Raw genomic sequence first — 459,298 nt, 5'->3', positions numbered from 1 at the left:
GTGTGAAGCCCCAGATCGCCATCCGCGATACGCGCGAAGAAAGCGTTGATAAAAAATTGCGCCTCATCAAGGCGCTGGGGGGAAAATCCGCTTTGCTTCAGTTCTTCGAGAACAACAGTGGGGAACGAGCTGTTGCTAGCCGCACGAATCGCGTTCATGGCATCTACTGTTTTGGGGAGACGGAATGAGGCAAAAAAAGCCTCAAAAGGATACGCCTCACGTCAGGCCTTATCCAGCATTGCTACCAGACCACTTCAGCTGGCGGCAAGCCATGACGCCCTTGCAGCAGAGTTTGATGATGAGCCCCGGCGCACTTTGAAAACCACCACCCGCGGCTTTTTCAACAGGCGCGTGAGAGCAGGAAAAGCTGTCGCCATCGTATGTTTCCTCTATCCACGCGACGAGGAGCAACGCTCAAGTCACTGGCAATACCAGTGCGTATGTCGCGAAAACGAAACCCATGATCCGTTGCGACGCAACAAGCGAATGGTATTTGGGCGATGCAGAGAAATGGCATCCGAATCCGCGGATCGATCCACCCCCATGCGAGATCCGTAACCGTCATGTCACCTTGCGCCCCGATGGATTTCTTCCGGGCGCGTCGAGGCAAGATCACTTGGCATATGACGTTCGCCCTACCGAACCATTGGCACAGGCCGGACCCAGGCGTTGCTGGCAAGATCTCCGACGAGTGTCAGTAAGCCCCCGCATGAATACCGACACTCTCCCTTCACGCATCTAAGCCAAAATTGCTAGCCCTGGTATGGACATGGGGACAGCAACCGCCGTAGCAGCCTCTCCCCGGGCGCTGCCGGGAACACCTGAAGAGCAGCCAGGAGGCAGGACGACAAGCTCTACAAATTTTAAACTGTACGGTATAGTCCAAGCTTGTCTGCTTTTGACATTGAGCCATGGCTGCCCCGCCCCGCTCCCGTCCCATGCCCCTCCAAGGGGGTCTGAGGACCTGCGGGGTGTCGTGTGCTCGATGCAAACCCGACACTTTGTCGTCGCCTGGAATGGCGTCGGCGCGTCGTATCCCCCGACCACATTAAGAAGAGATGGAGCCCACATGAAGTCCACGTCACTGCGCACACCACTGTTGTGCCTTGGCTTGCTCTCACTGGCCGCCTGCGGCAAAGGCAAGGAACAAGCCCAGGCCCAGATGCCCCCGCCGGAAGTAGGCGTCGTCAAGGCTCAGCCGCAGAGCACGCCACTGACCAAGGACCTGGTGGGCCGGTTGTCGGCCTATCGCAGCGCCGATGTGCGCGCCCGTGTGTCAGGGGTGCTGCTCAAGCGCGTCTACCAGGAAGGTACCGACGTCAAGCAGGGCCAGGTGCTGTTTGAAATCGAGCCGTCGGTGTATCAGGCCGTACTCAGTTCCAGCCAGGCCAACCTTGCCTCGGCGCAAGCCACCTATGTGAACTTCCACAAGACAGCCGAGCGTTTCCGCCAGCTGCGCCCCCAGAACTACGTCTCGCAGTCCGACCTGGACGCCGCCGAAGCCAACGAGCGCAGCAGCGCTGCGTCGGTGAAACAGGCCCAGGCCGCCGTGGAAAGCGCGCGCATCAACCTGGGCTTTACCCGCGTGACGTCGCCGATCGACGGCCGTGCCGGGCAGCAGCAGCTGACCGAAGGTGCCATCGTCGGCAACAGCGCCGCGGATACCGGCTCCAGCTCGACCCTACTGACCACCGTCGACCAGCTCGATCCGCTGTATGTGAACTTCACCGTCAGCTCCGCCGACCTCGATCGCCTGCGGTCAGCGCAGACGGCCGGCAAAGTCGTGCTGTCTGACCAGAACAAAACCTCCGTGCTGGTCACCCTGCCCGACGGCAGCAAGTTCGACCAGAACGGCACCCTGGATTTCTCCGGCGCCACGGTCGATCCGACCACAGGCGCGGTGAGCCTGCGTGCGCAGTTGCCCAATCCCCAGCACCGGTTACTACCGGGCACCTACGTGACCATCACCGCCAATCTCGGCGAGCAGCAGGGCGTGTACCTGATTCCGCAGCAGGGTGTCGCCCGCGATGTCGCTGGTGCTTATGCGCTGGTTGTCGGCCAGGACGGCAAGGTCGTTCGCAAGAACGTCACCGCCGACAATATGGCTGCCGGCAACTGGATCGTCACTGGCGGCCTGACCAATGGCGACCAGGTCATCGTCTCGGGGCTGCAGACCGTGCAGCCGGGTGCACCCGCCAAGCCTGCACCGTGGCAGCCAGGCCAAAAGACCGGCGGCCAGGGACAGCCGGGGCCGGCAGGTAGCACCAAACCTGCTGCCGGCAAGCAGTAAAGGAGTCGACAAACATGCCGAGTTTCTTTATCGACCGCCCGATTTTTGCCTGGGTGGTGGCCATTCTCATCACCCTCGTCGGCACCATCTCGGTGCTGAACATGGGTATTGAGTCATACCCCAACATCGCTCCGCCGCAGGTGGTGGTGCAGGCGACCTATCCCGGCGCCAACGCCGATACCGTAGAGAAGAACGTCACGCAGGTGATCGAGCAACAGCTCACCGGCATCGACCATCTTCTGTATTTCAGCTCGTCGTCCAGCTCCAACGGCTCGGCGTCGATCACCCTGACCTTCGAGACCGGCACTAACCCGGACATCGCCCAGGTGCAGGTGCAGAACAAGGTGCAGCTGGCCCAGCCGCGCCTGCCCACCGCTGTGACCCAGCTGGGCGTCGTGGTGGCCAAGAACAATCCCGACTTCCTGATGTTCGTGTCGCTGGTGTCGACCAATCCGGGGATCGATGGCGGCCGTCTGGCAGACATCATCGCCTCGCAGGTGTCGGACCAGGTCGGCCGTATTCCCGGCGTGGGCAACACCTTCCTGGTCGGCTCCGAATACGCCGTGCGCATCTGGTTGAACCCGGACCGGTTGCAGGGTTATGGCCTTGCCGCCAGTGACGTGCGCAACGCCGTCGCCGCGCAGAACGTGCAGTTCGCCGCCGGTGCGTTGGGTGCCGATCCGTCCCCGCGCGACCAGGGCTTCACCGCCACGGTATCCGCCGAGGGTCGTTTCTCCTCGCCGGAGGAGTTCGGCAACATCATCCTGCGCGCCAACAGCGACGGTACGGTGGTCAAGCTCAGCGACGTGGCGCGCATCAGCTTCGGACCGCAGAGTTATGGCCTGGCGTCCACCTGGAACGGGCAGCAGGTCGGCGGCCTCGGCGTGCAGTTGCTGCCGGGCGCCAACGCGCTCGACGTCGCAACGGCGGTTCGCGCGAAGATGGACGAACTGTCCAGGGATTTCCCTGAAGGCGTCACCTGGTTCGCGCCCTACGACACGACCCCGTTCGTGAAGATCTCCATCCAGGAAGTGGTGCATACGCTGGTTGAAGCCATCATCCTGGTCTTCCTGGTGATGCTGATCTTCCTGCAGAACTTCCGCGCCACCATCATCCCTACCCTCGTGATCCCGGTCGCCCTACTGGGCACTTTCGTGGGCCTGATCGGCATGGGCTTCACCATCAATCAGCTGACCCTGTTCGGCATGGTGCTGGCCATCGGCATTGTGGTGGACGACGCGATCGTGGTGATCGAGAACGTCGAACGCATCATGACCGAGGAAGGTCTCTCGCCAAAGGAAGCGACACGCAAGGCGATGGGCCAGATTACCGGCGCCGTGGTGGCGATCACCGTGGTGCTCGCAGCGGTGTTCGTGCCGTCCGCACTGCAGCCCGGTGCATCGGGCGTGATCTACAAGCAGTTCGCGCTGACCATCGCGGTGTCGATGGGCTTCTCGGCGTTCCTCGCGCTGTCCTTCACGCCAGCGCTGTGCGCCACCATCCTCAAGCCGACACACGAGCACAAGAAAAACATCATCTACCGCGGGTTCAACCGCCTGTTCGACTGGGTGACGCATACCTACAGCGGCCACATCGGCAGTGCGGCACGTCATGCGCCCCGCTGGATGATGGTGTTCGCCCTGGTCGTGGCGCTGGCTGGCGTGCTGTACACCAGGCTGCCGACCAGCTTCGTGCCCAGCGAGGACCAGGGCTTTGCCCTGGCCATCGTGAGCCTGCCTCCGGGTGCCACGCTGCATCGCACCCAGGAAGTGATGACCGAGATGCGCGAGCGCCTCAAGCAGAGCCCGCTCAACGACGCCATCGTCGGCATGTACCAGATCAGCGGCTTCAGCTTCGTCGGCAACAGCGAAAGCACGGGCATGGCCTTCATCAAGCTCAAGGACTGGAGCGAGCGCTCGATCACTGCTGACGAACTCATCATGCAGGCGAACGGCGTGCTGCATGGCATCCGCGATGCGCAGATCTTCGTGGTGAACCTGCCGACCATCCGCGGCCTCAGCCAGTTCGGCGGCATCGATATGTACCTGCAGGCTCGTGCCGGTCAGTCACATGACGAGTTGATGCAGGCGATGGGCATGACGCTCGCCAAGTCCAAGGACAACCATGCCTTGTTCGGCGTACGCCCCAACTCGCTGCCTGATGCCCCGCAGTGGGATCTGAAGGTGGACCGCGTGCAGGCCCAGTCGATGGGGTTGTCCGTCAGCGACGTCTATACCGCCATCCAGCTGGCGCTGGCTCCGGTATACGTCAACGACTTCGTCTACGGCGGCCGCGTGAAGCGTGTCTACATGCAGGCCGACCAGCCCTACCGCATGGGCCCCGAAGCGCTGCAACACCTCTACTCGCCAAGCAGCCTTTCGAGCGGCTCCACCAGCGCGTCCACCGTCAATCCGTACAACATGATTCCGCTCTCGAGCGTGGTGCAGTCCAAGTGGGACACAGGCTCGCCCGCGCGGACTCGCTACAACGGCTATGCCGCGGTGGAAATCGTGGGTAGCGAGGCTCCGGGCTATTCCACCGGCCAGGCCATGGCCGCCTTGCAGGGCATCGTTACCAACGACCTGCCCAAGGGCTTCGGCGCGGATTGGACCGGCCAGTCGTACCAGGAAATCCTGGCCGGCAATTCGGCAACGCTGCTGATGGTGCTGTCGATCTTCATCGTGTTCCTGTGCCTGGCCGCCTTGTACGAGAGCTGGTCGATTCCGGTTGCCGTGCTGCTGGTGGTGCCGCTTGGCCTGCTCGGCACCGTCGTGTTCTCGATGTTGCGTGGCCTGCCGAACGACATGTACTTCAAAATCGGCCTGATCACCGTCATCGGCCTGGCTGCGAAGAACGCGATCCTGATCGTGGAGTTCGCGGTGGAGCAGCAGCAACAGGGCAATTCGCTGTACCAGTCGATTGTCACGGCATCCCGCCAGCGACTGCGGCCGATCCTGATGACCTCCTTCGCCTTCATCCTCGGCGTGTTCCCGCTCGCAATCTCCACCGGTGCTGGCGCCAACTCCCGTCACTCCATCGGCACCGGCGTGATCGGCGGCATGCTGTTCGCCACCTTCCTGGGCCTGCTGTTGATCCCGGTGTTCTACGTCACGGTACGCCGCCTGCTGGGCGACAAGCTGGACGAGGCATCGCACGCTATCCGTCACGCTCAGGGCGGCGCGGCAACCGGCAACCCCGGCGGCGACTCACCGCAGGGGGCGTCGGGTGACATGCAGCCATTCGACTCCGACCCACGTCGCGGCTCGTAACTGCACACGCATCACTGCTGCAAACAAAAAGCCCCGGTCGCAAGACCGGGGCTTTTTCATGCTCGCCAACTGGCAAAAGATCAGTCGTCGCTGCTGACCATCGCGTTGCGGCCACGCAACTTGGCCTGGTACAGCCGGCGATCGACTAGTTCGAGGAAAGCCAGTCGCTCGTCGGCGGGCAACGGCACAACCGTGCCCACACCCACACTGAGGGTCAATGCCTTGCCAGCCATCGAGCGCTCGTGCGGTATCCATTCCTGCGCGATCAACTCCTGGCAACGTTCGGCCACCCGCTGCGCGGCGGCCGCGTCGGTTTCCGGCAACACCAGCACGAACTCCTCGCCACCAAAACGCGCGAGGAAATCGTGCGTGCGGCGCACCGCCTTCTCCAGCACCTTGGCAACCAACTTGAGGCAGTAGTCGCCTTGCACATGACCGTAGTGGTCGTTGTACTGTTTGAAATAGTCGATATCGAGCATGAGCAGCGACAGCGGCTGCCCACTCCGCCGCGCGTTGCCCCACTCCTCTTCCAGCACGGCATCGAAACGTCGTCGGTTGGCTATGCCGGTAAGGCCGTCCTTGAACGAGAGCGCTTCCAGCTCGCGCTGCAGTTCGATCAGGCGCTGCTCGGTGCGCTTGCGCTCGCTGATGTCGAACATGAAACCGACCAGCGCATCCACGCTGCCGTCGTCCCGGCGTACCACGTGCACCACATCGCGAATCCACACGTAGCTGCCGTCCTTGCACAGCGCACGATAATCCGCCTCATGGTCGATGCCAGCCTTGGATTGCGCCACGCAGAAATCGACCGCCCAGTCCCGGTCTTCCGGGTGAATACGGTCCACCCAGTCCTGCACGCTGACCCAGCTCGCCGGTTCCCAGCCGAGCAACTCTCCAATCTGCGGACCGATATAGGAGAACGCCATGCTGTCCCACTGGATCCGCCAGGGAATGGCCTTGGTGGATTCCAGCAGGGTCTTGTAGACCATGCTTTCGTCTTGCAGCTTGGCTTCGACTTCCATCATGGCGGCAGATTCTCGCTTGGCTAGTGAGGCGACGCGGGCGCCGAACCTGTATCGGCCCGCAGCTATCCTGCCTGAAGTCTGAGACGGCCGTGAAAAGCGGCTTACCCGGATGGCACTTTCTCGTGACCGATCGCCGAGCGCCTCGCCGCTGATCGGTTCACCGGCATGCTCGACGACTGGACGCCCTCGTCCGCGCCAGGTCGTCCACTATCCGGACCATCGCCATGTTCAGCCGGGCAGACGTGCCTTCATCGAAGTAGCGCGTGAGGTCATGCGCGGCGGGCAATTGCCGCAACCGTCTGCATGGCAAGGTCGGCATCGTCGGCCGGCTTGCCACCAACCAGCTTCATGAGCACCAGCATGCCAACAACGGCTATGACCGAGCTCACCACGCTGATGATCAGCGCCCGCTTGAACGTCGTCACCACGGCAAACTGGATGATGAGCGCCCCTCCGATGAAACCCAGCAGGAACGCGACCAGCCCGTGCCCCACCACCGCCTCCACGATTTTCGACAGCAGGAACTGCAGTAGCAGCGCACCGAGCACCGTGCCGATCCCGGTCCTCCCCGCTCCAAGCGCGCGAGCCGTGTACATCACGGGCGCAATCGACAGGAACAGGATCACGGCCAGTATCAGCAAGAAAGTAAGCAAGGCGCCGTCCTTGGCTGGAGGGGGACCATTCCCTGGTTGATCGCAAGTATTTGCGATTTAATTCCCTTTCGTCAACCAGTGGCACCGCCTGACAGATGACCGGTACACAAGCCTCTTGCCCAGAAAACGAAACGCCCGGCAGGTGACCTGCCGGGCGTCCAGAAACAACAGTGTGGCTATGTGCTCAGCGCAAACCGGTTTCCGCACGAGCGATCACCATGCGCTGGATCTCACTGGTGCCTTCGTAAATCTCGGTGATCTTGGCGTCGCGGAAGTAACGTTCCAGCGGCATCTCCTTGGAGTAGCCCATGCCACCGTGGATCTGCACCGCCTGGTGGGCGATCCACATCGCTGCTTCCGAGGCGGTGAGCTTGGCCACGGATGCCTCGGTGCCGAAGCGGCCACCCTTCTTTTCCGTCTCGCCCTTGGTCCAGGCGGCGCGCAGCGTGAGCAGCATGGCGGCGTCCAGCTTGCACTTCATGTCGGCGATCTTTGACTGGGTCATCTGGAACGTGCCGATCGGATGGCCAAACGCCTTGCGGTCACGCGACCACTGCAGCGTGGCCTCGTAGGCGGCACGTGCGATACCCACGGACTGGGAGGCGATACCGATACGGCCGGCGTCGAGCACACCCATTGCTATGGAGAAACCCTTACCCTCTTCGCCCAGCAGGTTTTCCTTCGGCAGCACGTAATCGGTGAACTCGATTTCGCAAGTGGCCGAGGCGCGAATGCCCAGCTTCGGCTCGGTCTTGCCGGCATGGAAGCCCGGCAACTGGGTGTCGACGATGAATGCCGACACGCCCTTGGCGCCAATGCCCGGCGTACTGATGGCGAACAGGATGATGTAGCGCGCCACGGGGCCGGAGGTGATCCAGCTCTTCTTGCCGTTGATGACCCAATCACCGTTGGCGGCCTTGGTGGCGCGCGTGTGCATGGCCGAGGCATCGGAGCCCGACTGCGGCTCAGTCAATGCATAGGCGCCGATGGCTTCGCCCTGGGCAATGGCGCGCACGTACTTCTGCTTCTGCTCCTCGGTGCCATGCTTGAGGATGCCATTGCAGAACAGCGAGTTGTTCACCGACATGATGGTCGCGGTGGCGGCATCAGCCGCGGCGATCTCGATCATCGCCAGCACGTAGGCGATCGGGTCCATGCCCGCGCCGCCGTACTCGGTCGGCACCTCGATGCCCATCAAACCCAGCTGGCCCATCTCGCGAATGTTGTCCAGCGGGAACTCGCCCTTGGCATCCAGTTCGGCCGCCACCGGCACGATGCGCTTCTGCGCAAAATCACGGGCGATGGACTGGATGGACAGCTGATCTTCGGTAAAGCGGAAATCCATGAAAGACTCCAAGGGGGAGGAGGAAGCCGCCTATTTTAGCCCGCCGCGGGTGATAGCCGCTGTGCGGGTGCAGCAACTGTCGTTCTCCCTGTAGGAACGCACCCTGTGCGCGACCGCAGACTTGCAACGTCACCTCTCCGTTAGCTTGTCGCGCACAGGGTGCGCTCCTACAGAAAAGCAGCGGAACTTGACGCCCCGTGCCCCCGGGCCTAGCCTTATGCATCTCTGTATCGCGATATAAGGATGCTCGATGGACTTGGCGACTGCATCCAGCGTACTGCGCCTGCTGGCGGACCCCACCCGCGTTCGCTTGCTCGCCCTGCTTGAGCGCGAAGAACTCACCGTGGCCGAGCTGGCTGCCGTGTTGCATCTGGCCCAGCCGCGCGTGTCGACTCATCTGGCCAAGCTCAAGGAAGCCGACCTGGTGCGCGATCGTCGCGCCGGTGTGTCTGCCTACTATCGCGCCAACGGCGAAACCGACGAACAGCTGCAAACCCTGCTGAAGTCGCTGCGCGAAAGCATCGACGATGCCCTGTTGCGCGAAGACGGCGCCCGTCTGCCAGGCGTGCTCGCCGAACGGGCGCGGGAAGAAGGCTGGGCCGACACCGTCGCCGGCGACATGGAACGCCACTACTCCCCCGGCCGCACCTGGGAAACATTGGCCCGCTCGCTGCTGCAACTGCTGGAAACCGGCGATGTGCTGGATATCGCGTCCGGCGATGGCATCACGGCCGAACTGCTGGCGCCACATGCACGCTCCATCGTCTGCGTGGACAGCAGCGAGCGCGTAGTCGAAGCCGCCGCCCAGCGCCTGAAGCCCTTTGCCAATGTGGAAGTACGCCAAGGCGACATGCATGCATTGGATCTGGGCGAACGCCGCTTCGACCTTGTTCTGATGTTGCACGCCCTTACCTACGCACAACACCCCGCCAAGGCCGTGGCCGAAGCGGCATCTCTCCTGCGCAGCGGCGGTCGACTGCTTGCCGTCACCCTGGGCAAACATGATCACCGTGCCGTGGTGGAACCGTTCGACCATCGCAACCTCGGTTTCTCTTCCAGCGAATTGAATACCTTCGCCAAGTCCGCCGGCCTGGACGTCATGAGCTGTAACCGACTCAGCCGCGAGCGCAAGGCACCCCACTTCGAAGTGACCAGCCTGCTGGCGCGTAAACCTTGAGGTTCTCCATGAGCACGCTTCCCTGGATTCACCCCCAACGCGTCGCCCTGCTGGAACGACTGCTGCGCGAACGCATTTTGATCATCGACGGCGGAATGGGCACCATGCTGCAGCGTCATGAGCTCGATGAAACCTCGTTTCGCGGGCAACGCTTCGTGGACGGTCACGACAGCGCGCATGCGCATGACCATCCCGGCAGCTGCGACCTCAAGGGCAACAACGACCTGCTCACGCTGACCAACCCGGACATCATCCGCGGTGTGCATGAGGCGTATCTGGAAGCCGGCGCTGATCTGGTTGAAACCAATACCTTCAACTCCACCCGCATCAGCCAGGCCGATTACCACCTCGATCATCTCGCCTACGAGTTGAACCGGGAAGGTGCCCGCCTCGCTCGCGAGGCCTGCGATGCGGTCGAGACGAAAACGCCGGACAAGCCGCGCTTCGTGATTGGCGTGCTCGGGCCGACCAGCCGCACCGCGTCGCTGTCGCCGGATGTCAACGACCCCGGCTTCCGCAACGTCACCTTCGAAGAACTCGTGATCAATTACACCGAGGCGACAAACGGCCTGATCGACGGTGGCGCCGACCTCATCATGGTCGAGACCATCTTCGACACGCTCAATGCCAAGGCGGCGCTATTCGCGCTCAGCGAGCTGTTCTACCAGCGCGGTGCGCGGCTGCCGGTGATGATCTCCGGCACCATCACCGATCGATCCGGTCGCACGCTCTCCGGCCAGACCGCCGAGGCGTTCTACTATTCCGTGCAGCATGCGCGCCCGATCTCGGTCGGCCTCAACTGCGCGCTTGGTGCCGCCGATCTTCGCCCGCACGTGCAAGTGTTGGCCAACTCCGCCAACTGCTTCGTCAGCACCCACCCCAACGCGGGCCTGCCCAATGCCTTCGGCGAATACGACGAAACACCCGAGCAGATGGCCGCCGTGATCGGCGGCTTCGCGCGCGATGGCCTGCTGAACATGGTCGGCGGCTGTTGCGGCACGACGCCCGCGCATATCAAGGCCATTGCGGATGCAGTGCGCGATTGCGCGCCGCGCGCCCTTCCAGCAGACAAACAGGAGGCCGCGTAATGCCCCCTCTCCCTCATGGAGAGATGGCCGGGATGAGGGGCCAACCTGGCCTTATGCCCGCAAAAGAACGCGCGCCGATGAACCACACCGCAAGCACCCATCCTTCACCTCAATCCTCTCCCCAAAAGGGAGAGGAGGACAAAGCATGACTTCACGTCACACCCGCCTCTCCGGCCTCGAACCGCTGGTCATCACACCCGACCTGCTGTTCATCAATGTCGGCGAACGCACCAACGTCACCGGCTCGGCGCAGTTCCGCAAGCTCATCAAGGAAGATCGCTACGAAGAAGCGGTGGATGTGGCGCGCCAGCAGGTTGCCAGCGGCGCGCAGATCATCGACGTCAACATGGACGAAGGCCTGATCGATTCGGAAGCGGCGATGACGCGCTTCCTCAATCTGATTGCCGCCGAACCGGATATCGCCCGCGTGCCAGTGATGGTCGACTCATCCAAGTGGACGGTGATCGAAGCGGGCCTCCGCTGCCTGCAGGGCAAGGGCATCGTCAACTCCATCTCGATGAAGGAAGGCGAAGAGGCATTCCTCGAGCACGCGCGCAAGGTGCAGCAGTACGGCGCCGCCGTGGTCGTGATGGCGTTCGACGAACAGGGCCAGGCCGACACCTGCGCACGCAAGGTGGAGATTTGTTCGCGCGCCTACGAGCTGCTCACGACGAAGCTCGATTTCCCGCCCGAAGACATCATTTTCGATCCGAACATCTTTGCCATCGCCACCGGCATCGACGAACACAACAACTACGCCGTTGACTTCATCGAAGCCACGCGCGAGATCAAGCGCCGCTTCCCCGATACCCATGTGTCCGGCGGCGTATCGAACGTGTCGTTCTCGTTCCGCGGTAACAACACGGTGCGCGAGGCCATCCACTCGGTGTTCCTGTACCACGCCATCAAGGCGGGCATGGACATGGGCATCGTCAACGCCGGCGCGCTGATGATCTACGACGACGTGCCGGAAGAGCTGCGTGAGCGTGTCGAAGATGTCGTGCTCAACCGTCGCGCCGATTCCACCGAACGCCTGCTGGAGATCGCCGAGAAGTTCAAGGCGAAGAAAGGTGAAGTTGTTGTCGAGAATCTCGCCTGGCGCGAGAAATCGGTGCGGGATCGTCTGAGCCATGCACTGGTCCATGGCATCGACCAATACGTCACCGAGGACACCGAAGAAGCGCGCCAGCTTTCCACACGCCCTCTGGACGTGATCGAAGGCCCGTTGATGGATGGCATGAACGTTGTCGGCGATCTGTTCGGCGCCGGCAAGATGTTTCTGCCACAGGTGGTCAAATCCGCGCGCGTCATGAAGAAAGCCGTAGCTTATCTGCTGCCCTATATCGAGGAGGAAAAGCTGCGCACCGGTGATGTGGGCAAGAACAACGGCACGATTGTGATGGCGACGGTCAAGGGCGACGTTCACGACATCGGCAAGAACATCGTTGGCGTTGTGCTCCGCTGCAACAACTTCGAAGTGATTGACCTTGGCGTGATGGTGCCGGCGCAAAAGATCCTCGACACCGCGCGCGAGCACAATGCCGACATCATCGGCCTGTCTGGCCTGATCACGCCATCACTGGAGGAAATGAGCCAGGTTGCGCGCGAGATGCAGCGGCAGGATTTCCACATCCCGCTGCTGATCGGAGGCGCGACCACGTCACGTGCGCATACCGCGCTGAAGATCGAACCGCACTACAAGTCGCCTACCGTGTGGGTCAAGGACGCTTCGCGCGCCGTTGGCGTGGCGCAGTCGCTGGTCAGCAAGGAGCTCGTCGACAACTTCATGACCAAGGTGCGCGCCGAGTACGCCGAAGTGCGCGAACGCCATCGCAACCGGGGGCCCGGCAAACACCTGGTGTCGATGGACAAGGCGCGTTCGCAGCGTTTCACCTGCGATTGGGCGAACTACGAACCGCCGCAGCCAAAGCAACCGGGCGTCACTGTGTTCGACAGCTATGACCTGGCCGAACTACGCCCCTATATCGACTGGACACCGTTCTTCAATGCATGGGAATTGGCCGGACGCTTTCCCGCGATCCTCACCGATGAAGTGGTCGGTGCCCAGGCCACGGATCTGTACAACGATGCACAGGCAATGCTCGACAAGATCATCGGCGAGCGCTGGCTGACCGCGCGTGCGGTCATCGGCTTCTGGCCGGCGGCCCAGGTCGGAGATGACACCGAGGTGACCAGTCCAGAAGGCGAAAAGCTTGCCGTCCTGCATCACCTGCGTCAGCAGGTAGACAAGCCAGTCGAGCGCCCCGATTTCTCGCTCGCCGATTTCATCGCACCCAAAAACCCTAACAAACGCGACTGGGTGGGTGGCTTCGCCGTCACCGCCGGCATCGGCATCGATGCGCATGTCGCCCGCTTCGAGGCCGAGCACGACGACTACTCGTCCATTCTGCTCAAGGCACTGGCCGACCGCCTGGCCGAGGCATTCGCCGAACGCATGCACGAGCGCGTGCGCCGCGAATTCTGGGGCTATGCGCCGGACGAATCGCTCGACAACAAGGCACTGATCGACGAGACATATCGCGGTGTCCGCCCTGCCCCTGGCTATCCCGCATGCCCGGACCACACCGAGAAGGCCACGCTATTTCGCCTGCTCGACGCCACCCACAACACCGGCATCGAGCTGACCGAGGGGTTCGCGATGTATCCCACGGCAGCCGTATCCGGTTGGTACTTCTCTCATCCGGGTAGCCAGTACTTCGTGGTGGGCCGTCTCACGCGCGAACAAGTCGACGACTACGCCAAGCGCAAGGGTTGGACGCGCGAGGTAGCCGAACGCTGGCTGGCGCCAAACCTCGATTACGACCCCGACTAACGAACCTCAGACCTCGCTTTCAACCAACTCCCGCCGCTTGACCTCGCGCATATGCACAACCAGGTTGTAGATCGACACGAAGGCAGGGAAGAAATTGGAAATGATGCCCACCGAATCGTTCTTGCCGACGATGAAGTAAGACAGCAACAGCGCGCTGCCCATCACCGACAACCACCAGAACGACAGGGGCATCACCACCCGCTTCAACTTGCGGGTGTAGTAGAGCTGCACGAACCAGCGGCTGGTGAACATGATCGAACCCAGCAAGCCGACGATTTTCCACGGCGTGAGTTCGAACTGATTCAGGGACGTCAGGATGCGGGTGAGTTCGTGCTGGAGAAAGTCCATGAGGCGAGGCCATTACCGGGTTAACGGGCCATTCTATCAACCCACCCTTTCAATCACCTGCCCGCCCGCAGCACCTGAACATATTGACCTGTGCCGCGGCACCCCTTATATTTGCGGGCTCTCGGCGGGCGATTAGCTCAGCGGTAGAGCACTGCCTTCACACGGCAGGTGTCGCAAGTTCGATCCTTGCATCGCCCACCACCGAATATCCCGTTGTTTCAACGGTACTTAAGAGGCTCCAGAGATGGGGCCTTTTTTGTTGCCTGCGCTAAGGAACGTGCACCCTACTAGGGCCCTCGTGCGCAACGTTCAATGTGAATATCGGAGACCGTGCACACCTCTCGTTTGTGCACAGCGCAGCCTACCCCCTTGATTCTCCCTGTCTGAGCCTTGCCTAGTTGAGGCAGTAGGATCACTTCGTTCCGCTCTACCGCTCAGCTAACCGCCCGCCGAGCGATGCCCTAACCCGTCCTGGTCTCAAGATCACCCGGTATAAGTAGGAGGGCGCGCGGGGGGGCCGTATATATGCGAACTACGGCTAAGATTTTTCTCGGGGAAATCCAGAGAGGCTGAGATGCGGCGCACCATCAAGATTCTTGACGTGAACTATTCGAACTCTCTGAATGCTTCAAAGCTTCAGGAGTGGCTAGCGAACTCACAGAACCATGTGGCCCTTACGGATCACTGGTCCGTTGAAGCTACCAAAGGTTCGAATCAGGACGGCCTGAAGCTATCTCTCGGCCCTTTGCGCCCCTGCTCCGGCAAGGTCATCCTTCTGAAGCCGACCCGCCAAATCATGACTATGCATGGCAAAGAAAAAGGCCTCGCCGGACGCTTAATTGATGAGGAAGGAACCGCAAATTTTCCTCGTGATATTGAGAAGATCCTCTCTGGAGACCCGGCCTCAGAGAGTCATTTGCGCAAACTGATGCGCGAATCAAATGAAATCATTGATGGGGCAAGATCAGTTAGGAAGTCGGCCCAAGGGATTGTGGATGATCTGAAGGGCGTCTTCTCGAAGGAAGACAGGCAATACCTCAGATCGGATGATCCTTACCCAAAGCAACTCTTCGATAAGGTCGTTCATCAGATAGCTAAGCTTACCCATATCTCGATGACCAGATATGCGAACACACCGGAACATGCCATGCGAGGAGAAATCTACAACTTCTACCTATTTCGCTACATGACCTGCCAATTCCTCAACACCTTGAAGACAATTGGTGGAGGCGGCCAGCTATCTCCCGATGTGGATAAGGTCATCAATGATGATTACGACATGACTTACGTTGCATACGCTACGTACTTCGACGGACTCTTGTCGAACGACAACAACGCCAATCTGATGTATGGCAGGGCCGTAGCTTTTCTCCGCCGACTCAAGGACGAGATTCGACGAGGTGAGGAACTTCAACTTCAGAAAGATGCAAAATGAACAAGGATGCCCTCATCAAACTTACCCTCCCCGCGTCTATCAGATGTCTCAAGTTCGATCCTTGCATCGCCCACCATCGAATCAAAACAAAAAGGCCCAGCACCGCCGGGCCTTTTGTTTTGGGCGCCCTATCCGCAAGCACACGATGGCAAGAGTCGGCAGCCCATTGACAGGATCAATGGATTCCTGGATTGCAATCGATTCATCACCTGCCTAGTCCACCCTGTCCTCATCCGGATATCTCCCTGTCGGCAGACGGTCAAACTCGATTCCTACTGTCTAGACAGCGGCGGACGCATCACGCCCTTGGCCGACGAGCGGAAGGAAGTGTCCTCATGTCATCCGAGCGAGAAAAGGTGGTTTTGGTCGATGCACTTGCTGCGGCGACTGACGAAAACGAGCGACTGAAGCAGGAAATCGGCCTGCTTTACGCGGAACTGCGGCGTCATCCGAGCGGCGAGTTGCAGATCCGGCAGGCACGGCGGCAACTCTCGACACTGCACCATAGCGATGGGCAGCAGTGACCGCCCACCGTGCCTCTGATGGCCCACTACAGGTCGCAGGCACCAGCGGAGAACCTCGTCCATAACCCGGTTGACCCCGGCCGCACCAGGACCGACGGCCCGCAAAGGCTTGCCGGTGCGCACTTTTCCTTTGTAAATCAGACTGTCACGAGCATTGCCCGGCGTGACATATTTTTCCGATATCTAAAATCTCTCGCCGCGTGGAGAATACCGCCTCCAATTCTCCGAGGGGGTCGGGATCATGGGCCAGAGCGACGCTGCGGCGTATCCCGTAACGCAACTGCTTGTTGTCACCCGCAGTCTGGTGGAACTCACCGATCGCGCCATGTCAGACAGCGAGCTTTCGCACGCAGCGGCCGATGTGCTGGTGTTTGCGGCACGACAGGCGGCCAGGCTAGTGGAGGACGTGGTGAGCATCCGCTCGCATGATTCGGCCCACGCGCATGCCTTCGTGCAATGTTCTAGCAGTGCTGACCTGGACCGTGCCTATACCGACCTGGAATGTCTGGCCGAAGCGGCCGGCATGATCCGCGCGCATGGCATCGGCTCGCAGTATCGCGCGCACCTGGCGTATCTCATACGTTATGCCGCCGAATCGGCATGCAGTGCTTTGGAGCGTGTAGAGCGTGCCATGGACAAAGTCGACACGGTAACGGGCATCCCAGGTATCCCCGACACAGCGCTCCACCGCTGAGTCGCCATAGCCGCAATCGCGAGTCGCCATTGCGGGGGCAGCCAATGCAGCGCGCAGCCCTGCGATGAATCGGTAATGGGTTGGGTGGGCCGCCCTTCCCTGGACGGTTTGCCACCCTGCAGGTCTGCCTTCCTTTACGGACCTCGGCGGATGCCTTGCGACATCCGCCTTCCCCCTTCGAGTGGGAGTACTTCGGCTTTCCACCTCGTCGCGTGATGACAGACACAAGGTCTAGGCAAGTGCCTGCACCTCATCACGACGAGGTAGCTAATTGTGATTACCTTACACCGCCCCTTCCATGAGACGACTCTCAAATCCGCCTTGCGCTTTCACGCCGAATCGGATTGTGTGAGCTTGGTCATCGCCGACAACATGAGCAGCACGAGCGCGAGCACCAGATAGGCGCCAGCGAATTGCCAGACCAGCTGTTGCGGTGCGTCGTCGAGCAACCACGGCAAATAGATGCCGCCGCTCAATTGTACGGAGTGAATGATGCCAAACAGGCTGAGTGTGCCTCCGAGCAGCAGGATCCATGCGGCACGCGCGGTCCTTCCATCGATCAGTGCAACCAGAAAGCTGGCCCAGATCATCGAGGTGATGATGAAACCGTTGCCAAGCACGGTAATCACCGCCAGTTCGGATATGCCATGGGCGCGATTGGTGAACAGGGCCTCGAAGCGATCACCCGGCACGTAAGTGGGATCGCTGAGCTTGATCGTCACCATCCGCGCGATAGCGGGAAAAAAGCTGAAGACTACCGCTGCGGCGTAGCGCACCGGGGTGGCCTCGAACGCCTGCACGGTGATGCCGATGGCGACGAAGACCAGAATCGGCGCCAGCACGGACAGCGGCACCAGTTCCACCAGATTGGACAAATAGCCAAACACGCCACCAAGGCCGATGACCAGGCCAGTGAGCAAGGTGTAACCACTGCGCGCACCCATGGCTTTGTACGACGGCTGGCCAATGTAGGGAGTGGTCTGCGCGACACCGCCGCAGAACCCGGCGATCAACGTCGCCAACGCCTCCACTAGCAAAATGTCGCGGGTGCGGTAGTCGTCGCCTGCGGCACGTGCGCTTTCGGTCACGTTAATGCCGCCCACCACCATGAGCAAGCCGAACGGCAGGATCAGCGGCAGATAAGGTATGGCTGCGGCAAGCCCGTCGATCCACTGCAACGTCGGCAGGGGCAACGCGAAACGCCACTGCCAGGCAACCGGCGGCTGATATCCCGTGCCCAGCCAACCAAGCGGGCCGAGCACGTAGTAAAGCAACGCACTCACCACGAACGCCACCAGCACACCAGGCAAGCGCCACGGCATGCGTGCGCGAGCCACCAGCGCATAGAGCACCACGCCAAGGCCGGCAAAACCCACCACGGGAACCTTGAGGATCTCCACCAACGGGAGGAAACCCATCAGCACCAGCGCGATGCCGGCGATGGAACCGAGCAGGCCTGCCCGCGGCACGTGTCGCTGCACCATGCCACCAAAGAACGACAACACGAATTTGAGTACGCCCATGATCACCAGCGAAGCCATGCCAAGCTGCCAGGTGGCGACGCCCGCGGCATGCTCATCGAGGCCCGTCTGCTTGAAATGCAGGAACGCCGGACCAAGCACGAGCAGGGCCATGCCGATGCTGGTGGGTGCATCCAAACCTAGCGGCATCGCCGTGACATCGTCACGCCCGCTTTGTCTGGCCACCCTTCGCGCCATCGCGGTATAGGCGAGGTTGCCAAGCAGCACACCGAAGGTGGTGCCGGGAAACATGCGCAGGAAGACGATATCGGCAGGAAACCCGAAGATGCCGATCAGCGCGGTGGCCAGAAAAGCCATGATCGAAAGGTTGTCGACCACCAGGCCGAGAAAGCCATTAAGGTCGCCGGACGAAAACCAGTGCTGTCGTGTGCTTGCACTCATCTCAGAACGACACCTCGGCCGGCTGGGTGACGCGCAACACCGATCGGTCACCGGTGCGCTGTTTCCAGGCGGCGCGAATCGCCTCCACCTTGGCACGGTTGGCCAATGTATCCGCGTAGTCGATCAGCAGCATCTTCGAGCGCAGCCGCTCAGGCGATGCTTGCCCTTTGTCCTGCCATTGACCGTACACGTCGAGCACGCTGAGCCCATCAGGAAAACGCGGTGTCACCTCGGTGTCGAGAAAGCTGCGCCAATCCTGTTCACTAACGCCCTGCTCCGCATGGCCGGCCGGTCCCAGTCCAAAATAAAGCCGGGTTTCCACCCAGCCCTGCGCCTGCGTCGGATGGGCAGCATCGCCGCGCAGCACGGCATCAGGCGCATTGCCCGTCACACAGCCGGCGAGCAGGCCGGCCGCCAGCAGAACGATGGCGCCACGGCCATGACTCATGATTCGGTCCTTGGGTTCATTTGGACATCCATATGGATGAAGCGTCTGTAGGAAGAGTATGGACAAGACCTCTTGCGCGACGCAACAAACACCTGTCTTCGCCCGGCGGCAGCCCTCTCAGGTTCTGCGATGGCACCCTGCGAAGATACGGGACATCCATTGCCCTCTCGGCGAGAATGTCCCCATGAGCAAAACCGCCCTGCGCCTGCCGTGAGCCATAACCTGGAGCTACCCCTGGAGGCCCCCATCAAACCGGGCCTGATGGTCATCCATGGCAATCGCATGGAAGACCTGCGCGATCTGCTGACCGCGTGGTTGGCCCGCGCGCCACTGCGCCCGCTGGAAGACGAGCTGATGCTGGTGCAGAGCAACGGCATCGCGCAGTGGTTGAAGTGGGCGCTGGCGCGACCTGTCGCGGACGGCGGGCTCGGCATCAGCGCGGCGATCGACGTGCAGCTGCCGGGAAGGTTCCTGTGGGCGGCCTATCGCAGCGTGCTGAGCCGCGAGGCGGTGCCCACCACCTCGCCGTTCGACAAGTCCCGGCTGAGCTGGCGCCTGTTGCGCCTGTTGCCCCAACACCTGCACGAGCCCGATTTCGCACCGCTGCGCGATTTTCTCCGTGACGACCCGGACGAACGCAAGCGCTTCCAGCTGGCCGAGCGCGTTGCCGATCTGTTCGATCAATACCAGGTCTACCGCGCCGACTGGCTGACCGACTGGGAGCATGGCCAGTACCGGCTGCGCGACGAATTGCGCGACCGCCATGTTCCATTGACTGCCGATCAGCGCTGGCAGGCGCGACTGTGGCAGCTGCTGCTCGATGACGTGGGCAGCGAACGCCACAACCATCGTGCCGCCGTGCACCAGGCCTTTCTCGAACGTGTCGGCACCATCGACGCACGACCCGCCATGCTGCCGCGGCGCATCGTGGTGTTCGGCATTTCCTCGTTGCCGCAACAGACATTGGAAGCACTTACCGCCTTGGCGCGCTTTAGCCAGGTGATGCTGCTGGTAGCCAATCCATGTCGCCACTACTGGGCCGACATCATCGAGGATCGCGAACTGCTCAAGGCGAGCCAGCGTCGTCAGTCTGGCAAGCCCGGGCTGCCCGCGGAGCCGCGCTACGAAGATCTGCATCTACACGCCAACCCGTTGCTGGCAGCGTGGGGAAAACAGGGCCGCGACTACATTCGCCTGCTCGATGCATTCGATCGCCCCGAAGGGTATCGCCAGCAGTTCACCTCGTGGAACCGCAACATCGACCTGTTTGCCGATACGGACGGCGGCACGTTGTTGCGGCAGATCCAGCAGGCTGTCCTTGACCTGGAGCCGCTGCCACCCGAACCGTCGCGGCGGAAGCCATGGCAGGCGAACGATACGTCGCTGCGCTTTCACGTCGCCCACAATCCGCAGCGCGAAGTGGAAATTCTTCACGACCAGCTGCTTGCCATGTTCGAGGAAGCGGACCAGCGCGGCACGCCACTGTCGCCGCGCGACGTGATCGTGATGGTGCCTGATATCCAGACCTACGCGCCGCACGTGCAGGCTGTATTCGGTGGGCTGTCGCCTGATGACCCGCGTCATCTTCCCTACTCCGTGGCCGACCAACCCGCGCGTGGCGCGCAACCGCTGATGGTGGCGCTGGAGCACTTGCTGCTACTGCCCGAATCGCGCTTTGCGGTGAGTGATTTGCTCGACCTGCTCGATGTGCCAGCGTTGCGCTCCCACTTTGGCATTCAAGAAAATGGATTACCCACATTACGACGCTGGATCGAAGGGTCCGGTATCCGCTGGGGACTCGACAGCGAGCAAAAGCGAAGCCTCGATCTGCCCGGCGTCGAACAAAACAGCTGGCGCTTCGGGCTTCGCCGCATGCTGCTGGGTTACGCCGTGGGCGATGGCGACACCTGGCAAGGTATCGCCCCCTACGGTGAAGTTGGCGGGCTGGACGCAGCGCTGATCGGGCCTTTGATTCTGTTGCTCGATCAGCTCGAACACTATTGGCAACTGTTGCGTGAACCTGCGACACCCACTCAATGGCATGAACGCCTGCATGCCTTGCTTGCCACGTTTTTCGATGGCACGGACGCCGGCGATGGCGATCGTCTGTCACGTCTTGGCGACGCTCTGGATGCATGGCAGGAGGCCTGCATCGAGGCCGACTTCGCCCTGCCCGTGCCGCTCGGCATCGTGCGCGAACACTGGCTGAAGGCCATGGATGAGAGTCGCCTCTCGCAACGTTTCATGGGCGGCGCCGTGAGCTTCTGCACGCTGATGCCGATGCGCGCCATTCCGTTTCGCGTGGTGTGCCTGCTGGGCATGAACGATGGCGACTATCCGCGCCGGCAAACACCGGCCGATTTCGATCTGATGGCACAGCCCGGCCAAGCACGTCCCGGCGACCGTTCCCGCCGCGAGGACGATCGCTACCTGTTCCTGGAAGCGCTGATCTCCGCGCGCGACACGCTGTACATCAGTTGGGTGGGCCGCAACGTGCGCGACAACAGCACGCTGCCACCCTCAGTGATGGTCGGCCAGTTGCGCGACTACATTGCGGCCGGATGGCACGGCAAAGAAGAAGATGCTGACGATGGCGATGCAGGCAAGCGTTTGCTTGCCGCCATGACCACTGAGCATCCGTTGCAGCCCTTCAGTCGCCGCTACTTCAGCGCCGACGCCGATACTCGCCTGTTTACCTATGCGCGCGAATGGCGGCAGGCGCATCGCACCCAGGCGACACAAGCAGTCCATGTTCCGCTGGCCGGCTGGGAACCGGATGCCGCTCTTGGCATCGGCCATTTGCAGGGTTTCCTAAGCCGCCCGGTACGCTACTTCTTCAACCAGCGCCTCAAAGTGCATTTCGGCGAACTCGATGAAGAGACGTCCGATGACGAGCCGTTTGGACTGAATGCACTTGAGCAACATCTCGCCAGCGCTGCGGTATTGCATGCTGCTATCACGGCCGGCGATGTCCATGATGCCGTCGATGTCGCGACGCGCCAGCTGGTCGATCAAGGCGCGCTGCCGCCCGGTGGCTTCGGCGAGCTGCTGCAGGATTCACTTGCGCGCGAAAGCGGTGAGCTTGCCTCTGCCTGGCGACAAGCCTGCGATCGCTGGCCACCGGCTGAGGACAAGATCGAATTGCAGTACGCCGCGCATGGCCTGCGGGTGGAAGACTGGCTGACTGACTTGCGACGCGGCGATGAAACGCCATACATCCGCCTCGAACTGGCGGCCGGCAAGCTGTTGCAGAAGAGTGGCGACATTCGGCACGACAAACTCATCGGCGCATGGGTTGTCCATTTGCTGGCTCATACGCAAGGCCTGCGCATGCACACGCGCGTCATTGGCAGAGACGCACAGGTCGTGCTGCACGCGCTCGATATGACCGAGGCGAAAGCATCGCTTGACGCCCTGCTGGCCGCGATGCATGACGGCATGCGTGCGCCGCTGCCGCTGGCCCGCAAGACGGCATTCGCCTGGCTCCAACACGCACAGGACGAGGAGAAGGCCCGGAAGCAGGCGCAGCTCGTCTATGAAGGCAGCGCCTTCAGCCCTGCACCGGGCGAAGTCGAGGACGATGCGTACCTCGCCCGCGCATGGCCCAGTTTCCAGGCATTGGAGGCTGGCGGATTCGCGCGCTGGCTGGCGCTGTATAGCCCGTTGATGCAGATTGCCGCCCGGGGAGACGACGCATGAGCGCCGCCGCACCACTCCAGCCGTTGCGGTTGCCACTGCATGGCATCCAGCTGATCGAAGCCAGTGCCGGTACGGGCAAGACATGGACCATCGCCGCGCTCTATCTGCGCCTCGTGCTTGGTCATGGCATGCAGGGAAACACGCCGCTGCTGCCCGCGCAGATTCTGGTGCTTACCTTCACCAAGGCCGCCACTGCCGAGTTGCGCGAGCGCATTCGCGAACGGCTCGGCGAAGCGGCGGAAGCTTTCCGCCAGCGCCGTGCGCCCGATGATTTCCTGCGCGACCTCATTGCTGCCTATCCCGATGACGACGCCAGGGCACGCGCCGCGCGCCAGTTGGAACTGGCTGCGCAATGGATGGACGAGGCGGCCATCCACACCATTCATGCGTGGTGCCAGCGCATGCTCGGCCAGCACGCCTTCGATAGTGGTCATCCTTTCGTACAGGACACCGATACCGACGAAAGCGAACTGCTCGCCGAGACCGTGCGCGACTACTGGCGCTGCTACTTCTTTCCGCTGAACCGCGATGGCGCGGCGCTTGTCTCGCGCTGGTGGAAGAGTCCCGCGGATCTGCAGAAGGCGTTGCGCCCACTGCTGCGCCAGCCCACAGAGAGCCTGCGCCTGGATGGCAAGGCGCTGCCCGACCCCGAGCAGGTGATGGACGAATTCCATCGCAACATCGCAACCGCGCGCGCCGCGGAGGACACGGCGCGGCAACACTGGCTGGGTGACATTGATCACATCGAGGCGATGTTCGACAGCGCACTGCAGGCCGGCGCACTCAACGGCACCAAGATGAAGCGCGACAAGGTCATGGCCGAACTTGCCCTGTTGCGGCAATGGGCGAACGGCCAGGCCGATGCAGACAGCACGTTGTTTCGGTATACACAAAGCGCGCTGGTTGCGGCGAAGAACAAGAATGCCCAACCACTGAGCCATGCCGCCTTCACAGCGATCGAAACCTGCGTTGGCGCGCAGGACGCCCTTGCACCCTTGCAGGCTTCGGTGCTCGCCCATGCCATCACCTGGGTGACGCAGCGGCTGGATCAGACCAAGCAACGCCGCGCTCAAATGGGCTTTGACGACATGCTCAAGCGCCTGGATGGCGCATTGCATGGACATGCCGGCACGCGACTGGCCGACACCATCGCCGCACAGTATCCGGTGGCGTTGATCGATGAATTCCAGGACACCGACCCGCTGCAGTGGCGCATATTCCGCCGGATCTACGCGGGGCGCGAATCGACCGGACTGCTGCTGATCGGCGACCCCAAGCAAGCGATCTACGGTTTCCGTGGTGCGGACATCCATACCTACCTCAAGGCGCGCACCACCGCACAGCAGCCCATGTGGACGCTGGACACCAACTACCGCTCCACGCGGGCACTGGTGGATGCGGTGAACCGTGTCTTCGCGCATGCCGACACACATGAAGAAGGTGCTTTCGCTTTCGGGCAAGGTAGGCACGCCCTGCCTTTTCATCCCGTTGCCGCGCGTGGTCGCGATCATGCGCTGGTGCTCGACGGCAAGCCGTTGCCGCCTATGCAGCTCGCCGTGGAAAACGGCACCGAGGCCATCAGCAGTGGCGCCTATACCAACCTCATGGCTAGCCATGCCGCTGCCTATCTGGTCGAGCTGCTTTCCGCCGCGCGGGAGGGACGCTGCGGATTTCTTGACAAGAGCGGCGTGCTTGCACCGCTTAAGCCAGGCGACATTGCCATCCTCGTGCGCAAGGGCTCCGAAGCGGCGAAAGTTCGCGAGGAAATGCAGCGGCGTGGTCTCAAGAGCGTCTATCTCTCTGACCGCGATTCCGTTTACGCCTCAGCCGAGGCAACCGATCTGCTGCGCTGGTTGAAGGCCTGCGCCGAGCCCAGCTCCGACCGCGCCATGCGCGCTGCCCTCGCCACGCCCACCCTGGGCCAGAGCGAGGCAGAGCTGGATCAACTCAATCTCGACGAACACTACTGGGAAGACTGCGGCGAACGCTTCCGCCAACTTCACCTCACCTGGCTGCGCCACGGCGTGCTTGCCATGCTGCACGACCTGCTGCACGCCTTCGATCTGCCGGCGCGCCTGCTTGCGCGCATCGACGGCGAGCGTTCGCTGACCAACCTGCTGCATCTCGCCGAACTCTTGCAGCATGCGGCAGCAAGCCTCGACGGCGAGCATGCGCTGATTCGCCATCTCGCCGCACAAATAGCCACTGCGACGGATCCGCAATCGGAAACGGCGGAAGAACAGATCGTGCGTCTGGAGAGCGAAGCCGAGCTCATCAAAGTGGTAACCATCCACAAGTCCAAGGGACTGGAATACCCACTGGTGCTGCTGCCCTTCGTCTGTTCCATGCGCGAAGTGGATGCCAAGGGCAACTTCGCATGGCACGACGCGCAAGGCGAGCTGCATATGGACCTACGGGCCAATGATGCGGCATGGGCGCTTGCGGACCGCGAACGCTTGCAGGAAGACCTGCGCCTGCTTTACGTGGCACTGACTCGTGCCCGCTATGCCTGCTGGCTCGGTATCGCCTGTTACCGAATCGGTAACGAGAAGACGCCCTCGCTGCACAAATCCGCATTCGGCCATGTGCTTTCCGGTGGCGAGGTCATCAAACCGGAAGATCTCATGCCTCGCCTCCAATCGTTGCGTGGTGACCACCCGGGCTTGGCCATCCAGACGCTGTCACCGCCCGAAGTTCAAATGCTCAAGCCCAGCGGCGACGACATCACGCCGCTGTGGGATGCGCGAGTCTATGCAGGGCGCCCTATGGAACGATGGTGGGTCGCCAGCTATAGCTCGCTCAAATACGCCGAGGCGGACGTGGTCAGCGTGCCTGCGCCCGAAACAGCCGCCCAGGACATCTTGATCGAGCTTGGCAGCGAGCAGCCTGCGCCCGCCGATCTGATGCAGGCGCCAGCACAAGGCATGCATGCCTTCCATGCCGGTGCCGAGGCCGGTACCTTCCTGCATGACTTGCTTGAGTGGTCGGCAGGCGAAGGATTCGCTCAAGTGCTCGCCGATACCCGTGGATTGGAGAAGGAAATCGCCCGCCGCTGCCAACGGCGCGGCTGGCAGGCCAGCATCCCGTTGCTGGCGGACTGGCTGCCAGCGTTGTTGCGCACGCCACTGGCCTTGCCCGACGGCGCGTCGGCCAGTCTGGCCGAGATGGACGGCCATTACGCCGAGCTGGAGTTCTGGTTCGAGGCCCAACACGTCGACACGCTGGCACTGGACCGCCTGGTCACGGCCCACACGCTCGATACCCGACCACGTTTGCCGCTCCTGGCAGAGCGCATCAACGGCCTGCTCAAGGGTTTCATCGACCTGGTGGTCGAACATCGCGGCCGCTACTACGTGATCGATTACAAATCGAACAAGCTCGGCAACGATGCCAGCGCATACACACCTGCCGCCATGCGCGACTCGGTACTGCGTGAACGCTACGATTTGCAGTACGCCCTCTACACGCTGGCCTTGCATCGCCAGCTGCGTGCACGCCTGCCCGGCTATGACTACGAACGCCACATGGGCGGTGTCGCCTACCTCTATCTGCGCGGCATTGGCAATGCCAGCCATGGCGTGCACCGGGAACGCCTGCCGCTCGCTTTGGTCGATGCCATGGACCGTCTGTTTGCCGCAGAGGAACACGCCGATGCGGCATGACCCGAGACTGGCCTTGTTCGATCAGGCCGTGGAACGCGGCTTGCTGCGCGCATTGGACGTCGCGTTCGCTCACTTCCTGGCCACACAGGATGCTGCGGCACCAGCGGCCCTGCCTCTGCTTGGTGCCTTGGTTAGTCGCCAACAAGCCGACGGGCACTTGTGCCTGGACTTGGACGCCTGGGAATTGCTGACCGAGGCATCGTCATGGCCTGCCAGCTGGCGCACGCTCATCAGCACCATCGTCGCGACACCGGCACAGCTGGCCTCTTCAGCGCTGATTGCCGTGCCGGGTGTTGCCGATCGCGCCAGCGCGCCATTGGTACTCGATGGCAGTCGTCTCTACTTGCGTCGCTACTGGAATCACGAACAGCTCGTGGCGCGCGCCATCACCCGACGGCTGGCGCAGCCGTCTGCGGCACCAGCACATCTGGCGGATCAACTCGCCAGGTTGTTCCCTGCCACACCGTCTGCCGAACCCGACTGGCAGCGCGTGGCCTGTGCACTGGCTGCGCGCAGCAACTTCACCGTTATCACGGGTGGTCCCGGCACCGGCAAGACCACCACGGTCGTGCGCCTGCTGGGACTACTGCAAACACTGCAACGCAAGGATGCACCACGCTCGCTGCGCATTCGCCTGGCTGCACCTACCGGCAAGGCCGCAGCGCGATTGCAGGCATCGATCGGTGCACAGGTCGCCAAGCTCGATATCGACGACGACGTGCGCGCCGCTATTCCCAGTCAGGTAGATACACTGCACCGACTACTCGGGGCGCGACCGGATACGCGCCGCTTCCGTCACGACAGCAGCCATCCGCTGCATCTGGATGTGCTGGTCATCGACGAAGCGTCAATGATCGACTTGGAAATGATGTCCGCGGTACTTGCCGCCCTGCCCGATGACGCGAGGCTGATCCTGCTCGGCGACAAGGACCAGCTCTCTTCCGTCGAAGCCGGCGCCGTACTGGGCGATCTCTGCCGTCGCGCCGACGTGGCTCATTACAGCCAGGCCACTGCTGACTGGCTGCATCAAACCACCGGTGATCGCGTCAATGCATGGGTGCGCGACGACGCACTGTCGCTGGATCAGCATGTCGCCATGCTGCGCCACAGCCATCGCTTCGATGCAGATAGCGGCATCGGTCGGCTGGCACAACAGGTGAACGAAGGAGACGTCACACAAGTACGCCTGTTGCTTGAAGAACCGCACAGCGATTTGGCGTGGATGAATGCAGCCGCTGACAACCAGCGTCTGACCGAACTGGTGCTGGAGGGTGGCGCCAGGCGCTTTGTCGCACGCGCTGATGGTGTCGCATCCCCTGGCTATCGCCACTATCTCGAATGGTTGCGCCGGGAACGGCCACGCGCGGGCGCCCACCCCACTGCCATCGAGGCATGGGCGCGCGGTGTATTGCGCGCCTTCGGAGGTTTCCAGCTTCTCTGCGCGCTGCGCCAAGGTCCCTTTGGCACGGAGGGGCTCAATCGACAGATCACCGATATCCTGCATCAGGCCGGCCTCATCGATGCCAACCACGAATGGTACGAAGGCCGCCCCGTACTGGTGACGCGCAACGACTACAGTCTGGGCCTGATGAATGGCGATGTCGGCGTTGCGCTGCGCGTTCCCGATGAACGCGGCACTCTGCATCTGCGCGTTGCTTTCGAGGTGCCCGGTGAAGCCGGCGACTCAGCGACCCGCATTCGATTCGTACTCCCTTCGCGCCTCGGCGAGCGCGAGACCGTGTACGCCATGACGGTGCACAAATCGCAGGGTTCGGAGTTCGATCACGCCGCGTTGGTACTGCCCGGCGAATCCAATATCCCGCTGACACGCGAGTTGCTCTACACGGGCATCACTCGCGCAAGGCGCTGGTTCAGCCTCGCCGGCCATTGGTCATCGATCGAGGCCATGACGACACACCCCACCCAGCGACATTCAGGGCTTTGGAGACGCCTCGCTGCGGGATGATTTTCTCTACGCAGCTAACATCTTCGGCATCAACTATCGCAGCTGTCTCCCGCCGCCAACCGCTCAATATGAGCACTGCCCGACCCGTTCACGCTCAGCGCCGAACCGGGTACCGCCGCCGTACTTTCAGCGCGGTTGGTGCCATCTTCTATAGCCAATGCGCACACGACTAGCTTGGCGCTTAGGCGCGCGCCGTTTGGCGTCAACTGGCCCTGCTGGCCAAAAGTGACGACGTCGCCATCCTGCGCCTGCATAGCGACACCACTCAGGACGTCGCGATAACGCAGTAGCACATGTGATGAATTGGTAGACGAATACGCCTGATTGGCTGGCCCCGCACCCGCGGAATGCACATACACGATCCAACCCGTGCCATACGCGGCCGTGCCCGAGCAACTATTCCCTGTGGTACTCGCGCACATCGATACGAAGGAACGTCGTGTCGCTGCCTCCGCTCGCGCGTACTTGATATCAGCCAGCAATGCGTTAGCCGCAGAGCTAACGTTGCTGCGCCGCGTGAAATCGCGAAAGCTGGGCACCGCAATCATCAAGACAATGGCCAGCACCACCAGAGTGACGATCAGCTCGACCAACGTGACGCCGGTGCAGTACCTCCGCTTAGTATCCGATGGCATCACCAACACCGTCCGTTCGAACTCTTCGCTGCATCCGAACCCGATGGCAGCTTGCTCCCCGTGTTGCTGATGGAGAGGTCACCACACGCGTCCTTTTCCTGAACACCCATCGCTGTCGCCGCAGCGGAATAACTTTGCGCTGTGCCGCCCGTATTGCCTATCGTGACTTCGGCAGAGTAGTAACCCTTCTCCGAGGAAGACACCGTTGATGACGAAAAGCCAATCGTCTGCAAGTCACCAAATTTGTTGTAGACCGCGTAGTAACGCTCCTGCGCATTGGCGATACGCAGCAGCAGTTCCTGTCCATCCACGCGGCGAGCGCGGAACGCGTAGCGGCCATAAGCTGGAATAGCGACCGCAGCCAGAATCGCAATGATCGCGACAACCACCATAAGCTCGATCAGCGTGAAGCCGCGCGTACTCGGCATGCAGGTTTGTTTGCTATTGATCATTATTGAGTGCCCGCCATGACCGTCGGCGCCAAATGGCGTCGCCTACTGAGAACGTGCTTCCGTCTGACGCCAGGTTGGTGCCCGGCAAATAGATCTTTCCGCCGCCGAGCTTGGTAGCCGCAGGCAGCGAGCCACCGGTCGGCACATTGCTGATGCGCGCGCCGGCCTGGGAAAATGCGCCATCCCAACCCGCAATGGCACCGAGGTTTACGCCGCTGGCTGCGCCCCCTGTTGCCGCATCAACCACGAGTACCGCGCCCTGAGGCACCGGGTTGCACGGGTCGGCCTTCTGCGGAATGAGCGTGGTAATAACCGCCCGATTGCTGTCGAACAAGGCGGTAGCGTCCACCACGACGCGCTCGCCGGGGTTGCTCTGCTTGCCGTCGCTACCCGCTGCATACAGAAGGAAGTACCAGCCGCCAATAGGCTTGTTCGCAGCATCTAGCAGCGGGACCGCATTGGTGCTCAGTCCACGCACGTCTCCCTTCTCGTACATGGTCTGCTGTACCAGTCGCGACGTACCCTCCACCACAGGAGTTGCGCCGGCCACCCCCGGATCGCGAATACCGTAGACCGCCTGCGTCCGGGTGTTGGCGTCGATGACATTGTCGCTGCTGCCAAGGTATTTGCCGGTACCGAAGACCACTATCAAGTGCTTGGTTAACGGATCGGGGAAAAGCCTCGGCATCACGGTGATCGGACGATCTCCCGCAACGGCCGGCTTGAACAGGAGATCCACGCGCCAATTGAGGGGATTCTCGTCTTTGAAATCGAAACGCCAGACATTGCCCGCCAGGTCACCGGCAAAAGCGACATCGTCGACCTGGTTGCCGTCATAGTCACCGAGTACGGGCGTCGTGAGGCCGTAGCTGTTCACCGTTGCGCCGCCCGCCGACGTCGGTGTACGAAGCTCCCTGATCAGTTCGCCCGTTTGCGCGTCCAGCACAAACAGTGAGCTGAAGCCATTGGCCGCCGCCGGATCAGTGCTTCCCGTCGGGAAATAGCCGCTCGGCACCACCACAACCCACTTTCCATTGGCCAGTCGCCCGACGTTCGGACGGCCAAACGTATAGCCAGGATTGGCAGGCGTTCCGGCAGCGCTGGGCGCGATCGCCGGGGTGAACTCCCACAAAACCTTGTCCGCCGGCCCCATCGTTGTACCGGACGTCCCACCTTCGCTTGCACTGGCCTCGGTGATGTCCAGCGCGTAGACACCTCGCCCACCAAAGCGAAGTCCGGCGACCAGGATCGTATGCCAACCAACGCTACCGCCATGACTGAAGAACACATCGCGCGTTACGGGTGTGCCATCGACCGTTGGCGCGTACTGGAAATTGGTCAGCGCACTCAGTCCCGAAAGTTGGCTGTAGACCGCATAGGGCACGTAGGCCCAACGCTCAGCACCGGGACTCGGTGGCACGTCCACTGTGGAAGGATCGGTGCCCGCGATGGTGGCATCGAACGCATGCAGCATGCCGTCATTGGCACCCACATAAACCGTGGGCGCCCGTGCGAGATGATCGGACACGAACGCCTCATAGCTATGCAGCAACCTGCCGTTGCTGCCGGTGGCCATCTCCGGCGCAGGAACGCCCGGTGTACTCGCCAACGGCGGAAAGGCGTCGCGATAGCCGCTGGCCGGATACGCCACGTAAGCCGCCTGCGAATTGATGATGGCGCCCAGTACCGAGCCACGCCGGCGGAACGTGTCCCCTTCCCTGGTACGGATGCCTCGAATCCAGTCCAGGCGATCCGAACCCGATGGAACGCCGGCTGAGCCACCAAAGCCGGGGTCGATGGCGCGAATGGCATTCACCACGCTATCGCCCCTAAAGGGCGCGCCAAGCCCCGCACCAGGCCCTGTACTGGTGAGGATAATCCGATTTTCGCTGTTCCCGGTTCGCGCATCGAGCAGTGCTCCGGCGCTCCACAGGACAGCTGCGAGATTGCCAGTGCCGTCCACGCTCTGCGCCTGCAATGACCCACTCCAGTCGTCACTGCTGAATCCGGCTCGGAATGTCGCGGCATCCGTGCCGAGCACGGTGGAGTTAAGCGTGCCTGCAGTGGCAGAGCCATTGCGCGCCACGATGCTGTTGATGACCTGCTTGAGCTGATCAATCAGCTGTTGCGGATTTTTCGCATTGAACAAACTCCCGCGGCTGTTGATTGCCGCGTGCCAGGTATCGTCAGCCTTGGACGGCGTATCGATGTTTTCGCCATTCGGAGATTTGGCCCAGTCGGTCCAGTTCTTCTCGCCCTTGCGCAGCGCGGCAAGGTCGCCCGGAAAACTTAGCTGCCCGCCGAGACCGAACGTCACAATGAACTGCACCAGGTGTTGCCATGTGGCCGGATCGTTGGCCGGGTTGAAGTACACCTCGTCCGGAAGATTCTTCGGATCACTCCCGATGGGTGTGGAAATCGTCGAACCCGTCACGCCGGTTGTCCGGTCAGGCAAATAGGGCACGGTGTTGTCAGTCAGGTCGGGGCGCAGGTCTGTCGCCCAGTAGTGGAAGGCGACGTCGGCAAAACCGGAAAGCCTGTTTTGATCGGGGCCGCCGCCGTAGATCTTCGCCGCTGCGCTGGTGGGCTCGTACCGGCGACCATCCGGCAACGTCGTGGCGGTTTGATCCGGATTTGCGCCGACCGATGTCGTGCCGTCTTTCCAGCTGGAGGTAAATCCACCGTCATCCTTCCAGCCACCGTCAGTCACCAGCAGGCTGTAGTTGCGCCGGCAGCTCAACTCCTTGTTCGATGCCGTGTCGTAGTAAGGATTGTTCTCTGCCAAGCTGTTATTGGACGGGCCAAAATAGTTGGCCGCGCGCACCATCGCGCTGCGCGTCGGGGTACCAGCGACAGGACTGCTTGCATAGAGAAAGTCGATGAAACTCTTGCGCTGCGTAGCATCGGAAAGCGCTCGTATGACGGCGCCTGTCGTCAGGTTGCCGCTATTCAGACGCTGCCATTGGATACGGATGGTTGTCGGCACATTATCAAACGCGCGCGATACGGATGAGCGCGCAGCAAGATTGCGCGTACGGTAGAAGCCGTACCAGGTCGCGAAGTTTCGCTGCTGATCGACGCTGAGCGAGGTGACGTCAACCGCCGTGTACTTCTGAGGACTGAACAGATCGAGCTTGTTGTTCGGGTTGCCGGTGAACCGATAGAAGAAGGCATGCGCATTGGCGAACGGAAATGGCATGTATCCGTATCGCGGGTTGCACGTCGTGGAGGCTGGGTTGCTGGAGGTTTCCGGATAAATGTAGTCAGGCTTAGGCGTGTTGCCTGCCACCCAGGTCACCATGTAGTTGTTCAATAGATTGCGGGCAGAGCGACTTCCACCCGCGTTGGCGGCAATGCCATCCTCCCAGGCCGCAGTGATGTTTCCGGGGTCCATCGCCGCGCCATCGGACTTCTTGGGAGCCACATAGATCTGAGACTCGTCGTAATACAGCGTGTTCACCGCTGGCGAAAAATTCCACGGATGAATGATTCGCTTGTCGTCAGCGCTGTACCAGCCGCAAATCTTGCCACCGGTCATTGGATCCGTGATGTTGCCGGAGTTGCCGCCATAGGTGGCCTCGCCCTCGCCGAGGTACCCCGGTACGAATCCCTCCGCCATGCTGCCGGAGTCGTCGTAGGACAGCACCAGGTTTGGCGCTACCGCAGGCGTCAGGTCCGGTGGTGTTGCCGACAAGTCCACAGTATCGGCCCGAGCTGGTAGAGCGCCGCCAGCCGCGGCAAGCAACGAAGCCACCGCAGCGGCAAAGAATCGTTGGACGGTGATTGATGAGGTCATGCCTGCTCCCTGCTTAGTCGCTCTTGGCCGCGAACGTGCTTTCCAGCACGCGGACCGTGTTCTCGTTGGCACCCACGGAACGCGCCGTGATGCGATAGATATGGCGATTGGTGGTGGTGTAGCCGATGCCGGTACCGCCAGTAGCGCCCGACTCATGTTGCGAGCCCGCGCCCGGCGGAAGCTCCGGCCCCAGATCTTCGATGAGGTAACGGGGGTTGTGCAGCAATGCGGCGTTGTCGTAATCACCCGAAGGGTGGGTGAAATCGACGCCACCGGCAGCGGAGCCATATTCCGTACCCGCACTGGGTAGCCAGCTGGAATTGGTGCGAAAAGCCGTCACTACGGCGGGTGTTACGACTGGATCAAAGACGTAGCAGTCGACAAGCACGGTTGCACCGCACTTGAGGCGAGTGCCGATATTTCCGCTCGCCTTCCACAAGCGCCATTCTGCGCCGCGCAGTGCAGCCTCCGCCCCCATTTCTGCCAACTGCGCATTGCGTAGGCCACCGACCATGCGCTCCTGCAAGAGCGAGCGCCCCGATGCGCTAATAGCAAGCATGGTCAAGAGCAAAAGGAAAATCAGTGCCACTACTAGTACGACGCCCTGTTGTTGGCGAACGGTTGGGGCACGATGTCGGTGAAATGGGAACATATGCATCTCTAGATGACTCGGTTGCACAGGCACCGGAATCCCGGATCAAGGGTTGTAATTGCGGACCGATACGAGCGCGGAGAACTCACGGCGCATCTTCTGATTGACGAAGCCCTGCGCCGCCGGCGTGATCTTTCGTCCCGCCGCGTCCGGAGCCGCTGGCGATGTGATGCCGTCAATGGCGTAGACGTATCTCTGCTCGTTCGGCGCCAACGTGTAGAGCGCTTGCTGGCCAGTCATCAGCAGCCGCACTTCGATGCTCTTGACGGCACGCCACAGGCAACCCGGGTCCGTTCCCAATGGAGTCGGCACGGTCGGCGGGCATGCAATATGACCACCCGCACTGCTGTCGATATCGTCCGCACTGAGGTAACGCGTGTAGCCGTTGGCGTCCTCAATGCCATAGAGAAAGTCGAGCCGCTCCACGCCACGCACGAGCTCGTCGGTATCCTTGCCTTTGCGCACCAGCGCGCCCGTAGTGGTGCCGTCATCGTTCGCGACGACCTTCACGTAGTACGTCACCGTGAGGTAGTCCGTGTTGAAGTCGAAGAGCTTCGGTGCGGACTGAGGGCTCCGCGAGACCGGAGCGGAGAAGTTGCTCAGTCCGTCGGGTGCAAGGTCTCCGCCATTCACATTTACCGCGAAGATCTGTGCGCCGGAGCAGTCGGCAAGCATCGCCAGGTGGCCGGGCAACAAATCTGTCAGTGCAGGCTCACCCGCTTTTGGAGTGAGATGGATAGCGGTGATCGTGGAATCTCCCACGACATAACTAGTACCGCCCAATGCCCAGCCCCGCGTCGAATCCACGTAGCGAAGCGTGAGAACGCTGGTGCCTAGGACGCGACTGCCGACTGCCTTGCCCATGGCAGGCACGACATCCGTCCCAGGATTGACCGGCTTGCAGGCGTGGCTATCGCAATCGTAGCCACGCATCGAGAGGAAGGATGGAAAGTAGTACGGACTGGCCGGCATCGCGGGATAGGTATTGCCACCGGACGTCTGTCCCCATCGCGTCGTCACATCGCTCATGGCGCCAACAAGATTCTTCGCTTGAACCAAAGGCGCACGCAGTCCGTCGAGATAAACGCCGCTGGCGGTACTGGCAGCGATACCGCCGGTATTTGTGCAGTACTGTCCGTTGGCCATGCGCAGGTCATCAGTAATGCGACTGATCGCATAGCGCCCTTCTTCCTGCACAAGCGCCAACTGGTTTTGAACGCGGGTACTGGCCGATGTTGAAAGGAAGATCGTGACGATGCCGCCCGCAACGAGCAGGCCGAGCACCATGGCAATCATCAACTCAATCAACGTCAGGCCGGCTTCGCGATGGTGAATATCGCAGCACCTCACGGCTGGAACTCCCAAGCAAAAATTTGGGGCGCGGTCTCGCGGTGTTCGCTGTCACCGGCCCTGCGCTCGGCCCAGGTGATCTTCATGGTGCAGTTGCCGCCATAGGGGGGACGGAACCCGATCTGCGCAGAGGGGTCATAGCCCGCACTCGCCCGGCTGCAGCGAATGGCAGCGGTTGCTTCGGGCAACAACGCCGTCATCAGGCTGCTCCACAGAACACGATCGCGCGTGGCCACCGCCGCCGCATCGCAAGGCGTAACCTTGTCGCAGATCGTTGAACCCGACGTCACGGGATAGGAAGCGTCGTATCGCCCATTCCAGACGCCGGCCGAATTGGCACGCATCCGGTCGGCCATGTTGCTGGCGAGAAAGGTCGCTTGCGTGCGCAGATACGCAGCCTGGTTGGAGCGCGACGCCATCACCAGCAGCCCCGCCAGACCTATCAGGCCGATGCTGAAGATCAGCACCGCCATAAGCACTTCGATCAGCGATACGCCTCGCTGATGCAATGGTCTATCCATGACCAATCTCTCCTGCTAATTCGCAGGAGCGACTCTAGCCATGACATCGATAGGAGAAGGTCCCGCGCCGATAAGCGGCAAGGAACGTCCGATCAACGGCCTTTTTCGCAACGTAATACTTGTTCTAAATCAAAATGTTGAGGCGTGATGCCTCATGATCTTGGATCGCCACGAAACCTCACCGAAGAATCCATGGGAGGTTCCTGCCGCTATGTGCATCTCGAAAAACGCAAAGTCACATCACACGCAAAGGGCGCGGTACCTATGCTCCTTTCGAAGCCAAAAAGGCTGGCCGCAACACGCGCTTCCTAGCAAGCGATTTCATTCGTCGGCTGGAACGATCCTACGATCAGTCACTCAACGCACAGCACTGCCTTCCACCAAATCACCAACACGGACTCACGCTTCCGGAGCCTGTTCTGCACGACGAAGCTCCCATCAAGGAAGCGGCCATCCGCCTTCTGGTCAATCGCCAGTCGGGCTTGCACGGACAACTGGCGCTTCCTTGATTCTGGCGTACTCACATCACGTAGCAACCCCACATCAAAAAAAAGCCGCCCCAGGGCGGCTCTTGAATTGCTTGGCGAAGCACGTGTATTCAATCGGATACACACGCACGAGGCGTTACCGCCCCCAACACTTCGCCGCCGTCCCCGTACCTCCGACGATGTTCCGCGTACCCGCCTGATCCAGCGTCAACGTGGCGCACTCGGCATCGTGCGTCGCCCCGGTCGGCGTGGCGGAGATGAGGTACGTTGAGGTGGTCACCCCGCCCGCCGTATCGAAGCCGCCGTACGTGTAGTACTGGCCTGTCTCATTCGCACCCTCGCATTCCAGGTTCGGATCGCCGTTGGGCACCGGCACCGCATCGGCCGTCTGGTCGTAGCGCAGGTTCGTTGTATAAAACCGCTCCATGTAGTTGGCGACCTGCGAGGTGCAGGCCGCTGCCGAAGCGCGCCGCGTGCGGGTGATGTAATTGGTGTATGACGGATAAGCAATCGCCGCGAGGATGGCGACGATCGCCACCACGATCAGCATCTCGATCAGTGTGAAGCCGACGGTCTTGCCATGACGCCGGCTGCCAAACAGGACGCTCCCTGCACTTGCGCGCCCTGCCGTGTCCTTCTGCGTGTTCAAGACGAGCAGTTTCATGGTTCGTTCCCGTTATTGATTGATCAGCTCACGCCAGGACACGCGCTTCGTTCCGAGGGTGGAGCTGGATGTGTTGATGCTGCTGTTGGTGCCGTTGTCGAAGCTCACCAGCATGGTGCCGCCGACGAAGATCGGGTTGTTCGGTAGCGAACTGAAGCCAACACCAGCGGAGGGCGTGCCACCAGACGAATCGTTCGAGTCGATCTTGCCGTCGCCATTGGTATCGAAGAAGTTGTTCTGTGGATTGGTGCCTGTGAACGGATCGACCGCCATGATCCAGCCGCTACCGGAAGGATTGCAGGCGTCACTAGCGATGGGTATGCGCGTGGTGCCCAGCAGCAGGTTGCCCTGGAACTGGTTGGGCGTAACCATGCGTTCGCCCTGCTGGACTGCGGCACCACCGGTGCCGGTGGGCGACAGCAGATCGATGTACCAGCCTGACTTGCCCGTCAGCGAGCTTGCGTCCGTGTTGGTCGTAACCGTACGCGATTCCAACGTGGTCGACGTTGCCGCCGTCTCCGAGGTAATCGAACGCTGCGCGAGATCGGTGCGCGTTTTGGTGGAATCGACCGCGGGGCTGTTGGTAGCGTCGGTAGACTTGACGATCAGGCCATACCAGGACTGCGTACTTGTATCTTTGAGATCGGTTGCCGTCAGGTATTTGCCGGTGCCGAAAAACACCCAGACATTCCCCATCGGATCCTTACCAGCAAGCATACCCGCGGTAATAGGCTGCGCTTTGCTACCGGAATCCATGGCCGTAAAGAGCTTCACACCTGAGCTGTTCGGTGTCGCGGTGAGCGTGGGTGGCGTGGTGCTCGTGTCCACCGTATTGAGAGTAAATGACCACACATTGCCGCTTCCATCACCAGCGTAGGCAATGGTGCTGATGCCATTGTTCACCGGGTCAATCCATACGGCCGGCGGGGCCAGTCCAGTCGTATCGGTGGTGGCGTGCACGTTGAGCGCGCCAGTCGCCAGATTAAACTGCAGCAGTGCAGATACACCTGCGGTACTGTTGTAACCATTGCCCAAAATCACGGACCAAGTCCCATCCGACGTCTGGGCGATCACTGGCTTGCCCGTCATCTGACCGATGTAATTGCTATTGGTCAGACCATCGCTTGCGGAGCGCTCCCACAGGAAAGCGATGTTGGCAGGGTCCGTGACATCAAGTGCATACACCGCCTTGGCCTGGCCACGACCGGTTGTACCGACCAATACGGTTTTCCATGCATTGGAGATATAGACGTCCGCAACAGTCAACTCACCGTCGTTGAAATACTGATGGGGTAACGTATCGCCGCCGTAATTCGTGTTGGCCAGGTCGACAATGCCTTTGGTGCTTCCATTGACGATCACCGCACCCGGCAGATAGGCATAGGATTCCGCGCCCGTGCTGGCGTTGAACGCGTGCAGCTGGCCATCATTGGCCGCGACATAGATCAGCCCAGTGCGCGAGGTTTTGCCGCTGGCATACAGGGCGTAAGCGGTCGACCCGGTAAAAGTCTGGTTGTTGAACTGATTGGCTGAAGGCGCACCAACGTACACCGGCTGCGAGCTGACGATATCGCCGATGGGGGTATCGCGGTTGCGATAGCTACCGTTATTGCTCTGTTCTTGTGATTGGTCCCCGCGCAGGTAATTGATCATGTTGGTCTGCGCAGTGGCGCTGCTCCCCAATGCGCTCAATTGCGTAGTCGACAGTGCCGGAAGCGTGCCACCCACAACCTTGAATGCCACGTACGTCAACGAACTGGGGTTGTACGTATAGATGTTGCGACTGGCGGCTACTGGCAGCACATTTGATGCCGTCCAGGTCGGCGTCGTGGCGATGGCACCGGTAGTGGAATTGATCGCCAGTGCCTTCAGGTCACCCTTCCATTTGGCCGTGTAGTAATTCGCCTGATAGGCAACCGTACCCGTCTGCAACTGGGTGGAATTGGCGGCCAGGCTGGCGCCGGTACCAACACGCTCCGTGGCACGCTTCAGCGCGTCCTTGAGACCGCTTGCGAATGCCTCTGGACTAGTGGCGGAGTAGAAACCGCCATGGCCATTAACAGCCGCATGCGCCAGGTCCGCGATATTGTTGATGCTGTCCGAAGTAGGCGCTGGCCAGCTGAAATTGCTGATCGCAGTGCCGCCATTGGCCCACGTAAAGATCCGGTCAATCGTCGTTCCCGACGGCGAGATACCCGTTGGCGTGAAACCAAGACCCAATGTAAAGGTGGTCATGTGCTGCCAGAAAGCGGGATCTTCAGTACTGGTTGGAACCTCGTTCGCCGTCGCCGTGCGAAGGTCCGTCTCCCAATACTTCATGGCAACGTCGGCGAGCGTAAGGGAAGTGGATCCTGAATAAGGTGCAGCCGGCGAATAGGTATAAGTCTGACCATTAGGCCCAGTCACCGTGGTGCCCGCCGCATTGTCGGCGTTATTTACGTTGGATGGGTCGCTACCGTTCCAGAAACCGTCCGTCGTAAGGATCGTATACGACTGGCGACACGCAAGTTCCGTCGTGTTGGTCGGGTCAGGATCACTGGACATCGTCGACCACGGCTGATCCGTCTGATAATACTGGCCGACCGCGTCCAGGGATCGGCGCAGTGGTGTCGTATTGTTCGCGCTTTCCCCGACCACCCAGCTCCAGAAATTGGCCTTCTGGGTACCTGAAGATCCATCGCCGAACGGCGCAACTTTGGCGATGCTATTGTTGTTGCTGCCGTACTGCGCATTGAGCGAAGGTAGACCACTGTCGTTGTTGCCGTTGATCGAGCCAAAGCCGATGCGGTATTTCGCATCGATGTTCACGAAGGCATTCAGCAACCCGCTTTTGGCCATCAAGATGCGGGTGTGATAGTAGGAGAACCAGTTGGCAATATTCTGCCCTGCCGCCACGCCTACGGGCGCCGCGGCTCCCGACGTATCTGATGCCAGCACGCAATTGGCCTTGCCATTGCAATTAGTCGGCGCCACGTAATACACCGTATACGGACCACTGGCTGCACCAGTCGAGTATTGAAAATAGGTGTACTTGTAATAGGTGAAAGTACAAGTTCCAAGGGCACCACTCCCAGAACCTGATGTCTTATTCCAGTTGGAGTTGCCATAAGCACCCTGCTGACCGTTATAAGACGTCGTGCAGGCACTCTTGGTAACACCGCTTGCAGAGTAGTTTTGGCTTGAACTTGCAGTGGAGTAGGTGATGCTGCTTGATGAGTAGTTGCTTACATCCACGCTGCCACTGGAAGTCTTGAATCCGTCCAACCAAGCACTCGTAAGACCCGTTGGCGCATTAAAGGACGAACCATTCGCGTTCACTGGTGGCAGATAAGTGACCGTAGGGTTGTAGTACGTGCCGTTGTTTGCGGAGTCGATCACTGCACTGTTGTTGCTATTGTTTTTCAAATAGCTCCAATCAGGCATGAAGTCGCTACCCATCGAACCCGAATCATCGAGCATCAGCACAATGTTCGGCGGGAGGGATGCCTGAATGATCAACGGGGCCGTGTCGACCATGACCGACGTGCCTGCCGCCTGTGCAGGCGTGCTGGCGACCCCAAGCCCCAGAACCGCCACGCTCGTATAGAGCAATTTGCCCATGAAACTGGCGGTCGTACTGCGCAGTCGGGATGTGATGTTCATGTCGGCTGTGCTCTCGAAGTTTGCGACGTGGAGGGCGGTTGCCCGGTCAACGAATGCGACGACTTAACCTTGCTTGATCATGGCCTGCAGCGTCACCACCGCGCGGCTGCCGACCGTGGCCGGGTCGCCGCTGCGCGCCGTAACGCGGTAATAGATGACCGTGGTGGATGTGCCCTGGGCACCATAGTTGTGGGCATTGGCAGTCTGGTTGTAGCCAGTACTCGAAGTCGGGTCGTACCAGTTGCCCATGTTTTCGATCACATACTGCGGCTGGCTGGCCGCGGCGCCGCTCTTGGTGAACAGGCCAGAGCCAGTACCCGCAGTCACCGTGTTGATCTTGGTGGTGTCGAGATTCGGATCACTGAACGGATTGGCCTGGCAGGCGACACCGCCCGCCTGACAATTGCGCGCAATGTCACCGGGGTTGGCGACGACACGCGCCGCAGCGGCGCGCATTGCCGCTTCCGCGCTCTGGAATGCGATCTGGCGGTCATAGAGATTGGCTGCCATTTTTTGCTGCATGATCGTGCCGCGAATGGCCGCAAACCCCACCAACATCACCACGACCAGCAATAGCAAGGCGACCACCAACGCGATGCCGCGCTGGCCTCGTCGAGGCGACTGCGACTGGCACTGTCGACGTCGCGCGCAGATGGCACGATCGATGTTCATGGACACCCCCGTTTTGGCGTTGTTTTCGCCGATACCGGACGACTTGCAGGAGAGTACGGAACTCATCTCAAATCACTCGATTGCGTAGTGTCGTGGTTGAGGTAAACGAGCGCGAGACCGGCTTGGCATTGACGCCAGCATTTTTATCGACGCTCTCCGTGGTCAAAGTGACCCTGACGGCATCCACTCCCGCCCAGTTGGTGACGGCGCTGGCGGCCACAAAACTGGTGCCACTTACCTGGTGATACAAAATGGACATCGTGGTGACGTCGCGCACCATTTCCGATGGTGTCGGCGTGGGTACACCGCCAGCAAGGCTCACAGCACTGCGAAATAGCGACTTTCCGCCCGCCACGTTGGTGCCGATGTACCAGTCGACAGCCGACAGCCTGGATATCTGCGCGTTGGATGCAAACGCATAGCTACTCCCGCTGCTGCACAGCGTGGGATAGCTCAGATCGGTCGTGCAATTACCCGGCGCCCCGCTGGCTGCATGCGTTAGGGTGCCGCTGGCGTTGCTGGTGATTTGCACGATGGCCGCATGATCCGGATCGCACACGATGACCACATCGCCTGTCTGGATATCCGTGGTGGTTTCGTTGAGCGTAAACGTCGCCGCTGGTTCGGAGTTGATCTTCACGCTGACGCCAGAGGCCTCGGCACCAATGAGAGTGATGGAATCCGTGCCAGCGAGGCGGGCGGTAGTTACCGCAACGTCGGTCTGCGTGCTGTCGTAACCGAGCACCGCATTGTTCCAGTTGGCCCACCAGGCAGGTGTCGACGTTTTGTTGTTGCCGTTGTTGAGTACGTTGGCAACGCGCCCACTGTTGTCGCAACCGGTAAGCCCCGCGGCGCGGATGTCGCGCGCCATCATCTCGAAGGCCATGCGCGAGTTGTCCTGCACGTTGCTCAACGCCTGATTGGACCGATAGACCTGTTGATTGGACAGGAACACGCTACTCACACCGGCGATGACGACCAGGCCGAGCAGCAGCGCTACCATCAACTCGATCAGCGTGAAACCGGCCATCAACCTGGGCTGGCGGCGCGCAACGCTGGATACTTTGAAACGCGTCTTCATAGCATGGCCTTGGTGGTCACCGTCTGAGCGCTTGCACCACCCTTGCCCGCGCGACTGTCATCGAAAGTGATGGTGATGAGGCAGTCTCCGAGGGTGGTGCAAAGGATGGTCCCTGAGGTGCTCGCGGCACTCCCCAGGGTTGCGCCCAACTGATTGCACCAGGCATTGAGCTGATAGGCCGACAGGCTACCTGCCGCGGCTGGGCATGCATTGGCCGTCACGGTCGTGTTGTACGGCGAGCCGGCCTGCGTGGCGACGGCGAAATCTACGCGCATGGCATCCAGGATCGAATAGCTGGAGATGGTAGCCATGCTGCGCGCCATGGCACTGTTGTTGGTGGACAACGACATGGCCTGCAGCGCCGCAATGCCCAGGAAGGCAATGGACAGCACCAGCACCGCGATCAGAACCTCGATGAGGCCGACGCCGGCCTGTTGCTGTCGTGCGCGCGGCTCTTGGGCCCGTCTGGAAAATGAGGATGTCATAGCCGATTCGCTCGTTGCCATCGCTTGCCAATGCTCAACCTGTGCACGCCTTGGCTTGCCGGCCAGGCGTTGGATCACAGCCCAAATGCGGTTGTTCATCAGGGGCACGCCCCCGACGAAGTGGTTGTGGTCAGGATGGAGCCAGCAGCCATCGCGATCAGTCGATGATTGTTGGTGAGATAGGCGCTTGTGCAGATATCGGCGACTGGTCCCGTGTACGGCGTCGTTGTGCCAACGGCCTGGGCCAAACCTTGTCCGCTGAAGCGCAACGCCTTCATGTCGCCGCTTAGCTGCAGCGGATCGGTCAGACCGGCTACGCCCGCACGCGCCTGCGTAGCGGTGGTTCCGGTCATCACTAACACTGCGCCGGTCGTCGTACCGCACCCCGTTCCAAGGGTATCGCTCGTATTGTTGCTGGCTGAGTTGCTGCACAGCTGCGCATTCGCATTGCGCTTGATCGCTTCCATCCGCGCCGTATTTATCGCCGCGACAACATCATTGGCTGTTGTCGTGAGCTTGTTGGAGATCGTGATTGTCCTGAAGCTGGGCACGGCGATCAAAATGAGCACCGTGGCAACGGTGAGCGTGACCATCAGCTCGATCAGCGTAAAACCTCGCTGAGCCTTGCGCGAAGTCAGGCGCTTGCAGCTCACCTGCGCGGCCTTCGTAAGGTGGCCGAGAAACGGCTGATTCATAGGTCATCCTGATAACAGTCGTGGCCTATCGGAGAGAACCCCGTAGCCATGCAAGCATCGAACTCGTTGGTGCGTAGTCCGGCGAGGCGCACAAACATCACCCCGACCAGCAGCGTGCTTCGCTGACGCGACAAGACGTTCATGGATTTCCCCTTGAGTCCCCCGGGCCCCCTTTGACCCTAGGCTTACTGTAGCCCTCACCCCCGGGCTAACGACTAGGCCTCCACTGACAAACGGCAGGAATCATCCGACAGGCGGGATAAACATGAGCCGACAAGGGTGATCGCGATCACAAGCGCCTGACAGGGCCACCGGGGCGAGCAGAGTACGGGGCGCCGGCCGACCCAAAAGATCGGCTTTTCTACGCTGGGGCGGAAATAGGCGGGTGATCGTATCCACCAAATGGCCTCAGTAAGCCATTTTCCTTCTGATCACCGAACGACCTAATCCCCAGAGTCTCCCCCCGGCACGCTCCTGCCCTTTTCACGCCGCACGCGCGATCGGGTAGTCATTAGCGGATCAGGGCACCAGCCGACGCTTTCCGCGAACCCCGCCAAGCATGCAACTGGCTTTCGCAGAGCGGCAATACAGCTAGGGAGGCGCGCGCCGGCGCCTGGCTTAATAATCGCCGGAACATTGTTCATCTGTACCAAGCGACCAAGACGGGTTCCTGAGCGACCAAGGGCGACAAGCACAATATCGCCACGGAGTTTGGTGACCGTCAAAGCGCGCCCAGGATAGGCGAGCAAACGTCGCCGCAAAACTGATTCATGGATGTAACACCCATGTGCAATGCGCATGCCGTTGCTGTTGAACTGGACCGTGTCGATAGTTATCGATTTGTCATCCATTTATCCAAAACAAAAAGGTCTGCGAGACCGGAATCTTCGCAAACCTTTAGTTGTTGGGGTGCCGGAAATGGGAATCGAACAAGAGTCGTAAATGGCTCCATGCTTCACCTGAAAGAGTCAAACGCCAGCCTCGTACTCACAACCTCATTCACAATCACCAGCACGCTGCGGCTGGCGGCCCTTATGGCATATGCGAGGAATCTGGCTGGCCAGTTCGATGTTGTAGCCGACCGTAATCGCGTAGCGCCGAAGGCCCTGGGCCGTCGACACGATCAGCGTCATGAAGATTGCGCATGGTCAGTTCTTGGCTGGCCACCCCTAGATCTGACCGAGTGCGCCGCTCCGTGTCGGGGCGAACTGCACTCAAAAACGTATTCACGAGCTGAGACAGCTATGGGTGTACATCTGCGAATGCCCGAGACGCAAAAAACCCCGCAGTTGCGCGGGGTTTCGGGCCATTCGCGGACTCCTACGGACGCCTACGAATGAATAAATGGTGCCGGAAATAGGAATCGAACCTACGACCTACGCATTACGAATGCGCCGCTCTACCAACTGAGCTATTCCGGCGAGGAATCGCTAATTCTACGGAGCCAAGGGGTACCGTGCAAGACGTGGCCCGTCAAAGGCTCGCGGATGCGCTGCCGGTGATGCGCAGTTCCTTGGGCAACGCGAAGGTGATCGTCTCCGGCTCGCCGTCCAGCTCGCACACGTCGCCAGCTCCCCACGATTGCAGCCGAGCGATAACATCACGCACCAGCTTTTCGGGTGCCGACGCGCCGGCGGTCAACCCGATGCGGGTCACACCGTCCAGCCAGCTGCGCTCGATGTGCTCGGCACCGTCGATGAGATAGGCCGTTACGCCCTGCTTTTCGGCCAGCTCACGCAGGCGGTTGGAGTTGGAGCTGTTGACCGAGCCAACCACCAGCATCAAGTCCACCGCATCTGCGAGACGGCGCACGGCATCCTGGCGGTTCTGGGTGGCGTAGCAGATATCGTCCTTGCGCGGCCCCTCGATGTCCGAGAATTTCTCGCGCAGCGCCTCGATGATGGCCTTGGTGTCGTCCACCGAGAGTGTGGTCTGGGTGACGTAGGAAAGCTCATGCGGGAATTTCGGCTGCAGCTCGGCGACACTTTCAACCGACTCCACCAGCAGAATCTCGCCCGTGTTGGCCGGATTCCATTGCCCCATCGTGCCTTCGACTTCCGGATGGCCGGCGTGCCCGATCAACACCACGCTGCGACCAGTGCGGCCCAGGCGCGCGACTTCCATATGTACCTTGGTCACCAGCGGACAGGTGGCGTCGAACACCTTGAGTCCGCGCTGGTCTGCTTCTTCGCGCACGGCCTTGGAGACGCCATGCGCGCTGAAGATCACGGTGGCGCCATCGGGCACTTCGCTCAACTCCTCCACGAACACCGCACCGTCTGCACGAAGCTTGTCCACTACGTAGCGGTTGTGCACCACCTCGTGGCGAACATAGATCGGCGCACCATAGGATTCGAGCGCGCGCTCGACGATGGCGATGGCGCGGTCCACACCAGCGCAAAATCCGCGGGGGTTGGCGAGCAGGATGTCCACGAAAACTCCGGACCCGGCTGGGTCGACTGACAGGCGGCTATTATCGCACGCCCCGTCTGGCCACACGTTACGGCGCGTTCAGGCCTTCGCCTTGCCTGCAAACAGGCCGAACACGATCAGCATCACTGCGCCCACGGTAATGCCGCAATCGGCGACGTTGAACACCGGATAGCTCCATTCCCGGTAGTACACCTGGATGAAATCGGTGACCTGCGCCGCATGCAGCCGGTCGATCAGATTGCCCAGTGCGCCACCCACGATCAGCCCTAGCGGCATCGCCGTGCGCCAGTCGCGGCGCGGCGTGCGCGATAGCCACACCACCAGCACTGCGCTGATCGCAACCGCCAGCAATACGAAGAACCAGCGCTGCCATCCTGTGCTGCTCGCCAGGAAGCTGAAGGCCGCGCCCGTGTTGAATGCCAGCGTCCAGTTAAGAAAACCCGGAATCACCAGATGCGGCATGCCAGCCGGCTGCAGCGCGCCCAGTGCCCACCATTTGCTGAGCTGGTCGAGCACGATGACGACTGCGGAAAGCGACAGCCAGGAGAGTGCGTTGGGTTTGGGATTCATGAGCACATCGTTGCGAGATTTAACTCCCTCTCCCCTGTGGGTAGAGGATTGGGGTGAGGGACCGGTCTTGCAGCGGTACTGCTACAGAGCGATTGATCGACTAATGAAACGCTTCCGCGAGCACCCACCCCTCACCCCGGCCATCTCCCCAAAAGGGAGAGGCGGAAGCGTTGCGGTTTGGGTTAGAACCAGCGGCGATCTTCGCCCGGACCTTCCACGTTGCTGATGCAGCGCTCGCAAAGTTCCGGATGCGCGGCGTGCGTGCCAACATCGTCGCGACGGTGCCAGCAGCGCACGCACTTGGCGGCGTCACTCACCGTGGCAGAGACCCAAACGTCAGCGCCTTCCAGCTCGGTCAACACCGCGTCGGCCGGCTGACCACCGGCCAGGTCCAGGCGCAGGTCCGAGGTGATGAAGAAAAAGCGCAACTCGGAAGCCGTCGGCACATAGCGCGACACGATGGACTGGTCCGCGTGGATGGCCAGCTTCGCTTCCAGCGAGGCACCGATCTGCCCGCTTTTGCGCATACCTTCGAGCACGCGCGAAGCGGTCTCGCGGATGGCCAGTAGATCGGACCAATAGCGGCGCTGCTCCGGTGAACCCTGGGTAGCGGCCAGCCCTTCGTACCAGGTTTCGAACAGCACGCTCTCGCTGCGCTTGCCCGGCATGCTCTGCCAAATTTCTTCGGCGGTGAAGGTCAGCACCGGCGCTAGCCAGCGCACCAGCGCCTCGGCAATGCGATACATCGCGCTCTGTGCGCTGCGGCGACCGTGGCTGTCGGTCGGCATCGTGTAGAGACGATCCTTGGTGATATCCAGGTACAACGCGCCCAGCTCGTTGGTGCAGAAGTTCTGCACGCGCTGCACGATCTCGGGGAAGTCGTAACGGTCGTATGCAGCCGTTACGGCTTGCTGCACGTCGCAAGCCTGCTGCACGGCCCATTGGTCCAGCAGCAGGCTCTGTTCCACCGGCACCAAATGCTTCGAAGGATCGAAACCATCCAGGTTGCCGAGCAGGAAGCGCGCGGTGTTGCGGATGCGGCGATACGTATCGGAAACGCGCTTGAGGATCTCATCCGACAGCGACATCTCGTTGCGGTAGTCGGTGGAGCAGATCCACAGGCGCAGGATGTCCGCGCCCAGCGTCTTCATGATGTCCTGCGGCTCGATGCCGTTGCCCAGCGACTTGGACATCTTGCGGCCCTGCGCATCCACGGTGAAGCCGTGGGTGAGCACGTCCTGGTACGGCGCACGCGCGAACATCGCGGTCGAGGTGAGCAGCGACGACTGGAACCAGCCGCGATGTTGGTCGGAGCCTTCCAGGTACATCACTTTGTAGCTGTCCGCACTGCCCTGCTGCAGTTCCGGACGCTGGCCGACTACGGCGAAATGGCTGACGCCGGAATCGAACCACACGTCGAGCACATCGAGGACCTTCTCATAGTCCTTCGCCTGGTCACCCAGCAGCTCGGCCGCATCCAATGCGTACCACGCGTCGATGCCGCCCTGCTCCATGCGCTTGGCTACCTGTTCCAGCAGCGCGACGCTGTCCGGATGCGGCTCCTGCGTGGCCTTGTGCACGAACAGAGCGATGGGCACGCCCCAGGTGCGCTGGCGCGAGATGCACCAGTCGGGACGATCGCCCACCATGCCGGCAATACGCTCTTCGCCCCAGCCCGGCACCCAGCGCACTTGCTTGATCGCGTCGAGCGCGTTCTTGCGCAGATCAGCCTGTTCCATGCTGATGAACCACTGCGGCGTGGTGCGGAAGATCACCGGCGTCTTGTGGCGCCAGCAATGCGGATAGCTGTGTTCGATCTTGGCAAAGGCCAGCAGCACGCCACGACGACGCAGCAATTCGACGATCTCGTCGTTGGCCTTCCACAGGTGCTTGCCGGCGATAACGGTGCCGTCCAGCGCAGCCGGCGTATCGGCGCGATACGTGCCACGGCTCTCCGTATAGTTGAGCGTCTCGATACCGTACTTGCGTGAGACAACGAAGTCTTCCACGCCGTGGTCGGGCGAGGTATGCACCGCGCCAGTACCGTCCTCGGCCGAGACATGCTCCCCGAGCAACACCGGCACTTCGCGCGCATAGAACGGATGCCTGAGCATCACGCCTTCCAGCGCCTGACCTGCAACGTGACCGAGCACGGTTGCCTGCTCAAGGCCGTAGCGCTGCGACGCCTTCTCCGCGAGCGCGCTGGCGACGACCAGCAGCACGCGCTGGCCATCACGCGGCTTGGCCTCGATCAGCGCGTATTCCAGATCGGCGCCCAGCGACACGGCAAGGCTTTCCGGCAACGTCCAGGGCGTAGTGGTCCAGATCGGAATGGCGACGATGGCATCGCCCGCATCGACGCCGAACTTCTGCGCTAGCGCCTTCGTGTCGACTGCGTCATAGGCGACATCGACCGCCGGCGAGGTCTTGTCGGCGTATTCGATCTCCGCTTCGGCCAACGCCGAACCGCAATCGAAGCACCAGTACACCGGCTTGGCACCACGCACGACGTGACCATTGGCGACGATCTTCGCCAGCGCACGCACCATGTCGGCTTCGTACTTGAAGTCCATGGTGCGATACGGATGATCCCAGTCGCCGAGCACGCCCAGGCGCTTGAAATCGGTGCGCTGCAGGTCTATCTGCTGCTGCGCGTACTCGCGACACTTTTGGCGGAAGGCGGCGGCGTCGAGCTTGTCGCCCGCCTTGCCGAACTTCTTCTCCACCGCAATCTCAATCGGCAGGCCATGGCAGTCCCAGCCTGGCACGTACGGCGCGCGATAGCCCGCCAGCAGGCGCGACTTCACCACCACATCCTTGAGCACCTTGTTTACCGCGTGACCCAGGTGGATCGCGCCGTTGGCGTACGGCGGGCCGTCATGCAGCACAAACACCTTGTCGCGATCGGCCGCGCGTTGCTGGATCTGCGCATAACGGCCGATCTGCTCCCAATCGGCCAGCCACTTGGGCTCGCGCTTGGGAAGATCGCCACGCATCGGAAATTCCGTCTGCGGCAGGTTGATGGTGTTCTTGTAATCCTGGGTCATTGCCTGATTTGCCGTCGGGTTGTGGCTGGCGCGGTTCTGCCTGCGCCGTGACTTTGCCTGCGGCGCCGCCATGGACATGGCCAAAGCGCCAACGTTACCGGATTTGGGCCGTTTACGCCTCGCTGAGACGCGGATTCATGCCCAACAATTCGCGCGACTGACGGGCATCTTTGGCCATCTGGACGGTCAGGGCGTCCAGATCGTCGAATTTCTGCTCGTCGCGCAGCTTGGCCACGAATTCCACCGCCATGCGCTGGCCGTAGAGGTCACCGTCGAAATCGAACAGATGCACCTCCAGCAGCGGCTCGGGAACTTCATTGACAGTCGGCCGCACACCGAGACTGGCCACGCCCGGCCAACTGCATTCGCTTTCGCCCAGCCCCACTCGCACCGCAAAAATGCCATGGACCGGGCTGGTGCGATCGCGCAGGTGAATATTGGCGGTGGGATAGCCCAGCTGGCGCCCCAACTGCTTGCCGTATTCCACCTTGCCCTCGATCACGAAGGGGCGACCCAGCAGCGGCGCAGCCCCAGTGAACTCGCCCGCGGCCAGCAGCATGCGCACGCGGGTCGCCGAGACGCGTGCGCCGTCCAGCAGCACGGATGGCATGGTCCGGGCGACAAAGCCATGGACCTGACCCATCGCCTCAAGCAAGGCCACGTCGCCGCCCCGCTTGTGCCCGAAACGGAAATCACCGCCGACCCATACCTCGCGGGCAGCCACGCGCTCGACCAGCACGCGCCGCACGAAGTCCTCGGCGGACATCGCGGTCAGCGCACCGTTGAAGCGCAGCAGCAGCAGATGCTCCATGTCGGCCGCATCGAACCCAAGTAATTTCTCGCGCACGCTGGACAACCGCGGCACCGGTTCGGGAGAGAAGTAGGCCCGCGGCAGCGGCTCGAAGCTCACCACCACCGGTGTCAGGCCACGCTCGATCGCACGCTCGCGCACCTGCGCGAGCAAGGCCTGGTGACCACGATGCAGGCCGTCGAACGCGCCGACGGCGACCACACTGCCACCGGGCGCCAGACAGGGGCCGGCGACATCCCTGGAAAGTCTCATCATTCAGCGAGTATAGCGGCTGAGGCGCGCCGCCCAGCTTGCCCGCGAATCACACGCCACGCAGTTCGCGCAGACGGAACCCGGCCCCGAACAGCGTCGCTACATAGGCGCCGCCGCCCGCAACCACCAGCACGGCCAGATGCCACACGCGGGTCCATTTGTCCGCTTGCGTCCAGTCTGGCCAGATCCACATGCCCAGCAGCAGCACCACGATCATCACAGTGCAGGACAGCACCAGCCGCAGCATGTGACGCGACCAACCCGGCTGGCGCTCGTACACGCCGGCCTGACGCAGCCAGCGCCACAGCAAGCCCAGGTTGATATAGCTGGCCAGCGCACTGGCCATGCCCAGCGCCATATGCAAACCCGGCACCACGGCTATCCCATCCAGCCAGGGCAACTGCCTTTGTTCTGGCTTGGCCCACAGGACGAACAGGAAGGCCACGAACACGACATTCAGCACCATGTTCGCCACCAGCGAGGCCACGCCCGCGCGCACCGGCGTCCTGGTGTCCTGACGCGAGTAGAACGCCGGCAGCACCACCTTGACCAGGGCGAACGCCGGCAGACCAAAACTCAACGCGGTGATCGAGAGAGTCGCCATGCGCGTATCGAACGGCGTGAACTGGCCGTGCTGGAACAACGTCGCTACCAGCGGCCTGGCCAGCAGCATCAGGGCGAACATCGCCGGCACCGCGATCAGCAGCGTAATGCGCAGCCCCCAGTCCAGCGCCTTGGAAAAACCCTCTCGATCCGTGGTCACGTGATGTCGCGACAACGCCGGCAGGATCACCGTGCCCAGCGCCACACCGAACAGACCGAGTGGCAATTCGAGGAAGCGGTCAGCCTGCGACAACCAGCTCTGCGAACCGGTTATCAGGTAGGCCGCGATCACGGTATCCAGCAGCAGATTGATCTGCGCCACTGATGAGCCAAACAGGGTGGGCACCATCAACTTGAGGATGCGGCGCACATCCGGATGACTCCAACCCCAGCGCGGCAGAGTGAGCAGATCCAGCCCGCGAAGCGACGGCAACTGGAACAGCAACTGCAGGATGCCCGCCAGCAGAATCGCCCAGCCCATGGCCATGATCGGCGGATTCAGATGGCGTGACAGCCACAGCGCACCACCGATCATGCACAGGTTTAGGATCACCGGCGTCAGCGCTGGCAACGCGAAACGATGAAAGCTGTTGAGCGCACCACCGCTCAGCGCGGTCAGCGAAACAAACAGCAGAAACGGAAAAGTAAGCCGCAGTAATTGCGTGGTCAGCGCGAATTTCTCGGGCGTATCTGCCGCGCCCTGCGAGAACAGCGCAGCCACCTGCGGCGCAAAGACCACGCCCAACGCCGTGATCACCAGCAGCACGCCGCCCAACGTTCCCGAGACCCGCGACATCAGTTGCTTGAGGTCCTCATGGCTTCGTTTTTCCTTCACTTCCGTGAAGACCGGCACGAAGGCCGTGGAGAACGAACCTTCGGCAAACAGGCGGCGCATGAAGTTGGGAATGCGAAACGCCACCCAGAACGCGTCCGTCGCCGCATTGGCCCCGAACACCGCATTGATGGACATGTCCCGGACCAGACCGAGTACGCGCGAAATCATGGTCATGCTGCTGAACGACAGCAGCCCACGGAACATGCTGGGAGACTTCATGCCTCTGACGGAGCCTTTGCTTGATTGAGCGCCAGGCCGTGTCGAAACCGACCCCCTGCCCGGAAAGGCGCTTAGTGTGACAGCGCTTGTGGGCGAGATCACGGCCCAGACGTGGCATAATGCGGGCTACCCGCTTCCGCCTTGACGCCTTTCAGATAGCGCTGCAATAGGCTGAGCGTCTTGACAAACGGCTAACCTATTGACGCTGCGGCGCATTGGCCGCATAATCGCCGTCTTTTTCCAACCCAGCAATTCCGGAGTTCTACCTTGGCCAACATCAAGTCCGCGAAGAAGCGCGCGCGCCAGTCCGAGCAGCGCCGCCTGCGCAACGTCAGCGCCCGTTCCATGGTGCGCACCGCCCTCAAGAAGGTCGTCAAGGCCATTGAGGCCAAGGACAAGGCTGCTGCCACCGAGGCTTTTGCCGCCGCACAGCCGATCATGGATCGCTACGCAGCGCGCGGCCTGATCCACAAGAACAAGGCTGCTCGCCATAAGAGCCGTCTCAACGCGAAGATCCGCGAGCTGGCGTAAGCCTGCTGGTGTAACGATATTCGGGTTGGTCAGAAAAGCCGGCGAAAGCCGGCTTTTTTGTAGCTAATGGAGAGCGGGCCGGCGAAAGCCGGCTTTTGTGTAGCTGATGGAGAGCGGGCCGGCGAAAGCCGGCTTTTGTGTAGCCGATGGAGAGCGGGCCGGCGAAAGTCGGCTTTTGTGTACCCATCAGCGCCCGCCCGCCCCGATTTTAAGCCCTTTCTGCTTCGACGCGTTGCTGCATAGCCGCTATCCGTGAGGTAGCACGTCACCTATCTGGCGGGCGCCTGTCGCCAAGCATGTACCCAGCACATCGCTACGAGCCCTTCGGGCCATTTTCTTTGGGTTACTTTTCTTTGACTCCGGGCATCCTGCCCTCCGCCCTTCGGGTCGGCTTCGCCGTTCGTACGCGCTCCTGCGCGTGCGTGGGCCAGCAGAAGAAAAGTGACTCGAGCGTCCCACGGGGACTAGCTCCGCGTCGCCGGCAGGCGATTGAAACGCCCGCCGCGCAGGCGGCACCCTGGCGGCAAGGCGACAATCAAGCCATACCGCTACCGGGCCCCGGCCTGCACCCAGGTGACGGACGGCCAAAAAAAGAAGCAGCGAGGCGAGGCTGCCCCTCGCTCTAGCCCTTTCCCCAGTGGGGAGAGAGAGATAAAAAAAGCGGCCGGTGGCCGCCTTTTCATGGACTGGGGTTAGTAAACGAGGCTCGATTACTCCGCAGCCCCTTCCCCACGCCGCCGTACATCCCCCGGCAGCATATCGGTACGTTCCTGGTGCGCCATGTGCTGGGCCTCAAGGAAACGCCACACCTGCTGACACACCGGCGTTGTGTTCTCGCGCGCGATGGCTGAAACGAGGAACCACGGCTCCTTCCACTCCAGCCTCTTCACGATGTCCTCGGCAACGGCCTGTCGCTCATCCTCCGGCAGCACGTCCGCCTTGTTCATCACCAGCCAGCGCGGACGCTGCAGCAGCTCCGGATCGAACTTCTCCAGCTCCTGTTCGATGGCGTGCACCTGCTCCACCGGGTCGGAGCCGTCGATGGGCGCGATGTCGACGACGTGCAGCAACAAGCGCGTGCGCGACACATGACGCAGGAACTGGATACCCAGACCCGCACCGTCCGCCGCGCCCTCGATCAGGCCCGGGATGTCGGCGATCACGAAGCTCTGGTCGGTGCCCAGGCTGACTACGCCCAGGTTCGGGTGCAGCGTGGTGAACGGATAGTCGGCCACACGTGGCGTCGCCGCGGATACCGCACGAATGAAGGTGGACTTGCCTGCATTGGGGAAGCCGAGCAAACCCACGTCGGCCAGCAGCTTCAGCTCCATCTTCAGCTCGCGCACGTCACCCGGCGTACCCGGCGTTGACTTGCGCGGCGCGCGGTTCACTGAGCTCTTGAAGTGGATGTTGCCCAGGCCACCTTTGCCGCCCTGCGCCACAAGCAGGCGCTGGCCATGCTGGGTGAGGTCACCGATGGTTTCGTCGGTGTCGACATTGATGATCACGGTGCCCACTGGCACACGGATGAAGGTGTCCTCACCGCCCTTGCCGTACATCTGGCTGCCCATGCCGTTCTGGCCACGCTCGGCCTTGAACACGCGCTGGTGGCGAAAGTCGATCAGCGTATTGAGGCCTTCGTCGGCCACCAGCCACACCGAGCCGCCGCTGCCGCCGTCACCGCCGTCAGGGCCGCCAAAGGGAATGAATTTTTCGCGACGGAAGCTGATGCATCCGTTGCCGCCGTCACCGGCTTGAACCTTGATGATGGCTTCGTCGACGAATTTCATGGGAAGGGTCCGGGGGATAAGAAAACTTGGGGATGAGGACGCGCAGCCGCGCTGCATCATAAGGGATTCGGGGACTTGCGCCTTGCGCGCCCGATTCCGTCAGTCCACTTCCCGACAAAAACAAAGGCCCCGCCAAGGCGGGGCCTTCGCTGCAACATCGAAAGAGAATTAACCCTTGACGACGTCGACGAACCGGCGGTTCTGCGGGCCACGGACCTTGAACTGAACGGTACCGTCGACCAGCGCGAACAGGGTGTGGTCGCGACCAAGACCCACGCCGGTACCGGCATGGAACTGGGTGCCGCGCTGACGCACGATGATGTTGCCGGCCTCGATGGCCTGGCCACCGTAGATCTTGACGCCGAGGTACTTCGGGTTCGAATCGCGACCGTTGCGGCTGGAACCTACGCCTTTTTTATGTGCCATGACTTAGTGCTCCAGTTGCTCAGGCGTTGATGCCCGTGATCTCGACTTCGGTGAAATGCTGACGATGTCCCATCTGCTTCTTGTGGTGCTTGCGGCGACGGAACTTGATGATGCGGATCTTGTCGGCACGGCCGTGCTTGCGCACAGTGGCGCTGACGGTGGCACCAGCAACGGTGGGCGCACCAACGGTGATCGACTCACCGGCACCAACCAGCAGAACTTCGTCGAAGTTGATTGCGGCGCCTTCTTCGGCGTTCAGCAACTCCACGCGCAGGACGTCGCCCTGCTGAACGCGGTACTGCTTGCCGCCGGTCTTGATGACTGCGTAACTCATGGGAATATCCCTTCTGTCGTTATTCTCTTGGGCTCGCCGGCCGGAAACCGGCACTGACGAACTGCTGAGTATAGCGATCCGTCCGGTGTCTGGTCAATTACTGACCACTTGCCACCTGCAATCGGCCCCGCACACGCTCACTGACCGCCCTGGGGGTTGGCCTGGCTGGACGTTTTGGCCGGTGCCGCCTTGACATCCGCCGGGGCGGGAGCCTTGGTTTCCGTCTTGGCCGGGGCCTTTGCGGTAGCGGCGGGCTTCTTGGCGGGAGCCTTCTTGGCAGGTGCCTTGGCCTTGGATTTCGCCGGTGCCTTGGGAGTTGCCTTCACGGGCGCGTCCTCGGCCTCCCCGTCGTCGGTCTGCTGAACCGCTGCGCCGACAAGCCCCGCCGCGCCCCCGACCTGAGCCGACGCCGCGATCTTGGCTGGGCAGCGACCACTGGCGTCCAGGCTGCCCTTCTGCTTCAGCTCCGAAATCATCTGTTCGCTGCGGTCATGACTCCACTGCCGCCCCGCCTGATTGGCTTCCGCCATGGTGGTGGGCATCTCGTTGATCACTTTCTGACCAAGCGGGGAACGATAGAACCTCAGCAGGCCGTCCAGCTCGTCCGCTGTGAAATGGTGCTGATAAACGGGCACCAGGCGGCCGATGAACTGCTGGGTCCCATTGGCGTCGATGTAGTTCTGCCAGTAGTCGGCGGACACGCACGGCAGCGACTGCTGCATGGTCGTCACGGCCTGATAGTTCATCTGGCTCAGCATCTTGCCCACGCCGACGACGTCCATAAGCTGGCGAACCTGAGCTTCGCTGGCGGGCGCCGAAGCCGCTCTGGCCGTCACGCCAACCATTGCAAGCGCCAGCGTGGCGCCCCATTTGATCCAGTTACCCATCCGCACTCTCTGTTGCCCTGGCCCAGGCTGGCCAAAGACCTATTAAGCCATAGTCCGGCCGACCTTCCCTGAAGGCGGCCAGACGACTCGGGCGGGCAATAACTAACCTGGTTAGTTTGATATAGTGCAGTTTTTCCCTCACCCACTCTCCCGGGCGACATGGACACGATCCGCATACGCGGCGCACGCACGCATAACCTCAAGAACATCGACCTGGACCTCCCCCGTGACCGGTTGATCGTCATCACCGGCTTGTCGGGTTCGGGCAAGTCGTCGTTGGCATTCGACACGATCTACGCCGAAGGCCAGCGCAGGTACGTCGAATCACTTTCGGCCTACGCACGGCAATTCCTCTCGATGATGGAAAAGCCTGATGTGGACCACATCGAAGGTCTGTCGCCAGCCATTTCGATCGAGCAGAAGTCCACCTCGCATAACCCTCGTTCGACCGTGGGTACCATTACCGAGGTGTACGACTACCTGCGCCTGCTTTATGCCCGCGTAGGCACGCCACGCTGCCCGGACCACGGCATCCCGCTGGAAGCTCAGACCGTAAGCCAGATGGTGGACGCCACGCTCGCGCTCGATCCGGAGAAGCGCTATATGCTGCTTGCGCCGGTGATCCGGGAGCGCAAGGGCGAACATGTGCAGGTGTTCGACCAATTGCGCGCGCAGGGTTTCGTGCGCGCCCGCGTCGATGGCGCCGTCTACGACCTCGACGCCGTGCCGCCGCTCACGCTGCGCCAGAAGCACACCATCGAAGCGGTGATCGACCGCTTCCGTCCCCGTGACGACATCAAGCAACGCCTGGCCGAATCGTTCGAGACGGCATTGCGGCTTGGCGACGGCCTAGTGATCCTGGCCGACATGGACGACGCCAGCGCGAAGGAGCAGTTGTTTTCCTCGCGCTATTCCTGCCCCGTGTGCGACTACTCGCTGCCGGAGTTGGAGCCGCGCCTGTTCTCCTTCAACTCACCGGTGGGCGCTTGCCCCTCGTGCGATGGTCTCGGCGTCACCCAGGTGTTCGATGCCGCTCGCGTCGTCGGCCACCCGGAACTGTCCCTGGCGAACGGCGCGGTGCGTGGCTGGGATCGCCGCAATGCGCATTATTTCCAACTGATCCTTTCGCTGGCTGCGCACTACCGCATCGATGTCGACACGCCGTGGCAGAAACTGCCCGCTGATGTGCAGAAAGCCGTCCTGTATGGCAGCGGCAAGGAAAGCATCGCGTTCAAGTACCTCACCGAGCGTGGCGGCCGCGTTACGCGCGAGCATCCGTTCGAAGGCATCCTTCCGAACATGGATCGTCGCTACAAGGAAACCGAATCGCCTGCCGTACGCGAGGAACTGGCCAAGTACATCAGCGACCAGCCCTGCCCCGAATGCCACGGCCAGCGACTCAATCGCTCCGCACGCAACGTGTTCGTGGCCGATCACGCACTGCCCTCGCTCACCTCGCGTTCCATCGACGATTCACTCGCCTTCTTCGAAGCGCTCAAGCTCAGCGGATGGCGTGGCGAAATCGCGGTGAAGATCATCAAGGAGATCCGCGAGCGACTGACGTTCCTCAATGACGTGGGCCTCAATTACCTCACGCTGGATCGCCAGGCCGATTCGCTCTCCGGCGGCGAGGCACAGCGCATTCGCCTCGCCTCGCAAATCGGCGCGGGCCTGGTCGGCGTGATGTACGTGCTCGACGAACCGTCCATCGGCCTGCATCAGCGCGACAACGAGCGCCTGCTGGGCACGCTGACGCGACTGCGCGACCTCGGCAACACCGTTATCGTGGTCGAGCATGACGAAGACGCCATCCGCATGGCGGACCATGTTCTCGATATCGGCCCGGGCGCGGGCGTGCACGGCGGCGAAATCGTTGCGCAGGGCACGCTGAAAGATCTGCTCGCCTCGCCTCGCTCGGTCACCGGGCAGTTCCTCTCCGGCAAGCGCGGCATCAAGGTGCCGAAAGAGCGACGCCAGCAGCTCGACGCCGATTCGTGGCTGCACCTCAGGGGCGCCAGCGGCAACAATCTGAAGAACGTCGATCTGGGGATTCCCGCCGGCCTGTTCACCTGCGTCACCGGTGTGTCGGGTTCGGGCAAGTCCACGCTGATCAACGACACGTTGTTCCGGCTCGCCGCGACCGAATTGAATGGCTCAAGCGCACAAGCTGCGTCGTATGAGTCGATCGACGGACTGGAGCTGTTCGACAAGGTGGTGGACATCGACCAGTCGCCGATCGGCCGCACGCCTCGTTCCAACCCGGCTACATATACCGGCTTGTTCACGCCTTTGCGCGAGTTGTTTGCACAGGTTCCTGAAGCACGTGCGCGCGGCTACACGCCGGGCCGTTTCAGCTTCAATGTGCGCGGTGGTCGCTGCGAAGCCTGCGAAGGCGACGGCATGATCAAGGTGGAGATGCACTTTTTGCCCGACGTGTACGTGCCTTGCGACGTATGCCACGGCAAGCGCTACAACCGCGAGACGTTGGAAGTGCACTACAAGGGCCACACCATCGCCGACGTGCTCGACATGACGGTGGAAGATTCACTGAAGCTGTTTGAGAACGTACCGACCATCGCGCGCAAACTGGAAACGCTGCGCGCGGTCGGCCTGGACTACATCAAGCTCGGCCAGAGCGCGACCACGCTTTCCGGTGGCGAAGCTCAGCGCGTGAAGCTCTCCAAGGAACTATCCAAGCGCGACACCGGCCGCACGCTGTACATCCTCGACGAGCCAACCACCGGACTGCACTTCCACGACATCGAGCAACTGCTCGACGTGCTGCATCAGCTGGTCGACCAGGGCAATACGGTGGTGGTGATCGAGCATAATCTCGACGTGATCAAGACCGCCGACTGGCTGGTTGATCTCGGCCCGGAAGGTGGTGGCGGTGGTGGTCGCATCCTCGTCGCCGGCACGCCGGAAACGGTGGCTGCCACGCCAGGCTCGCACACGGGACACTTCCTTGCCTCGCATCTCGATATGAAGCCCGCCAAAGCGGCCAAGGTCGAGAACAACGGCAAGAGCAAACCCGCATTACGGAAGAAGACTGCATGAGCTCCACCCAGCCGGCGCCCCAGAAGCGCACCCGCAAGGCCGAGGCGCAGGACAGTGCCCCGGCCGCTCTGACTCTTCAGTTACCCGTAACGTCACCAAAGCCGCTGTTCGTCGCACCGATCGGCGTGCGTTGGCGCGACCTCGACGCGTTCAATCACGTCAACAATTCCAACTACCTCACCTACCTGGAAGAGGCGCGGTTGCAGTGGCTACGGCACGTGCCAGGCTGGTTCGATGAGCACTCGATGCCGGTGCTCGCCGCCAGCGAAATCAACTATCGCCGCCCGATCGAGTGGCCAACTCAACTGCAGGTGGAACTGAGCTGCGAGCGTCTCGGCAACAGCTCGATCACGCTTGCCCATCGCATTGTCGACGCCAGCGACAACGCACAGCTGTACAGCGACGGCAAAGTGGTGATGGTGTGGATGAACCCTGCCACGGGGAAACCGGTGGCGTTGCCGCAATCGATCCGGGACGCCGCCGAAAGCCACACTTGAACGGCATGCCCAAACTTTGGGGTTAAGTCATTCGAGCGACGGATGCCGCAGCTTCATGCGGCATCCGTAACATCCACGGCGACCACCCGAAAGGAGTTCGACCGTGAGCCAGTTCCCCCTCCGCACCCTTGCCTTCGCCATGGCTGTCGGCCTGAGTGCCTCGGCAGCAGCCTCGTCCGCTACCACCAGCCTTACGCTCTATCGCAGTGATGATGCCTCCTTGTTCAGTGCAGGCGACACCGGCAGTCTGAATGCCGGCTACGCCGTAGCGCGCGAGTCTCGGCAGTTGCAACTCAAGGCAGGCACGCAGGACATCACTCTTGGCGGCCTGCCGCAGTATCTCGACCCCGAAGCGCTGGCACTGAACGTCGATGGCGGCGCCGCCAAAGTCATCTCGCAACGCCTGCGTCTTGGCCAGGGCCAGAATGCTGCGCTGGGTAGCCTGATCGGTCAGCCGGTGGAAGTGCTCGCCACCAGTGGACAAGCGCTGGCCAGCGGCACCCTGCTGAGCGCTGGCGATGGCCTGCTGGTGCAGGATGGTTCCGGGCGCACGAGCCTGATCCGCGAGTACGCCGCCGTGCGCGCGCAAGGCAGCTTCCAGACTGGCGCGAGCCTGCAGATGCGCGTTGATGCGAGTCGTGCGGGCACGGCACAGGCCACGCTCAGCTACACCACGGCGGGACTCGGTTGGCGTGCCGCTTATGTAGGCACCCTGCTGCCGGGTAACAGCTGCAAACTGCAGTTCGAGTCGCGTGCCAGCATCGCCAACCGCAGCGGTCGCGACTGGAACGGCGTGCAGCTCACGCTGGTCGCGGGCGAGCCGCAGTTCGCCAAGCCGTCAGCGCCGCGGCCGATGCCCATGGCTTATGCCGCACGCGCCAAGACGGACAGCGCGGCACTGCCCGAGCAGGCTACGCTCGCTGATTACCGCACCTACACCTTGCCCGAAGCAGTCGACCTGCCTGATGGCAGCGTGAGCCAGGTGCCGCTTTACGCTACGCGCACGATCGACTGCGAGCGCACATCGCTCTATGAGAACGGCGGCGGCTGGATGCCTCCACAGCCCATGATCGGCCGCGACTACCTGCCAGGTGGCAATAGCGCGATTGTCAGCACGTTGCAGTTACGTGCCTTCGACAGCCTGCCTGCCGGCTATCTGCGCGTACTGACGGCCGATCGCAACGGCACGCCGCAGTTCATTGGCGAGGGACGCATCAACGACACGCCCAAGGGCAGCGATGCCCACATCGTGCTGGGCACCGCCTTCGATCTGCGCGGCGAGCGCGAGCGCACGGCCTTCAGCGTGGACAAGGCGGGCCGCACGCTGGATGAAGCGTTCCGAATCACCCTGGCCAATGCCGGCGATAGCGCACGCACTGTCACCGTGCGCGAGCACCCCTCTCGCTGGCGCCAGTGGACGCTGGTGTCGTCCAGCACCAAGCCCAGCCAGCAGTCGCCCGACACGCTGGAGTTCCAGGTACAGGTGCCTGCCGGCGGCAAGGCCACGTTGGATTACGCCGTTCGCTATCAGTGGACGGCTGAGGAACACCCTCAGTAAGAAGAACCCGTGGAGACAGGTGAGAAACGGGCAGAAAGGCTCACGCGACGTCAGGTTTGCTACTCTCGTTTCTCACCTTCGTCCCCCAACTTCACTCAGGCCCAGCCCATGCTCAACCTGATCACGCATGACGCCATCACCGAAATCAACATGGCGCGCCCGCCGGTCAACGCGCTCAACGTCGAGCTGCTGCGCGCCCTTCGCAACGCCGTCGATGACGCAGTGAACACCGGCGCCCGCGGCATCGTGCTGTCTGGTGCGCCGGGCATGTTCTCGGCCGGCGTGGACGTGCCTGCCTTGCTTGGTCGCGACCGCGACGGTGTACGAGATTTCTGGTGCGAATTCTTCCAGACCTGTTCGAAGCTGGCGATGTCGCCCGTCCCGGTCGTCGCTGCCATTACCGGGCATAGCCCGGCAGGCGGCGCCGTGCTCTCGCTGTTCTGCGACTACCGCGTGATGGCTGAGGGCCCGTTCCGCATTGGCCTCAACGAAGTGCAGGTGGGCCTGGTAGTGCCCGAGAGCATCCAGCTCGCGCTGCGCCGCATCGTTGGTGCTTATCGTGCCGAGCGGTTGATGGTGGCGGGCGCCATGATCGAATCCGCGCAGGCGCTGGCCTATGGTCTGGTGGATGAATTGACCGGTGTCGAGCAAGTCGTCACGCGTGCCATCCATTGGCTACAGGGCACGCTGGCCCTGCCATCCAATGCCATGCTCAGCACACGCGCCATCGCACGCGCCGAACTCACTGATGTCTGGGCAAACCCCGATGCACTGCCCATCGACCAGTTCATCGAAGCGTACTTCCACCCGGAAACCCAGGCCGTGCTGCAGCAACTGGTGGCGCGACTGAAGAAGAAGGATTGAGTGACGCCATAGCCCTGTAGGAGCGCACCCGCGCACGACCAGGCGCGGTGGCGTTACGGCATCGCAGGCTTTCGGCGCACAAGCTGCGCTCCTGCAATAAGCTTGGCAATCAACCCTTGGAAACGGGGCGGTTCGGGTCGCTGACCCAGCCGCTCCACGAGGGTGCATAGAGACGTGAACCCGTCAGCCCCGCATGCTCCATGGCCAGCAGGTTATGGCATGCGGTGACGCCGGAGCCGCACATATGCACCACATCCTGCGGCGCCTGCGTGCCCATGATCTCAAGGAATTCCTGTCGCAATGCCTCGGCAGGCTTGAACCTTCCGTTGGCATCCAGGTTGTCGGAAAACGGACGATTGAACGCTCCCGGCACATGGCCACCCACGCGATCGATCGGCTCCACCTCTCCGCGATAACGTGGCGCGGCGCGCGCATCGAGCAACAGTCGCTGCGGCACATCTAGCAACTGCGTGTGATCGACCAGGTACTGGCCAGCATCAAAATGCAGTTCCACTTTGGTGGGTGCGCGAACTGTTTCGCCCGACTCGACCCGCAGACCCGCCGCCAGCCACGCCGGATAACCGCCATCGAGCGCTGCGACCTCGCGTATCCCCGCCAGGCGCAGCAGCCACCACAGCCGTGCCGCCGCCAGCGAACCGCCCGCGGCGTCATAGCAAACCACCTGCAAGCCTGCGCGCCAGCCCCAACGCGATAGTGCAGCGGAAAATGCCGATGCCTTGGGCAATGGATGTCGCCCCAAACCCTCGGCCTGCCGTGAGAGATCGGAGAGATCCCGATCCAGACTCGCGTAAACCGCACCCGGAATGTGTCCTTCGCGGTAATCGCGTTCACCCTTGCCGACATCGCGGTCACCAGTGCCTGGCGCCATCAGCTCGAAGCGGCAATCGACGATGAGCACGTCCTGTGACGGTAGCGCGGCGAGTTCCCGAGCTTCGATCAATGTGGTCTTCAGCGTCATGCGCGGCCCATCCTCTGCAAGAGATTCAATACCATCGCGGCCGTGGCACCCCAGATGCGATGGCCGCCATGCATGAATTCCACCATGTCGCGGCGGTGCCCGCGAAAGTCCATCGTGTAGCGCCGCAAGTTGGCCGGTTCCATAAAGAACGACAGTGGTACTTCGAATACTTCGGCGACTTCAGCGGGCGCGGGATACAGTCGCGCCAATGGATCGATCTGGGCGACCACCGGGGTGATGTTGTAGCCGCTGATGGTCTCGAAACGGTCAAGGAACCCCACGGGGGTGACCAGCTTTCGCTCAAGGCCGATCTCCTCTTCGCTTTCGCGCAGTGCCGTGGCGATGGCGTCGGCATCTTCCGGATCGGTCCGGCCACCGGGAAAGGCCACCTGCCCCGCATGGGACTGCAGATGATCCGTACGCACGGTCAGCACCAGGCGCGGCTGCACGCCTTCGCGCACGCCAACCAGCACAGCGGCCGGACGGCGCGGCGTGTCGCCGATCAGTTCGGACATATCGGCATGATTCCAGCCCCGCCCTTCGGGCGGCGAGGAAAGCGGCAGCAGCGCGGAGCGCAGGTCGGTGAGCAGTTCGCTCATCACGGCACCTTGCGAGCAGGCAATACGTCACGCATCACGCGCAATCGCTCGACATCGCTCATGCCGCGCCAGCGAGCGATCTCGTCGCCGGTGCGCAGGCAGCCGACGCAATAGCCTCGAGGGTCGAGCTTGCAGATGCCGATGCAGGGCGACAGAGGAGCGGGAAGCGTGAGGGCGGAATCGTTGGGCATAAGCCCCATCATGCTAGCCGATTCGCCAAGAGCCTGTTTACGATCCCCACTTAGCCCGCGTTGAGATCGTAGACAGGCTCCAACCCGGCGGGTCGGCCGTCACTGCTGGATATCGAGCAGCTCGATCTCGAATACCAGCGCCTCGTTAGGCCCGATGCGCGGCAGCGCGCCACGCTGGCCGTAGGCCAGTTGCGGGGGGATCACTACTTTCCATCGATCGCCCACGTGCATGCGCGGGATCACGTCCTGCCAGCCGGAAATCACCTTGTCCACCACAAAGCGCACGGGAGCGCCATGCGCCCAGGTGCTGTCGAACTCCGTACCGTCGACCAGCATGCCGCGATAGTTCACGGTGACCTGGCTTGTGACAGTGGGGCTGACCTTGCCGTCGCCTTTCTTCAGCACCGCGTACTGGATGCCCGAGGGCAACTGCACTACGCCGGGTTGCTGGCGATTGCGCTCCAGATATTCAACGCTCTTGCGCGCGTTGCTCTCGGCGACGCGCTTGAACTCGGCCAAGGCCTGGGAGTGCATCTGCTGGTCGAGTTTCTGCAGCTGGTCGTGCATGTCCTGCATCGACACTGTTGGATGCTTCTTGGCATAAGCGTCCTGGATCGCGCGCTGTAGTGTAGGGATGTCGACATCCGGTTCGCCGTTGGCAAACTGGCTGCCAATCTGGAAGCCGATGGCATAAGACAGCTTGATCTTGTCGAGCTTGACCGATGAGGCTTCCGGCGAGGCGCCACCATCCTGCGCATGCGCCAACGCACCCCATAACAGGATGCCCAGAGCCAGCCAACGCAGTTGTGCCATGCCAATCTCCATTGCAGCGCGAACTCCCATCGTAAGCGGTCCGGGCTTATCGTGCAGCGAACGCCTGTCAACCGGGAGCCCCTGCTGAGAACGCCGGGAGAGTTAAAGGTTCCCACTGGTAACATCAGCACTTTACCTGCCGGAGTGAAGTCATGGCCTATCGGAACCTGGAAATCGCCAATCGCGGCGCGGTGCGCACCATCACCGTCAACCGCGAGGACAAGCTCAACGCGCTCAATCGCGAGACACTCAACGAGCTGACCCTGGCTTTCACCCAGGCCGCGCAAGACGATGCCGTGCGCGTGGTCGTACTGGCTGGCGCGGGCGAGAAAGCCTTTGTGGCCGGCGCCGATATCGCCGAAATGAGCGGCTACACGCCAGTGCAGGCACAGGGTTTCTCGCGTGCCGGCCAACGGCTGATGAGCCTGGTCGAACGCCTTGGCAAGCCGGTCATTGCGCGGGTGCAGGGCTTTGCACTCGGCGGCGGCATGGAACTGGCCATGTGTTGCCACCTGCGCGTGGCCAGCGAGAAGGCCAAGTTCGGTCAGCCCGAAATCAACCTTGGCCTGATCCCGGGCTTTGGCGGCACCCAGCGCCTGTTGCGCCTGGCGGGCCGCAGCGCCACGCTGGAGCTGTGCCTGACCGGTGCGCTGATCAGCGCACAGCGTGCGTATGAATTGGGTGTAGTCACTCGCGTGGTGGCGCCTGAAGCGTTGGACGAAACGGTGAATGCGCTGGCCGACCAGTTGGCCGCAGCCGCACCGCTTGCGGCTGCCGGAATTCTGGATGCCGTGCTGCAGGGCGGCGAGACCAGCATCGATCAGGGCCTGGAGTTCGAGACGCAGGCGTTCGCCCTCGCCTTCTCCACCGAGGATATGCGCGAAGGCACCACGGCGTTTCTGGAGAAGCGCAAGGCGCAGTTCAAGGGGCGCTGATCGCTGCGCTTCGCAGCGATCAAAAAGCAAATATGAAGCTCTTGATCGGAAGGCCGGGCATTGCCTGGCCTTCAACTACCCCTGTCAGTGGTCGCCGCGATACTTCTTTTCGCCCGCGGTCACCGCAAGATCCAACCGATTCTCAGGCGGCGCGAGCGGACAGGTGGCGTACGGCGTGAAGGCGCAGGGCGGGTTGTAGGCTCGGTTGAAATCGAGCACCACCTTGCCGTCCTTGGGCAAGTCTGCGTAGAGGAAGCGCGCCGCGCCGTAGGTTTCGCGGCCCGACGTGCGATCGGCAATCACGAAGAACAGCGAGTCCGGTTCTTCCTGGATCGGCATCAGCTCGTACGTGTGACCGTCGCGATGGAACACCGCCTTGCCCGGCACCTTTTCCTTGTTGATGGTGCCGAGTACCGAGCCTATCTCCAGCTCATGCGGCGGATCGAATGGCACCCAGTCCGCGACGATGCGCCACGACGAATCCATGGGGAAATAGTCGAGACCGAGGAAATGGGTGCGCGTCTGCGCATTACTGTCTTTCACGCGAAGCGCCTTGCGACCATCGCGCTCAATGACCAGAAAACTCACGCTACCAAACGCGACCGTGCTGGGCGCGCCTTCGCCAGCATGCGCGTCGTCGAGCAGGTCAGCCTCTTGCACGGCCTTGCCATCGACCGTGGCGCCGCTGTTCTGGTCGAGCACGATGTGCAGAGAACCACCTTTGCCCAGCGTCACCACGCCAAGATGCGCAGGGCCGGCCTTGAGCACGATGTCGTTGTCGGCAGCGCTGCCAACCCGGTTGGCGCCTTCCTTCAGCCACTCCAGCCCGATCAGGCTCAACCAGCCATTGGACGCCGTGAGACTGGCAAGGCGTTTGTTCTGCCATTGCTGTGTCTGCTGGGAAAAATCGGCAGCGGTATCGATGGACTGGGCATGCACAGCAGTAACTCCAAGGCTCAAGGCGAAAGCGAGAACGGCGGTACGCAACATGGCAGGCCCCGTCGGATCGAGGCTCCGAGTATGGCCGTCCATTTGCCAACGTGGCAAGCGCGGCGAAACTCTGTCAGCGGCCGCGCAGGAACAGCTTGTCCAACTCGGGCAGACTCAGCTGTATCCACGTGGGACGACCATGGTTGCATTGGCCGGAGCGCTCGGTGGCTTCCATCTCACGCAGCAGCGCGTTCATTTCCGGAATCGTAAGACGTCGCCCCGCCCGCACCGAACCGTGGCAGGCCATGGTGGAAAGCAGTTCGTTCTCAAGTTCCTGCAGGCGACGTGAACTACCGTGCTGGGCCAATTCGGACAGCACATCGCGGCACAACTGCGCCACATCCGCGCCCTCCAGCAGCGCAGGGATACGTCGCACCACGACGCCGGACGGACCGCTGCGCGACAACTCCATGCCCCACTCAGCCAATGCTTCGGCATGCTCCTCGGCAGCGGCCGCTTCCTTCGCGCTTACCGCCACATTCAACGGCACCAGCAACATCTGCGAGCGCAAATTACTGTAGGCACGACCAGTTTTGAGCTTCTCGTAGGTGATGCGCTCGTGCGCCGCGTGCATGTCCACCAGGATCAGGCCGTGCGCATTCTCGGCAAGGATATAGATGCTCTTGAGCTGGGCGATGGCGAAGCCCAGCGGCGGTGCCTCATCGTCGTTCGCCTCCGGCATCGGTGCATTCGCTGCGAAGGTCAGCGGCGTCTGCGCCATCGCGTGTTCACCGAGCAGTGCGGCATAGCCTGCCAGCGGCTCGTCACGCACACCCAGGCTCAGCCTGTTCTGGCTGAAAGCATTGGGCCATGCTGGCGCAGAGATCGCCGGTGACGACGAATAAGATATCCCGTACGACGGCATGATGGCTGACGCATTTTCCTGGGAAGGCAAACCCACCTGCCCCGCCCGTGTCTGCGCAAGCGCCTCATGCAGCGTGCGGAACAGGAAGTCGTGCACCAGTCTTTGTTCGCGAAAGCGCACTTCTTGCTTGGCCGGATGCACGTTCACATCCACGCCCGCCGGATCGAGTTCGAGGTAAAGCACAAACGCAGCGTGGCGACCATGGAACAGTACGTCGGCATACGCCTGCCGCACCGCATGCGCGACAATGCGATCACGCACCAGTCGACCGTTGACGTAGAAATACTGCGAGTCGGCTTGCGAGCGCGAGGCCGTGGGCAAGCCCACCCAACCGGACAAGTGCAACCCCGCCGCAGCATGGTCGATGCGCAAGCTCTGCGCCGGGAAATCCTCGCCCAGCACCTCGGCCACACGCTGCAGCGCAGCGCTCTCATCGCGTGCTGCCTTGAGGATACGTACCGGTTTGCCATTGTGGCTGAGACGAAATTCCACCGAACCGCGCGCCAGCGCCAGCGACTTCAGCAGATCGTCAATGTGCGCGAACTCGGTCCGTTCGGCACGGAGAAATTTTCGACGCGCAGGCACGTTGTAGAACAGGTCGCGCACTTCGACACTGCTGCCCTGCGGATGCTGCGCAGGTCGTGCAGCCTGCATCTTGCCGCCATCCACTTCGATGCGAAACGCAGCGTCCTGGCCCTGCGCGCGCGAGGTCAGCGCAAAGCGTGCCACGGAAGAAACCGAAGCCAGCGCTTCGCCGCGAAAACCCATGCTGGCCACGTGCTCCAGATCGTCGAAGCTGCCGATCTTGCTGGTAGCGTGCGATGCCACCGCCAGTTGCAACTCGTCCGGCACGATGCCGCAACCGTCATCGCGCACGCGAATCAAGCGCGAGCCACCTTGCTCGATATCCACCTCGATGCGCGTGGCGCCCGCGTCGAGACTGTTCTCGACCAGCTCCTTGACGACGGAGGATGGCCGTTCGATCACCTCGCCGGCGGCGATCTGGTTGATGAGTTGAGGCGGAAGGGGGCGGATGACAGGCATCGGTGAAGCTTAGAACCTGTCGCGCCACGGCGAAAGCAAAAGCGCCGCCCGAAGGCGGCGCCAGTATCTCGGGCTGAGCGCTTCAACCGGCCGGAATGGTCAGCATCATGCCTACGCGCACATTGCTGTCGCCATCGATGCGATTGGCGCTCTTCAGTGCGTTCACACTCACCCCATACTGGTGGGCAATGCTGCGTAGACTCTCGCCCCGCTCGACACGATGCAGGTCACGCACACCATCGTCTGCACGGGCGGTATCACTGTCGGAACCGTTGTTCGCGGTGGAAGACATGGCCTGAGCTACTGCCTTGCCAGCCTTGACCGAGGTGTCGTCGTCATCGACCTGCGAGGAGGCCATCGTTGCGACGCCGTTGCGGCGTGACGCCTGCGCCGCAAACCAGCTACCTGGTGGTGGCGTGGCTTCGAAATAACCCTTGACGCCGTTCATCACCGCCGTGGCCAGGCGCGCCTGATGCGAGGAATCGCGCAACTTGCGCTCCTCGTCCGGATTGCTGATGAAAGCCGTCTCGACCAGGATCGAGGGGACATCCGGGGAACGCAGCACCACGAAGTTGGCGCGTTCCACATAGCCGCGATGGGTCGGACCGAGATTACCCAGCGCCTTCAGCACGTTACCGGCCACCGACTCGCTGGCCTGCATCGAGTAGCCCTGCTGCAGGTCGAGCAGCACGGCGGCCAGGCCGTCGTTCTTGTCATCGAGCGTCACGCCGCCGATCAGGTCGGCACGGTTCTGGCCGTCCGCCAGCCAGCGGGCCGCCATGCTGGTCTTGCCGCGCGGCGACAACACCCACACCGACGAGCCCTTGGCGTCGCCGTTGATGAATGCATCGGCATGGATCGAGATGAACAGGTCAGCCGAGTTGTTGCGTGCTATCTGGTAGCGCTGCGCCAGCGGGATGAAGAAATCCGCGCTGCGCGTGAGCACGGCACGCATGCCGGGCTGCTGGTTGATCTGGTCGGCGAGCTGGCGAGCCACAGCCAGCGTGACGTTCTTCTCCAGCGTGCCACCCGGGCCATGGGCGCCGGGATCGTCGCCACCGTGGCCGGCGTCGACGGCAATCACCACCTTGCGCTCGCCGTTCAACAGGGCCGCCGCCGCGCGGGTCGACGCCATGCCGCTCTGCGTCGGCTTGAGCGAAGACTTGCCGGTATTGCGCACCGGTGAAGGTTCGGACACCGGCATCGGCGGAGGCGTCGGGTCGGCAGCCGCAGACGCCGTTGCGCTGTCGTCGGTCTCGATTGGGCGCGTCGGCTTGGCTGCCACACCACTGCCCGGATAAAGGTCGACCACCAGGCGGTATCCGTATTCCGCCTGCGGGTTCAACAGGAAGCTCTTGACGTTGCTTGTCGGATCGATCTTCGCCGTGAGCCTGACGTTGCTGCCCTGCCGTGCACCGCTGAGGCCCTTGTACAGGCCTTGCGCAGCCGGCGAGCTGAAGCTGTCGCTGATGGAGCTGCTCTCCACATCGACGGTGAGCTGGTCGCCGTCCTGCTTGACCTTGTAGGTAACCGGGCCAGACACATCCAGCACTACCCGGGTGTATTCAGGGCCGGCCCAGACGCGCGCGGACTTCACATCGGCGGCATGCGCAGCACAAAACGGCACCAAGGCCATCAGGGCGATGGCGCCAAACTGAGCAGCATGCGTCCGAGATCCCTTCATGGAGCGGAATTGAAGCCCAGCCTTTCGCTGAATGCAAGAGGTTTTCCCTTGAATATCCATAACCTGCACGAAGTTTGTCAGACAACATCCAGCTATCGGCCGCAACCCACACAAACTGAAGGCTTAATCTGCCGACGGAATGACAGGAAAAATCTCAATGACTACCGATACTTAGCTGACAGGTGCCGTTCGTCAGTACCTGCGGACGCGGCTCAGGCGAGTCGCGAAGCCACCCGGACGCCGCGTTCGCTACGCGGCTCCACCATTGCCTTCCGACCGGTGCCGGCGTAGCCCAGATGCACCACCAGATCCGGGGCCGGCAACGCGCCCGCACCTCGTTCGGGCCATTCCACCAACACCAGCGCGCCCGGGTCGGACAAGGCATCCAGACCCAGCCATTCCAGTTCGCCGGGGTCGGCGATGCGATAGAGATCGAGGTGCCAGGCCGGCAGCTCTCGGGCGCGATACGACTCGACCAGGCTATAAGTTGGGCTTTTGATGCGCTCGCCCACGCCCAGCGCTCTCAGCAAGGCGCGGGCAAAGCTGGTCTTGCCGGCCCCAAGCTCACCGTGGAGATAAACCACCAGCCCTCCGTCGAGTGCGCCGGCCAGACGAGCGGCCAGCGCCGCGGTAGCTGCCTCATCCGGAAGCTCCCAACCGTGTTCCGTCATGATTCCCGCCCATTGAGCAGCAGTCTGAGTGGTTCAAACAGGTCGCTGGCCAGCAGGCCGCGCTCGCCATGGCGCCTGGCGGCCAAGTCGCCTGCACGTGCGTGCAGGCCTACGCCCAGGCAGGCCGCCGTCCAGGCATCGCACCCCTGAGCCAGCAGGGCCGCGACAATGCCCGTCAAAACGTCTCCCATGCCGCCTGTGGCCATGCCGGGATTGCCCCATGGACACACCATCACACGTCCTTCGGGATCAGCCACCAGGCTGCCCGCGCCCTTGAGAACGACCACGGCGCCATGGCGTCTGGCCAACTGACGCGCCGCTTCGAACCGATCCGCACCGATGGTGGCGGTATCGCAACCCAGCAATCGTGCCGCCTCACCCGGATGCGGCGTGAGCACGGCGACGCCCTTGAGCTGACGCGGTTCGCGCGCCAGCAGGTTCAATCCATCCGCGTCGAGCACCAGCGGCAGGCCGGCATCCAGCGCGGTCAGCCACAGCGCATGACCCCATGCGCCCTGTCCCAGCCCGGGCCCCACCGCAAGCACGGTCGCCCGCGGCAACAGTGCTTCCAGCGCCTGCGGTCCGTTGACCTCGTGGGCCATCAGTTCCGGTCGCGCGCTGTTGAGCGCCATAAGGTTCTTGGGGCGAGTGGCCACGCTCACCAACCCCGCGCCGGCGCGCAGCGCCGCCTCGCCACAGAGACGGATGGCGCCCGCGGTGCCGTGCTCACCACCAATCGCCAGCACATGGCCGTTGTTACCTTTGTGCGATTGACGAGGACGCGGCGGCAGCGTCGCCGGCTGCAGCAGTTCCGCATCGGCCTGGAAGCCCTGCCACAACGTTTCGGGCAGCCCCAGCGGCTCCCACTGCACCTGCCCCACGTAACCCGGTGCCAAGCCGGTGTAGAGACCGCGCTTGGCGGCAATGAACGTGACCGTGACATCGGCCTGCATCGCTTCGCCGAGCACGTTTCCGGAATCGGCGTTCACGCCTGAGGGCACATCGAGCGCCAAGACCGGCGCACCAAGCGCGCGAATGCGCCGCATCAGATCGGCTATTTCCGGTGCCAGCGCGCGTTGCAATCCGGTGCCGAAAAGCGCGTCCACCTGTACATCCACCGCTGGCAGCTCGATGTCCTCGTGCCAGGTGCGCACCGCGCCACGATGCTCGAACTCCCGCCGTGCACGCACGGCATCATCGCCACGGCTTTCGCCCAGTGCGATGACTTCCGCATGCAACCCTGCCTCGCGGGCAAGCGCGGCAAGCAGGAACCCGTCGCCGCCGTTGTTGCCCTGCCCGCAGTACACCGCGATACGCCTGGCATGCGGCCAGTGCAGACGAAGACAGACAAGGGCAGCGGCGGCCGCACGCTGCATGAGTTCGTATCCGGGGATGCCAAACTCATCGATGGCACGGCGATCGAGTGCGCGGACCTGGTCGACGGTATAGAGCTCGTGGCGATGGGCGCTGGCAGTCATGCGGGAATTATAGGCATGCGGACGGCGAGCGCCGCGCGCGCAGCGCCTACAATAGGCGCATGCCCCACACCGCACGCCCATTGACCGATTACGCCGCACTCGCCCACGACATCAAGTGTTGGGCACGCGAGCTGGGCTTTGCTGATGCAGGCATCGCAGGCACGAACCTGGGCGACGACGAGCTGCACCTGAAGCGCTGGCTGGAAGAAGGCCATCATGGCGAGATGGACTACATGGCACGCCACGGCGACAAGCGCAGTCGCCCCGCCGAGCTGGAGCCGGGCACGGTGCGCGTGGTTACCGTCCGCATGGATTACATACCGCCCGGCACACGCAACGCGTGGAACGTACTGGACGACGCCGAGGCCGGTTATGTGGCGCGTTACGCTCTGGGTCGTGACTACCACAAGCTGATGCGCAACCGGCTGCAGAAGCTGGCAGAACGTATCCACGGCGCCGTCGGCGATTTCGGCTACCGCGCCTTCGTCGACTCCGCACCGGTATTGGAAAAGGCCTTGGCGCGCAACGCCGGACTGGGCTGGATCGGAAAGCACACGGTGTTGATCAATCGTCACGCCGGCTCGTACTTCTTTCTCGGCGAGCTATACACCGACTTGCCGCTGCCTATCGACGAACCCGCCAGTGCGCACTGCGGCAGTTGCCGGCGTTGCATCGACATCTGCCCGACGCAGGCGATCATCGCGCCGTACAAACTCGATGCGCGCCGCTGTATCTCGTATCTCACCATCGAACTGCGCGGCAGCATTCCCGAAGAGCTGCGTGCCCCCATGGGCAACCGCATCTTCGGTTGTGACGATTGCCAGCTTATCTGTCCGTGGAACAAGTTCGCGCAGGACGCCACCGAACCCGATTTCGCGCCACGCCACAGCCTCGACGGCGCGAAACTGGTGGAGTTGTTTGGCTGGAGCGAGCAGGAATTCCTGCAGCGCACCGAAGGCATGGCAATCCGCCGCACGGGCTACGAAGGCTGGCTGCGCAATATCGCGGTGGCGTTGGGCAACGCACCGCATTCCGACGAAGTGCGCCAGGCACTGCTGGCGCGCGCCGAACACCCGTCAGGCATCGTGCGCGAGCACGTGGCGTGGGCATTGGCCCGGCACGCCGCCTAGACGCGTGCGAGCGGAGTCAGCGCGCGAAAAACCGATATTGCGTCGACGCGGCGATCGCTCAGCGGTCGTGCTTCTCCAGCGTGAGGCGACGTTGATGGATTGCTTCGATCAACGCGCCAGTGGCCGAATCGAATGCCGAGGTGTCTTCCGCGCTACCGTCCAGCGCCGGCAGGATCTGGCGCGCGATTGACTTGCCCAGTTCCACGCCCCACTGATCGAAAGCGTTGATGTTCCACAGATGGCCGAGCATGAACACCTTGTGCTCGTACAACGCGATCAGCGCGCCCAGTGTCTCAGGCGTGAGTGCGTCGAGCAGGATCACCGTGCTGGGGCGATCGCCCGGGAAGGTTCGCTGCGCCGCGAGCACGCGGCGCTCCTCTTCACTGCCTTGCTTCGCCTCGGCCAATGCTTCGCCGAACGTCTTGCCCAGTGCCAGCGCGGCGGCCTGCGCCAGCAGATTGGACAGCAAGGCATCGTGATTGGCGGCCAGGTCGTGCGCGGGTTTCACCACGCCGATGAACTCCAGCGGCACCACATCGGTGCCCTGATGCAGCGACTGGAAGTACGCATGCTGCGCATTGGTGCCCACGCTGCCCCACACCACCGGCGAAGTAGCCTGCGCCACCTGCTGCCCCTGCGGCGTCACCTGCTTGCCCAGGCTCTCCATTTCCAGTTGCTGCAGGTAGGAGGTGAGATCGGTAAGCAGGTCCGCATACGGCACCACGGCGCGACTGGCGCGCCCCTGCGCATTACGGTTCCACAGCTCCACCATGCTCAGCAGCACCGGCAGATTCTCCTGCCACGGCGCGCTACGGAAGTGATCGTCGATGTGCGCCGCACCCTTGAGCAAGGCATGGAAGTTGTAGCAACCGATAGCCAGCGCAAGCGACAGCCCCACCGCCGACCACAGCGAGAAACGGCCGCCGACGAAATCCCACATCGGGTACACCTGCGCCGCCGGCACGCCCCAGCTTTCAGCCGCGGCGACGTTCGCACTCACGGCCAGGAAATGGCGCGATACGGCAGCAGCATCGCCGTCATACGCGCGGCTGATCCACTCGCGCATCACGTTGCCGTTGAGCAGGGTTTCCTGCGTGGTGAAAGTCTTCGAGACCACGATCACCAGGGTGCGCTTAGGGTCGAGCTGATGCATCAACTCGTACGCCGACTGGCCATCCACATTGGTGAGGAAATGACTGCGCAGACCCGGCACGTGGTACGGCGCGAGTGCGCGAACGGCTAATCGCGGTCCGAGATCCGAGCCGCCGATGCCGATGTTGACCACGTCGGTAATACCTGGCGCGATGCCGAAAGCGGAGGCATCGCCCAGTCCGACCGCCTGTGCCAGGCCGTCGATGCGATGCAATGCCTGCTCGATCTCCTGCAGCGCCTCGCGCGGAGCCGGCGAAGGCAGCTGCGAGCCACTCGCACGCAACGCCGTATGCAGCACGGCGCGTCCTTCGGAGGTGTTGATGGGGGCGCCCGCGAACATCGCATCGCGTGCCGCTTGCCAGCCGCTGGCTTCCACGTGCGCGCCCAGCGCGTCGAGTGCTGCGCCGTCGAGCTTCTGGCGACTGAGATCCAACAGGATGGGCCCAACCCGGTGGCGCAGACGCTTGCCGCGCGCGATGTCCTTCAGCAATTCACGCAGGTGTGTGCGTGCAAGACGATCGACGTGCTCTGCCAGGAAGGACGAACGGCGTTCGGGCGACATGGTGGCTCATGCGTGACGGAGGGAGCTCTGATCTTACGCAGCTCCCAGCGTCTCGCGCCAGCAGATTGTTGCACCGCAACCTTACCCCACCGGCAGGCGGGGCAAGTGGGTTCAGGCCACTGCCATCTGCTTCGGGATGGAGCGATTGGTGTGCGAGATGCGGTTGTCGGCGTCCACGTAAACCAGGGTCGGCTGGAACTGCTCGACTTCGGCCTCGGAGAGCTGCGCGAACGCGGCGATGATGATCAGGTCGCCCGGCTGGGCGCGATGGGCCGCGCTGCCATTGACCGAGATGATGCCGGAACCTTCCTCGGCACGCAGCGCATAGGTGACGAAGCGCTTGCCGTTGTTGATGTTCCAGGCGTGAATTTGCTCATACTCGCGGATGCCGGAGGCATCGAGCAGCAGGCCGTCGATGGCGATGGAGCCTTCGTAATGAAGCTCGGCGTGGGTCACCGTGGCACGGTGAATCTTGGCCTTGAGCATGTTCAGGTTCATGACTTCAATTTTCCGGGGGTACAGATCGCGTAGCTCACCATTATCCGACCGGGGCGCATCGCACCGCAACATCGCCCTCGGCTGGCCCCGATATGGGGACATTCAGTCGAACGGCAAGTTGTCGATCAGACGGGTCTTGCCCAGGCGTGCCGCAATCAGCGCCACCAGGCCTTCACGCTCGCCATCGGCCGGCTCGGCAAGGTCCTCGACTCGGCGGATGGCCGCGTAATCCGGCTCAAAACCGGCCCGGGCCAGCTTGGAGGCCGCCGCCTGTTCCACCACTGTGCGGGCATGGCCCTTAGCGATCAGGTCGCGCATCTGCTGGAGCGTGGCGTACACCTGGGGCGCCAGCGCACGCTCTTCGGCGGACAGGTACTGGTTCCGTGAGCTCAACGCCAGGCCGTCGTCGCCACGCCAGGTCGGTGCCGCCATGATCTTCACCGGCAGCGACAGGTCTCGCACCATGCGCTCGATGACTTTCAGCTGCTGGAAGTCTTTCTGGCCGAACACGGCCAGATCCGGCTGCACCAGGTTGAACAGCTTGCACACCACCGTGGCGACGCCGTCGAAATGGCCAGGGCGATGCGCGCCCTCCAGCGTCTCGGTGAGCTGCGGCACATGGATACTCACGCTGCCGACGGGGCCGAACGGGTAGATGGTGGCTATTTCCGGCGCGAACAGCAGGTCGCACTCGGCCTCGGCCAGGCCGGCCTGATCCTGCACCAGAGTGCGCGGATAACGCTCGAAATCCTCGTTCGGGCCGAACTGGGTGGGGTTCACGAAGACGCTGGCCACCACGCGCTCGGCACGGGCACGGGCCAGTTTGATCAACGAATGGTGACCGGCATGCAGGTTGCCCAAGGTGGGCACGAAGCCCACGGTCAGGCCCTGGCTGCGCCAGCCGCGGATCGTGGCGCGCAGCGCCGCGGTGTCTTGCACTGTCTGCATAAATGCTTGCTCTGTGTCGCTTCAGTCGAAGCAGTGTTCCGGGGCCGGGAAGGCGCCGCTGCGCACGTCCTCGGCATAGGCCGCGATCGCCGCAGCCACAGAGTCGCGTCCTGCGAGGAAATCCTTGCTGAATTTTGGACGCTTGCCGGGGGTGATGCCCAGCATGTCGTGAATCACCAGCACCTGGCCGTCGCAATGCGGGCCGGCGCCGATGCCGATGGTCGGAATGGAGACGGCTCGAGTGATGCGTTCGCCCAGTGTGGTCGGAATGCCTTCCAGCACCAGCAGTTGCGCACCGGCTGCTTCCACTGCTTGGGCTTGGGCCACCAATTGGTCCGCCGCCTCTTGCGCGCGACCCTGGATGCGGAAACCGCCGAACTTGTGCACCGATTGGGGCGTCAGGCCCAGGTGCGCGCAAACCGGAATCACTCGCTCCACCAGCGCCGAGATCACTTCGAGGATATGGGGCGCGGCACCTTCAATCTTCACCATGGCCGCACCGCCCTCGCCCACCAGCCGTGCACCCGCCTCAAGCGCATGCGCGACATCGCGGTCGGACATGAACGGCAGATCCGCCACCAGCAGGGTCGCGTTCAAGCCGCGCGCGGCGGCGCTGGTGTGATAGACCATGTGATCGAGCGTGACCGGCAGCGTGCTCGAATGCCCCTGGATCACCATACCGAGGGAATCGCCCACCAGTGCGATGTCGACACCAGCCAGCTCAAGCTGGGCCGCAAAGCTGGCGTCATACGCAGTCAGCATGACGATGCGGCGACCTTCCGCCTTCATCGCGCGCAGCGACGGCACGGTGACCGGCTTGCGCGTGGGTGCGTTCGCTTTTTGCGCGTACACAACGATTCCTAGAGGCGAAAACAGACGGTGATTATCCCGTGCCGGGCGTGAAGGGCTCAAGCCAGGCGTTCAAGCCCGGTCGTATCAAGCGCAGCCAGCAGGTCTGCCACGCGCCCCTGGCCCGGCAGCACGAGATCCGGCGCCAGATCGCTCAACGGCAGCAATACGAAGGCGCGTTCGCGGATGCGCGGATGCGGCAGTGTGAGTCGTTCATCAGCCAGGATCACCTCATCCATGGTCAGCACATCCAGATCGAGCGTGCGAGGCCCCCAGCGCTCGCCATCACGCACACGCCCGGCGGCGCGCTCGATCACCAGCAAGGCATCGAGTAATGCCTGGGGCGACAGTGCGGTGTCGATGCGCACGACAGCATTGACGAACGGCGGCTGCTCCAGCATGCCCCACGGCGGCGTGAGGTACAGATGCGAGCGCGCCAGCAGTCGCGTCCCCGGCAAGTGCGCCATCGCATCACATGCGCCCAGCACATGGCCGCGTGCATCGCCCATGTTGCTGCCTAGCGCGATATAGGCTTCGGTCACGCGGGATCCGACTTTCCGCTCGATTTGCCCGCTGGCTTGCGCCGGCGACGCTTGCGGGGTTTCAGGGCAGCCGCAACAGTTTCGACCGTGCCGACCGGCGCACTGCCCGACAAGGCGGCGGCGAGCGTCTCGTGCGGTAGCTGCTGGGCGTGTGCCCACCACTCGCCCAACTCACGAATGGCCGGCGACTCTTCCGCGCGCAACAGCAGGAAATCAAACGCAGCGCGGAAGCGCGGATGCGTCATCAGGCGGAACACACGCTTGCGCTGCACCTGCTCGAAGCGCGGCTGCAGCGCCCAGATCTCTTCCATGGTGAGGGTGAACCGGCGCGGTATCGCGACACGCTGGCATTGCTCGCCAACCACATGCGTAGCAGCACGTTCCCATGCCGCATTGGGATCCATACCCTTGGTAATCCAGGTATGCGCCAGATCGCGCACCTCACCCCACAACAGCACGGCGAACAGGAACGCCGGCGTCACCGATTTGCCTTCGGCCACGCGCGCATCCGTATTGGACAGCCCCTGCTCGACCAGCTGGCGTAGCGCCTTGTCGCCGCGTTTCAGCGCGCGCGCGGTAGCCGGAAACATGAACTTCAGCAGGCCGGTCTGCTCGAGCATATGGAAGCTCTTCAGACCATGGCCGGCCAGGAACATCTTCAACGATTCGTCGAACAGGCGTGCCGGCGCGGCATCCGACAACAGCGGCCCGAGTTCATCGAAGGGCGCCGCGGCAGCGGTGTCGATACGGAAATTGAGCTTCGCCGCCAACCGAACAGCACGCAGCATGCGCACCGGGTCTTCTCGATAACGTGTAGCCGGGTCGCCGATCAAATGCAGTACGCGATCTTCCACGTCCTGCATACCGCCAACGTAATCGCGTACCGAGAAATCGCTGATGTCGTAGTAGAGCGCGTTGACGCGGAAATCGCGGCGCACCGCGTCTTCCTCGATGCTGCCCCACACGTTGTCACGCACGATACGGCCGTCGACGATATGGCGATCACCCTCGCCCTCCTCTTCTCCGGTGCCGCGGAACGTGGCGACCTCGATGATCTCCGGCCCATACACCACATGGGCCAGACGGAAGCGGCGCCCGATCAGACGCGAGTTGCGAAATAGCTTCTTCACCTCGTCAGGCGTGGCATTGGTGGCCACGTCGAAATCCTTGGGATGCCCGCCAAGCAGCAGATCGCGTACGGCACCGCCCACGAGGTAGGCCTGGTAGCCGCCCTCATTGAGGCGATAGAGCACGCGCAGAGCGGCCTTGCTGATGTTCTTGCGCGAAATCACATGCTGCTCGCGCGGAATGATGCGCAGTGCAGGCGTGACGGTGGTCCTTGCGTCGTGATTCAAGCGGTTTGGATCCTTGCAGGCGCAATGCGCCATTCAAAGCGATCAGTCGCGGCACCATGCACCGCGTCCACGCCCGCCATGGCCTCACAGAGCTGACGGGATCGTTTCGCACAAGGGGACAAAAGTCATCCCCGGGCATTGCCGGGCGAAACAATTCCGCTATACTACCGCGCTCCGGTGCATTTCGCTCCCTTCGTCTAGTGGCCTAGGACACCGCCCTCTCAAGGCGGGAACACGAGTTCGAACCTCGTAGGGAGCGCCACTTCCGGCTTGGCACGGGCCAAGTCCACCCAAGACAGGCGCGCGACAGTATGACTTTTGTCGTCACCGACAACTGCATCAAGTGCAAATACACTGATTGCGTCGAGGTTTGCCCAGTCGACGCCTTCCATGAAGGCCCCAACTTCCTCGTAATCAATCCGGACGAGTGCATCGACTGCACCTTGTGCGAGCCGGAGTGCCCGATCAATGCGATTTACCCCGAGGACGACGTGCCCGCCGGACAGGAATCGTTCGTGGTGCTGAACGCGGAGCTGGCCAAGAGCTGGCCGGTGATCACGGAGCGCAAAGACGCCCTGACCGACGCCAAGGATTGGGAAAACAAACCCGGCAAGATAGACCTGCTCGAGCGCTGAGCCATTGCCGGCTCGGGCATTCCAGGCAAGATTTGAATAAGAAAAACGCCGCCCCAGGGCGGCGTTTTTCATTGAACCAAGAGCGCCGTTCAACCGCCGCCGAGGCGACCCTTGAGCGTATCGACCACCTTCGCCACGGCCGCGGCGTCGCCCTGTGCGCGCACTTCGCTGGCCTTTTCGCCGCTGGTGTCCACGGTCAGGTGCACCTGATGCGGAGCGGCGCCTGGCGCATCGGCCGTCTGCTTCGACTTGCCGTTGAACATGCTGCTGAAGAAACCCTTCTTGCCCTCTGGCTCGTCCGAGGCAACCACGCTCAGTGTGTAGGTACGCGCAGCATCATCATGCTCGATCACCTGACCGATATCACCGTTCTCCAGCGCCTGGCCCACGCGGCGATAGGTGTTGTCGACGCTGTCATTCAGCACGAAACCGTCAGCGATTACGCTGCCAGCCTTGCCGATGCGCGCAGTTGCGCCATTGGCTGTCGGGTTGTTGGCGCCTGACTCCGGAATGACCAGAGCAGCGCTGGTGGACGGCGTGTCCAGACCCGGCGGAATCTCAAGCGGCGTTTCCTGTTTGGCGGTCTCCCAGGCCTTCTGCGAACGGAACATGCCGCAGCCGGAGAGCAACAGTGCAGACACAGCCAAAAGCGGCAGGGCCACGACAAGCGGGGATTTCTTCATGTAAGCAGATTCCGTAGGAGTATCAGGTGCCCGAAACTTCAGGCCGCATTCGCCAAGGATGCCAGACCCGCAAGCGCTTCGCGAAGTCGCACGCGGTCCAGGCCATCCTCCAATTCCACAAGGGGCAGACGTGGCGCCGCCAACCCCAAGCCCAGCGACGGCAGGCCCGCCTTCACCGCGATCGGATTCGGCGCGCAATTGAGCGCCTGCACCAGCGGCATCAGCGTCGCGTCGCAACGCTGCGCCTCAAGCCGGTCTCCGGCTGTAGCCGCGTCGCACAGCATGCGAAACGCACGAGGCACCAAATTGGCTACTACCGAGATGGTACCGGCGCCGCCTGCCAGCATGGCCTTGCAGGCCGTGCCATCGTCACCCGACAGATAGACGAAATCCGGACGCGCAAGTTCCGCACAGGCACGGATCCGTTCGTCGGTGGCCAGGGCTTCCTTGATGCCGATGATGGCCGGGTGCTCTCGCAGTGCCGCCACCGTGTCCGGCAGCAGATCACAGGCGGTGCGAGTCGGCACGTTGTAAAGCAGCACCGGCAGGCCACCCTGCTCGGCCACTTCCAGGAAGTGGCGGCGCAGGCCCTCCTGCGTCGGTCGTACGTAATAAGGCGCCACCACCAGCGCGGCGTCCGCACCCAGCGCCTTGGCGCGACGGGTGAGCGCCACCGTCTTGGCTGTGCCAGCCTCGCCGGTGCCGGCAATGACCGGAATGCGGCCGGCCACACGCTCCAGCGCGAAGGCGAGCAAGCGGTCGTATTCATCGTGCTCGAGCATGTGTGCCTCGCCGGTAGACCCCGCGACAACCACACCCTCCGTGCCACCCTCGATCTGGTAATCGAGCAGGCGCCCGAAAGCCGCAAGATCAAGCGCTCCATCCGCAGCGAACGGCGTCACCAGCGCACAGATGCTTCCGCGAATGTTCAAAACCTGCTCCGGCCGAAAAACCAAGCCCTGCATGTTACTGGAAAACCTTCTTCCGCCAATACAGGGCTTGGTTTCGGGCAGTATTTGCCTCTATCGCTCTGGCGTTAACCGCCCGTCTGGCTGTGGACCGGACCCAGAGACAGAGCGGCACGATCAGCGCTAGTGAGCGTTTGGGCCAACCAGGAATGGCGTGGGAAGCGTGGTGTGCATCATGTCGTCCTTCATTTTCACCGTATCCCGCCTGCCGCGCTCCATATCGCTGTACTTGCGACAGGTGGTCTTGGGGATAAGGGTGCCAGTCGGTGGCGCCTGCTCGCAAATTTCACGATCGCCATCGCGACGGGTCAGGATTGCATTGACCTCAGATTGATTGTTGTAGAGCTTGATCTTGCCCGCATCATCCATCGCTTCGACCGTACCGAATTTGTCGAATAGGGCCTGCATATCACCGAGATCCTTGGTAACCGTGACGCGCTCATCGGCGTTGATGAACTCGAACCGCCCCCCTGTCTGCATTTGATCGCGGACATGGTCCGCCACCTGTGCGAACTGGTCCTTGGTTTCGGCCTTGACGCTCGGCGGCTCGGATTTCCTGGCTTGGAGCGATCCCAACGGAAGCAACATCACTAGCGTGACAGCTAAAAGCAGTGAACCCTTGAGCTTCATACCCCCCCCTTTGGTAGTCCATTGAAAATGACCTGTGCAACGGCCTGATGCTATGTCCGTCCGCAATCGTTCGTCAAAGCTAATGGTGGATCCCCTTCTTCCGCGCGTTACTTGCGACCTTCCGGCAGCGACCAGTAAGCTCGACCGGTCAACCTTCATCCCGCGACGTGCGGGGGTTGCCACAGGTGGGTCTCTTGAACCGTTCTTCCGCGCGTGCAGGCAGCGACAACCAGTTGCTGATCCAGACGCTGACTCCCTCTCCGCGCACGCCGCTGCTGGCACTGGCCAAGCGGATTGCCGAGGCCGGCTGCAATATGGCCGACGCCAGGGTGTCCACCATCGGCACGGACACTTCGCTGACCTTGCTCGCCACCGGCGCGTGGGACGCCGTGGCCAAGCTCGAATCGGCGCTGACCAAGCTGGCACGTGAAGAAGAGCTGCGGCTGGTCCATTACCGCACCGGTCCGCGCGAACATCATTCGCACCTCCTGCCCTATCTGGTCGAAGTGATCTCGGCCGACCGTCCGGGCATCCTGGTGAAGATCATCGACTTCTTCGATCGCCGCGACATCGTGATCGAGCAATTGAGCTCGATGCGCTACCAGGCAATGCAGACGGGCGCGGAGATGTTCCAGGCGCAGATCACCATCGGCATTCCGGCGGCGACGCATATTGCCGCGCTGCGCGATGATTTCCTGGAGTTCTGTGATGGCCTGAATCTCGACGCCATCATGGATCCGGTGAAGTTCTGAACCGGCCCGCAGGGGCCGTTTTCGGCATTTCTCCTGCGGAACTCCGAGCATGCCCCTTGGCGGCATGCGCTGCAAGAGCTGTCAACGGCGGCGGCAAGCGCTAGTCTCTGTCTCCAAGGCATCACTGGAGGCACCCACGCATGCAGCAGGCGGGTCAGGCCATGACCATCACGAGGCACCTGTCTCCTGCCCGCGCGTTGTCCGCCATCGCGCTTTATCTCCCAAATTCTAGCCATCAGTCGAAGCCATTCAACGCTTCGCAGGAGAAGCTATGCCCGAAGTCGGCAAGAAAGTCCCCAAGCTCAAAGGCCCAACCAGTGACGGGAGCGAGCTGAAGCTCGACGAACTCAAGGGGCAATGGGTCGTTGTTTACTTCTATCCGAAGGACAGCACCCCCGGCTGCACCAACGAGGCGAAGGATTTTCGCGATCTCTATCCGAAGTTTCAGAAACGCCACGCGCAAATCATCGGTGTCTCACGCGACTCGGTGAAATCCCACGCCAATTTCGCCACGAAACAGGAACTGCCGTTCCCGCTTGTTTCCGACCCCGACGAAACCTGGTGTCAGGCCTTCGATGTGATCCACGAGAAGGTGCTGTATGGAAAACGTCACATGGGTATCGTACGAAGTACCTTCCTGATCGATCCCGAAGGAAGGCTGGCCCAGGAATGGCGCAACGTGAAAGTCCCAGGGCACGCCCAGACCGTGCTCGACGCTATTCCCGCCAAGTGATTTCCGACTGTATTCATTGCCACGTCCCGGCCCGCTCCTTGGGGCAGGTTGGCGACGCTGTGCAAGAAACTCCGGCTGCACCGGCCGGCGCCCCGCGGCATGCCGCTAGCCGCGGTTCTTCCACCTCGCACTCTCAAGAGGTTCCTTCCGTATGACCGGAAGCAAGCGCATCTACGCTCTGGATACCAATGTGCTGTTGCACGACCCGACGTCGCTGTTTCGCTTTGAAGAGCACGACGTCTTCATTCCCATGACGGTGCTGGAGGAATTGGACGAAAAGAAGAAAGGCGCGTCGGAAGTGTCGCGCAACGGCCGCCAGGTAAGCCGCTTTCTCAACGAGCTGATCGAACACGGCAACGGTCATGGCATCAGCAATGGCCTCGAGCTGGCCAACCCGCAGGGCATCAACCTCAAGCGCGGTAGCGGCGTGGGGCGCCTGTACTTTCAGCAGCGCACCACCAATGGTCACGGCAAAGCCGACAACCTGATCCTGGCGGCCGTGATCGAGCTGCGCGACCAGAACCCCGATCGCGCGGTGATTCTGGTCAGCAAGGACATCAATCTTCGTATCAAGGCCAAGATCTATGGCATCCATGCGGAGGATTACGAAAACGACCGCGCGCTGGATGATTTCGCGCTGCTCTATACCGGCTCCACCGAGCTTGGCGAAAACTTCTGGGATCGCCATCCGGAAGTCCAATCATGGAATGAGCGCGGGCGTACGTATTACAAGCTCGACCGGCATCAGGATGAGGACTGGTATCCCAATCAGTGCTTGTTCTTGCCGGGAGACAACAGCGTCGAACTGCGCGTGCTGCACGTCGATGATGTAAAAGCTACGCTGGTGCTGCTCGATGACCACAGCCATTCGAACCACAGCGTATGGGGCATCGCCGCGCGCAACCGCGAGCAGAATTTTGCGCTCAACGTGCTGATGGATCCGGACGTGGACTTCGTCACCCTGCTCGGCACCGCCGGCACGGGCAAGACCTTGCTGGCGCTCGCCGCAGGCCTGGCTCAAGTGATGGACCAGCAGCGGTATCGCGAGATCATCATGACGCGCGCCACCGTTTCGGTGGGCGAAGACATCGGCTTCCTGCCCGGCACGGAGGAAGAAAAAATGACGCCATGGATGGGCGCGCTCACCGACAACCTCGAAGTGCTCGCCAATCCCGAGGAAGGCGGCAGTTGGGGTCGCCAGGCCACCAACGACCTGCTCGCCTCACGCATCAAGATCCGCTCGATGAACTTCATGCGCGGGCGTACCTTCCTTTCGCGCTACCTGATCATCGACGAGGCGCAGAACCTCACGCCCAAGCAGATGAAGACATTGATCACGCGCGCGGGTCCAGGCACCAAGATCGTGTGCCTCGGCAATGTGGAGCAAATCGATACGCCCTACCTCACCGAGACCACTTCGGGTCTTACCTACGCGGTGGATCGCTTCAAACACTGGGATCACTCGGCGCATATCACGCTGCGTCGTGGCGAGCGGTCACGACTGGCGGATTTCGCATCGGAGGCCCTGTAGTTCTTCGCCTCACCTCTCATGACCGTCATCCCGGCGAAAGCCGGGATCCAGTGACTTTCGCCGGCCCCTCAAAGGCTGGATTCCGACTTTTGCCGGGATGACGGGCGGGAGGAAACTTTTGTGGCTTCTTCCCTTGCGATGTACTGCCATGGTTCGTCGCGGCGATAATGGTCAGCGTCGCGCCAGCAGGCACTGTCCATGCACAACATCCCGCCACCCAACGCCCTCACCATCGCCGGCTCCGATTCCGGCGGTGGTGCAGGTATTCAGGCCGACCTGAAAACTTTCCACGCTCGCGGCGTGCATGGTTTATCAGTGATCGCAGCGATCACTTCACAAAACACACGCGGAGTCACTGCGGTGCACACGGTGCCGCTCAAGCACATCCGCAGCCAGCTCGCAGCGGTGTTTGATGATTTCCCGATCGGTGCCGTGAAGACAGGCATGCTCGGCAGCGCGGCTGTCACCCGGCTGGTGGCGAACGAAATGCGTGCGCGCAAACCAACCTGGCTGGTGGTCGATCCCGTGATGATCGCCACCAGCGGTGCGCGACTGCTCGATGAAGATGCTGTGCAGGCCATGGTGGAAGAACTGATTCCACTGGCCGATGTATTGACACCCAACCTGCCGGAAGCCGAGGCACTGCTGGGGCGCAAGCTGCGGACCGCGAAGGATTACGGTGCGGCCGGCGAGGCCTTGCTGGCTCTTGGTGCCCGCGCCGTGCTGCTCAAGGGCGGGCATTCCAACGAACGCGACGTGATCGATCGTTTCTACGACGCTCGCGGCGTCATGGAACTGCGCCATCCGCGCATGGCCATCGAGGGGCACGGCACCGGCTGCACACTGGCGTCCGCCATCGCTGCCGAGTTGGCCAAGGGACAGGCGCCCCGCTCCGCCGTACGGCGCGCAGTCGCCTATGTGCATCGAGCGCTTGGGCGCGGCTACCGACCTGGCGGCGGCCAGGTGCAAGTGCTCGGCCACTGAACCCGCACCGCGGCTGAATCAGGCCCGGGGTTGAGGCGGGCCAGAGAGTAGAATGGCCGCTTCCGTCCATCGGTCGCGCCCCGTCCATGATCCTTGCTCCGCGCCTCGTACTGCTGACCCTGTTCCTGCTGTTCGCGTTCTGTGTGCTGCTGGTGCACTTGCGCGGCCGCGCCAAACTGCGCTTCGATCGGCAGCTGGTGGATCACTCTGCCGTGTTCGCGCCTTACAACCTGCTGATGTACGCATTTTCGGCAGTGCCGGCCAAGCCCATCCTGGATCGTCGCGGCTTTCCGCAGCTGGACTTGCTGCAGGCCAACTGGCAGACCATTCGCGAGGAAGCGCTGCACTTGTTTGACGAGGGCTACATTCGCGCAGCGGAAAAGAACAACGACGCTAGCTTCAACAGCTTCTTCAAGCAGGGCTGGAAGCGCTTTTATCTCAAGTGGTACGGCGAGCCGCTGGCCTCCGCCGAAGCGCTGTGTCCCAAGACAGTGGCTCTGCTCAGCTCGATCCCTAGCGTCAAGGCCGCGATGTTCGCGCTGCTGCCTCCCGGCAGCAAGCTCAACCCGCATCGCGACCCGTTTGCCGGTTCGCTGCGCTATCACCTTGGCCTGATCACGCCGAACTCCGAGGAATGCCGCATCTTCGTTGACGGCGAAATACACAGCTGGGGCGACGGCAAGGACGTGGTATTCGACGAGACCTACGTGCACTGGGCCGAGAACCGCACCGACCAGACGCGCGTGATTCTGTTCGCCGACGTGGAACGCCCCCTGCGCACCCGCTGGATGGGCGCGATCAATCATCGCGTGGGCGCGTTCATGGGCAAGATCACCGCCTCTCCAAACACGGAATCGCCGGAAGAAAAGACCGGCTTCGTCAACCGGGTATTCGCGCTCAATCAACGCAGCCGCGAACGCAACCGCGCGTTCAAGAGGAAGCATCCGAAGCTTTTCCGCGCCGCCAAGTACGTTGGCATGCTGCTGCTGATCTGGCTGATCTTCCTGGCTCCCTGGCCGCTCGTGCGCTGAGCGGTCACGAAAGGCGGTAGTCGTGCGTCCTTGAGTCAGGTCTCCCGAGGAACTCGTCATGGACCACGCCACCGCCGTCTTCCAGAAACATCGCCCTCGTCTGCTTGGCCTGGCCTACCGCATGCTCGGTACCCAAGCCGATGCCGAGGACGTCCTGCACGATGCCTGGCTGCGCTGGCATCAGCAGGACACAAACTCGCTCGATGATGCCGAAGCCTGGCTGGTCACGGTGACCACACGCCTGGCACTCGACCGCCTGCGCCGCGCGAAGACCGAACGCGCGCACTACACCGGACCGTGGCTGCCCGAACCGCTGGTGGAAGACTCGGAGCAACCCGAGAGGAAACTGGAACGCAGCGAGAGCCTGAGCCTTTCGTTCCTGGCGCTGCTTGAGCGATTGAGTCCGGAAGAGCGCGCTGCGTTCCTGCTGAGCCAGGTGTTCGACTACAGCCACGCAGAAACGGCGGCCATGCTGCAGATCAGCGAAGACGCTTGCAGGCAGCGCGTCCATCGCGCCAGGCAGCGATTGCGCGACGGACGACCACGCTTCACGCACGCACCCGAAGTGCAACGTCGTCTGCTGGAAAAATTCCGGGATGCGCTTGAACAGGCCAGCGTGGAATCTCTGCAATCGTTGTTCGCCGAGGATGCGGTTCACCTGGCCGACGGCGGTGGCAAGGCGACGGCCACATTGCGGCCGCTGCATGGCGGCGAGCGCATCGTGCGGCTGTATTCGATCATCGCTCAGCGTTACCGCGACCTGCCGATCGTGCATCGGCTGCAATGGCTCAACGGCGCCCCTGCCCTGCTGACCTGGGTGGATGCGAAGCTGGCGACGGTGGCGTGGATCGAAACCGATGGCGAGCGCATCGTCAGCATCCATTCGCTGCGCAACCCCGAAAAACTGGCCCGCCTGGAAGCTGTCACGAATCTGCCCATGAGCACGTCCTTGTCATGAGCGGCCATGGTGGTCGCGTTCAAGGAACCTCCATGTCCAAGCGCCTTTCGGTTATGAAGCATCTTCAGACCATCAAGCCGTTGCTCGATTTCGGCGAGGTGGTACACCAGCAGTGCGGGCTCGAAAAGCCGATGGTCGAGCTCGTTCTGTTGCGCGTTTCGCAAATCAACGGCTGTGCCTTTTGCCTCGACATGCACAGCAAGGACGCACGCGCCGCGGGTGAAACCGAGCAGCGCCTCTACCTGGTGGCAGGTTGGCGTGAAGCCTCTTTGTACAGCGAGCGGGAACGTGCCGCGCTTGCCTGGGCCGAGGCCGTGACGCGCCTTGGCGAGCACGGTGTGTCCGACGAGGTGTACGCGCAGGCCAGCGCCGCCTTCAACGAGGAAGAGCTGGTGAACCTCACGCTGATCCTCGGCCTCATCAACACGTGGAACCGAATCAACGTCGCGTTCCAGACGCCGGCGGGCAGCTACAAACCTGCAGTGAAGCAGGCCGCCTGACGAAAAAAAAGCCCCTCGTTCAAGGGGCTTTTTTTTCAAACCACGCTAGTCGCTGGACACTTGGCTCTGCATGGTGCCAGCGCGGATTCGTTGATAGATCTGGCCTGGCCAATGCTTGAGCATCAATGCCGGCTTCTCGATGAAGTGCCATGACGCCATCGCCATCAGCAAAGCCAACAGCCACGCAAGGATCTCGTTGAGAGTCAGTGCCCACGCGGGAACATGGCTCGCCACCGCTTGCTGCATGGGAAAACCCCACAGATACAGCCCATACGAGTAATCACCGAAGTGATTGAAGCCCCGCCAGGGAGTGGCATAGGCGAAGGCAAAAACGAATGCAGTAAGCGCCAGTCCGAGTGTCAGCGGGTAGACCACCGTGTGGCGCAGTGCCCATGCCAGCACACCAGATCCGATCACCCACCACCAACCGAAATGCACCCACTGCTTGTTTACGTAGCAGAAGACACCGGCAGCAAAATAGGCGGCCAGACGCACAAAGGTATCGAGCGGCAGCAACGGAAGGCGTTCGGGAGCCACCACGCCACAGGCGAAAAGCAGGATCAGCACGGCATTGCACCAGCGCGGCCGCGCCAGCACACCTAGAAAGCCGACGACAGCAACCCACAGGTACATGCGCACTTCGGCGGGAAGAGTCCAGATCGAGCCGTTGACGATCCCTGGCAGCGGATTAGCCGTGAATACGCCCGGCAGATACCAATCCAGCCCCTTGCCCAGTTCCAGATTCTTGGCGACGTAGTGGAACGTACCGTGATCGGCCAGGTAGGTGTGGGGTTCCATGGAAGTGAATATCGGACCCAGCACGAATGCCGATGCCACCAGGCAAAACGCGTAGGCCGGATAGATGCGCAGTACGCGGGCCCACAGAAAGTCGAACACATTGCGGCGACGCAGATAGCTGCCGGCGATCATGTACCCGCTGGTGACGAAAAATATATCTACCGCCAGATCGCCGGAGTACGTACCCCAGCCAAGCCAGGCGAAAACGTCAGGCCATGACTGTCCGCCGCTCATGGAGGGACCGTGGCCATAGATCACCAGGGAAGCGGCAAGGAAACGCAGCAGCAGAAAATTATCCTGCCCGCGATCCAGCGCATCAGCCAACGTCCTTGTCCGAAACACACCGCCCCCTAAGCGCGAATCCACCCCAGTCGACATGGCATCCATGCACGACCGCATCCCGGAACGGGACGCGGTCGTGAGACTCCATCACGGATCGCAGCAATCCCCTTTGGGCTGCAATTAGCCCTTGACGCGCTTGACGATGGCGTCGCCGAAGCTCGACGTGGTGCCCTTGCCGCCAATGTCCGGCGTCACGCTGTCGCGATCGTTGGTCATGGTGTCGCGAATGGCGTTACGAACCTTGTCGCCCTTTTCCACCATGCCAAGGTGGTCAAGCATGTCGGCCGCGGCCAGCAGCAGCGCGCACGGATTGGCGATGCCCTTGCCGGCAATGTCCGGCGCGGAACCGTGCACGGCTTCGAAGATGGCCGCCTCGGTGCCGATGTTGTCGCCCGGTGCCAGGCCCAAGCCGCCAACGAGGCCTGCGCACAGGTCCGACAGGATGTCGCCGAACAAGTTGGTGGTGACGATCACGTCGAACTGCTCGGGCTTCATCACCAGTTGCATGCAGGCGTTGTCCACGATCATCTCGTTGAACTCGATCTGCGGGTATTCCTTGGCGATTTCGCGAGCCACGTTGAGGAACAGGCCCGACGCGGTCTTGATGATGTTGGCTTTGTGCACCGCGGTGACCTTCTTGCGGCCCTTCTTCACGGCCAGCTCGAAGGCGTAGCGCACGATGCGGCTGGAACCCTTGCGGGTGTTGCGCACCATCGAGATGGCGGTCTCGCCGTCTTCCGACAGCGTCTGGCCTTCGGACAGATACGCGCCCTCGGTATTCTCGCGCACCGTGATGATGTCGATATTCTCGAAGCGCGCCTTGGTGCCCGGGAAGCTGATCGCCGGACGCACGTTGGCGTACAGGTCAAAGTGGCGACGCAGGGTCACATTGATCGAGGTGAAGCCACCACCGACCGGTGTGGTCAGCGGACCCTTGAGGGCCACCTTGTGCTTGGCGATGGCGTCGAGTGTCGGCTGCGGCAGCAGGTCACCGCTCTTCTCCAGCGCGACCATGCCGGCATCAACGAACTCATAGGACAGACCGCAGTCCAGGGCGTCGAGCACGCGCAGCGTGGCGTTCATGATCTCGGGGCCGATACCGTCGCCCGGAATCACGGCAATGGTCTTGCTCATGGGGACACTCCTTGGGATAAGAATCGCGCAACCCTGAAGCAGGGGACATCAGGGCTATAAATCCCTTCAATTATCCCCCATGCCACATCATGCGGCCAGAGCGGACGCCCGGTCGGGCGTTGCAAATCCTCGCATGCAGCATTGAATAAACTCGCATGCGTCAAGGCGGCGGCAAGGAGCGGGCCGCCGCCCTGTTCCCGTCCTCAGCCGTGGCTGACGCAGTCCGCGGCAGCCGTGCCGCCCGATTCCAGCTGGTCGAGGAAGTCCACCGCGCGGCGCAGATGCGGAATGACGATGGAACCGCCCACTACCAGACCTACGCTGAAAGTCTCGAAGAATTCTTCGCGCGTCACGCCCGCTTCCTTGCATTGGGCAACGTGGTAGCTGATGCAGTCGTCGCAACGCAGCACCATGGAGGCGACCAGGCCCAACAGTTCCTTGGTCTTCACGTCCAGCGCGCCGGGCTTGTAGGTTTGCGTGTCCAGCGCGAAAAAGCGCCGCACCACCTGATTGTCCTCGGACAGGATGCGCTCGTTCATGCGCTGACGAAACGCGGTGAACTCCGCGATGCGGTCCTTGCCGGCTTGCTCGTCAGTGGGCTTGCTCATGCGGAGGCTCCCAGCAGTTCGGCCAGTTTGCCGCTGCGGTCGGCGGCCACCAGATCGTCGAAACCACCCACGTGATGGTCGTTGATGAAGATTTGAGGCACGGTGCGACGGCCGCCGCTGCGTGCCAGCATCAGTTCGCGTTGTGCGGAATCAGTGTCGATGCGCACCTCGCTCCACTCCAGCCCCTTGGACTTGAGCAGGTTCTTGGCCGACACGCAGTAAGGGCACACTGCGGTGGAATAGACCTCGATCTTGGGCACAAAAAACTCCGGAACCGAAAATAAATACGACCGTTGTCAGATGGGGGTTAGCGCATCTGGAAACAAGCTCGACAACACTGAACCGACACCGTAAGCAGGTGTCACTAATGGTATTGTCGCTGACCTATGCGAATGGCACACGCCCCCGCCAAACGGCTTCAGTATCCCACTCCGGTCCACGCCCGGAACAGCCGACGAGTGGACGGTCCAAGGACAGCAAAACGCATGTCGACGCGCCTCGCACAGGCAGGAAGCCCATGAGCCGGTTCTCGCCCACCCGCCTGCTGACGGCGCTGCTCTGCGCGGGCCTCTCCATGGGCACCCAGGCGCAGGACCACGACGTGCGCCTGCCCGACCTCGGCAGTTCGGCCAACGCGCTTATTTCCCCGCAGGAAGCACAGGACTACGGTGCCGCCATGCTGCGCCAGATGCGCGCGCTCGACATGGTGCTGGACGATCCCATGCTCGACGACTACATCAACGACCTCGGCTACCGCCTGGTGTCGGGCAGCGAGAAGCCCAAGGAGCATTTCTCCTTCTTCATCGCGAAGGACAACATCATCAACGCTTTCGCCGCACCCGGCGGCTATGTCGCGGTGAATTCCGGCCTGATCACCATCACCAACAACGAAAGCGAACTGGCCGGTGTCATCGCCCACGAAATCGGGCACATCACGCAGAACCACCTGCAGCGTGCCTTCGAAGCCTCCAAGAAGGACACGCCACTGATGGCGCTGGTCCTGCTGGGCGCTATTGCCGCTGGTGCTGGCGCGGGCGCCGGCGATGCGGCCGGCGCCATCTTGATGGGTGGCCAGGGCCTGCTCATGCAGCGCCAGATCAACTTTACCCGCAAGGATGAAATCGAGGCCGACCGTGCCGGCATCCAGACGCTGGCCAACGCTGGCTACGACCCCAATGCCATGGCCTCGTTCTTCGGGCGCATGGAAGACACCCTGCGCGTGGGTTCAGGCGGTGATCTGGGCGACACGCCGGCCCTGCTGCAGGACCATCCCGTCTCCATGGACCGCATCAGCGATGCCAAAGCGCGAGCCGGCTCCCTGATCGCCCGGCAAAAACAGCGCCCCCCGGGCTCCACACTGGACAAGACCCAGTGGGAAAAGAGCACCGCGCCCATCTCGTACGTCAAAGACCCTACGACACTCGGCAACCACGATACCAAGGGCGGCCTGGATGCTTACCTGCTGATGCGGGAGCGCGTGCGCGTGTTGTCGGGTGATGCCGGACAGCTCGCGAGCTACTACGCCAACAATTTGCAGAACCAGCACGGCTTCGATACACCATCCAATCGCTACGGCTACGCCCTTGCGCTCGTCCGCAGCAACCGAGGCGCCAGGGCAGTAGACGAACTGCAGCCACCGCTGGCTGCACATCCGGACAACCAGGTTCTGCGCCAAGCCATGGCCGACGCCAAGCTGCAGGCTGGACGCCGCGCGGAAGCGCTCACCCTCTACGCCGACCTGAACCAGCAGTCCCCGCGCAATCACGCCATTGCCTTGGGCTACGCAAAGGCGCTCACGGAAGGTGGCTCCAAGGAGGAGGCTTTGCAGGCCGCTACGATGCTGCTGCCAATGCTCGACAACAACGACGAGCCCGAGCTGTATCGCAGCTACGCCCGCGCCAGTGACAAGGCCGGCGACTCGGTGCGCGCCGGTGAGGCGTTCGCCGATGCGTCCTACCTATCGGGACGCCCTTTCGACGCCATGGAACAGCTCAAGCGTCTCCTGCAGCGCTCGGACCTGGACTACTACGCTCGCGCCCGCATTCAGGCGCGCATCAACGATCTCACCCCGCTGGTGATGGAGTTGCGCAAACGCAGGGTGCAGACCGACGACAACCCCGACGGGCGCAGCCAGCAACCGCTACAAAACAGCGCCAACTGCCAGGGGCGGCTCTGCTTCAGCGCCAACGAAACCCGCCGCTGACTTCCTGTCCTGTGAGACGATGACAGCGCCGTCACGTTGTGCCGGCGTGAAATGTCATCGCGGCGTAACAATTTCCCGTTGCAATAATTGCGTCATAGGCACCCAAGCGGACCCCACGCGTGCATAAACGCATTCTGATCGTCGAAGATGAAGCCTCGATCCGCGACATGGTCGCCTTTGCCCTGCGCAAAGCTGGCATGGACGCCATTCACGCCGCCGACGCACGAGCGGCCCAACTTGCCATTGCTGAACAAGTACCGGACCTGATCCTGCTCGATTGGATGCTGCCCGGCACCAGCGGCCTTGAACTGGCGCGTCGCCTGCGCAAGGAGGAGCTGAGCCGGGAAGTCCCGATCATCATGCTCACCGCGCGTGGCGAAGAGATGGACCGCGTCAACGGCCTGGAAGCCGGAGTGGATGACTACGTCGTCAAACCGTTCTCCACGCGTGAGCTGGTGGCCCGCATCAAGGCGGTGTTGCGCCGCAGCCAGGGCGATGATGGTTCAGGCATGGTGGAACTGGGCGGCCTGCGTATTGATGGTCCCGCGCATCGCGTGTTTGCCATCGACGACCCAGTAACCATCGGCCCCACCGAATATCGCCTGCTGTACTTCTTCATGACGCACCCGGAGCGGGTCTATTCGCGCGCGCAGCTGCTCGATCATGTATGGGGCGGCAGCGTGTACGTGGAGGAACGAACTGTGGACGTCCACATCCGTCGCCTGCGCAAGACGCTAGAGCCATGGAAGCTCGACGACATGGTGCAGACCGTGCGCGGCGCAGGTTACCGTTTCTCCGCCAGCCTCTGACGCTTCCGTCTCTCTTGCGGGAGTGCAGGCTTTTGCCGATGCTGGCGCACCGCCAGCCCGGCACTTTCGACTGACCGCCCCCATGCCAAACATCTTCGATCGCTCCTGGAAGCTGCCGGCTGCACTTGTCGCCGGACTGCTCGCGGGCGCTATCGTCGGCTGGCTCGCGGGCGGGCATGTTGCTACAGGCGCAGCGCTGGTTGCCATCGCGGAAATCGTCTTCCTCCTGACCCGAATCCGTCATCAAGCGAAGCTCATGATGACGCAAAATTTCACGGTGACTTCCCTCCAGCATGACCGTTTCATGACGCGCTCCCGCCGCATCGCCTCCAGTCTGCGCGATCTGCGCAGTGCCGCCGGCAGCCTGCCTGATGCGGTCGTCCTGCTTGATAACGAGCAGCACGTCCGCTGGTTCAACCACGCCGCCGAAGACCTGCTGGGCTTGCGCCGCCCGCAGGACCGGGGCGCACATCTCGATGAGCGCCTCAGCACCACGGAGTTGGCCACGTGGTTGAAAGGTGGTGCGCGCGAACCGCTCAACGACGTGGCGGCACCGGGCCATCCCAATCGCCACATCAACGTGACGCTGCTGCCGTTCGGTCGGCGCCAACGTCTGCTGTTGGCTCGCGATATCAGCCATCTCACGCGACTGGAACAAATTCGTCGCGATTTTGTGGCCAACGTGTCGCACGAGTTGCGCACACCGCTCACAGTGATCCATGGCTATCTCGAACTGATCGATCCGGAAGACGTGCCGGAACTCGCGCCGGTGCTCAATGAAATGCGCGCGCAGTCCAAGCGCATGGGACAGATCGTCGAAGACTTGCTAACGCTCTCGCGCCTGGAAACGCAGGAGCGCGTGCAGGACGAGCGCGTGCAGATGACGCCACTGCTGGCGACCATCCGCAAGGAAGCCGAGGCGCTTAGCCAGGGCCGCCATCAGATCACGCTTGAATCCACCGCCGAGTTCGACCTGCTGGGCTCGGTGAAAGATTTGCACAGCGCGCTTTCCAACCTGGTGAGCAACGCCGTGCGCTACACGCCCACCGGTGGGCGGATCACCATCCGTTGGCGACGCACGTCGGAAGGTGCGATCTACTCGGTCACCGACACCGGCTACGGCATTCCGGCCACGCACTTGGCGCGTCTCACCGAGCGCTTCTATCGCGTGTCGTCCAGCCGCTCGCGCGAAAGCGGCGGCACCGGGCTCGGCCTGTCCATCGTCAAGCACGTGCTGAACCTGCATCAGGCACGGCTGGAGATTGAGAGCGAGCCGGGCCGGGGTTCCACCTTCTCCTGCTGGTTCAGCAACGAGCGCCTGCTGGCCCCAGGGGTGGGTGATCCGGACTGAGTCGCCCCCAGATGCGGCGCGCCCAGCCGTGCCACGGGCAGCCGAGCTGAACGGGCGTCACACTACGCGGCGGTGCGCCATGTACTGACGCGCGGCATCGGCCAGAATGGGGGAATGCGCCGTAAACCCTCCACGCCTTCACCTGTCGCCGACCGTGCCGCTCCCGAGCTTTATCTCAGCCGCGAGCTGGCGGCCCTCGAATTCAACTTCCGCGTTCTTGCGCAAGCACGAGATGCACGCATGCCGCTGCTGGAGCGGCTGCGCTTCCTGAGCATCGTCGCCAACAACCTCGACGAGTTCTTCGAGGTGCGCGTGGCCATGCTCAAGCACCACCACATGTTTGGCTCCGCAGCACCTGGTCCGGACGGATTGTCTTCCGGCGAACTGCTCACCCGCATCCGCAAACGCGTACTGGACCTGGTCGCCGAGCAATATGCGACGTGGCAGGAGGAATTGCGCCCCGCACTGGATGTCGAAGGCATCCACTTTCTTACGCGCGACCGCTGGACCGAGCGACAGCGCCGCTGGCTCCAGGGCTACTTCGAGAGCGAGGTGCTGCCGGTCCTGTCGCCGCTGGGCCTGGACCCGGCGCACCCGTTTCCGCGCATCCTCAACAAGACACTGAACATCGCAGTGGTGCTGAAGGGCCGCGATGCGTTCGGCCGCGAAGGACACATGGCGTTGGTGCGCGCGCCGCGCTCGCTGCCTCGCATCATTCGGCTTCCGGACGAAGTATGCGGCGATGGCGTTTACTACATCTTTCTCGCTGAACTGCTGCAGGGTTTCGTCGATCTGATGTTTCCTGGCTTCAAGGTGGCCGGCGCCTATCAATTTCGCGTCACACGCAACAGCGAGCTCATGGTCGAGGAGGCCGAGGTCGACAACCTCGCACGAGCGCTTAGCGAGGAATTGCTGGGTCGTGGCTATGCCCGCCCGGTGCGGCTGGAGATCGGCAACGACTGCCCCAAGGCGATCGTCGCCATGCTGATCGCCCATTTCGAGCTGGAAGAAACGGACGTCTATCGTTGCGACGGTCCCGTCAACATCATCCGTGCCGGAACCATCTATGAGGGGCTGGAGCGGCCGGAACTGAAATTTCCCCGTTTCATTCCACTGCTGCCACGAGTGTTCGATGCCAGCCGCTGCAAGTTCGAAGTACTGCGTCAGCAGGACGTGCTGCTACATCACCCATACGAATCCTTCGCCGCGGTGGTAGACCTGCTGCGCCAGGCCACGCAGGACCCGGCCGTGCTGGCGATCAAGCAGACGCTCTATCGTGCTGGCGTGGACACTCCACTGGTCGATCTGCTGGTGGAAGCCGCCCGCAACGGCAAGGACGTCACGGTGGTGATCGAGCTGCGCGCGCGGTTTGACGAGGAGGCCAATATCCGCCTCGCCACGCGCCTGCAGGAAGCTGGCGTGCAAGTCGTCTACGGCGTGGTGGGATACAAGACCCACGCCAAGATGCTGTTGATCGTGCGTCGCGAGGACAACGTGTTGCGCCGCTACGTGCACCTGTCCACCGGCAACTACCACCAGGCCAACAGCCGCACCTACACCGACATCGGCCTGATGACGGCGCATCCTGGCATTGGCGACGACCTGCACAAGGTGTTCCAGCAACTGTCGGGGCTGGGACCGGTGATCGAACTGCAGCAACTGTTGCATTCACCGTTCACGCTCTATCGCAGCGTGCTGGACAAGATCGAGCGCGAAACCGCCCACGCCGAAGCCGGCCGGCCGGCACGCATCGTCGCCAAGCTCAACGCGCTCAATGAGGCTCATGTGATCCAGGCGCTGTATCGCGCCTCGCAGGCCGGTGTTGAGATCGACCTGATCGTGAGAGGAGCGTGTACGTTGCGCCCGGGCCTGCCAGGCATTTCCGAGCGCATCAGGGTTCGATCGATCGTCGGACGCTTCCTGGAGCACAGCCGCGTGTACTGGTTCGCCAACGATGGCGCGCCAGAGATCTACTGCGGAAGCGCCGACTGGATGGAACGCAACCTGATGCGCCGTATCGAGGTGGCCTTCCCCATCCTTGACCCCATCCTGGCCAAGCGCGTGTACGACGAAACGCTGGCGAACTACCTGGCCGACAACACCGATGCCTGGCTGCTCGACAACAAGGGGCGCTACACCCGCGCCGAGCCGGGCGATGCCCCGCCGCACAGCGCACAGCAGACCCTGCTCAACAAGCTGGTTCCATTGAGCGTCTGACTGGGCCGCAAGCTCAACTGCGACTTCGCGACATGCCGGTGGCGTGAGAGAATCCGTTCCTTGCAGCCCGATACGAGCCCCGCATGAGCCAAGGCGATCAGATCCAGATCAAGGACGGCGAACTGATTGCCGCCGTGGACATGGGGTCCAACAGCTACCACATGGTGGTGGCCCGGGTGGAGCACGGCGAGCCGCGCGTGATCGACCGTTTGCGCGAAACCGTACGCATGGCCGCCGGCCTGCGCGCCGATGGCACGCTGGATGCCGAGCACCGCGCCCGCGCGCTCAATTGCCTGGCCCGCTTCGGCCAGCGCATTGCCGGCGTGCCGTCTATCCGCGTGCGTGCGGTGGCCACCAACACCGTGCGCCGGCTAGCGTCCCCGCAGTCGTTCCTCACTGCGGCCGAGTCTGCGTTGGGCCAACCGGTGGAAATCGTGTCCGGACGCGAGGAAGGCCGCCTGATTTTCCTGGGATCGTCGCACGACCTACCCGCTTCGCGCGAAAGCCGGCTGGTGATCGACGTGGGCGGCGGCAGCACCGAGTTCATCATCGGTCGCGGCTTTGCGCCCATGCACACGGAAAGCGTGCAGGCCGGCTGCATCGCCTCCACGCTGCGCTTCTTCCCTGGCGGCAAGCTCAACCGCAAGCGCTGGCAGCGCGCGAACAGCGAAATCGGCGTGCTACTGCAGCAGTTCTCCGAGGACTACCGCGAGTCGGGTTGGGTGGAAGCCTATGGTTCGTCGGGCACGGCAAAGGCCATCGGCTCGGTCGTGCAGGCGATGAAGTTCTCCGACGATGGCATCACGCCCGCATCGCTGGCTTCGCTCCGCGACGCACTGCTGGCCCAGGGCCAGATTGGCAGCCTGAAGCTGCCCGGCCTCGGCGAGGATCGCGCCCCGGTGATCGCCGGTGGCGTGGTGATTTTCGAGGCGGCATTCGAGGCACTGGGCATCGAGCGGATGCGCGTCTGCGAAAGCTCGATGCGCGAAGGTCTGCTCTGGGACCTGATCGGCCGCGCCGGCGGCAGCGACCCACGGACCGCAAGCATCGACGCGCTGGCCAACCGCTACGGCGTGGACCGCGCCCAGGCACGGCGTGTGGAGTCGACCGCGCTGATGTTTTTCGACCAGATCGTGCGTCACTGGAAGCTCGATAGCGAGGCGCGAGAGTGGTTGTCGTGGGCTTCGCGCGTGCACGAGATCGGCCTGGCCATCGCGCACAGTCAGCATCACCATCATGGCGCCTATATCCTGCGCCACGCCGACCTGGCCGGCTTCTCCCGCCAGGAACAGCAGCTGCTGGCCGCCATCGTGGAATCGCACCGACGCAAGCCTGACAAGGCCACCTTCTCGGCCCTGCCTCAGCGCTACCGTCAGCTGGCACGCTACATCACAGCCTTGCTGCGACTGGCGGTGTTGTTCCGCCGCGCGCGCCGAGCCGAATCGTTGCCGCAGATGCAACTGGCCGCTACCAGCCATCGCTTGCGCCTGGTTCTGCCTTCAGCCTGGCTGGAACAGCATCCACTGAGCGAAGCGGACCTGGAGCAGGAGCAAGTGCCCATGAATGAACTAGGCCTGCTGTTGGAAGTCCATCCGTCCTGACCTTAGCCCATACGGCCACTCGTAGGTGCAGGCCCACAGCGCGCCTTCGCCGCGTATGATGTCCTGATGCCACACGCCGCCCGATACGCCATGTCCCGAATCCTGCTCACCGCTGCCTTGCTGATATCGCCGCTCACGCTTCTCGCCCAAGCTGCCAAGCCAGCCACGACACCAGCCGCGCAAACGCATCCTGAAGTGGTGATGCACACCTCGCAGGGCGACATCACGATCGAGCTGTTTCCCGACAAGGCCCCCAAGAGCGTTGCCAACTTCCTGCAATACGTGCATGACGGCTTCTACAGCGGCACCGTGTTCCATCGCGGTATTCAGGGTTACCTGGTGCAGGGCGGCTTGTATACACGCGACCTGCAATCCAAGCGCACGCACTCAGCCATTACCAGCGAAGCGGATAATGGCCTGTCCAACCTACGCGGCACGGTTGCCGTGGCACGCGGCGCCGATCCCAACTCGGGAACGTCGCAGTTCTTCTTCAATCTGGTGGACAACCGCCGCCTCGATTTTGTCGGCAACCAGAGCGGCTTGACCTGGGGATATGCCGTGTTTGGCAAGGTCGTAAAGGGTATGGACGTGGTCGACAAGATCGCCGCCCTGCCCACCCGCGGCCTGGGTCCATTCGCTGGCGACGTGCCCAACCCGCTCGTGGTGATCGACAGCGCCACCGTCGTTGGCGAGGCGGCGCCGGCGGCTGCCAGCCCCGCCGCGCCAGCCGCAGAGAAGCCGGCCACCACACCCACTAAAGGTGGGAAGCCCAACGGCAAGGCGAAGGGCTGAAGCGCCGTGGCCACGCTGTTCATCGCCGATCTGCACCTGGACGACAGCCGCCCGCAGATCACCCGCCTGTTCGAGCATTTCCTCGCCAGCGACGAAGCCCGCTCCGCAGACGCGCTGTACATCCTCGGTGACCTGGTCGAGGCATGGGTTGGAGACGACGACGATGCGCCATTGCCCGGACGCATCGCCCACGCAACGAAGACGCTGCGCGATAGTGGCGTGCCGGTGTACTTCATGGTCGGCAATCGCGACTTCCTTCTCGGTGAGGATTTCGCGCAGCGCGCCGGGTTTACCCTGCTTGACGACGGCACCGTGCACGACCTCTACGGCCGGCCCACGCTGCTGATGCACGGCGACGTGCTTTGCACCGATGACATCGCCTACCAGACCGTGCGCAAACAGGTGCGTACGCCGGAATGGAAAGCACAGATCCTGTCCATGCCACTGGAAGCGCGCCGTGCGTTCGCCGTCAAGGCGCGTGAAGACAGCCGCGCGCATACCGGCAGCACCCAGGAAACCATCATGGACGTCAACGCCGATGCCGTGGCCGACGCCATGCGCAAGGCCGGCGTGACGCGACTGATCCACGGTCATACGCATCGCCCCGCCACCCATCGCTTCGATCTGGACGACCACCCGGCCGAACGCATCGTGCTGGGTGACTGGTACGAACACGGTTCAGTGCTGCGAGTGACACCGTATGGAAGCAAGTTGCGTGGACTGACGTTGAATGAAGCGTCGTAACACCTGAATCGGCCAGCCTTCGGTTGGAGATGCATCTTTTCCAACCTTCACGGCGAGTTATTCCTGACGCGTGCCAATCACCAGCGTGAACGTCTGGATGAAATGAAAATCGTCGCGGCGTAATGCATAGTCTGCATGCTGCGGATTGCACAGGCGCGTCAGTTCGACGTAGTCCTCGCTCGACAGATATGGCCGCAGCCGCTCGCCCCAGGTGTCGCGAAAAATCGCCTCCTGTAGATAGGCCTCGGTGTCAGGGTTCACCGGAGAGATGCGTTCGATGGAAAACGTTAGTGCTTCGACGTTGTGGAGCCCGACATTGCGCATAAGGCCAACCATGGCGCGGACCGCCGTGAGGTCTCGTTCCTCCAGGCCATACCGCTCGCGGTAGTAGCGCCGCACGGCTTCGTTCGTCAGTCGTTCGAGCCGCGCATCCCACGCAAAATACATATCGGGCAGGAACGAACTCTGGCCAAGCGCAACTCGCCCACCGACACGCAGCAACGAAGACAGCGCCTGCAGGGCTGCCACTGGATCGCGCAGATGGTGGATGGCATTGACGCACCAGATGAAATCCATGCTGGCCTCGCGAAGTGGCAAGCGGGATAGATCCGCCTGCAGGAGCGCGCTGTTGCTCTGACCCCGCGCGCAAGCCGCAAGGTGCGGTAGCGAAAGATCGGCGCCGACAGCCAGGCCGTCTGGTACGGATTCCGCCAGCCACTGCAGCGCTTCGCCCGTGCCGCAACCCGCATCCAATACCCACATGTCTGGCCGCAGCCTCGCGCTAGCGATGGCTTCCCGCAGCTCGGGCGCGGCAAAGAGATTGAAGAGCCGCAATTTGCGTGAATAGTCCCGCCCTGCGCTATCGCCGAGCGGTCCGCCAGACAAAGCTGAGACAGACCTCATGCTCACGTTCCCTCATTCCAAAGAGAAGAAAGTCGCCATGACCCCAGCTATTGATAGCACGCCGAAAATGAGCAAGCAGCGCACTGTACTGCGCATTCATAAGTACAGAAACGCGGCGCGGACAACGCCGACGAGTTCGGTCTCTTCAAGCGACCCTTGATGGCACGCAGCCCAATGGCGGTTACCGCGCGAGGATACCGTCCAGCGAAGTGAAAGACGCTCGCAAAAGTACCAGGCAACCGATGCGGCAGACGCCTGGCGAGGTGTCATCGTGCCGTTTTTCAGGCAATAAAAAACCCCTGTAAAAACAGGGGCTTTTTGCGGATGGCGGAGAGAGAGGGATTCGAACCCTCGATAAGGCTTTTGACCCTATACTCCCTTAGCAGGGGAGCCCCTTCGGCCTCTCGGGCATCTCTCCGTTTTTTGTCCGCATCTCTGCGGAGCCGGCAAGGATACTAACCGGCGCGCTTGAGGTAAAGCTTTAATTGCCTGTCAGTGTTCGCCAGTCTCGCCGGAGGCGCTGCCATCCGGCTCGTGCTCGTTCTTGATCCGCTGATAGATCTCTTCGCGATGCACGGCGACGTTCTTGGGCGCATTGATGCCAATACGCACCTGATTGCCCTTCACGCCCAGAACGGTAACGGTCACCTCGTCACCGATCATCAAGGTTTCACCGACCCTGCGGGTCAGAATCAACATGTTTGCCACTCCATGAATACTTTGGTCATAGGCCAACAGACGGTTACGCCTCACCCCTGAGCCTTACCGTCTGAACAGTTCGACGATCTTTACCCGCCGAAGGCCCTACCGCCTTCCCGGTTCACAGACGAGGCATCCCCTGTAGATGCCAAGTCGAGCGACACCGTCGCAACAAGCGGTGCCGGCAGTGTTTGGATACTAGCCGAGCGTCCGCGGGCAGCGCAATGCGTAAACGGGAACGGAGTCTGAGCAGTTGACCCCACTTCAGGAAGCCAACCGCTCCCCGATCCAGCCGACAAGACCGTTCAGGATGCGAGGCAGCTCGGCGCTATCCGTACCGCCGCCCTGTGCCATGTCAGGGCGACCACCGCCCTTGCCGTCGATCTGCCCGGCCACATGGGCCACCACATCGCCAGCCTTTACCCGACCCAAAGCCTTGCCGTTCACGCCGGCAACCAACGACACGCGGCCGTCGGCCGCGCCGGCAAGCAGGATCACGCAGTCCGACATCTGCTGCTTGAGCTGGTCCATGCTGTCGCGCAGCGCCTTGGCGTCCAGGCCTTCAAGGCGGGCGGCTACAATCTTGATACCGTCGATGCTGTGCGCCGTCGAAGCCAGGTCAGCGGTTGCGGAGCCGGCTGCCTTTGCGCGCAACGATTCCAGCTCGCGCTCAAGCTTCTTCTGCTTGTCGAACAACTGGCGCAGCTTCTCCACGGCATCGTCACCATGCGCTGACAACAGCTGCGAGAACTCGCCAAGGCGACGCTCCTCATCGGCGACATAGGCGAGCGCGCCGGCACCGGTCACCGCTTCGATACGACGCACCCCGGAAGCCACACCGGACTCGCTGACAATCTTGAACAAGCCGATGTCACCCGTGCGGCCCACATGGGTGCCGCCGCAGAGCTCGGTAGAAAAATCACCCATCTTGAGCACGCGCACTTCGTCGCCGTACTTTTCGCCGAACAGCGCCATCGCGCCGAACTCGATCGCGGCGTCGTAACCCATCTGGTGGACTTCGGCAGTTGCGTTGCGACGCACCTCGGCGTTCACCAGGGTCTCGATCTCACGCAGCTCGTCCGCGCCAAGCGGCTTGAAGTGCGAGAAGTCGAAGCGCAGGCGTTCTGGCGCAACCAGCGAACCCTTCTGCGTGACATGTTCGCCCAGCACCTTACGCAATGCGGCATGCAGCAAGTGGGTTGCCGAGTGATTGAGCACGATAGCCTGACGACGCACGCCATCGACGCTCGCGTCGACCGTGTCGCCCACACGCAACGGCTGCGCGCCATGCCAACGGCCGGCATGGCCGAAAAAAACGCCGCCCATCTTGAGCGTGTCGCTCACATTGAAACGACCCGCGGCACTGAGCATCGCACCGATATCACCCACCTGGCCGCCCGACTCGGCGTAGAACGGCGTGCGGTCGAGAATGACCAGGCCTTCTTCGCCCTCACCCAGCTGCTCCAGCTGCTTGCCGGCGCGAACGATACCGATGACCTTGCCTGCACCAGTCAACGCGTCATAGCCAAGGAATGCCGTAGGCGCGAGCTGGCTGGCCAGCTCGGCCGGCATCTGGCCCTTGGCCTCGAAGCGGCCACCTTCACGACTGCGCTCCTGCTGTTCCTTCATGGACTGCTCGAAGCCGTCCATGTCCACCGTGAGGCCACGTTCGCGCGCAATGTCGGCGGTGAGGTCGACCGGGAAGCCGTACGTGTCGTACAGACGGAACGCGTCGGCGCCAGGGATGCTGCCGTTGGCCTTCGCCGCGACCGCATCGAACAGGCGCATGCCGTTCTCCAGCGTCTCGCCAAAGCGACGCTCCTCAGTGCGAAGCGCATCCTTGACGAACGACTGCTTGGCGGCCAGCTCCGGATAGGCCTCGCCCATTTCCTCGACTAGCGGCTGCACCATCTTCCAGAAGAAATCGCCGCGTACGCCCAGCATCCATCCATGGCGCAATGCGCGACGGACGATGCGGCGAAGCACGTAACCACGACCTTCGTTCGAAGGAAGCACACCATCGACAATGAGGAACGAGCAAGCGCGGATGTGGTCGGCAATCACGCGCAGCGACTTGTTGGCCAGATCCTTGGTGTGGGTCAGCTCGGCAGCCACCTTGATCAGGTGCTGAAACAGGTCGATCTCGTAGTTGGAATGCACGTGCTGCAGCACGGCGGCCAGGCGCTCCAAGCCCATGCCAGTGTCCACGCACGGTGCCGGCAGCGGCGACAGCGTGCCGTCTGGCGCACGGTCAAACTGCATGAACACCAGATTCCAGATCTCGATGTAACGGTCGCCATCTTCGTCCGGCGAACCCGGAGGACCACCGGCGATATCCGGACCGTGGTCGAAGAATATTTCGGTACACGGACCGCAGGGACCCGTGTCGGCCATCTGCCAGAAGTTGTCCGAAGCGAACGGCGCGCCCTTGTTGTCGCCGATGCGCACAATGCGCTCGGCAGGCACGCCCATTTCCTTGTTCCAGATGCCGTAGGCCTCGTCATCGGTGTGATACACCGTGACCCACAGCTTGTCCCTGGGCAGCTTCAGAACATCGGTCAGCAGTTCCCACGCGTAGGCAATGGCGTCGCGCTTGAAATAATCGCCGAACGACCAGTTGCCGAGCATCTCGAAGAACGTGTGATGACGCGCGGTGTAGCCGACCGAATCGAGGTCGTTGTGCTTGCCGCCCGCACGCAGGCAACGCTGCACGTCGGCCGCGCGCACGTAGGGCAGCTTCTCACTGCCGAGGAATACGTTCTTGAACTGCACCATGCCCGAGTTGGTGAACAGCAACGTCGGGTCACTGGCCGGCACCAGCGAACTGGACGGCACGATGGTGTGCCCTTTCGAACGGAAATAGTCGAGGAAAGTCGAACGGATTTCGGCAGTTTTCATGCGGCTGGGGAAGACCTGGCGGAATGGTCACGCCCGGAAAACGGCGCCGAAACGGCGCTCACCCGCCCCAGCTGCGGGGAGGTCAGGCATCGTCATCGGCAGCGTCGTCCACGTCAGCGTGGGTAACACTCCGTACTGTGGCGGCGGGAAAGCCTCGACGCAAGAGAAATTGCGCCCGGCGGGCCTTTTCCGCGGGGTCCGCCGGGGCCCTGCCACCATAGCGGCGGCGCAACTGAGCGGCGGCAACGGCGGTCCAGTCAACCTCGGCCGCGTCCAGCACTGCGCGGATGCGGGCATCTGGCAACCCGTGGCTCTTCAGTTCCGCCCGCAGGCGCATCGGGCCATAGCCCTGTGCCACGCGGCTGCGCACCAGCATCTCGGCGAAACGATCATCGTCCTGGTAGTGCTGCTCGCCCAGGCGATCGAGTGCCTCGCCCGCCTCCTCGCCCTCATAGCCGCCCTGGCGCAACTTGAGCTTGAGCTCGCGCCGGGAATGTTCCCTGCGCGCCAGCAAGCCCAGCGCCTTGCTGTAGGCGCTGGGCTTATCCGGTTTGTCGCTTCCGCGGCGAGGCATTACGCGACCAGTGGCTGGAGGATCAGGCCTCTTCGGTCTCGACTGCGGGCAGCGGCGAGTTACCGCTGCTCACCAGCAGCTTGGCGCGCAGCTGCTGATCGATGTCGTTGGCAATGGCCGGGTTGTCGCGCAGGAACTGACGCACGTTCTCCTTGCCCTGGCCGATGCGGTCGCCCTTGTAGCTGTACCAGGCGCCGGACTTGTCGACCAGGTTCTGCGCCACGCCCAGCTCGATGATCTCGCCTTCGCGCGAGGTGCCCTCGCCGTAGAGGATTTCGAACTCGGCCTGGCGGAACGGCGGCGCCACCTTGTTCTTGACCACCTTGACGCGGGTTTCCGAACCGATGACTTCTTCGCCCTTCTTCACCGCGCCGATGCGGCGGATGTCCAGACGCACCGAGGCGTAGAACTTCAGCGCGTTGCCGCCGGTGGTGGTTTCCGGGCTGCCGAACATCACGCCGATCTTCATGCGGATCTGGTTGATGAAGATCACCAGGCAGCCAGACTTCTTGATGTTGGCGGTGAGCTTGCGAAGCGCCTGGCTCATCAGGCGGGCGTGCAGGCCGACATGGGAGTCGCCCATTTCGCCCTCGATTTCGGCCTTGGGCGTGAGCGCGGCGACCGAGTCGACCACCACCACGTCCACGGCGCCCGAGCGCACCAGCATGTCGGCGATTTCCAGCGCCTGCTCACCGGTGTCCGGCTGCGAGACCAGCAGGTCGTCCACGTTCACGCCCAGCTTGGCGGCGTAGGTCGGGTCCAGGGCGTGCTCTGCGTCGACGAAGGCCGCCGTGCCGCCGTTCTTCTGGCAGTTGGCGATGACTTGCAGGGTCAGAGTGGTCTTGCCCGAGGATTCCGGACCGTAGATTTCGACCACGCGGCCGCGCGGCAGGCCGCCGATACCCAGCGCAATGTCCAGGCCCAGCGAACCGGTGGATACGGTTTCGATGGCTTCGTCGACGCGGTCGCCCATGCGCATGACGGCGCCCTTGCCAAACTGCTTCTCGATCTGGCCGAGGGCGGAAGTGAGCGCGCGGCGCTTGTTGTCATCCATCGTCTTGAATCCTGGGTGGCAGTGAATGAAAGGCATGATGCCCGCGCTTTGTCTCACGGGCTGCGATCTGAGAATCAGGAGTATCCCACACTGGTCAAGCCGGCTCTGAAGGCCATGGTGGCCTAATCCGTCAGCGCCTTGAGCACGCCGCTGAGCGCCGCCGCCACCGTCTGCCGGCGCACCGCCTCGCGATCGCCACCGAAATGGAACAGCTGGGCATACGCGTAGCCGCCGCGACGCTTCCAGCCGATCCACACGGTGCCGACCGGCTTGTCCACGGTGCCACCGCTGGGGCCGGCAATGCCGGTAACCGCCACCCCCACACCGGCGCCGAAACGGGCCAATGCACCGGACACCATTTCAAGCGCGGTTTCCTCACTTACCGCGCCGGTGCGTTCCAGCGTGCGTGGGTTGACGCCCAGCAATGCTTCCTTGGCCCCGTAGCTGTAGGTGACCACGCCGGCATCGAACCAGGCCGAACTGCCGGGCAGATCGGTCAACGTCTTGGCAATCCAGCCGCCGGTGCACGACTCGGCCGTCACCAGCATCAGCCGTCGCTGCTGGACACTTTCAGCGACCTGCTCTGCCAGAACCCTAAGTTCGACATCCGTGGGGACGGACAAGGCCATGCGAAACTCCAGAGACCAAAGGCACGCGCAAACGCGAGGTTGCCCGTTCTACGCCTTCCATCCCATCAGGCCAAGGCCTTGACGGCGTGGCCTGAATGACCCAGTACCGTGCGCCGGGCTGATTCCTGAAAACCCGATGTGTATCCTGAGCGGCTTGCGCCCCTTTTTTGGGGGCAAACGTGGCACGCCCAGTCGGCGCCGTTATCCATCACCCAGCAAAGTGCCTTCGATGTCAGGAAACAGCTCAGACCACACCCCTTTCATGCGCCAGTACCTGGCGGCCAAGGCCGAGCATCCGGATGTGCTGCTGTTCTTCCGCATGGGCGATTTCTACGAGCTGTTCTACGACGATGCGCGCAAGGCGGCGCGACTGCTGGATATCACGCTCACCCAGCGCGGCCAGTCGGCGGGCCAGCCAATTCCGATGGCGGGTGTGCCGTATCACGCCGCCGAGAACTATCTGGCGCGGCTGGTGCGCCTTGGCGAGTCGGTGGCCATTTGCGAGCAGATTGGCGATCCCGCCACCTCCAAGGGTCCGGTGGAGCGCAAGGTCGTGCGCATCGTCACGCCGGGCACGGTGACCGATGCCGCGTTGCTGGAAGAGCGCCGCGACAACCTGTTGATGGCCATATCCGCCGGCGCACATGGCGCCTACGGCCTGGCCTGGGTGGACCTGGCCAGCGGCCGGTTCCTTCTCAGCGAAGTGCCCAGCGCCGAGGCGCTGGCATCGGAACTCGCGCGCCTGCAGCCGGCTGAAACGCTGGTCGGCGAAGACGTGGCGTGGCCGAAATTCGTCGCTACCCTGCCCGGCCTGCGCAAGCGGCCGCCGTGGCATTTCGACGGCGACGCGGCACGACGCGAGCTGAACCGCTTCTTCGGCACACGCGATCTCGGAGGCTTCGGTGCCGACCGGATGCCGCTGGCCGTTGCTGCGGCGGGCTGTCTGCTCGGCTACGTCGAGGAAACCCAGAAGAGCGCGCTGCCGCATCTATCCGGCATGGCGGTGGAAAGCGCGGGCGACACCATCTCACTCGACGCGGCGACGCGCCGCAATCTGGAGCTCGACACGCACCCCAGTGGCCGCACCGAGCACACCTTGCTCGGCGTGCTCGACGAATCCGTTACGCCGATGGGCGCGCGTCTATTGCGGCGCTGGCTCAATCGCCCGTTGCGTTCGCGTGGATTGCTGCGCGCTCGCCATCAAGCCATCGGCACGCTGATCGACAATCGCCAGTACGAACCACTGCGCGAACAGTTGCGGGGCATAGGCGATCTGGAGCGCATCCTCGCCCGCGTGGCGCTGCGCTCGGCGCGCCCGCGTGATCTTTCCACGCTGCGCGATGGCCTGGCCGCTGCGCCTGATTTGCGTGCGCTCATCTCACCGCTGGACAGCCCGTTGCTGCACTTGCTGGTGGAGCGCATCGGCGACCACGCTGATACAGCCACCCTGCTCGCCCGCGCCGTGGTGCCGCAACCGCCGGTACTTCAGCGCGACGGCGGCGTCATCGCCGATGGCTACGACGCTGAGCTGGACGAACTGCGCCGCCTCGCCACCCACGCCGACCAGTATCTGGTTGAACTGGAAGAGCGCGAAAAGGCCGCCAGCGGCATCAACACGCTCAAGGTTGGCTACAACCGCGTGCATGGCTACTACATCGAGATCAGCAAGGGCCAGGCCGACAAGGCGCCCACGCATTACACGCGCCGCCAGACCACCAAGAACGCCGAGCGCTACATCACCGAGGAACTGAAGACCTTCGAGGACAAGGTGCTCTCGGCCAAGGAGCGCTCGCTGATGCGCGAGCGCGCGCTGTACGAAGCGCTGCTCGACACGCTCATTGCCCAGCTCGAACCACTCAAGAACGCTGCCTCTGCGATGGCCGAACTGGATGTGATTGCCACACTGGCGGAACGCGCGTCGGCGCTGGACTGGAGCGCCCCCGAACTCACCGACGAGCCCGGCATCGCCATCGAGCGCGGCCGCCATCCGGTGGTGGAAAAGGTGCGCGACGAGCCGTTCGAGCCGAACGATCTCGCGTTGGACGACAGTCGCCGCATGCTGGTGATTACCGGCCCGAACATGGGCGGTAAATCCACATATATGCGTCAGAACGCGCTGATTGTGCTGTTGGCGCATATCGGCAGCTACGTACCGGCGTCACGTGCGGTGATCGGCCCGATCGATCGTGTTTTCACCCGCATCGGTGCAGGCGACGATCTTTCGCGCGGTCAATCCACCTTCATGGTGGAAATGAGTGAGACCGCCAACATCCTGCACAACGCCACCGAGCACAGCCTGGTGCTGATGGACGAAGTGGGTCGCGGCACCAGCACCTACGACGGCCTTGCGCTGGCGCGCGCCGCCGCCGTGCATCTGGCAGCGAGCAGCCGCTCGTACACCTTGTTCGCCACGCACTACTTCGAGCTGACCGAGCTGGCCAACGAATACACGTCCATCGCCAACGTGCATTTGGATGCCGTCGAGTACGGCGAGCAATTGGTATTCATGCATGCAGTGAAGGAAGGGCCAGCCAACCGCAGCTTCGGCCTTCAGGTGGCGGCGCTGGCTGGCTTGCCAAAATCGGTGATTGCCGATGCTCGCCGCACGCTGGCCGAACTCGAACGTGGCATGTATCAGCACGCGTCTTCTGTCAGCAGCCATGCACCGACACAAGAATCGCCGCAGCTGGGGCTGTTCGCGTCCGCGCCGTCGGTGGTGGAACGCGCGCTGGAGGGCATCGATCCGGATGCCCTATCGCCACGCGAAGCGCTAGAAGCGCTCTATCGCCTCAAGGCGCTGACGTAGCGTCGACCCGCGTCTCTCAGTGAATCAAGCGGTGGGAATGCAACCTCGCCGCTCACTGCGCATGTCCGCGGCATATGTGGCCGCCAGCAGCATGCTCCGCTCAATGCGGGAATTCGGATTTCCTGGCGTTGCTTATGGCCTCGAGCACGGGCCGAGGCAGCCGATCCAGGTCGAGAATGACCTTGCCCGAATGCACGGTGCGTATCGCCTTGGCCGGTATCGTGAAGTCGCCCGCGTTCTCGATGTAGACGACCAAGGCATCTTCGTCCGCCAGCAGGCGCCGCACTGATCCAATGCCATCTTCGCCATCGGCGACGAACACCAGAGAACCCACTTCGATCGTCTCGGCCACGGCCTCTCTCCTCTTCAGGACACCGCCTGAATCCTCCGCGAGCTCCTGTTTCCCGGGCGTGAAGCGATGTGTGAAACACACAGCGCTGTGGTTGCAACGGGCATCACGCAGCCATCACCTCGCCGATGGCCAAGCTTTATTCGATAGGGCCGTGAAGGTGCCAGCCCATAGTCACGACCTATGAAGTACATCGAAACAATCAAATTCCATGACTGGAACTGCGTGCGTACATTCCATTCAAGCCAGCCATCGCCAGCCATTCCCCGCCAGCACGGAGCACGCCATGGGCGCACATCGCAGAACACTCACCACTTCGTCCGGCGCGCCGGTTCCCGATAACCAGAACAGCCTCACCGCGGGCCCGCGCGGCCCACTGCTGGTGCAGGACCACCAGCTGTTCGAGAAGCACGCGCACTTCAATCGCGAGCGCATCCCCGAGCGTGTGGTGCATGCCAAAGGCTCCGCGGCACATGGCACGCTGACCATCACTCACGACATCACCAAATACACCCGCGCCGAGGTGTTCAAACCCGGCAGCAAGACACCTCTTTTTCTGCGCTTCTCCACCGTGGCCGGTGAACGTGGTGCGGCCGATGCCGAGCGCGATGTGCGCGGCTTCGCCATCAAGTTCTATACCGAGGAAGGCAACTGGGATCTGGTAGGCAACAACACACCGGTGTTCTTCGTGCGCGATCCGTACAAGCTTCCCGACTTCATCCACACGCAGAAGCGCGACCCGCGCACCAACATGCGCAGCGCCACCGCCATGTGGGATTTCTGGTCGTTGTCACCCGAGTCGCTGCATCAGGTGACCATCCTCATGAGCGACCGCGGCCTGCCCGCCAGCCTGCGCCATATGCATGGTTTCGGCAGCCATACCTTCAGCTTCTGGAACGAACAGGGCGAGCGCTATTGGGTGAAGTTCCATTTCAAGACCCAGCAGGGCATCGAGAACTGGACCAACGAGCATGCGGCGAAGGTAGTCGGCGGCGATCGCGAATCACACCAGCGCGACCTGTACGAAGCCATCGAGCGGAAGGAATTTCCGAAGTGGACCATGTACGTGCAGATCATGCCGGAGAAGGACGCGGAGAAGACGCCATACAACCCGTTCGACCTCACCAAGGTGTGGCCGCACAAGGACTACCCACTGATCGAAGTGGGTGTGCTTGAGCTCAACAAGAATCCGGACAACTACTTCGCCGAAGTGGAACAGTCGAGCTTCTCACCGGCGAACGTGGTACCTGGCATCAGCCACAGCCCAGACAAGATGCTGCAGTTCCGCATCTTCTCCTATGCCGACGCGGCGCGTTATCGCCTGGGCACGAACCACGAGTCGCTGGAAGTGAATCGTCCACGCTGCCCGGTGCATAACTACTACCGTGATGGCGACATGCGCTTTGACGGCAACGGCGGTGGCAGCGTGAACTATGAGCCGAACTCGTTTGGGGGTCCGATCGAGGACAAGTCGACTAAGGAGCCGCCGCTAAAAACCTCCGGCGATGCCGATCGCTACGACCATCGCGACGGCAACGAGGACTACAAACAGGCCGGAGATTTGTTTCGCCTGATGACCGCGGATCAGCAGCAACAACTGTTCGGCAACATCGCCGCCGCCATGCAGGGCGTATCGGAGGAAATCATCCGCCGGCAACTAGGCCACTTCAGCAAGGCCGACCCGGCGTACGGCGCAGGCGTGGCCAAGGCGGTGGGTGTCAAGCTCTGAGCTGGCAATCACAGCCAGCCTGAGATGAAGCTGCAGGGCGGTCATGCCGCCCTGCTTTCTTGCCATGTCGCTGACCAGCTTACGCAGCGAGCCCGGGCGCGTCGTTGACCGGCAGTTCCGACGTAGCGTTCGCCAGCAGCGCTGGAATTGCTTCCACCGGTGCAGCAAGCGGCACCACCACACCAGACTCTCGCACAGGCAGTCTTTTCAATCGAACCAGACCGTCGATGCTGCGCGCGACGTCGACCTGTCCGAACGGCTTGCTGATGAAGTCGTCGGCACCAAACCGCTGAACATAGAACTGCTCGGTAGCCTGCTGGTTGCCGCTGATCATCACGATGGGTATGTGTCGCGTCAGTGGGTCGTGCCGCAGCGCACGCAGCACTGCGAAGCCATTGATACCCGGCAGCACGATATCGAGAAAGATCAACGCCGGCGGCTCGCTTCGTGCCAGTTCCAGCGCGCTTTCGCCATCCACCGCACGGGTTACCTGGTAGCCGTCGACCTCAAGCATCCGTCCCAATACCGCGCGAATCGTGGCCGAATCGTCCACCACCATGACCCGAGCGCCCTGGGTTGTCTTACACCACGTCTCCGGGGGCTGTTGCGCCTGCGGCGCAGCCCCGAGCCATCGCTTCAGGAATGCCAAGCCCGCCATAGTCGTTCCCTCCCACATCGTATCGATGGAAGACCACACCCTTGCGCGACCTTTCCTCGATGGTGATGCTCGCGCAGATCCGCTATGCGTTCTGCGATGGGTGACTCACATGGAGTCTTTAAGCCGTCGCAATTCTCGACGTGCCTGCTTGTCCGGACGCCCTGGCGGGGCCATCGCGCCGACAAGCTTACGCTGTGCTTTCACTGCTTCGCGCGCAGTCACGCTGGCTTCACTTTCGCGATAGAGGGCCTGCGCCACATTCGCTGGCCCACGCTTTTCCGATAAAGCCAGCACTTCGACTTCGAGCCGTTCCTCGCCTCGGCCGATGCGGAAAACGTCGCCCACATGCACGGCTTTGGCCGGCTTGCAGCTGCCGTCGTTGAGGTCGACCTTGCCGCCATCGATGGCCTGCTTGGCCAAGCTGCGGGTCTTGTAGAAGCGAGCGGCCCAGAGCCACACGTCGGCTCGCACCGGCGACTCGTTGGGAGTTTGTGCTGATGACATGGTGCCTATTCTCACCCAAACAGCGCCCACCTACAGGGACGTGCCCTGGTGAAACACCATTTGCCATTGCCCCTCGCGCTGGCGCCAGATGGAGCTGCGCAGCGAATCGGCAGAAGGTCGGTTCTCCGTGGCGAAACGACGTGCACGATAGGTTACTAGCGCCACGTCGTTGGCCAGCCTATTCAGGCGGAAATCGGTCACCTCGCGTCTCGAGAACGATTCATCACGCAGCGCCTCGATCACCGACTCCCGTGTCCACACGGTACCGGATACGCCGAACTCGAAGAAATCCTCAGCGATAAGCGCTCTGAGCGCCGCCGCATCGGCGCGCACGCCTTGTCGATGCAATCGCGTTTCGAGATCCAGCAGATGCGCGGCAAGGCCCATCGAGGCTTCCATGTCAGCCTCCCAGCAACAGATTGCCCAGCGGCACGGAGAGCAGCGAAAGCACGATGCCAGCCCCAAGGATCGTATTGGCTAGCGAAGGCTCCAGCTTGTATTCGTCCGCGAGGATTGCCGCCGAAATCATCGGGGCCATCGCCGCCTGCAACACTCCCACGGTCAGGGTGAGACCGCCGACGCCCGCGGCGATACCCAATCCCCATGCGGCCAGCGGCGCCAGCAGCAGTTTCCAGCCCAACCCCAGCAGCAGCGCTGGAAGCTGCCGCCCGCCAAGATGGAACTTGAACTGCAGCCCCACCGAAAACAAGGCAAGCGGCGTCAGCGTGGCACCAATGGGCGCGAACACACTGTCGAACATGTCGGGCCAGCCACCCAATGCGCCGACCATGACACCCACGATAAGCGCCAGGAAAGCAGGGAACGTGAGGATTCTCCGCAGGATCACCTTCGGCTGTGGTGACTTGCCCGCGTACAGCGACGCTACCGCCACACCCGCCGATGCAAGCAATGGAAAGCAGCCGAGCTGATCAGCCACCACGGCCAGAGCGAGGCCTTCCCTGCCGTGCAGCGCCTGCATCATGGGATACCCCATGAACGAGGTATTGCCTAGCCCGCACACCAGGGTGAGCGCGCCGATGCGCTCGCGCGACCATCCTAGCCATGCGCCCAATACAGCGAACAGCAACCAGGCGCCGAAGAACACCACCCACATCGCCGCCACCGGAAACCACAGCTGCGTGTCCACCTTGACTCGCGGCACCAGCGCCAGCACCAGCGTGGGCAGCGCAATGTTGATCACCCACCAGTTGATGCCATGGACCATGCCCGACGGCGGCTTCGCATACCGCGCCACGAGTACGCCGAGTATCAGGCAGACGAATAGGAGCAACAGCGCGCTCATGAACTCCCCAAAGGCAGAAACGGCCGCAGTATAGCGGCCGTTTCTTGTCTCTCAGGGGAAATGCCTGCTTGGGACATCACCTCAACTCACGCAGGAATGACGCGCTGAAATCAACTCACAATCAGGCGATTCAGTCGCTGCACGAATGCAGCTGGATCGGGCAGCTGCGCACCTGCTGCGATCTCCGCTTGATCCAGCAACAGATTGGCGAGGTCCGTCGCCCTGGTCGGGTCACTCTCGCTTTCCAGGCGCTTGAGTAGCGGGTGTTGAGGATTGATCTCCAGCGTCGGCTTGCTCTCCGGCATCTCGTGCCCGGCTTCCCGCAGCAGGCGTGTGAGGTGCGGAGCCATCTCGAAATCGGACAGCGCCAGGCAGGACGGTGAATCGGTAAGGCGTGCGGACACGCGTACTTCGCCCACGCGGTCGCCAAGCAATTCCTTGAGCTTCTTGAGCAGCGGTTCGGCAGCCTTGCTGGCTTCCTCCTGCTGCTTCTTGTCGGCCTCGTCGAGCGGAAGCTCGCCCTTGGCCACATTGCGAAGCTTCTTGCCGGCGTACTCGTTGAGGCTGCCCAGCATCCATTCGTCGATGCGATCGACCATCAGCAGCACTTCGATGCCCTTGGCCTTGAATGCTTCCAGCTGTGGGCTACCTACCGCCGCCGCATAGCTGTCGGCAGTGATGTACCAGATGGTGTCCTGGCCCACCGCCATGCGACCGATGTAGTCGTCCAGCGACACCGTCTGCTTTGCGCCTTCGCCCTTGGTCGAGGCGAAGCGAAGCAGTTTGGCGATGCGCTCGCGATTGGCGGCATCCTCGGCGATGCCCTCCTTCAACGTGTTGCCGAAGGCTTTGTAGAAGGTCGCGAACTTCTCCGGCTCGTCGCGCGACAGCTTCTCCAGCAGGTCTAGCACGCGCTTGACGCATGCTGCGCGGATGCGCTCCAGCTGCCGGTTGTGCTGCAGGATCTCGCGGCTCACGTTGAGCGGCAGGTCGTCCGCATCGACCACGCCACGCACGAAGCGCAGGTAGTTCGGCAACAACTCCTCGGCCGCATCCATGATGAAGACGCGCTTGATGTAGAGCTTCAGTCCCTTGCGCTCGTCACGTCCACCCATCATCACATCGAACGGTGGCTGCTCGGGGATGTACAGCAGCGTGGTGAAACTCTGGCTGCCTTCGACGCGGTTGTGTGTCCACACCAGGGCATCGTTGAAGTCATGCCCCAGCGACTTGTAGAAGCTCTGGTAGTCCTCGTCGGAGATCTCGTTGCGCGGCTTGGTCCACAACGCCGATGCGTCGTTGACCGTCTCCCACTCGTCGCCCGGCTTGCCATCCTGTTCCTTGGGCATGCGGATCGGGAAGGCCACGTGGTCGGAGTACTTGCGGATCAGGGAACGCAGCTCCCAACCCTTCAGGAACTCATCCTCGTCGGCCTTCAGGTGCATGATCACCGCGGTGCCACGCTCAGGCAGCTCGACCTGGGCAAGGCTGTACTCGCCCTTGCCGTCGCTCTCCCACTTCACGCCTTCGCCCACCGGCTGGTCTGCGCGGCGGCTGAGTACGGTGACGCGATCGGCCACTACGAAGGCGGAATAGAAGCCCACGCCGAACTGGCCGATCAGGCGCGCGTCGGTCTTCTGCTCGGCGCTCATCGCATCCAGGAACCGGCGCGTGCCGGAGCTGGCGATAGTGCCGATGTTGGCGACGACTTCATCACGGCTCATGCCGATGCCGTTGTCGCGCACGGTCACGGTGCGGGCAGCCGGGTCCCAGCTCACGTCGATATGCAGATCACCATCACCGGACAACAGATCCGGGTGGGCAATGGATTCAAAACGCAGCTTGTCGCAGGCGTCGGAAGCGTTGGAGATCAGCTCGCGCAGGAAGATTTCCTTGTGCGAGTAGAGCGAGTGCGTGACCAGGTGCAGCACCTGGGCGACTTCGGCTTCGAATTTACGGGTTTCGGGCGCTGAGTTCGTCATACGGAAAGACTCGTGCAGAGGTCGGGCGGGATTGAGGACAAACAAAGGGGCCGACAACGCGACCCCTCATAGTGCCCGCTCTCCCTGGGAGAGCGGGTGAAAATCAGGCGTTGGCCGTGGCGTTCTGCAGCGCAGCGATGCGCTCTTCCAGCGGTGGGTGGCTCATGAACAGGCGCTTGAAGCCTGTGGCCAGGTGCCCGGAGATGCCGAACGCTGCAATGGTCTGCGGCAGCGTGCTCTCACCATGCTGCACCTGCAGGCGCTGCAGCGCAGAGATCATCGCGCCACGCCCCGCAAACTTCGCACCGGCGGCATCGGCGCGGAATTCGCGCCAGCGCGAGAACGCCATGACGATCATCGAGGCGAACAGGCCGAAGATCAGTTGCAGCACCATCACCGAAACGAAGTAGCCGATGCCGCCGCCACCGTCACGGTCGCGACCGCCGGACAGCCAGCTGTCGACGAGGCGACCGACCACGCGCGCAGCCACGATCACCAGTGTGTTCACCACGCCCTGGATCAAGGTCAGAGTCACCATGTCGCCATTGGCGACGTGGCCAATCTCGTGACCGAGCACGGCCGATACCTGTTCGCGATCCATCTGCTGCAGCAGACCGGTGCTCACCGCCACCAGCGAGCTGTTCTTCGTCATGCCGGTGGCGAAGGCGTTCATTTCCGGCGCGTCGTAGATCGCCACCTCAGGCATGCCGATGCCGGCGGCCTGCGCGTGGCGACGCACGGTGTCCATCAGCCAGCGCTCTGCTTCGTTCTGCGGCTGCTCGATGACGCGGGCGCCGGTGGACATCTTGGCCATCCACTTGGATATGGCCAGCGAAATGAAGGCGCCGCCCATGCCAAATACGGCGGCATAGATCAGCAACCCTCCCATGCCGCCATAACCACGGGCAGCGGCCCACTGGTCGACGCCAAACAGGCGGCAGACGATGCTCAGCAGGAACAGGACGGCGATATTGGTAAGCAGGAACAATGCGATGCGGCGCATGGCTGTCTCTTGGCAGTCATGAAAGGGATGGCGGCTCACGCCGCCATGAGAGGATCGTGGCGATGACCCGAGGTTTCAAGCCCTCCCACCTTTTAGAATGCGGGGATGAGTTACCGCGGACGCTTTGCTCCTTCTCCGACCGGCCATCTGCATTTCGGTTCACTCGTCGCTGCGGTGGGCAGCTGGATGTGCGCCCGCCATGAGGGCGGGCAATGGCTGCTACGCCTGGAGGACATCGACCCACCGCGCGAGATGCCGGGTTCCGCCGAAAGCATCCTGGCAGCGCTCCCCGCCTTCGGGCTGTTTGCCGATGGCCCAACCCTGTTCCAGTCCACGCGCATGGCCGCCTACGACGCTGCGTTTGAGCAACTGAAGGCCGCCGGCCACGTATTCCCGTGCTGGTGCAGCCGCAACGATCTGGCGGGTGGCCTGCATCTGGACGGGCACTGTCTGGCCGCCCCCGCGGAGGGCCGCGCCCCCGCATGGAGGCTGCATGTGCCCGACATCGAGATCCGCCTCGATGACGCGTTGCAGGGCCCGCAGGCACAAAACCTTCGCACCACAGCCGGCGACTTTGTGATCCGCCGCGTGGAGGGCTACTACGCCTATCAACTGGCCTGTGTGGTGGACGATGCCTTCCAGGGCATCACCCAGGTGGTACGCGGCAACGATCTGCTGGACTCCACGTCACGGCAGATCTACCTGCAGCGTTGCCTGGGCCTGCCCACGCCCGCCTATCTGCACTTGCCGCTGGCGCTCGACGGCGGCGGGCGGAAGCTTTCCAAGTCCGAGCAGGCCCATCCGGTGGATCCGACCCATCCGATGCCGGCCTTGCGCCGGGCACTGGGCTTTCTCGACTTGCCGGATTCATCCCACGCAGGGGACCCGCGAGCGCTGCTGGCCCACGCACTTGCGCATTTCAACCCCAAGCTTTTGCCGCACTGCAGCGAACGAATAACGGCGTAAAACGCTATAAAGAAACTCCATCGTGACCCGCCGCTGACGCGGTCGGACCGCGTGCCCTCCGTAGACGTTTTGCCATGTTCCCTGTGATAGACATGGCGTCGCCCCGGTCGCACGATCCGGGTCACATCAGCATTGGCATCTGCATCTTTCGGAGAAAAGGCATGACGCATCGCACTGCATTGGTCACTGGCGGCACGGGTGGTATCGGTACGGCGATCATTCGCTATCTCGCCCGCCAGGGGCATCGGGTCGCCACCAACTACCGAGACCAGGCAAAGGCAGAAGCGATCAAAGAGATGATGGCAAAGGAGGGCATTGAGGTGTTGCTGGTGCCAGGCGACGTGAAGGATCCGGACTCCTGCGAAGCCATGGTGCGCATCATCGAAGGCGCGATGGGCCCGGTGGAAATCCTGGTGAACAACGCCGGCATTACGCGAGACACCACCTTCCACAGGATGACCTATCCGCAATGGATGGAAGTGGTGAACACGAACCTCAACGCCTGCTTCAACGTGACGCGCCCAGTGATCGAGGGCATGCGCGCGCACAAGTGGGGCCGCATCGTGCAGATCAGTTCGATCAACGGCCAGAAGGGACAGTACGGCCAGGCCAACTACGCCGCGGCCAAGGCCGGCATGCACGGCTTCACCATTTCCCTCGCGCAGGAAAACGCCAAGTTCGGCATCACGGTGAACACCGTATCGCCAGGCTACGTGGGCACTGACATGGTGATGGCGGTGCCGGAAGAAGTGCGCGAGAAAATCATCGCGCAGATCCCCGTGGGCCGCCTGGGCAAGCCGGAGGAAATCGCCCACGCCGTGGCCTTCCTCACCGGCGAAGAAGCCGCCTGGATCACGGGCGCCAACCTGTCCATCAACGGTGGCCACTACATGGGTTGGTAAGCACAACGGTTGCGAGATGCGTTAAGCGCATCTCGCGCTGCGCCTACCAGGTGAGGCTTGGATGCCTGCTTGCCGCACTCTACGGCTGCTCGCCCCGTCAAGGAGGCGAGCAGAGTGAGGGGCAACGCCGCCTCAGTCCGCCAGCAGCTTCTCCATCACCTTGCCCACCGCCGCAAACGCAAATACGCCGGTGACATGCGTAGCGGCACCGAGGCCGCCGCCACACGCAAGGTTGAGCGCTTCAGCTCCGTTGGCCACGGGCGGGCGCGTGCCGCACACAGTGCCATCGGGCTGCGGGTACTGCACGTTTTGCAGCGAATACACTGCGGACACGCCGAAATAGCGATCCGGATTGCGCGGAAAGCCAAAGTCCTGCCGGAGCTTCTTGCGGATCAGACTGAACATCGCATCGTGCTCGGTGCGCGACAAATCGCGTACGCGAACCTGCGTGGGATCGGTGCGACCACCCGCCGAACCCACCGACACCATCGGCAGCTTGCGACGACGGCACCAGGCGATGGCTTCCAGCTTCACGCGAAAGGCATCGCACGCATCGAGCACCACGTCGTAGCCGCGGTCGAGCAACTCGTCCAGCGTCGAAGGGGTCAGGAACCGCTCGATCGCGTCTACCTTGATCGCCGGATTGATCGCACGCAGGCGCGCCTCGATCACCGCCACCTTGGGCTTGCCGAACTCGCCGTCCAGCGCATGCAGCTGACGGTTGGTGTTGGACACGCATACCTCGTCGGCATCGATCAGGGTGAGATGACCCACGCCGCTGCGTGCGAGCGCCTCGGCTGCCCACGAGCCCACACCACCGATGCCGATCACGCATACGTGACGCTGGGCTAGCTTGTCCACGCTGCCCACGCCATATAGCCGCTCGACGCCGGCAAAGCGCTCACGCGGATAAGAGATTTCGGCCGAAGTCGCTCCTTCGGGCGGACGCTGCACGGCGGCAGTGCCCGACGCACTGTCTGGATGCTTCACTGAAACCATTCCAAGATCCTGAAGAAAGGACATTTTAACCGGAGCTGCCCGCCCCTGCAGGCGTCCGGGTATGCTTGCGGGCTATTTGCCACTAAGCGGGAATCCACTGCATGCGCGCCGCCCTCCTGATCGCGCTCGGCCTGATCATCGGCATCATCGGCACCGTGTTCGCCCTCAATGCGCTACGGCAGCACCAGCCGTTTTCGCATTCGGTCATGTCCGTGATGGCCCACCATGCGGGCGTGCTCAGTTCAGCGGTGAAGGTCCAGACTTGCGATGCGGTTCAGTCGCGCAAGACTCTTTCCCGCCTGCTTGATGCCCAGGCCGATATTGCCGAGGCCTTCCCTGGAGTCGACCAGCCGTTCCTGGACGAAGCTGCCAAGCTTCGGGAGAAGACCCAGGCTGCTCTCGCTGCGGCACCCAGCGACTGCAAGGCCCTGGCGGCGGCCCTCAAGCCGATCGGCGAGACCTGTCAGTCCTGCCACCAGCAGTACCGCTGAAACTCCTTGCCTGCAGGAACGCGCCGCAGGTGCGCCCCACAGCAAGGCGCAAAGCGCTAGATCTTTACCTTGCCGCGCAGGATTTGCCAGTACATCACCCAGTCGCCCAACAGGCTGTAGAGCGGATGGGTGAACGTGGCGGGCCGGTTTTTCTCGAACACGAAATGCCCGATCCACGCAAAGCCATAACCCGCAACTGGCGCCAATAACAGCCAGCGCACGTCACCTGTCACCAGTGTCGCCACGATCACGGCTAACACCAGGGTGCTGCCGATGAAATGCATGCGGCGGCATTGGATATCGCTGTGTTCGTTCAAATAGAACGGATAGAACTCGCGAAAGCTGGCGAAGCCGGACATGCGGGTTACCCATGATGTGGTGATATCAGCGTAATCCGCGACGCGTGGTGATGCATGCGCGAGCGCAGCATGAAGAGCATGCGCCGCCCTGCCGCCATCCCCGCGAAAGCCGGGATGGCGGACGCCGACGCTCCAACTCACGTCGGCAGCGGGATGTATTCCTCATCGTCGCCGATCACTTTGCCCATGCGCTGCGCTGCCCAGTCGGCCTTGGCTTGTTCGATGCGCTCACGACTGCTGGCCACGAAGTTCCACCACAGGTGGCGCTCGCCATCCAGCGGCGCGCCGCCGAACAGCATCACACGACTGGCCGTGCGTGCACGCAGCGGCGGCGAATCTGCGCCCGCCTGTACCGCGGCCTGCATCGGATGCACGGTCACGCCATCCCATTCGACCTCACCGTCCACCACACAGACGCCGCGCTCCGTGTGCTCCGACGGCCAGGGCAATTCGGCACCATCTTCCAGCGTGGCCTCGATAAAGAACATTGGCGCAAACACTTTTACCGGCGAGGCCTGCCCGTACGCGGTGCCGGCAATCAGTACCAGCTTGGCACCGGCCAAGTCGATGCGTGGCAGCTCGTCCGCGCCGTGATGATGGAATTCCGGTTCGACCTCGGCATCCTTCTGCGGCAATGCCACCCACACCTGGATACCGTGCGCGCGCATGCCACCCCCACGCGCTTCCGGCGGGGTGCGCTCCGAGTGCACGATGCCGCGGCCAGCGGTCATCCAGTTCACCTCGCCGGGACGGATATCGGCAATGCTGCCGATACTGTCGCGATGGCGAATCACGCCCTCGAACAGCCAGGTCACGGTGGCCAGACCAATATGCGGATGCGGCCGCACATCCATGCCCTTGTCCTGCAGGAAAGTCACCGGCCCCATGTAATCGAAGAACACGAACGGCCCCACGTGTCGGGCCTGCAACACCGGCAGCAGGCGTCGGACGTTGAAGCCATCACCCAGGTCGTGCACACGACCGTCGATCAATATCGGTTGCTGTTCCATCCATGACTCCTGAAGTTACTGGCCTGCGCTGGCTTACCAGGCTCGCTGATATTGCACCGGCGCGTCGATCGATACACCCAGTTCTTGCGCGGCACGGCGCGGGAAATAAGGGTCACGCAGACTCTCGCGCGCAATCAGCACGACGTCGGCTGCACCTTCGTCGATGATCCGTGCAGCATGTGTGGATTCGGTGATGAGGCCCACGGCACCGGTGGCCATGCCCGTTTCGCGCCGGATTCGCGCGGCAAACGGCACCTGGTAGCCGGGCGTCAGCGGGATCTTCACATGCGGGACCAGACCGCCACTGGATACATCGATCAGGTCGATACCAAATGATTTCATGTCCTGGGCCAACCGTACGCTCTGCTCGATATCCCAGCCACCTTCGGCCCAATCGGTAGCGGAGATGCGCAGCCATAGCGGCAGCTCTTGTGGCCACACTTCGCGTACCGCCGCCGTCACCTCGCGCACCAGTCGCGTGCGGTTCTCGAAGCTGCCGCCGTACTCGTCAGTGCGCTTGTTGCTCAGCGGCGACAGGAACTGGTGCAGCAAATAGCCATGGGCAGCATGGACTTCGATCAGCTGGAAACCAGCAGCCAGCGCGCGTTCGGCGGCAGCACGAAAATCCGCAATGATTTTGGCGATGCCAGCTGCATCGAGCGCCAGCGGCACATGCCAATGCGCGTCAAAAGGGAGCGCCGAAGGCCCTACGGTCTGCCAGGCTCCGGTTTCCGCGGTGAGTGGGTGACCGCCCTGCCACGGCGGCAGCACGCTGGCCTTGCGACCGGCATGCGCCAGCTGCACACCCGCAATCGCACCCTGCTCGCGAATGAAACGCGTAATCGGCTGCCATGCGGCCAACTGCGCGTCGGTCCACAAGCCGACATCGCCGGCCGAGATGCGCCCCTCCGGCGACACGGCAGTAGCCTCGGTGATCACAGCACCGGCACCGCCCACGGCGCGACTCCCCAGATGCACCAAGTGCCAATCGTCCGGCATACCATCCGTTGCTGAGTACTCGCACATCGGCGCGATTACCAGCCGGTTGCGTAGTGAAAGGCTGCGTTGAGCGAAGGGAGTGAAGAGATTCATCGACACGGTCCAGGGAAGGATCCGCTTCACATGCCGTCGCCGCACACCCGCTTCAAGTGCACGTTCACGTTGCCGACGTCGATAACCAGGCGCTAATCCGCGCGGCGATGGGTTCGGGCGTTCTCATCCAGCCGAAATGGTCCGCGGGCTTGCCATCGAGGTCCGCCGAAGAAATAAGTTGCTGCACGCTCCGGTTGCGCGGCATTTTGCCAAGCAACCATGCCAGCGATGCCTGTGGGCCAAGCCAGTCGTCCTGCAGACGCAACGCCAGCAAGGGCCGATCAAGTTTGCCCAGACGCTGCTCGAAATCGTCGGCCATACCGGCAGCCGCGTAACGCCCCGTTCGCCCCGTGCGCGCCCAGTCGTCGATGAGACGCCGCGCCTCATTGCCGCCAAAGCCGATCTTTCGCCCCGGAAGATACCCGCAGGCGCGCGCCAGCCAGGGTGCGGCGACATAGGCCAGCCAGATCAGGCGGCCATAGCGAAATTGCCGCCAGTAAGGCGATCCGCTCGCCACCACGATCAGCCCCTCGACATCCTGTGGATGCAGGCAGGCGTACAGCGAGGCGAGTTGTGCGCCCAGGCTATGCCCGCCGAACAGATAGCGCGCGTTCGGCAAGCGCTGGCGCACCACGGCAAGACCCGCGGGCAGGTCCTCTCGCAACAACTCGCGGTAGCCCCAATCCTCATGGCGCCCCGCACGGCGGTCGCTGGAACCGATGCCTCGCCATTCGTGGATGGCCACGGCAATACCCCGCTCGGCCAGCGATTGAGCCAGAGGCAGATATTGCCTGGCCGAGACCCCCAACGCCGGTAGCCAATAAAGCACCTGGCGCACCGCATTTGCTGGCAATTGCAGCAGCACCTCGGCGTGCGCGCCATCCGAAGAACACGCGGGCAAGGTTTCGCAGGCCGGTAGCGATGGCATCGGCGACAACGGAATAGACATCGATACCTGCGGTATGGGGGAAATATCGGAGGCTAACGAATCCATGGGTGATGAAAAAGTCTTGCGCACGAAAAAGGCCGGCTTTCGCCGGCCTTTTCTCCGATCCGCGATTACTGGGCTCAGGCGGGCGCCACTTCATCGGCCTGCAGACCCTTCTGGCCCTGCACCACCTTGAAGCTCACTTTCTGACCTTCTTTCAGGCTGCGAAAACCCGACCCGCTGATAGCCCTGAAATGCACGAAGACATCGGGGCCGCTCTCGCGACTGATAAAGCCGAAGCCTTTGGCGTCGTTGAACCATTTAACTGTGCCAACTTCACGATCCGACATGACTCACTCCGATCTGCTCGATACTGAGACAAGTCAGCCTCCCCTTTGGCCGACGGCTTACTGGGCATGCAGGGATCGGGTGAAGCGATGTGGACTCTTGCGAGTCGCGCACCGGGCACGCACGTGACCGAGCAACCACAGTGAATCCAGCATAACGGATTTCTTTAATGCAAGTGAATGACCTTAATCATTTTCACATTTCAAATACATTTGTCCCAGAAAACAAAAAAAAGCCAGGCATTGCTGCCTGGCTTTTCTTCTAACGATTTATGACAGAAATTAAACTGCCATCACTTCGTCGGCCTGCAGACCCTTCTGGCCCTGCACAACCTTGAAGCTGACCTTCTGGCCTTCGACAAGGCTCTTGAAGCCGTTGCCCTGGATCGCGCGGAAATGCACGAAGACATCCGGGCCGTTGTCACGGCTGATGAAGCCGAAGCCCTTGGCATCGTTGAACCACTTGACGGTACCGATCTGACGATCAGACATGTAAATCACTCCTAAGGATTAAACAGACTCAGCCCGCGCGACATTGCGCAGGCCGGCTTACTGGTGTGCTAGGAAACCCTAGGGGTGAGGCGATGAGGCTAGATCGAGATCAGGCGGCATCGGGTCACAAAGCTCTGGTGACCCCGGCAAACACAGTCCGCGTAGCATAGCCGCTTCATGCGCATAACGCGAATGGATAACTCCCCGAACCTGAATGAATGCCTGTCCGACCAGCCGCGTGACGGTTTGATTTTTACCCCGCCATCTTATTTCATCTTTTCTTCACCGCGAAGGACGAGCATTTGGCCTGTCTCCCTCGCAGCGATCCGTGAGATCGTCAGGGGCGTCCGAGCGGTCATTCGAAGGAGAGCTTCATGGTGTCCCGTCGTTACCGCCTTACCCTGTTTGCCATTGCTGCCACCGGCCTGGTGATGGTCGGCTGCACCGGCAAGTCCAGCACCCATCCCACCGCCCCAGCCAGCACCAAGGGTGCCACGGCACCAGCCAGCGGCACGACGACTGGCCCACGCACAGGCGCCACCGCCAAACCGAAAGCCGCCGCTCCCAGTCAGCCATTGCCGGAGAACACGGGCATTCCGGCCTGCGACGACTATCTGGCCAGTTATGTCGCCTGCCATCGCGCGGCCGCCGTCTATGCGCCTGACCAGATTGAACCCCGTTATGAAACGATGCGCGATAGCCTGTTGCGGGACTCTCAAAATCCAGCCACCCGGCCGGAGCTGGGGGCGCGGTGTACTTCGCTTGCCCTTACGCTCAGACAGGCGTTGCACGGCAAGTCTTGCGCCCAGGCCAGCCCGGCCACGCCGGCCACGCCGGCCTCCACAGCCGGGGCACATCCCTGATCAAGGTTTGCGCCACAACGCCCGCAAGGCTGCAGCCACACCGGCAGGACGGCTGCGCCCGAGGCGAACCTCGGGCGTGCCATGCCAGCGCGCCGTCGCTGCCACTGCTTCGGCTACGTCCTCAAGCAGACGCTGCGTGGGTTCGACGTCCGGCTCAAGAAACAAGGCCTTGACCTCGAAGACACCTTCGGCGCGATGCGCCTTTGCGTCGAGGCGTCCTACCAATCGGCCGCGATGCAGGATGGGCAGCACGTAGTAACCGTAACGGCGCTTCGGCGCCGGCACATAACACTCGATGGTGTATTCGAAGCCGAATAACACCTGCGCGCGGGCGCGATCCCACACGACCGGATCGAACGGTGACAGCAGTGCCGTATACGTGCCGCGCAGCTGCCCGCGTGCAGCCTGGGCAAGCAGCTCGGCGTGCTCGTGATGCACGTAGCCGGGCACTTTCCAGTCGCCGACCTTCACCACCAGCAATTGCCCCGAGTCAACCAACGGCTCGAGCTCTCGGTCTGTAACAGCGGGCTTCAACCGATAGTAGTCGGCGATCCAGCGTGCCTGCGTCACGCCCAGTGCGCGCACGCTATCGAGTACGAAGCGTTGACGAAGCGTCGCCTGGTCAAGCTGCAGCAAAGCCCGATCCATCGGCGGATCGAGCTTTGCCAGCACGCGCTCAGCAAGATCGTAGACACGCTGAAAGCGTTCGCGCCGGGTCACCATCAATTCGCCCAGCGCAAACCATGCTTCCAGCCAGCGCTTCTCAGGTTTCCATGACCACCAGCCGCCACCACCGCGGTTCTCGCTCTCGAAATCTGCTGCACGTGCAGCGCCATCGTCGCGAATGCGAGCGAGCAATGTGTCCATGCCCTGTCGATGTTCGCGATGCATGCGCGCTGCATGCTTGTGGGCCCAGTGCATCGAACGTTGCATGCGCCAGGCCTGATGCAATGGCAGATCGATGGCCGGCACGAAGCACGCTTCATGCGCCCAGCACTCGACCAGCTGCCCCACCTCCAGCGCATCATCGAGCCACTGTGGATCGTAGTCGCCAAGTCGCGAATGCAATACGAGATAAGGACTGCGCGCGACAACATGAATGCTATCGATCTGCAGCAATCGCATGCGTGAGATGGCGGCAATCACATCCATCGGACGCGCACGCGAGCGCGGCTTATGCAGCAGTCCCTGCGCGGCCAGATGGAGCCGTTGTGCCTGGGTCAGGCTCAGGGCGACTTCCGCCCTGGATGAAGGAACCGACAACGATAACGATGACTTCACGCGCTCACGATGCCCATATTGAGGCGGCATTTATGCAGCCTTTGTTAGCGTTGGAATCGGCGCGGAGGACTTCGCAGCGCAACATCGCTACCGATGCCCCAACCGCGCACATCCGTCCACAAGCCACGCATTCTGGCATGGAGTAACGACGATGAAATCCCGCAAGCCACTACTCGCGCTTCTGACCGTCGGTTCGATGATGCTGACTGGCTCGCTGATGGCCCAGGACCAGGCCACACAGATGCCTCCGCCGCCACTACCGGCCCCTGCGGCACCGATGCCTGCCACACCGCCACCGCCGCCGGCACCCAGACCCACCACGCCTGCAAGGACGGCAGTGCCGCCGGCACCTTCGGCGATCATGCCGGCGACAACACCCACACCGCCACCACCGGGAGGCACCCAGGCCAACGTCGCCAGCCCACAGGGCCAGGTGACGATCAACTCCAGCGTGCCACCCGTGGTCGCAGGCCCGGCACCGAGTTTCGAACAACTCTCCGGCGGTTCGCGCTACATCACCGAGGATCAGGCCACAGCCTATCCACTGTTGGCCAACGACTTCCTCTATGTCGACAAGGGCCACACCGGTCACATCACCAAGCCCCAGTACGAGCGCTGGGTGAATAACAACAAGTAAGATCACGCTCCCTATGCGGGCCGGCTTCGGCTGGCCCGCATCCTCACAGGCGATGTATGTCCACCGGCATGCACCGACCGAACCATACGGCCGCCGATCACGTCGGCCTCATGCCATACGTGGATGGAACCGATTGATGCGACTGACCCCACTAGCCGCCGCGATGCTCGTGCTCGGCCTTCCCTTGGTTGCGCATGCGCAGAATCCAAACCCAATGGATATTCGCGCGTGCACAGCCATCGAAACTGATTCGCAACGACTTGCTTGCTATGACCACGCCACAGGTCACGACAATCTCCCCGCCGCGCAGAAGAAGAACGAAGCGTCCGCGCAGGAAACCAGCGCACCGCATGGCACCGTATTCGGACACGAAACACCGCAGGCTGCGCAGACCAACGTGCCACCTGCGCAGGAAGACGAAGTGAAATCGCTGTCGCTGCTTGATAGCCGTTGGGAACTGACGCCGGAAAGCAAGCTTGGCACCTTCAATTTGCGTGGCTATAAGCCGGTCACGGTGATGCCGGTGTTTGCCACGAGCAATCAGAACCGCATGCCACAAAGTCCCAACCCCATCAACTCGGTGACCACGCCGCAGGATCTGAACAACATCGAAGGCAAGTTCCAGATCAGCCTGAAAACCAAAGTCTGGCAGGGCGTATTCGGTGATGCCGGCGACGTCTGGGCCGGCTATACGCAGTCCTCGCGATGGCAGGTCTACAACAAGGACACCTCGCGTCCGTTCCGCGAGACCAACTACGAGCCCGAGGTGATGCTCGTGTTCAACACCAACTACCAGGTGGCTGGATGGGATGGACGGCTGCTGGGTATCGGCGTCAACCATGAATCCAACGGTCGCTCCGATCCGCTGTCACGCAGTTGGAATCGCGTCATGGGTTACGTAGGTTTCGAACGCGATAACTGGACGGTGACGCTTCGTCCCTGGTGGCGCGTGCCGGAAGGTGGCAAGGACGACAACAACCCCGACATCAGCAACTACATGGGTCGCGCCGACATGCAGATCATCCACGAATGGAAGGGCCAGGAATTCGGCTTGATGCTGCGTCATTCGCTACGAGGCGGCAGCGAGAGCCACGGTGCCGCGCAGTTCACCTGGGCCTTCCCCATCGCAGGCAACCTGCGCGGCTACATGGAGCTGTTCAAGGGTTACGGCGAGAGCATGATCGACTACAACCACAACGCCACTTACCTCGGCATCGGTCTGTCGTTGCTCGACTGGTACTGACGAAAACGCCACCATCGAACCCGATGGTGGCGTCTGTGTACTGCGCGTTGCGAATCAGAATCCGGCGGAGACGTCGATGATGACGCCACTCGAGATCAGCGTCAGGTAGAACTGGCCACCATCGGCGCGCACCCAGCGATAGCCAGGGTCAGGGCGTCGCAGGTGATAGTGCTCATAGTCGGTGACGTAGTAGTCGCGCCTGTAGTAGGAATCCGGCAGCCGACCGCCCTTCTTGTACCACCCCTTGTGCTTGCCGTTGTCGTGACGGCCATCGTCCTTGGGGTTATGGCCATGCTGATCATCGTTGTAGTCGCTATCGTCCCCATGCTTGTCGTTGCCGTGCCCATGCCCGTTCTGGGGGCCGGCGACGGCCAATGTGCTTCCGACAAACAAGGCGGCGGCGATGGCAAGGGTAGGCAGGCGTTTCATGGGTTCTCCATACATGCTGGTGGAAAGAGTCGGCGACACATCACATGCGACTCTCATGACCGGTCACGCCGTTGTGAGTGTCGCGGAATAACCATCGCATAAAACCGCCTCCGCTACCCAAACGAACCAGAAATGAATGAAGAGACACCGTTGCGTTCGTTCAGCCAGCCTGCTGACAGGTCAGTCCCATGAAAGAAATGGCCTGAAATTTGAGATATGCGACACAAAATGGATGGCTAAATAACTCAGCGCTGAAGACCGAACCTCTTCTTGCTGAACCTGCGGGGCAACGCTCTTTTCTTGCGCTCCCATGTCGGCGAGCATCCACCACCGAGGCCGTGCTGTAAGCAGTTTCTTGCTGCATAACAGCATGGTAGATGCGGAGTTCATCTGAGACCTATGGGCACCTCGAAGGATCACGATTCATCCACCTTCCAAGGGCAAACCATGAAAAAGCATCTGCACGTACTTTCTGCGCTGAGCGTTGCCATCGGCCTGTGCATGGGCAGTTCGATTGCATTGGCAGCCGATGCGCCGCCGGCACAGAACAACGGCCAGGAAAGCGTCAAGCTGTCAAGTTCGTACACCACCTTCGCCGGCTCCAGCAGCAACGCGCAAGCGCTCGTGGACGGCCTCCGCAATGGCACGACGGTCACGCTAGTCACGCCGGCCACAACGACCAGCCCGGCCATTCAAACCACTTTCACGCCCGACACCGGCAAACTCGGCTACGGCAACGTCAATATCGCGCTGTCGCTTGCCCAGGCCGAACTGACCCAGGCGGGCATCACCCAGCCGACCGCGGCGCAGATCGAGGCCGCCTTGAACGGTGGCGCGATTATGGGCGCCAGCGGCCCGGTACAGTTCCCCGGCGTGCTATCCCTGCGCAGCCAGGGTCAAGGTTGGGGCAACATCTCCAAGACGCTTGGTTTCAAGCTGGGCACGATCGAAAGCGAAGCCAAATCACACGGTCCGCTGCCTGACAGCGCAGACGTCGCCCACGGCGACAAAGCTGACAAGGCCGACAAAGCGAACAAGGTGGACAAGGTAGACAAGGCCGACAAGGTTGCCAAAGTCGATCGTCCGGACAAGGTAGATCGTCCTGACAAGCCCGAGAAACCCGACCGCCCCGACAAGCCCGAGCACGGCGGCCGCTGATTCCCCTTCAACCACCGAAACGCGAGGAGGCCCATAGAGGCCTCCCGCTTTGTTATGCCCCAGGAAAACCAGATGAATCTTAAGAACACCAGCACCCTTTGCGCCTTGGGCGTGTTTGGCCTATTGGCACAGACCGCTCACGCAGACGACAACTCCACCATCAAGGTGGGGGCCGGCATCGACTACACCACGGGCAAGTACGGCACGTCGACGACGACTGACATCACCGAGGTGCCGGTCACCCTGGGCTACGACGTCGGCGACTGGTCGTTCAAGCTGGCGGTGCCCTATATCCATGTGTCCGGTGCGGACAACGTGATTCCCGGCATCGGTCCGGTGAAGAACAACAACCCCAAGGGTCGCGGCAAGGACAAGGGCAAAGGCAACGCGCAGGTGCCGCCCACACCCACGCCAACGCCCACGACGACGGGTTCGGCATCCGGCCTCGGCGACATCACGGCGGCTGCCACCTATGAGGCTTACAGCAACAAGAACGCCAATTTCGGCATCGACCTGACGGGCAAGGTCAAGTTCGGCACCGCTGATGCAGACAAGGGTTTGGGCACCGGCAAGAACGACTACAGTTTCAACGTCGATCTGTACAAGGGCTTCGGCGCCTGGACCGTTTTCGGCGGCGTGGGCTATACGTGGTTGGGAAGCTCGCAATACATCCAGTTGAATGATGTATTCGGTGCGAACGTCGGCGCCAGCTACAAGTTCGACAACAAGAGCAGTTTCGGCGCGTATTACGACTATCGCGAAAAGGCATCGAGCACGAGCTTCGCCCGCAACGAACTGACGGGCTACTACTCCTACAAGTTCGCCAGCACCTGGAAGGCCCAGGCTTATGTCACCAAGGGCTTCACCGATGGCAGCCCGGACTGGGGCGTAGGCGCGACGCTGGTGCATTCGTTCTAAGCGTCGATTGAGACGGATCGGCAGCGCACAAGCTGCCGATCCGCTGCATTGCTGATCGATACGATGCCATGGTGCCGGCTGTTATCGCGGCACCATCGGCAGTACGTCAGTGGTGATGACCACCTTCGCCGTGCACGTGGCCATGCGAGAGTTCTTCCTCGCTGACGGCGCGCACCTCGGTCACTTCGACATCGAAGTGCAACGTCTGGCCGGCCAGCGGGTGATTGCCGTCGATGTGTACCTTGTCGTTCTCGATCTTGGTCACGGTGACGTTGATGACGCCCTGCGGACCGCGGCCCTGGAACTGCATGCCCGGCTGGATATCTTCCACGCCCTGGAAGGCCTCACGCGGCACTTCCTGCACCAACTCGGCGTGATGCACGCCGTAACCTTCCTCCGGCACTACATCGACCTGGAACTGGTCGCCCACCTGGCGGCCTTCCATCGCCTTTTCCAGGCCCGGCACGATCTGGCCAACGCCCTGCAGATACACCAGCGGCTCGCGACCCTGCGAGCTGTCGAGCACCTGGCCCTGGTCGTCGGTGAGCGTGTAATGGAAGGAAACAACCGAGTTTTCTGCGATCTGCATGACGTTCTCTGATAGGAAAAGTAGCGCTGGAGGAAGCCAGCCCGAAGGATCAAGGGTAGCAGACCGGGCCTGCCGGCTCAGCTAGGCGCTCGCCCGCCAGATTGGCGATACTCTCGCCATGGGCATGCTGAAATACCTGCTGCACCGCTGCGCCGCTGCCGTCCTCGGCATCGGAATGATGGCCCTGACGCTGCCGGCGAGCGTCCTGGCGGCAACGACGCAGACCACGCCGGCACCCGCCTCCTCCGTCGTGCCGCCCTCGCTCGCCGCCCAGATCGACAGCCTGATCGACCAGCCTCGTTTTGCCGGTGCCGACTGGGGCATATCAGTGATTTCGCTCGATACAGGCCGCACGATTTATGCGCACCGCGCCGACCAACTGCTTCAGCCAGCTTCCACCGCCAAGCTGTTCACCGCCGCCGTCGCGCTGAATGCCGTGGGGTCTGACTACCGTATTCCGACGCGCGTACTCGCCTCAGGTGAGATCCACGACGGCCGACTTGAAGGGCCGCTGATTCTCTATGGCATGGGCGACCCGACACTGGGTGCCGACGCGTCCACCCTGGCGTGGCCCGACCAACTCGCCACGCAGTTGGCCGCGCAAGGTCTTCGCCACGTGCACGGCGACCTGATTGCTGACGCCACCTATTTTTCCGGGCCCGTGATGGGCACCGGCTGGGAGGCGAGCGACCTGCAAAGCTGGTTCGCCGTGCCGGCAACGGCATTGAGCGTGCGCGAGAACCAGGTCGACGTCACGGTGACTCCCGCGGCCATCGCCGGTCATGCCGCCCTGGTCAGTTTTGATCCGGACGATGCGATGCCCAACATGGTGAACGAGGTGGTGACCAGCCTTGCCCACACGCGCAATGACATCAACCTCTATCGCGCACCGGGCGATGGCGTGCTCTATGCGTTCGGCAATGTGGCCGTACGCTCGCCCGCACAAAGCTACAAGCTGGCCATACCCGACCCTGCTCGCTTCGCCGGCAAACTGCTTCAACAGGCGCTGGCACGCCATGGCATCCAGCTCGATGGCAAGTTGGTCTCGCTGCAGTGGCCCCGACGCGACATGGCATTGGGCGCACAGCCACGCACGCTGGCAGAAGTGCTGTCGCCGCCAGTCAGTGAAATTATCGAGCGAGGACTGAAGCGCTCGCAGAATCTCTACCTGCAGAACCTGCTATTGCTCGCTGGCGTACGCGCACAAGCCGACGCGGAACAACGCGATGGCAGCGAGGGTTTCATCTCTTCCGAGCGTTGGGGCATACGCGCCCTGCGCGAACTGCTCCAACGCATCGGCATCGCGCCGGCAGCGAGCCTCATCGAAGAAGGCTCTGGCCTGTCACGGCGCAACCTTGCCACACCGAACGCGATGGCACGCCTGCTCGCCTTCCTCGCTTCGCAACCCTATGCGGTGACACTGCAAGCGGCGCTACCGGTGGCTGGCGTGGATGGCACGCTGCAGTGGCGCATGCGCAACACCGTGGCTGAAAACAACGTGCATGCCAAGACCGGCAGCATGAGCTTCGTGCATTGCCTGGCCGGCTACGCCACCAGTGCAGACGGCGAACGACTGGCGTTCGCCATCATGCTCAACAACTACGACCCGCCAGCGGGTGCGCCCGGTGCCAGCCACGACATCGACGCGATCGCCGTGTTGCTGGCCGGGTCGCGCAACCGCCCCGCCATTCCGGCCTCAGCACCGAACGTGGCGACTCATCCAGCCAATTGAGCGCCAATATCCTTGCCGATCTTTTCCGGCGTATCGGTCGGTGCATAGCGCTTGACCACCTGCCCGTTGCGGTCGATCAGGAACTTGGTGAAGTTCCACTTGATCGCTTCGCTGCCGAGGATCCCCTTGCCCTTGTTCTTGAGCCACTTGTAGAGCGGGTGCGCGCCCTCGCCGTTCACCTCGATCTTGGCGAACAGGGGAAAGCTCACCTCGTAGCTGGTGGAGCAGAAATTGCGGATCTCGGCTTCGTCGCCCGGCTCCTGGTGACCGAACTGGTCGCAGGGAAATCCCAGCACCACCAGGCCCTTGTCACGATCCGTGCGCCACAGCGCCTCCAGCCCCGTGTATTGCGGCGTGAATCCGCACTTGGAAGCGACGTTGACGATCAGCATGGTCTTGCCCTGGAACTCGGCAAGCGAACGTTCGTTGCCGTCAATGTCGCGGGCGGAAAAATCGTAAACGGAAGTCATCTCGATATGCCCTCGGGAAGAGAAGTCCAGTCTAATCCCATGCCATCACAACGGCGCATCGTTTCACCTGAGCAGCACCCACCACTGCGAAAGGCTCACCACGGCCGTGCCCGCCATCACCAGTCCGAGGATGGCCCATGCATCACTCAATTTGCTGGTCGGCGAACCATATGCGCCGGGTGCGAACACCGCGACGGCCATGCCGGTGCAATGCATGCCGGTCACGCCACCGCCGGCCAAACTTAGGCCGCCTTTTGCCGTCCTCGGGGCCATCGGCTAGTCACTTGCCTTATGCTTGGCAGCGCCGGAGCTGCCGGCCCCGCCCCCAGGCTGACGCCTCCGGTTTGCACGAAGGTATCCCGTGATCAGATTTCAATCCGTCCACAAGTCCTACCGCGTTGACGGCAAGGACATTCCCGCCCTGCAGCCCTTCAGTCTCGACATCGCCGATGGCGAGGTGTTCGGCATCATTGGTCATTCGGGCGCGGGGAAATCGACGCTTATACGTCTGATCAACCTGCTCGAGCGTCCCAGCGGCGGACGCATCCTGATCGGCGATACCGACATGACGGCGCTGCCGGAAGCCCAGCTTCGCCAGCAGCGCCAACGCATCGGTATGATCTTCCAGCACTTCAACCTGCTGTCCTCGCAAACAGTGGCCGAGAACGTCGCTTTCCCGCTGCGTCTGGCCGGCAAACACGACGCGGCGACTATTCGACAGCGCGTCAACGAACTGTTGGCGCGCGTGGGCTTGAGTGCGCACGCCGACAAATATCCTTCGCAGCTATCCGGCGGTCAGAAACAGCGCGTGGGCATTGCACGCGCACTGGCTAACCGCCCTTCGATCCTGCTGTGCGACGAAGCCACCAGTGCACTCGATCCACAAACTACGGCCTCGGTGCTCGATCTGCTGGCCGAGATCAATCGCGAGCTCAAGCTCACCATCGTGCTGATCACTCACGAGATGGATGTGGTGCGCCGAGTATGCGACCGCGTGGCTGTGCTCGATGCCGGCAGCATCGTGGAAAGCGGCACAGTGGCCGACGTATTCCTGCACCCGCAACACCCGACCACCCGTCGCTTCGTCAACGAGGCACTGCCCGAGGAAGCCGCCGGCGAGCAGACGCCGTTTTCGCACGTGCCGGGTCGCATTCTCCGTTTGTCGTTCCGTGGCGAAGCAACCTGGACGCCTGCGCTGGGTCGCGTAGCACGTGAGACCGGCGTGGACTTCAACATCCTGGCCGGCCGCATTGACCGCATCAAGGATCTGCCCTACGGCCAGCTCACCCTCGCCATGCAGGGCGAGCGCGTGGACGACGCCTTGGCCTTCCTGCGCAAGGCTGGCATCGAAATCGAGGAAATCACTACCTCGCCGCTGGAGAACCGCTCATGAGCTCGCCCATGCAAAGCCTGTTTCCGAACATCGACGACTGGAGCGAAATCGGCCATGCCTGCATCGACACGCTGCTGATGCTCGGCGGATCACTGCTGCTTACCGTGGTGATCGGCCTGCCGCTGGGCGTGCTGCTGTATCTCACCGGCAAGGGCCAGTTGCGCGCGATGCCCAAGTTGTATGCGGCGCTGTCGCTGCTGGTGAATGTGCTTCGCTCGATTCCCTTCATCATCCTGATGATCGTGCTGATGCCGCTCACCTATGTGCTGGTGGGAACCAAGCTGGGCATCCGCGGAGCGATTCCGCCGTTGGTGATCGGCGCGGCGCCGTTCTTCGCACGCCTGGTGGAAACCGCGCTGCGCGAAGTGCAGCGTGGCGTCATCGAAGCCAGTCAGGCGATGGGTGCAAGTACCTGGCAGATTGTGCGGCACGTGCTGTTGCCGGAGGCGCGAGGCGGCCTGATGGCCGGCATCACCGTCACCGCCATTGCGCTGGTGGGTTATACCGCGATGGGCGGTGCGATCGGCGCGGGTGGCCTGGGCGATCTCGCCTACCGTTACGGCTATCTCAGCTACAAGTCGGACTACATGCTGGTGACCGTGGTGCTGCTGATCGTGCTGGTGCAACTACTGCAGATGCTGGGCGACCGTATCGTGGCGCGCTATACCCAACGCTGACCGAAAGTCGCCTTTGCATTCGGCGGTATGGACGGCTATTCTGGTGCACCGCACCAAAGACTTCCGCCGCCATGAAAAAACTGATTGCCGTTCTTGCCGCCCTGCTCCTGCTGGCGGGCTGCTCGCCCTCCAGTTCCGGCGGTGGCGATGTCGGTGGGCAGAAGCTGGTTGTGGCTGCCACGGCCGTACCGCACGCGGAAATCCTCAAACAGGTCAAGCCGATCCTGGCGAAGGAAGGCGTGGACCTGGAGATCAAGGTATTCGCCGATTACGTGCAGCCCAACGCGCAGGTATTGGAAAAGGCGGTAGACGCCAACTACTTCCAGACCGGGCCCTATCTCGATGCATTCAACCGCGAACGCGGCACCAACCTGACCATCGTTACCGGCGTCCACATCGAGCCGTTCGGCGCGTATTCGCGCAAGATCAAGTCGATCGACCAGCTGCCGGATGGCGCCACGGTCACCCTGCCCAACGATCCCAGCAACAACAGTCGCGCATTGTTGTTGCTTGCCAAACATGGCCTGATCACGCTTAAAGATCCTTCCAACGAGCTGTCCACGCTCAAGGACATCACGGCCAACCCGAAGCAGCTGAAATTTCGCGAGTTGGAAGCGGCCATGTTGCCGCGCACGCTGGACGAGGTGGACCTGGCGCTGATCAACACCAACTACGCCCTGGCGGCAGGTCTCAATCCCACCAAGGACGCGCTGCTGATCGAGGACAAGGAATCACCGTACGTGAATTACCTGGTGGCGCGTCCGGACAACAAGAACGATCCGCGCATCCAGAAGCTTGCCAAGGCGCTAACCAGCCCTGAGATCAAAGCGTTCATCGAGCAGAAGTACCAGGGCGCGGTGTTGCCGGCGTTCTAAATCTTGCACCCTCTCCCCTCCGGGGAGAGGGCTGGGGTGAGGGGCCAATCTTGCGATGCCGTTATGTCGAAAGCGGCTTTGTAGAAACCTTCCAGCGAGCACCCACCCCTCACCTCAATCCTCTCCCCGAAGGGGAGAGGAGGCAGATCACGCAATCTCAGACTCCACCGGAATCTCGAACACCTGTCGCAGGTACGCCACATAGGCGCTGTCCTCGCACATGTTCTTGCCTGGCGTATCGCTGATCTTCGCCACGGGCTGGCCGTTGCAACGAATCATCTTGATCACGATCTGCAATGCCTCCGGCCCCACGTCGTTGGTGAGGTTGGTCCCCACGCCAAAGGCCAGTAGGCAACGACCGTGAAAGTGCTGGTACAGGCGCATCACCTTCGGGATGTCTAGCCCGTCACTGAACACCAATACCTTGCTGCGTGGGTCCACGCGATTGGCGCGGTAGTGCGCGAGCACGCGCTCGCCCCAGGCAAATGGATCACCCGAATCGTGCCGTGTGCCATCGAACAGCTTGCAAAAGTACATGTCGAAGTCGCGCAGGAAAGCGCTGAGTCCGTAGACATCGGACAGCGCAATCCCGAGGTCGCCACGATATTCCTTGGCCCAGGCTTCCAGGGCAGCTACCTGTGAGTCGCGCAAACGTGGACCAAGCGCCTGGTGCGCCTGCAGGTACTCGTGCGCGAGCGTGCCCAGCGGCGTCAGACCCAGTTTTCTTGCCAGCCACACGTTGCTGGTGCCGGCCAGCTGCGATCCCAGTCCCTCGTGAAGGGTGGTCACCACTTCCTCGTGCCATTGACGGGAGAAACGACGTCGCGTGCCGTAGTCGGCAATCCTGCAGACTTCATAGCCTTCGCTGTCACGCAGCAAGGCGATCTTTTCGCGCAGGCGGCGACGCCCCTCGGACAAATCCAGCCCGGGCTGCGTGTTGCGGAAATAGACCTCGTTGACGATCGCCAGCAGTGGCACTTCAAACAGGATGGTGTGCAACCAGGGCCCGCGGATGCGTATCTCGATCTCGCCCGGCCCTTGCTGCGCGGGGTGGATCTCCACGTACTTGGCATTGAGCTGGAACAGACCGAGGAAATCGACGAAGTCGCTCTTGATGAAGCGCCAGCCGCGCAGATAGTTCAGCTCGTCGGGAGTGAAGCGCAGCGTGCACAAGTCATTGAGCTCGGCACGGATCTCGTCGATGTAGGGCACCAGGTCGATGCCCGGGTTGCGGCATTTGAACTTGTACTCGACATGGGCGGCTGGATAGTGATGCAGCACCACCTGCATCATGGAGAACTTGTACAGGTCGGTGTCGAGCAGGGAGGTGACGATCATCAGTCGCTCACGCGGCACGGGGGAATACCTTGATTATCCCCGCCTTGGCGCCCACGGTGCGAGCACGACGCTGGCGACAGGCAAATGAAAACCTCGGTAGTCAGGGGAGGGACTACCGAGGTTTTGTCAGGCCGGTCTCAAACAAAGAGGGGAAAAGGACCGACCCCCCAGTGGCACGATCAAGCTGCACCACTTCTTGTCGCCGTCACGGCGATACGGATTCTTAGTGTGGTCTGCCTTGATCTAGTTCAAGGCCGCCGCCGGTTTCGTTCAGCTTTTAGCAAGCTGGCGGCCACCCCTACAATCAGCCACCTTTTCCGACCGGAACGCCCGATGCCTTCGCTGCTGCGTCGCCTGTGCCTGCTGGCCATGTGCCTTGCCCTGCCCCTGCGGGCAGCCGAGCTCACGATCGATACCGGCCACGGCATACGTACCTACACCACGGCACAGCTGCTCGCCCGCAGCGATGCGCGCACCATCGCGATTCCAGAAGATGTGGCGTTCAAGCACGCCATGCAGTATCGCGCCGTACCGCTCAAGGCCCTGCTGCAGGGCGCAGGCGCTGACGACGCCTTGCTGTTCGTGGCCACCGATGGCTTCGCAGCGGAGATTCCCGCCGCCCTGATACTGCGCGCGCATGGCTCGCAGGCCTGGCTGGCGATCGAGGAGCCGGCCAGACCCTGGCCGCCGCTCGCCGAAGCCAAGGGCGGCGCAGGCCCGTTCTACGTCGTGTGGACCGATCCCCAGGCCATGAGGATCAGCCCCGAACAGTGGCCCTACCAATTGGCGAACATACGGCGCCTGCCGCCAGTGGCGGAGCGTTTCCCGGGTATCCGGCCCGACTCCGCCCTGAAGCCGGACGGCGAGATCCGTCGCGGCTTCGCGATATTCCAACGCACCTGCTTCGCCTGTCACACGCTCAATGGCCAGGGCGATGCGCGGCTGGGGCCGGACCTCAACATCCCGCACAACCCCACCGAATATCTGCGCGAAGACCTGTTGCGCGCCTATATCCGCGACCCACAGTCGCTGCGGCACTGGCCGCAGGCACGCATGCCCGGTTTCGATCGCCAGGCGTTGTCCGACGACGAGCTGAACGCGCTACTGGCCTACTTGCGGCATATGGCCGGGCGCAAGGTACAGCCCTGAGGGTAGGCCACGCTCAAGGCTGCCCGCTGGCCGCAAGCCATTGCTGCAAAGCCTGCTCGCGCTGCACCTGCGGTAGTTTGGCCAACTGTCGCACGCTGGCGTAGAACGCGGGCCATTGCCCCTCGGCCTGTGTGAACAGTGCGGCGAACGCTGGCGTCCAGTGATCGTAGAGCCCGAACGGAAGCAGTCGCGCATTGTTGATCGTTCCCGCGACCCAGGTGTCATAGCGGTGATCGTGCGGCCACTCGCGTGCGCGCCATTGGGCGTAGCTCGTACGAAAATCGTCGATCTCGCGCTGTTTGCCCGAAGCCATCGAGGGCTCATCGACACCGCTGGCATACAGCGACTTGAGGCGATCGCGCAGATCAAGCACCAGGCGGGTGAACCCATCGTCCATCGCCTTGACGCGTTCGTCCTGCGGAGAAAGTCCACGCGAATGCCGCCACTCGCGCACGCCCTCTTCCTGCACAAAACTTGCGAAGGATTCGTTAAAAGCGCTGTCGTCCTTCACGTAGACCAGCTGATGGGCCAGCTCGTGGAAGATCGTGCCGGCGAGTTCGTCATCGTCCCAGCGCATCATGCTGCTGAGGATGGGGTCGGAGAACCAGCCGAGCGTCGAATAGGCGGGCACACCGCCGACGTAGACATCGTCACCTTCCGCCTGCAGCCGCGCTGCCTCGCTGTTGGCCTTATCGCGCGAGAAGTAGCCCCGATAGGCCACACAGCCGGCAAACAGGAAGCAATGCGTCACCGGCGCGATGGAATAACGCGGCGTCGCAAATACGTTCCACACGACGTAGGAGCGGTCCAGCTGCACGTAGCTGGTGTAGCTGCGGTTATCAGGCAACCCCAGCTGCGTGGTCGCAAATCTCCGGGCCTGTTGAGCCAGTGCCAATCGCTGCTTTACCGAAGGGTCGGTGGCCGGATCGGCAACCACCGCAGCCACGTCGCGACTGTGCAGCACCAGCGCACCCTGCCCTTGTGCCACGTGGGCGTAGTAACCCATCGTGCTGCAGGCAGAAAGCATGAAGCCCATCGTCGACAGCACGATGGGCCCAAGGATTTTTCCGGCTGGCGGCATGAAGGCGGACAACCTCATGCCGCGATTGTGCCCTGACTTCAGTGGCCGTTGTTGTGGCCACTCCAGCTGCCACGATTGCCGTGCCAGTTGCCGCGACCGCTGTAGCTGCCATGACCGCTATAGCTGCCATGACCGTAGTAGCCGCCGTGGCCGTAGTAACCACCATGGCCGTAGTAGTGCGAATGCCCGCCGCCGCCGCCGTACCAGATTCCGCCGATGCCCACGCTCACGGCCGGGCCGTAACAGCAGCCATAGCCACCGTAATAACCGTAGCTCGGGTAGTAATAGTTGGGTGCGTAGTACGTGCCGGTGCCGTAGTACGCATCGCCACCACCATAGGTGGCCACGGGTCGCACGTAGTTGTAGCCCGGGTCGTAGTAACAACCGGATAACGCTGCGGTGGCAACCGCCAAGGCAAGACCGGCAAGCACGCGTTTCATGGCCGCAACCTCAAGGGACGACAACACCACTCTGGACCCGGTCCGTTGAGCAATCACTGAATGCAACGCGCATGGCTGGGGGAAATTTACCTGCCAGCCATGCGCGTCGCGAAGCCGGGAACGGCGGTGCGTTCCGCCGCCCCGCTCAACCGTGGCCGCTGCGCTCGGGTGGCTGGCGAATGTGGCCATAGACGGCTTCGCTGGACACGCCCAGGCTGGGACTACCGCCAGCGCCGTTGCTACCCAGTTCGCCGGATGGAAACTGGTCCGCCCCTGGCCAGGTGGGACCCTGCCTGACGCGATCCTGCTTGGCTTCGAGCAGTGCCTGGATATGGGCTACAGCTTCCTGGGGAGTAATGCGTCGTTTTGTGGCTTTGCGTGGCGCCTGCGCGCGGGGACGTGCGGCCGCAGGCTTCCTGGTAGCCGACTTGCGAGGCGTCTTGGGTGCGACCTTCCTGGTGGCGGTTTTGCGTGTTGTGCTGGATCCAACTTTCTTGGCAGCGACCTTGCGCGCGGCGGATTTGGCGACGGTCTTGCGTGGAGCGGCCTTCTTGGCCGTCGTTTTGGTGGACGCCTTGCGTACGACCTTCTTCACCGCCTTCTTCACAACCTTCTTGGTTGCAGTTGCCTTGCGAGCAACGGGTCGTTTTGGGGCGACCTTGCGTGTCGATTTCTTGCTGGCCGTAGCCTTGCGGGCGGTGGTCTTGCGCGTAGTCACCTTGCGGGCCGCCACCTTCCTGCCGGCTACCTTACGTGCTGTGCTCTTGCGAGGTGCGGTCTTGCGTACGGTCGATTTCGCGGCGGTTTTCCGGGCGGCGGTCTTGCGGGTGCTTTTGCGGGTGGCTGCTTTTCTGGCCGAGGATTTCTTCGCGGCCGGCTTGCGCGTCGTTGCCATGCGTATTCACTCCTGCGGTGGTCGAAAAAGCCCGACGCCCTGCACGCCAGGCAAGACGATGAGTAGCACCGCAAAGATGTATCTCGGGTGAGCGAGCCCGCTTTTCTTCGTGCCTAAAAGCGCGGCTGCGCCAGCTCGCCGAGGAAGTGCGAGAGCACTTCGGGTCGCACCAACAGCGTGAAGGCAATGCCGAATGCGGCGCCCCACAGATGCGCGCTATGGTTGACGTTGCCCTGTCCGCGCCGATCCATGTAGATCGAATAGGCCACGTAAAGCACGGCGTAGATGATGGCCGGCATCGGCAGCACAAACACGATGATGCGCGACCACGGCGCCAGCAGGATGTAGGAAAACAGCACCGCCGACACCGCACCGGAAGCACCCAGGCTGCGATAGTTCGAGTTGGTGCGGTTTTTCAGGTAGGTAGGCAGGATCGAAATCACCAGCGCCGCAATATAAAACAGCGCAAAGCCGAGCATGCCCAGCCGCACCGTGTAGAAGTTCTCCATCACGCGACCGAAGAAGAACAGCGTGATCATGTTGAACAGCAAATGGTTGAAGTCGGCGTGCACCAGGCCGTAGGTCACCAGCCGGTGGTATTCGCGGCTGCGCGCAATGGCTGGCGGCCACAGGATCAGATCATTCATCAGACGGGCGTTGTTGAACGCCATGAACGAGACGACACAGGTGATGGCGATGATGACCAGCGTGATCATGCAGTATTCCGTACGGGCCCGAAGGCGGTGACAAAGAACCCGCATCTTGGCGGCGCGGCGCCCGCTTGTCGACATCGCGCGCGGTCAAAGTGCGGGCACTGGCCGCCGATCCGCACTATCATTCGCGCCTCCACGCGTTTTCCCCCACGCCGGCTGACCCAAGCCCATGTCGATCCGTTATCTGCATCTGGACGTCTTTGCCGCCACGCCTGGCGGCGGCAACCATCTGGGCGTCGTCACTGACGCCACCGGCTGGAGCGAGGCCCGCATGCAAGCCTTCGCCCGTTGGACCAACCTCGTAGAGACCACTTTCCTGCTGCCGCCAACTCAGGCGAATGCCAGCTATCGCGTGCGTATCTTCACGCCGCACAAGGAAATCCCCTTCGCTGGCCACCCCAGCATTGGCAGCGCGCACGCGGTATTGCTGTGCGGCGCGGCCACACCGGTCGACGGTGTGCTGTGGCAGGAATGCGGTGCAGGCGTGCTGCCCATCCGTGTCGAAGGCGACGGCGAAACGCGCCAACTGTTGTTGAAATCGCCCCACGCAACCGTAGAGAAAACCGGCCGCGACGCACATCCGTTGCTTCACGCCGCACTGGCCGGCATCGAGCTGGGCACGCTGCCGCCTGCTTTCGTGGCCGGCGGGCGCCACTGGTGGCTGGCCGAATGCGCTGACGAAGCGGGCCTTCGGCGCTGGCAACCCGACCACGCAGCCATCGGCGCGTTGGCACACGCCACCGACAGCCTGGGCCTGTGCGTGTTTGCACGCAGTGCTCACCCCGACTACCAGCTGGTGGTGCGCGCTTTGCCCGCTGGCGTCGGCCTGGTGGAAGACCCGGCTTCCGGTGCCGCCAACGGCCTGATTGCTGCCTATATCGCCCATGCGGAACCACACGGCCCACTGGCCCGCGGTTACACGGTCAGCCAGGGTCGCGAGATCGGCTACGACGCCAGCCTCACCGTGCGCATCGATGGCGACGCCTTGTGGATCGGTGGTCGCACCAACACCATTATCGACGGCATGCTGCACTGGAACGGCCACGATTGAACGCTCAATCGCAAATCTGGGTAGATGCCGACGCCTGCCCGGTGGCGATCAAGGAAGTGCTTTTTCGCGCCGCCGAGCGCGAACAAGTCAATGTCACGCTGGTTGCCAACCAGTGGCTGCGCACGCCGGCCTCGCGCTTCGTGCGCTCCATCCAGGTGCCCGGCGGCTTCGATGTCGCCGACAACGAAATCGTGCAGCGCGTCGCCGCGGATGACCTGGTGGTGACACAGGACATTCCGCTCGCTGCAGCCGTGATCGAGAAAGGCGCGCTGGCGATGCATCCGCGCGGTGAGCTGTATACCGCAGAGACCATTGCCCAGCGACTTGGCATGCGCAATTTCATGGATGAACTGCGAGGCGCTGGTGTCGACACGGGTGGCCCCGCAGCGTTTCATGCGCGGGACAAACAGGCATTCGCGAACCAGCTGGACAAGTGGCTGATGCGTCGTCGCCGCGCCTAACTCCCTCTCCCCTTTTTGGGTGAGGGCTGGTGTGAGGGGGCAATCTTGCGACGCCGTTACTTCAAAGCGCCTTTGTAGAAACTTTCCAGCGAGCACCCGCCCCTCACCTCAATCCTCTCTCCCACGGGGACTACCTTCGGGTCGCCCTAAGGGGGAGATGAGGCAAAGTGCTAGAGCTGGCGTTCGTCCAGATGGGCGCGCCGCGCGGCCACCTGCGCCATGATCGACCAGTCGACGTCCTCATCGCCCGCCGACAGTGCCTCAAGCAGACAGTCATGAAGCAAGCTGGCCAGCGGCAGCGGTACTCGGGTGGCATCGGCAGCAACCAGCGCCAGTCCAATATCTTTGTAGCCCAGCGGCAAGGCGAAGCCCGCAGGCGTGTAGCGCTGCTCCGCGATAAGTTTTGCGTAGCCCTGATAAGCCGGCGCGGCGAATAGTGTGCTGGTCATCACCTCAAGAAAATCGGCGGCGCTCACGCCATGGGCCCGAGCCAACGCCGAGGCCTCGGCCATGCTTTCGATGGCGGCGCCGAGCATGAAGTTGCCGGCGATCTTCACCACGTTGGCCCTTTCCGGTGCGTCGCCCAGTGGCCAGACGCGACTGCCCATCGCTTCCAGCAGCGGGCGTACGCGCTCGATCACGCCGGCCTTGCCAGCAGCAAGAATGTTGAGCTTGCCCGCGGCGGCCACGTCGGGACGCCCAAACACCGGCGCCGCTACATAGTCGATCTCGCGCCGTGCATGCTCCACGGCCATTTCCCTCGCCAGTGCGACCGAAATCGTGGCGTGATTGACGTGCACCGTGCCCTTGTCCATGCCATCGAGTAGACCGCCGGTAAAGAAAATGTCGCGCACGGCCTGATCGTTGGCGAGCATGCTGAACAGCACGTCGCCCTGCGCCGCGCGGTCCGCGCTTTTCACCACCTTGGCGCCCAGCGAGGCCAGCGGCTCGGTGGCACCGGGCGAGCGGTTCCATACCGTGACTTCGTGACCTGCCTTGATCAGATTGCTGGCCATGGCGCTGCCCATTGCGCCCATGCCGATAAAACCAACTTTCATGCGACTGCCTCCAGACAACAAAGCGCATCAAGTGGATCACGCCATACGTTCAGCGCACGCGAAATCAGACCACTTCACCCGCTGCACGGCCCGATGCCCACGCCCACTGGAAGTTGTAGCCACCCAACCAACCGGTGACGTCCACCACTTCGCCGACGAAGTACAGGCCCGGCACCAGCTTCGATTGCATGGTGGATGAGGAGAGTCCATCGGTGTCGACGCCACCCAGCGTCACCTCGGCGGTGCGATAACCTTCGGTGCCGCTGGCGATGATCGGCCAATCGTTCAATTGCGCGCCGATGTTCGCAAATTCCGCCTCGTGATACTGGCGCATGGGACGGCTCTCGAACCACAGCTCGCACATCCGCTGCGCAAGGCGTCGTGGCAACACATCGGCCAGCACGTTCTTCAATTCAGCCGCCGGCCGCGATGCGCGTTGTCCCTGCAACCATGCACCGGCGTCCATCTCGGGCAGCAAGTCGATACGAAGGTCGTCGCCTGGTTGCCAGTAGGATGAAATCTGCAGGATCGCTGGCCCACTGACGCCGCGATGCGTGAACAGCATGCCGGCGCGAAAAGCCTGCTTGCCTACGCGCGCTTCAACCAATGGCAGCGCGACGCCTGACAGATCCTGGTAACGCTCCTGGTGTTTTCCGCTCAGCGTCAGCGGCACAAGGCCCGCTCGGATCGGCAGCACGGCATGCCCGAACTGCTTTGCCAGTTCATAGCCAAAGCCGGTGGCACCCATGCTGGGAATGGAAAGGCCGCCTGTGGCCACCACCAGCGACTGCGCATGCACCTCGCCTCGCGCGGTGAACACGCTGAAGCCCTCCTCCGTCTTGCGCACGCGCTCGACACCGCAACTGGTCTCGATGCGCACACCGGCCTGCGCGCACTCCTCCAGCAGCATGCGCACGATCAGCTTGGAAGATTCGTCGCAAAACAGCTGCCCGAGTTCCTTCTCGTGGTAGGCAATGCGATGTTTGTCCACCATCGCGATGAAATCCCATGGCGTGTAGCGCGCCAGCGCGGACTTGGCAAAGTGCGGGTTGGCCGAGAGATAGCAGGCCGGCGTTACGCCCATGTTGGTGAAATTGCAGCGGCCGCCGCCGGACATCAGGATCTTCTTGCCGACCTTGTTGGCGTGGTCGACGACGAGCACGCTGCGACCGCGCTGCCCCGCCACGATGGCGCACATCAGGCCCGCCGCGCCGGCACCGATGACCAACACATCCACCTTCACGCGCGCACCGCTGTCATGACCTGCTCCATCGCATAAGCAGCGCATTATCCGCCAGCTGGCGTCACATCGCTTAAACTCCGGGCTTCCCATATGCACCGGACCGCCGCCATGCCTTCCTTTGACGTGATCTCCGAAGTCGACAAGCACGAGCTGACCAACGCCGTGGACCAGGCCAACCGGGAGTTGACCAGCCGTTTCGACTTCAAGGGCACCGACGCAAAGTTCGAGCTGGACCAGTTCGTGATTACCCAGACTGCCCCCAGCGAATTCCAGCTGGAGCAGATGCTGGACATACTGCGCGGCCGCCTTACCTCGCGAAAGATCGACATCCGCGCGCTGGACGTGTCCGATCCGGAAACCAACCTTGGCGGCGCCCGCCAGAAGGTCACCGTCAAGCAGGGCATCGAACAGCCGGTCGCCAAGAAACTGGTCGCCTCGTTGAAGGCAGCCAAGCTGAAGGTCGAGGCGCAGATCAACGGCGACAAACTGCGTGTCACTGGCAAGAAGCGCGATGACCTGCAAGACGCGATGGCCGTGTTGCGCAAGGCCGACGTGGAGCTGCCACTGCAGTTCGACAATTTCCGCGATTAATTACGCCACATTACCTCGTCATTCCGGCCGCGACTGGAATGACGAGAGCGGCCGGCGCTACCCCATCAGCCCCGCCGCGACATTCACACTGATCGCAATGATGAACACGTTGAAGAAGAACGCGATCACGCTGTGCAGCAGAGCCACGCGTCGCAGGTAACGACTGGTGATCTGCACGTCTGAGACCTGGAAGGTCATGCCGATCACAATGGCGAAATACGCGAAGTCCCAATAGTCGGGGTGAGGCGTTCCGGGAAACTCCAGCCCCTCGTGCTTTTTGCCGAAGTCACCGTAGTAACCGTGCGCGTAGTGCAGCGCGAACATCACATTCAGAAAAAGCCACGACAGCACGATGCTGGACGCTGCGATCAACAGCGCCTGTATGCCGCCGCCATGTGTCGCGCTCAGCTCGGTGGTCAACGCCAGCGACACCACAACGGTCAATGCCATGGCACTCCAGAGCACGCCCCACCGGCCGGTATCCTGCTTGAGTGCCTGGCTGCGCATCAGTTCGGGCGTACTGGCCTGCCTGAATAGCAACGTCAGCGACAGCAGGTAAACAAGCACAGCCAGGTCGAAGCCCAGCAGCAGGGCCCTGGCTGACTTCAGGTGAAAGCCTTGCCAAAGCGTCAACCCGACCACCAGAAAGATCAAGGCGGAGACCGTCAGTCGCGGGCGCGCTCGCAGATTGCGGAATGGAATCCACTGGCGCGGTTCGTTGGGTGCGGGCGGCGTGCCCTTTTCGTCCGGCGCGTTCAAGCGTCCGCCCTCATGGGCGACGTACGGCATGCGGTCAAGACGGTTTCTCCCAAGACCCGGCATCGGGCATGGCGCATCTTAATGCCGATATGGCCGGCTATGCCTCAGACGTGCAGGTCCTGGTACTCGGGATGCCGCCTCATCCATATCTCGGAATACGAGCAGGCCGGGTCAACCTTCCAGTGTTCCTCGCGCGCCATGTCCAGCGCTGTGCGCACAAGGTTGGAGGCGATGCCACGACCACCAACTGCCGACGGCACGATGGTGTGGGTGATGGTCATCACGCCATCGGCAAGCGTGTAGTCGAGCACGCAGGGGACGCCATCGACCTTGACCTCAAAGCGATGCGTCCTTGAATTGTGATTGATCTCGGCGAACATGAAACACTCACGGGGCGGAACGTCGGCGCGCAAGCGTAATGCATCCGGCAGCGAACCTTGTGTGAAGGGTTCAACGGTCGGCTTTCGCATTTCTTGCATGCCCCCTTCGGCAGACTCCCCCGACCAACTGTCGCTTGGGGCGAGGGTATTGCCATGAAAAAGACCGCTTCCGCTACCTGGTCAGGCGGCCTGAAGGAAGGCTCCGGTACGGTATCCACCGCCACGGGCGTGCTGCATGACGCCCCTTACGGTTTCCGCTCCCGTTTTGAGGACGGCCCCGGCACCAGTCCGGAAGAGTTGCTCGGCGCGGCGCATGCGGGCTGCTACAGCATGGCGCTTGCCGCTGGCCTGGAGCAGGCAGGTTTTGTCGCGACGCATATCGAAACCAAGGCGGTGGTCACGCTGGACAAGGACGGCGACGGCTTCGCCATCACCACAGTGGACCTGACCTGCCGCGCGCATGTTCCACGCATCGATACCGATGCCTTCGACAAGATCGCGCAGGCCACCAAGGCGGGTTGCCCTGTATCGAAAGTGCTGAGGGCGACCATCCATCTGGATGCCCAACTGGAAGGCTGAACGTCCCGCATGTTCGGCCGGTGGAAAGGAGAACGCACCTCCACGCATGTCATCCCTCGCGTCGCACGGACGTTCGACGATGAGTCATGCGCGCATGGCGTTCCCTCATCGCTCAGGACATGTAGTGAAGATCACCTGGAATCGGCGCCGCTTTCTGCACCTGTGCCTGGGCGGCTTCGCCGCTGTACCCTTTTCCCGCATGGCACGCGCGCTGCCTGATGGACGCCATGCGTGCCGCTTGAGCGCGGAACAAACCGAAGGCCCGTACTACCTCGACCGTTCGCTGTTGCGACAGGACGTGACGGAAGGCAAACCGGGCCTTCCGTTGACGCTGCGTTTCGAGGTGTTGGACAGCCGCACCTGTCGCCCGCTGAGCGGTACTGCGCTGGAAATCTGGCACTGCGATGCGCAAGGCTTGTACTCGGGCTTCACCGCGATGTCTCCTGGTGGACCTGGCATAGGACCGCCGCTGGGCGCACCTCCCGGGCCGCCGCCTCAGGATATGCCTCCGGGTTCACCGCCTGGTGCAAACGGCCCGATGCATGGCGCACCACCCAAGAGCGCGGCCACCGACGCACTGACTTTCCTGCGCGGCGTGCAGATCGCCGATGCTCGCGGCCAGGTGGCGTTTCAAACCATTTTCCCTGGCTACTACGCGGGTCGCTGCAATCACATCCATCTGAAACTGCACGTGGGTGGACAGATGCAGGACGGACATTATCGCGGCGGCCAGGTGATATACACCGGTCAGCTTTTCTTTCCCGAGGCAGTGAGTCTGGCAGCCATGGCCGGTGCGCCCTATCGGCGAGATGGAGTCACGCGCACCACGCTGGCCGAGGACAACGTCTATGCGACCCAGCACGGCAGTGAGTCTTTGGCCACACTGTCCACCGAAGGTGGCGCACAGGTAGCGCACCTGACACTCGCCGCTGATCCCAGCGCGCCGAGTCGCGAAAGCCGTAGCTAGCAGCCAGCTGCCACACGTACGCCACGCTGCGCTCCCTGTCCCGCGGCGCGGCGTGCGCGTACCGCTTGCGCGAGGCACTCAAGCACATCGACCGATGCATCCCAATCAATGCAGCCATCGGTGATGCTCTGGCCATAACGTAGTGGCCGGTCGGGCATCAGTTCCTGGCGACCGCCAACGAGGTGACTTTCGACCATCACGCCCACAATGCGCCGCTCGCCACTCGCCAGCTGTGCAGCGATATCGTTCACCACGCGTGGCTGGTTTTCCGGCTGCTTGCCGCTGTTGGCGTGGCTGGCGTCGATCATCACGCGGCTATCGAGACCGGCGCCGCGAATGGTCTTGCATGCAGCCTCCAGGCTGGCTGCATCGTAGTTGGGCGTTTTGCCCCCGCGCAGGATCACATGGCAGTCCTCATTGCCCGTCGTTGCCGCGATGGCCGTCTGGCCGTCTTTGGTCACTGCCATGAAATGGTGCGGTTGCGATGCTGCCTGTACCGCGTCGACGGCAATCTTTACGTTGCCGTCGGTGCCGTTCTTGAAACCCACCGGGCAGGACAGCCCTGAAGCCAGCTCGCGATGCACCTGGCTCTCGGTGGTACGTGCACCGATCGCACCCCACGCCACCAGGTCGGCGATGTATTGCGGCGTAATCATGTCCAGGAACTCGCAGCCGGCGGGAACACCCAGCTCGGCGATGTCGCGCAGCAGGCCGCGCGCCAGCCGCAGACCCTTGTCGATCTGGAAACTGCCGTCCAGATCCGGATCGTTGATGATGCCTTTCCAGCCCACCGTCGTGCGCGGTTTTTCGAAGTACACGCGCATCACGATCTCCAGTTCCGATGCGTGGCGTTTGCGCTGCGCCACCAGACGCTCGGCGTATTCGAGCGCCGCCGCCGTGTCGTGGATAGAGCACGGGCCAATTACCACCGCCAGGCGGTCGTCGGTGCCGGCGAGGATGTGATGCAAGGCCAGGCGCGATGCGCTCACGGTATGGGCGGCGCGCGCACTGATCACGCAACCGCGCATCACCTCGGCAGGCGTACTGAGCCTGGTGATGGCGCGAATGCGCAGATCGTCAGTGGAAGGGTTCACGTTGGTCTCCTGGTGGGGTGCCATTGGCGACCATAAAAAAGGCCGCCAGTGGTGGCTGGCGGCCTTTTTTGGGAATGGTGTCTTGTCGTTATGACAATCGAGACCAACCCTCCGCCAGCGGCATCGGATAGCCGAAATACCAAAAATACTGGCGGGCGGTGTGGAAGGTCATGGGCGCTAGAGATAACACAGGCTTTTCGTGCATGCAAAGGATGCAATTGAAACCAAGCGATACACTCCTGTCATGCGCACTCCATGGAAGCTCATCGCACTGCCCGCGCGCGAACCCATCCGTCGCTGGGTGCTGAGCGCCTTTCCGCGCGGTGGCGGTGGCCATGTCGACTACGATCATCCTGCTGGTGATCCCGGCTTGTTCGGCCCAGAGAGCGCCACCTGGCGAGTGCATTCGGATTTCCCCGGCATGCTCGCCGGCGGCCTCGCGGCGCTGATGTTGCAGACCTTGCATCCGCTGGTCCTGGCTGGCGTGTGGGATCATTCCAACTTCCGTGACGATCTGATCGGCCGACTGCGCCGCACGACGTCGTTTGTCAGCGGCACAACGTATGCACCGCGCGAACAGGCGTTGGCATTGATCGAGCGGGTGCGCACCATCCACTCGCAAGTGCGCGGCGTCGCCGAAGATGGACGTCCATATGCCGCCGACGATCCGCACCTGCTGACTTGGGTTCACGTCACTGAGGCCTACAGTTTTCTGCAAGGCTATCGCCGCTACAGCCACGTCCATCTACCCGCAGACGCAGCCGATCGGTACTACGACGAGGTAAGGCGCGTTGCCGAGGCGCTGGGCGCGCGCGCCGTGCCGGCGACGGAGGCGCAGATCAACACGTACTTCAGACAAGTGCGGTCGGAACTGGCCTTCAGTGGGCGTTCGCGCGAGGTGCTCGACGTGCTCTCACGAGTACGTTTGCCGGTACCCGTGGCAGGACTGTCGCGCGACGTGTTTCTGCAGGCAGGGGCGGCCCTGCTGCCCACCTGGGCCGAGGCGCTGCTGGGACGTACGCCACTGCAACGTGCGCAGGCCAGCCTCTCGGCGCGGGCCCTGTGGTCCGTAGCGCCGATATTCCGGCTCGCGTTGAATGACGGCATCGCCAGCCATGCTTGCGCGCGAGTCGGCACGTCGGCCGACTCGCTGCAGTACTGGCATTGAGCTATGCGCTGGCCATCAAGGCGTTGTAACGACGCTGCATTTCTTCCGGACTGACGTCTTCGATGCTATGCCCTATCAGCCACTCGTGGCCGAACGGATCGCGCACTGTGCCGCCGCGCTCGCCATAAAACGCATCCGTCGCGGGACGCAGGAGTGTCCCGCCGGCCGCCACCGCTTGCGCCAGCATCGCATCGGCATTGTCCACGTGCAGGTGAATCGACACGCTGGTGCCACCGATGCTCTCCGGGCCGACAATGCCGTGCTCGGGGTATTCATCCGACACCATCACCACGGCAGGCCCAAGCTCCAGCTCCGCGTGGCCAATGCGTCCGGTGCCGGGCTCATCGAGGCGCAGGCGAAGCCGTGCACCGAACACCCGCTGGTAGTAATCCAGCGCGGCCGCGGCGTTGCGCACACGCAGGTAGGGAAACACTTCATGGATGGTTTGCGTCGCCTGGCCGTTCATTGCATGACTCCAATCGGGACTGGACCCTGAGCAAGCTACGCCGGGCAGGCGCCGGTGTCTTGGAGAAAATCCTAGCCCTGCTGTCTGCCGGGCAAGGCTGATATTTGCGTCGAGATTGACACCCCACGCCGATCGGCTAACGTCGCCCGGACCGGAACGCCAAGGGGCCAAGGTGGCGACACTCATTCCATCCCGAAACAGCTGCCTGTCGCTCATGACCAGCGGCGAGAAGCGCTTGTCCGAGCGCCTGGAACAGAAGCTCGAGGGCGACTACCTGCTCTGGTACGACGTGCCGATCGGCCCCAGGCAGCGCTGCCCCGACTTCATCGTGTTCCACCCGCGTCGCGGTTTGCTGGTGCTGGAGGTGAAGGACTGGAAGCCCGACACGATCCAGCAAGCCGATCGCACGCTGTTCACCTTGCTTACTGGCAGCAGCAGCGTGAAGGAGCACAACCCGCTGATGCAGGCACGCGACTGCGCCAATGAGATCCACAAGGTGCTGCAGCGCGATCCGGCATTGCGCTACCCGCCGGGCCATCACTACGAAGGCAAGCTGCTGATGCCGTGGGGCTACGGCGTGGTGCTGGCCAATATCAGCCGCAAGCAATTCGAAGCCGGTCAGCTTGAAGCGGCCATTCCTGCGCACCTGGTGATCTGCCAGGACGAAATGTACGAATCGGTGGAACCCGAGGCTTTTCAGGAGCGGCTATGGGCGATGTTCCCGCAGGTGTTCCCTGCCGCACTGACGCTGCCGCAGATTGATCGCGTACGCTGGCATCTGTTCCCGGAAATCCGCGTGGAAGCTGGCGAGGGCCAATTTGGCCTGTTCGCCCAAGGTGAACGCAGCAGCGCGAAGACACTGGAAATCCCCGACCTGATCACGGTGATGGACGCGCAGCAGGAACTGCTGGCGCGCTCACTGGGCGACGAGCACCGCATCATTCACGGCGTGGCCGGCTCCGGCAAGACGATGATCCTGGGTTTTCGCGCGATGGAACTGGCGCGCACCCTGTCCAAGCCGATCCTGGTGCTCTGCTACAACGACACGCTGGCCGCACGGCTGGACCAGCTGATGGGCGAGCGCGGCCTGAGCGACAAGGTGCAGGTATACAACTTCCACAAGTGGTGCCGCAGCATGCTCACCGCTTATCACGTGCCGCTTCCGGCCGATGGTCCGCATTTCGCCGAGGAGTTGCCGCCCGCGGTGATCGCCGGTGTCGACAGTGGGCAGATTCCGCGTTTCCAGTACGGCGCCGTGCTGGTCGACGAAGGCCACGACTTCGAACCCGACTGGTACAAGTTGATCGTGCAGATGATCGATCCCAACACCAACTCGCTGCTGGTGTTGTACGACGACGCGCAGAACATCTACGGCCAGGCCAATCGCAAGAAGATCAGCTGGAAAAGCCTCGGCGTGCAGGCGCAGGGGCGCACCACCATCCTCAAGCTCAATTATCGAAACACGCTGGAAATCCTCTCCGTCGCGCGCGGCTTCGCCAATGAGCTATTGCGCGAGCGCAGCGAAGACGACGACGGCGTGCCACTGATCGCGCCGCAGAGCGCGGGTCGTCGCGGTGCGTTGCCTGAACTCATTCGCGTGGAACGCATGGAGGACCAGCTGCCGGCGATCATTCAGCGACTGCGTGAAGAACATGCCAGCGGCCGGCCCCTTTCCGACATGGCGGTGATCTTCCGCAATGGCTGGGAGGGCGAGAAGTTGCAAGAGGCGTTGCAGCGGGAAAGTATTCCCAGTCGCCTGGCCGAGGGCAACGGCAAGAGTTCGCTGTTCGTGGTGGAGGACACGGTGAAACTGATCACCATGCACTCCAGCAAGGGCCTGGAGTTTCCGCTGGTCATCATCCCTGGCCTCGGTTCGTTGCCCAAACCGGGCAAGGACGAAGCCGATGAGGCGCGCCTGCTCTATGTCGCCATGACGCGAGCCACCGAACGACTGGTGCTGATTCACCATGAGGATTCGATGTTCAGCCACCGTATCCGCAATTCCATCAACGAAGTGCAGGGACAACTGGCGGCGATTGCCTAGGGAAGACCTGAAGCAGCAAGCACACGCGCGCCATTGACGGCATCTTTGCACCGGGGCAGTCTCATCGGGTCGCATATCCGGAGGGACGATGATGAAGCAATTCTTCTGCTCGATCCTGCTTGCTTTGGGCATCGCCTGCCCTGCTTTTGCGCAGGGCGTCAGCGGGTTTGTCACCGCCTATGTCGACCTGTACGCCGGCCCCGATCCTGGCTATCCCACGATTGCGCAACTGCCAGCCGGCACGCCCGTAGCCATCCAGGGATGCACCGAGGGCTGGGGCTGGTGCGATGTGATCACGATGGGCACGCGCGGCTGGGTGGCCGGTACGTTCGTGCAATACACCTATCAGAGCCAGCCGGTGATCGTCGCCGATTACGGCGCGCGTATCGGTATTCCGGTGGTCGCTTTCTCGATCGGCCTGTACTGGGATAACTACTACCGTAGCAGGCCGTTCTACCGGAACCGCGACTACTGGTACGGCCGGCCCTATGCGCCACGCCCGCCGCCGCGCCCATCAGGCTATCGATCGGGATATCGTCCACCGAGCTCCGGCTATCGGCCGCCGGCTCCGGGGCATCGTCCGCCACCCCACCCTGGAAATCGTCCTCCGACGTCCGGAAACCGGCCACCGGAAGGCGGCCATCGTCCCCCGAACCAGGGGGACCATCATTCGCCGGGGAACGGTCAACGTCCGCCCAACCAGGGCGATCATCGTTCGCCGGGGAACGGTCAACACCAGCCCAACCAAGGCGACCATCGTCCGTCGGGAAATGGTCAACGTCCTCCCAACCAGGGCGGCAATCACCACCCGTCACATCAGCCCCAGCCCAAACCGGCTGGCAGCGGAGATCACTAAGCACTAGCCGCATGCCGGAGGCGCGACGCACCTCCGGCCTCGCCCGCCTACGGTGCGGGACGGCAAGTCGCTGGCAACCACTTCGGCGCGATATCGCCCCCGCAGGACCACTCGATGGTCCGGCCCCGTACAAACGGCGTCAGCTCCAGCACTTTGCCGTGAAGCGGCGGCTTCACGAATTCGACCGTCAGCACGCCGTTCTCCCCCAGATTGATGGTGGCCACCTGCGCGTCTCCGGCGAACGGCGCGACGCCCAGCTGATCCAGTGAACTGGGCCAGGCCCGGTGACTCATGCCGTACTCGGCGATAGCCGTGCGATAGGGTGAGCTGTCGGTCATCGCAACACTCACCGTCGCACGGTTTACGTAATCCTGGTAAGCAGGGATGGCGATGGCGGCAAGAATCGCCACATAGGCGATCACCACAAGACCACCGCCGATGCCGAGTCCAGGGACGCGCGGCAATATCAAGCCAATCAGATAGGCCAATGGATTGCGCGCACCGAGCTTGGGTGCGCGCTGTTCGGCGAGCGCACGCAGCCAGGCATGACGTTTGTTGAGCCACGGATAATCGCCCACCAGTTCATGCAGCGACATCCAGAAGCCCGGTGCGGCGGCGGCGCTTTCGCTGTAGTCCGCCAGATCCACCGAGCGCCAGCGTCGCTTTCCCGCTGCCAGCGCAACCAGCCCGTACTGAGCGTCCTCTGGACGTTCGCAGGCGGCGAGGCCGTGACGGTCGCAGGTGTACTCGCGGGCGCGCGAATAAGCCGCGCCGATCAACGGAAGAAACAGCGCGGGTGCCAGCACCTTCGACCAAGTCAGATGATGACGCCGCAGGTGACCCAATTCGTGGCCGATGTAGAAATCCAGCGCTCCCGGTCGATCTTCCATGCTGTCCACCACATCCGACAGCAGAACGACGAAGTTGCGACCAAGAAACCGCGTAGCGAAGGCGTTGAGCACGCCATTGCCGTTGACCAGGTATGCCTCTGGCACTTCGTGCATGCCGAGCCGCCGCGTGCAGTCATACAGGCGCTGGTACAAATCGGGCATCTGACGCGAGTTGATGCGGATGCCATTGCCGCGCAAGTGTGCGATCAAGGCGGAATGGACCACGACGGAGAACAGCGCAAGCAGCAACAGGTAAATCAGCAAGACACCGACGGTGCCCACCAGCAGCAGCGCCCAGATGACTATGGACAACACAAGCGCAATGGCACGCAGCGTCGTCTCGTTACGATAGACGAGATCATTGACCACTTCATTTCCCCCTGGATAGCGCACTCCCAGTGCGCAGCGGGAGTCTAGGGCTGCGCTCGCCGCCAGCGCCAGCCGTCTTGCGACCGCGTGGAACCAACGTCATCGTCGCCGGCCGGATGCGCTCCAAAGCGCCAATAAAGCAGGCAGCCAGGGCATCAGCGACCCTTGCCAAACTCACGTAGCGCGAGACGGGAAAGCCACGCTTTTTTTGTCACGCATTGACATCACGCGTCGCTATGCGGCCTCAACGCTCGCCTCAACACGCCGCATCCAGCCCATTTCTTTGGCTCGACAGCGCACAAGAGCCCTGCAAGGCCGAGAAACGCGCCCAAACGGGCCATGGCATGACTCTTGCCCCTTCAACCACAGGAGCAGGGGAAACAGCACGTCCACGTCAACCGCCGTTGCAAGCCGGCATCACTTCGAACAAGCGCCTCCCGACCGGAAACGTTTTCGGCGGACGGGAAAGTTCGCCCCGGCAAACGCCCCTGCCGCCAGGAGTATCGATGAGCATCAATGCACAAGACTGGCTGGATCAGCCATCCAAACCGAGGCCCCAGCTTCTGCCTCCGGTGGCCGCCAATGACAGCCGTGTGCATCGCTGGCGCTATCTCTCCGTGCGCTTCAAGTTCGCGCTCACCCTGGCAGCGTCACTCGCCTGGGCTGCGCTTTCCTACACATTGGCGCAGCGCTGGATTCACGACCTTACCGGATTGGTCGGCGCAGTTTTCGCTCACCTGGTGATCTTCGGCATCGCGATCCTTCCCGGCTTCATGAATGCATTTCTGGTGGTGGGCCTCTTGCTCGATCGCCGGCCTCGGCGGTCCCACTTCGCCGACAGCGACCTGCCCGGCATCACGATCCTGGTCGCGGCCTACAACGAAGAGGATTCGATCCTCGGCACGCTCGCCAGCATCGCGCAGCAGGACTACCCCTCGCCCATCGAAGTGTTGGTGATCAACGATGGTTCCACCGATACCACCATGGAACGGCTGCGCAGCGTGTCCTTTCCATGGCTGCATGTCATCGACCTCAAGTGCAACGGCGGCAAGGCAAAGGCATTGAACGTCGGCCTGCGCCAGGCTTCGTATCCGCTGACCATCACGCTCGACGGCGATTCGTATCTTTATCGCTGCGCGCTGCGTCGACTGGTGGAGCGCTATCTCAGTGATCCTCCGAACACCGTAGCCGTCGCTGGCGCCGTGCTCGTGCGCAACTCCCGGCAGAACCTGGTGACGCGCATGCAGGAGTGGGATTACTTCCACGGCATCGCCGCGGTGAAGCGTTTGCAGAGCCTGTTCCAGGGCACGTTGGTGGCGCAGGGTGCGTTTTCGTTGTATCGCACCGACATCCTGCGCGTCGTGGGCGGCTGGCCGGAATGTGTGGGCGAGGACATCGTGCTGACTTGGGCCATTCTGCGTGAAGGCCATCGTGTCGGTTATTGCGAGGACGCGATCACTTTCACCAATGCGCCAACCACGCTTCGCCAGTTCATCCGCCAACGCCAGCGTTGGTCACGCGGCCTGATCGAGGCATTCAAGGCGCACGGCAGCCTGCTGTTCCACCGTCGCATGAGCACGCTGTTCATCTGGTGGAACCTGCTTTTCCCGTACATGGATCTGGTCTACACGCTGGTTTTCGTTCCCGGCTTGCTGCTCGCCTGCTTCGGCATCTACTGGCTGGCGGGGCCGATGACCCTGCTGGTGTTGCCGATGGCGGGCCTAGTGAACTACCTGATGTACGTGATTCAGTCGCGCATGTTTCGCGAACAGAACCTCACGGTTCGCCATAACGCGTTTGGCCTGATGATGTACACGCTGTTCTACGGCATCGTGCTGCAACCGGGCTGCGTGATGGGCTACGTGGCCGAGTTGCTGAGGACGCGCAAGCGCTGGGGGACGAAATGAAACGGCGGCTCTCGCTGCTTGCGCTATTGCTGTTGCCCGCGGCGCACGCGCAAACCGCGTCGATGGCCAGCGATATTCAGGCGGGTCGCTCCGCGCTTTCCGACAATCACCCTGAACAGGCACGCACGCTGTTCGCCACGGCGCTCGCGCAGCCGGACGGATCCGCCGAAGATCGCTACGCCGCGGCCATGGGGCTGGGACAATCTGCGCTATGGCTGGGCCAATATCCGGCCGCGGAAGAAGCCTTCCGCATCGCGCGCTCGCAGGCCGCGGATACATCGGCACAACAAGCGGCGGATACCGGACTCGCCCAGGCGCTCAACGCGCAAGACTACCCGCGCGCGGCCTACGCCCTGGTGGCGCCCTACGCACTGGGCGAAACACGACCCACCGTCGAACTGATGCGCGCCACACAATCGCTGGACTGGCAGGAACGCAGCGTTCGCTATCTGGATGCAACGTCCGCACCGGCGACGCAAGGCTACCTGGCCACGCAATACCGGCTGCTCAGCGACGATATCCATCTCGCGCTGGCGCCCCAGCTCGAAGGTAGCTTCGGTTACAGCCACGACAGCGACGGCCTGGATACCTGGCACATCGGCGCCGCGTATCGCTTCGCCCCTTCGCAGCAGTCGGGCTGGACACAGCGCTGGGGTGTGGCGGCGGGCACCACACGCATCGATGACGGTATCGATCCACGTCGGCTCGACGACCTCTCCGTGCTGGGCGAACTGCACCTTGGCGATGACAACCGCATCGACCTCGATCTGGGCCCCGGCCATAGTGGCAGCTGGCATTACCTGCAAGGCACAGCGCGCTGGACGTTGCAGCCCAGCGACAGCTTCAGCCTGTCGACGGGTGCCGAACGCGCACCGCTGCCCACGGATACCGCCATCGCTGACCGGCTTATCTACGACGTCTACAGCGTTGGCGCGAGTTTTCGCCCCGCCGCACGCTGGTATGTGCTGCCGACGTATTACCGGCAGGATTTCAGTGATGGCAACCACCGCGACGGTGGCACTCTGCGCGTTCTGCTCAGTCCCTACGATATTCCAGATACAGGCGGCGCCATCGGCGCGGAGTTCTCGGCGCGCATTTTTCACAGCAGCCTTCCGAGCCGTGGCGTCTATTTCAATCCGGCCAACTACCGCACGGCACAAGTCGGCCTCGTAGGCGTGTACAGCCTCAACCCGGACTGGAAGCTGCGCGGCGTGGCTGCGCTTGGCCGACAGGTCACCGATGGCGCGAGCGCGAGCGTCTATACGGTCGGCCTGTCAGTCAACGGGCGACTACCGGGCAACGGACGACTGGAACTGCAACTGGGACGAAGCTCCGCCGCGTCGGTAAACGGTGGCGGCTCCGGCTACTGGTGCAACAGCGTCAGCCTGGCTGTGCGCTACCCGCTCTGATGGTGTGTGGCCTCACCAAGGCCACCAGCCGCTCCGATGCTGTGCATAGCGATCGGCGGCACGCTCGAACCGGTTGCGCACGCTCACGCCGCCATGAAGCGCATACAACGGTAGGAACAGCGGCCCCAGCACCATGTACTGGTAGACGTGCGCGCGCTCATGGTCGGCGAGCGAAATGGCGTGCTCCTGGCAGCGGCCGGCCCGATGGGCGTAGGTAAGGCACGGGGTATCCAGTTCGTCGCCGGTATACAGAATCACGTTGCCCAGCGTGAGCGCGCCGCCCGCGCCAGGCCACGGCATGTGCCGAAACGCCAGCGCATATTCGCCCTGCCGCCACTGCAGGCGCGCACCCCATGGCATACAAAGCAGCCCCGCGAGCAAACCCAGCAAGCTATTGGGCAGGGTCCAGCAGGCACCGGCCATGACCATGAAGTGCCAGGGACGGAAAATCATGAACGTCCGGTTCTTCCCATTGCTCATGCCGCACGTGCCTCCACCTTGTTTCAAGGCGTCGCCAACACCATCTGACGCGACATCGAGTCTTCGCCATCGAGGCCTGTCATGTCCACCACGCTGAATGTCCCCTGCCCCCACTGTGGCGCGCTCAATCGCGTGCCGTCCGAGCGCCTCGAGGCACAGCCGGTGTGTGGGCGCTGCAAGCAGCCGCTTTTCGCAGGCAAGCCGGTGGAACTGACGTCCGGCAACTTCGATGCCGTCGCAGGCCGCGGCGACCTGCCCGTGGTAGTGGACTTCTGGGCACCCTGGTGCGGCCCTTGCCTCAGCTTTGCTCCCGTTTTCGCGGATGCGGCACGCAGTCTGGAGCCACAACTGCGACTGGCCAAGGTGGATACCGAAGCGCAACCGGCACTCGCCCAGCGTTTCGGCATACGCAGCATCCCCACGCTGATGGTGTTGCGCGATGGGCGCGAGATCGCGCGACAGGCCGGTGCGCTCAATCCGATGCAGCTACGGCAGTTCCTGGCAAATACATTGGGCTGAGCGGGTTTCGCTCAAGAACTGCATGAGAGCATCGAGCAGCCGGCCTTGTGCATGGCCCAGTCCGGGCGCTTTTGCGCATAGCGTTCGCGTCCCGGCTGTTCGTCGTAAGGGTGACGCATGACATCGAGTAATTCGTCGATACCTGCATAGTCGCCCTGCGCCGCGCGGTCGATCGCTTCCTGTGCGAGATAGTTGCGTAGCACGTAGCGCGGGTTCGCGGCGTTCATGCGTGTGCGCCTCTCGCCGCTGGAGAGTGCATCGTCGACCACACGTGAGGCGTAACGCGTCAACCACGTGAGGAAGGCTGGCTCGGAAGCCGCCTGTTTCGCCTCGTCGTAGAACGCCGCCTGCAACGGCGCCAGTGACGGCCTTTGCAGGTCGATATCGGCAAGCGCACGGAAGAACAGCGTCATGTCGACATCAGCATCCGTCAGCAAGGTCTGCAATTCGCGCATCAGCTCCACATCGTCGTCACGACACTCGGCGAGGCCCAGCTTGGCCGCTATGGAAAGGCGGTCGGCGGCGGTGTATGTGGCGACGTACCGATCCAGCCCCGCCTGCAACGGCTCGGTGCCGGAGAACAGTGGAGACAACGCCATCGCCAGTCGGCTCAGGTTCCACCAGCACACGTTTGGCTGTTGGCCGAAGCGATAGCGGCGGCGTCCTGCGTCGGTGGTGTTGGGCGTCCAATCCGGATCGAAGTTGTCGATCCAGCCGTAGGGGCCATAGTCGATGGTGAGTCCGAGGATGGACATGTTGTCGGTGTTCATCACGCCATGCACGAAACCCACGCGCATCCAGTGCGCCACCATCACCGCGGTACGCTCGCACACCTGGGCGAACCACTCCGCGTACAACGCTTCGCCTTCGCCACGCAGCTCGGGGAAGTCGCGCGCGATGGTGAAATCCGCCAGCTGCTGCAACAGCGCGACATCGCCACGCGCAGCCGGTAATTCGAAGTTGCCGAAACGGATGAACGACGGCGCCACGCGGCACACAATGGCGCCGGGTTCCTCCTGTGGATGCCCGTCGTAGAACATGTCGCGCACTATCGTGTCGCCGGTAACGACCAGGCTCAGCGCACGTGTGGTCGGCACGCCAAGATGGTGCATGGCTTCGCTACAGAGAAACTCGCGGATGGACGAGCGCAGTACCGCGCGTCCGTCCGCACCGCGCGAATAGGGCGTGCGCCCGGCGCCCTTGAGCTGCAGCTCCCAGCGCTGGCCCTTGCCATCGAGCGCTTCACCCAGGGAAATCGCGCGGCCATCACCTAGCTGATCGGCCCACACGCCAAACTGGTGTCCACCGTAATTCGCGGCGTAGGGCTGCATGCCCTCAAGCAACGCATTGCCGCCGAATACCTGCGCAAATTCCGTGCTGGCGACATCCGCATCACTGAGTCCCAGCGCCTGCGCCATCTCACGTGACCACGCGACAACGCGAGGGGAAGCCACCGGCGTCGGCTGCACCAGCGAATACAGCGCCCCCAGCACCTGGCGTTGACGCGAACCCTGCTCAGGATCGCCCGGCAGCTCGCGGGTAAAGGCGTTATCGAAGCGAAGGGGTTGCATGCGTGGTGAGATTTCCCGGCAGGTCTGTGTCAACTGCTATATCGGCGCCTGCGGTTTGCGTTGCAAGCCATTGCGCAGGAACGGTGACAGCGCAAAACATTCATCTTTGTGAAGAAAATTGCCAAGCTTACGAAAACCTTGCGACGAAATTCAGTCCCGATTGGCATTTGTGTACCGCCCGTGAAGATGGTTAGAGTGCGCTCGAACGACTACGCAGGGGTAGTCAGGAGCCCACTACAAATGCACATGCTTCTCGCCCGTTCCGCCATAGAGCGCGGAATGCAGCTAGTAGCAGGGATGCTCCCCCATCGGGACTCGCAGGAAGCTTCGAAACAATCACCGCAGGATCACGCCGGCTTCAGGCTCGTGTCCTGGCAGCCAGGCGCGCACTCGCGCAGGGAAGATGAGCTCGCGCGCCGTCGCGAACGACAGTTTGGCTGATCCGAACACCCAACGCTGCCTTTGGGCTCAGGCGTTGCCGGGTGAAACGAAGATTTGCGCCACGTCGTCTTTGTCGAGTGCGCGCCACTCGCCTGCAGGAAGGTCACCTAACTTCAGGCCGCCCACTGAGATGCGCGCAAGCGTCTCTACGTGATTGCCCACGGCGGCGAACATGCGCCGCGCCTGGTGATAACGACCCTCGGTCAGCGTCAGGCGCGCGCGGCGCGGCTCCAATACTTCCAGCGCGGCAGGCTGCAGCGGCTCATTTTCCGATTCCAGCATCAACGTACCGCTGGCGAATAACGCGCCCTCGTCACCGCGCAGATCCTGCGCCAGTGTCGCTTCGTAGACCTTGGCCACGCATGCCTTCGGCGAAATGATCCGGTGAAGCATGACGCCATCGTCGGTGAAGAGCAGCAGGCCGGACGTATCGCGATCGAGCCTCCCCACCGTCGACATCGCGGGGTCACGCACGCGATAGCGCGGGGGCAGCAGGTCATACACCACGCGCCCCTGGTCCTTGCGCGAACAGGTAGCGCCCAACGGCTTGTGCATCATCAGCACCAGACCCATGGGCGGATCGAGCAGCTCATCGTCGACGCGGATATGTTCGTGCGGCACCTTGTCGTCGGCGTAGAGCACTTCGCCATCGAGGTCGGTGATGCGGCCTTCACGGAACATCATCGCCACGTCCCTGCGACTGCCGTAGCCAAGATTGGCGATCAGCTTGACCAGTTTCATGCGCGCAACCCGCGTGCTTCTATCACTTTGAATCCCTCTTGCATTGTCACGGTGCGTACCTGGTTGAAACGTGAGGCCAGCGTGGCCTCGTAGGGAAGATGTCGGTTGGCGACCAACCACAAGCGGCCATGCGACATCAACGCATTGGCAGCTACATCGATGAAGGCGCGACCAAGTTCGGGAAGATCAGCGCGCCCCTGATGGAACGGCGGATTGCTGACGATCGCGTCATAACTATTCGACAGACCCTGCGTGACGTCGTGCCAGTGCAGCGCGAAGGTCACTGGCCGTCCGCATTCGCGTTGCGCTTGCTCAAGGTTGAGCTGCGCCGGCTCCAGCGCACGTGCCTCGGCTTCGTACAGGTCGATGGAAGTGACACCCGCACAGCGAGCCAGTATCTGCGTGGAGAGATAACCATAGCCGGCACCGAGATCAGCGACCCTGCCCTCCAGATCGGCAGGCAGATGGGCTGCCAGCAGCATCGAAGCCGTGTCCACGCGATCCCAGGCGAACAGGCCCGGTCGGCTCATGTAGCCGGCCACGTTGCGCTGCGGCGCAGCGAGTGCAAGCCACTCGCCGAACAACGCCTGATCCACGCCCTCACCCAACGGCGCCGTCCAGAACACCCGGCACTTGTGCTTGGAAAGTTGATGCAGTGAGCCGACCAGACGCGCCAGGTCGCCTTCCGCGGATTTGGCGCCTTCTGCGTTGGGCACCGCCGCAAGCACGATACCGCCCGGTGCCGCACGCCGAACGGCTTGCGCAAATAGCGCACGCGCTTCATCGCGCTGGCGAGGTGGCAATACCAGCACGAGAGAAAATCGTTCCTCGCCATCGGGGGCAGCCATCTGTAAGCCGCTGCGCTGCAATGCATCGGCGAACGGCTTGAAGCTCTGTTCACACACCCAACCCGGGCGCGCCATTTCACGCAGGCGAAAGCCATCACGGGCACGCAGGAACAGCACGCGACCATCCGCCGGCAGGCGGAGCGCGCCGGTGTCAAAAGGCACGAACAAGGCCTCCAGCGCCGCATCGTCAGCAGCTGCGGAGAACACGGTAGACATCAGGCGGAGCATCCCGGGGGTTGATGGCTGCATATTTTAGCGGTCCGCGAGGTGCCGCGCGCTCAAAGAACAGCGAACTGGTCTTTGCCCCTCATCCCAGCAAAAGCCGGGTTCCAGTGACTCTACAGACGTGAGAAAAGACGCTGGATTCCAGCTTGACCAGCCCTTCGGCTGTTGAGAGCCACTGGAATGACGATCTCGTGGCGCTCCTATTCCGGCGGCAGCAGTTGCAGCTCGCTGAGGAACTCGCGGGCCTTGCCACTGATCGGGTCGATGAAGAACAGCCCCTGCGCCAGCAGTTGCAGCGGCCGCGCATGGTCGTCCTGTGCCGCTTCCCGCAGTTGCGGATAGAACGGATCGTGCAGGATCGGTGCACCCAACCCGGCCATGTGCACCCGCAACTGGTGCTTCCTGCCGGTGAGGGGCCGCAGCGCATAGCGCCAATAACGGTCCGCACGCTCCAGCACGTCGATCTGCGTTTCGCTGTTGGCAGCACCTTCCACCTCTTGCATGCGGAAGAACGGTTCGCCGGCCGCGATGCGCGAGCGGCGCACAAGCGGAAAAACCATCGTCGGCAGCGGAGGCGCCCAGGCCTGGTAGTACTTGTCGATCCGACGCTCGCGAAACAACGCCTGATAGGTGGAGCGGCTGGCCGAATTGGCAGAGAACAGCACCAACCCCGCCGTATGACGATCGATCCGGTGCAGTGGCACCAGATCGGGGTTGCCCAACGTGCGAACCAGTCGCGCCAGCACGGTCTCCTGCACAAAGCCGCCTGCCGGTGTCACCGGAAGAAAATGCGGCTTGTCGACCACGACCAGGTGCGCGTCGACATGCAGCAACGTCTCGCGAAACGGTATGGGCGCCTCGTCTGTCACTTCGCGGAAGTAACGCACGCAAAGGCCTGCGCGATAGACCGCGTCAATCGCCAAAGGCTGACCGTCCCCATCGAGCACGCGTCCGCGCAGGAAACGGTCTTCCCATAATGCGCGGCCGATCTGCGGAAACTGCGCGCACAACGCATCGAGCACTGTCACCCAAGGTCCGGGTGGCAAATGCAGCGTACTGGCGGCAATCGGGCGGGACATCGGGCACTCCATGGCGGACGCCCGAGCTTAGTACCTGCCACGCAATCGGGGATATTCGCGATGACTCCTCGGTGGCGGAGACAAGGCAGCCCGATGACCTCTCCACGTACCCCATTCCACCCCATGGATCCTTCGCTACACTCGCGCCGGGAAGGGCTAACGCCCGGGGAAGGCGCCACCCAGACGCCTGGAACATCTGACAGGGGCAGGACATGGATCAGCGGGCAGACCGAGCACGGCAAGAAGCTGCATCGACAAACCAGCGACCATCGCGCGCAGCAGCCTGGCTGGCATGGATCACCCTGACCATCGCGCCCGCGCTGAGTGCCGCCACCCTCGACCCGACCGTGCTGCCCCGGGTGCAGGCAGCCACGTTCGAGGTGGTGATCCCCAAGCCGGTGAACGACCAGCTCAGCTACGAAAAGCCATTGCCGTTCGACCAGCTGCCGTTCCAGTTGCGCAACGATAAGTACTACTCCGTCGGCACCGCCTTCGCGCTGGGGGAAGACCGCTATGTCACTGCCGGCCATGTACTGTCGCTGGGCATCGACAACCTGATGGGCGAACCTGCGGTGCGCGACGTGAGCGGCCACGTCTACGCCATCGACAAGATCACGCGCTTTTCGCTGCAACAGGATTTCGTCGAATTCACGCTTAAGGACCCGCCCAAAGTGGCGTCGCTGGAAGTGAATACGCAGCCGGTCATGAACGACGTGGTCTACGCCGTGGGCAATGCACTGGGCACGGGCGTCGTGATCCGCGACGGCCTGTACACCTCGCAGACACCAGAGGAAGAGGACGGCCGCTGGAAATGGATGCGCTTCTCCGCCGCCGCCTCGCCCGGCAACAGCGGCGGTCCATTGCTGGACAAGGACGGCAAGGTCATCGGCGTGGTGCTGATGAAGTCACCGGACGAAAACCTCAACTACGCTCTGCCTATCGACTTCGTACTCAAGGCTCCGTCCAACCTCGCGGTGGCCGACACGCGGGGGCTGTATCAGCTGGACGTGATCGACAGCAAACAGGCCGGCAGCTTCAAGGCCCAGTTCCCGCTACCCAAGAGCTTTGCCGATTTCAGCGCCACCTTTCAGAAGTTCTACAACGCCAATGTCGACCAACAGCTGCACGACCTGCTGGCGGAGAACGCGGACACGATGTTTCCCAAGGGCGTCGGCTCCAGCCGTCTGCTGCACGGCAGCTCCAATCTCAACGCGTTCCCTACCTTGCTACATCGCAGCAGCAACGGCACCTGGGTGATTTCCAGCGCCAGCGAGAGCAAGAGCGCCCTGTCCCACAACGGCTACGTGTCAAAGGCTGCAGTCGGCAGCCAGCTGATGTTCCATCTGCGCAAGCCCGATGATGTGGCGAGCAAGCAGCTTTACGGCGACTCGAAACTGTTCATGGACCTGCTGCTCAAGGGCGCGCCGCTGCAGCGCCATGTGGGCTCCGAACAAGTCAAGGTGACGTCACTGGGCAAGCCGACCGTGGAACGCCTGTTCACCGATGCCTACCAGCGTCGCTGGCAGGTGCGCGAATGGCCGCTGGCCTACGACAACTCCATGCTCATTGCCTTCCTGCTGCCGGTGCCCGATGGCTATGCGGCGATGATCCGCGTCGTGCCGGCCAAGGGCGAGCGCGAGGAAATGGGCGACCTCAAGGCACTCACCGATTTCGTCTACGTTTCCTACGGCGGCACGCTGGCCCAGTGGAAGGAATATCTCGCCAATACCGAGCTGTTGCCCGCCACGCTGAAAGACATCGCCATCCGCTTCGACTACGGCAACGACTTCCGCTACCAGTCCAGGCGCCTTGGCTTTGCCTACACGCCCGCGCTGCAGAAGATCGACCAGGACAGCCAGCTGGTGCTGGGCATGTCCTATTTCGAGGACCATGGCAAGGTGGTGTGGGATGTCACCAACGTAGTGGTGAAGTCCAATATCGAAAACGCCGAGAAGATCAGCTTCAATCGCCATATTGCGCCGTCCGACGATCTCGACGACAGCTACCGCAACTACTGGGGCAAGATTATCCACCGGGCCCATCCGGACGACGGCGTGCCCTATAGCGAAAACGACATGACCTACATCGGCACTGTGGGCGGCACGCCGGTTTCGACACAAGCCCAGCCCAGTGTGTTGTATACGGCGTTCTACGGCGTGGACGGGCCGCGACCAGACGACGCGATGAAGGGCAAGCTCAATCTGCTGATGGAAAAAGTGCAGATCAGCGAGCACTGAGGGCGAGGCGGAAGCAAACGGCTTAGCCGCCCGCCCATTCGTCATTCCGGCTCAGGCCGGAATGACGGGCAAAATCTCGCCCTGGTCCAAATATGGCGGGATCCACGCGCCTTAATGCGGTTCCGCCATCTCGGCCTGCAATTCCATCTCCACCGCCGGCGCCGGCTGCACAGCCGGCGGGCGCCGGTTCAACCGTTGATACCAACGCCAAGACAGCCACCCGATGACGGTGAGCACACTCGCACCCAGCGCCAGGTAGAGCATGCTGCTCGACAGCAGCGGCGACATCACGCCGGCCACGAATGCACAGAGCAGCAGGCTGAAAAATGCCTGCACCGACGAGGCGCCGCCACGTCGATGCGGAAAGCGATCGAGCAGCAACAGCGTCAGCGTAGGAAACGCCAACTGCACGCCGATGCCGTGCAGCACCAGCGGAAGTACCGACCAGGGCAGTGTCGGTTCGCGGATCACCAGCGCTGTCAGCAGATGAAAACCGCAAGCCAGCAACAACGCCGCATAACCCAGGTTCACGGTGAATGCCACGCTACGCCGGCCGGCCAATCGCCCAGACAGCCAGGCGCCAACCACCAGCCCACTGACCACCGGCAGGAACAACCAGGGAAAACCCTGCGCCGACAGATGCAGTAACTCGCGGACGATGTGCGGCGCCGAAGCGATATACAGAAACAACCCAGCAAAATTCACTGAAAGGGAAATGAGCAGCGGCCAGAACGCACGGTCCTTCCCGAAGCTCACGTAACTGCTCAGCAGGTTGCCGGGATGGAAAGGCGTGCGCGCCACCGGCGGATGGCTCTCGTCCAGGAACAGCATCAGCGCCACCGCCAGCATGAGCGTGAAACCCATCAACACCCAGAAGATTCCGTGCCATCCGTTGAGGAACAACAGCTGCGCACCCACGATGGGCGCGATCACCGGCGCCACGCTGAAAATCATCATCACGCGTGACATCAGCTGCTGAGCTGCAGCGCCAGACAAGCTATCGCGAACCACGGCACGTCCCACCACGAGGCCCGCGCCGGCACACATGCCCTGCAGCGCACGGCAGGCCAACAGCATGCCGTAGGAGGTGGAGAGCGCTGCGACCGCCGATGCCAGCGCATAGACCAGCATGCCCGTCACGATGACCGGCTTGCGCCCGATCGCATCGGAGATGGAGCCATGGAAAAGACTCATCGCCGCATAGGTGATCAGGTACACGCTGATCATCTGCTGCAAGTGCGTGCTGTCGACACCAAAGCGCGCACCGATCAGCGGAAACGCCGGGAACACGGCGTCGATCGAGAATGGACCGATCATCGACAGTCCCGCCAGCAGCCACGGCAGGCTGCGCCGGACGGGGCGCGGGGTTGAAGTCATGACAGTGGGCACGGCGGGCGAAGAGCGCCGAGTATAGCCGCGCTGCACGGCAGCCCGGACCATGACGAATGGGCACTTCGGAGACGCCTGCGGCCTCTCCGGAGGCGCCCTGGTGCTACCGGCGAGGCTCCTCCTCGCGCACCTTGCGTCGCACGTAGAGGGCGACCACCAGGCCGATACCCACCATGATGATGCTGCCGCCGATCGCCAGCCAGCCGACCGGCTCCATGAGAATGGCATGCCATACCGGATTCATTGCGCCTCCTCCTCCGAAAGAACCGCCACACCGTCGTACGGCGGAGGATCCCCACGCCCTGATCTGAATCAGTTGCCTGTCGCGCCCGGCATGCCGCCGCCATGACGACAGCCCTTGCCTCGGCTAGCATGCGTCCATTGGGAGATGGCATGCCTCCCGCGTTCGCCTTTGGTGTCCGGCTCAGGACGACACTGGCGAGGGCAAACCACCTTCGGGTTGATGATGCCTGCACACCGGAACTTCCGGGGCGCAGGCGCGTGCCTGTTTCCGGGAAGTCCTTTTGACTGGGAGACAAGACGTGGGCTTTGCGGGATTTGTTGCCGTTGGCGTGGGTGGCGCACTGGGTTGCTGGCTGCGCTGGACCCTTGGCATGCTGTTCAACCCCATCTTTCCCACCGTGCCGCTGGGCACGCTGGCCGCCAACCTGCTGGGCGGGTTGCTGATGGGCGTCGTGCTGGGCGTGTTCGACCACTTCCAGACCCTGCCGCCGGAGCTGCGCCTGTTCGCCGCTACCGGTTTTCTGGGCGGTCTCACTACCTTCTCCACTTTCTCCGCCGAGTCGACCACGCTGCTGCTGCGCCAGCAGTATCTTTGGTTCGGCGGGCACCTGGCCATGCACCTGATTGGCTCCATCGCAATGACCATTTGCGGCATCGCCCTCACCCGCACTGTGCTGCGCAGCTAGGAGGCGACATGGAAACCGAGCATAAAGGCGTGCAACTCACCTTCTACTGCCATACGCGTGCGCGACAGGACGGTGTGCTGCTGTATGAATGGCTGCTTGAACATGCGAGGAAGTACGGTATCGGCGGCGGCTCCGCGTTCCGCGCCATGTGCGGTTTCGGACGGCACGGCGTACTGCGAGAGGAGCAGTTCTTCGAACTGGCAGACGACCTGGCGGTGAAGGTGGAATTTCTGCTTACCGAGGCGCAGGCGCAGACACTGCTCGACGCCGTGCGCGGCTGCGGTGTCGACGCGGTGTATGCAATGGCTCCCGCAAACTTTGGGGTGCTTGGCAAGACCTGAGGCTTCGCCTTGCCGCATCGTTCTGGAAACGAGGTACGCATGAGCCAGGATTCACTCAAAGCCCGCGCCGTCCATCTGCTGGAACACGCCGGCATCCATCTGGACGGCCATGCGCCAACCGACCTGCGCGTACACGACGATCGCCTGTACGCACGTGTGTTTGCGCACGGATCGCTCGGCTTCGGTGAAAGCTACATGGACGGCTGGTGGGATGCCGAGGACCTTCCTGGCTTGTTCACGCACCTGCTTCGCGCGCACCTGGATGCGGAGCTGAAAACGCTCGACACGATGCTGGCCCACCTCAAGGCACGCTTCATCAACCTGCAACGCGGCGAGAACGCCTTCGAGATCGGCAAGGTGCACTACGACCTGGGCAACGATCTGTTCAAGGCCATGCTGGGCAAGCGGCTGGTGTATTCGTGCGGCTATTGGGCGCAAGCCAACAACCTCGACGATGCGCAGGTGGCCAAGCTCGATCTGATCTGCCGAAAGCTGCGCCTGCAACCGGGCCAGCGCGTGCTGGATATCGGTTGTGGCTGGGGCGAGGCGCTGAAATACGCTGCCGAGCGGTATGGCGTGCAGGGCGTGGGCATCACCGTATCGCAGGAGCAGGCCGAGTTCGCGCGCGAGCTGTGCGCCGGCCTGCCGGTGGAAATTCGATTGCAGGACTACCGCGAGATCGACGAACCGTTCGACGCCATTTTCTCGATCGGCATGTTCGAGCACGTCGGTGCACTGAACTACCGCACCTACTTCGAAGTGGCTCGTCGTTGCCTGCGGGACGATGGCCTGTTCGTGCTGCATTCCATCGGGAACAACAGTTCCCCGAGCCGGCCCGATCCGTGGATCGAGAAATACATCTTTCCCAACTCGGTGATCCCTTCTGCCGCCCAGGTGGCCGCCGCACTGCAGGATCTGTTCGTGGTGGAGGACTGGCACAATTTCGGCGCCGACTACGACCTCACCCTCACCGCGTGGCGAGCCAATTTCGACGCCGCCTGGCATCAACTGTCCGGGCATTACGACGATCGCTTCCGCCGCATGTGGCGTTTCTACCTGGCCGTTTCCGCCGCGATATTCCGAAGCCGGCGCGACCAGCTATGGCAGGTCACACTGAGCCCTCGTGGGGTAGCCGGCGGCTATCGCGTGCCGCGCTGATGCACCCGCAATGGCGCACAATAGCGACCGTCAGACCTCAACCTGGAACTGCCTTGAAGCTGCTTCGACCATTGGGCGCCGTGCTCGCCCTCAGCTTGCTGTTCGTCACAACGGCAACCGCGCAACCCGGTCTCTGGGTAGCCAGGAACGACCACGCCACGGTCTACCTGTTTGGCACCGTGCACCTGCTGCCATCCGATACCAACTGGACATCACCTGCGCTGGACAAGGCACTGGAAGAAAGTCAGCGCCTGAGCATTGAGATCGTCGATGACGATACCGCCACCATGCAGACGCTGGTAATGCAGAACGGCGTGGACTTCGGCCACCCGCTGTCGACCAAGCTCGATGACAGCGACCAGCATCGTCTCGAGCGGGCTGCGGAAACCGCCAAGGTTCCGGGTGGCGCGGCCACCCTGCAACCCATGCGGCCATGGCTGGCGGCACTCACGCTGACCATGGCCCCGCTGGTGCAGGCAGGGATGGACCCGAACCAGGGCGTCGACAAGCTGCTGAAGGCGCGCATGCAGCAGGCCGGCAAGCCGGTGGACGGACTGGAAACCTCGGAAAAGCAGATCCGCATGCTGGCCGACCTGCCCGAGTCCATGCAGCTGGACTTCCTGCGCCAGTCGTTCAAGGAAGCTGCCGAGGGTCCGGCGAAGCTGCGCGAGCTGGTCGATGCGTGGCGCAACGGCGACACCGATGCCATTGCCCATATCGAGGACGAAGACCTGCGCAAGGAAAGCCCCCTGCTCTATCAGCGCCTGATCGTCGAGCGTAACCAGGCCTGGGCCAAAGTGATCGCCGAGCGTATGAAACAGCCCGGCGTGAGTTTCATCGCCGTAGGCGCCGGCCATCTGGCCGGACCCGACAGCCTCCAGGAACAGTTGCGCAAGCTGGGCGTGGAATCCTCGCGAATCAGCCACTGAGCGCTTCTCCCGGCGCCGCCCGGATCAAAGGCCCCGCTTCCTGGAGCCGCCCCTCGCCGACCATCCCCCCTTTCTGGCACCATCCCTCGGTTAAGCGCGCCGCCTGCGCGCAGGCCATCGACTTAACCGAATGAATCTGCAAGCTAATTTTGAACAGATCCCGCTCAAGGAGTACGCCGAGCGGGCGTATCTCGACTACTCGATGTACGTGGTGCTGGACCGCGCACTGCCCTTCGTGGGCGACGGGCTCAAGCCCGTGCAGCGACGCATCATCTACGCCATGAGCGAGCTGGGCCTGGCCGCTGGAGCCAAGCCCAAGAAGTCCGCGCGCACCATCGGTGACGTCATCGGCAAGTTCCATCCGCACGGCGACACCTCGTGCTACGAGGCGATGGTGCTGATGGCCCAGCCGTTCTCGTATCGCTATCCGCTGGTCGATGGCCAGGGCAACTTCGGTTCGCCGGACGATCCCAAGAGCTTCGCGGCGATGCGTTACACCGAATCCAAGCTCAGCCCCATCGCCGAGGCGCTGCTGGGCGAGCTGGGCCATGGCACGGTGGACTGGGTGCCCAATTTCGACGGCACCATGGACGAGCCCAGCTGGTTGCCCGCGCGCATACCGCATGTGCTGCTCAACGGTTCCATGGGCATTGCCGTGGGCATGGCCACCGACATCCCTCCGCATAATCTGCGCGAAGTGGTAAGCGCGTGCATCCGCCTGCTGGACGACCCTGACGCCACCGTTGCTGATCTGTGCGAGCACATCCAGGGTCCGGACTACCCGACCGAAGCGGAGATCATCACGCCGCGCAACGAGCTGCTGGCGATGTACCAGGGTGGCACCGGCTCGCTGCGCGCCCGCGCTGTCTACCACGTGGACGACGGCAACATCGTCATCACGGCGCTGCCGCACCAGGTGAGCCCGTCCAAGATCCTCGAGCAGATCGCCGCGCAGATGCGCGCCAAGAAGCTGCCGATGGTCGAGGACCTGCGCGATGAGTCCGACCACGAGAATCCGATCCGTCTGGTAGTTGTGCCGCGTTCCAACCGCATCGACGCGGCCGAGGTGATGCAGCACCTGTTCGCTACCACGGACATGGAAAAGAGCTTCCGCATCAACCTCAACATGATCGGCCTGGATGGCCGTCCGCAGGTGAAGGACCTCAAGCGCATCCTCGGCGAGTGGCTGAGTTTCCGTACCACCACGGTCACGCGTCGTCTCGAGCATCGCCTGGCCAAGGTCGAGCGCCGCCTGCACATGTTGGAAGGTTTGCGCATCGCCTACCTCAATCTGGACGAGGTCATCCGCATCGTCCGCACCGAAGACGAGCCAAAGCCGGTGCTGATGGCTCGCTTCAAGCTCAGCGACGATCAGACCGACTACATCCTCGAAACCAAGCTGCGCCAGCTGGCTCGCCTGGAAGAGATGAAGATCAACGCCGAACGCGACCAGTTGGAAGAGGAGCGCGCCCGCATCAACGTGCTGTTGAAGTCGCCGGCCAAGCTCAAGGGCCTGATCAAGGAAGAACTGCGCGCCGATGCCACCAAGTTCGGCGACGACCGCCGCTCGCCGCTGGTGCAGGGCGTAGCCGCGCAGGCGCTGGACGAGAGCGCACTTGTGGCCAGCGAGCCGGTCACCGTGGTGCTGAGCGCCAAGGGCTGGATCCGCGCCGCCAAGGGTTACGACGTGGATGCCGATGGCCTCAACTATCGCGAGGGCGATAGCCTGCTCGCCGCCGTGAACGCACGCACCACGCAGCAGGTGGCGATCATCGACTCCACCGGCCGCAGTTATTCCACGCCTGCGCACACGTTGCCCTCGGCGCGCGGAAACGGCGAGCCATTGACCGGCCGCTTCAGCCCGCCCTCGGGCGCCAGCTTCGACGCGCTCACTGCCGGCGACAACGACACGCGCCTGATCCTGGCCACCGACCATGGCTACGGCTTCGTCACTCGTTTCGAGGCACTCACCGGCCGCAACAAGGCCGGCAAGCAGATCATCACGCTGGGCGACGGTGCCAAGGTGCTGGCGCCGCAGGTCAGCGCCGATCCGGCGCGTGACCGCATCGTGGTGGTCACCACGGAAGGCCACTTGCTGATGTTCTCGGTGGCCGAGCTGCCGGAACTGGACAAGGGCAAGGGCAACAAGCTGATCGATGTGCCGAAGGCCAAGCTCACCTCAGGCGTGAAAGTCGTCGGCGTCGCCGTGGTTGGCGAGGGCAAGGGCGAAGTCACGCTCTACGCTGGCCAGCGCAAGCTCAAGCTGAAATGGTCGGACCTGGTCGAGTACGGCGGCAACCGCGCCACCCGTGGAGGTCTGCTGCCGCAGGGCCTGCGGCGCGTGGAACGCATTGAAACGACAGCCTGAGGCGGGAACTTCCCACCTTTGCGCGGCATCGAATGCGGGTGTGTGCACACCGGCGACGGTTGCGCGTTATAGCCAGCACGTCCCCGGAGCTTTCCCATGAAGATGATCCGAACCACCGCTTTCGCCGCCGCCAGCCTGCTGACGGCGGCTGCGTGGGCGCAGAGTGCGAACCCGCCGTTGAACCTCAAGCTTCCGGACAACGTTCCTGCCGTCAGCTCCAGCAGCACCACACCAGCCGCTACCGATACCAGTGCCAAACCCGCTGCTGTCGCCCCCCAGGGCGCGACAGCGCAGGCGAATGCCAACGGCGACGCTCACGCCAAGGATCCGCCGGGTACGTATTACGGCGACACCAGCGGCGCACGCCACAACTCCCAGGCCAGCGCCGGCCAGCCCACCATCGTTTGCGATGACGCCACCTACAATCAGCCTCAGGTCCATGGCTCCGTCACGACGGGCGTCGTCGCTGGCAACCATGTCAGCGGCAGCTACGCAGGCGGCGGCGTCACGCTCAGCCAGGCATTCGGCAGCTGTGAGCATCCATCCGGTGGCATGAGCATCTCAGTGGGTGGCTCTCAAGGACATTACGGGCACTGAGCTTTTAAGTTCTTCTCCCCTCCGGGCGACCCGAAGGTAGTCCCTGTGGGAGAGAGGATTGAGGTGAGGGGCGGGTGCTCGCGAAAGACCTGCAAAGGCGCCTCGCGCCGATCTGCAATATCGCGAGATTGACCCCTCACCCCCGGCCTTCTCACCGACGGCGAGACGAAGAAGATGGGGTCGAAAGTTCTTGGAAAGGGTGGCCCCGCAGACTGGCGGCATGATTTACCGTACGCACCCCACGCGCCAAGCGCGCTTTTCCCCGTTTTTCGCCAGCCATACCGGAGCCTCCGAGTGATCCAGAACGTCGAGTTCCGCCTCGAGGGTGGCCGCAGCGGCGTGCTGCTGATTCATGGTCTGACGGGCACGCCGACCGAAATGCGTCTGCTTGGCAAGGGTCTGAACCGCGCCGGCTACAGCGTCTATGGCATGCAGCTGGCAGGCCACTGTGGCGACGCTGATGACCTGCTGAAAACCAGCTGGCAGGACTGGTATGCCAGCGTCGAAGCGGCTGCCGAGAAATTCCGCCACGAAGTGGATCACTTGTTCGTTGCCGGCCTGTCGATGGGCGCCGTGCTGGCGCTGAAGCTGGCCGTCGAGCGTCCGGAATGGGTCAAGGGCGTGGGCGTGTATGGTGCCACCTTCCGCTACGACGGCTGGGCGATTCCGTGGATCGGCAAGTTCTCTTTCCTGCTGCCACTGTTGCACAAGTTCGGCATCGGCAAGCACCGAATGGTGCACGAGGGCGAGCCGTACGGCATCCGTGACGAGCGCCTGCGCGCGCAGATCAGCTCGGCCATGCTCAACGGCGACAGCGCCGCGGCTGGCCTGCCCGGCAATCCGTGGCCTTCGCTGGCGGAGATGTACAACATGGCCGCCGTGGTGAAGCGCGAGCTACCCAAGGTCACCGCGCCCTGCTTCATCGCGCACGCTACCGAAGACGACATCGCCAGCATCGAGAACGCCCGCCTGGTGGAGCGTTCGGTGTCTGGCCCAGTGGAAACGCTGTGGCTGGAAGACAGCTATCACATGATCACCGTCGATCGCGAGCGCCGCCTGCTGGCGGACCGCTCGGCGGAATTCTTCCGCCAGATCGCCGCCACCTACGAGCCTGCCGCGCGCGCTGCGGCCTGAGGATTCCACCGTGAGTCCTCTGGTTGTCACGTTGTGGCTGCTCAACGTCACCCTGGATACCGTCGGCCAGCTCGCCTTCAAGGCAGCTGCCGGCGACCCGAACGCGGGCGACGGCGTGGCGCGCTGGAAGTACATGCTCGCCCGCCCGTGGATATGGGTGGGCATAACATCCTATGTCGCCGAGTTCCTCGTGTGGATCGCCTTTCTATCGCTGGTGGACCTGTCCGAAGGCGTGCTGCTCGGTTCGATCAACATCGTGGTGATCATGATCGCCGGACGCATTCTGTTCCGCGAGAAGCTCACGCCGCTGCGCGTGACCGGCATCCTGCTGGTGACGGCGGGTGTAGCCATCGTCGGCGTGGCCGGAGGTTGATCGCATGAGGCGTTTCTATGCCATTGGCTTCACCATCCTGGTGCTGTTCGACACGCTGGTGCAGCTGAGCTTCAAGTACGCCGGCAACCACGCCTTTCCACCCGAGGCGAACTGGGCGTGGATCGTGCGTGTGTTTGGCCATCCGTGGATCTACGTCGCGGTGGTCGGCTATATCGGCAACTTCTTCACCTGGATGACGCTGCTCAAGCACGCGCCGATCGGCCCAGCGTTCGCGGTCACTCACCTGGAAGTGGTCAGCGTGATGTTGTTTTCCGTGTGGCTGTTCCAGGAGCCACTAACCGTGCCACGCGTGCTCGGCGCCGCCACCATCGTGGCCGGCATCATCTGCCTCGCGTTTGCCGAGAGCGGCGCACATCCCGAGCAAGACGCCCCCACCGAAGCCAAGGGCGCGCTGGGCGTCGCCGCAGGCGACTGACATGGCCCGCGAGCTGCCGCCCACTGCTGGTCTGCCGCTTCGCCTGACCGACCTGTGGCCCGGCAACGCGCCATTCGCCAAGCGCGTCGCCGAGTGGCTCGGTGTTGGCCACTTGCAGCTCGAATGTTCCGGCACCGCCGCCATGGTGGTTGCACTGCGCGCCATGCATCGCCTGCGCCCGCAGCGCGATGAAGTCGTGGTGCCGGCGTGGACCTGCCCATTGGTGGCGCTGGCGATCCACCATGCAGGGCTCAAGCCACGGCTGTGCGACCTCTCGCCCAACCATTTCGACATGGACGCCGCGCAGCTTGCCGCGGTGACCGGGACACGCACGCTGGCAATCGTGCCCACGCATCTCGCTGGCCGAGTCGCCGATGTGAACACGGCGCTCGACATCGCCCATCGCGCAGGTGCGTACGTGCTGGAAGATGCGGCGCAGGCACTGGGCGCCATGCAGAACGATCGCAGCGTGGGCCTGCTGGGCGATGCCGGCTTCTTCAGTCTCGCCGTGGGCAAGGGCCTGACCCTGTTCGAAGGCGGCCTGCTGCTGACACGTGACGTCGTGCTGCGCGACGCCTTCGCCATCAGCCACGATGCGACCATCCGTCCTGACGCGCGCATGGACTGGCAACGTGCGCTGGAGCTGATCGGCTACACCCTCGCCTACCGTCCGTCGCTGCTGCCGCTCGCCTATGGCCGCCCGCTGCGCAAGGCGCTGGCCGCCAATGATCCGGTCACAGCCGTCGGTGATGACTTCGGCCCGGACATCCCGCTGCACACCGTCAGTGCCTGGCGCCAGGCTGTGGGTTCGCGCGCGCTGGTCCGCCTGCCCGGTTTTCTCGAAGGCACGCGCACGCAGGCCTTGCGCCGCGTGACCCGCCTGCGGCAAATCCCTGGCGTCACCGTGTTCGATGACGCGCCCGGCCAGCGTGGCGTGTGGCCGTTCCTGCTGCTTACGATGTCCAGCGAAGCGGCGCGTGACGAAGCATTGCGCACACTGTGGACGGCCGGACTCGGCGTCAGTCGCCTGTTCATCCACGCCCTGCCTGACTACGGCTACCTGCGTGATGTCGTGCCCGACACGTCGTTGCCCAACGCACGCAGCTTCGCCGCGCGCTCGCTCACCATCACCAACAGTCCGTGGCTGGATGAGGCGACGTTCGAGCGTATCGTCGCGGTGATTGAGGGTGCGGCTGCTCGCTAGCCTGCGGCCGCGCGCAGGGTGCGTACCTACGGGTGAGCCGTCGAGTCGACTTGGGCCTTCGTTCGGTTCCCCGTGGCAAGGAACAGCAGCACGCCCACACCCAGCGTCAGGCATGGGCCGACCAGCGAAAGCCCATAGCCGGCAGGAACCGCTATGCCCATCGCGGTAGCCGCATTGCTCGCGGCATGCATGAACACGCACAGCAGAATGCTGCGCGTCTGGCTATAGAGCCAGCCGAGCAACAGCGCGTTGCCCATCACTCCAATCAGGAACAGCGGAAAATCCCCGTGGTACTGGCTTACCCCCGGCAAGAAGAACAACGGCAGGTGCCATAGCGCCCAGATGGGTCCGACCATCAATGCAGCTCGGAGCTGGCCGACGGCATGGCCCCATTCCTCTTGGGCGACGCCGCGCCAACCGAACTCCTCCAGGCCACCGCCAACGATCATCATGGCAAACAGCGCAGGAAACGCGTGCAAGGGCTTGATCTGCACCGCCATCGCCATCGCCGGTCGCAGTACCACCGCCATGCCGACGGCGACGAACGACAGCACTACCGGCAGGCCGATCGCCACGGCATACCAGTTCGGCCGCACGCGCCAACGCCATAGCCGCTGATGGAATTCTCCCAGCGGCTTCTGTGCAACGGTCAGACACACGGCAACGTAGGCTGCAATGGTCGGCCCAAGACCGCCCAACACATAGAGCGCCATGTAAGGCCATTGGCCGTAGCTCGTCGCCTGCGTTCCCGCCAGCGCGATCAAGGCGCCCCAGGCCGTCCAGGAGATGCCGAACGCGGCCGCGAGAAAGATCAGCACGCGCCGACTGGCAGGAAAGGCAGCAGTCATGGTGATGGAGCCAGCTTGGACCATCGCCGGAAGGAGCCGGCGCTCTTGCCCATTCTGCCGGCGCTCCCTGCCCCGGTCGGCGTCCTGCCGGCGGTTACCGTGCCGCCGACCGCTTACACGCTGCTTTCGGCGATCGCTGCCAGCAAACGCGTATTGAACGCACGCTGCTGCATCTGCCATGCATCCAGTTCGCTTTGCGGAATGGGCGTCTGGCCGTCCATACCGCTCAACAGACGCTTCCACCAGGTGCGGTACTGATAGGCGGAAACCTCGCCATTGATGTCGCTGGCCACGATGCGGCCGCGCAAGGCCTCGATGATCGCCATGGCGTGCTGCTCTTCCAGCCGTCCCTGATCCCAGTTGGTGCGCGCGGTATCCACGCTGAAAGCGTCCTTATCGATCGACAGATAGGTCGCCTGCGGTGCCTGGTGCAGCTGCTGCACGAAGGCACAGGTCATTGCATCCGGATCGTCGAAACGGTGGAACGCATCGCTCAGGCCAAGCCTGGCTGCCCAGTCCACGTTCACATCCGTGCACCAATAGCTGAGCTTGCCGGCCTGCAGCGGGCGAAGGTAGTTCTCCCAGGCGTGCTTCACGCCAATGTCGCCGGACGTGATGCCTACCACGTGCACGTGAGTGACGTAAGGCAGCATGGCGACGCGACGCACCCACGAGCCGCAGTGAATGCCCCACGGGAAGCGCATGTTGTCCGGATGATTGTCGAACACCACCAGCTGGAACGGGCCACGCGCACGCTGACGCTCCACCAGTGGCCAAGTGAGATGGTGATAGTCGCCCGAACCCATCAGCACCGTGCCGTAACTGTCCGGCACACGCGTGTCGAGATAGTTACGCAGCCGGTTGAACGTACGCAGCGTGCAACCGAAGCGAATCGCCTCCTGCCAGTCCGACAAGGCAAGCGTGGTGGCGCCCGGTATCTCGCCTACCGAGCTGTCGAAATCAAGAATCAGCGGATCACGCTTGCTCATGCGCTGCCCATTGGCTATCGCTCTCGAAGAACCTGCCCAGCCGCCGCGCCAGCATGCGCAACAAAGGATTGCGCAGGTAGATCGCGTGCCTGGTCAGGGTGAATTGTGCACCCAGATAGGACTTGATCTCCGGATCAGTCCAGCCGGCCACATAGTGGGTCAGCCCCTGCTCGCGTGCCCATGCCAGGTTGTGGAACCAGCTGGTGAAGTAAAGATTCTGCTCCCGCGCCTGCGGATAGGCGAAGCCTACGTATTTGTCGATCAACTTGCCTTCCACCGCAAAGCACAGGTTCCAGCCGATCATCTTGCCTTCGTGGCGGTAGACGAATACCACGCCACCGTTGTTCGCATCGCGCAATACGGCGGCGAAGAAGGCGCGGCTGAGCTTGTCGAAATGGATCTCGCTCTGTGCGTAGACGTTTTCGTAAAGCGCGTAGTACGCATCCACCAGCATCTCATCGGCGAAAACCGCATCGCCGCATCGCACCGTCTCTACGACCACCTCATCGCGCTTGCGCAGCTTGCGGCGGATGTCCTTGCGGCGGCCCGACGAAAGGCGTGCCAGATACTCGTCCTCGCTGGCGAAGTCGATCGGCACATAGGCCAGCGCCTGCCCTTCCAGCAGCACGAAGCCCTCTGTCGCGCAGGCATCGGCAAAGTGTCTACACCATGCGCCAGTGGCTTCATCAAACAGCGGCGAAGCCTGCGGAATGTCCTTGATGATCAGCAGCCGCTGCCGACGCCCTAGCTGATCGCGCAATGCCGCCGCGAGCGGCGCAGGGTCGGCGCCGCGCGGAAACAGCGCGTACTCGGACACCGTGGTGCCAACGAACGCGGTACGCCAACGCAGCAGCCTTCCCCACCATCGGTACCCCGGGGCATGCACGATCTTTTCACGCAGCTGCGCGTCGGCCGTGGTGAGCAGATCAAACGGCGCCACGAAGGCCGGCGTGCCGGCGGCTTCGAGCACACTGAAATCGATGGGGGGATGCTCGGTGAACCGGGCGATCAGCGCGTCCGGCTCGAGCTGGTTGAGGTACCGCACAAGGCGTTTCCACTAGGTACAGACCCCATAGCATAAGACTCAGTAGCATCCGGCGGCAGGCTCTCATCACCATAAGGTTGGTGAAAGGCAGCCCGGGCACGATGCAACGTACCGTTCCGTATGCGCCCGAAATTCTGGACTTTGCCTTGGCGGTTCGTCAGGCTTGGAAAAGGGCATCGGATTGATGCCGCAGCACTTCGGCGCCATGGAAACCAGGAAAGCAGACATGAGCACAGTTCAGCAGGAAACCTTCGACATCATCGCCAAACAGGCCAAGATCGAGCTGGACACGATCAAGCCGGAGTCCACCCTGAAGGATCTGGGCATTGCCTCGCTGGACGCCATCGAGGTGATCTTCGACGTCGAAGAGCATTTCAACATCAACCTGCCCAACGAAGACACGGATTTCGACAACGGCACTGTCGGCCAGCTTGTCGAGGCCATCGAGCGTCAGCTCGCTCAGAAGGCCACCGAAAGCTAAACAACTGTTCAATGTCTCCCGGTAGCTCACGTTGGCAATAAACAGGCTTTGACCATGCGCCGTATTGTTATCACCGGGATGGGCGCGATCTGCGCGCTTGGCCATGATGCGCCTTCCGTCTGGAAGGCGATGACCGAAGGCCGCTCCGGCATCGGCCCGATCCATCACATCCTGCCTGGCCAGTTGCGCAATGGTGGCATTGCCGCCGAAGTCACCGACTACGATCCGGCGAATTTTTTCGATGAAGCGCGACGCACGCTCCTCGATCCATTCAGCGAGTACGCGCTGATTGCAGCCAACGAAGCCATCCGTCAGTCCGGCATCAGCTTCGAAGGCGAAGCGGGCGCGCGCACGGCGGTGGTGATCGGCACCGGCGCGGGCGGCGAAACCACCCGCGACGAACTCTACGAACGGCTTTACGGTGAACACCAGGGCCGCTTCCACCCGCTGGGCATCGTGCGCATGATGATGAATGCGCCGGCCAGCCAGGTGAGCATGGTGCATGGCATCACCGGCCCCGCCTTCGTGGTGGCCAGCGCCTGCGCATCGTCCAATCACGCCTTCGCGCAGGCCGCGATGATGATCCGCTCCGGATTGGTCGACGCGGCCGTCGTTGGCGGCACCGAGGCCTGCATCACGCTGGGTACGCTGCGCGCGTGGGAAGCCATGCGCGTGCTGGCGCCCGATACCTGTCGCCCATTCAGCGCGGGCCGTCGCGGCCTGGTGCTGGGCGAAGGTGCCGGCATGTATGTGATCGAGACGCTTGAATCGGCGCAGAAGCGCGGTGCAGACATCCTGTGCGAACTGGTCGGCACCGGCATGAGTTCCGATGCGGGCGATATTGCGGCTCCGTCCGATATCGGCGCAGCGGCGGCCATGAGCATGGCGTTGCGCGATGGTGGCCTGTCGCTCGACGAGGTGGACTACATCAACGCGCACGGTACAGGCACCGTGGCCAACGACAGTACCGAGACGCGTGCGATCCATCGCGTTTTCGGCGCGCATGCGCGCGACATGGTGATCTCCTCGACCAAGCCCATGCACGGTCATGCGCTGGGCGCCGGCGGCGCGCTGGAGCTGGTGGCCGCCATCGGTGCCATCCACGACGGCATCGTGCCGCCGACGCTGAACTATCTCGGCCCCGACCCGGCTTGTGACCTGGACTATGTGCCGAACGAGGCGCGCGAGATGACCGTGCATGCGGCCATCAGCAATTCGTTCGCATTTGGCGGTCTCAACGCCGTGATTGCGATTCGCCGAGCGCCCTGAGTCAGCACTTCTCCCTCTCCCCTAAGAGGAAAGGGCCTGCACGAAGGGTCAATCTTGCGACAGTGCTTCGCTGCCGCACGGAAAGCCTGGCTCAGGCGCCTACCCGCCGCCTCACCGCGTCCATATCGCGCACGGGCCTCACCTCGATACGCCCGGTGCGCGACCATGGAAACTCGCTGGCGATGCGCACCGCCTCATCCATGTCGGCCGCCTCGATGAGGTTGAAGCCACCAAGGTATTCCTTGGCTTCGGCAAATGGCCCGTCGATGACGCTCATCTTGTTGTCGCGCATGCGCAGAGACTTCGATCGCGCCGGCGATTCGAGCTGCATGGAATCGAGCAGCTGGCCCTCGGCGCGCAGTTCGTCCGCGTGGGCAAGGCATCCGCGCATCATGGTGTCGAACTCACCCTGGGGTAACGCGTCCAACAGGACGTCGTCGTTATAGATCATGACGAGGAACTTCATGCGGCCTCCAAATGACGGGCTGGCGTGATCGCGCTCCCCATGATGCCGGCAACACTCTGCAGATGCACGTTCAGGAAGATGGCAGTCTCACTGCAGCCGCCCGCTCAGCTGGCCGCCCAACCCATGTGCAACCGCGGCACGACGCGGCCGCGCTGAAGCCCTAAACTCGACCCATGCTCAAGATCGATACCCACGCCCATATCCTGCCCCGTGACTGGCCGAACCTGGCCGCCAAGTACGGCGATGAACGCTTCCCGGTGATGATCCACAACGATGGACGCCATCGCATCTACAAGGACGGCAAGTTCTTCAGGGAGGTGTGGGATTCGGCATTCGACCCGCAGCAACGCATCGACGACTACGCCCGTTTCGGCGTGGACGTGCAGGTGGTGTCCACCGTGCCGGTGCTGTTCTCCTACTGGGCGCCTGGCTACCAGGCGCTGGAGCTGCATCGCCACCTCAACGACAACACAGCGGCGCTCTGCAACAACTACCCCCGCCACTATGCCGGCATCGGCACGGTGCCACTGCAGTCGCCCGAACTGGCCATCCGCGAGCTGGAGCGTTGCATCGACGAACTGGGCCTGCAGGGCGTGCAGGTCGGCTCGCACTGCAACGACTGGAACCTGGACGCGCCAGAGCTGTTCCCGTTCTTCGAAGCCGCCGCGGATCTTGGCGCGGCCGTCATGGTGCATCCATGGGACATGATGGGCGCGGCCGACATGCCCAAGTACTGGCTGCCGTGGTTGGTGGGCATGCCGGCCGAACAATCACGCGCCGCGTGCTGCCTGGTCTTTGGCGGTGTGCTGGAACGTCTGCCCAAGCTACGCGTGATGCTCGCCCACGGTGGCGGCAGCTTCCCGTGGAGCATCGGCCGCATCGAGCACGGCTTCCGCATGCGCCCCGATCTGGTGGCCACTGACAATCCGCGCAACCCGCGCGAGTACCTGCAGCGGCTGTATTTCGACTCTTGCGTGCACGACCCGCAAGCCCTGCGCTATCTCCTGGATGTGACAGGGGTCGAGCGCGTGATGCTAGGGACCGACTATCCTTTCCCGCTGGGGGAACAGCATCCGGGCAGCGGCATCGAGGCGTTAGGCCTGGACGATGCCGCCCGTGCGCAGCTCTTCCACGGCACTGCCCTGGAATGGCTAGGGCTGTCACGACACCGATTCGAACCCATTGCAGTTCCACAGGAGCAGGCATGAGCTTCTTCCGCAACATGGTTTTCGCCAGCGCCCTTGTGCTGGCCGGCGCAGCCCACGCCACCGACATCAGCATGGCCAATGGCAGCGTCAACTTCAGCACGCCCGACCAGTGGGTTGGCATCATGGAAACCCAGGGTGATCCGGAAGTACGTGTGTTCCAGGTGCCCGACCCGTCGCCCACCGCCGCCAGCAGCCTTGCGCGTGTCACCGTGACGGTGAAGCAGGTGGCCGACGTCAGCGCCTTCCAGCAGTACGTGAGCGGCGCCATGAGCAAGGCGAAAGCGCTCACCGGTTATCAAGCCGCCACTGGCCAGGGTGCCGACAATTTCGTTTACACGGCACAGGAAAATGGCGCGCAGTACAGCTACAGCGAGCGCTACTGGCTCAAGGACAGCCACGCCATCCAGCTGCGTTGTGTGCGTCCGTCGCAGAGTCAGGCTGGTGCACCGTGGAAAGCAGCCTTTGACAAGGGTTGCGATGCCATTGCCGCGCGCCTGAAATAAGCTGTTTAACCGGGTGCGCGCCCATGTTGGGCGCACCTGACTGCACGAGAGTTCCGATGTCCGCACCCTACGAAGCCACCATCGCCTGGGCCCAGGCCCAGGATGCCGCCGATCCTTTGCGCGGCTTCCGCGACGAGTTTCTGATCCCTCCGCACGAAAACCGCGATAGCCATTATTTCTGTGGCAACTCGCTGGGCCTGCAGCCGCGTGCTGTGCGCCATGCCATCAGTGCGGAACTCGATTACTGGGGCGAACTGGGCGTGGAGGGCCATTTCAAGGGTCGCCTGCCGTGGATGGACTATCACGAGTTCGTGCGCGATGACCTCGCCACCGTGGTGGGCGCACAGCCGTCCGAAGTGGTAGCGATGAATACGCTGGGCGTGAACCTGCACCTGATGATGGTGAGCTTTTACCGCCCTACGCCGGAACGCCACGCCATACTGATCGAAGCAGGCTCGTTCCCCACCGATCGCTACGCGGTGGAATCGCAGATTCGCTTCCACGGCTTCGATCCCGCCACGGCACTGATCGAACTGGAAGGCGATGAACCGAATGGCATCATTTCCATGGAAGCGATCGAGCGCGTACTGGCCGAGCACGGCTCGCGCATCGCGCTGGTGATGTTGCCGGGTATTCAGTACCGCACGGGCCAAGCCCTTGACCTTGCCGCCATCACGCGCCTCGCCAGCCGCCACGGCTGCATGGTCGGCTTCGACCTGGCGCATGCCGTGGGCAACCTGCCGCTGCAGTTGCATGACAGCGGCGCCGACTTCGCGATCTGGTGCAGCTACAAGTATCTCAACAGCGGCCCCGGTGCGGTGGGCGGCGCGTTCGTGCACGAACGCCACGCACGCACCACGCTGCCGCGCTTCGCGGGCTGGTGGGGTCACGACAAGACCACCCGCTTCCAGATGGGCCCGCAGTTCGTGCCGACCTACGGTGCTGACGGCTGGCAGCTCAGCAACCCGCCTATCCTCGCGCTGACACCGCTGCGCGTCTCGCTGGAGATCTTCCGCCGCGCCGGCATGTCGCGCCTGCGCGAGAAATCGCTGCGACTTACCGGCTACCTGGAATGGCTCGTGCAGACGCAACTGCAGGATGTGCTTGAAGTGGTGACGCCGACCGATCCCTCCCGCCGCGGCACCCAACTCTCGCTCCGCGTACAGGGCGGACGCGAGCGCGGGCGTGCCTTGTTCGAGTACCTGATGGAGCACGGCGTCATCGGCGACTGGCGCGAGCCCGACGTCATCCGCATTTCGCCCACACCGCTCTACAACCGCTATGCGGATTGCGCGGCGTTCGCCGAAGCGGTGCGTCGCTGGGCGGTGCGCGGCTGATCAGCCGGCGCCGATTCGGTTGCGTCGCGCCCACACGTCCCCGACGAAGGCGAGTGCGCACAGGCCAAGGCACAGCAAACACACGCCCGTCCAGCCGGCCATGGCCCAGGCGCTGCCGGCCGCCACGGCACCTGCGCCGCCGCCAATGAAGAACACGCCGACGAACAGCCCGTTAAGCCGGCTGCGAGCAGCCGGATCAAGCATGTTGATCGCACGCCTGCCCAGTGTCTGGTCGCCGATCGCACCTGCATCGATAACGATGGCCGAAGCAACCAGTACCCCCAATGCCAAGTGCGGGTATCGCGCGATGTCCAGCCCAAACCAACCGGCGCCGGCGATACCGGCGAGCACCACGCCAGCGCTCGTCACCACATGCGCGATGGGCATGCCTGCGGCGCTGTAGCCGCGGTCGCCTGCCTTGCCAGCCAACGGCGCCACGATGGTGCCGGCAACGCCGGCAAGCGCGAACCAGGCGAGGCTGCGACTGTCCAGCTCAAACGGCGCTTGCACCAGACGCAAAGCGATGCCGGTCCAGAAAGCGCTGAAGGCCGACATCACGACAGCTGCCGAGGTCGCGTAGCGGCGCAGCACGACTTCGGTACGCCATAGCGACCACATCGAGGCGATCAGCTGACGATACGACGTGCTGCCTGGCGGATGGCGCGAGGGCAAGGCGAACCAAAGCGTCACCGCGAGCAATGCATCGGACGCCCCAAGCACGCCGTAACAGGTGCGCCAGCCCCAGGCACCTTCCACCAGACTGGCGAACGGCCGCGACAGCAGGATGCCCAGCATCACGCCACTCATGACATTACCCACGGCACTGCCGCGATGCTCAGGTCTTGCCATGGCTGCAGCCAAAGGCACCAGGATCTGGATCGCACATGACGTGGCGCCGGCAATGCAAACGGCCAGAAGCAACGACCACGAACCTTGTGCCGCGGCAGCCATGCTCAAAGCCAGCGCGCAGATAACCAACGTCACCGCGGTCAGCCTGCGGTTCTCGAACAGATCGGCCAATGGCACCAGGAAGAGCATGCCCACGGCGTAACCCAGCTGCGGCAGCATCGCCACCAGGCCCGTCAGCGAGGGCGGAATCTGTAATGCCCGAGCCACCGGGCCGGCCAGCGGCTGCGCGGCGGTCAGGTTGATGATGATGACGCCCACGGCGAAAGCAAACAGTGCGGTCAGCGGCGTGGTCAGTTCCGCCTGCACCTCACTTGGGACAATGTCGATACGGTGACGAGAGGGGTATTGCATATGCAGGCCTTGCCAACAGGAAGGCCATCCATGCTAAATACGTCCAAAGCATGATTACAGTGAATAATGTTCATAGTCTTCATGCGCATATCGCATGACTCGATGAGACGAGCGACACCATGAATACGCGCGATATCCGGGCCTTCATCGCCGTGGTCGATACCGGTTCCATCGTGCAGGCGGCTGCACTGCTGCACCTCACCCAACCCGGAGTGACGCGCCGTGTGCAGAGCCTGGAAGCGCTGCTGGGCGTAGAGCTGCTGGATCGTCAGTCCAAACCGTTGCGGCCCACCGCAACCGGCCGAGAGATCTACCAGAAAGGTCGACAACTGCTGCACGCGGAAGCCGATCTGCTGGCGCTGTCGCGCGCCGACACCGAACCCACCGGCGAATTGCGCCTTGGCATGCCCCCTTTTTTGGCCGAACGCGCGTTGACCACGCCCGTCGACACGTTGCGCTCGCGCTTTCCCAGCCTTGGCTTGCGCATCCAGGCGGGCTGGTCGCCGGGGCTGATCGAACAGGTGGAACAAGGCCACCTCGATGTCGCTGCGGTCGTGTTATCGGAAACCACACCACCGCCATCGAACATGGTGGTGCAAGCCTTCGATCGCCAACCGATACGCGTGGTGGCCGCGCCATCGCTCGGGCTACGCGGACGCGTGACCCTGAAGGACCTCGCCAATTTCCCGTGGGTGCTCAGCCAGAACGGCTGCGGCATGCGCTCCACGTTGCGCCGTGCCCTGGAGGAACGCGGCCTGCCCTGCAACGTGGGCGTCGAGGCCTTCGGCGCAGACCTTCAGCTGTCGCTGGTGGCGCGCGGAGCCGGCGTTGGACTGATCACACCCGACCTGCTCGCCGGCAGTCCCCACCGGGCCCAGTTGAAGGTGCTCACCGTCAGCGACCTCAACATGGACGTCGTTGCATGGCTCATCCATCGCGCCCTGCCTCCGCGACTGGAGATGCCAGTCTCCGTATTGCTGCAAGAGCTCAAGACAGTGATGTCTAAGCGTCAGCGATTGCGCTGACCTGGGGCATGGCGGACACCCTTCGTACATTCGGCACTGTCCGCGATCACAAGGGCTGGCTAGCCTCCATGTTTGCGATGCATGCAGAAACGGCCATCTAGCCTGCCAAACTCGATTGGCACCGCGCTTGCCCCATCGTACGTAACCATCACCACAAGGAACGGCCATGCTCAAGTTTCGCTTGCCATATCTGACGTTGCTGATCATGCCAATGCTGGCCATCTCGGCAGCGCGGGCCGAATCGCCCGGCGCCATTCCCACCGGTGATGAACTCGTACGCACGGTTACCGCACTCGACACCAAGGTGTTCGACGCCTACAACCACTGCGATCTCAAGACTTTCGGCAACTACTTCAGCGCCGACGTGGAGTTCTATCACGACAAGGGCGGCCTGATGACCTCGCGCGATGCGGTGGTGGAAGCTACGCGCAAGAACATCTGCAACAAGGTGCAGCGCAAGCTGGTCGGCACGCTCGAGATCTACCCCATCGGGAACTACGGCGCGATGGAAGCAGGCACGCATCGCTTCTGCCAGATCGGCACGAACACGTGCCAGGGCGAGGGGAAATTCCTTCACATCTGGCGCTATCAGAACGGCCAATGGCAACTGACTCGAGTGATCAGCTATGACCATCATGAAATTGCCAGCACAAACGGCAAGTGAGTGGAATTTGATCGGCCAGATGAGCGGTGCAACACGGGGTTTGCAAGCTCGAACCACGTCGGTCGAATGACCGACGCATGCATACTTGCCTGCCGTTATCGAGCCACTGCCAACACGTCGCTGTCGCCGCTTCCATCTTCACGGACAGGCGGCGTTCGCAAGTAACGCTTGAGCCCGAGCGCTGGCTGCTCCACCAGTCGCCATGAAATGAATGCGCAGACCAGGGTGGCTGTTGTCGATATCGACAAGGTCATCGCATAGGAGTGACGGATACCGACCATCGCAATGACCGCCTGCTGCACCATGTAGGCGTAGATATAAATGCCGTAGGAAAGATCACCGTAACGCCCCGCTTCCCTGAGCAGCAGCGTAGAGCGGTTGCCGAACCATATGGTCACGAACGGCAACAGGACATAGACCGCAGCGTATTGATGATCCAACGCCGCCAAGATGCCAGCCAGCAAAGTCAGGCTCGCCAGTACCACCTTCCAGTAGCGCTCCCAGAGGTGCTGCCAGCGATACAACAGAACGCCATAGCAAAAAAAAGTACCGTATTCGCAACCGAAGTCCGGCAACGGAAAATTCGCAAGTGGGTTGTGTTGCACATCGAAGACGCCGTAGATGTACGTGGCATACGCCGCAATCATCACAAGCAAAAGATGGCGCGCTCGGTGCAGCAGCAGGCCACAGAGTCCGGCAACCAACAGGATGCCGTACCAGCTGACCTCAATGGGTATGGTCCAGAGCGACCCGTTTACCACTTGCCATGGATTGCCCTTGAACACTTCCGGCAGGTATAGCTGAGTTCGGATGCACAGCTCCCACAAATACTTCCAGGTCATGCCTGCATGAAAGTACGTCGCTGGAGGCAGCTGCGAAAAAATCGGGCCCACACAAAACACAGTCACCAATACCACCACCGCCAAACCCGGCCAGATGCGCAAGAAGCGCCGAGCAGCAAAGCGCCATACATGGGGGTCGCGCTCCCAACTCTGCGCAACGAGATAGCCGCTGACCGAGAAGAAGATGAGCACACCTAGCGTACCGAGCGTAAACAGCCCGAAAGGGCGCGGTTCCGGCGTGAACAACAACGCATACTGGTGGGAGCAAAGCACCATCATCGCAGCCGCGAGACGGATGAAGTCAAAATTGTTTGCCTTATGCCCCAGCACCATACGCCACCAAGCCCCCTGAGCCGCCACATCGTTGTCGGCGGCCATCTTGGCCGGCGTCAAAATCCGCACATCTGCGCAGGTTGTCCAGTTTCTCTGGCCTGGCTCTAACCAACGCTGGCAGGATGCCGAACCTGCCCTTCGCCACGCACCACGAACCGTTCGATGGTAAGCGCCTCGGCGCCCATAGGTCCATAAGCGTGCAGGCGCGTTGTAGAAATGCCGATTTCGGCGCCCAGGCCGAGCTGGCCACCATCGGAAAAGCGCGAGGACGTGTTCACCATGACCACCGCCGAACGCAAGGACTGCACGAACTGCCGCGCAGCGGCCTGATCACCAGTGGCGATCACCTCCGTGTGGTCGGAGCCGTAGCGTCGAATATGCGCGGTGGCTCCTTCAAGACTGTCCACCACACGCACGGCGAGGATCAGGTCGAGAAATTCGGCCGCGTAGTCATCATCAGAGGCAGCGCCGGCCTCCGGGACCAAGGAGCGCGTGCCTTCGTCACCGCGCAGCTCGACGCCACGCTCGCGTAACGCCGGGGCGGCACAACTCAGGAAATCGGCGGCAACGTCCTTGTGTACCAATAGTGTCTCCAGCGCGTTGCACACGCCAGGACGAGATGTCTTGCCGTCAATCAGCAGATTCAGCGCCAGCGAGAGATCGGCGGCGCGGTCCACGTAGAGATGGCACACACCTTTGTAATGCTTGATGACAGGCACGCGCGCATGTTCCGTCACGAAGCGGATCAACCCTTCCCCGCCGCGAGGAATGGCCAGGTCGACGATGTCGCTCAGTTGCAGCAGCTCGATCATGGTATTGCGGCGCAGATCTTCAACGAAAGTCACTGCCGCCTCCGGCAGGTCGTGAGCGAGCAACGCCTCGTGCAAGGCAGCGGCAATAGCCAGGTTGGAATGAATCGCTTCCGAGCCGCCCCGCAATATCACCGCGTTGCCGGCCATCAGGCATAGTGCCGCCGCGTCGGCGGTAACGTTGGGGCGCGCCTCGTAGATCATCGCCACCACACCCAGCGGAATGCGTACGCGCTCCACGACAATGCCATTGGGCAGCGTCTCATGGCGCGTCACCATACCTACGGGATCAGGTAGCTCCGCCACTTCGCGCAGCGCCTGTGCGATGCCCGCCACACGAACGCCATCCAAATGCAGTCGATCGAGCATGGCGCCTTGCACACCCTTCTCGGCTGCCGACGTCATGTCCTGCGCATTCGCGGCGAGAATCGATTCGGTATGCCGCTCCATCGAGACGGCCATATCGCGCAACAAAACGCGCTTGGCCTCCGTTCCGAGCATGGCCAGCGACGACGACGCATCGCGACAAGCCAGCGCCAGCGAACGGATGTCGCTCATGCGTCGATCTCCCCGGTTGTCTCGATCTCGGTTAGTGACGCCAGATCATCGCGATGGACGATCTCTGCGCCATAGCTGTAGCCCAGCACTTGTTCGATCTCCCGGCTGTGACGGCCAGCCAACCGCTTCGTCTCGATGGCGCCGTACTGACTAAGCCCGCGCGCAATCGGTCTCCCGGCGTCATCGACAATCTCCACCAGATCGCCACGGTGAAACTCACCGCTCACTTCCAACACACCGCCCGGCAATAGTGAGGCCCGTCCGCTCGCCAGTGCGCGCACGGCACCAGCGTCCACACGAATATGACCCGGCGCCGCCGGTGCGTGGCGCAGCCAGTACTTGCGCGCCTGCATGCGGCTGCGCCCCGCCGCGAACAACGTGCCGCTCAGCCGGCCCAGCGCGAGCAGACTCACGGTTTCCTCGAGTCGGCCACTGAACAAAGCCGTGGGGATACCCGCAGCCGCCGCCTTGGTCGCCGCTTCCAACTTGGTGTGCATGCCTCCCGTGCCAGCCGCACTGCCGCTGCCACCGGCCATTGCCAGCACCTCAGGGGTCAGCGACTCAACCAGGCCCACCGGTACGGCTTGCGGATCGCGGCGCGGATCGGCCGTATACAGCGCATCGATGTCCGATGCGATCAGCAGCAGGTCGGCATCGACCAACGCGGCAACGATGGCCGCGAGGTTGTCGTTGTCACCCAGCTTCAGCTCGTCCACCGCCACGGTGTCGTTCTCGTTCACCACGGGCAGCACGTCGAATGCGAGCAGCTCGCGCAGGGTGGCGCGTGCGTTGAGATAGCGGCGGCGGTTGCGCAAGTCGTCATGAGTCAGCAGCACCTGGGCCACAGGACGCGGGCTAAGCGATTGCCACAGCGCGATCATCGGCGCCTGGCCGAGCGCGGCCAGCGCTTGCCTTGCCGCCAGGTCGCCACCCGATGGTGCATGTGCCCGCAACTGCGCCCGCCCCGCCGCAACGGCGCCGGACGAGACCAACACTATTTCGCGTCCGGCGGCTCGACTGGAGGTGACGAAAGCGGCAAGCGCCTCCGCATAGACCGAAGTCAGCCCGCCCCCATCGGCCGCCAACAGATTGCTGCCCACCTTGAGTACGGCGCGACGCCAGGGCGGTAGCGCTTGCTCGGGCACGCGATGACTGGTCGCCCCCGTGCTCATGGGGGTCCATCCAGAGGGGCCGCGACACGGTCGCCGTGGCTGCGCGGTGCCGATACCACCAATATGCGCACTTCGGCGTGGCTGTCATTGCGCGCCTGATGCGCTTGCCCGGGCGGCACGTGCAGGCCCTGTCCCACTTGCAGACGGTGCGTGACGCCCTCCAGCTCCAGCGTCAGCTCGCCCTGCAGCACATAGAAGAACTGCCTGGATAGCGCATGCCGATGGCGAACCTCGGCTGCCCCGGCCGGCATCTGCTCCTCGATCACGCTGAGGTCGTTGCCAGCCAGAAGGTGCCAGCCGTCGCAACCCTGTCCCCATTGGTAATGTTCGGCATTCTGCGTACTGACCGTACCCATGCCATTCACCGTTTAGCCGTCCAGACGGCCGAGTCTAGCGCGCAATTCATCCAGACGCAGATCGTGGCCCGAACCTGGGGACACACGTGCTTCCAGGCTACCTTCAGGCGTACGGCCGGTACCCGCCGAAGCCGCCGCATCCGCCGCCGCACGATAGGCATCGCGGAACGGCACGCCGGCCGCCGCCTGCTCAATGGCGACATCGGTGGCATACATGGCTGGCTCGATCGCGGCGCGCATGGCCGATTCGTTCCATTCCATCCGGGCCAGCAGGTCCGGCATCAGTTCCAGGGCGGCCAGGCCATGGCGGCAGCCGTGGAACAACGAGCCCTTGGAGAACTGCAGGTCGCGCTGGTAACCGGAGGGCAGCGACAGCAGCTGCTCGATCTCGGTACGCGCTGCGGCCACACTGGCGTAACTCGCGCGCAGCAGTTCGACCACGTCAGGGTTGCGCTTGTTCGGCATGATCGAGCTGCCGGTGGTGTACTCGGAGGGCAACTTCACGAAATTGAACTCGGCCGTAGTGAAGAGCGAGAGATCCCAGGCAAGCCGGCGCACATCGAGTAGTGCGCCAGCAATGGCTTCCAGCACCGCCATCTCGAACTTGCCGCGCGACAGCTGGGCATAGATCGGGGAGATCTGCATGCGCGCAAAGCCGAGTGCCTGCGTAGTGTGCTCGCGATCGAGCTTGAGATTGACGCCATAACCGGCAGCCGTGCCCAGCGGATTGGCATCAATCAACTGCATCGTCTGCCGGGCACGCAAAGCATTGTCGATAAAGCTTTCGGCAAAACCGGCAAACCACATCCCGGTGGATGACACCACGGCGCGCTGCAGATGCGTATAGCCGGGCAGCGGCAGCGCAGGCTGTTCTGCACGGTCGAGGCAGACCGCAGCGATGGCGCGGCAGTGCTGCTCTAGCATCGCCAACTGGTCCTTCAACCACAGGCGGGTCGCCACCAGGATCTGGTCATTGCGGCTGCGGCCGGTATGCACGCGGCGCCCAGCATCGCCAAGGCGTTCGGTCAGGCGGGCTTCGATAGCCGAATGGCCATCTTCATAGCGCTCGTCGAGCACGAAGCTGCCGGCACGGAAGTCGTCCGCCAGCACGTCAAGCTCACGCTTGAGTGAGGTCGCCTCGTCCGCACTGACCACGCCGATATTTGCTAACCCCTCGACATGCGCCTTGCTGGCTGTGATGTCGTGAAGGAAGAACTCGCGATCCAGCAGCACATCGTCACCGGCGAGGAACTTCATGATGCGGGCATCGATCTTGATGTTGGATTTCTGCCAGAGGGGCTGGGTCATGAGAAGGCTCCTGCATAAGAATAGGTTGACTGGCTAGCTCGTCATCCCAGCGAAAGCTGGGATCCAGCGCCTTGACGCGACAAAGTCACTGGGTCCCGGCCTACGCCGGGACGACGGCATCATGGAGCCGGAATCGCTGTGTACTCATCCACGCCAATCGCGCGATTGATGTTTTGCATCGCTTGTGTCGCCGCGCCCTTGAGCAGGTTGTCCAGCGTTGCCACCACCACCACGCGCTTGCCGTCACTGGACACCGCGAAGCCGCCGATCTCCACGTGATGCTTATTGGCGATCTGGCTGACCCAGGGTGCCTCGTCCACGACATGCACCAACTTCTCGCTTTCATAAGCCCCGTTGAAACGGCTGATGATGTCCTCGCGCTTCACGGGCCGGGCAAGGTAGAGATTAGTGGTAACCGTCAGACCGCGGAAATGCGGCGCGACGTGCGGCATAAATTCCACCGGCAACCCCAGATGGCGGCTGGCCTCCTTCTCGTGCATGTGGCCCGTCAGCGAGTACGGCATCAGGTTGTCGCGCAGCTTTTCCGGGTCGTTGCGATCGGACGGCGTAGTGCCGGCGCCTGAATAACCCGATACGCCGAAGCTCACCGGCGGCGCCGCCAGCAGGTCTTTCAACGGCGCGATGGAAAGCTGGATCGCCGTGGCGTAGCAGCCCGGATTGCTGATGCGCTTCTCGCCGCGCCAGCGACCGCGCGTGAGCTCCGGCAGGCCGTAATACCAGCGCTCGTCGAAACGGTAGTCGGCCGAGAGATCGACGATCAGGGTGTCGGGCTTCGCCTTGTCGATGGCTTCCACGTAAGGCACTGCCTTGCCGTTTGGCAACGCGAGCACCACCACGTCGGCACCCTGCGCTGCGACGGCAGTCGGGTCCAGATTGGCGTAGTGAAGTTCGCCGTAGAAACCTTCCACATGGTCGGCCACGCGCTGACCATCCAGTTCGCGCGAAGACACGAAAGCCAGTTCCAGCGACGGATGTGCGGCCACCAGGCGAATCAGTTCCGCGCCGGTATGGCCACGTGCGCCGACGATGCCGATGCGATGTTTGGTCATGCTCATAATTCAGTCCACCAGGGTCGGCTGCCGCGTGGCGCAGTGCGCGACGCAACGGGCAATCGTGTCGAAATCTTCCATGCCGTACCAGAACACTTTCCAAAGCGGCTGCTTGAGGCAGCCATCCGATTCGGCGTAGTAAAAATGGTTCACCGAGTTGCCATGGCGCGAGCGCCAGAACAATTGCGGAATCTCCTCGCGCATGACCTGCCACACGGCGCGCCCCAGGCCTTCGCCTTGCGCGTCGTCCAGCACGGCGAACTTGTCCAGGTACGGCAGACCATCCTCCATGGTGAGGATCATCGCAGTGCGATAGTTCTCGCTCACATAGATGCGGAACGGCTGGGTGCGTACGAAATAATCCGGCACCAGCGTACGGCCGAAGCTGGACTCGATCAGCGCGCGCATGCGCTCCAGGTCGATGCCTTCCCACGATTCGAAGCGTTTCACCTTCTCGCCACGGCGCACCAGCGTGCCCGAGCCCTTGTGGGTGAACAGTTCCTTCGCTAGTTCGGACGGCTTGGTGATCGACACCGACGAGGTCAGCGGCAGGTCGGCCAGCAGGTCCGCGATCTGCTCGATCTTCAGGCGCATGCCGCCGTTGATCCACGGCTGCGCCATCAGGTGCTCGAACTCGGTACTAAGGTTGATCGAGTCGATGATCTTGCCATGGTCATCCAGCAGGCCGCCGGTACCGGTAAGGAACACGATCTTGTACGGCTGCAGCACCCGCACCAATTCGTTGGCGGCGAAGTCAGCATTGACGTTGAGAATCTGGCCCTCTTCCGTCTCGCCGAGGCTGGCGATCACCGGAATGGAACCGGCGCGCAGGCTCGCTTCGATCGGTGCGAGATTGATATGGCTGACCTTGCCCACCAGGCCGTAGGTATCGCGATCCAGATAGGTGGACGTGAACACGCCGGACGGCACCGAGGTCGCGCGCGTGTCCATGGTTTGCAAGGCCTCGACCAGGCGCAGGTTCTGCTCCTGAAACACCTTGCGCACGATGGTCAGCGCCTTGGGCGTGGTCACGCGCAAGCCGTTCACCGTGTGCTTCTCGATACCTGCTGCGGACAGCTCTTCATCCAGCTGCGGGCCGGCGCCGTGCAGCACGATCGGCGTGAGGCCTACCTGCTGCAGGAAGGTCAGCGACGAGGTCAATGCCTGCAGGTCGTCGCGCAGCACCGCGCCCCCCACCTTCACCACCGCGAAGCGCTTGGCATCGAGTTGCGAAAAGCGCTTGAGGTATTGCTGGATTTCCTTCGCGCTACCCATGCTCGAAAGCAGGCGGACGATGGTCTTACGGGTGTGCTTATGCGCTTCCACGATCGCTGCTCTTGTTATCGATGATCCGGTAAATGGTTTCTGCGTAATGCTGGAGTTGGTCGAGAGCGACCCATTCGTCGGCGGTATGCGCCTGGGCGATGTCGCCGGGGCCGTAGACAAAGCTGATATAGCCGGCGGCGGAGAAAAGCGCCGCCTCGGTCCAGAAGTCCACCGCATTGCCAATCGGGATATCCAGCTCGTCGGCGAGATCTCGTGCAGCGAGTCGACGGGCTTCGGCCGTTGCCGTATCACCGGCAGGCAGGGAGTCGCCGCGGAAAGTCTCGGTAAACTCCACCGGCTGTGGCTCGACCAGTGTGCGGAAGGTTTCCAGCAGCCACTCGGGCTTCATGGTCGGCAGCGGACGGAACCCGAAACGGATATCCGCCGTTGGCGCGATCATGTTGGCCTTAATGCCACCGTCCACCTTGCCGATGTTGAAACGCAAGCCGGTCAGGCCGCCAAAGCGCTCGTGCGCCTGCTTGTCGACAAAATCCAGCGCGGCACCGCCCCAGCGAATGGCCTGATGCAGCGCGCTGTCGCTGGGCTTCTGCTCGCCCGAGGCATGCCCCGCGCTTCCCTTGAAATGCATCTGCACCGAGTGGATACCCCGATGCGCCAGCACTGCCTCGCCCTTTGTCGGCTCGGCGACGATCACCGCGTCGTAGCCCCTCTCCCTGTGGGAGCGGGGTTGGGGTGAGGGTTCGGTAGATGCGGAAGGTCCGGCTCCGCCCGCACCCTGACCCCGACCCTCTCCCATGGGGAGAGGGGGAAATTCTTTCAGAAAGCCCGCAATGCAACGTGGATCGTTCGCCTCTTCGTCGGTGGACAGCAGCAACGCCATGTCGCCCTGGGTGACATTGGCCACCGCGACCAACGCGGCAGCGGCGCCCTTGATATCGCAGGCACCGAGACCGATCGCACGATCTTCGGTCACGCGGAGTGTGTGCGGGTCGGCCGTCCACGCCGGCGAATCAGGCACCGTATCCAGATGCACGTTGAACAGCACCTTCGGCTGGCCGCGAACCGCGTACAACGTCACCGCGCCCGCACCATAGTCGGTGACGCTGACGTCGAAACCCGGCAGGTTGTCGCGCAGGTAGTCGAAGATGCCACCGGTGCCAATCTCACGCGGCGGATTGCGCGTGTCATGGCTGACCAGTGCCCGAAGGTGTTTGAGAGTGTCGTCCAGTAGTGCGCTCATGCGATCCGTCTGGTGAGTTGTTGCCCCAAGGTTTCCTCACTCGTCATTCCCGCGAATGCGGGAATCCAGTGCCTTTGCGAGTGGCCACGAAAGACGCTGGATCCCTGCCTTCGCAGGGATGACGAGCGAAGATCAGCTACGGTTTATCTCGGCCCAAAGCGTGCTGCTCATGCCAAACAGCTTGATGAAGCCTTCGGCTTCCTCGACGCCCCAGTCGGCCGACTGCGCATAGGTTGCACCCTTGGCATTGAGGATGTGCGGCGAGCGCACTTCAACCGCGGCCACCTGCGCACCCGAGGTTTCCAGCACCACTTCGCCGTTGACGCAGCTCTGACTGGAGGCCAGGTAAGCCTCGAGATCGGTCTTGATCGGGTCGTGATAGAAACCTTCGTACACCACTTCCACCCACTTGCGCGCCACTTCCGGCTTGAAGCGATTCTGCTGCTTGGTCAGCACCGCCTCTTCCAGCGCGCGGTGCGCGGCGAGCAGTGAGATCAGGCCCGGGGCTTCATACACGATGCGGCCCTTCAGGCCGATGGTGGTGTCGCCGGTATACATGCCACGACCCACGCCGTAAGGCGCGAACAGCTCGTTGAGCTTGGCCAGCAGCTTGGCGCCCGGCAGCTTCTCGCCATTGAGCGACACCGCTTCACCCTTCTCAAAGCCGACGGTGACCGTGAGCTTTTCGGACGGCCATTCGGCGCGCGGCTTGCACCAGCCACGAGCGCCCTCACCCGGGGTCTTCCAGTGGTCGATCTCGCCGCCAGACAGCGTCACGCCCAGCAGGTTCTCGTTGATGGTGTAGCTCTTCTGCTTGGCGCGCACTTCGAAGCCGCGCTCCTCCAGATAGGCCTGCTCATAGGCGCGCGTCTGGGTGTGCTCTTTCTGGATCTCTCGGATCGGCGCCACGATCTCGTAGTCTCCCAGCGCCTTTACTGCCAGGTCAAAACGCACCTGATCGTTGCCCATGCCGGTGCAGCCGTGCGCGATGGCCTTGGTGCCCAGTTCATTGGCACGCTTGATGGCCGCGTCCACGATCAAATAGCGGTCGGACACCAGCAGCGGGTACTGGCCCTGATAGGCCTCACCGGCCTGCACGAACGGCTTGACGAAACCTTCCCAGATCGCCGGGCCGCCATCGACGGTGACGTGGCTGGCGACGCCGAGCTCCTTGGCGCGCTGCTCGATATAGGCGCGCTCCTCGGCATCGACGCCACCCGTGTCGGCGAACACGGTGTGCACGGCCCAGCCGCGCTCCTTGAGGTAAGGCACGCAGAAGCTGGTGTCGAGGCCACCGGAGAAGGCGAGAACGATGTCTTTGCTCATGACTGCAATCCTGGAGAAGAAATAAGAACGAATGAGGTCAAGCGGATTCGACAACTGTGCGCGGCTCACAGCGCACCGGGAAATTCACGGAATTGGCGATGAAGCAGGCGTGATGCGCGGGCTCGTGCGCCGCTCCGGCCTTGGCCGGATCGCTGTCGGCGCTAATGGTCACCACCGGATGCAACACCACTTCGAGGAAACGGCCGCCATGCGCGTCGGTTTCCATGGTGCCTTCGGCATGGTCGACGTAGCCGGTCACCACCACGCCGGCCAGCACCGCCTGATGCAGGTACGACAGCATGTGGCAGGTGGACAGTGCCGTCACCAGCATGTCTTCAGGGTTGTGCTTGGTCGCATCGCCGCGAAACGAGGGATCGGACGAGCCAGCCAGCACCGCTTTGCCTTCGATGCGAATCTCATGCTCGCGCCCGTAGCCTTGGTAGGTTTTGGTACCCGTGCCACGGTTGCCGGTCCACGTCACGTCCACCTTGTAGTGATGCTGATGGCCTTTGCTCACGACCTGCCTTCCTCTTGAAGTGACATGAGATCGGCCAGCTCCGCATCGCCACGTGCGCCACGCTGGCGCAGACCGGTGATGACGCCCATGCGGTTGGCCACTGGATGGTTCTGGTTCAACTTGAACTTGCCTTCGATGCGGTCGATGGCAATGTCCAGACCCACGATGCCGCCCAGCGACTTGTCGATATGGTCGGCGGGCGCATCGGATACATGCCACGGCTTGGGCTGGTTCGCTTCGTGACGGTCGGTCAAGCGTTCCAGCAGCTGACGCAGCCAGTCCTTGTCCTCGACCACATGGAGACGACCATGCACATGCGCCACGGCATAGTTCCAGGTCGGCACTTCGCGCCCGGTCTCGTGCTTGCTCGGATACCAGTTAGGGCTGATGTAGCCTTCCGGCCCGCGGAAGATCACCAGCACTTCGGCGCCATTGGCTTTCGCCAGCTCGTTGCCGCGCGCTACATGGCCGTGTAGACGGCCATCGACCAGCTCGAACGGCAGATGATTGGCCGCGAGACCCGCTGCACCATGCGTCACCAGCGTGGCGAACGGATAGTCATGCAGCAGCGCATGCAGCGCCTCGCTACGTGTTTCCCTGAACTGCGTGGGCATGTACATGTGGCGGCCCGACTCAGCCCTGACCGATCAACGAGGCCATCACCGCCTTCTGCACATGCAGGCGGTTCTCGGCTTCGTCGATGGCGATGCACGCGGGCGAATCCATCACCGCGTCGGTGGCCTTCACGTTGCGGCGCAGCGGCAGGCAATGGCTGAAGAGACCGTTGTTGGTCAGCGCCATCTTCGCCTCATCCACGATGAAGTGCTTGTTCGCTTCGCGGGTCGGCTTCTCCTGCTCCCAGCGACCAAAGAACGGCAGCGCGCCCCAGCTCTTGGCATACACCACGTCGGCGCCGCTATAGGCTTCCTCGATGTTGTGGCTGATCTTGAGCGAACCGCCGTTTTCCTTGGCGTTCTGGTAGCCGAACTCCATGTAGCGCTCGTCCAGCACGTAGTCGGGCGTGGGGCACAGCAGCGTCACGTCCATGCCCATCTTGGTGGCGATCAACAATGCGGAGTTGGCCACCGCAGTGTTCAGCGGCTTGGGGTGGTACGTCCAGGTCAGCACGTACTTCTTGTTCTGCAGGTTGCCCAGGTGTTCCTTCATTGCCAACGCGTGGGCAAGCTCCTGGCACGGATGGGTGATGGTTTCCATGTTGATCACCGGCACCGTGGCGTACTTGGCGAACGCCTTGATGACATTGTCCTGCCGATCCACCGCCCAGTCCTGGAACTTCGGGAAAGCACGCACCGCGATCAGGTCCACATAGCGCGACAGCACGCGCGCCACTTCGGCGATGTGCTCCTCCGTATCGCCATCCATCACCGTGCCTGCCTCGAACTCGATCGGCCATGCGTCCTTGCCCGGCGCCAGCACGATCGCATGGCCGCCCATATGGAAGGCGCCCAGCTCGAAGCTGGTGCGGGTACGCATCGACGGATTGAAGAACATCAGCGCCACCGACTTGCCGGCAAGCTGCTGGCCACGTGGGGAGCGTTTGAAGGCGGCGGCCTGTTCGAGCAACGCGTCGATCTCGGCGCGGCTGTAATCCTGGGTGGTCAGAAAATGGCGAAGCGTCATGTTGGTCAATGCCTTTGTCGAATCGTTCGGCCCGATGGACCGGTAGGTTCCTGCGGGCCAACCCGCGTCAAATCAAAATCCGAAAACAAAAAAACCCGGCTGCAGGCCGGGTTTTGTCGTCGATACACATGAAACGCGTGCGACAGCCTACCCGGCCGAATGTCGGACCAGCGGTCGGCGAGCACGCGACGTCATGCCAGCAGCCATGCGGGCGCTGGTGAGGACAGTAGCGGTATAGACGGCTGCGGACATGGGTGTTCCGGGAGGTTGAACGCGCATGATGACGGGATTATCGCTGCCATGCAACATGCCACCGGCACGCCCATGGCAAACCGCCGCCCGCAGGCGGCGGTTGCTGGGATCTCAGTCGGCGGGAGAAACGCTTACCCGAACTCGCAGGCGTTCGCCCGGGTCGTAGTTCAGGCGCGACAGGTAGACCTCGCCGCGATAGCGGTACTCCACGTCATAGCCCATGATCCGGCGCTGCTCGCTGACTGCGGATACCTGACGGCAATGGGTTTCGGTGGTCTCGTATTCGCCGCCGCCGGAGCGGGAGACGTTGTTGCCCACGGCACCACCGGCGACCGCACCGGCCACGGTGGCGGCCGTACGGCCATCGCCCTTGCCGACGGTGCTGCCCAGCACGCCACCCACGACGGCACCGAGGATGGTGCCGGCCGCACTGCTCTGCGGCGGCGCGGAGCGCACCACCTGCTGGTCGTAGCATTCCTGACGCGGCACTTCGGTGCGCGCCACCCCATACACGGGGTCGACGCGCAACACGTCCGCCCAGCCGTAATGGGTATTGTCGTCATTCTGATTTTGGTACCGCGCATCCTGCGCAAACACGCCGGTGGTCATCAAGGACAGCACCAGCGCGGGGAACAACAATCGGGCCACTGCGACCTCCGCTGGGGGCAATTTGGGCGCATCTGTGCACCTCATACCATCCATTGCAGCAAATTCACACTGAATCGACGCTTAGAACTTTTCCAATAGCCCTGCATTCACCGGCCCCTGTTCATCCAGTTGGCCCACGCATTGCCGATGCCCCAGGGGCTGATCCCGAAAAACGGCCCGCATGGTCGCCTGCGGAGCGCCGTTTGCCTTGTTAAGATGCTCGACCGGCTTGCGCCTGCCCGCGCCCGCTTCCACCGCCCGGATCTCCTGACCGATGCCGATTTCGCTCCACAACAGCCTGACGCGCCGCGTCGAACCATTTACCCCGCTCGATCCCAACCGGGTGACGATGTACCTGTGTGGGCCAACGGTCTACAACTATGTGCACATCGGCAACGCACGCGGCCCGGTGGTATTCGACGTGCTGGCGCGACTGCTGCGCCGCCATTACGCAAACGTGGTCTACGCCCGCAACATCACCGACGTGGACGACAAGATCAACACCGCCGCGCAGCAACTGGGCGTGGGCATCGAAAGCATCACCTCGCGCTACGCCCAGGCCTACCGAGAGGACATGGCCGCGCTGGGCATCGCCCCGCCGGACGTCGAACCTCACGCGACTGCGCATATTCCCCAGATCATCACGATGATCGAGCGATTGATCGTCAGCGGCCATGCCTATGCCGTCGAGGGCCATGTGCTGTTCGAGGTGGAGTCGTTTTCCGCCTATGGCGCCCTTTCTGGCCGCGATCCGGAAGAAATGCTGGCCGGCGCCCGAGTCGAGATAGCCCCATACAAGAAGAACCCGGGCGATTTCGTGCTGTGGAAGCCTTCTACGCCCGAATTGCCGGGATGGGACAGCCCGTGGGGTCGCGGCCGCCCCGGGTGGCATATCGAATGCTCGGCGATGAGCGAGGCTCACCTGGGCGAAACCATCGATATCCATGCCGGTGGCGTGGACCTTCAGTTCCCGCATCACGAGAACGAAATCGCCCAGTCCACCTGCGCTCATGGCGGCAAGACGTTTGCGCGCTACTGGATGCACAACGGCATGCTTACCTTCAGCGGCCGCAAGATGTCCAAGTCGCTGGGCAACGTGATGCTGGTGCACGAGCTGCTCAAGGAGCATCCGCCTGAGGCGCTGCGCCTGCTGCTGCTGCGCGGCCACTACCGCCAGCCGCTGGACTGGTCCGACGGTGCCATTGCGCAGTCGATCAGCACGCTGAATGGCTGGTATCGCGTGCTGCGTGACCTGGCGGGGGTTGAGGTGGATATGGCATCGCTGCCCATACCGGCAACGGTGGAATCTGCTTTGTGCGATGACCTCAACACCCCGCAGGCATTGGCCGAACTGTCCCGCCTGGCCGATGTCGCACGCCAGGCGGACGATGCGCAGGCCAAGCATCAAGCCAAGGCCGCCTTGCTCGGCGCTGGCGCCCTGCTCGGCCTGCTCCAGCAGGACCCGGAAGCCTGGTTCAAGCAAGCCGATGGTGACGCTGAGATCGATGAGGCGCGCATCGAGGCACTGCTTGAGGAGCGCCAGGCGGCGCGCGCAGCGCGTGACTTCAAGCGTGCCGATACCATTCGCGACGAGCTTAGCGCCATGGGTATCGTCATCGAGGATGGCGCGCAGGGCACGCGGTGGAGTGTGGTCAAGGGGTAAATGCTTCTAGCCTCTTCTCTCCCTTTGGGGAGAGGACTGAGGCGAGGAGCGAATCTTGCGACAAGGTTGGGTTCAAAGCCGCCACCCCTGATGCCTCATCGCGAGCACCCACCCCTCACCCTAACCCACTCCCCGGAGGGGAGCGGGAGCCAAAAGGCGATAACCGCCCAAACGCGCGATAATGCGCACATGAACGCCATTGCCATACCCAGCGCCGAGCAGGCGCAACAGGACATCGTCGACGAGTTTGCCTTCTTCGGTGACTGGACCGAGCGCTACCAATACCTGATCGACATGGGCAAGCAACTGCCGCCCTTCCCCGAAGATCTGAAGACCGAGGACTACCGGGTGCACGGCTGCCAGTCGATGGTGTGGCTGGTACCCAGCGGCAATGCCGGCAAACTGCATTTCCAGGCCGCCAGCGATTCGGCCATCGTCTCGGGCCTGATCGCACTGGTATTGCGCGTGTATTCCGACCGCCCCGCCAGCGAGATCGTGGCCGCCGAGCCACGCTTCATCGAAGCCATCGGGCTGGCCAAGCACCTCTCGCCCACACGCTCCAACGGGCTGGCCGCGATGCTGGTCAAGCTCAAATCGTATGCGGCGGCGACGTTGAAAGCCTGATACGGCGCCATCTGAAAAACAAAACCCCGCCTTAGGCGGGGTTTTGCTTATCCATAAGCGGATCGACCGAAGTCAGTCGCCCATCTGCTTCTGCAGATGCTCACGACGCTCCTGCGCGTCCAGCGACAGCGTGGCGATCGGGCGGGCGTCGAGGCGCTCCAGGCCGATTTCCTCGTCGGTTTCCTCGCAATAGCCGTAGCGACCTTCCTCGATGCGGCGGAGCGCCTTGTCGATCTTGGAGATCAGCTTGCGGTAACGATCGCGGGTGCGCAGCTCCAGCGAATTCTCCGTCTCGCGGGTGGCACGCTCGGCCTCGTCGCCCACGTCGCGAACTTCGTCACGCAAGTTTTCCATGGTCTGGCGAGACTCTTCCACCAACTGGTCGCGCCATTCGCGCAGCTTGTTGCGGAAGTAGGCCAGGTGCTTCGGGTTCATGTACTCCCCGTCGTTCGAGGAGGGGCGATAACCCTTGGGGAGGTCGATCGTGGTCGTTGAAGGCAGCGCGTAGCGACCGTCTTCGCGGGTGATGCCATTGTCGAGAGCTGCGGATTTATTCATCGAGGACTGCTGGGCTTTCTGCTTTTTGAGAGGGGTATGACGAGCGGTGGCGCTGGCTACTTTACCTGCAAGAGGCAAAGCGGCCGGCTTGGCCGGCCCGGAGGAAACGGGTGCTGCTTTGGCCGGTGCCGGCGTCACCTGCTTGACAGCAGCCGGCTGCTTGGCGGGTGCTGCCTTGGCAACTGGCTTGGCTGGCAAGGCCTTGGCGGGCTTCACCGGCGCCGCCACCTGCTTGGTTACGGTCTTGGGCGGCTGCTTCTTGGCGGGCGCAGCCACTTTCTTTGCGGCCGGCTTCACCACGTTCTTTACGGGCGCCGGCTTCTTCGCAGGCGCGGCTTTCTTCGCCGGGGGCTTGGGAGCGGCTTTCTTGGCGACCACGCTCTTGGCCGGAGCCTTGACGACTTTCTTGGCGACGGGCTTCTTCGCTACGGCCTTTTTGACCGCAGCCTTCTTGACCGCTGGTTTCTTGGCCACAGCAGCCCTGGCCATCGCCGTTTTCGCCCCGCGGGAGGCGGCAGCTGGCTTCTTGCCTGCCTTGAGGTCTTTCACCTTACCGGCAGGCTTTCCTTTCTGCGGCTTGGTGGCTGTCGCACTACGCGTCGTTTTCGCCATTTCCCTTCACCATTTTAGCCTTGGCGGCCGGGTGTTATAGCCCATGTATCTAACACCGGCAACCGTGCTTCTGGAATACTTGGGACACTACATGCCCCAAGCTGTTTCGGCAGCGTCAAACCGTCGTGACCCGACTCATACTTCTACTGCTCGCCTTCTACAAGCGCTGGCTAAGCCCCCTGCTGGGTCAGCGCTGCCGATTCCACCCCAGCTGTTCCGATTATGCACGGATTGCCGTCGTGCGATTCGGTCCGCTCAGGGGAGGCATGCTAACCGGATGGCGGCTGCTGCGCTGCCAGCCGCTTTGCGAGGGTGGCGAAGATCCGGTACCTGAGCAGTTCACTTTCCGCCGTTGCCGTACTGCTGGAGAAAACCATGTCCACTGATTGGCTGATCAAGAATGCCGAACTGGTCAATGAAGGCCGCCGCTTCCATGCCGATCTGCGGGTAAGGCAGGGGCGCATCGACGCCATTGCCGGCGACCTCGTTGCCCGGCCGGGTGAGCAAGTGATCGACGCCAGCGGTCTGTGGCTGTTTCCCGGCATGATCGACGATCAGGTCCACTTCCGCGAACCCGGCCTGACACAAAAGGCGGACATCGCCCATGAGTCACGTGCCTGCGCCGCAGGTGGCATCACCAGCTACATGGAGATGCCCAATACCAAGCCGCCCGCGCTCGACCGCGACACGCTGGAAGCCAAGTACGCCCGAGCAGCGGAAACCTCGGCAGTGAACTACGCGTTCTACATGGGCGCCAGCAATGACAACCTGGAAGCCATCCGTAGCCTCGATCCGCTCGCCGCGCCTGGCGTGAAGGTGTTCATGGGTGCCTCCACCGGCAACATGCTGGTGGACAACCCCGCCGTGCTCGACGGCATTTTCCGTGAGGCGCCCACCCCGATCATCACGCACTGCGAAGACAGCCCGATGATCGACGCGAACCTCGCCAAAGCCCATGCGAAGTACGGCGATGACATTCCCGCGTGGGAACACCCGCTGATCCGCTCGCGAGAAGCCTGCATCAAGTCCACCCGCCTGGCCATCGATCTGGCGCGCCGCCACAACAGCCGGCTGCACGTGCTGCATATCTCCACGGCCGACGAGCTGGCCTTGTTCGAGCCGGGCCCGCTGAAGGGCAAGCGCATCACGGCAGAAACCTGCGTGCACTTCCTGCATTTCGACGACCGCGACTACGAACGGCTCGGCTTCCTGATCAAGTGCAATCCGGCGATCAAGACCGCCGCCGACCGAGAGGCCATCATCAAGGCGCTGGCCGAAGGTCGCATCGACGTGCTGGCCACTGACCATGCGCCGCACCTGCTGGAGGAAAAGGCGCAGCTATATGACAAGGCGCCAAGCGGCCTGCCGCTGGTGCAGTTTGCGCTGCAGGCCACGTTGCAGCGCGTGTTTGAAGGCAAGCTGTCGCTGGAGCGTGCCGTAGAGGCCGTGACGCATGCACCGGCCACGCTGTTCGACGTGAAAGAGCGCGGTTTTCTGCGCGAGGGCTACGCGGCGGACCTGGTGCTGGTAGATCCGAACAAGCCACACACCGTGCGCCGCGAAGAAGTGCTGTCGAAGTGTGCCTGGTCGCCGTTCGAGGGCTACACCTTCAACAGTTCCATCGTCGCCACCTTCGTCAATGGCCAGCGCGTTTGGGATGGCTCCAGCGTCGACCTGGGCGTTCGCGGCCAGCGGCTGACGTTCGCCCGATAGAGAGATGACTGGGCCGGTCGCGCGAACGCTCTGCTTCCGCGACCGGCCCGACCTTAAGGCACGGCCTTCAGCGTGATGCTGACCGGTCCGTTTTCGCCGGAGCGTCCCAGCACGCTCACTCGCGTGTCACTGATCGCCAGCAGCTTGTCGCCCTGCTGCAGGCGCACGCTGATGGCGAAATCCACGCCATCGCGCAAGTCGGCCGGGTCGTAGCTGATCAGGAAATCCACTGGCGAGGCACCTATCGGCTGGACTCGCTCCTCGGAAATCGTACGTGCGGCCACATCCTGGCGACTCACATCGGCCAGCGTCACCAGCAGATAGGCGTCCGCCGGTGGCGGTTGCGGCAACTCATAACGGATGTCGCCGACAATAGACTTCATCAATGCCTGGTGCACAGCCGTGGGCGCTGGCGGAGTCGTGTCGTGCTTGGCGTGGTGTGAAAACATCGAGCACGCTGACAGTGCGAGCGCACCGACAGCGAGCAGCGAAAGGCGGGACAGCATGTGGATCTCCTGAAGGAGCCTGATGACAGACTCCCTCGATGCTAGCAGGCCGGCCTTTAACGGCGACTCAGGCGCAACCCTTGCCCGCGTAACCGCCCTCGACACCTTTGCTGGCATAGGCCACGGCATCGTGCGGATGCAGGCTTTCCTGGTGTTCCACGCGAATGTGGAAATCGCTGAGGTTCGTATCGGCGTCGAGCGTCCTCTGAATGCGGCGAGCGGCATCCTCGCAAAACATCAGGTTGCTGCCGTTGGCAAGTGCGAAGGCTTGTTCATCCTCGCGCTTCACTGCGGTTTGCACGGGGGTACCCAACGCCTGTTCGGTCTGGTCGATCAGGCTGATCAGGTCGAACTTCGCATCCTCGGCCGGACGCACACGCAAGCGAGCCACACTGCGCTGCGCATGCGGCGTGGCGACAATGCCCTTCTCGCTGCCCAGCCACGCCACTACCGCGGCATGGTCGATCGGCCCGGAGGCGTCGAAATCCTTTGCGAACTGATCCTGGATCAGTTGGCGCGACAGCGCGGCCGACGCCGGACAAGTGGATGAGTAGACGATCTCGGTGCCGAACTCGAGCAGGAATTCGTCACCTACCAGGCTGGCTTCGATGCACACCGGATAAGCGCGCCAGCCACTGTTGCTACTGCGCAGCGCGGGGCGCCGCACCAGGTGCTCGAAGCGGATGCTGAGGCAGGCGCGATCGGACAGGTCCTTGTGCGATTCCAGGAAGCCGCGCAGCAGCTCGCGCAACGAGGTGGCGCTCAATGTCTGCGTACTGAGCGCCTGCTCCACCTGCAGGTAGAGGCGCGACATGTGGATACCGCGCTTGTCCGGCCGGCGCAAATTGACGAAGGCACCAACGCGCGCGCTGGCACGCTGCGCATCGCCATCGCCGGCGTCGAAACGCACCGGCACCTCGATGCCATCCATGCCGACCCAATCCAGCTCACCGACAAGGTGCGGCTGGGCATGGACGGCCACGTCGGGCAGCAGGCGGGCAGTGTTTTCCTCGGTATACATGGTGAATCCTATGACCTGGCGGGCGCCTGAGCGCCGCGAGAGACACCAATCTTGGGGCAGCGCACCTGCCTCGCAATAGTGGCGTGGCGGAAACGCTGCGTCCGCCCCGGTTTAGTCGACCAGCTGCCGCCAGGCCCGTGCGGCCTGCCAGGCCTGCCACGCGACGCCCGGCCCCTGGCGGCCCTGCCCCTTACGCAGCACATCCAGCGGATCGGCCGCCTTGCGCGCCTTGGCGACCAGGGCGCGACCATGGCGCGATTCCAACCCGCGAAAAGCACTGAGCGGCCCCGGCAGGCGTTCGGACTCGCGCCAGGCGGCGTGCAAGTCCTCCAGTTGGGCGCGGATGGCGTCTTCACGCGCCGCGCTGGCCGAGCGCAGTTCATTGCGGCTCAAACCATGGCGGGCCAGTCGAGCCATGGGCAAGGCCAGCCGGTCACGTTCAGCGTCTTCTTCCAGGCGCAGCAAGGCGAACAGCAAATGCGAGAGCGTGGCCACCCGGGCGGCGCGATCGGGAGACGCATCGTCACCAAACCACCACGCGGTTTCCAGCTTGGCGATGGCGCCATGCAGCTGCGACCCGGCGGCCACCTGGGCCGGAAAATCGGCAGCGGTCCCCTCTTCCAGCTGTGCCATGGCGGCCAATACCGGCGCAAGCCAGCGCTCGTTCGGCATGGCGTGGGCGCGCTCGTCGTCGAACAGCACCTGGGTCAGCGGATGACGACCGCCGCTGGCGGCGGCGCCTGAAAGTTCTTCCGCCCACCAGTTCAACTTGGTGGCAGCCACCTGCGGTTCGCGGATGCCATAGGCGGCGGCAAGCCATTCCTGCTCTAGCGCCGCCAGTGCGATATGCCCCGGGTAGGTGGTCTGGTTGACGAATGCGAGCGCGATGCGCTGCTGTGGCTGCACCGCAATCCATTTGTCGATGTAACTCTGCAGCGCTGCGTCGGTCATGCCGTCACCTGCAGGCGGCCGATCAAGTCCGATGGGTGTTCGATCACCAGGTCGGCATCCCACTGGTGCGGATCACCGCCATCCAGATAGCCCCATCGCACGGCAATGGTGTACATACCGGCTGCACCGCCGGCGAGGATGTCGCGGCGATCGTCACCCACGAACAGGCAACACGCGGGATCAAGCCCTGCGCGCTCGCACGCAAGCAGCACCGGCGCGGGATTCGGTTTCTTCACCGGCAAGGTATCGCCAGAGACCACCGCCGCCGCGCGATCGGCCCAGCCGATGCGCTGCATCAGTTCATCGGTGAGAAAGCCGGGCTTGTTGGTGACAACGCCCCAGCGGAGTCCTTGTGCCTCGATCGTGGCCAGCAATTCGTTGATGCCATCGAACGGACGGGTATGTTGTGCCATCACCGCCTGGTAGAGCTCCAGGTAACGCGGCACCAGTTGCAGCAACCCGGCGTCATCGATGGTGGGGAACGCGCAGCGCAGGATCGCACGCGAACCGCGCGACACCACCTCGCGAACCATCGCGTAGGGCGGCACGTGCACCTGCATTTCATCGCACTGGGTCTTCAGCGCGGCGTACAGGTCGATGGCGCTATCGAGCAGGGTCCCATCGAGGTCGAACAGCACACCCTGGATGTCTTGCGGAAACGACTTCATGCCGGCTTACGGGCGCTGATGAGGTAGTTCACCGCCGTGATGCGACTGAGCCAGGCCTTGCGGTTGACGGGGTTGTATCCCAGGCCCGAGACGTCCTCCAGCTCAAGGCCCGCCTGGCGCATCAAGCGGCCGAGCTCGGAGGGCTTGAGGAATTGCGTGTAATGATGCGTGCCACGCGGCAGCATTCGCATGATGTATTCGGCACCCAGGATAGCCGCGCCGAATGCAGCCGGCGTGCGGTTGAGGGTGGACATCACCACCACGCCACCGGGCTTCACCATGCGTGCCAGGTCGCTCACCAGCGCCGCCGGATCGGGAACGTGCTCGATCAGCTCCATGCAGCACACGGCATCGAAGCTTTCGGGTTCGGCAGCGGCAAGATCAGCCGAGGACTGCACGCGATAGTCAACGTCGAGGTCCGGCGTTTCCAGTCGCGACTCATGCAAATGCAGGCGTGCGATTTCGATCACTTTCTCGCCAAGGTCGATACCGGTGACATGCGCACCCGACTTCGCCAGCGACTCGCTGAGCAAGCCGCCGCCGCAGCCGACATCGGCCACGCGTGCGTTGCGCAGATCCACGCGCGCTGCCACGTAAGCGGCACGCACGGGGTTGAGGTCATGCAGCGGTCGGGATTCGCCATCTGGATCCCACCAGCGCGCGGCGAGCTTGCCGAAACGGGCGATTTCCTCGGGGCTTACATTGGCAGCGGCTTGCATCGAAAGCATCCTTTGAAACTGTGGGCAGAGCTTAACGCGCCTGCCATTCGTAGACCGTGATATCCCAGCCGCCGCTCACATGGGCCGGATCTTCGTGTGCGATGCGCTGCGCCTCGTCCATGTTCTGGGCAAGCATCAAATAGGCGCCGCCGGACTGGTCGCTGAAGCCGCCCGACATTTCGAGGCAGCCGCCGGCACGCAGGCCCTCCAGAAAATCTTTGTGTGACTGCACGACCGCGGGGTCAAACTCCGGGCGGCGCATGGCCATGACAAGATAACGGTTCATCGTGCGCCCTCAACCCGCGTCGATCGCGGCGATGCGTTCGCGCCACGCATGCGTTTTCGCCAGCACGGCATCGGTATCGATATCGGTCAGCACGCGGCTGGCAAGCTTGCGCACGCCGTTGATCCATACATCGCTGACCTGGTGGCGGCCCGTCGCATAGGCCAGCTGCGAAGCGATATGGAACAGCGGTTGCGTCTCGAGATCGGACAAACGCACGGCGGCCAGATCGGCCCGCTTGCCTGCTTCGATCGAACCGATCTTGTCTTCCAGCCCCATCGCACGGGCGCCGTTGAGCGTAGCGGCTCGCAGCGCATAGGCCGCATCGAATGCCGCCGCGTCGCCTGCGACAGCCTTGGCCAGCAGCGCCGCGGTGCGCATCTCACCGAACATATCCAGATCGTTGTTGGACGCACAGCCGTCCGTACCCAGCGCCACATTCACGCCGGCCTGGCGCAATTTTTCGGCGGGACAGAAGCCAGATGCCAGCTTGAGGTTGGATTCCGGGCAATGCACCACCGACACGCCCGCTTCCGCGCAGGCGGCGATTTCGCTGTCGGTGAGCTGGGTCATGTGCACGGCGATCAGACGGTCATTGACGATGCCAAGCTTCTGCAATCGCTGGAACGGCCGCAGTCCACTCTTGGCCTTCTCTTCCTCAACCTCGTGCGCGGTCTCGTGCGTATGCAGATGCACCTGGATATCGAGCTGGTCGGACAGCACGCGGATGCGCTCGAAGCTCTCGTCCGACACGGTGTACGGCGCGTGCGGCGCAAACGATGTACCTACCAGCGAGTCGCCAAGAAAACTGTCGTGCACTTCGACGGCACGCTCGAAATACTCATCGCGCGTCTTCGCCCACGCGGTGGGAAATTCGATCACCGGCAAGCCAACCACCGCGCGGAAACCCATGCGCCGATAGGTGGCGCCGATCACGTCGGGGAAGAAGTAGTTCTCGTTGGCACAAGTGGTGCCGCCGCGGATCATCTCGGCCACGGCCAGCTCCACGCCGTCGCGCACGAACTCGGGGCCGATCACCTGCCCTTCGACCGGCCAGATGTGCTTCTGCAGCCACACCATCAGGGGCAGATCGTCAGCAAGACCGCGCAGCAACGTCATCGGGTTGTGCGTGTGCGTGTTGACCAGGCCGGGAATCAGTACGTGCTCTCCCAGCTCGACACGTTCTCGCGGTGCATAGGCAGCACGCGCTTCGGCAATCGGCAACAGCGCCACGATAGCGCCCTTGTCGACGGCCACCGCATGGTGATCCAACACAACAGCATGGGGCTCCACGGGCACGACCCAGCGCGCTTCGATCAGCAGGTCGATGGTGGTGGGTGTCATTTGCGTCATGGTTGCTCCAGCAGCCTGTCTTGCCAGAAAACGGTGTAGGGATCGAATGAATAGCGTTTGCCATCGTAGGCCACGACCTGGCGTGCCGTGCGGACCTTTGTGCTGCCATCGGGCTGGTCAGCGCTCACCTGCGCCGTGACCATCAGATTGGCAAAGCCCCGTGTCATCTGCTTGTCCAGGCTCAACGTGATCGATGCAGACTCCTGCAAGAAACCGCTGGTTTCGACACAGCGCGTGCCATGCAACGTATGCCATTCCGCCAGATAAACGCTGAACACAGGGCGCAGCTTGTTGCCCTCGGGTGTCAGCAAAGTGAGCTCATCGTCGGCGCCGCCGTCCGGACAACTGGCGCCACGTGCCAAGTTGTGCACAACGTAGCCGAGTGCGCGTATACCAGGCGCAAGACGATAACGCGCCGTATCCAGCGAGAGACTTTCCCGCATCAGCTGCAACCCTGCGTCCTCCTCCACCGTGGTGTCGTAGCGCTGGCGCAAGCGGCCGGTTTTGGTATCCAGTAAAGCCACCAGCATATGGTCGGTCCGTTCTCCCTGCACCGCAGTTTCGCCGGGCGCGAGGTAGGCCAGCACCACGGCGAGGAGTTGATGGTCATCGGGCCATGGCTTGCAGGCAGCGGCCAATAGTGGACCGTCCCACCAATCGTCTTCACCGGGGAGCGTAATGTCCGGACGCTTCAGTTGCTCCGCGATGGTGTCGATGGTGGCAGTGTCACAGGATTGCGCATCGCTCGCCCACGTAGGTAGCGCGAGCAAGAGCAGGAGCAGCCCCACGACAACGGAAAAGCCTTTGGCGAGCCGATGTCGGGATCCACATGTGATAGTCACCGCTATCTCCTTGCGCTGTTTACGACATGGGGCGGATCACCTTGCGGTGGCCGCCCCATGGTTGCCTATCAACGTGACGACTTTCGCTCGTCATTCCAGCGAAGGCCGGGATCCATTGCCTTCCGATGCCATGCAGCGAAAGGTGTTGTGTGCTTCGCACACGATTTTCACTGGATCCCTGCTTCCGCAGGGATGACGCATTGGCAGGCCGCGCGCAAGCGCGCGGGCCGATGCGTCACTTGCCGACGCGGCTGACGTATTCGCCCGTGCGGGTGTCGACCTTGATCATTTCGTCGGTGCCGACGAACAGCGGCACGCGCACCACGGCGCCGGTTTCCAGCGTGGCCGGCTTACCGCCGCCACCCGAGGTGTCGCCACGCACGCCCGGATCGGTCTCAGTGATCTTCAGCTCGACGAAGTTCGGCGGCTGAACAGCAATGACCTCGCCGTTGAACAGCGTGACCACGCATTCTTCCTCGCCCTTGAGCCACTTCACCGCGTCACCGACACCGGCCTTGCCGGCCTGATGCTGCTCGAACGACTCCTGCTGCATGAAGTGCCAGAACTCGCCATCGGTGTACAGGTACTGCATGTCCGTATCGTTGACGTCCGCCACTTCGAACGAGTCGCTGGACTTCATCGTCTGCTCGGAGGTGCGGCCATTCTTGAGGTTGCGGATAAAGATGCGAGTGAAGGCCTGGCCCTTGCCGGGCTTGATGAATTCGGCCTCGGTAATGACCCACGGGTCGTTGTTGTGAAGGATCTTCATTCCCTTCTTGACGTCGTTCAGACCGGCGGTCGCCATGCGCTATCTACTCCAAAGGTAAATCCGCCCCGTGGGGCAGCTAGAATTAGGGATCTGTTGCGGGCTCCAAGGCCCGTCCCAAGGCCCACCATGATAACCGCAAGCCCCAGTGCCCGCCTATTGCCACCAGCCGCCGACTGGCGCGAGCTGTGGCGCAACGCCATCACGGACCCGGCCGAACTGCTGCAGGCCGCCGGACTTGGTAGCCGAACGGACCTTCTGCCTCCCGATGACGCCGGCTTCGCGCTGCGTGTCCCGCGCGGCTTCGTCTCACGGATGCGCCAGGGCGACCCATCCGACCCTCTGCTGCTGCAGGTGTTGCCGCGAGCGGCCGAGCACGACCGGATAGAGGGCTTCACGACGGATGCCGTGGGCGACCTGACCGCGAAGGCCGGGCAAGGGATCCTGCACAAATACAGCGGGCGTGCCCTGCTGATCGCCAGCGGCAGCTGCGCCATCAATTGCCGCTACTGCTTCCGCCGGCACTTTCCCTACGGCGATGAGATGGCTGCCGCCGGCCAATGGCGCAAGGCGCTGGACCACGTGCGGCAGGATACGTCGATCACCGAGCTGATTCTGTCCGGCGGTGATCCGCTGTCGCTAGCCACTGGCAAGCTGGAAGAACTGACCCGGGGGCTGGCAGACATTCCGCACGTTACCCGCCTGCGCATCCACACCCGCCTGCCGGTGGTGCTGCCCGAGCGCATCGACAACGCTTTCATCCATTGGTTTGCCAGGCTGCCGCTGCAGAAGGTGGTGGTGCTGCACGCCAACCACGCCAACGAGTTCGACGCGTGCGTGGACGCCGCCTGCGCCCGCCTGCGCGAAGCTGGCGTCACGCTGCTCAACCAGTCGGTACTGCTGCGTGGCATCAACGACGACGCTGACACGCTGACGGCATTGTCAGAGCGCCTCTTCGCCGCCGGCGTACTGCCCTACTACCTGCACCAGCTCGATCGCGTGCAGGGTTCCGCGCATTTCGAAGTGGGCGACACCGATGCCCTGGCACTGGTGGAGGCCATGCGTCACCGCCTGCCCGGCTACCTGGTGCCCAAGCTGGTGCGCGAAGTGGGTGGCGAAGCGTCCAAGCGACCGTTGTAACCAGGCCATCACGCAGATGTGGGCCGCGTCACTTCAGGAATATTTGTGCTGGCAGTGACAGCCGGAATCCGCTACAACCAAGAATGGCCCGCGCCCTGCTGTCATGGCAGGTTTACCTCCAGCAGCCGCGAACAATGGATAGCTCGACGTGCCCATGAAAACTGACCAGGTCATCAAGATCCTTTTCATCGAAAAGTCGGTCGAAGACGCGGAACAGATCATCAGCCTGCTACGCAATAGCGGTATCGCCGTGCGCCCCGCACGTGCGACCAGTGCCGAACAGATCACCGCGGCGCTGGACGAACTGGGGCCAGACATCGTGCTATTCGACCCCGCGGTAGGCACGCTGGAGCTGCGAGAAGTCGCGCGCATGCTCGACGCCACCGGCCGAGACCTTTCACTGATCGCCCTGGTCAGTCAGGTGGACAACGCCGCCATCACCGAGCTGTTCGTCGGTGGCGCCCGCAGTGTGGCGTTGCGCCCGCAGCCCAAGCAGCTGATGGCGGTGATCCAGCGAGAATTCGACGCGCTCAACGCCCGTCGCCAGTTGCGCCGTCTGGAAACTGCGCTGCGCGAATCCGAGCGCCGCTGCGATGCGCTGCTGGACTCGTCCACCGACGCCATCGCCTATGTGCATGAGGGCATGCATGTACGCGCCAACCAGGCCTACCTCGATACGTTCGGCTATACCGACTTCGACGATCTGCTGGGCCTCCCCGTGCTGGACATGGTCGGGCCCAACGATGCCGATGAATTCAAGAACACGCTGAAGGGTCTCTCGCGCGGCGAAAAGCCCAACGGCCCTATCGAAATGCAGGCCCGCCGCGCAGATGCCACCCATTTCAAGGCCAGCGTTGAATTTGCCCATGCCACGTTCGAGGGCGAGTCCTGCTTGCAGGTCGTGTTCCGTCGCCAGCAGATCGATGCCAGCGTGATCGAGCAGTTGCAGCGCGACCAGGTAACGGGCCTGTTCAATCGCGCGCGCATGCTGGAATGCATCGATCAGGCGGTGGCCGCAGCCACCGAAGGCACCAAGGGCCAATCGCTGCTGCTGATCGAACCGGACAACTGGCAGACCATCGTGGCCGGCGTGGGTCTGGCCAAGGCGGACGAATTGCTGGCTGCCTTTGCCTCCCGCGTGGAAGGGCAGCTAAGCGCCCAGGACACCGCCGGCCTGCTGGCCGAGCACACGGTCGGTGTATTGCTTAACACACGTAACGACGAAGGCATCAAGAGCTGGATCACCGGCCTGCAGCAGGCCATTACCAGCGGCATTTTCGACCTCGGCACGCGCTCCATCACCGTGACGGCCAGTATCGGCGGCAGCATGCTCGGCGAAAAGAACGCCAACACCGAGCTGTTGCTCAACCAGGCCAGCCAGGCGCTTCGCAACGCGCAGAGCCAGGGTGGCAATCGCAGCGACCTCCACGACCCGGCCGCTCGCGAGAAGGCCGACGAGGAACGCGAGCGCTACTGGCTGGGCGTGCTGAAGGAGGCGCTCACGCAGGACGACTTCGTGCTCTACCACCAGCAGACCATCAGCCTGCAGGACGCCGAGGGAGAGTTCTCCGAGATCCTGCTGCGCCTCAACGGCCCGCAGGGCGAGGTATTGCCTGGCTTCTTCATGCCGATCGCCGAAAAGCACAACCTCACGCCTGCCATCGACCGCTGGGTGCTGAATCAGGCCATCGAAGCGTTGCAATCACGCGAGCGCAGTGGTCAGCCCAGCACTTTCTTCGTCAAGCTGACCTCTGGTTCGCTGGAAGATGCCGAACTCCTGCCCTGGCTAGGCCAGCGTCTGAAACAGGCGGCGCTCAAGAACGGCAAGCTGGTGCTGGAAACCACCGAGAGCAAGGTAGTGACCGCGCTGCGCCCGGCACAGGAATTCATCCAGGCCTGGAAAAAGCTGGGCGGCCAGTTCGCGCTGGAACAGTTCGGCTCAGGCCTCAACTCGTTCCAGTTGCTCAACCACATCGACGCCGACTACCTGAAGATCGACCGCAGCTACATGGCCGACCTGCCGCAGCAGCCGGAGAGTCAGAAGAAAGTGATCGAGATCTGCCGCCAGTCGCGCGAGTTGAAGAAGCAGACCATTGCCGAATGGGTGGAAGACGCTGCCAGCACTTCGTTGCTGTTCGCCTGCGGCGTCGATTTCGTACAGGGAAACTTCCTGCAGGAACCGCAGCGGTTGACGTGAGCCGTGACTGCTCCCTCTCTCCTTCGGTGAGAGGATTAGTGTGAGGGGGCAATCTAGCTTCACGCTGCAAGCGAAGTGCGCTTCTATTGAGGCCTTTCCGCGTGCACCCGCCCCTCACCTTAATCCGCTCTCCCACACGGACTACCTCCGGGTCGCTCCAAGAGGGAGATGAGGACAGAAAACAAAAAACCCCGCGAATCGCTCCGCGGGGGTTTCTTTGCATCGATGTCGCGCCGGAATTACTCGGCGGCAGCAGCCTTCTTCTTCGCGGCTTTGGCGGCGGAGACGGCGGCGATGTCTTCCTTGATGCGGGCAGCCTTACCTTCCAGCTTGCGCAGGTAGTACAGCTTGGCGCCACGCACCTTGCCCTTGCGCTTCACTTCCAGCGAGTCGATGGCCGGGCTGTGAGCCTGGAACACGCGCTCCACGCCGGTGCCGTGCGAAATCTTGCGCACGGTGAAGGCCGAATGCAGGCCGCGGCTGCGCTTGGCGATGACGACACCCTCGAACGCCTGGACGCGCTCGCGGTTACCTTCCTTCACCTTGACGTTGACCACCACGGTGTCGCCAGGGCCGAATTCCGGCAGCTGGCGGGTGATCTGCTCGGCTTCGAACTGTTCAATGAGTTTGTTCATGGCAACACCTGTTTGATATCAATTGCTGCGGTCATGATTCGACCACATCGTTGTGCCGCGTCTGCGATCGTGCATGCTCGCGGCGGAATTCATCCAACAGCGCTCGGGATTCTGCATCCAGCGCGCGCTGCGCCAATAGGTCGGGCCGTCGCAACCAGGTCCGTCCCAGCGATTGCTTCAGGCGCCAGCGGCGAATGGCCGCGTGATCACCGGAAAGCAGAACATCCGGCACGTCTCCCAGCGCGTCATGCACCGGTTTTGCATAGTGCGGGCAATCCAGCAGTCCGTCCGAGAACGAATCCTGCTGAGCCGACAGCGCGTCGTTCAACGCGCCGTCCTGCAAACGGCCCACGGCGTCAATGATCACCGCCGCGCCAAGCTCACCGCCGGACAGCACATAATCGCCGATGGAGAGCTCCTCGTCGACCTCGTGCGCCAGCAGACGCTCGTCCACACCTTCATAACGTCCACAGACCAAGGCGATACGCGGCAACTTCGCCAGCGCTTCCACCCTGCCCTGCGTCAGCCGCGCTCCTTGCGGACTGAGGTAAATCACATGCACCGGTTCCGGTGCGGCCTCACGCACAGCCTTGAGGGCGTCGCGCAAAGGCTGAATCAGCATCACCATCCCCGGTCCGCCGCCGCAGGTGCGACCGTCCACGGTGCGGTAATTGTCGGTGGCGTAGTCGCGCGGATTCCAGGTTTCCACCTGCAGCAGCTCACGCTGTTGCGCACGCCCCACCACACCGACCGCAGCACACTGACGCATGAAGTCGGGAAACAGCGTGACGACATCGATGCGCATGATCCTCAACCCTTTATGCAGCGCCAGGCGCGCTCAGAATTCAGGATCCCAGTCCACCACCATGCGCCCGCCGGATAAATCCACCGAACGCACATAAGAACCCTGGATGAAAGGAACCAGCCGCTCACGCGTACCGTCCTTCACTACCACGACGTCGTTGGCGCCGGTCGCGAACAGGTGACTGACCCGACCCAGTGCCACGCCTTCCGTGGTGACGACCTCCAGACCTTCGAGGTCGACCCAGTAAAACTCATCCTTGCCGGGAGGCGGCAGCAGTTCGCGGGCGACAAAAATATCCTGTCCCACCAGCGCTGCCGCTGCATCACGGTCGTCCACTCCAGGAAATTGGGCGACAAGCCCTTTGCCCTGCGGACGACCCTTCACTCCCGCGATCTCCGTCTCCATACCCGGCGCCGATATGAGCAGCCAGGGCTGGTAGGTGAAGATCCGCGTGCGGGGCTCGGTCCAGGATTCGATCTTGAGCCAGCCCTGCACGCCGTACAGCCCGACGATGCGTCCGACCAGGACGCGCCGACCGGCTGCGGTCATACTCAGGCAGCCTGCTGCTTGCCGGCTTCCTTGACCAGGGACGCGACCTTATCGGTCAGCTGCGCACCCTTGGAAACCCACTCCTGCACGCGGGTGACGTTCAGCTCAAGGCGCTTGTCCTTGCCCGAAGCAACCGGATTGTAGTAACCCACGTTCTCAATGCTGCGGCCGTCGCGCTTGTTGCGCTGATCGGTGACAACGATGTGGTAGAACGGACGGCCCTTGGCGCCGCCGCGCGAAAGACGAATCTTGACCATAAGTAAAAGCTCCAGAGTTGCCGTATGCCGGCAGCACGCACGAGACCGTGCGCGGTAAACGCGGCATTTTAATGAATTTTGAGGAAAAAGGAAGAGCTGGCAGGCAAATTCAGCCCGCACAGCCGGCCAGGCCGTTCAGTCTCAGCGCATCGGCGGCAAACCGCCGCCCATGCCGCCCATGCCCTTCATGGCGCCACGCATCTGCCGCAGCAGGCCCTTGGTGCCGCCCTTGGAGAGCTTGGACATCATCTTTTCCATCTGCATGTACTGCTTGAGCAGACGGTTGACGTCAGCCGGCTGGGTGCCAGAGCCGCGTGCCACGCGAGCGCGGCGCGAACCGTTGAGCAGGTCCGGATGGCGACGTTCTTTCTTGGTCATCGACTGGATGATCGCGACCATGCGCTTGATCTCACCATCGTTGACCTTGGATTTCACATTCTCGGGCAGGCCGGATACACCCGGCAGCTTGTCCATGAGACCGGCTAAGCCACCCATGTTGGTCATCTGTTCAAGCTGGTCGCGCATGTCATTGAGATCGAAGCGCTTGCCCTTGATGACCTTCTCGGCGAGCTTCTGCGCCTTTTCCTGATCGACCTTGCGCTCCACTTCCTCGACCAGCGACAACACGTCGCCCATGCCAAGAATGCGCTGCGCCACGCGATCGGGATGGAACGGCTCCAGCGCGTCGGTTTTCTCACCGGCGCCAAGGAACTTGATCGGCCGGCCGGTGACATAGCGAACCGACAGCGCCGCACCACCACGCGCATCACCGTCGGTCTTGGTCAGCACCACGCCGGTGAGCGGCAATGCCTCAGCGAACGCCTTGGCCGTATTGGCGGCGTCCTGACCGGTCATGGAGTCGACCACGAACAGGGTTTCGATCGGCGTGATCGCGGCGTGCAGCGCCTTGATCTCGGCCATCATCGCCTCGTCCACGTGCAGGCGACCGGCGGTATCGACCAGCAGCACATCAACCACTTCGCGACGCGCGGCGGCGATGGCGTTCCTGGCGATATCGACCGGGTTCTGTCCTGCTTCGGACGGGAAGAACTTCACGCCCACCTGTTCGGCCAGCGTACGCAGCTGCTCGATAGCGGCCGGACGGTAGACGTCACAACTCACCACCATCACCTTTTTCTTCTTGCGCTCGGTGAGGAAGCGGGCGAGCTTGGCCACAGTGGTGGTCTTGCCCGCGCCCTGCAGACCGGCCATCAACACCACGGCGGGCGGCTGCTGGGCGAGATTGAGCTCAGCGTTGGAAGTGCCCATCAGCGCGGTCAATTCATCGCTGACGACCTTTACCAATGCCTGACCCGGCGACAGGCTCTTGAGCACTTCCTGGCCGACCGCGCGCACCTTCACACGCTCGATCAGCGCCTGCACCACCGGCAGCGCCACGTCGGCCTCCAGCAGGGCAATGCGCACCTCTCGCATCGACTCGCGGATGTTCTCCTCGGTCAGGCGACCGCGGCCACGCAGGCGGTTGACGGTAGTAGAGAGGCGTTGGCTGAGGGACTCGAACATAAGGAGCTGATGGCTTGAGAGGATCGCAGAGTATAGCGGACCTCGGGCGCAGGACTGAGAACCCCTTTTCCGCGTCACTTGGCCACCCGCTGCACAGCCGGCCAACTTACCCCCTACACTCCCGCGTCATGGCCATTACCGTCTTCGCCCTGCTCGCCGTCGTGCTCTACCTCACCGCCGCCGCGGGGCTGGCTCGCCCCCTGCTGAGCGGAGGACAGCCACTGAATCGTTCGGCGTTATCGCTGGCCGGCGGCGCGGTGTTGATCCATGCCGGCGTCCTCCTGAGCATCCATCGCGGTTCGCTGGATCTGCATTTCTTCTCCGCGCTCTCTCTGATGGCATGCGTGGTTTCGGCGCTGACGCTGGTAGTCAACAGCTCACGCCCGGTGGCGGCACTGGGCGTGATCGTGTTCCCGCTTACCGCCTTGTTCCTGTCGGCGGATACTTTTCTGGCACCCGCAACTTCGCCCGAACCACTGGAATGGCAGATCAAGTTGCACGTGACGGTGGCGCTGCTGGCCTTCAGCGTTTTATCTATCGCAGCGGCGCTGGCGATCCTGCTGGCGATACAGGAACGGGCGCTGCGCCATCGCCAGTTTGGCCCGTGGTTGCGCGCACTACCCCCGCTGACGTTGACGGAGACGCTGCTGTTTCGCCTGATCGGCGCGGGCTTCCTGCTGCTCACGCTGACCTTGCTCACCGGCATCCTGTTCGTGGAAAACCTGTTTGGCCAGCACCTGATCCACAAGACCGTGCTGTCGATCATCGCTTGGCTTGTTTTCGGCGCCCTGCTCTACGGTCGCTGGCGCCACGGCTGGCGCGGCCGCAGCGCAGTCAATCTCACGTTGACTGGCATGGGCGTGCTGCTGCTGGCGTTTTTCGGCACCAAGGCGGTGCTGGAGCTGATACTGCACCGAACGCCCTGATCGCCATGACCTCCGACCAGTTCGTCCTCACCCTTTCATGCCCGGATCGCGCCGGCATCGTGGCAGCGGTATCGGGACACTTGGCCGGACAGGGCTGCAACATCGTGGAAGCGCAGCAATTCGGTGACCCCGAGACGGCACGTTTTTTCATGCGTCTGGTATTCCAGAGCGCCAATCTTGCGCTCGACGAACTGCGCCTGCGTTTCGCCAAGGTAGCCGATGCGTTCGGCATGCAATGGACGCTGCGCTATCGCGCTGAACGTCGTCGCGTATTGCTGCTGGTGTCGAAGTTCGACCACTGCCTGGCCGACGTGCTCTACCGCTGGCGCATCGGTGAGTTGCCGATGGAGATTGTGGGCATCGTTGCCAATCATCCGCGCGATACGTACCGGCATCTGGATTTCGACACCATACCGTTCCATTACTTGCCCACGAACCGCGAGCATCGCGTGGCACAGGAAGCTGCGCTGTCAGAGCTAATCGAAACCAGTGGCGCGGAGCTGGTGGTACTTGCGCGCTACATGCAGGTGCTATCGGGCGAATTGGTGAGCCGGCTGGTCGGTCGCTGCATCAATATCCATCATTCGTTTCTGCCTGGCTTCAAGGGTGCACGTCCGTATCACCAGGCGTACCGCCGCGGCGTCAAGCTGATCGGCGCCACCGCGCATTTCGTCACGGCAGACCTCGACGAAGGGCCGATCATCGAGCAGGACATTGAACGCGTCACCCACGTCGATACGCCCGATGATCTGATACGCATCGGCCGCGATATTGAAAGGCGCGTGCTGGCCCGCACGCTGCGGCTCTATCTCGATGACCGTGTGCTGCTCAACGGCAGCAAGACGGTTGTGTTCACTTCCTGACCCGGAGATGTTCGTGGAACTGATCGGCATGCTCGACTCGCCCTATGTCCGTCGCGCCGCGATTTCGTTGCGTCTGCTGGGCATTCCGTTCACGCACCGCTCGTGGTCGGTGTTCCGCAACTTCGATGAGTTCCAGCAACTCAATCCGTTGGTGAAGGCGCCGACACTGTTGTTCGATGACGGCAGCATGCTGACCGAGTCCAGTCTGATCATCGATTGGGCCGAGACCCTTAGTAATCGCCCCGCCCTGATGCCGCGCGACAGTGCCGAGCGTAAGCGCGCGCTTCGGCTGGTCGGCATCGCGCTGGCAGCCAGCGAAAAGAGTGTGCAGATCGTTTATGAGTACAAGCGCGACCCAGAGAAGCGCGACGCCGGTTGGTTGAAGCGCGTCAAGGGTCAGCTGCACGCGGCTTATGACCTGCTTGAGCGCGAACTCGACAGCGTCGATGGATGGCTGTTTGGGGATGCGCCGGGACAGGCGGACGTTTCTGTTGCCGTGGCGTGGGGCTTCACGCAACTGGTAGCCGCCGATACGATCGATGCAACGGCCTATCCGCGACTCATGGCCTTCTCGAAGAGGGCTGAACAGCATCCGGATTTTGCGGCGCTGCCGCCGGTCTGAGTATTCATTCCCTCTCCCCCGTGGGGAGCGGGCCGGGCTGACGGGGCACTCTTGAGATAGTGCTAAGTCAAAGCCGGCTTTGTTCCACCGTTATCGCGAGCACCCGCCCCTCACCTCGATCCTCTCCCCGCCGGGGAGAGGAAGGAAAATTCAGCGGCAAGCATCGATCGCCTGCGAGAGCCGCTCCACGGCAATCACTTCCATCTCGCCTACCTTGCCCTTCTTGGGTGCATTGGCCTTGGGCACGATGGCTTTCTGAAAGCCATGATGCGCCGCTTCCTTGAGACGCTCCTCTCCGTTGGGTACGGGGCGAATCTCACCCGAAAGGCCAACCTCGCCGAAGGTGATGGTCTTTTCCGGCAAAGGCCGGTCGCGCCGCGATGACAACACGGCCAACAGTACCGGCAAGTCCGCCGCGGTTTCCTGCACGCGGATGCCGCCCACCACATTGACGAACACGTCCTGATCGTACGCAGCGACGCCACCATGGCGATGCAGCACCGCCAGCAACATCGCAAGACGGTTTTGCTCCAGGCCCAGCGTCACCCGCCTCGGATTGCCGAGCGAGGACTGATCGACCAGCGCCTGCACTTCGACCAGCAGCGGCCGCGTGCCTTCGCGCGTCACCATCACCGCGCTGCCTGACGTCGGCCCGCTGTGCGAGGAGAGGAAGATCGCCGAGGGATTGGGCACTTCGCGCAGCCCCTTCTCCGACATGGCGAACACACCCAGCTCGTTCACCGCGCCGAAGCGGTTTTTGAACGCACGCAACACACGGAAGCGGCTGCCCGATTCGCCCTCGAAATACAGCACCGCGTCCACCATGTGCTCGAGCACACGTGGACCGGCAATACCGCCTTCCTTGGTGACATGACCGACCAGGAACACCGAGGTCCCGGTTTCCTTGGCAAAGCGCGTGAGCTTGGCCGCCGACTCGCGAACCTGGCTCACCGAACCCGGCGCCGCGGTGAGCAGTTCGGTCCAGATGGTCTGGATGGAGTCGATCACCAGCACGCGCGGCCGATTGCTCAGGGCCTGTTCGATGATGCGTTCGATGCAGGTTTCCGCCAGCGCATGCAGAGGCGCCAGCGGCAGGTCCAGGCGCTGCGCGCGTGCGGCGACCTGGGCCAGCGACTCCTCGCCAGTGACATACACGCTTGGCATCTGCATACCCAGCGTTCCCAACACCTGTAGCAGCAGCGTGGATTTGCCGATGCCGGGATCACCACCAATCAGCACCACCGAACCATCGACCAGACCGCCGCCCAGCACACGATCCAGCTCGCCGATTCCAGTGAGCGTGCGTCTCTCTGAAGTAAGCGCCACCGCCGTCAGCGGCGTCACCTTGGGTGAACCCGCGGCGGCACCGGCATAGCCCGTCGTGCTGCGCGCGGCACCTGCCGACTTCACTGCCGGCTGCACCACGAACTCACTCAACGTGTTCCAGGCACCGCATTCGATGCACTGGCCCTGCCACTTGGAATGCTCCGCCCCGCAATCGGTGCAGATGTAGGCGGTCTTGGCTTTGGCCATGCGGGTGTCCTGTGAGTCGTGCGCAATGCGGGAAGCTTAGCCGCCCTGCATCGCAAACCGCGAGACGCCCTGACCCGAACTGCTTGATGGGAACCTCAAAGATACAGCCATTGCGCAGCATCAATCAGCCCATTGCATGGGCTTGATACGGTCCGCGGGATGTCCAGATGAACGGCCCTTGAGATGGCAAAGAAGATATCCCTATTCCCCAAGCACCCAGAGCGCATCTGCTGGGGCTGCGACAAGTACTGCGCCGCGGTTTCCTTGCGCTGCGGCAACGGCTCCGGCCGCACGCCCCACCCCATCGAATTGCTTGGAGACGACTGGCTGGAGCATGGCAAATGGGGTTTCGAGCTCCCAAAAGCGCGCCATCAAGGCAGTACGCCCGCAAAGGGCCCGGACGAGCCAAGCGAGTCGTAGCGGTACAGCTCTGTTATCGGCGCAGCGCACCGGGCAACGGCTGGCGCCTGGCAGGGTCAGTGCTCGTCTTCGACAAACAGCACGCGACGAGTCATGCCGCAGGTGAGATCGTAGGAGATGGTGCCGGCTTGCGCGGCGACGATCTCCACCGGCAGCTCTGGCCCCCAGAGCATCACACGATCGCCCACTTTCGCCTCGGGCGCATGGCGCAAGTCCAAGGTGATCAGATCCATCGACACACGACCGATCAGTGGCACGCGGCGATCACCGACCAGCACCGGCGTGCCAGCCACAGCGCTGCGCGGATAGCCGTCGCCATAGCCGACGGCGGCAACGCCGACAGGCATATCTTCGGGACAAGTCCAGGTGCCGTTGTAACCGATGCGCTCACCTTTGCCGATGCGGTTGACCGCAATCAGGCAGGTGCTCAGCGTCATGGCCGGACGAAAACCGAAATCAGCGCCAGTCTTGCCATCGACCACCGACAATCCGTACAGCAGGCCGCCCGTGCGCACCCAGTCACCCTTCGCATCGGCCCAGCCAAGAACGGCGGCGGAGTTCGACAACGAACGCGGCCCGCGCAGGCCGCGCGTCGCCTCGGCAAAACGAACAATCTGCGCCGGTGTCTGCGTGCCGTCGAACACTTCCGACTCGGCGAAATGGGTAAGCAAGCCGATCTCGGAATCAATGCCGGGCATCGCCGCCAATTGCGCATGAACGAACGCCACCGCTTCCGGTGCAATACCGAGGCGATGCATGCCGCTGTCCACCTTCAGCCACACGCGCAACAGGCCGCGCGCCGGCGAGGCTTCGTTGAGCCAGTGCAGCTGTTCCTCGTGATGGATTGCCGCATCCAGATTCAGCCGCTGCATCTCGGCGATATCGCTGGCGCGGTCGGGCCCGGACAACACCACAATGCGCTGCCGATGTCCCGCCGCGCGCAGGCGTAAGCCATCACCCAGTGCCGCTACTGCAAACGCATCGGCATCACCGTCGAGTGCCCGAGCGACACGCTCCAGACCATGCCCATAGGCATCGGCCTTCACCACCGCCATCACCTTCGCCGGCGCAGCCAGCTGCTTGATGCGGGCGAGATTGTGGCGCAGTGCGCCGAGATGGATGGTGGCGACAGTGGTACGGCTCATGCCTGCTTGGCGCCGGAAAGCGACGCGATGAAAAGAGATGGAAAAAGAAGCGGACCGACCGGTCCGGGCAAGGCCCGAAGCTTAGCAGCCTTGTCCGAGCCGGACCGACCCGACACCCCTACCCTACCTCCCGGACACGGCACCCGCGAAGGCGCACCCATGACTTTCCCGGGGCAATGGGTGGCTTACGCCATCAACCGCTCAGTGAGTGTCTCGATTCACACAGCGCTGCATGGCGGCACGGTGGGCCTTGTTGTATTCGGACTGCGTCATGGCACCGGAGGCGAGCGCATCCTGCAGATCAGTCATTTGCTTGCCGCAGGTCTCGTTGTTCTGCACCACCCGGGTATCGCTGCCGCAGCCAGCGAGCGCCATACATGTTCCGACCAGTAACGCGGGAATCACGGTTCTGTTCATGGCAGTCCCTCAGATGACGCCCAATACCAGCAACACGATCAGGATGATCACGATAAGGCCCAAGCCTCCGCTGGGGCCGTAACCCCAAGAGCGGCTATAGGGCCACGACGGCAGCGCGCCGAGCAAAAGCAACACGATGATGAGCAGAAGGATCAGCGACATGTGTTGTGCCTCGTGCAGGAAACCGGCTACGAGGGTGCGCCGCGGCATGTGAACCTCTCACCCGTTTTGCGTGCAAATCGCGCATAGAACGGATGCGGTACAGGTGCCGTTCCCTTAACGGAACGGCACCTAAAGGGAGCAACGTCCGACCATTGGACGGCTATTCAAAGGCGCCGACGAACGAATCTGGCGCGTAGTTCTCGAACTTCGTGTAATGGCCGAGGAAGGTGAGCTTCACCGTATCGGTCGGACCGTTACGCTGCTTGCCGATGATGATTTCGGCCAGGCCCTTATCGGGCGATTCCTTGTTGTAGTACTCGTCGCGGTAGATGAACATGATCACGTCCGCGTCCTGCTCGATAGCGCCCGACTCGCGCAGGTCCGACATCATCGGTCGTTTGTCGGCGCGCTGTTCCAGCGAGCGGTTCAACTGAGACAGCGCGACGACTGGACAATTGAGCTCCTTCGCCAGGCCTTTCAACGAACGCGAAATCTCCGAGATCTCGGTTGCGCGGTTTTCCTTGTTGCCCGGTACCTGCATCAGCTGCAGGTAATCGATCACGATCAGACCCAAGCCGCCATGCTCGCGATGCAGGCGACGCGAGCGCGAACGCAGCTCCACCGGCGACAAGCCCGGTGTGTCGTCGATGAAGATCTTTGCCTCGGACAGCAACGCGATGGCATTGGTGACGCGCGGCCAGTCCTCTTCGGCCAGGTCGCCGTTACGCAGGTGCTGCGCGTGAATTCGGCCGACCGAGGAAATCATACGGAAGGCCAACTGCGAGGCCGACATTTCCATCGAGAAGATCGCTACTGCCTTCTTGCCACGCATCGCAACCGATTCGGCGATGTTCACCGAGAACGCCGTCTTGCCCATCGAGGGACGCGCGGCGACGATGACCAGGTCGGAGGGCTGCAGACCCGAGGTGAGCTCGTCCAGATCGGAAAAGCCGGTGGAGACACCGGTGAGCTGGCCCTTGTTCTCGAAGCGCTCGGAGAGAATCCGAAACGCGTCCTTGACCGCCTCGCGCATCGACACGGTATCTTTCTTGCCGCGGGCACCCGACTCGGCGATCTTGAATACCGCCTGCTCGGCGCGCTCAAGCACCTCGTGCACGCCCATTCCTTCGGGCTGATAGCCGTCCTCGGCAATGCCGGTACCGGCGTCGATCAGCTGACGCAACACCGACTTTTCGCGCACAATGTCGGCGTAAGCGCCAATGTTTGCCGCGCTGGGCGTGGTGTTGGCTAGCTCGATCAGGTACGCGGCGCCGCCGATCATCTCGCCCAGGCCGTTGGCTTCGAACCAGTCGCCCAGGGTCACTGCATCGCACGGCATGCCCTTATTGGCCAGCTCGGTGATGGCGCGCCAGATCAGGCGATGATCTCTGCGATAGAAATCCTGCTCGCCAAGGCGATCAGCGACCTTGTCCAGCGAATCCGGAGCCAGCATCAGGCCGCCCAGCACTGCCTGCTCCGCATCGATGGAATGCGGCGGAACGCGCAGCGCGTCGATATTAGGGGCGGACTTGCGCTCGGAACGACCCGAACGCTCAGAGCGTTCTGGTCGATCAGGGCGATCGGAAACGAAGGGCATCGCGATTCCTCGCAGCGGACCGGCGCACGGCCGCCGGCAGCATGACGTTGGGCACAGAGCATACGCGGCACCATCTCAGGCCGCGAGACAATAACTCTGTGGATAAGCTGTGTTTGGTTGTGGATAAGCCGATGGGCCGACTACCAAAACAAACGGGCGCCCTGGGGGCGCCCGTTCGGATACAGCTGGCGATGGGGCGACTTACTTCTCGCCGACCACGATCACCGTGACCTGGGTCTGCAAGTCGGCGTGCAAGGCAATCACTGCCACGAACTCGCCGGTGTGACGGATCGGGCCTTCACCCTGGATCACTTCACCCTTATTCACTTCGTGGCCTGCAGCGGTCAGGGCCTCGGCGATTTCGCGCGGGCCGACCGAGCCGTACAGCTTGCCTTCCGGGCTGGCATTCGCGGCGATGGTCACCGAGACGCCTTCCAGCTTGGCCTTGCGGCCTTCGGCGCCGGACAGCTGCGAAGCAGCCTTGGCTTCGTACTCGGCGCGGCGCTTCTCGAAGGCTTCGAGGTTGGCGGCGTTGACACGCACTGCCTTGCCCTGCGGCAGGAGGTAGTTGCGGCCGTAACCCGGCTTCACATTGACCTTGTCGCCAAGGTTGCCGAGGTTGCGGACTTTCTCAAGAAGAATCAGTTCCATGGTGGTTCCTTTTCGTTAGCACCGGTATGGCCCGGCGCAGCCGTGGACGGCTGTCCGAAGAGTTGAATCACGCCCAGCCCGAAGGCTGGGCGCGAGCCACGATCAGATGTCGTGGTTGTCGGTGTACGGCAGCAGAGCCAGGAAGCGGGCGCGCTTGATAGCGGTCGCCAGCTGACGCTGGTAGCGGGCCTTGGTGCCGGTGATGCGGCTCGGCACGATCTTGCCGTTCTCGGACACGTACTGGCGCAGGGTGTTGAGATCCTTGTAATCGATCTCTTTGACCTTTTCGGCCGTGAAGCGGCAGAACTTGCGGCGGCGGAAGAACTTGGACATGTCTGTGCTCCTGATCAGTCGTCGCTGTCGCGATCGTTGTCACGGTCGTCGCGTTCACGACGGGCCGGGCGCTCATCACCATCGCTGTCGTCATCGCGGCGGCGCGAGGACTTGGCGTCATCCTTTTCCTTGCTCTTCAGGATGAACGACTGCTCAGTGTCGGCCTCGTCGCGGCGAACCACGAGGTGGCGCAGCACGGCGTCGTTGAAGCGGAAGCCCGACTCCAGCTCGTTCAGCGCGTTCTGGCTGACTTCGATGTTGAGCATGACGTAGTGAGCCTTGGCCAGGTTCACGATCGGGTAGGCCAGCTGACGGCGGCCCCAGTCTTCCAGACGATGAATTTTGCCACCGTCGGTCTCGATCAGCGCCTTGTAGCGCTCGATCATCGCCGGAACCTGTTCGCTCTGGTCAGGGTGGACCAGAAACACGACTTCGTAATGTCGCAGGGACATTGTTGGGTAACTCCTTGTGGATGCGGCCGTAATGGCCTCGCAGCCTCCCGCCCTATGCGGTGAGGCAAGGTTCCATCCGGGCCTTTGGGGCGCGGACAGAAGCGGAAGTGTAAGGGAATTCAGGCGCTTGGGGCAAGTGGTTGAAAAACCACGGCCTGGGATGAATGGCCGTCATCCCAGGCCGAAGGCGCTGGATCCCAGCTTTCGCCGGAATGACGGCAAACTGCAAGGATGACGGCAAATTGCAGTGATGACGGCAAATTGCCGGAGTGACGGCAGGTTGCCAGGCGGCAGCTCAGCCGACAGTAAAGCTCTCGCCGCAACCGCATTCCCCGGTGGCATTGGGGTTGTGGAAGACAAAGCTGGCGTTCAGCCCCTGGCGCTGGAAGTCGATCACGGTACCGTCCACCAGCGGGAGACTCTTGCCGTCCACGATCAGTGGCACGCCATCCACATCCACTACCTGATCGTCGGTACCCAGCGCATCGGCCAGGTCAACCACATAACCGAAGCCGGAACAGCCCGTGCGCTTCACACCGAAACGCACACCAGCCGCACCGGGGGTACCGGCAAGGAAGCTGCGCATGCGTTCGCTGGCGGCGGGAGTGATGGTGATGGTCATGGGCAATGCAACTACCAGAGTGTTTCGATGGTCGGAAATCGGGCGCGAAGGGTCGCTACCTGAACGATACGTACATTATCATGCCGAGTTCGTCTTACGCGTCCGATATGCGGCGCCCAGCAGGAGTTTCAATCCATGACGGTGGTTAGCCCGATCGTATCGAGCGTGAAGCAGGCTCTTTCCGGCAGCATCGAAGCCGGCAGCATCGTGACTGTGCGCGGCTGGGTCCGTACACGGCGCGATTCCAAGGCGGGCCTGTCCTTCGTCAACGTGAGCGACGGCTCCTGCTTCGACCCGATCCAGGCGGTGGTCACGGACCAGGCCGCCAATTACGAAAGCGAGGTGAAGCATCTCACCGCCGGCGCGGGCGTGATCATCACCGGCACGCTGGTGGCTTCGCAGGGCAAGGGTCAGAGCTTCGAGATCCAGGCCACGGAAGTGACCGTGACCGGCTTCGTGGACGATCCGGAAACTTATCCGATCCAGCCCAAGCAGCATTCGATGGAATTCCTGCGCGAAGTGGCTCACCTGCGTCCGCGCACCAACTTGTTTGGCGCGGTCACCCGCGTGCGCCACACCATGATGACGGCGATCCACCGCTGGCTCACCGAGCAAGGCTTCTTCTGGATCAACACCCCGATCATCACCACTTCCGACGCCGAGGGCGCCGGCGACATGTTCCGCCTGTCCACGCTGGACCTGGCCAACCTGCCGCGCGACGACAAGGGCAAGATCGACTTCCGCAAAGATTTCTTCGGCCGTGAGGCGTTTCTCACCGTGTCCGGCCAGCTCAACCTCGAGGCCTACTGCCTGGCGATGAGCAAGGTGTACACCTTCGGCCCGACCTTCCGCGCCGAGAACTCCAACACGCCACGCCACCTCGCCGAATTCTGGATGGTGGAGCCGGAGATCGCGTTCGCCGACCTCAATGCCAACGCCGATTGCGCCGAAGGTTTCCTCAAGGCCATCTTCAAGGCCGTGCTGGAGGAGCGCCCGGATGACATGGCGTTCTTCGCAGAGCGCGTGCAGCCCGATGCAATCAGCCGTCTGGAAGCCTTTATTGCCGAACCGTTCGAGCGCATCGACTACACCGAGGCCGTCGAGATCCTGAAGAAATCGGGCCAGAAGTTCGAATTCCCGGTGGCCTGGGGCATCGACCTGCAGACGGAGCACGAACGCTACCTGGCGGAGAAGCACGTCGGACGCCCGGTGGTGGTGATGAACTATCCCGAGCAGATCAAGGCGTTCTATATGCGTCTGAACGACGACGGCAAAACCGTGGCTGCGATGGATGTGCTCGCTCCCGGTATTGGCGAAATCATCGGCGGCAGTCAGCGCGAGGAACGCCTGGACTATCTGGACCGCCGCATGGCCCATTTCGGTCTCGATCCCACTACCTACGGCTGGTATCGTGACCTGCGCCGTTACGGCACCGTGCCGCACGCGGGCTTTGGCCTCGGCTTCGAGCGCCTGCTGGTCTACGTATGCGGCTTGTCCAACATCCGTGATGCCATCCCCTACCCGCGTGCGGCGGGGACGGCCGAGTTCTGATCCACCCTATCGCTATGCGCAACCGTCAGATCGCCACTACCGCCCTCCTTTTTGCCGCCGTCGTGATCGGTGGCTGCCACAGTGTGAAAACGCTGGTGCCGCCCAACCTGCGACCGCCCGAAGACAGCCGCGTCAGCCTGGACCAAGCCAAACAGGCGCTGCAGCAGGCTACGCCGTGCTGCAGCACGTTCGCCGACTTCTCCTACCAGAACAGCCTGCCCTGGCAACCGAGGAAATTTGTGCTGGGTCCGGGCAGCATGGTGGTCAATCTCAATGGCGAGCGGAGTTATTTCCTCAGTTTCAGTCTGCCACGCGAAGCCAAACTCCCTTACCGCGTCGCGCTGAAGTCGGAATTGAATGGTCGCTGGCTGCGCGCCAGCTACCTGTTCGCGCCCACGGTGGTGGTCCTGGACGATGCTTTCCAGCAGATCGACACCAAGGACGTGGGCTTGTGCGAGCACATGGGCTGGACAGACGAAACCACGGGTGCCTTCGGCAGCGTCGAGGTCACCGACCAGCGTGCGCGCTACCTGGTGCTATACAGCTCGGCCAAGCAACAGGCCAGCAGCACCTATTGGGAGCAGTCGCCGGCCAGCTTCTCTGCCGAAGCACCCGTGAAGATGGCCACGGCAGGCTCATTCAAGGTGCCGCATGGCCCGGATGGCACCATCTGGGTTGGCTTGATGGACAAGACGTATAAGGATGCGGTCGACAACGCCATCTGCGCCAAACCAGCGCAGGGCAACGGCGTGCTGAGCACGATACGCGACGCGATCCCTCTGCCCGGCACCGGTGACGGCAACAAAACCGGCGCGCCCAAGGCAACGGCCACGCCGAACGGCAGCACGGACACCACCACTCCGCCGACGGACAGTGCAGCCAAGGGTTGAGCGCACGTCCTCGCAACAGTCGATAACAGGCACGGCATGATCGAGCTTTACCTGACCTTACTGATAGCCGGCGTTGCCGGCTTCCTTCTGCACTTTGGCTCGCAATACCGCGTGGCCTCGCTGCTGCGGCGCCACCACCCGCACGAGTGGCAGATCATCGCCGAAGCCGATGGACGCCCAGCCAATGCGCTGCGCACCTGGATCCGCCTGCAGCTCGCACTGAGATCGCCGGTGCTGCCGGCGCTGGAAGACAACGCCATCACGCGCTGGCGGCTGGCTTGGCGTTACAGTCTGTGGGTGGCGTGGCTGTGCTGGTTTGGTGCGCTCGGCATCCAGCTCAGCGCGCGATAGTTCCCTTCCCTTTGAGGAGCCCGTCATGTTGCTGGATCTCAGCGGGCGTCACGCCCTTGTTTGCGGTGCCTCGCAAGGCATCGGCCGTGCCAGTGCCATCGAGTTGGCCGAACTGGGCGCCAGCGTCACCTTGCTGGCTCGTTCGGCGGACACGCTCAAAGCGGTCGCCGAGGCGTTGCCACGCAAGCATGGACAGCAACATCGCTGGTTCGCCGTGGACATGTCGCAGACGGACAACCTGCGAACCGCGCTTGCCGACATGGTGGCCAGCAGTCCGATGCAGATCCTGATCAACAACACCGGCGGCCCGCCAGGTGGCCCGGCGCATGCGGCCGAAGCCGAGGCGTTCGAAGCGGCGTTCCGCCAGCATCTGCTGGCCGGGCAGGCGCTGGTTCAGGCGCTGCTGCCAAACATGCGGGCCAGCAGCTACGGGCGCATCGTCAACGTGATCTCCACCTCGGTGAAGGAACCGATCACAGGACTGGGCGTTTCCAACACCGTGCGTGCGGCTGTGGCGGCGTGGGCAAAGACGCTCTCCAGCGAACTGGCGCCCGATGGCATCACCGTGAACAACGTACTGCCCGGCTACACACGCACCGCGCGCCTGGACGGCCTGCTCGCCGCACAAGCCAGCAACACCGGGCGCAGCGGGGACGAAATCGCCCAGGGCATGCTTGCTTCGGTGCCGGCGCGACGCTTTGGCGAAGCCGCCGAAGTGGCAGCGGTGATTGCGTTCCTGTGCACGCCCGCGGCAGCCTATGTGAACGGCGTGAGCATTGCCGTAGACGGTGGACGCACGCGCGCGCTGAGCTGACAAGCCGGCGCGATACGCCCGCGTCCGGTGCAATTGGCTGGCGCTGGCCTTAAGCTTGTGCCGATGCCAAACCTGCGCCTCGCCAACCTGATCGACGGTCGCCAGCAGGCGCCTTGTAACGATCAATGGCTGGACGTGTTCGAGCCGGCCACGGGCCAGGTCTTCGCGCACTGTCCCGATTCCTCCGCCGACGATGTCGCCCAAGCCGTTGCGGCAGCGCAGCGTGCCGCGCCTGGCTGGGCTTCGACGCCCACGGAGCAGCGCGCAGGCCTCCTCCACAAGCTGGCCAACCTGATCCAGGCACGGCTGGAGGAATTCGTTGCGCTGGAATCGCGTGACAGCGGCAAGCCGCTGACGCAGGCCCGCAACCTGGACATTCCCCGCGCCATCTCCAACCTTCGCTATTTCGCCGCCGCCATCGTGGCGTGGAGCAGCGAATCGCATGCGATGGAAACCGGGGCGATCAACTACACGCTGCGCCAGCCGCTTGGCGTGGTCGGTTGCATCAGCCCGTGGAACCTGCCGCTTTACCTGTTCACCTGGAAGATCGCGCCCGCGCTGGCCGCCGGCAACACGGTGGTGGCCAAGCCCTCGGAGATCACGCCCTGCACCGCCGCCCTGCTCGGCGAGTTGAGCATCGAGGCAGGCTTTCCGCCCGGTGTGCTGAACATCGTGCTGGGTCGTGGCCCCCAGGTGGGCCAGGCCATCGTGGAGCATCCCGCGGTGAAGGCCGTGTCGTTCACCGGTAGCACGCGCACCGGCGCCCAGATTGCCGCTGTCGCTGCGCCGCAATTCAAGAAAGTGTCGCTGGAACTGGGCGGCAAGAACCCGGCGGTAGTGTTCGAGGATGCCGATCTCAGCGACGCAAACCTCGACACCATCGTGCGATCGGGCTTCGCCAACCAGGGCGAGATCTGCTTGTGCGGTTCGCGACTGCTGGTGCAGCGCTCCATCTACGATGCGTTTCGCCAGCGCTACCTCGAACGCGTGAAGGCGCTGCGCGTGGGCGATCCGAACGACAGCGGCAGCGACCTTGGTGCGCTGGTGTCACGGGAACACTTCGACAAGGTGATGGGTTGTATCGGGCAGGCGCGCGAGGAAGGTGGCCGCGTGCTGTGCGGTGGCGATGCGATGCAGGTGTCCGGCCGCTGTGCTGACGGATGGTTCGTGGCACCTACGGTCATCGAAGGACTGGGTAGCGATGCCGTCACCAACCAGCAGGAAATCTTCGGCCCGGTGGTGAGCCTGATTCCGTTCGAAGATGAAACCGAAGCACTGGCCATCGCCAACGGTACGGGCTACGGCCTGGCCGCCTCGGTGTGGACGCGCGATCTTTCCCGCGCGCACAGCTTTGGCGCACAACTCGACTTTGGCATCGTGTGGATCAACTGCTGGCTGCTGCGCGATCTGCGCACCCCGTTTGGTGGCACGAAACAATCCGGACTCGGTCGCGAAGGTGGCACGGAAGCATTGCGCTTCTTTACCGAGCCGAAAAACATCTGCATACGCTACTGAGAATATCGCCGTGAAAAGCCCACTACAGAAACTGCTCGACAGCAACCGCGAGTGGTCAGCCGCGGTACGCGCGCAGGACCCAGGCTTCTTCGAACGCCTCGCTCAACAGCAAGCGCCAAAGTATCTTTGGATCGGCTGCTCCGACTCGCGCGTACCGGCGACACAGATCGTGGACCTGCCGCCGGGTGACATCTTCGTGCAGCGCAACGTCGCCAACGTGGTGTCGCATACCGACCTCAACTGCCTCAGCACCATCCAGTTCGCCGTTGACGTGCTCAAGGTCGAACACATCCTTGTGGTGGGCCATTACGGCTGCGGCGGCGTGCAGGCGGTACTCGACGAGCGGCGCCTCGGCCTGGTCGACAACTGGCTTCGCCATGTCGGCGATGTGGCACAAAAGCATTCCACGATGCTCTCTTCCATCGACATGATGCACCTGCGCAACAGTCGCCTGTGCGAGCTCAATGCGATGGAACAGGTGGTCAACGTGTGCCACACCACGATGGTGATGGATGCGTGGGAACGTGGCCAGAAACTGTCGGTGCATGCGTGGTGCTACAGCCTGTTCGATGGCCATGTGAACGACTTGGGCATGCACGTCAGTTCGCGCACCGAGCTTTGGCCTGCATACGAGACGGCACTGCAGCGCCTTGGCACCGTGCCTGAGTTCAACCGATGAGCGACGTGATCCGCACCACGCAGGCACCTGCGCCGGTGGGTGCCTATCCGCACGCGCGTCGCGTGGGCGATCTGCTGTTCCTGTCCGGCGTGGGTCCGCGCGAGCCGGGCAGCAATGCCATCCCTGGGAATGTCCACGACGCACAGGGCCACCTGGTGGGCTATGACATCGAAGCGCAGTGCCGGCAGGTGTTCGCGAATGTGCGTGCTGTGCTGGAAGCCAGCGGCGCACGCTGGGAGGACTTGATCGACGTGACCGTATTCCTCACCGACATGGCGCGTGACTTTCCCGTCTACAACCGACTCTATGCCGAGTACTTTGCGGGCGTGGACGCTTGCCGTACCACGCTGGGCATCACGGCGTTGCCTACGCCGATTGCCATCGAGCTGAAATGCATCGCGGCGCTGCCGCAGCGCTGATCGCTGAAACTGGCAATAAACAAAAAAACCGGCGTAGTGCCGGTTTTTTTGTGTCAGGCGCCTGGGTTGTCAGTGACTGGCCGTTGTTGCCGGCAGCGTGGCCTTGGCCGACTTCTTGGCAGACTTGCCGCCCTTCTGGCTGCTGGGCTGGCTGCTCGACTTCTTCTTGTGGTGATGCGAGGAAGAAGAACTGGCCGGCTGAGCGGAAGCCGACTTGGTCGCGGGCGCCGCCTGCGGGGCAGCATCCTGAGCCAACACAGAACCGGAGAGTGCAACACCCGCCACAAGCAGGGAAGCGATCGCGAACTTACGCATGATGATGAGCCTCGAACGTCAGATGTCACGGACCCGGCCGGAACCCGGCGACACGGGTGGCGCAACGGCTAAAACATGGCATGTTTGCGCGCTTGCCGGAACCGCATTTTTCCCGTCTATCTGCGAGATTTCCGCCCTTCGCATCTTGACATTGCAAGACCCTAACAACGCTCGAAGCTTCTTGCGCTCATTCCACACACAGGCGCAGCAACTGAGCGATCGTTTCCTGCAGCTGTGAAGCTTTCGCTTCGTCATACGCGAAGCTGTCCTCGTCCATGTAGTTGAGCTGCGCCAACTCCAGTTGCACGGCCTGCACGCCGGTGTTCGGACGTCCATAATGACGCGTGATGTAACCGCCCTTGAAGCGGCCGTTGACCGCAAAGCTGTATCGCGACTGGCTCTCCAGCACGGTTTGCAGCTTCTGTTGCAGCGCTGGCGCGCAGCTGGCGCCATCAGCCGTGCCCAGGTTGAGATCTGGCAGCCGCCCCTCGAACAGCATGGGCACGCGGCTGCGGATGGAGTGCCCTTCCCACAGCACGACATGACCATGTTCGCCGCGCAGGCGTTCAAGTTCTTGCGAAAGCGCCTCGTGATAGGGGCGCCAGAATTCATTCACCCGCCGTTGAATTTCCTCCGCCGTGGGCTCCGCACCGTCGAGGTAAAGCGGCTTGCCGTCAAAGCCAATGGTGGAAACCAGCCCCGTTTCGCGGTGCCCTGGATACAAAGCCTGACCGTCAGCTGGACGGTTGAGGTCGATCACATAGCGCGATGCTGCCGGCCGCAGCACGCTCGCGCCGATGACTTGGGCCAGCGATTCGTACAAACGACCTACGTGCCAGTCGGTGTCCGGCGAACGCCTTGCGGCGGGCCGCATGCGCACAGCGATGGCGTCGGGAATGTAGCTGCCATCGTGCGGCAGGCTGATCAGCAGCGGCGCGGTGCCGCGATGGAGGGTGACGTTGCTCATCCACCAAGTTTAGCCGCACGGGCTCACGACATCAGCACCAACTCCTCGGCAGAGCTGGGATGGATGGCCACGGTGGCATCGAGGTCGCGCTTGCGCAGTCCCATTTTCATGGCCACCGCGAAGCCTTGCAGCATTTCCTCGGCACCCGGACCAAGCACGTGGATGCCCACGACGCGCTCCTCGTCGCCGGTGCAGAGGATCTTCATCACGCTCTGTGAGGTACGTCCAGCCACCGCCCACTGCAGCGGCGTGAAGCGGCTGCGATAAACGCGCAGCTGGTCGCCATGGCATTCGCGCGCCTGTGCCTCGGTGAGTCCGACCATCGCCAGCGGCGGCTCGGCGAACACCACGCTGGGAATGTTCTCGTAATCCAGCCGGCTGTCGGGCTGGCCGCCGAACAGTCGATCGGCCAGGCGACGGCCAGCAGCCACCGCTACCGGCGTCAGTTCGGGGCGCTCGGTGATGTCGCCCACCGCGCAGATGCCGGCTACATTGGTGTTCTGCCAGGCATCGGTAACAACATGACCCTGCTCGTCGACGTGAACGCCGGCAGCATCGAGGTCGAGCCGATCGCTGTTGGGCGTTCGTCCGATCGCCCACAACACCGCGTCGTAAGGACCGCTGGGACCATTGATCTCATCGTCGAACACGATGCCCTCGGCTTCGCGGCGCAGTCCATCCACCTTCACCGAGTGGATGACCTTGATGCCTTGCTCGCGCATGTGTTCCTCCAGCGCATCCACAAGCTCCGCATCGAAGTCGGTCAGCATACGGCTGCGCACATGCAAGGCCACTTCACTGCCCAGTGCGCGCAGGAGCCCGGCGAACTCGATTGCGATATAGCCGCCGCCCACGACAGCGATGCGGCGCGGCAGTGCGCGCAGCGCAAAGATGTCGTCGGACACCAGGCCCAAGTCGAAACCGGGCACATCGAGCTGACGAGGCCGCCCACCGGTGGCAATGACTACTTGCGTGGCACGCAGTTCATCGCCGCTGGACGTGGCCACGGTATCTGCCGAGACGAAGCGGCCGGTTTCTGCAAATACCTGGATGCCGACATCCGCAAGTCGTACGGCATAACGCCGACGGATGCCGTCGATATAGGTCTGGCGCAACTGCCGAAAGTGTTCCCAGTCGAGCGGGCCTGGCACGGAGGCGAAACCGTAATCGAGCGCGAGATGTTGTTCCTGCGCAAGCTGCGCGGCGTACCAAAGCGCCTTCTTCGGCACACAGCCGACGTTGACGCAGGTGCCACCAAGCGCACCGGGCTCGAGCAGTGCTACGCGTGCACCGTGGCGCGCCGCGCGGAAGGCCGTGGCCAAACCGCCGGAACCACCGCCCAGCACAATCAGATCGAAGGTTTCGGCCATGCCTGTCTCCTGTCCATGCAATCACCCTAAGCGAGTTGACGAGCAGGCGGCGTAAAAATCACGCGCCGAAGCGCGCCGGCGCGTAGGGCGTGGGATCGATTGCCGGTGTGTCGCCTCGCAGCATCGAGGCCACCAGCTCTCCGGTGGCCGCCGACATGCTGACACCGAGCATGCCGTGCGCGGTGGCCAGCGTCAGGTTCGACCAGCGCGTGCTCGGTCCGATGATCGGTATCTCGTCCATGCTCATCGGTCGCCAGCCCCACCATTCGTCCAGCAGCTGCGGGCCCTCCGGTTCCACCAAGCCCTCGGCGGCGCCACGCCGAAGGGCGTCGAGCCGCGTGCGATTGAGGCCTTCTGCATAACCGGAGAATTCCATGGTGCTGCCCAGACGGTAGCCGCTTTCCCAGGTGGTGACGCACACCGCCGCCTCGCGGAGCACCAATGCATGGCGCGGCGCCAGCGCGGGGCGCGTGTAGGTCAGCGAGTAGCCCTTGCCGGGCTGCATTGGTAGACGCAGACCCAGCAACTTGCCAGTGAGCGGCGACCAGGCGCCCAGCGCCATGACCACGCGATCGCCGCGGAACACGCCACGGGTGGTGCGCACGTGGTCGATGCGTCCGTCCTGTGTGCCGAAGTGATCGATGCGCGCTCCGGTCTCGATCAGGCCACCCAGCTCCTTCACACGTCGCGCCAATTCCGCCGCATAGCGATCCGGTCGCAGGCGAGCGTCGCCCGGATGGAACAGGCCTCCGACCACGCCTGGCTTCAGCGCCGGCTCCCGGGCCTCCACCTCTTCGCCGCGAAGGCGCTGCACGTCGACACCGAGACGATCCAGCACCTGTGCGTGGTGTTGCTCATCGGCCTGCAGCGCCTGATGGGTGCGGTAAACATATAGCTCACCCTCTTCGCTGAACTCGCAGTCAAGCCGATCGTCGCGTACCAGCCCTGCAAGCAGGGCTCGCGAACGCTGCAGGATGGCCGAGCGCGCCCGCGCAGCGTGCTCAAAGTCACGCCAGTTGCAATGCCTGGCAAAGCCCAACAGCCAGCGCAGACGTGGACCGTCGAAACGGGGATTGAGGTAAAGCGGCGCGTCCGCACGGAGCATCGAGCGCAACGCCACCCCAAGCATGCCGGGCATCGCCAGGGGGGCGGCATGGCTGGGCGTGATCGTTCCACAATTGCCGTGCGAACTTCCGCAGCCCGGGGTACCCTGCTCCAAAATGCGCACGGTAGCCCCGGACTTCAGTAGGTAGTAAGCACAGGCCAGGCCGATAACGCCGCCGCCGAGAATCAACACATCACTGCGTGAAGCATCCATAAAACTATTGTAGCGTCGCAACTGCCCGACCCTAACCCCGAGGGATCTGAACGATGGAAACGTCAGATGCGAAGTTCAGCAGGATGAAGATGGTTTGTCGTTCGGCCATGGTTTGTGCCGCAACCGTGGCGGTGTCCTTTCCCGGCGGACTCCGCGCGCAGGAGCAGCAGCATCCGGCCACCGCATCGTCGGGTACGCAGGTTTCGCGGGACTTGTTCACCGAAACGGCGCACATAAAAAACGACCTTGCGCGGTACATGTACCTCAAGGAAGTGATGCCGCAACTCACCAAGGAAGACCGCCTGATCGATCAGCAGCTGCTGGCGTCGGTGGAAGACGAGCTAGGGCTCTACGACGAAGCCGTCTACGATTTTCCGTTCGACAATCGCGTGCAGACGCCGGTGACACTGCCCGCCGCCGCCGACTGGCAGGCCACCGATGCGGTGGACCAGATCGTCAAGCTGGCGACCGACCGGCGCATCGTGATGATCAACGAAGCTCATCACGATGCACACACGCGCGAACTCACGCTTGCCCTGCTGCCGAAGTTGCGCGCGGAAGGCTTCAACTACTTCGCCGCAGAGGCACTCGTCAACGGCGACACCGAGCTGATGAAGCGCGGCTACCCCATTGCCAGCTCTGGCAGTCAGTATCTGCATGAGGCTCTGTATGGCGACATCATTCGCGAGGCGATCCGATTGGGCTTCCAGGTGGTGGCCTATGAATCGGAAGCCGACGTACTCGCCGATCGCGAAGCGGGGCAAGCCAACCTGCTCTATCGCAAGGTCTTCGCCAAGGACCCCAAGGCACGCCTGTTCGTGCATGCCGGATACGCTCACATCGACAAGGCACCGGGCAATCTGGGCGGCACCATCAAACCGATGGCAGTGCAGCTCAAGGCGCTGACGGGATTCGACCCGCTCTCGATCGACCAGACACGCTGGCGGGACATCGGCCCCATGCCAGACACCGATCTATACAAGCAGTTGCACGCCCTGTTTCCGGTGGATGGCCCCTCGGTGCTGATCAGCCGGCAAAACGGCAGCGTGTGGGCGTCAGACCCCAGTCGCCATGATGTCGACGTGATACTGCCGCCCTCCGGCCACCAACGCCGCCCGCACTGGTTGAGCCTGGACGGCGTACGCGTGACGCGCGTGGTGTCCAGCGACATGTGCCAGCGCCAGCTGCCCTGCGTGGTCGAGGCGCGATACGCGAATGAGAGTGAGGACGCCATTCCCGCTGATCGGTACGTATTTCTCACCGACAACAGCATCAACACCCTTTATCTTCGGCCGGGGCAGTACAAGATGACCGCCAAGGACCGGGAGGGCCGTACGGTAAGCCAGCGCAACCTCACGGTCGACAAGCCCGGCTCATGATGCATCGAGACCAATTCGAGTAATCACTGAGAACTTTCGCACAACTTATTGATTTGCTAACCTCGGCCGCAATCCATGCCGAGGGGAAGCATGATGTGCCCGGACGACGCCGTTCCTTCCTTATCGCCCGCGCCGTGGCGAACGGCGTGTCCATGGCTACTGGGCATCGTGATTCTGTCGCTGGCGGCCTGCGCCAGCGGGCCCCGCAAACCGGAGCCTACTTTCCGGGATTCCCGTTCCTCGTTGGCTGATCTGCCGGCCCGCGCCCCCACAGGCAGCACAGGCACCGCGAACGATGTGCTGTTTCGCGCCATTGCCCTGGTGGGCACGCCCTATCGCTGGGGCGGCAATACGCCCGACGGCGGCTTCGATTGCAGTGGCCTGGTGGACTACATTTACCGCAACGCCGCCGGCCTGATGCTGCCGCACAGTTCCCGGGAAATGTCCCAGCTCAATGGCTTCCAGGTGCGCCAGATGACAGATCTGGTCAGCGGCGACCTGGTGTTTTTCGCCGGTAACGGCAGCATCAGCCACGTTGGTGTCTATGTCGGCAAAGGGCGCTTCGTGCACGCGCCCAACAGCGGCGGCACGGTGCGGCTGGACGATATCGACGGTCCTTACTGGCGCGATCACTTCGCTTTCGGCAAACGCCTGCTCGACTGAGCAGCCCCATTTTTCCCCTGTAGGAGCGCACCCTGTGCGCGACCGCGGCGTCATGGCATCACTGCTCCGTAGCGCTATCGCGCACTGGTGCGCCCCTACAAAAACCGCCCGCCTTAGCCTCTACCTATCGCTTTCATCGAAAAATTGAATTGTACACAATTTAATTTTGTACTTATGATTGCGCCAATGAAACGGAAGCCCACTCCCGAACACCTGCTGCTGGACCAGCAACTCTGCTTTGCGCTGTATGCCGCCTCGCGTTCCGTCACCGGCCTTTACCGGCCCATGTTGGAACCTTTGGGGCTGACCTATCCGCAATACCTGGTGATGCTGGTGCTGTGGGAGCAGGACGGCCTCACCGTCCGCGAACTGGGCCAGCGCCTGCAGCTCGATTCGGGAACGCTTACGCCGCTGCTGAAACGGCTGCAGGCGGCGGGGTTGGTCAACCGGCAGCGTCGCGTCGAAGACGAGCGCGAAGTGGATATCCGTCTCACCGAGGCCGGCCTCGCCCTGCGCGAGCAGGCTAACGATGTACCTGCATGCATGGCGCAGCGGCTGCAGCTGTCGTTCGACCAGATGCAGCATCTGCGTGATGAACTGAAGCAATTGACCCGGCAACTCCAACTCTCCCCCAATGAGGATTGACCCATGAGCAGCACCAAGATTCTGTACACCGCCACCGCCACCGTCGTCGGCGGCCGCGAAGGCCACGCCAAGAGCAGTGACGGCGTACTCGACCTGCAGTTGGTCGTGCCCAAGGAGCTTGGTGGCCCGGGCGGCGCCGGCAGCAACCCGGAGCAGCTGTTCGCCGCCGGTTATGCGGCATGCTTCGAAGGTGCCATGCGCTTTGTCGCTCGACAGAAAGACGTTGCCATCAACAAGGATTCGTCGGTGACCGCGCACGTCGGCATTGGCCCGCGTGAGCCGACCGGGTTTGGTATCGCAGTGAAGCTGGACGTGAACCTGCCCGGTCTGGATCGCGCTGTGGCGCAGGAACTGATCGACGTTGCCCACCGCGACATCTGCCCGTACTCGCATGCGACGCGTGGCAATGTGGATGTGCAGATCACGCTTGTGTGATTCAACGCGACAGGCTGGAACGACAACGGCGCCGTGAGGCGCCGTTGTTGCGTTGAGGGGAAGTGACCCCTCACCCTGCCCTCTCCCCTTGGGGGAGAGGGTTCAAAGGCTTAGTGAGCCTCGGCACCCGGCGGGTGGGCGTGGCCGTGCTGGATCTCTTCCTCGGTGCCTTCGCGCACTTCGTTGAGTGTGACGTCGAAGTGCAGCGCCTTGCCGGCCATCGGGTGGTTCAGGTCCACATCGACCGTGGTCATGCCGACCTTCTCCACGACCACCACGCGGTGGCCGCCTTCCTTCAGCGCCAGCACGGTGGTCATGCCCGGCTTGAGCTTGGCGGACTGCTGGAAGTACTTCTTCGGCACGCGCTGGGTCATGCCTTGCTGGCGCTCGCCGTAGCCTTCGGCCGGGGCGACGTCAACCTGCAGGCTTTCGCCGGCCTCGTGATCTTCCAGCGCCTTTTCCAGGCCAGGGATCAGCTGACCATGGCCCAGCAACACCCACAGCGGCTCGTTGCGATCGAGAGAACTCTCGACCTTTTCACCGTCCACCGTCAGCGTGTAGTGGAGCGAGATGACCTTGTCCTTGCCAGCCTTCATTGCGTGTCTCGTGAGGAATGCAAACCGCGGATTCTAGCAGCCCGGCTGGCTACTCGCCTGCGCTGGGGCGAATCTGGCCGAAACGCACCCCGTGGGCCTCGGGCCCGATCCAGGCCAGCAGGGCCAGCAGCACCGCTACGCCGGCGATCCACGCCGACATGGCAAACGCCAGGTCGCCGCCATGCCACTTGGCGATCCACAACTGTGCGTTGGCGGTCACCGCGGCGAGCAGATTGCCAGTCTGATAGGCAAAACCAGGCAACGTGCCACGCATCCCCTCCGGCGCCAGCTCATTGAGATGAGTAGGCACCACGCCCCAGGCGCCCTGCACCATCACCTGGATGAGGAACGCGCCCACGGCCAGCAACAGGAGCGAGCCACCGTGCGCCCACAACGGGATCACTGGAATCGCCAGCAATGCCGCCAGGATGATGGCCCGGCGCCGACCGATCCGCTCGGAAAGCGCACCGAAGAACAAACCACCCACCAGCGCGCCGAGATTGAGCATCGCCACCAGCATGAAGGCCGCGCCGGAACCGGTAGGCAGGTGCAGGCTCTCCTCTTCAAAGGTGTGGTAGAGGTCCTGCGAGCCGTGGCTGAACATGTTGAACGCCATCATCAGCAGCATCAAATAGATCGCCAGCTTCCAGTGGCCACGCATGGACTGGAGCAGCCCCTTCTTCTCGCCCGTGGCGCGATCCTGCTGCCATACCTCCGATTCCGGCACGCTACGACGGATGTACAGCACCAGCAGCGCTGGCACCGCGCCGATCACAAACAGGCCACGCCAGCCGATGTGATCCACCAATAGCCAGTTCACCAGCGCGCCGAGGAAGAAGCCGCAGGGATAACCACTTTGAAGCAGGCCCGATACGACGCCGCGCGCCTTGGGCGGAATCGACTCCATGGCCAGCGAAGCGCCAATACCCCATTCGCCACCCATCGCGATGCCAAACAGGAAGCGCAGCACCAGCAGCATGGTGAGCGACGTGGAGAACGCCGTGGCCAGTTCGAACAGCGAGAACAAAATCACGTCCAGCATCAGGATCGGTCGCCGGCCATAGCGGTCAGCCAGCCGTCCAAACAGCAATGCCCCCAACGGTCGCGCAGCGAGCGTAAGGAACAGGCCGTAGGTGACATGTTCCTTGTCGACATGGAATTCCTGCGCTACGCCCACGATCACGAAAGTGAGCAGGAAGTAATCGAAGGCATCCAGCGTCCAGCCAAGGAAGCTGGCAAGCACGGTGTGGCGCTGGGTAGTGCTGAGCTCCCGCAAGGGCGCGAACGGCGACATCGGCAACTCCATCAGGTGATCGCGTCCGCCTGGGGACACTGGGCGCCAAGCGAACCATCATGGCCACTGCAGTGCAAGGGCGACCATCGCAGGGAGTGGCGCAGGCCACGCAGCCAGCGCAAACTCGTCTTCACGTCACGCATTCACGGAGTCCGATGACATGTCCACCATGGACGCCGCCGCTCTCTATCGCATCGCCGAGTCCTACGATCACTGGCTTCAGCGCCGATACGTCCAAGGCAAGCTCGCGACTGACCCCGCATACGCCGCCGCTGCGGAACTGATCGCCAGACACCCCATGCCGCTACTCGACATCGGCTGCGGCATTGGCCTGCTGGGCCAGTACCTGCATGCGCGCGGCGTGGTGACCCAATATCTCGGTGTCGACCACGATCCCCGCAAGATCGAGGCGGGTCAGCGCGCACTACGCCAGTCCGGGCTTGAAGAGACCTTGCAGCTGCGCGTCGAGGACGGCGCCACGACGTACCCGCTGCGAGGGCATGTCGCCATCCTCGACGTGTTGCATTACCTCAGTGAACCCCGGCAGCGTGCCCTGCTGGATAGCGCCATCACGCATCTCGCGCCAGGCGGCATGCTGATCGTACGCAACGTGCTGCGCGAACGCAGCTGGCGCTATGCCGCCACGCGCGTTTCGGAATTTTTCCTGAGCGCAAGCGGCTGGATGCGCGTGGGTGCGCAGCATTATCCGAGCGCTGGCGAGTTGCGCGCCCTGCTGGAGGCTGCAGGCCTCACGGTCACCATCCGCTCGCTGCATGGCAAAACGCCTTTCGACTGCTATCTGATAGTCGCCCAACGCCCGCGCTGAACGGCGCCACCATGCGGTTTTTGCCCAAACAGGCGCGAAGCCCGCGATTACGCTACAATGCACGACGCGGCATTCGCCGTCCTTCCCTCATTGAATACTGCAACGCGGTTCGTTAGAACGCTCCGAGTTGCTCAGGAGCTTCCATGTCTTTCGAATCGCTGGGCCTTGCGCCCGCGTTGTTGCGCGCGCTTGCCGATCAGGGCTACACCGAGCCCACTCCCATCCAGGCCGCGGCCATCCCGATCGTGCTTGAAGGTGGCGACCTGCTCGCCGCCGCCCAAACCGGTACCGGCAAGACCGCCGCGTTCGCGCTACCGTTGCTACAGCACCTTTCCAACGCCGGTGCCACCCAGACGCGCCGTCCGCGCGCCCTGGTGCTGACCCCTACCCGCGAGCTGGCCGCCCAGGTGCATGAAAACCTGCGCGACTACGGCAAGCACATGCGTATCAGCAGCACGACCATCTTCGGTGGCGTCAGCATGGGCCCGCAGATGCAGGCACTGCGGCGCGGCGTCGATGTCATCATCGCTACCCCGGGTCGCCTGATCGACCACATGCAGCAGCGTTCGATCGACCTGTCCGGCGTTGAAGTGCTGGTGCTGGACGAAGCCGACCGCATGCTCGACATGGGCTTCCTGCCGGCGCTCAAGCAGATCCTGACGGCCGTGCCGCGCAAGCGCCAGACGCTGCTGTTCTCGGCCACCTTTGCCCCGCCGATCAAGACGCTGGCGATGCAGTTCATGCATCAGCCGCGCGAAGTGTCGGTGGCCCCGCCCAACAGCGTAGCCACCACGGTCACGCATCACGTGCATCCGGTTGATGCCGCGAAGAAGAAGGACCTGCTATTGCATGTGCTGTCGCAGGACAGCCGCCGCCAGACGCTGGTGTTCAGCCGCACGAAGCACGGCGCCGACAAGCTGGTGAAGTCGCTGGAGCAAGCCGGCCTGCGCGCCGCCGCCATTCACGGCAACAAGAGCCAGAATGCCCGCACGCGTGCGTTGAGCGACTTCAAGACCGGTCGCACCACGGTGCTGGTCGCCACCGACATCGCCGCACGCGGTATCGACATCGACCAGCTGCCGATCGTGATCAACTTCGATCTGCCGATGGTGGCCGAAGACTACGTGCACCGCATTGGCCGCACTGGCCGCGCCGGCGCCGAAGGCATGGCCGTGTCGCTGGTGAGTCATGAGGAAGCCGGCCTGCTGCGTGACATCCGCAAGCTGCTCAAGCAGGACATCGCCTTCAGCGACGTGGCCGGTTTCGAGCCGTCGCATCCGCTGCGTACCGACGCGGCCGCACCGAAGCCGGTACAGGGCCAACGCCAGGCGCGTCCGCCGCAGCAGCGTCAGGGACAACGCCCGGGCAAGCCATCGTCGTCGCATCGTCCGCACGGCCATGGTTACGGCCAGTCGCAGGGCGGCGATCGCCCCGTCGAAGGCAACCGCAATCGTCAGCGTAGCCGTCGTCCGGCAGCCAAGGCCTGATCAACGAAGGGCGGATCTCACGATCCGCCCTTTTTTTCGACCGATTCTTGTAGGAGCGCACCTTGTGCGCGACCGCAGCGTGTCGTCGCTACCGCTCTGCGAGGCCACCTTGGGTGGCAGGCTTGCCGCGCACAGGGTCCGCTCCTACATGGAGCCTCCATCAGCCATCGCGGATGCGTGACGTGAGCACGTGGTCCTCCCACACGCCGGCGATCTGCAAGTAACGCTTGGCGTAGCCTTCCTGCTCGAAGCCGAGCCGCTGCAGCAACCTGCCGCTACGGTCATTGCGCGGCATGTAGTTGGCCATCACGCGATGCAGATCCAGCTCGTGAAACCCCCACTGCAAGGCCGCCTCCAGCGCCTCCTGCATCAAGCCCTGGCCTTGCCGGTGCGCAGCGATGCTGTAGCCCAGGTGACACGCCTGGAAGGCTCCACGCACGACATTGGCAAACGTGAGGTTGGCCATGATGTCATTGCCAGCCAGGTCAAGCACGACGAATGGATAGGCGCGGTCGAAGCGCACGGCCTCGCGCGATTCTGCCAGTGTCTGGGTGCAGTGCTCCAGCGTGTAGTACGCGGATTCGCGCAATGGCTCCCACGGCGCCAGATGCTCGCGGTTCCGCACGCGATATCGCAGCAGCCGCCCGGCGTCGGTGGAATCCACCACGCGAATCAGTGCGCGCGGAGTGGTGATGGGGTGAAGCAGGTTCACAAGCGGCCCAGCGCCAATGCGTGATGGCGCAAGTGATCGTCGATGAAGCTGGTGATGAAGTAGTAACTGTGGTCGTAGCCAGGATGGCGACGCAGTACCAGCGATTGCCCACCTTCAGCGCATGCCTGGTCAAACAACTCGGGCTTGAGTTGTGTAGCGAGAAACCCATCCGCTTCGCCTTGGTCAATCAGGATCGTGCCATCGAATGTTTGGCGGCGTACCAATTCGCAGGCGTCGTATTCGGCCCAGGTGGCGGTGTCATCGCCGAGATAACGTGGCAGCGCCTTTTGGCCCCATGGCACCTGACTTGGCGCCACGATGGGTGCAAACGCCGACACCGAGCGATATTGACCTGGGTGGCGCAGCGCCATGGTCAGCGCACCATGGCCTCCCATGGAATGACCGGTGATGCCACTGCGTTCCCGATCGATCGGGAAGTGCCGCGCCAGCAGCTCTGGCAGTTCGTTCACGACGTAGCTGTGCATGCGAAAACGCGATGCCCATGGCGCCTGCGTCGCATCCACATAGAAACCCGCACCCTCGCCAAATTCCCAATCACCGGTGGCGCCCTCGAAGCCGGTGTTGCGTGGGCTGGTGTCAGGCATCACCAGGATCAAGCCCAGCTCAGCCGCAAGACGTTGCGCGCCCGCCTTGATCGTCGCGGTTTCCTCGGTGCAGGTGAGACCTGCGAGGAAATACAGCACAGGACACACTTCATTCGCAGCGTGCGGTGGCTGAAAGAGAGCGAAGCGCATCGGACCATCGCAACTCTCCGAATGATGCCGATAGAAACCCTGCACGCCGTCGTGGCAACGCTGCTCGGAGATCGTCTCGATTCCAGTCATGGCTCCTATCCCTGTCATCGCATTGGCAGCCATCATAGTGCCGCGGCGCTCAGCGCTCCTGGTCCGTCGGCCTCATCAACACTTCGTTGATGTTCACGTGTGCGGGCCGTGACACGCAGAACACGATGGCGTCGGCCACGTCACGCCCTTGCAGCTGTCGCATGCCTTCGGCCCACGCGTTGGTGGTTGCCTGCACGGTGGCGTGTCCAATATGTTCGCGCAGCTCGGTTTCCACCACGCCCGGTTCGATCACCGTGACGCGAATGTTGTGCTGGTATACCTCGCGGCGCAGCGCTTCGGAGAAACCCACCACACCGAACTTCGTTGCGGCATAGGCGGCAGCATTGGGATTGGCCACCCGTCCCGCCGTCGACGAGATATTCACAATGTGACCGTCACGCCGCGCCGTCATGCCGGGCAACGCGGCCTGGGTAGCAGCGATCAGGCTGAGCACGTTCAGCTCCAGCATGCGCCGCCAGCGGCCAAGATCCGCTTCGGCAACGGGTTCGAGATACATCACACCGGCGTTGTTCACCAGGATGTCCAGCCGGCCATATCGCGCCTCCGTCTCGGCCACGATGCGCTGTGCCTCAAGCTCGAAAGTCAGATCCGCCACCAGGACGACTGGCTCGGCGCCAAGCGCCTCGAGCTGCGTCGCCAACACTTCCAATCGATCCCGCCGGCGGGCCGCAATGGCCACACGGGCGCCAGCTTCGGCCAGCGCCAACGCGGTGGCCTCACCGATGCCCGAAGAGGCCCCAGTCACCAGTGCAACACGGCCTTCAAGAGGTTTTGACATGAATTTCCCTCGGTAATAAGGCAATAGGTGTAACAAAACCCCCGGCTCAGGCGAGGCAGCCTGTTACAATAGCGTCATTCTCCCGCATGCCGCCGTGCATGCCATGTCGAGGTTCCCCATGTCCTCCCCGTCTTCCGATTCCCAGCCGGCAGCCGCCGGCTTTGCTGCGCTTGGCCTTCATCCGGAGGTGCTGCGTGTGCTGTCCGATGTCGGTTATGAATCGCCTTCGCCCATTCAGGCCGCCACCATTCCACCACTGCTGGAAGGCCGCGACGTGCTCGGCCAGGCGCAGACCGGCACCGGCAAAACCGCCGCGTTCGCGCTGCCGCTGCTGTCGCGCATTGACCTCAAGCCCGGCAAGCCGCAGGCGCTGGTACTCGCACCCACGCGCGAATTGGCCATCCAGGTGGCCGAAGCGTTCCAGCGCTACGCCGCGCACATGCCCGGCCTGCAGGTGCTGCCGATCTACGGTGGCCAGAGCTACGGCCCGCAGCTGCATTCGCTCAAGCGCGGCGTGCACATTGTGGTCGGCACGCCCGGCCGAGTGATCGATCACCTCGATCGTGGCACGCTGGATCTGTCCGAGCTGAAGTTCCTCGTGCTCGACGAAGCCGACGAAATGCTGCGCATGGGCTTCATCGACGACGTGGAAAAAGTGCTGCAGGCCACGCCGCCGCAGCGCCAGGTGGCGTTGTTCTCCGCCACCATGCCGGCGCCGATCCGCAAGATCGCGCAGCGACACCTGAAAGAGCCGGTGGAAGTGACGATCAAGTCGTCGACCACCACCGCCGCCAATATCCGTCAGCGCTACTGGTTCGTCAGTGGCATGCACAAGCTCGACGCCATGACGCGCATTCTCGAGGCCGAACCGTTCGACGCGATGATCATCTTCGCGCGCACCAAGCAGGCCACCGAAGAACTGGCCGGGAAGTTGCAGGCACGTGGCCTTGCCGCCGCCGCCATCAACGGCGATATCGCGCAGGCGCAGCGCGAGCGTGTGATCCAGCAGCTCAAGGAAGGCAAGCTCGACATCCTCGTGGCGACCGACGTGGCTGCGCGTGGTCTGGACGTGGACCGCATCAGCCACGTGATGAACTACGACATTCCGTACGACACGGAAAGCTATGTGCATCGCATCGGTCGTACCGGTCGTGCGGGCCGCAGCGGCGAGGCGATCCTGTTTGTCACGCCGCGCGAAAAGGGCATGCTGCGTGCGATTGAGCGCGCCACGCGCCAGCCCATCGAAGAGATGAAGCTGCCCACCGTCGAGGCGGTGAACGACGTGCGCATCTCCAGGTTCAAGCAGCGCATCAGCGACACGCTGGCCGTCGGCGAACTAGGGCTGTTCCAGCAGCTGATCGAGCAGTACGAGCAGGAACACAATATCCCCGCCATCGAGATCGCCGCCGCATTGGCACGTATCTCACAAGGCGACCAGCCGCTGCTGCTCACGCCCCCGCCGAAGCGCGAATTTGCGCCACGCGAGCACGCACCCCGTGAGCACGCCGATGTTCGTCACGCCGCACGCGAGCACAAACCACGTGATCGCGATAGCGCGCCGCGCGAATTTGTCGCGCGCCCGGTACGCGCGCACCATACCGAAGAAGGCAAGCGCACCTATCGTGTCGAGGTCGGTCACGAGCACGGCGTGAAGCCCGGAAACATCATCGGCGCGATTGCCAACGAGGCCGGCCTGGAGAGTGGCTTCATCGGTCGCCTGAGCATTCGTGGCGAGTACAGCCTGATCGACCTGCCCGATGGCATGCCGAGTGAAGTGTTCGACCACCTGAAGAAGGTGTGGGTGAGCCAGCAGCAGCTGCGCATCAAGGAATGGGACGGTGACGACAGCGGCGCAAGCGAAGCGTCGCCGCACAAGCCCGGTGGCTTCCGTCCCGGCGGCGGTGGCGGCTTCAAGAAGCATGGCGGCAAGCCGCGCCCGCACGGCCAGAGCGGCGGCAAGCCGCCGCGTCGGGCGAAGTAACTCGATGCCTCTACATTCCGTCATTCCGGCGAAAGCCGGAATGACGGAATGACGGATAACCAATGCGATTGTTCGACCAGCGTGACGCATCGTTCACCGCACGCACGCTGCAAATTCGCATCAAGCCCCTACCCTATGGCGGTCCCCCGAGGTAACCGCCATGACCGCCCTCCCCAGCCTGTACATCTCCCACGGCTCGCCCATGACCGCCCTCCAGCCGCGGCTGGTAGGCGAGCGTCTGGTTGAGCTGGCCAGGTCGTTGCCGCGCCCTAAGGCCATCGTCATTGCCACTGCGCACTGGCTGGCACGGCAGCCACAGGTGGGCGGCGCCACTCGCCCGGAAACCATTCACGATTTCTACGGCTTCCCGCGCGAACTGTTCGAGATTCAGTATCCGGCACGCGGCGAACCAGAACTGGCCGCACGCGTCACCGAACTACTCGACAGGGCTGGCCTGCCCACGACGCTCGATCCCACGCAGGGCCTTGACCATGGCGCCTGGGTGCCGTTGCGCCTGCTCTATCCGAAAGCCGATATCCCAGTGGTGCCGATGTCGATCCAGCCGGCACTGGGGCCTGCTCATCAGTACGCCGTGGGTCGCGCGCTGGCGCCACTGCGTGAGGAAGGCGTGTTGGTCATCGGCTCGGGCAGCATCACGCACAACCTGCACGACTTCCGGGAAGGCTACAGCGAAGAGCGCGAAGCTCCGTACGTACGGCCGTTCATCGAATGGATCGAGCGCAAACTGGCCGAAGGCGACGTCGATGCGCTGCTCGACTACCGCCAGCAGGCGCCGTTCGCCGAACGCGCACATCCCACCGACGAACATCTGCTGCCGCTATTCGTCGCTCTGGGTGCCGCAGGTGCGACCGCCAAGGCACAGCGCATCGATGCTGGCATCGAGTACGGGCTCCTGGCGATGGACATCTATCGCTTCGACAGCGGCGAGGCACCGCTCACTGCACGATGATGGTGCCGACCATCATCGGATGGATCGAACAGTAATACGCATATTTGCCAGGCTTGGAGAAGGTGACCGCATAGCTGTCATTGGTATCCAGCGCGTGCGACGGCGCGAACGTGCCGCCAGCGCTCGCAATACGATGAGGCTCATCGTCGCTATTGGTCCAGACCACGCGCGTGCCTGCCGGCACGGTAAGCGTGCGTGGGCTGAAGGCGAATTCACGAATGTCGACCTGGATGGCCTTTGCATTGCCTGCACCGGCGGCCTCGGCCGCGTGAACCACTCCAGCCGCACCACCACTGCAGCACAGCAAGCCACCCAGCATGAGCGCGCGCGCCAGTTGCACCGCGCTCATGTCAGTGACTCATCGGTGACGGCAAGCGCGTGGCGTCCCTGCACATGGTGCACATCGCGAATGCCGAGATAGCCGTGCAGCGCATCGGGTGCCACGTCCTTCATCGGCCCCGGTGCGGGCCCGACACCTGGCGCGGGTTGCGGATAGGCGGTGGAACGCGCGGTGTAGAACGTGATGTTGCCTTCCACCTTCTGCTGGATCTGGTGGATATGCCCGTTAAGCACGCTGACTGAACCGAAACGGCGCAGAGTGGCGATAGCTTCGGCGCTGTCGTCAGTGGCCCAACCCCACGGTGGATACAGCGGCCACAACGGCATGTGCGCAAATACGACAAGCGGCGTCTCGGCGGAACGACCCGAAAGATCCTTCTTCAGCCAGGCCAGCTGATCGCCACCCAGCGAACCCATGCCACCTGCCTTGAGATTGAGCACGTTGATCAGCCCGACGAAATGCACGCCGCGATGATCGAAGCTGTACCAGCCGCCGGGCTGTTGCCGTTCGCCGAAGCGACGAAAGAACTCGGCGCCGTTGTCGCCAATCACGTCGTGCTCGCCGGGTACGTAGAACACCTTGTCGGTGCGCGCTTCCTGCATCAGCTGCGCCAACGTATCGAACTCCTCGGGCTTGGACAGATGCGTAAGGTCGCCCGTATGCAGCATGAAGTCCGGTCGCGTCGGCTGCGCGTTGACCATCGCCAGCGACTCGCGGAGCGTAGATGCCACATCCATGTTCGGTGCCTTGTGAAAGCCGATATGCGAGTCGCTGATCTGCACGAAACTGAAACTCGCATCGGCAGTGGACGCGCCGGCACCGTGTCCGAGCGGCTGGGCGTGCAGCACGCCTCCTTTCATCAGCCAGAGCGTGCCGGCACCTGCCCAGGCCATGCATTTGAGAAATTCACGCCGGCCAGCCATCTCGTTGTCGTTCGTTCGCTGCATGATCGGTATCTCCTGGCGGTTGGACGGGCAAGGCGCCTGCCATGCCCACACCCCTCATTACCGACCAGGCCAGCCGTCTATTCCCTCTATCAACCCTATTTCGCTACTTGCGACCCGGGTTGGAATAAAGTGGCGCAAACAGAGGTCTTACCTCTTATGCCCATGGACTTGCCCAGTCACCAACCCGCGAGAAGCGCTCGCTTCGAGGCGCTGGTGCTGCCGTATCTCGATGCGGCTTACAACCTGGCGCGATGGCTGGCCCATAACGATGCGGACGCGCAGGATGTGGTGCAGGAAGCCCTGCTGCGGGCGCTTCGCTATTTCGATAGTTTCCGTGGCGGCGACGCGCGTGTCTGGCTGCTCGCCATCGTGCGCAACACGTTCTACACGCTGCGCACCAGCGCGCCACGCGAAGCACTGCACGCTGCGCTGGACGACGATGCGCATCCGCTGATCGACGAAGGACCGTCTCCGGAGACGCTGACCCTGCTCGCGGTGGATGTCGGTGCGTTGCAGGTCGCACTGGAACATCTGCCGCCACCGCTGCGCGAAGTGATCGTGCTTCGCGAGCTGGAGGAGTGTTCATACAAAGAGATCGCCGCGATCACCGAACAAAAGATTGGAACCGTCATGTCCCGCCTCGCCCGCGCACGCGAGCGCCTGAAGGCCGAACTGACCTGCCATCCCAGGGAGGTACGTCGCCATGACGTGCGATGACATCACGCTGCTCCTGCACGCTTATCTCGACGACGAGCTCGACGCCGCGCAAAGCGTCGCCATCGTCCGCCACATGGACGATTGCAGCGCATGCACGGCCCGTTACAAAGGCTATGCGACGCTGCACAAGGCGCTCGCCCAACCCGCGCTGTACCGGCGCGCGCCGGACGAACTGCGTCAACGCTGGAGCCCGGCGCCGACGGTGGTCAATATCGCGACGGCACAGCGCACCCGGCGTTCGCCGCTGATGCTCGCCGCCGCCGCGGGTTTCGCGGGGGCGCTGCTGATCGCCAGCCCGTTGGCGTTCCGTACCTGGCGGGCGCCTGCCCTGGGCGACGGCGACATCGTGGCCGAAGTCATCAGCGGCCATGTCCGCTCGCTTCAGGCACAGCACTTGATGGACGTAGTGTCGACCGACCAGCACACGGTGAAACCGTGGTTCGCCGGCAAGCTCGATTTCTCGCCGCACGTGAAAGAGCTGGCCGGCGAGGGTTTCCCGCTGGAAGGCGGACGCCTAGATGCCATTAACGGCCATGCCGCCGCCGCCCTGATCTATCGGCGACGGCTGCATGTGATCAATCTCTATCAGTGGCCTGCGGATGTCACCGCAGCGGCGTCACAAGAGTCGCAGCGACACGGCTATACAGTGATTCGCTGGGCCGCCGACGGCATGCAGTACGCGGCCATCTCCGACGTCAGCGAGACGGACCTCAAGCAGTTCGTGCTCGCCTTCCAGAATGAGGCGGGTACCGCAACCAACCGCTGACGCTGACCCATCACGGCACTGGCACCGGCTCGCTCGGCCAGTCCGCCGGCGTCAGCACAGGCAAACCGTGTGCGATGCGTGCCTTGTCGCACTGCGGGCTGATCGCGCCGAACTCCCACGACGGCTGCACTTCACGACAGACCGAAGGCCGCTGCTCGTAGATCCCGCAATGAGCTGCCTGCCCCACCGTGCCCACCAGCGCGACGCAGCGCGGCTTGGATGCCTGCGTGCCGCGCATCACCAGCCGGTGCGGATCGAACGTCTCTGTCAGCTCCTGAGGCACCACGCCGCCCATCCCCGCATCGGCTTCGGACCAATGGAAAGCCACGCGAAAATAGGCGCAGCAGGCGCCACAACGAAGACAGGGATGCAGCATGGATGATGTTCAAAGCGCACCCCAAGGCGCGCAGCGCTGCCATTTTAGAACGCGCTATTTGGTAGCAGAAGCACCAAGAAGTTGGCCGCGTGCCAGGCTAATCTGCCGGCATGGCTTGGCGCACCCCATCTTCACTTAAGTGGCTGATTACGAAGCGATCCTGTTTTGCGGGAGAGCTTCAGAAACTTGAAGCCGAATACCTTTGCCTTCAACAGCAAGCGGATGAATTGGCGCACCGGATATCCGATACTCGCCGCCATCTGTGTGTGATCGATTCAACCTTGGCGCTCCACGAGATACAGATTCATGCCGAAGGTATATGTAATACCAGGCCTCAGAGTGCACGCTTGCTGCCCTACGGACAGTTGGGGCGTCTGGTCTTACGGGTACTCCGTGGACGAACCGACTGGAAGTCAACTACCCAGATAGTCTTCGAGGTCGTGGGGCTGGTCGGACATATCGGGGAAGATGATTGTGAGCGGATTCGCCCACTAATACGCCGCCGCCTTCACAAACTAGTAAAGTCCGGACAGGTAGAGAGACACGTTCCTCAGAATAAGCCAAAGCTTCGCAACGGTGAGGATGAAGCGATGTGGCGAGTGTCACTCAATGACGAGGTCTGGCGACTAGACTAGAGACACGACTACCAGACACGGACGGCATCGGCATCAGATGAGTTCGATTGCATCGAGATGTTCTATAACCCGATTCGCCGAGATGGTTTTGCTTGAGACTTGTCAACCGTAGAGTTGATACGGCGCTACGCGCAACGCGGTTCTTGAGTGTCTCTGAAACTCTGACCGGTCCGTCCTCATGGCAAAGATAGCCCCTACATTGACCCCAATCGAAGCTGCAGTCGCCTTGCGCGACGAGCTGCTTGCACGAAATTGGCCCGACGTCCCCCCGCTACTGAAAGCGGGGGGACGTCGGGCCCAAAGTGGATGCCATTACTTCCACGAACGGCGACGGAAGGACCGGCAGGGAAGATTGGGCTAGGAACAAACGAAATGCAGGAGAGCTGCTTGGAGTCTGGTCGCCGGTAGAGCGGATCTACCGCTATCCCCCCCTTTCAGCTCACTCCAAGTGGGCACATACATGAGCGCGTCCGCGACCTCCTGACAGCTCTCGCCAGCCACGCTGATTTCACTCCGAGAGCCGACACAGGAGGTTGGCGCCGTGCGTTTTGGTTGCACGGGGCAACTATGGTATTGGCTGGACTCGATGGTGTGACACGCGTGCCCGCGGAGGTTTTCGCCAGCAATCCGGAAGCAGTCATCCGGGCTTCCCGCTACGATGCCAAATTTGTACGAAATAGTTCGTGGTAAGTAATGACTGCGGATTACGGTGACAACTGACCACCTTTCCGGCTCGGTGTGAACATCAGTGTGGTGATGGGTACCACGCTGCTGATGACCAAATGCGCCAACTACTCGTCCCGACCTGATTGATCTCGTCGGATATGACTGCCCGGCTGCAAGCCAAATAAATCAGCGGACTGCCTTGGGGATACGCCAAGTTGTGGCACTACGCCTAGGGGGAGGGTCAGGTGTACACGCGAACCGGAGCACGGTCACTTGGACTTGACGCGGACCACCTAGTGCATCAGGGGGCGTAGCCGGGGAAATATGGTCTCAATGGATCCCGCAATCGCCCATCCGTCGCCATCAAACACCGAGACGAATGCAAGGATCGCCTTCTTATCACGATTGGTGCCACTAAGGACCCAGCCAATTGAATGCATTGCTATGGTCGAGCCGAGCGACCTCTGAATTGACTCAGGCGAGCAATTTGTAGCGTCAAAGCAATGGTAAACCTGACCAGCGTGAAAGCGTGTCGGAATGCCATTGCGGACCACTAACGAATCAATTTCAGACTCTATTGCGTAGGCATTGGGAATCATGAGCGAAACGTCTTCGCCACCCTCTACGAATTTCGATAGCGCGGACGCAAGGTGACTTGCGACGTCGTTTGCTCCAGTAAGAAGAGATACGGCGCCATCGGCTGAAGTAACCGTCGGGGAGTGCTCAAGTCCCGCCAAGAGGTTGTGCGTCGGCGCCAGGTCGCCAACTTCTGCATGTGTGATGAGACGGATATCGGCCAATAGGGATTCAAGATCGGCATCCGCAACGCGCGGCAAGATCGCCTGAGCACTCGCTTCAATGAGCGCCCTCAAGGCCACCTCCTGCGAGGAGGAGGCCCGAACAATGGCAACTGAGCTAAGTGAAGTCCTCATGCGATCGGTGGATGAAGAGGATCAATGGGTGGCATCTGCGGAGTTATCCGATATTTGACACCATTCTCGTCTATCCAGTCCCAATGCGGGCCAATGGGCTCCGGGTGATCCATATCTGGATGAAGAGTCCATCCTTTTTCAGGGTTGTACCAGGCGCCACGAGGACCACCGGGAGCATCAGGGCCACGCCACTGCCAACCTTTGCCAGGGCATTGGGCAGGATCTGTCGGAATTTTCGGAAAGCCTTCAGGAAGCTGAGGTGCCGGAGCGCCTGGAGGCAGGGGCTTAACCGGCTCAATGAGAGGCCGAATCACAGGAGGTTCTTCGCTGAGCAAGGTACTCGACGGGAACAGCCTTGGCGAGAGCAGCATTTCTTGCAATCCGAGAGGGTCAACTCGGGTCAAGGGGTTATTCTCGACAGCGGCATATGTGGTCATGCCGGCGGCCAGTCCTTTGGGATCGCTTTGCAAGAAGCGCCATGTGCCGGGTTCGCGCGTTCGGATTATGTTGTAGTTCAATCCACTTTCTGCGTCGTAGTATTCGCCAGCGGACCGCAAATTGAGCATGAAGCCGTTACTCGATGTCGGCTGCAGCTCCTCAAACGCATTGCCCTGATACGGAAGCGACCAGATCGTCGCACCACTGTTGTCGCTCACCGCACGCGGCGCGTTCAGTCCATCCGCCTGCACATAGCTCACCGTGCTGGTGGTGCCTGAGGTATCCACCACAGCCACAGGCAGGCTATCCAGCCAGATGTAGTCGCGCGCACTGGTGCCGTACTCGCCGAGCAGCTGACTGTTCTCGTCATACACGAAGCGCTGGTTGATGGTCGTTGGGAAGGTCGCTGCCTTGGCCGTCCGCTGCCCCAACGCGTTGTACGTATACGTGCCCACAGTGCTGCCATCGCGCTGCACGACCGTCATGCGGTTCCGGCCGTTGTAGCCGTAACCGAAGGTGTCACCGCCCACCGTGGTGCCGGTGGTGTTGCCGTTCGCGTCGTAGATGCGGCTGGCGTTGCCGATGCTGGCGAGTTGATGCGTGCCGCTCTGGTAGCTGTACGTGCCGGTAGCCAGACCGCTTCCGCTCTTGCTCAGCCGGTCGCCGGTCTTGTTATACGTGTACGACTCTTCCGGGTTGCCGTTGGCATCGGTGAGGCCGGTCAGGCGGTACAGCGGGTCGTAGCTGTACGTCTCGCTGGCCGGATTGGCGCCAGGCGCATTACCCAACGCGGTGATGTTGCCCATGGCATTGCGGGCGAAGTGCAGGTTCAACGCCGGACTCACCACATCGGTCAGGGCGTAGTTGGCGTCGTACGTGCGCGTAACGGTTTGGCCATTACCCAAGGTGTAGCTGGTGATCGGACCAAACGGCATGTAGCTCACCGCGGTGACCACATTGCCCGCGCCGGCGCCCGTCGTGCCGGCGGGCAGTGCGGTGACACCACTGATGCGCCCGGCCCCGTCGCGGGTGTACTGGATGGACGTCCCGCTCGCAGTCAGCGTGCTGGCCAGTCGGTCAGCCAGGGTGTAGCCGTAGCCGGTGACATCCGTGGCCGTGCCCTGGGTCTGACTCTTACGAATGACATTGCCGTGGGTGTCGTAGCAGTACACCGTCGTGACACTGGCTTCGACGATTCGGGTCAGACGCCCTACGGGATAGGAACTGGTGCACCCGGTGACGCTGCTGGGCTCGTCGTAGCCATAGGCCACGTTGAGCGTGCCATCGACATAGGTGGTGGCGGTGCGACGGTTGAGCGCATCGTACGTACTGGTGCTGGTGATGCTCTTGGCATCGGTACGCTGGGTGACGTTGCCGGCGGCATCGTAGCCGTAGGTCGTGCTGCCGGTGTCTGGGCTCTGCACTGAGGTGGCATTGCCCAAGCCGTCATGGCCATACACGGTGTTGAGGCCATCCGGATCGCTGACGCCCTGCAGCTGATCCAGCGCATCGTAGGCGAACACGCTTTGCGTGTTCTGCGTCGCTGGATCGGTGCCGTTGTAGTTGTCGATGGTGGACTGCAGACGGTTCAGACCGTCGTAGCCTTGCTTGCGCTGTATCCCCAACGCATCAGCCGTATGCACCAGGTTACCGTTACCATCGTAGCTGTCGCTGTAGGCGGCATTGAAGACATCGTGGGTGAGGCCATCGGTGACCTTGGTCAGCTGGCCCAGCGTGTTATAGGCACGCGACAACGACCGGCGCACCGTGCCGCTGGGATCGAAGGTCTCTTCCTTGGTCTTGTTGCCGGCCGCATCCAGGGTGTAGTGGATACGGTCACCCAACGCATCGGTGATGTCGGTCAGGCGGTGCGCGGCGTCGTAGGTATAGGTGACAAGCACTCCATCCGGATCAGTGATCGAGGCGACAGCACCGTACGGCTTGTAGCTGATCGTGGTGACGGCATCGTTGGCCGAGGGTGAGCCATCCGCATTGGCACGTACCGTGCGAGTCAGCAGCCAGCCACGCGGGTGATAGGTAAAGTCGGTGATGACACCGTTGGCGTCGGACTGACGCATCACGCGACCGTTCTTGTCGTAGGCCATGAGAGTAACGACCTGACCCAATGCATTGGTGGCCTGGTAGAGATCACCGGCACGATGACAAGCCGCACCCAACGTGCCGCAGCCGGACTCGTCGGTCGACAAGTAGTAGCTGTACTGGGTGACGTCTGAGACATCAGTGCGCGGACCATCCACCGACAGCAACAGACCAACGAGCGGGCACTGCGTGCCGTCCACGGCGTTGCAGTAGGTGTAGCGCCATTGACGGACGCCAGTGGGGGCGTTGGCGCTACTACCACACGTATAGCTTGTTGCACCCGACACGGAGGGATCGGCCTCACAGCGAGCCGTAGGTTGCCCCAAGCTGTTGTAGGCCCATAAGGCCGAAGCAACAGGGTTGCCGCTATTGTCGAGTACGGTGCGTGTCAGTGGCACGCGTAGCGCGGTGTTCCATGCGATGTTTGTGGTGCGCTGGTTCGCAGTGCTGGAGGCGTCAATCTGTTGATCTAGCAGACCGTTTGCATCGTAGGTAGTCTTGGTGACGACATTATTGAAATCCGTGGTCGTCGCGACATAGCCATTACTGTCGAACGTTGCGGCAGCGTTGGGTTGGCCGCAGCCGGGACCACAGGGCGCGCTCACCGCGCCAGCACGCACGGAGCCGCTCGGCACCACAAAACTCAAGGTGGTCTGCGCACCAGTGGGGTAGGTGACGGTGGTCGTGGCATTGCTGTTGTAGGTCACCTGGGTGACATCTACATTCCCTGCTGAACTCGACATCGTGGCTCGCCCTCTCGAGTCATAACCGATGTTCGTCAGGCGGGTGTTCGTCTCGTCGATCTCCCCCGTCAAGGCGTGGGGAAGACTCGTGCCACCAGTGAGGGCGCTTTCGTTGTAGACGTATTGGCGGAACGTCATGTCCGGGTAGGTGACTTTGGCCAGGTTGCCATTCGCGTCGTAGGCATAGCTGAGCACACCGCCGTCCGGCTGGGTTACCGTCGCGATGTTGGCTTGTGCGCTGTAGGTAAAACTGAGCGACCGCCCGCGTGGATCGGTGACCGCGAGTAGCAGGCCTACCGATGGCGCGACCGTCGTCGGTGTGTATACGGTGCTGTAGGTCAGTGTAGTGACCTGTCCACTCGTATCGACGATCGACAACAGGTTGCCATTGGGGTCGTAGCTTTCCTGATCGCGCGTAGCGGCGTCGACATAAAGCCACCCGGTCAGATTACCTGCCCCATCCGTCTGCTGCGTCAAACGATCCGCCATGTCGGTATCGGTAGTCCACTGACCGGCCTGCGGGGTAAAGATCACCTTCACCCCATTAGGCCGAAGCACGTTGGCGGTCGAATGAGTGCCATCGGTCAGATATATCAGGCTGCGATCAAAGCTGTGCCGCCAGTGCGCCCCGATATGCGAGGAGGAAGCCGATGGGTGGCTGTTGTAGTACCGATGAAGACCCAACGCACCTAACGTGGCATCGGCATCGTCGCGATATTCGTTGCCGGTGCCAAGGTTGATCGGATCGCCCGCGCACGTGCAGGGAGGGCCATTGTTCTTATCGGCTTTGTAGGGGTAACCCGTACCGTAGAATTCCATTCCCTCCTCACATGGCCACGGCGCGTCTGACGCGGAGGCCATGTGGCCTGTTATGGCACCGTTGGGATAGTAAGTCGCGGTGTATCCGGGACAGTAGGGACTGGGATAATGGCCCCAGTTGAAAATAGCCATCCCAACCCACCATGTGGTGATGATTTGCGGAAGGCTGTCGTAGGGATAGCACGGACCGTATCGGTATGTGGCGCAACTGAGCTGTCCGTCGCTCGAAGGAGGTGTGGCATAGGAGAACGGCGGACCAAAGAAGGTGGGCGCTGTCGCCAAGGAGGGCGGCGAAGTGGCCAACGCCGTCCCCATCAAGCCAAACGTCAGACACAGCACCAAAGCAACGGCGCGCATGAACCCCATGACTCCCCCGAAGGCGCAACGTGTATGCGCCAAGCCAGTGTGATGCATTACCTTAGCGCCGACGCTTGACTGGATGCACTGGCGGCTGAATGTACCGCCGACACCCACAATGAGAGCACGATAAAGCAACACGCAAGTTGCGCGATACGGCCAGTGATCATGCACTTCCCCTGTGAAGACTTTCGGCCTATCGGCGCCGACGCCGCTTTGAATGCCCTGAAAGAGGTATAGCAAACAGTCATGGGGCGGCGCCATCATCAGTAGCGCGTCGTCCATCACATTTTTACGCCATCAAATGGAGTCGCCCCCCAACTGACTTGCATATCGGCGGACGCACCTGGGCGAGAGGCATAGACTTCCGGCAGATCGCTGCGCCAATCATCAGAGCCACCCCAGGCCAAATGGCAGCGGCCCGGATGGGCTGCGGCGTGAATGAGAGATATAGATCAGTGCGAACCCGGTCAGTGTGGTGCTTCGTGGTCAGCCCCCCCGTTGAGCGGTGAGTGCGCTTGGCGACCCTGGCCAGTTAGTTTTGCGTTGAGAGTTCAACTCGTTTGGCGACGCTGGTCAGTTGGCTGGCGTTTTCCAAGATGGCCGCTTCGCTGGATTGACACCGAGACAGCACAGCTCTAGCGGCAAGGGTCGGTTGGTGGGTATCAGTAAGTGTGGCGATGCCTATGTGGGGGGACTGGTGCATGAGGCGCGATCCGCGTTGAGAACAGCGCCCAACAAGGACGACCGACGCATCCACTGGTTCATTACATGTCCGTGGCGAGTGACTCGTTGATCGCTCACCTCATCCTATGTGCATATTTGTCTGGTGAGCCATTGGCGGTCCAAGCAGTTACGGCCTTACGGACAAAGTGCGCCGCACGATCGAATCCCGCACTGTCGAGGACGTATGGAAATGTCTTTGAATAGATCAGGTAGTGGGACCATCCGCGATCCGGCGGAACGTCAATGGATAGATGCAACAAAATTTCTTCACCTTCACCTTCATCGTCTTCGCTGAAGAGCTTCTCTCCGTCCGAAAACAGACGAGATCTGACTTGATCCTCAATGCTGCGCGCCTCAACTCGTGTGGTCTCAAGCACGACAATCCCGTTGATCATCAGCGCCTGCTCAACGTCGAATAGTCTTATTTCACCCGTTAGGACTTCGCAGTGCATCGGCGCTCCATGTGCTGTTTAGGGTTTGTCACGTCAACTAGCCTCATTTCCGTCAGCCCTCATATTTGATGCTAAGAAAAAATCCACCCCAAGTTCGTGCCTCCGGTGGTTGCCCTGCCAGTAACCACGCCACCACTGAGATCTTCCCGGAAGCAAAAGACCTTGAAGGATCTCAAGCACGCGTTCGCGTTGCGGGAGTTTCCGCTTAGTCTCTCGCCAAGCAAATTCCGCAGCGTAATCTTGCAGGTACTTTGGTCGGAAGCCATGGAAGGACCCGTACTCGCCACGCCGCATACGACTATTGAAAGTCTCCGACATGTTGTCGGAGACGCCCTCCGAAGTGCTGAATTCTCGCGCATGCGATACGACGTAATGCTCGTGCATGCTGCTTAGAACGCCATAGGCTGAGCCTTCGTCCGTCATCACGATGGCTTTGCTGGAAATCAACCTTTCGGCTATCCGCGCTACATCCGCGGCGTTCTCCGACTGGCATACCAGAGCGATGGTCCGGGCCGAGCCCCTGCCGTGCCCTGCGGACGAGCAAAGTGATATGACGACGCGTTTGTCTGCCCGTCTCAACCAATTGTTCCGGGTCATGCCAGCTTCGACCCAGGGCTCCGTTGAACTCTCGATCTTCTTCTTACCGAATCGCTTGGCGATCGCATCGGCAGGCATCTTGATTTTGCGGTTGGGCTTTCGCGGTTTACCGCAAAAGTATCCACCATCCATGTGCACAATCCCTTCCAGTGGGGTTAGATCCATGGATTTCACGAAGTACTCTCTGACCTTTCCCGCGAGAACTTGACAGGTCTTAGGTGTCACCCCGAGGTCGCGACTTAGAAGCAATAGGGCCGCGCCCTTGGCCTTGTTGTCGAACATGAGGTAGGCAAGGACAATCCGCTTAAAGGAGAGTTTGTGTCGATCCAGCGACGTGCCGCTCGTGACACTGAACATGTGATCGCACTCTGCGCAACGCCACTGCCGACGCGTTGCCCTACGGTAATGCTTTCGGTAGGCGCCACATCGGGGACAGCCTTGTTTATCGGTACTTCCCCATCGTGCCTCGGCCAGAAGTAGCTCGGCAGCTTCGTTGGTCAAATCGTGAACAAAACGGGCGAAATCTCTCGCCTCTTTGCTGTGGAGGGTGTGTTGTGCCATCTGCTTGCCTTTGAAACAGGCGAGTCGGGCCAGCCCCGGCGAATGCGGGGTGGCGGATGGGACCGGGGACCGGCCCACCGGGCGCTGGACGACCTGCCGCGCCTGGGAAGGCGCGTTGCATTTAGTCGAGCGTTGGCACAAAATGAGCCTGCAGGCATGTCAAATCTGCATCCCACGAAAGCCCAGAAATCTCTGCCAGGAGACTCTGGGCTTTTGTGCTTTTGCTTCCCGGATTTTGTCCTGGGGCCGAGGTGCTACGTCATGTGGTACCTCCTTGGCTCCCCTCGGCTTGCTTCTTGGCCCTCCAAAGCCACTCAGCTACATCTGCCGACAGGGCGAACTTGCCCCGCCGCCCGGGAACGTTGAAAACGCGCACGCCGATGCGCCCCAGCGTGATCGCGCGTTGGAAGGCGCTTGCCGTTCGGTAGCCCAGAACCTGTCGAAGCTGAACGTGGTCCAGCATCACGCCGTACTGACTCAAGAGATCGCCGCGAAGCCGTTCCAGGTCTGCGGAGTCCTGGTCTGGCTGTTTCTCTGTCGACATGAGGGCATGGCCGTGAGCTGAGGTATGCCGAAGTGTCGCGACGTGCGATAGTTCGCGAAAGTGGTCCATAAATAGTCAATTACGTGCCACCAATTAGCCACATCTTGCAGCTTGGACTGGGCCCGGACCGGCCCAGGCAGCCCGTTCGCCGCCGCGGTCGGCCAGCACGCGACCCGTTAGACGCACTGAGGGCGCGGATTTGGTACTGGCACGTCAAGATCGCATCCGGGTTGACCGACTATCAGCTCAACGAATGCTTTTTGGGCACCATCTCGGTGGCGAGACGAGGGAACATTCCCAACAAAGCGTTCGAGCGAATCCGTCGGGTTGGAGTCGTGCCCTGCGAAACTCGCGAGCCTAATCTGATCGACAGCGTCGACCAGCATGAGTCCGGCTATGGAAGTGCGGCCATCTTCCGATCGCGGCTCTGGGATCTCCTAAGGCACCCAGATATGGACCTGCGTTCGCTTAAGAGTTTCATATTGAAACTTTCGTTCGTTTTAGACGTGTCGCGTCCCCGTCACGATGAGGTGTGGGGACGGAAAGCGGCCAGGAGTCAGAAGATTGGCTTTAATGAGGCCTATCAGGCAGGCGTAGACCTGCTCACCAAGATCGGATCTTTGGACAGCGCTGCACTCCTAGGTGCTCTGTACAAGGAGGCCATACATTTTGGCGAGACCGAAGTGGCGACTGCGCTGAAGACGGCTTTCATCTCAACCATAGTGGCCTACACAGATAGGCTTCAGGGCTATTCCACTGCAAATCATATTGTGCGGTTCTCAGACCAGCTTTGCCGCGATGCTGCCGCCTTGTGCGAGCTCGCGATCAATCGGGTTATCTTCACAGCGAAAGAAACTGCAGCAATTGGCGATCATGCGGAAGTCATGTATGCGTTCTCCGACCGCACGAGCTGAGCTATCGGACTCTTCCGAACAAGTAGTCCGTGTGGTGCGAGTAACTCGGCCGGGCGCGAACGAAACCTCCGAGCAAGAAGCGATTCCGGAATATTGGCAATCCCTTTATTCATCGGCGAGACCTGCTTCTCTAGACCAACTAACTGATTGCCACGAGTCAGGAACCAACCGAACTTGCGAGGCATTCTTAAGGCCTTATGGCCAGGGTGCTGAACATTTCTCTCAGGCTGCTTAGCTGGAATGCAACGAACGCCAGGGGCGCTGCGGAGGCGCCGTAAGGAGATAACTTGCAAATACGACAGCTGCGAATCACCAACTTTCGGGGTGTGGCTTCACTAGATTGGAAACCAGGTCATGCCTTTTGTTGCTTGATAGGAGCGGGTGACTCAGGGAAGTCCACGGTGCTCGATGCTGTCGAGGCGGTACTTTCATCGCGCTGGTTTTCGTTCTCCGAATCCGACTTCCTCGGCGCCAACACGGCTCATGTAATTGAGATCGATGCGACTGTAGGTGAGCTTTCCCAGGCACTGAAGTCGGATGAGCGTGTTGGGCTCTACATCCGGGGATGGACGCCACAAGGAGAGTTACGCGACGAGCCGGAGAATGGTGATGAGGCGGTTTTGACGGTCCGGCTGTTAGTTGATGCCACCCTGGAACCAACGTGGGAGCTGATCTGTGATCGTATGGACGAGCCCCGCACGCTATCCAACCGTGATCGAGCATTGTTTGGCCTAGTTCGCCTTGCTGGCGAGGATGCTCGACATCTTTCATGGGGCCAAGGTTCTGTGCTATCGCGGTTAACAAGTGGCAAGGAGGAAGCTGCTGCGCGCCTAGCTGAGGCTTACAAGGCCGCGCGGGATAGCGCTGAGCTCGATAAAATTGAATCCCTTTCCAAGGTGGCGAAGGCAGCAGAGAATTTCGCTAAGGGTTTGGGTGCTTACGTCGAATACGGCTATGTGCCAGGACTCGAGTTGGGGCGATCTGGTCTTTCATCCGGCGCCATTGCACTGCATGATCAAGGAGTGCCGCTACGTTTGGCCGGACTTGGCACTCGAAGGCTAGCCACGCTGGCGATTCAGAAGTCGGCCATCTCCGAGGGCGCCATTCTTCTGATCGATGAAATCGAACACGGTCTGGAACCCCATCGGATTATAGGGGCCATCGCCCAACTGAAATCAGACCAAGCGAAAGCTACCAATGAGAGCAAGCCCGTCGGCCAAGTGTTGCTGACGACACATTCAGACATCGCGTTAGGTGAGGCAGGAGCCACAGGTCTTTATGTCGTCCAGACCGCCCGACCTGCGCGCCACACCTCGCTACATGAGCCGGGTGTTCCGGATCCGATCCGCGTGCTTATGCGGTTCACGCCGCGCGCGTTGTTCGCACGACGCATCCTTGTCTGCGAAGGGATGACTGAAGTTGGCTTATTGCTTGGTGTCCGCGAACAGTGGCCGCCTATGCATGAAGGCCGCCCCATCGAGCAGGTTGGCTCTGCAATTGCCGATGGCAATGGAGGGCAGGCGTGTTCAATGGCGCTGGAGTTGTCGAAGCTGGGTTACGTCACAGCTCTCTATCGGGACTCAGATACAGCGCTCACTCAGCCGGAACTCATTGAATTGGCGGGGCGTGGCGTCCGTGTTTTCGAGTATGGAAGCGGGCTCAATACAGAGCAGGCGATCATCGGCATCGCATCCGATGCGCACGTGCAAGAGCTCCTCGACTACGCGAGATCTGAGCGAGGAGAAGACTCGGTCAACAATTGTTTGCTGAACAAACTGTCAGATTTCGACCGTGCCAGCATTGAACTGGATTTCGCCTCATGGCCACGTGACTTGGATGGTTCGGAGCTCCGAAAAATCATCACAGAAGTCGTTGTCGCTAAAAAATGGTTTAAGGATCAGCGCATAGGGCGAGGCCTCGCTCCCATCATGTGGAAAATTTCTCAGGAACATCCGACTTCACCACTTGCACAGACGCTGGCTTCAGCTGAGGCCTGGCTCTATGGCTGAAGCTATCGAGCTCGCTGCGCTTGCCAACGGCGCGATTGTTGCTCCGGCAGGCCACGGAAAGACCGAACTCATCGCCAACGTCGCATCTATGGGACGCCGCGCGTTGATCTTGACGCATACGCACGCAGGCGTTCATGCCATCCGCGCACGGCTCAAACGGTTACGGGTGGATTACTCAGCAGTCTCCGTGGACACAATCGCTGGATGGTGTATGCGCTATGCCCACGCTTTCCCGAAAGTGTCCGTGCCGCCACCCGGCCTGCCAAGCAATGGGGGCGAGTGGGATCAACTTTATCGCGGAACGATTGATGCCCTACGCGTCAGCGCTATCCGTGAAGTCGTGGCGGCTTCTTATGACCGAATCCTCGTGGACGAATATCAAGACTGCAATGCCTTGCAGCATGCTCTAGCCACAGCGCTGTCAGAGATTGTTCCGACTCTGATCTTTGGTGATCCGATGCAAGGTATCTTCGAGTTCGCTGGAGCCACGCTTAGCTGGAACGGTGAGATTCATCCCGAATTTCCCTTTTCTGGAACGTTGGAGATACCGTACCGCTGGCGAACAACCAATCCAGAACTGGGAGCGTGGATCGCTGAAGCCCGCGAAAAACTCATACGGGGTCAGCAGATCGATTTGGCTCAGGGCCCGATCAACTATCGACATTCGCAAGATGCATTCGACATGGGTGTCTTCTTCGACCATCTGGACGGTAAGGAAGGTTCATTCGCAGCCATCCATTGCAACAAAACCCTTTGTTACCGATTGGCAAGTGCAGCGGGTGGTGGCTATCAAGCAATTGAAGAGATTGCAGCAAGCCGCCTGAGCGCCTTTGCACTGGCATGGGATCGTGCCGTCGACGCAGCTGGCAGACGAGCGGCGATCACCAGCTTGCTTACCGAGTGTTTTCAGATACGCAAATTGAAAGATGGCGAAACCGCCAGTCCAGAAGATGAGGCGCTGGGAGTGGGCATGCGTGAGGCTGCCGACGTACTCGGAATGGGGAACGGAACGAATGCTGCGGCACAACTTCTGTCCATGGCACGTAAGCATTCCCAATGGAAGCTGTTTCGAAATGAGCTATGGAGAGACGCAGAGCGCGCCGTGGCTGAAGTGAGTGCGGAGCGCGCTTTCACTATGGTGGAAGCAGCGACCCGCGTTCGACAACGAGCGAGCATCACGGGTCGACGGATGCCCAAGCGCACAATCTCGACGCCGCTGCTATTGAAAGGCCTTGAGTTCGACCATGTAGTTATCCCAGATGCCACGCATTTCTTGCGCGAACGACAGGCACAAGCCAAGTTGTTTTACGTGGCAATTTCGCGAGCGACCCAAACGCTTACGATCGCATCATCTGAGCGGTATCTACAGTTCCCGGTCCCCGCTATTTGATTCAGTCCTTTCGCATGGGGGATATCTTCCGTTATCCAATGCCGATCCGTACGAATTTCGATCTGTCTGAACATGCGGCCTGGTAAATCTTGAGCGGCGCATTGGCGTAAGCCGGGTTGATGCGGCGGATTGGTGAAGCACTACTATCGAGATTCGATCGGACAGATGAAAGGTGAGGTGGAGCTCCGGCGGTGGGTCATGATCGCTGACGATCTCAATGGATATGGCCGGAAACCTCAGCAGACGCCATGGCCGTTCGCTAGACCGATGAGTCGTCATGCATGTCCCCGATAGCCGCACGCGCCAGCGGCACCCAGGACGCGCAACAAGCTGTTGATCAGGCTGGCCACTCGTCGCACAGGGGCGGCGGGCGCCGTTGTAACCCGCCTTTCACGGATGTCTCAGCCGGTGATCCAGGGAGCCTCTAGGGTCCGCTCAATGTCATTGCCTACCACCACTTGATGTGCAAAACTCTATCAATTAGGCCACTTTAACGAAGATAAATACGATTATGAAACAATGGCTTAGAGATGCTGATGGTCAAAACGAGCGTTTTAGGTCTGAATTAGTCCAGGTTGCAAGGTTCGGCGCCAAGGGGGATGTAGAGCGGCTAAAAATCCAAGTCATGCGACTGATAAGGATGCTGCGGGCCGAGGGAGATTCGCTAGCAGACATGCTGCAGAACGCAGTTTTTGTGGAAGACAACCCGATTCAGACACACCCTATTCGGTCGGCTCGAAAGGCCGATATGTCGCTCGCCGAGCCGCTGCCAACTGATGAGGACACGCGTACTGACCTCCTTCGCGCGGAAGATCCTCCGGTCTTGAACCATCCACTCGTCCGTGACTCAGGCCTCCAGCGTCAGATTTCGCAATTGATCAGTGAGCGTCGTGCGGGAAAGAAACTTGTTGATGCCGGACTCCGGGCACCCAAGGCCGTGCTTTTCACCGGACCACCTGGTGTAGGGAAAACCGAGACCGCGCGTGAGGTCGCGATTGCTCTCAATGTACCTTTGCTCATCCTTGATCTTGCTACGGTGATCAGTTCTTTGCTGGGGAGGACGGGTAATAACATTAAGCAATCCTTCGCGTTTGCCCGGCGCCGGCCATGCGTACTATTTCTGGATGAGATAGATGCTGTGGCTAAAAAGCGCGATGACGATGGTGACATCGGGGAGCTCAAGCGCCTCGTGACCGTGTTGCTGCAGGAGATCGACCTTTGGCCGTCCACGAATCTGCTCATTGCCGCAACCAATCACGTACACCTGCTCGACAGCGCTGTAACACGGCGCTTTGACCAGACGATCAGTTTTCCCGCCCCTACCGCCGGCGAGCTGGCCGTTCTGGCGCGCCAAATCGTTGTAGGGCATAAGAATTTTCCGCGCGGGTGGTCGGACATTCTCGCTGAGCTCATGGGCGAAACGTCGCACAGCGATTTCGTTAGGGATCTAAATCGGTTGCGCCGGGCTCATGTTTTGGGAGGCAAGGCCGAAGGAGCAAAGGTGCTGAAGGAAATTGCCGGCGATCGCGCACCGACATTACAGCGCGACGCTCGCAAGAAGGTTGCTGTTGGTCTAGTGCAATCAGCGGGCGTGCCGCAGCGCGAAGCCAGTCGAATAACCAAGGTCGCACGCGAAACGTTGAAGACCGCTTTACATGGAGTGATAGGCGATGAGTGATCAACCGAAGTTTTTGCTCGGCCGTGGCGAGACGTTGACGGAGTCGAGCCGCTATCGAAGTGGCCCGCAGGATGCCGATGCTCCTTATACGTTGGAGGCGCAGCGGGCACATCTTCGGCCAATGTTGACGGCACAGCAAAAAACGTTCGACTCACTCCCGCCGGAGGCATGCCCAAGGGATGTGGTCATTTCGATGGTAACGCTTCATCCCAAGTACTACTCCCGCACTCATTTCCCAACAAATCTTTTGTCAGATGCTGGCCTCCGTCTTGTTGGTAGCCTGCCACGAAACGTGAGGCCTCGAAACGGACGAGGAAGCAAGCAGCCCGAGGGCGTCCCTTCCACTGTGCTGTTTGTCGCCGGAACGCGCGAATCGTTCAGGAGCCTCACGAACGCCATTGAAGCCCCGGACGACTTGCTCGCTAAAGATCTCATGAAGATCGAGGCGATTGGGCCACAAACGGCGGCTGAGCGTATCCAGGGGAAGATCAATTCCGCTGTCGAACCGTTGGAGCTTGTGCTGCACTTTGATAGCCAACTAGATCACGACTGGGAAGATCAATTTCTCGCCTACGCCCAACGCTGCGGAGTAAAGGTTGACCTTCATCAGAACTATCAGTCGCGCGGTTTGTGGTTTCTTCCCGCTACGGGGAACGCTGAAAGTGCGAGCAAGTTGGCGAACTTCTCCTACTTACGCGCCATTCGTCCCATGCCTGAACTTCGGCCATTGGAGAATCCCAAGATCCTGCGTGCAGCCGTTGACGATGAAGTGGTGACCCTTCCTGCAGAGGGACCCCTTGACCCGAATTGTCGGGTGGCTGTGTTTGATGGAGGGCTGCCTGACGACCACCCTTTCGGTTCCTGGGCGACTGCTATTGAGCCCCAGCCCCAAGATGCCATTGGCGATCCGGTGCCGAAGTACCAGGCCCATGGTCTTGCCGTCACATCCGCCCTTTTATTCGGCCACATGCAGAGCGGACTGCAGCCGCGGCCGTACTGCCACGTTGATCACTATCGCGCATTGGGCACAAAGACTGTAGACAAGAATTTGTACTCGGTCATGCTCTACGTTGACAAAGTACTCAACGAGTCGAACTACGAATTTGCGTCGTTCAGCATCGGCCCGGTTGAGATCATTGGCGATGACAAGGTAAGCGCTTGGACCACGATGCTGGATGATCATTTCCATCAGGCCCGAATGCTTGGCACGATTGCCGTGGGCAATGATGGCGACCTGGCCGCGCCCGGGAATCGTGTTCAGGTTCCCAGTGATTGCGTCAACGCTCTGGCGATAGGAGCCAGCGACGGCTCACACACAGGTTGGAAGCGGGCACCTTACAGTTGCATTGGTCCTGGGCGTGCACCCGGTGTTGTAAAGCCGGATGTTGTGCACTTCGGGGGCACTGAGAGCGCGAAATTCCAAGTGCTGTTTCCGGGAGGCAAGCTCGCGCAGAGCTATGGAACGAGCTTCGCAACGCCGACCGTAATGCGCTTAGCGACAGCCATCAGGGCGCATTTTGGAAACGGAATCAACCCACTCAGCATTCGTGCCTTGATAGTGCATAGTTCAGACAACGGCGGGAATGACCGAGCTGAAGTAGGCTGGGGTCTGGCTCCAGAGGATATCGCTGACGTTACAGTCTGCCCCGATGGCAGTGTGCGAGTGCTTTATCAAGGTTGGCTGGAGCCAACCAAGGTACGACGCGTTACCGTACCTATTCCTTCGTCTGGATTGAGCGGGAAAGTCAGGATTCGAGCGACATTTTGCTACTCGTGCCAGACCGACCCACATACGCCGGGCGATTACACTCGTGCCGGTCTGGGCGTCGTTTTCCGGCCGCACCAGGACAAGCTTGAGGTGCCTGAAGATCCTAAGAAGAAGCCTGATCCCGATTTTCCGAAATCGCACAAGTTTTTTGAGGGCGTCGGAAAGAAGTCGGAACAAGTGTTGCGAACTGATGCTTTCAAGTGGGACACCGTGCGCCATGCCGAAATGGGCTTCCTAGGTACATCTCTGAAACGTCCGGTCTTCGACATTCACTATCAGGCGCGCCAGCCAGGAAAGAGCGATAGCCCATCCACCGCTCCGAAACTCCAGTACGCCCTAGTCGTTACGGTATCGGCGCCGAAGCACCCGGATCTCTACGATACGGTGATCAATAGTTACCCAACGTTGGCACCCATCGTCCCAATCTCGAATCTGCCCAACAAGGTTCGCGCACAAAGGCTGTCGACCTGAAAGAGGCCTGACGGGGTCGATTATCGGATTGATCGGCACCTGAGCTCACTTCCCAACAGAGGGGGCGTCAGGCAATCTTATTGTGCGTAGAGCCTCAATCTATGCAGGCAGAGAGCGCTACCGTTGTTAGCTCATGGCGATGATCTCACCGCCATGAGCATTTTTCAGCGCGGGCTAATTGCTAGTAGAAATCGGAACGACTGCGGCCGAATCGTTCATAGGCCGCCTCTGTCTGCTCGGGCGTCGGCGCTTTGAAGCCTTTGTCGAATCCATGCCTGTTCCGGTATTCGATGTGATACCAGGCAGCGAACTCCCAGTACTCCATGTGGTAGCCGACTTTCGCCGCCTCGTATTCCGGCTCAGGGCGTCGAGAGCGTACTCCGGAGATCGAGCGCAGTTGGGTTATTGCTGAGTCCGCTGCGCCTAGCCCTCCATCAGAGTCTTGCGCATGAAGAGCTACTGTCGTTCCCCAAAGCGCGCGCTCCATCGGAGACATCAATTCCCAGGCGAGTTCTGATTCAAATAGGGTCACATCGGCCATATCAGCCTCTCTTGGCTAAGCGGGTCAGGTCGAGGCAGACAATCTGTCCTCTAATGCCCTGATCCACCTAGAAATGCTCCAAGGGGCTCGCCGATTTGTCTTGGTGCTTCTGCTACCAAATAGCGGTTTCCCGGGCGGGTATTCGCTTAGGGCGTGCCAGCGAAGGTGTTGCAGCTGGCCATCTGACCGCTGTCGAAGCCAGCACGGAACCACTTCACGCGCTGTGCCGACGTGCCGTGGGTAAACGAATCGGGCACCACGCGTCCCTGTGCCTGCTGCTGCAACGCATCGTCGCCGATCTTGCTGGCCGCATTGAGCGCGGACTCGATGTCACCAGGCTGCAGCCACTGCAATCGCTGCTGGCTGTGGTTGGCCCACACGCCAGCGAAGCAGTCCGCCTGCAATTCCTGCCGAACCGACAGGCCGTCAGCGCCTTCCATCTGCGCACCACGACGGCGCGCCTGCTCCACCTGGTCGAACACGCCGATCAGTTTCTGCACGTGATGCCCCACCTCATGCGCGATCACATAGGCTCGTGCGAAATCGCCGGATGCCTGAAAGCGGGTCTGCAATTCCTGGAAAAACGCGACATCGAGGTACACCTTCTGGTCACCCGGGCAATAGAACGGGCCCACGGCGGTCGACGCGGCGCCGCAGGCGGTGTTCACGCCACCGTTAAACAGGTCGAGCTTGGGGTCGACGTATTGCCGGCCGTGCGCCGCAAAAATGTCGCCCCAGGTCTTCTCGGTGGAACCAAGAATGGCGCTGACGAAATCCTTGGTCTGCGGATCGACCTGCGCCGGCTCGCCGGTTGGCGCCGCCACCTGGCCGCTGCTGCCGCCCTGACTCAGCAGTGCGGTGGGATCCTTGAAGAACACCAGGCCCAGGATCGCCAGGATGATGATGCCGCCTAGCCCCAGGCCACGCCCGCCACCGAAGCGTGGACCGCCGCCACCGCTGTCGACTTCGACGTTCTCACTGCGTTCGCCCTTCTGCCAATCCATGCGACAGCCCTCGCCCGCTCACCGTGTAGGTGCGTCCGGATGACGATACCCCCGCTTGCCCCCTCCCGCCACCTGCCCTGCGGTGGCTACAGTAGGCCACCTTCTTCTTGAGAACCTGCCATGACCCAGCACCTCCCCGCCATCGTCGTCCTGCTCACCATCCTGCTGCAGGTCGGCACCATGTGGGCCACGGGCCATGCGCGCGACAAGTACGGCATCAAGGCGCCAGCGATCAGCGGCCATCCGGGTTTCGAACGCGCGTGGCGCGTGCAGATGAACACGCTGGAAGCTACTGTCATGTTCCTGCCGACGCTGTGGCTGGCCGTGCAGTACGGCTTCCCGCTGTGGAGTGGCCTGGCTGGGTTGGTGTGGATAATTGGCCGGACGTGGTACGCGGTGGCTTACCTGAAGGATCCGGCCAAGCGCGGACCCGGCTACATGGTGGCCTCGGCAGGATGGGCGGTGACGCTGGTGTTGGGTTTGTTGGGTCTGGCGCGCGCGATCCTGGCGGGTTGAGGCAAGTCGGGTCGCGCATCCGGTGCAGTGCCGCTCTTCTGCAGCAGTACACCCCGTGCGCGACCCACGCCTCAGCCCACCGGATTGACCTTCAACCGCTCGATCCGCGCCCCATCCATCGCCACGACCTCGAAATGCAGGCCTTCGCTGGTGAAGCTGTCGCCCACACTGGGCAGCCGGCCCAGCTGTTGCAGCACGTAACCGGCCAACGTAGAGAAGCCATCGTCGACGCTTAGCTTGAAGCCAAGCACGTGTTCCACGCGGCGCATATCCAGGCTCGCATCCAGCATCCAGCTACCGTCGGCTTCCTGCACGGCCGCGGGGTCGCCACTGTCCTCGTCGGGAAATTCGCCAGCGATTACTTCCAGCACGTCGGTGGGTGTGACCAGACCCAGCACGCTGCCGTACTCGTCCACCACCAGCGCCACCTGCAGTGTCGAGCGGCGGAACTCTTCGATCAGGCGAAGCACGCTGAGCGATTCCAGCACGGTGAGCGGCTTGCGCACCACCTGTTCGACCTCGATGTGGCCGTGCTCCAGCAAGCTCGCCAGCAGGTCACGCGATGATGCGACGCCAACCAGTTGATCGAGATCGTCACCGGCCACCGGCAGCCATGCATGGCTGGATGCGCTTACTTCGGCGCGTAACTGCTCGGAGTTTTCGCGCGGATCGACCCAGGTGATCTCCGGGCGCGGCGTCATGATCGAGCGCACGGGACGATGCGCCAGATCCAGCACGCCCTGCACCATCGCCAGCTCGTCTTTGCCGAATACGGCGATGTTGCCGACGGTGGTGGCTGCCGCCGTCTTCGACGTGTCCGCCTCGTCCTCGCCACCGGCGCCACCCAACAGGTTGAGCACCGCCATCGCCGTGCGATCACGCAGCGTGCGGGCACTACCCAGCAAGCTGCGCTGGCGATTACGGCGCATGGTCTGGTTGAACGCCTCGATCAGTATCGAGAAACCGATGGCCGCGTACAGATAACCCTTCGGGATGTGGAACCCGAAGGCTTCGGCCACCAGGCTGAAGCCGATCATCAACAGGAACGAGAGGCACAAGATCACCACGGTCGGTCGCGCATTGACGAAGGCGGTAAGCGGCTTGCTCGCGCTGATCATCAGGATCATCGCCACCACCACCGCGATCATCATGATCGACAGGTGATCGACCATGCCTACGGCAGTAATGACCGAGTCGAGCGAGAACACGGCGTCGAGCGCGACAATCTGCGCCACCACCAGCCAGAAACGTGCAGGGACGCGCTTGGCCGCGTCGTGATCGTCACCTGCCTCCAGTCGCTCATGAAGCTCGACCGTGGCCTTGAACAACAGGAACGTGCCACCGAGCAGCAGGATAATGTCGCGCCACGAAAGGGATACCGCCCCCCACTCAAGAATGGGCGTGGTGAGCTTCACCAGCCATGACATCGCCCCCAGCAGCGCCAGGCGCATGATCAGGGCCAGCGAGAGGCCGAGCACGCGGGCCTTGTCGCGTTCTCCAGCCGACAGCTTGTCGGCGAGAATCGCGATGAACACGAGATTGTCGATGCCAAGCACGATCTCCAGCACCACGAGGGTGAGAAGACCTGCCCATGCAGTAGGGTCGGCCAGCCAGTCGAATGCGAACATGGGTTGGCACCGGAGCGCCGGTTTCCTCCTTCGAACGTCTTGCAACTATACAGGGCGTAGTTGAGAACACAGTGAAAGCCAAGGTGCCGGACCGTGCCAAAGGACAGGATTGCGCCTGCGCGCCGGCAAGGGCTAGCGTGTTCGTGTCAGGTGACGGGCGCGTTGCGTCCTGGCGAATTTCGTACGCACGCGCGTCTGCAGGACCCTTAGATGGAAGCGAACCACCAGCACGTTGTCCCTGTTTCGCTGCCATCCAAACCGCTGTCCCTGCCGGCCCCGAGCGTATGGCACGCGTTCGGTCTTATCGCGCTGTACTTTGCACTGCAGCTGGCGGTGGGCGGCCTGATCAGCTTGTCGGTCGGCCTGATAAACGTCCTTCGGCAGAACGGAAACATCACAGACGTAGTCCATCAGAGCCGCACCTGGCTGGCCCATTCCGACGCCAGTGCCATCGCCGTCATGGCCACCCTGGTGATCTCGGCATCATGGATTGTTTACCTGAGCCATCGCTGGTGGCCCTCGCAATGGGCCACGGCCAGGCCACCAGGTTTTGGCTTTACGCCACCGCAACCGCCGGGCATGTACGTGGCTGCCCTGGCATTGGGTCTGTTGATGCCATTTGTCGGCGGCATGCTGACGCAATGGTTGGCGCACGGACATGAAGTGAGTCAGGACATCAAACAGCTTGGCGCCAACATACCGCTGCTGCTGCGCCTGCCGCTGGCGCTACTGGTGGTGAGCCTGGGGCCGCTGGTGGAAGAACTGATCTTCCGCGGCGTGCTGCTCTCCGCCGTTAGTCGCCATGTCGGCAACGGCTGGGCGATCGCGTTGACGGCCGCATTGTTCGCCTGTGTCCATCTGCCAGACTTGTCTTTCCTCTGGTACGCGCTACCCAACCTCGCACTGCTCGGCCTTGTGCTGGGCTGGTTACGCGTGCAGTCCGGTTCGATCTGGCCGGCGGTGCTGGCACATGGCGTGAACAACTTGCTTGCTGTGGTGTCCTGGTTCGTGATGACACCGGGCAACTGAACAGGGCTTTTTTTTAGAAGCGCCTCCGGTGCGCGATGCAAGCTTGCATCGTTGCGCGCCATGAAGCTCCGCTAGCGAGTCGTCTTGTTCGCGCACTGGGTGCGCTTCACTAAGTACGCGGAGGATCAGGCGACGATCAGCGAGTGCGCACGCAAGAGCCTGGCCGTCTCGAACACTGGCAAACCCATCACGCCGGAATGGCTGCCATCAAGGTGTTCGATCAACTTGGCGCCATGGCCCTGGATGGCATAGGCGCCCGCCTTGCCAAAAGGTTCGCCGGTGGCGATATAAGCTGCGATGGCAGCGTCGTCCAGCTCGGGCATGCGCACGCGCGACAAACTGGTATCGCTCCATTCGCCCTTGTGGCTCACCAGCCATACGGTGGAAATCACCTCATGCACCCGTCCTGACAACCGGCGCAGCATGGCTGCCGCGTCCGCCGCGTCCGCGGGCTTGCCGAACACTTCATCGTCCAGCACCACCTCGGTGTCCGCCCCCAGCACCACCGCCTGCGGATCGTTCAGTGCAGCCAGCCCGGCAAGTGCTTTCTCGCGCGCCACGCGGCTGACGTACTCACGCGGCGATTCGGCGATGGCGCGTTGCTCGGGCACGTTCACATCGACGATGCGGAACTCCACCCCGATCTGCTCAAGCAACTGGCGACGACGCGGCGACTGGGAAGCGAGATAAAGCATGACAAGACATACCCGATAGCGACAGGGACGCCTACGGTCGCATATCGCCGGTGTCAAGGAAACGCTGATGCCAGGACAAGGCTTCGTTCAACAGATGGGGCGTGTGTTTGCCACGGCTGTCGTGCAGCGCGCGATCGACATAGTCCTGCAGCATCGGACGGTAGCTTGGGTGCGCGCAACGCTCGACGATGACCTTCGCGCGCTGGCGCGGCGACAGCCCACGCAGGTCGGCCAGGCCCTGCTCGGTGACCACTACGGCCACATCGTGCTCTGTGTGGTCAACATGACTCACCATCGGCACGATGCACGACACGGCGCCATTCTTTGCCGTGCTGGGCGTGAGGAAACACGACAGGAACCCATTGCGCGCGAAATCGCCGGAGCCACCGATGCCGTTGATGATGCTGGTGCCAGCGACGTGGGTGGAATTGATGTTGCCGTAAATATCCGCCTCGACCATGCCGTTCATGGCAATGCAGCCGAGGCGACGCACCAGTTCGGGGTGGTTGGAGATCTCCTGCGTGCGCAGGATGATTCGCTCGCGAAAGAAGTCGATGTTGTCGAGGAATCGTTCGATGCCAGCCGGGCTCAGCGAGAACGACGTGGCCGACGCCACCGTCACCACATCGTTGGCGAGCAGGTCGAGCATGCCGTCCTGGATCACCTCGGTGAAGGCGGTCAGTCCGCTGAAACCACCTTCACGCAGGCCAGCGAGCACTGCGTTGGCAATGTTGCCAACGCCGGACTGCAACGGCAGCAGCTGCGGCCCAAAGCGACCCTTGGCGATCTCATGCCGGAAGAAGTCGATGAGATGGCCGGCAATTTGGCGCGAGCAGTCGTCAACCGGCGCAAATGCACTGTTGCGGTCGGGTGCGTTCGTCTCCACTACGGCGATGACTTTGTTCGGATCCAGCCGCAGATACGGCTCACCGATGCGATCGTCTGGCTTCAGCAATGGAATCGGCTTGCGATGTGGCGGCAAAGCCGTGCCGTAGTAGATGTCGTGCATGCCGTCCATCTCGAGCGGCTGCCAGTGATTGACCTCGACGATCACCTTGTCGGCGAGATCGAGCCAGGTCTTGTTGTTGCCCACCGACGACGACGGCAACAGGCTGCCGTCGGGCATGATCGCGGCCGCCTCGATAATGGCCAGGTCGATCTTCCCGAAAAAGCCGAACCAGGCGTACTGCGCCACGTGACTGAGATGGATGTCCAAATAGTCCATCTCGCCGCGATTGATGCGCGCTCGCAGTTCGGGATCCGACTGGTACGGCAGGCGCAGGTCGATGCCGTCGGCGCGAGCCAGTGCGCCATCCAGTTCCGGCGCAGTGGACGCGCCAGTGAGCACACGTACGCGGAACGGGTCGCCGCGCTCGTGGGTCGCCACCATCCTGGTGGCCAGCGCTTGCGGCACCGCCTTGGGATAACCGGCACCGGTGAAGCCACTCATGCCGATCGTCATGCCGTGGTCAACCCGTTCCGCGGCCTCAGCCGCTGTCATGACCTTGCTGGCGAGCCCTGCATGACGGATGCGTTGGTCCATGGTGCTTTCTCCTGCACTGCGATCCATCCATGGTAGCGCCCGGCCACGTCAGACTCTTGGCAATCTAGACGATGGTCTGATGTAGGAATCGTCTTAAAAAGCCACGCTGTATTCGCGAAAATCCATGTCGCGCTTCCACCCCAACGACTCGTACAACCGTTGCGCGGCCTCATTGGAATGGGCCGTGGAAAGCGACAAGCCCACGGCTCCGATCTCTCGAGCGAAATCAGTCGCTTCGTGAATCAGCGCCGCAGCCACACCGTGCCGACGCGCGAAGGGTGCGACAAAGAGATCGTTGAGCAGATAGGTACGCGCAGCGCGAACCGAGGAAAAGAGTGGATACAACTGGGTGAAGCCAGCGCCGTTGCCCTCGTCATCCACGGCCAGCAGGATCACCGACTCGTGGTGCTGGAAACGTTCTCGCAGAAAGTGCCGCGCGAGTTCGATGTCGGTGGTCTTACCGTAGAACTGCCGATACGCATCGAACAACGGCACCAGCAGTTCGAGATCGTGGATGCTGGCCTGACGCACGGAGAAGGACATGCTCAACCCCAGGAGAGTGGCGAACGAGCACCGAGTATGCGACAGCGCGAGCTCTGAGCGCAGATAGAAAGTGCCGCTGCATGGCAGCACACCACTCAGGCGCGGTGATAGGGATGGCCGGACAACAGCGTGGTAGCGCGATACAGCTGCTCGGCAAGCACCAGGCGCACGAGCATGTGCGGCAGCGTCAGCGATCCCAGCGACCAGGTCTGATCGGCACGAGCCAACACTTCCGGCGCGTGTCCGTCAGGGCCACCGATAAGGAAGGCCAGGTCACGACCTGACATGCGCCATTTCGCCAGTTGTGCCGCCAGCTCCTCGCTGGACCAGGTCTTGCCATGTCCGTCCAGGGCCACCACATGGATATCGCGCGGCAGCGCAGCGAGTATCGCGGCACCTTCATCCTGTATGGCGCGCGCGTCGTCGCGCCCTTTGCCACGCGCACCGGGCTTGAGCTCGATCAGCTCCAGCGGCAACTCGTGTGAGAGCCGCTTGCGGTATTCGGCGAAGCCCTCCGCCACCCAGGCGGGCATGCGTTCACCGACGGCAATCAGGCGGGCACGCAAGCGTCACCACTGGAAAACAGAAAAATAAAGCACAACACCACGCGCATCAAAGAGCGCGCGGCAGGTGCCGCCGGAACGCGGGCCATTAGCCCGCGTTGGCGATTTCGGCGTCGACTTCGCGGTCGCCTACGGTCCACAGCCTCTCCAGGCCGTAGAACTCCCGTATGCGCGGCAGCATGACGTGGACGATCACGTCACCCAGATCCACGAGCACCCATTCGGCTTCCTGCTCGCCTTCCACGCCAAGCGGCATCACGCCCGCCTTCTTGGCGAACTTGACGACTTCGTCGGCGATGGATTTCACGTGGCGCGCGGAGGTGCCGGAGGCGATGACCAGCAGATCGGCGATGGAGGTTTTGCCGCGGACGTCAATTTCACGAATGTCCTTGGCTTTCAGTTCGTCCAGCGCGTCGATGACATGCTGGCGAACGACCGCCGTGGTGGCGGATTTGTTGCTGCGTTTGGAGGTCGGACTCAAGTGCGGTTGCCTCGATGCGGGTCGACGCGCGGGATGGCGCAGGGCCAGTATACCGCCCCCTTCTGAAGCCCACGTCAAGTGAGGCTGTCGCGGGCCTGGGCATATTCCCCGAGCAGGGTCGCCACCAGCTCTGCCGCGGGCATGGAACGGGTCATGCTCGCGGCCTGCCCGCACCATTCGGACAGCAGGTCGCCCCGCCCCGAGGCGGCAGCCGCTTTGCGCAAAGGGGCAGTCAGTGCGTTCATGACCGGATAGGCCGGCAGACGAGCCGCATGCGGCTCCATCGCGTCCACATAGGTATTGCGCAGGCCGCGGGCGGCGCGCCCCGAGAAGCTGCGGATGGTGGTGACGTGCACGTCGTCCGCCTGCAGCAGATCCTGCTTCCAGGCTGGCGCAGCGGCCGACTCCGGGCAGGCCAGGAACGCCGTGCCAAGCTGGCTGACGCTGGCACCCAACAGCTCTGCGGCCAGCATGCCCCGGCCATCCATGATGCCGCCGCCGGCGATCAATGGAACATCCACCGCCCGTGCGGCCAGCCGCAGCAGCGCAAACAGGCCGATCATGGCTTCCTCGGGCTCGTGCAGGAAGCTGCCGCGATGACCGCCGGCTTCCGCCCCCTGCAGACTCACCGCATCCGCACCCAGCGCCGCCCAAGCCCTTGCCTCGGCCACCGACGTGGCGTTGCCGACCACGGTGATGTCCCGCCGTTTCAGCTCGCGCAACTGGGCCGGCGTCAGCAAGTTGAAAGTGAAGCTGGCCACGGCGGGGCGCGCTTCGCACAGCGCTGCAAACTGATCGGAGAATCGCGGTGCCCAGCGCTCGGGCAGGCTCGTGCGCACGGCCAGCCCTTCGTGCTCCATCAGTGAGTCAAGCGTGGCGCGGGCAAAATCGATCGCCGGCTCGTCCTCGAGAAAATCGTCGGGCAATACGAACAGGTTGAGTGCGAATGGGCGATCGGTGAGCGCGCGTATCTCTGCGGCTTCATCGAGAATGGCCTGCGGCAACAGATAGCCCACGCCATGCGAGCCGAGCCCACCTGCCTGCGATACCGCAGCCACGAGCGCAGGTGTGGATGCCCCTGACATCGCGGCGAGAACCAGCGGCCGGGTAATGCCCAGACGCTCCAGAAACAAGGAAGGCATGGTGTGTACTCCGCAGCGTGCTGCTTCGCATTACACCATGCCCTCCGCGAAGCTCCTTTTCACACAGAAGGAGCTTCATCCATCACAAACGACCTCAGTGGCCGCTTGTGCTGGCGCTGGCCGGCGGCATGGCGCTATCGGAGGCCTTCTTCGTGTGCTGCTTCTTGTGGTGCGTGCCCTCCTTGGTGGCATCGCTCTTCATCGAGTCTTCGCTGGATTTCATCGCATCGGAGCTCGACTTCATCGCATCTGAATTTGACTTCATGGCATCCGAGCTGGATTTCATCGCGTCCTTGCTGGCATCTTGCGCCGATTGCGTCGGCGTCGTGCTCTGCGCCATGACCGGTGTCATGGCCACGCCAAAGACGACGGCGGTTGCAAGGGCGAGTACGGCGTAACGGGAAACTTTCATGGGTACATATCTCCTGAGGCGGTGAAGTAACCGTGCGGTCATGCCGCACTTCCATGGAACGGCCGTTGTCATCCGTCCCGGACGACCCCGGTGATCCGGCACCCGGCTTGCGTCGGTTCCGGCCACGCCACATCAGCATTCCTGCCCGATGCGAACGGCCCTTCCCTGGTCCGTGAAACACTTTTTGCCGGGCGCATCCTCATCGGTCGTCACCCGGAGCAGAGCAAGCGTATACCCGCGCATGACCATGGAATGCTGAACTCCGTCACCCTCGTTCAGCATCAATATCGACAGGCCGTGATCGCTTCAGAGGGATTGCTGCAGTGCCCACAGGAATCGCCAGCGCAAGCTATTTCGGGGGCGCGGGTCAATCTCATTGCCCAACAGCCATGTCATCACTGGCGAAGTTTCCGCCATCCTTCCCCATCGGGTTGCCATGCTGCGTCGCACTAACCGCTGCCGCCAACTTCAAGAAGTTCCGACCGAAAGCCACAAGCGCGCGCATAGGCGAACCGGCCATGCCGGCGAAGTGCCCATGCTCACGGGGATAGCTGCTGAAGGAATGAGAATGCGGCGAAGGCCGCAAGCCTTGCTCAAGGGGCAACCGGATGCCGGTTACTTCAGTCCGGGCTGCAGCAGGCGACCACCCATCGCGACGTTGGCCGACACCACGATGCCGACGGCAACCGCATGCGTGAGCAGGTCAGTGGCGGCTACGGCGAAGCCATGACAGATCTCCAGCAAGGCCGCCGACGCTGCCGCACTGGCAAGCCCGATCATCACGGCGGTCAGCACAGGCCGTAGCGGACAGGCTCGGCGCAGCAGCCATACCAACAGCGCCGACAGCGGAATTGAGAAGCTGACGATGAACATCAGGCAGTCACCGGACTGGTGCACGCTAGCCACCTGCGATCCCGGTACGACCCAGCCGCGCAGACAACCGAGTCCACTCGCGCCCACCCACAGCAGCAGCCCTGGCAACGGCAGCCACGCCCAGCGCGACGAGCCGCCCGGCACGCCAAGCGAGAAGGCAACCCAGGCAGCCGATACAGCCGTCATCACGGCACCGATGCCGGCGACGGCAATATCCGGTTCGGCGATCCAGCGGCGAATCATGTGGTCGGCGCCGTAGTGGCCCAACAAGCCAGCCGCGATCACCGCCACCGCCAGCAGCCACCCAGCCGTGCGCAACCAGGGAGGCAGCAGGCGCCGCACCGGCGTCAATTGCCCGCCTAGTGACTGGATGAGTGACTCAGTGAGTCGCGGCTCGGACATGATGCTCAGGAATCTCCATGGAAACGGGTGCGCAACGCCTTCATGGCGCGGTGCAGGTTTACTTTCAGTGCGCCGGACTGGCGGCCGGTAAGCGCAGAGGCTTCCGCCAGCGAGCGCTCCTTCAGACCTAACTGCTCGATGGCTTCGCGCTGGCCTGGTGGCAGGGTCGCGATGGCTTCACGCAGCCGACGTGCCTCCTGCTCGCGCTCGGTGGCAGCGGTGGCGTCATCCACGTCCGCATGCGTGTCGTAGGCATGCTCGTCATGCAACTCGCGGTGCCCACGGCGCCCGTGGCTACGCAGCGCGTCAATGGCACGCCGGCCGGCGATGGCGGACAGCCAGGCGTCATACGAACGGGTCGGGTCGTAGGTGTGTCGCACGCGGTGCACGGTAAGCAGGGTCTCCTGCACCACGTCGTCGAGCAAGTCATGCGCCACGCCCTGCCGCCGCGCCGCGCTGCGAATCAACGGCACCGAGGCGGCCAGCACACGCTCGTAAGCGCGCCGATCGCCGTCCTGGGCCGCCGCCATCCAGGCCGCACGCTGCCGCTCAGGCGTATCGCTGGCGCTTGTAGCGGCATCACTCACAGCAGAGTCGGTCCTTGCCCAGACGGGAAAGACGCTATCTAGAACCATTGTGCGGGTGGCGGTCAAGGCGGCGGGCATGGAATGACATCACAGGGGCCTCCTTGCTATTCGACGAACCTGGCTTCCGTGTTACCTCGTAAGTTCCGTAGGACTTCTCGGATTTCGCGGAGGGTGGGTTCCTTTTGAGAAACTTCTCATGGGTGACAAGGGGCGCGATTGGCCTAATGCGGCGCCCGCCACCGGCGGGTTTCTGTTTTTCCATCCCGCAAGGAACGCCCCATGAAGAAGACCCTGATTGCCTTGGTGCTTGCTGCCATCGTTGCCCCCATTGGCGCCCAGGCAAGCCAGAGCAACGGCATCAACTACACCTATGTCCAGCTCGATTACGTCAACCTGAACCAGTCGGGCCATGGCTTCGTCGCCGACGGCGCCTCGCTCTCGGGTTCCTATGGTTTCGCCGACCACTTCCAGGTGTTTGGCAGCTACAGCGATCTGAGCACTGACAAGAACCGCTTCGGCATCGAGGGGTGGGATAACTACACGTTCACCCGACAGACCAAGTCCAGGCCCTGGACGCTGGGTTTCGGCTTCATCAATGCCATCGGCGACCGTGCCGACTGGGTTACCCAGCTGTCCTACACGCGCGAGCACTACACCGAACGTTTCTGCATCGAAGGTTATGACTGCGGCAAGTTCAGCGATCACTTCAATGTCTGGACGGTCAATACCGGTGTCATGGGCCGTGTCACCGACAAGCTGACCGCCAACGCCTATCTGGGCTATAGCAACGGTGGCAATGGAGTCACCGGCAATATGTTCGGCGACTTCGGCCTGGTCTATGCCTTCAACAAGACCTGGGCATTGCACGGTGGCGTACGCGTGAACAACGACAGCACCGAAGAATTCAGCCTCGGTGTCCGGGCCAACTTCTGACGACCCAACGCAGGCAGTATCGAAAAGCCCGGCTCACGCCGGGCTTTTTTGTTTCTCCGTGGGATAAGCCCCGCATGACACAGCGACCTGACGCAGAATGCTCCGACCACGCAAGCTGCCGCCCTGTGCCTCACGGAATGACCTTCTCCCAGACAGGTAACCGAGGCGCAGACACCAGCGAATAGCCACATGAACCCCCACGGACACTGACCGCAATGCTTGTGCTGATCCTCGCTTATCTCGGCGGTGTGCTGACCATCCTGAGCCCGTGCATCCTGCCGGTGCTGCCGTTCGTGTTCGCCCGTGCCGACAGGCCCTTCGTGCGAAATGGCTTGCCCATGCTGCTGGGCATGGCACTCACCTTTGCATTGGTCGCAACACTGGCAGCGGTGGGCGGCGGCTGGGCCATCCGTGCCAACCAATATGGCCGCATCGTAGCCATGGTCGTGCTGGCTGTGCTGGGCCTCACCCTGCTTTCCAGCCATCTGGCCGAATGGATCAGTCGCCCGTTCGTTGCGCTGGGCAACAAGCTGTCGCAGCGATCGGACGCCGATGGTGATTCCGCGCTTTCGGCTGCAGGACTCGGTGTGGCGACCGGTTTGCTATGGGCGCCGTGTGCCGGCCCCATCCTCGGCCTGCTGCTGACCGGCGCGGCGCTTAACGGCGCCAGTGTGCAAACCACATTGCTGTTGCTTACCTATGCCGCCGGCGCCGCCACCTCGCTTGCGCTGGCGCTAGCCATCGGCGGGCGCCTATTCGCACTGATGAAGCGCTCGCTTGGCGCGGGTGAATGGGTGCGACGCACGCTGGGCGCACTGGTACTCGTAGGTGTCGCGATGATTGCACTCGGCATGGATACCGGTCTGCTCACGCGTGTATCACTGGCGAGTACGGGTGGTATCGAACAAAAGCTGGTCGATGCCGTGCGTCCTGCCCCGGCTCCACAGCCAGCCGTGAAGGCAGGCGAGCCGCTGCCGGTCGAAGGTGAGTTGCCGTCGTTAGCCGGCGCCACGCAATGGCTCAATAGCCCGCCCCTATCCGCGCCGTCATTGCGCGGCAAGGTGGTGTTGGTGGACTTCTGGACCTACTCCTGCATCAACTGCATCCGCTCGCTGCCCTATGTGCGCGGATGGGCCGACAAGTACAAGGATCACGGCCTGGTCGTGATCGGCGTGCACGCACCGGAGTTCGCGTTCGAAAAGGAACCGCAGAACGTCATCAAGGCCGTGAAGGATCTTGGCGTTGACTATCCCGTCGCCCTCGACAACGACTACGCGATCTGGAAAGGCTTCAACAACGAATACTGGCCTGCCCACTACTTCGTCGACACGCAAGGCCACATTCGCCATCACCACTTCGGCGAAGGCGAATACGAGCAGAGCGAGGACGTAATCCGCCAGCTGCTCACCGAGGCAGGTCAAAAGAACCTGCCGGGCGGTTACGTACAACCGGGTGCGCAGGGTGCGGAAGCTGCAGGTTCGGGCGACGCGCAGCGCTCCCCGGAAACCTATGTCGGCTATGCGCGCGCCGAGAATTTTGCGGGCGGCCAGGTAGCACATGACGATGCATGGACCTATCACGCTCCCGGCACGCTGATGACCAACCAATGGGCGTTCGACGGCCGCTGGACCGTTCGCGATGAAAACGCGAGGCTGGACGGCGCCAATGGCCGCATCGTCTACCGTTTCCGCGGGCGCGACCTGCATCTCGTGCTTGGCCCCACCAACGATGGCAAGCCGGTGCGCTTTCGCGTGCTGATCGATGGCAAGGCACCGGGTGCCGACCACGGCATGGATACCGACACCGAGGGCAACGGAACCGTTACCTCGCAACGCCTGTACCAACTGGTTCGCCAAGCTAGCGGCACCAGCGAGCGTACTTTTGAGATCACCTTCCTCGATCCGGGTGTGTTGGCTTACGCCTTCACCTTCGGCTGATTCACACGACTCACCCGACGGAGGCAGTCATGTCTCGCACCCAGGACATTGTCACGCTGGAACGCCGCCGTTTTTTGCGTGCGGCGCTTACCGGCGGAGCTATCGTTGCGATCGGCGGCCTGGCACTGCCAAGCCTGTTCGGACGCGGTTCGGCGGCAAGCGACGCCATGGCAGCAACACCCGCTGCACAAGGCGCGGACGTCTTGCTCGAATGCTTTGCCGACGATGGCCATCACCTTGGTTCGTGCCACGTGCGCAAGCTCGTCCTCAATGATGCGCAATGGCACCAGCGTCTTTCCGACGATGCGTACTATGTGATGCGCCGCGACGGCACCGAACGCGCATTCAGTGGAGCGCACGAAAAGCCGCCGACACCGGGCCTGTATCGTTGCCCCGCTTGTGACACCGCATTGTTCGACGCCGCCACGCAGTTCGATTCGGGCACCGGCTGGCCCAGCTTCTGGAAGCCCATCGCAAAGCCTAACGTCATCGAGAAACGCGACAGCAGCTTCGGCTGGGAACGCACTGCGGTCAGCTGTGCGGGTTGCGACAGCCATCTCGGTCATGTGTTCGATGATGGCCCGCCGCCGACGGGCCTGCGCTATTGCATGAACTCGGTAGCGCTACGCTTTGTGCCACACACTTCTTGAAAAGCTGGCACCAGTAGGAGCGCGCCCAGTGCGCGACAAGCCTGCGGAGAAATAACGACGAGACGCTGCGGGTCGCGCACAGGGTGCGCTCCTACAAGAGAGCTTCAGGCATTACGGTAAGGCGCGAGTACTGACGGGTCATCGAACAACCCGCACGGCAGCAGGTAGCGCGGATCGCGTCCCTCAGCCAACAATTCGCGAATGCGCGTGGCCGAAATTTCCAACGGTGTCACTGGCAGTTCGATCACCTTACCGGCCGGTAATGCCTGCAACACCGAAGCGTCATTGACGCGGCGCGGCGCTATTTCGCTAAGCAGCTCTTCGGGTAAAACGGCATCGACGCCGGGCCGACTGAGCACGCCCATGTGCGCCACATCGAACAGCTCGCGCCAGCGATGCCAGTTTGGGAGCCCCGCAAACGCATCAGCACCGATCAGTAGCACCAACGGGCGATCGCCCTGCTCCGCACGCAATTCAACCAACGTATCGATGGTGTAGGACGGGCCGCCTCGTTCAAGTTCGCGCGTGTCGAGTGTCAGGCGCGATTGATTTTGCAGCGCTGCTCGCAAGATCGCCACGCGTTGTGTCGCGTTGGCGATGGGCGCGGGGCGGTGAGGCGGCACGCTGGCCGGCATCAAGCGCACTTCGGCGTCGAGCAGCTCGGACGCTTCCCAAGCCACACTGAGGTGACCCAGGTGCACTGGGTCGAACGTGCCGCCGAAGAGAGCGAGGGGGCGCACGCTCACCGCCCTCTCTCTTCCGTGGCTAGGGCAAGGAACGGGTGCTCGCCAAAGCCTTGCAACGCCATCATTCCGGCGAAAGCCGGGCGCCAGCGACTTTGATCGCCAGGCTTGAGCAACGACAAGAGGCACTGGATCCCCGCTTTCGCCGGGATGACGGTGAGGGACCCAAGCGTTTTGGCGAGCACCCTCCCCTCACCCCGGCCCTCTCCCCGCTGGGGAGAGGGAGAAAGCGGGTGACGATTCATGACAGCGCCTGCGCTGCGCGCGGCTCGGCGATCGCGGCAATCAAGCGCTCTGCTTCGAGCCACGGATCACCCTGCTCTCGCCCCTTGGCCATACGGTCGATGCGTGCGGCGCGGGCGAGGCATTGCAGCCAATGTTCGCGTGGTGCGCGGCGCAGCGCCTTGCGAAACAGTTGCTCGCGCGCAGGCCACAAGCGCTCGGTGCGCGCCTGCGCAGCAAAGTCGCGCGCATTGGCCAAGCGAAGCGCGAGCTGCAACTGGTTGACCAGCCAACCCATCAGCGCAATCAGTTCATCGCCTTCTGCATGCAGGCCGGCAAGAATGCGCAGGGCGCGACCGCCTTCACCAGCAAATGCCGCGTCGGTGAGCTTGAACGCGTCATAGCGCGCACTGTCGGCCACCAAATTTTCCATTTCCGCCGCATCGATCTTGCCCTGGCCATGCAGCACAACCAGCTTGTCGATCTCCTGCGCCGCGGCGAGCAGGTTGCCTTCCACGCGCTCGGCCAGCAGCGCGGCGGCGTCCGGCGTGGCGGAAAGACCACGCGAGTTGAGTCGCGCGCCGATCCACGACGCCCACTCATTCGGGCGCGGTGCGTTGAACACCACCAGAGCGCCAGCAGCGTCGAGATTCCTGGTCCACGCACCTTCGTGCTTGCTGCTCCACTCGGTGGCGGTGATCAGCAAGGTCACGTCCGGCGGCGGATTGGCACAGAATTCGTTGATGGCCTTGGCGCCTTCGGTGCCGGGGCGACCCGTAGGCAGGCGCAAATCCAACAGACGGCGCGTGGCAAACAGCGACATACCTGCCGCAGCGCGTGCCAGGTCATCCCAGTCGAAATGGTTGCCGACGTCGAGCACTTCACGTTCGGTATAGCCGAGCTTGCGCGCCTGGGCGCGCAGCGCATCGGCGGCTTCCAGCACGAGTAATTCCTCGCCTGCCAGCAGGTAGACCGACCGCAGCTGGTCCGCCGTCAGCGACTTCTGCCATTGGGCGGTATTGAGCGGCATGGCGGCTTCAGTGCGTGCTGGATGCCGGGGCCGGCTGGGCGCCTTGCGCAGCCGCGGCTTCCGCGGTCTGTGCCGGATGCTTCGCGGCAGCCTGCAGACGGAACAGGATGGCCTGCACCATATCGTCGTTAAGGCTGCCATGGATCGCTTCGACCTGAGCCGTGGTGCCGATGGTGTTGGTGGCGTCGTAGCTGAATTCGCGCGACATGTCGACGCGCTGGCGCGGCACCAGCGGCTCACCCGCAGCGCCGTGCACTTCAAACTGTACTTGGTAGCGCACCGTGTATTCGGTCACGCGGGCCTGGCCGCTGACCGTGAGCGTGTCGGTGCTGAAAGCCGCCACGGGCACGTTGAGTTCGGCGATGTCGTTGCCCGCATGATCTTCCACCACGACGCCCGAACCCACCAGCGCCCGGGACAGCCCGCGCTGCAGATTGTTGTCGCCATTCACCGTGACGTGCACGCGCTGCATCGCCGGCGGCAGCGCGACGCTCTGGCGTAGATGGAACCCGCACGCTGCCAGGATAAGGGTGGACATCAACAGCAGCGAAGCTTTGAACACACGGCTCATGGATTTCATCCTGCGACGATGTTGACGATCTTGCCCGGCACCACGATCACTTTACGCACAGTCTGGCCTTCAAGGAATTCCGCTACTCGTGGCTCGGCCATGGCAATGGTTTGAGTCACTTCCGGCGTGGCGGTTGGTGGAACCTGGATGGTACCGCGCAATTTGCCGTTGACCTGAACCGCGAGGGTGAGCGAGTCGCGCACCAGCGCGGCGCTGTCGGCCTGCGGCCAGGGCTGGTCTTCCAGCACCGACTCTATGTGACCCAACACCTGCCACAGCGTGTGGCTGACATGCGGCACCACCGGGTTGAGCAGCAGCACCATCACTTCCAGTGCCTCATGGCGCACGGCACGGCCCTGCTCGCTCTGGTCGCTGAACTTGTTCAGCGCATTGAGCAGTTCCATCAGCGCCGCGATGGCGGTGTTGAAGGAGTGACGGCGACCGAGATCGTCGCTGACCTTCTGGATGGTTTCGTGCACCTGGCGGCGCAGCGTCTTCTGGCCGACGTCCAACGCGGCCGGATCGACCACCGGATGATCCGGCTGCGACGCATGCGTGGTCACTTCGCGCCAGAAGCGGCGCAGGAAGCGCGCCATGCCTTCCACACCGGCCTCGCTCCACTCCAGCGACTGTTCCGGCGGCGCCGCGAACATGGAAAACAGGCGCACTGTGTCCGCACCGAACTTGTTCACCATCGCCTGCGGGTCGATGCCGTTGTTCTTGGACTTGGACATCTTCTCGGTGCCGCCGATCTTCACCGGCTTGCCGTCGCTCTTGAGCACGGCACCGATCACGCGCGCCTTCTCGTCACGCTGGATTTCCACGTCTGCCGGATTGATCCAGTCCTTCGAGCCGTCGGCATTGTCGCGATAGAACGTCTCGGCAATCACCATGCCCTGGCACAGCAGGTTGGTGGCCGGCTCGTCCGCATTCACCAGCCCCGCGTCACGCATGAGCTTGTGATAGAAGCGGAAGTACAGCAGATGCAGGATCGCGTGCTCGATGCCACCGATGTACTGGTCCACCGGCAGCCAGTAATTGGCGCGCCCGTCGACCTGATCCTTCGCACCCGGGCTGGTGTAGCGCGCGTAGTACCAGCTTGACTCCATGAAGGTGTCGAAGGTATCGGTCTCGCGCTCGGCCGGGCCGCCGCACTGCGGGCAAGTGGTTTTGCGCCACTCGGGGTCGGCCTTGATCGGAGACTGCACGCCAGAGAACGCGACATCTTCCGGCAGCACGACGGGCAGCTGGTCTTCTGGCACCGGTACGGCTTCGCACTTGGCGCAATAGATCACCGGGATCGGGCAGCCCCAGTAGCGTTGGCGGCTCACGCCCCAGTCGCGCAGGCGCCAGTTCACGCGGCGCAGGCCCGTGCCCTCGCGCTCGAAGCGCGCGGCCATGGCCTCGAAGGCTTGGCCGTAATCCATGCCGTCGAACTCGCCTGAATTCACCAGGTAGCCGCGCTCGGTAAAGGCGCTGTCTTCCTGGACGCTGCGCTCGAAGGCTTCGATCAACTCCACCGCCGCGGAGGATTCATAGGCATCGATACTGCCGCCACCCAGCGCTGCGCGCATCGGATCGGCGCCCACACCCTTGGATAGGTCGTGCTTGATTTCGGCCACCGCGTCGAGCACGGCGCGATCGACCACCACCATCTTGATCGGCAGGTCGTACTTCTGTGCAAATTCCCAATCGCGCTGGTCATGGCCGGGTACGGCCATCACCGCACCCGTGCCGTAACCCATCAGCACGAAGTTGGCCACGAACACCGGAATCTTCTCGCCGGTGAGCGGATGGATGGCTTCGATGCCGGTATCCATGCCGCGCTTCTCCTGCGTCTCCAGCTCGGCTTCGGATACGCCGCCGTGCTTGAGTTCTTCAAGGAAAGCGGCCAGTTTGGCATTGTCCTTGGCGGCCTTCAGCGCGAGCGGGTGCTCGCCTGCGATGGAGACGAAGGTGGCGCCCATCAGCGTGTCGGGGCGCGTGGTGAACACGGTGAGCGGCTCGCTCTCGCCTTCCACGTTGAAATGGATTTCCAGGCCTTCGGAGCGACCGATCCAGTTGCGCTGCATGGTCTTGACCGCGTCGGGCCAGCCCGGCAGCGTGTCCAGGCCGTCGAGCAGTTCCTGCGCGTAGTCGGTGATCTTCAGGAACCACTGCGGGATCTCGCGCTTTTCCACCAGCGCGCCGGAGCGCCAGCCGCGGCCGTCGACCACCTGCTCGTTGGCCAGTACGGTCTGGTCGACCGGATCCCAGTTCACCACTGCGTTCTTGCGGTACGCCATGCCCTTTTTCATCAACCGCGTGAACATCAACTGTTCCCAGCGGTAGTAGTCCGGACGGCAGGTGGCGAATTCGCGGGTCCAGTCATAGGCGAAGCCCATGCGCTGCAGCTGGGCGCGCATGTGCTCGATGTTCTGGTAGGTCCACTTGGCCGGCGCGGTCTTGTTCTTGATCGCGGCGTTCTCGGCGGGCAGGCCGAATGCATCCCAGCCCATCGGCTGCAGGACGTTCTTGCCCTGCATGCGCTGATAGCGGCTGATCACGTCGCCGATGGTGTAGTTGCGCACATGGCCCATGTGCAGCGCACCCGACGGGTACGGCAGCATGGAAAGGCAGTAGAACTTGGGGCGCGAGGCGTCTTCCTTTACCTCGTACGCGCGCTTTTCGCGCCAGTACAGCTGCGCGGCGGTTTCCACCACCTGCGGCTGGTAGCCCTGCTCGTTGCCCTGGTCCTGAGAACCCTGATCCTGAATGTCCTGCATGTGTCCGGCGCCGTGTGTTTTGCTGGCAGCCACCGGCCTTTCCGGTGGGCTGCTGGGAACGCGGCAGACTAGCAGAATTGGCGCCTTCAGGCCGCCTACGGAGCCATTTTGTAGGAGCGCACCCTGTGCGCGAAAAACCTACAGAGCGTGTGACGCCTTGACTCCACGGTCGCGCACTGGGTGCGCTCCTACAAGGGATGCCTCAGCTTTGGGGGCAATTGGGGGTTTGCCCGGTCGCCATCAGGCCGGCCACCGCCCCGATCTGCCCGGCCAGGCGACTAATGGCCTGCTGGTGACCCTGAACCAGAGCGTCGTAACCGGCGCCCACCGGCTCACTGATACGGCTGGTGCAAGCGAGGGCGTCGCCGCCCTTCAGCGTACGAACGCTCCACGCGGCATCGATATAGGCGTAGCTGCCCGGCACCGAATCGAACCGTCGCACATCAAGCTTGATCCGTATGGTCGCCTTGCCCTGGTTGGGCAGGCCGCTCACGTCCAGCGCGCGAAAGTCGCGAGTGAGATCGGCGGACAGCGCACCACGCACTTCATCGCCCAGCGGCGCGACCCAACGCTGGCCTTGCAGCACAACCACGGCCTGCCCGCCCTGGCGCACCACCAGGGGCGGCTGATCGACCTGTGCCGGAACGGATACCGGGAGCAGGTCGAACTGGAACGCCTTCGCATCCACAACGCTGGCTGCGGGCTCCTGCGAGACGGGTGCGACCAAGGTGTAGAAATGGGTCGGAGCCGAACCGCACGCACCGAGCGCCAACGCGGCTGCGACCAAGCCCAGGTTTCCCTTGCGAATCATGGCTTGCTCCCTTGTGACGGTGCATTGGCTGGCGGCGGGGTGGTCGGCGCTGTCTGGACCGGCGCGTCCTTGCCGCGCCGACCGCGCAGCAGTGCGTCCGGATGGTCGCCCAGGTAATCGGTCAGCACACGCAGCGAGCGTGCGGCGCGCTGTAGTTCCTGCAGAGTGCCACCCAGGTTCTGCTGCAGCGGCGAGTCCGGAGCAAACGCATTGTTCGCCGTGCCCAGCGTCTGCTGCGCGCCCTTGAGGGTGGTCTTCACTTCCGGCAGCACGCCGGTGTTGACCTGCTTGAGCGTGTGGTTGAGCTCAGCCAGCGACTGGTCGAGGTTCTTGCCGATGCTGTCGAACGGAACCTTCTGAATCTTGCTCACGATGTCCGCCAGCTGTTCCTGGATCTTGTCGAGGCTGCCGGGTGCGGTGGGAATTTCCAGCGGCTTGGCGGCACCGTCGAATGCCACCTTCGGAGCGGCGGGCAGGAAGTCCATCGCGATGTAGAGCTGCCCGGTCAGCAGGTTGCCGGTGCGTGCCTGCGCGCGCAGACCGCGTTCGACCAGGCGGCCCATCATCTGCGACATCTGCTCGTCGTCGCCACGCGACTTGGCCAGCGCGACCAGCTTTTCATGCGCCTTGCCCAGTCGTGCCGGATAGACCACGGCCCCGACCACGGTGGGAAAGGTCTGCGTCTTTTCGTCGAAATCGAGATTCACCGATACCACGCGACCAAACGGCACGCCGAGGAATTCGACCGGCGCATCCACCGTCAGCCCACGCAGGGGCTGATTGAAGCGCATGCGGATGTACCTGGGTTCACCGTCCGGCGGTGCCATGGCGGTGGCGCGTTCATTGAACAGCCTGAAGTCCGCATCCTCGTCGGCAGGCGTCGCGTCGTGCGGCCCCAGCGGATCCTGGAACGCCACACCACCGGCCAATACCGTGGCCAGCGATTGGGTGTTCACCTTAAGACCATCCGCGCCCAGCGATACGTCCACGCCGCTGGCATTCCAGAAACGCGATGACTTGGTCACGAACTGGTCGTTAGGTGCGTCGATGAAGATCTGCAGGCTGACGCCCTTGCCATCCTTGTCAAGCTCATAGGACGAAACGCGGCCGACCTGGATGTGGCGATAGTAGATAGGCGAGCCGATGTCGAGCGACCCAAGATCGTCGGCGTGCAAGTCGAAGGTTTTGCCGGGGGCACCGTGGGTGACCGAGGGCGGATTCTCCAAGCCGGTGAAATCGCTCTTGGGCTCCTGAGATTGCCCCACGTCCGCGCCGATGAAGGCACCGGACAGCAACGTATCGATGCCCGACACACCACCCAGCCCGATGCGCGGACGCACCACCCAGTAGCGCGTGTCCGTCGTGGCGAAGCCCTCGGCGCTCTTCTCGAGCGCGACCTTGGCCACCACGTGCGAGCGGTCCTGACTCAGACGCACCGTGGTCACGCGGCCGATCACCACGTTCTTGAACTTCACGGGCGTCTTGCCCGGCTCCAGCCCTTCGGCGCTCTGGAAACTGATGTTGATGGTGGGGCCGGCCTCGATCCAGGCGTGAATCACCAGCGACAGGCCAACCAGCGCCGCGATGATCGGCACCAGCCACACCAGCGAGGCATTGATGCGCGGCCGCTGCACTACCGGTTCGGGTAGGTCGTCGGTGATCGGCTTGTTGTCGTCAGTCATCGAATTTCCTGCCATCCCAGATCAGTCGCGGATCGAACGTCATCGAGGCCAGCATGGTAATGACTACCGTGAGGCCGAAGTACACCACGCCAGGTAGCGGTTCCACCTGGCTGAAGAATCCAAACTGCACCAGGGCGGTCAGCAGCGACACCACAAATACGTCCAGCATCGACCAGTAACCGATGAACTCAACCAGACGGAACAGCTTCGACCGCTGGCGCTGCGCCCATTGGCTGCGGCGGCGCGAGCTGATCAACAGCAGGCTCAGCGCGAGAAACTTGAGCATGGGCACCACGATACTGGCAGTGAACACGATGATCGCAAGATAAGGTGAACCCTTCACCCACAACTCGACCACACCGGTGAGGATGGTGTTGTCATCCACGTCGCCCAGGCTCACGGTGCGCGTGATCGGCAACAAGTTGGCGGGCAAGTAGAAGAGAAACGCCGCCACCAGCAGTGCCCAGGTCTTCGTGTAGCTAGCCGACTTGCGCCTGTGCAAGGCTGAGCCGCAACGCGGGCAGGCTGCATACGGCGCGCGTATGTCCCGGCACACCAGGCCGCATACATGGCATCCAATCACACCCAGGTCGCATGCGCGCGGCAGCGTGCTCATGCCGGGTGATCCTCGGTGAGATCCCACAGTCGGCGCACATCGATGCTGGAGAACGCCGTAATGATCAGCATCAGCACGGCGTACCCAAAGATGCCCGCGTTGGGGATGACGTCGAAATACATGCGCGCCTTGACGATGGCTACCAGAGCGCCGAGCACGAACACCTCACTCATCGTCCAAGGCCCGATGCGATACAGCGTCACCATGGCCAGACGAAAGCCCGGGGCGCGTTTCCCCTCGCGGGCAAACACCAGCACCCACCCCAGCAGCAGCATCTTGCCGATGGGAAAAAAGAAAAGCGTGCAGGCCGCAATCACCGCCACCACCTGCGAATGCTCGCGCCACATGATGACGATGCAGCCCCACAAGGTGGCGCTGATCATCTGGCCATTGAGTCCCAGCGTGACGATGGGCCAGATATTGGCCTGTACGAAAGCGATCATGGCCGTGAGCACCAGGGCCAGCATGCCGCGCACGCCCAGGCTGTGATGGCGCGCCAGAATCGCATCGCAGCGGGCGCAGCGAGCCACCTCGCCGTACATCAGTACACGCCGGTGGTACACCGTGTCGCAGTGCTCGCAGATCCACAGTGTGGGCGGAGCGATGCCGGGTTTGATGCCTTGGGTTGGCATGGTCATGGGGGGATTTTCGCAAATATCGGCGTCAAACGCCGATATGTCCTTGGACACCCGTTCCGCAGGCATTCCGGACATGAGCGTTAGAGCCGCAGCCCTTGATATGCTGGGCGTTGCCCTGATCTGTGGGGCATTCGTCCATGGGAGTTCCCAGTGAGTGCCACGACCGCCGATACGCATGTCTTCGACGTGCGCGAGGAAAACTTCGAAGCTGAGGTGCTGCAGGCCTCGTTGATCACCCCGATTCTTGTGGATTTCTGGGCAACCTGGTGCGGCCCCTGCAAGACACTGGGCCCGATGCTGGAAAAGCTCGCCGTCGAGTTCAACGGTGCGTTCCGCCTGGCCAAGGTCGATGTGGACAAATCTCAGCAGTTGGCCGGGATGTTCGGCATTCGCAGCATTCCTACCGTGATGCTGGTGAAGGACGGCCAGATTGTGGACGGTTTCGCCGGCGCCCTGCCTGAGGGTCAGCTGCGCGAGTTCCTCACACGTCATATCCAGCCACAGGATGGTGCCGCCAACGACGAAAGCGAAGCCGCTGCTCCCGAGTCGCCGGAAGAAGCCATCGACCGCATCCAGCAAGCCATCGCCGCGGAACCGGACAAGACCGACCTGAAGCTCGACCTCGCGCTTGCCCAGATGCGTGCCGGCCAGGCCGACGCCGCTGAGGCCGAACTCGCTTCCCTGCCCGCCAACCTCGCCACCGATGCGCGCGCGGTGCGCCTGCGCAGCCAGCTCGATCTCGCCCGTGCACTCAAGGGCGCACCCTCGCTGCCGGAGCTTCAGCAGCGCGTGCAGGCTGATGCCAGCGACTGGGCTGCGCGCGATCTGCTCGGGGTTCGTCTACTGCTGGAAGACGACGCCATGGCCGGCCTGGAACAGTTCCTCACCATTCTGGAAAAGGCACGCGACTGGAATGACGGCCAGGCGAAGAAGCGCCTGCTTGCCGCATTCACCACGCTGGACGACGCCGAACTGGTGGGTCGCTACCGCCGCCGCATGGCCTCGCTGCTGTTCTGATCAGAAGAAAAAAGGCGCTGCATCACCGCAAACAGGTGATGCAGCGCCTTTTTTTGTTGCGCTTATGCGCGGGAGTTACGGCGAACCGACAGCAGGGCCGGCACTCTGACCGATATTGCGATCGAGGAACTGCGTGATGCGCTGAAACATCTCCGCGTTGTTCTTCTCGTCGTAGAAGCCGTGCCCTTCGCCCGGCTTGTAGAGCCACTCGTAACCGATGCCACGCTTTTCAAGCGCGGTCCGCAGGCGTTCGGCATGAACCGGCGGCACGCGTTCGTCCTGTCCGCCGGCGATCAACATGATGCTGGCCTTCAGGTGGTCCACCTGGTTCACCGGTGAGCGCGACGACAGATCTTGCCCGTCCTCGCCCAACGTGCCACGCCAGAAGTTCTTGGCGGACGTTCTCTGCGAGTTGTCACCCCGCGAAAACACCAGGCCAAGGTCGTACACGCCTGAGTGTCCGATGGCGCAGCGGTAGAGATCAGGCTCCTTCACTGCCCCCTCGATCGCCGCATAGCCGCCGTAGCTGATACCGAAGATGCACACATGCCCAGGCACGGTAATGCCTTGCTGCAGAGCCCATTGGGTCGCATCCGTCACGTCGTCCTGCATCTTGGCGCCCCACTCGTGGTAGCCGGCAGATACGAAGTCGCTGCCGTAACCACCCGAGCCACGGAAGTTCACCTGCAGCACTGCGTAACCGTGGGTGGCCAGTGCCTGCACAACCTGGTCGTATCCCCAATAGTCGCGGACGTCGTAAGGGCCGCCGTGAACATACACCACCATCGGAAGATGCTTGGCCTCTTCCTTGCCTGGAGGCATGCTGAGATAGCCGTGGATGGTGAGCCCGTCGCGCGACTTGAATTCGATCGGCTGCATGGCAGCCATCTTGTTGGGGTTGATCCAGTTTGCGCGCTGTAGCAGCGCCATCGCCTTGCCGGTGGCGTTGTCCCACAGGTAGTACGTGCCAGGGTCCATCGACGAATAAGCCAACACGATCGACTTGCTGCCATCCGACGAACTGGATTCGATGCGAATGCTTTCACCCGGCATCGCGCGTGAGAGCGTGCTGATCACCTTCATGGCGTCAGAACCGGCAACGATCGACTCGGCGGTCGGTGCGCCTGGGTCGGAGTACACGCCGATCACGTCCAGTCCATCGAGGCTGTGCACGAGCCTATGTGATTCGACGACCGCACTGCTCCATACCGGCTCGCCCATTTTATGGGTGGCGACGTCCCACTCGCAAAGGGCGGCCACCTTGCCTGGCGCCGAGCACTCGAAATAGACCTTGCTGTCGTCGCGATTGAAGGTCCTTGGCCACGCCTGCACGGATGCGCTGGAAGTTCCCTGGTACAGCTGCGTCCAGGGCTTGTCATTCCCCTCGCGGTAATACACCACGGGGTAGGCGTGGCTGTCGTCGCCTATGGCAAAGCGTACGCCGCCATGGTGGTCGACGATAAATCCGGCGTTGCGAAAAGGCGCCTTGCCCAGCGGACGTTTGGACCCATCGTTGACGTCGAGCAGGTAAAGATCCTTGAAGGCACCCTCGCCGAGCGTGTCCCACGGCGACACGGCGATAACGATATGCCTGGGATCGTCACGCAACGTGGCGACCACCTCTGCATACGCGCGCTCCGCGTCCTGTCGTTGGATGTGGCTGGCCACTGGGCTGTTGCCCGCGCGGTAGCCAAAGAGAATCTTGGGATTGCTGCCGTCTGCATCGACTGCGGAAATCTCGCCGGTTGCCATCGGCTCATCCCAGCCGGAGACCTTCGTGCCCTCGGTATAGACCACGCGATTGTCGTTCGCCCACCAGAATCTGAGGATCTGGTTGCCCTCGCGCGGCGTGATCATGCCGCCCTTCTTGGTGTCGAGGTCAAGCAACGCCAGCAGCGGCTTGTCCTTCACCACCGTGGTCGCTGCGATGTGGCGGCCGTCGGGTGAAATCTTCACCTCGGAGTACTGCAGATGGCGCGCGAGGTCGTCGAACGACACGTCCGCGGCGAACAACGGATACGACAAGACGCTGAGCGCGCAGAACGCTGCGCACCGGATTCCCTTTTTCATCTTTCCCCCTGTGGCGCGGCGCCCCTCGCGCCATCGCTGGGCGCGAGTATAGGCACGGATTCCAGCGCCCGCGAGGCGAACCATGGCATTTCCGCGCTTTCATGCGGCGCGACCGGAGGATCTGCGCAGGAACCATACGCTTACGTATGTTTTAGCTATACTGCACGACCCGCCATCGACCCCGCCATGCCCATGCGCGCATCCACCTTCCGACGACTGATGAACCTGTGGCCGCCGTTCCTGTTCAACAGCATCCGCGTGCAGCAGGTGACAGAGGACTGGTCGGAGGTGCGTGTGGTGCTGCGGCTGCGCCCCTGGAACCGCAACTACGTGCGCACCCAGTTCGGCGGCAACCTGTTTGCGATGACCGATCCGTTCTGGATGCTGCTGGCCATGCATCAGCTGGGTAACGACTATTTTGTCTGGGACAAGGCCGGTGCCATCGATTTCGTGTCGCCCGGACGCGAAGACGTCTACGCCCACTTCGTGCTGACAACCACCGTGGTCGACGAGCTGCGAACCGCGGCTGCGGGCGGCGAGAAAGTGCTGCGCTGGTTCGAAGTGGATGTGAAGACGAAAGGCGGCGATGTCGTGGCCCGAGTGCGCAAGCAACTGTATGTACGGCTGAAGCCCAAGGCACGCTGAGCGCTTCGCCATCGGGGCCGCCCCTGCGGGACGCCTCTGCACGTTGGGCCATGTCAGGCGCGGCAGCTACCCTACAATGCCGCCCTCCCTTCCCTGGTTCACTGACATGCCGCGCCTGCGACTCAAACGCTACCTGCTCACCGGTTTGCTCACCGTCATCCCGCTGTGGGTGACGTGGGTCGTGTTCAAATTCGTGCTGGGCATGCTGGCCGGCATCGGGGCGCCACTAGTGTCAGCCATGCTCGCCTCGCTCTCGCCCACGTCACCGAAGGCAGAGGCCGCACTGAACAGCGCTGTGATCCTGTTTGTGCTGGCCCTTCTGTTGACTCTGGTGGCGCTCTACGGGATCGGCTGGCTGGCCAACCGCATGATTGGCAAGCGTCTGATCGACGGGTTCGATGCGCTGCTCGCACGCATTCCGCTGGTGCAGACCATCTATGGCGGCACCAAGAAGCTGATGGCTGTGTTGCAGCAGAAGCCTTCGGGTGTGCAGCGCGTGGTGCTGGTCGATTTCCCGCGTCGCGGCATGAAGGTGGTGGGTTTCGTCACGCGCGTAATGACAGAGGAAGGCACGGGCCGCGAGATGGCGGCGGTGTACATCCCGACCACGCCCAATCCGACTGGCGGTTACCTCGAAGTGGTGCCGCTTGATGAGCTCACGCCCACCGACTGGACCATGGATCAGGCCATGGCTTTCATCATTTCCGGTGGTGCCGTGGCACCTGATACCTTGCCGGCCTCGCCCGCTGCCCTGCGCGACGCCCACCAGGACACTGCATGAAGCTGCACCACCTGTTCGTTTCGAGTCTGCTGGGACTTGCCATGACGAACACGCACGCCGCCGACTGGACCACACCCGCTGAAGCCTCGCAGTTCCGCACCACGCCCAACTATGGCGACACGGTGTCTTACCTGCAGCGACTCGCGAGTGCGGCGCCAGGCAAGATCAAGGTCGAAACCTATGGCACCTCGCCCGAAGGCCGCCCGATGACGGTGGTGATTGCCAGCGGTGATGGCACGTTCGACCCCGCTGCGGCGCACGCCAAGGGCAAGCCGGTGGTGCTGGTGCAGGCAGGCATCCATCCAGGTGAGATCGAAGGCAAGGACGCGGGCCTGATGCTGCTGCGCGACTTCGCCATCACCGGCAAGCTGCCTCACCTGCTCGACAAGGTGGTGCTGGTCTATATCCCCGTGTTCAGCGTGGACGGCCACGAGAACTCCTCGCCCTACCACCGCATCAACCAGAACGGGCCGGAGAGCATGGGCTTCCGCGGCCAGTCGCAGTACCTCAATCTCAACCGCGATTACGTCAAGGCCGATGCGCCAGAGATGCGCGACTGGCTGAAGCTGTGGCAGCGCTGGCAACCCGACCTGTTCATGGACATCCATACCACCGACGGCTCGGACTACCAGTACGACCTCACCTGGTACATGGAAGATGCGCACAAGCTCGACGCGGCAGTGAGCGCATGGCAGCAGGATCTGTTCGTCAACAAGGTGATGCCCGCGTTCGATCGGCGCGGCCACATGCAGTCGATCTACGTGGAACTTAAAGACGGGCGCGACCCGCGCAAGGGTATCGAGAACTTTGGTTCCGGCCCGCGCTTCTCCACCGGCTATGTGGCGCTGCAGAATCGCCCGGCGTTGCTGGTCGAGACGCACATGCTGAAATCGTATGAGAACCGCGTCGTTGCCACTCGTGATCTGGTCGAACTGACGCTTGAACAAGTGGCGCAGCATGCCGACTCGCTGCTCGCCACCAATCGCAAGGCCGACGCCGATGTGATCGCACGCGCCACTGACGCGCATGCCAGCGTTCCCGTCACCTTCAAGCAGGACCCAGCGTCCAAGCCACACGAATTCAAGAGCTACAAGTTCAGCATCACGCACAGCGATATTTCCAACAGCGACTGGATCCAGTACGACCCAAGCCACAAGCAGAGCTACACCATTCCCAACTGGAACGGTCTGCTACCAGATCTCTCGATCACGCCGCCGGCTGCCTACGCGATTCCCATGCAGTGGACCGAAGTGATCGCCAAGCTCGACGCCCACGGCATTGCGTACCAGCGCCTCGCGAAGCCGATGAAGATGAAAGTCGGCACCTATCAACTGGACCAGCCGCAATGGGCCAGCAAGCCGTTCGAAGGCCACCTGATGCTGCGCGACTTCCAGCTCAGCGAATCCACGCGCGACGTGGAACTGCCGGCCGGCTCGGTGATCGTGCCGATGAACCAGCGCGGCGCCAACGTCGCCATCAACCTGCTGGAACCGCAGGCGCCGGATTCGCTGCTGCGCTGGGGTTTCCTCAACGCGATCTTCGAACCCAAGGAATATGGCGAGTCACGCGTGCTGGAGAAGCTGGCGCGCGAGATGTTGGCGAAGGACCCGGCGCTTAAGGCCGAGTTCGACAAGAAGCTTGAGGAGGATGCCGCCTTCAAGGCCAGCCCCGAGGCACGGCTGATGTTCTTCTTCGAGCATTCGCCGTGGTACAGCGCGCAACATGTCGGCGCGTATCCAGTGGTGAAGCTGGATGCGGCGGCATTGAAGGGAATCCTGCAATAACGTCGCGCCATCTTTGGCCCGTCATTTCTGCGAGGTGCTTTTCGCGCTGCCGAAGGGCTGGTCATCCAGCGTCTTTACATGGATGTGGCGGAAGTCGCTGGATCCCTGCGTTCGCAGGGATGACGGATGGCGACCTCAGGCCACCACTTCAAACGGCCGCATCATCTCGTTGGAAGCGTGCTCCAGCAGGTGGCAATGCCATACGTAGCGGCCGGTGTAGCCATCGAACTTGATGATGTAGCGCGTCACCATGCCGGGGTATACCTGCGCAGTGTCTTTCCACCCGGCCTCGTGTGCCGGCGGCGGCTGCGCAGGCCCCATGTAGCGCAGGGTTTTCGATTCCAGATAGGCGTCCATATCGAACGGACGACGATCGAGGATCTGGAAACGCACCAGATGCAGATGGATTGGATGTGTGTCCTCGGTGAGGTTCACCAGGCTCCAGATTTCCGTGCTGCCCAGCCGCGGTTTCTCGCTCACCGGATCGTGCCAGTGCTTGCCGTCGAGCAGCATCAGCATGGGCTCGGACACGCAGTCGGAGTACTCGTCGATGGTAAGCACGCGCGTCTGGGTAGACGTACTTTCCGCCATACGTGGCACATCGCGCAGCACCGCGGGTAAGCGGCTGTCGTCACGCTCGTTGCCGGTGGCGATGTCGAAACGCATCAGCGGCAGGCTGTCGTTCATCAGTTCGATCTGGCTGCCCGCCATGTCTGCGAAGTCGATCACCAGATCGGCGCGCTCACCCGGCGCCAGGAACAGGCTGGTCTGCCTGACCGGCGCTGCAAGCAGGCCCTGATCGCTGCCGATTTGCAGGAAAGGTCGCTGCCCGCACAGGCTCAGCCGGAAGAAGCGGCCATTGGCGGCGTTGAGCACACGGAACCGATAGCGACGCGCACGCACCTCCAGTCTCGGCAGGATGGCGCCGTTCACCAGCATGACGTTGCCGAACACCTCCGGCACCCACGGCGCGTCGCTGACGCCCGAGACCGGATAGTAGAGCTGGCCATCCTCGGTCAGCAGACGATCGCTCAACACCAGCGGCCATTCGAACTCGCCTGAGGGCAACTTCAGCGACAGTTCGTGCTCGTCGCGCAGCAGGTACATGCCGAACATACCGGCATAGAGATTCAATCGCTCGATGCCCATGGTGTGGTCGTGGTACCACAGCGTCGCGGCATCCTGCCCGTTGGGGTAGTTCTGGCTACGCGACTGGCCGGGCACGAACCAGTCGGTGGGAAAGCCGTCCTCGGACGCGGGCACGCGTGCGCCATGCACGTGTACGACACTGCGCACCTCGGGAACATCGGCCTCGGCACCGCAGATATGGTGATCCACCGGCAGGAAATGCTTCGTCGGCAGTTGGTTGATCCAGTCCACGTGAACGGCGTGGCCGCTGCGCGCCTCAATGGTCGGACCGGGCAACGAGCCACCGTACGTCCACAAGCGCGTAGGTGATAGGTCGCGATGCAAACGCTGCATGGTCTCGCGCATCGCGATGCGCAGCACCTCGCCATGCGATGGACGCAACACCGGCGGCAGCGGCAACGTATCGACGAATGGCGTGAGATGCGCCGGATCGAGCAGGCGTGGCACTGAGGTCTGGTCGGCAATGGTGTGCTGGCACAGTCCGCTGCTTTTCTTCGGCATGGCCATGTGCATCGGCGCGCCCCACGCGCGCAGCATGCCGGCGCCGGTGATCCAGCCGATACCCTGAAGAAAACGACGACGCGAGGTATGCAAGTTTGGGCGTCTCCCTGCGTGGACGACGAAGCGCCCCGGCACAATGTCCGGGGCGCTGATGACGCGTTGCCTGCTCAGCCGTGCGGCGTATGCGGCAGGCTGGCCCACGGCTTTGGCTGCTTCACCGGCTGGCCGGTCTGCTCGTCCAGCAGCAGCTCGCGATGCCCGGGGAACGGCTGGAAGAAATCGAACATGGGTACCAGCGAACCCGCCACGGCATCGAACGAACCACCGCCAAGACGCTTGCCGTGCAACCAGTTGTCCTCGATGAAGCGTGACACCGACGACTGGTCCGTCAGCGTGTGATCGACATGGTTGCTGCGCGCCCACGGCGAAACCACCAGCAGCGGCAGGCGCGGACCGTAGCCGCAACGACCCTGCACCGGTTTCCCGTTGCTGTTGGTGCCCGCCAGGGTGCCGTGCGCCTGGCACACGCCTGCGCCATCGAGCGCATCGGCCGGCGTGGCCGAGGCATTCACGCGCGGCGCCGCCTGATGGTCGTACCAGCCATCGGAATCGTCGTAAGCAATGACCACAGCGGTATCGCGCCATTCCGGCTGCTGCTGCAGAAAGTTGATCACGTGCACGATGAACTGCTGTTCGTCCAGCGGATCCGAATAGCCGGCGTGCCCGTCCTGGTAGCCCGGCGCCTTGAGGAAGCTCACGGCCGGGAAGTTGTGCGCGCTCACGGCGGCGTAAAAGTCACTCATATCGTACTGGTGATTTCCCGCATCACCCTGGTGGCCGATCTTCGCCACCGAGGTCGGACGCGCGTGCGTCAAGTTAGCGGTGGAGGTGTAGTACTGAAACGGCTGGTGGTGCGGAATGTAGTCGGCCTTGGTGGTCTGGGTCACCGTGGACCGCGTCGAGCGCTTGCAACCGGTAGTGCCGTTTGCGTTTGCCTGGGTGAGGTCGAAGCCGCCTTCGAAGAAACCCCAGGTGACGCCCGCATCATTCAGCAGGTCGCCGACGTTGCGGCCGCTCATCTGCACCTGGTTGCCACTGGGCGACGAGCAGACGTCGCCGACCGGGTCGGCGTCGCCGATCAGGGTAAGGCCGCCCTGTCCGTCGTCCATCTCTTCGCCGGTGCCGTTGAGCGTCTGCGTCATGCCGTTGGTCTGGCCGGAGATGAGGTTGAGCGCGCCAGGCGTGGAAGGGCCGAAGGTGGTGTTGTAGCTGTTGTCGTTCAGGGCGAACCACTGCGCGTAATTCCACAGCGCGGTGACCGTGTTGCCGTCGTAGTAGCCCATCACCTGGCCAATGCCGTTTTCATCGGCCGGCGCGCCCGGCAGTGTCTCGCCTGTGCCGGTGAACTTCGGGAACAGGTCCATGGCACCGCCATGGAATGCCGACTGTTCCGGACCGTAGTCGTGATCCTGGTCGGCCGTGGCCGACTGCGCGCGGGACAGCCGGAATGGATTGATCGCACCGCTGCCGTTGGCGCTGTTCTCCTGGTTCGGGTTGTGATTCAGCAGGCTCGCCGTGAGGCCGTTGATCTTGGGCGTGAACGGACGTGCATAGAACGTCGGCTCGCCCGGCGCGTTCGCAGCGTTGGGATAGGTGCCAAAGTAATGATCGAAGGAGACGTTCTCCTGGAAGATCACTACGAGATGCTTGATTGGTGTAGCCGTCCGGACGTCCTTGCCACGCCAGCCGCCAAAATCCGGCACGGTCTCGGCATGAACGGGGAGTTGCGCTAGCGAAACTGCGGAAAGGCTAAGAATGCACGCGGCAAGACAAACTGCGAGGTGATTTCGCATGGAAGACTCCCTACGGTCGCGGGTGATACGCTTCCCCTCAAGCGCTGGAAGCCCGGACGATAGGCGGCCAAGGTGACAGCCGAATAACAGTAAATTGCCGCATTTTCCTGCGATTTCCGGAATTCATCGCTTTGGCGAGCAGACGCGCCAAGGCATGAGCCATTAGCGCGTTGCGCAAGCCGGTCAACACTCTCGCAAGGCTCTCGACACTGCCCTATTCGCTGCCCGATTCATGCGCCTCAACCGTATGCGCGCCGTGAACCCCAACACCAAACAACACACTGCGCGTCAACGCAGCGGGCAACGGCAAGCAAAGCAACCCGTCCAGCGCAATGTTGATCACTAATACAGCAGCGATAGCGATTCAGCGCCCTGCGTCTCCGAGCCCATCCGTCCGCCGGCTCGAAGCCCTTGTGGCACAGCACTTTCGCCCAGGCCTAACCGGCGCTGGTTGCAGGGCGCCCCCTGACCTTTGACACTGTCTTGACCATGACTTGCGGCCTAGCCTCAAAAGTCATGAATGCGGTACCGAGGGGCTCAGGCCCGATGCGATCGCATCCATCATTGACCGCCCACGCGGGCGCCGAACCACCAGAGGGAATCCTATGACCAAGCCGTACATGAAGCCCATTGCGCTCGCCGTGAGCCTGGCCTTGTCGCTCAGCGCCTGTGGCAAGCACGAGGAAGCCGAAAAGGCCGCCCCTGCCCCCGCCAGCACCGCGCCTGCCGCAGCCAGCACGACTGCCGCCGCTTCGACCGCGCCCAAGAGCGTGTTCGACATCAGCGAGCTGGACAACAACATCCAGGCTTGCCAGGACTTCAACGGCTTCGTCAACAGCAAGTGGATTGCCGCCAACCCGATCCCGAACGACCGCACCCGCTGGGGCGCGTTCGACAAGCTGGCCGACGACAGCCTCAACACGCAGCATGAGATCGTCGACGCCGCCGCCAAGGACTCCGCCAGCGCCAAGGCCGGTTCGATCGAGCAGAAGATCGGCTACCTGTACGCTTCGGGCATGGACGAATCCGCCATCGAGAAAGCCAGCTTCGATCCGATCAAATCCAAGCTCGACGCGATCGCCGCACTGAAGAGCGGCAAGGACGTTGCCAGCTACATCACCAACAGCTTCACCCAGGGTGACATGCAGGTGTTCCAGTTCGGCTCCGGCGCCGACTTCAAGAACGCCAAGATGCAGATCGGTTATACGCAGGAAGCGGGCCTGGGCCTGCCGACGAAGGACTACTACCTCGATCCGAAGTACAAGGACATTCGCGACGCCTACGTCGCCTATATCACCAAGGCGCTTACGCTGACCGGCGTGGCCGATGCCGACGCGAAGAAGCAGGCCGACCAGGTGCTGGCCTTCGAAACCGAACTGGCCAAGGCCTCGCTGTCGCCGGTGGAACTGCGCGATCCGGCCAACGAATACCACTTCGTGAGCGTCAAGGAAGCCGACAAGATCACTCCGCATTTCAGCTGGGAAGATTTCTTCAAGGCGCAGGGCGTGACTGTCGACAAGGGCTTCTCGCTGTCGCAGCCGAAGTTCATGGCGGAGTTCGACAAGCTGCTGGCCAGCGGGCCGGTTGACCAGTGGCAGGCCTACCTGCGCTTCCACACCATCGACGACGCATCGCCGCTGCTGAGCAAGACCTTCCAGGACAACAAGTTCGAGTTCTATGGCAAGACACTTGCCGGCCAGCCGGAGCAGAAGCCGCGCTGGAAGCGCGTGCTCGGCGGCGTGAACGAGTCGATGGGCGAGGCGCTGGGTCAGCTGTACGTGGCGAAGGTGTTCACGCCCGAAGCCAAGAGCCGTGCCAAGGAACTGGTCGACAACGTGCGCAACGCCCTGAAGGCTCGCATCCAGAATCTCGACTGGATGAGCGACGAGACCAAGGCCAAGGCGATTGCCAAGTGGGACATGTTCCTGCCCAAGATCGGCTATCCGGACAAGTGGCGTGACTGGTCGGGCCTGGACATCAAGCAGGGCGACTACTACGGCAACGTGATGGCCGCGGCGAAGTTCAACTACAACTACGACCTGTCCAAGATCAACAAGCCGACCGACCGCCTCGAGTGGGGCATGACCCCGCAGACGGTCAATGCGTATTACAACCCGACCGACAACACCATCAACTTCCCGGCCGCGATCCTGCAGCCGCCGTTCTTCTATGCCAACGGCGACGACGCGATCAACTACGGCGGTATTGGTGCTGTCATCGGCCATGAAGCCAGCCACGGCTTCGACGACCAGGGCAGCCAGTTCGACGGCGAAGGCAACAACTTGAACTGGTGGACCAAGGCCGATCGCCAGAAGTTCGATGCTCGCACCGACAAGCTGGTGCAGCAGTTCAACGACTACACGCCGGTTCCCGGCAAGCCGGACATTCACGTCAACGGCAAGCTGACGCTGGGCGAGAACATCGGTGACCTCGGCGGCCTCAACTCTGCTTACGACGCGCTGCAGATGGCGCTGAAGCAGAATACGCAGGAAGCCGGCGAGAAGATCGATGGCTACACCCAGGACCAGCGCTTCTTCCTCAACTGGGCCCGCGTGTGGCGTGGCAACATCCGCGACAAGCAGCTGATCCTGCAGATCAACACCAACGAGCACGCACCGGCTTCGCTGCGTGCCATCGGTGCGCCGTCCAACATGGACACGTTCGCCAGTGCGTTCCAATGCAAGCCGGGCGACACCATGGTCCGCTCGGGCGACAAGCAGGTGAAGATCTGGTAATGCTCCACTGCTGATGCTCCGACATCAGCGGTTACAAGAAAGGCGCCGTGCTTCATGCGCGGCGCCTTTTCTTTTGCTCGCTTTCTTACGACACCTCATGACACCTGTAGGAGCGCACCCTGTGCGCGACAAACCTACATGGCAGGAGATGCAGACACTCCGCGGTCGCGCGCAGGGTGCGCTCCTACAGAAAAGCGACTCACGAACCTCGCGCACGCCTTACTTCATATGCCTTCAAATGCGCATACGCCGTGCGCAACATCGGCAACTCGTCCGTTTCGGCGCGACTTCGTGCCAGCAAATCACCCACCACGTGATCCGCCTCGATGAGCCCGCCCTGCTCCAGGTCGCGCATCATCGATGCACTCAACGCGGAACCGGTCTCGGTAAGGATGGAGCACGCGCGCTGCAGCACCGGATCGCTCGGCGCATGTCCGTTGCGCTCGGCCACCAGGCGGCAGTCGTCGAGCAACTGTAGCGTGGCCTGCAAGCCGCCTGGCGCGGCAACGATATCGCCCACCGGCGCGCGCATCAGGCAGGTGATCCCCGCCAATGAGGCAAGAAATACCCACTTGTCCCACATGTCCTGCAGGATGGTGATGCTGAGGCGCGGCTCAAAGCGCACGCCAGACATGACTTGCTCGATCCGCTCAACGCGTTCCGAACGTGTGCCATCGCGCTCGCCAAAAGTGAGGCTGTGCGACTGGTTGAGATGCCGCACACGGCCTTCCGCATCCAGCGTGGCGGCAATCACGCACTGGCCACCCAGCACACGATCCGCGCCAAAGCGTTCATCGAGCAGATCCATGTGCCGCATGCCGTTGAGCAGCGGCAGCACGGCGGTATTTGGCCCCACGGCCGGCGCCATGTCCTCGATCACCTGCGGCAGGTGATAAGCCTTGCAGCTAAGCAGAATGAGATCGAACGGCTCGCGCAATCCGCCTGCCTGCACCGTCGATGGTGCAGGCAGCGCGACATCGCCAAGACTGCTGCGGATCACCAAGCCCTGTTCAGCCAACTGCGCTGCGCGCCGCTCACGCACCAGGAAGGTGACCTCCTGGCCGCTCTCTAGCAGACGACCACCGAAATAACCGCCGGTCGCTCCCGCACCCACTACCAGAATCCGCATGACGTCCTCCAGAAATCTGAGCTGCTCAGGCTACCCGATGGTGGACAGCTTCGCAGCGACAACGACAGCGAGTACGTGGCGAGGCTGCCTGCCGGCGACATCATCCTCCCGCTCCGTCAAGCCCGCATCACGTCGCTCTCGCCACACCTGGCCACGGCCTTGGTGCAGAGCGATAAGACCAGAGAACCTTGCGGCAACGACTCGATGAACAACCAGGGAGCCCTCGTCAGTCGACCACACGCCAACTGGCTGCTGATGACACCATGACGATGACTTCACGTGAATCCATTGCCCGCATTGCCTCCATGATGAATGGGCCACCATGCCGGGGCTCATTTTCGTCGGGGCATGGTCAACACTGGCTGGTCAGCGGATAATTGCGAACTCTGTATCCAGCAGCAGCCCCTAATGTTCGTACCCGGTCAACGATGGATCTCCACCGCCGAGCCTGAGCTCGGCCTTGGCACTGTGCTGCGCGTCGAAGGACGTGGGGTGCAGGTGCTGTTTGCCAAGGCGGGCGTGCTACGGCCTTATGCAGTCGACTCGGCACCTCTGGTGCGCGCGGAGTTTCGCGCAGGCCAGCGCGTGGCTGGCAAAGGCCTCGCGTTCCTGGTCGAGCGGGTGGAAATCCGCGAGGAGCTGTTGATCTATCGCGGCGAGGGCCGCGAGTTGGAGGAAGGACAGCTCGATGACGAGCAGAGCGTCAGTCAGGCCGACGACCGCCTGATCGGCGGTCGCACCGACCCCGTTTCACATTTCGAACTGCGCCTGGAAGGCCTCAAGCGCCGTGCCGAGGCGCGTCGCTCGCCGGCGTGGGGCCTGGGTGCTGCCCGCATCGGCCTGGTGCCGCACCAGTTGCGCGTGGCCGGCATCGCTTCGTCGCGGCGCCCTCCCCGCGTACTGCTGGCCGATGAGGTGGGTCTGGGCAAGACCATCGAAGCAGGCATGATCATTGCTCGCCAGCTCGCCACCGGCCGCGCAGAGCGCGTGCTCCTGCTGCTGCCGGACACACTGGTCTACCAGTGGTTCGTGGAATTGCTGCGCCGCTTCAACCTCAGCTTCGCCATCTACGACGAGGAACGCTGCGACGCGCTGGAGCAGTCCGACGGCGGACGCAACCCGTTTGAGGACGAACAGCTGGTCATCGCCGACTTCAGCTTCCTCGAACAGTCGCCCAAGCGTGCAAGGCAATTGCTGGATGCACACTGGGACCTGCTGGTGGTGGACGAGGCGCATCACCTGGCGTGGACACCCGAAGCGGCGAGCCCGCGCTACACGCTGGTGGAGCAGCTTGCGGAGACCACTGCCGGTGTGATTCTGCTCACTGCCACGCCCGAGCAGCTGGGTCGCAGCGGTCATTTCGCCCGCCTGCGCCTGCTCGATCCGCAGCGCTATCACGATCTGGACGTCTATCTGTCCGAGGCAGACACGTTCCATAACCTGTCAAAGATCGCCAACCGCCTGATTGAGGGCGAACCGCTGGACCATGCGCAGCGCGCCATGCTGGCCGAGGCCTTCGTGGGCGACGAGCCGCTGCTGTCCCGTCTTGTCGATACGGCCAAGCCCGACAATGCGCGCGAGATTCTTGCCGCGCTGATCGATCGCCACGGCACCGGCCGTGCCATGTTCCGCAATCGTCGCGCCAGCATCGGCGGCTTTCCCAAGCGTCTGCCGGTGTGGCATGTGCTTGAGGCCGACACACTCAGCAGCGAAGGTCGCCAGACCCTGCTGGCCGAGTTCCACGCGGACATTCAACAACCGGCGCCGGCCATTGAGATCGATTACAGCGCCGATCCTCGACTGGATGCGCTGGTCGCCTTGCTCGAAGCCCATCCGAAGGACAAGTTCCTGCTGATCTGCCGCAGTCAGGCGAAGGTACTGGCTCTCGAAGAAGTACTACGCACGAAAAGCGGCGTTGGCGTGGCGCGCTTCCATGAAGGCCTCGGTATCGTGCAGCGTGACCGCAATGCGGCCTATTTCGCACAGCCCGACGGCGCGCGCCTGCTGCTGTGTTCGGAGATCGGTTCGGAAGGCCGCAACTTCCAGTTCGCTCACCGGCTGGTGCTGTGGGACCTGCCGCTTGATCCGGATCTGCTCGAACAACGTATTGGCCGCCTGGATCGCATCGGTCAGAAGCACGACATCAGCATTCACATTCTCACGGTGGCAGACAGCGCGCAGCACGTGCTGGCCCGTTGGTACGACGAAGGCGTGGAGGCTTTCCGCTCCAGCCCCGCCGATGGTCGCGAACTGCTTCGCCGCTACGGCGAATCGCTGGCACGACTGGCAGACGAACACGCACGCGGCGACGACAATCGCGACCAGGAACTCGATGTGCTGCTGGCGGAGACACGCGCGAGCCACGAGGAAATGGCTGCACTGATCCGTGACGGCCGCGACCACTTGCTGGAACTGGCTGCCAGCCGCGACCTGCACGCCGATGAGTTGCAGCAGGCATTCACGCGCGAAGATCACGACCCGAGTCGCGACGCCTTCATCCAGAGTCTGCTGGAGCGCTTCGGCATCCATGCCGAGGAACTGAGCAGCAAGGTGCTGCTGCTCGATCCGCAATATCTCTCTACAGACTCCCTGCCCGGCTTCAGTGAAGGCCCGCAGTCCGTCACCTTTGCACGCGAAGTCGCACTGGCTCGCGAGGAACTGCCGCTGCTACGGCTGGACCACCCGATCGTGCTCGGCGCACTCGATCTTGCGCTCTCCAGCGAACAGGGCAATGCCTCGTTCCTGGTGGACGATGTGCTTCCGGTGCGTAGTGCGCTCCTGCAGGCCGTGTTTCTGCTTGAATGTGTGGCCGACCGCAAGCTCGATGCCGAACGCTTCCTGCCGACACAGCCGATCGTCGTCACCATCGATACCCGTCTCGCCGAGCGCGCCGATTTTCGTCCGAGTGATATCGCACTGCGCAAGGCCGCCGATCGCAACATCGAAGTGACTCGCTACCGAAAGTTTCTTGCCAAGCTGGTGCCGCCCATGCTCGAGAAGGCCGAATCGTTGGCGGGTGAGCGCGCGCAATCCAGCATTGCCAACGCGCTGACGCAGGCCACCGACACGCTTGATGCGGAACTGTCGCGCCTGCTCGCACTGCGTGCAGTCAATCCTGCGATCAGTGATGCGGAAATCGGCGCGGTGGCTGATGAGCGTACGGCGTTGCTCGCAGCGTTGCCTGAGTCGCGGTTGCGGCTGGATGCGGTGCGCTTCGTGGTTAGCCCGGATTTTCTGGCGCTGCGTTGAGGGCTGGTCTGGGGCTTTTCGGAATTTTCGCGGTTGCGGCGATATGGGCTGTCGTCGCAAGTGATGCGGCTTTGGTTTGATCTCGAATGTTTGGCGTGGCGGCCAGCTTGCCGCTTACGACCGAAGGAAGTCCCCGTAGGACGTAGCGGGCGTTTAGACTGCGCGCCGGCTGCTGCTCCTTCTCCCCTTCGGGGAGAAGGTTGGGATGAGGGGCGGGTGCTTGCGATAGCGCTACAACCGAGTCATATCGCCAGCTTGCCGCTTACGCAGCGGGCGTTTCGATCGCCTGCCGGCGCTCGAGTCACTTTTCTTTTGCTGGCCCAAAAGAAAAGTAACCCAAAGAAAATGGCCTTCAAGAGCTGGCAGCGGAGCGATAAATAGAAGCTCTGAGGTTCAAGGCAAGCCGAGAGTGACATCGCGCTGCCTACAGCCAGCGGCTACACCGCGGCGCGTCAATTCGTAGAGGACTTAAGGCGTTCGCGTGGTGGCACGCTTTAAGCCCTCACCGCGCCGACGCCCCGCGGTGTAGCGGCGGTGTCTATCCTTGGGCCGCAAACCATCCGACTGGCCAAGCCCGCCAAGCTTGTATCCCACGCCCTGCTACGAGCTCTGGAAGGCGCTTTCTTTGGGTCACGTTTCTTTGAGCCAGCAAAGAAAGGTGGCTCGGCCGCCGGCAGGCGGTCGAAACGCCCGCTGCGTAAGCGGCAAGCTGGCGACATCGCCTGACTGTTGTGTTATCGCAAGCACCCGCCCCTCATCCCAACCTTCTCCCCGGAGGGGAGAAGGGGTAACAGCCGGCAGGTACTCGAAACCCCGCTGCGTCCCACGGGGACTTTCTTCAGTCGTAAGCGGCAACCTTGTCGCCACCCCACACGTTCGCGATCAGACCGCAGCCAACAGCAGCACCTCACGCGCCTGCATACGCCGCTTCACGCTGAACAACGCATAGCAAACCGTCAGCACTGCGATCCAAATCGCACCGACATACAACGCCACGCGGGTATCAGGGCTGTAACCGAGCATCACCAACACGAATCCCAGGAACGCCAGGCAAAGCACACTACTGAAAGGCCACGCGCGCAGACGGAACGCACCCAGCGCCTCCCCCTCAGCGCGCTGGCGACGGCGGAAGCTGAAATGGGCCAGCATCACCATCGTCCACGTCCACACCGTGTTGAACGACAGGATCGACATCATGATCCCGAATACCTTGGCTGGCAGCAGGTAATTCAGCAACACCGCGAACAACAATACGGCCAGCGTCACCAGAATCGCCCGCACTGGCACGCCATGCGCATTCACCTTGCTCAACACCGCCGGCGCCTGCCCCTTGTCGGCCAGGCTGTACAGCATGCGACTGCCGCTGAAGGTGGTGCAGTTGAAACCAGACAGCGCCGCGGTGATCACCACGAAGTTGATTAGGCCTGCCGCCTGCGGAATACCCAGTTTGGCAAACGTGGTCACGAACGGGCTGCCCTGCGTGCCCAGGCCGGTCCACGGATAGATCGCCATGATCACGAACAGCGCGCCTACGTAGAAGATCAGGATGCGCCACAGCACCGAGTTCACGGCGCGAGGAATGGTTCGTTCCGGTTGAGCTGCCTCGCCCGCCGCGATGCCCACGGTTTCCACGCCACCGAATGAAAACACCACGACGGGTAACGCCAGCACCATGCCCGTGAGCCCATGCGGGAACCAGCCGCCATGCGACCAGAGGTTCGAGAGCCCCGTCGGCTGGCCGCCATTGCCCCAGCCCAGAAAGATGATGGCGAGGCCGCCAGCGATCATCGCCAGCACGGTGAGTACCTTGATCAAAGTGAACCAGAATTCCATCTCGCCGTAGATCTTCACGGTGAGCAGATTCAGCCCTCCGATCATCAGCACGCTGCCCAGCACCCAGATCCAGCGCGGCCAATCGGGAAACCACTCGTGCATATAGGCGCCTACTGCAGTGGCCTCGGCCATGCCCACGCCTACCATCAGCAGCCAGTAATTCCAGCCGGTAACGTAGCCGGCGAAAGGCCCAAGATAGCGCTGCGCATAGACACTGAAGGAACCGGCCACTGGATCGTGCACCGTCATCTCGCCCAGCGCGCGCATGATGATGAAGATCATCACACCGCCGAACAGGTAGGCAAACAACACCGAGGGGCCCGCCAGCTTGATGGCGTCCGCCGAGCCCAGGAACAGGCCGGCGCCGATGGCCATGCCAAGCGCCATGAAAGTGATGTGGCGCGGGGTGAGCCGGCGCTGGAGATGCTGCGTCATGGGATGGCCGAATGAATGCGAAGGAGCGATCAGCGCCAGAGCTGGCGCTGGGGCTTGATGGGTAACTTGCCGCGCCAGTACTGGATCATGATGAAGCCACCAAGCATGCCGCCCAGGTGGGCGAAATGCGCGATGCCGGCCTGAGTGCCGGTCACGCCGAGCACCAGTTCGAACAACGCATATAGCGTGACGAACAACCAGGCGGAAATGGGGATCGGCAGGAAGATCAGCATCATCTTCTCGTGCGGAAACAGCATGCCGAACGCCAGCAGAATGCCAAAGATCGCGCCCGAAGCGCCCAGCGTGGGGTAGAAGCCGCCGGTGAACCATTTCACTACGACCAACTGCGCCAGCGCCGCCATCAGCAGGCAGACGAAGTAATACAAGGTGAAGTTGCGTGGACCGAACACGCGCTCGATCTGCCCGCCGAACATGTAAAGGGCGAGCATGTTGGAGAACAGGTGCAGCGTGCCGCCGTGCATGAACGCGTAGGTCACCATCTGCCAGACGCGAAAACCGATCGAAATGAGACCATCCGGGGTCTCGAAGATCTTATCTGCGCCCCACGGCCACAGGGCAAAATGCTGCACCAGTACATTACCCATCAGCTGCTGCAACAGGAACACCACCACGTTGGCAATCAACAGGTTGCGTGTGACAACAGGGAGATCGAACGGCATGTCGGGAGGCTTTCCGGGGCGGCAATCTGACCAAGCGTAACCGTACTGGGGCGCCGCCGCCACGCGTCCGCCAGCGGCTGGGACACCGCACCGCGACAATTCGCCTCATTCTTGCTCACACCCGATGACCTCGATCGCGTGAAGAGCTGGAGCACCTTCGACCTGTCCGTCGCTTGCACCGGACTTGCAAAAACCACCATCACGCTTGCCGTGCGGAATCTGCAAAATCGCCGTCCACCGTGCGCCCCTTCGACGCCGTACTTCGACATCACGCAGGCTGATCCGCACCGTCGTTTCGTTACGCTCGACGTCTGCCACAAGCTCTGATTTGTCCGGCAAATTCTTGCGACGACAGCATGTCGGATGCGCCCTATTCGATACGTTTTACCGGCATGTTCCGACACGCTAGATTGGCGACACTGTTTCATGAGGGAACGGGTATGCGTCACCTATGGATGATGTCGGCGCTATGTGTCGCTCTATGCGCCTGCCAGCATCATCAAGCAAACAATGACAGTGATCGTGGCAGCGCTGATGCGCGGTCTTCCTATGCCGATTTCTCGCCCGGCATCGTGGCCGACGACATGGCGCAGCATATGAAGGCGCTTTCCTCGGATGCGCTGCTTGGCCGCACCACCGGCGGCGAGGCCGAACAACGCACCACGCGTTACCTCGTCCAGCAATTCACGCGCATCGGACTGGAGCCCGGCAACAACGGCAGTTGGCTGGAGTCTGTGCCTTATATCGCAGCGAAGCTGCAGCATCCTGAGCAAGTGCAACTCACCATCGATGGCCATGACGGTTCCACTGCGCTCGCCTTCGGCCAAGACATGGTGGTGGGCACGCTCGATGAGCAAACGCATGCATCACTCGTCGCATCGCCATTGGTCTTCGTTGGCTATGGCATCGATGCACCGGGCGAACAGTGGAACGATTACGCCGGCACCGACCTCAAGGGCAAGACTGTCGTCATTCTTGTCAACGATCCGGGCTGGGCCAATCAGGATCCGAAGCTGTTCAAAGGTCGTGAATACACTTACTTCGGACGCTGGAACTACAAGTTCGAAGAAGCCGCGCGACAAGGCGCGACAGCAGCATTCATCGTGCACAACACGGATGCTGCAGGTTATCCCTGGCAAGTGGTGCAGCGCGGCTGGAGCGAAGCGCGCCTGGATCTTCCGAAGAAAGAAGAAAGCGTCCGGCATTTGCCAGTGGCTGGATGGCTTTCCACGGATGCTGCGCGCCGGCTGTTCGCACTTACCGGCGCGGATTTCGACGCGCTGATGCGGCGTGCAGCGCAACGCGGATTCACTGCCGTTCCGCTGCAAGCCACGCTCAGCGTTGCGTTCGACAGCACGATCAGCCACGGTGAATCGCACAATGTGGTCGCGCGGCTCAACGGCACCAGGCGCGCTGATGAAACCATCGTGTATTCCGCGCACTGGGACCATATCGCCACCGCCGGCGAGGCGCCACGCGGTACCGTGGACAACGCCACGGGCCTGGCTGGCTTGCTGGAGATTGCCGAGGCCTTTGCTCACCGCGCGCCCAAGCCTCGTCGCTCAGTCTTGTTCATCGCCACGACGCTGGACGAAACAGGATTGCTCGGCTCGCGCTACTACGTGTCGCATCCGCTTGTGCCGCTGGCGCGCACCGTGGCCGACATCAATCTCGACATGCTGCCGGTCAACGGCCCAGCCAGCGCGCTGGCCGTGATCGGCTTTGGACAATCGCAGCTTGACGATTACCTGGCCGAGGCGGCCCACGCGCAGCGGCGCGCGGTGATGCCCGACTTCGAACCGGAGAAGGGATTTTTCTTCCGCTCGGACCAACTGAGCTTCGCCCGTGCTGGCGTGCCCGTGCTGTATGTGCGATCCGCCGCGACGCAACCCGATGCTGCGCCCACCCGTGGCGACACTGCGCCGGCCCATGACAGCTTTGACCCAAGCTGGGACCTCAGCGGTACCGTGGCCGATGTCCGCGTCCTGTTCATGGTCGGCAGCCGGCTGTCGATGGAGGAGCATTACCCGCAGTGGAAACCGGGCAGCGACTTCCACCGCCCGGTCGGCATGCGCGGGCTCTGACTGGGAGCAACAGGCCAGCGGTACGCAGTCGCCCGCGGCACATCAGGCGCCGGACACAAAGACCACCGAGCCCCCAGCCCCACATGCCCTGGCAGTGTGCCGGCCCCAGCGCACCCGTCAGGCCGTAGAATGCCTCCATGAGCGATTCGCCACGCCATGTTCTGCTTGCGGGCGCCACCGGCCTTACCGGCGGGAAGCTGCTTGCTTTGCTGCTGGAGGATCCCGGCGTTGCCCATGTGCTCGCGCCGACGCGGCACGCACTGCCCGCGCATCCCAAGCTGGAAAACCCGGTGGGCATGGTCAGTCATCTGGCTTGCCAGCTTCACGGCCCCATCGACACGGTGTTTTGCTGTCTCGGCACCACCATTCGCCAGGCGGGTTCGCGCGAAGCGTTCCGCATGGTGGACTACGACCTGCCGCTGATGCTGGGCAAGCACGCGCTGGCGCTTGGCGCCAGCCACTATCTGGTGATCAGCGCGCTAGGCGCGTTGCCGTCATCGCGGCTGTTCTACAACCGCACCAAGGGCGAATTGGAACTCGCCCTGCAGAAGCAGGGTTGGCCGCGCCTGACCATCGTGCGCCCCTCCCTGCTACTGGGTGCGCGCCACAAGCCCCGCCTGGGCGAGGTCTTTGCCGCCCCATTCTCGCGTGTGCTGCCCGGGCGCTGGCGCGGCATCGAGGCGGGCACCGTGGCGCGTGCCATGTGGCGCCTCGCTGGCATGCCTGGCAGCGGTGTGCGCATTGCAGAGTCGGATGAATTGCATCAACTCGGCCACTGAAGCGGTTTCGTCCACGCACAAAAATAAGGCCGCCCATGAGGCGGCCTTTGACTGGCGGAAATACTGCAATCAGCCGTTGCGGGCGAGCGCATCCGGACGCTTGGCGCCGGCGAAGCGCTTGGCCCAGTACGACTCGTCCAGGCTGTCCACGCGCACGGTCTTGCCGTGCGATGGCGAATGGATGAACTGGCCGTTGGCGATATAGATGCCCACGTGCGAAATGCGGCCCTGGCCACGCTTGCCGGCGGTGCGGAAAAAGACCAGGTCGCCCGGCTTCATGTCGCCACGGTTGACCTTGAGGCCAGCCACGAACTGCGAGGCGGAATTGGTGGGCAGGTCCAGACCCACGGCATGGGCGAACACGTAGCGGACGAAACCGCTGCAATCGAAACCGGTGGAGGGATCATGCCCGCCGCGCACGTAACGGATGTCACGCAGCTGCATCGCGAGGCTGATCAGCGTCTTGCGCAGATCGGACGTCTCGCCACCCAGCGAAGCCACCGAACCGTCGGCAACGCCGGAGCCCGGCATGCCGTCTGAGTCCTGGTCGTCTTCTTCGACAGCCCAACCCGAGGCGGTGGTCTTGGTCGACGATGCGCTCGGCTGAGCAGGAAGCGCTGACTGCGCCAGGCTGGCCGCCGGGGCAAACACCGCCAGCTGACCCATCAGGTTCGGTGCGACGTTCGCGGCGGCAGAGGTACCTGCCTGGCCATTGAGAGGTTCGGCGAAGAGCGGAAGGGAGATGAGCAGTGCACCAGCAAGCGCAGCAGCGGCGATCAATCGCTTCGTTGGCATGTGGGACAAATCCCTTTGCAGTTCGTGAGTTATGCCGTCGGTTGGAGCCGCCGGCCGTGATGGTGATGTGAACTTAGCAAAGGGATATAGATCGTATGTTCGATTGGGGTTAACTAAACCACGTCGTTTCGAAACCTGGCACGGGCCGTGCTTCGTTATCAAGTCATTGTTTTTTGGTAGTAAATTACCTCGATGTGATTATTTTTTGATCAATTAGTGAACTAATTATTCAATTCAGTTCCGTACGTTTCAGACGTGCGTCACACGTCCACCGAAGATCGCGGTGCCGATTCGGACCTCGGTAGCACCTTCGGCGATGGCCAACGGAAAATCCCCGCTCATGCCCATGGAAAGCCTAGGCAACTCATGGCCTTGCAAGCGCGCCTCATCACGCAGCTGGCGCAACTGGCGGAAGCAGGCACGGACAGCTTCGGGGTCCTCAGACTGCACTGCCAGGGTCATCAAGCCACGCACGCGCAGGGTGTCGTAGGCACGCAGGGCATCCAGGAACGCCGGCAGCTGCTCCGGCGGCATGCCGTGCTTGGTGTCTTCCGGCGAAGTCTTCACTTCGATCAGGACGTCGATCGTGCGTCCTTCGATCTGCAATCGCCTATGCAGGGCTTGAGCCAGCTCAAGTCGATCGAGCGACTGCACTTCGCTGGCCAGTCGCGCCACATCCTTGGCCTTGTTGGTCTGCAGGGGGCCGATCACTACCCACTCGATTGCTTCATCGGCCAGCGCTTCCGCCTTGCTGCGGATCTCCTGCACCTTGTTCTCGCCGAAGCGCTTGAGCCCCAGAGCCATTGCTGCGCGCACCACCTCAGGCCCGAAGGTCTTGCTGACAGGCAGGACGGAAACCTCGGCCGGGTCACGGCCGGCTGCGCGGCAGGATGCATTGACGCGCTCGCGCACAGCGGCCCAGTTGGAGGCGAGGTAGGTGTAGTCGCTGGAAGCGCTGTTCATCGTTGGCAACCCAAGTCGGCGCCACACGTTTGTCATGCCGGCGCAAACCGGCATCCAGCGCCTTGCGGCGGCTAGCGACACTGGGCCCCGGCGTTTGCCGGGGCGACGGACGATCCGCGATGCCTAGCCCTTGGCACCCTGCTCGTAGTGGCGCGCCACCACGTCGGCTACCACCATCGATACCTTCTTGCCGGTAGGGATGTGCAGGAACTCGTTCGGGCCATGCGCGTTCGAGTGCGGACCGAGCACGCCAGTGATCAGGAACTGCGCCTTTGGAAACTTCTCGCCCAGCATGCCCATGAACGGGATGCTGCCGCCCTCGCCCATATAGGCCGCCGGCGCACCGAAATAAGCTTGCGAGGCCTCGGCCACCGCGCTTTCCAGCCACGGCGACAGTTGCGGTGCGTTCCAGCCGCCGCCATCCTTCTCCAGCTTGAAGGTGACCTTGGCGCCGTACGGCGGGTCCTTCTCCAGCAACTGCTTGACCAGCTGACCGGCCTTGGCGCCAGACAGCGTCGGCGGCACGCGCAGGCTCAGCTTCACCGACGTCTTGGGGCGCAGCACATTGCCGGCACTTTCCAGCGGCGGCATGCCGTCCACGCCCGTTACCGCGAGCTGCGGGCGCCAGGTGCGGTTGAGCACCAGTTCGGTCAGGTCTTCGGTAACCGGGTGCATGCCTTTCACGAACGGGAACTTGTCGTACACCGCCGTACCCAACACCTCGGCCGACTTCCTGGCCTGCTCGATGCGCTGCGGCGGGATGTCGACGTAGAGTTCCTTCGGCTTGATCGTGCCGGTCTCCTGGTCTTCCAGGCGACTGAGCAGCTCGCGCAGGATGCGGAAGCTCGACGGCACCACGCCCGATGCATCACCCGAATGCACGCCCTCTTCCAGCACCTGCACGGTGAGTTCGCCGCCGGTCATGCCGCGCAGCGACGTGGTCAGCCACAGCTGGTCGTAGTTGCCGCAACCGGAATCCAGGCACACCACCAGCGACGGATTGCCGATGCGATCGGCCAGATGATCGACGTAGTACGGCAAGTCGTAGCTGCCCGACTCTTCGCAGGCTTCGATCATGACCACGCAGCGCGCGTGCGGCACGCCCTGCTCATGCAACGCCAGCAGGGCGGCGAGCGAGCCGAAGATGGCGTAACCGTCGTCGGCACCGCCTCGACCATAGAGCTTGTCACCCTTCAGCACCGGCGTCCAAGGGCCGAGGCCTTCAGCCCAGCCAGTCATCTCCGGCTGCTTGTCCAGGTGACCGTACAGCACCACGGTGTCATCGCCGGTACCCGGCACCTCGATGTAGATGAGCGGCGTGCGGCCTTCCAGGCGCACTACCTCCAGCGTGGCGCCGGGCAGCGACGACAGCTTGCTGCGCGCCCAGGTCTCCATCAGCTTGACCGCGGCATCCATGTAGCCGTGCTCGACCCACTTGGGATCGAACATGGGCGACTTGTTCGGGATGCGGATGTACTCGACCAGCTGCGGCACGATCTCTTCATCCCACAGTCCGCTGATGAAACGGTTGAGGCGAGCGGTATCCATGGGACGACTCCTGCAGCGTGGGGAAAGGCGGCAATTGTATCAGCGAGGCCGAGAAGCACGCCGCTGCCCACATGATCTGCACCTCACTCGCACGCGGCGACCGCTGCAACCCTCACAGGGCGGCAGCCCCCAAGCTGACTGCCGCCGAACGCCAGCCCGGGCAGAGTCATGGGGCGGTCCAAACGGAGACCGCGTCCATTGATAGGGAGAACCCCCATGCGCAACAAGATCGCCGCCCTGCTCGTCAGCCTCGCCATGGCCCTGCCGGCCTTCGCCGGCACGCCGGTGAACGTCAACAAGGCGGATGCCGCCACGCTCGCAAAATCGCTGGATGGCATTGGCCACGCCAAGGCCGAGGCGATCGTGGCCTGGCGCGAAGAACACGGCCCGTTCAAGAGCGCGGATGAACTGACGCAGGTCAAGGGCATCGGCTCCGCCACGCTCGAACGCAATCGCGATGCCATCCTGCTCAGCGATGCCCCGGCCGCCGGCAAGGCCAGCAAAACACCGCCTGTGGTGCCGAAGGCCAAGCTCGCCAAGCCTGCGGGCGAATAATCAAACCCATCAGCCACTTGCGTTCATAAAAAAGGAACCGGCCGGGTCTGGCAACCCCGGCCGGTTGAGCCTACACTCGGCCGCCTTGCCGAGGGTTAGGGCTGTCATGATCGTTCCGCGTTACCGCATTGCCGCGTCGAAAATCGCCGGCGCGGGCCAAGGGCTGTTCCTAGAAGAGGGCGTTGCGGCGGGACAGATTGTCACCGCGCCGGACGCCATCGACCGCACCTACCGCCATGACGAGCTCACCGGCTCACCGGAGCTGTCGGCGCAGCTCTACGCCAGCGCCCGCTGGTTCGAAGATCGCTACACCGTATCGCCGGATTGGCCGGACGAGTGCTACGTCAACCACAGCTTCGAGCCGACTGGGCTGTGGCATCTCGGCTTCGTGTTTGCCACGCGCGATTTGCCCGCGGGCACCGAGATCACCATCGATTATCGCCACCTGCTGCCGCCAGGCGAGGAGGAGGCGTTCGTGGACACCGCGACCGGACGTAGCATCGTCGGCCTGCCCTGGATTGAAAGCCTCACCATCAGCACGCGCTCGCTCGCCGCCCTGCTCGATGGCACCCGACTTGCTTGTTGAAGACCATGATCGACATACCCGTCATTGAAACGGCGCGCCTGCGCCTGACCGCCCTCGCAGAGCGGCATTTCGACGACTACGCCGCCATGCTGGCCGACCCGGCCAGCACCCGCTGGGTGGGCGACGGACAGCCGCTGGATCGCACCAATGCCTGGCGCTCGCTCGCCATGCTGATCGGCCATTGGCAATTGCGTGGCTTTGGCATGTGGGCGCTGGAGCTGAAGGGCACGGGCGAATTCATCGGCCGCGCCGGCCTGATGCGCCCGGAAGGCTGGCCTGACCTGGAGCTGGGCTGGATGCTCAAGCCGGAGTTCCGTCACCACGGCTACGCCACCGAGGCTGGCAGCGCCATCCTCGATTTCGCCTGGCACACGCTGAGCGCTCCCCGGGTAATCAGCCTGGTGAAAGTCGGCAATGAGGCTTCCGACCGTGTGGCGGAGCGACTTGGCGGCGAACATATCGAGGACATGGATTTCTTCGGCGCCCACAATCACGTGTTCGCGTACTACCCGCCCTTCCCGGAAAAGCGGCGCGCCTGGGCATGAGCCAGTTGCTGCCGCTATCGGTCGAAAGCCTGAAAGCAAAGCCGTGTTCGGACGGCAGCGTGATGATTACGGACATTGCCCGCGGCCCGGATGACGATGGCTGGCGGTGGCGGCTGTCCATGATCGGAATCGGGGATCATGAGCTTGAATTTCCGACACATTCCGACATCCGGAGGCAGTTTGTGCCTCTGGACGGCCCCGTCGACGTCACCTTTCCTGACGGCCGCACGCAACACCTGAACCGGTTCGACGTGGCGCATTTCGACAACGCCAACGATCCCAGCGTCTGCCTGCCGGAATCCCCCACCCGCGCCTTCAACCTGAAGCTGCGCGAGGATGCGCAGGGGGAACTGATCGCACGCCCGCTGAATGGCGCGATGGTGCTGCTGGCTCCCGCTGGCTGGCGCTGGTTTGTGTTGCTGCTGTCCGGTCAGGCCAAAGTCATCGCCGATCATCGATCGCGTGCGATGTCGCCGGACGACATGATGTGGATCGACCCGATCCCCGGACACCCCGTCCGTATCGAGGGTGGCGGCGACATCGTGCTCGCACGGCTGCCTGTCGTCTAAGCACGCCCAACGCCAATGTCTTTTCCGTAGGAGCGCACCCTGTGCGCGACAAGCCGATGGAACGGTGAAACCGCAGCGCCTCGGTCGCGCACAGGGTGCGCTCCTACAGAGGATGTTACGACAAGCCTGAGCGTCGCGAGCCACCCAGCGAACGCGCGACTTCCGTCAGCGCGAACAAGCGCGCCACGCGCGTCCAGCCCAGCGTCGCCATGACCAGCAAGCTGAGCAGGAATCCCAGCACCAGGCCTTGTGTGCCCACCGCCAGTATTTGCACGCGAGCCAATCCAAGGGCGAGGGCCACCGCAAAACCAGCCAACGTCACCACGAGGTAGGCGAACAGGGTAGAGAAAGGCCGCCGCAGCAACTGCATCAGTCCGCGTCCCATCGCCATGGTGGCCGACCGCAGCGTGGTGTCGGCAATGAACGCAGCGCGCGCCGATTCCACCCATGCCTGCGCGATCACGACCACCAGGCCCGACAGCCACCACGCCAGATGCTGCCCCGCCAAGGCGCGCGACTCCAGCACGGCGGCATCGGCGTGATCGTCAGCCTTGTCCAGCCCGAACTGCACCAGAAAGCCGGCCGCGGCGTAGGGAAGCAACGACCAGAGCATTACTCGGAACATGCGGCCGTACTCCGACACCCCCCCTTGCAGCAGCTGGCCGAAACCCAGCGCGCGCGCCGCGCGACCACTCGCCACTACCATGCCGTTGAGCCACGGGAGCAGCAACAACGCGAACAGCAAGCTGGCCATCGCGGCACCATGCAGCACGGCGTGCTGCTGACCAAACGCCTGCTGCACGTCGCTGACCATCAGCATGTCGAACTGCCGTGCCCACTCGCGAGCATGCGTCGAGTGATTGAGCAGGCCACCCAACGCCTGCATCAGCGGCAGCACGGCCATCGCCACCGGCAACAGCAACAGCGCTATCCACAGCAGCAACAGTCGCCATTGCAGGGCGGCAAACGGGGCCAGCGCCACGGCGCCAAAGTCGACACGACGGGAACTGTTGTAGGCCATCACAGCGTCACCAGAAATGCGTAGAAGGCCTGCAGCACGGCTGCGGCATCGGCCGTCCAGCGTCGCGAGGCGGAAGCGTCGGACTTCACCGTGCGACTGTCGTTGAGTTTGTTCGCGTCGAGCAGGATTTTTCGCGTGGGATCAAGCTCAGCCGATATCACCTTGGTCGGTCGCGTGAAAACGAAGCGCGCCCAACGGCGATCGTCGTCCCAGCGCACGTCTTCATGGCTGCCATCGGCGAAAGTGACGCGCAACAGCTGAGGCACCTGCGCACCTTCACGCACGACCGTCACCGTGCCGCGCCAGAGGAAAGGACCAGGATTGCCGGACCCCGTATGCGTGTGGGATTGCTTCCACGCGTCACGTTGCTTGTCGACCTGTTCGTCGCGGTCATCAACCACCAACTCGCTGCGCTGGCCTTGCTTCACCCAGCTGCCCGCAAGCGGCAGTACTTCCTGGTTGTCGATGGCATCGACACGATCGTCGATGCGCGCCGTGCCATACACGAACTGGTCGAATATCTCGTTGACCGCACGCGCGTTGCCCGAGACGTCGATCAGCGTCGCACGCAGGTCGGCCACCGACGGATGACGGAAATGCCAGCGGCGGTAGTACTCGCGAAAGCCGCGCTCCATCACGTCCTTGCCCAGGCGTTCTTCCAGATCGTGCATGGCCGTGGCGGTGCGCGAATACACCGTGCCGTAGCTGGTGCTTGAATAGCGATCCCAACTGTTCTTCCCCAATGCATCGTAGGGACGAACCAGGCCGGCATACATGCGCTCCATCGTGAACACATCCATCGACGGCGTGATGCCAGCGCGACGCAGCCAGGAGCTTGGCACCAGGATGCGCTGGTCGCGCTCGCGCAGCATGCGCTCGTCCCAGTACTCGTTCATGCCCTCGTCCAGCATCGGCTCCTCGAATTCGTTCGAGGCGAGCAGGCCGTAGAAGTAACCGTGGCCGAACTCATGGATGGTGACGAAGTCGATGTCCCACTGGTTCGACGTCTCCTTGTCGATGCTGGCGTAGCCCTCGGCCGTGAAGAACGTCGGGTATTCCATGCCGCCGGCCTCGTCCGCATTGAACGGCGGCACCACCGCGGTCGCCGTGCGATACGGATAGGCACCCAGCTTGCTGGAGAAATAGCTGAGCGAATCCAGTGTCGCCTTGAGTACCGGCTGTGCGCTGTCAACATATTCGGGCGGATAGATCACCCGCACGGCCACCTTGGGGCTACCTGGCCCTTGCCAGGTGGAATCCAATGTCTTGTAACCCTTGGCGGCCACCCAGGCGAAGTCGTGCACATCGCCCTGCACGAAGTGATAGGTGGTCTTGCCATTGCCTTGTTCGGACTGGCCTTCAAGCGCGCCCACTGCGCCGACGGTGTAATTGGAAGGCACCGTGAGCCGTACGTCGAAACTGCCGAAATCCGCGTAGAACTCGCTATTGAAGTGGAACTCGTGCACATTCCACTGCACCTGCGTCGCACCCCGCTCGCCCGGAAGTTCCAGCACGCCAATCTTGGGGAACCATTGCCCCACCAGATTGAAGTCGCCCCACCAACCGGTACGCTCAACCACACGCGGCAACTGGCTGAGGAAGTCGATATCCAGGGTCAGCGTGCCGCCCGCAGGCACCGGCACGGCGAGGTCGATGCACGCTACCGTCTGGTCGGTCGCCGGGCCGTCATCCGGATGCACGAAACCCCATTTGAGCGCAGCGCCACCCTGCTGCACGCTCTTGAGGTCGATCCAGCCCCATTGGTTTTTCTTCAGCGCCGCCACGCCGCGCGAATGACCTTGCGCGGTAAGCACGCTGCGCTCGGTGAAGAAGGTGCTGCCTTCGTTCTGGAAAGCATTGAGGTAGAGGTGCAAATAGATCCGGCTGACCGGCTGGCTGCTGCGGTTGCGCCAGGTGAGCTGTTCGCTGCCCTTGATGCTGTGCTTGGCCGCATCCAGCTCCGCGTCAATGCGGTAGCTCACCACGCGATCTGAAAGGGTTGGCTCGCTGCCAGTGCGCACGCCACCCCAGGCCTCGGCGGCACTCGGTTCGCGCGGCGCCTCGGCATGCGCCTTGGCGAAAGGGATCACTGTCGGCACGGCGGCGGCCGGTGCCTCCTGCGCGTGCGCCGTCCATGACAGCGTCAAACACAACGCCACGACCAGCCAGCGGCCCGGCCTGTTTTCTACCCACTTCCCCATGATGCCCTCCCCCGAAGGAGCAGGGAGCGTGAGGCATCAGCGCGTAGCGCTCCTATAGGCCAGAGGTCATGCTACTGCTTACGCCCCCTCCCCGGCAGAGAGAGGCAGGGTGAGGGGCCACTCTTGCGATAGCGCATGTTGCCTTTTCGCCTGTATGTAGGAGCGCACCTGTGCGCAACCGATTCTTGCTTCAGGGTTGAGTATTTCCGCTAGCGTGCCGCTTACGACCGAAGGAAGTCCCTGTCGGACGCAGCGGGCGTTTCGATCGCCTGCCGGCGACGCAAAGCTAGTCCCTGTGGGACGCTCGAGTCACCTTTCTTTTGCTGGCCCACGCACGCGCAGGAGCGCGTGCGAACGGCGAAGCCGGCCCGAAGGGCGCAGGGCAAGATGCCCGGAGTCAAAGAAAAGTAACCCAAAGAAAATGGCCTTAAGGGCTCACAGCGATATGTGGAATACAAGCGCTGACTTCGGAGGGTTTCGGCCGCGCGACGTGCTACCTCAATGACGGTGGCTACACAGTAACGCGTCGGTGTACTGAGGGCTTAAAGTAAAGCTCGCTCTCTGCGCCATCTCCCTTCCGAGGAGAGGGCTGGGGTGAGGGGTAGACGCTCGCAGGATCAGGCGCTCAATACACGTCTCGTTTGTAACGCCCCTGCTCGCGCAACAGCTCCACTTCAACATCGCCGAGTATGGCCCGCAGTACCGCATCCACTCCAGGCGCCATACCGACAAGACTGCCGCAGACGTATATGGCTGCGCCCTCTTCCAACCATCGATGCAGATCACCAGCCGCATCTCGCAGGCGATCCTGCACGTAAATGCGCTCGGCTCCGTCACGCGACCATGCCAGATCCAACCGTGCGAGATGGCCTTGCCGCTGCCACCGCACGATCTCCTCACGATGGTAGAAATCGTGCGACGCCTGGCGCTCGCCGAACAGCAACCAGTTGCGCGAATGACCGGCCTCGACGCGCGCCTTGAGCAGTGCGCGCAAACCGGCCAGACCAGTGCCGTTTCCGATCAGGATCACTGGGCGATCATCAGGCGGCGCGTGGAAGCCGGCGTTGGATCGAATGCGCAACGCGATCTCGCTACCGATCTGCGCATGTTGTGTAAGCCAACCCGAGCCGATGCCCGGCGTCCCGTCGTCACGCCGCATGCAACGCACCAGCAAATGCAGCGCACCGTCAGAGGGCAGAGAAGAGATGGAGTATTCGCGATGCGGAAGCGGCTGCAGACCGGCGACGATTTGCGCTGGCGAGCAGCCAACGACTTCATCGCGCGCAGGAAGATGGCTACCGGTCAGCCAGTCTCGCAAGGTGGCAAGTTGCCCTTCGTGCTCGATCGTTGCATCGCCATCACAACGCATTTTCTCAAGCCAATGCTCCACGCTGGCGAATGCGTGGCGCGGGCCGATCTCCACCAGATCACCCGCCTGCCACGCGGCCGTTCCTTCCAGCGGTTGCAATGCGAGATGAAAGCAGGGAGAACCGAGGCTTCCCGGATTGAGTAGACGGCGCTCCACCAGTTGCCAACGCTGATAGTCCGGGCGCTGCCAATCTGGCAATTCGGCAATACCGGAAAGCAACGAAAGGTGGTGCTGCCAGTGTCGCAACGCAGCGGGATCACCATTGTCCACTTCCACCGGATCGAACAACGGTGTCGCGTCGCTGCGTTGCAGCCATTGCCGCAGCTGGCGCCCGAAGCCGCAGAAATCGTCGTAGTCGTGATCGCCAAGCGCCAGCAGCCCATAGCGCAAGTGCGCCAACGCAAGCGGCTCGCGCATCCAGCGTGTGACGAAGCGGGCAGCGCTGTCTGGCGCATCGCCCTCTCCCGTGGTGCTCACGACGAACAACATGCGCTGCGCATGCATCAGCGTGCCGTCATCGAGCGAACCGAGTTCGATCAGCTGCACGCTCATGCCGGCCTGTTGCAGGCTTTGCGCCGTTTGTCGCGCCAGCTGTTCCGCCGTGCCCGTTTGGCTGGCGAAGACGATCAGCATCGCATCGTCCTGCGGTGACCCATAAGCCTGCGTCAGTGCGAGCTCGCGTTTCGCCACTCGGCGATGCCAGCCGAGCCAGGCCGTGAAACCAACCCATGCCAACAGCGCGGCCAGCGCTTCCAGCCAGCGCGCCACGCCCGGATCGCGCCATTCCCATTCGCCCGTATGCAGCATCAACAATCCGGCCGCGAGTACGGCCAGCGCTACACACCATGCGACATTGCCCCACGTCGCGCGCTCCAGCGGTTTCGCAGGTGTACTCACGACGCGAGCGCCGCAGCGAACGCGGGCGAAAGACGTTCCTCCAGGCCATGCTCACCACGCAGGATGAACATCACGGCAAGCCCACGCTCGCGCGCAAAGCCAAGCCCGTGCTCCGGCCCGAGCACGGTCATCAGCGTGCCCAGCGGGTCGGCCTGTATGGCCTCATCGGCGACCACGCTGACCGACGCCACCGCATGCGGCACGGGTCGCCCCGTGCGTGGGTCAATGTGATGTGAGTAGAACCCGCCGCCGACTTCGAACTGGCGCCGATAGTCGCCCGAGGTAGCGATGGCGCGGCCGCTCAACATGAGCACCTGGCTGAGCTGGTCGGCACGCTCAACCGCGCCGACGGCCGCGCCAGGACGTTCGACACCAATGCGCCACGGCGAACCATCCGGCTTCACACCTTTGCCTTTCAGCTCGCCGCCTACTTCCACCAGCCATCCGCCGACACCAATGCTGTCCAGATAACGTCCGACCAGATCGACGCTGTAACCCTTGGCAACCGAGGAGAGATCGAGATAAATGCCGCCGGGCTGATACAGGCTGTGCGTGACCTCATCAAGCTTGAGCTTCCACCAGCCGATACGCTCGCATGCCAGGCTGATGGCCTCGTCCGAAGGTAAATCGCCGCGAGATGCATGCGGACCGAAACCCCACAGATTCACCAGCGGCCCCACCGTCGGGTCGTACGCGCCATCGCTCTCGCGCGCCACCTGCAGCGCGTGCTTCACCACCTCGAAGCATTCGGCCGGCAACACATGCCACGTGCCGGCGGGCGCAAGGTTGAAATGCGACAGTGCTGACTGTGGCTTGTAGGTACTCATCTGGCCATCGACCAGATCGAGCGTCGCCTGGATGCCGTCGTGCCAGCTCCGCAGCGACAGATCGACAGGCAACACTGCGCGTACCGACCAGGTGGTGCCCATGGTCTGGCCTTGCGTGGATTGCACGACGAGGTCACTCAATGGCGGAGTCCGGCCAGCACCAGACGAGACGAGACCGCCGCATTACTGCGGCAGCACTTCCAGCGTGGCGGAGTACGACAGGCGACGCTGCTTGGCCTGCTTGACGCTGGATTTGTCGTCCTGCGTGCTGGCGTTGATCCAGTACATGCCAGCGTGCGGCCAGTTGAGGTTGAACTTGCCGTCCTTGCCGGTGGTGACGTCGATCTCATCTTGCGCGTTGCGGTAGCGTGTCTCGCCCGCGATGGCGGCAACCTTCAGTCCAGCCGCCGGCTTGCCATCGAGCAGCAGCTGGAACGTTGCCGGCTCGCCCGCGACAAGATCGGTAAACGCGGTGACCGGCACCAGCTCAAGGCCCTTGCCGCTGGGCTTAAGCGCGCCGTCGTTGGGCTTGCCGTTGGTCACGAAGGTTTCCACGCGATTGATCGACTCGGACACCTCTACGTTCTTCGCGCCCGCAGGGATCTCCTTGGCGAGATTGGCCGGCTCGCCACGCCAGCGCTTCTTCTGGCCGTCCAGTTCATAGCTGGCGAACACACCGCCGCTGACGGCAGCGATCTTGTAGGTGCCCTGCTGGGTCAGGTGCACGTCGAACACGCTTCGGTACTGGCCGGCAAGTGCGTTTTCCGATTTGGCCGTCTGGCCGTCCGGCGCGGTGATGATCACGCGATCCAACGCCACCGGCATGTGATCGGGATAGAACAGGTCATTGGACACGGCAGCATCCACCGTTACCCAGGGATCGGCACCGGAGACATTGGTGGCTGAAGGCACCATCCACATCTTGTGCGCCTGCGCGGCCAGCGGCAGGGTCATCGCCAACGCCAGCACGCTCCACTTCAACGATCGCTTCATCATGATGCTGTCTCCTGCGTGCTTAGGGGGCGAGATCGAGCTTGATCGCGCCAAGTTCACTGCTGCCTTTCGCCGCCAACTGCTGTGGTGCAGAAGCCGGCCAGGTGAAGGGCACGCGCACCACTTCGCGGCCACCTACTTCACGCGCGGCTTCGACCACCAGTTCGTACTTGCCGGCCGGCAACTGACTCAGCGGCGCCTTGCCTTCGTGGAAACTCAATTTCTGCTCGCCCGCCGGACGCGTCGCACCGGATACGCCATCCACCGGCATCTGCAAGTCCCGGCCACCGCGGCGCCACCACTGGCGCAGCTCAGGCAGCCACTTGGTGCCTGCGCCTTCCTTCGATTCCTTCTGCGCGTACCAGACCGCCAGCTGCGCGGCGACGCTGTGGTCCTCGCGCTCGACCCACACCGCCGTGTAGGGACGGTGGTACTCGGCCACATCCATTTGCGGAATCTGCACGGTGACATTGAGATCGGCCGCCACGGCAGGCGCGACAAGCAGCAAGGCAGGCATGGAGAACAACAATCGACGCATGGGCATTCCCCGTCAATGAATGAAGATCAGTGCCAGCAGCAGCGGCAACACCAGGCCGAAGGCCACCAGCGGCCAGGTAGCGCCGCGCTGCGTAGCGTGCATTTTCAACAGCAGCAGGCCAGTGACCGAAAAAATCACACAGGCCAGCGCGAACACATCGATGAACCAACCCCACGCCGGGCCGGCGTGGCGTCCCTTGTGCAGATCGTTGAGATAGGCGATGACGCCGCGCGTGCTGCGCTCGGCTCCCACCTTGCCACTTTCACGGTCGATGCTGAGCCACGCATCGCCCCCGGGGCGCGGCATCGACACATAGATTTCGTCGGACGACCAGTCGGCATCGCGACCCGCTACATCGATGTCCAGCGTGGTGCTTATCCAATCCGACACGGCAACCGGGACGGGCACACCTTTGCGCTCGTTTTCACCAGCAACCGCCTTTAGCAATGGCGCGGGCAACTGCGCGTTGCGATGCACGGTCTGCGCTTTCGCTTCGATCTGTCCGGCGTGATTGAGCGTGAAACCGGTGGCGGCGAACAACAACATGCCGACCAGGCACAGCGCCGAACTGATCCAGTGCCACTGATGGAGTTGCTTGAGCCAGAACGCCCGCTGGCTTCCGACCCGGTTCGTGCCACCCGTGTTTTCACGCGACCGCGTCGCTGGTTCCATGCCCGTCTTCTTGCCTGTCGAATCCGCGCCGATTCTGCATGACGGGCCATGCAACGATGGCGCGCGCAAGCTGTCCCAGTACCTTGTCGGGGCGCTAAGCTGCCGCTAGCCGCGGCACTCCCCGACATCGAGCTGGGATCTTGCCACAAATGAGAATCACTCGCAATTCAGCACCCCGCCCCGCTGGATCGTTTCACACCTCCGTTTCCGCCCCCATTGGATGCATGCATGCGCATATTGATCGCCGAGGATGATCCCTCCATTGCCGCCGGCGTCAGCGCCTCGCTGCGCCAGGGCGGTCACGCGGTGGATTGCGTCACGGATGGCGCCAAGGCCGATGCGGCCCTGCGCGACACGCCTTACGACCTGCTGATACTCGACCTTGGCTTGCCCAACCTCGATGGCGCCGACGTGCTGCAGCGGCTGCGCAAGCGCGGCACCGGGCTACCGGTGCTGGTGATCACTGCGCGCGAAGGCCTGCGCGAGCGTGTGCGCGTGCTCGATCTGGGTGCCGATGACTACCTGGTCAAGCCGTTCGCTCTGGCCGAATTCGAAGCGCGCGTGCGTGCCCTGTTGCGCCGCTATACGGCGCAGGGTGCACCCGAACTGACCATCGGTCGGCTGCGCCTGGATTTGCCCGGTCATCGCGCGTGGATCGACGACACGCCGCTGGAACTGACCGCGCGCGAGTTCGGCCTGCTCGAAGCACTGGCCGCACGGCCGGACCGCGTCACCAGTCGCGCGCAGCTGGTGGAGGCACTCTGCAGCTGGGACGAAGAGCTCACCGACAACGGTCTGGACATTGCCATCTACCGGCTGCGCCGCAAGCTGACGGACTCCGGCACCCAGGTGCGCACGATCCGTGGCCTTGGCTATCTGCTCGAAGAAGTAAAGGAAGGCAAGGAAACCAAGGCATGAACGATCAGGCGTCGCCTGCACAGCCCTGGCTGTATCGGCTGATCGAGCCCGACGGCCGCCCCAGCCTGCGCCGCCGCCTGCTCTCGTCCCTGCTGGTGCCGCTGATGCTGTTGCTGGTGATGGAGAGTCTGGTCACCTACAGCGGCGCTCTCATCTATTCCAATCACGTACACGACCGCGACCTGGCGGACGACGCCACGACGCTGGCGCAGATGCTCAGCCAGGAAGACCTTGGTGGACAGGTCTCGCCACAGGCGCGTTTTCTGCTGGAGTACGCCCCGGAAGGACACAACTATTTCAATGTCAGCAGCCTGAAGCATGGCCTGCTGGCCGGCACACCCGAGTTGATGCCCACGTCGTTGAAGGCCGCCTCGCTGGACGGCGAACCGGCGCTCTTCAACACCACGCTTTATACAGCGACGCAAAAGCGCCGCGAGTTGCGCGCCGCTACCGTGCGCATCCCCAACCTGCACGATCCCAGCGACCAGCTCACGGTCACCATGGCCGAGACGTTCCGCGACCGACATCAGCGTGCGCGCGAAATCCTGCTGCTGAGCATTCCCGCGCAAGCCATCCTGATCGCCAGCGTATTCATTTTGGTGTTGTACGGCGTGCGCGTAGGCCTGCGGCAACTCGATCCGCTCACCGCCCGGCTGGCCTCGCGCGAGCACGACCTGGCGCCCATCGGCGATGCCGACGTGCCCGTGGAGATCCTGCCGCTCACTCGCACCATTGACGGCTTGTTCGCTCGACAACGCGGCATGCTGGCGCTGCAGGAACGCTTCATTGCCGACGCCGCACATCAGTTGAAGACGCCGCTTGCCGGTTTGCGTGTGCATGTCGAACGCGCGCAGGCGGATCCAACCAAGGAAACCGTCAACGATGCTCTGCAACACGTTCTCAGGCTTACCCAGCGCGCCAGTCGCATTTCCAGTCAGCTGCTGGCACTGACCCGTGCGCAATCGCCGGAATCAACCGAACCGGGCACCCGCTGCCTGCTCGACCTCGCCCAGCTGATACCCGAACTGCTCGGCCTGCGCGTGCACGAAGCCATCGCCGCGGGAGTGGACCTTGGCTACGAAGGACCCGCAGGCCCCGTCTGGATCGACGGCGACCGCCTCTCTCTGCAGGAGATGCTGGACAACCTGATCGACAACAGCCTGCGCTACGCCGGCCGCCACAGCATCGTGACCGTGGGTGTATCCGTCGTGCCCGCAGGCGCGTGCCTTAGCGCGGAAGACAACGGCCCTGGTGTGCCACCGGCGTTCCTGGAACGCCTGGGCGAGCGTTTCTTCCGCGTACCCGGCGTCAACGAGGAAGGTACCGGCCTGGGTTTGGCAATCGTGCAACGCATCGCCGAACGTCATCGCGCGCAAGTACGTTTTCTCAACGGAACCGGCGGCGGGCTGCGCGTAGAGATCGTGTTTCCGCCCGCACGCACCACGAAGGCATAGGCTTCGCGAAAAAATACGGCGACGCATAGGCGTCGCCGTCGTCACACATCCCCTGCATGGGAACTTCTTGAGACAAACCATCAACAAAACGCCGCGGGATATCTACCCCGCGGCGTCGCATTACATTGCCTTTTTGGCCTTGGTCAGCAGCTGGTCGAGCAGCGCAATGGCCAGATCGATTTCTTCGTGCGTGATGTCCAGCGACGGCGCGAACGTAATCACGTTCTTGTACCAGCCACCCACATCGAGCACGAGGCCGATCTTCTTACCGTTGTGCTGCAGGTCGCCGGCCAAGCCGATGTCGACCATCTTATCCAGCAGCGCCTTGTTCGGCGTGAAGCCATCGTCGGTGCAGATTTCGGCGCGCAGCGCTAGCCCTAAGCCGTCGACGTCGCCGATTTCCTTGTGACGCTTCTGCAGGTCCTTGAGTGCATCGAGGAAGTGCGCACCCTTCTCAGGCACAGTCTTCTCGTAGTTCAGCTCGTAACCCATCTTGATCACTTCCAGACCCAGCGCGGTACCCAGCGGGTTGGAGTTGAAGGTGCTGTGGGTGGAGCCCGGCGGGAAGATGGTCGGATTGATCATCTCTTCGCGCGCCCACAGACCCGACAGCGGGTTGAGGCCGTTGGTCAGCGCCTTGCCGAACACGATGATGTCCGGCGTCACGCCGAAGTGCTCGATCGACCACAGCTTGCCGGTGCGCCAAAAACCCATCTGAATTTCGTCGACCACCATCAGGATGCCGTACTGGTCCAGTACCTTCTTCAGGTCCTTGAAGAAGTTCATCGGCGGAATGACGTAGCCGCCGGTGCCCTGGATCGGCTCGACGTAGAAGGCGGCGTATTCAGCCTGGCTGACCTTGGGGTCCCACACGCCGTTGTATTCGGTCTCGAACAGGCGCGCGAACTGGCGCACGCATGCATCGGAGTATTCCTCCGGCGTCATGCCCTTCGGACGACGGAACGGATACGGGAACGGCACGAACATCGCGCGCTCGCCAAAGTGGCCGAAGCGGCGACGGTAGCGGTAGCTCGAGGTGATCGACGAGGCGCCCAGCGTGCGACCGTGATAGCCGCCTTCGAAGGCGAACATCAGGCTCTTGCCGCCGGTGTAGTTACGCACCAGCTTGAGCGAATCCTCAACAGCCTGCGCACCACCGACGTTGAAGTGCACGCGGCCCTTCAGACCGAATTTCTGCTGCGCGTCGACCGCAATGGTCTTGGCCAGCTCGATGCGGGTCTGGTGCAGGTACTGGCTGGCGACCTGCGGCAGCACGTCGATCTGGCGCTTGAGTGTGTCGTTGAGGCGCTTGTTGCTGTAGCCGAAATTGACCGCCGAGTACCACATCTGCAGGTCGAGGAACGGCGTGCCAGCGGTGTCGTACATCCAGCTGCCTTCGCCGTGGCGGAAAATCTTCGGCGGGTCGACGTAGTGCACGGTGTCGCCGAAGGAGCTCCACTCAGCCTCATCGGCCAACAGCTGCGCGTCGGGAATCACGACGCCAGCGTTCTTGTCGTATACGTTCATCTAAGGAAATCCGGAAACGTTCAAAAAATGGGGACGATCGGGTGGGGACCCGATCAGAAAGAAGAAACGGCCAGCGCAGGCTCAATCGGCGTGTGTTCGGCCAGCAGGCTGCCATCGAGCAGGCGCGGCAGCAATTCCAGCGCGTCCTCGAAGCCGGTGATCGGTACATAAGGAATGCCAGCAGCACGGCAGTGCTCGATCAGGCGATGCTTGGCGAACACGAAATCGACTCGGTCGGCAGCGCAGAAATCCGAAGCGCCATCGCCGATCAGCAACGTCTTGGTGCCGCCCTTGCTGGCCTGCGCGGCCACGGCGCATTTGCAGGTGCCACTGCGGCAGCCATCGGCCTGGAACGGCGAAGTCAGCTGCCACTGGCGCGGCGGCGTCGCCGGGGCCAGATGGTTGGCCGCCAACGGCATATCGTCCAGGCCATAACGGCCGAGAATCTTGTGGATGGCGTAATCGAGGCCGTCGCTCACGACGCGGATCGGCGTGGACAGCTCGCGCGCACTCTTTACGAAATCCGGGAAATGATGGTCGATCCACAGCGAGGACAGGTGCTTGTCCAGCTCCTCGCGGGTCATGTCCAGCAGGCCGACCTGGCCAGTCATGCATTCGCGCGAGCCAATACGGCCGGCGCGCCAATCCTGCTCCAGCGCTTCCCACCCGGGGCGGCCGAAACGGTCAAGCAGCGAGTCGATCACGTCCTCGACCGAAATGGTGCCGTCGAAGTCGCAGAGGATGGTCCAACCAGTCACGAGATAAAGCTCCGCATCGCAGGATAGCGACACGATAGGTACCCCCCCCTTTCGGCCCCCTTTCTTTCCGAAAGATACTGCGCATGTCGCCAGGGCCCTGCATCGGTCCCCGTGCGTCTCAATAAGGCTGATGAAGGGTACCTCCGGTATGCTTGGGCGTCTCTTGGCGCTGCCGCCGGTCACAAGCTCCCCCACTTGTCACCTGAACATCCAGGAATTTCGTGTTTCAGCGTCGAAACAAACTGTATCCGTCGAACAGGGACGTTATGCCTCTCCGGCTCCATCGACAGCTCGCTACCGGCCTGCTGGCATGCGTGCTGGTGGCGCTGGCCGGCTGCTCGGTCGCACCGCTACCCGAGCTCAAGCCGCCTGTGCCCGATGCATGGCGCAATGCACCAAGTGCGGTCGTGCCGCCGTCAGCGGATCTGCATGGATGGTGGCAGGCACTGGGCGATCCCGATCTTGATGCGCTGGTCGACCGCGCGCTGCAGGGCAACCTGGATTTGGCTCAAGCCGCCGAACGCATGCGTGCGGCACGCCTGCTGAATCGCCACGCGCACGATCCGTATCTGCCTTCGCTGCACGGCCGGACCAACGACGTCATCGACCCCGATACCACGGCCTCCTATTTCGTGGCCGGGTTCGATGCGTTGTGGGAACTGCCCTTGTTCGGCGCATGGCAAAGCAGCGCGCGAGTCGCACAGGGACAGCTCGATGGCGCCAATGCGGCGCTACAAGGTGCTCGCGTGTCGCTGGTTGCCGAAGTGAGCCGTCGCTGGATCGAACTGCGTTCCGCGCAACAACAGGCGCGACTGCTTACGGCCATTCACGACGCCCAGCATGAAAAGCTCAAGCTGCTGCAGGTCCGCCAGCAGCTGAAGCTGGTGCCACCCGTCGAAGTTGCCCGTGCACAGGCAGAGCTCGCTCGCGCCGAAGCCGCGCTGGCCGAGCCGATGCAGACGATCAACAGCAGCGCCCAGCAGCTGGCCGTATTGGTCGGCCAGAGCGAGCCCGATCCGCAGTGGCTGCAGCCCGGTGCGCAGCCACGGCTCGGCGAATGGCAGCTGACAACGGCGCCGGCGGACATGCTTCGTGCGCGCCCGGAAATCGCCAGTGCCGAAGCCGAAGTGCTGCGCGCAGCCGGCGAACTGGGCCTGAGCCGTGCGGACATCTATCCGCATATTGGCTTGGGCGCGTCGCTGCAATGGTCGGCCAATATCGCCAGCAATTACCGCGCGCGTACCGGCGAAGCCATCTTCTCGTATGGCCCGATCATCGACATCCCTTTGTTCGACTGGGGCCAGCGCGTGGCCAATGCCCATGCCAAGGACCACGAACTGCGCGCCGCCGTATTGGCGTACCGGCAGGCCGTGCTGCAAGGCGTCGCCGAGGCGGAAACCGCGATGGGCGACCTGGAACAGTTGCGTGGTCGCGAAGCAGCATCGCAACAAGCCTCCCAGGCCATTCAGACCAGCATGGACGCGCTGCGCAGGCGCGCCGAACTTCACCTGAGCAGCAACCTGGACATCCAGGATGGGCTGATCGAAGGCCACCGCGCGGAGATGGAAGCAGTGAGCGCGACCGCCGCGCGTGATCTGGCCTATGTCGCGCTGTACAAGGCACTGGGAGGCGCGCCCGTGCCCAACCCACCGTTGCCACGGAGCCTCGACTGATGGTCGCGCTGGCACGCAAGACCCTGATCTACGAATGGCGCCGCTTCCTGCCCGCCATTCTCGCGGTGGGTTTCGCCGGCCTGCTGCAGCTGCTGCAGGCCGCGCTTGTGCTCGGCATTTTCGGCAGCGCGAGCGTCTACATCACCGGCTCCTCGGCGGATCTGTGGGCCGGTTATCCCGGCACACAAAGCGTCAACCTCGGGCGCTCGATCGATTCTGGCGTTGAAATGCGACTGCGCATGGATCCTGCCGTGACCGCGGTGGAACCCTTCCATTGGGTGGACGCCGATTGGCGCGGCCCCAACGACACCGGCGGCGTCTCGGTGTTCGTGTCGGGCATCAATGCACGACCCGACGGCATGCTGTTCGCGCATGCGTTGTCCCCTGCCCTGCGCGCGCGCCTCAACGAACCCGATGCGGTGATCGTTGATCGCGCCGATCTGGACAGCCTCGGCGTCGGCGTCGGCGATACCGCTGTAATCAACGGCCATCGCGTACGCGTGGTAGGTGTCAGCAAGGGCCTGCGCGCGCTCGGTGGCGTCAACGTGGTGGCTTCGCTGGCTACCGCCACGACACTGGACACCGATCCGTCCAACGCCAATCGCATGACCTATTTCGTGGCCAGGCTGCACAATCCGGCCGAAGCCGATGATGTCGCGGCGCGACTGCGCGGCAACCGCGCGTTCGGCAATTACGACGTATGGACGGCCAAGGATTTCGCCCGCCGCTCGCAGCTCTACTGGATGTTCGACACCGGCGCCGGTGCCGGCGTGCTGTTCCTGGCCGGCATCGTGTTCTTGGTCGGCGCGGTCATCACCAGCCAGACGTTGGTCGCCGCCGTGATTGGCTCGGTTCGCGAGTACGCCACGCTCAACGCACTGGGCGTAGGTGTGGGGGAGTTGCGCAAAGTGGTAATGGAACAGGCGTTCTGGGTGGGCGCACTAGGGTTGCTCGGCAGCACCGTACTCGGCGGGCTCGCGCTGGTGCTCGCACGCAGCCGCAGCGTGCCGGTGGAGCTTGGCCCGTGGACCACGCTGGCCTGCCTGGCGCTTGGCATGGGCCTGGCGATTGTGTCCGGCCTGGCGGCGATGCGCAGCCTTCGCCGGGCCGATCCGGCGACGTTGCTGAGGTAAGTGATGAACCAGTCAGCTACGCACTTGCCTTCCATTTCGTTGCAGGCACGCAACGTGACCAAATCGTTCACGTCCGGCCCGATGCACAACACTGTGCTGCACGACCTCACGCTGGATATCCACGCAGGCGAGCTGACCCTGATTTCCGGTCCATCCGGTTGCGGCAAGAGCACGCTGCTGGCCATCCTTAGTGGACTCCAGCGTCCCGACAACGGCCAGGTCGCCGCGCTTGGCCAGGATCTGGGTGAACTCAGCCTGCGTGCGCTCGAACGCTTCCGCCTGCAGCACACCGGTTTCGTCTTTCAGGGCTTCAACCTTTTTCCGGCCCTCAATGCACTGGAACAGGTGGAACTGCCGCTGAGCTATCTCGGCCTTGCGCCAGGAGAAGCGAAACGGCGCGCCGTGGCCTCATTGGAAGAAGTAGGTCTGGGACCTCGCATGGGGCTGCGTCCATCCGAACTTTCCGGTGGCGAGAAGCAGCGCGTGGCCATCGCACGTGCGCTCGCCAAGGAGCCGGGCCTGCTGTTTGCCGATGAGCCAACCAGCGCACTGGATGCGGCGAACGGACAAATCATCATCGACATGCTGCATCGCATCGCACGCACGCATGGCACCACCGTGCTGTGCGTCAGCCACGACCCGCGCCTGGTTGGCCACGCCGATCGCGTGCTGGCCATGGAGGATGGCCGTATCCTTAGTGACCGTGTGCCATCTCCGACATCGACGCCGACGTCTGGCATCGAGGAACCTTCAGCATGACCCTGCGTCCGTTCTACCTGCTGCTTGCCCTGTCCCTTGCCGCATCGCTGCTGGCTGCCTGCTCGCACGACGATGCTGGTAACGCCGGCGCGCCAGCGGCCGCCACGCCCGCCTACGCGGCGGTCGCGCGCGGACGGGTCGATATCGAGGGTGGCTTGCTCAAGCTGAGCATGCCGCGCGAAGGGGTCGTGGCTGAGATCAAGGTGCGCGAAGGCGACCACGTGCACAAGGGACAGCTGCTGGCCGTGCTCGATACCCGACCGGCACAGCTGGCGGTGAATGCGGCCGAGGCCGAGCGCAAGCAGGCGCAAGCGCAGGGCAATGTGCTCCAGACGCGCCTCAAGGCAGCCCAGCAGCGCGCCAGCCGTCTCGCCGCCGCCGCGGCTGCCGGTGCCGGTGATGGACAGAGCGCCGACGACGCGCGTGATGCCGCCCAGCAGCTGCGGGGCGAGCTCGACAATGCCCGCGCGACCGAAGCCCTGTCCGCGCAGAGGCTCGATGCGGCACGCTACGAGCTGGCTCAGCGCAGCCTGGTCGCGCCGGTCGATGCACAGATTGTCGAACGCGATATCCAGCCGGGCGCTGTGGCATCACCCCAAGGCGGCGCTGCGTTTGTCCTTCTGCCGGAGGAAGCGCGCATCGTGCGCGCCGAACTCAATGAATCGTTCGTGGGCGCGGTGCGCGAAGGCATGCACGCCCAGGTCGTCGACGACAGTGGCAGCGGCGCCCCGATTCTGCGCGCACATGTGCAGCGTATCGGCACCGTGTTTGGTCCCAGTGCACTGGAAGAGGACCCGCTGATTCGCGCCAATACGCGCACGGTGGAGTGCGTACTTGCGTTCGACCAGCCGCCACCGGCTTCGTTGCGCATCGGCCAGCGTGTCATCGTGCAGTTCGTTGCCGACACGAATCCGCCGACCAAGCCCGGCCCCTGATTCGTATCGCATGTTTCGTCGCAGTCCCCTTCCCGCGCCCCTACGGCGCACTGCCGCCCTGATGCTGGCGCTGGCAGCCTCGTTCACCGCCAGGGCTGACAATGTCACCGACTCTCCCAGTGAGTTGCTAGGCGCGGGTGTGCAGCGCATGCCAGCATGGATGGGTTCGAACGAGCACCGCGATCAGGTCGTTCCATACATTCAGGCCGAATTGCCCTGGCACATCACGCTGTCGACTCTGGACGGCCTCACCGTTGACCTGATCCACTCGGAGCACTGGCACGGTGGCTTTTACGGCAACTACCAATGGGGCCGCGAGCGCAGCGAACTTGGTTCGCCACTCGGAGGCGTCGTCGACTCGCTCTCGCCGCGACTCAATGCGGGCGGCTATCTCGAATACCAGGCCACGGTGCAACTCAGTGTGGGCGCTACGCTGAGCCACGACACACAGGGTGCTGGCGCCTACCTCAATGTGTATGCCGATTACGATCTTCCCGCCATCGGCTATCTGGAACACAGCGTGCAATTGCAGTGGCAGGGGATGAACGGCCCAGCCATGCGGCGTTTCTTCGGCGTCACACCAGACCAGGCTGCGCAGTTGGGCGTTTTACCGTGGTCGCCCGGTGCCGGTAGCCAGCAGATAGCCGCCGAATACGACGCCTACATGCCCACCAGCCTGCATACCGGCTTTGCACTTGCGATCAACTACACCCGCCTGCTCGGCGAGGCGGCGGACAGCCCGCTGGTCCGCCATTTTGGTACGCCAAACCAGGTGACGACGACCCTGGCGTTCGTCTATCGCCTTTAGTCAGCAGTGAGTGAAGCGGAAGGGAAAACGCTACCCCCAGCTCACCGGTCGTCCCGCGTCCAGATCTGCCCATCCACTTCATGCACAGGAAAACTGGCGATTGGCTCATACGCCGGCGGACAGGTGACGGCGCCCGTGCGCACATCGAAGCGGGCGCCATGACGCGGGCACTCCACCTCATAGCCATGCAGATCGCCGCCCGCCAGATCGCCGCCATCATGGCTGCACACGTCCTCGATGGCATACAGGTCGCCATCGATGTTGTAGACCGCGATGGCGGTGTCGCCGTCCCAGACCACCTTGAATTCGCCCGGCAACATTTCGCTGCGGGTGCCCACGAAGATCCAGTCGGCGAGGTTCATGCCACTACCTCGCGCAACGGCTTGCTCATCCACGCAAAACGCAGGTCGTCACGGCGCGGAATGCCGAAGCGTGCATCACCATAAGGGAACGCCCGGGTTTCGCCAGTAAGCCGATAGCCACGACGCTCATACCAGGCGATCAGTTCGGCACGTTGTTCGATGACTGTCATGCGCATGGTGTCGATGTGCCAGTCGTCGCGCGCGATGCGCTCAGCCTCGGCGAGCAGCGCGCGACCAAGTCCTGCCATCTGCAGCTCGGGGCTGACGGCAAACATGCCGAAGTAACCCGCCTCGCCCTGCCGCTCGACATGGCAGCAGGCCAGCAGCACACCATCGCGCTCCGCCAGCACTATCACGCTGTCGTCCCGGCCGATCAGCCCGGCGACGTTTTCGGCGTCGGTACGTTGCCCGTCCAGCAAATGGGTCTCGGTGGTCCAGCCGCGCTGACCGGACTCGCCACGATAGGCGGATTCGACCAGGGCGACGATGGCGGGCACGTCAGCGGCCGTTGCCGCGCGGTATAGGAGCGTGTCGGATGTAGGCATGCCTCCCATGATAAGGCTCCTGATCCTTCATCGCACCGCACAATGACCTTCGACACTGTGCGCCGCACCAGATCGCTGCCTAGCCTGTCTGTTGGGGTCATGTCGACCCCGTGCACGCATTAGTGGCCGTACGGATGCGCAAGACGCATCCCACCAGGGGAGAATCCATGAAGAACCGCATTGTGAAACCGCTCGCGCTGGCCGTGGGCATGGCGATGTGCACGGGCGCGCTGGCCGCTCCCACGGGCAACTTGAACGTGAAGGAGCTGGACACCAACAAGGACGTGTGCAACGACTTCAACGGTTTCGTCAATGCCAAGTGGATCGCCGCCAACCCGATTCCGGCCGATCGCACGCGCTGGGGTTCGTTCGACGCGTTGCGCGAGGACAGCCTCAACGTGCAGCACACCATTGTGGAAAAGGCCTCGAAGAACGTAGCCAGTGCCAAGCCCGGCTCGATCGAACAGAAGATCGGCTACCTCTACGCCTCCGGCATGGACGAAGCCGCCATCGAGAAGGCTGGCTTCAACCCGATCAAGCCGGAACTGGCGCGCATCGATACGCTGAAGAACAGCGATGACATCGCCGCCTATATCCGCGACAGCTATGCGCACGGCAACCCCGTCGCCTTCCGTTTCTACGGCAGCCCGGACTTCAAGGATTCCAGCAAGCAGATCGGTTACGCCGCCCAGGGCGGCCTGGGTCTGCCCACGGCGGACTACTACAGCAAGCCGGACTTCGAGAAGATCCGCACCGCCTACGTGGCGCATATCGCCCGCACGCTGCAGCTGGTGGGCGTGAGTGAAGCGGACGCACAGACGCAGGCCAAGGCCGTGATGGCGTTCGAGACGCGCCTGGCCGCTGCCTCGCTGGTGCCGACCGAGCTGCGCCAGCCAGAGAACCGCTATCACTACCTAAGCATCGCCGACGCCGACAAGGTCACCCCGCATTTCGAATGGACGGCCTTCTTCAAGGCGCAGGGCGCCGACGTGAAGGACGGCTTCTCGCTGTCGCAGCCGAAGTTCTTCGCCGAGTTCGACAAGATGCTGGGCGACGTGTCGGCCACCGACTGGCAGGCCTATCTGCGCTTCCACGCCATCGACGAAGCCGCACCTTACCTTTCCAATGCGTTCCAGCAGGAAGACTTCGCCTTCAACGCACAGACGCTCAACGGCCAGAAGGAAATGAAGGCACGTTGGAAGCGCACGCTCGACGCCGTCGAAGGCGGCATGGGCATGGCCCTCGGTGAGCTGTACGTGGCGCAGACGTTCTCGCCGCAGTCGAAGGCGCGTGCACAGGAGTTGGTCACCAACCTGCGCGCCTCCTACAAGACGCGCATCGAGAACCTGCCGTGGATGAGCGAAGCCACCAAGCAGAAGGCGTTGGAGAAGTGGGCCAGCTTCACGCCGAAGATCGGCTATCCGGACAAGTGGCGTGACTGGAGCGGCTTGCAGGTCCAGCCGGGCAACTATTTCGCCAGCGTGCAGTCGGCCGAGAAGTTCAACTACGACTACACGGTCGCCAAGATCGGCAAGCCGGTAGATCGCACCGAGTGGGGCATGACCCCGCAAACGGTGAACGCCTACTACAACGCGCAGAAGAACGAGATCGTCTTCCCGGCCGCCATCCTGCAACCGCCGTTCTTCGACGCCAAGGTTGACGATGCGCTCAATTACGGTGGCATCGGCGCGGTCATCGGCCACGAGATGGGCCACGGCTACGACGACCAGGGCAGCAAGTTCGACGCCCAGGGCAACAACGTCAACTGGTGGACCGACGAAGATCGCAAGGCCTTCGAAGCGCGCACCGACAAGCTGGCCGCGCAGTTCAACGGCTATGAAGCCCTGCCGGGCAAGTTCGTCAACGGCAAGCTGACCATGGGCGAGAACATTGGCGACCTTGGCGGCCTCAATGCGGCCTACGACGCGCTGCAGATGGCACTGGCCAAGAACCCTGCCGAAGCCAAGAGCAAAATCGACGGCTACACGCAGGAACAGCGTTTCTTCCTCAACTGGGCTCGCGTGTGGCGCGGCAACATCCGCCCGGAAGCGCAGCTCACCCTGCTCAACACCGATCCGCATGCTCCAGCGCAGTTCCGCGCGATCGGCGCACCGTCCAACATGGCCGCCTTCGCACAGGCATTCCAGTGCAAGGCCGGCGACAAGATGGTCCGCAACGGCGACACGCAGGTGAAGATCTGGTGAGGCACCCTCGTCTTTCGTAATACAAAAACGCCGCGGCAAACACCGCGGCGTTTTTCTTTCCCTGTAGGAATGTCGTTGCATCCCAGCCGGAACAGGCCCCTCATCATCTGCTGCGGCGTCAAGCAATGGTTGCCCATAAGCGAGCTCTGCCCACCTGTCTGGCAAGACAAACATTCGTGCCGATGATATTCGGACGAGTTGGAGTCGCCAGCGTTCCGCCTACGACCGAGGGAAATCTTCGCGGGACGCGGCGGGCGCTTTGAGTGCCATTACTCCTTCTCCCCTTCGGGGAGAAGGTTGGGATGAGGGGCGGGTGCTTGCGATAGCGCGACAACAGAGCCATGTCGCCAGCGTGCCGCCTACGCCGCGGGCGTTTCGATCGCCTGCCGGCGACCGAGTCACTTTTCTTTTGCTGGCCCAAAAGAAAAGTAACCCAAAGAAAATGGCCTGAAGGGCTGGCAGCATTTCGATGGATACAAGCGTTGGGGATTGGCGCGAGTTCGATGGGCTGCGTGCTACCTCACGGACAGCGGCTACACCGCAACGCGCTGTGGCGCTGAGGGGGCGCAGCGTGGCGAGGCATACAAGCGCTGCGGGCTGGTGCGAGCTTGCGGCTTTGTGTGCTGCCTAAGGACTGCGGCTACGCCGCGGGGCGACGGAGGACTGAGGGCTTAAAGCGTGGAGCGCCAGGTCAGCTGGCAGGTGATGGAAATATCGAAGGCGTTCGCAGGACGTGGCCGCACCTTTAAGTCTTGTCGCAAGATTGACCCCTCACCCCAGCCCTCTCCCCTGTGGGGAGAGGGAGCCAAGCGTGGAGCGTCGCGTTGCTTTAAGTCCTCAGTACATCGCCGCCCCGCGGGGTAGCCACAATCCGTGAGGTAGCACCATGCTTGCCCGGCTGGCTTCGATCCTCGGGCTTGTATGCCTCGCCATGCTGCGTTCCCTCAGCGCCACGGCGCGTTGCGGTGTAGCCGCTGTCCATGAGGTAGCACGTCACTTATCTGGCTTGCACCAACCGCCACGCTTGTATCCAACACATCGCTATGAGCCTTTAAGGCCATTTTCTTTGGGTTACTTTTCTTTTGGGCCAGCAAAAGAAAAGTGACTCGAGCGCCGGCAGGCGATCGAAACGCCCGCTGCGTCCCACAGGGACTTCCTTCGGTCGTAAGCGGCACGCTAGCCACGGCGCCCACCTCTTGCAGTCGAACCGAGCAATCGGCAACCCGGCGGCAAGCCCCTCACATAAGCAGCTTGCGCACCTTGAGCAAGGCGGTGATGAACGCGTCAATTTCTTCGCGCGTGTTGTAGAACGCCAGCGAGGCGCGCAGCGTGGCCGGCACCTTGAAGTGCTGCATCAGCGGATGCGCGCAATGGTGGCCGGAGCGAACGGCCACGCCTTGCAGGTCGAGCAGCGTGGCCAGGTCGGTGGCTTGTGCACCTTCGATCAGAAACGAGATCACCGGTTCCTTTTCCTTCGCTTCGCCGAACAGGCGAAGGCCCGGAATCTCACGCAGACGCTCCGTCGCATAGGCAAGCAACTGCTGCTCCCATGCGTGAATGGCATCGAAGCCGATGGAATCGTAGTAATCGATGGCGGCGCTCAGGCCGACGAAACCGGCAATATTGGGGGTGCCTGCCTCGAACTTGTGCGGCGGCTCGGCAAATGTCGTGCCGTCGAAGCGCACCTCGCGGATCATCTCGCCACCACCGAAGAACGGCGGCATGGCTTCCAGATGTTCTTTGCGCGCCCACAATGCACCGGTGCCGGTGGGCGACAGCATCTTGTGGCCGGTGAGCGCGTAGAAATCGCAGCCCAACGCCTGCACATCGACGGGGCGATGCGGCACGGCCTGCGATCCGTCCACCAGCAGTGGGATACCGCGCTTGCGGCATTCCTTTGCGATCTCGCGCACGGGATTCACCGTGCCGAGCACGTTGGAAACATGCGTGACGCAAGCCAGCTTCACTTCCGGCGTCAGCATCTCGATGAACTTCTCGACGATCAGCTCGCCAAGCTCATTGATCGGCGCTGCCTTCACCGTCGCGCCGCTGCGAGCTGCCACCAGCTGCCACGGCACGATATTGGCGTGATGCTCCATCACCGTGGTGAGGATGGCATCGCCCGCCTTCAGACGCGGCAGCGCGTAGCTGTATGCGACCAGATTGATCGACTGCGTCGTGCCTGAAGTCAGCACCAACTCATTACGCGAACCGGCGTTGATGAAACGCGCCAGCTTGTCGCGCGAACCTTCATAGGCCTCGGTGGCCTCCTCGCCGAGCAGATGCACCGCGCGCGACACGTTGGCATTGTGTTCGCGGTAGTGATTGTTCACCGCCTCGATCACGCTGGCCGGCTTCTGGCTGGTGTTGGCGTTGTCGAAATAAATCAGCGGCTTGTCGTGCACGGTGCGCGACAGCAAGGGAAAATCGGCGCGGATGCGCTGCACGTCGAACACGGTGGGGAGCGGTTTGGTCTGTGCGTTCATCGGTTTGATTTCGCCTTGTTGCCAGCTATCAGCTTTTAAGCAGAAGGCAGGTGAGCCATCAGCTGATGATCGAGGTGCTCGCGCAGGCTTTCATTGGACAGCGGCTCAAACACGGCGCGGCAGAAGGCCGCGGTGAGCATGGAGCGCGCCTCAGTCAACGGAATGCCGCGCGAGCGCATGTAGAACAGCGAGCGCTCGTCGAGCTGGCCCACCGTAGCACCGTGCGCCGCCTTCACTTCGTCTGCGTAGATTTCCAGCTCGGGCTTGGTGTCGATCTCGGCCTGGCCAGAAAGCAGGAGATTCTTGCTGCTCAGGTTTGCGTCGCTACCGTCGGCACCTTCGGCCACCACGATGGCGCCACGGAATACACCGCGCGATCGCTGGTCGGCCACGCCGCGCCACACCGAATCCGACGCCGTGTTGAGGGCCTGATGACGAATGGCCATCTGGGTGTCCACATGCTGGCGACCGCTGAGCACGAACACGCCGCGCGTCTCCAGCCGAGAGTGGTCGCCTGCAAGCGTCGCGTGCAAATCATGGCGAACCAGCGAGCCACCCAGTTCGAGCACGTAGAGCGACGCCCGTGCCTCTGCATCCAGTTGCAAGGTGTCGTGGCGAACCAGGGTGCTCCCCGCCGCCGCAACCTGCAGCGTGACATGACGAAGCTGAGCGCCCTTGCGAAGCACCATGTCGGAAACCTGCGTACCCAGGTGCTGCTGCGCGCCACTGGAAGCGTGATGCTCCACTAGCGAAAGTTCGGCACCCTCGCCCAGCTCGATCACGTGGCGAACGTGCCATGCAATGTCGCCCTCGGCAGGTGCACCGATAAACAGGAGATACACCGGCTGCATGATCTTCGCGCCAGCGGCGACCCGCAGCACGACACCATCACCGGCCAACGCGGCGTTGAGGCGCGCAAAGACGTCACCCCCTTCGCGGTAGTGACGCGACAGCGCGAAGCGCAGCGGTTCGGCATCGCTCTGCAGCGCCTGCGACAGCGGCTTCAGGGCGAGGCCGGCAGGCAGTGCATCCACGCGCGATAAATCCGCACGGAACACGCCGTTGACGAATACCAGTGCGGGACCATCGACGCCTGGCAACGCCATGGCGGCCGCGTCAACCACACGCGTGGCAGCCTCGGCATCACCCGGCAAAAATCGACGCTGGCCCAGCGCGCGCAGCGCGGTGTACTTCCAGGCCTCCATTCGCGTATCAGGAAGACCTGCCGCGGCGAAGGCTTCGAGATTCTCGCGGCGTGCCGCTTCCAGCCAGGCGATCGAGTCACCGGGCAAGCGCGCCTGCGCTGCCGCCTCAAGCAGCGAGTCGACAAAAGGCGTGCGCTGCGGCTCGCTCATGCCGAGGCTCCGGTCAGCGCGGGATCCTTTTCGGCCACCCAAGCGTAGCCGTGCTCTTCCAGCTTCAACGCCAACGACTTGTCACCGCTCTCCACGATGCGGCCATCGGCCAGCACGTGAACGAAATCCGGCTCGATATAGTCGAGCAGACGCTGATAGTGAGTGATGATCAGGAAACCACGCTCGGACGAGCGCAGCGCGTTCACGCCCTGTGCCACCTGCTTGAGCGCATCGATGTCCAGGCCCGAATCGGTTTCGTCCAGGATCGCCAGCTTCGGCTCCAGCACGGCCATCTGGAAGATCTCGTTGCGCTTCTTCTCGCCGCCGGAGAAACCCTCGTTCACTGCACGATGCAGCAGCTCATCGGAGATCTGCATGATCTTGAGCTTCTCGCGCACCAGCTTGAGAAACTGCATGGAGTCGAGTTCCTTCTCGCCGCGCTGCTTGCGCTGCGCGTTGAGCGCGGCGCGCAGGAAGTAGGTGTTGTTCACGCCGGGAATTTCGACCGGATACTGGAACGCCAGGAACACACCGGCAGCGGCACGCGCTTCCGGTTCCATCGCCAGCAGGTCGACGCCGTTGAACGTCACCGAACCTTCTGTCACTTCGTAACCGTCACGACCGGACAGCACATTGCCCAGCGTGGATTTGCCGGCGCCGTTCGGTCCCATGATCGCGTGCACCTCGCCCGCGTTCACGGTGAGCGTGAGGCCTTTGAGAATGTCCTTGCCCTCGACGCGGGCGTGCAGGTTTTCGATCTTCAGCATGTTCGGTACTCGCTTATGTCAAACGCCGGTGTCGTCGCTGCGACGCTGCAGCACGACATAGGTGAAGGCTTGTTCATTGCCCGACGGCGTGTGATGCACATCGCGGCCATGGGTGATAAGGGTGAATGATGGTGAAAACATCGACGCCAGTGACGCCGCGTCGTAGCGCGCCACAGAAAGCCCGCTGCAACGTTCCGGGCCATCGGCGGCGAAGGTGGCGATCACCGCGTAGCCACCCGGCAGAATCGCGCGTTCGATCGCAGCGACGTAGCGTGCCTGCTCGGCGGCATCGGCAAGAAAATGAAAGACGGCGCGATCGTGCCACAGAGCGTAGTGCGCAACGGGCAGCTCAGCGTCGGTGACGTCACCGACGATCCAGTGCACCGGATGCGCCTGTACGCCAAGCCGCTGCTGTGCCTCTGCCATCGCAACGGCGGAAAGATCCAGCACGCTGACATCGCCGAAGCCGCGTGCCATCAGATCATCGACCAAGGTGGAGCGACCGCCGCCAACATCCAGCACGGGTTGTTCACGCGACACGTCCAGCGCATCGATCAGCCGCAGCGACTCGTCGAGATGCGGGCGGAACCAGCTGGTCTGCACCGCATTTTTCTCGCTGTACACCGCATCCCAATGCGATTGCCGGAGCGAACTCATCCCACCGCACCTTCCAGCGACACTTCGAGCAGCTTCTTCGCTTCCACCGCGAATTCCATCGGCAGTTCGCGGAACACCTGCTTGCAGAACCCGTCGACGATCATCGACACGGCGTCTTCCTCGCCAATGCCGCGGCTGCGGCAATAGAACAGCTGGTCGTCGGAAATCTTGGACGTGGTGGCCTCGTGCTCGACGATGGCGGTGGGGTTTTTCACTTCAATATACGGGAAAGTGTGTGCGCCGCACTTCTTACCGATCAGCAGCGAATCACACTGCGTGTAGTTGCGCGCGCCTTCGGCACCCTTCTCGACCTTCACCAGGCCGCGGTAGCTGTTGTTGCTACGGCCGGCGCTGATGCCCTTGGAGATGATCTTGGACTTGGTGCCCTTGCCGATGTGGATCATCTTGGTACCGGTGTCGGCCTGCTGGCGATGGTGCGTGAGCGCCACCGAGTAGAACTCGCCTACCGAGCGATCGCCGCGCAACACACAGCTGGGGTACTTCCAGGTAATCGCCGAACCGGTTTCCACCTGCGTCCAGGAGATCTTCGAATCGTCACCGCGACAATCACCGCGCTTGGTCACGAAGTTGTAGATGCCGCCGACGCCGTTCTCGTCGCCCGGGTACCAGTTCTGCACGGTGGAATACTTGATCTGCGCTTTTTCCAGCGCCACCAGCTCCACCACGGCCGCGTGCAGCTGGTTCTCGTCGCGCATGGGCGCGGTGCAACCTTCGAGGTAGGACACGTAGGCGCCATCTTCCGCGATGATCAGGGTGCGCTCGAACTGCCCGGTGTTGATCGCGTTGATGCGGAAGTACGTGCTCAGCTCCATCGGGCAACGCACGCCCTTGGGGATGAATACGAACGAGCCATCGGAGAACACGGCCGAGTTCAACGCGGCGAAATAGTTGTCACCCGTTGGCACCACACTGCCGAGATATTGCTGCACCAGGTCGCCGTGCTCGCGGATCGCTTCGCTCATCGAGCAGAAGATCACGCCGGCTTCGGCCAGCTCCTTGCGGAAGGTGGTGCCCACGGACACTGAATCGAACACGGCATCCACTGCCACGCCCGCGAGCTTGGCCCGCTCGTGCAGCGGCACGCCTAGCTTCTCGTAGGTTTCGAGCAGCTTCGGATCAACCTCGTCCAGTGACTTCGGGCCCTGCTTGGGCGCGGCGTAGTAGCTGATCGACTGGTAATCGATCGGACTCAATTTGAGCTTGGCCCAGTCCGGTGTCGGCATGGTGAGCCAATGGCGATACGCCTTGAGGCGCCACTCGGTCATCCATTCCGGCTCCTGCTTGATGGCGGACAGCTGGCGGATGATGTCTTCGGACAGGCCGGGCGGCAGGCTGTCGGTTTCGATGTCGGTGACGAAACCGGCTTCATAGCGACGGCCCAGCGCCTCGGCAACTTCGGCGTTGTCGCGGAGCGTGGCGGAGATGTCGCTGCGGTCGGTGGTTTCGGTAGTCATGATCGTCTTCGTGTCGTCGTCAGGGCGGTCGCGGAATGAGCTGTCAGGTCATCCGATGAGGGTCGCGTCGATGCGACGACTGGGTGGTTTGAGCATGTCGGACAGGCTGATGGCGCGCAGCGCGCGGTCTACCACGCCGTTGACGTGTTGCCAGTTGGATCGCACGCCGCATTGCGACTCGCGATCGCACTGTCCGTCGGCGAGGCTGCATTCGGTCATGCCAATAGGGCCTTCCAGCGCTTCGACAATCTGCGCCAGGGATATCTCGACGGCCGGACGCGCCAGCCGATAGCCGCCATTCACGCCACGGAACGATTCCACCAGCCCGGCGTGACCCAGCGACTTCAGCAGCTTGCTCACGGTAGGCAGTTCCAGTCGTGCCTCATCGGCGATCTGCGCCGTGCTGAGCACGTCGTCGGGATGCGCGGCGATGCAGGTCATCACCGCCGTGGCGTAGTCGGTGAGGCGGCTGACACGAAGCATGGGAAGCGGCCGGAGACTTCGGGAATCGGGACCAAAATGGTACTGATTAATCCATCGGCGGTCAAACCGCGGCGCTGCACCAAAAATGGGCGATGGCTTGCTGCGGCGCCCTGCTTTTGGGCAATGAAGGCGTCCAGTCTCACTCGACCATCCAACCGTCCTCACCGTCATTCCTGCGCACGCAGGGATCCAGCGCCTTTCGCAACTCGTTGAAATCACTGGATTCCTGCTTTCGCAGGAATGACGGCAACGAGTGCCCAGATACCGAGTTCAATCGTGATGGCACGCATCGTGCTGCACCGCCACATATCTACGGCATGGGGAGCTTTGGGGATGAAGTGGATCACGGCCATCATCAAACCGTTCACGCTGGACGATGTGCGCCAGGCGCTGACTGACGCGGGCGTGACGGGCATGACCGTCACCGAGGTGAAAGGGTTTGGCCGGCAGCACGGGCACACCGAGCTGTATCGCGGGGCCGAGTACGTCGTGGATTTCCTGCCCAAGCTGAAGCTGGAAGTGGCTGTAGCCGATCAGCAGCTCGAGCACGCCATCGAGGCCATCATGGGCGCCGCGCGCACCGGCAAGATCGGCGACGGCAAGATCTTCGTCAGCGAGCTGGAACAGGCCATCCGCATCCGCACGCAGGAGGTGGACGTCGATGCGCTTTGACATGAAGACCGGCAAGACCTTCCTTGTCCTAATGGGATGGCTCGCGATTTCGCCAGCCTGGGCGCAGGCCTCAGCACCCACGCATATCGATAGCGGCGACACCGCCTGGATGCTCACCGCCACGGCGCTCGTACTACTGATGACGATCCCGGGTCTGGCGCTGTTCTACGGCGGCATGGTGCGTGCCAAGAACCTGCTGTCGATATTGATGCAGTGCTTCGCCATCACCGCACTTGTCACGGTGCTCTGGCTGTTCTACGGCTACTCGCTGGCTTTCAGCACCGAAGGCATGCAAGCGGGCGTCACCAACCTGCACTCGTTCATCGGCGGACTGGACCGCGTGTTGCTCGCTGGCCTCAAGCCGGATTCGCGCTACCAGACGGTGCCGGAAAGCGTGTTCGTGATGTTCCAGCTCACGTTCGCCATCATCACACCAGCGCTGATCATCGGTGCCTTCGCCGAGCGCATGAAGTTCAGTGCGTTGCTGTGGTTCAGCGGGCTTTGGCTCACCGTCGTCTACCTGCCGGTGGCGCACATGGTGTGGAGCGGACCGGGCTCGCTGCTGGGCGACCTGGGCGTGCTCGACTTCGCCGGCGGTACCGTGGTGCACATCAATGCCGGTATCGCCGGCCTTATCGCCTGCCTGGTCATCGGCAAACGCCGCGGCTACCCGAATGTGCCGATGCCGCCGCACAACCTCGGTTACACCGTGGTGGGCGCTAGCCTGTTGTGGCTGGGCTGGTTTGGCTTCAACGCGGGTTCGGCCGTGGCGGCCAATGGCAGCGCCGGCATGGCGATGCTGGTAACCCAGGTGGCGACCGCTGCGGCAGCGCTGGGTTGGCTTGGCGCCGAGTGGATCGCGCATGGACGGCCGAGTGTGCTGGGCATCGTGTCAGGTGCGGTGGCGGGACTGGTCGCCGTGACGCCGGCCGCCGGTACGGCCGGTCCCGGTGGTGCGCTCGTGCTTGGCCTCATCGCCGGTGTCATCTGTTTCTTCAGCGCCACGCGCCTCAAGCACAAGCTCGGCTATGACGACTCGCTCGACGTGTTTGGTGTACACGCCATCGCCGGCATCGTCGGCGCGCTGCTCACTGGTCCGTTGGCCTCGCCCAAGCTTGGCGGCTTCGGCAATGTTGAGTCGTTGTGGGGACAGCTGTGGATCCAGGCCAAGGGCGTGGGCTTCACCATCGCATGGAGCGCCGTGCTGAGCCTGGTGATACTCAAGCTGATCGACTGGACGCTTGGCCTGCGCGTGGATGAGGAACAGGAACAGATCGGCCTCGATCTCGCGCTGCACGAAGAGAAGGCTTACAACCTGTCGTGAGCCACTGACCTCCCTCTCCCCAGAGGGGAGAGGGTTGGGGTGAGGGGTCAATCTTGCGGAAAGGCAGTTTCCGAGCGCGCTTTGTTGAAACTCTCACGCAAGCACCCGCCTCTCACCTCAATCCTCTCACTACCGGGGAGAGGAAGCCAAGGCAAAGAGCCGCTAAGCTGCACCGCATCGCCACTTGCAGCACGCCATGACCACCGCTTCCGACCGCGCCGCCGCCCGACTTGCCTGGACTCGTTCCGCTCTCGGCGACACCACGCTCACGCTTGAGCCTGCCTCGTCCGACGCCAGCTTTCGCAGCTACTGGCGCACGCACCACGACAGCATCAGCTGGATCGTGATGGACTCACCGCCAGCACTGGAAGATCCACGTCCCTGGCTGGCGATGGGGGAACGTCTCTCTGCCGCTGGGCTACATGTGCCCGCCGTACGTGCGCACGATCTGGAGCAAGGCTTCCTGCTGATCGAGGATCTCGGCACGCGCCTGTACCTGCCAGCATTGAACGACGAAAGCGCGGACAAGCTCTACGGCGACGCCATGGACGCGCTACTGCGTATGCAAACGCGCATGGACCATAGCGACCTGCCGCCGTTCGATCACGCGATGCTGGTGCGCGGGCTCGAAGTGATGCCGGAATGGTTTCTCGGGCGGCACCTTGGCCACACACCGAGCTGCGACGAATGGGACGTGCTGGAAGCGGCCTTCGACGTGGTGATCCGCAACGCGATGCAACAGCCTCGTTGCTTCGTGCATCGCGATTACCACAGCCGCAACCTGCTGATCGTTGATGACAACAACCCCGGCATCATCGATTTCCAGGGCGCGCTTGCCGGCCCCATCACTTACGACCTCGCCTCGCTGTTGCGCGATGCCTATATCACCTGGCCGCGCGAGCGCGTCGAAGGTTGGGTGGAGTCTTACCGGCAGCGACTGCGTAACGCCGACATGATCGGCGACGACATCACGCCGGAGCGTTTCCTGCGCTGGTTCGATCTCACCGGCATGCACCGTCATATCCGCGTGCTCGGCCAGTTCTATCGCTTGTGGTATCGCGACGGTAAACCGGGCTATCTCGCCGACGTTCCGCGCGTTTATCACTACGTTGTTTCGGTCGCGCGCAGTTATCCCGAACTGGCCGATTTCGTCGCGCTGCTTGAACGCCATGCGCAAGGGCGCGACCTGACCCAGGTTGCCGCCACATGAGGCGTGCACTGATTTTTGCCGCGGGCCTGGGCGAGCGCATGCGCCCGCTCACCGATCGCACGCCCAAGCCGCTGTTGTCGGTGGGCGGAAAACCGCTGATCGAATGGCATCTGGAAAAGCTTGCCGCCATCGACGTGCACTACGTGGTGATCAACACCTCGCACCTCGCCGAACAGTTCCCTGAGACACTGGGCGATGGTTCGCGCTGGGGGCTGCGCATCCGTTACGCCTATGAAGGGCCCATGCCACTGGAAACCGGTGGCGGCATGCTCAACGCGCTCAGCCTGCTCGGACCCGAGCCATTCATCGCGGTGAACGGCGACATCTGGACGGACGCCGACTTCGCCCTTCTTCCCGCCGAGCCGCGCGGCCTGGCGCATCTGGTCATGGTGAACAACCCGGAGCATCACCCGCGCGGTGATTTTTCGCTCGACGAACACGGGGTGCTGCACGATGACGACTCGCAGCCGCGCCTCACGTACAGCGGCCTTGGCGTGTATCGCCGCGAACTGCTCGATGGCTGGCGCGATGTCATCGGTCATGTAGAGGGCACAGATCACAAGCCGCCTGCCTTCAAGCTGGTGCCGCTGCTTCGCCACGCCATGGCGCAAGACAAGCTCAGCGGCTCGCACCACAGCGGTGCATGGACGGATGTCGGCACGCCGCAGCGCCTGGACGAGTTGGACGCACGCCTGCGCGCTGCCAGCTGAGCGAAAGGTAAGGCGCGCAAGATCCTGCCGGCTGGATGCTTTCGGTGACCGGCGGTATCCTGAACTCCTCGGTTCTGTAGAGCGCAGCACCGCCACATGCCGGACCACCGGCTGCTTGCGCCGACATCCCGCTTGCAGGGCCGCCCCGTTCTCCGTGCAAGGTATCAACGATGTCCGAACTGTGGTCTCACCTGGTCAGCTGGTTCAGCAGCCATGGCGTGCTTCCGTTGCTGCAGTTTCTGCACCTCGAAGGGCTGGCGGGCGATCCGAACGACATCGCCGAATCGCTGCTGATTGCCACGCTGCAGCTGTGCATCATCGGCTTGATCTTCCGCCCGCTGGAAAGCGTGTTGCCGGCGGAGAAGTGGACCGATCGCAAGCTCACTCGCGTCGATTTCCAGTACACGTTGCTGATGCTGGTGGGGATCTTTCCCATCTTCAGCTATCTGGTGCTTACACCGATCGCCAACTACTTCGGCGGACCCGACACTGGCCCCAGCGACGCCAGCGCATCGCCGCTCGCCATCACGCATTGGTTCCCGATGCTGAAGCAGCATCCGCTGCTGCTGTTTGCGTGCTACTACGTGATCTACGACTTCACGTACTACTGGATGCATCGCCTGCAACACGCACTGCCCTGGTGGTGGGCGCTGCACAGCATGCATCACAGCACGCGGCAGATGAGTTGCTGGACCAACGATCGCGGCAGCCTGATCGACGGCTTCCTGCAGTCGATGATTCTCGCGACGGTCGGCATCGTGATGGGCGTGGAGCCGGACCAGTTCGCGTGGCTGGTGCTGGTGGGCGAGCTGGTGCAGAACTTCTCGCATGCGAACGTGCGTATCGGCTTTGGCCCGGTGTTCAATCACGTGTTCGTGGCGCCCAAGTTCCACCGTCTGCACCACATGCTGGTGGATCCCACCCGTCCCAAGCTGCACAACTGCAACTTCGGTCAGGTGCTTTCCGTATGGGACGTGCTGTTCGGCACCGCGCTCTACAACGAACCACTGCGCCCCACCGGCGTAGGCGACCCGATGGTCGATGACGACAACAATCGCAACCTGATCGGCCTGCACTGGAACGCGTTCAAGCGTTTTTGGGGTGCGGTGCGCAGCCCGGCGGGATGGAAGTTTGGCGAGGTCGCTTTCGGCCCCAACTACGTGCCGATCCCGGTGGATCAGCTCGATCTGCATGCGCTGGGACACCACGTGATGCAGCCGGCGTCACACAAGGCACCGGACGATGAAGCGGCCGGACCGACGCTGCCGGTGACGGAAAGCGCCTGAGGCAACCGCGTCACAGAGGTGTACGGCACGCCTCATCTTGCAAAAAAAACCGCCGGAATGACCGGCGGCGAGAAAAGTACGCTGACAAATTCGTCGCGCCTAAAACCACCACACGGTACCGGGAGGTGACACCGTGTGGGGAAGCCGGTCTGGCGACCGGCCTTGGGGCCTTAGAAGTCGTACGACACCGCAAAACGTCCATAGCGCGGCGTGGTCTGGTACAGCGTCGCACCATAGGTGTTGGAGACGGTGAACGGGGAATCCTCGTACGTCGCATCCAGCACGGTCGGCTTGCGCTCATTGAACACGTTGAAGATGTTGAAGCTGAAGGCAAGCTTGTTTCCGGCAAAGTCCGGACGATAAGTCACACCCAGGTCAACGATCTTCTGCCACGGCAGGCGACCGTTGGTGCCCAGGGTCGACGGCTTGCCGTTGCACCAGCGGTAGGATGAGCCGTAACCCGCGGTCGGGTCGTCGTTATCCGGACCGTAGTAGCCCAGGCAGGCCTTCGGTGCGCCGGACATCACGCGCAGTGCGCCCGACACCATCCACTCCGGCGAGACCATGTAGCTGCCGTAGGCCTTCAGCTGGTGCGTGCGGTCGTTCGAAAGCACGCCGTTGCTGTTGACCATCAGCGGAGCCGAATCCCAGTCCTGCGTCTTGGAGACGTCGTCCTGACCCACGGTCGAGAGCACCTGACCTTCCGTGTTGCCGTAGCTGCGCGAGAACGTGTAATCCACACGAGCCTGCCACTTGCCGTCAAACGGATGCTCCAGAAACAGGTCCAGCGCGACGTACTTGCGCTTCGCACCGGAGCTGAAGCCCCAATCCTTGGTGGACATGTTCACCTTCTCGTAGCCCGAACCGTCAACCTTGGCCAGCAGGAAGCTGTTGTTCTCACCCGGGTTGAAGATAAGGCAGCTGTTCGGAAGCATGACCGAATCCGGATCGATGCCCTGCGCGATCGCCTTGTTGATCAGCGGATCGGTATCGCAAACGTCGTCGATAGCGGTTTGCAGCTTGCGGATCGTTCCCTTCGCACCAAACACCCAGTCGGCACCCAGCATCTTGCTGAAGCCGAGAATGGCTTCGTCCTGATACTGCGACTTCAGGTTGCTGGCGGTCACCGTCTTGGCGTCCGGCGCCTGGCCATATTCACCGTTGGTCGACACCGGGCCCGGGCCGATCGGGTTCAGGCCGGTCGGGTTGCCGTTGGCGTCGATGCCGGAGTATGTGAAGTACTCAAAGGTGTAGGTCGAAGCGGAGGCACCACGGATCGCCACGCTGTTCGGCAGGGCGAGGTAGTAACGGCCGAGGTTACCGAACACCTTGAAGGTGGAGTCGCCGAACACGTCCCAGCTGAAGCCCAGGCGCGGCGCCCACTGGTTGTTGTTGTCGACGTATGCCTTGCCAACGCTGTTGTAGTTGGTGAACTGGTCGTTGCGAATACCCAGGCTCAACAGGAACTTGTCGTTGATCTGCCAGCGGTCTTCCAGGTACTGCGCCTTCTGGTCCACCGACATGCTGGTGGTGGTGGTGAAGATGTACTTGCGCACGTAGTACCCGTTACCGCCCGGCGCGCCCACGCCCTGGCCAGGGGACAGCGGGCTGTTCGGTCGCGACGTGTGGCCATAGAGCCACGCATAGGCCGGACCGCTCACCTGCTGGCCTTCGTCGGTCGCGGAATAGTGCATGTTGTCGACACCGGCGGCCAGCGTGTGGTCACCCAGCTTGTACTCGAGATCGAGGCGCAGGCCGTGGGTCTTGTTCTTGGCATTCGGGTTCTTGGCGTACAGGATGGTGTTGCCGTTGTAGATCGGCGTGCCACCGGTAATCGCCGGATCCTGGTTGGTCGGCGCGCTCAGGTACACCAGGTTCGGATCGACGCCCGGAATATTCGAGTAGTCGATCGCACGGTTCTGGCCATAGGTAGCCGAGAACGTCAGGTCGTCAGTGATGTAGCTGGTGTACTTGGCAATGTAGATGTCCGAACCGGTCTTGGTCGACGTATCGTTGCCGATGAACTCGCCATCCTTGCCCGTGTCGTAGTCGTAGGCGTACTTGCCGCCGGCGTACTCCGTCTTGTTGGAGATGCCGGTCAACTCGAAGATGTTGCTGTCGTTGATGTTCCAGTCCAGCTTTGCGTAGTACTTGGGCAGCTTGTACGTGTAATACGTATTGGCAGGCTGGGCGGAGAACGAGGTCGAGGTCGACTTGCCTTCCTGCTTCTCAGCTTCGGCAGCCACGAACAAGAACAGCTTGTCCTTGATCAGCGGACCGCCGACGTAGGCGTCATAGGTGGTATTCCACTTCGCATTGCCCTTGCGCGCACGGTAGGTCGTGCCCGGCAGCGAGTCGTCGGTGTAGGCATAGCCCGCCGGCAGCGCATTGTTCGGGTACAGCGCGTTCTTCGGGTCTTCGGCGAGGAACTTCGGCGACCACATCACCTGGCCACCGAAGTGCCAGTCATTGGAACCGCGCTTGCCGACCTGGCTGATGACGCCGCCGTCGGAGCGACCGTACATCGCGCTGTAACCGCCGGTGTAGATTTCCTGCTGATCGATCGCGCCATACGGCAGGCCAATACCACCCAGGCTGCTCAGTGGATCGGTCGTGTTGTAGCCGTTGATGTAGTACGCGTTCTCGGTTACCGAGGAACCGCCGAACGACACCACGGACGAGCCGGCCTTCTGGCCCTGGAAGTAATCGCTACCCTGCACCACGCCAGGCGCCAGCAGCGCGATCGACTCGGCGGTACGGGCCAGCGGCAAGCGGTCGAGCATGTCGGACGTAATGACCGTGCGCGAATCCACTGACGACACATCGATGGCCGGCAGCGCGTTCGCCGTCACGGTAACCGACGCCAGCGACTGGGCGTTGGCAGCGACGAACGACACTTCAGTACCCGCGTTCACCGTGATCGCCACGTTGTTGCGCGTGTCGACCGTCGCGCCAGCCTTCTGCAGGGTCACCGAATAGGTCCCCAGCGGCAGGTTGCTGATGCGGTAGCGACCCGAAGCATCCACCGCAGCCGAACGGCTGATGCCGGTGGAGCCGGCGACGGTGACTGTCTCGCCGGCTTCGGCCTGGCCGAAAATGGTACCGGTGGTGGACTGGGCGAAGGCAACGCCTGCCAGGCCTATGGTCAACGCAGCAGCGAGCGTCGAGCGACGCAACACCACGGCGCGATTCAACATACGAAAGCTCATCTAATGGATCTCCCCGTAACAGCCCTGAAAATGGGCAAAACGAAACCGTGCCGGTCGTCCGCGGGACGATCGGTCGTGAGTTACCTACTTGGTGCGGTCTGTCAGGCCCCCCCGCAGAACCGCGCCTCCCCCGCCGCGACACCGAAAGTGCTTGCGACGGGCCCTCTATAACTGTCATCAAGCTGTCTAAAACAGCAGATGAAAGAGAAAGTAGAGTGTTTTCTTACGGAATGTCAACTTGATGTAAGCATTCGTGCGATGCAAATCCATCAGTGCGTATTTTTGTGCGCCGTTGTTAACGACGTAACTGATTCACCACGCGAAAAAAATTGTCGCGAGGACGGCGTAACCCAAGGCAACGGTCACGACCAAAGTCGAAGCCACTTCAGATAACGAGGCTCGCAACGGCAGGCAGTGACAGGCCGTTCAGTCCAAAAAAAACGGCCAGGAGAACCGGGCCGTTTCGTACGCACTGGGAGACTGTGTCGCTTACGGGCGACGCGCCAGCTCCGGGTTGTCCCGGGTCTTGGGCATCAGGTCCTGCTTGGACACGCCCAGCCACAGCAAGATGGGACTGGCGACGAAGATCGACGACAGCGTGCCCACCAGGATGCCGATCAGCATGGTGATGGCGAAGCCATGCACCACGGGACCACCGAAGAAGTACAGCGCAGCCATGGTGATGGCGGTGAACAGTGCGGTGATGATGGTTCGCGACAGCGTGTTGTTGATCGAGCGGTTGAGGATCTCTTCCGGCTCGGCCTTGCGGGCCAGGCGGAACAGTTCGCGCACGCGGTCGAACACCACCACCTTGTCGTTGATCGAATAACCGATCACCGCCAGCACCGACGCCAGCACCGTGAGGTCGAACTCACGCTGCACCAGCGCGAAGATGCCCACGGTCACCAGCGCGTCGTGCAGTTCGGTGACGATGGCCGCCACGGCGAAGCGCCACTCGAAGCGGATGCCCAGGTACAGGCCGATGCCGACGATCACCACGATGGCCGCCAGGATACCGTCGCTGCGCAGCTCCTCACCCACGGCGGAGCCAACGTAGTCGCGGCTCTTGAGCTTGGCATCGGGACGCGCTGCCTGCAGCGTCTTGGTGACGTCAGCGGCGATCTTGTCCAGGTTCACCTTGCCACCGTTGGCGACGCCGGAGTTCGGATCGTCCTTGGGCTGCAGGCGGATCGACACCTCCTTGGTGCCGCCCAGGCTCTGCACGATGGCGTGCTCCATGCCGCCCTTCTCCAGGGCATCACGCACTTCGCCGATCTGCACCGGTTGGTTGTAGTCGACCACCAGCGATACGCCGCCGGTGAAGTCGAGACCGTAATTGAGGCCCTTGATGCCAATCAGTGCGATGGCAGCGAGCATCAACATGATCGCGATGCCCACGCTGATCTTCCTCATGCCGAGGAAGTTGATATTTGCGTTGTGGTTGAAGATTTCCATGTGTGCCTGTTCCTCTTCAGACCGACAGCGTCTTGAGCTTGCGATGGCCGTGGATCGCCGCGGTGATCGCGTGCGTCACGGTGACCGAGGTGAACATCGAGGTCAGGATGCCGATCAGCAGCGTGACGCCGAAGCCCTTGATCGGGCCCGAGCCCATCGTGGTCAGCGCCAGCGCGGCGATCAGGTGGGTGACGTTGGCATCGAGAATGGTGGCCCATGCCTTGTCGTAGCCAGCGCGAATGGCCGCCAGCGGCGTGGAGCCGTTGCGCAGTTCCTCACGCACGCGTTCGCAGATGAGCACGTTGGCATCGATGGCCATACCCAGCGTAAGCACGATACCGGCGATGCCAGGCATGGTCAGCGTGACGCCAACCGCCGACATCACCGCCACCAGGATCACCAGGTTGAAGAACAGCGCCACGTCGGCCACCAGGCCGAACAGCTTGTAGTAGAAGGCAGCGGCCAGCAGCACCAGCGCCAGGCCGATCATCACGGCCTTCAGGCCCTTCTGGATGTTGTCCTGGCCGAGGCTGGGACCGATCACGCGCTCTTCGACGATGTCGACCGGCGCAGCCAGCGAACCGCCCTTCAGCAGCAGCGCCAGCTCGGAGGCTTCCTTCGGGCTGCGCAGGCCGGTGGTCTGGAAGTTCTTGCCGAACACGCCATTGATGGTGGCGTAATTGATCACTTCCTCGGTGATTTTCGGCGTGCGCACTTCCTTGCCATCGACCACCTTGGTGTCGACCACGCGTTCCACGTAGACCACGCCCATCGGCTTGCCCACGCTGCCGGTGGTGAAGTCCAGCATCTTCTTGGCGCCGGCCGCATTGAGCGTCACCGACACCGCCGGCGAACCGCTCTGCTGGTCGAAGGTAGAGGAAGCGTCCACCAGCTGGTCGCCGGTGACGATGATGTTCTTGCTCAGCAGGTACGGCTGGCCTTCACGGCCCTTGTACAGGCGCGCATCAGGCGGAACGATGCCGCTGCGCTGGGCGTCGATCGCCTGCTGCGACGTGCCATAGCCCGCGCGGTATTCCAGCGTGGCAGTGGCGCCGATCAGCTTCTTGGCCTCGGCGGTGTCTTGCACACCGGCCAGCTCGACGACGATGCGGCTTTCGCCCTGCTGCTGGATGATCGGCTCGGACACGCCCAGCGCATTGATACGGTTGCGCAGCGTGCCGAGGTTCTGCCGGATGGTGTTGAGCGACAGTTCGCGCAGCTTGTCCGGGCGCACCGAGGCGGTGAGCGGGAAACGGTCGCCAGTCGGCGCGCCATCCTGCACGGTCAGGTCGGGGTATTCGACCGAGATCGCGTTGCCTGCTGCGGTGCGGTCCGCGACAGACTTCAGCACCACGGACACGCCCTGCCCGCGCGGCGAATTGCGGGTCACCGACTCGTAGCGGACGTTCTTCTCGCGCAGCAGGCTGCGGATGTCATCGGCATAACGCGTTTCCTGCTTGTCGATCACATCGTCCTGATCGACCTGCATCAGGAAATGCACGCCGCCCTGCAGGTCCAGACCCAGCGGCATCGACTTGGCGCCGATGGCGTTGAGCCAGCCCGGCACGGTGGACTTCAGGTTGAACGCCACTGTGTAGTCGTCGCCCACCGCGGCCTTGATGGCGTCGGAGGCGCTCTTCTGCACGTCGGCATTGGCGAAGCTGGCCAGCAGATGGTCGCCCTTGATCTCGATGCTCGTGCTGGTGACGTTTGCCTTCTGCAAGGCATCGGTCACCTTCTGCTCGAACGCCTGGTCGACCGTGCCGTTGCGATTGGCCGTGATCTGCACGGCAGGCACCGGCAGGAACACATTGGGCAGCGCATAGACAATGCCGAACACCAGTACGATGGCGACCAGCGCGTATTTCCAGCGTGGAAAATCACTCATGCGTTGAATCCGTCAAAAGCCGCGGCAGGAGGCAGCCGCGGCGAGCAATGCGTCGTATAAGCCGGAGCCCCTCCGCTCCGGCTAGTCGTCAAGACGACTTGAGCGTGCCCTTGGGCAGCACTTGCTGCACGGCGCCCTTCTGCAGCTTGATCTTCACGTTCGGCGCGATCTCGACCGTGATGAAGCTCTCACCTACTTCTTCCACACGGCCGGCGATGCCGCCGTTGGTGACCACTTCATCACCCTTGGACAGCGCGGCCACCAGGTTGCGGTGCTCCTTTTGACGCTTCATCTGCGGGCGGATCATCAGGAAATAGAAGACCACGAACAGCAGAATCAGCGGAAGGAACGTCATGATCGGGTTCGGGGCGCTGGCTGCCGGAGCGGCCTGGGCGATCACGAAGGTCGGAAGAGTCATCAGCTTGTCTCGTAAGTAGCGATGCCAGCAGGAATTTCCGCCAACACCTGATAAAAGAATCGTGGATTATGCCACGCCCCCCTGGGCCCTGCATGCGCCACAAGGCCGCCCCGCGAAGAGTTCTGGCGGCGGGGAATGCGGTTTGCAAGTCCTCGACCGTAGAGGGCTGGGATGGGTTCCAACGAAAGCTCTTGCCCGTCATCCCTGCGAAAGCAGGGATCCAGCGACTTGGGTGGGCGCGTCAAAAGGCACTGGATCCCTGCTTTCGCAGGGATGACGACCCAAGAGTCTGGCCAGCGGACTTCAGGCCGCCACGCCACCCTGCCGGCGGGCATAGAACTCGGCCACGAAGTCGTCCAGCTTCCCGGCGGCGATGGCCTCACGCAGCCCGGCCATCAGCCGCTGGTAATGCCGCAGGTTGTGCATGGTGGCGAGCTGGCTGCCCAGGATCTCGTTGCAGCGGTCCAGGTGACGCAGGTACGCGCGACTGAAACCATTGCTGCAGGCATAACAGTCACAACCCTCCTCGATCACGCGTGTGTCCAATGCGAACTTGGCGTTGCGGATACGCACCGTGCCTTCGGCGGTGAACAAAAAGCCATTGCGCGCGTTACGGGTAGGCATGACGCAGTCGAACATGTCGATGCCACGACGCACTGCTTCCACAATGTCCTCGGGGCGGCCCACGCCCATCAGATAACGCGGCTTGTCCGCGGGAAGCAGCGGCACAGTGAAATCCAGCGCGTGGTTGCGCTCGGCTTCCGGTTCACCCACGGCGAGGCCGCCCACGGCATAGCCGTCGAAACCGATGTTCACCAGTCCCTCCGCCGAACGACGACGCAGGTTCTCGTACACGCTGCCCTGCACGATGCCAAACAGCGCATTGGGATTCTTCAGGTCGTCAAAGGCGCGACGCGAACGCTCGGCCCAGCGCAAGCTCAACTCCATCGAGGTGGACGCCACCTTCTCCGTTGCCGGATAGGGCGTGCACTCATCGAAGATCATCGCGACATCCGAATCGAGCACCTTCTGGATGCGCATCGACTCTTCCGGCGACAGGAACACTTTCGAACCGTCCACCGGCGAGGCAAACGCCACGCCCTCTTCGGTGATCTTGCGCTTGTGAGCCAGCGAGAACACCTGGAAGCCGCCCGAGTCGGTGAGGATCGGCTTGTCCCAGCCGATGAACTTGTGTAGCCCGCCGAACTGCTCCACGACCTCCAGGCCAGGCCGCAGGAACAGATGGAAGGTGTTGCCCAGGATGATCTCGGCGCCGATCTCGCGAATGTCCCGCGGCGTCATCGCCTTCACCGAGCCATAGGTGCCGACCGGCATGAAAGCCGGCGTTTCCACCGTACCGCGGTCAAACGTGAGACGGCCACGGCGGGCCGCGCCGTCGGTGGCCTGGAGTTCGAAAGTCAGGGAGGTCATCGCCAAATTATCGCGTGTTCTGGAGTTTCGTGCTTTGTGGGGCTTGCGGAGGTTCGCCGTACGACACCCGTTGACGCCTCAGTCCCGCTCGTCCTCCCAGCGGCTCTCCACAGCCGAAGGGCTGGTCAAGCGGGGATCCACGACTGTTCGCCCGGTTGTCGCGTGTTGGTCATCGGCCTCGCCTGCAGCGGGCTCGGTCGCGCTAACGCACATTACCGAGAGAAAGGCACTGGCTCCTCGCTTGACCAGCCCTTCGGCTGTGGAGAGCCGCTGGCACGACGAGCTAAAAAGCGCCCGCCGCCCGAACGAGAGACTAAATCGACCCACCTCTCGGCAGGATCAACATGGCATCGCCATAGGAGAAGAACCGATACTTCTGAACCACCGCGTGCCGGTACGACTCAAGCATGAATTCCCGCCCCGCCAACGCCGACACCAGCATCAGCAGCGTCGATTGCGGCAGATGGAAGTTGGTCAGCAGGCCGTCGATGCTGGTGAACTTGTAACCCGGGAAGATGAAGATCTGCGTCTCGCCCGCGAAGGGCTGCAGCTCGCCGTCCCGACTGGCGCTTTCCAGCGCACGCACCACCGTTGTACCCACGGCAAACACCCGACCGCCTGCCGCGCGAGTGCGCCGGATCTGCTCCACCAGGCTCGCTCCCACATTGAGCCACTCGCGATGCATCTGATGATCCTTGATGTCATCGGCGCGTACCGGCTGGAAAGTGCCCGCTCCCACATGCAACGTTACATAGCCGAACTGGATGCCGCGCTCGCGCAGCAGCGCCAGCGTGGCTTCGTCGAAATGCAGTCCTGCCGTGGGTGCTGCCACCGCGCCGGGCTCGCGTGCGAACACTGTCTGGTAGCGTTCCATGTCGCTCGCGTCGGCGTGGCGCGCGATGTAGGGCGGCAGCGGCATTTCGCCCAGCCGCAGCAGTAGCCGTTCCAACGGATCGGTCGATTCGAAACGCAACCGGAAGAACTGGCCCTCGCGCCCCAGCACGATGGCGTAACTGCCATCGGCCAGCTCGATCCGCCCGCCTTCCTTCGGCTTCTTGCTCACGCCCAGCTGCACGATCGCTTCGTGCGTACCCGTCACGCGCTCAATCAGGATCTCCACCGCGCCACCGGTGTCCTTGCGGCCGTGCAATCGAGCCGGCAAGACGCGCGTGTCGTTGAACACCAGCAAGTCGCCTTCGCGCAGGAACTCGGGCAGGTCGCGGAACATCCGGTCCTGGCGCGTCTGCGCCACCGCGTCGAGCACCAGCAGGCGACTGGCCGAACGTGTGGAAAGCGGTGCCTGGGCAATCAACTCGGGCGGGAGTTCGAAATCGAAATCTGTCTTCTTCACGGCAGGGCTTGAGCGTCGAATAGGTCATTATCGCCCAAAAACCCGGATTGGACGGCTGAACGCCCGTGAGCCGGCGCTTTTGCGACGCGCCTCTCTTGGAAGCTGCTGCCTCTGTTCGTCAGAGCCAGCCCTTTTGTCGCGCCAGCCGATATGCCTCGATGCGATTGGTGGCGCCCAGCTTGCCGATGGCTTCGGAAAGATAGTTGCGCACTGTGCCATGCGAAAGATTGAGCTGGCTGGCGATGTCGTTGGCAGACTGCCCCTCGCCGGCCAGACGCAGCACCTGACGCTCGCGATCATTGAGCGGATCGGCCTCCGACCAGGCTTCCAGAGCCAGCTGCGGATCGATCGCCCGACCACCGCGATGCACCATGCGCAGCGCCTCGGCGAGATTCTCGGCCGGCGCGTCCTTCAGCAGATAACCCGACACACCGGCATCCAGCGCGCGACGCAGGAACCCGGAGCGCGCGAACGTGGTGACGATAATCACCTTCATCGGCAGCCCGTGGCGCTGGATACGTTGCGCGAGTTCCAGGCCGGTGAGGCCCGGCATCTCGATATCGGTCACTAACACATCCGGCTTCAAACGCTGCAGTTCGCGCCAGGCCTGCTCACCATCGGCAGCCGAGCCAAGTACTTCGATGTCCGATTCCAGATTGAGCAAGGCGGATAACGCGCCACGCACCATGGCCTGGTCCTCGGCCAGCATCACGCGAATCATGCAGCGCTCCTTTCAGGGATGTCGTTCGATACGAAAAGCAGAAATGTGGGTGAAGGCAGCTGCCCGAGCAGCGAATCCGGTCGCATGCGTGGCCAATGCGTCATGTAACGTGCCGCTCCTGCGCCGTCAGATCAGCGGTTGCCGGACGACTGGGCGCGGGCACATCAAAGATCCTCGATCGAAGCCGCAACGGAACACTGATCAGCAGCAGCGTTCCCTGGCCTGCCGGCGACTCCACGGTCAACGAACCACCCAGGGCATGCACGCGTTCGCGCATGCCGCAAAGCCCATTGCCATGCTCGCCGATGCCACCGCGACCGTTGTCTTCGACCCGCAGCTGCAACGCTTCGCCGACGACATTCACCGCCACGCAAGCCCTGTCGGCACGTGCATGACGTGCAATATTGGTAACCGCTTCGCGCAAGACCAGCGCAAGGCCACGCTCCAGCTGCACCGGCAGCGACGGTGGCAGAGCACCGTAGTCGAGCACCACATCGGAAGACTCAAGCAGCAATTTGGCAGCAGCAAGTTCGGCAGCGAGGTCGGTGGCGCGGATACCGGTGACGGCGGCGCGTACCTCCGCCAATGCGTGCCGTGCCACGCGTTCGGCTTCCTCCAGCTCACGTCGCGCGGCGTCCGCATCCCGATCGAAGAGCTTGCGCGATAGCTCGAGCTTCAGGGTGATCAACGACAACGTATGGCCAAGCAGATCGTGCAGATCGCGACCAATGCGCTCACGCTCGGCCGTGGCGGCCAGGCGACGCACCTCGTCGTGCGAAAGTCGCAGCTCGACCTCCTTCTCCTCGCTCATCCGCTCTGCATTGACAGCGATGCCGACAATGAAGCTGCTCAGCGGCATCCAGAGAATGGCCTGCCACGGATAGTGCAGTAGCCACGCCTCTGTCAGGCAAATGGCATTGAGCCCGGCAAGCGCGGCCATGTACGCACGCAGGCTCATGCGGCGACCGCACAACATGACGCAGCCATACATGAAATACGTCAGCCCACTGGGATACCACGGCATCAGCACCAGGCCCATCGCCACCAGCATCAGCGCATACCGGTAAGTCACGCGTCGCGATGCCAAGCAACAGAAGGCGTACAGCAGCAGAAACACCGGATAGCTGATGAGGGTCAGCAGTGCCCAACGCAAAGTGAACTGATCGAACACCGGGGTGATGAACACCCATACGGACCACAGCAAGTGAACCGTATCGACCCAGGGCGACTTACCCTTGCGCATGCTATGCGCCACCATCGAATCCGGTGCGGGGGTGAACCATGCACTAATCAGTTTGCGCACCACACCCACCTCCCATGGGAGTTGCCTCCGAATCGCATCGTACTTCAACCGATGCGACGCAGGCGTCGTGCCGCCAGCATCGAAAACACTGCCCCGAAACAGGCCAGTACCAGCACGGGAACCCATACTGATTCCTGCCCGAGCCCCAGGGCTCGCAGGGCAATGAGATGCAGGTGGGCGCTGGGCCACACCGGCGCGATGCGTGCAAGCGCGGGTGGCAGCATCGACAGTGGCATCCACAGGCCCGACAGGAACGACATTGGTAGATAGATCAAGTTGAGCACTCCGGGCGCTCCCTGCCCTTTCACCAGCGTGCCGACAAACATACCCAGCGCGCAGAACGGCAACACGCCGAGCATGCCGGTGAGCAACAGCAAGGCCGCCTGCGACAGCGTGATCGATACGTGCGCCAATCCCACGGCCAACACGAGCAGCAGCACAATCACCATGCCGGCCGCCAGCATCGCCATCAGCATCTTGCCAAGCAAATAAGCGCCGGGCGGCATGGGCAACGCACGTTTGAGAGTGAGCAGACCATTGTCGCGCTCTATCGCCAGCGAGACGCCAAAACCGAACAAGCCAGGACTCATCACACCGAACACACCATAACTGGCAAGCAGATAACGCGCGGCATTGGCGTCGGCACCGTGGTTCATCACAACGCCGAACAGCAAATAGAACATGGTCGGGAACAAGGTGACCGGCAACATGAACCCCGGCGCCCGCAGATAGCGCAGGCATTCGCTACGCATCTCGGTCAGGTAGGCGCCCAGAACACGACGCCAGGGCATGTTGCTGGGGTCGCGACGCACTGTGGAAATGACTTCGACGGCTTGCATCACGCGGCCTCCTGTTCGATGGGCAATTCGCGGGTCAGTTCAGTGAATGCCTCAGCCAACCCTGCGCGCAGCACTTCCAGTTCACTCAGTGCCGGATCGGTATCCAACAGCCGACGCACCACCTGCTCGGCGGCGTCTGTACGGATCTCCAGACGTCCGCCTTCCTGCGCCACCGACGCTACGCGCGACCACGCTGCTACCGTCGGGGCATCCAGATCGGTGATGCAACGGATGCGTGTCTGCGCTACCCGCGAACGCAATGCATGCACACTGCCGTCGCTGAGCACGCGGCCCTTGGCCAGCACCACGACGCGCTGGGCAAGTGCCTCGGCCTCTTCCAGATAGTGTGTCGTGAGCACCACGGCGCAACCTTCTGCAACCATCTGCCGGATGGCTGCCCAGAGCTTCTGTCGCGCGTCGATGTCCATGCCCACGGTGGGCTCGTCGAGAAAAAGCAGCTCGGGTCGACCGCACAGCGCCATGGCGAATTGCACTCGACGCTGCTGTCCTCCTGACAGCCCCGCGTAGCGTCGTGACAGCAGATCGGCAACGCCCGCCAGCTCCACCGTTTCGTCCAAAGTGCGTGGCGACGGGTAGTAGCTCATCGTCAGGCGCAGCAGTTCCGCCACGCTGAGCGTGCCCGGCAACATGGCCGACTGCAGCATCACGCCGACACGCCGGCGCGCCTCGATGTCCTGCGGGTCGCGGCCGAACAATTCCACGCGACCAGCATCGGCACGCATCAGCCCGAGAAGCAGCCCGATAGCGGTGCTTTTGCCTGCTCCATTGGGGCCCAGCAGGGCGAGTAGTTCGCCGCGGTGCAGCATGAGGTCCAGACCATCGAGCGCCGTTAAATCACCGTAACGTTTCACTGCGCCAGCGAGGCTGGCGACTGCTGCGACAGGGTGTGTCATGGCTCCTCCTTGTTGACCGCCATGCTAGGCATGGCAAGGGTTTGCCAGCAGTCGCCAGCGTCAGCCGACGCAGGTGACAAGCGTCACCCGGGGTACCGGCGGCGACATCGCCGCGTTATGCTCAGGTGGTCGTTGCATTGCCACATCCGTGATGGATCGCAATGCGACATGGCCTCCACAGGCCGGGAAACGCTGAATGGTCACGCGTTTCCACTACGAATTCGTTGACACATCGACGTGCATGCCATCGGGACGGTAGGCAGGTCGACATTGAAGGAGAAACCCATGGGCGTGATTGATCAGCTGCGCGAACTGCGCGAATTCGGCGGAGCATCGCTGACCACTGGCCTGGACGACGCCACCATCGAACGCTTTGCTGCCAGTCATCCGGAACTGGCGCAGGCGATCGAGGAAGCTATCGCGCGCCACCGCGAGCTGCGCGCCGAATTGGGTGACTTCCTCAAGCTGGACGAGTCCGAGCAGTTGGCGAAGGTGCAGGCCGAATACGTCAACTTCTATCCGGACGATGCTATCAACCGTTATCTGCCGGCAGCTGCACGCGGCCCGTGGATCGTCACACTGAAGGGTGCGGTGACCCACGACAACGGCGGCTACGGCATGCTCGGCTTTGGCCACAACCATCCCGCTATCGACGCGGCGCTGGCGCGTCCGCAGGTGATGGCGAACGTGATGACGCCGAGCATCTCGCAGATGCGTTTCACTCAGGCGTTGGATCGCGAGCTGGGCCGCCATCGTGGCAGCAATCCGTACACGCGCTATCTGTGCCTCAATTCGGGTTCCGAAGCGGTGGGCCTGGCCTGTCGCATTGCCGACGTCAATGCCAAGCTGATGACGGACGCCGGCGCGCGTTATGCCGGCCGCACCATCAAGCGCCTCGTGGTGAAGGGCGCCTTCCATGGCCGCACCGACAAACCGGCGCTGTATTCGGATTCCACCCGCAAGACCTACCTGCAGCATCTGGCCAGCTATCGCAATGAAGACACGCTGCTGACTGTGCAGCCGTATGACGTCGCGCAGCTTGAAGCAGTATTCGCCGATGCCGACAAGCACGGCTGGTTTATCGAAGCGATGTTCCTTGAGCCGGTGATGGGCGAAGGCGATCCGGGCCGTGCGGTAACGCCGGAGTTCTATCAGAAGGCACGCGCGCTCACCGAAGCACACGGCACGCTGCTGCTGGTTGACTCGATCCAGGCTGGCCTGCGCGCACACGGCGTACTATCCGTGACCGACTACCCCGGCTTCGAGAAGCTGGCGTCGCCCGATATGGAAACCTTCTCCAAGGCGCTCAATGCCGGCCAGTACCCGCTCTCTGTGCTCGCCGTAAACGGACGCACCGCAGGCCTGTACCGCAAGGGCATCTACGGCAACACCATGACGGCCAATCCGCGCGCGCTCGACGTGGCACTGGCCACGCTCGGTGAGCTGACGGACGACGTGCGCGACAACATCCGCGAGCGCGGCAAGGAATTCGTCGAGAAGCTCAACGTGCTGAAGAACGAGCTGGGCGGCCTGATTACCAAGGTACAAGGCACCGGTCTGCTGTTTTCGTGCGAGCTGTCGCCGGAGTTCAAGTGTTACGGCGCGGACTCCATCGAGGAGTACATGCGCGAGCGCGGCGTGGGCGTGATTCACGGCGGTACCAACTCGTTGCGCTTCACACCGCACTTCCTGGTCACCAGCGCCGAAGTGGACATGGTGGTGTCGCACGTACGACAGGCGCTGCTGCAAGGCCCCCGCAAGCTCAAGGCCGAGGCAGCCTGAACCTTCCTGCGGCGTTGCTGAACGCAGCGCGCCGCAGGTCAGTATTCCCCTCCCATCCGATATGTCGGCGGGCATAGACTTGCGCCGCCGGCACTCGCCGGTCATCAAGGAGGGTACCCGCATGTCTTCGCGTTTGAGCCTGATGGTTGCCAGCGTCGCGCTGGCCCTCGCCGCCTCCACCGCCTTTGCCGCGCCACAGGCCGCCAGCAGCAGCGCGCCCGCCAAGAACTCGCAACAGCAGCGCATGACCGACTGCAACAAGCAGGCCACGGGCAAGACTGGCGATGATCGCAAGGCGTTCATGAGCAGCTGTCTGAAGGGTGAGACCGCGGCCCCGGCCAAGCAGACCCAGCAGGAAAAGATGAAGGCCTGCAACGCCGACCCGCAAGCCAAGACCCTCAAGGGCGACGCCCGCAAGCAGTTCATGAGCACCTGCCTGAAGGGCGACGCCGCCCCGGCCGCGCACTAAACCCAGTGCCAGCCGCAGGGGTGCCGGCGACCACCGGCACCCTTTTTTTGTGCCTGGCGCACGGCCTGGGCCACAATCGCAGCAGCCACCATCGTCGGGTTCCCGCATGAAGATCGTCGAAGTCCGTCACCCGCTCATCCAGCACAAGCTCGGCCTGATGCGTCGCGCCGGCATCAGCACCAAGGAGTTCCGCGAGCTGGCTTCCGAGGTTGCGTCGCTGCTTACTTATGAAGCGACCAAGGATCTGGAAACCGTTGAGAAGTCCATCGAGGGCTGGGCCGGTCCGCTTACCGTGCATCAGATCAAGGGCAAGAAGATCACCATCGTGCCGATCCTGCGCGCGGGCCTTGGCATGCTTCCCGGCGTGCTCGACATGATTCCCGCGGCGAAAGTCAGCGTGGTGGGACTGCAGCGCGACGAGGAAACGCTCAAGCCGATCACGTACTACGAGAAACTCACCGGTCGCATGGACGAACGCATCGCGCTGATCGTCGACCCGATGCTCGCCACCGCAGGCACGCTGGTCGCCACCGTAGACATGCTGAAGGCTGCCGGCTGCAAACGCATCAAGGGTCTGTTCCTAGTCGCCGCGCCGGAAGGACTCAAGCGCATCCAGGCGACTCATCCCGATGTGGAGATCTACACAGCCGCCATCGACGAGCGACTCAACGAACACGGCTACATCCTGCCCGGCCTGGGCGATGCGGGTGACAAGATCTTCGGCACGAAGCAGTTGCCTGCGAGCTAAGGCCCGTTCGAATGCACCGTCATTCCAGCGAAAGCTGGAATGACGAACGAAGGCTTGTTCGGATCATCTCTGGTCGTTGTCATACAGAAGGCTCCACCGCCGACAGTGGGGCCTTGTGCTTTCTGTGCAATGTGAAATGTGAAATGCGGCGCGAGAGTCATTCGATCGACATATTGTTGTGTCACTTTTGCCGCACTTTATCGCCCTCTCAAAATAACTATAACAAATTGATATTTAAGACATTTTTTTTGGCTTTCTAGCTAAAGTTGTAGCGCGGTGAGCCGACACCCCTAGCAGTTCCCTCACCCAGACGTGCCATGTTGAAACTACCGAAGTGGATTCCCGGACTGACGCTGCGCCGGCGACTGCTGCTGCGCCTGCTGTCTATTCTTGGATTGCTTGCCGTGATGAGCGCCGCCGGCGTTCTGCAATTGCATCGGGCCGACTCGCGCATCCAGGGTCTCGTGCAAGGCTCGCTCAGCCCCGCTGCCGATGTCGGCCGAGTACAGAATGACTACAACAGCAGCCTGCAGGCACTGGTGCATGCTGTGCTTTCGCAGCTGCCTTCCGCCGTCGAGGATGCACACATGCGCATCCATGCCGATCGAGTGGATGCCGAACGCCATTGGAAAGCTCTGCTCAGCAGCGAACTGGCGCAAGAGGAAACGCAGACCCTGAAGCTCACCGGCGTGCATCGCGCCGAAGCCGACCGCGCTATCGACGAGACACTGTCCTTGCTCGACGCCGGCCAGTTCGACCTGGGCGCACTCAAGTTCAGTACCGAAGTGCAGCCCGCTTTCGAACCTCTGCAAAGCGACTTTGCCAACCTGTTTCAAGCGGCATTGGCCAAGGGCAACCAGCAGGTGCAAACGCAGCGCCAGGCCGATCGCCAGGGCATGATGGTGCTGGGCGTGCTGCTGGTCGTGGCTCTGCTCATCACCATACTGCTCGACGGCGCGCTGATGCGCTCGTTGATGCAACGCCTGAACCTGGCAACGCAGGTAGCGCAACGCATCGCCGCCGGTTTGCTGGGCGAGCGTATCGATGCGGGTACAGACGACGAACTCGGCAAGCTGTTGCGCGCCCTCGCCACGATGGACCAACAGCTCACGCGCGTGTTGGTCCAGGTGCGCGCCAGCGCATTGTCGGTGGACGACCGCGCACGCCATCTTTCGCACGACAATCAGGCGTTGAGCCAGCGCACACAGATGCAGGCGGCTGGACTCGAGCAGACCACGGCGTCGATGGAGCACGTAGCCTCGACCGCCGTGGAAGGTGCCGGCCATGCCGACGGCGCAGCCGGTGCGGCGCGCGAAGCACTGACGCATGTCGAGCAAGGCCACCATGTGGCGAGCGAGGCGCTCGATTCCATGCACGCCATTCAGCAAGCCAGCCGCGGCATCGCGGAGATCGTGGATCTGGTCGACAGTATCGCTTTCCAGACCAACCTGCTTTCGCTCAACGCCGCCATTGAAGCGGCGCAGGCGGGAGAACGCGGCCGCGGTTTCGCGGTGGTGGCTGGCGAAGTCCGCCAGTTGGCGCACCGTTGCGTGGAAGCAGGCAAGGATATCCGCCGTCTCGTCAACAGCAGTACCGAAGCCGTGGACGCTGCCCGCGAACGCGTGGCGCGCTCGGGCGCTGCGCTCGATGGCGTCATGCAGAGCATGACGCGCGTATCGGCGCTGGTCTCGCAGATCTCCGATGCGGGGCAAGCTCAGGTCAGCGGCATTACCCAAATCAACCGGACCATGATGGAAATGGATCGGATCACTCACGCCAATGCCGGCCTGGTGGAAGACATCAACGTCACGGGCCGCGCACTGACTCTCGACGCCGAGGCGCTGATGCGCCAGGTCGCCTTCTTCCGTCTTCCTTCACAGCAGGAAGACCTTCCAAGACCGATGCAGGAAGCACGGCCTCCCTCCGCACTGACGCGCCCAACTCGGGCCGCCAGAGCGGCCTGAACCCACGCCAGGCATGTCAGCCATCCTCGCCTACCCTCACACTCGCAAAGCCATGCTCGAGAGCGCACTCGTCGCAGGAAGCCTGACACCGGTCTTCCAGCCCGTGGTGCGCGTCGACACGTTCGAGATCGTGGCGCACGAGGGATTGAGCCGCTGTACTTTCGTGTCTGGCAATTTGCCTATCCTCGACCTGCTGGACCTTGCACGCATGGAAGGTCGGCTCGCGGAAGTCGAGTTGCATGCCGCGCGCACCATCTGCCACAAGTTCGCCGGGTACGCGGAAACCGGTCGACTGCTGGTGAACCTGAGCGCCCACGCCATCCTGCAGGATGCGTTGCGACCAGACGACGTGCTGTACGCGCTGACGGCCAGCGGACTGGACCCCGCGCGCGTCACCATCGAAGTCACCGAACGCGACATGGCGGAGGACCCTGCGCGCCTTGCGCATGCGCTGGGTTATCTGCGTGCTCACGGCGTGCGCGTGGCGCTCGACGATTTCGGCAATGGCCACTCGAACTTCCAGATGTGGAACGAGATCCACCCGGACGTGGTGAAGATCGATCGCTACCTCATCAACGGCCTGTCGCGCAGCGCGGGACGGTTGGCCATTGTGCGGTCGCTATGTCAGGTCGCTGAAACCCTGGGTACGGATCTCGTTGGCGAGGGTGTGGAAGATCTTGCCGACCTGCGCGTTCTGCGTGACCTCGGTATCCCTTTCGCACAAGGCTTCCTGATCGGCCGTCCCGCCGCCGAGCCCGCGACGGAAGTCAGCCCGGAGGCAAAACAGCTACTGCACACGCCATCGATTTGCGTGCTGCCGCGTCCTCGTGGGCCCATCACGCAGCGCCCGACCCAGGTCAGCCATCTGCTGATCGAAGCGCCGGCCGTGCATCCAAGACAGACCAACGAGGAAGTGATGGCGTTGTTCGTCGATCATCCGGAGCTCCACGCCGTCGCCGTGGTCAACGATGGCCACCCCATCGGGTTGATCAACCGGCGTCTGGTGAACGAGCGCATGGCACAGCCGTTCGCCCGGGAGCTGCTCGCGCGTAAGTCGTGCACGGCGCTGATGAACAGCGCGCCGCTGGTATGCGACGAACACCGCAGCCTGGAAAGCCTCGCGGATGTTCTGCGCGGCGAGGACCAGCGCTATCTCGCCGATGGATTCATTGTCACCAGCCAGGGCATCTACCGTGGACTAGGCACCGGCGAGGCGCTGGTACGCCGCGTGAGCGAACTGCGCATCGATGCTGCACGTCACGCCAATCCGCTGACCTTTTTGCCCGGCAACATTCCCACCACTGAACATCTGGATCGATTGCTTCAGGGCGGTGAACGCTTCGCCGTGGTGCACGCCGATCTCACCGACTTCAAGCCATTCAACGACCACTATGGCTACTCGCGCGGCGACGAGATGATCCGCCTGCTCTCAAGCTTGTTGAGTGAGTATGTGGACCCGGCGCTCGACTTCATCGGCCATATCGGCGGCGACGATTTCGTGGTGCTGTTCCAGAGCGCGGACTGGAAGGCACGCTGCCAGCGTGTCATCGATGCCTTCAACACGCGCTCGCCCCATTTGTTCGATGCCGCCGACATCGCCCGCGGTGGCCTTCGCGGCAAAGACCGACGTGGCGAGCTCCAGTTCTTTCCCTTCACTACGGTGGTGATGGGTGTCGTTGAACTGTCGCCGCCGTTGCCGCAACGCGCTCAGCCGATCACCACGCTCGCGGCGCGTGCGAAACGTCATGCGAAACGTGGAGGCATCGGAATGCACGTGTTTTCGCGCGCGACGTCGCCTACGGCCTGATCGTTCCAGATCACCAGCGACGATCGGTCACGCGTCGAGCGCCCGCAGCTTCAGCCGCCGAATCGATCCGTCGCCTGCACCAGCTCGGAAATATTGCCCGGTTCGAACGCCGAGTGGCCGGCGTCCTGCACGATGCGAAGGTCCGCTTCCGGCCACGCGCGGTGCAAGTCCCATGCACTGCGCATCGGACACACCACGTCGTAGCGACCCTGCACGATCACGGCGGGAATCTTGCGGATGCGCTGGATGTTCCGCAGTAATTGATCATCGTGCTCAAAGAAGCCGCCGTGCACGAAGTAGTGGCATTCGATACGCGCGAAGGCCAGCGCGAACTCGTCTTCCCCGCTGGACTCGATATGCGCCGTGTCCTGCCACAGGTAGCTGGTCGCCCCCTCCCACACTGACCAGGCGCGGGCGGCATTCACGCGCACCTGTGGATCGGTGCTGATGAGCCGGCGGTAATACGCGCTCATCAGGTCGCCTCGCTCGGCCTCCGGAATCGCATGCAGGTAGGGCTCCCATGCGTCCGGATACAGCGCGTCGCAACCCTTCTGGTAGAACCACTCCAGCTCCCAGCGACGCAGCATGAAGATGCCGCGCAGCACGAGCTCGCTCACCTGCTCGGGATGCGTCTGCGCATAGGCCAGCGCCAGCGTCGAACCCCACGACCCACCGAACACCTGCCAGCGATCGATGCCAAGGTGCGTGCGAACACGCTCGATGTCGTTGACCAGATGCCAGGTGGTGTTGTCCTTCAGCTCCGCATGCGGCGTGGACTTGCCGCAACCACGCTGGTCGAACAGCACAATGCGATACACCGCCGGATCGAAGAAGCGGCGACACTTGGGATTGGTGCCGCCGCCTGGACCGCCATGCAGGAACACCACCGGCTTGCCGTTGGGGTTGCCGCTCTGCTCGTAGTACAGCGTGTGCAGGTCCGACACCTTGAGCATGCCGCTGTCATACGGCTCGATCTCGGGATACAGCGTGCGAAGTGCCTGCGACATGCTCTTGCTCCTTCAGGATGCTCTGACTTAGCAAACGGGGGGACGGCCAATTAGGCTAGCACGCCGCCCTCTCGTCAGAAGCCAAGACCTCAAGGGCTGCCCACCGTGAGCACCGTGAAACTGTCGGGAACCATGGCCGGCCGGCCGCCACCAGGCGCAGGGGACGAGGCGAATTTGGCCGCGGAAAGATACAGGCGGTGCAGTTTGGGATCGAGTGTGAGCGTGCGTGCGCTCGGCTGCGTGAGGATGGTTGCTGCGACGCTGTAGTGATCCGCATCATCTTGATGCACGGCAGTGATGGTTCCGCTCTCGCCGTTGGAACTGAATACGGTGGCGATGCTTTCGTCGAACACTACGGCGTCCGGGCCATCTCCGATGGGCACGCTGGTGACCAGCTTTCCGCTATCCGCATCGATGACGGCCATCTGCTGGTTATCGCACACCGAGAACAACCGATGCCTTTTTGCATCGATCGCCAATCCGCTGGGCGACTTGCACGAACCCAGCGACCAGGTGGCAACCACCGTGTTGGTCTTGCTGTCGATCTTCACCAGTTCGCCGCGATTTTCCAGATTCACATAGACATGCCCCGCCGCGTCCGTTACCGCGAACTCGGGCTTGTCCGTCAGGGGTACCGAGGTAATAACGGCATTACGCTCGGTGTCGATCACGCTGAACGAGTGCCCCTTTCCGTTGAAGGTGAGCACGTGTTTCGACGCAGGATCGTAGAGGATCGCATCGGGCTTCTCGCCGGTGCCGGTCACTGTGGCGACCACGGCCAGCGAGACGAGATCGAACACGGTCACCGACGCGCTCTGCCCATTGCTGGTGTAACCACGTCCGTGAGTGGGGTCGAACGCGATGCCGTGCACACCCTGAGTACCAGGGATGGTGCCGATCTGCTTGTCGTGGTCCACGTCGATCACCAGGACGCGGTCGCCCCGGCTGACAAACAGATGCCGGCGCTGCGCATCAAAGTTCAGATAGTCCCAACCACCCGCGCCACCCAACGCCAAACGCGACAGCACACGATAATCGGTGGGCTGCGGCGCGGCTGCCGAGGCGTGGGAGGCACATAGCACGAGCAGCGTCGTGGCCAGAGCACTGCGAAGATGTCGTTGCATGTCGGGAGCCATGAATGGTGAGGTCCTCTGAGCATGCAACTTTGGCCTTAGAGCCGCCTTAGTGCTGCCCCTCAGATAAACAACTTGCCCGGATTAAGCAGGCCCTTGGGGTCAAACACCTGGCGCACCCCCCGCATGAGGGCGATCTCCGCCTCGCTGCGTGTGCTGCCCAGGTAGGCCCGCTTGACCAGCCCGATGCCGTGCTCGGCGGAGATGCTGCCGCCATGGCGCTGCAAGGTATCGGCGAGCAGCTTGGTAACGTGCTCGCATTGGGCGATGAAGTCGGCGTCGGACATATCGGCCGGACGAAGCACGTTGATGTGCAGGTTCCCATCGCCAATATGACCGAACCACACCACGTCGAAGTGCGGGTACTCGCGCCCTAGTAGATCCTGGATCTCGTGCAGGAAAGCGGGCAGCGCGCTGATGCGAAGTGAAATGTCGTTCTTGTACGGCCGATGCGGCACGAGGCTTTCGGTAATACCCTCGCGCAGCCGCCACAAGGCCGCCGACTGCGCTTCGCTCTGCGCCATCACGCCATCACTGATCCAGCCACGCTCCATGCCCAGCTCGAACACCGCCAGCGCGGTGTCCTGCGCGGCTTCGCCTGCGTCGAACTCGGTGACAACGTAATACGGGTGTTCGCCGTCGATGGCGCGCTGTGCACCGTGCGACAGTACGTACTTGAGCGCCACGTCGGTAAGGAACTCGAATGCCTGCAGGGAGAGACGCGCGCGGAACAGCGCAAACACTTCCATCAGCGCATCCATGCTTGGCAGAGCCAGCAGCATCACTTGCGATGGTGGCGGCGGGTCGGTGAGCCGCAACGTCGCCTCCACTACCACGCCCAGCGTGCCTTCCGAGCCGATCATGAGTTGGCGCAGGTCATAACCGCTGGAGTTCTTGATCAACCCGCGATTGAGCTGCAACAGCTCACCGTTGCCGGCGATCACCGTGAGCCCTGCGATCCACTCCCGCGTATTGCCGTAGCGGATCACGCGAATGCCGCCAGCATTGGTAGCGATATTCCCGCCGATGGAGCAAGAGCCACGGGCGGCAAAATCCACCGGATAGATAAGGCCATGCTCGCGCGCCGCCTCATGCACCGCGTGCAGCGTCATGCCGGCCTGTACGCTAAGCGTACGATCCACCGCGTCGAAACCGAGCACACGGTTCATGCGCTCCAGGCTGAGCACCAGCTCGCCATGGGCGGCCACGGCGCCGCCGGACAAGCCGGTGCGCCCGCCTGAAGGCACCACGGCCACGTCATGCTCGTTCGCCCAGCGCACGATGGCCTGCACTTCGGCCACGTCGGACGGCAAGGCGATGGCCAGCGGCGCGGGTGTCCAGCGCCGCGTCCAGTCGCGGCCGTAGTGTTCCAGATCGGCCGGGTCGGTCAGCAGTCGAAGATCGGGCAGCCGATGGGTCAGCTCGGCCAGGCGGGCGTCAGTCATGAAAGGTTCCCCAAGTGCCCACCCAGCCTGCCAGCGACGGGCCGCAACGTCCAGTGTTGCGATGCCGCAAAACTGTCACAAGGTCTGGCATAGTGAAGGTGTTCTCCATCGCGCAACGGCCCATGAAGACCTCGTTCCCGAAACAAGACATCAAGGTGCTCCTGCTGGAAGGCGTCAGCCGCAGCGCCGTCGAAAGCTTCCACCGCGCCGGCTACAGCCAGATCGAGTTCCATGAGAAAGCCTTGCCCGAGGCCGAGCTCAAGGCTCGCATTGCCGAGGCGCATATCGTGGGCATCCGCTCGCGCACGCATCTCACCGACGACGTGCTTCAGCAGGCTAAACGGCTAATTGCCGTGGGCTGCTTCTGTATCGGGACCAACCAGGTGGACCTGGGTTCCGCCCGCCGCCTCGGCGTTCCTGTCTTCAACGCACCCTACTCCAACACGCGCAGCGTGGCCGAGCTGGTGATCGCCGAGGCGATCATGCTGTTGCGCGGCATCCCGCAGAAGAACGCGCTGTGCCATCGGGGCGGCTGGACCAAGTCTGCTGCGGGCAGCTTCGAGGCGCGCGACAAGGTGCTGGGCATCGTGGGCTACGGCCACATCGGTACCCAGATCGGCGTGCTGGCCGAGAGCCTCGGCATGCGCGTGATCTTCCACGATATCGAATCCAAGCTGTCGCTGGGCAACGCTCGCGCAGCAGATAGCCTGGAAGACCTGCTGGAGCGTGCTGATGTCGTCACGCTGCATGTGCCCGAGACACCAGCCACGAGGTTGATGATCGGCGCACCTCAGCTGGCACGCATGCGCAAGGGCTCGCTGCTGATCAACGCCTCGCGCGGCACCGTCGTCGACATTGATGCATTGGCTGATTCGCTGCGGTCGGAACATTTGTTCGGCGCTGCCGTGGACGTGTTCCCGGTGGAGCCCAAGGGCAACGACGATGCGTTCGTCTCGCCGCTGGTGGGCATGGACAACGTGATCCTCACCCCGCACATCGGCGGCAGCACGCTGGAAGCGCAGGACAACATCGGCATCGAAGTGGCGAGCAAGCTGGTGCGCTACAGCGACAACGGCTCCACCCTGTCGGCGGTCAATTTCCCCGAAGTCTCGCTACCCGAGCACCCGCGCAGCCGCCGCCTGCTGCACATCCATCGGAACGTGCCTGGCATGCTCTCGCGCATCAACGAACTGTTCTCGGCCGGCAACATCAACATCGACGCGCAGTTCCTGCAGACCGACAGCGAAGTGGGCTACGTGGTGATTGATGTGGCCGCCGACGAGAAGCAGTCCGCCGCGCTGAAGGATGAGCTCGCTGCTATTCCGGGCACGCTGCGCAGTCGCGTGTTGTACTGAGATCCAGCTTCCCCGTCATTCCTGCGGAAGCGGCAATGACGGGTTTTCCCTCGATCACTGGCAAAGCCTGAAGTCGCTGGGTTCTTGCTTTCGCAGGAATGACGAGCGGAAAACAAAAACGGCGCCCTGGGGCGCCGTTCTTCTAACTATTACCGAATTGGTCGGGACGGCGGGATTCGAACCCACGACCCTCTGCCCCCCAGGCAGATGCGCTACCAGGCTGCGCTACGCCCCGACGATACGGCAAGTCGACGAGTCTACCAGCTTAGCTGGTAGTACCGAAAGTCGTTGTTGAAGCTCAGCGACGCAGCAGCGTCAGCACTTCTTCCAGTTCCATGCGCACCTGGCGCACGATCTGGTGCGAAATGCTCGACTCCATGCGTGCCTGCGGGCCTTCCAGCCGGGCGCGAGCGCCGGTGATGGTGAAGCCTTCGTCGTACAGCAGGCCACGAATCTGCCGGATCATCAGCACGTCGTGACGCTGGTAGTAACGGCGGTTGCCGCGACGCTTGACCGGATTGAGGGCGGGAAATTCCTGTTCCCAATACCGCAGCACATGCGGCTTGACGCCACACAGTTCGCTGACCTCACCAATGGTGAAGTAGCGCTTCGCCGGAATGGCGGGGAGCTCGGTGTTATTCCCTTGATCCAGCATAGCCCTCGACCCGCACCTTGAGTTTCTGACCCGGACGGAACGTCACCACACGACGGGCGGAAATGGGAATCTCCTCGCCTGTCTTGGGATTGCGTCCCGGCCGCTGGTTTTTCTGACGCAGATCGAAGTTGCCGAAACCGGACAGCTTCACCTGCTCACCCTTTTCCAGCGCTTCACGGACCACCTCAAAGTAGGCGTCCACGAATTCTTTTGCCTCACGCTTGTTGAGGCCTACCTCGAGAAAAAGGCGCTCGGCCATCTCCGCTTTGGTCAGCGCCATCTCATCCTCGCAACTTTGCCTTGCATGCCATCTCCAACGCCACGACTGCTTCACGGATGTTACGGTCGGCGTCGTCGTCGGTAAGGGTGCGTGAAGCGTCCTGTAAAATCAAGCCCATAGCGAGACTCTTTCGGCCCGCTTCGACCCCCTTACCGCTGTAACGATCGAACAGGCGCAGCTCCTTGAGCTGCCCGCCTAGGGTCGTCCGCACCACCTGCTCAATCTGTGACCAGCTGACCGCTTCCGGCACATCCACTGCTATGTCGCGCCGCACCGACGGGAACCGGGGCACCGGTTCCGCCTTGGGCAGGCGACGAGCCAGCACCGGCTCCAGCTCCACTTCCAGCACATGGACATCGGCACCGAGGTCGAGCGCTTTAGCCAACTGCGGGTGCAGGGCACCCAGGTAGCCGACGGTCTCACCGTCGCGGGTCACCCTGGCACCCCGGCCCGGATGGAGCCAGGCGGGCAGGCTATCGGCGTGCATTGCCCAGCGATCTGGCTCGCCGCCCCACGCGATCAGCGCGTCCAAATCGCCCTTGAGGTCGTGGAAGTCGAGTGTGCGAGCCACCTCGCCCCACTGTTCGGCAGGGGCTGTGCCGCAAGCGACAATGGCGAGGCTTGGCGTCTCGGTGGGTGCATCCTTGCTCGCAGCGGCCTGCGGACCAATACGGAAGGTGCGACCCAGCTCGAACAGGCGCACGCGCTCCTGCTGGCGTGCACGATTGTGCGTCAGCGCCACCATCAGACCTGGCAGCAGCGACGGGCGCATCACGGCCAGATCGGCCGACAGCGGATTGGCCAATGCCACGAGCTGCTCGGTCATGCTCCAGCGCTGCAGCAGATCATTGCCGACGAAGGCTAGATTGACCGCCTCGTAGTACCCACGGGCAGCCAGTTGCTCGCGCACCGCCAGCTCGTTGAGACGGCCTTCCGGCTCCACCGCCAGGGTCAATGCGCCAGCCGGCGTGTGTGTCGGGATATTGTCGTAGCCATGGATGCGCGCGACCTCCTCGATGAGGTCCTCCTCGCGCTCGATATCAAAGCGGCTGCTTGGTGCAGTGACCTGCCAGCCCTCCGCCTGCGACAACACCTGCATGCCAAGCGCGGTGAAGATGCGTGCGACTTCCGCATCAGCCACGTCGATGCCGAGTACGCGCTTGAGGCGCGCGCGACGCAGCACCACCGTTGCCGGCTTCGGCAGGTCGGCAAGATTCTCCGCCACCAGCACGGGGCCAGCCTTGCCACCAGCGATGGAAAGCAGCAACTCGGTGGCGCGCTCCAGGGCGCGCTGTGGCAACGCAGGATCAACGCCGCGCTCGAAGCGATGCGATGCATCGGTATGCATGCCCAGCTTGCGCGCTCGTCCCATGATCGCGGCTGGGGCAAAATGCGCGGCCTCCAGGAATACGTTGTGTGTGTCGTCGGTAACGCGCGAATCGAAGCCGCCCATCACGCCCGCAACAGCGAGACCGCTCTGCTCGTCAGCAATCAGCAGGAAACCCTTATCGAGCTTCGCTTCAGAGCCATCGAGCAGCTTGAGTGCTTCGCCCGCTCGCGCGTGACGCACCACGATGTCGCCATGCAGCTTGTCGTTGTCGAATGCATGCAGCGGCTGACCAAGCTCAAGCATCACGTAGTTGGTGATATCGACCACCGCGCTGATCGGACGCAGACCCGCGCGACGCAAACGCTCGGCGAGCCATAGCGGCGTAGGCGCTTTCGCGTCGATACCTTCGACGATGCGACCGAGATAACGCGGTGCGTCGGCGCCGGCTTCAAGACGAATGCCGCGACGCGCCTCGCTCGTGACCGGAGCGGCCATTTGCTCGCCCAACTTCACGTGGCTACCGAACAGCGCCGCCACGTCGTGAGCCAAGCCGAACAAGCCCAGGCAGTCCGGACGATTCGGCGTGAGCTTCAGTTCGAAGCTTGCATCCGGCAGGCCGAGGTACGCGGCGAGCGGCTGGCCCACAGGCGCATCGGCCGGCAGCTCAAGCAGGCCGGACGCGTCGTTGTCGATGCCCAGCTCCTTGGCCGAACAAAGCATGCCGAACGACTCCACGCCGCGCAGCTTGGCCGCCTTGATGGAAATGCCGCCAGGCAGCGTGGCGCCCACGGTGGCCAGCGGCACCTTGATGCCTACGCGCGCATTCGGCGCGCCGCAGACGATCTGCAGCGGCTCACCCTGCCCCACGCTCACCTTGCACACCTGCAGGCGATCGGCTTCCGGGTGCTTCTCGGCGCCAATGATTTCAGCGATGACCACACCGTCCAGGCCTTCGCCCAGCGGGGTGAGCTCTTCCACTTCCAGGCCCGCCATGGTCAGCGCGTGGGCCAGCGCCGCGCGGTCAGCCTGGATCTCGACCAGTTCGCGCAGCCAGTTCTCGGAGAATTTCATGCGTGTCGATTCCTGACGCGACTAAGAGCCTGTTTATGGTCTCCATGTAGCCCGCGCCGGAAGCTGTTTGCGCGCAGGCCAAGGAAGAACGAGGGCGTGTACGTCCGTACACAACCGAGTGATGACGCCGGCCTGGGGGCAAACAGATCTGGCCCGAAGGGTTGGGTTGGTGTGCCCTCCAGGGAATGGCACGCGGCTCGACCTGACAGCCAGTCGGGCACTTCGCTACGCGCCATTCCCTGGCGGGCACACCGGCTCAACGCGGACTGCATGGAGACCATAAACAGGCTCTCAGGCGAACTGCTTAAGGAAGCGCAGGTCGTTCTCGAAGAACGCGCGCAGATCGGAAACGCCGTAACGCAGCATCGCGAAGCGCTCCACGCCCAGGCCGAACGCGAAGCCGGTGTAGCGCTCCGGATCAATGCCACAGTTCTTCAGCACATTCGGATGCACCATGCCGCAGCCCAGCACTTCGAGCCAACGCGTGCTGCCATCTTCGGCATCCCAACGGATGTCCACTTCGGCCGAGGGCTCGGTGAAGGGGAAGTAGCTGGGGCGGAAACGCATTTCGAAATCGCGCTCGAAGAACGCGCGAATGAATTCGGCGAGCGTACCCTTCAGGTCGGCGAAGCTGGAGGTTTCATCCACCAGCAGGCCTTCGATCTGATGGAACATGGGCGAATGGGTCTGGTCCGAATCGCTGCGGTAAACCTTGCCTGGCGCAATGATGCGGATCGGCGGCTGTCGACCTTGCATCGAGCGCACCTGCACCGGCGAGGTATGCGTGCGCAACAGCCGGCCGTCACCAAAGTAGAAGGTGTCGTGCATGGCGCGCGCCGGATGATGCGGCGGGAAATTCAGCGCCTCGAAGTTGTGCCAGTCGTCCTCGATCTCCGGACCGTCGGCGCGCTGGTAACCCAGACGCGAGAAGATCGCGGTGATGCGCTCCAGCGCACGAGTAATCGGGTGAATGCCACCGCGCTCACCGTTGCGACCAGGCAGCGTGATGTCGAGCTTCTCGAAGGCGAGGCGGCGATCAAGCTCGGCCTGCTCCAGCACTTGCTTGCGGGCGGCCAGGGCGTCGGCAAGGCGATCCTTGACGCGGTTGACCTCGGCGCCACGCGCTTTGCGCTCGTCGGGGGACAACGCACCCAGCGCCTTGAGCGCGGCAGTGACGATGCCACTCTTGCCAAGCAGGCTCACGCGCAGCGCGTCGAGCGCTTCGAGCGTATCGGCCTTGTCGATATCGGCCAGCGCCTGCACGGCGCGGCTATCCAGATCGTCCATCGATGCGATTCCGGTTTGGAAGTCCACAGAAACAAAAACGGGGAGGAGGCTAATGGCCTCCTCCCCGCTTGATCACATCATATCGTCAGTGCGCGTGCGCTAGACGATCAAGCGGCCAGACTGGCCTTCGCCTTTTCTGCGATCACGCCAAACGCCTTGATGTCGTGCACGGCGATGTCTGCCAGCACCTTACGGTCGACCGTGATGCCGGCCTTGGCCATGCCGTTGATCAGGCGGCTGTAGGACAGACCGAACTGACGGGCAGCAGCATTGATACGCACGATCCACAGGGCGCGGAACTGACGCTTACGCTGCTTGCGGCCGATATAGGCGTACTGACCAGCCTTGATGACGGCCTGGTTAGCAACGCGGAAGACCTTGCGACGGGCATTGTAGTAACCCTTCGCACGGCCAATGATCTTTTTGTGACGACGACGGGCGGTAACGCCACGCTTTACACGAGCCATGGTTTATCTCCTCGCCTTACAAGTACGGCAACATGCGTGCAACACTCTTGGTGTCGCATGCCTTGACGTGATTGGTCGCACGCAGACCGCGCTTACGCTTGGTCGACTTCTTGGTCAGGATGTGCGACTTGAAGGCGTGACCGGCCTTGAACTTGCCCGAAGCGGTCTTGCGAAAACGCTTCGCGGCCGCCCGGTTGGTCTTGATCTTGGGCATCGGAATGCTCCTTGAGAGGGGATTGGGACCCCGGTTTCTGACTGATCTGGCGGTGGCCTGTGAGCCACTCTTTCCGTCCTGCCACGATCGGTTCACGACCCGTCCATATGGGTCGAACCGACGATTATACGGAGTGCGGGGGGGTAACGCCAGTCTTTGCCGCCCCAGTCCTTTTGCGGCCCGCGAGCGGAACACAGGAACCCAAGCATCCTCGCCGTCATTCCGGCGGAAGCCGGAATCCAGTGACTTTGAGCCGCCACAGGCACCGAAGGAAAAGCCAAAGGCCCTGGATTCCGGCTTCCGCCGGAATGACGGATCAGGAGAGGCTCTCGCGAGCACCAGCCCCTCACCTCGGTCCTCTCCCCGGAGAGGGAGAGGAAGGCTCGCTCTTGCAGACTTGGCAAGAAAAAAGGCGACTCTGAGGTCGCCTTTTCGGTTACTGCTTCTTCTTGGGCCCGATCATCATGACCATCTGACGACCTTCCAGGCGCGGGAAGGACTCCACCACGCCGTTCTCGCCCACGTCTTCCTGGATCTTCTTGGCCAGGTTCTGGCCCAGGTCCTGATGGGACATCTCGCGACCGCGGAAGCGGATGGTGACCTTGACCTTGTCGCCCTCTTCGAGGAAGCGAAGCATGTTGCGCAGCTTGATCTGGTAGTCGCCCACGTCCGTGACCGGACGGAACTTCACTTCCTTGATTTCAACCTGCTTTTGCTTCTTCTTGGCCGCCTGGGCCTTCTTCTGGGCTTCGAACTTGAACTTGCCGTAGTCCATGATGCGGCAGACCGGCGGGTCTCCGTTCGGCTGGATCTCGACCAGATCCATCCCCGCTTCCAGGGCCAATGCCAGCGCCTCATCGCGGGTGAGAATGCCGAGCTGTTCAGCGTCGGCGCCGATCACACGGACGCGCGGAACGCGGATCTCATGATTACGGCGATTGCCCTTAGTGTCGGTGGTAGCGATACCACAATCCTCCAGAAGAGTTCTTAAAAGTGCCGCCCCGCGCGCTTAGCGGCGGGTTTCGGCTTCCAGGCGTTCGATAAACGCGGCCACCGGCATGCTGCCGAGGTCCTCGCCCGAACGCGTACGCACGGAAACGGCCCCTGATTCCTTCTCGCGATCTCCGACCACCAGCAGGTAAGGGACTTTCTGCAACGTATGTTCGCGGATTTTATAGCCGACCTTCTCATTGCGCAAATCGGCCTGCACACGGAAACCTTTATCGACAAGGGTTTGCGTCACTTCGCGAACATAGTCGGCCTGCGCATCCGTAATGCTGAACACGGCGGCCTGGATCGGGGCCAGCCAAGGCGGCAGCAACCCAGCGTGGTGCTCAATCAGGATGCCGATGAAGCGCTCCATCGAGCCGACAATGGCACGATGCAGCATCACCGGGTGACGACGCTGTGAATTCTCATCCACGTACTCGGCACCTAGGCGCTCGGGCATCATGAAGTCCACCTGCATGGTGCCGACCTGCCAGGCACGGCCGATGGAGTCCTTCATGTGGTACTCGATCTTGGGACCGTAGAAGGCACCCTCGCCCGGCAGTTCTTCCCAGCTCACGCCAGCCGCACCCAGCGCCGCGCGCAGCGCGTGCTCGGCACGATCCCACACTTCGTCGCTGCCGATGCGCTTGTCTGGACGCAGCGCAATTTTCAGCGCGATGTCCTCGAAGCCGAAGTCACCATAGACCTTCATCGCCTGCTGGTGGAACGCCGTCACTTCCGATTCGATCTGCGCTTCGGTGCAGAAGATGTGGCCATCGTCCTGCGTGAAGGCGCGCACGCGCATGATGCCGTGCAGTGCGCCCGAGGGTTCGTTGCGATGGCAGGCACCGAATTCGCCGTAGCGCACCGGCAGTTCACGATAGCTGTGCAGGCTCGTGTTGAAGATCTGCACGTGACCCGGGCAGTTCATCGGCTTGAGTGCAAACGTGTGCTTCTCCGACTCGGTGAAGAACATGTTCTCCTGATAGTTGTCCCAGTGCCCGGACTTCTTCCACAGCGACACGTCCAGCACCTGCGGGCAGCGCACTTCCTGGTATCCGCTGTTGCGGTACACGCGGCGCATGTGCTGCTCCACCTGCTGCCAGATGGCCCAGCCGTTCGGGTGCCAGAACACCATGCCGGGGCCTTCTTCCTGCTGGTGGAACAGGTCAAGCGCCTTGCCGATCTTGCGATGGTCGCGCTTCTCCGCCTCTTCCAGCTGGTGCAGGTGGGCCTTCAGATCCTTGTCGCTGAGCCAGGCCGTACCGTAGATGCGCGTGAGCATCGCGTTGTTGGAATCGCCACGCCAATAGGCACCGGCCACCTTCATCAACTTGAACGCACGCAGCTTGCCGGTGTTGGGCACGTGCGGGCCGCGGCAGAGGTCGGTGAACTCGCCCTGCGTGTAGAGCGAGAGATCCTCATTGGCCGGAATGCCTTCGATGATCTCTGCCTTGTATTCCTCGCCAAGACCGCGGAAGAACGACACGGCGTCATCGCGCGACTTCACGCTGCGCGTCACCGGCAACCCTTCCTTGACGATCTTTTCCATCTCCGCCTCGATCTTCACCAGATCGTCGGGCGTGAATGGGCGCTCATAGGCGAAGTCGTAGAAGAAGCCGTTGTCGATCACCGGGCCAATGGTGACCTGCGCGCCGGGATAAAGGCGCTGCACGGCCTGCGCCAGCAGATGAGCCGTGGAGTGACGCAGGATTTCCAGCGCCTCCGGGCTCTTCTCGGTGACGATTTCGAGGCTGGCGTTGTGATCGATTGGGAAACTGGCATCCACCAGCTTGCCGTCCACCTTGCCGGCCAGAGTGGCCTTGGCCAGGCCAGCGCCGATGGAGGCAGCGACATCCTGCACCGTCACCGGATGGTCGAAGGGACGTTTGCTGCCGTCGGGTAGCGTGATTTCAATCATTTTCGCACCTGATACACACACTCCAGGCGGAGCGTGCTTTTTGTGATGAGTCCGGCCATGAACGGCCGGTCTTGCTTTTGTCCGCCTGGACGGCGGACAAAAATAAAGGGCGCCACGCGCCCTTCCTGCATGCAAGGCGTGGCTCTAGTCAGCGTTGGAAGCTCGTAGTTGCCATGTCACACACTCGACCAGCGCGGGAACGCGGGCCACCTTGTTTCCGATGGATTCGTAGCGGAACGCTAGTTTAGCCCACCCCGCGCTGTCAATTCAGCAGGTGTCGCAAATCAGTCCCACCATTGGCGGCGACAGAATGCGCGCCCCACCCCGGAGGCTTCGCGATGCGCATTCTCGTCACCGGCACGGCCGGATTCATTGGCGCCGCCTTGACCAAGTGGCTGCTGGCGCGTGGCGACGAGGTCTATGGCATCGACAACCATAACGACTACTACGACCCGGCCCTGAAAGAAGCCGCCTGGCAGGTTTCATCCAACATTCGAACTACACCCATCGACGCGCCGATCTGGCCGACGCTACCGCCGTGAATGACGCCTTTGCCGAGTTCCGTCCGCAACGCGTCGTGAATCTGGCCGCGCAAGCTGGTGTGCGCTATTCGCTGAAGAATCCTCAGGCGTACGTACAGAGCAATCTCGTCGGCTTCGTCAATATTCTGGAAGCCTGCCGGCACGGCAAGATCGAGCACCTGGTGTACGCCTCATCCAGTTCGGTATACAGCACTAATCGCAAGCTTCCGTTTGCCATCGAGGACGCGGTTGATCACCCGGTGAGTCTGTATGCGGCGCGCAAGAAAGCCAACGAATTGATGGCCATACGTATAGCCATCTATACGACCTGCCAACCACGGGGCTGCGCTTCTTCACGGTCTATGGCCCCTTGGGCCGCCCCGACATGGCGCCCATGCTTTTCGCCGACCGCATCAGTCGTGGCGAGCCCATCGACGTGTTCAACTATGGCAATCACAGCCGCGATTTCACCTATATCGACGACATCGTCGAAGGTGTCATTCGCACGCTCGATCACGTCGCTCTGCCTGATCCGGCCTACGACGCCCTGCATCCCAGCGCTGGCAGTTCCAGTGCGCCATATCGCGTGTACAACATCGGCAACGACCAGCCGGTACAGCTGCTTCGCTTCATCGAGCTGATGGAGCAACACCTCGATCGCACCGTGGAAAAGCGCCTGCTGCCGATGCAGCCGGGCGATGTACCCGATACCTGGGCTGATGTATCGGCGTTACGACGCGATGTGGGTTACGCGCCCAATACCTCCATCGAAGATGGCGTGGCGCGTTTCGTGGCGTGGCGTGGTATCGAGAGTACTTCCAGCGCGGCGAATAGACGCTGCGCCCTTACCTGCGGAATATCAGAAAAGCTCGCTCAGAAGGGTTTGGCGATGACCAGGAAGAGCACACCCAGGAGCACCAGCACCGGCAACTCGTTCGTGATGCGAAGCGCCCTGGAAGACGGCAGCGCCCCACCCTGCTCGACACGCTTGAGCAATCGCCCGGTCCAGCCGAAATAAGCCAGCAACAAGACGACCAGCGTGAGCTTGGCGTCGATCCAGTGAAGCGGCGCCGTGACGTTCGGCAGCCACTGCGGAAATACCCGCCAGCCCTGCCACAGCGTCAGGCCAAACAGGAAAGCCATACCGAACATGTGGTGCCCGTAGCGGTAAAGCCGCCGGCCCATCAACACCAACCGAGCCCGCACGGCGGGTTCGTCGCCAGCCTCGACGATATTCACCAGGATGCGCGGCAGGTAGAACACGGTGGCCATCCAGGCGATGACAAACAGCAGATGAAAGCTCTTGATCCACAGGTACGTCATCAACTGGCTCCTTCGGCGCAAAAAGAAACGGCGCGAACCCTAAGTCCGCGCCGTTTCGTCGGTATTGGTGGGTAGTACAAGGATCGAACGTGTGACCCCTACCATGTCAAGGGGATCTGATCTCCCCGGTTGGGGCTAGCCAGAATCTTACCGGAAAATTGGGAGGTGACATCTGGATACGCACGTCGCAACGAACCTCGTCACGACGACCTCCGAGAGTGCCGTTTCGCCAATCATGGGGTCAGGGTACGTTTTCGTGAAACCGTACCCTGACCCCTGTTTCGCGACGTTACTTGCCGGGGCTCGCTATGGTGAGCTCCACGCGGCGATTCTGCGCCTTCCCATCCGGCGTATCGTTGGAAGCTACCGGATTGGTCTCACCGAAGCCGTGAGCCGAGACCATATCGGACTTGACGCCCTGCGAGATCATGTATTGCATCACGTTGTCAGCCCGTTTTTGAGACAGGATGACATTGGTCGTGACGCCCTGATTCGCGAGTGCCGCACCTATGGGCGTGCTATCCGTGTAGCCGTTCACGTTGATCTTGTTTTTCTGATGAGGCGCCAGGATCTTAGCCACCTTGGCAATGCTCGTCTTGGCCTCAGCCGACATCTCCCAACCGCCCGAGGGGAACAGCAACTGGCTGTTGACCGAAACCTTGATCGCATCTTGCATGCGCGTGATATGCACATCGCGGGACGAGATCTCGGAGCCCATGGTGTCGTTCAGTTCCTTGTATTGCGCCTCGAGTTCAGCATTCTTTTGCTGTGACTCGTCATATTTCTGCTGCGACACGCAGCCAGCCATCAGCAGCGTTACACCTAATACGCACAGTGTCTGAAACTTCATCATTGGGGTTCCCCTCTCACCGAGAAGTTGTACGGAAGCGATATTGTCCCCGGAAGAAAACTGCCATCCGTGGCAATGATCTTCACCGGCACACTGTGAACAAAACAAAAAGAAATCGCCTCGTACGCCCGGTCGCGTAGCAGATAAGCCCGCCATAGTGGGCGACTCGGGTAAGTAGTTTTACTTATTTTTCTCGATGGCCCGGACGTATATCGTCTTATACGGCCACAAGAGAATGACATCCATTTCAAGGCTCACGCCGAGATCAATATGGCCATGGCACTGGTCATTTGTGCCGCTGTCATCCTCTTCCTGATTCTCCGAAGTCGCCGGTCTGGTGGGGTCACAAGAGGTGGCTCTATGACTGGCCGCCAAGTGGCACGTTCAATAGAAACATTGTTGGAGAATCAAATTATCAGGATGCCCTCGAACGCCTGTGCGGAGGAAAGAAGCGCGACAGCGTTGAAATGCGCTTTGAAGCTCGGCTTATCCCCGAAAACAACAATGCCTATGATGACCAGGCAGTCAGAGTTGATATCGCCGGCATGACAGTCGGTTATCTCTCGCGAGCGAACGCGAGGACGTATCGACAACGCCTCATCAAGATGGCTACACCTGATGCGGTAATGACTTGTAGCGCGATGGTCGTGGGTGGCTGGCGGCGGTCAGTCGACGATGAGGGCGATTTCGGCGTGAAGCTCGCCATGCCACTCGCCAGGACCAAGAGCAAGCAACGAAAATGATCAGGCATACGTACCGGCCGGCGGCATATGTTCGAGGACAAGCCGGTTGACGCATCATCGGTCGTTCGCTTGCTGGTCTTGCCTAGATGACCCTTAAATCATTTCGCGGTCACAGAAATTTTCCTCGCGCGCGATGTCCGCGCCGGCCAGCTTTTGTTTCCGTCACTCTCCCTCCCTGGCTCGGCACCCTCTGCCAATGGCCGACGCGCATCAGCGTTCGCGGGAATCGTCTCCGGCAACTGCTCTAGCCGTTCCCGGGCGCGGAAAGCGCCACGCGCAACAAGCGTTTCGCGATACACGCCAACAAAATTGGGCATCGCCTTGATTGCCGCACCTCAATTCACATCGTGCACATTGCGTGCTGTGAAAGAGGGGCTTATTCGGTGAACGTTCTATAGGCGCAAACAAAAAGAGGAGCCCTCTCGGACTCCTCTTTCTATCCCATTCGATCAATGGGTTACGAATTGGTGGGCGGTACAAGGATCGAACTTGTGACCCCTACCATGTCAAGGTAGTGCTCTACCGCTGAGCTAACCGCCCGGAGCTCGCCCGGCATGCCGTGCAAGCCGCGCAGTATACGTGCTCCGGTCTCCGGCGACAACCGCCCCTCGTCAAGCCCCTCAACGCAAGGCCCGCTCGCGCAGCTGGTGGATCTGGTCGCGCAATCGGCCCGCTTCCTCGAACTCCAGGTTCTCGGCGTGCTTATACATCTGCGCCTCCAGCTTCTTGATCATGGTCGAGGCCTGGTCTGCGCTGAGCGAGGCGTACTCGCCAGCCTGCTCGGCCACGGCAGCACGTCGATCGCCTCGGCTGACACGGCCACGCGTCGACCCCTCGCTGCGCGCACCTTCCATGATGTCGGCAATGCGCCGCACCACCGATTGCGGGGTGATGCCGTGCTCCTCGTTATGAGCCTGTTGTTTCTCGCGGCGGCGTGCCGTCTCGTCCATCGCGGCCTGCATCGAACGGGTCACCTTATCTGCGTAAAGGATCGCCTTGCCGCGCAGGTTGCGTGCCGCACGACCGATGGTCTGGATCAGCGAACCGGTGGAGCGCAGGAAGCCCTCCTTGTCCGCATCCAGGATCGCCACCAGCGAGACCTCGGGCATGTCCAGGCCCTCGCGTAGCAGGTTGATGCCCACCAGCACATCGAACTCGCCCAGGCGCAGGTCGCGGATGATCTCTACGCGCTCCACTGTCTCGATGTCCGAGTGCAGGTAACGCACCTTGACGCCGTGCTCGCTCAGGTACTCGGTGAGGTTTTCAGCCATGCGCTTGGTCAGCGTGGTCACAAGCACGCGATCGCCCATGGCGACGCGTTTGTGCACCTCGCCCAGCAGGTCGTCGACCTGGGTACGAACAGGGCGCACTTCTACTTCCGGATCGATCAGGCCGGTGGGGCGCACGACCAGCTCGACGATGGCGTCGCCTGATTTCTTCAGCTCGTATTCGCGCGGCGTTGCCGAAACATAGATCGAGCGCGGAGCACGAAGCTCCCATTCTTCGAAACGGAGAGGGCGGTTATCCATGGCCGACGGCAGACGGAAACCGAACTCCACCAGCGTCTCCTTGCGCGAGCGGTCGCCCTTGTACATGGCGCCCAGCTGCGGAATCGTCACATGCGATTCGTCGACCACCAGCAACGCATCAGCAGGCAGATAGTCGAACAACGTCGGCGGTGGCTCGCCCGGCCCGCGTCGCGTGAGATGGCGCGAGTAGTTCTCGATACCCTGGCAGTAGCCCACCTCGGCCATCATCTCGATGTCGAAGCGCGTGCGCTGATCCAGGCGCTGCGCCTCGACCAGCTTGTTGTCCTTGTAGAGCTGTTCCAGCCGCTCTTTCAACTCGACCTTGACGGTCTCGATCGCGTTGAGCACGCTCTCGCGTGTGCTCGCGTAATGCGTGCGCGGATAGACCGTGTAGCGCGGCACTTTACGAATGGTTTCGCCGGTGAGCGGGTCGAACAGCGACATGTTTTCCACCTCGCCATCGAACAGCTCGATGCGCAATGCCTCCGTCTCGGATTCGGCGGGAAATACATCGATCACCTCACCGCGCACACGATACGTGCCTCGACGCAACTCCAGTTCGTTGCGTGTGTATTGAAGCTCGGTCAGCTGACGGATCAGCGCGCGTTGATCGATGCGCTCGCCCTTCGCCAGGATCAGGCGCAGCGACAGGTAATCCTCAGGATCACCCAGGCCGTAGATCGCCGATACGGTGGCGACGATGATCGAGTCCTTGCGCGACAACAAGGCTTTGGTCGCAGCCAGGCGCATCTGCTCGATGTGTTCGTTGATCGAGGCATCCTTCTCGATGAAGGTATCCGAGGCCACCACATAGGCTTCTGGCTGGTAGTAGTCGTAGTAGCTGACGAAGTATTCCACCGCGTTGTGCGGAAAGAACTCCTTGAACTCGCCATACAGCTGCGCCGCGAGCGTCTTGTTCGGCGCCATCACGATGGTTGGTCGCTGCACTTGCTGGATGACGTTGGCGATGGTGTAGGTCTTGCCCGAGCCGGTGACACCCAGCAGCGTCTGGGCCGCGAGCCCGGCCTCGAAGCCCTCGGCAAGTTTGCGAATAGCCTCGGGCTGATCGCCGGATGGCTTGTAGGGTGAAACCAGTTCGAAGCGGTCAGTCATGGCAGGCTACATGCGGTCGCGTGGAAGCATTTTAAATCGCCCTGCTGACAGGGCCCGTCAGCAGGCTACGACAACAACACCATCTAGCCGACGACTGCGATGGGTCGACAGACTGGATAGCCTGCGCCCTCCATCGGCGCAGGGAGAGGCGCGTGAGGCAACGACACGAACGAGGCCAATCCAATGGCCTGCGCGGTTTCACACTGATCGAGCAGATCCTGACCACCATGATCATTGCCGTGCTCGCCTGCATGGCAGCGCCGGCCCTGGGGCATCTGGTCAGGCGCAATCGGCTCCAGACAGCTCAGTCGGACATCATTGCCGCGCTCCAGCAAGTGCGCAGCCTTGCCCTTCATACACGTCAACGCGCCATGCTGTGCCCTACTCGCGACGGTGAGCATTGCTCCGACGAACTGCATTGGGAGAACGGCTGGCTGCTTGGGCATTATCGCAGCGACCGCGCTGATCAATTGGACGATGCGCCTGCGCTGGTCGCCAGCGTTCACGACCAGATCACCATCCTGAGCACCACGGGCCGCCGCCGCATCCGTTTCCAGGCCGATGGGACCGCACATGGCAGCAACGCCAGCTTCACGCTGTGTCGCACCGGACTAGCTGAAGAGGCCCTCGCCGTGACCGTCGCCAATTCAGGCCGAGTATTTGGCGCCAAAGCCTCACCGGAGCAGGCGAACCGTTGCGCCAACGGCGGCTGAAATCACCGCAAATATCCCCAGGCCATAAAAAAACAAGGCCCCACATCGCTGTGAGGCCTTGTCGAATATGGCGCCCGAAGCTGGACTCGAACCAGCGACCCCCTGATTAACAGTCAAGTGCTCTAACCAGCTGAGCTATTCGGGCGGGGTGAGCTAGATAGTTTGAATATCCAGCGCCGGGCTGTCAAGACGTTTTCCGTGACCGAAACGGCTTCAGCTGGTCGCTTCGCCGGTGAGAACCCGATAGCAAGGCACATAGGCCGTGCCGCCTGGCAGCTTCATGCGGCTCTGCCCCACAAATGCCTTCAGCAGCTCATCGAGCGCCTGCATCACGTCGCCATCGCCATCGATATCGAACGGGCCGTTCTGCTCGATGGCGCGCATGCCATCTTCCTTCACGTTGCCCGCGACGATGCCGGAGAAAGCACGGCGCAGGTCCGCCGCCAGCTCGTGGCGCGGACGGTCGCGATGGATGGCCAGCGCGCGCATGGCCTCGTGCGTCGGACGGAACGGCAGCTGGAACGCATACGGGATGCTGAGCGACCAGTTGAAGAAGAACGCGTCCTTGGTATCGAGGCGATAGTTGCGCACCTTGTCGATGCCGCGAACCATCGCCCGCGCAACTGCGGCCGGGTCATCAACGATGATCTGGTAGTGCTGCGCCACGCTGTCGCCCATGGTCAGGCGCAGGAAACGGTCGATCTGTTCGAAATAGGCGGCCGACTGTTTCGGACCGGTGAGGATCAGCGGGAACGGAACGCCCGCGTTGTCCGGATGCAGCAGGATGCCCAGCAGATAGAGGATTTCCTCCGCCGTGCCCACGCCACCCGGGAACACGATGATGCCGTGGCCCATACGTACGAAGGCTTCGAGACGCTTCTCGATGTCCGGCATGATCACCAGGTGATTCACGATCGGATTGGGCGATTCGGCCGCGATAATGCCCGGCTCGGTGATACCAATGTATCGATTGTTGCGGCGACGCTGTTTGGCGTGAGCGATCGTGGCGCCCTTCATCGGCCCCTTCATGGCGCCCGGGCCGCAGCCCGTGCAGATATCCAGGCCACGCAAGCCGAGCTGATAACCCACCTGCTTGGTGTATTCGTATTCGTCGCGCGAGATCGAATGGCCACCCCAGCACACCACAAGGTTGGGATCGATCTGCGGCTTGAGGATGCGCGCGTTGCGCAGGATCTCGAACACCACGTGGGTGAGACCGACGCTGTCGTCCAGGTCGAAATTGCCCTGCTCCATCTGCGTCGACACGTAGACGATGTCGCGTACCACGGCCACCAGCAATTCGTTGATACCGCGGATGATCTGGCCATCGACGAACGCCTGCGACGGCGCATGCGTCAACTCAATCTTGATGCCGCGATCCTGCTGCAGCACCTGGATGTCGAAATCGGGGAACTGTTCGAGGATCGTGCGCGGATCATCGCTCATGCTGCCGGAAGTCAGCACCGCCAGCGCGCAACGGCGCAGCAAGGCGTGCATGCCCGACCCACTGGCATCGCGCAGGCGGGCCACTTCGTTACGGGAAAGAATATCCAGGCCACCGGCGGGCGAAATGCGCGCGCTGACGGTGGTGGCTCGACCGGACTTGCCGGCTTGCGTGTCATTCATTGAAGCATTCTCCTGGCCGCGCCATCGCGGCTCATACGTCCGCGTGAAACGACGCGGACCGTGTAGCTTCCCGCGCCGGGCATAGCAGGGTCAAGCTGCGGGGCTTTTTCACATTTCCCCAATAAAAAGCCGGCGCCCTTTCGGACGCCGGCTCCATACATCGAAGATCGCAAAAGCTCGCGTTAGAACGTGTAACGCAGGCTCAGCATCGCAGACCAGCGCGAAGCCGGGTTGACCTTCGTTGCACTGTTGTCGGTCGAGCTGTCGTACACGGTCTTCGGACCCGGCTGGTAGTTGCCATTGGCATCGGTCGGCAGGCTGTAGATGTACTTGCCGGTAGCTGGATCGACGCCTGCGAAGTTGGCCAGCGTACGGATGTACGGGAAGCCCACGTAGTTCTGCTGGCCCCACTTGTCGTTCATCAGGTTCAGGACGTTGTAGATGTCCAGGCGAATCTCGCCCTTGTTGCCCTTGAAGAAGCCAGGCACTTCCTGACTGAAGCTCAGATCGAGCTGGTTGATCCATGCGGACTTGGCGGCATTGCGGCCAGCCACCTTGCCCTGGTGATCGCGCAGATAGTCGTCGCTCTTGATGAAATCGTAGAACTGCTGCTCAAGGTTGGCAGCCTGCGCGGGCGAGGCGGCCTTGATGATCACCTGACCGGGCTGCGGGATGTAGACCAGGTCGCGAGCGTAGCTGTCGCCGTTGGAGTCGTTGCCGAACACCCAGCTGTACGGCACACCGCTGTGGCCATCATAGAAGGCGCTAACCGTCGTGGCGTAGTTGCCGAAGAAGGCGTGCGACCAGGCCACCGACGCATTCACGCGCAGCGGAACGTTGGTGTTGGAGGTGGAAGCGACGTCTTCGTTCGGGTTGTACCAGGCGTTGTTGCTGAAGTTCGACGTAGCCTGGCTGGATGTACCCGGGTTCACTTCCGTGGCATGCGAGCCGGTCACCGCAAAGCTGGCGGACCAATCGTTGGAGAACGCCTTGCTCAACGACAGCGTCAGCGAATCGGCTCCGCCCTTGCTGGTGTTGGTGAGGTACGTGACGCCCTGAGCGAATCGATTGTCGGCACGGATGCGAGCGTTGTTGCCGGTGATGGCATTACCCGCAGCGTTCGCGTTGCAGTTGGCGCCCGTCGTACCACCGACCGCAGCCGAACCACCGATGCAGCCGTAGTAGGTGAAACGGCCGTCCGGCATGATGCCCGACGGATCGCCAATGTTGAGGTTCTTGTAGAGGATCGCGTTGCGCACATCGATGTGCTGGTATTCGGCGCTCGCGATGATGCCCATCCACGGCAGTTCGCGGTCGATCGCCAGCGACGCCTTCCACACGCTCGGCAGCTGGAAGTTCGGATCGATGGTGTCCACGGCCATCTGCGGCTTCGTGCCGGCACCGCTGGTGTTCTGCGCAAGCGGATCGGCGCTGAAGGTCGGGCAAGGAACGTTCACACCGCTGAACCGGCACAGACCGTTGGCCTGACGGTCGTACTGGTACGTGACGATGTTGATGCCGTTGTTCTGGTAAGGATTGGTCATCCACACCGTCGGCGGGCTGGACTGGAACAGGCCAACGCCACCGCGCAACTGGGTCTTCAGATCGGTGTCAAAGGTGTAGTTGAACGACAGGCGCGGCTGCACGAGGGTGCTGCCATTGACCGTGGCTGCATTGCTGAAGCCGAACTTCTGCTCGAACGTGGCGTTGTACAGCGGCTTGTCGTCGGTCAGGTACTTGTTGACGCGGAAGCCGTACTGCACCGACAGGTTGTTGTTGACCTGCCAGGTGTCCTGCAGGAAGAAATCATGCTCGCGCAGCTCCCACTTCGCGGCGATGTCGCTCAGCGAGTAGGTCGGCGCCGGCTGGTACAAGTTGTAACCGGTGTAGGCTGCGTTTTCGAAAGCACCGATGCTGTTGAAGGTATACGCACCGAACTCGGTGCGGCCGAACAAGTTGTAGATGCGATTGCGGCCAAGGTTGAAGCCACCCTTCACCGTGTGATCGCCCAGATACAGCGTGCCAGCCCAGAACGCCGTCAGATCCTTCACCGAGGCCGCGTTGTAATGGCTGAACTGGTCCTCGCCAAGATTGACGGTCGGACCCGTAGCGGTATTGGTGTTGTTGACGCGCACGGTGATCATCGGCTGCTGCGTCGAGACGGTGCGGTTCAGCGAAAAATCGCTGTAGGCAATCTTGGTCTCGGTCGAGAAGATGTCGTTCCAGTCGTCGAAGAACTGCAACGTGTAGTTCTTGTTGTTGGTATTGACGTTGTACCAGTAGCTGCTCAGGCCGATGCTCGTAGCACCATTACCCTGCGGATTCGGCTTGAATTCCTTGGTCTGCTGGTAGGCGAAGCTGGCGCGGTGCTGGTCGGTGATGTTCCAGTCGATCTTGGCCAGATAGCGCTTGTCCTGCAGGTCGCCTGCATCGGCGCCAAGACTGCCCGGCGTCAGGCCCAGCTTGTTCGCCGCAGCGATGATGCGGTCCAGATCAGCCTGGGAGACTTTGTTGCCGGTGGAGCTGGTGAGGCTCGTGTCGAGACCGTTGGCTGCGCCCGAGCTCAGGCCGGTGATCTTTTCCTTCTCGAAGCTGCCGAAGAAGAACAGCTTGTCCTTGATGATCGGGCCGCCGAAGGTCGCGCCAGCCTTCCAGTTGGTGTCGAACTCGGTGTAGTCACGATTGGTGTCCAGCCAACCGGCCTTGCCCACCATGCTGTCGGCATTCTTGTAGGTGTAGTAGACCGAACCGTGATAATCGTTGGTACCGCTCTTGGTCACCGCATTGATCTCGGCGCCGACCGCGTCGGAAACGACATCGTAGTTGGCGGTCGAGATGCTGTATTCCTCGATCGTGTCCATCGAGACCGGCGAGCCAACGGTCGGCAGGCCGCTGCCGTTCAGGCCGAACGGGTCGCCCACGCCCAGGCCGTCAACCTTGATGCTGTTGAGGCGGGCGTTCTGGCCGTTGGCCGAGATCGCGCCAGTCACATGGTCCACATTGACGCGCGGATCGAGGCGAGCGATGTCGGCGATGTTGCCGCTCGGCGTCGGAGTCATCTTCAACTGGCGCTGCGAGACGTTGGTCGACAGACCCTTGTTCTCGGCCGTGAAGAGCTGCTGGCCGGCAATGGCGGAAACAGTCACGCCTTCGAGATTCTGCGCGGCCTGAGCGGCACCCATGGTCAGGTTGACCGCGGTGTCCTGTGATAGCTGCAGATAGACGTTGTCCTGTTCGGACTGGGTACCTTCCTTGACGACCTTGACGTCGAACGGACCGCCGACACGCAGACCCTGGGCGGCATAGCGGCCGCTGGCATCCGTGGTGGTGGTCTTGGTGGTACCCGTGGGCTCATGCACGATCTGGACGGTGGCGCCGGCCACCGGCTGGCCGCCGGCATCTACCACACGGCCACTGATCGAGGAGGAGGTGTCCTGCGCCAGCACAGGCGCGGTCGCCAGCAGCGTGGCAATCGCCACCGGCAGAAGTTTCGTGCGCAAAGAGTAGTTCATCGAGATTCGATCCCCTGACAGATTCGCAAAAAAGGGCATGGGACCAGCACAGAGGAGTCCCATGCCCCTCCGCCACCGTCTTAAGTGACTGATTCCCGTAATTATTTGATGCGTCCTGGGGAGCTTCTTGAAGCCGCCAGCCTGGACTCATCACGACGAATGTAAGCGCATTTTATTACAAATTCGTAACTTTTTGACAAATTCCTCACATTTCCTTCGCCGCATCCTTACGCAATTCGCATGCTCTTGCCCTTGACCTGGTCCGCAGGAAGCAAAAAAAACCGGCGCCTTTCGACGCCGGTTCAAAGACAGACAAGTTTTTCCAGGAAATCAGAAGAACGAGGCGCCCACCGTCACCATGAAGGTGCGCGGCTCTAGCAGCGAGTAGTACGGCGCGGACGTCGCGAGTGGCTTGCCGTCCGGACCCACGTAGCCCGCACTGTTGTTCGCCAGGAACGCACCGGCGTTGTTGGCATTGGTGAACGCGTGGTGGTCGGTGATGTTGGACACGTTGAGCTTGATGTACGGCTTGCGGAACCAGCTCGCCCAGTCGTTGAAGCGGTAGCCGGCGTTCAAGCCGAAGGTGCTGTAACCCCCGACCTTTTCGGTGTTCATGAAATCGCCGTACATCGAGCTGTGGTAGTTGCCATAGATGCTCGCCCACAGCGGGCCGTTGTCATAGCTCAGCGCGGTGTACACGAGATTGCGCGGCGTATTGAACAGCTGCTTGCCTTCCGTCGGATACAGCACGTACTGGCCAGCCTTGTTCTTGCCTGCGTTGAGATCGCTCTCAACGGTGGCCTCGGTGTAGGTGTACGAACCGTAGATCTTCCAGGCCTCAGTGAAGTTGAAGCTCGCCTCGGCGTTGAAGCCCTGCTGCTTCACGCGGGCGATCTCGGTATACACCGGCTCACCCGTGAGCTGGTCCTTCGCAGAGATGGTCTTGTTGTTGAAGTTGCTGTGATAGACCATCACATTGGCCGAGAAACGATCGTTGTAGAAGCGATAGCCGAGGTCATTGTTCCAGGCCGACTCCGGCTTGTTGGCAGCCGTGCCGGTGATCTGGTTGAGGAACACGGCGCCATTCGGCGGCGCGCGGAACGTCTCGCCGATGCCGTAATAGATCTGGCTGTTCTCGTTGGGCGAGAACTTCACACCTGCGGTCGGCGTCACCTTGTGGTACGTGCCCGACAAGTCGGCATCACCGAACTCCTTGCCAAAACCGCCCGTGGAACCGGGGTTCTCATACGCAAAGCCCGAGCGATCCACATGCAGGTAAGCCACACCCGCGGTGAACAACCACTGGTCATTCGGCGTCCACGTATCGGTGATGAAACCCTTCTTGATCTCGGTCGTGGTGTATTCCTCGTAGGCGTTCTGGATCTGGCCATCGGGATACAGCACATAGTTCGAGTCGCCCCAGGTGTTGTTCGGCACGCCGGTGGCCCAGCTGGCCATGCTGAAGCGGTCGTTCTGCTGCTGGCGTGTGCGCTCGTACCAGAATCCGTATTCGAGCGCGTTGTCGGTGCTCAGGTCCTGGTTGAACTTCGCGATCACACCCGGACGATAGGTGGTGCTGCTGCTGAAACCGTACACCAGCGCCTTCTTGCCATTCGGGCCCGTGACGATGGAACCATCCTGGTTCAGATCCTGATGCGCCGATTCGTACAGATTCTGGGTCGCATTGGTAGTCTCGGCGAAGAACGAGTTGCCGGTACCGCCACCGCCATCGCCGTACTGGAAGTACGGCACCACCGACAAGCGGAGCGTGTCGGCCAGCTTGAACTCGCCATCCAGGCTGAACATGTAGTTGCGGAACGGATTGGTGTGCAGCTGATAGTACTGGCTGTCGCCCGGCGTATAGGTCGTGTCGTAGTCGTAGAAGTAGCCGTGCTTTTGCAGGTCAGACTTGCCCAGGCTGTAGTAGCTATTGCGCACTTCGCGGTTGTACTGCAGCGACGCGCTGATCGAGTTGTTTTCGTTGATCGTCCACAGCGACTTGCCTTCGACCTTGGTGACATTCAGGTCACCCGCACCGCGCCACTTGTCGACCGAGTTATCCGAATAGGACAACCAGGAACGCACCGGACCCGTGTCGCCCGTGTTCAAACGCACGAAGGTGCGACGGTAATCATGCGAGCCCAGCGACTGCGTGAAGTCCACGCCCGCCGTATGTGACGGATCGATGGTCGCCCAGGCGATGTGACCGCCGGCGGCGCCCGAATCGGGCATGTCCACGTCAGGAATGCCCTGCAGCACCGTGATGTCACCATAGTTTTCGGAGTCGCCGTACTCCGTGGCGTACACCGCGTAGCTACCCGAGTCGGTGATCGGCGCGCCATTCACCGTCACACCGATTTCGCTGGAGTTGAAGCCGCGAATGGAATAGTTGCCGTCCGACAGGCCGGTCACGTCGTCGGTGGAGGCGTTCACGCCCGGGATGCTGCTGATCATCTGGGTGAAGTTGCTGCCCGGCGGTGCCTTGACGATGGCATCGCGGCCGATGGTCGAAACCGCCTTCGGCGCCGTCTGCACCGACATCAGACCGCCACCTAGCGACAGGCTCTGTGCCTGCACCGTCACCGTGTTCAATTCCTGAACGCGCTTGGTGTCGTTGGACGTCGTGCTGTTGGAGGTGCTCGACACACTGCTGCGCTGCGTCACCTCTTTGTTGGCGACAGGCTGATCCGTTTGGCTGGCGGCATCCTGGGCCACGACAGAACCTGCAGCCATACAAAACACGACAGCGATCGCCATGGAAAGGTGGTTCCGTTTCATCATCTCGATTTCCAGAAGTTACAAAGTTGGAGGGACCGGACAGCCCGGGGGCGACTGGCCAACGGCTTTGGGGACAGGGAGGAGCATCACCCGCTAGAAAACCCTTTCGATGGCCGAAAGAAAATGCGCAACCATTTGTATGGAAACGTAATTTCATGCCATTTAACGTAATTTTAAACGTTTCCTTTGGGCGTAAAAAAACCCGATCGGTTGAGATCGGGTAGAAATTACGAAATCCATTGAATACGTCGGCCAATGCAGCGAAACGCCCCTTCGCATTGACCAACCCCGCTAAGGGTCACATAAGTATTTTACAGAAAATTGACCAATGAATCACAGAAACTCAAAAAATCGCAGGATGCGATCTGAGTCCTGGTGCCCCATGGCGGCCTTCGGCGAGGACGGCATCCTTGCGTGGTGACACGCAAGGATGCTTGCAACTCATTTGCCGAGATAGCGGGTGCGCTTAGCCGGCTTGAGTGTCGCCAGATCCAGCATTACCAGGCCATCAACGCAGCCTGAGAAACCCGGGTCTTCACCGAAATCGAGAAACTGCACCCCTTCTGGCTCAACCAGATCGACATACTGGCGATAGAGCACTGGCAGGCTCACACCGAGTGCGTCCAGATGATGTTTGAGCTTGCCTAGGCCCGTGGCGGGATCCAGGCCGGCGAGCGCGTCGCGCACCAGGTCGATCACCGCCGGCGACACCACGAATGGCTGCCGTGCCGAGGCCAGGCCCGGCGCGCCGAAATAATGCTGATGAGCCGCGGCGATCCATTCACGCGCCTCACGCGGGAGGCTCACCGACATGCTCACCGGACCGAACAGGTAACGCAGTTCCGGATGGCGCTGCAGGTACAGGCCAATGCCCTGCCATAGCTGATCGAGTGCACGGGAGCGCCAATAGGCCGGCGCGATGAAACTGCGACCCAATTCCAATCCCTGAGCCAGGCGTGATTCGAGTGCCGGCGAGTAGTTGAACAGGCTGGAGGTGTACAGGCTGGCCATGCCACGCTCGGCAATAAGGTGCCCACCATGCCCAAAGCGGTACGAACCCACGATGCGCAGCGCTTTCGGATCCCATAGCACCAGATGCTCGTAATGCGGGTCATAAGCGTCAAGATCGCGGCGCGCACCCGTGCCCTCGCCCACCTTGCGGAATGTCAGCTCGCGCAGGCGACCGATCTCGCGCAGCACAACGCTATCGGATGCGCCCTTGAATAAAAGAATCTGCTTGCCGTCGTTGAGATCAGCCAGCTTCTCGGCCTGTAATTGCAGCTCGGCCGCCACGCGATCGGTCGGCTCCGGGTGCGCCAGCGGCGCTTGTCCACCGAAGATGAGTCCACGATGACGTCCCACACGATAAACGTGCCGACGCATCAATTTGGCCGCGCGCTTGGCGGAACCGCCGCTCTGCTCTTCCAGTTCTTCGATCCCGACCAACGCACCCACGCTGAAACCGATGCGACGGCTTACCGGCGATATGGCCTCGCGCGGCAGCATGGCTGTGCTGAGCGGCTTGGCCAGCATCGACAGTCCGTAGAACATTGCCGAATTGCGCGCCGCCACGTGGATCGGCAGCACCGGCGCCTTGCTGTGGAAGGCCAGGCGGGCAAAGCCTTCGGACCAGCGACCATCCCTTACACCGTCGGGACGGATGCGGGAAACCTCGCCCGCTGGAAACACGATCAGCGCCTCGCCATTGTCGAGCGCCCGGTAGATTTCACGCATGCGTGATGCTGCGCCCTTGCCGAACACATCGACCGGCAGCAGTAACTTGTGCAGTTGGGGAATCGACATCAGCCAGTCGTTGGCCAGGATACGTACGTCGCTGCGTACCGAGCCGACCAACTGGAGCAGGGTCAATGCATCTATCATGCCCAGCGGGTGATTGGCGACGATCAACACCCCGCCTTCGACGGGGATGTTTTCGCGTTCACGCGGGTTGACGAAGTAACTGACGCCGAGCAGTTCGAGCGAGCGCTCGACGAAATCGAAGCCTTCCGCCTCGCCGATAGCATCAAGCGTCCGGTTGAAACCATCCTCATCGGCCAATCGGCCCAGCATGCCGGCCATCGGCCGGAGGATCAGGGGATGTTGCGCCAACCATGGCAGACGTTCGGTGAGGGTCTGTTCAACGCTGAGCATGACCGCCTCCTGGGATTAATCCCAAATGCTGGTAGCGGATTATGACAGCAAGGTTATGCGGAGAGGACCGAAAGATCACGTAAGCGGAACTACCTTACGTTTCAAACAGCGAGATGCAGGTAGGCCGCTATTCCGCTGAGGAACATCTGCACGGACAACGCAATCAGCAACATGCCCATCACCCGCTCAAGCGCAGTGAGTACGCTTTCACCCAGCCAGCGGAACAGATAGGTGGAGAACAAAAGGATCACTGCCGTGGCCAGCCATGCGCCCAGCAGGGCGATGGCCCAGTCTGCGGTCCGACCTGGCTGGGTATTGGTGAGCAGCAGCAGCGCCGCCATCGCGGAGGGCCCGGCCACACCGGGAATCGCCATCGGTACGATGAACGGCTCGCCTTCGCCTGGCTTGCCGAAGATGCCGCCACCGTCGGCCGGCGGAAACACCATTCGGATGCCGATAAGGAACAGCACGATGCCGCCGGCAATGCTGATGGACTCCTGCTTGAGCTGCAGCAATCTGAGGATGTGCTGGCCACCTATCAGGAAAACCAACAGCACGCCAAGAGCGATCAGCAGCTCGCGCACCATCACGTGACGCCGACGCTTGGGCGGCACATCCTTCAGCAGGCTGAGAAAGATCGGGATGTTGCCCAGCGGATCCATGATGAGGAACAGCAGGATCGCCGCCGATAGCGTGGTCATCTGCGCTTCCATGTCAGCCACGCTCCTGCTGCATGGTCACGCCTGCACGCGAAGGTCGAGCGTCGCGCCGCGCGCTGCCCTGCCCTGCGCACCAAGGAGATAGATTGCTGCCTCAGCGGTGGCATCCGGCAGTGGTTGAATGGTGGTGTCCTCGCCGAAATAAGCAGCGCGACGGAACGTGGTGCGCATCGGTGCAGGCAGCAACGCATGTGCACGCATCGACGTCTTCTCGGTTTCCTGATGCAGTATCTCGACGAATCGCTCCAGTGCCGCCTTGGACACACCATAGCCGCCCCAGTGCGCACGCTGCATCAGGTCAGGATCGTCCAGCACGAACACCACAGCGCTGTCCGGCGCCTGCGTCAGCAACGGCATGCAGGCCTGGGTAAGTGCGAACGGCGCCGATACGTTCACATGCATGGCGCGCAACCAGTCGTCCGGCTTGTGTACGGCAAGCGGCGTTAGTCCGTTGAAGCTCGCAGCCGCATGAACGATGCCATCCAGACGTCCAAAATCACGTTGCAGACCTTCGGCCAGCGCCTCGTAATCGCGCGGCGTAGCCACTTCCATATCCAGCGGATGGATGATCGGTTCCGGCAGACCTTCTCCCACCATCGCATCGTAGAGTTGCTCAAGCTGGCGCTTGCGCCGGCCGGTAATCACCACCGTGGCGCCTGCGCGCGACGCAGCGCGCGCCACTGCCGCACCTAAACCACCATAGGCGCCTGTCACCAGCACCACTCGACCACTCAGCGAACCAGCGGGCAGCGCCCAATCCAGCGGCAGGCGCACAAAAGGAAGCGCCATCAGGAATTGGCCCCGGTTACTTCGGCGGCCATGCGCGTCAACTCACCGGAGACCTTCAGATCCTCGATGATGTCGCAGCCACCGATCAGTTCGCCCTGGATGAAGAGCTGCGGGAACGTCGGCCAATTGGCGTAATGCGGCAGCGCGGCGCGCACTTCCGGATCAGCCAGCACGTTCACCGCATGGAACTGCGCGCCAGCGTCCTTCAACGCCTGCGCAGCGCGGCTTGAAAAGCCGCACATGGGGAACTGCGGCGTGCCCTTCATGAAGAGCACGATGGCGTGTTCGGCCAGCACGGCCTTGATTCGCTCGTTAACGTCCATAGTCTTGTCATTCATCATTACAATGCGTCTAGATCGGTAGTGTATCAGTCGTGTATCGGAAGCCGCCCGCCCGGGTGCACCGGTCCGACCCCTTTCCTCAGCCAACGCCCAGGAGCCACAACATGGCGATCGAACTCCCCCCCTTGCCCTATGAAAAGAACGCGCTCGAGCCGCACATCTCCGCCGAGACGCTGGAGTATCACTATGGCAAGCACCACCAGGCCTACGTGACCAACCTCAACAACCTGATCAAGGGCACCGAGTTCGAGAACGCTGCGCTGGAAGACATCATCAAGAAGTCCTCCGGCGGCGTGTTCAACAACTCGGCCCAGATCTGGAACCACACCTTCTACTGGCACTCGCTCAGCCCGAATGGCGGCAAGGAGCCGACCGGCAAGCTGGCCGACGCCATCACCAAGGCCTTCGGCTCGGTGGAGAAGTTCAAGGAAGAGTTCACCAAGTCGGCCGTGGGCAACTTCGGCTCGGGTTGGACCTGGCTGGTGCAGCGTCCGGATGGCTCGCTGGGCATCGTCAACACGTCCAACGCCGCCACGCCGATCACCGGCAGCGACAAGCCGCTGCTGACCTGCGACGTGTGGGAACACGCCTATTACATCGACTACCGCAACGCCCGTCCGAAGTACATCGAGGCGTTCTGGAACCTGGTCAATTGGGACTTCGCGGCCAAAAATCTGGCTTAATTTCCTGGGATTCGATGAAAAAACGGAGCCAGTAACGGCTCCGTTTTTTCATGGGCAGCGCTTAGCCAAGTTCGCGTACCGCCGGATCGACCTGCTCGTCGCGATGGAGTGCATGAGCAATGCCGGAAAGGCGTTCAACCAACTCCCGGGCATTGACGGCACACACCGTGGCATGCCCGACCTTGCGGCCCACACGCGGCTGCTTGCCGTAATCGTGCCAGTGCGCATCCACCGCCTCGAGCACCGGTTTGGCATCGGGCAGTTCGCCGATCCAGTTGAACATGGCCGACAACCCGCGCGCCGAGGTATCTCCCAGCGGCAGGCCAAGCACTGCTCGCACGTGATTCTCGAACTGACTGGTGAGCGCACCCTCGATGGTCCAGTGACCGGAGTTGTGCACCCGCGGCGCCATCTCGTTGCCGAGCAGCTCTCCATCCTTGACGAAAAGCTCCAGCGCGAACACACCCACGTATTCGAGTTTTTCCGCCAACGTACGGGCCAACATCGTGGCCTGTTCTTGCAAAGACGCAATATCAGGTGCCGGCGCGAGGCTGAGCGAAAGCACGCCGTCGGTATGCCAGTTCTGGGTTAACGGCCAGGTGCGGAATTCACCATCGCGTCCGCGCACGGCGATTACCGACAGCTCGCGGTCGAACGGCACAAACGCTTCCAGAATCAGTCCATGCGCAGAAGCCTGGGCGCCGAGCGCGGCCCAGGCCGCATCGGCATCCGCCAGGGTCTTGATGCGGAACTGCCCCTTGCCGTCATAGCCAAGGCGACGAGTCTTGAGGATGGCCGGCGCACCGATGGCAGCCAATGCGTGATCCAGATCGTCGCGGGTGTCGATGGCCTTGAACTCTGGTGTGCGCAGACCGCACTCGCGGAACAAGGTCTTTTCGGCCAGGCGGTCCTGCGCTACGGCCAGCGCGCGCGGCGCGGGAAACACGTCGACGTGCTTGGCCAGCCAATGCGCGGTCTCTGCCGGCACGTTCTCGAAATCGAAGGTGACGACGTCGACCTGCCGGGAGAAATGCTCCAGCGCGTCGTAATCGGTCCAATCGGCTACCACCAGCGGCGCCACCTGGCCAGCACAGGCGTCAGCGGCGCTATCGACCACCAGGCTCTTCACACCCAACGGAGCCGCCGCCAGCGCCAGCATGCGGGCGAGCTGACCACCACCCAGGATGCCCAGGACGGGTTGACGACGGACGGTCACGCGCGCGGGTCCGGATGGTCGAGCACGCTCTGGGTCTGGCGTGCGCGGTAGGCATCCAGTGCGGAAGCGAGAGACGGATCGTGCAGGGCCAGCACCGATGCCGCCAGCAACCCGGCATTGACCGCGCCTGCCCGGCCAATGGCCAGCGTGCCGACCGGGATACCTGCCGGCATTTGCGCGATCGACATCAGGGAGTCCATGCCGTTGAGCGCCTTCGATTGCACGGGCACACCGAGCACCGGCAGCCGCGTCTTGGCCGCGAGCATGCCCGGCAGGTGCGCCGCGCCACCGGCGCCGGCGATGATCACCTGGATGCCGCGACCAAGTGCCTCTTCGGCGTACTGGAATAGCAGGTCCGGCGTGCGGTGCGCCGACACCACCCGAACCTCATGCGCAACGCCGAGTTCGGCCAGCACGCCAGCGGCGTGCTCCATGGTTTCCCAGTCCGAACGGGAGCCCATCACAACACCCACGCGCGGCGGGAGGGAAGTCGAGGTCATGACCCAAGCCATCCAAAAGGGTTATTGTACGGACTTTCCGCGTTTCGGCACGATCCCGCTCCCATGGATAAACGCTTGCTCGACATCCTGTGCTGCCCAGTCAGCAAGGTCCCGGTCCGCCCTCTCAACCGCGCTGAAGTGGATGCCCTCAACGGCGCCATCGGGGCCGGCCAAGTCCAAAACGTGGCGGGCGTGGCCGTACGCGACCCGTTGTCGGAAGGCCTGATCACCACCGATCGCAAGGTGATCTACCGGGTCGAGGACGGCATTCCGGTGATGTTGCCGGAAGAAGGCATTGGCACCCTTCAGCTGCGGGATTTTCCGGCCGCCGCCTAGGCGTTGGCGCGTCAGCCAGCCGCAAGACCCTACGTGCCCTGTGAACGCGTCGACATATCGCGACGCAAAGCATGACAGCGCGCCCGCCTTACCTTATTGTAGGTGTGCGTATTGTCGAATGGGCTGAACGCTCATCGGCATCACTTCAGGGGTGTGGCGATGAAAGACGCCAGTGAATCATCCAACATCGTCAGCCTGAGCCAGCGCCTGGACCCATCCAGCGAGCGCGGAGGCGCCCTCTTGAACACCGTCCGGGACATCGCTGGCCGCCGCCTGCAGATCTTGATCAACGGCATGTTCGAGCATGTCGACGACGCACTGTTCGACCTGGCCGAGAAGGCCGAGAACAATGCTGCCCAGATGCACTACTTCGACGGCATGCGCGAAGTGCGCAAGCGCCGCCCGATGGTTGAGCGCGGCTTCCTGGCCCAGATCTCACGCGAACTGACCGACTTCGCCGCCAACTACCGCAACGCCTCTGGCAATCCCGGCATACCGTCCCTGCCCATCGGCTCGGTGGAGCTGTCGCTGGTGGCGGACAACGAGCTGGAAGAATCGCTGGCCATCACCAGCATGATCGGCAAGAACGAAACCCGCCTCACGCGCGAGCTGTTCGCGGTCAACCAGCGTCTATCGGTCATCTACGGCGGCATCAAGATTGAGGACGGCTCCAATCCGGTCGGGCCGGCCGCACTCTCCCAGGCGTTCCGCCAGGCGATGCGCGAGCTCAACGCCGAGATGCGCGTCAAGCTCATCATCTACAAGCTGTTCGACCGCTATGTGCTGGCCTCGCTGGACGAGCTGTACCAGGAGATCAACGCCGAGCTGATCCGTGCGGGTGTGTTGCCGCAACTGCGCCATGAGGTCGCGCGCGCGGGCGGTGGAGCGCGCGCAGGCGGCACTGCCTCCGGCGGCGCGCCGGGTTCGGCTGCAGAAGCCGCCGAGGGTGTGGCATTCCTCGCTGAAGATGAAAACGCCTCCAGCGAGCTGCTGCAGACCTTGCGCACGCTCTTCAGTGCTCGCCGCGGCGGGCCCGAGACGGCGATGCGGGTGCCCGCCGGCGCCCTGCAGATGCCCAGCGCCAATGAGCTGATCGGGGCATTGAGTGTTCTGCAGAGCCAAGCGGCGATCAGCCAGCAGTTGCCCTTGCGCGCAAGCAGCGCACTGGAGCTGGCTGGCGAAGTGCAGCAGCTCAAGGATCACTTGCTTGCTCAGATCGGCTCGCTGCGCGGCGAAAGGCCGAGCCAGGTGTCGACCATCGACGAGGACACCATCGATCTCGTCGGCATGCTGTTCGAATTCATCCTCGAAGACCGCAACCTGCCGACGGACATGCAGGTGCTGCTGGCACGCCTGCAAATTCCGTATCTCAAGGCCGCCATCCTCGACCGCAAGCTGTTCGCGCACCGCCAGCATCCGGCACGCCGTCTGCTCGATAACTTGGCCGACGCGGCCAAGGGTTGGTCGGCGGAGTCCGATCGCGACCATCGCCTGCACGACAAGATCAAGTCCATCGTCGACCGCCTGCTGCAGGACTTCGACGACGACCTCACCATATTCGAGCGGCTCTGCGTCGAGCTGCAGGAATTCCAGGACATCAGCCGTCGCCGTGCCGAACTGGCCGAGCAGCGTGTGGCCGAGTCCACCCGTGGCCGCGAGAAGCTGGAACAGGCGCGCCGTCGCGCCGCTCGCGAGATCCTTAGCCGTATAGACGGCCATACGCTGCCGCCGCTGATCCACGGCATTCTTTCCCGCGCCTGGGCGAACTATCTGGTGCTGACCATCTTGCGCCAAGGCGAGGAATCCACCGAGTTCCGCGACGCATTGCGCTTTGCCAACGACTTCATTGACAGCACCAAGCCCGCACGCACGCTCGATGAGCGTCGCGCGTTGCGCCAGATGCTGCCCGGCATTGAACGTGCGCTGCGCCGCGGCCTGGCCAATGTCGCCTTCCAGGAAAGCGACATCGATCGCCTGTTGACCCAGCTGCATACTTATTATCGGCATCAGCTTGGTGAAGCCGTGTCGGAGGCAGAGGTCCAGGCGGTGGAGGAATCTACCAACCTGCCCATCCCCGATAGCATCCAGCCGATCGCCGAGTCCGAAGCGGAACTCGCAAGATCCGAACCGGAAGTCGAGCCGCCGCTCGATACGCCGGAGATGCAGCTGGTGGCCGAACTCAAGCCTGGCACCTGGCTGGAATTCATGTCCGGGCCAGAAGCTATCGAGCGCGCCAAGCTTTCCTGGATCAGCCCGATGAGCGGCCGCTACCTGTTCGTGAATCGTCGCGGCCTCAAAGTGGCTGACCACTCACCGCACGAACTGGCCGCGGCGCTCACCAGTGGCACGGCGCGCGTGCTTGAATCCACTGCCCTCTTCGACCGTGCGCTGGACGCCATCGTCGGTCGTCTGAGCCAGCCTGCCTCGGCGACCAGCCCCGTAATCGAATGACTCCAAACCATCTTGCCCCGCCCTCGCCCGCTCTGATCCGGGCGGACGTCGAGCGCGCATTTGCCGAAGATATCGGCAGCGGCGATGCCACCGCCGATCTCCTTCCTGCCGAGGCGCAAGCCAGTGCTACGCTGACCTGCCGCGAGGATGCGGTGATCGCCGGTATCGACTGGTTCAACGCTTGCTTCCGCACGCTCGATCCCGATGTGAAGATCGACTGGCAGTTGCGTGACGGCGATCGCTCCTCAGCCGGAGCCGTGATCTGCCGCATTCTGGGGCGGGCACGTCCCATGGTGAGCGCCGAACGATCCGCCCTCAATTTTCTGCAGTTGCTCTCTGGCACCGCCACCGCCACAGCGGCCTACGTGGTTGCCGTGGCCGGCACCGGCGTGCGCGTGCTTGATACCCGTAAAACCGTACCGGGCCTTCGCCTTGCCCAAAAGTATGCGGTGCGCTGCGGTGGCGGACACAATCACCGCATTGGCCTCTATGACGCCATCCTGGTGAAGGAAAATCACATTACCGCCGCCGGAAGCATCCGCGCTGCCGCCGAAGCGGCGAGGCGCCTGCATCCGTCGCTGCTGCTTGAGATCGAAGTGGAGAACCTCGACGAACTTCAGCAGGCACTCGACGCGGGCGCCGACCGTATCATGCTGGATAACTTCACCCTGCCATTGATGCGCGAGGCGGTGACCATCGCCAAAGGTCGCGCGGAGCTTGAGATTTCCGGCAACGTGGACCTGTCCACCATCGGTGACTACGCCCGCACCGGGGTCGACTTTATCTCGGTCGGCGCGCTGACCAAGCACGTGCGGGCGGTGGACCTGTCATTGCGGTTACAGCTGGGCTAGCAGCGGCGGCATCCCCATCAGGTTTGGATGCTGCAGTCGCGAAAAGGGCTTGCAAGCCCTCCACGACGCCTACACTCTCGCTTCATGAGTGATCTCCCTGACCTGATCCTGCTGTTGGCACTGCTGTCGATCATTGGCTTATGGCTAAAGCTCAGTCGTTCCCGTGAACGGGCCACTGAGGAGGCCCGCCAGCAGTGTCGCCAACACGGCCTGCAATTGCTTGATGAAAGCGTGGGTCTGCGCGGCCTGCGGCTACGTCGCCCGCATGGCCAATGGCTGCTCGAACGCTGCTATACCTTCGAGGTAAGCATCGATGGCGACGACCGTGAGCCAGGGCGGCTATGGATGATCGGCCACACCTTGACAGGTCTGAGCCTACCCACCATTCAGAGCCATCTGCCGGAACTGATGTCCGATCACGTGGCACCGCCTGCCACCGACAACGTGGTGCCCTTACGGCCCAAGAAAGACACCCGCCTCCATTGAGGTAAGTCGCCGGGAATTATTTGACGACGCGCAGGAATGGCGCGCTGCGCTTGGGCTTGTCGCCTGCCTGATCGCTTTCGGGCGGGGTCGGCGTGTCATCCGGATCTGACGACGGGGGCGGATTGTCCCCACCTTCGTCAGCAGGAAACATCATGCCCTGCCCGTTCTCCTGGGCGTAGAGCGCCAGCACTGCCTGGATCGGGATATGAATGTTGTGGCTGACGCCGGAGAAGCGCGCCTGAAAGCTGATCCATTCGTTGCCCAGATCCAGGTTGGCCACCGCACGCATGGCCAGGTTCAGTACCACCTGGCCGTTCTTCACCACCTGTGGAGGCACCCGCACTCCATCCCGTCCGGCGTCGACCAGCACGTAAGGGGTAAGGTTGTTGTCGGTGATCCAGTCGTAAATCGCCCGCAGCAGATAGGGGCGATTGGAAGTCATCGGCGGGAGCTTGTCGTCGGTCATTCAAAAGCCTGTTGAAAACCGGCTCCACGGAGGCCTTCCGGAGCCAGGTCGGTTGGATCGGGGGAGTGTAATGCGAAGCTGAAGCAAGGTGTCGCAGGGATTGCGGGGGCGCATCTCGACGGGCGCACTCCTTAAGCCATCTGCCCTGCCCGTGATAGGCACGCCCCAGAATGCTTACGGTCGCATCGCCTTCTCTTCGGCGGTCAAACTGCGAGCGTAACCCTGACTGGCGAACAGGCGCTCACCGTAGTCGAGGATGGGCTTGCCTTCCCGCCCCAGGTCTATGCCCAGCCAGGGCAGACGCCAGACCACCGGAGCTACCAGGCAGTCGGTAAGGCTCATTTCGGGATTAAGAAAGAACCTGGACGCTTTGAACAGAGGTAGCGAGGCCAGCAGGTGCTCGCGCAAGCGCTTACGAGCAGCGTCCGCCGGACGGCCACCCGCACGGATGGTGTCCACTTCTGGCAGCCAGTCCAGCTCGATCCGGACGGTCGCCAGACGCAGGCGTGCCCGGGAAAGCGGGTCGATGGGCATCAGAGGCGGATGGGGGTAACGCTCGTCCAGGTATTCGCAGACGACCGCCGTGTTGTATAGCGTAAGGTCGCGATCGACCAAGGTCGGCGTGGTGCCGTAGGGATTCAGGTCCAGCAGGTCTTCGGGCGGCTTGGCCGGATCCACCTGTATCCGCTCATAACTGACGCCCTTGGCGGCAAGCACCAATCGGGTCCGGTGGCACTGGATGCCATCAGCCGTGGTGTACAGGGCGAGTGCGGTACGCGAACGAGCGCTTTGAACCATGCGCGATCTCCCCATCGACTTTAAGCGTGTACGGCGGCACTAGGCCGCCGTACCTCAGGCTATGGAGCGACGTTTCAGTGAACGTCCTTCCAATATTCCTTCTTTAGCAGATATGCGAGGAAAGTGAAGCCCGCCAGGAAAAGCAGCACCCAGATGCCATACCGCTGGCGCTGTAATGCCGCCGGCTCCGCAACGTACTCCAGGAAGGCCGTCAGGTCACGCGCGGCCTGCTGGTACTGGACCGGGGTGAGCTTGCCGGGCTGGGACAATTCCAGCTTTTCGACGTCTTCGCTGCCTTCCTTCATCACTGCGGTCTGCACACCCTGCAGCTCCCACAGCGGGAACGGCATCGAGGCATTGGGGAACACGGTGTTGTTCCAGCCAACCGGACGGGTGGGGTCGACGTAGAAGGAGTTCAGGTAGCCGTAGACCCAGTCGGCGGTCTTGGCGCGCACTTCCAGCGAGAGGTCCGGCGGCGCCTTGCCGAAGAACTGCTGGGATGAATCCTCCGGCATGTGCGAGATCACCACGTCACCGAAGTTGGCACCGGTGAAGTTGAGGTTCTTCATCACCTCGTCTTCGGACAGGCCAAGGTCTTCGGCGATACGCGAGTAGCGCGCGTACTTCAGCGAGTGGCAGCCAACACAATAGTTGAAGAACAGCTTGGCGCCGCGCTGCAACGAAGCCTGGTCGCGGATGTTGGTGCCGGCCGAAGGCAGACCGCCCTCTTCCGAAGCCATCACCGAGCTGGTGCCGGCCAGCAGGCCGACCGCAAGCGCAAACGAGGAAATGATTTTCTTCATCGAGGACAGCCGCTTATTCATGGTCGAACACCACCCGTTCCGGGACCGGCTTGGTCGCTTCCCAGCCGAGATGCGTGTAGCACCACAGGAACACGAAGTACCCGAAGTAGATGAGGGTCATCACACGACCGAATGCGTTCTCCCAGAAGGTCGCGTCCGAAGGAGCCCATTCGACCAGCTTCTCACCGACCACACCCGCGCCCACCAGGGCAAGGCCGATGAACGACCCGGCAAACGACATCAGCGCGACCTTGTAGCCCAAACCGCGATAGCGGATCGAGCGCACCTTGCCGGCATCGATCCACGGCAGCAGGAACAGCAGGGCGATCGCCCCGAACATGCCCAGCACACCCCAGAACGCCGTGCCGAAGAACGACGGGATCATGCGCAGAATCGCGTAGAACGGGGTGAAGTACCACGAGGGCTTGATGTGCGTCGGCGTGACCAGGTTGTTGGCCGGGATGAAGTTGTCATGCTCCAGGAACCAACCACCGAAGGTCGGCGCGAAGAAGATGATGAACGCCGCAATGATCAGGAAGAAGCCAACGCCGAACAGGTCCTTCACCGTGTAGTACGGATGGAAGGGAATGCCATCGGCCGGCTTGGTCGCATCCCAGCGGTTGCCCTTGGGGCCATGCTTGGTGTCGACGCCATCGGGGTTGTTCGAGCCCACTTCGTGCAGCGCGGCGATATGGAGCACCACCAACAGCAACAGCACCAGTGGCAGCGCGATCACGTGCAACGCAAAGAAGCGATTGAGCGTGGCATCGGCCGGCAGGTAGTCACCCATGATCCATTCGACCAGGGTGCCGCCGATGACCGGCACAGTGCCGAACAGCGAGATGATCACCTTGGCGCCCCAGAACGACATGTTGCCCCACGGCAACACATAGCCCATGAAGGCCTCGGCCATCAGCACCAGGAAGATCAACATGCCCAGCAGCCAGACCAGTTCGCGCGGCTTGTGGTACGAGCCGTACAGCAAGCCACGGAACATGTGCATGAACACCACGACGAAGAACAGCGAGGCGCCGGTGGAGTGCATGTAGCGGATCAGCCAGCCCCACTCCACGTCACGCATGATGTACTCGACTGAGTTGAAGGCTTCCGCCGCACTCGTCTTGTAGTTCATGGCAAGGAAGATGCCGGTGACGATCTGGTTGACCAGCACTACGATCGCCAACGAACCGAAGTAGTACCAAAGATTGAAGTTCTTCGGCGCGTAGTACTCGGTCATATGCTTGCGGTACATCGGCATCATGCCGGGTGCCCGCTCATTGACCCAATCGCCGATACGCGTGAATACGTTGGCCATCAGCCGGCCTCCTTCGGATCCACGCCAATCTGGATGTGTGTGTCGTCAACGAAATGGTACGGCGGCACCAGCAGGTTCTTCGGTGCGGGCACGCCCTGGTAGACGCGACCGGACATGTCATAGCGCGACTTATGGCAAGGGCAATAGAAGCCACCCTTCCAGTCCGGATCGAACGGCTCGGGCTTCATCACGGGGACGAAGTCGGGCACGCAACCGAGGTGAGTGCACAGGCCAACCAACACCAGCCACTCGGGCTTGATGGAGCGGCTTTCGTTCTGCGCGTACTTGGGCTGCTGCTCGGCCGAACCACTGTCCGACTTGGCGTCGACCAGGCGGCTGTCCTGGCTGGGCAACGCAGCGAGCTGCGCCTCGGAACGGTTCACCACGAAAACCGGAAGACCGCGCCATGGGTAGGTCACCTTCTGGCCCGACTCGATCTTGCTGATGTCGACGGTCACCGGTGCACCTGCGGATTTGGCCCGCGCACTGGGTTCCCACGACTTGATGAAGGGCACGACTGCCGCAACGACTCCTATACCACCAACCACTGCTGTGGTTGCTGTGAGGAAACGGCGGCGGCCGTGATCGACGACTTCGTTCGCCATCAGGCTCTCCGGTACTTACATGCCATTGAGACGCGGAACTTAATGAGTTCCACAGGTACTTGCCAAGCGCGTCGACATGTCCGACAGCAAAAAACCAATTGCTGCGAACCCAAAAAACCCTATGACTCCCCCAAAAAAGCAGGCACGCGCGGCACCAGCACGATGAGCATGCAGCAAGAAGCTACAGGCCTTCCGCTTCCGGGCACACTGCGCACCGGGAAGCACCCGGGACGACCCGCTTCGCAAGCGCCAGCAGAATCCGGCTCTCGCAAAATCGCGTTAGTGTAGCGTCAGGGCATGACTCGTACAATAAAAGCGCTACGCCTGCCGTATCCACGCGATCCTCGTCTCAACGCCTTGCCACGAAACCCATAACGACATGAAACATGCCGCAGGCACGCTCGCCTTCATCGCCCGCTTCGTGGTTCTCGGGCTGGCGGCGGCCTTCGTCATCAGCTTGTTGTGGCCCAGTGTGGGCAATCGGCTCCGACAGCATTTCGGGGTGGGACAAGCCAGTCAGGAGATCCCCGCAGCGGCCGCGCCAGTCGAGCACGTCAACGGACCGACATCCTATGCGGATGCCGTGAGTCGCGCCGCACCCTCGGTGGTCAACATCTACGCAAACAAGATGGTGACCGAGCAGGCAGTACAGATGTATACCGACCCTGTGCTGCAGCGCCTGTTCGGCGGCCGCCCGGCAGGCCCTGCGTACAAGCGTCGCGAGCAGAGCCTGGGTTCCGGTGTCATCGTCAGCACCCAGGGCTACGTGCTCACCAATAATCACGTGATTGCCAACGCCGACGACATCCAGGTGCTGCTCTATGACGGACGCGTGGCGAAAGCAAAGGTGGTGGGCGCGGACGTGGAGACCGACCTGGCCGTGCTGAAGATCGATGCCAGCAACCTGCCCGTCATCCATATCGCCGACCGCCGCGCAGTACGCACTGGCGACGTGGTGCTTGCGATCGGCAATCCGCTGGGCCTCAACCAGACCGTGACCATGGGCATCGTGAGCGCGATCGGGCGTCAGTTGAGCAGCGCCAGCCCCGAAGACTTCATCCAGACCGATGCGGCAATCAACCTGGGCAACTCGGGCGGCGCACTGGTCAACACCGAAGGCGAGCTGGTCGGCATCAACACCTTGCTTATCGGCAAGGCCGCCAACGCCGAGGGCATCAGCTTCGCCATCCCGGTCGGCAACGCCAAGAAGGTGCTGGATCAGATCATCGATACCGGCCACGTCGTGCGCGGCTGGATGGGCGCGGACTACACCTTCGTCCCGGTCGCCGCCGATAGCGGCCTGCCCGCTGCTGCACGCGGTGCCCAGGTGACCGATATCTATCCCGGCGGCCCGGCGGCACAGGCTGGCATCCAGCCGCACGACATCCTGCTGCGCATCGGCACGGAAGATATCGTCGACCCGGCTGACTTGCGCAGACACGAAGCAGCGCTCAAGCCCGGCAGCAAGGTGGAGGTATCGGGCCTGCGCAACGGCACGCCATTTCGCACCGAGGTGATTCTGGCCCAGCGTCCGCCGATGACGCCGACCGCCTCACTGGATAGCTGACACCCCGGCCACCACCGACGCGCGGCCGCCCGAAGGGCGAATGGCCTGACCGTAGCGCTTGCGCAGCGTGCCCACGCGTTCGACATAGACCCGAGTCTCGTCATAGGGCGGCACGCCGTTGTAGCGTTGCACCGCGCCGGGCCCGGCGTTGTACGCCGCCGCGGCGAGCTGTTCGTTGCCGTTGAATGTCCGTAGCAGCAGGCCAAGGTAACGGGCACCGCCGCGGATGTTCTGCGCAGTGTCGAAGGCATCCTTTACGCCCATGTCCAACGCCGTGCCCGGCATCAGCTGCATCAGGCCTTGAGCACCCTTGATCGACATCGCGCGCGGATTGAACGCGCTTTCGGCATGGATGATGGCGCGCAGGAAGGCTTGGTCCACGCCGGACTCCTGACTCGCCAGCTGGATCACGTCGGCGAAGTCGGTGAGATTGAGCGCCACTGAATTCCAGCGGATCGTCGAATGCAGATTACAGGCCACGCAGGTGGCGATGTAGCTGAAAAGCATGGTCACCGCGTGATCCTGCTGGCCCGCCGGGCGCAGGTTGGTGTATTCCACGCTGCCGTCCTTGCGTACGACACGATAGACGGCACCGCGTAGCACGCGATCGCCATCTGGCGCGGCAGCCGCGACGGGCTTGTCGGACACAGAGCTGCTCCGGGCCGGACCGGCCTCGCTGTAGCTCCACTGGCCGGGCTTGCTGCCCGGCGCCTGTGGCGCGGGTGGCGGCATGACTCGCGCCGTGGTCTCGACCGAATCCTGGACCCATGCCAGTGAGGTGAGCGGCGGCGCGCTGGCGCCAGCCGGCCGGGCCGTGGTTTCCGCTGAACCGCGCACATCTGCCAGCATCGGTGCCGGGGCCTTGGGTAGTGGCTTGCGACGTACCGGCTCCGGCGCGCCGGCAATGCGGCTGCACCCCTGGTATCCCGCCGCGCTACTGCTGAACACGACTTCCCCCGAGGCTCCGGTGCAGCGATACAGCGCCCCGGCGTGGCTGCCCACGGGCAGCCCGAACAACCCCAATGCCAGCCCATAGCAGGCCACCAGCCGCACCAGGGCCGGATAAGTCACCCGCAAAGAGAACCGTCGGATCACGGCCTCCCCATCAACCGCCGCGCCAAAGCAGCGGCCATACCCCGGTCAAAATTCCACATACTTCCCCCTTCTTCATTCGCCTGACGCCAAGCCGCCCTGCGCCAAGCGTGACGGCAGTGTGCCCCCAGCCGGGACCTCAGCCAAGCGGGAACAGGGCATTTCGTGCAGCAGGACAAACTTGTCCAATCGCAGGTACCTCCTGGCATGCAAGTACTTGACCAGCATGGCCGTTCAACTGGCGGGCATCGCCTCGGGCGCGTAAACTGCAGTGTTCGGCGGCCCTTCCCGCCGCCTAGTGAATCACGGTGTCCTAGACCATGACCGGCAAGCTTTTCATCAAAACCCACGGCTGCCAGATGAACGAGTACGACTCGGCCAAGATGGCCGACGTGCTCAAGGCTTCGCATGGGCTGGAGTTGACCCAGGACGAGTCCGAGGCGGATGTCATCCTGATCAATACCTGCTCGATCCGCGAGAAGGCCCAGGAAAAGGTCTTCAGCCAGCTCGGTCGGTGGAAGGAGCACAAGCGAGGCGGCAAGCCGGTGCTGATAGGCGTGGGCGGCTGCGTGGCTTCGCAGGAAGGCCAGGACATCATCAAGCGCGCCCCGTATGTCGACCTGGTGTTCGGCCCGCAGACGCTGCACCGTCTTCCGGAACTCATCGAGGCGCAGCGCGCCAGCGGCAAGCCCCAGGTGGACATCAGCTTCCCGGAGATCGAGAAGTTCGACCGCCTGCCCGAACCCCGCGCCGAAGGCCCCACCGCTTTCGTCTCGATCATGGAAGGCTGCTCGAAGTACTGCTCCTACTGCGTGGTGCCCTACACCCGCGGCGAGGAGATCAGCCGTCCGTTTGACGACGTGATCGTCGAGGTGGCGCAGCTGGCCGGGCAAGGCGTGCGCGAGGTGAACCTGCTGGGCCAGAACGTCAACGCGTATCGCGGCCCCACGCATGACGGCGGCATCGCCGATCTTGCCGTGCTGATCCACGCCATCGCTCAGATCGAAGGCATCGGCCGTATCCGTTTCACCACCTCGCATCCGCTGGAGTTCTCCGACTCGCTGATCGAGGCCTACGCCAACGTGCCGCAGCTGGCCAACTATCTGCATCTGCCCGTGCAGGCAGGCTCGGACCGCATCCTCACCGCGATGAAGCGCGGCTACACGGCACTGGAGTTCAAGCAGAAGATCCGCAAGCTGCGCGCGGTGCGTCCGGACATCTGTGTTTCCTCGGACTTCATCGTCGGCTTCCCCGGCGAGACGGATGAGGATTTCGAGAAGACCATGAAGCTGATCGACGACATCGGCTTCGACCAGAGCTTCTCCTTCATCTTCTCCTCCCGTCCCGGTACGCCGGCTGCCAACCTCGCTGACGACACCTCGCAGAATGTGAAGCACGGCCGCCTCACGCGCCTGCAGGCCACCATCAATGAGAACGCGCGCAAGATCAACGAAGCCATGGTCGGCACCGTGCAACGCGTGCTGGTGGAAAAGCCCAGCCGCAAAAACCCCAACGAGTTCACCGGCCGCACCGAAAACATGCGCTACGTGAACTTCCCGGGCAACGCACGCATGATCGGCCAGTTCATCGACGTGGTAATCACTGATGCGATGAGCAACTCGTTGCGCGGCCGCGTGAAGCTGGCTGACGACGCCATCGCCCTGGCTTCGTGACCGAGCCACTGACGGTAAGGGAAATCGGCGCGGAGGAGTTCGCGCTGGTCTGGCCGCTGTTCCGCAGCATCGTGGCGGTCGGCGACACCTACAGTTATCCGCCGGATTTGACCTTCGAGCAGGCGCGCGAATGGTGGACGGCACCACCCACACGCTGCTTCGTCGCCGAACGTGGGAAACTGGTGTTGGGCTGCTACATGCTCAGGCCGAACCAACCGGGCCTCGGTGACCATGTCGCCAATGCCGGCTATATGGTCTCGCCCTCGGCACGCAGCCAGGGCGTGGCTTCTGCCATGTGCGAGCACTCGATGATTCAGGCCCGCGACGCAGGCTTCACTGCCATGCAGTTCAACTTTGTTGTCTCGACCAATACCACCGCGGTGCGCCTCTGGCAGCGCCACGGTTTCCGCATTGTCGGACAGGTACCCGGTGCGTTCCGCCATGCGGCGCACGGCCCCACCGACGTCTATGTGATGCATCGACATCTTTGACCTCTTATGACAAACGGCCTGAACCAACGCGACTTTTCTCTCGACCCGGAAGACAACGCCCGCCTGTCCAGCCTCTGCGGGCCATTCGATGAACACCTGCGCCAGATCGAATTGCGACTGGGCGTGGAGATCAATCATCGGGGCAGCCTGTTCCAGGTGATCGGTGAGGAAGACGCCGCGCGGGCTACCGAGAAGGTGTTGCGCGCGCTATACGCCGTCACCATCAACGAATCGCTTAGCGGCGCCAAGATCAACCTGCACCTGGCCGAGTCCGGCATCGACGCCATCACCAACGATTCCGCCGAAAGCGCCCAGGAAGTCGCCATCAAGGTGAAGCGTGGCGTGATCAAGGGACGCGGCCCGAACCAGGCGCGCTACCTGCATGCGATCACCACGCACGACATCAGCTTCGGCGTGGGCCCTGCAGGCACCGGCAAAACCTATCTCGCCGTGGCCAGCGCCGTTGAGGCACTGGAAGCGAACCGTGTGCAACGCCTGTTGCTGGTGCGCCCCGCCGTCGAGGCTGGCGAAAAGCTCGGCTTTCTCCCCGGCGACCTCTCCCAAAAAGTTGACCCGTACCTGCGCCCGCTCTACGACGCACTCTACGAAATGCTGGGCTTCGAGAAGGTCGCCAAGCTGATCGAGCGCAACGTGATCGAAATCGCGCCACTCGCTTACATGCGTGGACGCACGCTCAACGATTCCTACGTGATTCTCGACGAAGCGCAGAACACCACAGTCGAGCAGATGAAGATGTTCCTCACACGCATCGGCTTTGGCTCGGTCGCAGTGATCACCGGCGACGTCAGCCAGGTCGACCTGCCGCGCAACGTGCGCTCGGGCCTGCGCCATGCCGTCGAGGTACTGCGCGGCGTGGAAGGTATCAGCTTCACCTTCTTCACTTCGCGCGACGTGGTGCGTCATCCGCTGGTGGCGAAAATCGTGCGCGCGTACGAAGCGTTTGAGCAGGCGTCCGAGGATCAGTCCAGGTGAATGCTCCGCTACTGACGCTTTCGGTTGGCTATGCGGCGCCCCGCAAGGGCGTGCCGTCATCGACGAGTTTCCGCGCCTGGGTGGAAGCAGCGATGCGTGGTGCGAAACGCCGCAAGGTCACCGAACTTTCCATCCGCATCGTCGATGCGAAGGAAGGCCGTACGCTCAATCGCGAATATCGCGGCAAAGACTACGCCACCAACGTGCTGTCGTTTCCCGTCGAATTGCCACCCGGCGTGACCCTGCCATTGATCGGTGATCTAGCCATCTGTGCCCCCGTGGTGGCGCGCGAGGCCGCTGAGCAAGGCAAGCATCCGCGCGATCACTGGGCGCACATGACCGTGCACGGCGTACTGCACCTGCTGGGTTACGACCACATCGAAAATGCCGACGCCGAGATCATGGAGGCGCTGGAAACACGCATCCTGGCAGGGCTCGGCATCACCGATCCCTATACCGTCGAAGGCGACGACTAGTCGCCTGCAGCGTGAACCTCCTTCAATGCCCACTCGTGCTGATGTCGCGCGACACCAACGGCATCGAACCTGCTGCTGCAAGAACTCCAAGCAAGCCATTGATCGCTGTCAGAGCACCGTCTCGCAGCGTGCTGCAAAGCGTCAGTTTCATGACAATCGCTTGTCGACCGCAGGTCAAACGCGTTCATTTCTTGAACTGAAATCTAACCGAACCTGAGCGTTTTCACGGCCGAAGACAGGCGAGGTTCATCGCCCACAGACTATTCCTTTACGGGTCCGGGTCTGACGCATCGCATCAATCAGGAACCGTCATTAGACGATTCGCGGCACGTAAGCCACTGCCTACCGGATTTCAACCATCGATCGCCATCTCACTTGAGATGAGCTCTCTCCCGCCCCGCTTCGGCGCCAGGGCGTAGGTGTCTGCATGACGTCGAATAACAGAGGCGAATGATTTGAAGACTGACTTGCTTCCCACCGAACGCTTGCCTCCCACCACCGCACCGCCTGGCAAGCTCCAGCCCATCAGGAGGAGGTCGCCTCTCGCCTTTATTCCGCGGTTGGCTGGGTATGGCCTGATGGGCTTCATCGCCTGGTTGCTGTTGTCTACCTTGCTCGAGCCGTGGCTCTCTACCAGCGCCACACGTGCCGTGCTCAATGCACCGGCAATGCTGATCACCACGCCGATCAGCGGTACCGTCAGCGCGCTCTATGCCCAGAATGGACAGCCGCTCGAGCCCGGCCAGACCATTGCCTTGGTGAAGAACAGCACGGTGGCGCGCGACGCACTGACCACGTTGCTCACACAACGACTGGAATTGCAGAGCCGCCTGGATGATCTCAACCATCGCATCGACGCTGATCGGCGCATGCTTGAGTACGCCAGCGGCCAATACGAGCAATACCAGCAGGCCAACGTGGCGCAGCTCAAAAGCAGCTACGCCTCCATGCAGGCCCAGCAGGAGGCAGCCGCTGCCAAGCTGTCCGAACTGGACACCAAATATTCGCGAGCCATGGCCTTGCAGCGCGACGGCGCGGTCAGCGCAGCGACGGTATCCGCAGCGGGCTCCCAGGCCGATGCCGCACGCAGCGAAGCCGATGCACTGGACCAGAACGCGCACAAGGTGAGCGCCAGCATCGATGCCGCCAAGCGCGGTGTATACGTTTCTACCGGCGAGAGCAGCAACAGTCAGTTGCCGCAGCTGATGCAGCGAAAAACCGATCTGCAAAACAGCATCAAGGACGAACAGGCTCAGATCGATGCGCTAAACACCCAGTTGGCCAATCTTAATCAGCTGATTGCACACGAGGACGATCGCGTGCGCGCGCTCTCCGACTATGTCGTCAAGGCCTCCGCGCAAGGCACCACGCAGGAAATCGTCGCGCCGATAGGCACACAGGTGACGGCGGGCGCCACCCTGTTGCGCGCCACTGATTGCAGCAAGACAGATGTCGTGGCGGTATTCCCGGCGCGCATGGCTGGACGACTGAATGTGGGCACGAAACTGCGGGTGAAGATCGACCAGGCTGGCCAGCCTCATAACGCGCACATTTCGCAGCTACTGCCTACGGCCAACGAGGCGCTGCAGAACGGCTACAGCGCGCCCTTTCCTTATGCGGAAGATGGTTCTGTCTATGCTCTTGCGCAATGGGACGACCAGGACGCCGCCAATTCCGGCCGTCCACCCTGCACTCCAGGCCGTAGCGTGACCGCGAGCCTGCGCTGACACTCATCGAAGGAGGCCGGCATGTCCATCTCATGGAGCCACCTCGCAAGTCTCGGGCTGATGCTGACAGCCGTCGCATCACGCCCTGCATTCTCGGCCGACACCGTGCAGCAGCAGCTTGCCGATGGCAGCTGCACGGCATTGCGTTCGGCCGCAACGGCGATACCCGGCGACGGGCCGATGCTGCTGCCCAGCTATCCCGGCCTGCAACCAGGCTCGATACGTGCGTTGGAGAACGTTGCCTTCGTCTACGACAACGCGCTCGCAGGCATCGCACTCACAGCCTGCGGCGATCCCGCGCAAGCCCGACGCATCGCCGATGCGCTGCTGCTCGCGGCGGCGCACGACCCCAGCTTCAAGGACGGCCGGCTGCGCAACGCCTATCGTGGCGGCGCCGCGACCGACGGCAAGGTCGAACTTCCTGGCTACTGGGAAAGCAAAGGTAATTACTGGAGCCAGGATCCGTACCAGACAGGCACAGCCACCGGCAACGTGGCGTGGGCCGCCTTGCTGCTGTTGACCGTCTACGACAGCAGCCATGACCGGCGGTACCTGGATGCCGCCGTGACGCAATTGCGCTGGATCCAGACTCACACCGCAGGCACCGCGCCACCCGCCTACGAGGGCGGCCTTTTCGGCTACGACAATGCCCAGCGTGCCCAGCACTGGAAGTCCACCGAGCACAATATGGACGTCTATGCGGCCGCCACCTGGGCCAATCGCGACGCCAAGGATCCTGCACTCGCCCAGCAAGCGAAGCTGGCGGGAGATTTTGTTCGGACCATGTGGGACAACACCCAGCATCGCTTCGTGGTCGGCACGCTGGACGATGGCAAGACGCTCTCTCGCGACAAGTCCGGCCTCGACTCGCAGGTCTGGTCGCTACTGGCGTTCGATCCGCATCCGGCCGAATGGAATCAGGTCTGGCCGTGGGTCGAGTCGCAGCATCGCAGCGGCGATGGCTACGGTTACCGGCGCCAGCCAGATGGCGTGTGGACCGAAGGCAGCGCGCAGGTCGCCGCCGCGCTACAGGCCAGCGGCAAACCGGTGCCCGAGACACTATGGCGACTGCTGGCAGCGCAGCGCAGCGACGGCGGCATGCTCTATGCCACGCCACAACCGCGCATCGCCACCGATTTCGCGATCGGTCCGGACTCCACCTACGCCGACTTCTTCTACTACCACCTGCCCCATCTGGGCGCGACCGCCTGGGCCGCGCTGGCGGCCAAAGGCTGGAACCCGTTCAACGGCCGCCCGATCGCCCGCACGGAGAACCCGTCATGAGTCTTCCCGTCGACCAGATGACGCTGCTGCAAGTGCTCGGCTTGACCGTGCTGCTTAGCGTCGGCATGGCGCGTTTCGCCAATCCGCACCGCGCTTTCGATCGGCTTGTGTTCGGCGTGTTCTCCGGTGTGCTGTTGTTGCGCTACGCCGTCTGGCGCAGCGGCGAAACCTTGCCCGATGCAAGCCACGGTTTCGCCAGCGTCTGGAGCTACGTGTTCTACGCCTTCGAGATGGTCTCCATCATCTACACGCTGGGGGCGATCGCGGTGATGGTGCGGCGTCGCGACAACCGCCCACAGGCCGATGCCGGCGAGGCGCGACTGCGCGCTGCTGGAAACAACGTGCCTGCGGTGGACGTGTTCATCGCCACCTACAACGAGGATCTGGAGATCCTGGAGAAGACCATCGTCGCCGCCAAGGCGATCGATTACCCGCATGTGAACATCTGGGTGCTGGACGACACGCGACGCGACTGGCTGCGCGACTATTGCGCGAGGCTCGGCGTCAACTACACGCGTCGTCCTGACAACACCCACGCCAAGGCAGGCAACCTCAACAATGGGCTGAAACTCTCCGCCCAACACACCAACGCGCCCTACATCCTGGTGCTGGATGCCGACTTCGCGCCGCAAAAGAACATTCTTTACCGCGTCCTCGGCCTGTTCGCGGAACCCGAAGTAGCATTGGTTCAGACGCCGCAGTTCTATTACAACGCCGATCCGATCCAGCACAACCTGGGCACCACCGATAGCTGGGTGGACGAGCAGCGCGTGTTCTTCGACGTGTTCCAGCCCTCGCGTGATGCCTGGAACTCGGCCTTCTGCGTCGGCACTTCGTTCGTGGTGTCACGCCAGGCCATCACCGGGGCTGGTGGCTTCCCCACCGACAGTGTGTGCGAAGACATCCACACCACCTACCTGCTGCGCAAAAGTGGCTACATCACGCGCTGGCTCAACGAGCGCCTGTCGGTAGGGCTGTCCGCCGAAGGGCTGATCGAATACATCAACCAGCGGGGCCGCTGGTGCCTGGGCACCATGCAGGTGGCCCTGTTGAAGGATGGCCCGGTGCGCGGCGACGGCTACAACCTGCTGGACCGCCTGCACTACATCCACGGCATGCTGCACTGGATCGGCAAGCCGTTCCTGTTGTTGATGTTGATAGCGCCAGTGCTGTACTGGTACTTCGGCATTGCCGCGTTCTACACCACGCCGGAGCAGTTCCTGTTCTACGGCCTGCCGGCGCTGATCGGCTTCTGGTTCTACAGCCCGTGGATCACCGATCGCAAGACGCTGCCGATCTTCACCGAGGTCACCCAGCTGGTGGCGGCTTATGCCGTGACCATGACCATCATCTCCGCTTGCTTCCGTCCGTTTGGACGTCCATTCAAAGTGACAGCGAAGGGAATCGACCGCAGCAAGGTCGTGGTGCACTGGAAGCTCGCCGGCTTTTTCATCGCGCTGATGGTGTTCCTGCAAGCTGGCGCGGTGAATACCTTGCTCAATGCCAGCATGAGTGATGGCACGCTATTCAACCTGGGCTGGACGCTGATCGCCCTGGTACTGAATCTCGCCGCGATCATGGCCTGCGTGGATCTGCCCAGGCTCAGGCGCGAGGAACGTTTTCCGTTCCGCCGCACCGCGAGCTGGCGCAAGGGCAGCCACGAGCAAACCAGTGAGTTCATCGACATTTCGCTGAGCGGCGCCGCCCTGCACCGCGGCCCGGTGGTGCCGGCGATCGGTGAGCGGCTGCAAGTGCGAGTGCCCGAGGTGGGCTGGGTCCCAGCCCAGGTGGTTCGCCTTAGCAAGCGCCGCCTGTGCGTGAGCTTCGAAACCGACGAAACGATGCGACACCGCCTGATCGCGCTGATCTTCAGCGAGGCGCCGCACAACATCGCGGTCAAGGCGCGTCCGCTACGCGCCTTTCTGCAGCTGGCGCGTCTAGCCGGCATTTCCCCTCCTCCGTCGCGATGACCCCGGAGACGCATATGAAGTCACTGATCCTTTCTGCCTCGCTCGCTAGCTGCCTGTTGGTCGGCTGCACGATGGAGCCGACCTACCAGCGCCCATCGATGCCCGTGCCCGGCAACTACCCCTCGCATACGTCGACGGCGGAAGCCCCGGCGCAGGCTGCCGACATGAGCTGGCACGAGTTCTTCAAAGACCCGGCGCTGCAGCGCCTGATCGAGATCGCGCTGGGCAACAACCGCGACCTGCGTTTAGCCGCCGCCAACATGGCCGAGGCACGAGCCGGCTATGGTGTGGCGCGAGCCAGTCTGTTCCCGGAGATCGATCTGCAAGGCTATGCCGGGCGCCAGCGCCTGCCCGGCATGACACAGCAGCCGAGCAATGGCCTGCTTGGCCCGATCCAGAACAACCGCACCAAAGCCTCGACCTTCAACACCTATCAGGTACAGGCGGGCATGACCAGTTACGAGCTGGATTTCTTTGGCCGCCAGCGCGCCTCCGTGCACGAGTCAGGCAAGTTGGCCGAGGCGAGCGCCGCGGATTACCAGGCCGCACGCATCGCCTTGATCGGTGAAGTAGCCAACACCTACCTCGCCCTCAATGCCGACCGTGCCCTGCTGCAGCTGGCCGAGCAAACGCTGGCCGCACAGCAGCAACATGCCGGAGTCATGCAAAAGGCCTTTCACGACGGCGGCGTGTCGGAATTCGACATGCGCCGTTCGCAGACCCAGGTGAACACCGCCCAGGTGGACGTGGAAGACATGCACACCCGTATCGCCAAGGACATCAATGCCATGGCCGTACTGATCGGCCAGCCATTGCCACCCAGCTACACCACTGGGAGCCTGTGGCAGGCGCCCTTGCTGACCGATGTACCGGCAGGGCTGCCTTCCTCGCTGCTGGATCGCCGCCCCGACATCATTGCCGCCGAGGATCGGCTGCGCGCGGCCAATGCCGATATCGGCCGCGCCCGTGCCGCGTTCTTCCCCAATATCGCACTTACCGCTGCGCTTGGCGTGCTGAGCGGCAGCCTGTCCAACCTGTTCAGTGCGGGCGCTCTGGCCTGGAACGGTGCCGCTTCCGCCTCCATGCCTTTGCTGGATTGGGGCAAGAACAAGAACGAACTATCCGCCAGCAAGGCCCGCTATGGCGGTGCCACGGCCGCGTACGAGGGCGCGGTGCAGCAGGCGTTCCGCGAGGTGGCTGATGCGCTCGCCGTGCGCGATCACATCGTGCCCGAGCTGCAGGCGCAACAGGAGCTGGTGGACCAGTCGCAGCACGTCTATACGATTTCGCAGGTGCGCTTCAAGGAAGGCCTCGACGATTACATCGCCACCCAGGACGCCCAGCGTTCGCTCTACGCCGCCCAGCAGAAACTGGTCAGCCTGCAGCTCGACCAAGCGGTCAACCAGGTCAACCTCTACAAGGCGCTGGGCGGCGGCTGGAGCGAATCTCGCACCAGTGCAGCAGGCGTCGCGAAGGCCTCGCCGGCACGGCCGTCTACAACGGCCCCCCGGTAAAAGGCGCGCCCATGGCGCCACGCCCCGGGTCTGCCGCCGAGACCCGTTGCGGCGCCGCTCCCGCCGGGGTCCGACGCCTTGTTCCTGAATCGTCACGAATTTTCCGCTAGACTCAAGTTTCCGCCCGTTACCGGGCTGCATTCGCAAGAGTAATGAACGAGGACCCTGGCAGTACCAGCGGCCCGGCCCATCGCAAATGGTGGGATCGACTGGGCCATCTGTTTTCTGGCGAGCCGCGCAACCGCAAGGAGCTCATTGACGAGCTGCGCACCGCCCAGGCCAACGGCCTGATGTCCAACGATACCCTCACGATGGTCGAGGGTGCCATCAAGGTCACCGAGCTGAGCGTGGACGATGTCATGATCCCGCGCACCCAGATCGTGATGCTTTCTGCCGATGCGCCACTGCGCGAAATCCTTGACACCGTCGTCGAATCCGGCCACTCGCGCTTTCCCGTCCACGGCGAAGACAAGGACGACATTCTCGGCATCCTGCTTGCCAAGGATCTGCTGAAGTTCGTGGGCAACGGCGACCATTTCGATTTTGCCAGCGTGCTGCGCCCTGCCGTGCTGATTCCCGAATCGATGCGCCTGAACGTGCTGCTGGCGGAATTTCGCCATACGCGCAACCACATGGCGCTGGTGGTGGACGAATACGGCGGCGTTGCCGGCCTCATCACCATCGAGGACGTACTTGAGCAGATCGTCGGCGAGATCGACGACGAGCACGATGACGAAGAAGAGCCCACGCTGATGCACGAGCAATCCGGCGGTGGCTGGATCGTCAGTGCACTCACGCCCATCGCCGATTTCAACGAACAGACTGGCGCCAACTTCTCCGACGAGGAGTTCGACACCGTCGGCGGCATGTGCACCTCCGAGTTCGGTCATCTGCCGGAAGTGGGTGAAGAGATCGCCATCGGCGACTACCTGTTCCACGTAACCGAAGCGGATGACCGCCGCGTGCAAGCGTTCCGCGTTGCCCGCAACAGGGAAGAATGACTGTGCAGCATCTGGGCAGGACGCCGAAGTCCGCTATCCGTCATCGCGCTGAGCGCTTCTTGTCCGCGCTCGTCCTGCTCATGTTGTGCCTCACCGTTGCCTGGTCGCCGCGCGCGCAGGCGGGCGTGGCCAACGCTCCTGGCGCCAATCTTGAGGTATCGCTGGTCACGTACGGACCCGGCGACATCTATTGGGAGCGCTTTGGCCACGACGCCATCGAACTTCGCGACACCGTGAGTGGCGAGGCCGTCTCGTTCAATTACGGTGTATTCGACTTCGACGAAAAAGGCTTCTTGCTGCACTTCGCGGCCGGCCGCATGCATTACATGATGGATGCGGCACCCACCGAGGTTGATCAGCAGTACTACCGGGATGTAGGCCGCTCAGTCACCCGCCAACAACTTGCATTCACTGCGGCGCAGGCCACGGATCTGCGCGACTTCCTGCTGTGGAACCTGCGCCCGGAAAACGTGCGCTACGACTACGATTACTACGCCAGCAACTGCGCCACGCGCGTGCGCGATGCGCTGGACAAGGCGCTGGGCGGCGCACTGAAGAAACCATTCGAAGCACACTCTGGCGGCATGACTTATCGCCAGCAAACGGCACGCCTCATGAGCCAGCAAGCGTGGCTGATGTTGATTCTCGACCTCGGCCTTGGCCCCTATGCGGACCAACCGCTTAGCGCCTGGCAGGAAAGTTTCCTGCCGATGGAGTTGCAGACGGCGATTCGCAAGGTGTCGGTAACGGATGCCCAGGGCGACACGCGCCCCCTGGTGCAGGACGAGCAGATCATCTCGCCCAACCGCATCGCCCCGCCGGCGGGAAACGCCCCCGACCTCCGCCTGCCATTGGCATTGGCCGGCCTGCTATTTGCCGCGCTACTGATCGTAGCGCGCTACTTTGCACCCACTGTCTACGCCTTGCTCGGCTCGCTGTATCTGGTGCTGGCGGCAGTAGTAGGCATAGCGCTGCTCGTGCTGTGGACGTTGACCACGCATCACTCAGCCTGGGCCAACGCCAACCTGCTGCTGTTCAATCCGCTGGCGCTCCTGCTGCTGCCTACCCTGTGGCGCTCACGTAGCGGCGCAATTGCTTCGCGCCGCATCAACGGCCTGATCGTGCTGCAGTTGCTGGCGGTACTCGCGACCTTGCTGATGCACTTGCTACCCGGCGTGGTGCAGCAGAATCAGCCGTGGCTGCTGCTCGCGCTGCCCTGCTGGCTGGCACTGGCTTGGTGCCTACGACGTGGTTCTTTGGCGAACGCAAGCAGACCCTGACCGTGCAGTCGTTGCCCTGTCTTGAACGGCGGCGCATCATTCGCCCATGCAACTGACAGCGCCACCACCTACCCCGCAAATCGCCACTCCGATGGTAGTCAATTGCGTTGCCTATCGATTCGATGGGCAGCGCATCGGCGACATCAGCCTGGACGACATCAGCGAAGTGCTTAAGCAGCCCGACACCTTTGTCTGGGTGGGGCTGCACGAACCAGACGAGCCGCTGCTCAACAAATTGCAGGAAGAGTTCGACCTGCATGACCTGGCCATCGAGGATGCCCAGCACGCGCATCAGCGCACCAAGATCGAGACGTACGGCGACTCGCTGTTCGTCGTCGTGCAGACCGCTCAGCTAATAAGCGGCCACATCGCGTTCGGCGAAACCCATATCTTTCTCGGCGCTCGCTACCTGGTGACTGTGCGTCATGGCGCTTCGCTTTCCTACGCCCCAGCACGACGTAGTTGCGAACACTCCCCCGAATTGCTGGCCATGGGTCCGAGCTACGGCCTTTACGGCGTGCTCGACTTCATCGTCGACAACCTGCTTCCGATCGTACGCGACTTCCGTGAAGAACTGCAGGAGCTTGAGAAGGACATCTTCGCCGATACCTTCAATCGCGACACGATCAAACGCCTGTACGACATGCAGCGTGACCTCATGACGTTGCGGCTGGCGGCGGCGCCGTTGCAGGACATCATCAGCCAGCTGGTGCGCCTGCACCCGCAATTGATTCCCGATGAATTACGCGCCTATTTCCGCGATGTGTACGACCACGTATTCCGCGTCAACGAATCGGTTACCGCGATGCGCGAAATGCTTGGGGCCGCCATCAACGTCAACCTTTCGCTGGTGACGTTCGGGCAGAACGAAGTGATGAAGCGCCTGGCCGGCTATGCGGCCATGCTGGCCGCGCCGACGTTGATTACCAGCTGGTATGGCATGAACTTCGCGCACATGCCTGAACTCAACAAGCCATGGGCTTACCCGTTGATCATCGTCCTGGTGATCGCCTTGGTGGCAAGTATCTATAGGTTCCTCAAACGGGCGAAGTGGCTTTAAGCCATATCGGGCTGCAGCCCGCTAGCCATCCGAACCGTCATCCCGGCGAAGGCCGGGATCCAGTGACTTAACCGTCCGCATGCGCGAGCTTGCGCTGCTTTCCATGCGATGCCTGCTTCGCAGATCGTCACCAATTTGGCAGGAAGAGCAAAGTCGCTGGATCCCGGCCTTCGCCGGGATGACGGCGCCCTGGGGCGACCATGAACGCTGCAAAAGAAATGGCGGCCCGTGGGCCGCCATTTTCCTCACCATTTCCTTCGCCTTACTTCGCCGACGTCTTCGTCGTATCAGGCGAAGTCCACTGCTTCAGCCATGCATTCACCGTCTCATGCCATTGCACGCTGTTCTGCGGCTTGAGCACCCAGTGGTTCTCATCCGGAAAATGCAGCAGCTGGCTGGGAATGCCGCGACGCTGCAGCGCAGTGAACGCGCCCAGCCCCTGCGTATCCGGGATGCGGAAATCCTTCGCCGAATGGACCACCAGCATCGGCACGCGCCAATCCTTGACATGGTTGATCGGGTTGAACTTCTCGTAATTCTCCGGATGCTCGTATTGCGTGCCGCCGTTCTCGCGTTCCTCGAACCATAGCTCTTCGGTGTCGTAGTACATCGCGCGTGCGTCGAATACGCCGTCGTGGTCGACCATGCACTTCCAGGGCTGGTTCCACACACCGGCCATCCAGTAAATCATGTAGCCGCCGTAGCTGGCGCCCAGCGCACAGGCGCGGTCACCGTCAAGGAAACTGTACTTGGCGAGCGCCGCCTTCCAGCCTGCCTTGAGATCTTCCAGCGGCTTGCCACCCCAGTCGCCCGAGATGGAATCGGTGAAGGCCTGACCATAGCCAGTGGAGCCGTGGAAATTGACGGTGACCACAGCAAAGCCCTGACCCGCATAGGTCTGCGGGTTCCAGCGATAGCTCCAACCGTTCTCCATCGCACCCTGCGGGCCGCCATGGATGATGAAGGCCACCGGGTACTTCTTGCCGGATTTGTAGTTGGCCGGCTTCACCACATAACCCTGCACCGTCTCGTTGTTCCAGCCCTTGAAGGTGAAGAACTCCGGCTCGCCCATCTGCGCGTTCTTCAGGCGCTTGGCGTTGTAGTGGGTCACCTGCTTGAGGCCCTTGCCTTGCAGATCGGCCACATAGAGATCGACCGAATGCTTGAGGTCATCGCGCTGAACGAGCAAGCGCGACTTGCTCAAGGCATAGCCGCCCACGGCGCCGTTGGTGACAAGCATGCTGACCTTGCCGGAAGCCACATCGATGGCGAACAGCGGATGCTGGCCGTTGTCATCGGTGGTGGCATAGAGCGTCTTCCCATCATCGGAAATCTGCAGGCCACCGGCGGAACGATCCCAATTCGGGGCCACTTCACGCTTCTGACCGCTGGCAAGATCCAGCGCCATGATGCCGAAGCGATCAGCTTCGGAAACGGGCGTCTTCATGGCGAGGTAATAGAGCGTCTTGCCATCTGGCGAGGCCACCGGCGCCGCGTCCCAGGCCTCGTTGGCCGCGGTGAGATTGCGCGGCTCGGAAGATGCGTCAGCCGGCACGCTGTAGACGTCGAAGTTGGTCGACCACGGCTCGCTCTTGCCCGCGATGCGCACGTCGAAGTACACCGTTTTGCCATCGGGCGAGAAGCTGAACTCGCCATCGTCGCCGAATGGCTTGCTCGGCACGTCGCCATCGATGCCGCGGGTCAACAGCAGTGGCTGCTCGTTGGCATTGTCGAGGTCGGCCATGAACAGCTGAGCACGACGACCATCGGCCCAGGTGTCCCAATGGCGCACGAACAACTTGTTGTAGACGGTGCCTGACGATTTGTCCGCAGCGCGGCCGTCCAAACGCTCCTTGGTGCAGGCGAGATCGGCGCAATCGGTGAACACGCCAAACGTGAGCAACGCCTTCTTGCCATCCGGGGAAAGCTTGTAGCCGTCCACGTCGATCGGCGCGTGCGTCACCTGCACCGCTTCGGCCGTAGCATTCGGCGCGCGGCGCCACAGCTGCGCGACGCCGTCCTTCGCCGCCACGTAGTAGAACGCGTTGCCGTCCGGCGACCAGCGCGGCGACGAAGCCTTCTCGACCAGCTTCACCGGCTCGCCACCCTTGCCCAGATCGAGCAGGTATATCGAGGTGACGCCCTTGTTGGCCGCATAGTCAGTGGCGCGCACGGTATAGAGCGCGTAACGGCCATCCGGCGACAACTGCGGATCGCTAACGCGATCCATCATCACCAGGTCGCGGATATTGAACGGGTGCGGACCGTGGTTCTCGACCTCGGCCGCCACGGCGGAGGTTCCGGCCAGCGCGAGCGCCAGCGCGATAAACAAGGGTTTCATGGATGGGTTCCCTGGGTACAACGAAAGCGTTGACGGTAAGTGGCGGCGGCACGCAGTGCAAGGCGCGGCGCCGCAGATCCCCGTCGTGCTGCGCAAGGGCCTTGCTGCGCCACCCGGAGTGGATCACGGCGCTGAAAATTTCTGGGAGTCGTGGTATCAAGCGCCCGGACTAGCCTCTAAACCGCCCACCTGACTCCTAGCCATGCCCACGAACCCGATAACCATGTCACGTTGGAAAGCCGCCGGCATTCATTTGGCCATTAGTTTTGCGTTGGCACTGGGCGTCGTTGCCCTGCTCTACCTTCTTTGGTTCCCGCCACCGTATTTCATCGCAGCCGGGGCCACCGGACTGATGTTGCTGATCATTGGCGTGGATGTGGTGATCGGCCCAGCATTCACGCTACTGGTCTTCAATCCGGCCAAGGCCCGGCGACTGCTTCGATTGGATCTGTCCGTCATCGTCGTACTGCAGGCTATCGCCTTTGCCTATGGTCTCTTCGTGATCAGCCAGGCACGACCAGTGTTCGTAGTCGCGGCGGTAGATCGCCTCGAGGTGGTGATGGCCGGCGAACTGAGCGATATCGATCTCGCCATGGGAAATTCGGAAGAGTTTCGGCGGCGCTCCTGGACCGGGCCGCGACTGGTGGGTGCTGACCCGTACCCGAACGAGGACAGCTCAGGCTTGGCGTTAAAGGCACTCGCGGGCGGCAAGGACGTGGAGTTGCTACCTCACTATTACGTCCCCTATGGTCAGGTGGCCGACACGCTGCTCAAGCACGCACGCCCCCTATCTGCGCTCAAAGCACTTTCACCAAAACAGACTGCCGACCTTCAACGATTGGCCACCCACACGGAAAACACCCGGGACACACTCGTCTATGTACCGTTGCATGCGCACAACAAAGACTACGCTGCGGTCATCAGCAGCCGAAGCAAGCAACCCGTAGCGGTCCTTGCTATAGATCCGTGGTGAATTTCCGGGCCACAGGGCAGAAAGAGTCCCAAACAGGCAGTTGAAGTGACGCGAAACGTCACTTCGTGCCCTGGATGGACACAGCCTCACCCTTGGGCGAGACCGGATCGACAATCCGGACAATGCATTGACCCAGCTAGCTTGCCCCCCTTCGTGACCCTATGCACAATCCATGCACCCGCAAGGCTGCGGGGACCTGTCACCGGCAGGCGTGGCATACAACATGCTGCGAATGCCGCGAGCTTCCTGGTCGTTCCAGACCGTTGTATGGGGAACCGTTCCCGCCTAGGGGGATTCGGGGCCGGGGCTCAGGGGGCATCACCGGTTAGCTAATCAAAACAGAGGAACCACCATGAAGAGCATTCAGAAGGGCTTTACCCTGATCGAACTGATGATCGTGATCGCGATCATCGCGATCCTGGCCGCCATCGCGCTGCCGGCGTATCAGGACTACACGATTCGCTCCAAAGTCACGGAGACGATGGTGCAGATGGACGCAGCGAAGCTGGACGTAACTGAGACGGCCTCTAGCAAGGCTGGCGGTTTCGCATCGGTTACCGACAACGCCACCGCTGGCTATTCCAGCCCTGCCACGACCTATGTCGAAAAAGTGGACATCGCCGGTGGCATCATCACCGGTACCAGCCGGGCCACGGGCGCGGCGGCAAATGGCGGTGACGTCGTCCTCGTGTTGACCCCGAAGTCCGCGAGCGGTAGCGGCGTGCTGATTTGGAAGTGCACGACGCAGACGGGCGCTACGAAATACGTTCCGGCCTCCTGCCGCGCCCCATAATTCTTGGCGACTGACGGACAAGCAATACCCGTGTCCCGGCCCGCCCTGCGCGGCCGGGACATTTCTTTTGTGCGCCCGCTGGCCTGGTTGCTCGGGGCACTTGTCATAACCGCATTAGTGTATCTACCCGGCCTCAATGGTCCGTACGTATTCGATGACCAGCCCAACCTGAGGCCCCTGCTGGACTGGCTACAGGACAAGACCGGATGGCGTGAAGCATTGCTGGGCAATCGCTCGGGCTTGTTCGGGCGACCGATGTCGATGCTCAGCTTCGTCATCAACGCCAAGCTGTTTGGCCTAAACCCCTACCCTTTCAAGCTCACTAATCTGGGCATCCACTTAGCTTGCGGTGCATTGTTGTACGCATTGCTGCGTCGCCTGCTGTTGCGCGACCCCCGGCTCGGCCAGCACGCCATATCCATTGCGCTCCTGATCAGTGCGGTGTGGCTGCTACATCCACTGCAGGTGAGCACTGTGCTGTATGTAGTGCAACGCATGGCGCAGCTCAGCGCGTTGTTTACGCTTGTTGCATTGCTCGCCTATGTGCACGGCCGCGTGGCTCTGGAGGAAGGACGAGTACGCGCGGGCCTGGCTTGGTTGTTTCTGGCGATGCCGGTCGCCACGGTCGCCGCCCTCTTGTCCAAAGAGAACGGAGCACTGGCTCCGCTATTGTGCGCAGTAATCGAGCTAGGCTATTTCGGCAATGGCGCGCGCAACCCCCGACCCATCGCAGTCAAGATTTTTTTTCTGCTCGGATTGATCCTACCCACGATTGCCGTCATCTGGTGGTATGTGTGGGGCGCCGGCCAGTTGTTGGCCAGCTACAGCGTACGCACTTTCTCACTTGGCGAGCGCCTTCTCAGCCAACCACGGGCCCTGTTCGACTATATGGGGGCGCTGCTGCTACCGCGCGGCCCCGCCATGGGTGTCTACACGGACGACTTCCCGGTGTCGCACAGCCTGATGCAACCCCCGACGACACTGATAGCGATCATCGGGCTGATCACCCTTGTGACAATCGCCATCGTCGTGCGACGGCAGGTCCCAGCCGTCTTCACAGGCCTTATGTTCTATCTGGCTGGGCACCTCATGGAATCCAGCGTATTTCCGCTGGAAATGTATTTCGAACATCGAAATTACCTTCCCTCGGCAGGCTTCTTTCTTGCCGTGATTGGCGCTGTTTCGTGGCTGCTGGCCAAACTGCCTTCGGCAACGCACGGGTCACCTCGATCACGGCTACTTATGGTTGGGGCCATGGCGCTTTGCGTCGTACTTGGCACTGCGACCGCGGCACGCGCCTGGGTATGGCAATCATGGTCAACTATGGTTGAACAAGCCGTGCGTCAGCATCCGCAATCAGTTCGCGCACAGTTCGACTATCTGGGGCTGATATGGAACCAGGGTGACGCGACCAAGACGCAACAGCAGCTTGATCAAATTGCCGGCACCGGCAATATTGAGTCCCAACACCTAGCTGCTGTGTATTCGCTCGTCTTGCAATGTGATCGAAGCAAAGCCGTCGACCCGGAAAGGCTCGCACGTGTGGCGGCAATTGCGGGGAGCAAACTGCAACTTGCCGAAATGCAAGCGTTCGAGCAGATAGGTGGATACATCCGCAACCACGAGTGCGCCGGACTAAGTAAGGTCCAGCTTGCCAACATGTTGCGCGATATCGTGGACGCGGCCCCGCAACCCCAGTCGAATACAGCCGTGTGGCGTGTACGGTTTATGGCTGCAAGTCTTTATGACTTTGGCGGGCAAGCGGATGACTCACTGTTGCAGGCAAATAAGACCTGGGACACCGGTGTGACGGATCCTGCGGTGGGTGTATTGCTCGCCCGTTTACAAATATACAAGCATGACTTCGTTGGCGCACGGACAACGAGTGCACAATTGCATGCCCGTATCCCGCACTGGGACCGTCGCAATTTGGACGCGCTCGCTGATATAGATCGAAAACTCGCGCGCTGACTGAAGGAATGGCGTGTATGCAGGTTCGTCGATTCGCGAGAGTCGCTATCATCTGCAGATGCATCCGACTGCTCGCTCCCTCCTAGCCGCCCCGACACCGATCATTTCGGCTGCCCGCGTTGAAGCAGCACTATGAATACATTGCGCCGCATCTGCGCCAATGGATACGTATTGTTGGCAGCAGGATTGCTTCTGGTATCAGTGATCTACTGGCCAGGCCTTTCCGGGAGCTGGCTGTTTGACGACTATCCCAATATCGTCGACAACAAGGGCGTCCAGCCCGCGGATGCGAGCCTGCCCTCGCTGATTCGAACCGCGCTTTCATCACCATCCAGCGAGTTCAAGCGGCCGCTGGCGTCGCTGAGCTTTGCGCTGAACTATCTGACCACGGGTCTTGATCCTTACTGGATGAAGCTGACCAACCTGGGGCTGCATTTGTTCAACGGGTTGTTGGTATTTGTGCTCGCTCGAAAGTTACTCCGGCTAGCCGAACCCGCCGCCAATGACCGGCGTGCGGCCATCGTACCCGCGTTGATCACCGCGGGCTGGCTGCTACTGCCCATCAACCTTACTGCAGTGCTCTACACCGTGCAGCGCATGGAAAGCATGGCCAATCTTTTCGTGCTGATGGGCCTGATCGGCTATATCAATGGCCGACGTCGAATGCTTTTACCTGCACAGGGCAATGCCACCTCCAGCTGGGCAGGGTTCGCTCTCTGCGTTTTCAGCATTACCGTACCCACGGCAGTCGGCCTGCTTGCCAAGGAGACTGCGGCATTGCTACCACTGTACGCGCTGATGATCGAATGGCTATTGCTGGGGTTTCGCTCCACCTCGCTCCACGTGGTTAGCGCGGATGCAACACAAGCCTGTCAGCCAGACCGACGACTCGTCACGCTGTTCGCGCTGACGCTGGTCATCCCGATGTTGGCAGGCTCGGCTTGGGTGCTACCCAGCCTGCTGAAACCCGAGAGCTGGGCCACGCGGGACTTCACCTTGAGCACGCGGCTGCTCAGCGAAACACGTATCGTGCTCGACTACATCTGTTGGACCTTGCTGCCAACGCCGCAAGCGTTGTCGTTCTATCACGACAACTTCCGCATCTCGACCAACCTTGTTTCGCCCTGGACGACCATAGCTAGCATCATTGGCCTAACCTGCCTGATTATCGCTGCCATGTGGCTACGCAAGCGCCGCCCGCTGGTCGCTTTAGGCATTTTGCTATACCTCGGCTGCCATCTCCTGACCGCAACCGTTCTTCCGTTGGAACTGATCTACGAGCATCGCAACTATTTCGCCAGCTTTGGCCTGATGCTTGTGATCATACCCGCGCTCGTACCCAACACATTCGACCGCGCCTCATCGAGCGCCTTCCCGCGCTCTCGCTGCATCCTTGCGGTCGGCTTGATCTTGCTATGGGCTGGCGAGACAGCACTGACTGCCATGGAGTGGGGCAATCCCCTTCACCTGGCCGAAACGCTAGCGTTGCGCGCGCCGGATTCACCACGCGCACAGTATGAGCTTGGTCGCACCTACGTCATTTATTCGAACTACGATCCCTCGTCGCCCTTCACACGGCTTGCCTCAGCGGCCCTGGAGAAGGCTGCCCGGCTGCCAGGTTCTTCCATCCTGCCGGAACAGGCCCTGATCTTCATGAACTCGCGCATGCACCTGTCACTGAAAGATGCGTGGTGGGATAGCTTGAACGCCAAGCTAGGGGAGCGCAAACCTGGCGTACAGGACGAGAGTTCACTGGCCGCACTCACTCAGTGTGTGCGCGACCGTAAATGCGATTTGCCGCCTGCGCGAATGACTCAGTCCTACATGGCCGCTCTGAGTCATCCAGAGCCGAGTGCACGCCTGCTGGCCATGTATGGCGACTATGCCTGGAACGTTCTCGAGGATCGCAAACTTGGTCTGCGTATGGCACAAGCTGCACTGCGCGCAAAACCCAGTGAGTCGGCCTACCACGTCACATTGATCCGTATGCTGGCAGCCCTGGGCCAATATGACGACGCGAGGCGCGAGATCGAGGCGCTGAGGCCTCTGAACATTGGCGGACATCTGGAGGCCACCCTTAAATCTCTTGATGCGCTAGTGCCAGCCCACGCCTCAACTCTCAGTCGCGCAGCCACCCAATGATAGGGGCTCTCACGGGCAGTAGCCTGTAGACCGCAGCTCAACCAATCACCCGTGCTTGCCGCCTAAGGTGAGTCTGCGTGGAACCAGCCTTCCAATGCTAGCCTCGGCGAACAGACGATTACCGTGGCGACCAAGGTTGCCTCAGTCCAAGCGCGCCTACTCGCCATGTATTGTGATTACGCTCGGATTGTTCGTAAGGACCGCTCGCTAGCTGCGCCACGAACTCTAAGAAGTTCGGCCACCTTCAATTGGCTTCGAGCTCAAGGATATGTCTCCAGCTCTGAAGGAATGCGGTCATGCCGAGGCATTTTTCGTAGTATTCGGCGCTACGCTCCGCCAATTGGGCTCTTAGGCTCGGGTTGGTAGACAACTCTCTAATAGCAGCTGACAAAGCGCGACCGTTGCTGTCCACTGGGTAAATCGGTACATCATCCACGCACGCTGGTGCACTGTAGACGCGCTGTGAGATTACGGCACGTCCCACACTGAAGTAGCTATAGAGCTTGAATGGAAGCACACGAGCCGCCTTACCTGGACCACCAAAAACTCCGAGGCATATATCCGCCGAAGCAATGGCCTCTGCGATCTCATACTCGCTAAACCAGCGACGCTCCCATTGGACACGCACATCGGGCTTGCGCGCGAGATAGTCGCTCAGCACGCCCGCCTCTTGGCCATCCCCGATAAAAACAAACTCCAAGCTGTCATCACCCTCAAGCTCACGTAACGCAACAACGATTTCAGATAGCCCATGCAAGGGAACAAAAGTGCCCACAAAAAGAACTCGACAACGTCCAACCGCATTCCCATCGTAAGACTTGCGTGCGAACACCTGCTCGTTGATGGCCAGGGGCATGTTAACGATCTTGTCGAATCCGACGCCGAGATCATCGGCCAGCATTTGAGCGTTGGCCTGTGTGTCAACAATGACGCGATTGCACACGGACAAGGCTCGCGCCTCAAGTCTCTTCAACAGACGTGCGGGCAGCCCCTCCTCGCGAAACAGTCTGCGGTCTCGAACTACCGCATCCCAAACACAGATATAGGCATCAGCGATGGTCGGTGGCCGCCAACGTCCTGGCACCATCGAGAGCAGAAGCAGAGAGGGCAACGGTGGATGTGGCAAGTACAGCACGGCATCCGGAAATGTGCGCCACTGACGCCAGCTCTTGATCAAACTAACCAACGTTTGCCAGCCAATACTGGCGGCTAGTGAGATCTTCGCCCATAGCCCCCGGCGTACTTCCCTCCACAGACGCAGATCCTGCCCCATATCGACGCCCATACCAATGACTTCTACAAAACCGGATGCAGTTAGCCTCGCTAATGTGTTCTGGATGTTGGGGTACCCAGCTCCGCTGGGATAGGCGCCAGTCACGATCAATCGCTTCATGAACGCGCCTTCCGCACCCGGAATCGATCCATCAAAGCGAAAGTCAGAACCTCAGCCAACATCAGGAGAATTCTTGCCAGGACCGCGAAGGAGAGCACCGCCACCCCGTTCGTCGAGTGCGGTACAAAGAGCAAGGTCATGCTGGATTCGCGTATACCCAGCCCTCCCGGCACGAAGAGAACAATCAACCCGATCCACGTCGACAGGAAGACCGTTGCCGCAAGGTGAAGCGCATCACTAACCCCTCCTAGCAACGGCCAAAAGACCAACATATAGCCCAACACGAACGGAAACATGGCAAGGGCCATCGTCCTCGCCATGTGGCTCAATGCAGCTCGATGGACCGTCTCGGCATTTGCATTGAATAGCCGGAGTATTGCCGGCATGAATCGCACCGACAGATATCCGAGCAGCCGCAGAATCAACCAACCCAATGCAGCCGCAGCCGCAACCGTCAAACAGCAGATCACGACTGACTGCTCCCAAGCCCATGCCACCAGGTAAAACGCGCACCCGAGCAAAGCGCAAAGACTGAGAGCCAGCCCTTGCTCGAATACACTCGCCTGAGCAATCGAGCTACGGGACACCCCCGCACGTTCAAGTAGCAGCCACCGACCCGCTATCTGCCACAGGCCACCCGGCAAATATTTGGCGAGTAGCGAATCGCGCCACGCAAGCCTGACCGTCGAACGATCGGTATTTGCGCATTCAGAAGCCACATAAGAGCAAAAGGCCCGCGCGTTCAGACCGACATGGGCGACGAAACAAAACGCCGCGACAGCGAGCATTCCTGGTGATGATTCTTTTGCTACAGCAAGCCATTCGCCCGGCGTTGAGTTCAGCCGATGCGCCATCCAAAGCAATGCGAGCAGCGCGACCAAATAGCCAAATAGACGTCTCATCCTCCTCGACCTTCTTCGGCATCAAGGGAGGCATCGCCGACCAGCCGCGAGCTATGGAGATACTGGAAGGTAAAGAACGCCCTGAGCGGCCAAAAATCGAGCAAGCGAGCAGGCACGAGAGTCCATGCCTGTGATTCGACCAAGCGAAGATTCCGGCTTTCGCTCAATGGCTCAAAACCGGACAACGCCAGAAGGTCGCAGATATCCTTTCGCGCAAAGAAGCGGAGGTGGGTAGCATCATGGATGCCTCGTGAACGGCGAGGCCAACGACCAAAGACACCCAGTGAAATGAACGTGGAGATATGCCGTACATTGGGAATGCTGGTGATTAAGATGCCATCCGGCGTCATGAGTTCGCGCACCTTCCGAAGAAAGGCCCAAGGATCTTCGAGGTGTTCCAGCACGTCGGCGCAGACAACATGATCATAGGGGCCAAATCGCGCCACTTCCGCTAGTGCGGAGGGAGCATCGCAGCGTCCTTGCACCACATGTTCGATACTGTCAGCTGCCAGCCGAGCGCGCTCAACATCGGGCTCAACACCCGTGACGATAACTTGGCCCCAACGTTGCTTTAAATCTGCGCCGAGCCGGCCAGCGCCGCAGCCTACGTCGAGCACTCGACGCGGCTGCCGCTTGAACATCTTGATGACGTCAGGGCGCTGCCCCGAGTACCCTTGACGCGCGGCGACCAATGTCGGCTTTAAGCTAGCGGCGCTCATGGTCGACGCCATGCTCTGTTGGCATACCGCCGCGAATTGTTCCGAGATAGGTGAGATTAGTGATCTGCTCGGAAATCAGCCCAATGAGGAACACGATGACGCCCGCGCTCCACAGCAGGGTGCTCATATTCGTGAGGCGACCATCGCGCACAAAAGTAATAGCGTAGTTGACACCACCAAGCAGGAAAAACAATACGCTCGCAGGCGCGAACAGCTTCAGCGGCGAGTACAGCGTCGCGATCTTGAAGATGATTAGCAAGAAACGAATGCCGTCTTTCAGTGGTTTGATATGACTCTTACCCACGCGCTGCGCCGCCTTGATCGGCACATAGGCCACCGGATAGGCGCTACGGAAGAAGGCCATGGTGCTGGTAGTGGGGTAGGAAAAGCCGTTGGGCAACAGGTGCAGAAACTCACGAAACCTGTCTGCACGCACTGCCCGAAAGCCTGATGTGAGGTCGGCAACGATGTGGCCGGTCATACGGCTGGCTAGCCAGTTATAGACCGTATTGGCGACGCCACGACCCACTCCGGCCTGGCTGCCCCAGTCGCGCGCGCCGACTACCATATCGAAGCCCTGACCCAGTCGTTCCAGAAAGCGGACGATATCGGCGGGATCATGCTGGCCGTCACCATCCATGAAGACGAGGATGTCGCCGCTGGCGGCGCGGGCTCCACGCTTGATGGCCGCGCCGTTGCCCATCGAGTACGGCGAAGACAAGCACTGCACCTCACTGGCGGCACAAATCTCGCGCGTATTGTCGGTGGAACCGTCGTCCACCACGATGATTTCCGCTCCCGGCTGGGCGACTCGCAGCCGCGGCAATAGGGACTTCAGTGCCGCTGCTTCATTCTTGGCGGGCAGGATGATGCTGAGACGATTCAAGAGAGCTCCCCCGGACGTAAGTCGGCATCATAACGCGGAGACTGAAGCCTAGCTGTGGCTGATTTGACGTTTAATGAGAGTGCTCATGCTGCTCTGAGCCCCGGAAAAACACCGGATAGGCTTCTCACGTTGGACAATTTGTTGGGAAGGCACCTGCAGACCCAAGGAACGGGGAGTTGAGGGGAGGCTTGACCAACCTTTGATCTAGGCCCTGAGCAGATCCCGTACCGCCTCGATCACTCTTGCAGAGTCACTTTCTGCCATCGCTGGCGACAGCGGCAGGCTGACGGTCTGTTGACCAAGCCGCATCGCGTGAGGCCATTGCTCCGGGCGCCATCCGAAGCGCCGCCGATAGTACAGGTGCTCTGGCAGCGACAAGTAATGCACACTGGTACCGATCCGAGCAGTATTCATGGCTCCCAGGAAGTCGTCGCGACTAATGCCGCGCCGTGACTCGTCGATCATCAGCATATTAAAGATGATACCCGTGGCGGGTGTTGACCTCTGGCGCTGCCGGGAGGCCCACAGGCAGCCCCGCGAATGCCTCGTCGTAACGTCGCCAGATTTCGCGTCGACGTAACCAGTTTTGTTCCACGCGGGCCAACTGATGGATGCCAATGGCCGCCTGCAAATCCATCATGTTGTATTTGAACCCGCGCTCGACCACCTGGTAGTGACGATAGCCCTTATCGCTGAAGCGATGCCAAGCGTCCTTGCTCATCCCGTGCAGGGCAAGGATGCGAGCGCGTGCGATGTGCTCTTCACGCGCCCCAGGATCATGCCGCCCTCGCCCGTCACCACGTTCTTGGTGACGTAGAAGCTGTAGCAACCGAAGTCCCCGAAAGTACCAACCGGCTGTCCCCGATATTCGGTTTCGATGGCGTGGGCGCAGTCCTCAATCACCTTCAGACCATATTTATCTGCGATGGCCATGATGCGATCCATCGCACACGGTCACCCCGCGAAGTGCACCGGCAGGATGGCGCGGGTACGCGGGGTGATAGCCGCTTCGATGGCGTCTGGGTCGATGTTCTGGGTCACAGGATCCACATCGGCCAGTACCGGCGTAAGCCCTGCGTGCAGGATGGCGTTGACGGTGGCGCAAAACGTCAATGGTGTTGTGATGACCTCACTGCCAGGCTCCAGATCGGCCGCCACCATGCTCACGTGCAGTGCCGCCGTGCAGGAATTGACAGCAGCCAACTGGGAGGGGCGCACGCCGCGCCAGGTGGCAAAATCTCGCTCAAACTGGCTACGCGTGGGCCGATACCCAGCCAGCCGGAACGCAGGCAGGCTTCAACCTCTGCGATCTCAGCCTCCTCAATACTTGGCGCGCCGAAGAGCAGAAATGGAGACTGTGGGTCGGGATTGGACACAAATGGGAACTTTCAGGCGCAAGCGGTATTTCTACCCGACACCTCCAGTAACGTCCACGCCTATGAGGCACATCTATTGCATGTCTACCTACAGGATAGGGGACCAGCCACCGATGTGTGCGCCTGATCACCCCGATAACCATTTCCGATGGCTACCGGGTGACCTCCCCGCCTATCTGGGGTAAATTTCCCTTCAATCAGGGGGCTGGGCCAGTTTCGCTATGTCAACACTAATGCAACCGTCACTCGCGGGGCTTTCGGGCATGGCGCGCCGGCTGGTGTCGGAAGACGTGCTGCCCGAGGCCGATGTCCGCAAGGCTGTCGCCGATTCGCTCCAGCACAAGACCTCGCTGGCCGCCTGGCTACTCGATCATGGCCTGGTCGATAGCCCCAGGCTCACCCGTATCGCGTCCGATGAGTTCGGCATGCCGATGATGGACGTGAGCACCATGGTGACGGCCAACATGCCCGTCAACCTGATCAGCGAATCACTGATCAACAAGCACCATGCGTTACCGCTCTTCAAGCGGGGCAAGCGGCTGTTCGTCGGTATCGCCGACCCCATGCAGTCGCATGCGCTGGACGAGATCAAGTTCCACTCCAATTGCATGGTGGAGCCGATCCTGGTCGAGCGTAGCCAGTTGTTGCGCGCCATCGAAACCGTGCTCAACACCATGAGCAATACCGTACCCGACCTGGGCAGTGGCGATCTCGACGATTTGTCGCTCGATAACGGCGGTGATGATGAGGCCGAAAGCACTGGCATCGATGCCAATGCGAACGACGATGCACCCGTCGTAAAGTTCGTCAACAAAATTCTGGTGGATGCCATCCGTCGCGGTGCCTCAGACATCCATTTCGAGCCATTCGAAACCCAATACCGTGTGCGCCTGCGCATGGATGGCATGCTGCGGGCCGTGGCCAGCCCGCCGATGAAATTGGCAGCACGCATTTCCTCGCGCATCAAGGTCATGGCCGGCCTGGACATTGCCGAGCGCCGCGTGCCGCAGGACGGCCGTATCAAGCTCAACCTGTCCAAGAGCCGCGCGGTGGACTTCCGCGTGAGCACGCTGCCGACCCTGTTCGGCGAAAAGATCGTAATGCGTATCCTGGACGGCTCGGCCGCCAAGCTCGGCATTGACGTACTGGGCTACGAGGACGTACAGAAGCAGTTGTACGTGGACGCCATCCACAAGCCCTACGGCATGGTGCTGGTCACCGGCCCCACCGGCTCCGGTAAGACGGTGTCGCTGTATACGGCACTCAACATCCTCAACACCACCGAGCGCAACATTTCGACGGTCGAAGACCCGGTGGAAATCCGCGTCGAGGGCATCAACCAGGTCCAGCAGAACGTGAAGCGCGGCATGACCTTCGCCGCGGCGCTACGTTCGTTCCTGCGCCAGGATCCGGACGTGATCATGGTGGGCGAAATTCGCGACCTCGAAACGGCCGAGATTGCCATCAAGGCGGCGCAGACCGGCCATATGGTGCTCTCCACCCTGCACACCAACGATGCCCCACAGACCATCTCGCGCCTGATGAACATGGGCATCGCGCCCTACAACATCACCTCGTCCGTCACCCTCATCATCGCCCAGCGCCTGGCGCGGCGCCTGCACGACTGCAAGAAGCCGCTGGACCTCCCACCGCAGGTGGTGCTGGCGGCGGGGTTCACCCAAGAAGACATCGATGCCGGCCTCACGCTGTACGAAGCCGTCGGCTGTGACAGCTGCAACGAAGGCTACAAAGGGCGCGTGGGTATCTACCAGGTGATGCCCATGCTGGAGGACATCCAGAAGATCATCCTGCAGGGAGGCAATGCGCTGCAGATCGCGGAGGTGGCCCGCAAGGCTGGGGTGAACGATTTGCGTGCCTCAGCCCTGCTCAAGGCGAAGAAGGGTGTGACCAGCCTTGCGGAAATCGATCGCGTCACCAAGGATTGAGGCCCGGCCCGGCTAGAATGGCGAGGTTTGTCGCGCAAAAGTTGCGTCAGACGCCACGTATTACGCCGCTGGAATGCCTTAAGCTGGAACGAATCAGGCGGCCGCCACACTGAGGCGACCCAACCGAACACGCAGGGGGAATTGCAATGGCCACGGCTACCGCAACCGCTAAGAACACGCGCACGATCGGCGCTCAGCGAGCCGAAATCAGCAAGCTGACCATGTACGACTGGGTTGCGCTGGACAAACGCGGCAAGCGCATGAAGGGCGAAATGTCCTCGAAGAATGCGTCGCTGGTCAAAGCCGAGCTGCGCCGCCAGGGCATGAATCCCCAGACCGTACGCGAACGCGGCAAGCCGCTGTTTGGCGCGACTGGCAGTGCCGTCAAACCCAAGGACGTGGCGATCTTCAGCCGCCAGATCGCCACCATGATGGCGTCGGGCGTACCCATGGTGCAGTCCTTCGAAATCATCGCCGATGGT

416 protein-coding genes, 7 tRNA genes, 4 pseudogenes and 1 riboswitch (2 of these 428 only partly in view) are annotated in these 459,298 nt (G+C 62.4%); of the genes and pseudogenes, 176 read left to right on the top strand and 251 right to left on the bottom strand.

Annotated features, from left to right (window positions below):
* On the bottom strand, positions 1-158 hold the start of the coding sequence (locus tag AC3CBN_RS11780; RefSeq protein ID WP_488633214.1) for an NAD-glutamate dehydrogenase. It extends 4,777 nt beyond the left edge of the window; the window shows 158 of its 4,935 coding nt (coding positions 1-158); the start codon lies at positions 156-158; its stop codon lies off the left edge, out of view.
* Between the two features lie 911 nt (positions 159-1,069).
* Here AC3CBN_RS11780 and AC3CBN_RS11775 point away from each other — a divergent pair.
* Positions 1,070-2,290, top strand: coding sequence for an efflux RND transporter periplasmic adaptor subunit (locus tag AC3CBN_RS11775; RefSeq protein WP_488633213.1), 1,221 nt, complete (start codon positions 1,070-1,072; stop codon positions 2,288-2,290).
* A gap of 14 nt (positions 2,291-2,304) precedes the next feature.
* Positions 2,305-5,559 (top strand): efflux RND transporter permease subunit, encoded by a 3,255-nt coding sequence (locus AC3CBN_RS11770; RefSeq protein WP_488633212.1) that lies wholly within the window; start codon positions 2,305-2,307, stop codon positions 5,557-5,559.
* 80 nt (positions 5,560-5,639) lie between these two features.
* Here AC3CBN_RS11770 and AC3CBN_RS11765 read toward each other — a convergent pair whose 3' ends face one another.
* The 3 genes from AC3CBN_RS11765 to AC3CBN_RS11755 form a co-directional block, all read right to left on the bottom strand.
* Positions 5,640-6,584, bottom strand: a complete 945-nt coding sequence (locus tag AC3CBN_RS11765; protein WP_488633211.1) for a diguanylate cyclase — start codon at positions 6,582-6,584, stop codon at positions 5,640-5,642.
* Between the two features lie 269 nt (positions 6,585-6,853).
* A complete protein-coding gene (locus tag AC3CBN_RS11760) occupies positions 6,854-7,210 on the bottom strand; it encodes a hypothetical protein (RefSeq protein WP_488633210.1) in 357 nt (118 codons plus the stop codon).
* A gap of 211 nt (positions 7,211-7,421) precedes the next feature.
* Entirely contained in the window at positions 7,422-8,582 is a 1,161-nt protein-coding gene (locus AC3CBN_RS11755; protein WP_488633209.1) for an acyl-CoA dehydrogenase family protein, read from the bottom strand.
* A gap of 250 nt (positions 8,583-8,832) precedes the next feature.
* Between AC3CBN_RS11755 and AC3CBN_RS11750 the strand changes: the two genes are divergently transcribed.
* The 3 genes from AC3CBN_RS11750 (at position 8,833) to metH (ending at position 13,680) form a co-directional block, all read left to right on the top strand.
* Entirely contained in the window at positions 8,833-9,759 is a 927-nt protein-coding gene (locus AC3CBN_RS11750) for an ArsR/SmtB family transcription factor (RefSeq protein WP_488633208.1), read from the top strand.
* An 8-nt stretch (positions 9,760-9,767) separates the two neighbouring features.
* Positions 9,768-10,847 carry a homocysteine S-methyltransferase family protein gene (locus tag AC3CBN_RS11745; protein ID WP_488633207.1) on the top strand — a complete coding sequence of 360 codons (1,080 nt, stop codon included), beginning with the start codon at positions 9,768-9,770 and terminating at the stop codon, positions 10,845-10,847.
* Between the two features lie 145 nt (positions 10,848-10,992).
* On the top strand, positions 10,993-13,680 hold the full coding sequence (gene metH / locus AC3CBN_RS11740) for a methionine synthase (protein WP_488633206.1): 2,688 nt from the start codon (positions 10,993-10,995) through the stop codon (positions 13,678-13,680).
* A 6-nt stretch (positions 13,681-13,686) separates the two neighbouring features.
* Here metH and AC3CBN_RS11735 read toward each other — a convergent pair whose 3' ends face one another.
* Complete coding sequence (locus AC3CBN_RS11735) at positions 13,687-14,028, bottom strand: lipid-A-disaccharide synthase N-terminal domain-containing protein (protein ID WP_488633205.1); 342 nt, start codon at positions 14,026-14,028, stop codon at positions 13,687-13,689.
* Between the two features lie 126 nt (positions 14,029-14,154).
* On the opposite strand from AC3CBN_RS11735, the gene AC3CBN_RS11730 reads away from it, so the two are divergent.
* From AC3CBN_RS11730 to AC3CBN_RS11715, 4 genes are all read left to right on the top strand, one after another.
* Positions 14,155-14,229, top strand: a tRNA-Val gene (locus AC3CBN_RS11730).
* Positions 14,230-14,602: 373 nt separating this feature from the next.
* On the top strand, positions 14,603-15,463 hold the full coding sequence (locus AC3CBN_RS11725) for a hypothetical protein (RefSeq protein WP_488633204.1): 861 nt from the start codon (positions 14,603-14,605) through the stop codon (positions 15,461-15,463).
* 335 nt (positions 15,464-15,798) lie between these two features.
* On the top strand, positions 15,799-15,987 hold the full coding sequence (locus AC3CBN_RS11720; RefSeq protein ID WP_488633203.1) for a hypothetical protein: 189 nt from the start codon (positions 15,799-15,801) through the stop codon (positions 15,985-15,987).
* A 241-nt stretch (positions 15,988-16,228) separates the two neighbouring features.
* Positions 16,229-16,681, top strand: coding sequence for a hypothetical protein (locus AC3CBN_RS11715; RefSeq protein WP_488633202.1), 453 nt, complete (start codon positions 16,229-16,231; stop codon positions 16,679-16,681).
* Positions 16,682-17,010: 329 nt separating this feature from the next.
* On the opposite strand, the gene AC3CBN_RS11710 is transcribed toward AC3CBN_RS11715, so the two are convergent.
* Positions 17,011-18,603, bottom strand: a complete 1,593-nt coding sequence (locus AC3CBN_RS11710) for a SulP family inorganic anion transporter (RefSeq protein ID WP_488633201.1) — start codon at positions 18,601-18,603, stop codon at positions 17,011-17,013.
* A 1-nt stretch (position 18,604) separates the two neighbouring features.
* Positions 18,605-19,051: a DUF3574 domain-containing protein gene (locus AC3CBN_RS11705; RefSeq protein ID WP_488633200.1), complete on the bottom strand. Its 447-nt coding sequence runs from the start codon at positions 19,049-19,051 to the stop codon at positions 18,605-18,607.
* 210 nt (positions 19,052-19,261) lie between these two features.
* Here AC3CBN_RS11705 and recC point away from each other — a divergent pair, with 210 nt between their 5' ends.
* The 3 genes from recC to recD are packed head-to-tail and all read left to right on the top strand — an operon-like array spanning position 19,262 to position 28,378.
* Positions 19,262-22,750, top strand: coding sequence for an exodeoxyribonuclease V subunit gamma (gene recC / locus AC3CBN_RS11700; protein ID WP_488633199.1), 3,489 nt, complete (start codon positions 19,262-19,264; stop codon positions 22,748-22,750).
* A complete protein-coding gene (recB, locus tag AC3CBN_RS11695; RefSeq protein ID WP_488633198.1) occupies positions 22,747-26,412 on the top strand; it encodes an exodeoxyribonuclease V subunit beta in 3,666 nt (1,221 codons plus the stop codon). The genes recC and recB overlap by 4 nt, the downstream gene beginning before the upstream one ends.
* Complete coding sequence (gene recD / locus AC3CBN_RS11690) at positions 26,402-28,378, top strand: exodeoxyribonuclease V subunit alpha (protein WP_488633197.1); 1,977 nt, start codon at positions 26,402-26,404, stop codon at positions 28,376-28,378. The genes recB and recD overlap by 11 nt, the downstream gene beginning before the upstream one ends.
* A 29-nt stretch (positions 28,379-28,407) precedes the next feature.
* Here recD and AC3CBN_RS11685 read toward each other — a convergent pair whose 3' ends face one another.
* From AC3CBN_RS11685 to murJ, 19 genes are all read right to left on the bottom strand, one after another.
* Entirely contained in the window at positions 28,408-29,013 is a 606-nt protein-coding gene (locus AC3CBN_RS11685; RefSeq protein WP_488633196.1) for a GspH/FimT family pseudopilin, read from the bottom strand.
* Positions 29,013-29,465 (bottom strand): type IV pilin protein, encoded by a 453-nt coding sequence (locus AC3CBN_RS11680; RefSeq protein WP_488633195.1) that lies wholly within the window; start codon positions 29,463-29,465, stop codon positions 29,013-29,015. The genes AC3CBN_RS11685 and AC3CBN_RS11680 overlap by 1 nt, the downstream gene beginning before the upstream one ends.
* Positions 29,455-33,261 carry a pilus assembly protein gene (locus AC3CBN_RS11675; protein WP_488633194.1) on the bottom strand — a complete coding sequence of 1,269 codons (3,807 nt, stop codon included), beginning with the start codon at positions 33,259-33,261 and terminating at the stop codon, positions 29,455-29,457. The genes AC3CBN_RS11680 and AC3CBN_RS11675 overlap by 11 nt, the downstream gene beginning before the upstream one ends.
* Positions 33,262-33,274: 13 nt before the next feature.
* On the bottom strand, positions 33,275-33,820 hold the full coding sequence (locus tag AC3CBN_RS11670) for a pilus assembly PilX family protein (protein WP_488633193.1): 546 nt from the start codon (positions 33,818-33,820) through the stop codon (positions 33,275-33,277).
* Positions 33,821-33,958: 138 nt separating this feature from the next.
* The gene (locus tag AC3CBN_RS11665; protein WP_488633192.1) at positions 33,959-35,263 is read right to left on the bottom strand and encodes a PilW family protein; all 1,305 of its coding nucleotides are present in this window, start codon (positions 35,261-35,263) and stop codon (positions 33,959-33,961) included.
* Positions 35,260-35,784, bottom strand: a complete 525-nt coding sequence (gene pilV, locus AC3CBN_RS11660; protein WP_488633191.1) for a type IV pilus modification protein PilV — start codon at positions 35,782-35,784, stop codon at positions 35,260-35,262. Before pilV (AC3CBN_RS11660) ends, AC3CBN_RS11665 begins: the two co-directional genes overlap by 4 nt.
* Positions 35,785-36,408: 624 nt before the next feature.
* On the bottom strand, positions 36,409-36,936 hold the full coding sequence (locus tag AC3CBN_RS11655) for a type IV pilin protein (protein WP_488633190.1): 528 nt from the start codon (positions 36,934-36,936) through the stop codon (positions 36,409-36,411).
* 12 nt (positions 36,937-36,948) lie between these two features.
* Positions 36,949-40,578 (bottom strand): pilus assembly protein, encoded by a 3,630-nt coding sequence (locus AC3CBN_RS11650; RefSeq protein ID WP_488633189.1) that lies wholly within the window; start codon positions 40,576-40,578, stop codon positions 36,949-36,951.
* 63 nt (positions 40,579-40,641) lie between these two features.
* Entirely contained in the window at positions 40,642-41,250 is a 609-nt protein-coding gene (locus AC3CBN_RS11645) for a pilus assembly PilX family protein (protein ID WP_488633188.1), read from the bottom strand.
* A gap of 67 nt (positions 41,251-41,317) precedes the next feature.
* Positions 41,318-42,331: a prepilin-type N-terminal cleavage/methylation domain-containing protein gene (locus AC3CBN_RS11640; protein WP_488633187.1), complete on the bottom strand. Its 1,014-nt coding sequence runs from the start codon at positions 42,329-42,331 to the stop codon at positions 41,318-41,320.
* Positions 42,328-42,816, bottom strand: a complete 489-nt coding sequence (gene pilV / locus AC3CBN_RS11635; RefSeq protein WP_488633186.1) for a type IV pilus modification protein PilV — start codon at positions 42,814-42,816, stop codon at positions 42,328-42,330. Before pilV (AC3CBN_RS11635) ends, AC3CBN_RS11640 begins: the two co-directional genes overlap by 4 nt.
* Before the next feature lie 98 nt (positions 42,817-42,914).
* Positions 42,915-43,511: a GspH/FimT family pseudopilin gene (locus AC3CBN_RS11630; RefSeq protein WP_488633185.1), complete on the bottom strand. Its 597-nt coding sequence runs from the start codon at positions 43,509-43,511 to the stop codon at positions 42,915-42,917.
* A gap of 995 nt (positions 43,512-44,506) precedes the next feature.
* Positions 44,507-44,644 (bottom strand): hypothetical protein, encoded by a 138-nt coding sequence (locus tag AC3CBN_RS11625; RefSeq protein ID WP_488633184.1) that lies wholly within the window; start codon positions 44,642-44,644, stop codon positions 44,507-44,509.
* Positions 44,645-44,856: 212 nt separating this feature from the next.
* A tRNA-Thr gene (locus AC3CBN_RS11620) sits at positions 44,857-44,932 on the bottom strand.
* Positions 44,933-44,984: 52 nt separating this feature from the next.
* The gene (gene ispH / locus AC3CBN_RS11615; RefSeq protein WP_488633183.1) at positions 44,985-45,944 is read right to left on the bottom strand and encodes a 4-hydroxy-3-methylbut-2-enyl diphosphate reductase; all 960 of its coding nucleotides are present in this window, start codon (positions 45,942-45,944) and stop codon (positions 44,985-44,987) included.
* A 78-nt stretch (positions 45,945-46,022) separates the two neighbouring features.
* A complete protein-coding gene (lspA, locus tag AC3CBN_RS11610; protein WP_488633182.1) occupies positions 46,023-46,514 on the bottom strand; it encodes a signal peptidase II in 492 nt (163 codons plus the stop codon).
* 182 nt (positions 46,515-46,696) lie between these two features.
* Complete coding sequence (gene ileS, locus AC3CBN_RS11605; RefSeq protein WP_488636720.1) at positions 46,697-49,561, bottom strand: isoleucine--tRNA ligase; 2,865 nt, start codon at positions 49,559-49,561, stop codon at positions 46,697-46,699.
* Positions 49,562-49,673: 112 nt separating this feature from the next.
* Entirely contained in the window at positions 49,674-50,627 is a 954-nt protein-coding gene (locus AC3CBN_RS11600; protein ID WP_488633181.1) for a bifunctional riboflavin kinase/FAD synthetase, read from the bottom strand.
* Between the two features lie 46 nt (positions 50,628-50,673).
* Complete coding sequence (gene murJ, locus AC3CBN_RS11595) at positions 50,674-52,281, bottom strand: murein biosynthesis integral membrane protein MurJ (RefSeq protein WP_488633180.1); 1,608 nt, start codon at positions 52,279-52,281, stop codon at positions 50,674-50,676.
* A gap of 267 nt (positions 52,282-52,548) precedes the next feature.
* Here murJ and rpsT point away from each other — a divergent pair, with 267 nt between their 5' ends.
* On the top strand, positions 52,549-52,812 hold the full coding sequence (gene rpsT, locus AC3CBN_RS11590) for a 30S ribosomal protein S20 (protein WP_488633179.1): 264 nt from the start codon (positions 52,549-52,551) through the stop codon (positions 52,810-52,812).
* Between the two features lie 710 nt (positions 52,813-53,522).
* On the opposite strand, the gene cgtA is transcribed toward rpsT, so the two are convergent.
* The 4 genes from cgtA to AC3CBN_RS11570 form a co-directional block, all read right to left on the bottom strand.
* The gene (cgtA, locus tag AC3CBN_RS11585; protein WP_488633178.1) at positions 53,523-54,602 is read right to left on the bottom strand and encodes an Obg family GTPase CgtA; all 1,080 of its coding nucleotides are present in this window, start codon (positions 54,600-54,602) and stop codon (positions 53,523-53,525) included.
* Between the two features lie 168 nt (positions 54,603-54,770).
* Positions 54,771-55,028, bottom strand: coding sequence for a 50S ribosomal protein L27 (gene rpmA / locus AC3CBN_RS11580; RefSeq protein ID WP_445146687.1), 258 nt, complete (start codon positions 55,026-55,028; stop codon positions 54,771-54,773).
* Positions 55,029-55,047: 19 nt separating this feature from the next.
* A complete protein-coding gene (gene rplU, locus AC3CBN_RS11575; protein ID WP_488633177.1) occupies positions 55,048-55,362 on the bottom strand; it encodes a 50S ribosomal protein L21 in 315 nt (104 codons plus the stop codon).
* A 137-nt stretch (positions 55,363-55,499) separates the two neighbouring features.
* The gene (locus AC3CBN_RS11570; protein WP_488633176.1) at positions 55,500-56,249 is read right to left on the bottom strand and encodes a DUF2059 domain-containing protein; all 750 of its coding nucleotides are present in this window, start codon (positions 56,247-56,249) and stop codon (positions 55,500-55,502) included.
* A gap of 159 nt (positions 56,250-56,408) precedes the next feature.
* On the opposite strand from AC3CBN_RS11570, the gene uvrA reads away from it, so the two are divergent.
* From uvrA to AC3CBN_RS11550, 4 genes are all read left to right on the top strand, one after another.
* Complete coding sequence (gene uvrA, locus AC3CBN_RS11565; protein ID WP_488633175.1) at positions 56,409-59,306, top strand: excinuclease ABC subunit UvrA; 2,898 nt, start codon at positions 56,409-56,411, stop codon at positions 59,304-59,306.
* Positions 59,303-59,803 (top strand): acyl-CoA thioesterase, encoded by a 501-nt coding sequence (locus AC3CBN_RS11560; RefSeq protein ID WP_488633174.1) that lies wholly within the window; start codon positions 59,303-59,305, stop codon positions 59,801-59,803. The genes uvrA and AC3CBN_RS11560 overlap by 4 nt, the downstream gene beginning before the upstream one ends.
* A 139-nt stretch (positions 59,804-59,942) precedes the next feature.
* Positions 59,943-61,361, top strand: a complete 1,419-nt coding sequence (locus tag AC3CBN_RS11555; RefSeq protein ID WP_488636719.1) for a DUF4139 domain-containing protein — start codon at positions 59,943-59,945, stop codon at positions 61,359-61,361.
* Between the two features lie 108 nt (positions 61,362-61,469).
* Positions 61,470-62,225, top strand: coding sequence for an enoyl-CoA hydratase/isomerase family protein (locus AC3CBN_RS11550; protein WP_488633173.1), 756 nt, complete (start codon positions 61,470-61,472; stop codon positions 62,223-62,225).
* Between the two features lie 109 nt (positions 62,226-62,334).
* On the opposite strand, the gene AC3CBN_RS11545 is transcribed toward AC3CBN_RS11550, so the two are convergent.
* The 3 genes and pseudogenes from AC3CBN_RS11545 to bamJ form a co-directional block, all read right to left on the bottom strand.
* The gene (locus AC3CBN_RS11545; RefSeq protein WP_488633172.1) at positions 62,335-63,204 is read right to left on the bottom strand and encodes a sulfurtransferase; all 870 of its coding nucleotides are present in this window, start codon (positions 63,202-63,204) and stop codon (positions 62,335-62,337) included.
* Positions 63,201-64,006: pseudogene (locus AC3CBN_RS11540) on the bottom strand (CoA pyrophosphatase). Before AC3CBN_RS11540 ends, AC3CBN_RS11545 begins: the two are co-directional and overlap by 4 nt.
* An 87-nt stretch (positions 64,007-64,093) precedes the next feature.
* Positions 64,094-64,807: a BamJ family beta-barrel-assembly machinery protein gene (gene bamJ / locus AC3CBN_RS11535; RefSeq protein ID WP_488633171.1), complete on the bottom strand. Its 714-nt coding sequence runs from the start codon at positions 64,805-64,807 to the stop codon at positions 64,094-64,096.
* Positions 64,808-64,959: 152 nt separating this feature from the next.
* On the opposite strand from bamJ, the gene AC3CBN_RS11530 reads away from it, so the two are divergent.
* Positions 64,960-65,742, top strand: a complete 783-nt coding sequence (locus tag AC3CBN_RS11530; protein ID WP_488633170.1) for an enoyl-CoA hydratase/isomerase family protein — start codon at positions 64,960-64,962, stop codon at positions 65,740-65,742.
* 84 nt (positions 65,743-65,826) lie between these two features.
* On the opposite strand, the gene AC3CBN_RS11525 is transcribed toward AC3CBN_RS11530, so the two are convergent.
* From AC3CBN_RS11525 to AC3CBN_RS11505, 5 genes are all read right to left on the bottom strand, one after another.
* Entirely contained in the window at positions 65,827-66,732 is a 906-nt protein-coding gene (locus AC3CBN_RS11525; protein WP_488633169.1) for a DUF1684 domain-containing protein, read from the bottom strand.
* A 73-nt stretch (positions 66,733-66,805) separates the two neighbouring features.
* Entirely contained in the window at positions 66,806-68,641 is a 1,836-nt protein-coding gene (gene mutL, locus AC3CBN_RS11520) for a DNA mismatch repair endonuclease MutL (protein ID WP_488633168.1), read from the bottom strand.
* 82 nt (positions 68,642-68,723) lie between these two features.
* The gene (locus AC3CBN_RS11515; protein ID WP_488633167.1) at positions 68,724-70,325 is read right to left on the bottom strand and encodes an N-acetylmuramoyl-L-alanine amidase; all 1,602 of its coding nucleotides are present in this window, start codon (positions 70,323-70,325) and stop codon (positions 68,724-68,726) included.
* Positions 70,326-70,537: 212 nt separating this feature from the next.
* The gene (gene tsaE / locus AC3CBN_RS11510) at positions 70,538-70,996 is read right to left on the bottom strand and encodes a tRNA (adenosine(37)-N6)-threonylcarbamoyltransferase complex ATPase subunit type 1 TsaE (protein ID WP_488633166.1); all 459 of its coding nucleotides are present in this window, start codon (positions 70,994-70,996) and stop codon (positions 70,538-70,540) included.
* The gene (locus tag AC3CBN_RS11505; RefSeq protein WP_488633165.1) at positions 70,993-72,474 is read right to left on the bottom strand and encodes an NAD(P)H-hydrate dehydratase; all 1,482 of its coding nucleotides are present in this window, start codon (positions 72,472-72,474) and stop codon (positions 70,993-70,995) included. The genes tsaE and AC3CBN_RS11505 overlap by 4 nt, the downstream gene beginning before the upstream one ends.
* A 59-nt stretch (positions 72,475-72,533) precedes the next feature.
* On the opposite strand from AC3CBN_RS11505, the gene queG reads away from it, so the two are divergent.
* On the top strand, positions 72,534-73,604 hold the full coding sequence (queG, locus tag AC3CBN_RS11500; RefSeq protein ID WP_488633164.1) for a tRNA epoxyqueuosine(34) reductase QueG: 1,071 nt from the start codon (positions 72,534-72,536) through the stop codon (positions 73,602-73,604).
* Positions 73,605-73,662: 58 nt separating this feature from the next.
* Here the strand turns inward: queG and pgi are convergent, their stop codons facing one another.
* The 6 genes from pgi to pcnB form a co-directional block, all read right to left on the bottom strand.
* Entirely contained in the window at positions 73,663-75,318 is a 1,656-nt protein-coding gene (gene pgi, locus AC3CBN_RS11495) for a glucose-6-phosphate isomerase (protein ID WP_488633163.1), read from the bottom strand.
* A 111-nt stretch (positions 75,319-75,429) separates the two neighbouring features.
* On the bottom strand, positions 75,430-75,816 hold the full coding sequence (gene panD / locus AC3CBN_RS11490; protein ID WP_488633162.1) for an aspartate 1-decarboxylase: 387 nt from the start codon (positions 75,814-75,816) through the stop codon (positions 75,430-75,432).
* A 102-nt stretch (positions 75,817-75,918) separates the two neighbouring features.
* On the bottom strand, positions 75,919-76,764 hold the full coding sequence (gene panC / locus AC3CBN_RS11485; protein ID WP_488633161.1) for a pantoate--beta-alanine ligase: 846 nt from the start codon (positions 76,762-76,764) through the stop codon (positions 75,919-75,921).
* Between the two features lie 21 nt (positions 76,765-76,785).
* Entirely contained in the window at positions 76,786-77,616 is an 831-nt protein-coding gene (panB, locus tag AC3CBN_RS11480) for a 3-methyl-2-oxobutanoate hydroxymethyltransferase (RefSeq protein ID WP_488633160.1), read from the bottom strand.
* A gap of 56 nt (positions 77,617-77,672) precedes the next feature.
* Positions 77,673-78,155 carry a 2-amino-4-hydroxy-6-hydroxymethyldihydropteridine diphosphokinase gene (gene folK / locus AC3CBN_RS11475; protein ID WP_488633159.1) on the bottom strand — a complete coding sequence of 161 codons (483 nt, stop codon included), beginning with the start codon at positions 78,153-78,155 and terminating at the stop codon, positions 77,673-77,675.
* On the bottom strand, positions 78,152-79,510 hold the full coding sequence (gene pcnB, locus AC3CBN_RS11470) for a polynucleotide adenylyltransferase PcnB (protein WP_488633158.1): 1,359 nt from the start codon (positions 79,508-79,510) through the stop codon (positions 78,152-78,154). The genes folK and pcnB overlap by 4 nt, the downstream gene beginning before the upstream one ends.
* Positions 79,511-79,696: 186 nt before the next feature.
* On the opposite strand from pcnB, the gene AC3CBN_RS11465 reads away from it, so the two are divergent.
* Together AC3CBN_RS11465 and fdxA are read left to right on the top strand one after the other, a co-directional pair.
* Positions 79,697-79,772: transfer RNA gene (locus AC3CBN_RS11465), tRNA-Glu, on the top strand.
* Between the two features lie 49 nt (positions 79,773-79,821).
* Positions 79,822-80,145: a ferredoxin FdxA gene (gene fdxA, locus AC3CBN_RS11460; RefSeq protein ID WP_488633157.1), complete on the top strand. Its 324-nt coding sequence runs from the start codon at positions 79,822-79,824 to the stop codon at positions 80,143-80,145.
* An 89-nt stretch (positions 80,146-80,234) separates the two neighbouring features.
* Here fdxA and AC3CBN_RS11455 read toward each other — a convergent pair whose 3' ends face one another.
* From AC3CBN_RS11455 to AC3CBN_RS11445, 3 genes are all read right to left on the bottom strand, one after another.
* Positions 80,235-80,828: a hypothetical protein gene (locus AC3CBN_RS11455; protein WP_488633156.1), complete on the bottom strand. Its 594-nt coding sequence runs from the start codon at positions 80,826-80,828 to the stop codon at positions 80,235-80,237.
* 38 nt (positions 80,829-80,866) lie between these two features.
* Positions 80,867-81,760, bottom strand: coding sequence for a 4-hydroxy-tetrahydrodipicolinate synthase (gene dapA / locus AC3CBN_RS11450; RefSeq protein ID WP_488633155.1), 894 nt, complete (start codon positions 81,758-81,760; stop codon positions 80,867-80,869).
* A gap of 159 nt (positions 81,761-81,919) precedes the next feature.
* Positions 81,920-82,426 carry a hypothetical protein gene (locus AC3CBN_RS11445; protein ID WP_488633154.1) on the bottom strand — a complete coding sequence of 169 codons (507 nt, stop codon included), beginning with the start codon at positions 82,424-82,426 and terminating at the stop codon, positions 81,920-81,922.
* Positions 82,427-82,611: 185 nt separating this feature from the next.
* Here AC3CBN_RS11445 and AC3CBN_RS11440 point away from each other — a divergent pair, with 185 nt between their 5' ends.
* The 7 genes from AC3CBN_RS11440 to AC3CBN_RS11410 all read left to right on the top strand — a co-directional run bounded on the left by AC3CBN_RS11440 (position 82,612) and on the right by AC3CBN_RS11410 (position 88,915).
* Positions 82,612-83,178, top strand: a complete 567-nt coding sequence (locus tag AC3CBN_RS11440) for a glycine cleavage system transcriptional repressor (RefSeq protein ID WP_488633153.1) — start codon at positions 82,612-82,614, stop codon at positions 83,176-83,178.
* A gap of 271 nt (positions 83,179-83,449) precedes the next feature.
* Entirely contained in the window at positions 83,450-83,911 is a 462-nt protein-coding gene (locus tag AC3CBN_RS11435) for a peroxiredoxin (protein ID WP_488633152.1), read from the top strand.
* Positions 83,912-84,062: 151 nt separating this feature from the next.
* Positions 84,063-85,442 carry a PhoH family protein gene (locus AC3CBN_RS11430; protein WP_488633151.1) on the top strand — a complete coding sequence of 460 codons (1,380 nt, stop codon included), beginning with the start codon at positions 84,063-84,065 and terminating at the stop codon, positions 85,440-85,442.
* A 198-nt stretch (positions 85,443-85,640) separates the two neighbouring features.
* Entirely contained in the window at positions 85,641-86,426 is a 786-nt protein-coding gene (gene thiD / locus AC3CBN_RS11425) for a bifunctional hydroxymethylpyrimidine kinase/phosphomethylpyrimidine kinase (protein ID WP_488633150.1), read from the top strand.
* Between the two features lie 86 nt (positions 86,427-86,512).
* Positions 86,513-87,457: an aspartyl/asparaginyl beta-hydroxylase domain-containing protein gene (locus AC3CBN_RS11420; RefSeq protein WP_488633149.1), complete on the top strand. Its 945-nt coding sequence runs from the start codon at positions 86,513-86,515 to the stop codon at positions 87,455-87,457.
* 58 nt (positions 87,458-87,515) lie between these two features.
* Positions 87,516-88,415 carry an RNA polymerase sigma factor SigJ gene (sigJ, locus tag AC3CBN_RS11415; RefSeq protein WP_488633148.1) on the top strand — a complete coding sequence of 300 codons (900 nt, stop codon included), beginning with the start codon at positions 87,516-87,518 and terminating at the stop codon, positions 88,413-88,415.
* Between the two features lie 32 nt (positions 88,416-88,447).
* Complete coding sequence (locus AC3CBN_RS11410) at positions 88,448-88,915, top strand: carboxymuconolactone decarboxylase family protein (RefSeq protein WP_488633147.1); 468 nt, start codon at positions 88,448-88,450, stop codon at positions 88,913-88,915.
* 45 nt (positions 88,916-88,960) lie between these two features.
* On the opposite strand, the gene AC3CBN_RS11405 is transcribed toward AC3CBN_RS11410, so the two are convergent.
* The 4 genes from AC3CBN_RS11405 to grxC all read right to left on the bottom strand — a co-directional run bounded on the left by AC3CBN_RS11405 (position 88,961) and on the right by grxC (position 92,057).
* A complete protein-coding gene (locus AC3CBN_RS11405) occupies positions 88,961-90,037 on the bottom strand; it encodes an acyltransferase family protein (protein ID WP_488633146.1) in 1,077 nt (358 codons plus the stop codon).
* Positions 90,038-90,175: 138 nt separating this feature from the next.
* Complete coding sequence (locus tag AC3CBN_RS11400; RefSeq protein ID WP_488633145.1) at positions 90,176-91,189, bottom strand: isocitrate dehydrogenase; 1,014 nt, start codon at positions 91,187-91,189, stop codon at positions 90,176-90,178.
* Positions 91,190-91,392: 203 nt separating this feature from the next.
* Positions 91,393-91,797 (bottom strand): carboxymuconolactone decarboxylase family protein, encoded by a 405-nt coding sequence (locus tag AC3CBN_RS11395; RefSeq protein ID WP_488633144.1) that lies wholly within the window; start codon positions 91,795-91,797, stop codon positions 91,393-91,395.
* A complete protein-coding gene (grxC, locus tag AC3CBN_RS11390; protein WP_488633143.1) occupies positions 91,794-92,057 on the bottom strand; it encodes a glutaredoxin 3 in 264 nt (87 codons plus the stop codon). Before grxC ends, AC3CBN_RS11395 begins: the two co-directional genes overlap by 4 nt.
* A gap of 257 nt (positions 92,058-92,314) precedes the next feature.
* On the opposite strand from grxC, the gene AC3CBN_RS11385 reads away from it, so the two are divergent.
* From AC3CBN_RS11385 to AC3CBN_RS11355, 7 genes are all read left to right on the top strand, one after another.
* Positions 92,315-94,000, top strand: a complete 1,686-nt coding sequence (locus AC3CBN_RS11385; RefSeq protein WP_488633142.1) for a M48 family metalloprotease — start codon at positions 92,315-92,317, stop codon at positions 93,998-94,000.
* 119 nt (positions 94,001-94,119) lie between these two features.
* Positions 94,120-94,809, top strand: coding sequence for a phosphate regulon transcriptional regulator PhoB (phoB, locus tag AC3CBN_RS11380; protein ID WP_488633141.1), 690 nt, complete (start codon positions 94,120-94,122; stop codon positions 94,807-94,809).
* Positions 94,810-94,891: 82 nt separating this feature from the next.
* A complete protein-coding gene (gene phoR, locus AC3CBN_RS11375) occupies positions 94,892-96,160 on the top strand; it encodes a phosphate regulon sensor histidine kinase PhoR (protein ID WP_488633140.1) in 1,269 nt (422 codons plus the stop codon).
* 114 nt (positions 96,161-96,274) lie between these two features.
* Positions 96,275-98,377 (top strand): polyphosphate kinase 1, encoded by a 2,103-nt coding sequence (gene ppk1 / locus AC3CBN_RS11370; protein WP_488633139.1) that lies wholly within the window; start codon positions 96,275-96,277, stop codon positions 98,375-98,377.
* Positions 98,378-98,460: 83 nt separating this feature from the next.
* The gene (locus tag AC3CBN_RS11365; RefSeq protein ID WP_488633138.1) at positions 98,461-99,978 is read left to right on the top strand and encodes a Ppx/GppA phosphatase family protein; all 1,518 of its coding nucleotides are present in this window, start codon (positions 98,461-98,463) and stop codon (positions 99,976-99,978) included.
* 90 nt (positions 99,979-100,068) lie between these two features.
* Complete coding sequence (locus AC3CBN_RS11360) at positions 100,069-100,770, top strand: peptidylprolyl isomerase (protein WP_488633137.1); 702 nt, start codon at positions 100,069-100,071, stop codon at positions 100,768-100,770.
* A 6-nt stretch (positions 100,771-100,776) separates the two neighbouring features.
* Positions 100,777-101,514: a UDP-2,3-diacylglucosamine diphosphatase gene (locus AC3CBN_RS11355; RefSeq protein WP_488633136.1), complete on the top strand. Its 738-nt coding sequence runs from the start codon at positions 100,777-100,779 to the stop codon at positions 101,512-101,514.
* Positions 101,515-101,571: 57 nt separating this feature from the next.
* Here AC3CBN_RS11355 and AC3CBN_RS11350 read toward each other — a convergent pair whose 3' ends face one another.
* The 7 genes from AC3CBN_RS11350 to AC3CBN_RS11320 all read right to left on the bottom strand — a co-directional run bounded on the left by AC3CBN_RS11350 (position 101,572) and on the right by AC3CBN_RS11320 (position 108,271).
* On the bottom strand, positions 101,572-102,417 hold the full coding sequence (locus AC3CBN_RS11350) for a class I SAM-dependent methyltransferase (RefSeq protein WP_488633135.1): 846 nt from the start codon (positions 102,415-102,417) through the stop codon (positions 101,572-101,574).
* A 325-nt stretch (positions 102,418-102,742) separates the two neighbouring features.
* Positions 102,743-102,835: transfer RNA gene (locus AC3CBN_RS11345), tRNA-Ser, on the bottom strand.
* Between the two features lie 74 nt (positions 102,836-102,909).
* Positions 102,910-103,116, bottom strand: coding sequence for a carbon storage regulator CsrA (csrA, locus tag AC3CBN_RS11340; protein ID WP_430389063.1), 207 nt, complete (start codon positions 103,114-103,116; stop codon positions 102,910-102,912).
* Between the two features lie 264 nt (positions 103,117-103,380).
* Positions 103,381-106,014, bottom strand: a complete 2,634-nt coding sequence (gene alaS, locus AC3CBN_RS11335; RefSeq protein ID WP_488633134.1) for an alanine--tRNA ligase — start codon at positions 106,012-106,014, stop codon at positions 103,381-103,383.
* 82 nt (positions 106,015-106,096) lie between these two features.
* Positions 106,097-106,588 carry a regulatory protein RecX gene (locus tag AC3CBN_RS11330; RefSeq protein ID WP_488633133.1) on the bottom strand — a complete coding sequence of 164 codons (492 nt, stop codon included), beginning with the start codon at positions 106,586-106,588 and terminating at the stop codon, positions 106,097-106,099.
* A gap of 22 nt (positions 106,589-106,610) precedes the next feature.
* Positions 106,611-107,642: a recombinase RecA gene (recA, locus tag AC3CBN_RS11325; protein WP_488633132.1), complete on the bottom strand. Its 1,032-nt coding sequence runs from the start codon at positions 107,640-107,642 to the stop codon at positions 106,611-106,613.
* Between the two features lie 122 nt (positions 107,643-107,764).
* Entirely contained in the window at positions 107,765-108,271 is a 507-nt protein-coding gene (locus AC3CBN_RS11320) for a CinA family protein (RefSeq protein ID WP_488633131.1), read from the bottom strand.
* A 229-nt stretch (positions 108,272-108,500) separates the two neighbouring features.
* Between AC3CBN_RS11320 and mutS the strand changes: the two genes are divergently transcribed.
* Positions 108,501-111,077 (top strand): DNA mismatch repair protein MutS, encoded by a 2,577-nt coding sequence (mutS, locus tag AC3CBN_RS11315; RefSeq protein ID WP_488633130.1) that lies wholly within the window; start codon positions 108,501-108,503, stop codon positions 111,075-111,077.
* Positions 111,078-111,177: 100 nt separating this feature from the next.
* Here mutS and AC3CBN_RS11310 read toward each other — a convergent pair whose 3' ends face one another.
* Positions 111,178-111,429 carry a hypothetical protein gene (locus tag AC3CBN_RS11310; RefSeq protein ID WP_488633129.1) on the bottom strand — a complete coding sequence of 84 codons (252 nt, stop codon included), beginning with the start codon at positions 111,427-111,429 and terminating at the stop codon, positions 111,178-111,180.
* A gap of 283 nt (positions 111,430-111,712) precedes the next feature.
* On the opposite strand from AC3CBN_RS11310, the gene AC3CBN_RS11305 reads away from it, so the two are divergent.
* Positions 111,713-113,155 carry a catalase gene (locus AC3CBN_RS11305; protein WP_488633128.1) on the top strand — a complete coding sequence of 481 codons (1,443 nt, stop codon included), beginning with the start codon at positions 111,713-111,715 and terminating at the stop codon, positions 113,153-113,155.
* A 79-nt stretch (positions 113,156-113,234) separates the two neighbouring features.
* Here AC3CBN_RS11305 and AC3CBN_RS11300 read toward each other — a convergent pair whose 3' ends face one another.
* From AC3CBN_RS11300 to htpX, 6 genes are all read right to left on the bottom strand, one after another.
* Positions 113,235-113,813 carry a response regulator gene (locus AC3CBN_RS11300; RefSeq protein WP_488633127.1) on the bottom strand — a complete coding sequence of 193 codons (579 nt, stop codon included), beginning with the start codon at positions 113,811-113,813 and terminating at the stop codon, positions 113,235-113,237.
* A 105-nt stretch (positions 113,814-113,918) separates the two neighbouring features.
* The gene (locus tag AC3CBN_RS11295; protein ID WP_488633126.1) at positions 113,919-114,317 is read right to left on the bottom strand and encodes an RNA-binding S4 domain-containing protein; all 399 of its coding nucleotides are present in this window, start codon (positions 114,315-114,317) and stop codon (positions 113,919-113,921) included.
* A gap of 30 nt (positions 114,318-114,347) precedes the next feature.
* A complete protein-coding gene (locus tag AC3CBN_RS11290; protein ID WP_488633125.1) occupies positions 114,348-114,716 on the bottom strand; it encodes a nuclear transport factor 2 family protein in 369 nt (122 codons plus the stop codon).
* Between the two features lies 1 nt (position 114,717).
* A complete protein-coding gene (locus tag AC3CBN_RS11285) occupies positions 114,718-115,620 on the bottom strand; it encodes an AEC family transporter (protein ID WP_488633124.1) in 903 nt (300 codons plus the stop codon).
* 110 nt (positions 115,621-115,730) lie between these two features.
* The gene (gene htpG / locus AC3CBN_RS11280; protein ID WP_488633123.1) at positions 115,731-117,602 is read right to left on the bottom strand and encodes a molecular chaperone HtpG; all 1,872 of its coding nucleotides are present in this window, start codon (positions 117,600-117,602) and stop codon (positions 115,731-115,733) included.
* 103 nt (positions 117,603-117,705) lie between these two features.
* On the bottom strand, positions 117,706-118,605 hold the full coding sequence (htpX, locus tag AC3CBN_RS11275) for a protease HtpX (RefSeq protein ID WP_488633122.1): 900 nt from the start codon (positions 118,603-118,605) through the stop codon (positions 117,706-117,708).
* 105 nt (positions 118,606-118,710) lie between these two features.
* Between htpX and gluQRS the strand changes: the two genes are divergently transcribed.
* On the top strand, positions 118,711-119,571 hold the full coding sequence (gluQRS, locus tag AC3CBN_RS11270) for a tRNA glutamyl-Q(34) synthetase GluQRS (protein ID WP_488633121.1): 861 nt from the start codon (positions 118,711-118,713) through the stop codon (positions 119,569-119,571).
* A 161-nt stretch (positions 119,572-119,732) separates the two neighbouring features.
* Complete coding sequence (phbB, locus tag AC3CBN_RS11265; RefSeq protein ID WP_488633120.1) at positions 119,733-120,473, top strand: acetoacetyl-CoA reductase; 741 nt, start codon at positions 119,733-119,735, stop codon at positions 120,471-120,473.
* A 132-nt stretch (positions 120,474-120,605) separates the two neighbouring features.
* Here phbB and AC3CBN_RS11260 read toward each other — a convergent pair whose 3' ends face one another.
* On the bottom strand, positions 120,606-121,472 hold the full coding sequence (locus tag AC3CBN_RS11260; protein ID WP_488633119.1) for a tRNA threonylcarbamoyladenosine dehydratase: 867 nt from the start codon (positions 121,470-121,472) through the stop codon (positions 120,606-120,608).
* 101 nt (positions 121,473-121,573) lie between these two features.
* On the opposite strand from AC3CBN_RS11260, the gene AC3CBN_RS11255 reads away from it, so the two are divergent.
* Positions 121,574-121,963, top strand: a complete 390-nt coding sequence (locus AC3CBN_RS11255) for a cytochrome c (RefSeq protein WP_488633118.1) — start codon at positions 121,574-121,576, stop codon at positions 121,961-121,963.
* A 56-nt stretch (positions 121,964-122,019) separates the two neighbouring features.
* On the opposite strand, the gene AC3CBN_RS11250 is transcribed toward AC3CBN_RS11255, so the two are convergent.
* The 6 genes from AC3CBN_RS11250 to AC3CBN_RS11225 form a co-directional block, all read right to left on the bottom strand.
* On the bottom strand, positions 122,020-122,322 hold the full coding sequence (locus AC3CBN_RS11250) for an Mpo1-like protein (RefSeq protein WP_488633117.1): 303 nt from the start codon (positions 122,320-122,322) through the stop codon (positions 122,020-122,022).
* 137 nt (positions 122,323-122,459) lie between these two features.
* Positions 122,460-123,332, bottom strand: coding sequence for a pirin family protein (locus tag AC3CBN_RS11245; RefSeq protein WP_488633116.1), 873 nt, complete (start codon positions 123,330-123,332; stop codon positions 122,460-122,462).
* A gap of 33 nt (positions 123,333-123,365) precedes the next feature.
* Positions 123,366-124,424, bottom strand: coding sequence for an NADH:flavin oxidoreductase/NADH oxidase (locus tag AC3CBN_RS11240; RefSeq protein ID WP_488633115.1), 1,059 nt, complete (start codon positions 124,422-124,424; stop codon positions 123,366-123,368).
* 64 nt (positions 124,425-124,488) lie between these two features.
* On the bottom strand, positions 124,489-125,373 hold the full coding sequence (locus AC3CBN_RS11235; RefSeq protein WP_488633114.1) for an alpha/beta hydrolase family protein: 885 nt from the start codon (positions 125,371-125,373) through the stop codon (positions 124,489-124,491).
* Between the two features lie 119 nt (positions 125,374-125,492).
* Positions 125,493-125,702: a cold-shock protein gene (locus AC3CBN_RS11230; RefSeq protein WP_019465668.1), complete on the bottom strand. Its 210-nt coding sequence runs from the start codon at positions 125,700-125,702 to the stop codon at positions 125,493-125,495.
* Between the two features lie 279 nt (positions 125,703-125,981).
* A complete protein-coding gene (locus AC3CBN_RS11225; protein ID WP_488633113.1) occupies positions 125,982-126,191 on the bottom strand; it encodes a cold-shock protein in 210 nt (69 codons plus the stop codon).
* Positions 126,192-126,565: 374 nt separating this feature from the next.
* On the opposite strand from AC3CBN_RS11225, the gene AC3CBN_RS11220 reads away from it, so the two are divergent.
* Positions 126,566-127,054 (top strand): hypothetical protein, encoded by a 489-nt coding sequence (locus AC3CBN_RS11220; protein WP_488633112.1) that lies wholly within the window; start codon positions 126,566-126,568, stop codon positions 127,052-127,054.
* Here the strand turns inward: AC3CBN_RS11220 and AC3CBN_RS11215 are convergent, their stop codons facing one another.
* Positions 127,055-128,335 carry a winged helix-turn-helix domain-containing protein gene (locus tag AC3CBN_RS11215; RefSeq protein ID WP_488633111.1) on the bottom strand — a complete coding sequence of 427 codons (1,281 nt, stop codon included), beginning with the start codon at positions 128,333-128,335 and terminating at the stop codon, positions 127,055-127,057.
* 151 nt (positions 128,336-128,486) lie between these two features.
* On the opposite strand from AC3CBN_RS11215, the gene AC3CBN_RS11210 reads away from it, so the two are divergent.
* Both AC3CBN_RS11210 and AC3CBN_RS11205 read left to right on the top strand, forming a co-directional pair.
* A complete protein-coding gene (locus AC3CBN_RS11210; RefSeq protein WP_488633110.1) occupies positions 128,487-128,972 on the top strand; it encodes a hypothetical protein in 486 nt (161 codons plus the stop codon).
* Positions 128,973-129,108: 136 nt separating this feature from the next.
* A complete protein-coding gene (locus AC3CBN_RS11205) occupies positions 129,109-130,215 on the top strand; it encodes a phospholipase A (protein WP_488633109.1) in 1,107 nt (368 codons plus the stop codon).
* Between the two features lie 54 nt (positions 130,216-130,269).
* Here AC3CBN_RS11205 and AC3CBN_RS11200 read toward each other — a convergent pair whose 3' ends face one another.
* Positions 130,270-130,644: an RcnB family protein gene (locus tag AC3CBN_RS11200; RefSeq protein WP_488633108.1), complete on the bottom strand. Its 375-nt coding sequence runs from the start codon at positions 130,642-130,644 to the stop codon at positions 130,270-130,272.
* A 447-nt stretch (positions 130,645-131,091) separates the two neighbouring features.
* Here AC3CBN_RS11200 and AC3CBN_RS11195 point away from each other — a divergent pair, with 447 nt between their 5' ends.
* On the top strand, positions 131,092-131,802 hold the full coding sequence (locus AC3CBN_RS11195) for a hypothetical protein (protein ID WP_488633107.1): 711 nt from the start codon (positions 131,092-131,094) through the stop codon (positions 131,800-131,802).
* 72 nt (positions 131,803-131,874) lie between these two features.
* Positions 131,875-132,720: a transporter gene (locus AC3CBN_RS11190; protein ID WP_488633106.1), complete on the top strand. Its 846-nt coding sequence runs from the start codon at positions 131,875-131,877 to the stop codon at positions 132,718-132,720.
* Positions 132,721-132,826: 106 nt separating this feature from the next.
* On the opposite strand, the gene AC3CBN_RS11185 is transcribed toward AC3CBN_RS11190, so the two are convergent.
* Complete coding sequence (locus AC3CBN_RS11185) at positions 132,827-133,309, bottom strand: FKBP-type peptidyl-prolyl cis-trans isomerase (RefSeq protein ID WP_488633105.1); 483 nt, start codon at positions 133,307-133,309, stop codon at positions 132,827-132,829.
* 118 nt (positions 133,310-133,427) lie between these two features.
* Here AC3CBN_RS11185 and dacB point away from each other — a divergent pair, with 118 nt between their 5' ends.
* On the top strand, positions 133,428-135,041 hold the full coding sequence (gene dacB / locus AC3CBN_RS11180) for a D-alanyl-D-alanine carboxypeptidase/D-alanyl-D-alanine endopeptidase (protein WP_488633104.1): 1,614 nt from the start codon (positions 133,428-133,430) through the stop codon (positions 135,039-135,041).
* On the opposite strand, the gene AC3CBN_RS11175 is transcribed toward dacB, so the two are convergent.
* Together AC3CBN_RS11175 and AC3CBN_RS11170 are read right to left on the bottom strand one after the other, a co-directional pair.
* On the bottom strand, positions 135,026-135,511 hold the full coding sequence (locus AC3CBN_RS11175) for a glutathione peroxidase (protein WP_488633103.1): 486 nt from the start codon (positions 135,509-135,511) through the stop codon (positions 135,026-135,028). The two genes, dacB and AC3CBN_RS11175, sit on opposite strands and share 16 nt — an antisense overlap.
* Positions 135,512-135,574: 63 nt before the next feature.
* Positions 135,575-135,736 carry a hypothetical protein gene (locus AC3CBN_RS11170; protein ID WP_488633102.1) on the bottom strand — a complete coding sequence of 54 codons (162 nt, stop codon included), beginning with the start codon at positions 135,734-135,736 and terminating at the stop codon, positions 135,575-135,577.
* A gap of 136 nt (positions 135,737-135,872) precedes the next feature.
* Here AC3CBN_RS11170 and AC3CBN_RS11165 point away from each other — a divergent pair, with 136 nt between their 5' ends.
* The 3 genes from AC3CBN_RS11165 to AC3CBN_RS11155 all read left to right on the top strand — a co-directional run bounded on the left by AC3CBN_RS11165 (position 135,873) and on the right by AC3CBN_RS11155 (position 138,456).
* A complete protein-coding gene (locus AC3CBN_RS11165) occupies positions 135,873-136,904 on the top strand; it encodes a methionine ABC transporter ATP-binding protein (protein WP_488633101.1) in 1,032 nt (343 codons plus the stop codon).
* Positions 136,901-137,581 carry a methionine ABC transporter permease gene (locus tag AC3CBN_RS11160; protein ID WP_488633100.1) on the top strand — a complete coding sequence of 227 codons (681 nt, stop codon included), beginning with the start codon at positions 136,901-136,903 and terminating at the stop codon, positions 137,579-137,581. Before AC3CBN_RS11165 ends, AC3CBN_RS11160 begins: the two co-directional genes overlap by 4 nt.
* 71 nt (positions 137,582-137,652) lie before the next feature.
* Positions 137,653-138,456 carry a MetQ/NlpA family ABC transporter substrate-binding protein gene (locus tag AC3CBN_RS11155; RefSeq protein WP_488633099.1) on the top strand — a complete coding sequence of 268 codons (804 nt, stop codon included), beginning with the start codon at positions 137,653-137,655 and terminating at the stop codon, positions 138,454-138,456.
* 147 nt (positions 138,457-138,603) lie between these two features.
* Here AC3CBN_RS11155 and pncB read toward each other — a convergent pair whose 3' ends face one another.
* Positions 138,604-139,794 carry a nicotinate phosphoribosyltransferase gene (pncB, locus tag AC3CBN_RS11150; RefSeq protein ID WP_488633098.1) on the bottom strand — a complete coding sequence of 397 codons (1,191 nt, stop codon included), beginning with the start codon at positions 139,792-139,794 and terminating at the stop codon, positions 138,604-138,606.
* A 333-nt stretch (positions 139,795-140,127) separates the two neighbouring features.
* Between pncB and AC3CBN_RS11145 the strand changes: the two genes are divergently transcribed.
* A complete protein-coding gene (locus AC3CBN_RS11145; RefSeq protein ID WP_488633097.1) occupies positions 140,128-140,943 on the top strand; it encodes a cytochrome c in 816 nt (271 codons plus the stop codon).
* A gap of 13 nt (positions 140,944-140,956) precedes the next feature.
* Here the strand turns inward: AC3CBN_RS11145 and AC3CBN_RS11140 are convergent, their stop codons facing one another.
* The 4 genes from AC3CBN_RS11140 to AC3CBN_RS11125 all read right to left on the bottom strand — a co-directional run bounded on the left by AC3CBN_RS11140 (position 140,957) and on the right by AC3CBN_RS11125 (position 144,075).
* Positions 140,957-142,042, bottom strand: coding sequence for an aminopeptidase (locus AC3CBN_RS11140; protein ID WP_488633096.1), 1,086 nt, complete (start codon positions 142,040-142,042; stop codon positions 140,957-140,959).
* A gap of 20 nt (positions 142,043-142,062) precedes the next feature.
* Positions 142,063-142,464 (bottom strand): hypothetical protein, encoded by a 402-nt coding sequence (locus AC3CBN_RS11135; RefSeq protein WP_488633095.1) that lies wholly within the window; start codon positions 142,462-142,464, stop codon positions 142,063-142,065.
* A gap of 145 nt (positions 142,465-142,609) precedes the next feature.
* A complete protein-coding gene (locus AC3CBN_RS11130; RefSeq protein WP_488633094.1) occupies positions 142,610-143,359 on the bottom strand; it encodes a histone H1-like repetitive region-containing protein in 750 nt (249 codons plus the stop codon).
* 113 nt (positions 143,360-143,472) lie between these two features.
* Positions 143,473-144,075 (bottom strand): rhomboid family intramembrane serine protease, encoded by a 603-nt coding sequence (locus AC3CBN_RS11125; protein WP_488633093.1) that lies wholly within the window; start codon positions 144,073-144,075, stop codon positions 143,473-143,475.
* A 166-nt stretch (positions 144,076-144,241) separates the two neighbouring features.
* On the opposite strand from AC3CBN_RS11125, the gene AC3CBN_RS11120 reads away from it, so the two are divergent.
* Entirely contained in the window at positions 144,242-145,123 is an 882-nt protein-coding gene (locus AC3CBN_RS11120; protein WP_488633092.1) for a PhzF family phenazine biosynthesis protein, read from the top strand.
* The gene (locus AC3CBN_RS11115) at positions 145,120-145,584 is read left to right on the top strand and encodes a YaiI/YqxD family protein (RefSeq protein ID WP_488633091.1); all 465 of its coding nucleotides are present in this window, start codon (positions 145,120-145,122) and stop codon (positions 145,582-145,584) included. Before AC3CBN_RS11120 ends, AC3CBN_RS11115 begins: the two co-directional genes overlap by 4 nt.
* Before the next feature lie 170 nt (positions 145,585-145,754).
* Here the strand turns inward: AC3CBN_RS11115 and AC3CBN_RS11110 are convergent, their stop codons facing one another.
* Both AC3CBN_RS11110 and AC3CBN_RS11105 read right to left on the bottom strand, forming a co-directional pair.
* A complete protein-coding gene (locus AC3CBN_RS11110; RefSeq protein WP_488633090.1) occupies positions 145,755-146,642 on the bottom strand; it encodes an NAD(P)-dependent oxidoreductase in 888 nt (295 codons plus the stop codon).
* Positions 146,643-146,706: 64 nt separating this feature from the next.
* Entirely contained in the window at positions 146,707-147,930 is a 1,224-nt protein-coding gene (locus tag AC3CBN_RS11105) for a BaiN/RdsA family NAD(P)/FAD-dependent oxidoreductase (RefSeq protein WP_488633089.1), read from the bottom strand.
* A 63-nt stretch (positions 147,931-147,993) separates the two neighbouring features.
* Between AC3CBN_RS11105 and AC3CBN_RS11100 the strand changes: the two genes are divergently transcribed.
* Positions 147,994-148,476 carry a YajQ family cyclic di-GMP-binding protein gene (locus AC3CBN_RS11100; RefSeq protein WP_488633088.1) on the top strand — a complete coding sequence of 161 codons (483 nt, stop codon included), beginning with the start codon at positions 147,994-147,996 and terminating at the stop codon, positions 148,474-148,476.
* 57 nt (positions 148,477-148,533) lie between these two features.
* On the opposite strand, the gene AC3CBN_RS11095 is transcribed toward AC3CBN_RS11100, so the two are convergent.
* Positions 148,534-149,265, bottom strand: a complete 732-nt coding sequence (locus tag AC3CBN_RS11095; RefSeq protein ID WP_488633087.1) for a DUF1345 domain-containing protein — start codon at positions 149,263-149,265, stop codon at positions 148,534-148,536.
* A gap of 74 nt (positions 149,266-149,339) precedes the next feature.
* Complete coding sequence (locus tag AC3CBN_RS11090) at positions 149,340-149,615, bottom strand: GNAT family N-acetyltransferase (protein ID WP_488633086.1); 276 nt, start codon at positions 149,613-149,615, stop codon at positions 149,340-149,342.
* Between the two features lie 153 nt (positions 149,616-149,768).
* On the opposite strand from AC3CBN_RS11090, the gene AC3CBN_RS11085 reads away from it, so the two are divergent.
* Together AC3CBN_RS11085 and AC3CBN_RS11080 are read left to right on the top strand one after the other, a co-directional pair.
* A complete protein-coding gene (locus AC3CBN_RS11085; protein ID WP_488633085.1) occupies positions 149,769-150,194 on the top strand; it encodes an OsmC family protein in 426 nt (141 codons plus the stop codon).
* Positions 150,195-150,240: 46 nt separating this feature from the next.
* Positions 150,241-151,161: an intradiol ring-cleavage dioxygenase gene (locus AC3CBN_RS11080; RefSeq protein WP_488633084.1), complete on the top strand. Its 921-nt coding sequence runs from the start codon at positions 150,241-150,243 to the stop codon at positions 151,159-151,161.
* On the opposite strand, the gene AC3CBN_RS11075 is transcribed toward AC3CBN_RS11080, so the two are convergent.
* Positions 151,158-152,279 (bottom strand): 3-deoxy-7-phosphoheptulonate synthase, encoded by a 1,122-nt coding sequence (locus tag AC3CBN_RS11075; protein WP_488633083.1) that lies wholly within the window; start codon positions 152,277-152,279, stop codon positions 151,158-151,160. The two genes, AC3CBN_RS11080 and AC3CBN_RS11075, sit on opposite strands and share 4 nt — an antisense overlap.
* A gap of 220 nt (positions 152,280-152,499) precedes the next feature.
* Here AC3CBN_RS11075 and AC3CBN_RS11070 point away from each other — a divergent pair, with 220 nt between their 5' ends.
* The gene (locus AC3CBN_RS11070) at positions 152,500-153,423 is read left to right on the top strand and encodes an oxygenase MpaB family protein (protein WP_488633082.1); all 924 of its coding nucleotides are present in this window, start codon (positions 152,500-152,502) and stop codon (positions 153,421-153,423) included.
* 1 nt (position 153,424) lies between these two features.
* Here AC3CBN_RS11070 and AC3CBN_RS11065 read toward each other — a convergent pair whose 3' ends face one another.
* Positions 153,425-153,889 carry a VOC family protein gene (locus tag AC3CBN_RS11065; RefSeq protein WP_488633081.1) on the bottom strand — a complete coding sequence of 155 codons (465 nt, stop codon included), beginning with the start codon at positions 153,887-153,889 and terminating at the stop codon, positions 153,425-153,427.
* Between the two features lie 172 nt (positions 153,890-154,061).
* Between AC3CBN_RS11065 and AC3CBN_RS11060 the strand changes: the two genes are divergently transcribed.
* Together AC3CBN_RS11060 and AC3CBN_RS11055 are read left to right on the top strand one after the other, a co-directional pair.
* The gene (locus AC3CBN_RS11060; protein WP_488633080.1) at positions 154,062-155,933 is read left to right on the top strand and encodes a 3'-5' exonuclease; all 1,872 of its coding nucleotides are present in this window, start codon (positions 154,062-154,064) and stop codon (positions 155,931-155,933) included.
* 91 nt (positions 155,934-156,024) lie between these two features.
* Positions 156,025-156,789, top strand: coding sequence for an SH3 domain-containing protein (locus AC3CBN_RS11055; protein ID WP_488633079.1), 765 nt, complete (start codon positions 156,025-156,027; stop codon positions 156,787-156,789).
* A gap of 47 nt (positions 156,790-156,836) precedes the next feature.
* Here the strand turns inward: AC3CBN_RS11055 and AC3CBN_RS11050 are convergent, their stop codons facing one another.
* Complete coding sequence (locus AC3CBN_RS11050) at positions 156,837-158,048, bottom strand: pilin (RefSeq protein WP_488633078.1); 1,212 nt, start codon at positions 158,046-158,048, stop codon at positions 156,837-156,839.
* A 506-nt stretch (positions 158,049-158,554) separates the two neighbouring features.
* Between AC3CBN_RS11050 and AC3CBN_RS11045 the strand changes: the two genes are divergently transcribed.
* Both AC3CBN_RS11045 and AC3CBN_RS11040 read left to right on the top strand, forming a co-directional pair.
* A complete protein-coding gene (locus AC3CBN_RS11045; protein WP_488633077.1) occupies positions 158,555-159,955 on the top strand; it encodes a glycosyltransferase family 2 protein in 1,401 nt (466 codons plus the stop codon).
* Positions 159,952-161,364 (top strand): tetratricopeptide repeat protein, encoded by a 1,413-nt coding sequence (locus AC3CBN_RS11040; RefSeq protein ID WP_488633076.1) that lies wholly within the window; start codon positions 159,952-159,954, stop codon positions 161,362-161,364. The genes AC3CBN_RS11045 and AC3CBN_RS11040 overlap by 4 nt, the downstream gene beginning before the upstream one ends.
* A gap of 12 nt (positions 161,365-161,376) precedes the next feature.
* Here AC3CBN_RS11040 and AC3CBN_RS11035 read toward each other — a convergent pair whose 3' ends face one another.
* Entirely contained in the window at positions 161,377-161,817 is a 441-nt protein-coding gene (locus AC3CBN_RS11035) for a hypothetical protein (protein WP_488636718.1), read from the bottom strand.
* Between the two features lie 108 nt (positions 161,818-161,925).
* Between AC3CBN_RS11035 and trxC the strand changes: the two genes are divergently transcribed.
* The gene (trxC, locus tag AC3CBN_RS11030) at positions 161,926-162,363 is read left to right on the top strand and encodes a thioredoxin TrxC (protein WP_488633075.1); all 438 of its coding nucleotides are present in this window, start codon (positions 161,926-161,928) and stop codon (positions 162,361-162,363) included.
* 11 nt (positions 162,364-162,374) lie between these two features.
* Here the strand turns inward: trxC and AC3CBN_RS11025 are convergent, their stop codons facing one another.
* The 4 genes from AC3CBN_RS11025 to AC3CBN_RS11010 form a co-directional block, all read right to left on the bottom strand.
* On the bottom strand, positions 162,375-163,934 hold the full coding sequence (locus AC3CBN_RS11025; protein WP_488633074.1) for a protein adenylyltransferase SelO: 1,560 nt from the start codon (positions 163,932-163,934) through the stop codon (positions 162,375-162,377).
* A gap of 468 nt (positions 163,935-164,402) precedes the next feature.
* Complete coding sequence (locus AC3CBN_RS11020; protein ID WP_488633073.1) at positions 164,403-165,116, bottom strand: pseudouridine synthase; 714 nt, start codon at positions 165,114-165,116, stop codon at positions 164,403-164,405.
* Positions 165,113-166,180, bottom strand: coding sequence for a class I SAM-dependent methyltransferase (locus tag AC3CBN_RS11015; RefSeq protein WP_488633072.1), 1,068 nt, complete (start codon positions 166,178-166,180; stop codon positions 165,113-165,115). The genes AC3CBN_RS11020 and AC3CBN_RS11015 overlap by 4 nt, the downstream gene beginning before the upstream one ends.
* A 209-nt stretch (positions 166,181-166,389) precedes the next feature.
* On the bottom strand, positions 166,390-167,268 hold the full coding sequence (locus AC3CBN_RS11010) for a pseudouridine synthase (protein ID WP_488633071.1): 879 nt from the start codon (positions 167,266-167,268) through the stop codon (positions 166,390-166,392).
* A gap of 212 nt (positions 167,269-167,480) precedes the next feature.
* Between AC3CBN_RS11010 and AC3CBN_RS11005 the strand changes: the two genes are divergently transcribed.
* Entirely contained in the window at positions 167,481-169,505 is a 2,025-nt protein-coding gene (locus AC3CBN_RS11005; protein WP_488633070.1) for a S1 family peptidase, read from the top strand.
* Positions 169,506-169,616: 111 nt separating this feature from the next.
* On the opposite strand, the gene AC3CBN_RS11000 is transcribed toward AC3CBN_RS11005, so the two are convergent.
* Both AC3CBN_RS11000 and AC3CBN_RS10995 read right to left on the bottom strand, forming a co-directional pair.
* Positions 169,617-170,882 (bottom strand): multidrug effflux MFS transporter, encoded by a 1,266-nt coding sequence (locus AC3CBN_RS11000; RefSeq protein WP_488633069.1) that lies wholly within the window; start codon positions 170,880-170,882, stop codon positions 169,617-169,619.
* A gap of 115 nt (positions 170,883-170,997) precedes the next feature.
* A complete protein-coding gene (locus AC3CBN_RS10995) occupies positions 170,998-171,138 on the bottom strand; it encodes a hypothetical protein (protein WP_488633068.1) in 141 nt (46 codons plus the stop codon).
* Between the two features lie 131 nt (positions 171,139-171,269).
* A riboswitch (Fluoride riboswitch) is annotated at positions 171,270-171,374 on the top strand.
* 62 nt (positions 171,375-171,436) lie between these two features.
* On the opposite strand from AC3CBN_RS10995, the gene crcB reads away from it, so the two are divergent.
* The 10 genes from crcB (at position 171,437) to AC3CBN_RS10945 (ending at position 180,363) form a co-directional block, all read left to right on the top strand.
* Positions 171,437-171,823, top strand: a complete 387-nt coding sequence (crcB, locus tag AC3CBN_RS10990; RefSeq protein WP_488636717.1) for a fluoride efflux transporter CrcB — start codon at positions 171,437-171,439, stop codon at positions 171,821-171,823.
* Positions 171,824-171,831: 8 nt separating this feature from the next.
* Positions 171,832-172,164 (top strand): DUF190 domain-containing protein, encoded by a 333-nt coding sequence (locus AC3CBN_RS10985; RefSeq protein WP_488633067.1) that lies wholly within the window; start codon positions 171,832-171,834, stop codon positions 172,162-172,164.
* 39 nt (positions 172,165-172,203) lie between these two features.
* Positions 172,204-173,322, top strand: a complete 1,119-nt coding sequence (gene cfa, locus AC3CBN_RS10980) for a cyclopropane fatty acyl phospholipid synthase (protein WP_488633066.1) — start codon at positions 172,204-172,206, stop codon at positions 173,320-173,322.
* Positions 173,323-173,375: 53 nt separating this feature from the next.
* Complete coding sequence (locus AC3CBN_RS10975) at positions 173,376-174,251, top strand: TraB/GumN family protein (RefSeq protein ID WP_488633065.1); 876 nt, start codon at positions 173,376-173,378, stop codon at positions 174,249-174,251.
* A gap of 130 nt (positions 174,252-174,381) precedes the next feature.
* Positions 174,382-176,619: a DNA topoisomerase IV subunit A gene (gene parC / locus AC3CBN_RS10970; protein WP_488633064.1), complete on the top strand. Its 2,238-nt coding sequence runs from the start codon at positions 174,382-174,384 to the stop codon at positions 176,617-176,619.
* A gap of 96 nt (positions 176,620-176,715) precedes the next feature.
* Positions 176,716-177,216, top strand: coding sequence for a hypothetical protein (locus AC3CBN_RS10965; RefSeq protein ID WP_488633063.1), 501 nt, complete (start codon positions 176,716-176,718; stop codon positions 177,214-177,216).
* Positions 177,217-177,510: 294 nt separating this feature from the next.
* Positions 177,511-178,350 (top strand): alpha/beta hydrolase, encoded by an 840-nt coding sequence (locus AC3CBN_RS10960; protein WP_488633062.1) that lies wholly within the window; start codon positions 177,511-177,513, stop codon positions 178,348-178,350.
* A 10-nt stretch (positions 178,351-178,360) separates the two neighbouring features.
* A complete protein-coding gene (locus AC3CBN_RS10955; protein ID WP_488633061.1) occupies positions 178,361-178,723 on the top strand; it encodes an EamA family transporter in 363 nt (120 codons plus the stop codon).
* Between the two features lie 4 nt (positions 178,724-178,727).
* Positions 178,728-179,159: a DMT family transporter gene (locus tag AC3CBN_RS10950; RefSeq protein ID WP_488633060.1), complete on the top strand. Its 432-nt coding sequence runs from the start codon at positions 178,728-178,730 to the stop codon at positions 179,157-179,159.
* Between the two features lies 1 nt (position 179,160).
* Positions 179,161-180,363, top strand: coding sequence for a DegT/DnrJ/EryC1/StrS family aminotransferase (locus tag AC3CBN_RS10945; protein ID WP_488633059.1), 1,203 nt, complete (start codon positions 179,161-179,163; stop codon positions 180,361-180,363).
* 26 nt (positions 180,364-180,389) lie between these two features.
* On the opposite strand, the gene AC3CBN_RS10940 is transcribed toward AC3CBN_RS10945, so the two are convergent.
* From AC3CBN_RS10940 to AC3CBN_RS10930, 3 genes are all read right to left on the bottom strand, one after another.
* Entirely contained in the window at positions 180,390-181,211 is an 822-nt protein-coding gene (locus AC3CBN_RS10940) for a CPBP family intramembrane glutamic endopeptidase (protein ID WP_488633058.1), read from the bottom strand.
* Positions 181,212-181,324: 113 nt separating this feature from the next.
* Positions 181,325-182,200, bottom strand: a complete 876-nt coding sequence (locus AC3CBN_RS10935) for a hypothetical protein (RefSeq protein WP_488633057.1) — start codon at positions 182,198-182,200, stop codon at positions 181,325-181,327.
* The gene (locus tag AC3CBN_RS10930) at positions 182,187-183,245 is read right to left on the bottom strand and encodes a GNAT family N-acetyltransferase (protein WP_488633056.1); all 1,059 of its coding nucleotides are present in this window, start codon (positions 183,243-183,245) and stop codon (positions 182,187-182,189) included. The genes AC3CBN_RS10935 and AC3CBN_RS10930 overlap by 14 nt, the downstream gene beginning before the upstream one ends.
* A 226-nt stretch (positions 183,246-183,471) precedes the next feature.
* Between AC3CBN_RS10930 and AC3CBN_RS10925 the strand changes: the two genes are divergently transcribed.
* On the top strand, positions 183,472-183,726 hold the full coding sequence (locus tag AC3CBN_RS10925) for an acyl carrier protein (protein ID WP_488633055.1): 255 nt from the start codon (positions 183,472-183,474) through the stop codon (positions 183,724-183,726).
* 54 nt (positions 183,727-183,780) lie between these two features.
* Positions 183,781-184,995, top strand: a complete 1,215-nt coding sequence (locus AC3CBN_RS10920; protein WP_488633054.1) for a beta-ketoacyl-[acyl-carrier-protein] synthase family protein — start codon at positions 183,781-183,783, stop codon at positions 184,993-184,995.
* Between the two features lie 91 nt (positions 184,996-185,086).
* Here the strand turns inward: AC3CBN_RS10920 and AC3CBN_RS10915 are convergent, their stop codons facing one another.
* On the bottom strand, positions 185,087-185,461 hold the full coding sequence (locus AC3CBN_RS10915) for a YciI family protein (RefSeq protein WP_488633053.1): 375 nt from the start codon (positions 185,459-185,461) through the stop codon (positions 185,087-185,089).
* Positions 185,462-185,634: 173 nt separating this feature from the next.
* On the opposite strand from AC3CBN_RS10915, the gene AC3CBN_RS10910 reads away from it, so the two are divergent.
* Genes AC3CBN_RS10910 through kynU form a run of 3 tightly spaced genes read left to right on the top strand, consistent with a single transcriptional unit; the run spans position 185,635 to position 188,509 of the window.
* Positions 185,635-186,669 carry an amidohydrolase family protein gene (locus tag AC3CBN_RS10910; protein ID WP_488633052.1) on the top strand — a complete coding sequence of 345 codons (1,035 nt, stop codon included), beginning with the start codon at positions 185,635-185,637 and terminating at the stop codon, positions 186,667-186,669.
* Complete coding sequence (locus AC3CBN_RS10905) at positions 186,666-187,172, top strand: hypothetical protein (protein WP_488633051.1); 507 nt, start codon at positions 186,666-186,668, stop codon at positions 187,170-187,172. The genes AC3CBN_RS10910 and AC3CBN_RS10905 overlap by 4 nt, the downstream gene beginning before the upstream one ends.
* Positions 187,173-187,228: 56 nt before the next feature.
* Positions 187,229-188,509, top strand: coding sequence for a kynureninase (gene kynU / locus AC3CBN_RS10900; protein WP_488633050.1), 1,281 nt, complete (start codon positions 187,229-187,231; stop codon positions 188,507-188,509).
* Here kynU and AC3CBN_RS10895 read toward each other — a convergent pair whose 3' ends face one another.
* On the bottom strand, positions 188,510-189,769 hold the full coding sequence (locus tag AC3CBN_RS10895) for an MFS transporter (protein WP_488633049.1): 1,260 nt from the start codon (positions 189,767-189,769) through the stop codon (positions 188,510-188,512).
* A gap of 119 nt (positions 189,770-189,888) precedes the next feature.
* Between AC3CBN_RS10895 and AC3CBN_RS10890 the strand changes: the two genes are divergently transcribed.
* On the top strand, positions 189,889-190,794 hold the full coding sequence (locus AC3CBN_RS10890) for a LysR family transcriptional regulator (RefSeq protein WP_488633048.1): 906 nt from the start codon (positions 189,889-189,891) through the stop codon (positions 190,792-190,794).
* Between the two features lie 166 nt (positions 190,795-190,960).
* A complete protein-coding gene (locus AC3CBN_RS10885) occupies positions 190,961-191,458 on the top strand; it encodes a nuclear transport factor 2 family protein (RefSeq protein WP_488633047.1) in 498 nt (165 codons plus the stop codon).
* 95 nt (positions 191,459-191,553) lie between these two features.
* On the opposite strand, the gene AC3CBN_RS10880 is transcribed toward AC3CBN_RS10885, so the two are convergent.
* From AC3CBN_RS10880 to AC3CBN_RS10820, 13 genes are all read right to left on the bottom strand, one after another.
* Positions 191,554-192,678: an acyltransferase family protein gene (locus AC3CBN_RS10880; protein ID WP_488633046.1), complete on the bottom strand. Its 1,125-nt coding sequence runs from the start codon at positions 192,676-192,678 to the stop codon at positions 191,554-191,556.
* Between the two features lie 59 nt (positions 192,679-192,737).
* Entirely contained in the window at positions 192,738-194,000 is a 1,263-nt protein-coding gene (locus tag AC3CBN_RS10875) for a glutamate-5-semialdehyde dehydrogenase (RefSeq protein WP_488633045.1), read from the bottom strand.
* Positions 193,997-195,172 carry a glutamate 5-kinase gene (gene proB, locus AC3CBN_RS10870; RefSeq protein ID WP_488633044.1) on the bottom strand — a complete coding sequence of 392 codons (1,176 nt, stop codon included), beginning with the start codon at positions 195,170-195,172 and terminating at the stop codon, positions 193,997-193,999. Before proB ends, AC3CBN_RS10875 begins: the two co-directional genes overlap by 4 nt.
* Entirely contained in the window at positions 195,169-195,528 is a 360-nt protein-coding gene (locus tag AC3CBN_RS10865) for a cupin domain-containing protein (protein ID WP_488633043.1), read from the bottom strand. The genes proB and AC3CBN_RS10865 overlap by 4 nt, the downstream gene beginning before the upstream one ends.
* 12 nt (positions 195,529-195,540) lie before the next feature.
* On the bottom strand, positions 195,541-196,836 hold the full coding sequence (gene argH / locus AC3CBN_RS10860; RefSeq protein WP_488633042.1) for an argininosuccinate lyase: 1,296 nt from the start codon (positions 196,834-196,836) through the stop codon (positions 195,541-195,543).
* A 119-nt stretch (positions 196,837-196,955) separates the two neighbouring features.
* Complete coding sequence (gene argC, locus AC3CBN_RS10855) at positions 196,956-197,912, bottom strand: N-acetyl-gamma-glutamyl-phosphate reductase (protein WP_488633041.1); 957 nt, start codon at positions 197,910-197,912, stop codon at positions 196,956-196,958.
* Between the two features lie 3 nt (positions 197,913-197,915).
* On the bottom strand, positions 197,916-199,181 hold the full coding sequence (locus AC3CBN_RS10850) for an acetylglutamate kinase (protein WP_488636716.1): 1,266 nt from the start codon (positions 199,179-199,181) through the stop codon (positions 197,916-197,918).
* Between the two features lie 37 nt (positions 199,182-199,218).
* A complete protein-coding gene (locus tag AC3CBN_RS10845) occupies positions 199,219-200,433 on the bottom strand; it encodes an acetylornithine deacetylase (protein ID WP_488633040.1) in 1,215 nt (404 codons plus the stop codon).
* A gap of 132 nt (positions 200,434-200,565) precedes the next feature.
* Complete coding sequence (locus AC3CBN_RS10840; protein ID WP_488633039.1) at positions 200,566-201,759, bottom strand: argininosuccinate synthase; 1,194 nt, start codon at positions 201,757-201,759, stop codon at positions 200,566-200,568.
* Between the two features lie 37 nt (positions 201,760-201,796).
* The gene (locus AC3CBN_RS10835; RefSeq protein ID WP_488633038.1) at positions 201,797-202,276 is read right to left on the bottom strand and encodes an OsmC family protein; all 480 of its coding nucleotides are present in this window, start codon (positions 202,274-202,276) and stop codon (positions 201,797-201,799) included.
* Positions 202,273-202,896 carry an FMN-binding negative transcriptional regulator gene (locus tag AC3CBN_RS10830; protein WP_488633037.1) on the bottom strand — a complete coding sequence of 208 codons (624 nt, stop codon included), beginning with the start codon at positions 202,894-202,896 and terminating at the stop codon, positions 202,273-202,275. The genes AC3CBN_RS10835 and AC3CBN_RS10830 overlap by 4 nt, the downstream gene beginning before the upstream one ends.
* Positions 202,897-202,909: 13 nt before the next feature.
* The gene (locus AC3CBN_RS10825; protein WP_488633036.1) at positions 202,910-203,917 is read right to left on the bottom strand and encodes an N-acetylornithine carbamoyltransferase; all 1,008 of its coding nucleotides are present in this window, start codon (positions 203,915-203,917) and stop codon (positions 202,910-202,912) included.
* Positions 203,918-204,280: 363 nt separating this feature from the next.
* Complete coding sequence (locus AC3CBN_RS10820) at positions 204,281-204,817, bottom strand: glycine zipper 2TM domain-containing protein (RefSeq protein ID WP_488633035.1); 537 nt, start codon at positions 204,815-204,817, stop codon at positions 204,281-204,283.
* Positions 204,818-205,091: 274 nt separating this feature from the next.
* Here AC3CBN_RS10820 and cysS point away from each other — a divergent pair, with 274 nt between their 5' ends.
* Together cysS and AC3CBN_RS10810 are read left to right on the top strand one after the other, a co-directional pair.
* A complete protein-coding gene (gene cysS / locus AC3CBN_RS10815; protein WP_488633034.1) occupies positions 205,092-206,480 on the top strand; it encodes a cysteine--tRNA ligase in 1,389 nt (462 codons plus the stop codon).
* 189 nt (positions 206,481-206,669) lie between these two features.
* The gene (locus AC3CBN_RS10810; RefSeq protein WP_488633033.1) at positions 206,670-207,104 is read left to right on the top strand and encodes a SufE family protein; all 435 of its coding nucleotides are present in this window, start codon (positions 206,670-206,672) and stop codon (positions 207,102-207,104) included.
* Positions 207,105-207,176: 72 nt separating this feature from the next.
* Here the strand turns inward: AC3CBN_RS10810 and dksA are convergent, their stop codons facing one another.
* Entirely contained in the window at positions 207,177-208,274 is a 1,098-nt protein-coding gene (dksA, locus tag AC3CBN_RS10805) for an RNA polymerase-binding protein DksA (protein ID WP_488633032.1), read from the bottom strand.
* Positions 208,275-208,399: 125 nt separating this feature from the next.
* Between dksA and yidD the strand changes: the two genes are divergently transcribed.
* On the top strand, positions 208,400-208,660 hold the full coding sequence (gene yidD, locus AC3CBN_RS10800) for a membrane protein insertion efficiency factor YidD (RefSeq protein WP_488633031.1): 261 nt from the start codon (positions 208,400-208,402) through the stop codon (positions 208,658-208,660).
* A complete protein-coding gene (locus tag AC3CBN_RS10795) occupies positions 208,650-209,987 on the top strand; it encodes a dihydroorotase (protein WP_488633030.1) in 1,338 nt (445 codons plus the stop codon). Before yidD ends, AC3CBN_RS10795 begins: the two co-directional genes overlap by 11 nt.
* 53 nt (positions 209,988-210,040) lie before the next feature.
* Here AC3CBN_RS10795 and AC3CBN_RS10790 read toward each other — a convergent pair whose 3' ends face one another.
* The 9 genes from AC3CBN_RS10790 to efp form a co-directional block, all read right to left on the bottom strand.
* Positions 210,041-210,493 carry a YbaY family lipoprotein gene (locus AC3CBN_RS10790; RefSeq protein ID WP_488633029.1) on the bottom strand — a complete coding sequence of 151 codons (453 nt, stop codon included), beginning with the start codon at positions 210,491-210,493 and terminating at the stop codon, positions 210,041-210,043.
* Between the two features lie 67 nt (positions 210,494-210,560).
* Entirely contained in the window at positions 210,561-211,514 is a 954-nt protein-coding gene (folE2, locus tag AC3CBN_RS10785; RefSeq protein ID WP_488633028.1) for a GTP cyclohydrolase FolE2, read from the bottom strand.
* A gap of 111 nt (positions 211,515-211,625) precedes the next feature.
* The gene (locus tag AC3CBN_RS10780; protein ID WP_488633027.1) at positions 211,626-212,465 is read right to left on the bottom strand and encodes a squalene/phytoene synthase family protein; all 840 of its coding nucleotides are present in this window, start codon (positions 212,463-212,465) and stop codon (positions 211,626-211,628) included.
* Positions 212,462-213,133: an HAD-IA family hydrolase gene (locus AC3CBN_RS10775; RefSeq protein WP_488633026.1), complete on the bottom strand. Its 672-nt coding sequence runs from the start codon at positions 213,131-213,133 to the stop codon at positions 212,462-212,464. The genes AC3CBN_RS10780 and AC3CBN_RS10775 overlap by 4 nt, the downstream gene beginning before the upstream one ends.
* The gene (gene ubiG, locus AC3CBN_RS10770) at positions 213,130-213,852 is read right to left on the bottom strand and encodes a bifunctional 2-polyprenyl-6-hydroxyphenol methylase/3-demethylubiquinol 3-O-methyltransferase UbiG (protein ID WP_488633025.1); all 723 of its coding nucleotides are present in this window, start codon (positions 213,850-213,852) and stop codon (positions 213,130-213,132) included. Before ubiG ends, AC3CBN_RS10775 begins: the two co-directional genes overlap by 4 nt.
* Positions 213,853-213,883: 31 nt before the next feature.
* Positions 213,884-214,138: a YciI family protein gene (locus AC3CBN_RS10765; protein ID WP_488633024.1), complete on the bottom strand. Its 255-nt coding sequence runs from the start codon at positions 214,136-214,138 to the stop codon at positions 213,884-213,886.
* Between the two features lie 9 nt (positions 214,139-214,147).
* A complete protein-coding gene (locus AC3CBN_RS10760; RefSeq protein ID WP_488633023.1) occupies positions 214,148-215,488 on the bottom strand; it encodes a TRZ/ATZ family hydrolase in 1,341 nt (446 codons plus the stop codon).
* Entirely contained in the window at positions 215,485-216,330 is an 846-nt protein-coding gene (locus AC3CBN_RS10755; RefSeq protein ID WP_488633022.1) for a PA3715 family protein, read from the bottom strand. The genes AC3CBN_RS10760 and AC3CBN_RS10755 overlap by 4 nt, the downstream gene beginning before the upstream one ends.
* A 235-nt stretch (positions 216,331-216,565) precedes the next feature.
* Positions 216,566-217,135, bottom strand: a complete 570-nt coding sequence (gene efp, locus AC3CBN_RS10750) for an elongation factor P (protein ID WP_488633021.1) — start codon at positions 217,133-217,135, stop codon at positions 216,566-216,568.
* Positions 217,136-217,225: 90 nt separating this feature from the next.
* Here efp and epmB point away from each other — a divergent pair, with 90 nt between their 5' ends.
* The gene (epmB, locus tag AC3CBN_RS10745) at positions 217,226-218,236 is read left to right on the top strand and encodes an EF-P beta-lysylation protein EpmB (RefSeq protein ID WP_488633020.1); all 1,011 of its coding nucleotides are present in this window, start codon (positions 217,226-217,228) and stop codon (positions 218,234-218,236) included.
* Positions 218,237-218,390: 154 nt separating this feature from the next.
* On the top strand, positions 218,391-220,433 hold the full coding sequence (locus AC3CBN_RS10740) for an EAL domain-containing response regulator (RefSeq protein WP_488636715.1): 2,043 nt from the start codon (positions 218,391-218,393) through the stop codon (positions 220,431-220,433).
* 239 nt (positions 220,434-220,672) lie between these two features.
* Here AC3CBN_RS10740 and rplS read toward each other — a convergent pair whose 3' ends face one another.
* The 5 genes from rplS to ffh form a co-directional block, all read right to left on the bottom strand.
* Positions 220,673-221,068, bottom strand: a complete 396-nt coding sequence (rplS, locus tag AC3CBN_RS10735) for a 50S ribosomal protein L19 (RefSeq protein WP_488633019.1) — start codon at positions 221,066-221,068, stop codon at positions 220,673-220,675.
* A gap of 31 nt (positions 221,069-221,099) precedes the next feature.
* The gene (trmD, locus tag AC3CBN_RS10730) at positions 221,100-221,873 is read right to left on the bottom strand and encodes a tRNA (guanosine(37)-N1)-methyltransferase TrmD (protein ID WP_488633018.1); all 774 of its coding nucleotides are present in this window, start codon (positions 221,871-221,873) and stop codon (positions 221,100-221,102) included.
* A gap of 33 nt (positions 221,874-221,906) precedes the next feature.
* A complete protein-coding gene (rimM, locus tag AC3CBN_RS10725) occupies positions 221,907-222,422 on the bottom strand; it encodes a ribosome maturation factor RimM (RefSeq protein WP_488633017.1) in 516 nt (171 codons plus the stop codon).
* Between the two features lie 2 nt (positions 222,423-222,424).
* The gene (gene rpsP / locus AC3CBN_RS10720) at positions 222,425-222,679 is read right to left on the bottom strand and encodes a 30S ribosomal protein S16 (protein WP_488633016.1); all 255 of its coding nucleotides are present in this window, start codon (positions 222,677-222,679) and stop codon (positions 222,425-222,427) included.
* Between the two features lie 141 nt (positions 222,680-222,820).
* Positions 222,821-224,203, bottom strand: coding sequence for a signal recognition particle protein (gene ffh / locus AC3CBN_RS10715; protein WP_488633015.1), 1,383 nt, complete (start codon positions 224,201-224,203; stop codon positions 222,821-222,823).
* A 128-nt stretch (positions 224,204-224,331) separates the two neighbouring features.
* Here ffh and AC3CBN_RS10710 point away from each other — a divergent pair, with 128 nt between their 5' ends.
* Genes AC3CBN_RS10710 through AC3CBN_RS10700 form a run of 3 tightly spaced genes read left to right on the top strand, consistent with a single transcriptional unit; the run spans position 224,332 to position 226,614 of the window.
* Complete coding sequence (locus tag AC3CBN_RS10710) at positions 224,332-225,129, top strand: cytochrome C assembly family protein (protein WP_488633014.1); 798 nt, start codon at positions 224,332-224,334, stop codon at positions 225,127-225,129.
* A gap of 5 nt (positions 225,130-225,134) precedes the next feature.
* A complete protein-coding gene (gene purU / locus AC3CBN_RS10705; RefSeq protein ID WP_488633013.1) occupies positions 225,135-225,992 on the top strand; it encodes a formyltetrahydrofolate deformylase in 858 nt (285 codons plus the stop codon).
* Between the two features lie 13 nt (positions 225,993-226,005).
* On the top strand, positions 226,006-226,614 hold the full coding sequence (locus tag AC3CBN_RS10700; RefSeq protein ID WP_488633012.1) for a glutathione S-transferase family protein: 609 nt from the start codon (positions 226,006-226,008) through the stop codon (positions 226,612-226,614).
* A 150-nt stretch (positions 226,615-226,764) separates the two neighbouring features.
* On the opposite strand, the gene radA is transcribed toward AC3CBN_RS10700, so the two are convergent.
* Positions 226,765-228,147, bottom strand: a complete 1,383-nt coding sequence (gene radA, locus AC3CBN_RS10695) for a DNA repair protein RadA (protein ID WP_488633011.1) — start codon at positions 228,145-228,147, stop codon at positions 226,765-226,767.
* A 183-nt stretch (positions 228,148-228,330) separates the two neighbouring features.
* Between radA and AC3CBN_RS10690 the strand changes: the two genes are divergently transcribed.
* Positions 228,331-228,567, top strand: coding sequence for a DUF3079 domain-containing protein (locus AC3CBN_RS10690; RefSeq protein ID WP_488633010.1), 237 nt, complete (start codon positions 228,331-228,333; stop codon positions 228,565-228,567).
* A 56-nt stretch (positions 228,568-228,623) separates the two neighbouring features.
* Here AC3CBN_RS10690 and alr read toward each other — a convergent pair whose 3' ends face one another.
* Positions 228,624-229,712, bottom strand: a complete 1,089-nt coding sequence (gene alr, locus AC3CBN_RS10685; RefSeq protein WP_488633009.1) for an alanine racemase — start codon at positions 229,710-229,712, stop codon at positions 228,624-228,626.
* A gap of 159 nt (positions 229,713-229,871) precedes the next feature.
* Here alr and AC3CBN_RS10680 point away from each other — a divergent pair, with 159 nt between their 5' ends.
* Positions 229,872-230,105 carry a hypothetical protein gene (locus tag AC3CBN_RS10680; protein WP_488633008.1) on the top strand — a complete coding sequence of 78 codons (234 nt, stop codon included), beginning with the start codon at positions 229,872-229,874 and terminating at the stop codon, positions 230,103-230,105.
* Between the two features lie 33 nt (positions 230,106-230,138).
* On the opposite strand, the gene AC3CBN_RS10675 is transcribed toward AC3CBN_RS10680, so the two are convergent.
* From AC3CBN_RS10675 to AC3CBN_RS10650, 6 genes are all read right to left on the bottom strand, one after another.
* The gene (locus tag AC3CBN_RS10675) at positions 230,139-230,339 is read right to left on the bottom strand and encodes a DUF3309 domain-containing protein (RefSeq protein WP_488633007.1); all 201 of its coding nucleotides are present in this window, start codon (positions 230,337-230,339) and stop codon (positions 230,139-230,141) included.
* A 112-nt stretch (positions 230,340-230,451) separates the two neighbouring features.
* Positions 230,452-231,888 (bottom strand): replicative DNA helicase, encoded by a 1,437-nt coding sequence (locus tag AC3CBN_RS10670; RefSeq protein WP_488633006.1) that lies wholly within the window; start codon positions 231,886-231,888, stop codon positions 230,452-230,454.
* Between the two features lie 201 nt (positions 231,889-232,089).
* The gene (gene rplI / locus AC3CBN_RS10665) at positions 232,090-232,539 is read right to left on the bottom strand and encodes a 50S ribosomal protein L9 (protein WP_488633005.1); all 450 of its coding nucleotides are present in this window, start codon (positions 232,537-232,539) and stop codon (positions 232,090-232,092) included.
* A gap of 102 nt (positions 232,540-232,641) precedes the next feature.
* Positions 232,642-232,872 (bottom strand): 30S ribosomal protein S18, encoded by a 231-nt coding sequence (gene rpsR, locus AC3CBN_RS10660; RefSeq protein WP_488633004.1) that lies wholly within the window; start codon positions 232,870-232,872, stop codon positions 232,642-232,644.
* A 14-nt stretch (positions 232,873-232,886) separates the two neighbouring features.
* Positions 232,887-233,324 (bottom strand): 30S ribosomal protein S6, encoded by a 438-nt coding sequence (rpsF, locus tag AC3CBN_RS10655; RefSeq protein WP_488633003.1) that lies wholly within the window; start codon positions 233,322-233,324, stop codon positions 232,887-232,889.
* Between the two features lie 295 nt (positions 233,325-233,619).
* Positions 233,620-233,946: a HesB/IscA family protein gene (locus AC3CBN_RS10650; RefSeq protein WP_488633002.1), complete on the bottom strand. Its 327-nt coding sequence runs from the start codon at positions 233,944-233,946 to the stop codon at positions 233,620-233,622.
* A 135-nt stretch (positions 233,947-234,081) separates the two neighbouring features.
* On the opposite strand from AC3CBN_RS10650, the gene asnS reads away from it, so the two are divergent.
* The 7 genes from asnS (at position 234,082) to AC3CBN_RS10615 (ending at position 240,165) form a co-directional block, all read left to right on the top strand.
* Entirely contained in the window at positions 234,082-235,497 is a 1,416-nt protein-coding gene (gene asnS, locus AC3CBN_RS10645; RefSeq protein ID WP_488633001.1) for an asparagine--tRNA ligase, read from the top strand.
* Positions 235,498-235,511: 14 nt separating this feature from the next.
* Positions 235,512-236,387, top strand: a complete 876-nt coding sequence (locus AC3CBN_RS10640; protein ID WP_488633000.1) for a hypothetical protein — start codon at positions 235,512-235,514, stop codon at positions 236,385-236,387.
* Between the two features lie 36 nt (positions 236,388-236,423).
* Positions 236,424-236,738 (top strand): hypothetical protein, encoded by a 315-nt coding sequence (locus AC3CBN_RS10635; protein ID WP_488632999.1) that lies wholly within the window; start codon positions 236,424-236,426, stop codon positions 236,736-236,738.
* Positions 236,739-236,763: 25 nt separating this feature from the next.
* Entirely contained in the window at positions 236,764-237,552 is a 789-nt protein-coding gene (locus AC3CBN_RS10630; RefSeq protein ID WP_488632998.1) for an SDR family oxidoreductase, read from the top strand.
* A gap of 63 nt (positions 237,553-237,615) precedes the next feature.
* Positions 237,616-239,067: an aldehyde dehydrogenase gene (locus AC3CBN_RS10625; protein ID WP_488632997.1), complete on the top strand. Its 1,452-nt coding sequence runs from the start codon at positions 237,616-237,618 to the stop codon at positions 239,065-239,067.
* A gap of 10 nt (positions 239,068-239,077) precedes the next feature.
* Positions 239,078-239,746, top strand: coding sequence for a carbonate dehydratase (gene can, locus AC3CBN_RS10620; RefSeq protein WP_488632996.1), 669 nt, complete (start codon positions 239,078-239,080; stop codon positions 239,744-239,746).
* The gene (locus AC3CBN_RS10615; RefSeq protein WP_488632995.1) at positions 239,743-240,165 is read left to right on the top strand and encodes a RidA family protein; all 423 of its coding nucleotides are present in this window, start codon (positions 239,743-239,745) and stop codon (positions 240,163-240,165) included. Before can ends, AC3CBN_RS10615 begins: the two co-directional genes overlap by 4 nt.
* Before the next feature lie 69 nt (positions 240,166-240,234).
* Here the strand turns inward: AC3CBN_RS10615 and AC3CBN_RS10610 are convergent, their stop codons facing one another.
* The 4 genes from AC3CBN_RS10610 to AC3CBN_RS10595 all read right to left on the bottom strand — a co-directional run bounded on the left by AC3CBN_RS10610 (position 240,235) and on the right by AC3CBN_RS10595 (position 244,135).
* The gene (locus AC3CBN_RS10610; protein ID WP_488632994.1) at positions 240,235-240,480 is read right to left on the bottom strand and encodes a hypothetical protein; all 246 of its coding nucleotides are present in this window, start codon (positions 240,478-240,480) and stop codon (positions 240,235-240,237) included.
* A gap of 187 nt (positions 240,481-240,667) precedes the next feature.
* Positions 240,668-241,447: an N-formylglutamate deformylase gene (hutG, locus tag AC3CBN_RS10605; protein ID WP_488632993.1), complete on the bottom strand. Its 780-nt coding sequence runs from the start codon at positions 241,445-241,447 to the stop codon at positions 240,668-240,670.
* Positions 241,448-241,470: 23 nt separating this feature from the next.
* Positions 241,471-242,817, bottom strand: a complete 1,347-nt coding sequence (gorA, locus tag AC3CBN_RS10600) for a glutathione-disulfide reductase (protein ID WP_488632992.1) — start codon at positions 242,815-242,817, stop codon at positions 241,471-241,473.
* A gap of 58 nt (positions 242,818-242,875) precedes the next feature.
* The gene (locus AC3CBN_RS10595; protein ID WP_488632991.1) at positions 242,876-244,135 is read right to left on the bottom strand and encodes an NAD(P)/FAD-dependent oxidoreductase; all 1,260 of its coding nucleotides are present in this window, start codon (positions 244,133-244,135) and stop codon (positions 242,876-242,878) included.
* A gap of 53 nt (positions 244,136-244,188) precedes the next feature.
* Between AC3CBN_RS10595 and AC3CBN_RS10590 the strand changes: the two genes are divergently transcribed.
* From AC3CBN_RS10590 to AC3CBN_RS10575, 4 genes are all read left to right on the top strand, one after another.
* Positions 244,189-245,514 (top strand): hypothetical protein, encoded by a 1,326-nt coding sequence (locus AC3CBN_RS10590; protein ID WP_488632990.1) that lies wholly within the window; start codon positions 244,189-244,191, stop codon positions 245,512-245,514.
* A gap of 93 nt (positions 245,515-245,607) precedes the next feature.
* Complete coding sequence (locus tag AC3CBN_RS10585; RefSeq protein WP_488636714.1) at positions 245,608-246,177, top strand: C40 family peptidase; 570 nt, start codon at positions 245,608-245,610, stop codon at positions 246,175-246,177.
* Between the two features lie 186 nt (positions 246,178-246,363).
* Entirely contained in the window at positions 246,364-246,822 is a 459-nt protein-coding gene (locus tag AC3CBN_RS10580) for a MarR family winged helix-turn-helix transcriptional regulator (RefSeq protein ID WP_488632989.1), read from the top strand.
* 3 nt (positions 246,823-246,825) lie between these two features.
* Positions 246,826-247,257, top strand: coding sequence for an organic hydroperoxide resistance protein (locus AC3CBN_RS10575; protein WP_488632988.1), 432 nt, complete (start codon positions 246,826-246,828; stop codon positions 247,255-247,257).
* A 110-nt stretch (positions 247,258-247,367) separates the two neighbouring features.
* Here AC3CBN_RS10575 and AC3CBN_RS10570 read toward each other — a convergent pair whose 3' ends face one another.
* Positions 247,368-247,853 carry an FKBP-type peptidyl-prolyl cis-trans isomerase gene (locus AC3CBN_RS10570; protein ID WP_488632987.1) on the bottom strand — a complete coding sequence of 162 codons (486 nt, stop codon included), beginning with the start codon at positions 247,851-247,853 and terminating at the stop codon, positions 247,368-247,370.
* Between the two features lie 49 nt (positions 247,854-247,902).
* Complete coding sequence (locus tag AC3CBN_RS10565) at positions 247,903-249,147, bottom strand: MFS transporter (RefSeq protein WP_488632986.1); 1,245 nt, start codon at positions 249,145-249,147, stop codon at positions 247,903-247,905.
* A 160-nt stretch (positions 249,148-249,307) separates the two neighbouring features.
* Between AC3CBN_RS10565 and AC3CBN_RS10560 the strand changes: the two genes are divergently transcribed.
* Together AC3CBN_RS10560 and AC3CBN_RS10555 are read left to right on the top strand one after the other, a co-directional pair.
* The gene (locus tag AC3CBN_RS10560; RefSeq protein WP_488632985.1) at positions 249,308-249,973 is read left to right on the top strand and encodes a class I SAM-dependent methyltransferase; all 666 of its coding nucleotides are present in this window, start codon (positions 249,308-249,310) and stop codon (positions 249,971-249,973) included.
* Between the two features lie 143 nt (positions 249,974-250,116).
* Complete coding sequence (locus AC3CBN_RS10555) at positions 250,117-251,460, top strand: DEAD/DEAH box helicase (RefSeq protein ID WP_488632984.1); 1,344 nt, start codon at positions 250,117-250,119, stop codon at positions 251,458-251,460.
* Positions 251,461-251,620: 160 nt separating this feature from the next.
* Here AC3CBN_RS10555 and rimJ read toward each other — a convergent pair whose 3' ends face one another.
* The 3 genes from rimJ to AC3CBN_RS10540 are packed head-to-tail and all read right to left on the bottom strand — an operon-like array spanning position 251,621 to position 253,816.
* Positions 251,621-252,172: a ribosomal protein S5-alanine N-acetyltransferase gene (gene rimJ / locus AC3CBN_RS10550; RefSeq protein WP_488632983.1), complete on the bottom strand. Its 552-nt coding sequence runs from the start codon at positions 252,170-252,172 to the stop codon at positions 251,621-251,623.
* Positions 252,169-253,017, bottom strand: coding sequence for an S-formylglutathione hydrolase (gene fghA / locus AC3CBN_RS10545; RefSeq protein ID WP_488632982.1), 849 nt, complete (start codon positions 253,015-253,017; stop codon positions 252,169-252,171). The genes rimJ and fghA overlap by 4 nt, the downstream gene beginning before the upstream one ends.
* A 49-nt stretch (positions 253,018-253,066) precedes the next feature.
* On the bottom strand, positions 253,067-253,816 hold the full coding sequence (locus tag AC3CBN_RS10540) for an SDR family NAD(P)-dependent oxidoreductase (RefSeq protein ID WP_488632981.1): 750 nt from the start codon (positions 253,814-253,816) through the stop codon (positions 253,067-253,069).
* A gap of 118 nt (positions 253,817-253,934) precedes the next feature.
* Between AC3CBN_RS10540 and AC3CBN_RS10535 the strand changes: the two genes are divergently transcribed.
* Both AC3CBN_RS10535 and AC3CBN_RS10530 read left to right on the top strand, forming a co-directional pair.
* Entirely contained in the window at positions 253,935-255,797 is a 1,863-nt protein-coding gene (locus tag AC3CBN_RS10535; protein ID WP_488632980.1) for a DEAD/DEAH box helicase, read from the top strand.
* A 160-nt stretch (positions 255,798-255,957) separates the two neighbouring features.
* Positions 255,958-256,767 carry a dioxygenase family protein gene (locus AC3CBN_RS10530; RefSeq protein ID WP_488632979.1) on the top strand — a complete coding sequence of 270 codons (810 nt, stop codon included), beginning with the start codon at positions 255,958-255,960 and terminating at the stop codon, positions 256,765-256,767.
* Here AC3CBN_RS10530 and AC3CBN_RS10525 read toward each other — a convergent pair.
* Positions 256,754-257,116, bottom strand: a complete 363-nt coding sequence (locus tag AC3CBN_RS10525) for a cupredoxin domain-containing protein (protein WP_488632978.1) — start codon at positions 257,114-257,116, stop codon at positions 256,754-256,756. The genes AC3CBN_RS10530 and AC3CBN_RS10525 overlap by 14 nt on opposite strands.
* A complete protein-coding gene (locus AC3CBN_RS10520) occupies positions 257,113-258,054 on the bottom strand; it encodes a metallophosphoesterase family protein (RefSeq protein ID WP_488632977.1) in 942 nt (313 codons plus the stop codon). The genes AC3CBN_RS10525 and AC3CBN_RS10520 overlap by 4 nt, the downstream gene beginning before the upstream one ends.
* A 162-nt stretch (positions 258,055-258,216) precedes the next feature.
* On the opposite strand from AC3CBN_RS10520, the gene AC3CBN_RS10515 reads away from it, so the two are divergent.
* Together AC3CBN_RS10515 and AC3CBN_RS10510 are read left to right on the top strand one after the other, a co-directional pair.
* A complete protein-coding gene (locus tag AC3CBN_RS10515; RefSeq protein WP_488632976.1) occupies positions 258,217-258,771 on the top strand; it encodes a sigma-70 family RNA polymerase sigma factor in 555 nt (184 codons plus the stop codon).
* Positions 258,758-259,537 (top strand): anti-sigma factor family protein, encoded by a 780-nt coding sequence (locus tag AC3CBN_RS10510; RefSeq protein WP_488632975.1) that lies wholly within the window; start codon positions 258,758-258,760, stop codon positions 259,535-259,537. The genes AC3CBN_RS10515 and AC3CBN_RS10510 overlap by 14 nt, the downstream gene beginning before the upstream one ends.
* Positions 259,538-259,547: 10 nt before the next feature.
* On the opposite strand, the gene AC3CBN_RS10505 is transcribed toward AC3CBN_RS10510, so the two are convergent.
* The 3 genes from AC3CBN_RS10505 to AC3CBN_RS10495 all read right to left on the bottom strand — a co-directional run bounded on the left by AC3CBN_RS10505 (position 259,548) and on the right by AC3CBN_RS10495 (position 266,246).
* Positions 259,548-259,913 carry a YkgJ family cysteine cluster protein gene (locus AC3CBN_RS10505; protein WP_488632974.1) on the bottom strand — a complete coding sequence of 122 codons (366 nt, stop codon included), beginning with the start codon at positions 259,911-259,913 and terminating at the stop codon, positions 259,548-259,550.
* A gap of 1,594 nt (positions 259,914-261,507) precedes the next feature.
* Positions 261,508-262,086: a hypothetical protein gene (locus AC3CBN_RS10500; protein WP_488632973.1), complete on the bottom strand. Its 579-nt coding sequence runs from the start codon at positions 262,084-262,086 to the stop codon at positions 261,508-261,510.
* 56 nt (positions 262,087-262,142) lie between these two features.
* Positions 262,143-266,246, bottom strand: a complete 4,104-nt coding sequence (locus AC3CBN_RS10495; RefSeq protein WP_488632972.1) for an RHS repeat-associated core domain-containing protein — start codon at positions 266,244-266,246, stop codon at positions 262,143-262,145.
* A 1,015-nt stretch (positions 266,247-267,261) separates the two neighbouring features.
* Here AC3CBN_RS10495 and AC3CBN_RS10490 point away from each other — a divergent pair.
* Entirely contained in the window at positions 267,262-267,399 is a 138-nt protein-coding gene (locus AC3CBN_RS10490) for a hypothetical protein (RefSeq protein WP_488632971.1), read from the top strand.
* Between the two features lie 4 nt (positions 267,400-267,403).
* Here AC3CBN_RS10490 and AC3CBN_RS10485 read toward each other — a convergent pair whose 3' ends face one another.
* From AC3CBN_RS10485 to AC3CBN_RS10470, 4 genes and pseudogenes are all read right to left on the bottom strand, one after another.
* Positions 267,404-267,781 (bottom strand): hypothetical protein, encoded by a 378-nt coding sequence (locus AC3CBN_RS10485; protein ID WP_488632970.1) that lies wholly within the window; start codon positions 267,779-267,781, stop codon positions 267,404-267,406.
* 33 nt (positions 267,782-267,814) lie between these two features.
* Positions 267,815-268,735 (bottom strand): IS1595 family transposase, encoded by a 921-nt coding sequence (locus AC3CBN_RS10480; RefSeq protein ID WP_488636713.1) that lies wholly within the window; start codon positions 268,733-268,735, stop codon positions 267,815-267,817.
* 60 nt (positions 268,736-268,795) lie between these two features.
* A pseudogene (locus AC3CBN_RS10475) lies at positions 268,796-268,939 on the bottom strand (hypothetical protein); the annotation flags it as partial.
* Positions 268,940-269,198: 259 nt separating this feature from the next.
* A complete protein-coding gene (locus AC3CBN_RS10470) occupies positions 269,199-269,483 on the bottom strand; it encodes a hypothetical protein (RefSeq protein ID WP_488632969.1) in 285 nt (94 codons plus the stop codon).
* A 230-nt stretch (positions 269,484-269,713) separates the two neighbouring features.
* On the opposite strand from AC3CBN_RS10470, the gene AC3CBN_RS10465 reads away from it, so the two are divergent.
* The 5 genes from AC3CBN_RS10465 (at position 269,714) to AC3CBN_RS10445 (ending at position 277,713) form a co-directional block, all read left to right on the top strand.
* Positions 269,714-270,397: a hypothetical protein gene (locus AC3CBN_RS10465; RefSeq protein ID WP_488632968.1), complete on the top strand. Its 684-nt coding sequence runs from the start codon at positions 269,714-269,716 to the stop codon at positions 270,395-270,397.
* A 401-nt stretch (positions 270,398-270,798) separates the two neighbouring features.
* Positions 270,799-272,406, top strand: a complete 1,608-nt coding sequence (locus AC3CBN_RS10460; RefSeq protein ID WP_488632967.1) for an ATP-dependent nuclease — start codon at positions 270,799-270,801, stop codon at positions 272,404-272,406.
* Positions 272,399-273,796, top strand: coding sequence for a UvrD-helicase domain-containing protein (locus tag AC3CBN_RS10455; RefSeq protein WP_488632966.1), 1,398 nt, complete (start codon positions 272,399-272,401; stop codon positions 273,794-273,796). Before AC3CBN_RS10460 ends, AC3CBN_RS10455 begins: the two co-directional genes overlap by 8 nt.
* Positions 273,797-274,307: 511 nt before the next feature.
* On the top strand, positions 274,308-275,474 hold the full coding sequence (locus AC3CBN_RS10450) for an AAA family ATPase (RefSeq protein ID WP_488632965.1): 1,167 nt from the start codon (positions 274,308-274,310) through the stop codon (positions 275,472-275,474).
* Entirely contained in the window at positions 275,467-277,713 is a 2,247-nt protein-coding gene (locus AC3CBN_RS10445) for a S8 family peptidase (RefSeq protein WP_488632964.1), read from the top strand. The genes AC3CBN_RS10450 and AC3CBN_RS10445 overlap by 8 nt, the downstream gene beginning before the upstream one ends.
* 181 nt (positions 277,714-277,894) lie before the next feature.
* On the opposite strand, the gene AC3CBN_RS10440 is transcribed toward AC3CBN_RS10445, so the two are convergent.
* Positions 277,895-278,254 (bottom strand): hypothetical protein, encoded by a 360-nt coding sequence (locus AC3CBN_RS10440; RefSeq protein WP_488632963.1) that lies wholly within the window; start codon positions 278,252-278,254, stop codon positions 277,895-277,897.
* A gap of 146 nt (positions 278,255-278,400) precedes the next feature.
* The gene (gene ypfJ, locus AC3CBN_RS10435) at positions 278,401-279,258 is read right to left on the bottom strand and encodes a KPN_02809 family neutral zinc metallopeptidase (protein WP_488632962.1); all 858 of its coding nucleotides are present in this window, start codon (positions 279,256-279,258) and stop codon (positions 278,401-278,403) included.
* Positions 279,259-279,378: 120 nt separating this feature from the next.
* On the opposite strand from ypfJ, the gene AC3CBN_RS10430 reads away from it, so the two are divergent.
* Positions 279,379-279,774, top strand: a complete 396-nt coding sequence (locus tag AC3CBN_RS10430; protein WP_488632961.1) for an MAPEG family protein — start codon at positions 279,379-279,381, stop codon at positions 279,772-279,774.
* A gap of 71 nt (positions 279,775-279,845) precedes the next feature.
* On the opposite strand, the gene AC3CBN_RS10425 is transcribed toward AC3CBN_RS10430, so the two are convergent.
* Entirely contained in the window at positions 279,846-281,402 is a 1,557-nt protein-coding gene (locus AC3CBN_RS10425) for a TerC family protein (RefSeq protein WP_488632960.1), read from the bottom strand.
* A 210-nt stretch (positions 281,403-281,612) separates the two neighbouring features.
* On the opposite strand from AC3CBN_RS10425, the gene AC3CBN_RS10420 reads away from it, so the two are divergent.
* A complete protein-coding gene (locus tag AC3CBN_RS10420; RefSeq protein WP_488632959.1) occupies positions 281,613-282,431 on the top strand; it encodes a CPBP family intramembrane glutamic endopeptidase in 819 nt (272 codons plus the stop codon).
* A 125-nt stretch (positions 282,432-282,556) separates the two neighbouring features.
* Here the strand turns inward: AC3CBN_RS10420 and AC3CBN_RS10415 are convergent, their stop codons facing one another.
* The 9 genes from AC3CBN_RS10415 to AC3CBN_RS10375 all read right to left on the bottom strand — a co-directional run bounded on the left by AC3CBN_RS10415 (position 282,557) and on the right by AC3CBN_RS10375 (position 289,615).
* Positions 282,557-283,126: a Maf family protein gene (locus tag AC3CBN_RS10415; protein WP_488632958.1), complete on the bottom strand. Its 570-nt coding sequence runs from the start codon at positions 283,124-283,126 to the stop codon at positions 282,557-282,559.
* Positions 283,127-283,157: 31 nt separating this feature from the next.
* The gene (scpC, locus tag AC3CBN_RS10410; protein ID WP_488632957.1) at positions 283,158-284,669 is read right to left on the bottom strand and encodes a succinyl-CoA:acetate CoA-transferase ScpC; all 1,512 of its coding nucleotides are present in this window, start codon (positions 284,667-284,669) and stop codon (positions 283,158-283,160) included.
* 93 nt (positions 284,670-284,762) lie between these two features.
* Entirely contained in the window at positions 284,763-285,212 is a 450-nt protein-coding gene (locus AC3CBN_RS10405; protein WP_488632956.1) for a GNAT family N-acetyltransferase, read from the bottom strand.
* A 95-nt stretch (positions 285,213-285,307) separates the two neighbouring features.
* On the bottom strand, positions 285,308-285,778 hold the full coding sequence (rlmH, locus tag AC3CBN_RS10400; protein ID WP_488632955.1) for a 23S rRNA (pseudouridine(1915)-N(3))-methyltransferase RlmH: 471 nt from the start codon (positions 285,776-285,778) through the stop codon (positions 285,308-285,310).
* An 85-nt stretch (positions 285,779-285,863) separates the two neighbouring features.
* Entirely contained in the window at positions 285,864-286,256 is a 393-nt protein-coding gene (rsfS, locus tag AC3CBN_RS10395; protein WP_488632954.1) for a ribosome silencing factor, read from the bottom strand.
* Positions 286,257-286,330: 74 nt separating this feature from the next.
* Positions 286,331-287,398, bottom strand: a complete 1,068-nt coding sequence (locus AC3CBN_RS10390; protein ID WP_488632953.1) for an NAD(P)H-dependent flavin oxidoreductase — start codon at positions 287,396-287,398, stop codon at positions 286,331-286,333.
* Positions 287,399-287,492: 94 nt separating this feature from the next.
* Positions 287,493-287,810, bottom strand: a complete 318-nt coding sequence (locus AC3CBN_RS10385) for a hypothetical protein (RefSeq protein ID WP_488632952.1) — start codon at positions 287,808-287,810, stop codon at positions 287,493-287,495.
* Positions 287,811-288,425: 615 nt separating this feature from the next.
* On the bottom strand, positions 288,426-289,085 hold the full coding sequence (locus AC3CBN_RS10380) for an NrsF family protein (RefSeq protein ID WP_488632951.1): 660 nt from the start codon (positions 289,083-289,085) through the stop codon (positions 288,426-288,428).
* Between the two features lie 5 nt (positions 289,086-289,090).
* Positions 289,091-289,615 (bottom strand): RNA polymerase sigma factor, encoded by a 525-nt coding sequence (locus AC3CBN_RS10375; protein WP_488636712.1) that lies wholly within the window; start codon positions 289,613-289,615, stop codon positions 289,091-289,093.
* Between the two features lie 336 nt (positions 289,616-289,951).
* Here AC3CBN_RS10375 and AC3CBN_RS10370 point away from each other — a divergent pair, with 336 nt between their 5' ends.
* The 3 genes from AC3CBN_RS10370 (at position 289,952) to msrB (ending at position 293,192) form a co-directional block, all read left to right on the top strand.
* Positions 289,952-290,605 (top strand): hypothetical protein, encoded by a 654-nt coding sequence (locus AC3CBN_RS10370; RefSeq protein ID WP_488632950.1) that lies wholly within the window; start codon positions 289,952-289,954, stop codon positions 290,603-290,605.
* Between the two features lie 215 nt (positions 290,606-290,820).
* Positions 290,821-292,542, top strand: coding sequence for a cytochrome c biogenesis protein DipZ (locus AC3CBN_RS10365; protein WP_488632949.1), 1,722 nt, complete (start codon positions 290,821-290,823; stop codon positions 292,540-292,542).
* Between the two features lie 29 nt (positions 292,543-292,571).
* The gene (gene msrB / locus AC3CBN_RS10360; protein ID WP_488632948.1) at positions 292,572-293,192 is read left to right on the top strand and encodes a peptide-methionine (R)-S-oxide reductase MsrB; all 621 of its coding nucleotides are present in this window, start codon (positions 292,572-292,574) and stop codon (positions 293,190-293,192) included.
* Positions 293,193-293,296: 104 nt separating this feature from the next.
* Here msrB and nadD read toward each other — a convergent pair whose 3' ends face one another.
* The 8 genes from nadD to AC3CBN_RS10320 form a co-directional block, all read right to left on the bottom strand.
* The gene (gene nadD / locus AC3CBN_RS10355; protein WP_488636711.1) at positions 293,297-293,932 is read right to left on the bottom strand and encodes a nicotinate-nucleotide adenylyltransferase; all 636 of its coding nucleotides are present in this window, start codon (positions 293,930-293,932) and stop codon (positions 293,297-293,299) included.
* Positions 293,933-294,176: 244 nt separating this feature from the next.
* Entirely contained in the window at positions 294,177-295,187 is a 1,011-nt protein-coding gene (gene holA, locus AC3CBN_RS10350; protein WP_488632947.1) for a DNA polymerase III subunit delta, read from the bottom strand.
* A gap of 7 nt (positions 295,188-295,194) precedes the next feature.
* Positions 295,195-295,758: an LPS-assembly lipoprotein LptE gene (locus AC3CBN_RS10345; RefSeq protein WP_488632946.1), complete on the bottom strand. Its 564-nt coding sequence runs from the start codon at positions 295,756-295,758 to the stop codon at positions 295,195-295,197.
* Between the two features lie 5 nt (positions 295,759-295,763).
* Complete coding sequence (gene leuS, locus AC3CBN_RS10340) at positions 295,764-298,523, bottom strand: leucine--tRNA ligase (protein WP_488636710.1); 2,760 nt, start codon at positions 298,521-298,523, stop codon at positions 295,764-295,766.
* A gap of 202 nt (positions 298,524-298,725) precedes the next feature.
* Entirely contained in the window at positions 298,726-299,334 is a 609-nt protein-coding gene (locus AC3CBN_RS10335) for a PqiC family protein (RefSeq protein WP_488632945.1), read from the bottom strand.
* Complete coding sequence (locus tag AC3CBN_RS10330; RefSeq protein ID WP_488632944.1) at positions 299,331-301,016, bottom strand: PqiB family protein; 1,686 nt, start codon at positions 301,014-301,016, stop codon at positions 299,331-299,333. Before AC3CBN_RS10330 ends, AC3CBN_RS10335 begins: the two co-directional genes overlap by 4 nt.
* The gene (locus tag AC3CBN_RS10325) at positions 301,009-301,632 is read right to left on the bottom strand and encodes a paraquat-inducible protein A (protein ID WP_488632943.1); all 624 of its coding nucleotides are present in this window, start codon (positions 301,630-301,632) and stop codon (positions 301,009-301,011) included. Before AC3CBN_RS10325 ends, AC3CBN_RS10330 begins: the two co-directional genes overlap by 8 nt.
* Positions 301,629-302,270 (bottom strand): paraquat-inducible protein A, encoded by a 642-nt coding sequence (locus AC3CBN_RS10320; RefSeq protein ID WP_488632942.1) that lies wholly within the window; start codon positions 302,268-302,270, stop codon positions 301,629-301,631. Before AC3CBN_RS10320 ends, AC3CBN_RS10325 begins: the two co-directional genes overlap by 4 nt.
* Positions 302,271-302,420: 150 nt before the next feature.
* Here AC3CBN_RS10320 and trxA point away from each other — a divergent pair, with 150 nt between their 5' ends.
* Complete coding sequence (gene trxA / locus AC3CBN_RS10315; protein ID WP_488632941.1) at positions 302,421-303,287, top strand: thioredoxin; 867 nt, start codon at positions 302,421-302,423, stop codon at positions 303,285-303,287.
* A 75-nt stretch (positions 303,288-303,362) separates the two neighbouring features.
* Here trxA and AC3CBN_RS10310 read toward each other — a convergent pair whose 3' ends face one another.
* The gene (locus AC3CBN_RS10310; protein ID WP_488632940.1) at positions 303,363-305,357 is read right to left on the bottom strand and encodes a S9 family peptidase; all 1,995 of its coding nucleotides are present in this window, start codon (positions 305,355-305,357) and stop codon (positions 303,363-303,365) included.
* A 192-nt stretch (positions 305,358-305,549) separates the two neighbouring features.
* Between AC3CBN_RS10310 and AC3CBN_RS10305 the strand changes: the two genes are divergently transcribed.
* The 3 genes from AC3CBN_RS10305 (at position 305,550) to AC3CBN_RS10295 (ending at position 308,567) form a co-directional block, all read left to right on the top strand.
* Positions 305,550-306,002, top strand: a complete 453-nt coding sequence (locus tag AC3CBN_RS10305; protein ID WP_488636709.1) for a DUF4442 domain-containing protein — start codon at positions 305,550-305,552, stop codon at positions 306,000-306,002.
* Positions 306,003-306,108: 106 nt separating this feature from the next.
* Entirely contained in the window at positions 306,109-306,783 is a 675-nt protein-coding gene (locus AC3CBN_RS10300; protein WP_488632939.1) for a DUF502 domain-containing protein, read from the top strand.
* Positions 306,780-308,567: a M14 family metallopeptidase gene (locus AC3CBN_RS10295; RefSeq protein WP_488632938.1), complete on the top strand. Its 1,788-nt coding sequence runs from the start codon at positions 306,780-306,782 to the stop codon at positions 308,565-308,567. The genes AC3CBN_RS10300 and AC3CBN_RS10295 overlap by 4 nt, the downstream gene beginning before the upstream one ends.
* Before the next feature lie 135 nt (positions 308,568-308,702).
* Here the strand turns inward: AC3CBN_RS10295 and AC3CBN_RS10290 are convergent, their stop codons facing one another.
* On the bottom strand, positions 308,703-310,310 hold the full coding sequence (locus AC3CBN_RS10290; RefSeq protein WP_488632937.1) for a multicopper oxidase family protein: 1,608 nt from the start codon (positions 310,308-310,310) through the stop codon (positions 308,703-308,705).
* 74 nt (positions 310,311-310,384) lie between these two features.
* The gene (locus tag AC3CBN_RS10285; protein ID WP_488632936.1) at positions 310,385-312,070 is read right to left on the bottom strand and encodes a phospholipase C; all 1,686 of its coding nucleotides are present in this window, start codon (positions 312,068-312,070) and stop codon (positions 310,385-310,387) included.
* A gap of 605 nt (positions 312,071-312,675) precedes the next feature.
* Here AC3CBN_RS10285 and AC3CBN_RS10280 point away from each other — a divergent pair.
* Positions 312,676-314,805, top strand: coding sequence for a M13 family metallopeptidase (locus AC3CBN_RS10280; RefSeq protein WP_488632935.1), 2,130 nt, complete (start codon positions 312,676-312,678; stop codon positions 314,803-314,805).
* A gap of 199 nt (positions 314,806-315,004) precedes the next feature.
* Here the strand turns inward: AC3CBN_RS10280 and panE are convergent, their stop codons facing one another.
* On the bottom strand, positions 315,005-315,934 hold the full coding sequence (panE, locus tag AC3CBN_RS10275; protein WP_488632934.1) for a 2-dehydropantoate 2-reductase: 930 nt from the start codon (positions 315,932-315,934) through the stop codon (positions 315,005-315,007).
* A gap of 408 nt (positions 315,935-316,342) precedes the next feature.
* Between panE and rapA the strand changes: the two genes are divergently transcribed.
* Positions 316,343-319,183 carry an RNA polymerase-associated protein RapA gene (rapA, locus tag AC3CBN_RS10270; protein WP_488632933.1) on the top strand — a complete coding sequence of 947 codons (2,841 nt, stop codon included), beginning with the start codon at positions 316,343-316,345 and terminating at the stop codon, positions 319,181-319,183.
* Positions 319,184-320,065: 882 nt separating this feature from the next.
* Here rapA and AC3CBN_RS10265 read toward each other — a convergent pair.
* Both AC3CBN_RS10265 and AC3CBN_RS10260 read right to left on the bottom strand, forming a co-directional pair.
* Positions 320,066-321,451 (bottom strand): amino acid permease, encoded by a 1,386-nt coding sequence (locus AC3CBN_RS10265; protein ID WP_488632932.1) that lies wholly within the window; start codon positions 321,449-321,451, stop codon positions 320,066-320,068.
* A 29-nt stretch (positions 321,452-321,480) separates the two neighbouring features.
* A complete protein-coding gene (locus AC3CBN_RS10260) occupies positions 321,481-322,131 on the bottom strand; it encodes a rhomboid family intramembrane serine protease (RefSeq protein ID WP_488632931.1) in 651 nt (216 codons plus the stop codon).
* Between the two features lie 111 nt (positions 322,132-322,242).
* Here AC3CBN_RS10260 and AC3CBN_RS10255 point away from each other — a divergent pair, with 111 nt between their 5' ends.
* The 3 genes from AC3CBN_RS10255 to AC3CBN_RS10245 all read left to right on the top strand — a co-directional run bounded on the left by AC3CBN_RS10255 (position 322,243) and on the right by AC3CBN_RS10245 (position 324,994).
* Positions 322,243-322,458: a hypothetical protein gene (locus AC3CBN_RS10255; RefSeq protein ID WP_488632930.1), complete on the top strand. Its 216-nt coding sequence runs from the start codon at positions 322,243-322,245 to the stop codon at positions 322,456-322,458.
* A 29-nt stretch (positions 322,459-322,487) separates the two neighbouring features.
* Positions 322,488-324,215 carry a M28 family metallopeptidase gene (locus AC3CBN_RS10250; RefSeq protein ID WP_488632929.1) on the top strand — a complete coding sequence of 576 codons (1,728 nt, stop codon included), beginning with the start codon at positions 322,488-322,490 and terminating at the stop codon, positions 324,213-324,215.
* 137 nt (positions 324,216-324,352) lie between these two features.
* A complete protein-coding gene (locus AC3CBN_RS10245; RefSeq protein ID WP_488632928.1) occupies positions 324,353-324,994 on the top strand; it encodes a Rossmann-fold NAD(P)-binding domain-containing protein in 642 nt (213 codons plus the stop codon).
* A 69-nt stretch (positions 324,995-325,063) separates the two neighbouring features.
* Here the strand turns inward: AC3CBN_RS10245 and AC3CBN_RS10240 are convergent, their stop codons facing one another.
* The 3 genes from AC3CBN_RS10240 to AC3CBN_RS10230 form a co-directional block, all read right to left on the bottom strand.
* Complete coding sequence (locus AC3CBN_RS10240) at positions 325,064-325,789, bottom strand: C40 family peptidase (protein WP_488632927.1); 726 nt, start codon at positions 325,787-325,789, stop codon at positions 325,064-325,066.
* 249 nt (positions 325,790-326,038) lie between these two features.
* The gene (locus tag AC3CBN_RS10235; RefSeq protein WP_488632926.1) at positions 326,039-326,752 is read right to left on the bottom strand and encodes a YggS family pyridoxal phosphate-dependent enzyme; all 714 of its coding nucleotides are present in this window, start codon (positions 326,750-326,752) and stop codon (positions 326,039-326,041) included.
* 123 nt (positions 326,753-326,875) lie between these two features.
* Positions 326,876-328,300 (bottom strand): M20 family metallopeptidase, encoded by a 1,425-nt coding sequence (locus AC3CBN_RS10230; protein ID WP_488632925.1) that lies wholly within the window; start codon positions 328,298-328,300, stop codon positions 326,876-326,878.
* Positions 328,301-328,516: 216 nt separating this feature from the next.
* Here AC3CBN_RS10230 and AC3CBN_RS10225 point away from each other — a divergent pair, with 216 nt between their 5' ends.
* The 4 genes from AC3CBN_RS10225 to AC3CBN_RS10210 all read left to right on the top strand — a co-directional run bounded on the left by AC3CBN_RS10225 (position 328,517) and on the right by AC3CBN_RS10210 (position 330,555).
* Positions 328,517-328,855 carry a ComEA family DNA-binding protein gene (locus AC3CBN_RS10225; protein WP_488632924.1) on the top strand — a complete coding sequence of 113 codons (339 nt, stop codon included), beginning with the start codon at positions 328,517-328,519 and terminating at the stop codon, positions 328,853-328,855.
* A gap of 106 nt (positions 328,856-328,961) precedes the next feature.
* On the top strand, positions 328,962-329,441 hold the full coding sequence (locus AC3CBN_RS10220; RefSeq protein ID WP_488632923.1) for an SET domain-containing protein-lysine N-methyltransferase: 480 nt from the start codon (positions 328,962-328,964) through the stop codon (positions 329,439-329,441).
* A 5-nt stretch (positions 329,442-329,446) separates the two neighbouring features.
* Positions 329,447-329,986: a GNAT family N-acetyltransferase gene (locus AC3CBN_RS10215; protein ID WP_488632922.1), complete on the top strand. Its 540-nt coding sequence runs from the start codon at positions 329,447-329,449 to the stop codon at positions 329,984-329,986.
* Positions 329,983-330,555, top strand: a complete 573-nt coding sequence (locus tag AC3CBN_RS10210; RefSeq protein WP_488632921.1) for a HutD family protein — start codon at positions 329,983-329,985, stop codon at positions 330,553-330,555. The genes AC3CBN_RS10215 and AC3CBN_RS10210 overlap by 4 nt, the downstream gene beginning before the upstream one ends.
* A 115-nt stretch (positions 330,556-330,670) precedes the next feature.
* Here AC3CBN_RS10210 and AC3CBN_RS10205 read toward each other — a convergent pair whose 3' ends face one another.
* The 7 genes from AC3CBN_RS10205 to AC3CBN_RS10175 all read right to left on the bottom strand — a co-directional run bounded on the left by AC3CBN_RS10205 (position 330,671) and on the right by AC3CBN_RS10175 (position 339,073).
* Complete coding sequence (locus AC3CBN_RS10205; protein ID WP_488632920.1) at positions 330,671-331,576, bottom strand: hypothetical protein; 906 nt, start codon at positions 331,574-331,576, stop codon at positions 330,671-330,673.
* Positions 331,576-333,777, bottom strand: coding sequence for a M1 family metallopeptidase (locus AC3CBN_RS10200; RefSeq protein WP_488632919.1), 2,202 nt, complete (start codon positions 333,775-333,777; stop codon positions 331,576-331,578). The genes AC3CBN_RS10205 and AC3CBN_RS10200 overlap by 1 nt, the downstream gene beginning before the upstream one ends.
* Positions 333,778-334,402: 625 nt before the next feature.
* The gene (locus AC3CBN_RS10195; protein WP_488632918.1) at positions 334,403-336,043 is read right to left on the bottom strand and encodes a sulfite reductase subunit alpha; all 1,641 of its coding nucleotides are present in this window, start codon (positions 336,041-336,043) and stop codon (positions 334,403-334,405) included.
* On the bottom strand, positions 336,040-336,972 hold the full coding sequence (locus AC3CBN_RS10190; RefSeq protein WP_488636708.1) for an FAD:protein FMN transferase: 933 nt from the start codon (positions 336,970-336,972) through the stop codon (positions 336,040-336,042). The genes AC3CBN_RS10195 and AC3CBN_RS10190 overlap by 4 nt, the downstream gene beginning before the upstream one ends.
* A gap of 81 nt (positions 336,973-337,053) precedes the next feature.
* Positions 337,054-337,863, bottom strand: a complete 810-nt coding sequence (locus AC3CBN_RS10185) for a DUF4198 domain-containing protein (protein WP_488636707.1) — start codon at positions 337,861-337,863, stop codon at positions 337,054-337,056.
* A 22-nt stretch (positions 337,864-337,885) separates the two neighbouring features.
* Entirely contained in the window at positions 337,886-338,401 is a 516-nt protein-coding gene (locus AC3CBN_RS10180; protein ID WP_488632917.1) for a DUF2271 domain-containing protein, read from the bottom strand.
* Between the two features lie 12 nt (positions 338,402-338,413).
* Entirely contained in the window at positions 338,414-339,073 is a 660-nt protein-coding gene (locus AC3CBN_RS10175; protein ID WP_488632916.1) for a PepSY-associated TM helix domain-containing protein, read from the bottom strand.
* 228 nt (positions 339,074-339,301) lie between these two features.
* On the opposite strand from AC3CBN_RS10175, the gene AC3CBN_RS10170 reads away from it, so the two are divergent.
* Together AC3CBN_RS10170 and AC3CBN_RS10165 are read left to right on the top strand one after the other, a co-directional pair.
* Positions 339,302-339,991 (top strand): response regulator, encoded by a 690-nt coding sequence (locus AC3CBN_RS10170; protein WP_488632915.1) that lies wholly within the window; start codon positions 339,302-339,304, stop codon positions 339,989-339,991.
* A complete protein-coding gene (locus AC3CBN_RS10165) occupies positions 339,988-341,445 on the top strand; it encodes a sensor histidine kinase (RefSeq protein ID WP_488632914.1) in 1,458 nt (485 codons plus the stop codon). The genes AC3CBN_RS10170 and AC3CBN_RS10165 overlap by 4 nt, the downstream gene beginning before the upstream one ends.
* 120 nt (positions 341,446-341,565) lie before the next feature.
* On the opposite strand, the gene AC3CBN_RS10160 is transcribed toward AC3CBN_RS10165, so the two are convergent.
* A complete protein-coding gene (locus AC3CBN_RS10160) occupies positions 341,566-342,972 on the bottom strand; it encodes an aspartate aminotransferase family protein (RefSeq protein ID WP_488632913.1) in 1,407 nt (468 codons plus the stop codon).
* 53 nt (positions 342,973-343,025) lie between these two features.
* Complete coding sequence (locus AC3CBN_RS10155) at positions 343,026-343,763, bottom strand: MtnX-like HAD-IB family phosphatase (RefSeq protein ID WP_488632912.1); 738 nt, start codon at positions 343,761-343,763, stop codon at positions 343,026-343,028.
* Between the two features lie 233 nt (positions 343,764-343,996).
* Between AC3CBN_RS10155 and AC3CBN_RS10150 the strand changes: the two genes are divergently transcribed.
* The 5 genes from AC3CBN_RS10150 to AC3CBN_RS10130 are packed head-to-tail and all read left to right on the top strand — an operon-like array spanning position 343,997 to position 349,038.
* Positions 343,997-345,403 carry a TolC family protein gene (locus AC3CBN_RS10150; RefSeq protein WP_488632911.1) on the top strand — a complete coding sequence of 469 codons (1,407 nt, stop codon included), beginning with the start codon at positions 343,997-343,999 and terminating at the stop codon, positions 345,401-345,403.
* Complete coding sequence (locus tag AC3CBN_RS10145; RefSeq protein ID WP_488632910.1) at positions 345,403-346,536, top strand: ABC transporter permease; 1,134 nt, start codon at positions 345,403-345,405, stop codon at positions 346,534-346,536. Before AC3CBN_RS10150 ends, AC3CBN_RS10145 begins: the two co-directional genes overlap by 1 nt.
* 3 nt (positions 346,537-346,539) lie before the next feature.
* Complete coding sequence (locus AC3CBN_RS10140) at positions 346,540-347,295, top strand: ABC transporter ATP-binding protein (protein ID WP_488632909.1); 756 nt, start codon at positions 346,540-346,542, stop codon at positions 347,293-347,295.
* A complete protein-coding gene (locus AC3CBN_RS10135; RefSeq protein WP_488632908.1) occupies positions 347,292-348,230 on the top strand; it encodes an efflux RND transporter periplasmic adaptor subunit in 939 nt (312 codons plus the stop codon). Before AC3CBN_RS10140 ends, AC3CBN_RS10135 begins: the two co-directional genes overlap by 4 nt.
* A gap of 10 nt (positions 348,231-348,240) precedes the next feature.
* Positions 348,241-349,038: a MipA/OmpV family protein gene (locus AC3CBN_RS10130; protein WP_488632907.1), complete on the top strand. Its 798-nt coding sequence runs from the start codon at positions 348,241-348,243 to the stop codon at positions 349,036-349,038.
* A 41-nt stretch (positions 349,039-349,079) separates the two neighbouring features.
* On the opposite strand, the gene AC3CBN_RS10125 is transcribed toward AC3CBN_RS10130, so the two are convergent.
* Together AC3CBN_RS10125 and AC3CBN_RS10120 are read right to left on the bottom strand one after the other, a co-directional pair.
* Positions 349,080-349,400: a non-heme iron oxygenase ferredoxin subunit gene (locus AC3CBN_RS10125; RefSeq protein WP_488632906.1), complete on the bottom strand. Its 321-nt coding sequence runs from the start codon at positions 349,398-349,400 to the stop codon at positions 349,080-349,082.
* A complete protein-coding gene (locus AC3CBN_RS10120) occupies positions 349,397-349,945 on the bottom strand; it encodes a GNAT family N-acetyltransferase (RefSeq protein WP_488636706.1) in 549 nt (182 codons plus the stop codon). Before AC3CBN_RS10120 ends, AC3CBN_RS10125 begins: the two co-directional genes overlap by 4 nt.
* 167 nt (positions 349,946-350,112) lie before the next feature.
* Between AC3CBN_RS10120 and AC3CBN_RS10115 the strand changes: the two genes are divergently transcribed.
* A complete protein-coding gene (locus AC3CBN_RS10115; protein ID WP_488632905.1) occupies positions 350,113-352,149 on the top strand; it encodes a M13 family metallopeptidase in 2,037 nt (678 codons plus the stop codon).
* A gap of 1,238 nt (positions 352,150-353,387) precedes the next feature.
* Here AC3CBN_RS10115 and AC3CBN_RS10110 read toward each other — a convergent pair.
* Genes AC3CBN_RS10110 through AC3CBN_RS10085 form a run of 6 tightly spaced genes read right to left on the bottom strand, consistent with a single transcriptional unit; the run spans position 353,388 to position 359,372 of the window.
* Positions 353,388-354,635: a cysteine desulfurase gene (locus tag AC3CBN_RS10110; protein ID WP_488632904.1), complete on the bottom strand. Its 1,248-nt coding sequence runs from the start codon at positions 354,633-354,635 to the stop codon at positions 353,388-353,390.
* A gap of 35 nt (positions 354,636-354,670) precedes the next feature.
* On the bottom strand, positions 354,671-355,990 hold the full coding sequence (gene sufD, locus AC3CBN_RS10105; RefSeq protein ID WP_488632903.1) for a Fe-S cluster assembly protein SufD: 1,320 nt from the start codon (positions 355,988-355,990) through the stop codon (positions 354,671-354,673).
* On the bottom strand, positions 355,987-356,757 hold the full coding sequence (gene sufC / locus AC3CBN_RS10100) for a Fe-S cluster assembly ATPase SufC (RefSeq protein WP_488632902.1): 771 nt from the start codon (positions 356,755-356,757) through the stop codon (positions 355,987-355,989). The genes sufD and sufC overlap by 4 nt, the downstream gene beginning before the upstream one ends.
* An 18-nt stretch (positions 356,758-356,775) precedes the next feature.
* Positions 356,776-357,414 (bottom strand): class I SAM-dependent methyltransferase, encoded by a 639-nt coding sequence (locus AC3CBN_RS10095; protein ID WP_488632901.1) that lies wholly within the window; start codon positions 357,412-357,414, stop codon positions 356,776-356,778.
* Complete coding sequence (gene sufB, locus AC3CBN_RS10090) at positions 357,411-358,889, bottom strand: Fe-S cluster assembly protein SufB (protein ID WP_488632900.1); 1,479 nt, start codon at positions 358,887-358,889, stop codon at positions 357,411-357,413. The genes AC3CBN_RS10095 and sufB overlap by 4 nt, the downstream gene beginning before the upstream one ends.
* Positions 358,890-358,937: 48 nt before the next feature.
* Complete coding sequence (locus tag AC3CBN_RS10085) at positions 358,938-359,372, bottom strand: SUF system Fe-S cluster assembly regulator (RefSeq protein WP_488632899.1); 435 nt, start codon at positions 359,370-359,372, stop codon at positions 358,938-358,940.
* Between the two features lie 333 nt (positions 359,373-359,705).
* On the opposite strand from AC3CBN_RS10085, the gene AC3CBN_RS10080 reads away from it, so the two are divergent.
* The 5 genes from AC3CBN_RS10080 to AC3CBN_RS10060 all read left to right on the top strand — a co-directional run bounded on the left by AC3CBN_RS10080 (position 359,706) and on the right by AC3CBN_RS10060 (position 364,574).
* Positions 359,706-360,044 carry a P-II family nitrogen regulator gene (locus AC3CBN_RS10080; RefSeq protein ID WP_488632898.1) on the top strand — a complete coding sequence of 113 codons (339 nt, stop codon included), beginning with the start codon at positions 359,706-359,708 and terminating at the stop codon, positions 360,042-360,044.
* Positions 360,034-361,368 (top strand): ammonium transporter, encoded by a 1,335-nt coding sequence (locus AC3CBN_RS10075; protein WP_488632897.1) that lies wholly within the window; start codon positions 360,034-360,036, stop codon positions 361,366-361,368. Before AC3CBN_RS10080 ends, AC3CBN_RS10075 begins: the two co-directional genes overlap by 11 nt.
* Before the next feature lie 196 nt (positions 361,369-361,564).
* On the top strand, positions 361,565-362,578 hold the full coding sequence (locus tag AC3CBN_RS10070) for an aminoglycoside phosphotransferase family protein (RefSeq protein WP_488632896.1): 1,014 nt from the start codon (positions 361,565-361,567) through the stop codon (positions 362,576-362,578).
* Positions 362,575-363,288, top strand: coding sequence for an N-acetylmuramate alpha-1-phosphate uridylyltransferase MurU (gene murU, locus AC3CBN_RS10065; RefSeq protein ID WP_488632895.1), 714 nt, complete (start codon positions 362,575-362,577; stop codon positions 363,286-363,288). Before AC3CBN_RS10070 ends, murU begins: the two co-directional genes overlap by 4 nt.
* Positions 363,289-363,458: 170 nt before the next feature.
* Positions 363,459-364,574 carry a sterol desaturase family protein gene (locus AC3CBN_RS10060; protein ID WP_488632894.1) on the top strand — a complete coding sequence of 372 codons (1,116 nt, stop codon included), beginning with the start codon at positions 363,459-363,461 and terminating at the stop codon, positions 364,572-364,574.
* A gap of 170 nt (positions 364,575-364,744) precedes the next feature.
* Here AC3CBN_RS10060 and AC3CBN_RS10055 read toward each other — a convergent pair whose 3' ends face one another.
* The 10 genes from AC3CBN_RS10055 to AC3CBN_RS10010 form a co-directional block, all read right to left on the bottom strand.
* Entirely contained in the window at positions 364,745-367,771 is a 3,027-nt protein-coding gene (locus AC3CBN_RS10055; protein WP_488636705.1) for a TonB-dependent receptor domain-containing protein, read from the bottom strand.
* A 501-nt stretch (positions 367,772-368,272) separates the two neighbouring features.
* Positions 368,273-369,238: a protein translocase subunit SecF gene (gene secF, locus AC3CBN_RS10050; RefSeq protein WP_488632893.1), complete on the bottom strand. Its 966-nt coding sequence runs from the start codon at positions 369,236-369,238 to the stop codon at positions 368,273-368,275.
* A gap of 16 nt (positions 369,239-369,254) precedes the next feature.
* Positions 369,255-371,126, bottom strand: a complete 1,872-nt coding sequence (gene secD, locus AC3CBN_RS10045; protein WP_488632892.1) for a protein translocase subunit SecD — start codon at positions 371,124-371,126, stop codon at positions 369,255-369,257.
* A gap of 88 nt (positions 371,127-371,214) precedes the next feature.
* Positions 371,215-371,544 carry a preprotein translocase subunit YajC gene (gene yajC / locus AC3CBN_RS10040; RefSeq protein ID WP_488632891.1) on the bottom strand — a complete coding sequence of 110 codons (330 nt, stop codon included), beginning with the start codon at positions 371,542-371,544 and terminating at the stop codon, positions 371,215-371,217.
* 303 nt (positions 371,545-371,847) lie between these two features.
* Positions 371,848-372,975: a tRNA guanosine(34) transglycosylase Tgt gene (gene tgt, locus AC3CBN_RS10035; protein ID WP_488632890.1), complete on the bottom strand. Its 1,128-nt coding sequence runs from the start codon at positions 372,973-372,975 to the stop codon at positions 371,848-371,850.
* A gap of 313 nt (positions 372,976-373,288) precedes the next feature.
* Positions 373,289-374,326 carry a tRNA preQ1(34) S-adenosylmethionine ribosyltransferase-isomerase QueA gene (gene queA / locus AC3CBN_RS10030; protein WP_488632889.1) on the bottom strand — a complete coding sequence of 346 codons (1,038 nt, stop codon included), beginning with the start codon at positions 374,324-374,326 and terminating at the stop codon, positions 373,289-373,291.
* A 118-nt stretch (positions 374,327-374,444) separates the two neighbouring features.
* On the bottom strand, positions 374,445-375,047 hold the full coding sequence (locus AC3CBN_RS10025) for a response regulator transcription factor (protein ID WP_488632888.1): 603 nt from the start codon (positions 375,045-375,047) through the stop codon (positions 374,445-374,447).
* A 100-nt stretch (positions 375,048-375,147) separates the two neighbouring features.
* A complete protein-coding gene (locus AC3CBN_RS10020) occupies positions 375,148-376,305 on the bottom strand; it encodes a sensor histidine kinase (protein ID WP_488636704.1) in 1,158 nt (385 codons plus the stop codon).
* An 89-nt stretch (positions 376,306-376,394) separates the two neighbouring features.
* Positions 376,395-377,189, bottom strand: a complete 795-nt coding sequence (locus tag AC3CBN_RS10015; RefSeq protein ID WP_488632887.1) for an ABC transporter permease — start codon at positions 377,187-377,189, stop codon at positions 376,395-376,397.
* Positions 377,189-378,103, bottom strand: a complete 915-nt coding sequence (locus AC3CBN_RS10010) for an ABC transporter ATP-binding protein (RefSeq protein WP_488632886.1) — start codon at positions 378,101-378,103, stop codon at positions 377,189-377,191. The genes AC3CBN_RS10015 and AC3CBN_RS10010 overlap by 1 nt, the downstream gene beginning before the upstream one ends.
* Positions 378,104-378,388: 285 nt before the next feature.
* Here AC3CBN_RS10010 and AC3CBN_RS10005 point away from each other — a divergent pair, with 285 nt between their 5' ends.
* The 5 genes from AC3CBN_RS10005 (at position 378,389) to AC3CBN_RS09985 (ending at position 384,873) form a co-directional block, all read left to right on the top strand.
* On the top strand, positions 378,389-379,885 hold the full coding sequence (locus AC3CBN_RS10005; protein WP_488632885.1) for an aminotransferase class III-fold pyridoxal phosphate-dependent enzyme: 1,497 nt from the start codon (positions 378,389-378,391) through the stop codon (positions 379,883-379,885).
* Positions 379,886-380,006: 121 nt separating this feature from the next.
* Positions 380,007-380,354, top strand: a complete 348-nt coding sequence (locus tag AC3CBN_RS10000) for a PsiF family protein (protein WP_488632884.1) — start codon at positions 380,007-380,009, stop codon at positions 380,352-380,354.
* A 106-nt stretch (positions 380,355-380,460) separates the two neighbouring features.
* Positions 380,461-381,102, top strand: a complete 642-nt coding sequence (gene upp / locus AC3CBN_RS09995) for a uracil phosphoribosyltransferase (protein ID WP_488632883.1) — start codon at positions 380,461-380,463, stop codon at positions 381,100-381,102.
* A 317-nt stretch (positions 381,103-381,419) separates the two neighbouring features.
* Entirely contained in the window at positions 381,420-383,066 is a 1,647-nt protein-coding gene (locus tag AC3CBN_RS09990; protein WP_488632882.1) for a methyl-accepting chemotaxis protein, read from the top strand.
* A gap of 52 nt (positions 383,067-383,118) precedes the next feature.
* Entirely contained in the window at positions 383,119-384,873 is a 1,755-nt protein-coding gene (locus AC3CBN_RS09985) for an EAL domain-containing protein (RefSeq protein WP_488632881.1), read from the top strand.
* 50 nt (positions 384,874-384,923) lie between these two features.
* Here AC3CBN_RS09985 and pip read toward each other — a convergent pair whose 3' ends face one another.
* From pip to AC3CBN_RS09970, 3 genes are all read right to left on the bottom strand, one after another.
* Complete coding sequence (gene pip, locus AC3CBN_RS09980; protein WP_488632880.1) at positions 384,924-385,880, bottom strand: prolyl aminopeptidase; 957 nt, start codon at positions 385,878-385,880, stop codon at positions 384,924-384,926.
* An 89-nt stretch (positions 385,881-385,969) separates the two neighbouring features.
* The gene (locus tag AC3CBN_RS09975; protein ID WP_488632879.1) at positions 385,970-387,004 is read right to left on the bottom strand and encodes a YncE family protein; all 1,035 of its coding nucleotides are present in this window, start codon (positions 387,002-387,004) and stop codon (positions 385,970-385,972) included.
* 71 nt (positions 387,005-387,075) lie between these two features.
* The gene (locus AC3CBN_RS09970) at positions 387,076-388,458 is read right to left on the bottom strand and encodes an FAD-binding oxidoreductase (protein WP_488632878.1); all 1,383 of its coding nucleotides are present in this window, start codon (positions 388,456-388,458) and stop codon (positions 387,076-387,078) included.
* Between the two features lie 122 nt (positions 388,459-388,580).
* Between AC3CBN_RS09970 and serA the strand changes: the two genes are divergently transcribed.
* The gene (serA, locus tag AC3CBN_RS09965; protein ID WP_488632877.1) at positions 388,581-389,813 is read left to right on the top strand and encodes a phosphoglycerate dehydrogenase; all 1,233 of its coding nucleotides are present in this window, start codon (positions 388,581-388,583) and stop codon (positions 389,811-389,813) included.
* Positions 389,814-389,971: 158 nt separating this feature from the next.
* Here the strand turns inward: serA and AC3CBN_RS09960 are convergent.
* From AC3CBN_RS09960 to thrS, 9 genes are all read right to left on the bottom strand, one after another.
* Positions 389,972-390,048, bottom strand: a tRNA-Pro gene (locus AC3CBN_RS09960).
* Between the two features lie 63 nt (positions 390,049-390,111).
* The gene (locus AC3CBN_RS09955) at positions 390,112-390,468 is read right to left on the bottom strand and encodes a MerR family transcriptional regulator (RefSeq protein ID WP_324858614.1); all 357 of its coding nucleotides are present in this window, start codon (positions 390,466-390,468) and stop codon (positions 390,112-390,114) included.
* Positions 390,449-390,748: an integration host factor subunit alpha gene (gene ihfA, locus AC3CBN_RS09950; protein ID WP_114823863.1), complete on the bottom strand. Its 300-nt coding sequence runs from the start codon at positions 390,746-390,748 to the stop codon at positions 390,449-390,451. The genes AC3CBN_RS09955 and ihfA overlap by 20 nt, the downstream gene beginning before the upstream one ends.
* A 1-nt stretch (position 390,749) precedes the next feature.
* Entirely contained in the window at positions 390,750-393,149 is a 2,400-nt protein-coding gene (gene pheT, locus AC3CBN_RS09945) for a phenylalanine--tRNA ligase subunit beta (RefSeq protein ID WP_488632876.1), read from the bottom strand.
* Between the two features lie 291 nt (positions 393,150-393,440).
* Positions 393,441-394,436: a phenylalanine--tRNA ligase subunit alpha gene (gene pheS, locus AC3CBN_RS09940; protein ID WP_488632875.1), complete on the bottom strand. Its 996-nt coding sequence runs from the start codon at positions 394,434-394,436 to the stop codon at positions 393,441-393,443.
* A 107-nt stretch (positions 394,437-394,543) separates the two neighbouring features.
* Entirely contained in the window at positions 394,544-394,903 is a 360-nt protein-coding gene (rplT, locus tag AC3CBN_RS09935) for a 50S ribosomal protein L20 (RefSeq protein ID WP_488632874.1), read from the bottom strand.
* Between the two features lie 16 nt (positions 394,904-394,919).
* Entirely contained in the window at positions 394,920-395,117 is a 198-nt protein-coding gene (rpmI, locus tag AC3CBN_RS09930; protein WP_017463631.1) for a 50S ribosomal protein L35, read from the bottom strand.
* A gap of 436 nt (positions 395,118-395,553) precedes the next feature.
* Positions 395,554-396,081 (bottom strand): translation initiation factor IF-3, encoded by a 528-nt coding sequence (gene infC, locus AC3CBN_RS09925; RefSeq protein ID WP_488636703.1) that lies wholly within the window; start codon positions 396,079-396,081, stop codon positions 395,554-395,556.
* A 45-nt stretch (positions 396,082-396,126) separates the two neighbouring features.
* Entirely contained in the window at positions 396,127-398,028 is a 1,902-nt protein-coding gene (gene thrS / locus AC3CBN_RS09920) for a threonine--tRNA ligase (protein WP_488636631.1), read from the bottom strand.
* 338 nt (positions 398,029-398,366) lie between these two features.
* Between thrS and AC3CBN_RS09915 the strand changes: the two are divergent.
* Positions 398,367-399,348: pseudogene (locus AC3CBN_RS09915) on the top strand (NAD-dependent epimerase/dehydratase family protein); the annotation flags it as partial.
* 74 nt (positions 399,349-399,422) lie between these two features.
* Here AC3CBN_RS09915 and AC3CBN_RS09910 read toward each other — a convergent pair.
* Together AC3CBN_RS09910 and AC3CBN_RS09905 are read right to left on the bottom strand one after the other, a co-directional pair.
* Positions 399,423-399,875: a CopD family protein gene (locus tag AC3CBN_RS09910; protein ID WP_488636630.1), complete on the bottom strand. Its 453-nt coding sequence runs from the start codon at positions 399,873-399,875 to the stop codon at positions 399,423-399,425.
* Between the two features lie 286 nt (positions 399,876-400,161).
* Positions 400,162-400,725 carry an OmpA/MotB family protein gene (locus AC3CBN_RS09905; RefSeq protein WP_488636629.1) on the bottom strand — a complete coding sequence of 188 codons (564 nt, stop codon included), beginning with the start codon at positions 400,723-400,725 and terminating at the stop codon, positions 400,162-400,164.
* 464 nt (positions 400,726-401,189) lie between these two features.
* On the opposite strand from AC3CBN_RS09905, the gene AC3CBN_RS09900 reads away from it, so the two are divergent.
* Positions 401,190-401,465, top strand: a complete 276-nt coding sequence (locus AC3CBN_RS09900) for a hypothetical protein (RefSeq protein WP_488636628.1) — start codon at positions 401,190-401,192, stop codon at positions 401,463-401,465.
* 465 nt (positions 401,466-401,930) lie between these two features.
* On the opposite strand, the gene AC3CBN_RS09895 is transcribed toward AC3CBN_RS09900, so the two are convergent.
* Positions 401,931-402,005: transfer RNA gene (locus AC3CBN_RS09895), tRNA-Val, on the bottom strand.
* Positions 402,006-402,085: 80 nt separating this feature from the next.
* Entirely contained in the window at positions 402,086-404,107 is a 2,022-nt protein-coding gene (gene uvrB / locus AC3CBN_RS09890; protein ID WP_488636627.1) for an excinuclease ABC subunit UvrB, read from the bottom strand.
* A gap of 152 nt (positions 404,108-404,259) precedes the next feature.
* Here uvrB and AC3CBN_RS09885 point away from each other — a divergent pair, with 152 nt between their 5' ends.
* The gene (locus tag AC3CBN_RS09885) at positions 404,260-404,820 is read left to right on the top strand and encodes a GspH/FimT family pseudopilin (protein ID WP_488636626.1); all 561 of its coding nucleotides are present in this window, start codon (positions 404,260-404,262) and stop codon (positions 404,818-404,820) included.
* A 68-nt stretch (positions 404,821-404,888) separates the two neighbouring features.
* On the opposite strand, the gene AC3CBN_RS09880 is transcribed toward AC3CBN_RS09885, so the two are convergent.
* The 8 genes from AC3CBN_RS09880 to grxD form a co-directional block, all read right to left on the bottom strand.
* Positions 404,889-404,965, bottom strand: a tRNA-Asn gene (locus AC3CBN_RS09880).
* Between the two features lie 68 nt (positions 404,966-405,033).
* Complete coding sequence (gene ppnN / locus AC3CBN_RS09875; protein WP_488636625.1) at positions 405,034-406,446, bottom strand: nucleotide 5'-monophosphate nucleosidase PpnN; 1,413 nt, start codon at positions 406,444-406,446, stop codon at positions 405,034-405,036.
* Positions 406,447-406,628: 182 nt separating this feature from the next.
* A complete protein-coding gene (locus AC3CBN_RS09870) occupies positions 406,629-409,958 on the bottom strand; it encodes a TonB-dependent receptor (protein ID WP_488636624.1) in 3,330 nt (1,109 codons plus the stop codon).
* A 330-nt stretch (positions 409,959-410,288) separates the two neighbouring features.
* Complete coding sequence (locus AC3CBN_RS09865) at positions 410,289-412,715, bottom strand: TonB-dependent receptor (RefSeq protein ID WP_488636623.1); 2,427 nt, start codon at positions 412,713-412,715, stop codon at positions 410,289-410,291.
* A 462-nt stretch (positions 412,716-413,177) separates the two neighbouring features.
* A complete protein-coding gene (gene olsF / locus AC3CBN_RS09860) occupies positions 413,178-414,887 on the bottom strand; it encodes a bifunctional ornithine lipid synthase OlsF (protein ID WP_488636622.1) in 1,710 nt (569 codons plus the stop codon).
* A 101-nt stretch (positions 414,888-414,988) separates the two neighbouring features.
* Positions 414,989-415,588, bottom strand: a complete 600-nt coding sequence (locus tag AC3CBN_RS09855) for a YhgN family NAAT transporter (RefSeq protein ID WP_488636702.1) — start codon at positions 415,586-415,588, stop codon at positions 414,989-414,991.
* A gap of 36 nt (positions 415,589-415,624) precedes the next feature.
* A complete protein-coding gene (locus tag AC3CBN_RS09850) occupies positions 415,625-416,395 on the bottom strand; it encodes an SDR family NAD(P)-dependent oxidoreductase (protein ID WP_488636621.1) in 771 nt (256 codons plus the stop codon).
* Positions 416,395-416,718, bottom strand: a complete 324-nt coding sequence (gene grxD, locus AC3CBN_RS09845; RefSeq protein ID WP_488636701.1) for a Grx4 family monothiol glutaredoxin — start codon at positions 416,716-416,718, stop codon at positions 416,395-416,397. Before grxD ends, AC3CBN_RS09850 begins: the two co-directional genes overlap by 1 nt.
* Before the next feature lie 122 nt (positions 416,719-416,840).
* On the opposite strand from grxD, the gene sodB reads away from it, so the two are divergent.
* Complete coding sequence (gene sodB, locus AC3CBN_RS09840) at positions 416,841-417,419, top strand: superoxide dismutase [Fe] (RefSeq protein ID WP_488636620.1); 579 nt, start codon at positions 416,841-416,843, stop codon at positions 417,417-417,419.
* A 61-nt stretch (positions 417,420-417,480) separates the two neighbouring features.
* Here sodB and AC3CBN_RS09835 read toward each other — a convergent pair whose 3' ends face one another.
* Together AC3CBN_RS09835 and purE are read right to left on the bottom strand one after the other, a co-directional pair.
* Complete coding sequence (locus tag AC3CBN_RS09835) at positions 417,481-418,635, bottom strand: 5-(carboxyamino)imidazole ribonucleotide synthase (protein ID WP_488636619.1); 1,155 nt, start codon at positions 418,633-418,635, stop codon at positions 417,481-417,483.
* Positions 418,632-419,135, bottom strand: coding sequence for a 5-(carboxyamino)imidazole ribonucleotide mutase (gene purE / locus AC3CBN_RS09830; protein ID WP_488636618.1), 504 nt, complete (start codon positions 419,133-419,135; stop codon positions 418,632-418,634). The genes AC3CBN_RS09835 and purE overlap by 4 nt, the downstream gene beginning before the upstream one ends.
* A gap of 63 nt (positions 419,136-419,198) precedes the next feature.
* Between purE and AC3CBN_RS09825 the strand changes: the two genes are divergently transcribed.
* The 4 genes from AC3CBN_RS09825 (at position 419,199) to AC3CBN_RS09810 (ending at position 423,259) form a co-directional block, all read left to right on the top strand.
* Entirely contained in the window at positions 419,199-419,471 is a 273-nt protein-coding gene (locus AC3CBN_RS09825) for a Trm112 family protein (RefSeq protein WP_488636617.1), read from the top strand.
* A 159-nt stretch (positions 419,472-419,630) separates the two neighbouring features.
* Complete coding sequence (locus tag AC3CBN_RS09820; RefSeq protein ID WP_488636616.1) at positions 419,631-421,922, top strand: DUF1631 domain-containing protein; 2,292 nt, start codon at positions 419,631-419,633, stop codon at positions 421,920-421,922.
* A complete protein-coding gene (nadC, locus tag AC3CBN_RS09815) occupies positions 421,919-422,773 on the top strand; it encodes a carboxylating nicotinate-nucleotide diphosphorylase (RefSeq protein ID WP_488636615.1) in 855 nt (284 codons plus the stop codon). Before AC3CBN_RS09820 ends, nadC begins: the two co-directional genes overlap by 4 nt.
* Positions 422,774-422,857: 84 nt before the next feature.
* On the top strand, positions 422,858-423,259 hold the full coding sequence (locus AC3CBN_RS09810) for a DUF3301 domain-containing protein (RefSeq protein ID WP_488636614.1): 402 nt from the start codon (positions 422,858-422,860) through the stop codon (positions 423,257-423,259).
* 16 nt (positions 423,260-423,275) lie between these two features.
* Here the strand turns inward: AC3CBN_RS09810 and AC3CBN_RS09805 are convergent, their stop codons facing one another.
* The 5 genes from AC3CBN_RS09805 to petA all read right to left on the bottom strand — a co-directional run bounded on the left by AC3CBN_RS09805 (position 423,276) and on the right by petA (position 427,246).
* Positions 423,276-423,725, bottom strand: a complete 450-nt coding sequence (locus tag AC3CBN_RS09805; RefSeq protein WP_488636613.1) for a ClpXP protease specificity-enhancing factor — start codon at positions 423,723-423,725, stop codon at positions 423,276-423,278.
* A 174-nt stretch (positions 423,726-423,899) separates the two neighbouring features.
* A complete protein-coding gene (locus tag AC3CBN_RS09800) occupies positions 423,900-424,523 on the bottom strand; it encodes a glutathione S-transferase N-terminal domain-containing protein (RefSeq protein WP_488636612.1) in 624 nt (207 codons plus the stop codon).
* A gap of 74 nt (positions 424,524-424,597) precedes the next feature.
* Positions 424,598-425,347: a cytochrome c1 gene (locus AC3CBN_RS09795; protein WP_488636611.1), complete on the bottom strand. Its 750-nt coding sequence runs from the start codon at positions 425,345-425,347 to the stop codon at positions 424,598-424,600.
* Entirely contained in the window at positions 425,340-426,641 is a 1,302-nt protein-coding gene (locus tag AC3CBN_RS09790) for a cytochrome b (RefSeq protein WP_488636610.1), read from the bottom strand. The genes AC3CBN_RS09795 and AC3CBN_RS09790 overlap by 8 nt, the downstream gene beginning before the upstream one ends.
* Positions 426,641-427,246, bottom strand: coding sequence for a ubiquinol-cytochrome c reductase iron-sulfur subunit (gene petA / locus AC3CBN_RS09785; protein WP_488636609.1), 606 nt, complete (start codon positions 427,244-427,246; stop codon positions 426,641-426,643). The genes AC3CBN_RS09790 and petA overlap by 1 nt, the downstream gene beginning before the upstream one ends.
* Positions 427,247-427,625: 379 nt before the next feature.
* On the opposite strand from petA, the gene AC3CBN_RS09780 reads away from it, so the two are divergent.
* Positions 427,626-428,813: a S1C family serine protease gene (locus AC3CBN_RS09780; protein WP_488636608.1), complete on the top strand. Its 1,188-nt coding sequence runs from the start codon at positions 427,626-427,628 to the stop codon at positions 428,811-428,813.
* Here AC3CBN_RS09780 and AC3CBN_RS09775 read toward each other — a convergent pair.
* Positions 428,799-429,908 (bottom strand): lytic transglycosylase domain-containing protein, encoded by a 1,110-nt coding sequence (locus tag AC3CBN_RS09775; RefSeq protein WP_488636607.1) that lies wholly within the window; start codon positions 429,906-429,908, stop codon positions 428,799-428,801. The two genes, AC3CBN_RS09780 and AC3CBN_RS09775, sit on opposite strands and share 15 nt — an antisense overlap.
* 317 nt (positions 429,909-430,225) lie before the next feature.
* Between AC3CBN_RS09775 and miaB the strand changes: the two genes are divergently transcribed.
* The 11 genes from miaB (at position 430,226) to corA (ending at position 443,374) form a co-directional block, all read left to right on the top strand.
* Positions 430,226-431,578 (top strand): tRNA (N6-isopentenyl adenosine(37)-C2)-methylthiotransferase MiaB, encoded by a 1,353-nt coding sequence (miaB, locus tag AC3CBN_RS09770; RefSeq protein WP_488636606.1) that lies wholly within the window; start codon positions 430,226-430,228, stop codon positions 431,576-431,578.
* Positions 431,575-432,069 carry a GNAT family N-acetyltransferase gene (locus AC3CBN_RS09765; protein ID WP_488636605.1) on the top strand — a complete coding sequence of 165 codons (495 nt, stop codon included), beginning with the start codon at positions 431,575-431,577 and terminating at the stop codon, positions 432,067-432,069. The genes miaB and AC3CBN_RS09765 overlap by 4 nt, the downstream gene beginning before the upstream one ends.
* A 6-nt stretch (positions 432,070-432,075) precedes the next feature.
* Entirely contained in the window at positions 432,076-433,062 is a 987-nt protein-coding gene (locus tag AC3CBN_RS09760) for a PhoH family protein (protein ID WP_488636604.1), read from the top strand.
* The gene (gene ybeY / locus AC3CBN_RS09755; RefSeq protein ID WP_488636603.1) at positions 433,059-433,538 is read left to right on the top strand and encodes an rRNA maturation RNase YbeY; all 480 of its coding nucleotides are present in this window, start codon (positions 433,059-433,061) and stop codon (positions 433,536-433,538) included. Before AC3CBN_RS09760 ends, ybeY begins: the two co-directional genes overlap by 4 nt.
* A gap of 578 nt (positions 433,539-434,116) precedes the next feature.
* Complete coding sequence (locus tag AC3CBN_RS09750; protein WP_488636602.1) at positions 434,117-435,265, top strand: HlyD family secretion protein; 1,149 nt, start codon at positions 434,117-434,119, stop codon at positions 435,263-435,265.
* Between the two features lie 21 nt (positions 435,266-435,286).
* A complete protein-coding gene (locus AC3CBN_RS09745) occupies positions 435,287-436,549 on the top strand; it encodes a hypothetical protein (RefSeq protein ID WP_488636601.1) in 1,263 nt (420 codons plus the stop codon).
* A complete protein-coding gene (locus AC3CBN_RS09740) occupies positions 436,546-438,519 on the top strand; it encodes a glycosyltransferase (RefSeq protein WP_488636600.1) in 1,974 nt (657 codons plus the stop codon). Before AC3CBN_RS09745 ends, AC3CBN_RS09740 begins: the two co-directional genes overlap by 4 nt.
* A gap of 14 nt (positions 438,520-438,533) precedes the next feature.
* The gene (locus AC3CBN_RS09735) at positions 438,534-440,033 is read left to right on the top strand and encodes an efflux transporter outer membrane subunit (protein WP_488636599.1); all 1,500 of its coding nucleotides are present in this window, start codon (positions 438,534-438,536) and stop codon (positions 440,031-440,033) included.
* A gap of 152 nt (positions 440,034-440,185) precedes the next feature.
* Entirely contained in the window at positions 440,186-441,034 is an 849-nt protein-coding gene (locus AC3CBN_RS09730; RefSeq protein WP_488636598.1) for a CorC family transporter, read from the top strand.
* An 80-nt stretch (positions 441,035-441,114) separates the two neighbouring features.
* Complete coding sequence (locus tag AC3CBN_RS09725) at positions 441,115-442,314, top strand: lipoprotein N-acyltransferase Lnb domain-containing protein (protein ID WP_488636700.1); 1,200 nt, start codon at positions 441,115-441,117, stop codon at positions 442,312-442,314.
* 46 nt (positions 442,315-442,360) lie between these two features.
* Positions 442,361-443,374, top strand: a complete 1,014-nt coding sequence (corA, locus tag AC3CBN_RS09720) for a magnesium/cobalt transporter CorA (protein ID WP_488636597.1) — start codon at positions 442,361-442,363, stop codon at positions 443,372-443,374.
* Between the two features lie 262 nt (positions 443,375-443,636).
* Here the strand turns inward: corA and AC3CBN_RS09715 are convergent, their stop codons facing one another.
* Positions 443,637-445,715 (bottom strand): prolyl oligopeptidase family serine peptidase, encoded by a 2,079-nt coding sequence (locus AC3CBN_RS09715; protein WP_488636596.1) that lies wholly within the window; start codon positions 445,713-445,715, stop codon positions 443,637-443,639.
* A gap of 202 nt (positions 445,716-445,917) precedes the next feature.
* On the opposite strand from AC3CBN_RS09715, the gene tfpZ reads away from it, so the two are divergent.
* The 4 genes from tfpZ to AC3CBN_RS09695 all read left to right on the top strand — a co-directional run bounded on the left by tfpZ (position 445,918) and on the right by AC3CBN_RS09695 (position 451,594).
* Positions 445,918-446,688 (top strand): TfpX/TfpZ family type IV pilin accessory protein, encoded by a 771-nt coding sequence (tfpZ, locus tag AC3CBN_RS09710; RefSeq protein ID WP_488636595.1) that lies wholly within the window; start codon positions 445,918-445,920, stop codon positions 446,686-446,688.
* A gap of 352 nt (positions 446,689-447,040) precedes the next feature.
* Complete coding sequence (locus tag AC3CBN_RS09705; RefSeq protein ID WP_488636594.1) at positions 447,041-447,481, top strand: pilin; 441 nt, start codon at positions 447,041-447,043, stop codon at positions 447,479-447,481.
* 30 nt (positions 447,482-447,511) lie between these two features.
* Positions 447,512-449,452, top strand: a complete 1,941-nt coding sequence (locus AC3CBN_RS09700; RefSeq protein WP_488636593.1) for a hypothetical protein — start codon at positions 447,512-447,514, stop codon at positions 449,450-449,452.
* A gap of 132 nt (positions 449,453-449,584) precedes the next feature.
* Entirely contained in the window at positions 449,585-451,594 is a 2,010-nt protein-coding gene (locus tag AC3CBN_RS09695; RefSeq protein ID WP_488636592.1) for a tetratricopeptide repeat protein, read from the top strand.
* Positions 451,595-451,838: 244 nt separating this feature from the next.
* Here the strand turns inward: AC3CBN_RS09695 and AC3CBN_RS09690 are convergent, their stop codons facing one another.
* The 7 genes and pseudogenes from AC3CBN_RS09690 to AC3CBN_RS09660 form a co-directional block, all read right to left on the bottom strand.
* Complete coding sequence (locus AC3CBN_RS09690; protein WP_488636591.1) at positions 451,839-452,987, bottom strand: glycosyltransferase family protein; 1,149 nt, start codon at positions 452,985-452,987, stop codon at positions 451,839-451,841.
* Complete coding sequence (locus AC3CBN_RS09685) at positions 452,984-453,889, bottom strand: lysylphosphatidylglycerol synthase domain-containing protein (RefSeq protein ID WP_488636590.1); 906 nt, start codon at positions 453,887-453,889, stop codon at positions 452,984-452,986. Before AC3CBN_RS09685 ends, AC3CBN_RS09690 begins: the two co-directional genes overlap by 4 nt.
* Positions 453,886-454,608 (bottom strand): class I SAM-dependent methyltransferase, encoded by a 723-nt coding sequence (locus tag AC3CBN_RS09680; protein WP_488636589.1) that lies wholly within the window; start codon positions 454,606-454,608, stop codon positions 453,886-453,888. The genes AC3CBN_RS09685 and AC3CBN_RS09680 overlap by 4 nt, the downstream gene beginning before the upstream one ends.
* Positions 454,595-455,494 carry a glycosyltransferase family 2 protein gene (locus tag AC3CBN_RS09675; protein WP_488636588.1) on the bottom strand — a complete coding sequence of 300 codons (900 nt, stop codon included), beginning with the start codon at positions 455,492-455,494 and terminating at the stop codon, positions 454,595-454,597. The genes AC3CBN_RS09680 and AC3CBN_RS09675 overlap by 14 nt, the downstream gene beginning before the upstream one ends.
* Positions 455,495-455,698: 204 nt before the next feature.
* Positions 455,699-455,965, bottom strand: coding sequence for a DegT/DnrJ/EryC1/StrS family aminotransferase (locus AC3CBN_RS09670; RefSeq protein WP_488636587.1), 267 nt, complete (start codon positions 455,963-455,965; stop codon positions 455,699-455,701).
* A 1-nt stretch (position 455,966) separates the two neighbouring features.
* Complete coding sequence (locus AC3CBN_RS09665; RefSeq protein WP_488636586.1) at positions 455,967-456,215, bottom strand: DegT/DnrJ/EryC1/StrS family aminotransferase; 249 nt, start codon at positions 456,213-456,215, stop codon at positions 455,967-455,969.
* Positions 456,212-456,712: pseudogene (locus tag AC3CBN_RS09660) on the bottom strand (DegT/DnrJ/EryC1/StrS family aminotransferase). Before AC3CBN_RS09660 ends, AC3CBN_RS09665 begins: the two are co-directional and overlap by 4 nt.
* A 379-nt stretch (positions 456,713-457,091) precedes the next feature.
* Here AC3CBN_RS09660 and pilB point away from each other — a divergent pair.
* The gene (gene pilB, locus AC3CBN_RS09655) at positions 457,092-458,816 is read left to right on the top strand and encodes a type IV-A pilus assembly ATPase PilB (protein ID WP_488636585.1); all 1,725 of its coding nucleotides are present in this window, start codon (positions 457,092-457,094) and stop codon (positions 458,814-458,816) included.
* Between the two features lie 146 nt (positions 458,817-458,962).
* Positions 458,963-459,298, top strand: partial view of a type II secretion system F family protein gene (locus AC3CBN_RS09650; protein WP_488636584.1) — the beginning only. The gene runs 933 nt beyond the window's last position; the window shows 336 of its 1,269 coding nt (coding positions 1-336); its start codon is at positions 458,963-458,965; the stop codon falls past the right edge of the window.

The sequence above is a fragment of the Dyella sp. OK584 genome, from assembly GCF_057787755.1.
Note: the sequence above shows the minus strand (reverse complement) of the source record. Positions and strands in the feature narration are given on the sequence as shown.

Coding starts and splice junctions, on each gene's coding strand:
- AC3CBN_RS10790 (WP_488633029.1), bottom strand. CDS start 210,493: ATGCTGTCCCGCCTTTCGCTGCTCGCTGTCGGTGCGCTCGCACTGTCA.
- hutG (WP_488632993.1), bottom strand. CDS start 241,447: ATGAGCAACGTCACCCTCCATCGCGGCACCGCGCCGCTGCTGATCAGC.
- AC3CBN_RS09800 (WP_488636612.1), bottom strand. CDS start 424,523: ATGGTTCAAAGCGCTCGTTCGCGTACCGCACTCGCCCTGTACACCACG.
- AC3CBN_RS11670 (WP_488633193.1), bottom strand. CDS start 33,820: ATGCTTGCTATTAGCGCATCGGGGCGCTCGCTCTTGCAGGAGCGCATG.
- AC3CBN_RS11435 (WP_488633152.1), top strand. CDS start 83,450: ATGCCCGAAGTCGGCAAGAAAGTCCCCAAGCTCAAAGGCCCAACCAGT.
- rapA (WP_488632933.1), top strand. CDS start 316,343: ATGTTCGTACCCGGTCAACGATGGATCTCCACCGCCGAGCCTGAGCTC.
- AC3CBN_RS09780 (WP_488636608.1), top strand. CDS start 427,626: ATGAAACATGCCGCAGGCACGCTCGCCTTCATCGCCCGCTTCGTGGTT.
- AC3CBN_RS10995 (WP_488633068.1), bottom strand. CDS start 171,138: ATGAATCCGGTATGGCATGCCATTCTCATGGAGCCGGTCGGCTGGCTG.
- AC3CBN_RS11395 (WP_488633144.1), bottom strand. CDS start 91,797: ATGAGCAAGCCCACTGACGAGCAAGCCGGCAAGGACCGCATCGCGGAG.
- AC3CBN_RS10345 (WP_488632946.1), bottom strand. CDS start 295,758: ATGAGCCGTGTGTTCAAAGCTTCGCTGCTGTTGATGTCCACCCTTATC.
- AC3CBN_RS09695 (WP_488636592.1), top strand. CDS start 449,585: ATGAATACATTGCGCCGCATCTGCGCCAATGGATACGTATTGTTGGCA.
- AC3CBN_RS11155 (WP_488633099.1), top strand. CDS start 137,653: ATGAAAAAACTGATTGCCGTTCTTGCCGCCCTGCTCCTGCTGGCGGGC.
- AC3CBN_RS10945 (WP_488633059.1), top strand. CDS start 179,161: ATGGCCCGCGAGCTGCCGCCCACTGCTGGTCTGCCGCTTCGCCTGACC.
- AC3CBN_RS11430 (WP_488633151.1), top strand. CDS start 84,063: ATGACCGGAAGCAAGCGCATCTACGCTCTGGATACCAATGTGCTGTTG.
- AC3CBN_RS11065 (WP_488633081.1), bottom strand. CDS start 153,889: ATGAACGGCCAGGCGACGCAAACCATCCATGAAGTGTTTCCCTACCTG.
- AC3CBN_RS10455 (WP_488632966.1), top strand. CDS start 272,399: ATGGCTGAAGCTATCGAGCTCGCTGCGCTTGCCAACGGCGCGATTGTT.
- AC3CBN_RS11350 (WP_488633135.1), bottom strand. CDS start 102,417: ATGAGGTCTGTCTCAGCTTTGTCTGGCGGACCGCTCGGCGATAGCGCA.
- ppnN (WP_488636625.1), bottom strand. CDS start 406,446: ATGAATGACACGCAAGCCGGCAAGTCCGGTCGAGCCACCACCGTCAGC.
- AC3CBN_RS10280 (WP_488632935.1), top strand. CDS start 312,676: ATGACCAAGCCGTACATGAAGCCCATTGCGCTCGCCGTGAGCCTGGCC.
- AC3CBN_RS11655 (WP_488633190.1), bottom strand. CDS start 36,936: ATGAAACTGCTCGTCTTGAACACGCAGAAGGACACGGCAGGGCGCGCA.
- panE (WP_488632934.1), bottom strand. CDS start 315,934: ATGCGGATTCTGGTAGTGGGTGCGGGAGCGACCGGCGGTTATTTCGGT.
- AC3CBN_RS09985 (WP_488632881.1), top strand. CDS start 383,119: ATGCTCGAGAGCGCACTCGTCGCAGGAAGCCTGACACCGGTCTTCCAG.
- AC3CBN_RS11190 (WP_488633106.1), top strand. CDS start 131,875: ATGAATCTTAAGAACACCAGCACCCTTTGCGCCTTGGGCGTGTTTGGC.
- AC3CBN_RS11025 (WP_488633074.1), bottom strand. CDS start 163,934: ATGCAACCCCTTCGCTTCGATAACGCCTTTACCCGCGAGCTGCCGGGC.
- AC3CBN_RS10740 (WP_488636715.1), top strand. CDS start 218,391: ATGAAAACTGACCAGGTCATCAAGATCCTTTTCATCGAAAAGTCGGTC.
- AC3CBN_RS11525 (WP_488633169.1), bottom strand. CDS start 66,732: ATGTTGCGTACCGCCGTTCTCGCTTTCGCCTTGAGCCTTGGAGTTACT.
- scpC (WP_488632957.1), bottom strand. CDS start 284,669: ATGGACCAACGCATCCGTCATGCAGGGCTCGCCAGCAAGGTCATGACA.
- AC3CBN_RS10925 (WP_488633055.1), top strand. CDS start 183,472: ATGAGCACAGTTCAGCAGGAAACCTTCGACATCATCGCCAAACAGGCC.
- AC3CBN_RS10565 (WP_488632986.1), bottom strand. CDS start 249,147: ATGTCGCCGTTCGCGCCCTTGCGGGAGCTCAGCACTACCCAGCGCCAC.
- recB (WP_488633198.1), top strand. CDS start 22,747: ATGAGCGCCGCCGCACCACTCCAGCCGTTGCGGTTGCCACTGCATGGC.
- AC3CBN_RS11300 (WP_488633127.1), bottom strand. CDS start 113,813: ATGGCGGGCTTGGCATTCCTGAAGCGATGGCTCGGGGCTGCGCCGCAG.
- csrA (WP_430389063.1), bottom strand. CDS start 103,116: ATGTTGATTCTGACCCGCAGGGTCGGTGAAACCTTGATGATCGGTGAC.
- AC3CBN_RS10535 (WP_488632980.1), top strand. CDS start 253,935: ATGTCCTCCCCGTCTTCCGATTCCCAGCCGGCAGCCGCCGGCTTTGCT.
- petA (WP_488636609.1), bottom strand. CDS start 427,246: ATGGCGAACGAAGTCGTCGATCACGGCCGCCGCCGTTTCCTCACAGCA.
- sodB (WP_488636620.1), top strand. CDS start 416,841: ATGGCGATCGAACTCCCCCCCTTGCCCTATGAAAAGAACGCGCTCGAG.
- ypfJ (WP_488632962.1), bottom strand. CDS start 279,258: ATGGATTGGCAGAAGGGCGAACGCAGTGAGAACGTCGAAGTCGACAGC.
- sigJ (WP_488633148.1), top strand. CDS start 87,516: ATGGACCACGCCACCGCCGTCTTCCAGAAACATCGCCCTCGTCTGCTT.
- AC3CBN_RS11235 (WP_488633114.1), bottom strand. CDS start 125,373: ATGTCTATTCCGTTGTCGCCGATGCCATCGCTACCGGCCTGCGAAACC.
- AC3CBN_RS11715 (WP_488633202.1), top strand. CDS start 16,229: ATGGGCCAGAGCGACGCTGCGGCGTATCCCGTAACGCAACTGCTTGTT.
- msrB (WP_488632948.1), top strand. CDS start 292,572: ATGTCTCGCACCCAGGACATTGTCACGCTGGAACGCCGCCGTTTTTTG.
- rimM (WP_488633017.1), bottom strand. CDS start 222,422: ATGACCGCAGCCGGTCGGCGCGTCCTGGTCGGACGCATCGTCGGGCTG.
- pilV (WP_488633186.1), bottom strand. CDS start 42,816: ATGACATCCTCATTTTCCAGACGGGCCCAAGAGCCGCGCGCACGACAG.
- sufD (WP_488632903.1), bottom strand. CDS start 355,990: ATGAGCGAGCCGCAGCGCACGCCTTTTGTCGACTCGCTGCTTGAGGCG.
- AC3CBN_RS10085 (WP_488632899.1), bottom strand. CDS start 359,372: ATGCTTCGTGTCAGCCGCCTCACCGACTACGCCACGGCGGTGATGACC.
- AC3CBN_RS10115 (WP_488632905.1), top strand. CDS start 350,113: ATGAAGAACCGCATTGTGAAACCGCTCGCGCTGGCCGTGGGCATGGCG.
- thiD (WP_488633150.1), top strand. CDS start 85,641: ATGCACAACATCCCGCCACCCAACGCCCTCACCATCGCCGGCTCCGAT.
- AC3CBN_RS11330 (WP_488633133.1), bottom strand. CDS start 106,588: ATGCCTCGCCGCGGAAGCGACAAACCGGATAAGCCCAGCGCCTACAGC.
- secD (WP_488632892.1), bottom strand. CDS start 371,126: ATGAGTGATTTTCCACGCTGGAAATACGCGCTGGTCGCCATCGTACTG.
- phoR (WP_488633140.1), top strand. CDS start 94,892: ATGCCAAACATCTTCGATCGCTCCTGGAAGCTGCCGGCTGCACTTGTC.
- AC3CBN_RS10560 (WP_488632985.1), top strand. CDS start 249,308: ATGTCCACCATGGACGCCGCCGCTCTCTATCGCATCGCCGAGTCCTAC.
- AC3CBN_RS09680 (WP_488636589.1), bottom strand. CDS start 454,608: ATGAGCGCCGCTAGCTTAAAGCCGACATTGGTCGCCGCGCGTCAAGGG.
- AC3CBN_RS10985 (WP_488633067.1), top strand. CDS start 171,832: ATGGAAACCGAGCATAAAGGCGTGCAACTCACCTTCTACTGCCATACG.
- AC3CBN_RS10265 (WP_488632932.1), bottom strand. CDS start 321,451: ATGACGCAGCATCTCCAGCGCCGGCTCACCCCGCGCCACATCACTTTC.
- AC3CBN_RS10200 (WP_488632919.1), bottom strand. CDS start 333,777: ATGGGGAAGTGGGTAGAAAACAGGCCGGGCCGCTGGCTGGTCGTGGCG.
- tgt (WP_488632890.1), bottom strand. CDS start 372,975: ATGACCTCCCTGACTTTCGAACTCCAGGCCACCGACGGCGCGGCCCGC.
- AC3CBN_RS10110 (WP_488632904.1), bottom strand. CDS start 354,635: ATGAACGCACAGACCAAACCGCTCCCCACCGTGTTCGACGTGCAGCGC.
- AC3CBN_RS10480 (WP_488636713.1), bottom strand. CDS start 268,735: ATGTTCAGTGTCACGAGCGGCACGTCGCTGGATCGACACAAACTCTCC.
- AC3CBN_RS11035 (WP_488636718.1), bottom strand. CDS start 161,817: ATGATTTTCCGTCCCTGGCACTTCATGGTCATGGCCGGTGCCTGCTGG.
- AC3CBN_RS11400 (WP_488633145.1), bottom strand. CDS start 91,189: ATGAGCAAGACCATTGCCGTGATTCCGGGCGACGGTATCGGCCCCGAG.
- AC3CBN_RS10080 (WP_488632898.1), top strand. CDS start 359,706: ATGAAGTGGATCACGGCCATCATCAAACCGTTCACGCTGGACGATGTG.
- AC3CBN_RS10020 (WP_488636704.1), bottom strand. CDS start 376,305: ATGGTGGCGCATAGCATGCGCAAGGGTAAGTCGCCCTGGGTCGATACG.
- AC3CBN_RS10375 (WP_488636712.1), bottom strand. CDS start 289,615: ATGGCGGCGGCCCAGGACGGCGATCGGCGCGCTTACGAGCGTGTGCTG.
- AC3CBN_RS10920 (WP_488633054.1), top strand. CDS start 183,781: ATGCGCCGTATTGTTATCACCGGGATGGGCGCGATCTGCGCGCTTGGC.
- AC3CBN_RS10585 (WP_488636714.1), top strand. CDS start 245,608: ATGTGCCCGGACGACGCCGTTCCTTCCTTATCGCCCGCGCCGTGGCGA.
- AC3CBN_RS09900 (WP_488636628.1), top strand. CDS start 401,190: ATGCGCTTTGAAGCTCGGCTTATCCCCGAAAACAACAATGCCTATGAT.
- AC3CBN_RS11020 (WP_488633073.1), bottom strand. CDS start 165,116: ATGAAACTGGTCAAGCTGATCGCCAATCTTGGCTACGGCAGTCGCAGG.
- AC3CBN_RS11455 (WP_488633156.1), bottom strand. CDS start 80,828: ATGAAGAAATCCCCGCTTGTCGTGGCCCTGCCGCTTTTGGCTGTGTCT.
- trxC (WP_488633075.1), top strand. CDS start 161,926: ATGTCCACCACGCTGAATGTCCCCTGCCCCCACTGTGGCGCGCTCAAT.
- AC3CBN_RS10760 (WP_488633023.1), bottom strand. CDS start 215,488: ATGACGCAAATGACACCCACCACCATCGACCTGCTGATCGAAGCGCGC.
- panD (WP_488633162.1), bottom strand. CDS start 75,816: ATGAACCTGAACATGCTCAAGGCCAAGATTCACCGTGCCACGGTGACC.
- AC3CBN_RS09795 (WP_488636611.1), bottom strand. CDS start 425,347: ATGAATAAGCGGCTGTCCTCGATGAAGAAAATCATTTCCTCGTTTGCG.
- AC3CBN_RS10260 (WP_488632931.1), bottom strand. CDS start 322,131: ATGCCGTTCGATCTCCCTGTTGTCACACGCAACCTGTTGATTGCCAAC.
- AC3CBN_RS11365 (WP_488633138.1), top strand. CDS start 98,461: ATGAGCCAAGGCGATCAGATCCAGATCAAGGACGGCGAACTGATTGCC.
- AC3CBN_RS11250 (WP_488633117.1), bottom strand. CDS start 122,322: ATGTCCGGCTTCGCCAGCTTTCGCGAGTTCTATCCGTTCTATTTGAAC.
- AC3CBN_RS09870 (WP_488636624.1), bottom strand. CDS start 409,958: ATGAACTACTCTTTGCGCACGAAACTTCTGCCGGTGGCGATTGCCACG.
- gluQRS (WP_488633121.1), top strand. CDS start 118,711: ATGAGTTACCGCGGACGCTTTGCTCCTTCTCCGACCGGCCATCTGCAT.
- AC3CBN_RS11135 (WP_488633095.1), bottom strand. CDS start 142,464: ATGAAACGCGTGCTTGCCGGTCTTGCCTTGGCGGTTGCCACCGCAGCG.
- murU (WP_488632895.1), top strand. CDS start 362,575: ATGAGGCGTGCACTGATTTTTGCCGCGGGCCTGGGCGAGCGCATGCGC.
- AC3CBN_RS10525 (WP_488632978.1), bottom strand. CDS start 257,116: ATGAGCGCGGTGCAACTGGCGCGCGCGCTCATGCTGGGTGGCTTGCTG.
- AC3CBN_RS11285 (WP_488633124.1), bottom strand. CDS start 115,620: ATGAGCGCGCTGTTGCTCCTATTCGTCTGCCTGATACTCGGCGTACTC.
- rpsF (WP_488633003.1), bottom strand. CDS start 233,324: ATGTCCCTGCGACATTACGAAGTCGTGTTTCTGGTCCACCCTGACCAG.
- AC3CBN_RS10390 (WP_488632953.1), bottom strand. CDS start 287,398: ATGCCTTCCTTGTTTCTGGAGCGTCTGGGCATTACCCGGCCGCTGGTT.
- htpG (WP_488633123.1), bottom strand. CDS start 117,602: ATGACGAACTCAGCGCCCGAAACCCGTAAATTCGAAGCCGAAGTCGCC.
- AC3CBN_RS11240 (WP_488633115.1), bottom strand. CDS start 124,424: ATGAATCTCTTCACTCCCTTCGCTCAACGCAGCCTTTCACTACGCAAC.
- AC3CBN_RS11710 (WP_488633201.1), bottom strand. CDS start 18,603: ATGAGTGCAAGCACACGACAGCACTGGTTTTCGTCCGGCGACCTTAAT.
- AC3CBN_RS10075 (WP_488632897.1), top strand. CDS start 360,034: ATGCGCTTTGACATGAAGACCGGCAAGACCTTCCTTGTCCTAATGGGA.
- AC3CBN_RS09760 (WP_488636604.1), top strand. CDS start 432,076: ATGACAAACGGCCTGAACCAACGCGACTTTTCTCTCGACCCGGAAGAC.
- AC3CBN_RS10680 (WP_488633008.1), top strand. CDS start 229,872: ATGACTTTCCCGGGGCAATGGGTGGCTTACGCCATCAACCGCTCAGTG.
- AC3CBN_RS10210 (WP_488632921.1), top strand. CDS start 329,983: ATGAGCCAGTTGCTGCCGCTATCGGTCGAAAGCCTGAAAGCAAAGCCG.
- AC3CBN_RS11515 (WP_488633167.1), bottom strand. CDS start 70,325: ATGAAGGGATCTCGGACGCATGCTGCTCAGTTTGGCGCCATCGCCCTG.
- AC3CBN_RS10675 (WP_488633007.1), bottom strand. CDS start 230,339: ATGCCGCGGCGCACCCTCGTAGCCGGTTTCCTGCACGAGGCACAACAC.
- rpmI (WP_017463631.1), bottom strand. CDS start 395,117: ATGCCCAAGATCAAGACCAACCGGGCGGCCGCGAAGCGTTTTCGCAAG.
- pilB (WP_488636585.1), top strand. CDS start 457,092: ATGTCAACACTAATGCAACCGTCACTCGCGGGGCTTTCGGGCATGGCG.
- AC3CBN_RS09790 (WP_488636610.1), bottom strand. CDS start 426,641: ATGGCCAACGTATTCACGCGTATCGGCGATTGGGTCAATGAGCGGGCA.
- mutL (WP_488633168.1), bottom strand. CDS start 68,641: ATGCCTGTCATCCGCCCCCTTCCGCCTCAACTCATCAACCAGATCGCC.
- AC3CBN_RS10245 (WP_488632928.1), top strand. CDS start 324,353: ATGAGCGATTCGCCACGCCATGTTCTGCTTGCGGGCGCCACCGGCCTT.
- grxD (WP_488636701.1), bottom strand. CDS start 416,718: ATGGACGTTAACGAGCGAATCAAGGCCGTGCTGGCCGAACACGCCATC.
- AC3CBN_RS11290 (WP_488633125.1), bottom strand. CDS start 114,716: ATGGAAGCCTCGATGGGCCTTGCCGCGCATCTGCTGGATCTCGAAACG.
- recD (WP_488633197.1), top strand. CDS start 26,402: ATGCGGCATGACCCGAGACTGGCCTTGTTCGATCAGGCCGTGGAACGC.
- AC3CBN_RS11445 (WP_488633154.1), bottom strand. CDS start 82,426: ATGAAGCTCAAGGGTTCACTGCTTTTAGCTGTCACGCTAGTGATGTTG.
- AC3CBN_RS11125 (WP_488633093.1), bottom strand. CDS start 144,075: ATGATCACGCTGGTCATCATCGCCATCACCTGTGTCGTCTCGTTCATG.
- AC3CBN_RS11225 (WP_488633113.1), bottom strand. CDS start 126,191: ATGTCTGATCGTCAGATCGGTACCGTCAAGTGGTTCAACGATGCCAAG.
- AC3CBN_RS10555 (WP_488632984.1), top strand. CDS start 250,117: ATGTCTTTCGAATCGCTGGGCCTTGCGCCCGCGTTGTTGCGCGCGCTT.
- AC3CBN_RS11705 (WP_488633200.1), bottom strand. CDS start 19,051: ATGAGTCATGGCCGTGGCGCCATCGTTCTGCTGGCGGCCGGCCTGCTC.
- AC3CBN_RS10965 (WP_488633063.1), top strand. CDS start 176,716: ATGAAGATGATCCGAACCACCGCTTTCGCCGCCGCCAGCCTGCTGACG.
- AC3CBN_RS10135 (WP_488632908.1), top strand. CDS start 347,292: ATGACCCTGCGTCCGTTCTACCTGCTGCTTGCCCTGTCCCTTGCCGCA.
- AC3CBN_RS10225 (WP_488632924.1), top strand. CDS start 328,517: ATGCGCAACAAGATCGCCGCCCTGCTCGTCAGCCTCGCCATGGCCCTG.
- AC3CBN_RS11230 (WP_019465668.1), bottom strand. CDS start 125,702: ATGTCGGATCGTGAAGTTGGCACAGTTAAATGGTTCAACGACGCCAAA.
- ileS (WP_488636720.1), bottom strand. CDS start 49,561: ATGACCCAGGATTACAAGAACACCATCAACCTGCCGCAGACGGAATTT.
- AC3CBN_RS10445 (WP_488632964.1), top strand. CDS start 275,467: ATGAGTGATCAACCGAAGTTTTTGCTCGGCCGTGGCGAGACGTTGACG.
- epmB (WP_488633020.1), top strand. CDS start 217,226: ATGATAACCGCAAGCCCCAGTGCCCGCCTATTGCCACCAGCCGCCGAC.
- miaB (WP_488636606.1), top strand. CDS start 430,226: ATGACCGGCAAGCTTTTCATCAAAACCCACGGCTGCCAGATGAACGAG.
- AC3CBN_RS11210 (WP_488633110.1), top strand. CDS start 128,487: ATGAAATCCCGCAAGCCACTACTCGCGCTTCTGACCGTCGGTTCGATG.
- htpX (WP_488633122.1), bottom strand. CDS start 118,605: ATGCGCCGCATCGCATTGTTCCTGCTTACCAATATCGCCGTCCTGTTC.
- AC3CBN_RS10140 (WP_488632909.1), top strand. CDS start 346,540: ATGAACCAGTCAGCTACGCACTTGCCTTCCATTTCGTTGCAGGCACGC.
- AC3CBN_RS10240 (WP_488632927.1), bottom strand. CDS start 325,789: ATGCCAACGAAGCGATTGATCGCCGCTGCTGCGCTTGCTGGTGCACTG.
- AC3CBN_RS11680 (WP_488633195.1), bottom strand. CDS start 29,465: ATGATCAATAGCAAACAAACCTGCATGCCGAGTACGCGCGGCTTCACG.
- fdxA (WP_488633157.1), top strand. CDS start 79,822: ATGACTTTTGTCGTCACCGACAACTGCATCAAGTGCAAATACACTGAT.
- pilV (WP_488633191.1), bottom strand. CDS start 35,784: ATGGATAGACCATTGCATCAGCGAGGCGTATCGCTGATCGAAGTGCTT.
- AC3CBN_RS10295 (WP_488632938.1), top strand. CDS start 306,780: ATGAAGCTGCACCACCTGTTCGTTTCGAGTCTGCTGGGACTTGCCATG.
- AC3CBN_RS10515 (WP_488632976.1), top strand. CDS start 258,217: ATGGACTTGCCCAGTCACCAACCCGCGAGAAGCGCTCGCTTCGAGGCG.
- leuS (WP_488636710.1), bottom strand. CDS start 298,523: ATGCAGGACATTCAGGATCAGGGTTCTCAGGACCAGGGCAACGAGCAG.
- AC3CBN_RS10300 (WP_488632939.1), top strand. CDS start 306,109: ATGCCGCGCCTGCGACTCAAACGCTACCTGCTCACCGGTTTGCTCACC.
- AC3CBN_RS09730 (WP_488636598.1), top strand. CDS start 440,186: ATGAACGAGGACCCTGGCAGTACCAGCGGCCCGGCCCATCGCAAATGG.
- radA (WP_488633011.1), bottom strand. CDS start 228,147: ATGGCCAAAGCCAAGACCGCCTACATCTGCACCGATTGCGGGGCGGAG.
- AC3CBN_RS09975 (WP_488632879.1), bottom strand. CDS start 387,004: ATGCAACGACATCTTCGCAGTGCTCTGGCCACGACGCTGCTCGTGCTA.
- rplU (WP_488633177.1), bottom strand. CDS start 55,362: ATGAGTTACGCAGTCATCAAGACCGGCGGCAAGCAGTACCGCGTTCAG.
- AC3CBN_RS10175 (WP_488632916.1), bottom strand. CDS start 339,073: ATGGAACCAGCGACGCGGTCGCGTGAAAACACGGGTGGCACGAACCGG.
- AC3CBN_RS11725 (WP_488633204.1), top strand. CDS start 14,603: ATGCGGCGCACCATCAAGATTCTTGACGTGAACTATTCGAACTCTCTG.
- AC3CBN_RS09685 (WP_488636590.1), bottom strand. CDS start 453,889: ATGAGACGTCTATTTGGCTATTTGGTCGCGCTGCTCGCATTGCTTTGG.
- AC3CBN_RS10220 (WP_488632923.1), top strand. CDS start 328,962: ATGATCGTTCCGCGTTACCGCATTGCCGCGTCGAAAATCGCCGGCGCG.
- AC3CBN_RS11005 (WP_488633070.1), top strand. CDS start 167,481: ATGGATCAGCGGGCAGACCGAGCACGGCAAGAAGCTGCATCGACAAAC.
- AC3CBN_RS11775 (WP_488633213.1), top strand. CDS start 1,070: ATGAAGTCCACGTCACTGCGCACACCACTGTTGTGCCTTGGCTTGCTC.
- rpsR (WP_488633004.1), bottom strand. CDS start 232,872: ATGTCCAAGTTCTTCCGCCGCCGCAAGTTCTGCCGCTTCACGGCCGAA.
- AC3CBN_RS10650 (WP_488633002.1), bottom strand. CDS start 233,946: ATGACCATCACCATCACTCCCGCCGCCAGCGAACGCATGCGCAGCTTC.
- AC3CBN_RS10285 (WP_488632936.1), bottom strand. CDS start 312,070: ATGCGAAATCACCTCGCAGTTTGTCTTGCCGCGTGCATTCTTAGCCTT.
- AC3CBN_RS11570 (WP_488633176.1), bottom strand. CDS start 56,249: ATGGGTAACTGGATCAAATGGGGCGCCACGCTGGCGCTTGCAATGGTT.
- dksA (WP_488633032.1), bottom strand. CDS start 208,274: ATGGCGAAAACGACGCGTAGTGCGACAGCCACCAAGCCGCAGAAAGGA.
- AC3CBN_RS09745 (WP_488636601.1), top strand. CDS start 435,287: ATGTCCATCTCATGGAGCCACCTCGCAAGTCTCGGGCTGATGCTGACA.
- uvrB (WP_488636627.1), bottom strand. CDS start 404,107: ATGACTGACCGCTTCGAACTGGTTTCACCCTACAAGCCATCCGGCGAT.
- AC3CBN_RS09740 (WP_488636600.1), top strand. CDS start 436,546: ATGAGTCTTCCCGTCGACCAGATGACGCTGCTGCAAGTGCTCGGCTTG.
- AC3CBN_RS10825 (WP_488633036.1), bottom strand. CDS start 203,917: ATGACGCTTCGCCATTTTCTGACCACCCAGGATTACAGCCGCGCCGAG.
- AC3CBN_RS11070 (WP_488633082.1), top strand. CDS start 152,500: ATGCGCACTCCATGGAAGCTCATCGCACTGCCCGCGCGCGAACCCATC.
- pgi (WP_488633163.1), bottom strand. CDS start 75,318: ATGTCGCCCGAACGCCGTTCGTCCTTCCTGGCAGAGCACGTCGATCGT.
- AC3CBN_RS10335 (WP_488632945.1), bottom strand. CDS start 299,334: ATGATTCGCAAGGGAAACCTGGGCTTGGTCGCAGCCGCGTTGGCGCTC.
- AC3CBN_RS10915 (WP_488633053.1), bottom strand. CDS start 185,461: ATGAAGTTCCTCGTCATGATCTATAACGACGACGTCCTGTTGGACGCG.
- pncB (WP_488633098.1), bottom strand. CDS start 139,794: ATGATCGTCACCTCCCTGCTCGACACCGACCTGTACAAGTTCTCCATG.
- AC3CBN_RS11075 (WP_488633083.1), bottom strand. CDS start 152,279: ATGGCACCCCACCAGGAGACCAACGTGAACCCTTCCACTGACGATCTG.
- AC3CBN_RS10485 (WP_488632970.1), bottom strand. CDS start 267,781: ATGCACTGCGAAGTCCTAACGGGTGAAATAAGACTATTCGACGTTGAG.
- AC3CBN_RS09855 (WP_488636702.1), bottom strand. CDS start 415,588: ATGACCACGCTATCGGCGGCGATCCTGCTGTTCCTCATCATGGATCCG.
- AC3CBN_RS09715 (WP_488636596.1), bottom strand. CDS start 445,715: ATGAAACCCTTGTTTATCGCGCTGGCGCTCGCGCTGGCCGGAACCTCC.
- queG (WP_488633164.1), top strand. CDS start 72,534: ATGCCCCACACCGCACGCCCATTGACCGATTACGCCGCACTCGCCCAC.
- AC3CBN_RS09820 (WP_488636616.1), top strand. CDS start 419,631: ATGAAAGACGCCAGTGAATCATCCAACATCGTCAGCCTGAGCCAGCGC.
- murJ (WP_488633180.1), bottom strand. CDS start 52,281: ATGAAGTCTCCCAGCATGTTCCGTGGGCTGCTGTCGTTCAGCAGCATG.
- AC3CBN_RS10385 (WP_488632952.1), bottom strand. CDS start 287,810: ATGAAAGTTTCCCGTTACGCCGTACTCGCCCTTGCAACCGCCGTCGTC.
- AC3CBN_RS10940 (WP_488633058.1), bottom strand. CDS start 181,211: ATGACTGCTGCCTTTCCTGCCAGTCGGCGCGTGCTGATCTTTCTCGCG.
- AC3CBN_RS10510 (WP_488632975.1), top strand. CDS start 258,758: ATGACGTGCGATGACATCACGCTGCTCCTGCACGCTTATCTCGACGAC.
- AC3CBN_RS10910 (WP_488633052.1), top strand. CDS start 185,635: ATGCTCAAGATCGATACCCACGCCCATATCCTGCCCCGTGACTGGCCG.
- AC3CBN_RS10005 (WP_488632885.1), top strand. CDS start 378,389: ATGGGCGTGATTGATCAGCTGCGCGAACTGCGCGAATTCGGCGGAGCA.
- AC3CBN_RS11200 (WP_488633108.1), bottom strand. CDS start 130,644: ATGAAACGCCTGCCTACCCTTGCCATCGCCGCCGCCTTGTTTGTCGGA.
- AC3CBN_RS10470 (WP_488632969.1), bottom strand. CDS start 269,483: ATGTCGACAGAGAAACAGCCAGACCAGGACTCCGCAGACCTGGAACGG.
- trmD (WP_488633018.1), bottom strand. CDS start 221,873: ATGCGCATCGATGTCGTCACGCTGTTTCCCGACTTCATGCGTCAGTGT.
- rplT (WP_488632874.1), bottom strand. CDS start 394,903: ATGGCTCGTGTAAAGCGTGGCGTTACCGCCCGTCGTCGTCACAAAAAG.
- AC3CBN_RS10010 (WP_488632886.1), bottom strand. CDS start 378,103: ATGACACACCCTGTCGCAGCAGTCGCCAGCCTCGCTGGCGCAGTGAAA.
- AC3CBN_RS10810 (WP_488633033.1), top strand. CDS start 206,670: ATGAACGCCATTGCCATACCCAGCGCCGAGCAGGCGCAACAGGACATC.
- AC3CBN_RS10830 (WP_488633037.1), bottom strand. CDS start 202,896: ATGTACATGCCCACGCAGTTCAGGGAAACACGTAGCGAGGCGCTGCAT.
- AC3CBN_RS11175 (WP_488633103.1), bottom strand. CDS start 135,511: ATGACTTCCGTTTACGATTTTTCCGCCCGCGACATTGACGGCAACGAA.
- ubiG (WP_488633025.1), bottom strand. CDS start 213,852: ATGCAAGCCGCTGCCAATGTAAGCCCCGAGGAAATCGCCCGTTTCGGC.
- asnS (WP_488633001.1), top strand. CDS start 234,082: ATGACGGTGGTTAGCCCGATCGTATCGAGCGTGAAGCAGGCTCTTTCC.
- AC3CBN_RS10845 (WP_488633040.1), bottom strand. CDS start 200,433: ATGAGCGCACTACTGGACGACACTCTCAAACACCTTCGGGCACTGGTC.
- AC3CBN_RS10320 (WP_488632942.1), bottom strand. CDS start 302,270: ATGACCATGCCAACCCAAGGCATCAAACCCGGCATCGCTCCGCCCACA.
- AC3CBN_RS11130 (WP_488633094.1), bottom strand. CDS start 143,359: ATGGCAACGACGCGCAAGCCGGCCGCGAAGAAATCCTCGGCCAGAAAA.
- yajC (WP_488632891.1), bottom strand. CDS start 371,544: ATGACTCTTCCGACCTTCGTGATCGCCCAGGCCGCTCCGGCAGCCAGC.
- fghA (WP_488632982.1), bottom strand. CDS start 253,017: ATGACTGGAATCGAGACGATCTCCGAGCAGCGTTGCCACGACGGCGTG.
- AC3CBN_RS11010 (WP_488633071.1), bottom strand. CDS start 167,268: ATGTCCCGCCCGATTGCCGCCAGTACGCTGCATTTGCCACCCGGACCT.
- folE2 (WP_488633028.1), bottom strand. CDS start 211,514: ATGTATACCGAGGAAAACACTGCCCGCCTGCTGCCCGACGTGGCCGTC.
- AC3CBN_RS10590 (WP_488632990.1), top strand. CDS start 244,189: ATGGAAACGTCAGATGCGAAGTTCAGCAGGATGAAGATGGTTTGTCGT.
- AC3CBN_RS11195 (WP_488633107.1), top strand. CDS start 131,092: ATGAAAAAGCATCTGCACGTACTTTCTGCGCTGAGCGTTGCCATCGGC.
- lspA (WP_488633182.1), bottom strand. CDS start 46,514: ATGAATCCCAAACCCAACGCACTCTCCTGGCTGTCGCTTTCCGCAGTC.
- pheT (WP_488632876.1), bottom strand. CDS start 393,149: ATGAAATTCTCCGAGAACTGGCTGCGCGAACTGGTCGAGATCCAGGCT.
- AC3CBN_RS11045 (WP_488633077.1), top strand. CDS start 158,555: ATGAGCATCAATGCACAAGACTGGCTGGATCAGCCATCCAAACCGAGG.
- AC3CBN_RS11360 (WP_488633137.1), top strand. CDS start 100,069: ATGTCCCGAATCCTGCTCACCGCTGCCTTGCTGATATCGCCGCTCACG.
- ihfA (WP_114823863.1), bottom strand. CDS start 390,748: ATGGCGCTGACCAAAGCGGAGATGGCCGAGCGCCTTTTTCTCGAGGTA.
- AC3CBN_RS11770 (WP_488633212.1), top strand. CDS start 2,305: ATGCCGAGTTTCTTTATCGACCGCCCGATTTTTGCCTGGGTGGTGGCC.
- AC3CBN_RS10905 (WP_488633051.1), top strand. CDS start 186,666: ATGAGCTTCTTCCGCAACATGGTTTTCGCCAGCGCCCTTGTGCTGGCC.
- ppk1 (WP_488633139.1), top strand. CDS start 96,275: ATGCGCCGTAAACCCTCCACGCCTTCACCTGTCGCCGACCGTGCCGCT.
- AC3CBN_RS10430 (WP_488632961.1), top strand. CDS start 279,379: ATGACCCAGCACCTCCCCGCCATCGTCGTCCTGCTCACCATCCTGCTG.
- AC3CBN_RS10235 (WP_488632926.1), bottom strand. CDS start 326,752: ATGAACAGCGCTTCCAGCGACTACACCTACCTCGCCTCCAACTGGGCC.
- holA (WP_488632947.1), bottom strand. CDS start 295,187: ATGCCGCTCAATACCGCCCAATGGCAGAAGTCGCTGACGGCGGACCAG.
- AC3CBN_RS10185 (WP_488636707.1), bottom strand. CDS start 337,863: ATGAAGCGATCGTTGAAGTGGAGCGTGCTGGCGTTGGCGATGACCCTG.
- purE (WP_488636618.1), bottom strand. CDS start 419,135: ATGACCTCGACTTCCCTCCCGCCGCGCGTGGGTGTTGTGATGGGCTCC.
- AC3CBN_RS11220 (WP_488633112.1), top strand. CDS start 126,566: ATGGTGTCCCGTCGTTACCGCCTTACCCTGTTTGCCATTGCTGCCACC.
- AC3CBN_RS11630 (WP_488633185.1), bottom strand. CDS start 43,511: ATGAATCAGCCGTTTCTCGGCCACCTTACGAAGGCCGCGCAGGTGAGC.
- AC3CBN_RS10670 (WP_488633006.1), bottom strand. CDS start 231,888: ATGCCCTTCGTTTCCGATCGCCCTGATCGACCAGAACGCTCTGAGCGT.
- rpsP (WP_488633016.1), bottom strand. CDS start 222,679: ATGGTCAAGATTCGTCTTTCGCGCGGCGGCGCCAAGGGCCGTCCGTTC.
- AC3CBN_RS09955 (WP_324858614.1), bottom strand. CDS start 390,468: ATGCTGGATCAAGGGAATAACACCGAGCTCCCCGCCATTCCGGCGAAG.
- AC3CBN_RS10710 (WP_488633014.1), top strand. CDS start 224,332: ATGGCCATTACCGTCTTCGCCCTGCTCGCCGTCGTGCTCTACCTCACC.
- nadC (WP_488636615.1), top strand. CDS start 421,919: ATGACTCCAAACCATCTTGCCCCGCCCTCGCCCGCTCTGATCCGGGCG.
- AC3CBN_RS10070 (WP_488632896.1), top strand. CDS start 361,565: ATGACCACCGCTTCCGACCGCGCCGCCGCCCGACTTGCCTGGACTCGT.
- AC3CBN_RS11545 (WP_488633172.1), bottom strand. CDS start 63,204: ATGACGCTGAAGACCACATTGATCGAAGCTCGGGAACTCGCCGCGCTA.
- AC3CBN_RS10025 (WP_488632888.1), bottom strand. CDS start 375,047: ATGATTCGCGTGATGCTGGCCGAGGACCAGGCCATGGTGCGTGGCGCG.
- AC3CBN_RS11080 (WP_488633084.1), top strand. CDS start 150,241: ATGTCATCCCTCGCGTCGCACGGACGTTCGACGATGAGTCATGCGCGC.
- AC3CBN_RS10215 (WP_488632922.1), top strand. CDS start 329,447: ATGATCGACATACCCGTCATTGAAACGGCGCGCCTGCGCCTGACCGCC.
- tfpZ (WP_488636595.1), top strand. CDS start 445,918: ATGCCCACGAACCCGATAACCATGTCACGTTGGAAAGCCGCCGGCATT.
- AC3CBN_RS10125 (WP_488632906.1), bottom strand. CDS start 349,400: ATGAACCTCGCCGACTGGATCTTCGTGGGCACCCGCAGCGAAATGTTG.
- AC3CBN_RS11765 (WP_488633211.1), bottom strand. CDS start 6,584: ATGATGGAAGTCGAAGCCAAGCTGCAAGACGAAAGCATGGTCTACAAG.
- AC3CBN_RS10610 (WP_488632994.1), bottom strand. CDS start 240,480: ATGCGTAAGTTCGCGATCGCTTCCCTGCTTGTGGCGGGTGTTGCACTC.
- rplI (WP_488633005.1), bottom strand. CDS start 232,539: ATGGAACTGATTCTTCTTGAGAAAGTCCGCAACCTCGGCAACCTTGGC.
- cysS (WP_488633034.1), top strand. CDS start 205,092: ATGCCGATTTCGCTCCACAACAGCCTGACGCGCCGCGTCGAACCATTT.
- AC3CBN_RS11245 (WP_488633116.1), bottom strand. CDS start 123,332: ATGGAACAGCAACCGATATTGATCGACGGTCGTGTGCACGACCTGGGT.
- AC3CBN_RS10205 (WP_488632920.1), bottom strand. CDS start 331,576: ATGGCCTACAACAGTTCCCGTCGTGTCGACTTTGGCGCCGTGGCGCTG.
- AC3CBN_RS10765 (WP_488633024.1), bottom strand. CDS start 214,138: ATGAACCGTTATCTTGTCATGGCCATGCGCCGCCCGGAGTTTGACCCC.
- AC3CBN_RS09825 (WP_488636617.1), top strand. CDS start 419,199: ATGGATAAACGCTTGCTCGACATCCTGTGCTGCCCAGTCAGCAAGGTC.
- AC3CBN_RS10575 (WP_488632988.1), top strand. CDS start 246,826: ATGAGCAGCACCAAGATTCTGTACACCGCCACCGCCACCGTCGTCGGC.
- AC3CBN_RS11320 (WP_488633131.1), bottom strand. CDS start 108,271: ATGGCCTTGTCCGTCCCCACGGATGTCGAACTTAGGGTTCTGGCAGAG.
- AC3CBN_RS10060 (WP_488632894.1), top strand. CDS start 363,459: ATGTCCGAACTGTGGTCTCACCTGGTCAGCTGGTTCAGCAGCCATGGC.
- AC3CBN_RS10840 (WP_488633039.1), bottom strand. CDS start 201,759: ATGAGCAAAGACATCGTTCTCGCCTTCTCCGGTGGCCTCGACACCAGC.
- AC3CBN_RS11140 (WP_488633096.1), bottom strand. CDS start 142,042: ATGAGGTTGTCCGCCTTCATGCCGCCAGCCGGAAAAATCCTTGGGCCC.
- phbB (WP_488633120.1), top strand. CDS start 119,733: ATGACGCATCGCACTGCATTGGTCACTGGCGGCACGGGTGGTATCGGT.
- AC3CBN_RS11685 (WP_488633196.1), bottom strand. CDS start 29,013: ATGCCATCGGATACTAAGCGGAGGTACTGCACCGGCGTCACGTTGGTC.
- AC3CBN_RS11650 (WP_488633189.1), bottom strand. CDS start 40,578: ATGAACATCACATCCCGACTGCGCAGTACGACCGCCAGTTTCATGGGC.
- AC3CBN_RS10450 (WP_488632965.1), top strand. CDS start 274,308: ATGAAACAATGGCTTAGAGATGCTGATGGTCAAAACGAGCGTTTTAGG.
- AC3CBN_RS10165 (WP_488632914.1), top strand. CDS start 339,988: ATGAACGATCAGGCGTCGCCTGCACAGCCCTGGCTGTATCGGCTGATC.
- efp (WP_488633021.1), bottom strand. CDS start 217,135: ATGGCGACCGCCGGTCTGAACGACGTCAAGAAGGGAATGAAGATCCTT.
- AC3CBN_RS10170 (WP_488632915.1), top strand. CDS start 339,302: ATGCGCATATTGATCGCCGAGGATGATCCCTCCATTGCCGCCGGCGTC.
- AC3CBN_RS11645 (WP_488633188.1), bottom strand. CDS start 41,250: ATGAACATCGATCGTGCCATCTGCGCGCGACGTCGACAGTGCCAGTCG.
- AC3CBN_RS11420 (WP_488633149.1), top strand. CDS start 86,513: ATGATCCTTGCTCCGCGCCTCGTACTGCTGACCCTGTTCCTGCTGTTC.
- AC3CBN_RS10895 (WP_488633049.1), bottom strand. CDS start 189,769: ATGCAATACCCCTCTCGTCACCGTATCGACATTGTCCCAAGTGAGGTG.
- AC3CBN_RS10095 (WP_488632901.1), bottom strand. CDS start 357,414: ATGAGTTCGCTCCGGCAATCGCATTGGGATGCGGTGTACAGCGAGAAA.
- AC3CBN_RS10505 (WP_488632974.1), bottom strand. CDS start 259,913: ATGCTGCATCCCTGTCTTCGTTGTGGCGCCTGCTGCGCCTATTTTCGC.
- AC3CBN_RS10160 (WP_488632913.1), bottom strand. CDS start 342,972: ATGAACGTATACGACAAGAACGCTGGCGTCGTGATTCCCGACGCGCAG.
- cgtA (WP_488633178.1), bottom strand. CDS start 54,602: ATGAAATTCGTCGACGAAGCCATCATCAAGGTTCAAGCCGGTGACGGC.
- argC (WP_488633041.1), bottom strand. CDS start 197,912: ATGAGCATGACCAAACATCGCATCGGCATCGTCGGCGCACGTGGCCAT.
- AC3CBN_RS10145 (WP_488632910.1), top strand. CDS start 345,403: ATGGTCGCGCTGGCACGCAAGACCCTGATCTACGAATGGCGCCGCTTC.
- AC3CBN_RS10795 (WP_488633030.1), top strand. CDS start 208,650: ATGTCCACTGATTGGCTGATCAAGAATGCCGAACTGGTCAATGAAGGC.
- cfa (WP_488633066.1), top strand. CDS start 172,204: ATGAGCCAGGATTCACTCAAAGCCCGCGCCGTCCATCTGCTGGAACAC.
- serA (WP_488632877.1), top strand. CDS start 388,581: ATGAAGACCTCGTTCCCGAAACAAGACATCAAGGTGCTCCTGCTGGAA.
- AC3CBN_RS11160 (WP_488633100.1), top strand. CDS start 136,901: ATGAGCTCGCCCATGCAAAGCCTGTTTCCGAACATCGACGACTGGAGC.
- AC3CBN_RS10570 (WP_488632987.1), bottom strand. CDS start 247,853: ATGAAGGCTGGCAAGGACAAGGTCATCTCGCTCCACTACACGCTGACG.
- AC3CBN_RS10780 (WP_488633027.1), bottom strand. CDS start 212,465: ATGACCGACGCAGCGCTGCAGAGTTACATCGACAAATGGATTGCGGTG.
- tsaE (WP_488633166.1), bottom strand. CDS start 70,996: ATGACGGAACACGGTTGGGAGCTTCCGGATGAGGCAGCTACCGCGGCG.
- AC3CBN_RS11185 (WP_488633105.1), bottom strand. CDS start 133,309: ATGCAGATCGCAGAAAACTCGGTTGTTTCCTTCCATTACACGCTCACC.
- parC (WP_488633064.1), top strand. CDS start 174,382: ATGAATCTGCAAGCTAATTTTGAACAGATCCCGCTCAAGGAGTACGCC.
- bamJ (WP_488633171.1), bottom strand. CDS start 64,807: ATGGCACAACTGCGTTGGCTGGCTCTGGGCATCCTGTTATGGGGTGCG.
- AC3CBN_RS09905 (WP_488636629.1), bottom strand. CDS start 400,725: ATGATGAAGTTTCAGACACTGTGCGTATTAGGTGTAACGCTGCTGATG.
- rplS (WP_488633019.1), bottom strand. CDS start 221,068: ATGAACAAACTCATTGAACAGTTCGAAGCCGAGCAGATCACCCGCCAG.
- AC3CBN_RS11720 (WP_488633203.1), top strand. CDS start 15,799: ATGTCATCCGAGCGAGAAAAGGTGGTTTTGGTCGATGCACTTGCTGCG.
- AC3CBN_RS11675 (WP_488633194.1), bottom strand. CDS start 33,261: ATGACCTCATCAATCACCGTCCAACGATTCTTTGCCGCTGCGGTGGCT.
- AC3CBN_RS10520 (WP_488632977.1), bottom strand. CDS start 258,054: ATGCAGCGAACGAACGACAACGAGATGGCTGGCCGGCGTGAATTTCTC.
- uvrA (WP_488633175.1), top strand. CDS start 56,409: ATGGACACGATCCGCATACGCGGCGCACGCACGCATAACCTCAAGAAC.
- AC3CBN_RS11105 (WP_488633089.1), bottom strand. CDS start 147,930: ATGCGCTGCTTATGCGATGGAGCAGGTCATGACAGCGGTGCGCGCGTG.
- AC3CBN_RS10880 (WP_488633046.1), bottom strand. CDS start 192,678: ATGGCCGCCGACAACGATGTGGCGGCTCAGGGGGCTTGGTGGCGTATG.
- AC3CBN_RS11625 (WP_488633184.1), bottom strand. CDS start 44,644: ATGACGCTGATCGTGTCGACGGCCCAGGGCCTTCGGCGCTACGCGATT.
- AC3CBN_RS11100 (WP_488633088.1), top strand. CDS start 147,994: ATGCCTTCCTTTGACGTGATCTCCGAAGTCGACAAGCACGAGCTGACC.
- alr (WP_488633009.1), bottom strand. CDS start 229,712: ATGAGCCGTACCACTGTCGCCACCATCCATCTCGGCGCACTGCGCCAC.
- AC3CBN_RS10865 (WP_488633043.1), bottom strand. CDS start 195,528: ATGGGTACGGTCAGTACGCAGAATGCCGAACATTACCAATGGGGACAG.
- AC3CBN_RS09705 (WP_488636594.1), top strand. CDS start 447,041: ATGAAGAGCATTCAGAAGGGCTTTACCCTGATCGAACTGATGATCGTG.
- AC3CBN_RS10015 (WP_488632887.1), bottom strand. CDS start 377,189: ATGCAAGCCGTCGAAGTCATTTCCACAGTGCGTCGCGACCCCAGCAAC.
- AC3CBN_RS10615 (WP_488632995.1), top strand. CDS start 239,743: ATGAGCGACGTGATCCGCACCACGCAGGCACCTGCGCCGGTGGGTGCC.
- AC3CBN_RS10885 (WP_488633047.1), top strand. CDS start 190,961: ATGCTCAAGTTTCGCTTGCCATATCTGACGTTGCTGATCATGCCAATG.
- AC3CBN_RS11040 (WP_488633076.1), top strand. CDS start 159,952: ATGAAACGGCGGCTCTCGCTGCTTGCGCTATTGCTGTTGCCCGCGGCG.
- AC3CBN_RS11640 (WP_488633187.1), bottom strand. CDS start 42,331: ATGAAGACGCGTTTCAAAGTATCCAGCGTTGCGCGCCGCCAGCCCAGG.
- AC3CBN_RS10420 (WP_488632959.1), top strand. CDS start 281,613: ATGGAAGCGAACCACCAGCACGTTGTCCCTGTTTCGCTGCCATCCAAA.
- AC3CBN_RS10310 (WP_488632940.1), bottom strand. CDS start 305,357: ATGAAAAAGGGAATCCGGTGCGCAGCGTTCTGCGCGCTCAGCGTCTTG.
- AC3CBN_RS10440 (WP_488632963.1), bottom strand. CDS start 278,254: ATGGCCGATGTGACCCTATTTGAATCAGAACTCGCCTGGGAATTGATG.
- AC3CBN_RS11385 (WP_488633142.1), top strand. CDS start 92,315: ATGAGCCGGTTCTCGCCCACCCGCCTGCTGACGGCGCTGCTCTGCGCG.
- AC3CBN_RS09750 (WP_488636602.1), top strand. CDS start 434,117: ATGGGCTTCATCGCCTGGTTGCTGTTGTCTACCTTGCTCGAGCCGTGG.
- AC3CBN_RS11550 (WP_488633173.1), top strand. CDS start 61,470: ATGCTCAACCTGATCACGCATGACGCCATCACCGAAATCAACATGGCG.
- AC3CBN_RS11090 (WP_488633086.1), bottom strand. CDS start 149,615: ATGTTCGCCGAGATCAATCACAATTCAAGGACGCATCGCTTTGAGGTC.
- AC3CBN_RS09850 (WP_488636621.1), bottom strand. CDS start 416,395: ATGGCGCTTCCTTTTGTGCGCCTGCCGCTGGATTGGGCGCTGCCCGCT.
- AC3CBN_RS10230 (WP_488632925.1), bottom strand. CDS start 328,300: ATGGATACCGCTCGCCTCAACCGTTTCATCAGCGGACTGTGGGATGAA.
- mutS (WP_488633130.1), top strand. CDS start 108,501: ATGTCAGGAAACAGCTCAGACCACACCCCTTTCATGCGCCAGTACCTG.
- AC3CBN_RS09735 (WP_488636599.1), top strand. CDS start 438,534: ATGAAGTCACTGATCCTTTCTGCCTCGCTCGCTAGCTGCCTGTTGGTC.
- olsF (WP_488636622.1), bottom strand. CDS start 414,887: ATGCTCAGCGTTGAACAGACCCTCACCGAACGTCTGCCATGGTTGGCG.
- AC3CBN_RS09810 (WP_488636614.1), top strand. CDS start 422,858: ATGAGTGATCTCCCTGACCTGATCCTGCTGTTGGCACTGCTGTCGATC.
- AC3CBN_RS10000 (WP_488632884.1), top strand. CDS start 380,007: ATGTCTTCGCGTTTGAGCCTGATGGTTGCCAGCGTCGCGCTGGCCCTC.
- AC3CBN_RS10775 (WP_488633026.1), bottom strand. CDS start 213,133: ATGAAGTCGTTTCCGCAAGACATCCAGGGTGTGCTGTTCGACCTCGAT.
- AC3CBN_RS11410 (WP_488633147.1), top strand. CDS start 88,448: ATGTCCAAGCGCCTTTCGGTTATGAAGCATCTTCAGACCATCAAGCCG.
- AC3CBN_RS11095 (WP_488633087.1), bottom strand. CDS start 149,265: ATGCCGTACGTCGCCCATGAGGGCGGACGCTTGAACGCGCCGGACGAA.
- argH (WP_488633042.1), bottom strand. CDS start 196,836: ATGACCCAGCCCCTCTGGCAGAAATCCAACATCAAGATCGATGCCCGC.
- AC3CBN_RS09670 (WP_488636587.1), bottom strand. CDS start 455,965: ATGCTGATGATCGACGAGTCACGGCGCGGCATTAGTCGCGACGACTTC.
- AC3CBN_RS11110 (WP_488633090.1), bottom strand. CDS start 146,642: ATGAAAGTTGGTTTTATCGGCATGGGCGCAATGGGCAGCGCCATGGCC.
- AC3CBN_RS10690 (WP_488633010.1), top strand. CDS start 228,331: ATGGCAAAGAAGATATCCCTATTCCCCAAGCACCCAGAGCGCATCTGC.
- secF (WP_488632893.1), bottom strand. CDS start 369,238: ATGGAAATCTTCAACCACAACGCAAATATCAACTTCCTCGGCATGAGG.
- AC3CBN_RS11505 (WP_488633165.1), bottom strand. CDS start 72,474: ATGACTGCCAGCGCCCATCGCCACGAGCTCTATACCGTCGACCAGGTC.
- rpmA (WP_445146687.1), bottom strand. CDS start 55,028: ATGGCACATAAAAAAGGCGTAGGTTCCAGCCGCAACGGTCGCGATTCG.
- AC3CBN_RS10595 (WP_488632991.1), bottom strand. CDS start 244,135: ATGGATGCTTCACGCAGTGATGTGTTGATTCTCGGCGGCGGCGTTATC.
- AC3CBN_RS11530 (WP_488633170.1), top strand. CDS start 64,960: ATGGCCTATCGGAACCTGGAAATCGCCAATCGCGGCGCGGTGCGCACC.
- AC3CBN_RS09665 (WP_488636586.1), bottom strand. CDS start 456,215: ATGAGCAAGGACGCTTGGCATCGCTTCAGCGATAAGGGCTATCGTCAC.
- AC3CBN_RS10055 (WP_488636705.1), bottom strand. CDS start 367,771: ATGTTGAATCGCGCCGTGGTGTTGCGTCGCTCGACGCTCGCTGCTGCG.
- AC3CBN_RS09725 (WP_488636700.1), top strand. CDS start 441,115: ATGTTGTGCCTCACCGTTGCCTGGTCGCCGCGCGCGCAGGCGGGCGTG.
- AC3CBN_RS09865 (WP_488636623.1), bottom strand. CDS start 412,715: ATGGCGATCGCTGTCGTGTTTTGTATGGCTGCAGGTTCTGTCGTGGCC.
- thrS (WP_488636631.1), bottom strand. CDS start 398,028: ATGATTGAAATCACGCTACCCGACGGCAGCAAACGTCCCTTCGACCAT.
- pheS (WP_488632875.1), bottom strand. CDS start 394,436: ATGGACGATCTGGATAGCCGCGCCGTGCAGGCGCTGGCCGATATCGAC.
- upp (WP_488632883.1), top strand. CDS start 380,461: ATGAAGATCGTCGAAGTCCGTCACCCGCTCATCCAGCACAAGCTCGGC.
- sufB (WP_488632900.1), bottom strand. CDS start 358,889: ATGACTACCGAAACCACCGACCGCAGCGACATCTCCGCCACGCTCCGC.
- AC3CBN_RS10415 (WP_488632958.1), bottom strand. CDS start 283,126: ATGCTTTATCTCGCTTCCCAGTCGCCGCGTCGTCGCCAGTTGCTTGAG.
- AC3CBN_RS11560 (WP_488633174.1), top strand. CDS start 59,303: ATGAGCTCCACCCAGCCGGCGCCCCAGAAGCGCACCCGCAAGGCCGAG.
- AC3CBN_RS10425 (WP_488632960.1), bottom strand. CDS start 281,402: ATGTTCGCATTCGACTGGCTGGCCGACCCTACTGCATGGGCAGGTCTT.
- AC3CBN_RS10250 (WP_488632929.1), top strand. CDS start 322,488: ATGTCGGATGCGCCCTATTCGATACGTTTTACCGGCATGTTCCGACAC.
- AC3CBN_RS10380 (WP_488632951.1), bottom strand. CDS start 289,085: ATGTCCGAGCCGCGACTCACTGAGTCACTCATCCAGTCACTAGGCGGG.
- AC3CBN_RS10890 (WP_488633048.1), top strand. CDS start 189,889: ATGAATACGCGCGATATCCGGGCCTTCATCGCCGTGGTCGATACCGGT.
- AC3CBN_RS11295 (WP_488633126.1), bottom strand. CDS start 114,317: ATGTCATCAGCACAAACTCCCAACGAGTCGCCGGTGCGAGCCGACGTG.
- AC3CBN_RS10935 (WP_488633057.1), bottom strand. CDS start 182,200: ATGAGCAAGCGTGATCCGCTGATTCTTGATTTCGACAGCTCGGTAGGC.
- AC3CBN_RS09690 (WP_488636591.1), bottom strand. CDS start 452,987: ATGAAGCGATTGATCGTGACTGGCGCCTATCCCAGCGGAGCTGGGTAC.
- corA (WP_488636597.1), top strand. CDS start 442,361: ATGCAACTGACAGCGCCACCACCTACCCCGCAAATCGCCACTCCGATG.
- AC3CBN_RS11260 (WP_488633119.1), bottom strand. CDS start 121,472: ATGGTTTCAGTGAAGCATCCAGACAGTGCGTCGGGCACTGCCGCCGTG.
- AC3CBN_RS09805 (WP_488636613.1), bottom strand. CDS start 423,725: ATGACCGACGACAAGCTCCCGCCGATGACTTCCAATCGCCCCTATCTG.
- sufC (WP_488632902.1), bottom strand. CDS start 356,757: ATGCTGAAGATCGAAAACCTGCACGCCCGCGTCGAGGGCAAGGACATT.
- proB (WP_488633044.1), bottom strand. CDS start 195,172: ATGAGCACGGGGGCGACCAGTCATCGCGTGCCCGAGCAAGCGCTACCG.
- recA (WP_488633132.1), bottom strand. CDS start 107,642: ATGGATGACAACAAGCGCCGCGCGCTCACTTCCGCCCTCGGCCAGATC.
- AC3CBN_RS10875 (WP_488633045.1), bottom strand. CDS start 194,000: ATGAGCGACATCCGTTCGCTGGCGCTGGCTTGTCGCGATGCGTCGTCG.
- AC3CBN_RS09990 (WP_488632882.1), top strand. CDS start 381,420: ATGTTGAAACTACCGAAGTGGATTCCCGGACTGACGCTGCGCCGGCGA.
- AC3CBN_RS11120 (WP_488633092.1), top strand. CDS start 144,242: ATGTCGATCCGTTATCTGCATCTGGACGTCTTTGCCGCCACGCCTGGC.
- AC3CBN_RS11755 (WP_488633209.1), bottom strand. CDS start 8,582: ATGGATTTCCGCTTTACCGAAGATCAGCTGTCCATCCAGTCCATCGCC.
- AC3CBN_RS10150 (WP_488632911.1), top strand. CDS start 343,997: ATGCCTCTCCGGCTCCATCGACAGCTCGCTACCGGCCTGCTGGCATGC.
- AC3CBN_RS11205 (WP_488633109.1), top strand. CDS start 129,109: ATGCGACTGACCCCACTAGCCGCCGCGATGCTCGTGCTCGGCCTTCCC.
- AC3CBN_RS11015 (WP_488633072.1), bottom strand. CDS start 166,180: ATGTCTACCGTGTTCTCCGCAGCTGCTGACGATGCGGCGCTGGAGGCC.
- AC3CBN_RS11055 (WP_488633079.1), top strand. CDS start 156,025: ATGAAGCAATTCTTCTGCTCGATCCTGCTTGCTTTGGGCATCGCCTGC.
- AC3CBN_RS10640 (WP_488633000.1), top strand. CDS start 235,512: ATGCGCAACCGTCAGATCGCCACTACCGCCCTCCTTTTTGCCGCCGTC.
- AC3CBN_RS10405 (WP_488632956.1), bottom strand. CDS start 285,212: ATGTCCTTCTCCGTGCGTCAGGCCAGCATCCACGATCTCGAACTGCTG.
- dacB (WP_488633104.1), top strand. CDS start 133,428: ATGGGCATGCTGAAATACCTGCTGCACCGCTGCGCCGCTGCCGTCCTC.
- AC3CBN_RS10630 (WP_488632998.1), top strand. CDS start 236,764: ATGTTGCTGGATCTCAGCGGGCGTCACGCCCTTGTTTGCGGTGCCTCG.
- AC3CBN_RS10180 (WP_488632917.1), bottom strand. CDS start 338,401: ATGCGTCGATTGTTGTTCTCCATGCCTGCCTTGCTGCTTGTCGCGCCT.
- AC3CBN_RS10325 (WP_488632943.1), bottom strand. CDS start 301,632: ATGAGCACGCTGCCGCGCGCATGCGACCTGGGTGTGATTGGATGCCAT.
- AC3CBN_RS11750 (WP_488633208.1), top strand. CDS start 8,833: ATGGACTTGGCGACTGCATCCAGCGTACTGCGCCTGCTGGCGGACCCC.
- AC3CBN_RS11745 (WP_488633207.1), top strand. CDS start 9,768: ATGAGCACGCTTCCCTGGATTCACCCCCAACGCGTCGCCCTGCTGGAA.
- AC3CBN_RS11555 (WP_488636719.1), top strand. CDS start 59,943: ATGGCTGTCGGCCTGAGTGCCTCGGCAGCAGCCTCGTCCGCTACCACC.
- AC3CBN_RS11145 (WP_488633097.1), top strand. CDS start 140,128: ATGCCTTCGCTGCTGCGTCGCCTGTGCCTGCTGGCCATGTGCCTTGCC.
- AC3CBN_RS11600 (WP_488633181.1), bottom strand. CDS start 50,627: ATGATGAGACTTTCCAGGGATGTCGCCGGCCCCTGTCTGGCGCCCGGT.
- AC3CBN_RS11735 (WP_488633205.1), bottom strand. CDS start 14,028: ATGGACTTTCTCCAGCACGAACTCACCCGCATCCTGACGTCCCTGAAT.
- AC3CBN_RS09970 (WP_488632878.1), bottom strand. CDS start 388,458: ATGACTGACGCCCGCCTGGCCGAGCTGACCCATCGGCTGCCCGATCTT.
- AC3CBN_RS10625 (WP_488632997.1), top strand. CDS start 237,616: ATGCCAAACCTGCGCCTCGCCAACCTGATCGACGGTCGCCAGCAGGCG.
- AC3CBN_RS11085 (WP_488633085.1), top strand. CDS start 149,769: ATGAAAAAGACCGCTTCCGCTACCTGGTCAGGCGGCCTGAAGGAAGGC.
- AC3CBN_RS10540 (WP_488632981.1), bottom strand. CDS start 253,816: ATGTCAAAACCTCTTGAAGGCCGTGTTGCACTGGTGACTGGGGCCTCT.
- AC3CBN_RS10305 (WP_488636709.1), top strand. CDS start 305,550: ATGCGCGCATCCACCTTCCGACGACTGATGAACCTGTGGCCGCCGTTC.
- AC3CBN_RS10120 (WP_488636706.1), bottom strand. CDS start 349,945: ATGCCTACATCCGACACGCTCCTATACCGCGCGGCAACGGCCGCTGAC.
- AC3CBN_RS10330 (WP_488632944.1), bottom strand. CDS start 301,016: ATGACTGACGACAACAAGCCGATCACCGACGACCTACCCGAACCGGTA.
- AC3CBN_RS10530 (WP_488632979.1), top strand. CDS start 255,958: ATGACCGCCCTCCCCAGCCTGTACATCTCCCACGGCTCGCCCATGACC.
- AC3CBN_RS10850 (WP_488636716.1), bottom strand. CDS start 199,181: ATGGGTAGCGCGAAGGAAATCCAGCAATACCTCAAGCGCTTTTCGCAA.
- AC3CBN_RS11305 (WP_488633128.1), top strand. CDS start 111,713: ATGGGCGCACATCGCAGAACACTCACCACTTCGTCCGGCGCGCCGGTT.
- kynU (WP_488633050.1), top strand. CDS start 187,229: ATGTCCGCACCCTACGAAGCCACCATCGCCTGGGCCCAGGCCCAGGAT.
- AC3CBN_RS11255 (WP_488633118.1), top strand. CDS start 121,574: ATGCGCGCCGCCCTCCTGATCGCGCTCGGCCTGATCATCGGCATCATC.
- pip (WP_488632880.1), bottom strand. CDS start 385,880: ATGTCGCAGGCACTTCGCACGCTGTATCCCGAGATCGAGCCGTATGAC.
- AC3CBN_RS10130 (WP_488632907.1), top strand. CDS start 348,241: ATGTTTCGTCGCAGTCCCCTTCCCGCGCCCCTACGGCGCACTGCCGCC.
- AC3CBN_RS11000 (WP_488633069.1), bottom strand. CDS start 170,882: ATGACTTCAACCCCGCGCCCCGTCCGGCGCAGCCTGCCGTGGCTGCTG.
- gorA (WP_488632992.1), bottom strand. CDS start 242,817: ATGGCCGAAACCTTCGATCTGATTGTGCTGGGCGGTGGTTCCGGCGGT.
- AC3CBN_RS10370 (WP_488632950.1), top strand. CDS start 289,952: ATGAAGAAGACCCTGATTGCCTTGGTGCTTGCTGCCATCGTTGCCCCC.
- AC3CBN_RS10365 (WP_488632949.1), top strand. CDS start 290,821: ATGCTTGTGCTGATCCTCGCTTATCTCGGCGGTGTGCTGACCATCCTG.
- metH (WP_488633206.1), top strand. CDS start 10,993: ATGACTTCACGTCACACCCGCCTCTCCGGCCTCGAACCGCTGGTCATC.
- AC3CBN_RS10190 (WP_488636708.1), bottom strand. CDS start 336,972: ATGGGCACCACCTGGTCGGTACGCGCAGTGTTGCCTGTCGATCTGTCG.
- AC3CBN_RS10635 (WP_488632999.1), top strand. CDS start 236,424: ATGATCGAGCTTTACCTGACCTTACTGATAGCCGGCGTTGCCGGCTTC.
- AC3CBN_RS10950 (WP_488633060.1), top strand. CDS start 178,728: ATGAGGCGTTTCTATGCCATTGGCTTCACCATCCTGGTGCTGTTCGAC.
- purU (WP_488633013.1), top strand. CDS start 225,135: ATGACCTCCGACCAGTTCGTCCTCACCCTTTCATGCCCGGATCGCGCC.
- AC3CBN_RS10495 (WP_488632972.1), bottom strand. CDS start 266,246: ATGGAATTCTACGGTACGGGTTACCCCTACAAAGCCGATAAGAACAAT.
- ffh (WP_488633015.1), bottom strand. CDS start 224,203: ATGTTCGAGTCCCTCAGCCAACGCCTCTCTACTACCGTCAACCGCCTG.
- AC3CBN_RS10580 (WP_488632989.1), top strand. CDS start 246,364: ATGAAACGGAAGCCCACTCCCGAACACCTGCTGCTGGACCAGCAACTC.
- panC (WP_488633161.1), bottom strand. CDS start 76,764: ATGCAGACAGTGCAAGACACCGCGGCGCTGCGCGCCACGATCCGCGGC.
- alaS (WP_488633134.1), bottom strand. CDS start 106,014: ATGAAAACTGCCGAAATCCGTTCGACTTTCCTCGACTATTTCCGTTCG.